Genomic DNA, 434,278 nt, shown 5'->3' with positions numbered 1-434,278 from the left:
GTGCCCTTCCCCACGTAGAACGCGCCCGCCGTCCCGGCCGGACACCCGCAGCTCGGCGGGATGGCGAGGGGCGTGTCCACCCCCGCCTCCCGGTCCAGCCCCTCCCGTCCCGGAAGGACGTGGCCGGTCACCCGCAGGGTGTATTCCGGCAGCCCGGACGGGTCGTAGGCGAAGGGGAGATAGATATCGCTCCTGTCTCCGCTGGCGCTCACCCCGGCGCGGAAGACCTCGGCGCCGTCCTCCAAAATGGAAAAGGTGTACCGCTCGGTGCGCGGCGACGGGGTGAAGGGGATCTGCACCCCGTAGCTCCCGGCCTCCCCCAGCTCCACCTGCACCGTGGCGGCGGCCGCTGCCGGAGTCGGAAAGAGGGCGGCAAGGCAGCAGGAAACCAGCAGCCAGGCAAGGGACCTTACTTTCATCGAATATGCTCCTTTCGCGCGGGAAGGCCCATGGCTGACAACGGCCCGGTTATCCAATATAGACACAGATAGAATGACCGTTAGTATAGGCAGCCAGGGGCCATCCCGGCCGCGGGTCCGCGCAAAAAAGCGCCGGTTGGCTTGAAAAAGCAGGAAGAATAGGATATAATTAGGACAAGGTTTCAAAAAACAGGAAATTTTATCGGGGTTTTTCCCGCGAACAGACGAAAAAAAGACCCATAGCTGCCTATGCTACGGGTCTTTTTCTTTTGCCTCATTCTGTCAGCGCATGTCGTTGATGATCTGTTGCAGGTGGGCGATTTTTTCCACGCTCAATCCCGTCACCTCGAGGTAGCAGCGGTCGCCGCTGCTGCGGTTGTCCAGCCCCAGGATATAGTCGGTGGAGACGTTGAAAACGGTCGAAATCTTTACCAGCATGTCGATGGAGGGCAGGATATTGCCGTTTTCCCAATTGCTCACGCTCTGTTTCGAGACCCCCAGCCGGCCGGCCAGCTCAACCTGGCTTAGGTCCTGGGATTTGCGCAAAAGCCGGATGCGTTCTGGAAACATGTCGTTCCTCCCCGCCGCCCGCGGGCGGCTGACTAAAATACAGGAAAAGCAACGCTTCCCTTGGTATTAGGATATGATATCTTGATACTAAAATAAAAATACTTAGTATTGTAAAAATGGACAGATTCTGTTATAATAGGTCAAAAAAGGGGGAAAGGGATTTTGTGCTCAGAAAAACACGCTATCATCCGCTATGAGACGCTCAAACGAAGACTTGCCGCCTGCCAAAAGCTTTCCTGCCGCCTCTGTGGAGAGATGGACGCCCTGCGCCGGGAGGGGCAGCTGCATGAACCGCTCTATTTTGGCGAATGCCCGCCTCCCGGACTCTCGCCCGCCGGGAAGGTGGAGAAAGCCGCCCGGATCGGCAACGGGCTTTATTTTGTGCGCGCGCGGGGGGAAAAATTCCTGGCGGTGCACGACAGCCTGGCCGAGCGGTACCTGACCGCCATGGCGGCCGAGCTGGGGGAGTGGGAAGCGGACTATTGGTTTTATACCCCGCTCTCCTGCGCGGTGCCGGTCAGCGAGCTGAGCGGCTGCCTGCCCGAGCTGGCGCGGCGGGTCCAGAGCCGCGAGAGCCTCTGGCGCACCCTGCATCTCTATTTTCCCGGCTACACCGGGTTTTATAACGACATCTACGCCGGCGGCAGTCCGATCCCAAACCCGGACGTGGCGCCCTTGCAGTTTTTCGGGGAGTGGGAGGTCTGAAGGCCCTCCGCCCCGGGACGCAAAACGGCCCCCGCTCAAGGAATATCCTTGAGCGGGGGCCGGCTTTCTTTGGCGGTCAGGAGAGGTAACGGATCAGGCCGTCGCCGATGGCGTTGGCCATGTTGAAAATGCCCCGGCGGCTGCACAGGTCGTCGTATTCGGCGGGATTGGTCAAGAAGCCCATCTCGACCAGCACGCTGGGGGCCAAGGTCTGGAGCGTCACCTTGAAGTTGGAGTACTTCGCCCCGCGCGAGGCCCGCCCGGTGTTTTCCACCACGCTGTTTAAGATGGTGGAGGCGAAGGCCTTGGAGATGTCCTCGTAATAATAAATTTCCACCCCGTTGGGCTTGAGCCCGTTGAGATTGGTGGCTATACTGTTGCAGTGCAGCGAGAGGTAGAAATCGGCCAGCGCGTCCTGCGCGGGCTGCATGCGGTCGTTAAAGCTCTCCTTCCTGTCCTCGGGGCGCATCATCAGCACCCGCGCTCCCAGCGACTCGAGACGCTTTTGCACGGCGAGGGCCGTGTCGTAGGTGATGTCCTTTTCCACCGGGCCCTGATCGGCGCTGATCCCGAAGGCGCCCGAATCGGTGCCGCCGTGCCCGGCGTCGAGCGCCACGGTGATCCCGCTCAGCGGCTGGCTGCCGCCCGAGAGGGCGGGCCGGTACTTGCAGGTGATGACGGTGTCTCCATCTTCATAGGAGACGAGATACCCCCAGAGCGGGGCGCCGCTGCGCAGAAACTCCAGGGTGGTGTTCCCGTTTTGCTCCGTGACCTTGACCTTGGAGAAGAGCTCGCTCCCGGACGCGTCGATATTCTCCACCCCGGTGGTGTGGAAGAGCTTGACATAGAGCTTTTCGCCGGTCTGGTAAGCGGTAAAGAGCGGGGCGCCGGTACCGGAGAGGACGAAGCGCTCGCTGCCGGCGTCCTGCAAGAAGCTCACATCCGAGACGCGGTTCCTGTACTCCCCGCCGCCGGTCAGCGGGCGGGCCGACTCCATCGGAATCCAGCCGCCCATCCCGAGCTTGTACATGGTGTCCCCAATCTCGCTGACGTAGTCCACCCCGCCCTTTTTGGCGGTGGTCACAAAGTTGCTGGTCTTGGACTCCTCGGCAAAGACCGAGGCCGAGGTGTCCTTCACCTCGACGAGCAGGGTGTCCCCCTTGCCGACCGCGAAAAGGCTCCCCTCGCTCTGGTAGGAGGTGGTGTTCCCCCCAAACTCCATCGTATAGGTCACCTGCCCGAGCTCCTCGGTCCCCGAGGCGGAAGGGATCTTATACTCCGCCGTGAAGGAGGCGGGCACCCCCTCCCGGGCCTGGGCCTTCTGCTTCATTTTGATGGTTTTCCCGCCCACGCTGGCGGTGACGGCGGCCCCGGCGGGCGCGGTGCAGCGCAGGGTGGCGGTGCTGCCGCTCGTCAGCGCCACGTCGTACAGCGGGGTCATATAGGTGATGGTCTCGATCAGCGAGACCTCCTCCTGCAGCCCGCTGCCCCGGTTGATGGTCACGGTGGCGCTCTGCGCGCCGTTTTGGAAGGTGAAAACGTTCTCCCCCATCGCGAGGGGCACATAGGCGCCGAAGCTGCCGCTCTTGCCGCGGCCTTCGACCTCCTCGCCGTTTAGGGTGAGGGGCTGCTGCGGGTCGGAGTTTCCGGTGAGATAATAGTTTTCGGCGCTGGTGCCGATGTCCTTCGCGGGCCGGGTGATTTGCAGCTGCTGCGGCACCGCGGTGCTCACATGGCTGGTGATCGCCTCGAAGTCGTTATATTCGGCCCCGGCGCGCAGCGTCAGCCCCGATAACAGGGAGAGGGCGAGCACCATGCAGCCGGCTTTCTTTAGGATTGTTTTCATCCGCAGCCTCCTGATATTTTTGTGGATGGTCGTTTGCACCCATCTTATCATAAATTCGCGCCGAAGTTACAAATAAACTGTAAATTCGGCCTGGCAGAATATGGCGGTGATATAATTTCTCATTGCATTTTGCGCGGTGAGGTGCTAAAATTTAATGAAATGAAACGGCTGATAAATATTAATTATAGAAGGGTGAGGAACATGTACGACGTCAAGGTGGAGCGCACCAGCGCTCCCAAGCAGAAGCCGCTCGACGAGAGCAAGCTGGGTTTTGGCACCATTTTCACCGATCACATGCTGATGATTGAATATGACAAGGGCCAGGGCTGGCACGACGCGCGGATCGTACCCTATGGGCCGATCGCCATGGACCCGGCGGCCATGTGCCTGCACTATGGGCAGGAGATTTTCGAGGGGATGAAGGCCTACCGCGGGGACGACGGCAGCGTCTACCTCTTCAGGCCCCAGGAAAACTTCAAGCGTCTCAACTCCTCCTGCGAGCGGATGTGCATCCCGCAGATGGACGAGGCGCTGCTGCTCGAGAGCCTCAAGATGCTCGTGGAGCTGGACAGCGGCTGGATCCCGGCCGCCAAGGACTCCTCGCTCTATATCCGGCCCTTCATCATCGCCACCGAGCCCAAGCTCGGGGTCAAGTCCTCGGACAGCTACCTGTACATGGTGCTGCTCTCCCCCTCCGGGCCGTACTACCCGAGCGGGCTGGACCCGGTGAAGATCTACGTCGAGCAGAGCTACGTGCGCTCGGTGCGCGGCGGCACCGGCATGGTCAAGACCGGCGGCAACTACGCCGCCGCCCTCAAGGCGCAGGACGAGGCGCATGAGCAGGATTACTCCCAGGTGCTCTGGCTCGACGGCGTCGAGCGCAAGTACATCGAGGAGGTCGGGGCGATGAACATGTTCTTCGTCCTGGGCGACGAGGTGGTCACCCCGGCGCTGCTGGGCAGCATCCTGCCCGGGATCACCCGCAAGTCGGTCATCGAGATGCTGCGCTCCTGGGGCATGAAGGTCAGCGAGCGGCGCATTTCGATCGACGAGGTCGCCGAAGCCTACAAAAACGGCCAGCTCAAGGAGGCCTTCGGCACCGGCACCGCGGCGGTCATCTCCCCGGTGGGCGAGCTCAAGCACGGGGACCTGGTGATGACCATCAACGGCGGCAAGATCGGGCCGGTCAGCCAGCGCCTCTACGACGCCCTCACCGCCATCCAGTGGGGACGCGCCGAGGATCCGTTCGGCTGGAGAGTCAAGGTAAAATAAGAAATGTAAAAAGCTCCCACCCAATGGGTGGGAGCTTTTTTAATTGTGTGCACCAGCCCTTCCCCGCGAAAGGAGCGCGTTTCTTTTCTTCCGGGAGGGGGTTGACGCTGCGCTCTCTGTAAACATTCTTATGTGCGCTCCCGGGGGCTTTTTATTTCGTCAGCTTGCCGATCACCTCGACGAGCTCCTCAATTTTCTGGTCCTTCTCCCGCTCGTCCCCGCACATCGCCGCGCCGCGCACGCAGCTTTCCAGATGGGCGCGCAGGATCTCCCCGTTGGCCTTGCGCAGGATCGCCTGGGCCGCCATGATCTGGGTGGAGATGTCGATACAGTACTGGTCCTCCTCAATCATGCGCAGCACCCCTTCGATCTGCCCCCTGGCGGTCTTGAGCAGGCGGGTCACACATTCCCTGTCCGCTTTCATTGTGACGGTCCTTCCTTTCAGCCCTTATTTCTTTATGGGATATTTGCGCCGGTTCCGGCTTTCCCGGAATGGCGGTCATCAGACCACCTATTCGGCCTCGATCGAGACCACGGCGTATCCCGCCCCGGTCACCGCGGCCTTGAGCGTCTCGTCCGGCACGTCGTGTTCCAGCGTCAGGTGGGCGCATTTGCCCTCCAGGTCCACCGTGGCGCGCACGCCCCCGATGGCGTTCAGCGCCTTCTGTACATGGCTCTGGCAGTGGGCGCACATCATCCCGTCGATCATCATCTTTTTCTTCATTTGCCGATTCCCTCTTTCCACTGTTTCAGTATGGTTTTCCGGTTCTTCCGGTATCGGTTTCGCCACATGCGCTTTACGCTTCCAAAAGCGCAGGCGCAGGGCGTTGGACACCACGCAGACCGAGCTCAGGCTCATCGCCGCCGCCCCGAACATCGGGCTGAGCCTGAGGCCCAGCAGGGGATAGAAAGCCCCGGCCGCGAGCGGGATGCCGACGGCGTTATAGAAGAAGGCCCAGAACAGGTTCTGGCGCACGTTCCGGATCACCGAGCGGCTCAGCTGGAAGGCCCCCACCGCGTCGAGCAGGTCGCTGTGCATGAGCACCACGTCGGCCGATTCGATGGCGATGTCCGTCCCCGCGCCGATGGCGATCCCCACGTCGGCCCGCGCCAGGGCAGGCGCGTCGTTGATCCCGTCGCCGATCATGGCGACTTTGCGGCCCTGCGACTGCAGCTGCCGGACCTTCTGCTCCTTGTCCTGGGGCAGCACCTCGGCCAGGGCCTCGTCGATCCCGAGCTGCCGGCGGATGGCCTCGGCGGTGCGGCGGTTGTCCCCGGTGAGCATGATCACCCGCAACCCCATCGCCTGCAGCTCCCGGACAGCTTGCTTGCTGGTCGGCTTGATGATGTCCGCCACGGCGACGACGCCCAGCATCTCCCCCCCGCGGGAGAAGTAAAGCGGGGTCTTCCCGCTCGCGGAGAGCCTCTCGCAGTCCGCGTCAAAGGCGGCGGTATCCACCCCCGCATGCTCCATCATCCGGCGGTTGCCCCCGTGCAGGAGCCGCCCTTCGATTTTAGCCTTGACCCCTTCGCCCTCGACCGTCTCAAACTCTCCGGCCGCTGCAGGTGGCAGGGAGCGCCTAGCGGCCTCCCCCACGATCGCGAGCCCCAGCGGATGGCCGCTTGGGGACTCCAGGCTCGCGGCCAGTCGCAGCAGCTCCTCCTCTTCCACGCCCGGTGCGGGCAGCAGGTCGGTCACCTGCGGACGGCCCTCGGTGACGGTCCCGGTCTTGTCCAGCACCACCGTGTCGATGGCGTGGGCGGTCTCCAGCGCCTCGGCAGACTTGTATAGGATTCCGTTTTGCGCGCCCTTTCCGGTGCCGACCATGATGGCCGTCGGGGTGGCGAGCCCCAGCGCGCAGGGGCAGGAGATCACCAGCACCGCGATCCCGGTCGAGAGCGCGAAGGCAAAGCTCTCTCCCAGCAGCAGCCAGACGGCGGCGGACAGCAGGGCGATGGCGATCACCACCGGCACGAACACCCCGCTGACCTTGTCGGCCAGGCTTTGGATCGGCGCCTTGGAGCCGCCCGCCTCCTCGACCAGCCTGATGATCTGCGAAAGGGTGGTGTCCTCACCGACCTTCTGCGCCGTAAATCGGAGGTAGCCCGACTTGCTGACCGAGGCGCCGGTCACCGGGTCCCCAACCCTCTTTTCGACGGGCAGGCTCTCGCCGGTGATGGCGCTCTCGTCCACCGCGGCGGCGCCCTCGATCACCGTCCCGTCCACCGGGATACGCTCCCCGGCGCGGACCACCACCACATCCCCCACCGCGACCTGCTCGATGGGCAGCTCAACCTCCCGCCCGTCGCGCAGCACCGTCGCGGCCTTGGGAGCCAGGGCGATCAGCTGGCGGATGGCGTCGCCGGTCTTTCCCTTGCTCTTCGCCTCCATGTACTTGCCCACCGTGATGAGCGTCAGGATCATCGAGGCCGATTCGAAGTAGAGATCCATCGCGTACTGGTGCACCAGGGCCGAGTCGCCATGCCCGAGCCCGTAGCCGATCCGGTAGATGGCCCACACTCCATAGATCACCGAGGCCGCCGAGCCGATGGCGATCAGGGAGTCCATATTCGGGCTTCCATGGAACAGGGTTTTAAAGCCCACAATGTAATACTTGCGGTTGACGTACATCACCGGCAGCACCAGCAAAAACTGGGTGAAGGCGAACGCCAGCGCGTTCTCGCCGCCCGTCAGGAAAGATGGCAGCGGCAGCCCCATCATATGACCCATCGAGATATAAAAGAGCGGTAATAAAAAGGCAATCGAAACAATCAGCCGCCGCTTCATCTGCCGCAGCTCGCCGGGCGCGCCGCTCACCGGCGGGGGCTGCTCCCCCGCCGGGGCCGCCCCGTGCGGCACGGCCCCGTAGCCCGCCTTTTGCACCGCCCCTATGATCTGCGCCCCGGTAAGGGCGTTTTGATCATATTCCACCGTCATGCTGTTTTGCAGCAGGTTGACGTTTACCCCGCTTACCCCCTGAAGCCCCCGCACCGCTTTCTCCACATGGGCGCTGCAGGCGCTGCAGGTCATCCCCGTGACGTCGTATTTCTCCTTCATGTCCCGCCTCCTATCTCCCCACCCCCGTGGGGTATCTGGCAATAATATACTCCTTCCGTATAGAATTGTCAAGTGGGAACGTCAAGCGGTCCGGGAAATCCCGGACCGCTATTGGTGTTTTTTAAGATAAACCCGGTAGAGCAGCAGCGATCCCACCGAGAGCAGCACCGTCGCCCCGGCGGAGAGAAGGAAGCCGGGCGAGGTGGGCTCGGTGATGTGCTCGCCCAAAAAGGTGGCGGCCAGCATGGTGGGGCAAAGCCCCAGCAGCGACCCGACGAGGTATTTGTCAAAGCGCATCCCGGTCGAGCCGAGAAACATGCTTACAATGTCCCCGGGCAGCAGGTTGATCACCCGCAGAAAGTAGGCGAGGAAAAGTTCGTTCGAGCTTTGCAGCTCCCGCAGCCTCGCGGCCTTTTGATAACGGCTCATCAGCCTATCCATGTATTCCTGCCCCGCCAGCCGCCCGAGCAGGTAGGGCAATGTGGCGCAGACGCACAGCCCGCACAGGTTGACCAAAATTGCGACCGGCGGCGGGAAGAGCACTCCGGCGCTCGCGTAGAGCGCCAGAAGCGGAAAGACCACCGAAAGAGATTTGACTGCATAGGCGCCCACCAGCACCAAGGCGGCCAGCAGCAGATTTTGCGGGGTATAGCGCAGAATGTCCTCGACCGTAATTTTGTCGAGATTTTGCCCAAAGAAGAGAATGACCAAAAGAATCAGAAGCAAGGGGAGCGCTTTCGCCCCCGCCAGCAGCCGGTCCACCCACTTTTGCCGTTTGTTGTCCATTCCTTCGCCTCCCCGCCGGAAATCCTTTCCTCTATTTTACAACAGGCTGTCAAGAAGCGCACCTTCTTTTCCAGCAAAGGATTTTATGTTATAATCTTCCTGGCGATCCAAAATCGCCGCAAGTCAGGGCAGAGGAGGGGGAATCGTTTGCCGAAAATCGGGCTTCGGATCATCAAATCCGCCGTGGCGGTGTTTTTATGCTTCGTTGTCTATGAGCTGCGCGGCGAAGTGGGAATCCCTTTCTATTCGGCCATCGCCGCCATCCTCTGTATGCAGCCTTACGTCGGCAGCAGCAAGAAAGTTGCCCTCAACCGGGTGATCGCCACCTTCCTCGGGGGACTGAGCGGGATGCTCGTGCTGCTGCTGGTGCAGAACACCGTCTTCTCGGGGCTGACGCTGCTGCGCTATTTTGTCATCTCGGCTTGCATCGTGCCGCTGATCTACATCACGGTGCTCTGCAAGAAGCCCTCGGCCTCCTACATCACCTGCGTGGTGTTCCTGAGCGTCACCGTCTCGCACGGGATGGACGTAAACCCTTATGCCTTCGCCGTCAGCCGGATTTTGGATACCCTGATCGGGATCGGGGTCTCGCTGGGGGTAAACGCCTTCCACCTGCCTCACCACAAAAACCGCGACCTGCTCTTCGTGTGCGACCTGGACGGCACCCTGCTGCACAGTGACGGGGCGCTCGGCTCCTATGAGAAGGTCCGGCTGCAGAGCCTGCTGCGCGAGGGGGCGAAGATCACTTTGGCCACCGCGCGCACCCCGGCCACCATCGTCCCCCTGCTTGAAGGGGTGGAGATGAGGCTGCCGGTGATCGCGATGAACGGCGCCATCCTCTACGACCTGCGCGAACGAAAATATCTCGGCCTCACCGTCATCCCGCCCGCGCACGCTCAGGCGGTCTGGACGCTGTTTGACGGGGAAGGGGTCAACTGCTTCGCCCACACGGTGGTAAACGACCATCTGCAAATCTATTATACCGCCCTTCGCAACCCGGCCGAAGAAGCGTTCTATCAGCGCCGGCGGACGCTCCCGCTCAAGAGCTATCTCTGCGCGCCGCTGCCGCCGGGTCAGGAGGTGCTGAGCTTCACGGTGATCGACACGAGAGAAGCCGTCGAGCGTCTGCACGCGGCGCTCGAATCGCTGCCCTGCGGCGATTCGCTGAGCATCGTGCACTATCCCGGCAGTGAATACGAGGGTTACTACTTTCTCGAAATCTCCAGCGCGGCCGCCTCCAAGGCCCGGGCGCTCGCAAAGCTAAAGGAGCAGCTCGGCTGCCGCGCGGCCGTCGCCTTCGGGGACAGCCTAAACGACATCCCCATGCTGCTCTGCGCCGACCACGGCTTCGCGGTGGAAAACGCCCAGCCCGAGGTCAAGGCGGCCGCGGGCCATCAGATCGGCCCGAACGACTCGGACGCGGTCGTCAAGACCATCGCACGGCTCTTCCACTCCCACAGCTTCCTCTCGCGCGGCTAACGCCCCAGGCGCTGCTCGCGCAGCCGCCGCCTGCGGCGGCGACGGCGCAGAACCTGGACCCGGCGCAGAACCAGCAGCAGGATCAGTAAAAGCACCGCCAGGGTGGGAATCCAATGAATTTTGAGGCCCGCAGGTTCCTTTTCTTCCTGCGGCGCGGACTGCGCCGCCGAGAGCACCGGGCGGTACTGCACCGGCAGGGTATAGAGCGGCTCGTCCGCGCCCGGTAGGGAGAAGGTGACGCGCACGCCGGGGTCCTCCCCGTCGGCCGCCCGCTCGGGCGCATCGCACTGAAGGAGGAGCGATTCCTTGGCGGTACCTTTGGGAACGGCGAGGCGCACCTCTCCCGCAAGATCGGGCACCAGGGTCCCGGCCTGCTCCTCCCCGCTGTAAAGCGGCAGCTCGGGCAGGGGGAGCTCGGCGGCGGCGAAGGAGATGGGCTCAAAGTTTTCAAAACAGTAGTCGAACAGCTTGGTCGAGTCCTTATATTTCTCCCACTGAGTCTTGGTGTTCAGCGCCACGCAGATCAGCTCGAGGCCGCCCCGGTGCGCCACCGTGACGATGGTATGGTGGCTCTCGGGCGTCCAGCCGAGCTTTCCTCCGTCGGCCCCCTCGTAGTAATAGGCCGACTCGACGATCATGTGGTGATAGGTGCCGAAGTTGCGCTCCTCCGGCTGCTTGTTGGTCGGGCCCATCTTGTATTCGATTGAACCGAACACCTCGCGAAAGCCCGGGACGGTGAGCGCCCAGCGCGTCAGCAGCGCCATGTCGTAGGCGGTGGTGTAGTGCTGCGGGTCGTACAGCCCGTTGGCGTTGACGAAGTTGGTGTTTTGGGCCCCCAGCTCTTTGGCCTTGCCGTTCATCATCCGGATGAATTCCTCCAGCGTGCCGCCCGCGTTTTCGGCCACGGCGTTGGCCGCATCGTTGGCCGAGGCGAGCATGGCCGCGTGGGTCATGTCGTTTAAGGAGACCTCCTCGCCGGGGGTCAAAGCGATATGGGTGCTGTCCCGGTCCACCGAGAAGACCGCCTCGTCGGTCAGGGTGATCCGCTCATCAGGGTCGTGCCCCTCGAGCCCCAGCGCGACGGTCAGCACCTTGGTGATGCTCGCCGGGTACTCCCGCTTGTCCGGATTGCGCGCGGCCAGCACCTGGCCGCTCTGCGCGTCCATCACCACATAGGCGTCCGAGGTCAGCTCCCCCTGCGGCAGCGCCGCCCCCGACGCGGGCACGGCAAGCAGCAATATCCCGATCAGGCAGAAAGCCAGTATGAATCGTTTCATTCCCTCTCTCCCGTCAAATTTTTTCATATCCTTTATGATAACATAAATCCATGACTATTTTTTGAATAATCCCATCCCGGAAAGAAGGTTTTTTCTTGGCGAGATTGATTGTTCCCCTGCTGCTGGCGCTTTCCCTGTGCGCCTGTACTGCCAAGGAGGCGCAGGCCGTGCCCGAGCCCTCCTCCAGCGCGGCCCCGGCCCAGGTGGAGGCCGTGTTTCAAAGCGAGCCCATCCCACAGGCGGTCCGCCAAAAAATGATTGGCGTCTCCTGGGTGGAAAACGAGCATGTCGGCCTTGACGACCTCTCGCTTTGCACCCTGACCTATCATGGCTTCGACGGTGATACCCACACCGGCCAGATGGTGGTCAACGCCGCGGTGGCCGACGACGTGACCGCCATCTTTAAAGAGCTCTATGAGGCGGAGTATCCCATTGAGAAGATATGTCTGATCGACGACTACAGCGCGAACGACGAGGCCTCGATGGCGGACAACAACTCCTCGGCCTTCTGCTACCGGGTGATCGACGGCACGCAGTACATCTCCAACCACGCGCTCGGGCTGGCGGTGGACATCAACCCGCTGCAAAACCCCTATGTGCGCGGAGAAAACGTCCAGCCCGAGGCGGGCAGGGACTACCTCGACCGGGACAACGTGCGCCCCGGGATGATCGTACCGGGGGACGCGTGCTATAACGCCTTCCTCTCCCGCGGCTGGACCTGGGGCGGGGAATGGACCTCCCCCAGCCCGACCGACTACCAGCACTTTGAAAAGGCGCTGGAGTAAAAACCGGCCCCTGCTTTGAGCAGGGGCCGGTTTTTGTTATCATACGGTGTCGAACCGGTAGACGGTGATGTGGTGGTACTCCTCTCCGGCGCGCAGGACGGGGGAGGGGAAGTTTTCCCGCTCCATCGCGTTGGGATAGCACTGGGTCTCCAGGCAGAAGGCGCAGCGCGGCGCGCAGGGCTCGCCCGTCATGGTGTGCGCCGCGGGGGTGAGGAAGTTGGCGGTGTAGAGCTGCACCCCCGGCAGGGTGGTGCTCGCCATCATCCGCCGCCCGCTCTGCGGGTCGCGCACCTCGGCAAACCGGCGCAGCCCCTCCCCCGGGATCACGAAGTTGTGGTCATACCCGCTTCCCAGGCGCAGCTGCTCGTCGTCCGCGCCGATCTCCTGCCCGAGCGGTTTGCCCGAGCGAAAGTCGAAGGGCGTGCCCTCCACCGGGCGCAGCTCGCCGGTGGGCAGCAGGGCACCGTCCACCGGGGTATAGTAGCCGGCGTCCATGCGCAGGACGTGCCCAAGGGCGCTGCCGCCCCCGGCGAGATTGAAATAGCTGTGGTTGGTAAGGTTTACCACCGTGTCCCGGTCGCTGACGGCCCGGTAGTCGATCACCAGCTCGTTTTGATCGGTGAAGGAATAGGTCACGGTCAGATCGAGATTGCCCGGGTAATGCTCCTCCCCGTCGGGTGAGACCCGGCGCAGCACCAGTGCGCCCTCCTCCACCCGGCTGTCGTAGACAAACTGGTCAAAGCCGCGCCGCCCGCCGTGGATGTGGTTCTCCCCCTCGTTTTGGCACAGGCGGTATTCCTTGCCATTCAGGGTGAAGCGCGCGTGTCCCAGCCGGTTGGCGCACCTGCCCACGATCGCCCCGAAGAGGGTACCGCTGTGTTCGTACTCCTCCAGGGTGGCGTGGCCGAGCACCACATTTCCGGGCACCCCCTGGCGGTCGGGCACGAAGAGGGCGCGCACCCGGCAGCCATAGTCGAGGATTTCAGCGTAAGCGCCCGAGGCGTTGGTCAACGTGTAGAGCTTGACCGGCTCCCCGGCCCCGGTATGCCCAAAGGGCTTGGAGGTGATCTGCGCCATAAAACCCACTCCTTAAATTACAAATAGTATATTCTGTTAATATTACTACTGATTTGCTTCTATTTTAGCACAGTTGAACGGAGGTTGTCTATCAAAAAAGGCGCAGGCATCCTACTGTTTTATAATAAACACTTGACTTTGGAACTTCTTAAGTACATACTTAAGAAGTTCCAAAGTGAGGTGATAATTTGGGAGCAAAGAAAATGGGTCGGCCAACTGACAATCCCAAGCCGCATCAAATGACTGTAAAATTCGATAACGAATGCAAGGAAATCATCGACCGCTACAGCGAACAAGAAAACGTCTCCAAGATGGAGACGGTAAGACGAGGGGTTAAAAAGTTGAAAAGCGACCTCAAAAAATGAAGGAAGCGGCGTTCCCCTATCAAAGCAAACGCCACTTTCCCGCACACAGCCCGGACCTGCCTTGCGCTCTCTGCCTTTGTAGAGAGCGCAAATTTTGTCTACACTGAATATTTTTATAAATAAACCTTGACTAACCTTGACTTTTTGTCATGCAACTACTATTATATAGTTGGCGGACAAGAAAATGGAGGTGAGCAAGTGTCCCCAAAAAAGAAGATGGGTCGTCCACCTTCTGATAACCCCTTAAGCGAACGGCTCTACGTACGTGTGGACAAAAAGACCAGGGAAACGCTGGACGAATGCACAGCGATCCTTGGCGCCACCCGGTCCGAGATCATTCGCCGGGGAATCAACAAGGTGTTTGACGACCTCAAAAAATGAAGGAAGCGGCGCACATCTTCCAATAGCCACCGCTTCCCCCGCACACAGCCCCCGAAAGGAAGACTGCGTAAATATTTTACCATACGCGGTTTCTCCTTTCAAGGGGCGTGTGCTGAAAGGAGTAGAATGATGAAAAGTGCATTAGAAGAATTGGCCCACAGCAATTTTTTCTCCGAAAACTACAAATTTAAAGATGACTCCCTCTATATGCGCATGCTTCTTTCAAAAACAATGAAAAGGAAAAGAAGCTGCGCGACCGTCTGGATGAGGAGCAAATCCGGCTCCTGAACGAGTATTGTGACACACAAAGCGACCTCGAAGAGCTGGATGACACGGACAATTTTATCTATGGCTTCACCTTCGGCGTGCGCATGATGATCGAGGTGTTCCAGGACAGCAGTCCCATCACCGGCGCAAGGATTCTGGACGATTAGCAAACAGCCGCTGCGGGAGTTTCCGCAGCGGCTGAACTTTTCTGCTGTTTGAAGAGATCGTTTTTGAGGGCACCCCCTCTTGGGGTTTCCCTCTCGAACCTCCACTGGAGGTTCGATTCACCTTCCCCGCGCTTAGTAGTCTTGCAGGACGCGGGCTGAGCACTTCCGGACCCATATGCCGGTTTCTTTCGCGAATCGGGAGCGGCGGCTCGCCGCCCCCGCGCTTCGCTGGCGCTGAAGGTCGCGGGCTCTGCCCGCACCCGCCAAGAGGGCGTCGCCCCCTTGGAACCCTCTTATTCAGGACGCGGGCTGAATATTGCCGCCTTGTAAAGGAGTCCTTTCGCGAATTGGGAGCGGCACCCTGCCGCCGCGGGCCGAGCATGGCCGCCTCGCACGCTAGTCCTTTCGCGTATAGGTCGCAGCGCCCCGCTGCCGCTGCCGGAGTGAGAGCACGATCCCCGACACCAGCGGCACCGCCGCACAGTAGCACGCCACCGTCAGCAGCTGCTTCCCGGTCAGCGCCACCGTTAAAAAGACCGATGAAAAGAAAGGATTATACAGCGTAAAGTACATCATCACCGCCGACACGGCCACCGCCAGCACCAGCATGGGATTGTCAAACGGATTGATCGAAAAGAGGCCCTTCTCCTCGCTCTTGCACTCGAACACGTGGATCAGCTGGGTCGCCACCAGCGTCAACAGCGCGCCCGAACGGGCGACGATCAGATCGCCGCTCGAATTGAGCAGCGAGACGAACACCGCCAGCGTCGTGATCCCGATCAGCAGCCCGCGCAGGATGATGGTTCCCGCCAGACCGTGCGAGAAAACCGATTCATTTGCCCCGCGCGGCGGACGGTCCATCACGTTCTTTTGCGGGGGCTCCAGCCCCAGCGCCACGGCCGGAAGACCGTCGGTGGCGAGGTTGATCAGCAAAATCTGGATGGGCAGCAGTGGGATCGGCATCCCCATGAGCATGGCGAAGAACATGGTCACCACCTCGCCGATGTTGCAGGAGAGCAGGTAGCGGATGAACTTGCGGATGTTCTGATAGATCACCCGGCCCTCCTCCACCGCCGCAACCAGGGTGGCGAAGTTGTCGTCGAGCAGGATGACCGAGGCGGCCTCCTTGGTCACATCGGTACCGGTCAGCCCCATCGAAACGCCGATGTCCGCCTCCTTGACCGCCGGGGCGTCGTTTACCCCGTCCCCGGTCATGGCCACGATGTTCCCCTGCGCCTTGAAGGCGCGCACGATCCGCAGCTTATGCGCCGGGGTCACCCGCGCAAAGACCGAGATGCGGGACAGCTCCTGCGCGAGGCGGTCATCATCCATCCCGTCGAGCTCCTGCCCGGTCACGATCAAGTCGCCCTCCCGCCAGATTTCCAGCTGCGCCGCGATCGCCCGCGCGGTCACCGCATGGTCCCCGGTGATCATCACCGGCTTGATCCCGGCGCGGCGGCACTTCTTCACCGCGTCGAACGCCTCGCGGCGCGGCGGGTCCAGAAGCCCGCACAGCCCCACGAAGATCATCCCCGACTCCTGCACCCCCGCGCCGCCCGGCGCCGGGAGGTAGGCAAAGCCGAGTACGCGCAGCGCGTCGGAGGCCATCTGGTTATTATAGCTTAAAATCGTCTGCTTCATGAAGGGGCTCAGCGGCTTGACCCCGCCGCGCGTCAGGCAACGGTTGCACTTGGAAAGCAGGATGTCCGGCGCGCCCTTGCAAAGCAGGAACCGCTCGCCGCTCTGCCGCGCGGCGATCACCGACATCATCTTACGGGTGGAGTCGAAGGGGATCTCCCGCTCCACGCGGAAGCCCAGCTTCTCCCGTGTCAGCCCCGCCTTGGCCGCCATGACCAGCAGCGCCGCCTCGGTCGGCTCGCCCACCACCTCGAAGGCGGCCCGCAATCCGCGCAGGCCGCCGAAGCCCGCTTTCCGCTTACTTAAGCTCGCATTGTTACAGACCACCGCGATGTCCAGCAGCATATTGACCGCCGTATCCGCCGTGGGGTCTACCTTATGGCCGCCGCTTTGGAATTCCCCGGCGCGCTCCAGCCCGTTTCCGGTCACGGTGAGCGTGTTGTCATAGGTGCGCACCAGCTTGACGGTCATCCGGTTTTCGGTCAGGGTCCCGGTCTTATCCGAGCAGATCACATTGGCGCAGCCGAGCGTTTCCACCGCGGGCAGGCGGCGGATCAGGGCGTTGCGCTTGACCATGCGGCCGACCGAGAGGGCCAGCGCGATGGTGACGATGGCGGGCAGCCCCTCGGGCACGGCCGCCACCGAGAGGGAAATCCCGGTGAGGATCATATCGAACACCGGCTCGCCGCGCAGAATCCCGGTCGCCGCGACCACGGCGCAGATCAGCAGGCACCCGATCCCGATATACTTACCCAGCTGCGCCAGGCGTTTTTGCAGCGGGGTGGTGCCGGTCTCGATCGAGCCGAGCATGCCGGCGATCTTGCCCATCTCGGTATCCGCGCCGGTGGCATCGATCCGGCAAACCGCCTTGCCCTTGGTGGCGAGCGTGCCCATATAGACCCGGCCGTTTTTATCGGCCGCGCTGCGGGGCGGCGCTTTTTCCACATTGTCCGACTCGCCCGAAAGCATGGATTCGTCGCACATCAGGCCGTTGGAGGAGAGGATCACCCCGTCGGCGGGAATCCGGTCCCCGGCCTCGAGCTGCACGACGTCGCCGGGCACGATGAGCCTTGCCTCAAGCTGCTGCACCTGCCCGTCCCGGATGACGCGGGCGGTGGGCGCGGCCAGCTCGCCCAGGCGCTCCAGGGTACGCTCGGTTTTAAACTCCTGGATAAAGCCCAAAACGGCGTTGAGCAGCACGATGGCGATGATGGTCAGCGCCTCGGTGGTTTCGCCCATGAGCACCGAGAGGACGGTGGAGGCCAGCAGGATCAGGATCATCACGTCCTTGAACTGGCCGACGAAAATCTGGGCGGCGCCTGTTTTCTTATGCGCTTTCAGCTTATTTTCTCCGTACTGTGCGAGCAGGCGCTTGGCCTGCTGCTCGCTTAAGCCCCGGTATTCCTCCATATTGTTCTCCCAATCCCTTCTTGCGCTTTTTGCAGGCGCGTGCAGACACGCTCTGCCTGTCCGTTGCTATGTTTATTCAAACCTCATCCCCATTATGCGGGCGGCAGCGGGGCGCTGCGGCCGATTCGCGAATGAACTTGTGGTAGGTGCGGCAATGCTCAGCCCGCGTCCTGAATTTGGGGAAAGGGCTAAACAAAAAACGCAGTGGACTATCCACTGCGTTTTTCCGTAATGCGTAAAACTGGGGTTCCAAGGGGGCGACGCCTCCTTGGTGGGTGTCCAGCGGGCAAAGCCTGCTGGCCGCTCCCCGCAGGGAGCGGAACACTTTAGCGCCAGCGAAGCGCGGGGAGGGGAGGCAAACCTTCCAGTGGAAGGTTTGACGGGGAACCCCCAAGAGGGGGTGCCCCCAAAGCGGCGAGCCGCCGCCCCCGATTCGCGAAAGAGCTAGTGCGCGTACGGCAATGCTCAGCCCGCGTCCTCCAAGACGTTCAGGCGCGGTAAGGGGTGAACCCCCAAAAGGGATTACACCAAATTTCTAATATGTTTTAGCACAATTTGAGCTAAATAAAACAAATCTCAAATTTTAATAGTATAATACGTGTAATAACACCCGTGGTTCAGTATAACACGATCCAGGAGGCCAATCCATGCGCGAGAAAAGAAGCACCGTCTCTGTGTACATCCGCTCATCACTGATGGAAGGGGTGCGGGAAATCGCTTACCGGGAGGACGAGTCGCTCAGCGGCGTTTTCGACTATTTTCTGGGGCAGGTGCTCCAGGCGCTCGAAATGGGAAGGGCGGAAATCGTTTTGGGCGAACGGGAGAACCGCACCCGGCTTACCCTGCAAAAGCAGGTGCTTACAAGAAAAAAACGCCCCGGCCCGGGTGACCCCGAAGCCGGAACGCCAATTCCATGAACCTTTACAGCAGCCGCATGAACGCAAGGCCCAGCAGTACCAGGCCGCTCACCCAGGAGAGGTTTAATTCCTCGTGCCGCGCGGCGATGTGCCGCCCGAGATAGCTTCCTCCCGAGACCATCAGCGCGCCGATGAAAAAAGAAAGCAGGATCACCGGCAGGTAGTGCAGCCCCATGATCCCCGCGCCGAAACCCGCGGCCAGCCCATCGATCGACAGGGCCAGCGAGAGCGGGGCCGCCTCCAGGGGCGCGAGCACCTTGGAATGGTCGCAGTCCGCCTCGGTGCTGTCCGCGTAGATGCGCAGGATGAAATCGAAGCTGAGGAATTTGAACTTGATCTGCGCGCGGCCGCTCTGGCTCTTGCGGATCAAATTCTTGATCCCGCTGTCCAACAGCCGGAAAAGTCCCAGCAGCGCCAGAATGGCGAAGCTGATCCCGGAAGAGAGTGCGTGCGGGATATAGGGGCGCAGCGCCGCCCCGAAGAAGAGAGAAACCGCCAGCACCAGCGAGCACATCCCGCTGATGACCGCGACCGAGAGGGGCGGTATCCTGATGCGCTCGGCGCCGAAGGCAAAGCTCGCCGCGAAGGAATCGAGGCAGAGCGCCGAGACCAGGAAAACCGCCTGAAGGGACAAAAGCATACCGTATGCACCGCCAAACTTTTCGTTTAAACCATCTTATGGCGATGCAGAGGTTTTGGTTCGGAACCGCTAGAAGCGGAACACGATCCCCACGACGGCGGCCCCGGCAATATAAAATATGGGATGCTTATTGAATTTCTTGACCAGATAGAAGAGCAGCGCAAAGAGGATGATCGCCTTGAAATTGAAGAGGTCGAGGATGTTCCCGCCAGCGCCAAACAGGTCGGCGTTAAAGAGCGCAATGCGGAAAATCTCCCATCCGGCCACGGTGATCAGCCCCGCCACCGCCGGGCGCAGGCCGTAGAAGGCGGCGTCGACCAGCTTGCTGTCCCGGAACTTCTCCAAAAACCGGGAGATCAGGATGATGATGATATAGCTGGGCAGCACCAGCGAGAGGGTCGCCAGCACCCCGCCGAGCACCCCGGCGGCATTGAAGCCCGCATAGGTGGCCATGTTGATCCCGATCGGGCCGGGGGTGGACTCGGCCACCGCGATCATGTCGGGGATCAGCTCGATGGGCAGCCAGTCGTACCGCTCGGCAATCTGGTAGAGGAAGGGCAGGGTGGCGAGCCCCCCGCCGACCGAAAAGAGTCCGGTCTTGAAAAACTCGAGAAACAGATAGAGATAAACCATTACGCACGCCCCCTTACCTTACGGATCACAACGCCCGCCACGGCGGCGAGCACCACGATGAGCACCGGCGACGCGGAGAGCAGGATCCCGCCCGCCACCACCAGCAGGAAGATCACGAGCCCCGCCTTGTCCTTGATGGCGTTTTTCCCGAGCTTGATGACCGCGGTCAGGATCAGCACGCAGACCGCGACCCGGATCCCGGCGAAGGCATGCTGCACCGCCTCGATATGGGCAAAATTTTGGATGAAGGCGGCAATCACCGTGATGATCACCAGGGAGGGGAAGACCATCCCCAGCGTCGAGAAGGCCGCGCCGATCAGCCCGCGCCGCTTATAGCCGATGAAGGTGGCGGTGTTTACCGCGATGATCCCCGGCGTGCACTGGCCGATGGCATAGTAGTCCATCAGCTCGTCCTCGGTGGCCCAGTGGTATTTGTCCACCACCTCTTTTTGCAGCATCGGCAGCATGGCGTAGCCGCCGCCGAAGGTCAGCGCGCCGATCCTCGCAAAGGCCAAAAACAGGTCGAACAACTCTTTCATACACATCGCTTCCTTGTTAATTATTTCACTTATTGCGTCAAAAAATTTTATCTGTAATTATTTCCCATCGGTAAACCCGGCAAAAGCGGCGAACACTAACCTTGGAGGTGAAAGTCATGCCGATCAATTTTTCCCAGAACCCCCAGCTCAAGCAGGAGTTCGACGCGCTGCCCGCTTACATCCAGGAGAGCATCAAGCAGTCCGGCGTGGACATCTGCACCGTTGAGGAGCTTCGCTGCTGCGCCGAGAATATGATGAGCGCCGAGCAGTAAGCCCCGGGAATAAAAAGCCCTCGCCGACCGGTGAGGGCTTTTTATTGCCATGCAAGGAAAACAGATCATCCCAGCCCCAAAATCAGCTTTGCCCCTTTTTACTTATTGAGCATGATTTCATATTTCACCCGGTCGCCGCGCACCGTGCTGCTGCAATACTCCACCACCGCGCCCGCACAATAGGCCACCCGGTCGATATGCAGCACCGGCGCGCCGGGGGCCACCTCGAGGTATCTGGCCGCCTTCTTCTCGGCGATGACGGCCTCGAAGGACTCGCGCGCGCTGTCCACCGTGAGCTGGCCGCCCAGCTTGAGGGAATTATAAAGCCCTTTTTGCTCGATGTCCCTGGCCGTCAGCGCGGGGCAGACGGCGCAGGGGACATAGGAAATCTCATAGGCGAAGGGCACGCCGTCCAGCGAGCGCACCCGCTCGATGCGGAACACCTCGGTGTCCGTTTCGACCTCCAGCCGTTCGGCCACCCGCTGCGGGCAGCTTTGGCGCCGCAGGCCGAGCACCCGGCTTTTGGGCTTGCCGCCCGTCGGGGTTCCGTCCGAAAAGCTGTAAAACGCGGGGAGGCGCTGCTGGATCGGCGGCTTTGTCACAAAGGTCCCCCGGCCCTGCTTGCGGTAGAGATAGCCCTCGCTTTTGAGCTTATCCAGCGCCAGGCGCACCGTGATCCGGCTGACCGCATGGCTGCGGCAGAGCTCCATCTCAGGCGGGAGCTTATGATCCACGCCCCAGCTCCCGTCGAGAATATGGCCCAGAAACTCCTGATAGAGCTGCATATACAGCGGGGTCCCGCCCCTTTCGTCCAGCATTTTTCCACCCGCCCCTCGCGTTCATTATTCTTCCCTATCATACACAAAAAGCGGGGAGATGGCAAGAAGAATCCATCAAACTATGTCATAACATTATAATCTTTTCGCGGTTTTTTGTCCGATCCAGGCAGAGCCGGCGACGGCGGCCGCGCCGCAGGCAACGGCCAGCGCGATTGAGAACTCATCCGTAAAATTCGAGGCCAGGATCGAAAGCAGGTTGGCGGCGGCGTGGAAGAGCACGCAGGTCCAGAAACGCCCCGTGCGCTCGTAAACCCAAGCGATCAGCAGCCCGAGCAGGAAGGCGTAAATCCCCTGCGTCAGGTTGCCGTGGAAGGCCCCGAAAATCAGCGCGCTGATCAGCGCCGCCGGCCAGAAGCCCATTTTCCGGCGCAGGCGGGAGAAGGCCAGCCCGCGGAAAACCAGCTCCTCCACCAGCGGGATGACCATCCCCGGGCCCAGCAGCTGGATTAGCAGGCCCTCCCCATAGAGGATCTCGCCCGCCTCCTGGAACGAGGGCATCTCGAGGAAGCCCAGCCGGTCCATCAGGAAATTGAGCGAATAGGCGAATCCGCCGCCGGCGGCGAGCAGCGCCGCCGCCAGCGGGGCAAGCGGCAGTGCCATCGGCGCGCCCCTTTGCTCCCGGCGCCGGTCCCGGCGCAAAAAGAACAGCAGAAGCGGCAGGGCGAGCAGCGCCGCCAGGGAGGTAACCAGCAGCAGGTTGGAGCTTACCGTGCCATAGGCCCGCGCGAGGGCATTTTCGCGCTCCCCCGAAAAAAATCCGTAACGGATCGCACAGGCATAGAGCCCGCCATAGAGGGCCAGATAACCCGCCAGCATGTAAACCAGCAGCGGATAGGCCGTGCGCCAGCAAAGGAGCAGCAGGCGCGCCGGCCTGCTGCTCAAAATGGTTTTTAGCCGGCCCATCGCCCGGCCTCCTTTCCGATGTCAGAGCAGGGTGAGATATTCGCCGTACCCCTCGCGCTCCATCTCCTCCTTGGGGATGAAGCGCAAAGCGGCGCTGTTGATGCAGTAGCGCAGGCCGCCGAGAGGCGCCGGCCCGTCGGTGAACACATGCCCGAGATGGGCGTCCCCGGTCTTGGAGCGCACCTCGACGCGCTCCATGCCGAAGCTTTGGTCCCGCCGCTCGGCGAGCAGCGCCTTCCCGATCGGGCGGGCAAAGCTCGGCCAGCCGCAGCCCGACTCGAACTTGTCCGCCGAGCAGAAGAGCGGTTCCCCGGTGGTGACGTCGACGTAGATCCCGGGCTCGAAGTGGTCGAAATACTCGTTTTGAAAGGGCGGCTCGGTCGCCCCCTCCTGGGTCACCCGGTATTGCAGGGGGCTCAGCCGGCGGCGCAGCTCCTCCGGCGGCCGCCTGCTCCAGCGCGCCTCGCGCGCCGCCTTCGCGCGCGCAAAGGCGGCCGGGGGGATGTGGCAGTAGCCGCCCGGATTCTTCTTAAGATACTGCTGATGGTACTCCTCGGCCGGGGCATATTGGGTGAGCGGGGCCAGCTCCACCGCGAGGGGCTGCTCGTATTCCTTTTGCAGCTCGTGCAGCGAGCGCCGGATCACCGCCTCGTCCTGCCGGTCGGTGTAGTAGACGCCCGGCCGGTACTGCTTCCCCCGGTCGGGGCCCTGCCGATCGGCACTGGTCGGGTCGATGACCGAATAGAACATCCCCAGCAAGAAGGGCAGCGAAACGCTCTGTGGGTCGTAGACCACCCTGACCGTTTCGGCGTGCCCCGAGCCGGAGCAGACCTCCTCATAGCTGGGAGCGGCGCTGCCGCCATTGGCGTAGCCCGCCTCGGTGGAAAGCACCCCCGCGATACAGGAGAAGAACTCCTGCACGCCCCAAAAGCAGCCCCCTGCGAAATAAATTTCCTTTTCCATCCCGCGCCCTCCTTGCTGCCGCACGCATATTTACTAGTAGTATGCACGGATTTTATAGAAAATCCGCCTGCCTGGGCGGGATTGGCCGGGGCGCCCGCCTGCCCCGTCAACCGATCGCTTCGATGTGCGGGTAGTAGCTTTGCAGCGCCTGCACCTCGGCCCGCTTGCCCCGCCAAGCGGTGAGCCAGCTCTGATAGTCCGGGTTCTTCCACGCGCTGCCATCCTCGAAGGTGATGGTTTTATAGCAGTAGAGGGCGTACGCGACCTTCTTCGCTTCGGGGTCGTCGCCCCGGATGTCCAGCGTCCAGCCGCCGGGCTCGTTGTCGGTTTCGCCGGGGGCCGGGCCGCTGCCGCCCCAGTCGTAGAGATAGTCGTAGCTTGGCTCGTAGTCGGAGTCCAGGCTGAACCAGTCAAGGCTGAGCGGCGCGCCGTTTTGATCGAAGGCCAGCATCCCGCACTCGTAGGCGGCGATCCGCTTCCCGGTATTGTTGGTGGCCACCTCGTGGAGATAGGAGTAGCCCCCCTCGCCCGCCGCGGGATGGTAGACCTGCACCCCCTGCAGCACCAGCGACGGGGCGCTTGGCGCGGGGTCCGCCGGCGGCGCCTGCTGCGGGAAGGTCAGCTTGCCTGTGAGGTTCTTCGCCGACGAGGGGGAGCAGTTGCGCAGGGCGACGGTGTAGTCCCCCGCCTCCTCGATCACGAAGGCCCCGGCGCTCGGGCCGTCTTTCAAAATGGGGTACTCGAGCTGCTCCCCGTCCCGGGTGCTGCAGACCGCCCAGAGCGAAGCGCCGCCCTCCCAGCTGAGTGCGGGCAGGCAGATCGCCCCCGCGGGGAGATGCCGCGCGCCGAGTGAAACCTTCCCGCCGGGGGCGAGCTGGCCGAGCCCGATCGTGATTTCTTTTTCTCCCGCGGGAGAAGCGAAGACGGCAGCGCCGGCCAGCACGGCGGCAGCCAGGGCCGCCAGCAACGAGAGCATCCTGCATCCGGTCTTTTTCATAGATACTTCCTTTCCGCTCATGCTTGAAAAATTTCCAATTTGTACTACAATTGTACTGGACGGTATTGCGCTTGTCAATCAGCGCACCCGCATAAAAAGGAGGAAGCCCACATGAAGGTACTTCTCGTCAACGGCAGTCCGAACGAGCAGGGCTGCACCTACACCGCGCTGAGCGAGGTGGCCGGCACCCTGCATAAGCACGGTATTGAAACCGAGCCTTTGTATCTCGGCAAAAAGCCGGTCGCGGGCTGTATCGCCTGCGGCAAGTGCTATGAAAGCGGGCGGTGCGTCTTCGACGACCCGGTCAATGAGACGCTCTCCCGGCTGGACGGGTTCGACGCGCTGGTAATCGGCTCCCCGGTCTACTACGCGGGGCCGAGCGGGCAGGTCACCGCCTTTCTCGACCGGCTCTTCTACGCCGGCGGCTCCCGCATGGCCGGGAAGCTGGGCGCCTGCGTCGTCTCCTGCCGCCGGGGCGGGGCCAGCGCCGCCTTTGAGAGGCTCAACAAGTATTTCGCCATCAGCAATATGCCCATCGTCCCCTCCCAGTACTGGAACCAGGTGCACGGCAACTCCCCCGAGGAGGTGCGCCGCGACGCGGAGGGGCTGCAGACCATGCGCACGCTGGGCGAAAACATGGCCTGGCTGCTGCAATGCCTCGAGGCGGGCCGCAGGGCGGGCGTGCAGCCCCCGCAGTACGAGGAGCACCTCTGGACCAACTTCATCGAATAGCCGCGTATATCCCCCGGCGCGCGAAAATTTCCCCACCCTCTTGCAATTTTCGCGCGGGCCGTGCTATAATAAACCGAAATCAAAACAGCGACTTCTTTGCCGCCGGGTAAAGGAGTTTTGGCGCCAGACTTTCTATCGTTAGGCCATTGAAGATAGAAAGCGCTGGCGCTTTTTATGTTGGGGAGGGGAGCGCAATCGAAAGGTCCGGCTTGCGGGAATTCGCCCGCTACTGCACGCAGAGCGTACTGGGGATGCTCGGGCTGTCCTGCTATATCCTGGCGGACACCTATTTCATCGCAAAGGGCCTGGGCGCGCAGGGGCTGGCCGCGCTGAACCTGGCGATCCCGGTCTACAGCCTGATCCACGGCTGCGGGCTGATGCTGGGCATGGGCGGCGGCACCAAGTACGCCATTAAAAAAGCCCAAGGGGATGAGCAGGGGGGCGGCCGGTGGTTCACCGACACCCTTTGCCCTGCGGCGGCGCTGGCCGTCCTTTTCCTGCTGGCGGGCCTGTTCTGCTCCCAAGGGATCACCGCGCTGCTCGGAGCCGACACCGAGGTTTTTTCCATGACCGAAACCTATTTGCGGGTGATCCTGCTCTTCGCCCCCGCCTTTCTCTGCAACGACATCCTGATCTGCTTCGTGCGCAACGACGGGGCCCCCCGCCTCTCGATGCTGGCCATGCTGGGCGGGAGCTTTTGCAACATCCTGCTCGACTATATTTTCATCTTCCCGCTGGGGATGGGGCTCTTCGGCGCGGTGCTGGCAACCGGCCTCGCACCGGTGGTCAGCATGCTGATCCTCTCCCTGCACTGGCTGCGGGGGAGGAGCGGCCTTCGCCCCGCGAAGGGGCCGCCCCGCCTTTCGGCGGTGTGCGCCATCTTTTCGCTGGGGCTTCCCTCCCTCGTCACCGAGGTCTCCTCCGGGATCGTGATCATCGCCTTCAATTTCATCCTCCTGGAACTTTTGGGGAATGTCGGCGTGGCGGCCTATGGCGTGATCGCCAACCTGTCGCTCGTGGTGGTCGCCATCTTCACCGGGCTCGCGCAGGGGATGCAGCCGCTGGTGAGCCGCGCCTTCGGGCGGGGAGAGGAGGAGGCGGCGAGTCGGGTGCTGCGCTATGCGCTGAGCGCCATGCTGACGATTGCTCTCGCCGTCTATCTGTCGGTTTTCCTGTTCGCCGGCCCGATCGCGGGGGCCTTCAACAGCCAAGGCGACCCCGCGCTGCAGCGGATCGCGGTCTATGGGCTGAGCCTCTACTTCCTGGCCGCCCCCTTCGTGGGCTTCAACATCGTGGTCTCGATGTATTTTACCTCGGTCGGCCGGGCCCTTCCGGCCCACCTGGTCTCGGTTTTGCGGGGGCTCGTGCTGATCCTTCCGCTGGCCTTCCTGCTCACGGCTCTGATGGGGGTGAGCGGCGTGTGGCTGGCCCTCCCGGCGACGGAGGGGGCCGTATCCATCCTGAGCCTTGCCCTGCTTATAAAAATAAAAAAACCATATTAAGGGAGGACTTTCCTATGAACGAATTTTGCTGCAAGGACATCTATCTCAGGGAGGGCAGGCGGGTGCTGTCGGTCGACATCCTGCCGCAGAAGTGCTGCAACTTCGACTGCATCTTCTGCCCCCTCGGACGCTCGCGCCAAAAGACCGACGCCCCGCAGGCCTTCGGCGACATCAGCGGGGCGCTGGCGCAGCTTGGACGGCGCATCGACGAAACCGATCCCGACCTGGTCTTTTTAAACTCGAAGGGCGAGGCCCTGGTGCACGAAAACCTCGGGGAGGTCATCCGCTTCATCAAGGACAAGGGACGCCGCATCAAGCTGCAATCGAACGGCTACCTGCTCGGCAACCCACGGTGCAGGGAGCTCGCAAACCAATGTGACGAGGTGATCGGGGAGCTCAAAGTAATCACCGAGGAAGGATTCCAGAAGGTGCAACGCCCCGCCCCGGGCTACACCCTGGAAAAATACATCGCCAACATGGAATCCTTCCGCAAGCAGTACGGGGGAAGGTTCATCCTTGAAGTCACCATCCTCCAGGGTTACAATGACAGCGACGGGGCGGTGCGGCAGATGACGGAGGCCGTGCGCCGGCTCGCTCCCGACACGCTGAAGGTATCCCGCATGGAAGGGGAAAAGTTCCAGAAGAGGTTGGGGATCAGCGAGGAGCGCCTGCGGCAGATCACTGCCGCGCTGGAAAGCGCCCTCCCGTGCAGGGTATAAACGGAACAGGGGCCGCGCAAACCATAAGGTTTGCGCGGCCCCTGTTTATTCACAGGTTCTCGCGGATGCGGATTCCCAGCTCGGTATAGAGGTATTCCTTTTTCGGCAGGACTCCCATCGTGAGGTATTCGTAGAGCAGGCCGAGCGGCTTGCTGCCCTGCACGAAGGGCTGCTGGTCAATGGTGGCTGCGATCACGCCCTCCTTGATCAGGCGCACGGTGGTGGGGACTGTGTCGAAGCAGACCACCCGGATGGGCGGCGTGCGCCCGAGCGACTGGATCGCGCGCCCGGCCCCATAGACGCCCGCGGCGGTGATATAGATGGCGTCGATCTCGGGATGGGCCTCCAGCAGGTCCTTCGTCACCGTGTAGCTCTCGATGTCGTCGTCGTTGTTTTCCACAAGGCCGACGATCCGGATCCCCGGCTCGTGCGCGGCCATATGCTCGGTGAAGCCCCGGACCCGCTCGGTGTGCCCGAGGATGCTCCCCGAGCCGCTGACGATCCCGACGTTCGCGCGCCCGGCGGTGATCAGGCCCATCACCCCGGCGGCGGTGCGGCCGCCTTCATAGTAATTGCTGCCCACGTAGGCCAGGCGGTTCGAGTTTTCGATATCGGTATTGGAGGTCACCACCGGGATTCCGGCGGCGATCAGCTGGCGGATCTTCTTGGCCACCGACGGATGGTTGACCGGGGCGATGGCCACCCCGCTGATGCCCTCGTGCGCCAGCGTGTCCAGCAGCTCGACCTGGGCGGCCGGGTCCGCGAAGCGGGAATAGTAAAACTCGACCGACACCCCGTATTCACCGAGGTCCCGGGCCTTGCGCTCGGCACCGGCGACCACGTCGTTAAAAAACGGGTTGCTGGAAACATAATCCGGAAGGATGAACGCAATCTTGTAATTCTTCTTGCGCACCGCCAGGGATTTGGCGGCCTTGTTCGGCTTATAATTGATCGCGTCGGCGATCTGGCGGACCTTGCGCTCGGTCTGGGGATTGACGGCTCCGCGGTTGTTCAGCACCCGGTCCACCGTTCCCCGCGACACGCCCGCCAGGGTGGCGATCTCTTTGATTGTAGCCATTGCGGCAGCACCTCGATGTGGGGGGATAATACTTACCGCTATCATACAAGAGAAGCGGGGGCTTGTCAATATGTGGGCGGACACGTTCCCGCCTTTTATCTGGCATTTTATTGACAATACCGTGTTCGAGCACGCAAATATTGAGTTTGACTTATTTTGCCATATTTTTAGTTATAATAACCATAAAATAATACTATTATTAATAAAATAAGTCGAAATTATTATAAAATTGTTGACTTTCTGAAAGGGCCTCGATAGTATAAAAGTGCACGAGCAAATTATTCCAGAAATTGTCCGCAGGATCAAACGAGCCGGGCCCAACCAGAAGGAGGAGTGTGCAGTGGAAGAATTCTTTGAAAGTATTCCAGCAGTCAGATACGAAGGGCCAAAGAGCCAAAACCCCTTTGCCTTTAAGTTTTATAACCGGGACGAGGTCGTCGCCGGAAAGCCGATGAAGGAGCACCTGAAGTTCGCCATGGCCTGGTGGCACACCCTCTGCGCGGGCGGGACCGATATGTTCGGGTCGGAGACGATGGACAAAAACTTCGGCGCCGCGCCCGGCACGATGGAGCACGCCAGGGCGAAGGCCGACGCCGGCTTCGAGCTGATGGAGAAGCTGGGGATCGAGTACTTCTGCTTCCACGACCTCGACCTGGCGCCGGAGGGAGCGACCCTGCAGGAGACGCAGCGGCGGCTGGACGAGATCGGCGACTACATCCTGGGGAAGATGGAGCGCTACCCCGTCAAGTGCCTTTGGGGCACAGCCAACCTCTTCGGGCACCCGCGGTATATGAACGGGGCCGCAAGCTGTGATTCCCCGGAAATTTTCTGCTACACGGCGGCCCAGGTGAAAAGGACGCTCGACCTGACCGTGAAACTTGGGGGGAGCGCCTATGTCTTCTGGGGCGGCCGGGAGGGTTACGACACCCTGCTCAACACCGACATGAAGCTCGAACAGGACAACATCGCCCGGCTTTTCCACATGGCGGTGGACTATGGGAGGAGCATAGGCTTTCAGGGTGACTTCCTGATCGAGCCCAAGCCCAAGGAGCCGATGAAGCACCAGTACGACTTCGACGCCGCGACCGCCATCGGCTTTCTGCGGCAGTACGGGCTGGAGGGGGACTTTAAGCTCAACCTGGAGGCCAACCACGCCACCCTGGCGGGGCACACCTTCCAGCACGAGCTGCGCACCGCCGCGATCAACGGGATGCTCGGCAGCATCGACGCGAACGAGGGGGACATGCTCCTGGGCTGGGACACCGACGAGTTCCCCTGCGACGGGTATGCCGCCACCCTGTGCATGTATGAAATTTTAAAGTCCGGCGGGCTGCGGGGCGGCCTCAATTTCGACGCCAAGACCCGCCGCGCCAGCAACACGCCCGAGGACCTGTTCCACGGCTTCATCCTGGGGATGGACACCTTTGCGCTCGGGCTGCGCAAGGCGGCGGCCCTGATCGAGGACGGGCGGCTGGACGAATTTGTGCAAAAACGCTACGCCGGGTACACCGAGGGGATCGGGAAGAAGATCGTCAGCGGGCAGACCGACCTGCGGGAGCTGGCCGCGCTGGCCCAGGGTTTGGAGGGCTTTCGTCCCGCGCCGGGAGAGCGGGAGTACCTGGAAGGGATTCTCAACCAGGTGCTGTTTTCAGGAGAATAACAGGAAACTGATTTGATAGGGCAAACCGGAAAGGGGGGCGGAGCAAACACACCCGAGGAAAGACCGAAACGACAGTCAGGCAGACGAAAGGAGAATTATTTTGAAAAAGCTATTGGCCGTATTTTTAACGATGGGCATGCTGCTTTCCACGGCAGCCTGCTCCACCGGCAGCACACCCGCCGAATCGGGTTCGGCGCCCGCCGGGAGCGACGCCGCCCCCGCGAGCAGCGAGGAGCAAAGCAGCGCAGCGCCCGCGTCTTCGGGGGATACCCTGGCGCTCTGGCATTACTGGAACAGCGACCTGCAGCAGGGCCTGCTGCAGGACATGGTGGATGGCTACGAGCAGGAGAGCGGCGTCAAGATCGAGGTCTCGTATATCCCCTACGGCGAATATATGCAGAAGATCCTGGTCAGTGCCGCGGGCAATGTGCTGCCCGAGCTCTTCCTCTATGACGCGAACTCCACCGCGACGCTGGTGGAGGCGGGGGTGCTCGCAGACATCACAAGCCAGATCGAAAGCAGCGGAATCATGAAGAACACCCTCCCCTACGTCGTCGAGCAGCACACGGTGGGCGACAAGCTCTACGGCTTCCCCTGCTATGCCAACTGCGTGGCCTTCTTCTACCGCACCGACCTGATCGAGACCCCGCCCACCAACTGGACCGAGCTGTATGAGACCGCCAAGGCGGTGGCGACCGACGACATGTACGGCTTCGCCATGGCGGGCGAGGGCGAGGACGGCGTGTTCCAGTTCCTGCCCTTCCTCTGGTCGGCCGGAGCGGACCTGGACAACGTGGCGGCCCCGGGCGGCGTCGAGGCGCTCGACCTGCTTTCCAAAATGATCGACGAGGGGCTGATGTCCAAGGACACTGTGACCAACAGCCAGGAGGACGCGCGCGTCCTGTTCGAGACCGGGCGGGCGGCCATGATGCTCAACGGCCCCTGGAACGTGCCTCCCCTGCAGGAGAACGCCCCCGACATGAAGTGGGACATCACCATGATCCCGAAGGCCGACAACGGCGAATACACCTCGATCCTGGGCGGCGAGAGCTTCGGGATCGGCAACGGGTCGGATGTGGAAAGCATCTGGAAGTTCGTCGAGTATGTCCTGGAGCCGAGCCGCTACGGCCAGTTCCTCAAGGACATCGGCCAGCTGCCCGCCGACACCGAGCTTGCCAAGGACCCCTATTATCAGGACGACCCGATCAACAAGATTTTCATCGACCAGCTGGTGGTTGCAAGACCCCGCGCCTACGGCCCGCAGTACAACGAGATGTCCAAGGCCATCCAGGTCGCCATGGGGCTTGCGATGGGCGGACAGGAGACCGCCCAGCAGGCGATGGACGAGGCGGCCGCGACCATCACCCCCATGTACAACGCATTTTTCGGGTCCTAACAGACCCACTTTAGAGGACGGCAATAGGGCAAGGAGGGCTTCCTTGCCCTATTGCGTGGAAAGATGAACGAAGAGATGGAAGGTGGAGTGAAATGAAAGAGAAAAAGCCGGGGCGCATAGCACTGTTTTTTAAACGGGGGAAATGGGTGGACTACACCTTCCTGCTGCCGGCGGTTTTGTTCATCGCCGTATTGATGATTTATCCGATCTGGTATAGTATAGACATGGGCTTTCGGGATGTGACGCTCAAAAATTTCGTCTCGGGCGATCAGCCCTTCGTATTCCTCAAAAACTTTCAGGCCGTGCTGTCCGACCGCTTTTTTAAAAATGCACTGGGCAACACCTTTGTGTTCGTATTTGTCTGCCTGGTCTTCCACTTCTTGTTCGGCTTTGCTTTCGCCCTTTACTTCAACAAGAACTTTAAGGGCGCCAAGTGGATGCGGGCACTCTTGCTCATCGCCTGGATGAACCCCACCGTGATCACCGGTACGATCTTCGAGTGGATTTTGGCGGGAGACATCGGGATTCTCAACTATATGCTCACCAGCCTCGGGATCATCCCCCACGCGATCAACTTCCTCTCCAGCGCCCAGACGGCGCTCGGAAGTATTATCTTCGCCAACATCTGGGTGGGCATCCCCTTCAATATGATCATCCTGCTCTCGGGGCTGCAGGGGATTCCCGGCGAGCTGTATGAGTCGGCGGTCATCGACGGGGCGGGCGCCTGGCGGCGCTTTCGGGACATCACCTGGCCGATGATGCTGCCGACCATCTCGGTACTCTTCCTGCTCGGCTTCATCTACACCTTCAAGGTCTTCGACCTGATCTACGCCATGACCAAAGGGGGCCCGGCCAACTCCTCCCAGATCCTGTCCTATTATTCGTATGAGAAGTCCTTCACCATGTTCCGCTTCGGGGAGGGCGCGGCGGCCTCCAACATCTCCTTCCTGATCATCATCGCGCTGGCGCTGATCTATGTGCATATCTCCAAAAAGGAGGATGTGGCGGCATGACGACATACAAATTCGCACACCGGTACGGCAAGGCGCTGCAGAGCCTGCTGGGGCTGCTGATCGTGCTGGTCTACCTGTTCCCCATCTATTGGATGATCGTCTCGTCGCTCAAGACCTCGGGCGAGATTTTCTCCAACCCTCCCACCCTCTTCCCCAACGAGCTGTACCTGGGCAATTACCTCAGCCAGCTTCGCAACAGCAACCTGTACCTCTATTTAAAGAACAGCTTCATCATCTCGGTGTGCGCCATGATCGGCGGGGTCCTCCTGGCGGCGCCCGCCTCCTATGCGCTGGCCCGCAAGCCGATCCGGGGGATCGGGGTCATCATGTTCCTGGTCATCATCATCCAGATGGTGCCGAGCAACTCGCTGGTGCTGCCGCTCTACGCCATGTTCAGCAAGGCGCATATGACCGACAGTTATGTCGGGGTGATTTTGGCGAACATCACGGGTTCCCTGCCCTTTGTTTTGCTGCTGCTGAGAACGGCCTTCCTGAACGTTCCGAAGGGGCTGGAGGACGCCGCCGCGATCGACGGCTGCTCCAACTGGGGCACCTTCTTCAAGGTGATGCTGCCGCTGACGCTCCCCTCGCTTTTGACCTGCGCGGCCTTCGCCTTCATCTTCGCCTGGGGCGAGCTTCTCTATGCGCTGGTGCTGCTGCCCAACCAGACCTATTGGCCGATCACTCTGGGGATGCGCACCTTCATCAGCCAGTACGGCACCGACTGGGGCGGCCTGATGGCCACGGCGGCCATCACCTCCGCGCCGATCCTGCTCATCTTCATCTTCACCCAGAAACACATCGTCGGCGGGATCACCGCCGGTTCGGTCAAGGGTTAACATTACAGAAAGGGGACATTCGATGGCTATCCTAAAGAGAGAGGGAAACCGCCTGATCCGGGAATACGACGGGGAGAAGCTCTGGATCGAGCCCTGGGGCGGGAGCGCCCTGCGGGTGCGCTGCACGCGCTGCTATAAAATGGACGAATCCCAGGACTGGGCGCTGCTGCCCCGCGAGGGCGGGGAGGCGAAGATCACGATCGACGGCCAGGAGGCCGCCATCCAAAACGGCGGGATCACCGCCAAAATAGAAAAAAGCGGCAAGGTGCTCTTTTATAATCGTCAGGGCGGGCTGCTGCTGGAGGAATACCTGCGCACCGAGGAGGCCGTCGGGGGATTTAACAGCCTCTTAAAGGTGAAGGCGCGGGACCTGCGCCCGGTGATCGGCGGGGAATACTCCCTCACCATGCGCTTTGAGTCCAAGCGGGACGAGCGGCTCTACGGCATGGGCCAGTACCAGCAGAGCATCCTCAATCTGAAAGGGGCCACGCTGGAGCTCGCCCAGCGCAATTCCCAGGCGAGCGTGCCCTTCCTGCTGTCCGACTCGGGCTACGGCTTTCTGTGGAACAACCCGGCCATCGGGCGGGCGACCTTCGGCACCAACCTGACCGAATGGGAGGCGAAGAGCACCCAGCAGCTGGACTATTGGATCTGCGCGGGGGACGCCCCGGCCGAGATCGTCGAGCGCTACAGCGCCGCCACCGGCCGGCCACCCATGATGCCCGACTACGCCACTGGCTTCTGGCAGTGCAAGCTGCGCTACCAGACCCAGGAGGAGTTGCTGCAGGTGGCGCGGGAATATAAGCGCCGCGGCCTGCCGCTCTCGGTCATCGTAATCGACTACTTCCACTGGCCCAATCAGGGCACCTGGCAGTTCGACCGGGAATACTGGCCCGACCCGGAGGGGATGGTGCGCGAGCTGCGGGAGCTGGGAGTCGAGCTGATGGTCTCGGTCTGGCCGACGGTGGACTCCGAGAGCCCTAACTTTCCCCTCATGCTCGAGCGCGGGCTCCTGGCCCAGACCGACCGGGGAGTGCGCACCCAGATGCAGTTTTTGGGCAACGAGACCTTCTTCGACGCGACCAACCCCGAGGCGCGCGAGTTCGTCTGGAACGAATGCAAAAAGAACTACTATGACTACGGGATACGCTCCTTCTGGCTGGATGCGGCCGAACCGGAGTACTCCACCTATGACTTCGACCTCTACCGCTACAGCCTGGGCAGCAACCTCAAGGTGGGGAACATCTACCCCGCGCTGTACGCCAAGGCCTTTTACGATGGGCTGAGGCGCGAAGGCGAGGACCCCCTCATGCTCATACGCTGCGCCTGGGCCGGCTCCCAGCGCTACGGGACCCTGGTCTGGTCGGGGGACATCCACTCGAGCTTCGAGTCGATGCGGGACCAGTTCGCCGCGGGGCTAAGCATGTCCATCGCGGGAATCCCCTGGTGGACCACCGACATCGGCGGCTTCAACGGCGGGGACATCCACGACCCGTATTTCCATGAGGTGCTGGTGCGCTGGTTCCAATACGGCGCCTTCTGCCCGGTCATGCGCCTGCACGGCAGCCGCCTCCCCTGGAAGGAGCCGCTCAGCGACAAGGTGGGCGGGGGGATGTGCTCCTCGGGGGCCGAGAACGAAGTCTACAGCTTCGGCGGGCCGGTCTACGAAATCTGCAAGGACTATATGCAGCTGCGCGAACGCTTGCGTCCCTACGTCACCGGGCTGATGGCCGAGGCGCACAAAAAGGGCACCCCGCCCATGCGCCCGATGTTCTACGACTTCCCGCACCAGAAGGAGGCCTGGGAGACGGAGGACCAGTACATGTTCGGTCCCGACGTGCTGGTGGCCCCCGTAATGTACCACGGAATGCGGGAGCGGGGCGTCTGGCTCCCGGAAGGCCGGGAGTGGATCGATACCGCCACCGGCGAGCGCTTCGCGGGCGGTCAGCGGATCGTCTGTCAGGCGCCGATCGAGCGCATGCCGGTGTTCTGCTCAAACGAGGCGCTTTCAATTACAATTCGCGGCTCACACTGATGAAAGGAATGGTCGTATGAGCATGGACAAGCTGCTGTTGGGAATCGACGTGGGCACCTCGGGCACCAAGACGGTGCTCTGCGCAGGCGATGGGACGCTCCTCAGCTCCAAGACGGTGGATTATCCCCTGAGCCAGCCGCAAAACGGCTGGGCCGAGCAGGATCCCGAGGATTGGTGGCAGGCGGTTCTGAAGGGGATCCGCTGCGTACTGAAAAAGAGCGGAGAGGACCCCCGACGGATCGCCGCCGTCGGGCTGACCGGCCAGATGCACGGGCTCATCATGCTGGACCGCGACGGCGCGGTGCTGCGCCCGGCCATCCTCTGGTGCGACCAGCGCACCGAGCGCGAGTGCCGGCGCATGGAGGAGCTGGCGGGCCGGGAGAGGATCCTCGAAATCACCGGGAGCCCGGCCATGACCGGCTTCACCGCCTCCAAAATCCTTTGGGTCAAGGAGCACGAGCCCGCGCTCTACGCACGGTGCGCGCACATTCTGCTGCCCAAGGATTATATCCGCTACCGCCTGACGGGGGAGTTTGCCACCGACGTCAGCGACGCGTCGGGGATGCAGCTGCTGGACATCCGCACCCGCCGCTGGAGCAAAGAACTGCTCTCCATTTTCGACATCGACGCGTCGCTCCTGCCGGCCCTCTATGAGTCCGCGCAGGAGTCGGGCCGGGTCAGCCGTAAGGCCGCCGATGAGACCGGGCTTGTCCCGGGCGCGATTGTGGCGGGCGGGGCGGCGGACAACGCCGCCGCCGCCGTGAGCGCGGGGGTGGTCAAGGAGGGGAAAGCCTTTACCACCATTGGCTCCTCCGCCGTGATCTACGCCATCAGCGACCACGTCCGGGTGGACCCCAAGGGGCGGGTCCACGGGCTCTGCGCGGCGGCGCCGGGGAAATGGAGCGTCATGAGCTGCACCCAGGCGGCGGGGCTCTCCTTAAAGTGGCTGCGGGACACCTGCTGCGCGCCCGAAACCGAGCAGGCGCAGCGGGAGGGCGTGGACGTCTACACGCTCATGGACCGGCTGGCGGAGAAAATCCCGATCGGGGCGGGGAATCTTATTTACCTGCCCTATCTGATGGGGGAGCGCTCGCCCCATCCCGACCCGCACTGCCGGGGCGTGTTCTTCGGGCTAAGCGCCATGCACACGAGGGCCCACCTGATTCGGGCGGTGATGGAGGGGGTGGCCTTCTCCCAGCTCTCCTGCCTGGATGTGCTGCGGGAGCTAGAGCTCCCCGTCGGGGAGATGACCGTCTGCGGCGGCGGGGCGAAGAGCCTCCTGTGGCGGGGGATGCTCACCGACCTGTACGGCTGCCCCACCGACATTTCCCTCTCGGACCAGGGGGCCGCCTGGGGCGCGGCGCTCCTCGCCGCAGTGAGCGCCGGGCTGTACCAGTCGGTGGAGCAGGCGGTGGCGGCGACGGCCCGGCCCGGCCATTCCCTCTCGCCGGACCGGGCGCGGCACGCGCGCTATCTGCCCTATTACCAGCTCTACCTGAAGCTCTACGACCAGCTCGGCGGCAGCTTCAAAGCCCTGGCCGGGATCGAAGAATAAAAGGGAAGCCCGTGCGGGTGCTATGCACCCGCACGGGCTTTTTGTTTTCGGGGCGCACCCGGCCCAAACCGCTAAAACCAGATTGCCTTCACAATCAGCCATAGGAATAAAAACCATATGGCAAGGATGGGGACGGCAAAGTACCACTTCTTCGGTTTCCCGTTTTCCCACAGATGCTCCGCCCGCGCGCGGCTGCGCTCCCAGACCCGGCCGGGAATCAGCCGGACCGTCAGCGCCACCAATGCCGGCAGCAAAATGACGTCGTCCAGATAGCCCAGGATTGGGATGAAATCCGGGATCAGGTCGATGGGGGAGAGGGCGTATCCCACTGTGACGGCCGCCATGACCTTGGCGAGCACCGGCGTCTCCCGGTCCCGCAAGGCCAAAAACACGGCGGGTATATCCCTTTTCAGCTTTCCCGCCCGCTCTCTTAAATTGCCCATACCGCCCGCTCCATTCTTATCAGTTGAAATAGCGACGATTCCACAGTCTTAGGTGTGCAAACGCGCCCCCCACTTCTTGTGGGGGGCGCGTTTGGGAGCGGCGGCTTGCCGCTGGCGCGCCTAAGGGGATTCGAACCTCCGACCTACCGCTTAGGAGGCGGTCGCTCTATCCTGCTGAGCTATAGGCGCATAGGAGCGCTCCTAAAAGCGCTCAATTATTGTACAACAGTTTGCCGGCCCTGTCAACCGGACTAGTAGCCGACGATGGTCAGCTCTCCGAAGCCGGGCTTTGCCAGGAAGGAGCGCACCTGTCCCTCATCGCCCAGATCGAACGGGGAACAGGGGAAAAGGCAGCCGAAGTGGTCCCGCCCCGTCTTCCCCCCGTGCAGGGATTTAAAGACGTTGCCGCGCATCGTCATGCCCACCGCCGGCGTGCGGCCGAGCCGGTTGGAGAGCGGCGCCAGAGGCAGCGCGAGGTCCGCGCCCCAGTAGATCCCCTGCAAATCCTCCGAACCGATCTCCTGCGCCTTCGCGCCGAGGCCGCCCCCGCCCAGCTCCTCGAGCCGCCCGCCGGGGAAGCAGGAGAGCAGCACGCCCCCCTCGAGCGCGACGCTCAGGCGGCTTTGGGGGTCGGGGCCCACCTCAAAGGCCATCAGCCGCACGAAGAGGGCTTTTTCTCCCAGCGCGAACTGCGCCTGGGCGAAGGGGCGGAAGTCCCGCTTCTCGCCCGGATAGTCGAGCAACTTGGCGATGGGCAGCGCATCGAAATCGGGCGCGCTACCCACCCGGTTGATATAAACGGTCATGCCGTTGCCTCCCTTGTCAGTCTAATCCTGGTCCGGGTGGTTCTTGCGCCAGGCAAGATAGCTCTCCAGAATCAGGGTGGCGGCCACCTCGTCGATGACCTCCTTGCGCTTCCTGCCCCGGGTATCGGTCTCGTTGAGGATGTTATGCGCCGACACGGTGGTCGAGCGCTCATCCCACAGCACCACCGGGATTTCCACCCGCGCGCGCAGCGCCTCGGCGAAGCGCTCGCACTTCTCGGCGCGCTCGCCCACGGTGCCGTTCATGTTGACCGGGTAGCCCACCACGACCTTCTTCACATCGTATTCCTTGGTGGCGATCGCCACCTTATTTAGTATGCTCTCAAACACCCGGTCATGAATCACCCCGACCGGGGATGCCAAAAACTCGGTCCTATCGCACACCGCAAGCCCGGTACGCGCGTCCCCGAGGTCCACCGCCATGATTTTCATATCGTTCCTCCAAAAATGTGGTTTTTAAAAGCCGCGCGACGAGCCGCCGCCTCCGGAACTGCCCCCGCCGCCCGAACTCCTGCTCGAGCTCGAAGACCCGGACGAGCCGCCCCACGAGCCGCCTCCCCGGGAGGAGCGGGACGATCCCTTACAGACCTCTTTAAAATACTTGCGGATCCCGCCCGCCTTGATAATCCTGATCACCGTAATCACGGGCGGAAGGACAAATATCAGGCCGAAAACAAACGGAATAATCATACAGAGCAGATTGCTAAGTGACCAGTCCTTCGGCGCCTCGGGCAGCACCTCCACCCCGTCCGGCGGGGCGTAATCCCAGAAGGTGAGCAGGTCGGCCAAAGCCGTATCATAGACCGCCAGGAAGGTTTCGGCGGGCGTCTGCCCCTCGGGCGCTTTTTCCAGGCGCTGCTCGATAATATAGTCTGCCCGGCCGGCGCTGAGCATATGATAATCGATCACCTCGCCCATGGCCATCCCGCAATCGTTCTGCGCGGGGGAGTAAAAGAGGATCATGCTCTCCCCGTTCCCGCCGGCCTCCCGCGAGATCTTCTGCTCCTCATACAGCGCGTCGGCGCATTCCTGCGCGCTCTTCGAGCCGGTCTCGTCCGAGATCACGCAGGCGATCCTGATCCCGGTGTGGTCGTAGAGCGCCCCGCTGTAAGCGAGGACGTGCTCGCGCACCTCCCCGCTCAGGAGCTGCGCCTGGTCCAGCAGAAAGTCCTCGTCCCCATAGTAGCGCGGCTCCTCCGGCTCCGGCGGCGCGAAATCCTGGAGCCCCGCGCTCTGCGGCGGCTCAACCTCATATTCCCGGTAAACCTCGGCCAGCAGCGCCCGGTAAAGGGAATAGACGCCTCCGTCGAAGTCGTCCTCCCGCAGGGAGGGGACGGCATATTCGTCCATCAGCCGGCCGGTCTTCGCGTCGTTGAGCGCGCCCTCCAGCCCGTAGCCGACCTCGACCTTGATCTGGCGCTCGTTAGGCGCGAGCAGGATCAGCAGACCGTTGTTTTCTTCCTTATCCCCAATTCCCCAATCGTTGAACAGGTCGTTTGCATACTGCTCGACCGTCTCCCCCTCCAGCGAGGGGACGCTGACCACCGCGATCTGCGCGCCCGAGCAGGATTCCTGCAGCAGCTTCCCCTGCTCGACGTAGTACTCCTCATGCTCGGCGGAAAAGACGTCGGCAAAGTCGCCGGCATAAAACTCTCCGGGCGGCTTTTCGAGCGCCGAAACGCTCACCAGCAGACAGGAAAGCAGCATGACACAGCCCGTTAACAGGGCGCCCCCCCGGCGCACGGTTAAGACCAGGGCTGCACGGTGCCGACGATTTCCCCTACGTCCGCAATCCCGTGCCCGCTAAGCCAGCTTTCCATTCCCTCGATGATCTTGACCGGGGCCATCGGGTCCGAAAACATCGCCGCGCCGACCTGCACGGCACTGGCCCCCGCCATCATCATCTCGATGGCGTCCTTTGCACTCGCGATCCCGCCCATCCCGACGACCGGGACCTTGACGGCGTTTGCCACCTGCCAGACCATGCGCACTGCCACCGGGAAGACGGCGGGACCCGACAGCCCGCCGACGTTGTTATAGAGCACTGGGCGGCGGCGCTCGATATCGATGCGCATCCCAAGCAGGGTGTTGATCAGCGAGATCCCGTTTGCGCCCTCGCTCTCGACCGCCTTCGCGATCGATACGATGTCGGTCACATTGGGGGAGAGCTTGACCAGCAGCGGCTGCCGCGCATGCCGCTTGACCGCCCTCACCACCCCGGCGGCCCCCTCGCAGCTCACCCCGAAGGCCACCCCGCCCTCCTTGACGTTGGGGCAGGAGATGTTGAGCTCGAGCAGGTCGACTTCGCTGTCCGCCAGTCGGGAGGCGATCTCGCAGTAATCCTCCACCGTGCTGCCCGCGATGTTGGCAATCAGCACGGTATCCTTGGTTTTGAGATAGGGGAGGTCGTCCCGCAAAAACGCGTCCACCCCGGGGTTTTGCAGCCCGACGCTGTTGAGCATCCCGGCGGGCGTCTCCGCAATGCGGGGCGGGGGATTGCCCAGCCGCTTCTTTGCGGTCATCCCCTTGAGCGAAATCCCGCCCAGGCGGGAAATGTCGTAAAAGCCCTCGTATTCCCGGCCGAATCCGAAGCAGCCGGAGGCCGTGATCACCGGGTTTTTCAAGGTCACCCCGGCAATATTCACCGAAAGGTTCGCCACTTCTGTTCCCCTCCTATTCAAAGACGACGCTCTGCGCCTCGAAGACCGGCCCGTCCTTGCAGACGTGGGCGTAGTTTTCCTGCCCGTCCTCTGCACGGGTCTTGCAGGCGCAGACGAGGCAGGCCCCGACGCCACAGCCCATGCGCTCCTCGAGCGAGAGCTGGCAGCGCACCGGATACCGCGCGCACAGCTCCTGGATGCCCTTCAGCATGGGCTTCGGCCCACAGGCGTAGACGATCTGCGGGCAAAACCCCTGCAGCGCCGCCTCCAGCGCGGGGAGCACCGTCCCCCGCACGCCCCAGCTCCCGTCGTCGGTGCAGACGACGGTGCCGCAGGCCGAGGCGAAGTCTTGGTCGAGGATGACGTTCTTGACGCTGCGGAAGCCTAAAATCGCCTGGCAGCGCTCGCCGTAGTGCCGTGCCACCTCGAGCAGCGGCGGGGTGCCGATCCCGCCGCCGACCACCACGGCGCGCGCGCCCGGGTCGAGCAGCTCAAAGCCGTGCCCGAGCGGGCCGAGGATGTCCATCCGATCCCCGGCCGCGAGGTGGGAGAGCTCCCTCGTCCCCTCGCCCCGCACCTCGAACACCAGACGCAATTCACCCGTCCCGCGGTCCAGCGCGCAGATCGAAATCGGCCGGCGCAGCGAACGCTCCCCGCAGCGGATATGTACGAACTGGCCCGGGGAGGCTTCTGCCACCAGCTCGGGGCAATGGATTTTATAATCGAACACCCCGGGGATAGGCTCCTGCCGGGAGACGATTTCAAATTCCCTGCAAATCAATTTTGACCCTCCTGAAAATCTCTTCGGTTGTTTTTACAGTATACCATACTTTTACAGTCCTGTCATCGGCACTTGCAAAGAAGCCCCGGATCGGGTATGATGTCCTTCGCGGGAAAATCCCATCTTCCCGCAGTCAGTCGAAACCTCCTGACTTAAAACAATACTAGGAAGGAAGAACACAAATGACAAGAAGCAAGACCAAGGCGATGGTGATCGCCTCCCTGATCGCGGCGTTCTACACCGCGCTGACCCTGGCGCTCGCGCCCATCAGCTACGGGCCGGTGCAGATGCGCCTGTCCGAGGCGCTGACCATCCTGCCCGCCTATTCCCCCACCGGGATCGTGGGAGTGACGCTCGGGTGTGCCGTCGCCAACCTCGTCGGGTTCCTGACAGGAGCCAACATCCTGGGGGCGCTGGACATCCTCTTCGGCACCCTGGCCACCCTGGTCGCGGCCATGCTCAGCTGGCTGCTGCGCAGGGTCCGCTTTCGGGGGCTGCCCATCCTGGCGCCGCTTCCGCCGGTGCTCATCAACGCGGCCGTCATCGGGGCGGAACTATATGTGGTGATGGGCGCGGGCAAAAACCTGGCCGTTTTCTGGACCCAAGCGCTGCTGGTCGGGCTCGGGCAGCTCGTGCCCTGCTATCTGCTGGGGCTGCTGCTCTTTTACACGCTCTCCCGCACCGGGCTCGACAAAAAGCTGTTTGATTAAGTTGCATTTAAAATGGGAGAAACCCCCTTGGGTTTCTCCCCTCGGGCCTCCAGTGGAGGCCCGATTCCCCTCTTCCGGGCTTTTGAACGAGCAGGACCTTGGAGACGCTGTCTCCAAACCTCTGCCAAAGGGTGCATGGCACCCTTTGGAAACCCTTGATAAAAGAAGCCGCCCGTCGGGAGCACGCATAAAAAGTTTACAGGCAGCAGATTCCATCTGCTGCCTGTAAACTTATAAAGGACGCACCCTTCTGAAATCACACATATGGAAGGATTGGAAGCACAGCTTTCAATCCTTTGAGAGGGGTGCAGCGCCAGCCTCCGCGCTGAAGAAAACAGGCGCGCCCCTTCCGGGAGCACTCATATGGAAGTATTGAAAGCTCTGCTTTCAATACTTTGAGAAGGGCGCAGCGTCAACCCGCGCCTTGAAGAAAAAGGAGTGCGCCCTTTGAGCGGGTGGCTTCTCTTTTTAGAAATATTCCACATCCACGCGTTTTCCCGTTTTCTCAAGCTCGGCGGCCAGCTCCTTGATCAAATTGAGCTTTAGCCCCAGCGAGACCGGCATGCCGGGATTCTGGTGCGCCGGGTTGAGCGCGCGGCCCACCAGGAAGTGCACCTCGGTGCTCTCCTCGAGCAGCACCCGGGCCAGCAGGGTGGCGCCGTCCTTCTTATTGAGGGTGAAGGTGTCCAGCGAGGCCTCATCCTTGCTGTCGGTCAGGTTCTTGATCAGCTCCAGCGCCTTGCCGATGGTGAGCACCCCCTCGGTCACCAGGTCCACCCCGGCGATCTTGGCGGTGGGGGGGATGGCGGGGTTCTCGTAGTCGATGGATACCTGCACCTCCCGGCCCGTCACCTTCGAGACGATCTGCGAGGTGGTGCCCCCGCAGACCACCTTGACCCCCTTGGAGTACATCAGCTTGTGGACCACCGTCTCGTCGAGGTCGGCGTTCATCGGCGGGCCGACCATCACGGTCGCCGGCCGGCTGGGCTTCAGGCGCAGGCAGCAGGCGGTCGAGTCGTCCCCCGGCTGTTCCATATACAGGGTGTTGACCGCCGAGAGGAGCTTGCGGGTGAGCATAAGGGGCGAAATGTCGGGGGTGATGTTCTCCTTGACATACCCCACGATGTTGTCGTACTGCCACCCGAGGTCGAGCAGCCGCCCGACCCCCGCGTGGACCACCCCGTCCGAGAAGGTGACCAGCATGTCGCCCTCCCCGGCCTGAAAGCGGCTGACATAGATCGTCTTGCCGTCCATCTCCAGGGTCTCGCGCGGGATGTCGCAGACCTTGTTGTCCTTAAAGTATACGCAAAGGGGATTGTCGAACTCGGCGATATAGACCCACCCGTCGTTCTTCACCTTGACGATGGTGAAGGTGGAATAGGCCACCCCCCGCTCGGAGCAGACCGGCAGGGTGCTGGCCATGGTCTCCACCACATCCCCCAGCTTGCCGCCCTCGGAAAACATGGTGGAGATGATCTTGCTGGTCATGGTGGAGAGGATATTCGCCTTCACCCCGCTGCCCAGTCCGTCGGCGAGCACCGCCATGGTATAGTCCTCGCCGCGCACGATCTCCACCTTGTCCCCGCACAGCTCCTCGCCGTAGTGGTTGAGGCTCTCCCAATAGGCGTCTACAAACAGGTTCATCGCGATTCCTCCGATTGGGCCTCGGTCATCGAGCGCTTGAGGTTGGTCAGCGCGACCTTGGTCTCGGCGGTCGTCTCGCCGAGGAGGCTTGCGATCTCCTGCGCCACGCGCATCTGCTTGTCGATGACCTTCTGCGCGGTTTCGACGGTGTGGTGGCGCATCTCCTCGAGCTTCTGCGCCTGGTGCTGCTGCTCGGAGATGTCCTTGACAAAGGCCAGGTACATGCGGTGCTCCTTTATGTAGACGATCGACTTTTCCACGCTGCGCCCGAGCTCGTCGAGATAGACCTTCTTTTCGATCGGCCGCTCGCTCTCTCGCGCCTGCTCGAAGCCGTCCTCGCCGTAGAAGGCGGCCATGAAGGTGCCCAGCACGTCGGCGCGCTTGACGCCGTAGATCTCCTCGGCGCGCGGGTTGAGCTCGATGACGTTCATCTCCTCGTCAAAGGCGATGATCGCGTTGGGGCTGTGCTCGATGACCATACTCGAAATATTCTCGGCGCGCTGGCGCAGGTAGGGCATGCACATGCTGACGTCGGCCTTGCCGCGCAGCACCGCAATCGCCTTGTCCCGGCAGGTGGGATAGCCGCAGGAGGAGCAGTTGAGCTCGTCCTCGGGCCCGAACTTGCCGATACTTTCCAGCACCCGGCGGATATCCTCCTCGCTGATTTCCTCGTATTGGGGCGCGCGGTTCTGGAAGACCCGCGGATAGGTGCTCTGCATTTCGGCGCTGCCCGCCACATGGCGGTCCTGCGCCTGATCCCGCTCGGTGAGCAGCGCCTCGCAGAGGGTGGCGTTGCGGTGATGCATGCGCAGCAGCGGGCCGCCCATGCAGCCGCCCGGGCAGAGGTTCATTTCGATAAAGAGCCCCTCGGGCTGCTCATCCCGGATCGAATCGAGCAGGGCGATACACTTCTCCGGCCCGTCCACCGCGATGGGCGTATACCCCGCGGTATCCTCGGGCGCCATCGTTTTTAAAATCCCGGTCGGCTTCGGATAAAGCCGCGCCACCGGGCTTTTGACGCCCACGGCTTCGGGGTCCTCCTCGCCGAGCTCGATTCCTTCCTCCTCGAGCCAGCGCCCGAGCGCCTCGAAGGTCAAAGCAAAGTTGACCATCCCGCCCGCGAGCGGGTCGTCCGACTCCTCCATCTTGGAGAGGCAGGGCCCGGCGAAGACCACCTTGATGTCCCCGTAGCTCTCCCGCATGAGCTTGGCGTGCGCCATCATCGGCGAGGAGACCGGGGCGAGGAGCTTGATGAGCTCCGGGTAGTGCCGCTCGACGAGCATCACGGCCGACGGGCAGGCGGTGGCGATAATGTTTTTCATCTGCCCCTGGCGCATGAGTTCGCCATAGCTGCGCGAGCACTCGGCCGCGCCGATGGCGGTCTCCTCCACCCCGCAAAAGCCGAGACGCTTGAGGGCGGCCGACACGGCGGAAAAGCTCTTGCCGCGAAACCAGCTCACCCAGGAGGGGGCCAGCGAAAGGTAGACCGGCTTGTCGCCGCCCACCAGCTGCCTCACCTGCGAAAGGTCGTCGCGCAGGATCCTGGCGTTCTGCGGGCAGCACTCGACGCACCTGCCGCACAGCACGCACTCGCCCGGGATGACCTGGGCCTTGTTGTCCTTGAATTCGATCGCCTTGACCGGGCACTCCCGGATGCATTTATAACAGCTCTGGCAATTTTTCGTGTTGAGCTTGATAATACTGCTGCTCATTTACGCGTCCTCCCCGTCGTTTTTCTTGGCCAGCGGGTAGATGTGCTGGTAAAACACATCCTGCGCGTTGGCAAAGCCCACATTCTGCACCGGCTCGCCGTTCACCGTGATCGAAATCCCCTGAAGGCACTGCCCCATGCAGAAGGAGGCCTTGAGCGCCACCTCGTCCTTCAGATCGTTTTTCTTGATCAGCTCCTCAAAGGTCTTGATCACCTGATAAGACCCCTTCATATGGCAGGAACTGCCCACGCACACCTTTACCTCCACCATTTGTCCGGTCCCTCCTGAACATGATTGTTAATAGTTTCACATTCTATTCCCATTGTACCGCATCCTTCGCCGCAGCGCAAGCCTTGGGGCGGACTTTTTGCAGGAAATCTTTCAAATTTTTCCCTTTTCCGGCCCGGCGCTTTGCGGCCGCGGCATAAACCTTACCCGGCTGTCCAAACTACCGGGGCGGCATACCTTTGGCCCCAGTATAACGGAAAGAAGGCGTGAAGGCAACCGGAGCTTTTCAATACCGAGAAAAAACCAGAAATGGACGGGATTTCATTTGACAGGCCCGCCGGGCTTTTAGTATAATAAGGTTAACAATACGGTGCGCAGCCAACCGGTGCATAAGGGGCGCTTTTCCCGGTATTTTACACGGGGAGGGGCCTTGACTTTGTATGGGGCCGGGGATATAATAGGAACTGATTGTTAAATAAATAACAACCTTCCGATCAGCTCCTGCCGCCAGGGACCGGGCGGCCACAAATCAAGCAGAGGGGCAAAGTTTGAAAGCTTGGTCTTTTAAACTTATGGTTTTTGCGCCTGGACGACGCCCGCCATTTCCTCCTTGCCGGCGGCGCAAATTCCCGAGAAAGGAATGGTCATAAGCATGAAAAAGGTTAACGTCGAGGTCTGCGTCTGCACACAGTGCGTGCTCAACGGGGCCATGCACATCATCGAGTCGATCGAGAGCCTCAAGAAGCTCAAGGTCCAGCTCAGGCTCAACACCCAGGTCAACATCACGACCTGCACCAACCTCGTCGAGGGCACCCATCCGGATATTTCCCCGGTGGTGCGGATCAACGGCGACCTGATCGAGAACGCCGACAGCGAAACGGTCATGGAGAGGATTATTGCAATGGGGCTCCCGGCAAAGAGCTGAGGGCCGGCTATTTTTTGTAGAAATGGGGTTTCATAGTTGAAAGGCATTTATACTCCCGTAACCAAGATCCGCCGCCAGATCTTCCAGGAGATCGCAAAGCTGGCGTTCGAGGGCGGAGACTATTCCCGCATCGAGGATATCCCCTATAAGATTATCCCGGGCGAGATCGCGACCTATCGCGACAGCGTCTTCAAGGAGCGGGCCATCGTCGGCGAACGGCTGCGCCTGGCCTGCGGGCTGGACGTGCGCCCCGCGGACAAGCATGCGCCCATCTCCCAGGGGATCGAGGAGAGCGCCATCGACGAGCTGGTCTACGAGCCGCCGCTGGTCAACGTGATCCCCTTCGCGTGCGAGGCCTGCCCGCCCAAGCAGTACTACGTCACCGACAACTGCCGCGGGTGCCTCGCGCACCCCTGTGTGAGCGTCTGCCCGGTCAAGGCGGTGTCTCTCAAGGACGGCAAGAGCCACATCGACAAGGACAAATGTATCAAATGCGGGCGCTGCGCGGAAAGCTGCCCCTACAACGCGATTGTTAAATTCGAGCGCCCCTGCGCCGCCTCCTGCGGGGTGGACGCCATCGAAAGCGACTACCTCGGACGGGCCAAGATCAACTACGACAAGTGCGTTTCCTGTGGACAGTGCCTGGTCAACTGCCCCTTCTCCGCCATTGCGGACAAGTCCCAGATTTTCCAGCTGGTCCACGCCCTCAAGGAGGGGAAGGAAATTATTGCCGAGATCGCGCCCTCCTTCGTCGGGCAGTTCGGCCCGCTCGCCACGCCCCAGCGGGTGAAGGACGCGCTCATCCAGCTCGGCTTTTCGGACGTCTATGAGGTGGCCATCGGCGCTGACCTCGGCGCGATCGCCGAGGCGGAGCACTACGTGCACGGGCTTTCCGAGGAGCAGCCCTTCATGGCGACCTCCTGCTGCCCGTCCTGGTCGGTGATGGCCAAGAAGTTTTTCCCCGAGATTGCGCACTGCGTCTCGACCGAGCTGACCCCGATGGTCGCCACTGCCCGGATCATCAAGAAGGAGCACCCGAACGCGCGGGTGGTCTTCATCGGGCCCTGCGCCTCCAAGAAGCTGGAGGCCCTGCGCCGCACGGTGCGCAGCGACGTGGACTTCGTCATCACCTACGAGGAGCTGATGGGCATCTTCGCCGCCAAGGAGATCGACTTCGGCCAGATCGAGGACGCGCCCGAGATGGAGGACGCTACCGGCGGCGGGCGCGGCTACGGCGTTGCCGGCGGGGTCGCCGGCGCGATCGAGGCGGTCATCCGCGAGCGCTACCCGGACGTCGAGGTCAAGATCGACCGGGCCGAGGGGCTCTTTGACTGCCGCAAGATGCTCACCCTCGCCAAGGCGGGCAAGCGCAAGGGCTACATCCTCGAGGGGATGGCCTGCCCGGGCGGATGCATCGGCGGCGCAGGCACCATCGAGCCGATCAAGAAGGCTGCCGCCGCGGTCAAGAAGTTTGCGGACGAGGCCGAGCACCATGTTGCGACGGGGAGCGACTATATCGGCGAGCTGCCCGAGGAGCACGAGCATAAATAGAATAGATGATTTAAGGGCCCGGGGAAGTTCCCCGGGCCCTTTTTGTTTCCTGAAATGGCGGCTTTGCCGCCATGGGGAAACCCCTTGATAGGGTTTCCCCACGTGCCAACGTTCCACTGGAACGTCGTCACTCCCCTTCCTGATCTGGGGGAGGATTCCGTCACGGCGATTGTAGCAAACCGGAAAAGGCCGCGGGCTCTGCCCGCACCCGCCAAAGGACTTAGCCCTTTGGAAACCAGAAATTAAACCGAAAGGGAGCCCAACACCTTAAAAGGCGTCTGAAGAAACGACTGAGCTTTTCGAAACGAAAAGCTTTTTCCCAGCCCGTGAGGCGCACCGCTCGCAAAGCGAGCCTGCATTTTTGGTCGGGCGCCAAGGAGGCGTCGCCCCCTTGGATTCCTAAATCTTACAGCTTATACTTGTTCTCGTTCTTCTGCCCCATTAGCTTGACCATAACCGCCTTCTGGGCGTGCAGGCGGTTTTCCGCCTCCTCAAAAATCTCGCTGGCGTGCGCCTCGAACACCTTGGCGCTGATCTCCTCCTCCCGGTGTGCGGGCAGGCAGTGCAGCACCATCGTACCCGGCGCGGCGGCTGCAACCATCTCGTCATTGATCTGCCAGCCGGCGAAGGCCTTTCTGCGCTTTTCGGCCTCGCCCTCCTGGCCCATCGAGGCCCAGACGTCGGTCACCAGCACGTCGGCCCCGGCCGCCGCCCGCAGCACCTGGTCGGTCAGCAGGAAGCGCTCCCCATACCCCGCCGCGAAATCGAGCACCGCCTTGTCCGGCTCGTAGCCCTTCGGGCAGGCGGCCGCCATCGACATGCCGGTCTTGAGCGCGCCCACGATCAGGGAATTGCACATGTTGTTCCCGTCCCCGACGTAGCACATCTTGAGCCCCTTGAGGCCGCCCCGAAACTCCCGGATGGTCATCAGGTCGGCCAGCACCTGGCAGGGGTGGCAGAAGTCGGTCAGCCCGTTGATGATCGGGATCGAGCCGTGCTGCGCCAGGCTCTCCACCTCGGACTGCGCGAAGGTGCGGATCATGATCCCGTCGAGGTACCGCGAGAGGACCCGGGCGGTGTCCTGCACCGCCTCGCCCCGCCCGATCTGCATATCGTTGGCGCTCAGAAAGAGCGCCTTGCCGCCGAGCTGGTACATCCCCACCTCGAACGAGACCCGCGTGCGGGTCGAGGCCTTCTGGAAGATCATTCCCAGCGACTTGCCCGCCAGGATGGGGTGCGGGATGTCGTGGTGGTGCTCATATTTGAGCTGGTCGGCGATCGAGAGCAGCTCTTCGATCTCCTCGCCGCTGAGGTCCAGCAGCTTTAAAAGATGTTTCATGACGATACCCTCCAATCAGTAAAGCATGGTGCCGATGCCCTCGTCCGAGAACATCTCGATCAGGATGGAATGGGGGATCCGCCCGTCGATGATGAAGGTTTTCTTCACCCCGCGGCGCACCGCCTCCACGCAGTACTCCACCTTGGAGCGCATGCCATCCGTCACCGTGCCCGAGCGCAGCAGCGAAGGCACCGCGCTGACCTGAATGGCCGAGATGAGGGAGCTCTCGTCCGTTTTGTCTTTGAGCACCCCGCGCGCCTGGGAGAGCATGATCAGGTTCTCGGCGTGCAGGCAGCTGGCCACCGCCGAGGCCGCCGCATCCGGGTTGAGCGCGCAGGCGCCGCCGTCCGCGCCGCGGCCCACCGCGGCCACCACCGGGATATACCCGCTCCCGATGAGATCGAGAAGGATGGACGGGTCGATCCTGGCCACCCGGCCCTCCTCTCCGTTTTGCTCGACCTGGATCATCCCGCCGTCGATTCCGCAAAGGCCGATGGCCCGGCCGCCCTGGGCTTGCAGGCTCGCCACCAGGCTCTTGTTGTCCTGACCCATCGTCTCGGGCAGGCTGGCCCCGCCGTGCACCAGCACCGCGTGGATTCCGACAGCACCGAGCAGCACGATGTCGCTCATCACCGCCTCGTACACCCCGCCCTGCTGCAGTGCCGGGTCGTACTGGATGACCACCGTCTTGTCAAAATACTTCTGCATGTAGGGCAGCGCCTGGGTCAGCACCAGCGCCTTGTCCGCATTGGATAAATTCATAACCGTTCCTCCATTCTCATTAAAACCCGGCGATCACGTCGCACAGGATATCGCTCGCTCTCGTCAGTTCCCCGCCGGTGATGACCAGCGGCGGCAGCAGGCGCAGCCGCTCGTGCGCCGTCAGGGGGATCACGCCCTTGGCGATCGCGGCCTTGACCACCTCGGCGGGGGAAATCCCCTCCCGCAGCGCCACCCCCAGCATGAGGCCGCGGCCGCTGACCTCCCGGACGTTCGGAGTCGCCAGGAGCCGGCCTCGCAGGTAGTCGCCCTTTTTCTCCACTTCCGCGAGAAACCCGTCATCCAGCCGGCGCAGCACCTCGCAGGCGCCCGCGCAGACGGCGGGGTTCCCGCCGAAGGTGCTGCCGTGGTCCCCGGCTTGAAGCGTCCCGGCGGCGCGCTCCCCGAAGAGCGCCGCCCCGATGGGCAGCCCCCCGCCAAGGCCCTTGGCCAAGGTCACAATGTCGGGGCGCACGCCGCTGTGCTCGCAGCCCAGCAGCTTACCCGTGCGCCCGATCCCGGTCTGCACCTCGTCGGCGATCAGCAGGATGTCCTGCTCCCTGCACACTGCGGCGAGTTTTTGCAGGTAGCCGTGGTCCAGCTCGACCACCCCGCCCTCGCCCTGGATGGGCTCGAACAGCAGCGCGCAGACGTCGCCGCGCAGCGCCGCCAGCGTGCCGGCGAGGTCGTTGGCCGGCGCATAGCGGAACCCTTCGGGGAAGGGGTCAAAATACCGGTGGAACGCGTCCTGCCCGGTGGCCGACAGGGTCGCCATGGTCCGCCCATGGAAGGAGTTTTGCAGCGTCACGATGACGTGCCGTCCCGCACCGTAGCGCGTGAAGCTGTATTTGCGCGCGGCCTTGATCGCGCACTCGTTGGCCTCGGCCCCGGAGTTGCAGAAGAAGGCCTTTTCCTGTCCCGTGCGCGTGCAGAGCTCCTCGGCGAGCCGTGCGCAGGGGGCGGTGTAGTAGAGATTGGAGGTGTGTGCGAGCTTTTTCAGCTGCCCGGTGACCGCCTGGAGCCACCCCTCGTCGGCGTGGCCGAGGGCGTTCACCCCAATCCCGCTGCCAAGGTCGATGTACTCCCTGCCGTTTTCGTCCCAGACCAAGGCCCCCTTGCCGTGATCCAGCAGCAGGTCCTGCCGGGCGTAGGTGTTTTCCACATACTGCCGGTCAAGCTGTTTATCATCCATCCTTCACCACTCCTTTTCAGTGGAACAGGGTGCCGATCCCCTTGTCGGAGAAGAGCTCGATCAAAATCGAATGGGGGATCCGCCCGTCGATGATGACGGTGTGCCCCACCCCCTCGCGCACCGCCGTAGCGCAGCATTCGCACTTGGGGATCATGCCCCCACTGACGATTCCCTGTTCGATGAGCGCGGGCAGGCTTGCAATCCCGACATCCGCGATCAGGGTGCTCTCATCCCCGGGATTTTTCAGCAGCCCCCGCACGTCGGTCATCAGGATCAGGTTCTCCGCTCCCAGGCTCCCGGCCAGGGCCGCTGCCGCGGTGTCGGCGTTGATGTTATAGACGTTCCCCTCCCGGTCGGTCCCCACGGTGGCGATCACCGGGATGTAACCGCTGTGCAGCGCATCCTCCACCACGGCGGTGTTGACCGCCGCGATCTCCCCGACGAAGCCGAGGTCGGTATCCGACTGCTTTTTCCGCGCCTCGAAGAGGCCGCCGTCCATCCCGCAGAGCCCCACCGCGCGGCCCCCGTGCCGCCCGATGGCGGCGACCAGGTCCTTACTGAGCTTTCCGGCCAGCACCATCTGGGCGACCTCGGCGGTCTCCCGGTCGGTGTAGCGCAGCCCGCCCACAAAGCGGGATTCCTTGCCCATTCTTTGCAGGGTCGCGGTGATCTCGGGCCCGCCGCCGTGCACCAGCACCACCCGCACCCCGACGGCGGCGAGCAGCACGGCGTCGCACATCACGGCGCTTTTCAGCTCCTCGTCGATCATCGCGTTCCCGCCGTATTTGATGACCACGGTCTTGCCGTCGTATTTCTGGATATAGGGCAGCGCCTGGGTCAGCACCCGCGCCATATCCGCATTGGAAAGCTCCATCACAATCCCATCCCTATCTATGGCGTGAAAGGGTCCTTTCACGCTCCTTAAGTCCGGTAGTCCCCGTTGATCTTCACATAGTCATAGCTCAGATCACACCCGTAGGCGGTGGCGGCGGCGCCGCCCTCTCCCATCTCGATTTCGACGGTGACCTCGTCCTCCTTGAGGACCGCCAGCGCCTCGTCCTCCGAGAAGGGCAGACCCGCGCCGTTTTGGCAGACTTGTACCCGCCCCGCCCTGGAGGCGAGCCAGACGGCGATATGCTCCACCGAAAACTCGGCGTCGGTATAGCCGATGGCGCAGAGAATCCTGCCCCAGTTGGCGTCGCACCCGAAGACGGCACACTTGAAGAGGGTGGACTTGACGACCGATTTGGCGATTTTTTTGGCGGTCTCCCCGCCGTTTGCCCCGCGCACCGTGCAGGTGAGCAGCTTGGTCGCCCCCTCGCCGTCCTTGGCGATCTGGCGGCAGAGCGCGGTGTTGAGCGCGTGCAGCGCCGCGCAGAAGGCGTCAAAGTCGTCCCCCTCGGCGGTGATTGGCGCGTTGCCCGCCGCGCCGTTTGCCAGCAGCGTCACCATATCGTTGGTCGAGGTGTCCCCGTCTATGCTCACCATGTTGTAGGTGTCCTGCACGCTGCCGAGCAGCGCCTTCTGCAGCAACCCGGGGGAGATGGCCGCGTCGGTGGTCAGGAAGGCGAGCATGGTGCAAAGGTCTGGCTCGATCATCCCGCTGCCCTTGCACATCCCGCCCAGATGGCAGGTTTTGCCCCCGAGGGTGAATTCCACCGCTGCCTCTTTCGGGTGGGTGTCGGTGGTCATGATGGCCTGCGCCGCCTCATTGGCGGCGCTCTCCCCGGCGCAAAGGCTCCGCGCCAGCCCCGGCAGGGCCGCCTCGATCGGTCTAATTGGCAGCGGCTGCCCGATCACCCCGGTGGAGGCGACGATCACGTCGTCCTCCGGGATATGCAGCGCCGCAGCCGCGGCTTTGCACATCGCGTTTGCCTTCTCGACCCCGTCGGCGTTGCAGGTGTTGGCGTTGCCGCTGTTGCAGACCACCGCGCGGGCAAAGCCGTTTTGCAGGTGCCGGCGGGTCACGGTGATCGGCGCGCCGAAGACCTTGTTGCGGGTATAGCAGGCGGCGGCCGCGCAGGGGAGATCGCTACAGAGCAGCATGAGGTCCCGCTTGCTGGCGTTTTTGCGTATCCCGCAGTGGACCCCCGCGGCCTGAAACCCCAAGGCGGCACAGACGCCGCCGGGTATCATTTTGATTTCCATGTCCGTCTCCTCCTATCAGATTGCGGGCGGCACGAACAGCAGCCCCGCAGTCTCGTCGAGCCCCAGCGCGATGTTCATGTTCTGCACCGCCTGGCCCGCCGCGCCCTTGACCATGTTGTCGATGGCGGACACGACGATCAGCCGGCCGGTGTGCGCGTCCAGATGCAGCGAGATATCGCAATAGTTCGAGCAGCACACGTTTCGCAGATTGGAAACCTCCCCCTCGGGCAGCACCCGCACGAAGGGGGCGGACTCGTAGAAATCGAGGTACCGCTGCCGCACCTCGGGCAGGGAGGCCCAGCCCTTTAATTTCGCATAGATGGTCGAGACGATCCCGCGGCTGACGGGCAGCAGGTGGGGCACAAAGGTCACCGCCACCGGCTCCCCGGCAAGGATGGATAGGGTCTGCTCGATCTCGGGGGTGTGCCGGTGGCAGGCCACCTTGTAAGGGGCGAAGCCCTCGTTGCACTCGCAAAAGTGGGTGGTCTGGCTGAGCCCCCGCCCGGCGCCGGTGGCGCCGGACTTCGCGTCGATGATCAGGTCTTCGCTCCCGATCAACCCGCCTTTCAGCGCCGGGGCCAGCCCCAGCGCCACGCTGGTGGGATAGCAGCCGGGATTCCCGAGCAGTCTCGCCCCCTCGATCTCCTCCCGGAACAGCTCGGGCAGGGCATAGACCGCCTGTCCATGGAGCTCCGGGTCCTCATACTTCTTTTGGTACCAGCTCTCGTAGGTATCCGGGTCGTGCAGCCGAAAGTCGGCCCCCAGGTCGATAAAGAGCGCGCCCGCCTGCAGGCATTTCCTGGCAATCGGCTCGCTGAGACCGGCGGGGAGGGAGGCGAAGACCACGTCTGCCCCGTCGATCGCCTCGTCCTCGCTCACCAGCTTTTGGTCGCACAGCCCGCGCAGGGCGGGATACACCTCGCTGACCGCCTTCCCCGTAAAGCTGACTGAGGAGAGCCGATGGATATTTGCCTGCGGGTGGGTGAGCAGGATCCGGCAGAGCTCGACCCCGGCGTAGCCGGTCGCCCCGATGACGGATGCCTTTAGCATCTCTCTTCCTCCAGCTGGGCCTTGATCCAGTCGAGCTGATGCTCGACCTGCTCCCTGGCCGGGCCCCCGAGCACCTTACGCCCGTTGACGCAGTTCATCAGATCAATCGCCTCGTAGACCCCCTCCTCGAAGAGCGGATGCATGGCCTGATACTCCTCGAGGCTCAACGTCTCGAGGGTCTTGCCCTGCTCAATGCAGGACGCGACCAGCTGTCCGGTCACCTTGTAGGCGTCCCTAAAGGGGAGGCCCCGTTTCACCAGATAGTCGGCGCAGTCGGTGGCGTTGATGAAGCCCTTCGCCGCGGCGGCGCGCATGTTGTCGCCCAGCACTGTCATGGTTTCCACCATCGGGGTGAAGGCCGCCAGCGCCATCTTCACGGTGTCCAGCGCGTCGAAGACGGCCTCCTTGTCCTCCTGCATGTCCTTGTTGTAGGCGAGCGCTGTGCCCTTTAACATGGTCAGCAGGGTGATCAGGTCCCCGAAGACCCGCCCGGTCTTGCCGCGCACCAGCTCGGCGATGTCCGGGTTCTTTTTCTGGGGCATGATGGACGAGCCGGTGGCGAAGCGGTCGCTCAGCTCGACGAATTTAAACTCCCACGAGCACCAGAGGATGATCTCCTCGCAGCAGCGGGAGAGATGGGTCATGATCAGCGAGATGGCGCAGCAGAGCTCCACGCAGTAGTCCCGGTCGGACACCCCGTCCAAAGAGTTCATCATCGGGCCGCGAAAGCCCAGCAGCTCGGCGGTGCGCTCCCGGTCGATCGGGTAGGTGGTCCCGGCCAGCGCCCCGCACCCGAGCGGGCAAACATTCATCCGCTCCCCGGCGTCGCGCAGCCGCCCGAGGTCGCGCAGGAGCATCTGCGCCCAGGCCAGGAGGTGGTGCGCGAAGGTGACCGGCTGCGCGCGCTGCAGGTGGGTGTAGCCGGGCAGGATGGTGTCGAGGTTCTCCCCGGCCTTTTTGCAGAGCACCCCGATGAGCTCACGCAGCTGCCCCTCCAGGGCCGTGATCTCGTCGCGCAGATAGAGGCGCAGGTCCACCGCCACCTGGTCGTTGCGGCTGCGCGCGGTGTGCAGCCGCTTGCCCGCGTCGCCGATCCGCGCGGTGAGCTCGGCCTCGATGAACATGTGGATGTCCTCGGCCTCGGGGTCGAACGGCAGCTTTCCGCTCTCGATGTCATGAAGGATCCCCTCGAGCCCCTCAATGATCGCCTCGCTGTCCTCCTTTGCAATCACCCCGCACTCGGCGAGCATGGTCGCGTGGGCGATCGACCCGCCGATGTCCTGCCGGTACATCCGGCAGTCGAACGAGATGGAGGAATTGAAGTCGTCCAGCCTCTTGTCCGACTGCTCCGAAAACCTGCCTGCCCATAGCTTCATTGGTGTTCCCTCCGTTTAAGAAAGGCGTCGGGCCGCATCTGCATGCGGCCCGACAGCCGGGTTTTGATCGTTTCCCTTATTTGCCGCGCTTCTCATCGAGCAGCGCCTTGACCTTGATGGGCAGCCCGAACAGGTTGATGAAGCCCTGGGAATCCATCTGGTCGTAGACGTTGTCCTCGCCGAAGGTCGCGACCTCCTCCGAATAGAGGGAGTAGGGCGAGGTCATCCCCGCGCCGATGATGTTGCCCTTGTAGAGCTTGAGCTTGACGTCGCCCGTCACCGTCTTCTGGGTGCTCTCCACGAAAGCGGACAGCGCCTCCCGCAGCGGGGTGTACCACTGGCCGTTGTAGACGATTTCGCTGAATTTCTGCGCCACCAGCGCCTTGTAGTGCTGAGTCTCCTTGTCCAAGCAGATCTCCTCGAGCATGCCGTGCGCGTGGTAGAGGATGGCGCCGCCCGGAGTCTCGTAGACGCCCCGGCTCTTCATCCCGACCAGGCGGTTTTCCACCATGTCGATGATCCCGATCCCGTTCTCGCCCCCGAGCTTATTGAGCGTTTTGATCAGCTCGACGCTGTCCAGCTCCTTGCCGTCGAGCGCGACCGGCACGCCCTTGACAAAGGTGAGTGTGACGTAGGTCGCCTTGTCCGGCGCCTTTTCGGGGGAGACGCCCATCTCCAGGATCATGTCGTAGTCCGGCTCGTTCTTGGGGTCCTCGAGGTCGAGCCCCTCGTGCGAGAGATGCCAGAGGTTCTTGTCCTTGGAGTAGTTGGTCTCCTTGGTCAGGGGAATCTCGATGTTATGCTTTTCGGCGTACTCGATCTCGTCCTCGCGGGACTTGAGCTCCCAGGTCCTCCAGGGCGCGATAATCCCCATTTCGGGCGCAAAGGCCTTGATGGCCAGCTCGAAGCGCACCTGGTCGTTCCCCTTGCCGGTGCAGCCGTGCGCGATGGCGTCCGCGCCCTCCTTCTTGGCGATCTCGACCAGCCTCTTGGCGATGATCGGACGCGCAAACGAGGTGCCCAGCAGGTACTTACCCTCGTAGACCGCCCCGGCCTGCATGGTCGGGATGATATACTCGTCCACGAACTCCTTGGTCAGGTCCTCGATATAGAGCTTGGACGCCCCGGTTTTCAGCGCGCGCTCCTCGAGCCCCGAGAGCTCCTTGCCCTGGCCGACGTCCCCGGCGACCGCAATGACCTCGCAGCCGTAGTTGTCCTTGAGCCACGGGATGATGACCGAGGTGTCCAGCCCCCCCGAATAGGCAAGGACTACCTTTTTATATTTCTTCTCGGTTTGATTCATAATGTTCTGCCTCCGCTTCTTCATTTCCATCTTCGTTATGAGCATAATTATACACCAGTTTTGCCAGAAATCAAGATATTTTTGAATATTTATTCACTAAATATGTAACTTTGTTCAACCTGAGCAAATCTTTTTTCCCGGGCGGTAAAAATGGTGTAAAATGAATAAAAATTCACTGCCTGCTTATAAACAGTCCCCGGTCCAGGTCGTCAAAGTCGCGCAGCAGCACATCCACCCCCGGGGTGGCCGCAAGCTCCGCGCGGCGCTCTTCGGGGGCGATGGCCGCGATCAGCCCGGCCCCGGCGCGCCGGGCGGACTCGATCCCCGAGAGGGCGTCCTCCACCACCACGCAGCGCCCCGGCGCCAGCCCCAGGCGCCGCATGGCCGCAAGATAGATGTCGGGCGCGGGCTTTCCGGGGCGGGTGCCGTCGTCGTAGACGATCTTTTTAAAATCGAACCAGCGGTCCAGCGAAAACTTTTCACGGTAGTAGTCGATGTTGGTTTTCTCGCAGGCGGTGGCGATGTTGCGGGGAATTCCCCGTTTCTTTAAAAAGTCGAGCAGGCGGGCCGCCCCGGGGGCGAGCACGGTATGCGCCGGATCCTGCTCGCAGAGGGCGCGGTAGACGCGCTCCTTCTCGAGCGAAAGCGCCTGCACCTCCTGCGCGCTCAGGCGTTCCCCGGCGAGGTAGCGGATGATCTCATCGTTGACCCGGCCCAGGACGTGTTCCTTCATTTCGCGGTCGGTAAACTCGCTGCCGCGCAGCTCCTTGGAAAAGCTCTTCCAGGCCTGCACATGCTTGGGGGAATCCCAAAAGAGGGTGCCGTTAAAATCGAAAACGATGCCGTCAAATTTCATGTCCTATCCTTCCTTCCTGCCAGTCGCCTTTACTATAGCACGGCCGCGCCCGGCGCACAAGCGTGCAGAAAAAATGCCAGCAGGCGACAAACTTGCCCCTGCCGGTTGAATCCGGCGGCATTGTTTGCTATAATACCCCTGTTGGGTTTCACGGTTTAGCATGTTAAAAACGGCGATTGAATATAGGAAATGAGGGTTTGCTGTGCCGACAAAAGTAGTGGTAGGCGTCCAGTGGGGCGACGAAGGCAAGGGGAAGGTCATCGACATCCTCGCATCCCGCGCGCAGGTGGTGGTCCGCTCGCAGGGCGGCAACAACGCGGGACATACGGTGGAAAGCGGCGGCGAGGTCTACAAGCTGCGCCTGATCCCGTCCGGGATCCTCTACCCCGAAACGCTCTGCCTGATCGGCTGCGGCGTGGTGGTGGACCCGAAGGTGATTTTAGGCGAGATCGACGGGCTGAAGGCCCGGGGGATCACCTGTGACAATCTGCGGATCGACCCGCGCGCGCACGTCATCATGCCCTGGCACATCGCGCTGGACGGCATGAGCGAGCGGGCGCTGGGCGGCAGCAAGATCGGCACCACGGGGTGCGGGATCGGCCCGTGCTACATGGAGAAGGCGGAGCGCACCTCGATTCGCATCTGCGACCTGATCGACCCCGTGCTGCTGGAAAAGAAGGCGCGCGCGTCGGGGGAGAATAAAAACGAGATCATCACGAGGGTCTACGGGCAGCCGCCGATCGACCTGGACGCGGTGATCGCCGAGTACGCCGAATACGGCAAGCGGCTGCGGCAGTATGTGGCGGACGTGTCGGTGCTGACCTACAACGCGATCAAGGCGGGCAAACAGGTGCTGTTCGAGGGCGCGCAGGGCACGCTGCTGGACCTGGACTTTGGGACCTATCCGTTCGTGACCAGCTCGAACCCGGTGGCGGGCGGCGTCTGCACGGGCAGCGGGATTGGCCCGACCTGCATCGAAGAGGTGATCGGGGTGTGCAAGGCGTACACCACCCGGGTGGGCGAGGGCCCGTTCCCGACCGAGCTGTTCGATGAGACGGGCGACCTGATCCGGGAGCGGGGGCACGAGTTCGGCACAGTGACCAAGCGTCCGCGCCGGTGCGGCTGGTTCGACGCGGTAATCCTGCGCCATGCGGTGCGGGTAAACGGCCTGACCGGCCTCGCGCTCAACAAGCTGGACACGCTCAGCGGGATCGGCAGGCTCAAGGTCTGCTCGGCTTACAAGAAGCCGGACGGGAGCGTGCTAAACGACTTCCCGCCCTCGTTGGAGGAGCTGGCCGAGTGCACGCCGGTATACACCGAGATCGACGGGTTCGAGGGCGACCTTTCCGGCTGCCGCAGCTACGACGAGCTGCCGCAGGCATGCAAAGACTATGTGGAGACGCTGGAGCGCCTGTGCGACTGCCCGATCATTATGGTCGGAGTCGGCCCGGGCCGGGAGCAGAACCTGGAGCGGCGGTGAGCCACCGCCCCCTGGACGCGAAAGATTGAATTTGCAGGTCGGCAATGCTCAGCCCGCATCCTGAACGCGAGCATGGTAAAGAACAAATAAAAAACGCGGTGGATTTCTCCACCGCGTTTTTCTGTTGCGCGCAAAACGGAGTTCCAAGAGGGCGACGTCCTCTTGGCGGGGAGTTTGAGGGCGAGGAGCCCTCATAAAAATGTAAAGGCGCGGGGAGGGGGAATCGGGCCTCCAGTGGAGGGCCGAGGGGGAACCCCCAAGAGGGGGTTCCCCTAAAAAGCCTGCTCCCCGGGAGCGTCCTGTTCCCCGGCGGAGATGGAATCCCCTGTGCGCGCGCAGGGGGATACCTCCTTTTCGATTTGGATGGAGCAACCCTTGAGCAGGGCCAAGAGCTCGAGCAGGACGGCGACGTAGGAGCCGTAGAGCCGAAAGGGGTTTCTTTTCATTCTGTCTTTTCTCCGCTTGCTTTCTAACAAGTTTGATCTGCATATTATTGACTTTTTACAGTAATACTAAATACTACTTAGTAAGAAATAGCAGGATATTTTAGCATTTTATGCTAGACTAAGTACGTAGAAAGGAGGACTGTTAATGAGCGTTGAAGGTCAAGCGTATGATAAAAGGCCCTTGAAAGCGAAGGTAAGCATTTCTTTAGACCAAGATATTATTTACGAGATAAAGAATTATGCTGTGAATGGCAGAACGAGCTTTTCCGAGTATATTAATAAAGTCTTCTGGGAGCATATACAAGCGAGAAACGAAGAAGAGAAAAAGAACCAGTAGGCCGCCGAGAGTGTTCGGCGGCTTTTTTTGCGGCTTTGCCGCATTGGGGAACCCCCTCTTGGGGTTTCCCCGTCCGACCTTCCACTGGAAGCTCGGCCTCCCCTCCCCGCGCTTCGCTGGTGCTAAAGAGTTTCACTCCCTGCGGGGAGCGCCCAGCAGGCTCCGCCCGCTGGACACCCGCCAAAGGGCCTTGGGCCCTTTGGAAACCCTCCCGTTCAAAGCGCGGGCTGCGCATTTGCACCTTGTAAAACTAGTTCTTTCGCGAATCGGGGGCGGCAGGCTGCCGCCTGTGAAAAGCTGGTATTCATATTCGGCCCCCCGTTTCACAAGCTAGTGTTAGTACATTTGTGAAATCGGGGGGAATTCTTATGCAGTCCATCACCATCCGTATAGGCGGAATGACCTGCGCCGCCTGTGCCGCCGGCATCGAACGCGCCCTGCGCAAAAACGAAGGCATCGCTTCCGCGCGCGTCAACCTCGCATCCGAAAGCGCGCAGATCGAATTCGACGAGCGTGCCCTCTCGCCCGCGCGCATCCGCGATATCATCTTAAAGGCCGGCTTCTCGGTCATCGAGCCGCAGCAGGCTTCCCCCGATCAGCTGCGCGAGCGAAAGCGCCGCGAGCTCAATACCGCCCGGGTCAAGCTCTGGTTCTGCGCCGCCTTCACCCTCCCGCTGCTCTACCTCGCCATGGCGCCCATGCTCCCCGTTTCCCTGCCTTTTCCCGGCTTCCTCGACCCGATGGCGCATCCCTTCGCCTTCGCCGTCACGCAGCTTCTGCTCTGCCTGCCGGTCCTGCTCGCCGGGTACCGCTTCTATACCGTCGGCTTCACCTCCCTTTTGAGGCTGCGGCCGAATATGGACTCCCTCATTGCCATCGGCACCAGCGCCGCCTTCCTCTATAGTATCTATTCCTTGGTGCGCATCTATGCGGGGGATCACATGGCAGCGCACCATGGGCTCTATTTTGAGTCCACCGCCACCATCATCACCCTGGTCATGCTCGGCAAGTTCCTGGAGCAGCGCTCCCGCAACCACACCGGCGACGCCATCCAGAAGCTGATGGGCCTCACCCCAAAAAACGGGCTCGTCGTGCGGGACGGGCAGGAGCAGCAGGTGCCCATCGAGCAGATCGTCCCGGGGGATGTGGTGATCGTCAAGCCCGGCGAGCGCATCCCGGTGGACGGCACCATCACCGAGGGGGAGGGCAGCGTGGACGAAAGCATGCTCACCGGCGAGAGCCTGCCGGTGGACAAGGCCGCCGGGGATAAGGTCGTGGGCGGCAGCGTCAATAAAAACGGGTACTTCCGCTTCGAGGCCACCCGGGTGGGCAAGGACACCGCCCTGAGCCAGATCATCCGCCTGGTCGAGGAGGCGCAGGGTTCCAAGGCGCCGATCGCCAAGCTCGCGGACATTATCTCCGGTTGGTTCGTGCCCGCCGTGCTGCTCATCGCCGTCCTCGCCGGAGCGGGTTGGTTCCTCGCCGGGCGGGATGTGGAGTTTTCGCTCACCATCTTCGTCTCGGTGCTGGTCATCGCCTGCCCCTGCGCCTTGGGGCTGGCGACCCCGACCGCGATCATGGTCGGTACCGGCAAGGGCGCGCAGAACGGAGTCCTCTTCAAAAACGCCGAGGCGCTCGAGGTCGCGCACAAGGTTCGCACCATTGTCTTCGATAAGACCGGCACCATCACCGAAGGAAAGCCGCAGGTAACCGACCTGTGGGCGGTTTCGGGGGACGAGCGGCGGCTGCTCGGTCTGGCCGCCAGCGCCGAGCAGGGCTCGGAGCACCCGCTGGGCGAAGCGATCCTCGCGCGCGCCAAAGAGGACGGGGTGCCGCTGCTGCCCATCACCGGCTTCCATTCCCTGACCGGCCGGGGGATCGAGGTACAGATCGAAGGGGAAACGGTGCTTTTAGGCAACCGCGCCCTGATGGAGGAACGGGAGATCTCACCCGCTCCCGCGCTGGAGCAGGCCGAGCGGCTGGCGGGGGAGGGCAAGACCCCGATGTTCCTCGCCGCCGGCGGCACGCTGCAAGGGCTGGTGGCGGTGGCGGACACCATCAAGGAACACAGCGCCCACACCGTGCGGGAGCTCCACCGCCTCGGGCTGCGCACCGCCATGCTGACGGGGGACAACCGGGCCACCGCAGCCGCGATCGCGAAAGCGGTGGGGATCCGCGAGGTCCTCTCCGAAGTGCTGCCCCACCAAAAGAGCGAGCAGGTGCGCCAGCTGATGGCGCAGGGTGACACCGTGGCCATGGTGGGCGACGGGATCAACGACGCGCCCGCGCTGGCGCAGGCGGACGTGGGAATCGCCATCGGCTCGGGCACCGACGTCGCCATCGAGTCGGCGGACATCGTGCTGGTGCGCAGCGACCTGCGGGACGTGCTCTACGCCATTAACCTCAGCCGGGCGACGATCCGCAACATCAAGCAGAACCTCTTCTGGGCCTTCTGTTACAACACCGTGGGGATCCCGGTGGCCGCCGGCGCGCTCTACCTCTTCGGCGGGCCGCTCATGAGCCCCATGCTCGCCGCCGCGGCGATGAGCCTCAGCTCGGTTTCGGTGGTGCTCAACGCCCTGCGGCTCGGCCGTTTTCGCTTATAAAAAAACAATTATGCAAAACCAACAAAAAAAAACATTTTCTCTATTCAAAACGAATCTTGAAAGTTTGCCATCCCCAAGAATATACTTAGGCTAGAGGATTTTCGGATTCTCAATTTGAGTATGGAGGGTTTTGCATGAGTCTTACCATTCTGGCCCCGGCCGGCTCGATCCTGGCGCTGCTTTTCGCACTCTATCTGGCGCGCAGGGTTTTAAAGGCCGACCAGGGCACCGACCTGATGAAAAAAATCTCGGGCGCGGTGCAGCAGGGGGCCAACGCCTATCTCAAGCGGCAGTATATGGGCGTTTTGATCTTCTTCGTTGTGATGTTCGTCGTACTCTTGATCCTGGCAATGAGCGGTTTCCTTACCATGTTCGTGCCCTTTGCTTTTGTCACGGGCGGCTTCTTCTCGGGCCTCAGCGGCTTCATCGGGATGAAGATCGCCACGGCCGCCAACTCCCGCACCGCCAACAGCGCGCGCCACAGCCTCAACAGCGGGCTGCGCGTCGCCTTCTCGGCGGGCGCGGTGATGGGCTTCGTCGTGGTCGGGCTCGGGCTGTTCGATATTTCCTTCTGGTACTATTTCCTGAAATTCTGGTATTCCAATCCCGCCCACCTGGTGCTGGCGGCGGGCCAGGCGCTCGAGGACGCCCAGGTCCAGGCGATCACCTCGGCCATGCTCACCTTCGGCATGGGCGCCTCTTCCATGGCGCTCTTCGCCCGGGTGGGCGGCGGGATCTTCACCAAGGCGGCCGACGTGGGCGCCGACCTGGTCGGCAAGGTCGAGGTCGGCATCCCGGAGGACGACCCGCGCAACCCGGCGGTCATCGCCGACAACGTCGGCGACAACGTGGGCGACGTGGCCGGCATGGGCGCCGACCTGTACGAATCCTACGTCGGCTCGATCATTTCCACCGGCGCGCTCGCGGTTGCCGCCGGGCTGGGCTTCCATGGGGTGACCATCCCGATGGCGATGGCCGCGATCGGGATTCTCGCTTCGATCATCGGCTCGTTCTTCGTCTCGACCAAGGAGGGCGCCAGCCAGAAAAACCTCCTGAGCGCCCTGCGCCGCGGGGTCTGGATCAGTGCCGGGTTGATTGCGATCGTCGCTTTCCCGCTGATCTACTTCGGGCTCGGGTCCCAGTACATAGGCCTTTATTTTGCGATCCTTTCGGGACTTTGCGCCGGTATTTTGATCGGCGTGGTCACCGAATACTACACCTCGGACAGCTATAAGCCGACGCGCAAGCTGGCGGGCTCCTCCCTGACCGGCCCCGCCACCATCATCATCAGCGGCCTGTCGCTGGGGATGCTCTCCACCGTGCTGCCGGTGCTGATCGTGGGCGTGTCGGTGCTGGTGAGCTACTACGTTTCGGGCGGCGGCGCGGACTTCAACATGGGCCTTTACGGGATCGGCCTGTCCGCCGTGGGCATGCTCTCAACGCTGGGCATCACCCTGGCCACCGACGCTTACGGCCCGGTCGCGGACAACGCGGGCGGAATCGCCGAGATGGCCCACCTGGGCGAGGAGGTGCGCGAGCGCACCGACGCGCTGGATTCGCTGGGCAACACCACCGCCGCGACCGGAAAGGGCTTTGCCATCGGCTCGGCCGCGCTGACCGCGCTGGCGCTGATCGCCTCCTACATCGCCGAGATCAAGGTGCTGGCGCCCGACTTTGTGTTCGATCTGTCGATCACCAATCCGACCGTGCTCGTCGGCCTCTTCGTGGGCGGTGCGCTGCCCTTCCTCTTCGCCGCGCTGACCATGGAGTCGGTGGGCAAGGTGGCGCAGAGTATAGTCGTCGAGGTGCGGCGGCAGTTTAAGGAGATCACCGGCCTGATGGACGGCAAGGTCGATCCCGACTACGCCAAGTGCGTGGATATCTGCACCCGCAGCGCGCAGCATGAGATGATCCTGCCCGCCCTGCTGGCGGTCGCCGCGCCGATCATCGTCGGATTGGTGCTGGGGGTCAACGGGGTCGCCGGGATGCTCGCGGGCGCGACGGTGACCGGGTTCATCCTGGCCGTGATGATGGCCAACTCCGGCGGCGCCTGGGACAACGCCAAGAAGTACATCGAGGGCGGCGCGCACGGCGGCAAGGGCAGCGAGGCCCACAAGGCCGCCGTGGTGGGCGACACGGTGGGCGATCCGTTCAAGGACACCTCCGGCCCGTCGATCAACATCCTGATCAAGCTCCTGTCGATGGTCTCGATCGTCTTCGCCAGCCTGGTGGTGGCCTTCTCGATTTTCTAAAATTTACAATACGCGGGCCGGCGTGGTTGTCCGTCTTTACGGGCATAATCACGCCGGCTCTGTTCATCTTAACAAGGGGGGATGGTTTATGGGTGTTCCGGTATGTTTAAAACGAAACAACCGCTTCAAGGAGGCCATATATGATCGATTTAAAGGAATACGGCTATGACGGGCCGCTGGAACCTGTAAGCGGGCTGCTGCCCGGGCGGGTCACCGAGCAGCACCGCGACCGGTACAAGGCCGTCTGCTTGCGCGGCGAGGTTTGGGCGGCGCCCACCGGTTCATTTTTTTACAGCGCCGGGCAGCAGCAGGATTTCCCCTGCGTGGGGGACTTCGTACTGCTCCAATACAATGAAACCGGGGACAGCAGGATCACTGGGCTGCTGCCCCGCCGCTCCCAGTTTTCCCGCTCTGATTTCGGCGGGCACAAGGCCGAATACGCCAAAGGTGTGCAGCAGCAGGTGGTGGCGGCAAATTTCGACTATGTCTTCATCCTGTCTTCCCTCAACCGGGACCTGCGCCTGAGCCGGCTGGAGCGCTACCTCTCGGCGGCGCTTTCGAGCGGCGGGCAGCCGGTGGTTCTGCTGACGAAGGCCGACCTCTGCTTTGAGGTGCAGCCTGTGCTCGAGGAGGTCCGCCTCGCCCTGCCGGGCGCCCCGGTTTACGCCCTCTCCAGCCGCACGGGAGCCGGTATGGAGGAGCTGGAGCGCTATCTTCTCCCGGGGAAGACGGCGGTTTTCCTCGGGATGTCCGGCGTGGGCAAGTCCTCGCTGCTCAACGCCCTGGCGGGGCAGGAGGTGATGAAGGTGCAGGGCATCCGCGAGGACGACAGCCGCGGACGGCACACCACCACCCACCGGCAGCTCTTCCGGTTGCCGGGCGGCGCTCTGGTGATCGACACCCCGGGAATGCGGGAACTCGGGCTCTGGGACGCCGACGAGGGAATCGGCAGCGCGTTTTCCGACGTCGAGGCGCTCTTCCCCCTTTGCCGCTTCCCGGACTGCCATCACCAGAGCGAGCCGGGCTGCGCCGTTTTGGCGGCGCTGGAAAGCGGAGAGCTCTCCCGCGCGCGGTGGGAGCAGTATCTCGCTCAGAAACGGGAGAACGCCTTCACCGCCGAAAAGTCGGAATACCTGCAGGAGAAGCGGGCATGGCAGCGCTCCCTTTCCAAGCAAATCCGGCAAATGAAAAAGGGTCCGAAGTTTTAAAAAGCAAAAATTGCCCCCCGCTCAAGCTGATGGGCGGGGAGCGGCTTTTTTTAAAGCAGAATATTCAGTCCTTATCGCCGCGGCAGAAAATTTCGATGGTTTCGTCTCTTTTGCTCTCCAGTCGGGAAAAGTCCATCGCCTCGATATAGAAGCTCTCCAGCTCGTCATGCAGCTCTTTCGCCGCCGCGAGGTACTCGGTGGACTGGTGGAGCATCTCGAACGCCGCCTTGCGGTTGAAGGAGAGACGCTGCTTCTTCTGGCGCAGGGCCTCCACGTCGGTGAAGCGGCGGGCGTGCAGGGTGCGGAACGCCTCCAGCTCCAGCGGATGCACCCGGTTGGAGGTCATGAAGCCCAGCGAGAGCGCGGGGATAAAGAGGTGCTCGATCTTCTCGAACGGCGCGCTCGGGCAGTAGCAGGTGATGATGTCGTATCCCCGTTGTAGCGCGAGGGCGCGCAGATGGGAAAGCAGGATCCGCGAGGAGGCGGAATACTCGTCGTCGATGACATAAATGCGCTCGGCCAGCGCCTTGGCGGTATCCTCCAGCACCAGCACCCCCTTGTTGCAGATGGCGCTGATGAAACGGATGTCCTCGTGGGGCGGGTCGTGGCGGACTCCGCCGCCCAGCTCCCTGTTGGCGAGCCGGCCGGCAAAGTCCCGGATCTTATCCTGATTGGTGCACTCCAGCGCGAGGCGGTAGTTGTCGCTGATCAGCGCGCTGTAAGCGGCGAGGAAACGGGTGGACTGCTCGTGCATCCCCGAAATCCTGCGGTTGAGCTTCATGATTTCATCCCGGTGCGCGCGCAGCTTGGCGCTGTCCCAGCACTCGCACAGGTTGACGATCTCATCATAGGCGCCGGGGAATTTCGGCTCCAGGGTATGCGGCGCGGTGCCGTCCGCGATGGAGGCTTTGCGGTCGTGGAAGATCACCCCGTCGAGCGAGTCGCAGTCGGACGAGCAGTATATTTCCTCTATGTAGCTGTCGTTATCCTTCATGGCGCAGGCAAGGTTCTTCATCAGGGTGCTCTTTCCGCTGCCCGGACCACCTTTTATTATATACGTACTCCAGCTGTCTTTCTGGCGTTCCAGCTGGTCAAACCTCGAAACAAAGCCCTGCGGTGTGTTTGCGCCCAGGAAAAACCGCACAAGCTTGACGCCTTCGGTCATACTGTTTCCTCCTTCAGAGAGTATTCTTACTTTCTAGTTTATGATATTCCAAACGGCTTGTTTATGATACATTGCATTTGTTTTACAGCCGCCGGACATCCCTTTAGACGCCGCAGACACGGCCTTTGCCGCCCGCACCGCGCTGGAGTCTAAGGCGAATGATTGCAATCCGCTTTGCACAGTGCTATCATGGGGACAAACCAAGGTTTACTGAGTAGGGGGGATTATAATTGGCAACCGAAACGGCGGCGCCCGAGGGGATGAGCGCCGCGGCGGTGATGAAGCGCGCGCGTGAGGCCCAGTCCCTCGAGCAGCTCGAACAGCTCTGCTTTCGCTGTGAGGGGTGCCCGTTTTGCTCGCTTTGCACCTATAAGATTTTCGGCTACGGCAACGAGCACGCGCCGATCATGTTTATCCAGACCAACCCGTCGCGGGAGGAGGACGAGTGCGGCGAAATCCTGGTGCAGGACGCGGGGGAGATCTTCGACTTTCTGCTGGAAAGCGTGGGGATGAGCCGCCAGTCGAACATCTACATCACCCAGCTGGTCAAGTGCATGCCGCTCTTTGGGCGCAGCCCGCGCAAGAAGGAATCGGCGTTTTGTATCAACACCTTCTTAAAAAAGCAGATCGAGCTGATCGCCCCCAAGGTGATCGTCACCCTGGGCAGCCTGCCCACCCAGACGCTGATATTGGGGCGCACCAACCTGGAGGACATGTGCGGGCGGTGGTACAAGATCGGGGATACCTGGTTTTTCCCGACCTATCATCCCGCGTCCTTCCTGCGGGGGAAGATGGTGTATTTCCGCAACATCGGGCTGGAGCATTTCCGCATCTTCCGCGCCAAGCTCGACGAACTGGGGATCGATCCGAACGCCTGAAAGCGGGCGCAAAATTACCTCTTGCAATCTATGCAGAGAGGCTTTAAAATGTTAAGTGGAAACGGCGCCTTTAGAAAGCGCCGCGCGGCCGGGCTTTCGCAGAGGCCTTGCCGCAGACCCGCATACCTCTGCGAGGAAATGGAGTACAGATATGGACAACAAAGTATTGGTTGAAACCTCCGCACGCCATGTGCATGTGACCGAGCAGGACCTCGAAACCCTCTTTGGCAAGGGCGCCAAGCTGACCAACAAGAAGGACCTTTCCCAGCCGGGGCAGTTCGCCTGCGTCGAGCGGGTGACGGTGGTGGGCCCCAAGCGCGAGCTTGCCGGCGTGACCATCCTCGGGCCGACCCGCAGCGCGACCCAGGTCGAGCTCTCCTTGACCGATGCGCGGAGCATCGGCGTTGCCGCCCCCATCCGTGAGTCGGGCGATATCAAGGGCAGCGGCGCCTGCAAGCTGGTCGGGCCCTGCGGCGAGGTGGAGCTTTCCGAGGGTGTGATCGCCGCCAAGCGCCACATCCACGCCACCCCAAGGGACGCCGAGGCGCTGGGGCTTTGCGACAAGCAGATCGTCAAGGTCAAGGTCGATTCCGACGGGCGCAGCCTGGTGTTCGACGACGTGGTGGTCCGGGTGCGCGGCGACTTCGCGCTGGCCATGCACATTGACACCGACGAGTCCAACGCCGCCGGATGCGCCGGCGAGGTCTACGGCGAGATCATCAAATAATCTTCTGTTAAAAAACCCGCCCCGGGCGCTTAAAGCGTCCGGGGCGGGTTTTTTGCATGCAAGTCCTGATTACATCCAAGGCATAATGGGAGGAAGCAGACAGAACGGATGTCCCGCAGGGTCGAGCATCACCCGCCAGCGATCATCGAATTGGATTTCAGACATGGCGGCGCCACATGCCAGAGCATGCTTCACGGCTTCCTCCACATCCTTGACATGGAAGTCCAAATGCGCCATCTGCTGTTGTTCTTCCCGTTCCGCAGGCCAAACGGGCGGCACATAATCGTCCGCCTGCTGAATGGTAATCCAGGTTGGAAGGCCCTTCTGCTCCAGGTCCGTCAAGACTGTATATTCTTCACCTTTGAACCGCGTCCAGCCGAGCAGCCTTTCATAAAATGCAGACAGCTCGTCTGCATGATCGGAATCCAGGACAACATTCCATCCCACAAGATCAAGCGCCAAAATATCCCCACCTTCTGTCGGGCTCGCCTTTTCTGCCAACGGCGAGCATCCCTTTTTACTGCCCCTAGCGTCCGTACTCCTCAATGGCCTGGTAAAGCTGCTGCCACTGCTGGAAGAGGGTAAGGCCCGCCTGTTCCTCCCGCACCTGCCGCCGCAGGCGGGTGGAGGGCCCGACCCGGTCCGGCAGGGCTGCGGCGATCTCCTCGTCCAGCTGCCGGTAAGCCGCCTCGCAGGCGGGGCGCGCGATTGCCGCCGCCTCCAGCACGGTGGCGTAGTCCCTTTGGCCCAGCTCCTTTTGCAGGCCCTCGCGCAGGCAGAGCATCCCCGTTTGGTAACGGTACCCAAGGTCGCAGAGCACCAGCTCCCCGGTTTGGGGAGGGAGGAGGCCGGCGAGCGTCTCGGTATCGGCATAATACAGGGTATCCTTGGGGAAGGAGGCGCCCACGGTCAGCGCGCGCAGTTCGATCGTGCCGTCCCGCACGTCCCGCACCGCCCAGCGCATGGCGTCCGAATCGTCCGTGCGCACCGCGCCCGTCAGATCGTTTCGCACCCCCAACAGGTACTGCCTGCCGCAGTAGAAGGCGCTCTGCACCTCGTAGCCGTACCGGCTTCGCAGCGGAGCTGACAGGAGCTCCTGCACCGTGGGAGCGTTCAGCGCGTCGTTCATCTGGGAGAAGGAGCTGAAGGTGAAGTCGGCCTGCAGCGCGGCGAAGGCCGGCAGCGCCTGCGCCAGCGCATCGGACTCGGCAAAGACCACCTGCGCGCCGCTCAGCATCGGATCCTCCCAGTGCTGCAGCTGAACTCCCAAGCGGTTCCCCGAGAGCCGCTCGATGTCGTCGCAGAAGTCCTCCAGCACCCGCAGCGCCGCTTCGGGGCAGTCCTTCGCCACCGCCACCGCCAAAACCGCCGCCTCGGGCAGCTGCCCCGCGTTCTTCGCCTGCCGGCCGCAGGAGCACAGCGGCAGCGCCATGGCCAGCAAAAGGGCCGTCAGCCGCCGCCTCATACCTTGCTCTCCTTTTCCTGCTGCTCGCACCGGGTGCTCTCCACCAGAGCGCGGATGCGCTCATACTCCAGCTGACGCACTCCGGGCGCCTTCGGCTTGCGGGGGCGCCCCCCGCCCTCGGCGCGCTCCTCGGCGCGGCGCTGGGCGCGCAGCATGCGCTCGCGCTTTTGCAGCACGTCCTGCAGACCGCGTACGGGCTGCTTATCGCTCTGCGGAATATCCCGGAACGCCAATATTTTTCGCACGGCGGTCAGCTTGGTCTGATCGCAAAGCCCCGAGCGCACCAAAAACCGGCCCGTCTGCTGCGGATAGCTGCGCCAGGCGTAGGAAAGCAGCCAGGCCTTCGCGTACTCCACGAAATGCTGCTCGGTGGGATAACGCTCCATCACCTTGCAGATCCGCTCAAAATAGGCCGGCTCGTCCAGATAGTAATAGAGCATCAGCACATACCCCAGCCGCGCGCGGTACTCCTCGCCGCTGGCCACCAGGTCTTTGACAAAATCCCAAAACAGCTCCCGGCGCTTGCCCACGATCTTGAGCGCGGCGGCAAAGGTGTCGCAGACCGACCAGTTGTCCACGAAATCCATGAACGAGTCCACGATATACATGTACTCCACCAAATCGTTGTAGGTCGCCCTGCCGATCACCATCGCCGAGAGCATGGCGTGCTCGTAGGAGGTGGGCACCATATAGAAATCGACATAGGCCGCGGCATCCGCCCCGCTGATCGTCTTGGCCAGCGCCCGGATATCCCGCAGCGGCACGCCGTAGACCGGCAGGCTGGTGCTCACGGTGTTCTGCACATAGGCGCGCACCGTCTCGCTGGTGTGGGATTTGAAATACTTTACCAGATTGAGCTGGAACACCCGGCTCCCTCCTTTTGATTTAGTCGTCTCTCTTCTTTTCCCAGTAGTCCCGGTCATACCCGCCCGAACGCTTCTCGGGCTTCGAGGAGCTGGATGCCTTTTCCTCATCCTCCCCGCCCTCGGAGGAGCTCTCCTGCGAGGATGCCTCCTCCTTTGGCGCGGGCGGGTTATAGGGCAGGAAGGTCTGGGTGCGCAGCCGCTCGATCTCCGAAATGCGCACCGCGGTGTTGGCGGCGAAAATATTGTTGATGAAGAGCAGCTCGTTGATGCCGTGCTCCTTCATATAGTCGACCAGGTTGAGCTGGAAATAGCGCTGGTCCACCACGTAGACCTCCTCATAGTGGTTGACCAGGAAGGGGGAGAAGGCGTTGCCGAAGGATTCCTTGACCACCGCGATCTTCCGCCCGTTCTTGATGTTGGTGGTGATCTTGGTCAGTGGATAGTCCCCCTGCAAAAAGACCGAATAGCTGTTGGGGCTCTTGGCGTACTCGCCCAGCAGGGTGGTCTCCCGCCCCTGGTAGGGCGAGCCGCGCAGGTATTGCTCCACCTTGTGCGGGGTGGGGATGATCCAGTAATCCACATGGTCGGGGTTCTTGAGCAGCGAGGAGTTCTGCGTCTGGGTATAAAGGCTGCCGATAAAGTTTTCCAGCGTGCGCTTCTCCATACTCTCCAGCGGCACCGGCTCAAAGCCCGCCTGCTCACAAAACGCCTGATAGGCGTAGTAGGCCCCGAGCCCCGTCCAGTGGTGGTCGGTGGCGAAATAGAGGTACTCGTCATTGTGGAGCAGGAGGTTTGTATAGGCGTCCACCGGCTTGATCCCGGGCTCCAGAAGGGAGTAGATGAAGTCGATGTTCGGCTTCTCGGGCGAAGTGATGTCCTGCAGCCGCTCGGGCAGCGCAAACTCGATGTGCGCGGGGACAATGAGATTATAGATCTGCGCCGAATCGCCCAGGGCGGCGTGATAGTCGTTGATCGCCTGCGCATAGCGGCGGGAATTCTGCTCACTGGGTGAGAAGAGCGGCAGCGCCTGGCCCTTGTAGATAAAGACCGAGCCGTACTGCTCGCCCATCGCGCCGTCATCCGCCACCGTGGGGATCTCGGGCGTCTCCTCGGCGGGGGTCTCGTACCCATTTTCCACCGGCACGGCCGAATCCTGGGGCTCGGGCCGGGACGGCGCCGGGGAGGGCGTCTCGTCCTGATGAACCGGGTCGGGCGCGGTGTGCAGCCGCCCGCCCAGGTCCACCCCGAAGTCCTCCTGGATATTTGCCGCCGCGCGCACGAAATTCTCGCGCAGCGGGAAGCTGTCGGAATAGTAGAGCTCCAGCTCCTCGATGTACTTCCCCGAGACAAGGCCCTGCAGCGAAAAGTGTGGCATCTCCTGCAGGCTGCGGTTCTCATACTCCGACACGGTGGGCTTTGGAAGCACCAGCGAGAGCACGCCAAAGGACGCGAGCACTCCCACCAGGAGGATCACGTTGAGCTTGGAGGTCACCCGCCAATGGCTGTCCCGCCGCCGCAGGGCGGCCCCGGTGTTGACCAGGTCGGCGTAGCCGGCGTTATATTTGCGCGTGCGCTTGCGGTTTTTGGGGGTGTACATGTGTTTACCTCTAAAAGCGGAAATATAAGAATGGATTGAAGCTCTGGCCCACCAGCAGCGAGGTGCACAGGAAGAGCAGGGCGAAGTTCATCACCGTCTCGCAAAGGCGAACCAGGACCATCTGGCGGTGGCTGGCGTACCGGGCGATCAGCGCCTTGACGTGCGGCACCACCGGCAGGCAGAAGAGCAGCGCCACGATCAGCCAGAGAAGGTTGTTGAGGATCACCAGCCCCACCTTGGTCTCCCAGAGCGGCGCGCCCGAGAGGCCGAACATCACGCCCAGATACCCCCGCAGCCGCCCGAAGTCCTCGAAGTAGAAGAGCGTCCAGCCCAGCAGCGCCACCACGAGTAGGTAAAGATGGGAAAAAACGAGCGGGAGCCGCCCCAGGACCTTCGAGAGGAAGAGGCGCTCCAGGGCGATGAACACCCCGAAATAGAGCCCCCAGAGCACAAAGTTCCAGCTCGGGCCGTGCCACAGCCCGGTCAGGAACCAGACGATGAAAAGGTTGAGATACTGGCGGCGGCGGTTGCCGCCCAGCGGGATATAGACATAGTCGCGGAAAAACGAGCTCAGCGAGATGTGCCAGCGCCGCCAGAACTCGGTGACGCTCCTGGAAACGTAGGGGTAGTTAAAGTTTTCCTGGTAGTGGAAGCCGAAGACCTGCCCGAGGCCGATCGCCATATCCGAATAGCCCGAGAAGTCGTAGTAGATCTGCAAACCGAAGAGCAGCATGCCAAACCATGCCCCGGCCACCGACAGGGTGCCCACGGGCGCGCCGGTGAACCCCTCGAGCAGCTTGCCGGCGACGTTGGCGATCACCACCTTCTTGGTCAGCCCGCAGAGCATGCGCGTCAGCCCCAGGCTCACGTCCTGGCTGGTGGTACGGCGCTCGTCTATCTCGACGGCGATCTGGCTGTAGCGCACGATCGGGCCCGCGACCAGCTGCGGATAGAGCGAGACGTACATCAAAAGCTTGTAGTAGCTCTTCTGGGCGGCCACGTCCCCGCGGTAGACGTCCACGACATAGGAAATCGCCTGGAAGGAATAAAACGAAATCCCGATGGGCAGGATGAACTGCGGCACCGGCAGCGAGAGGCCGAGGGCGGCGTTGACGCTCGAGACGAGGAAGCCGCTGTACTTGAAGAGCCCGAGCAGCGAAAGGTTGACCCCCACCGAGACCGCCAGCGCCAGCTTGGCGGCGAGGCGGCCGCGGCTGCGCTCGATGATCCGGCCGTTGCAGTAGTCCACCCCGACAGAAAACATGAGGACAAAGACCCAGACCGGCTCTCCCCAGGCGTAGAACAGGAGGCTGAAGAGAATCAGCACCAGGTTGCGGTATGTCTTGTTTTTCGACAGGTAATATAGTATGATATTGAGCGGCAAAAACAGGTAAAGAAAAATGAGATTTGAAAACACCATGAAAGCAAAGCCCGCCCTTACATTTGTCCTATCCGCCTGAAAAAACGCGCCGCGGCGGATGATACTCCCTTTAAAAAAGAGCGCTAATACTGTTATTATACTATCTTTGCCGTTTAATGAAAAGCATTTGCTGGAAATTTTGTATTGCGGCCCAACCGGCCCAAAGGAGGAGCCCGCCATGCCGAAAACCACTGTTTTTCCCCTTCGCCGCCTGGGCGCGCTCTCACCCGCCGGCGCCACCGGCTGCATGCTGCTGTGCGGCGTGCTCTGGAGCTTTGGGGGACTGTTCGTCAAGCTGCTGCCCTGGCACCCGGTGGTGATTTCGGGCGCGCGCGGGCTGATCGCCTGCCTTTCGCTGCTCGCCTTCTGCAAGGCAGCCAAAATCCCGGTGCGCCTGACGGGCCGGGGCGTACTGGGCGGGGCCTTCCTTTGCGCGACGCTGCTGAGCTACGTGCTGGCCACCAAGCTGACCACCGCGGCCAACGCGATCGTGCTGCAGTACACCTCCCCGGTCTTCGTCATGCTGCTGTGCGCGCTGATCTACCGGCAGCGCCCACGCGGCGCCGATATGCTGGTGGTGCTCGTCACCCTCTCAGGTATAGCCCTGTTTTTCCTCGAACAGCTGACCCCCGGCGGACTTGCGGGGAATCTGGTGGGCATACTAAGCGGTGTGGCCAACGCCTCGTTTTACGTCTACTGCGCCAATGCCTGCAAGGAGGAGAGCGGCCCGTTCGGGGTGATCATCCTCGGGCAGGGGATGACCTTCCTCGTTTCGCTGCCCTTCTGGTTTTTGGCCCCGCCCGTTCTCGGCGCGGCGCAGATCGGCTCCATCCTCTTTTTGGGCCTGGTGCAGCAGACCCTGCCCTATATCCTCTACGCCTATGCCATCCGGCGTTGCCCGGCGCTCACCGCTTCGCTGGTGTCGGTCGCCGAGCCGCTGCTCAATCCCCTGTGGGTGCTGTTGGCGGTGGGGGAGCGCCCGGGAACGCTCTCCCTGATCGGGGCCGGGGTGGTGCTGCTGGCGGTGACCGCCTGGTGCCTGAATAACCAGCGCCTGGGAGCCAAAGTTTAAACTATATACATGATTTATTCAAGATATATTTGACATATTGGAGGGGAAAAGTGTACAATAACAATATGTGCATTTTTGTCCGTATTCACGGCATGATGATAGGATTGGCGTCCATAGCGGCGCCGGATAAGAAAGTTTTGAGGTGAGGCATTCGTGGGATTGCTCAATAAGGTATTTGGTTCCTATTCCCAGAGAGAGGTAAAAAAGATTCAGCCCATCGCCGACAAGGTACTGGCGCTGGAGGAGGATTTTAAGCGCCTCTCGGACAGCGAGCTGCGGGGGATGACCGATAAGCTCAAGGGGCGCCTGGCCGCCGGCGAGACGCTCGACGACATCCTGCCCGAGGCGTTCGCCACTTGCCGCGAGGCGGCCGACCGGGTGCTGGGCATGCGCCACTTCCCGGTCCAGATCATCGGCGGGATCATCCTGCACCAGGGGCGGATCGCCGAGATGCGCACCGGTGAAGGCAAGACCTTGGTGGCCACCCTGCCCGCCTACCTCAATGCACTGGGCGGCAAGGGCGTGCACATCGTCACCGTCAACGACTACCTGGCCAAGCGCGACAGCGAATGGATGGGCAAGGTTTACCGCTTCTTGGGGCTCAGGGTGGGCCTGATCGTACACGCCATCGAGCCGGATGCGCGCAAGGAGATGTACGACTGCGACATCACCTACGGCACCAACAACGAATTTGGATTCGACTACCTGCGCGACAACATGCAGATCTACAAGGAGCGCATGGTCCAGCGCGGCTTCAACTACGCCGTCGTGGACGAGGTGGACTCCATCCTCATCGACGAGGCGCGCACCCCGCTGATCATCTCGGGCAAGGGGGACAAGTCCACCGACCTGTATAAGGTCGCCGACCAGTTCGCGCGCACCTTAGGCTACATCAAGGTCAAGGAAGTCGACACCAAAGAGGACAACGACGACGTCGACGCCGACTACATCGTGGACGAGAAGGCCAAGACCGCCACCCTGACCCGGCGCGGCGTCAAAAAGGCCGAGAAATATTTCAACGTCATCAACCTGATGGACGCGGAAAATACCACCCTGCAGCACCACATCAACCAAGCCATCAAGGCCCACGGGATCATGACCCGCGACATCGACTACGTGGTGCGCGACGGCGAGGTGCTGATCGTCGACGAGTTCACCGGCCGCCTGATGATCGGCCGGCGGTACAACGAGGGGCTCCATCAGGCCATCGAGGCCAAGGAAGGGGTCGAGGTCAACCGCGAGAGCAAGACCCTGGCGACCATCACCTTCCAGAACTACTTCCGCATGTACGACAAGCTCTCCGGTATGACCGGTACGGCGATGACCGAGGACGCGGAGTTCCGCGAAATCTACGGCCTGGACGTGGTGGAGATCCCCACCAACCGCCCGGTGCGCCGGATCGACCACACCGATGTGGTTTATAAGACCGAGAATGCGAAATTTAACGCCGTCATCGACCAGATCGTCGAGTGCCACGAAAAGGGCCAGCCGGTGCTGGTGGGCACCATCTCGATCGAGAAGTCGGAGCACCTGTCCAAGATGCTCGGAAAGCGCGGCATCAAGCACGAAGTGCTCAACGCCAAGTACCATGAGAAGGAAGCGCAGATCGTCGCCCAGGCCGGTAAGTACGGCGCGGTGACCATCGCCACCAACATGGCCGGGCGCGGCACCGACATCATGCTCGGCGGCAACGCCGAGCTGATGGCCAAGGAAGACCTGGTGAAAGCCGGCTACTCCGAGGAGGTTATCAACGAAGCCACCGGCTTCGCGGACACCGACAACGAGGAGATCATCGCCGCGAGAAAGCTCTTCCAGGAGCAGATGGCCGCGCACAAGAAGGTGGTCGCCGAGGAGGGCGAGAAGGTCAAAGCCGCCGGCGGGCTCTTTATCATCGGCACCGAGCGCCACGAGTCGCGGCGTATCGACAACCAGCTGCGCGGGCGCGCCGCCCGCCAGGGCGACCCCGGCGAGACGCGCTTTTACCTCTCGCTCCAGGACGACCTCATGCGCTTGTTCGGCGGCGAGCGTACCGCGGGGCTGATGGACACCCTCAAGATCGAGGAGGACATGCCCATCGAGCACAAGATCCTGGCCAACACCATCGAGGGGGCGCAGAAGAAGGTCGAGGCGCGCAACTTCGGGATCCGCAAAAACGTGCTGCAGTTCGACGACGTGATGAACAAGCAGCGCGAGATCATCTACGGCCAGCGCAACAAGGTCCTCAACGGCGAGGACATCGCGGACGTCATCTCCAAGATGATCGACGACACCATCGAGAAGGCGGTCGCCCTCTACCTGCCCCAAGGGGTCGCGCACGACGACTGGGACTTCAAGGGCCTGCGCACCCATTTCCTCGGGTGGATCACCGTCCCGACCGACTTCAGCGAATATGAGGACGTCGAAAAGCTGGCCGACGCGAATGCCGACGACGTCTGCGAGATGATCAAAAAGCGCGCGCACGAGATCTATCAAAAGCGCGAGGAGATGTTCACCCCCCGTTTCATGCGCGAGCTCGAGCGGGTCATCCTGCTCAAGAACGTGGACCTGCACTGGATGGACCACATCGACAACATGGAGGAGCTCAAGAAGGGGATCTACCTGCGCTCCTACGCGCAGAAGGACCCGGTGGTCGAGTATCGCCTCGAGGGCTTCGAGATGTTCGACGCCATGATCGACTCGATCCGGGAAAACACGGTGCGCCACCTCTTCACCGTGCAGGTGCGCACCGACTCTGAGGAGCCCAAGCGCGAGAAGGTCGCCGACGACAAGGACATGGTCGCCTCGGGCGGCAGCACCGAGCCTGAACAGAAGCAGCCGGTGCGCAAGGGCCAGAAGGTCGGGCGCAACGACCCCTGCCCCTGTGGGAGCGGTAAAAAATATAAGAAGTGCTGCGGCCGCTGAGCGGTGTCGCAGCAAAACCGGGCCCGCGGCAAATGCCGTGGGCCCGGTTTTTGGATTTGATAACTTTTTCTCGCCAAACCACAGAAAAAAGGATTTACAAACCGGAAAATCATGCTACAATAAAGGCATACAAGAAATTTTTCTCACAGAGAGGGGCTGGGAGCGTTGACCAATCGTGAACGTCTCGAGCGTTATTTCCCGATTGCGGATTTCATCCAGGCGATGACGGGCCCCAACTGTGAGGTGGTGATCCACGACCTGAGCGATTTATCGCACTCGATCATCTACATCACCAGCCCCGGCGTGACCGGGCGGATGGTGGGCGGGACCATCACCGATTACCTCTTGGGGCTGTTTACCGAACGGCAGTACGAGCAGAAGGACTTCCTCGTCAACTACACCGGCCGCGGCCCGAAAAACCGGCTGCTGCGCTGCTCGACCTACTTCATCCGGGAGGAGGGCGAGCTCATCGGGCTGATGTGCGTCAACATCGACATCAGCGAGCTGATTCACGCCCGCGAGGTGCTGGACGCCGCCCTAATGATCGATGAAAGCCAGCTGCCCGAGCACCGCGCCAAGGAGGATTTCACCCTTTCGGTGGGGGAAATCATCGCACACGCCATCTCCGAGGCGACCATGGGCGCCGATGCGTCGACCCTTTCCCCCGAGCAGAAATGCCGGGTGGTGCAGGACCTTTCGGGGCGGGGCGTCTTCCTGGTCAAGGGGACCATCCCCTCGGTGGCGGGGCTGCTGGGCGTTTCGGAACAAACCGTATACCGTTACATCGGCAAGATGAAAAATGAATAGATTGGAGCGTGTCAGAATGAAAACAGTCATTGATACCAAAAAGGCGCCCGGTGCGATCGGGCCGTATTCCCAGGCGATCGTGGTGAACGGGATGCTCTATACCTCCGGCCAGATTCCGATAAACCCGGCCGACGGCAGCATCCCTGAGGGGATCACCGCCCAGACCGAGCAGGTGATAAAGAATATCGCCGCCATCCTCGAGGAGGCCGGCACCTGCTTCGAGAACGCGATCAAGACTACCTGCTTTATCGCGGACATGGGCGATTTCGGCGCCTTCAACGAGGTCTATGCCAAGTACTTTACCGGGAAGCCCGCCCGCTCCTGCGTGGCGGTCAAGACCCTTCCGAAGAACGTGCTCGTCGAAGTCGAGGTCATCGCGGTCATCTAACTATGAAAAAGGCGTGCCGGGAGGAAACTCCCGGCACGCCTTTTTGTTTTAGTGACAGGTTCCGCCGCAGCTGTGCCCCTGGCAGTCCCCGTGACCTTCTCCGTGGTGGTCGTGGTGGCTGCAGGTGGTGTCCGGATCGTATTGCAGCCTGCCTTCGAGCAGGGCGCGCACCGCCTCGTCCGCACTTCCGCTCGCCCCGGGGTAGAGGGTGATCCCGGCCTCGGCCAGCGCCTGCCGGGCCCCGCCGCCGATCCCGCCGCAGATCAGGGTATCCACCTGCATGTTTTTGAGCGCGCCCGCCAGCGCGCCGTGGCCGGTGCCATCCATATGCACCGTGGTGGCAAGGGTGACCGCTCCGTCTTCACAATCGTAAATTTTAAAGCGCTCGGTATGCCCGAAGTGCTGAAAAATCTGTCCGTCCTGATAGGTTACTGCAATTCTCATAATGACTCCTTCTTTTCCTGTTCTTCACGCTCCGCACAGCAGGGGACCGTCCGCCCCATCCTGCGGCAGTGGCGCCGGTGACGATGGGGCCGCTCCTCCTCGCTGCACAGGCGGTAATTTCCGCCCTCGATGGTCAGCCGCCTGCCACCGACAATGGACTGGGCAATTTTCTTGCGGGCGCTGTCGTAGATGGCGCTCACCGTCGAGCGGGCCACCTCCATCTGCTGCGCGCACTCCTCCTGGGACAGCCCTTCCAGATCGATCAGCCGGATGGCCTCATATTCGTCCACCAGCAGCACCACGGGGAGCAGCGCTTCCCCTTCGCCCCCGTCGGGCAGGAAGCGGCTGGTGCGCGGAAGGGCGCAGACCCGGCGGCATTTTGGGGGTCTGGGCATCTTGACTCCTCCTTATTCCTGACATATGTCGATTATTATTATACCCCATTTCCGGTATATGTCAAGAATAAATTTTAGAAAACAAGAGAGGCGGGCGGCAGATAAAATCTGCCGCCCGCCTTCCTGCCGTTTCGCCGGGGACCGCTATTTCCCCGGGCGCTGCGGCATGACGAAGCCCGTAAGCGCCTCGTTGAGAAAACCGTTGAAGGGCCTCATGGCCGCGAAGGTTTCGATAGCCTCGTCGAGAAAGCCCTCCCCGAGCAGCTGCCGGTCGGTCACCGGCACCTCGAGATACCAGCTCTTGTACTTTAAATACTCCGCCTGCGGATGATCGCTCTCATATCCCTGCGGCACCCTCTTGAGGCGGGAGCCTTGCGGGGTAAAGCGGCTGGCGAACGCGGGATCGCTTAGCAGCCGCTGCCATTCGCCGCCTTGGGCCGCGATCCGCTGGCGGACCATGTCGGTGGCGTCCTTGAAGCAGTCGGCGAAGAGCCCGCCGCCCAGAAAGGAGCGGTCTCCCGGGCGCAGGAAGAGGAAATACCCCACCGGGATGGGCAGCTTGCCCTTGGGACCGATGTGTGCGCGGAAGGCGGGGTTGTAGGGGGACTTGTCCTGGCTGAAGCGGGTGTCCCGCATGAGCTTAAAGCAGAGCTCCCCCGGTTTTGCGGGTGGGATGGACCCGTCCAGCTCGCGCAACCGCAGCAGGAACGCCCCCACCAGCTCCTCGAACTGCCGGGCGGCCGCGCGGTACTCCTCCTTGTGCGCGTGAAACCATTCGCGGTCGTTGTTCTGCTCGAGCGCCGCGAGGTAGTCGAGAATCTGTTTCATCCGCACACCGCCTCCTCCCGGTCCTGAAGCACCGTGCCGAACTCCCGAGAGGCGATCAGGGAGCGCACCCAGTCCCGCGTCTGCTGCGGCGCGCGGTAGTGCGGCAGGGCGGCGAAGACCTGCGAGGCGTCGTCGAGCTGCTCCATCGCCTCGGTAAAGTTATCGAGCCGCTGCAGCGACTGGAAGTCCAGCCGGCCCGGGTCGATCCGGTGCTGGGCGATGGCGTAGTCCACCCGCCGCTTACATGAGCAGCGCCCGGTGCCGCTCAGGCCGCAATATTCGCCCAGGAAGTTCGCCACCTTGCGGCGGATGCGCGAAAGGCGCTGGCGGTAGGCCTCGGGGGTCGTCTCCAATATTTCGGCGGCGATCCGGCTGTCCAGGCGGAACATCGTGCCCAGCACGAAGATGCACCGGCTCTGCGGGTCCAGGCACTGAAGCATGACGTTGGTGCAGGAGTATTTCAGTTCCTGCTCCAGTAACTGGCGGTCCACGCCGCCGCTGAGGTCCCCCACATCCTGCTCCCGGCCCCCGGCGATGTCCGCGCCGTAGTGCTCGAAGCTCAGCGGCCGCTCATCAAACCGGCTTTTGCGCACGTCGCGCAGGTGATTGACCGCGATCCGGAACACCCAGGTGGATAAGCTGCTCTCCTGCCGGAAGGTGGAGAGGCGGGTCATCACCTTGATCAGGATTTCCTGGGTGGCATCCTCGGCGTCCGGGACCAGCCCTAGCATGCGCAGCGAGAGGCCGAACACCATGTCCTGCACCCCGTCAAGAACCTCCGCCAGCGCCTCCTGTTCTCCAGCGACGGCCCGCGCGATCAAATCCTTTTCCAAATCCATGTTTTTCATTTTTTATTCCTTTCCTGAAAGCAGTGTCTATACTTCCGATTTATTAGACCGCGCCGGAGGAGGCGTGTGACAGATTTCGTGTAAATTTTTAGAAAGAAATTTCGCGCTCCCAATCGAAGTCCCCGCTCGCCTCCACGCTCTCCGGCCAATGGCTGCACCAGACGGGCACGGCGGGGTGCTCCACCCGGTCCAGGCTGGGGGTATAGGGCTTTATGTCCAGCACCGGACTACCGTCGTCGGCATCGAGGTAATCGAGACGGATCACCCCATTTCCCTCGTCGAGCCCGATGATCCCGGCACAGGAGAGTGCAAGCGGATTGGGCCGCCGGGGCGAACGGGTGGCAAAGACGCCAAGGTTCTGCGGCCCCTTCGCATAAGGGTGCTCCTCGCTCAGGCTCGCGCGGGAGGCCGGGTCGTCGCAGCCACTGAACCACCAGAGGGCTGTCAGATGGCCAAAGCCCGCAAGGCCCGCGAGCCCCTTGCGGTAGGCGGGAAGAAGCTCGATTTGGAACCCGTTTTCCGAAACGTGCACCGCGCCGATCGGGTTGACTGTCAGAGAATCCATAAAAATTTCCTCGTTTCGATTTGATTTTTACGGTACCGTGTCTCCAGTATAGCAGGGCTTGCTTATACTACAAGCCCCAATTTCTGCAAAATTACCTGGCGGGATTTTGGCTGACATTCGGGTAGGCTTCAATCTGGTCCTCGTATTGCCGGCCGCGGGCCGGGCCCCCGACTGCAGGGGGCTTTTCTAGCGCGTATCATTAGGGGGCTGACGGAAACCGTCAGCCCCCTTGATCGTTATTTTATTGTTTCACCAAATGTTCGGCAAACCGCTGTCCGGCCCCGGTGAGCGCGGGGAGCAGGTACTCCCGATTGAAGCGGGTGACCGGCGGCCGGTCAAGGGCGAACATCGCCATATGGTACAGCGTCTGCTCGAGCCGATCCAGGCGCTGGATCGCTCCGCTCAGGCAACGAGCAGACAATTTTTCCTTATGTATGGCGATTAAAAATAAAAAGAACTTGTTTTACAAGTCGTTTTTATTTGCAGTAAATAGAAAAAGGCCCGGAGCGCGAATTGGCTCCAGGTCCTTGCCTGGTGGTCCGAGTGTTCATAAGGACAAACTCCAACCCCTCGCATAAAATCAGTGTTTACTGACTATCAACAAACAAATATTATACGACAGGCACTTGTTTGGATAACAGGTGCTTTGTTCATGTCCTTATTCAGAAGAATGGAAACGGTCTTCATAGAGGAGCTTGTTATATTTTACCATGCTTACAAAGCATTTCTCTTAAAAACCGTTCTTCTAGTTTAGCATGGTTTCCATTTTCAAAATAAAAATTAGTAAAATGGCTTAACAACAATTTGGGTATCCCCATATCTGCCAAATCGGGCTCATAACTACGCTCGAGAACTTCAACTAAAATTTTAGGACGCCTCGAACCACTATTACGGTTATTTTCACTGAAACGCAAATTAAGGAACGATTAAAACGCTTTAAAGTCATCATCGCTGCGACTGTTTAATTTGAGCAAAAGGGAATGCCATACACTTGGCTTGACAACTAAAGGGACGGTCCCAGGCATAAGCCCACGTGACCAATTGCATAAATTCCCATCTGTTGAAATAAAAAAGTTGTGTATAACAAAAGCAAAATTCCCTTTTCAAAAGAACAAGAAAACTCAAGTTCTTCCGAAAAGGGAATGGTGCGAGCATTCATAACGACAAACTCGTAAAACCGCATGAAATAAAACATCCGGCAGCAAGCAGACGAATATTGGAGCTAAGTAAAATATTTAGCTATTTATACGAAGTTCCCATACGCCGGAGCTAACCCTATGAAAAACATCATCTTTTCCAAGGTATGCTGTTACATCACTTGAGTGTTGGTAGATTGTCCTGCGAATAGTGCTATCAATTGTGGCGTTACTAAACTTATCCGGGTGGAATAGGGCAATTAAATCTTTACATTCCTCATAAATTTCCGCTAAAGTTGCCCTTCCTCCAAGTTGTTCAAGCGCCTGAATAATAATATCTACCCACCGAATGTTGTCCTCGGCCTCCATTGCACGCTGGTCCATTTCAATATCAATCATAGAAAAGGCCAAGTACACAGTATCACATATTACGAGTTCACTTCCTGTTTTTGTACGATAATCATATTGCAAAAATTCTTTATTCTGAGTGTATGTTCGATCTTTGCTAACAATAATTAAATTGCATTTTAATGTGTTGATCAAGGTCTCCCAAATAACTTCGTCTCCACTGGAGTATTTATCCCCTCCGGGAGGATTCCCCAGAGTTTTTCTTTTTGTTGCAAGGTCGATGTACTCATCTGCTGTGGGTATAGTATTACTGCTTTTCCACAGTTTTACAAAGCTCTCATAGATGTAGTCTTGCTTTGTATCAGATAGAACGGTGTCGATTTTGCCTATAACTTTTTTGCGACAGCTTTTTAATTCTTTTACACACCGCAAATAATCCTTGTATTCCGAAAAGGAGCTAACAAAAGATGATGTATGGGTAGTAGCGGTAGGATCGAAAAAGGTGTTTTTGAAATCGCTGATTATTCTTGTCCTATTCCTCAAATACTCGTTTACGGATTGCTCGGTCGTGATTAAAATCTGCTTATTCTTAAAAAGGGTTCTCATAAAGGCTTTTACATTCCCGGAGTCGTTTGAATTATAAAGCCCAAGAAAGATATTGGTATCAATAAATATCTTGGTGTTTTGTTTTGTAATCACAATATCTCTCCTTTTGTCTTTTAATAAAATGATACCATAAAAATGCAACGGAGGCAAACAAAAAGCAGGATGGCAAAATACCAACCTGCTTTTTTGTCGTTATGACCGCTCGAGGGTCATTCGTAGTGGTCCGAGTGACAGGATTTGAACCTGCGGCATCGTGCTCCCAAAGCACGCGCGCTACCAACTGCGCTACACCCGGCAATATCATCTTTTCGCCTTTAAGGCGCTCAAATATTATACAATATTTAAAATTTCATGTCAACGAAACAAAATGTCCGTCCGCCGCGCTGGCAAGTTTTGCAGCGGCCTGTTTCCTGATAATTTGCAGGAGCCTCGGAAAAACTATTCTAGACCAAATTCTAAAACAGGAAGTGGGGCATTTTCATGAAACTGACTCCCAAGGACTATCAGGGCATGGCCGACAAGGCCGCCCCGTCCACAAAAAGTTATATTACCATTCCCAGCGCCTTCGTGATCGGCGGCGCCATCTGTATGCTGGGGCAGGCGATCCAGACCCTTTACATCACCATGGGCCTCGAACGGGACATCGCTTCCTCCTCCACCTCGGTTACGCTCATCCTGCTCTCCGCCCTGCTCACCGGGCTGCAGGTCTATGATAAGATTGCCCGCTACGGCGGGGCCGGCACCCTGGTGCCGATCACCGGCTTTGCCAACGCCATGGTCTCCCCGGCGCTCGAATTCAAGAGCGAGGGCCTCGTGCTGGGGTTGGGCGTCAAGCTGTTCACCATCGCGGGACCGGTGATCGTCTATGGCACCGCGGCCGGGTTCGTATATGGATTAATCATCTTTTTCTTTAGGCTTTACTGAGCGGGAGGGGAAAACTATGCCTACTAAAATCGGGAAATACACCACCCGCCTGGACACCAGCCCGAGCCTGGTCTCCTTTGCATCGGTGGTTTCAAAAAAAGAAGGGGAGGGGCCTCTGGCGCCCTACTTCGATATGATCTGCGATGACACCTCGTTCGGCGAGCAGACCTGGGAGAAGGCTGAAAGCCGTATGCAGAAGGACGCCGTCTCCAAGGCGCTGCAAAAGGCCAACCTCTCTTCCTCCAACATCGACTACATCTTTGCCGGGGATCTGCTCAACCAGTGTATCAGCTCCTCCTACGGGCTGCGCGACCTCGGCGTCCCCTTCTTCGGACTGTATGGGGCCTGTTCCACCATGGCCGAGAGCCTGTCGCTGGCGTCCCTCTTTGTCGAGGCGTCGCTTTGTAACAACGCCGTCGCGGTGACCTCTTCCCACTTCTGCTCGGCCGAGCGGCAGTTCCGCTTCCCGCTGGAATACGGCGGCTCGCGCGCGCCCACCTCCCAATGGACGGTGACCGGCTCGGGTGCGGCGGTGGTGGGCAAACAAGTCTCGCCGCCCTATGTCAAGCATGTCTGCGTGGGCACCATCGAGGACATGGGGATCAAGGACATCAACAATATGGGCGCCGCGATGGCGCCCGCTGCCGCCGCCACCCTCTCCCGCTTCTTCGAGGACACCGTCACCGGGCCGGACAACTACGACCTTGTGCTCACCGGGGATCTCGGGCAGGTCGGCTCCCAGCTCTTGGACGAGCTGTTGGAGCGCGAGGGATATACCCTGGGCAAGAAGCATAACGACTGTGGGCTGATGATCTACGACCGCGAGACCCAGGACGTGGCCGCCGGCGGCTCGGGCTGCGGATGCAGCGCCTCGGTGCTCTGCTCGTATATCTGCCAGGCGATCCAGGCCGGACGGCTGCGGGACGTACTCTTCGTCGCCACCGGAGCGCTGATGAGCACCACCAGCGTGCAGCAGGGGGAGTCCATCCCCGGGATCGCCCATCTGATCCACCTCTCATCCACACCGCACAAAGGAGGAAAATAACCGTGGAAATCTTTCTGGAATATCTCAAGACCTTCTTGGTGGGCGGCGCCATCTGCGCCGTGGGGCAGGTGCTGATCGACTACACCAAGCTGACCCCGGCGCGGATCCTGGTGATCTTCGTGGTCGCGGGGGTTGTGCTTGGCGGGCTGGGGCTCTACCAGCCGCTGATCGACTTCGCGGGGGCGGGGGCTACCGTGCCGCTGACCGGCTTCGGCGCGCTGATCGCCAAAGGGACCATGGCCGCGGTGCGCACCGACGGGCTGATCGGCGCCATCTCGGGCGGGATCTGCGCGGCGGGCGCCGGGATCGGCGCCGCCATCATCTTCGGGCTGATCGTGGCGCTGATCTTTAAACCCGGCGACAAGATGTAAATGCGCTTGCACGGCAACCCGTACAAGCGCAAACAAAAAGCAGTCCCACTTCCACTCTCATGGATGGGGCTGCTGTTTTGACGAAAGTATTCTGCCGCTTTAGCCGACGGCATTCAGCTTGCGGGCGAGGCTGGACTTTCTTCTGGACGCGGTGTTTGCATGAAGAACGCCTTTCGCGCAGGCCTGATCGATCGTTTTGATCGCGACGCGCACGACCTCCTGCTTGTCGGCAGCATTGTTTTCAACCGCAGCGTTCGCCTTCTTGATCGCGGTCTTGAGGTCGCTCTTTACCGCCTTGTTCGCCATCGTTTTCGTAGCGATAACCTTGACTCTCTTCTTCGCAGATTTCACGTTTGCCATTGTGCCACCTCCTTGCCTACATGACAGTACAAGTTATAATAGCATTTTTTATGGGAAATTGCAAGTGTTTTTTCATCTGTACAACAAATTCTCCGAAAGGAAGCACAGCCATGAATTTTCGCAGCGACCTCGCACTGGAGGAAACCGAGTCCCTCGGCCGTGACAACCTGCCGCAGGGGGTGAAGGTTGACGCGCTCCAATACGATAGTATAACCGTCAACATCGTCGATATTACCAGCGAGCAGGGGTCAGAGGCCCTCGGCAAGCCGGTGGGGCGGTACCTCACCGTCGAGCTTCCGCCCTTCTACTCCTCCAACCAGTCCACTGAAAAGGAGATCGAGGCCCTTGCCCGGGAAATCCAGAAGCTGGTCCCGGAGCAGGGAACGGTGCTGGTGGTGGGGCTGGGGAACATCCACATCACCCCGGACGCGCTCGGCCCGCGCACCTGCGACCTCTGCCTTGCCACCCGCCACATTTCGGGAGAGCTCGCCAAGTCCGCGGGGCTTGGAAACCTGCGTCCGGTCGCGGCACTGGCCCCCGGCGTGCTGGGCCAGACCGGGATCGAGTCGGGGGAGATCATCCGCTCGATCGTTAAGGACCTGCGCCCCTGCGCGGTGATCGCAGTGGACGCCCTGGCTGCGCGCAGCCTGGAGCGCCTGGGGTGCACCATCCAGGTTTCCAACTCGGGAATTTCCCCCGGCTCGGGGGTGATGAACCGCCGCTTCGAGCTCTCCAAGGCGACCCTCGGGGTAGAGGTCGTCTCGATCGGCGTGCCCACCGTGGTGGACGCCGCCACCATGGTCTATGAGCTGGCGGGGCAGGAGCCCTCCCTGGCGCAGCAGGACAAGGCGCGCATGATGATGGTCACCCCCCGCGAGGTCGACCTGCTCATCGAGCGGGCGGCCAAGGTGCTGTCCCTGGCCATCAACCATGCGCTGCAGCCCCACATCTCGGTGGAGGACATCGGATACCTGGTCAGCTGACCGTTTCAAACATATCTCTTTTATGAAAACCTTCATGTATACTCCCGCCCGGGCGTGAATATACATGGATTGGTGCTCAACTAAAAAGATAAAGGTATGTTTGAAATTGAGAAGATATCGTAACCCCAAAAAGTTCATTCTGCTCTTTTTCACCATCGCGGTGGCTGCGCTCAGCTTTCCCCTGATCAAATCCGGACTGTATCATTCCATGCCGTTTATACAGTCGGTAGGGGAGCGCCTGGCGCTTTTTTCCGCGTTTTCGGATATGCCGGCCCAGAGCCTGGAGCTGCTCGAGCAGCGCTTCAACTCGGAAATTTTTTACGGCGACGAGGAGATTGACGCGCCCGAGCCCAACCCAAACCCGGTCCCCTCCCCGCAGCCCAAGCCGCAGGAGGAGTCCTCCTCCGTCCCGGAACAGGGCGGGGAGGCCTCGAGCTCGGGGCCCGGCGAGGAGTGGGAGGCAGACGAAGGGGACGAGGAGACCCAAAGCAAGGAAGCCCCGCCCGAGATCCCGGCCCAGTACCGGGGCGACATGATCGAGGAGGATTTGTCCGGCTACGACTCGTCGAGCTATTATCATCTCGAACCGGGATACCTGCGCAACTACACCAAGCTGGATTTTGACGACATCGAAGAAATCCTCGAGGACGCCCCGGCCTTGGGGCTGGGCGGCAACGGCGAGCCTCAGGTGCTGATCATGCACACCCACGCCACCGAAGCCTTTGAGCGGTATGACAATATCTTCTACGACACGCGGAATACCTGGCGCAGCACCGACAATAATATGAACATGGTGGCGGTGGGGGAGGAGCTGGCAAAAACCCTGCGTGAAAACGGGGTCAACGTCCTGCACGACAGCACCCAGCACGACTACCCCTCCTACAACGGCTCCTATGAGCGCAGCGCCGAGACGGTCAAAGGGTACCTCGAGGAATATCCCTCGATCAAGATCGTGCTGGACGTCCACCGGGACGCCATCGACCGAAACGGCACCCTGGTGCGGCCCATCACCACCATCGACGGAAAAAAGGCCGCCCAGCTGATGATCATCGCGGGCAGCGACGACGGCACCATGAATATGCCCAACTGGCGGGACAATCTGCGCTTTGCCGCCGCCATCCAGCGCCAGGCGGAGGGCGCCTTTGAGCATCTCATGCGGCCGATCTTCTTCTGCTACCGCAAATATAACCAGGACCTGACCCGGGGCTCGCTGCTGCTGGAATTCGGCTCGCACGGAAACACCCTGGAGGAGTGCCTCTACACCGCCCGTCTGGCCGGACAGTCGATCGCACAGGCGATCAAGGACCTGGAGGAATAGCCGAAAGGACGTAAAACCACAATATGAAGTTTAACGTACGGTCGTTTTTTATTGGATTTCTACTTTCTGTAATTTTTACCATCCTGATGCTGGGCCTGGCGTTCGTCAATTACCATGCCTACCAGACCGGGACGCCGGACTATGCGCCCATCGTTTCGTTGGAAGAAGCGCAGAGTGTCTATACAATCAGTATTGTTGGCAAGGAAATATACTTCGATCAGGGGCTGGTGCAGGATATGGAACCTACTTTGCAGAAGCTGTCCGTCTTCCTGCCGACGGATTTGCGGATGCTTGCCGCCGGATACCGCAGCCTGGGGGAGGCGGTAAGGGAATATCTGCCGCACTTATGGTGGAAATCGTGAGCGCCGCCAGGTACGGATCGTTTTGCGCGACTATTTTTGAAAACATTGCGGGCCTGTTGCCTGCAATGTTTTTTTTGTGGTATAATTTCTACAGTAGAATTAATTTTGACTTCATTTTAATAGACCGGAGGTACCCCGACCTATGCAGGACCACGCTCATATTCGCAACTTCTGCATCATCGCACACATCGACCACGGCAAGTCCACCCTGGCCGACCGCATCCTCGAGCTCACCCAGGCGGTCAGCGCCCGGGAGGCCCAGGACCAGCTGCTGGACAATATGGACCTCGAGCGCGAGCGCGGCATCACCATCAAGGCGCGGGCGGTCAGCCTGCGCTACCATGCCGACAACGGGGAGGACTACCTCTTCAACCTGATCGACACCCCCGGACACGTGGACTTCAACTACGAGGTTTCCCGGTCCCTTGCCGCCTGCGAGGGGGCGGTGCTGGTGGTGGACGCCTCACAGGGCATCGAGGCGCAGACGCTGGCCAACACCTATCTGGCGGTGGACCACGATTTGGAGATCGTCCCGGTGGTCAACAAGATCGACCTGCCCAGCGCCGACCCCGAACGCGTCTGCCACGAGATCGAGGACATCATCGGCATCCCGGCGATGGACGCGCCGCAGATTTCGGCCAAGACCGGGGTGAACATCCGCGCGGTGCTCGAACAGGTGGTGGCGCTGGTGCCCCCGCCGAAAGGGGAACGCGACAAGCCGCTGTGCGCCCTGATCTTCGACAGCTATTACGACTCCTATAAGGGGGTCATCGTCTATATCCGGGTGATGGACGGGGCGCTGCGCGCGGGGGAGCGGATCAAAATGATGGCGACCGGCGCCGAATTCGACGTGGTGGAGGTCGGCTTCATGGGCGCGACCTCGCTTCAGCCGCAGGACGAGCTCTGCGCGGGGGAGGTCGGGTATCTGACCGCGAGCATCAAGACGGTGGCCGACACCCGGGTGGGCGACACGGTCACCCTCGCCCGGGACCCGGCCGCCCAGCCGCTGCCGGGCTACCGCAAGGTAAACCCCATGGTCTACTCGGGGATCTACCCGGTGGACGGGGCCCGCTACCCGGATTTACGGGACGCGCTCGAGAAGCTGCAGCTCAACGACGCTTCCCTCTCCTTTGAGCCCGAGACCTCGGCCGCGCTGGGCTTCGGCTTCCGCTGCGGCTTTCTGGGCCTGCTGCACATGGAGATCATCCAGGAACGGATCGAGCGGGAGTTTTCCCTGGAGATCATCACCACCGCACCGAGCGTGGTCTATCAGCTCACCCTCACCGGCGGGGAGGAGCTGCAGATCGACAACCCGACCAATTACCCCGATCCCGCCACCATTGAGAGCGCCCGGGAGCCGTTCGTCAAGTCGAGCATCCTCACGCCCACCCAGTATATCGGCACCATCATGGAGCTCTGCCAGGAGCGGCGGGGGGAATACAAGGATACCAAGTATCTCGACGATACCCGGGCCGAGCTGCACTACGAGCTGCCGCTCAACGAGATCATCTATGATTTCTTCGACGCGCTCAAGAGCCGCACCAAGGGCTATGCCTCCTTCGACTATGAGCTGTGCGGCTACCGGGATTCCAAGCTGTGCAAGCTGGACATCCTGTTAAATAGCGAGGTCGTGGACGCTTTTTCGCTGATCGTCCATGCGGACAGGGCCTATCCGCGCGCGCGCCGGATGGCCGAAAAACTCAAGGAGACCATCCCGCGCCAGCTCTTCGAGATTCCCATCCAGGCCGCGGTGGGGGGTAAGGTGATCGCCCGCGAGACGGTCAAGGCCCTGCGCAAGGACGTGCTGGCCAAGTGTTACGGGGGAGACATCACCCGCAAAAAGAAGCTGCTCGAAAAGCAGAAGGAAGGAAAAAAGCGGATGCGCCAGTTCGGCTCGGTCGAAGTGCCGCAGGAGGCTTTCATGGCGGTCCTCAAACTGGACTGATGGCAGGGGACGGCCGCGCTGCAGAAGCACGGTATTATCACACACAGGGAAAGAATTGCGGGCTGTAGGATCTACAGCCCGCAAGCTGAATCAGGACAGGGCCGGGAGCAAAGTATTTTGCTCAAATAGTATAAATGTTTAATTATAATACAAACAGTAAACATTGTGTTGGGAGGTGCCGTTATGCCGAAACCGGAAGGCCTTTATATCCATGTGCCCTTCTGCCGCAAGAAATGCGGATACTGTGACTTTTATTCCGTACCCGGGACGCAGGAGGACTACGACCGCTATACCGACCAGGTCTGCCAAATGCTTTTGGATTGCCCCTTTGGCAGCCGTGTCTTTGACACGGTGTATTTCGGCGGCGGCACGCCCTCGCTGCTGGGCGCGCGCAACATCGACCGGATCCTCCAGGCCGCCGTATCCCGCCACACCCTGACCGGAAGGGAGATCACCCTGGAGGCCAATCCCAACACGGTGGACGGAGCGTTCTTTGAGAATATCCACCGCAGCGGCGTCAACCGGGTTTCGATGGGGCTGCAGGCGGCGCAGCCGCTGCTGCTGCACACCCTGGGGCGTTCCCACACGCCCGGGGACGTCACAAGGGCGGTCGAGTTGGCGCGGAGGGCGGGGATCGAAAACATCTCGCTCGACGTCATGCTCTCACTGCCCGGACAGACGCTGGAGGACATCCTGCAAACCCTGCAGTTTTGCATCGAGCTGGAGGTACCGCACATCTCTGCCTACCTGCTCAAGATCGAGGAGGGGACGCCCTTTGACTGCCAGGACGTGCGCGGCCTCTGCCCGGACGAGGACCTGCAATCCGAGCATTACTACCGCATGGTTTGTTTTCTCGAGCACCACGGCCTGCTGCAATATGAAATTTCAAACTTCTCTAGGCCCGGCTTCGAGAGCCAGCACAATCTGGGCTACTGGAAGCTGGTGCCCTACCTTGGGCTGGGCCCGGCGGCGCACTCCTTCCTGGACGGGAAGCGGTTCCATTTCGAGCGCGACCTGCCTGCCTTCCTGGCGGCAAAGGACCCCTGGTCGCTGAGGCAGGACGACGGGCCGGGCGGGGATTTCACCGAGTTTGCCATGCTGCGCCTGCGGCTGCGCGAGGGGCTCAACCTCGACGAGGCGCAGGCCTATTACGGGGTGGACAAGGAGCAATTTCTCTTTCGGGCCCAACGGTTCATCCCGCTGGGACTGGTCCAGCAAAGCGGCTCAAGCCTGCGCCTGACCCCGCGCGGCTTCCTGCTCTCCAATCCGCTCATTGCCCGGCTGCTGGGCGACTGACCGTCCTTCTCAAAGAATAGTCCCTATAAAGCGACACAGCAGAAGAAGCCACCAGCCTTTGATTTCCAAAAAATGTAATAACTTTGATAAAAACGAATTCCTCCCTCAGCCTCCTTCACCGCAAAGGCCGATGTTTGCGCAGGATCGGCAGGGGAGACTATCGCTTTCCATCGTTCGCTGGTCTGTTTTGATGCCATGGAAGTCAATCATCCATTTTTATAGCCGGCCATTCGTTTTGGAAAGCCTTGCGCACGGGGCGGGGGCGGGGTATAATAGAGGTATCGATTTTTGTCGCCAAAGGAGGAGATTTCCCCCGTGTCCAAGATAAATGTCTGTTTTTCTTACCCCTTCGTCAAGCCAAAGGAGCCGGCCAACCTTGTCATCTTCTGTGAGGGGAACGCCGCTGTCCCCGAGCGGGAGCTGCCGCGCTACCTCAAGCAGGCGATGGATTATGCGAAGGCTTACCAGGTTTATCTGGTGCCGGGGCGGTTTGTGCTCAAGGGCCGGCTCTGCATGACCCTGCTCTCTCCGGCGGGGAAGCCGGTGGCGCTGCAGAAGGCCTGCCACCTCAACCTCCTCCACCACGCCTCCCTCGAGCCGGGCAGCGCGATCGAAGTGTTCGATACCGAGCTGGGGGCCATCTGCCTCATCGCGGACGTGGACATTTACCACCCCGAGGTGCTGCGCTCGGCGGCCATGCTCGGGGCCGAGACGGCGATCGTATCCCAATATTTTGACCTATACGATGTGAATGTGACCCGGATCATGAGCGGCTGCTGGGACATGGCGCAGCAAAACCAGATGTATGTCCTCGGCGCCCACAACGCGGGCTGCTGTGTCTGCGCGCCCTGCGCGCTCACCGAGGACGAGAGCGGCTTCCTCTTAAAGCCGCAGGCCGAGTTCCCCGCCCTGGCGACGGTTTATCCCCATAAGCTGCAGAAGCTGAGGGAGCAGCAAAACCTGCTCTCGATGATCAACCCGGATTTCTGCGCCGCCAGCGCGTCCCTGCTCGACCGCTGAGCCCATCTTGAAAAGGAGATACGCGCATGCTGTCACTCAAGACCATTGCGGCATCCTACACGCTGTCGGCCAAGCTCGACCCGGAAAAATGCGAAAAGCTGATCGAAGCCCTCGGAATCCGCCGCAGCACCATCCTGGACTACGTCTATCCCAACAACATCAAGCTCTCCGCCGCCCATCTGCGGCTGACGCCATATAAGGACATCAAATCTTTCATCGAGGACTGCTGCCGGTTGATCGACATGGCCATCCAGTCCGGCTCCCAGCTTTTGCTGCTGCCCCACCTGCTGGGCCTGGTGCCGCTGAGCGTGGACAAGCCCTCGATGTCGCTGGCAACCTCCCTAATCGAGGACCTCTGCAAGGGGCAGACGCCGCCCGCCAACCTGCGCGCGCGGTTCGGGTCGGTCATGGACAAGCTCTCCGACTTTTTATTCGATTGCTACTACAACATTTTCCTGCTGCTCGCCCACAAATATAACATCTATATCGCCGCGGGGAGCACCTACGTCGCCACCTCGCAGGGAATTTTCTGCCGCTCCTATCTCTTTAGCCCGGACAGCGACGAGGCCTTTTTTCAGGATAAGATTACCCTCAGCCCGACCGAACGGGCCCTTGGCATCCAGCCGGGAAACGAACTGAAAATTTTCGATTCCAAAATCGGCAAGCTCGCCATCCTGGCCGACACCGACGGCTCGTTCTACGAGTGCTACAAGGCAGCCAAGGCCCTCGGTGCGCAGCTGGTGCTCACCCCGGCGCTGAGCAGCGAACAGCTTTCCCACAATCCGCGCTACAACGCTTCGCTGATGAATGCGCAGCATTATAATCTCTATACGGTGCGCTCCTCCTTCTATTCCACCGGTGAAACATTGCCCGCCTTCCGGGGGGCCAGCGGAATCTATGCGCCGCTTCTGATGACCCGGGATCTCAACGGGGTGGTGGTGCACAACCACGAGAGCGATGAAACCGGCGGGGTTCTCTCCTCCCGGATCGACCCGCCGCGGCTACTGGATAATATGGACGTCTATTCCCACCACCGCAACCCGCTCTTCTACGAACGGATGATGAAGGAGACCTATCCCGGCTTCTTTAAGGGCACTCTGCCCTCGCCCACGGTGGTGCCCTCCTATGTGCCGCAGGAGAATCCGGAAGAGGCAGGGGCCGCGCCGCAGGAGGCTGCAAACGAGCCCGAGGCTTCCGAGGAAAACGCCGCTCAGGTTTAAATTGAAGGCAGACAAAAGGGGTTCCCGGCCTTTCATTGGCCGGGAACCCCTTTTCCTGTCGCTTTTTATTCCAGGGTCAATAGCGCTTCAAAGCAGCAGAGCGTTTCCTTCTCTCCCCGCAGATACCAGCTTCCCTCTGAGGTTTTGCCACGCAGCAGGGAAATACGCTCGCCCTCGCGCACCTCGTTTTGGTAATGGAGGTAAAGCTCCTTCGCTTCCCGCTCCAGCTCCCCAAAGGGAAGGGCATCGCAGATTACATCCGCATAGCCGGCATTGTTCATATGCCGGTTGATGTCCAGATCGGAATAGCGAACCTCCCGCACGCCGGCAGGCTCCAGCCCCTCGGGGGGGAGGGGGCGGTACCGCGTCAGGGTGGTCGGTTCGAGGTCCTCGGTCATCGGCAGCACGCCGGTGAATTCCTTCGGACGCAGAATCCTCCTGCTCTGCGGGTCGACCAGCAGCCAGGTGGTATCCGCAACCGCAAGGCGTTCGCCAGCTTCCGAAAATATCTCGTTGGTACGGATAAACTGCGCCTTGATGGGCAGCTTGGGCGTGGTGAGCAACCGCAGCCGCTCCCGGCAGCGGGGGAGACGTTCGATCTTCAGGCGAAGTTTGGCCAGAAGAAACACCTGTCCCAGCTCGGCCAGCCGCTCATAGGGGAGGCCCAGCTCGTCGAGATGCTCTCCGCTGATTTCCTGCATATGCCGCAGAAGGTAGGAGAGCTTGATCCGGTTTAATATGTCGCATTCATAGCTCTGTACCTGGATGTTCTTTTCATATTGCTTGTTGTCATTGATCAGGGGCATGTTCTTATCCTTTTCTCCGTTTGTTCCATGTGAAACAGTCAGTAGGAAATCTTCTGTCCGCTCAGCCGCTCGGCGATGTCGCACAGATCCTGCTGGCTGAGGAAGTCCAGCTCGATCGAACCGTGCTCGCCCGCCGTATGGCGGATGGTCACCTTACGCCCGAGCTCCTGGCGCAGCGCAAGCTCCAGTTCCCGGTAGAAGCTCTCCTCGCCAAAGGCAGGCTCCTTCTTTTTTGGGGAGGTCTTCTGCCTTTTGCACTTCTTTGCCAGCTGCTCGAGCTCCCGCACGGTGATCCGGTCGGCCAGCACCTTTTGTACGTTTTCCTCGATCAATCCGCTGTCTTCCAGCGCCAGCAGGGCGCGGGCATGGCCCGCCGAAACCTGTCCCCGCCGCACCAGGTCGAGCACCGGGTCAGGGAGGTTTAAAAGCCGCAGGGCGTTGGCCACCGCCGGCCGGGACTTGCCAACCGAACTGGCCACCTTCTCCTGGGTCATCCCGTAGCTCTCCATCAGCTGCCGGTAGCCCAAGGCCTCCTCGATCGGATTGAGGTCCTCGCGCTGGAGATTTTCGATGAGCGCCAGCTCCATCGCTTCAAGGTCGGTCATTTCCCGGACGACCACCGGCACCTCGGAGAGCCCGGCCATCCGCGAGGCACGCCAGCGGCGCTCCCCGGCGATCAGCTGATAGCGCCCGCTGGGGAGAGGGCGCACCAGCAACGGCTGGAGCACCCCATGTTCCCGGATGGAATCGGCCAGCTCGGCCAGTGACTCCTCATCGAACTGCTTGCGGGGCTGGTCGCGGTTGGGTTCAATCTCGTTGATGGGCAGCGCCGCGGCGCTGCTGCCCGTGCTGTTATCCGCAAAGAGGGCGTCCAGGCCCTTGCCCAGCCCCCCCAGTCTTGCCTTCGCGATGACGTCCGCCTCCTATCACATATGATACATGCCGATGATCTCCTGCGCAAGCTCGTTATAGGCCTGGGCCCCCTTGGACACCCGGTCGAAATAGATGATCGGCTGGCCAAAGCTCGGCGCCTCGGAAAGGCGCACATTTCGGGGGATCACCGTCTTAAACACCTTGTTGGGAAAATATTTTTTGACCTCCGCCACCACCTGCAAGGTCAGATTGAGGCGGGAATCGTACATGGTGAGCAGCACCCCCAAAATCTCGATCGTGGGGTTATACAGCCGTTTGACCTGACGCACCGTGGTGATAAGCTGGGACAGCCCCTCAAGCGCATAATATTCGCACTGGATCGGTACCAGCAGGTAATCGCTGGCTGCCAGGGCGTTGAGGGTGATCAGCCCGAGGGAAGGGGGGCAGTCGATCAGCACAAAATCATAATTCAGCTTCAAAGGGGTCAGCAGCTTCTTAAGGCGCATGGTCCGGTCCTCGAGCTCGATGAGCTCGATCTCCGCCCCCGCCAGCTCGATGCTCGCGGGCAGGATATCCACATTCTTGAACTTGGTGTGGACCAGCGCCTTGGCCGCCGGCTGGGTGCCGATGATCAAATCATAGGTGGAGGCCTCGCAGGTCCGCTTGTTAATCCCAAATCCGCTGGTAGAATTCCCCTGCGGATCCATATCTACCATCAGAACGCGCTTCCCGGCAAAGCCGAGCGCCGCCGCTAGATTGACCGCGGTGGTCGTCTTTCCAACGCCGCCCTTCTGGTTGGCGATCGCAATAACCTTTCCCAACGCTTCTCCTCCTACGCCTTTACTCACACAAAAAGAATTATAACATAAAACCGGCGGTTTTCATAGCTGTTTCACATGAAACAAGAGCAAAAACCATCAAAAAACGGGCCAAAGGTCAAAAAACCTCGGACCCGCTTATCAAAATACCAAAAGGGCCGCGGCAAAACGGCCCTTTCGGTAATCAGCCAGGGAATGTGAGTTATGCTAAAACCGGTTCGGTTATAGCCGAGTTTCAGGCCGAGGTACGGCTGCGCTGGGCATGCTTTTTGGGGATGCGCACCGTCAGGTTGATATACTCGTCATCCTCGCTCTGCTGGGTTACAGCGGGAATCCCGGCGAGCTTCATCGTCTCGACCGCCTTGTTGATGGTGTTCAGAAAAATCCGCACATCCTTGAGGATAAAGATGCGGGTGGGCTTGGGGCCGTGGCTTTCGAGTAGGGAAGCGATATACCGCTCGGTCTGGGCCACGTTGAGCTGGCGCTGGGCAATGACTGCAATCACCTCGAGCTGCCGCCGCTCCCCGGAAATCTGGAGCAGACAGCGCGCGTGCCGCTCGGTGAGGCCGTTTTCCTGAATTTTGCGCCGCACCAGCGGCGCAAAGCGCAGAAGCCGCAGCTTGTTGGCCACGGTGGACTGCGCCATCCCAAGCCGCTCGGCCAGCTGCGCTTGGGAGAGCCCATGCTCCTGCAGCAGGGAGGCCATCGCCTCGGCCTGCTCAAAAAAGTTGAGGTCGGCCCGTTGGAGGTTTTCGATCAGCGCCAGCGTCTTGCTGGCGTAGTCATCCATCTCCTCCACAATGGCCGGGATCACGCTGTAGCCCAGCTTGCGGAAAGCGCGAAGCCGCCGTTCGCCGGCGATCAGCTGATATTCTCCCGGCGCCCGCTCCCGCACGCTGATCGGCTGGAGCAGGCCGTTTTGCGCGATGCTTTGGGCCAGCTCGAGCAGCGCCTGCTCGCCAAACACCCGGCGGGGCTGGTCGGGGTTGGGAACGATGTGCTCCACTGGAAGAAGCACCACATTGTTGACCACCCTGCCGTCCGGAATCTGTTGCATCCGCCCGCCTCCAATCTGCCGGTTATAAGATGTCATTCTCTTACAACAAAAAATCCTATTGCTTGTCCACAATAGGATTGTAACAGATTATTCCATTTATTTCCATTCTTTTTGATCGCAAAATTCTGCTTGTTGCGCTGCAATCTGTTTTTTCACAGCGGCTTTTTTGCAATTTTGGCGGCGGGCCGGGGATATTTTGCCGAAGTCTGCGATATTTTCTTGATCAGTATGATGTTTCGCTCGCTCCCGTCCGGCAGGGTAAAGTGCTCGATCCCCTCCAGCTTGCCGCCCAGCAGGCGGATCGCATTTCCCGCCGCCCCGGCCTCCTCTTCTGCACCCTTGGACTTTAAAGCGGCGAATATGCCGCCCACCCTGACGAAGGGGAGGCAGTATTCGCAGAGATTGCTGAGATTCGCTACCGCCCGCGCCGTGGCCAGGTCGAAGCGTTCCCGCAGCTCAGGGTTTTGGCCGCCCTCCTCCGCCCGCGCATGGATACAGTCCGCCTGGAGCCCCAAGCGCTCGCAGAGCTGGCTTAAAAAGGTGATCCGCTTGCCCAGGCTGTCCAGCAAAGTGAGGGAAATGTCCTCCCGCGCCAGACGCACCGGTACCCCGGGAAATCCCGCGCCGGTGCCGACGTCGATCAGGCTGCCGCCCTTAGGAAGGTTCGCCGCCTTTAAAAGCAGCAGGCTGTCCAGGAAATGCTTGCAGGCGATCTCCTGCGGCTCGGTGATGGCCGTAAGGTTGACCTTCTCATTGTACTCCACCAAAAACTCGGCGTACCGGTCCAGCCTGTCAATCGCGCCCTGCGGCAGCTCGATCCCATAATCTCGGCACCAGCCGAGCAGAAGTTCATTCGGAATCATCTCGGGATTCCCCCTTCCTGCGTTTGCTCTCCAGATAGATAATTAAAATAGAGACGTCCGCCGGGCTTACCCCGGAAATCCGGCTCGCCTGTCCCAGGCTGCGCGGCCGGATCTTTTGCAGCTTCTCGGCGGCCTCCAGCCGCAGGCCGGAAACCTCGCTGTAGTCGATCCCCTCGAGCAGCAGCCTGCTTTCCAACCGCCGGGCCTGCTCCACCTGGGCGAGCTGCTTTTTGATATACCCCTCGTACTTGATCTCGACCTCCACCTGCTCGATCACCGCGTCCGGCAGGGAAGGGGCTTCACCATCAAAGGGGAGAATATCCCGGTAGCTGATCTGCGGACGGCGCAGCAAGGCCGCCATGGTGGTGCCGGTGGAAATCGGGGCTGTTTCATGTGAAACAAGCATCTCGTTGAGGCGCTCATCCGGCGCCAGTACCCGCCTTTTCAGGCGCTCCAGCTCCTGGTCGCGCGCGGCCACCTTCTCCAAAAACTCCCCGTAGCGCTCCGCACTGATCAGCCCAACCGCATGCCCGAGCGGGGTGAGCCGGATGTCCGCATTGTCCTGCCGCAGCAGCAGCCGGTACTCCGAGCGGGAGGTCATCATCCGGTAGGGGTCCTGGCAGCCCTTGGTCACCAGGTCGTCGATCAAGGTGCCGATATAGGAGGAGGCGCGTTCCAGCACGAACGCTTCCTTTCCCTGCACCTGGCGTGCCGCATTGATCCCGGCGATCAGGCCCTGGGCGGCCGCCTCCTCGTAGCCCGAGGTGCCGTTAAACTGCCCCGCGCCGTAGAGCCCCCGCACCGGAAGAAACTCCAGGGTGGGCCGCAGCTGCAGCGGGTCCACGCAGTCGTACTCGATCGCGTAAGCGTCCCGCATAATTTCAACCTGTTCCAGCCCTTCAATGGTCCGGTAGAGCGCAACCTGCACCTCCTCGGGCAGGGAAGAGGAGAGCCCCTGCAGGTACATCTCCTCGGTATCCTCGCCCATCGGCTCGACAAAGAACTGGTGGCGGGGCTTGTCTGAAAAACGGACCACCTTGTCCTCGATGCTCGGGCAGTACCGCGGCCCGATCCCCTCAATCTTTCCACCGTAGAGCGGGGAACGGTGGAGATTTTCTCGGATCACTTCGTGGGTTCTCCCGTTGGTATACCCGATGTGGCAGAGCACCTTGTTGTGCAGCTCTCCCTTGGTGGTGAAGGAGAAGGGGACCACCGGTTCGTCGCCCGGCTGCTCCTGAAGCTGTGTAAAATCGATGCTCCTGCGATGCACCCGCGCGGGGGTCCCGGTCTTGAAGCGACGCAGCCGAAGCCCCAGCCTTTCGAGCGAGGCGCTCAGGGTATTGCAGGGGTGCATCCCGTCCGGGCCGCTGGCAGCGGTATACTCCCCCACAAAGATTTTTCCCCGCAGGTAGGTCCCCGAACAGACGATGGCCGCCCCTACCCGGTAGACGGCTCCCATCGCAGTCACCACCTCCCGCACCCGCCCATCCTTGGCGCGAATGTCTACGATCTCGGCCTGGCGCAGGTCCAGCCCCGGCTGGGATTCGACCGCCTGTTTCATATAGGCGTGATAGGCCCGCCGGTCGGACTGGACCCGCAGGCTGTGCACCGCCGGCCCCTTTCCGCGGTTGAGCATCCGGCTCTGCAAAAAGGTGGCGTCCGCCGCCTTCCCCATCTCGCCGCCCAACGCATCGATCTCCCGCACCAGATGGCCCTTGGCCGTCCCGCCGATTGAGGGGTTACAGGGCATGTTGGCGATCGCGTCCAGCGACATGGTGAAGAGCACGGTGTGCGCACCCAGCCGCGCGGCGGCAAGCGCGGCCTCCACCCCCGCGTGGCCCGCGCCGATCACCGCAACATCATAATTTCCCGCCTGATATTCCAAAACGATTCCTCCGTTTTACTTTCCCACACAGAATTTGGAGAACACCTCGTCCACCACCGCCTCGCTCGCCCGCTGGCCGGTGAGCACCAGCAGCTCGTCCAGCGCACAGTCCAGGCAGACGTTGATGGCATCGAAGGTCATCCCGTTTTCCAGCGCTTCCAGCGCCTCGGCCAGCTGGTCGTGCGCCGCCTGCGCGCAGAGAAGCTGCCGCTCGCTGATCAGGAGATCCTGTCCCGGCGTGAGCTGATCGAGCTCCATCACCCGCAGCACCGCCTCCTCGAGCTGCTGTACCCCATCCCCGCTCTGGGCGGACATCGCCACCGTCTCCCGCACGTAGGGAAAAACTTCCTGCGGCGCAATGTTCTGCCCGGCATCGGTCTTGTTGATGACCGCGATGGCCGGTTTTCTGGACAATTCTTCCAGTATTTTCCTATCTTCATCCTGTAGCCGGTCAGTGCTGTCCAGCACCACTATGACCAGCTGGGCCGTTCTTGCCGTGCTGCGCGCGAGATCCACCCCCGCGGCCTCCACCGGGTCGTCGGTCTCCCGGATTCCGGCGGTGTCAGCCAGCTCGAGCAGGATGTCCCCGAGCATCACCCGGCTCTCCACCACATCCCGGGTGGTGCCGGGAATGGCGGTCACGATGCTCTTCTGCCGCCCGGCGAGGAGGTTCATTAGGGTGGATTTTCCCACATTCGGCTTACCGACAATGGCGGTGACGATCCCGTCCCGGAAAAGCCGGCCTCTTTCATAGCCTTCCAAAAGGCCATGCAGCTCCTGTCGCTCCTTCCGCATCTGGGCGGCCAACTGCTCCCCAAAGACGGCGTCCTGCTCCTCGTCGGGATAGTCGATCCAGGCCGCAAGCGAAGCGCTCAGATGGACAAGATTCTGTGCGATCCGCTCAATCCTTTGCTGCAGCGCACCGTCGCGCGCCGCCAGCGCCGCCGCGGCCGACTGGCTCCCCTGTGCGGCGATCAATCCGGCAACCGCCTCCGCCTGGGTAAGGGAGAGCTTGCCGTTTAAAAAGGCACGCTTGGTAAACTCCCCCCGACCCGCGGGAGAAGCCCCCAGCTGAAAACATCGGCTGAGGGTCCGTCTGAGCAGATAGGCACCGCCATGGCAGCAGACCTCGGCCACGTCCTCGCCGGTATAGCTCTTGGGCGCACGGTAGACGAAAACCACCGCCTCGTCAAACTCCCCGTCCTGGTCGTAAACCCGGCCATACAGCCCGCTGTAACCCGGCAGGGAGGCGGGGGAGCGCTTCGGATCGGCCGGGCGGACGAGCCGCTGTGCAATATCCAGCGCGTGTGGGCCGGACAGGCGCACCATCCCGATCCCGGCGGGGGAGAGGGGGGTCGAAATCGCCGCAATGGTAGTCTGTGAATCCATGGTACACCTCCAATAAGAAAACGGAAGTTTCTCTTACAAGAAACTTCCGTTGCCAAAACTTGTTCCCTGCAGGGAAACTGATTATTCTGGTAAATCGATCTGGGAGTAGAGGGGCATCTGCGGCTCCTCCTCCACGGCTGGGGCCTGTACCTGCGGCTTCTCGGTCTTCAGTGCGGGCGGGGGATTGAGCCTTGCCAGCTCCTCGGCCGTGATCTGATCGTCGATCCGCGCTCCCGGTATCACCGGCTGCGCATTCCCTTGGCGCCCCTCGCGTTCCTGCCGCTCACGTGGCTCCCGGTTTTCCCGCGGGCTGCGGGAGCGGCTGCGCTCCCCGCCGCGGCGGCTGCCGCCGGCAGAACGGCCCTCCTTCGGCGCATCGGTGCGCTTACGGGGGTTCTTCGAGGAGATGACCACCCGGCGGTTGGGCTCTTCGCCGATCGACGAGGAGGTAGCGCCCTCCACCTTGGAAACCGCCGCATGGATGATCCTGCGCTCATAAGGGTTCATCGGCTCGAGCTTGGTGGAGCGTCCGGTCTTGACCGCATTCCTGGCAAGCTTGGTGGCCAGACGCTCCAGCGTCTCGGCGCGCTTTTTCCGGTAATCGCCCGAATCGATCGAGATGCGCATATAGTCGCCGCCCATCCGGTTGGCAACCAGGGAGGTCAAATACTGGACCGCATCCAGCGTCTCGCCGCGGCGGCCGATGATCACGCCCAAGCCGTCCCCTTCAAGGCGGATTTCAATGCTTTCCCTGGTCTGGCGGGGGGTCACCACCGCGTTCTTCACGCCCATCTGCTCAAGGATTTCACCCACATACTGGGCGGCGACCTTCGCCTTTTCGCTGAGCTCCAGCTCCTCGAGGGGCTCCTCGGCCGCGACAGGCTCCGCTTTGGGCGCGGGAGCCTCTTTTTGCTGCACGGGAGCCGCCTTCTTCGGCGGGCGGGGCTGCGACTCCTTTTTCTCCCGCTTGGGCGCTTCCTTTTGGGGCGCCGCCGGTTTCGGGCTCTCCTTCATCGGCTTTGCCGGCTCCTCGGCCTCGAGGCGGTAGACGCGCACCTTGGCAGGTATGTTGCGCAGGCCGAGAAATCCCTTTTTCGGCATCTGCAAAATTTCAAAGCTGGTCTCGTCACTGGTGGCGCCCATCTCTTCATAGGCGCGCTCGAGCGCTTCGTCCACCGTTTTGGCCGTCATAATGATCTCGTTTTGCACCGCTTTTCCACCTCTTTCTATTTCAGGTCCTCATCCGTGACTTCCACGTATTCCTCGCCGTACCGTTCGGCGTCGCGGCGCCTGGCCTCGGCCAGCTTGCGGCGGTTGATCTCTTTTTGAGAAAGGGCCTCTTCGACTTCCTTCTCCTCAACCTTGCCTTCCTTGAGCTTTTTCTTGGCCTCGATCTTCTGCTGGCGGGCTTCCTCCCGCTTTCTCTCCGCCTCAGCGGCGGCCGCTTCAGCCATCTCCTTGGGGTTATAGAACTTGTTGAGCAGCACGGTCTGCACAAAGGAGAAGAGGTTGGTCAAAATCCAGTACATACCCACGCCCGCCGGAACCTGGAATGCGATGAACAGAGACATCAGCGGCATGGCCCACATCATGGCATTGGTCATCCCGCTGCCCGCGGCGTTCTCGCCCATGGTGGCCTTGCTCTGCCGGATGGAGGCCATCGAAAGCATCACCGAGGTGACGCCCGACAGGATCGGGATAAGGATGAGCAGGTTTAATGTAAAGGTCGGCACCTGTGACAGGTCGATCCCGAGGAACACAAAGTTGAAGTCCTGGATCTTGCTGACAAAATCCGAACCCATCGAGGAGAAGGCGCCGGGGTTCTGCTGCACCGCATTGATGACGCTGATTTCCGAGCTGTAGGGGTTTACCGTCAGCCCGAGGTTGTTGACGATATCGGTCGCCTGGGTGATCATCTCGCCCGAAAAGCGCATGATGTGCTTGAGGGGATGATAGATGACGTCGATCAAACCGAAAAGGATGGGGAACTGGATGAGCATGGGGAGGCACCCGGACATCGGGTTGAAGCCCTCCTCCTCATACAGCTTCATCATCTCTTCGTTCATTTTCTCTTTATTGTTTTTATACTTGTTCTGGATCTCTTCCATCCGCGGACGGAAGGCGGCCTGCTTGGCCATCGATTTTTGCTGCTTGATCATCAGCGGGACCATGGCCAGCTTGGTGATCAAGGTGAAGAGGATCAGCGCAAGCCCGTAGATCGGCACGACCTTGTAGAGCAGCCACATGATCCAACCGAGCGGGTAGCCGAATATCGCATTGATAAAACTCATGTTGACCTCCGTCTTTGCCCGCCGCCCGGCACTCAGGCAGAAGACAAGTTTGGTATGGAGCAAAGCCAATGATAGCCGCCTATTGTTGCGGCTGTTTCTTCCTGTTTTTCTGCTCCTGCTTTGGCGGCACCGGATCATAGCCGCCTTTAAAGAGAGGATTGCAGCGCAGGATCCGTTTCATCGAAAGAAACCCGCCCCTGATTGCTCCGTATTCAGATACCGCTTGCAGAGCATATGAGGAACAGGTTGGATAGAACCTGCAGCAGGCAGGCTTATAAGGAGAAATGTGCTTTCGATAAAATTGGATGAGCGCCAGCAACAGCTTTTTCATAACGTTCTTTCATCCGCCATCCTTGCGGCGGCCTGCGGCAGCAGCTCGCCGAGCTGCCGTTTCATGACCGGGACGATCCTGGTCGATTTGCTGTACACCGTCTTGACCCGGCAGACAAAGACCACGTCCCAACCGGCCGGGATTTCACCGCACTCCCGCAACGCGGCGCGCACCACGCGGCGCGCACGGTTGCGGCTGACGGCCTTGCCGATCTTCTTCGAGGACACCACCCCGACCCGGGCGATGCCAAGGCGGTTTTTCATGGCATAGGTAACAAGCAGAGCGTGCACTCTGCTTTTCCCCTTTGCATAGATCCGCTTAAAATCCCGATTTTCACTCAGTGTTACGGTCTGCGGCATAGCAAAGCCCCTTATTTGCGCGCCGTTTTCGGCACGCCAGCTTGTCCCACAACGGAACCCCTTTTACTGCGCCATCCGTTTTTTTCGAAAGAACGCAATAAAATGAAAGACCACAATGTCTGTGGTCAGGTCATTAGTAGCTCAGACGGGCTCTTCCCTTTGAACGTCTGCGGGCGAGTACCTTGCGGCCGTTCTTGGTAGCCATTCTCTTGCGGAAGCCATGCTCTTTTTTACGATGGATCTTCTTGGGCTGATACGTTCTAAGCATCCTGTTCCCCTCCCTTCGAGGCAAAACCTTGCAAGGTAATATTATATCCGAACCATTCCCCTCTGTCAAGCCGTTTGCGCGGGATTTTTGGAAAAGTGCTTTAGTATAATAAAGTTTCTACATTATTTATATATATAGCAAATTACCCCGTTGAAAAACTTGAACGCCCGTCCCTTTTATGATAAAATAAAGAGGTTGAAAAACGGTTGACTTTTATTTTTCCACCGTGATTCCACCCCTTTTTCGCAGTCTTTTCCCAACTTAAATTTTGCTTTTCATCCTTTGGAGGGTCATATTAGAATGGAATCCTTTCACGAAGTTTTCGAGCTGGTCAGCGAATACTGCAAGGGCGAGATCAGCGAGGTTGCCCACAAGGTCTGGATCAAGGACATTGAGCCGCTCAAGCTCGAAGGGTCCACCGCATATCTCGGTGTCAAGACCGATTTCAAAAAGAAAATTCTCGAAGAGCGGTATCTGGGGCTTCTGGCCACCGCCTTTGAAAATGTGCTTGGCTTTGAAGTAAAGGTTGAAATCGTCTGCCAGCCCGATCTTTCTCCCGCCCCCGAGCCGGAGGCGCCCTTCCTGTCCAAGCCCTCCGGGAATGGGGACTATGAGTACACCTTCTCCACCTTCATCATCGGCCCGTCCAACAAATTCGCCCACGCGGCCTCCCTGGCAGTGGCGGCCAATCCGGCGAGCACCTATAATCCCCTGTTTATCTACGGCGCCTCGGGGCTTGGCAAAACCCATCTGCTCTACGCCATCTGCAATGAAATTCAAAAGAATTCCCCCCAGAAAAAAATCATCTACGCCAAGGGTGAGGAATTCACCAACGAGCTGATCAACGCCATCGCCACCCAAACGACCAAGGAGTTCCATGACAAGTACCGGATGGCCGACGTGCTTCTGGTGGACGATATCCAATTTATCGGCGGCAAGGAGAGCACCCAGGAGGAATTCTTCCATACCTTCAATACCCTCTACCAGGCCGGCAAGCAGATCGTCCTGACCTCGGACCGGCCGCCCAAGGAGATCAAAACCCTGGAAGACCGGCTGCGCACCCGCTTTGAATGGGGGCTTTTGGCGGATATCCAGCCGCCCGATTTCGAGACGCGCATCGCCATCATCCGGCGTAAGGCACAGCTGCTGGGCTCCACTATGCCGGACGAGGTGGCCGAATACATAGCAAACCGCCTCAAGAACAATATCCGCCAGCTCGAGGGCGCGGTCAAAAAGATCATCGCCTATGAGGAGCTGGCCCATACCCCGCCCTCCATCCTGATCGCCCAAAACGCCATCCGGGACATCCTCAACGACAACCAGCCCATCCCGGTCACCGTCGAGCGGATCATCTCGGAGGTCAGCCGCACCTATTCGGTCTCCGCGCAGGACATCCGCTCCAACAAGCGCTCAGCTCAAATATCCAGTGCAAGGCAGATCGCCATTTACATCGTGCGGGAGATCACCCAGATGTCGATGTCGGCCATCGGTGAGGAATTCGGTGGGCGGGACCACTCCACCATCGTTTACGCCATCCAGCAGGTGGAAAAAAACATGCAGCACGATTCGGTCTATAAGGAAACCATTGAGGACATCATCAAAAACATCCGCAACAATTGAGTTTCCACTATTTTTGTTTTTCACCTTTCCACCATCAGGTTCTTTTGTGAAGAATTTACTGCTCTTTTTTGGTTTTGCCCATTCTTTTCCACAAATTATCCCTCTTTAAAGGCTCTTTTCCACTGCCCTGTGAATTTTTAAAACCTCTTTCAACCTCTAAACAAATTATCCCTTCCCGTTTCAAGATACTCTTATTGCCTCAAAACGGCACAATCAAGCCATTTCAGGGCTCTCATCCACTTTTGCGCGGCCCCTACTATTACTACTAAAATATATTCTTTTCTTTTCTCGCGATTTTCCCCGCTTCCTTTGCTGTTAAAAACTTCGGTCTCTCTTTGAGGGGACAGAAAGAAGGTAACATATGAAAGTCATCTGCAATAAAGATAAGCTCTGTGACGCGGTCACCAACGTCTCACGGGCGGTATCCTCCAAATCGACCATCCTGGCGCTGGAAGGCATCCTGCTGCAGGCCAAGGGGGATTCCCTTTCCCTGACCGGGTACGACCTGGAGCTTGGGATCACCACCACCATCGATGCCAAGGTCGAGAGCGAGGGTGAAATCATCCTCTCGGCGCGGCTGCTTTCGGACATGATCCGCCGCATGCCTTACGAGGTGATCGAGATCTCCAGCGACGAAAAGCTGTTGACCCAGATCGTCAGCGGCGCGGCCGAATACACCATTTTGGGGCTGGATCCGCAGGAGTTCCCCGAGCTGCCCACCGTCAGCGGCGAGCCGCTGCTTGAAATGGAGGCGGGCGCGCTCAAGTCGATGATCGACCAGACCCTCTTTGCGGTGGCGGTCAGCGACGCCAAGCCGGTTCACAAGGGCTCCCTTTTTGATATCAAGGAGAGCGTGCTCACCGTCGTCTCGGTCGACGGCTACCGCCTTGCCCTGCGCCGGGAGCCGGTCAAGGTCGGGGAGGATGTCAGCTTCGTGGTGCCGGGCAAGACCCTGTCCGAGGTTTCCAAGCTCCTGGGCGATCCGGAAAAGCAGATCTCTCTCACCATTTCCAAAAAGCATATTATCTTCCATATTGAAGGGTATTTTGTCATCTCCCGGCTGCTGGAAGGAGAGTTTCTCGATTATAAGGCGGCCATCCCGGCCGACCAGACCACCGAGATTCTGATTTCCACCAGGGCCTTTATCGACAGCATCGAGCGCATCTCGCTGCTGATCTCGGATAAGCTGCGCTCTCCGCTCAAGGTAAGCTTTCTCGACGAGGTGATCAAATCCTCCTGCTCCACCACCATCGGCAAGGCGCACGATGAAATTGCCTGTAAAAAGACCGGCGACGACGTGGATATGGGCTTTAACAGCAAATATCTGCTGGATGCGTTGCGCGCTTGCAGCAGCGACGAGGTCCTGCTCCAGGTCAACGGCCCGCTCTCCCCGATGAAGGTGGTGCCCAAAGAATCGGACGGCTTCCTCTTCCTGGTGCTGCCGGTCAGGCTGAAGAGCGAATAAAGGAGACCATATGCAAAAAATCAAGGTGCCCATCCGAACCGAATACATTAAAATGGATTCCCTTTTAAAATTTGCCGGGGTGGCGGATACCGGCGGGATGGCCAAGGAAATCATCGAGCAGGGAGAAATAACCCTTGATGGGGAGACCGTCGTCCAGCGGGGCAAAAAGGTGCGCCCCGGCATGACGGTCCAGGTGGGGCTGGATGTGCTCATCGAGGTCACCTCGGCGTGAGGATCAAGAGGATCGCGCTGCAAAACTTCCGCAACATCGAGCAACTCGAACTTCGGCCCGGCGAGGGGATCAACCTCATTCACGGCGAGAACGCCCAAGGAAAGACCAATCTGATCGAGGCGGTCTGGCTGTTCAGCGGAATGAAGAGCTTTCGCGGCGCGCGGGAGAGCGAGATGGTCCGCTTCGGACAGGAGAATGCGCGCCTTACGGTCGAGTTTTTCAGCGAAGGGCGCGATCAGAGCGCAAGCCTTACGTTGGGCGGAAAACGGGGCGTATGGGTCAACGAGATCAAACGGGATGCGATGTCCGACCTGTGCGGTGTCCTGCCTGCGGTGGTATTTTCCCCGGTCCATCTCTCCTTGGTCAAGGACGGACCGTCCGAGCGGCGGCGCTTTCTTGATACGGCGATCGGCCAACTGCTGCCCTCCTATAACAGCGCGCTTTCCTATTATCAAAAGGCTCTGTTTCAGCGTAATGCGCTGCTGCGGGACGTGCAGTACCACAGCGAGCTGCTGGATACCCTGGAAATCTGGGATCAGAACCTGGTGCGCGCAGGCGCGCAGGTCATGCTTTTGCGCCAGCGATATATCGCGCGGATCGGGCAGGCCGCCAAAGAGGTATACGAGGGGATTTCCAAGGGCCGCGAGGAGATGAACGTTTCCTACCAGTGCTCGGTCGAAGGATACGACCCTGACTGGGACTTGCCGAAGCTGCGCGGGGAGCTTGAAAAGGCTCTGCGCGCGCACCGCGCGGAGGACATTCGCCAGGGGGTCACCTCGGTGGGAATTCACCGGGACGACCTGGCGATCACGTTGGGAGGGCTCAGCGCCCGGCTTTACGGCTCCCAGGGCCAGCAGCGCAGCTGTGTGCTGGCATTAAAATTGGCAGAATGTGGCATAATAGAGGAAAGTATGGGAAAGGTACCGGTCATCCTGCTCGACGATGTGATGAGCGAGCTGGACCACAGCCGCCGGGATTACCTGCTCAATCGGATCGGCGAGCGCCAGGTGTTTATCACCTGCTGCGAGGAGGATATTTTCCATGTCCTGCAAAGCGGGCGCTCTTTCCTGATCGAAAACGGCGCCATCAAAGGCGGGGAGGCATAGCATATGTACCTTCATCTGGGGCAGGAGATCGTGATCCGGCTCTGCGACATCATCGGCATCTTTGACATTGAAAACTCCACCGTCAAAAAATCCTCAAAGGATTTCTTAACCACCGCGCAGCAGCAGGGAAGGGTGGTCAACGTATCCAGCGAGCTGCCCAAATCTTTTGTGGTCTGCCAGGAGGACGAGGAGACGGTTGTGTATATTTCTCAGATTTCAAGCGCGACTCTGCGCAAGCGGACCGGTTTTTTAAAGGACTTTTCCTGTTTCTAAACTGTTAAGACCTTTACACTGGCTGAATATCAACATCTCGGGAAAGAGATATTGTATCCTAGAAAAGAGACGGAGGAACGAAACGTGGCGAATACTCCCAACAACGAAGAATACGGCGGCGGCCAAATCCAGGTCCTGGAGGGGCTGGAGGCGGTCAGAAAACGCCCGGGCATGTACATCGGCTCGACCGGGCCGAGAGGGTTGCATCACCTGGTCTACGAGGTGGTGGACAACTCGATCGACGAGGCGCTCGCCGGCTACTGTACCCACATCGAGGTGGACATTCTGCCGGGGAACATCATCAAGGTCTCGGATGACGGGCGGGGCATCCCGGTCGGCATCCAGCCGAAGCTCGGCATCCCGGCGGTGACGGTCGTCTTCACCGTGCTGCACGCGGGCGGTAAGTTCGGTGGCGGCGGATACAAGGTATCGGGCGGCCTGCACGGCGTTGGCGCCTCGGTGGTCAACGCCCTGTCCGAGTGGCTGGAGGTCGAGGTCTGCGACGGGAAGCATCGCTATTACCAGCGCTTCGAGCGGGGTAAGGCGGTGGACGACCTGAAAATTGTGGGAGACACCGACAAGACCGGCACCAACGTCGCCTTCAAGGCGGACAGCGAAATCTTCGAGACCACCGATTATGAATTCGACGTGCTCGAGACCCGCCTGCGGGAGCAGGCCTTCTTAAACGCGGGGATCAGGATCACCCTGACCGATCAGCGCCAGAGCGAGCCGGTGCGGGAGAGCATGCAGTACGAGGGCGGCATTAAGAGCTTTGTCGAGCATATCCATAAGCGCCGCAGCCTTGAGGTACTGCACGACGAGGTGATCTACTTCGGCGTGGAGAAGGAGGATTGCACCGCCGAGGTGGCGCTGCAATACAACGACAGCTACAATGAAAATATCCTCTCGTTCGCCAACAACATCCACACTCCCGAGGGGGGCACCCATGAGGACGGCTTCAAGCGGTCCCTCACCCGGGTCTTCAACGACTATGCCAGAAAAAACAACATCCTCAAGGAGAAGGACAAGAACCTCTCGGGCGAGGACGTGCGCGAGGGGCTGACCGCCATCATCTCGGTCAAGCTCACGGATGCGCAGTTCGAGGGTCAGACCAAGAGTAAGCTCGGCAACACCGAGATGCGTGGGGTGGTAGACTCGATGGTCTACGACAAGCTCTCCACCTTCTTTGAGGAGAACCCGGCGGTGGCCAGGACCATCCTCGACAAGGCCCTCACCGCCTCGCGGGCGCGCGAGGCCGCCAAGAAGGCGCGCGAGGCGACCCGGCGCAAGTCGGCGCTCGACGGGATGAGCCTGCCGGGGAAGCTCTCCGACTGCTCGGAAAAGAATCCTGAGAGCACCGAGCTTTTCATTGTGGAGGGAGATTCGGCCGGAGGCAGCGCGAAGGAAGGGCGGGACAGCAAGATCCAGGCCATCCTTCCGCTCTGGGGCAAGATGCTCAACGTGGAGCGCGCGCGCATTGACAAGGTCTACGGCAACGACAAGCTCATGCCGGTGGTCACCGCGCTCGGCTGCGGGATCGGGGACGAATTCGATCTCACCAAGCTGCGCTACGGCAAGGTGGTCATCATGGCGGATGCCGATGTTGACGGCTCGCACATCCGCACCCTGCTGCTGACCTTCTTCTTCCGCTACATGCGCCCGCTGATCGAGGGGGGGCACGTCTATATCGCGCAGCCCCCGCTCTATAAGGTTTCGCGCGGCAAAAAAATCCGCTACGCCTTCGACGAGGACCAGCGCGACGAATACGTCAGGGAGCTGTATCCCGACCGGACCGATGCGACAAACGTGCCGATCCAGCGGTACAAGGGCCTTGGTGAAATGAACCCCCAGCAGCTGTGGGAGACCACCATGGATCCGAGCAACCGTACCATGCTCAAGGTGGAGATGGAGGACGCCATGGCGGCCGACGAGATCTTCACCATCCTGATGGGGGACAAGGTGCAGCCCAGGCGCGAATTTATCGAGACCAACGCCAAGTATGTCGTCAATCTCGATATCTGACCCGGACAGGAGGAGGATGCCGGATGGACGATCAAAAGAAGAATCCCGCACCGCAAAACGACTACGCAAACGACGCGCCGCTCCAAAAGCCGAAGAAGCTGCCCTGGACGGGGGACCTGTCTTTACGGTTTCCTCTGGAGGAGGGCCAGCTGATCGGGTGGCTGAACCTGTCCGACCGGCACAACGGCTCCTATAACCGGCATGTCATTTTCATCTGCCTGCTGGTGCTGCTGGCGGTTAACTACGCGTTGACCATCCCGCGCGCGGAGAGCAAGCTCGGCCCGGTGCTGATGACGATTCTCTGCGCGGTGATGATCGGGATGATCGGCTACAACACCGCGACCGGAAACCGGCGCGCCGCGCGGCAGATATTGGCCGACGGGACCGCGTTCGGCTTCACCTTCCAGGAGGAGGGCTTCGTCATCGATTTCCCCAACGAGACCCGGCGGGTGGAGTGGCACGAAAAGGTGACCGTCCACGAATTTGAGGACTTTTATTCCATCCGCTACCGGGACAGCCGGGCCTTTGCGGTGCCCAAGGAGACGCTCAGCGAGGAACAGCAGGTGCAGATCGGCACCCTTCTGCGCGAGCGGCTTGGGAAGGATTACAAGTATTGCGCATAAAGTCAGCCTGCGAAAGGAATGAATCCAGAAAATGAGCAACGAGATAAACGACAACGAGCTCTCCCGCGATCCAATGGAGGAAGAAGGCGGGGATGGCGGGGACGGCGGCACCAAGGTCATTCCCGTAGAAATCCGCAAGGAGATGAAAAAGTCCTTCATCGACTATTCGATGTCGGTCATCACCTCCCGCGCCCTGCCGGATGTGCGCGACGGGCTCAAGCCGGTGCACCGGCGCATCCTCTACACCATGTACGACGAAGGGATCACCCCGGAGAAGGCCTACCGCAAGTCGGCTTACACCGTGGGCGCCGTGCTCGGTAGTTACCACCCCCACGGCGACGCTTCCGTTTACGACGCGCTGGTGCGCCTGGCGCAGACCTTCTCGATGCGCTATCCGCTGGTGGACGGCCAGGGTAACTTCGGCTCGATGGACGGGGACCCGCCGGCTGCCCAGCGTTATACCGAGGCCAAGATGAGCAAGGTCGCGGTGCATATGCTGACCGACATCGAAAAGGATACGGTGGACTTCGTGCCCAACTACGACGACTCGACCACCGAGCCGTCGGTGCTGCCGGCGCGCTTCCCGAACCTGCTGGTGAACGGCTCGGCGGGCATCGCGGTCGGTATGGCCACCAACATCCCGCCCCACAACCTGGGCGAGGTGATCGACGCCACCATCCACCTGATCGACAACCCGGACGCCGAGCTCGCCGAGCTCATGGAGTTCGTCCAGGGCCCGGACTTCCCGACCGGCGGCCAGATCATGGGGCGCAGCGGGATCCGTGCGGCCTATGCGACCGGGCGGGGGAAGATCATCCTGCGCGGCAAGGCCGACATTGAGGAGATGAAAAACGGCAAGCAGCGCATCGTGATCACCGAGACCCCCTATATGGTCACCCGAAATAGGATCGTCACCGCCATCGCTGACCTGGTCAAGGACAAGCGGGTGGAGAACATCACCGCGCTGCGGGACGAGAGCAACCTCAACGGCACCAAGATCGTGGTCGAGCTGCGGCGGGATGCCAACGCGCAGGTGATCTTAAACCAGCTCTATACCTTCACCCCGCTGCAGGATACGGTGGGGGTCATCATGCTCGCCCTGGTGGACGGGCAGCCGAGGATCCTGACCCTCAAGGCCATGCTCACCGAGTACTTAAAGCATCAAAAAGAGGTCATCATCCGGCGCACGCGGTTCGATCTCAGGAAGGCGCAGGACCGCGCCCACATCCTCGAAGGCCTCAAGAAGGCGATCGACTTTATCGACGAGGTGATCCGCATCATCCGCGGCGCGCCCGATATCCCCGGCGCCAAGGCCGCGCTGATCGAGCGCTTCGCGTTTTCCGATCTGCAGGCGGCCGCCATCGTGGCGATGCGCGTTGGGCAGCTTTCCGGACTGGAGCGCAAGAAGATCGAGGACGAGCTGGGCAACCTGCAAATTCTGATCCAGGAGCTGACTGAAATTCTCGGGGACGAGGGGAAGGTCTACGACATCATCCGCAAGGAGCTGCTGGAGGTCAAAAACAAATTCAACAACCCCCGCCGCAGCGAAATCCTTGCGATCAGCGGGGAGATGGACATCGAGGACCTCATCCCGGTCGAGGACTGCGTGATCACCCTGACCCACTACGGTTACATCAAGCGCCAGGTGATGGACGTTTACCGCACCCAGCGACGCGGCGGCCGCGGGGTGTCTGGGATGACGCGGCGGGAGGAGGACTTCGTGGAGGAGCTGTTTATCTGCTCCACCCATGACTATATCATGTTCTTCACCAGCAAGGGCCGGGTTTTCCGCCTCAAGGGCTATGAGATCGCCGAGGGTTCCCGTGCCAGCCGGGGCACCAATATTGTCAATCTCCTCCAGCTCGACGAGGGGGAAAAGGTATCGGCAATGATCCAAGTGGACGACATCGAGCAGGACAAGTATTTGACTATGGTGACCAAGCGGGGGATCATCAAGCGCACGGCGCTCAGCGCGTTCAAGAACGTGCGCAAGATCGGGCTGATCGCCATCAGCCTGGATGAGGACGACGAGCTGGCTTGGGTGCGCCTGACCGGCGGCGAGGACGAGCTGGTGGTGGCGACCCGCAAGGGAATGGCCATCCGCTTTAATGAAAGCGACGCCCGCCCGCTCGGACGTACCGCGCGCGGCGTAAAGGCCTTAAACCTCGGAGACGAGGACGAGGTCGTGGGGATGGAGCAGGTGCGCGAGGATGCGACGCTGCTGACCATTGCGGAAAACGGGCTCGGGCGGCGCACGCCGATCGAGGATTACCGGCTGCAGAGCCGCGGCGGCAAGGGCATCACCAACTACAAGGCCGAGAAGAAGGAGACCGCGGTCGCGGGGATTAAGATGGTGGACGAGGACGACGATTTGATCCTGATCACCGACGACGGGGTTATCATCCGGGTACCGGTGGAGCAGATCACGGTGCAGTCGCGGTACGGCGGCGGTGTAAAGACGATGCGGATCGGTCCGGACTCCAAGGTGGTCTCCCTGGCGCGCGCCCCGCACGAGGAAGAGGATGAGGGTGGCGAAGAAGAGACTGGCGAGCCGCAGGGCGAAGAACCCGGCGGAGAGCAGCAAAGCCCCCAGGAGGGCGCGGACGGCACGGGCGGCGAGCCGCCGCTCCCGATTCGCGAAACGCCTAACGTACAAGAATAGACATGCTCAGCCCGCGTCCTGAATGCGAGCGGCGAAAAACGAACAAAAAACGCAGCGGGAAATTCCCGCTGCGTTTTTGCGCAGTCCGAATTCTAGGGTTCCAAGGGGTCAATGACCCTTTGGCGGGGCGTGGGGCAGCGCCCCACGGTCTTAAAGCGCAGCGAAGCGCGGGGCGGCGAGCCGCCGCTCCCAATTCGCGAAAGTACTTTTGTGCTCCCGGAAACGCTCAGCCCGCGTTTTCAAAGACTTCTAAGCGCGGGGAGGGGGAATCGAGCCTCCAGTGGCCATGTCCCAAGCAGAGCTTGGGACAGTGGGGAAACCCCAAGAGGGGGTTCCCCTCGTTTCCGGAAAAGATCACTCTGCCGGTGGCAGGTATTCCAATATATCCGAAACTGCGCAGCCAAGGACCCGGCAGAGGCGCGCAAGGATGGCGAGGTCTATCCGCTGAAGGCTTCCCGCTGGAACTATAAAAAAATTTTTCAAAAAACCCTTGACAAAACTAAAATCTAATTGTACTATTGTATTACGCTATTAATACAATAGTACAAAGGAGGCGGACCTATGAATTGGGAACTAAAGTCCGACCGACCCATCTACGTACAGCTTATCGAGCAGATTCAGCTCAGGATCGTGTCGGGCCTGTATCCGGCGGGGTCGCGATTGCCGGCCGTGCGGGATATGGCGGCCGAGGCGTCGGTCAACCCGAACACCATGCAGAAATCATTGGCAGAGCTGGAGCGCAGCGGCTTGGTTTACACCCAGCGCACCAGCGGAAGATTCGTTACGGAGGACAGGGCTATGATACAATCTGTAAAAGAGTTGTTGGCTAGGGATCAGCTCAAGGAGTTTTTCATCAAGATGGGCCAGATCGGCTTCACGAGGGAGGAAACCATCACCCTGGTGGAGCAGGCGAGGGAAGGAGAGGATAGACATGACACCGATCTTGCAGTGTAAGGTACTCGGCAAACGCTACGGCGCGAAGGAAGCGCTTTCCTCGGTGGACCTTCAGCTCGGGCGGGGGCGGATCGTCGGCCTGCTCGGGCCGAACGGAAGCGGCAAAACAACCATGATCAAGCTCGCCAGCGGGATCTTGACCCCGACGAGCGGCGAAATTTTAATCGATGGGAAGGCCCCGGGCATCGAAAGCAAAAGCCTGGTCAGCTACCTGCCCGAACGCACCTATCTGGCTGATTGGATGCGGGTGAGCGACCTGCTGGGCTTCTTCGGGGATTTTTATCAGAACTTTAATCAGGAAAAGGCCAAGGAGATGCTCGAAAGGCTGGATATCAATCCCAACGACCGGCTCAAGACCATGAGCAAGGGCACCAAGGAAAAGGTCCAGCTCATCCTGGTGATGAGCCGGGAAGCCGGACTCTACCTGCTCGACGAGCCGATCGGCGGCGTGGACCCGGCGGCGCGGGACTACATCCTCAACACCATCATCACCAACTACAGCGAGAACGCCACGGTGATCATCTCCACCCACCTGATCGCGGACGTGGAGCGGGTGCTGGACGATGTGATCTTTATTGCAAGCGGCAAGATCGTGATGACCTCGTCGGTGGATGAGATCCGCGAGGAGCAGGGCAAGAGCGTCGACGAGCTCTTCCGGGAGGTGTTCAAATGTTAGGCAAGCTGCTAAAATATGAAACCAAGGCCACGGCGCGCATCTTCCTGCCGCTCTACGGCGCGCTGGTGCTGCTGGCGGTCATCAACCGCTTTTTCATGGCCATCCGCCCGGAGGGCCACTCCAACCTGGCTTTCAGCATGACGTTGGGAACCACGGCGACCGTCTATGGAATTTTGATCTTCGCGATCTTCATCCTGACCTTCTTCGTAATGATCCAGCGCTTCTATAAAAATTTGCTGGGGGACGAGGGGTATCTGATGTTTACCCTGCCGGTGCAGCCCTGGAAGCACATCGTCTCCAAGATGGTCGTATCCGCCCTCTGGATGGTCGCGAGCGTGATCGTGACGATGATCACCGTCTTCATCATGGCGCTGGATTGGGAGGACCTGCGGATGTTCGCCGAAATTCCCCGGGCGCTGGCCGTGCTTTATCAGCAGATGGGGGTACACGGCTACCTGTACATCCTGGAGTTCTGCACCCTGTGCGCGGCGGGGCTCGCGATGGGAATCCTCAACATCTACTTTTCGATCAGCGTGGGCCAGCTCTTTAACAAGCACCGGGTGCTGGCGGCCTTCGGGGCGTTCATCGCCACCGACATCGTGACCAACATCATCACCACCATCGGCATCTGGCTGATCGGGCACGTTCTGGACGGGATGCCCATCCAGGTCGGGATGATCGGATCTGCCCACCTGATCATGTGTACGCTGATCCTTTACTGCCTCTTCTACGGCGCGGCCTATTTTGTCGGGACCAATTACATCCTCTCCCGCAGGCTGAACCTGGAATAGGCCCTTAAATATGATTGCTTCTAAAACCCATAAACCAAACCGGAAAGGGGCGCCGCGAATTTTCGCGGCGCCCCTTTCTATGTATTATTTTTAGTTGATCTTCTCGCCGTGGCCGAAGGCCCCGGAGACGAAGCAGTTGCGGATGGCGATCAGGTTGCCCATGCTCATCGAATATTCGATGAGGGATTCCTCGTAGTCGAGACGGTCGGCCTCGGTGGTGTACTTCTGGGGCTCGCCCTTGACCATCGCCTCGAAGATGCGCTGGCCGTCGAAGTAGGTGGTCATAAACCCGGTCAGGAAGCTGTCGCCCGCGCCCATGGTGTCGGTGACCTTACCCTCGAGGTTATAGGGGGGCTTGATGAAGAACTTGTGGCCGTTGTAGATAAAGGCGCCCCGCTTGCCGATGGTGCACATCGCCAGGCGGCAGCCGAGCTCGTCGACACACTTTTTGAGATAGCCCTTGATTTCCTCGTCCGGGAGCTTCTTGCCCGAGAAGAACGCGACGTCGATGTTCGGGCAGACGCGCTCGAAGTCCTTTTCCTCCCAACCGTCCGAGAAGTCGTAGACGATGGGCACGCCGGTGGACTTGATCTTGCAAAGTTGGTCCTCGATGAAGCTGTAGCAGCTGGAATGCACCACGTCGAAGCCCTTGATGTATTCAAGCATTTCATCGGTGATCTGCAGGGGGTTCGACTTGCAGAGCCCCAGGTCGTTGTCGTCCCCGATCACCCGGTCGCCCTCAACCAGGTTGGTGCTGCAGCGACCGGTCTCGCCGTGCATGGTCGGGCACATCGAGAAATCGACGCCCATGTCGGTCAGGGCGCGGCGCAGCACGTCGGCCTGGCGGTCGTCGGCCAGGACGCCCAGATAAGCCGACTGGTGGCCCAGCTGGCGGCTGAAAGCGGCGATGTTCACGCAGTTACCGCCGGGATACATGGTGTTCTGATGGATGTAGCAATCCACTACGTTGTCGCCAACGCCGATTACCTTTATCATGGGAGACCCCCTGCCGCTGCCGCTGCGGCGTTGTTTGCGCCGGACCGTCATGCGGCTGTATTTTAACGATCCTACTACCCTCTATTCTACCCGGTAGCGGGGAATTTTTCAAGTCCCCGCCTCCCTACTCAGCAGCTCGGCCAACCGCGGGGGAAGGGAATGCCGCCCGCCTGGCCGCCACATCCCGGAGCCCGCGGCCGCCGGGGGCCAGGCCTCCTCGGGAAGGAGCAGAAGCGCCGCGAAGAGGTCGGCCTCCCGCTCGTACCGCCCGGGCACGCAGCAGGTGCACTCGCGCAGGAAATAGGAGTTGTGGCGCGGATGCAGGCGCAGATGCCCCAGCTCGTGCGCGCAGGTGGCCTCCAGCTCTTCCTCCAGCCGTTCGTTGAGAAAGATCTGCGCCTCTTCCCCATAGCGCAGCGAGAAGCCCGCCACCCGCCCGGGCAGGGGGTAGCAAATTACCCGCACGCCCAGTGCATCGCAGAGCTCGAAGGGGTCGCGGGTGCCATATTCGTTTACCAAGGAGCGCACCTCGTCCTTGATCCAGTCGCCGATCATGCTGTCACTTCCTGTTGTCGTCCTTTCGTTTTTCCCGCCGCCGCTCAAAGGCAAGCCTTGCCCCGAAGCGGATCGCCTGGGTAATCTCCTCGATGTCCCCCTCGTCCAGCGTTTCGCCGCAGAACATCAGGGTGTCCGCGCCCCGCAGCTCGTCGTGCAGGCGGGAGAGGATGTCGTCCAGCTCGTGCAGCGGCCCGTAGTCCTTTCCCAGGAAATAATCCGCGCTCACCCCCAGAAGTTGGCAGAGCTGCGCCAGCCGCTCGGGGGTGGGGCGGCGCCGGTCCTGCTCATACATCCCCACAGCGCTGGGGCTCACCCCCAGCCGCGCGGCCAGTTCGGCCTGGGACAGCCCCTCGCGCCTGCGCAGGACCTTCAGTTTTTCTCCCAGCGTCAAGCCGGACACCTCCTTGGACCAATGATCTCTTTGTGAATATGATAACACAAATTGTGTGAAATAACAACTATATTTGGTAATTATTCCTTGACAACACACAATACGTGTGATATAATCATAATTGCAGGAGATGATCCTGCTTTTTCATTCCATTATATAGAACATACGTTCTTTTGTCAAGAGGAGGGGTTTGTCAAGATCAATCAGAAGAAAAACAGCAAACCGGGCAGCGCCGCCTATCCGCCCGCGCGGGAGCTGCCACACGTTTTGGGCGGAGAAAAGGAGGGGCAAATGGAACGGTTGGCGGATGAATACCGCCTGGGCGCGGACCGGCTCTCCGAGCGGCTGGTCCTCCTGCGCCGGGAGCTGCGCACCGCGCGGGGAGAGACGGCCTTCCTGCTCGAGCGCAGGATCGAAACCATGCGCCGGGAGCTGGGGGACCTGCGCAGGATCGGAGGGTACCTGGCGGGCTATTACCGGCAGGCGGACGGCAGCGGCAGGCGGGAGGTGTAGGCATGCCGCTCAATCTTTGGAGCAAAAAGCAGATCAAGGTGGACAACTTCGACCTGTTTTCCCTGCGCCGCTTTAACCAGGAGGGGGAGGACAACCGCGCGGCGCGCCAGAAGTATAAAACCCTGCTTTCTCTGATCCTGCGCGACTATGTCACCGAGCGGCAGCGGCAGGTGGTGCTCTGCTATTACCTGGACGGGATGAAGGTCAAGGAGATCGCCAGGATGCTGGGGGTCAGTCCCCCCAGTGTCTCCCGCACCCTGGCGCGGGCGCGGGGCAAGATGCAGCAGGTGGCGAAGGGGCTGATGGATTCGGGAATTCTTAACTGAAAACAGGCGCACCGGTGGAAAACGGGGAGCGGCTTCGCCGCTCCCCGTTTTAATGTTACCGTAATTCGTTACCGCACCCGGCAGCCGGAATAGTAATGCCGCAGGATGTCGCGGTAGCTGTCGCCGTCCTCGGCCATCTCCTGCGCGCCCATCTGGCTCATGCCCACGCCGTGACCGTTGCCGTAGCAGGTGAACTCGAACACCTTGTCCGAGCTGTCGTAATACACCTCGAAGGCGGTGGACGGGATCTTCATGCTCAGCAGGGTTTCACGCACCCAACGCCCGGTCTTCTTCTTTCCGCAGACCTTGAGGGTGTCGACGTAGAGGTCGTTGTCGCACATCTTGAAATCGTCGAACCACTCGTCCTCGTCGTCCATCTTCTTGGTGCTGATCCCCTGCTTGTCCAACAGCTCCCTCATGGTGGTGCGCTTGATCCGCACGATCTTCTCGGGCACGTCCTCGTCGCTGTCCACGCTCTTGAGGTATTCCACCTCCGAGCCCCAGACGTCCTCGGCGTTGTTGGTCGCCCCCGCCGAGGAGGCGAAGTAGACCGCGTTGATCGGCTTGCCGTCGTAGAGGATCTGCTCCCCGATGACCTCCTCGACCGCGTTTTTGATCTTGGAGGGGATGCTGGCGTTCTTGTCCAGCGTCACCGACGCCTTCTGCCCGCGGGAGCCGTAGTAGTTGATGTAGGTGAAGGCCGCGACCGCCTGGGCCTTGAGCGCCTCGGTGTCAAAGCTCTTGCCCATCTCGGCCAGGACGATCCGCCCGATCACCTCTTCGGCCGGGGCCTTGTAGTCCTTGCCGTTCACCTGCACGGTGATGTCGTCGTCCGCATCGTAGGTGTAGACGTCGAAATCGTCCCACCACTTGTCTTCATCGTCGTCCTCATCATCCTCGTTGTCGTCCCACCAGTTGTCCTCGTCCTCGTCGTCCTCATCCTCCGACGACGAGCTCTTGCCGGCGCTGGTGCCCTTCACGTTGAGACGCGGGGTCACGCCGCTGCTGCTGGATTCGTCCTCGTCATCCTTGGAGGAGGACGAATTGCTGAGCTTAAGGTCGGGGGTCGAGGAACTCTGTGCCTTGGACGAGCTGCTGGCTTTGGAGGAGCTGCTCACCGCCGAGGAGGAGCTCTGTGCCTTGGAGGAGCTGCTCACCACCGAGGAGGAGCTTTCTGCCTTGGACGAGCTGCTGGCGGCCGAGGAGGAGCTCTCTTCCTTGGAGGAACTCGACTCCTCCTTGGAGGAGCTGGATTCCTCCTCATCCTTGGACGAGGAGCTCGGGTCCTGCGCGGCCACCGGCCCGGCGGGCCCGGCCGCGCCGCCCTCGGTGCCGCTGATCACCCCGCCGCTGGTGGGGGTGGTGCGGGATTTGCTGTTCGAGGGAGCCCAGGCGCCCATCCCCTCATATTTGGCGGGCTTCTGGCTCTTGGTGACTTCGTAGTACACGTCGGGCATCAACGGCTCGGGATTGACCTCGATCTTGGAGGTGTCCACCTCGCTGTCCTCGTCGTCGCGCACCTTGCGTCCGACCACCACGAAGCGGGCCTCCCAGAATTCGTAGGAACAGGTGGAAAGGGTCAAGAGCTTGTCGCCCTCTTCGATATCCACCCCGGTGTTGATCATCGAGCGCATCTGGATCTGGTCGACGAAGTCCATGAATTCCTCGTCGCTCGCCGCGTTGACGAACTGCTCATAGCGGAATTTCGGCCCGTGGTCCTGCTCAGTGCTGGCCAGGAAGACCGCCGCCACCTTATAATCGGCGTTTTCGTAAACGTTGTCGAAGTGGATGATGGGATGCTCCTTGAGGTACTCCACATCCTTATAGCCCAGCAGCTCGCCGAACATCTGGCCGTCCTTCATGTTGTGGCCGTAGATGATCGCGTTGTCGCTCTGCGGATCGAGCTCGACCTCATAGTCGAGGAAGGGCACGCCGTGCTGGTTGTCCTTGCGCTCGAAGTCGCGGCGCAGGTAATAGTCGTTGTCGGCGGCCTGGACCACCGGGTAGTTGACCTGGGTGCCGTCGATCGAAAGCCATCCTTTAAAATCGCGGTTCTGCTCCCAGTAGGCGGCGAATTTCGGCTGGTACTCCTCGGGATAGCCGTCCACGTCGCCGGGGTCCTTGCCGCTGTCGATCAGGTCGGCCAGGGACTGGTAGAGGCTCTTGGTGGCAAAGCGCTCGTAGTAGTAGCTGCCGATATAGATGCTCGAGCCCACGAACACTCCCAAAAAGACGATCACGAGCAGCTTGCGGATCACGTCGAAGGCGCCGTCCCCCTTGCAGGGGAGGATGACATGGTACCAGCGGCGCCGTCCCGGTCCGGCCGCCTTTCTGGCGCCCTTGGCGCGCCGCCCCGCCTCGGGGATGACGGCCGCGGCGGCTCCTGCCGCCTCGTCGCAGAGCTCGGCCTTCCCCTTGAGCGCCGCGCCCAGCGGGACCGCCCCGGGATAGGGCTCGGGGTCGTAGTCGAGGATCAGGCGCACCAGGTTGAGCGCGTGCATGGCCGCCTGATCCTGCAGCTCGGCCGGGCTGCGCTCAGGCGAAAGGCTCAGCTTGCGCACCACCACGCTGTCCTTGTTGCAGACCGCGATGTAGACGAGCCCGACCGGGCGCCCCCCATCGGCCTGCGGGCCCATCACCCCGGTGACCGCCACGCCGATGTCGGCGCTGCCCGCGTCCATCGCGCCGCAGGCCATATGTACCGCCACCTGGTCGCTGACCGCGCCGAACTTCTTGATCAGCTTTTCCGGGACTTTAAGCACCTCGTGCTTGACCCGATTGGCATAGGCCGAAACGCCGAACTCGAAGACCGCGCCGGCGCCCGGCACCATATTCAGCTTCTGGGTCAGGGGCGTGCCCGAGCAGGCCTCGGCCACCGCAATGTGAAGCCCCTTCTGCTTTAAGTGGGTGACGACCGCCTGCTGCAGAGAGGAGATGTCGATCCCATAGACATAGTCGCCCAGGCGGTTCACGACCTCCTTGAGCAGCGGGGTGCACATGTTGGCCGCCTGGGCCTTGGTGTTGGCCCGCGCCGAAACGTGCACCAGCACCTCGCCGCAGCACTGGTAAACCACCGCCACGGGATTGCGGCTGCCCATCAGGTCGCCGAGCATCTGCTCCACCTGGTGGTCGGGCAGCCCGAAGATGCGCGCCGTGCGGCTGACCACCACCGCCTGGGTGAAGCCCGCGAGATAGGCGTAGACGTAGTCGAGAAACATCGGGACGATCTCGTCCGGAGGTCCGGGCAGCATGATGATACACTGGTCCCCCGCTGAGATGGCGCACCCTGGCGCCAGGCCGGTGTTGTTGGGGAAGACAACGCTCCCCTGGGGCAGATTGGCCTGCTCCTGCGCCTCGGGCGGCATGGGACACCCCGCCGCCTCGTAGTAGGCGCGCACCCGCGCGAAGGATTCCGGGTGCAGCTCGAGCGGGATCCCCAGCCCCTTACAGATGGTTTTCTTGGTAAAATCGGTGGGCTCCATACCGAGCCCGCCGGTCGTGATGATCACATCGCTGCGCCGCAGCGCCTCGGCCATCGCCTGCTGCAGTCCCTGCTTGCTCGCGCCAACCGCGCTTTGATAACGCACCTCGATCCCGAGCAGCGAGAGCTCCCGGGATAACATCTGCGAATCCGCGTTGACGATGTCGCGCAGCATAGGGCCTGTGCCCACACCGATAATTTCAGCGATCATTGCGCCATGCACCTCCTCGTGAATGTGGAGTAACTTCCCTTAAACTTTTTTATCTATCTGTCTGTGCCATGGTGTCTTATAGTTCCCGTATCCAGACCGTTTCGGTGGCGGCGAAGGCCTCCTCGACGAGCGCCCCGCCCTGCAGCGCCTGCTCGGCCTGCTCGACCATCTCCAGCTTCGGCCTCGTGCGCGGATGCCGCGGGGTGAAGACGGTGCAGCAGTCCTCGTACGGCAAAATCGAGGTCTCGAAGGTGTCGATTTTGCGGGCGATGGCGACGATCTCGTTTTTGTCCATCCCGATGACCGGCCGGAAGATGGGCAGGTCGGTCACGGCGCCGGTGCAGGCCATGGCGAGCATGGTCTGGCTGGCCACCTGCCCCAGGCTCTCGCCGGTGACCAGGGCCGAGAGGCCGCCCTCTTTGGCGATCCGGTCGGACAGGCGCATCATATACCGGCGCATGATGATGGTGAACAGGTCCTCGGGGCAGTTTTTGCGGATCTCCTCCTGGATTTTGGTGAAGGGCACCACATAACACTTGATCCGCCCGCAGTAGGGCACCAGCTTTTGCAGCAGGGCCATCACCTTTTCCCGGGCCCGCTCGCTGGTGTAGGGCGGGCTTTCAAAGTGGATGGCCGAAAGCTCCAAGCCCCGCTTGGCCATCATGTAGCCAGCGACCGGGGAATCGATCCCGCCCGAGATGAGCAGCCCGGCACGCCCCGAGCTCCCGACCGGGATCCCTCCCGCCCCCGGCAGCTGTCCGGCGTGCAGGTAGGCCCCCCGCTCGCGGATTTCCGCGATCACCACCACGTCGGGGTTCTGCACATCCACCCGAAGATGCGGGAAGCTCTCCAGCAGAAAGCCGCCCAGCTCCCGGCAGATTTCAGGCGAGCGCATGGGGAAGCTTTTGTCCGAGCGCTTGGCCTCGACCTTGAAGGTCTTGACCGCGCGCAGGGCGGGGGCCAGATACTCCCGCGCCGCTTCGCAGATGGCTCCGTAGTCCTTTTCGACGACGCAGGCGCGGCAGTAGGCCGCCACGCCGAACACCCTGCCCGCTACCTCGAAGGCCTCGTCCATGTCGATCCCGTCGTCCTCGGGGGTGACGTAGATGGTGGACTGGGCCTTGAAATAGGAAAAGGGCCCGAGCGCGCGCAGCCGCCGCTTGGCGTTTTTGATCAGCAGGTCCTCGAACGAGGACCGGTTCTGTCCCTTGAGGGCGATCTCGCCCTCCTTGAGCAGCAATATTTCTTTCAAAGGGGTTCCTCCTGCCCGGTTGATTTCATGAATCGACTGGCGCCGTCAGGCCCGCGCCAGGGAGCTTGCCCCCTCGCAGAGGGCGGCAATGGTCAAGTCGAGGTCCTCCTCGGTGGTGTCGGGGGAAAAGCTCAGGCGCAGCGCGCTGTCGACGAGGCGGTCGGGCAGCCCCATGGCGGCGAGCACATGGCTTTTGGCCCCCTTGGTGCAGGCCGAGGCGCTCGAAACGTAAATTCCGCGCCCCTCCAAAAAATGGAGCATGGTCTCGCTGCGGATTCCCGGCACCGAGAGGTTTACAATATTAGGTGCGCATTTTAAGGGGGAATTGCTGCAAAGCTGCGGGGTCTCCGCGATTTTTTTCAGCAAATGATCATGCAGGCGTTCCATCTGCGCCAGGCGGGCGGAAAATTCCTGCCGCGCCAGCTCGCAGGCCAGCCCCATCCCAGCGATATAGGCGGTGTTCTCAGTCCCCGGGCGAAGGCCGCCCTGCTGCTTGCCGCCGTAAAGCAGAGGCAGCAGGCGCACCCCCTTCTTTACCACCAGCGCCCCGATCCCCTTGGGAGCGAAGAGCTTGTGGCCGCTGAAGCTCATCAAATCCACCGGCAGCTTCTTAAAGGAAAAGGGTACCTTGCCCAGCGCCTGCACCCCGTCGCAGTGGAAGAGCAGCTGGGGGTTTTTGGCCTTGCAGCGGCTCGCGATGTCCGCAACGTCGCACAGCGCCCCGGTCTCGTTGTTGACCAGCATGCAGGATGCGAGCACGGTCCCTTCGTCCACCGCTTCGGCGAAGGCCTCGGGGTCCACCGTGCCGTCGGAACGGGGCGGTATTTTGACGATATCAAAGCCGTCGGCGGCGAGCGAGTCCAGCGCAGAGAGAACCGAGGCGTGCTCAATTTGTGAGGTGACGATCCGACGCCCCCGCCGCGCCTTGGCGCGCGCGGCGCCGATCAGGGCGAGGTTGTTCGCCTCGGTCGCGCCGGAGGTGAAACAGACCTCCTCCTCCCTGCAGCCGGCGAGGGAGGCAACCTGCCGCCGCGCCGCCGCCACCCGCCGCTCGGCGCGCAGGCCCATATTGTGCAGCGAGGAAGGGTTGCCGTATTCCTCGCAGAGCATTTCATGGATCAGGCTTGCGACCCGCCCATCGGTACAAGTGGTCGCGGCGTTGTCCAGATAGATGGGGCGGGCCGCCTCTTTTGGGGCCGCGCGGGAGGGCTGCATGGCGAACAACTCCTTTGATATTACAGAAAGGCAATTTTAATATTAAAATTACTTTTAGTTAATTTATGCTATACTATCCTATTATAATCGTGCTTATTATACCGCATCCCGGCGGATTTTTCAAACCTCGACCCGATAATATTTACATAAATTTTGTTTTTGGGGGGAATCCTAACCACATCCAGATGAACCGGCTCATACGGCCGGTGGGACATTGGTTGAAAGGACGGACCTTTATGAGCGAGCTTTCCAAAAGAAACAGTGTGCGGCTGGCGTCGTTTATTTCGGCGGCCGCGGTGGTTCTGGTCGCCTTTGCGGCCAACGCCAGCTACGAGCGCAACCTCTACCGCCGCCAGTTGGAATACACCTATATGCGTTCCCTGCAGGACGCGGCAGACTTCGTATCGAACATTTCGGTCTCTTTAGACAAGGGGATGTATGCCGGGACCCCGGCGCAGATGACGGGACTTTCCGCCACGCTGTGGAAGGATTCCAGCGCGGCCAAGGCCTCCCTCTCCTCGCTGCCGGTCTCGCAGTTTGAGCTGGGCAACACCTACAAGTTCCTCGCCCAGGTGGGGGACTACTCGATGGCCCTGACCCGCAAGGTGCAGCAGAACCAGCAGATCACCGACGAGGAAAAGGAAAATTTCAAAAAGCTGCGGGACTACGCCTACACGCTGAATGACCAGCTCGCCGGGATCGAGCGGCAGCTGCGCCAGGGCCAGCTGACGCTCGAGCAGATCCAGGCCGAGGCGCAGCAGGTGGGCAACGGGGCGGATCAGCCCGCCGAGGGCGAGGACGATCCGGCGGCGCAGGTGGAGACCGCCGGCTTTAAGGAGATGTCCGACGAGTTTTCCGGGTACCCGAAGTTGATCTACGACGGGCCTTTCTCCGACCATATCCTCGAGCGGGAGCCCGAGCTGACAAAGCATAAGGCGATGGTCACCCGCGAGCAGGCCCGCTCCCTGGCGGCCAAGGCGGCCGGGGTCGCGGCGGACACGCTGGAGGACATGGCGGACGAGGCTTCCAAGATGCCCTGCTACAACTTCCAGTCGGGCCAGAAGTCGGTCTCGGTCACCAAGAACGGCGGGCTGCTCAACTATATGGTGGACGGGCGGATCCCAGGGGAAGTGAAGATCGAAGACGATAAGGCCCTGCAAAGCGCGGCGGCCTACCTCGACAAGCTGGGGCTGAAGTCACTTCGCAAGACCTATTATGAGAAGTCCAACAACATCATGACCATCAATTTTGCCTATTACCAGGACGGCGTGACCTGCTACACCGACCTCGTCAAGGTGGGGGTGGCGCTGGACGACGGCTCGGTGGTCTCCTTCGACGCGCGCGGCTATATCACCAACCACCGCGAGCGGGAACTGGGAACCCCGAAGCTCAGCGCCGAGGAGGCGCAGAAGTCGGTCAGCCAGAACCTCACCGTGCGCCAGAACAAGCTGGCGCTGATCCCCACCTCGGGGCTCCATGAGGTGCTGGCCTACGAGTTTTACGGCACCGGGAGCGGTGGGGACGAGATGCTCGTTTACGTCAATGCCGACACCGGCGCCGAGGAGCAGATCCTCAAGCTGATCAAAAGCGATACCGGCACCCTGACCAAATAGCGAGGCCGCGAGAAGATTAGGGGCCGCGGTGGGAATCTTATCCCACCGCGGCCCTTGACGCTGTGCGGGTTTGCGGGAGGGGGAATTTGCGGGCTTTTGTTGACTATTGTGGGAAACGCACCTATAATAATAGGTATTGACCGGGCGCTAGCCCGGGCCCGAAGCGGGAAAAATACGCCGCGCTGCGGGCTTGCTTTGTGATCGCCGGCCTGCGCCCGGTGAGAAATGGAGGTTTGCATGAAGCACATCGGTACCCTGCTCTTTAGCCTTGCGCTCGCCCTTGCGCTCACCCTCGGCGCCGGCGCCGAGGCGGCGCCGGCGGAAAACAGCGCCACCCCGGACATGGCGGCGCCTGGGGACTACGCGGTCTATGAGGCCCCGCCCACCGGCCTTGGGGAGCTCTATGGGCTCGATGAGGGCTTCAGCGAGCCGATCCTGGCGAAGGTGGTTTCGATCGTGGAGGACGACGGGATCGCCGCCGACCTCTTCCCGCAGAAGAGCGAAGAGACCCGGGTGTTCGAGGCCAGGCTCCTGCGCGGGCCGTATGCCGGCACCAGTGTGCTCTGCACCCAGACGATGGGCCCGACGACCGCCCGGTTCCTGCGTCCGGTGGCGGTGGAGGACCGGGTCTTTTTGACCCTTTACCGGGACGACGCGGGCGCGATCCGGGCGAGCTTCAGCGACTTTTACCGCACGCCGGTGCTGCTGATCGCGGGCGTGCTGGCCGCGGCGGCGTTGATCGTGGTCTGCAAGCGAAAAGCCGGGCTTAAGCTGGTCTTTGCGGTAGGGCTCTCGCTGTGTACGGTGCTCTTCGTTCTGGTGCCGCTGTTGCTGGGCGGCATGCAGCCGCTGCTGGCTGGGGCGCTTTGCTGTGCGCTGATCCTGATTTTGTGTGTCTGGATCCTCTATGGGATCAAATATCATACCCTGGCCGCGCTCCTGGGCGCGCTTTGCGCCCTGCTCGCGGCGGGCGCGCTGGTGGGCCTTACCGACTGGCTGCTGCGCCTGTCGGGGATCGCAAGCCTCGATATGCTGCGCCGCTACTACAGCGGTGGGGCGGCAATCGACCTTGGCGGGGCGCTCTGCACGCTGGTCATGCTCTCCTCGGTCGGGGCCATTCTGGTGGTCTGCCGCACCGCCGCGCTGGGGGCCGAGCCGCGGGAAGGGCAGCTGCGCGACTTTAAGAGCGTGTTCGGCGCCGGGATGCGTGCCGGAGGCGGCGCCATCTCCCCGGTGGTGACCACCCTCGCCTTCTCCTCGATCGGCTGGGCGGCCGGGTTCATCCTGCTGCTGCGCATGGGCGGCATGCCCTATGAGCGGATCATCAGCGACGAAAGGGTTTCCACCGAGCTGCTGCGCCTCTTCGCGGGGCTGTGCGGGCTGCTGCTGTGCGTGCCGCTGACCAGCCTCTTCGCCGCGCTCCTTATGCGCGTGCGCCAAAAGGAGGACGGCTCGCTGTGCGAGTTCAGGGTCAAGGAAGCCCTGATCGAGCGCGAACATCAGATTTTCGGCAGGATCGCCGAGCGGCTGGACCGCTCCGCAAAAGCGATGACCAAGGCCGCCACGCCGGAGCCCCGCGCCGCACAAGCGCAGAATGAGGGGGCGAATGAGCCCGCCGGGGAGGAAGAGCCGGCGGCTGCAGCGGCCGGAGACGGACAGTCGGACGGTGCGCATGAGCAGGCGCCGCAGGAGGCGGATGTGCAGAAGGGCGGCGCGCGGCCAAACGAAGGGAAGGGCGAAAAGCCCGCCAAGCGGCATAAAAAATAGGATTTTTCTGAGGTATATCCCGCCCAGGACCGGGGTATACCTCGGTTTTGTTTTGCAATTGCCCATAAAATGTGTATAATAGTACTGTTGCGCCTGTTTGGACAGGGCCGAGAAAAGAGACGAGAGCATGTACCGGATCATCGACGCACATACGCATATCTACCCTGACAAGATCGCGCAAAAAGCCCTGCGCCAGATCGCGACCTTCTATCGGATGGACGACCGCCTCGCCCAGCCCGGGGAGGCCGGCACGGTGGGCTACCTGCTGCGGCTGCAGGAGGAGCTCGGGATCGAGCGCTCGCTGGTCTGCTCGGCGGCCTATGAACCGCGGCTGGTGCCGGCGCTCAACCGCTTTATTTCCGAGAGCTGCCAGGCGGCGGACGGGCGCTTCGTTGGGCTTTGCGCCATCCATGCCGGGTGCGAGGACATCCCCGCCATACTGGCGCAGTGCCAAAAGAATGGGCTGCATGGGGTGAAGATCCATCCCGATTATCAGCAGTTTGATATGGACGATCCCCGGCTCGATCCGCTTTATGCGTACTGCACCGCGCATCATTTCCCGGTGCTGATCCACTGCGGGGACGACCGGCTGGACCACTCTTCCCCTGCGCGGCTGCAGCGGGTGCTGGACCGGTTTCCCCGCTGCCCCATCATCGCGGCCCACCTGGGCGGCTACCGGCGCTGGGACGAATCCATCATGCTGCGTCCGAGCGAGGGGCTCTGCTTCGACACCAGCTCCGCCCTCTTCGCGCTGCCGCGGGAGCGTGTGATCGCCTTTTTTGAGCGCTTCGGCTACGAGCGGTTCCTCTTTGGCAGCGACTATCCGCTCTTCGACCCGCGCGAGGAGCTGCGGCGCTTTCTGGCGCTGGGGCTTTCCGAGGGCCAAAACCGGCTGATCCTCGGGGAAAACTTTCTGCGGCTCTTCGGCGCAGGTGGGCAAAACCCACAACCGGCCCCCGCGCAGATTGGATAACCTACACGAATTGTAAATTTTGGCGCCTCATTTTCTTTATTTTTTTTAAGGTTTGGTAACAAATCACTGGAAAGCATTTGCTATCATTTGTATGGTTGGTTTATGGATTTGGTAGAATCCATTATAAAATATACAGAATGTATATTTGTAGGAGGTAAAACAAGAATGCTAGAGGTCAAAAACCTCACCAAGGCATATGGCGAGAAGCGTGCTGTCGACGACATCACCTTCACCGTCAACCGCGGTGAAATCCTCGGATTCCTGGGCCCGAACGGCGCGGGGAAATCCACGACCATGAACATCATCACCGGGTACCTCTCCTCGAGCGAGGGGACGGTCACGGTGGACGGGCATGACATACTGGGCGACCCGATCAAGGCCAAGGCCAAGATCGGCTACCTGCCCGAGCATCCGCCGCTCTATCTGGACATGACGGTGCGGGAATACCTGGATTTCATGTTCGACCTCAAGAAGTGCAAGCTCCCCAAGAAGGCGCACATCGCCGAAATCTGCGAGCTGGTCAAGATCACCGACGTGTACCAGAGGATCATCAAGAACCTCTCCAAGGGCTACCGTCAGCGCGTGGGCCTGGCGCAGGCACTGCTCGGAAACCCCGACCTGCTGATCCTGGACGAGCCCACCGTGGGGCTCGACCCCAAGCAGATCATCGAGATCCGCGGGCTGATCAAGAAGCTGGGGGAGAAGCACACCGTCATCCTTTCCTCCCACATCCTGCCCGAGGTGCAGGCGGTCTGCGAGCGGGTCATCGTGATCAATAAGGGCAAGCTGGTCGCGGACGACACCCCGGACAACCTCTCCCATGCCATGAGCACCGACCACAAGCTCACCGTGCGCGTAGACGGGCCGGAGGACGGCGTTTACCAGCTGCTGTGCGGCCTGCCCTCGATGGTCGAGGTGCAGAAGCTCGGCGTGCGCGAGGGCAGCGCCTATGAATATTCCCTCGAGGCCGAGCCCGAGGCCGACGTGCGCCGCGAGATGTTTAAGAGGCTCGCGGACCGCGGCTGGCCGATCCTGGCGCTGCGCTCGAGCGAGCTGTCGCTCGAGGACATCTTCCTCTCGCTGACCTCGGACGACAAGCCGGGTATCGCGATGCAGGACGAGGCGGGGCAGGAGGAGCTCTCTAAGAGTGCGCACGAGCTGGCGGACTCCCTCGACGGGGACGCGGGCGCAGAAGAAAACGGAGGTGAAGCGTAATGTTCGCAATTTTCCGCCGGGAGCTGAGAAGCTATTTCACCTCCCCGATCGCTTATATCTACATCGCGGTGTTCTACGCGCTGGCGAGCTTTTACTTCTTCGGCACCGCGCTGCTCTCCAACAGCACCAACCTCTCCTATGTGTTCAGCTACCTGTTCACCATTTCGATGTTCCTGATCCCGATCCTCACCATGCGACTGCTCAGTGAGGACAAGAAATACAAGACCGACCAAGCGCTGCTCACCGCGCCCATCAGCCTGCTTTCGCTGGTGCTGGGCAAATACCTGGCGGCCCTGTTCGTCTACTTCATCGGGATCGCCATCACCCTGGTCTTCGGGGTCATCATCGCGGCCTTCACCCCGCCGGATTGGGCGGTCATCTTCGGGCACTTCATCGGCCTGCTGCTGCTGGGCGCCGCGCTGATCGCCATCGGCACCTTCATCTCCTCGCTGACCGAGAACCAGGTCATCGCGGCGGTGGGCGGCTTCGCGGTAGGGTTTGCCCTGATGCTCGTCGAGGCGCTGACCTCGGTGGTGCAAAGCCCGCTGTTGCAGAGCGTTATCTCGGGGATATCCTTCACCAGCCGTTACCAGAGCTTTACGGTCGGGGTGCTCAATTTTGCCGATGTCATCTTCTTTTTGAGTGTGTGCGTCGTGTTTATCTTTTTCACGGTGCGCGTGTTTGAAAAAAGAAGATGGAGCTGAGGAAGGGGTGGATGAATATGGATATGAAAAAAGCATTTACGTCCAAGCGCTTTAAATACGGAACCGTCTCTACCCTGATCTCGGTGATTTTCCTGGCGGCCGTCATTATCGTCAACGTGCTGGCCTCGGTGCTGGTGGACAAGTTCCCGATGAACATCGACCTGACCCAAAACCACGCCTTCGAGCTTTCCGAGGCGAGCGCCAATTTTGTCAAGGAGATCGAGAAGCCGATCACCATCACCGTGCTGGCCAACGAGAAGCAGCTCGAGAGCGGGGGGGACATCTATTCCTCCCAGGTCAAGAACGTGATCGACCAGTACGCCAAGTACAACAAGAACATCACGATCAAGTATGTGGACATCGTGTCCGACCCGACCTTCGCGGCCAGCTATCCGGACCTGACGCTCAACTACAACGACATCGTGGTGGATTGCGGCGGAAAAACCCGCAAGATCTCGATGTACGACATGTTCAACATCAACTATAACCAGTATACCGGCCAGCAAACCATCCAGTCCTCCAAGGCTGAGCAGATGATGACCTCGGCCATCATGGGGGTCACCAGCGATGCGCTGGTAAGGGTGAGCATCCTCACCGGCCACGACGAGACCGAGCTGCCGGCGCTGCAGGAGCTGCTCGAGCAGAACAACTTCGAGGTCGTCACCCAGAACCTCTCCACCGAGGACGTGGACCCGACGGCCGACGTCGCCTTCCTGCTGGCGCCCGGCCGCGACCCGGACGCCGAGATGCTCGACAAGCTGGATAAGTGGCTGGAAAATAACCAGGAGTACGGAAAATCCCTGATCTACGCCGCCGACGCCCAGAAGCCGGTGGAGACCCCGAACCTCGACGCGTTCCTCGCGGACTGGGGCATTGGGGCCGGCATGGGCGCGGTGCTCGAGACTGACCAGAACAAGGTCTTCAATTACAACCCCTTCTTCTGCACCGTGGAATACGTGGCGGACGAATACCAGGACGACATCACGGGCGGCGTCAAGGTGTCCATGCCCTTCGGCCGTCCGCTCGAGGCGCTGTACGAGACCCAGAGCGGGCGCAAGGTGACCACCCTGCTGCAATACTCCGAGAGCGCCTGCGTGCGCCCGGTGGACGCGGCCGAGGACTGGCAGCCCGCGCAGGGCGACCTCGGCGCGGTTCCCGCGCTGCTGCGCTCGACCTATACCCGCTATGAGGGGAACGAGCCGCTTTCCTCCAACGTCTTTGCCTTCTCGGCGGTTTCGGCGTTCGAGAGCGTGGTCTTAAACAGCAAATCGGTCGCCAACGCCGAATACGTCATGAACATGCTCAACACCTTAACCGAGCGCTCCGACGTGATCACCGTGGCGCCCAAGGAGCTGGGCGGCAGCGAGCTGGGGATCAATCAGCTGCAGGCCAATATCATCTCGGCGGTGCTCGTCTACGTCATTCCGATCCTGATCATCGTCGCCGGCCTCGTCATCTGGCTGCGCCGCCGCCATAAATAACGGAGGGGCCCATGAAAAAACAAATTATCATTCTCGTTGTCTGTATCGTATTCGCCGCCGTGCTCGGCGGGGCGCTCTACTTCCTCATGCAGTATGAGCCCGAGGGGGAGGAAAGCTCCTCGAGCGAGTCCACCGCGGTGGCCCTCGTGGAAAAAACCGAATACGATGTGGACACCGTCACCATCGAAAACGGGGAGGGCAGCTTCACCATCAAGAACCTCGGGGACAGCCAGTACGAAATCCCCGAGGTCCAGGAAGCCCCCCTCAACACCCTGGCGGGCACCGCCCTGAAGCGGATGGCCACCTTGAGCGCCACCTCCACCGTGAGCGAGTCGCCCGAGGACCTCGGCACCTACGGGCTGCAAAGCCCCTCGGCCACGGTCAGCGCCAAGTACACCGACGGCAGCAGCTTCACCCTGCTGCTGGGCGACGACGCGCCGGGGAACAACGGCACCTACGGCAAGACCCCGGACAAGGACACCGTTTACCTGTTTTCCACCTCCGAGGTGCAGAACTTCAAGAAGAGCGTCTTCGAGTTCGTGGACAAGACGGTGACCAACCAGCCGGACGAAAACTACCAGCAGACCGGCAACATCGTCTATCCCGACAAGGTGACGCTGGGGGGGAGCTTTCGCAGCGAGCCGGTGGTCATGCAGATTGTCGACGCTGAGGAGGGGGCCGAGAGCGAGCTGGCCAATTACGGCCTGACCATGTACACCATGACCTCGCCCAAGGTGCGCCCGGTCGATTCGGACAAGGGGACCGACGCGCTCACCAACCTGATGACCATCACCGCCGACGCCATCGTGGCCTATGAGCCGACGCCTGAGCAGATGAAGGAGTACGGCCTCGACGAACCCTACTCCACCGCCGAATTCACCTATAAGGATTTGGAGGAGAGCGAGCACAAGGTGAACCTGCGCCTGAGCGCGCCGGACGCCGAGGGGAACGCCTACCTGCTCAAGGAGGGCACCCCGCTCGTCTACCAGATTGCGGTTTCCGGCCTGCCGTGGTATGAGATGAGCTATGGCGATTTCATCTCGACGCTGCTGTTCACCCCCTTCATCGACGACATCAAAACCCTCACCGTCTCCACCCCGACGAGCTCCTACGTCTACGAGATGAGCGGCGAGGGGGATGAGCTCAAGGTCACCTGCAACGGGCAGGAGGTGGACACCAAGCTCTTCCGCTCCCTCTATCAGACCCTGATCGGGATCCCGGCGGAGGAGTACACCGAGGAGAAGCCGGCGGAGGATGCGGCCATCCTGCTGGCCATCGAATACGCCTACCGCGACGCCAGCCGGGAGCACAACACCGTGCAGCTGATCGCGGGCCCGACCCGCAAGGCCTTCCTCTTCAACGACGGGGACGGAGAATTCTTCACCAAGGCGGGCTATGCGGACACCATCCTGCAAAACTGCCAGAACCTGCTCGAGGGGAAGGACATTAAACCGCTTTACTAAGGAATCTGTTTTTCGGGGCGGCCTGTCAAGTCTTTTGACAGGCCGCCTCAGTTTGTCGACAGAGGAAAGGCGGGAGAACCCCTCTTGGGGTTCTCCCCTCAAACCGTCCACTGGACGCTTTGATTCCCCTCTCCTACGCTTTTTACGATTTATGAGGGCTCCTTGCCCTCAAACTCCCCGCCAGAGGGGTACGGCGCCATCGGCGCCGTTTGCCCCCTTGGGAACTCTGTTTCTTGTTGAAAGTGCGCACCTTTTTGCAGGCGGCCTATCAAGTCTTTTGATAGGCCGCCCTTTGTGTTATAATAACAGGGTGTTACAAGGATAAGGCTTTCCACCGAGGTGGAACCGGAAAGAGGACATGTTCATGGATTTGATCGCACAGCTGTCTAGAGAGCTGCACCTGCGCGCACCCCAGGTCGAGGCCGCCGTCGGCCTAATCGATGCGGGGAACACCATCCCCTTCATCGCCCGCTACCGCAAGGAGGCCACCGGCTCGCTGGACGACGGGGCCCTGCGTGACCTGTATGAGCGGCTGCGCTATCTGCGGACACTGAGCGCACGCGCACAGGAGGTGCGCGAGAAAATCGAGGAGCAGGGCAAGCTGACCGGGGAGCTTTCGGCCGCCATTGGGGCGGCCGCGACCCTGGCCGAGCTCGATGATATTTACCGCCCCTACCGCCCCAAGCGCAAGACCCGCGCTTCGGTCGCTAGAGAGCGGGGGCTGGAACCCTTGGCGGACTTTTTGCAGGCGCAGCGTCCCGGCTGCCGGGACCCGAAGCAGGAGGCGCTGCTGTATGTGGACCCCGGGCGCGATCTGCCCGACGCCGGGGCGGCGCTGGCGGGGGCGCTGGACATCCTCGCCGAGCAGGTGTCGGACGATGCGGCGGTGCGCGGCAGGCTGCGCCGGCTGCTGCAAACGAGAGGCAAGCTGCGCAGCGTGGGGGACAAAGAAAAGGAGAGCGTCTACACCCTCTACTACGATTTCTGCGAGCCGATCCAGAAGCTGCCCTCCCACCGGGTGCTGGCGATTGACCGCGGGGAGAGGGAGGGTTTCCTAAAGGTCTCGCTTGAGCTCGAGGAGGAGCCGGCGCTGGACATCCTCTACCGCGCGCTGATCAAGGGGCGTTCCCCCTGCGAGGAGTACTGCCGCACCGCGGCGCAGGACGGCTACCGGCGGCTGCTCTTCCCCTCCCTGGAGCGGGAGGCACGCGCCCTGCTCACCGGGCAGGCGGCGGCTGAGGCGATCAAGGTATTTTCCAAGAATTTGCGCCAGCTGCTGCTGGGGCCGCCCTTAAAGGGGAAGGTGGTGCTGGGGCTGGACCCGGCCTACCGCACGGGATGCAAGATCGCGGTGGTGGACGCCACCGGCAAGGTTCTGGACACGGCGGTGGTCTATCCCACCCCGCCGCAGAATAAAAAAGAAGAAGCGGCCAACATTCTAAAAGGGCTGATCGCCCGCCACGGGGTGCAGGTGATCTCGATCGGCAACGGTACCGCCACCGGCGAGGCCGAACAGTTTATCAGCGGGCTGATCGCCTCCCTGCCCGAACGTGCGCTCTCCTACGCGGTGGTCAGCGAGGCGGGCGCCTCGGTCTATTCCGCTTCCAAGCTCGCGGCCGAGGAGTTCCCCCAGTACGACGTGTCGCTGCGCAGCGCCGTTTCGATCGCAAGGCGGTTACAGGACCCGCTGGCCGAGCTGGTCAAGATCGACCCCAAGGCCATCGGGGTGGGGCAGTATCAGCACGACATGCCGCAGCGCGAGCTCGCCGAGAGCCTGCACGGGGTGGTTGAGGACTGCGTCAACAGCGTGGGGGTGGACCTCAACACCGCCTCGCATTCCCTTCTGGGCTACGTCGCCGGGATCGGCGGGGCGCTTGCCAAAAACATTGTTTCCTACCGGGAGGAAAACGGCGGGTTTCACTCCCGGCGGCAGCTGCTCGCGGTGCCAAAGCTCGGGAAGAAGGCCTTCGAGCAGTGCGCGGGCTTTCTGCGCATCCCGGGGGGCGAGAACGTTTTGGACAACACCGCCGTCCACCCCGAGAGCTACGAGGCGGCGAAGGGGCTTTTGACCCTGTGCGGCTGCGGGGAGGACGACCTGCGCGCCGGGGGGCTTCCGGACCTCGCCGGGCGGGTGGAGCGCCTCGGGAGCGAAGAACTCTGCCGCCGCCTTGGGGTGGGGGAGCCCACCCTGCGCGACATTGTGTCCGAGCTGCAAAAGCCGGGGCGGGACCTGCGCGAGAGCCTGCCGCCGCCGCTGCTTCGCACCGGTGTGATGGACATGAAGGACCTTTCCCCCGGCATGGTCCTCACCGGGACGGTGCGCAACGTCATCGACTTCGGCGCCTTTGTGGACATCGGGGTGCACCAGGATGGGCTGGTGCATGTCTCGCAGCTGAGCGAGCGGTACGTGCGGCACCCGCTGGACGTGGTGAGCGTCGGGGACGTGGTCAGGGTGCGGGTGCTCGAGGTGGACCAAAAGCGCGGGCGGATCAGCCTGACCATGAAACAGGTCGAAGAATAACCGGGTGAAAAGGAGGAAAAGCGGATGGAAAAGAAGATCGGCCGGCGCGCGCTGCTGCTGTGGCGGGTGCGCCTGTGCCTGTGCGCGCTGCCCTGCCCCTTCCTGGTCGCCCTCTTTTTCCCCGGCGCAAAGATATGGAGCGCGGCGCTCACCGTTTTGTGGGTGAGCGTCTTTCTGGGGCTGTTTTTGCTCTATTACCCCATCAAGTACCAGCGGTTGGGCTACCGGGTCCATGGGGGCAGCTTGGCGGTGCACTGCGGGGTGTTTTATAACCGGCTCAAGGCGATCGATCTTGGGAATGTCCAGCATGTCTCCTCGGTCGCCGGGCCGCTGCAACGCCTGCTCGGGCTCGCCTCGGTCTATGTGGCCGGGGCGGGCGGGGTGATCGTCCTGCCCTGCCTGGAGGCGGCAAACGCGCGCGCCCTCTGCGAGCGGCTGCTGGAGGGGGAGAGGGGGGAGCGCCGGTGAGCGATACCCGCCACAGGCCCCACCCCTATATGGTGATCCACAACCTGCGCCGCTTCCTCGCGCTGCTGGTCATCCCGCTGGTGCGCGGCTTCGCTACCGCACTGGGCGGCGGCTTTGCCGCCTGGCTCGCCGGCGCCTGGGCGGACATCCTGGTCCTCTCGCTGATCCTGGGGCTCTCAACGCTGCAGTGGGTCTTCTGCTTTTATTCGTGTGATAAGAAGGGGCTCTACTTTGCACGCGGGGTGCTTTTTCGCAAGCGGATGTTCATCCCGATGGAAAAGATCTCCACCCTGTCGGTGGTCCGCCCGTTCTATCTGCGGTGGCTGCATGTGGTGCGGCTGCGCGCGGACACCCTGGCCGGACCGAGCGACCAGGAGGACTTCTCCCTCTTTGTGGGCCAGGGCGAGGCCGAGCGGATCCTCGGCGTGCGCAAAAAGGAGCTGGAGGAAGGCAGGCTCACCCGCCAGTACCGGCCCCGCAGCCTCTATGTGGCGGCGCTGGCCGCCTTTTCGTCGAGCTCGTTTGCCGGGGTGTTCTTCCTCTCCACCCTGATTTCCCAGACCGGACAGCTGCTGGGCAACGAATTTAGCGACCGGCTCTACGGTACCTTCGAGCACATCACCCAGCTGCTGGCCTTCGGCCTTCCGCCCGCGGCGGCGGCGCTGGGCTATCTGCTGCTCTTCGGCTGGCTGATCGCGTTCACCATCAACTTTATCCGGCATAAGAATTTCTGCCTGCGCCGCCGGGCGGACTGCGTGCAGGTCAGCGGCGGGATCTTCACCAACCGGGATTACTCGGTCTCGGTGGACCAGATTAACTACCTGGACATCCGCCAGAGTGTGCTCAGCTTCCTGCTGCGCTTTTGCTCGGTGCACATCAGCGCGGTGGGCTACGCCAAGCGCAAGGAGGATGTTTCGAGCGTTGTCCCCGCCGTGCGCACCCGGGACGTGGGCAAGACGCTGGGGATGTTCTTTCCCGAGTTCGTCGCACAGCCGCGCCAGGTCTGGCACAATCCCGGCGCCCTCTTCAAATTTATCGGCGACCCCTCCTGGGGCTGCGTGCTGATCCCGGGAGCGACATTGCTGCTGCGGTGGATCTTTCCGGATTGGGGTTCCTTCATCGGCTGGGTCGGATTCATGCTCTGCTTCCCGGCCTATTGGTTTTTGATTGTGCGCCTGATCGACTACTTTTCCGCCGGCATCGCCAGGGATGGGGAGCACTACACCCTGCACTACTCCGAGGGGTATTACCTGCATACCGTGGTCATCCCCCGCAGCCGGATCGCCTACGTCTGCCTGCGCCAAAGCCCCATCCAGTCGCTGGACAAAAAGTGCGACCTGCTGATCTACTCCTATTCCGAAAAGAAGCACCGGCACCATATCCGCAACCTGGACCGGCAGGCGGCGATCGAGCTGTTCGATTTGAGTCCGGAAAACTGAGGCTGAAAAAATTGCCCACCCAGAAAACTGCGGCCCAAAACGGGATTCGCAAGGGGCCTTGCTCCTTGCGTGGAGGTTTGGAGGCAAAGCCTCCGCGGTCTTTTGCTTTCAAAAAAGGGGAAAGGGTGAATCGCGCGCAGCGCGAGGGGGAAAACCCCGAGATGGGTTTTCCCCACTCTTCGTATAATTTTTCAGTATTTTTTTAAAAAAGGTATTGTGTATTGCAAAGTAGTGTGCTATGATAGGGACACAGAAGGTTCCACGTCTCCCCGGGAGACGCTAACCCATGGCAGAATGGAGGGAGCTGTTTGAACACCCAGTTTCGCAAGGGCGTGATCGAGATGTGCATTCTGGCGCTGATTGACCGGCGGGACATGTACGGCTATGAAATTGTGCAGTCCATCGCCCGGTACACCGAGATCGGCGAGGGAACGGTCTATCCGATCCTGCGCAGGCTGACGAGCGAAAACTATTTTCGCACCTATCTGCGGGAGAGCTCGAGCGGGCCCGCCAGAAAGTATTATGCCATCACCGACCAAGGGCGAGAGTTTTTGCAGGCGCTGAAAAAGGATTGGTTCGAGTTTTCAGAGATCGTGGGAATATTATTGAGGGGTGAAGATTTATGAACAGAGCGGAATATATCAGCCAGCTGGAGTTTTCCCTGAAGGGGAAGCTGCCGCCGCGTGAGATAAACGAGATCCTTCGCGACTATTCCGAGTACTTCGAGGCCGGAAAGAGCGAAGGGAAGACGGAGGAGGAGATTTCGGTCAACCTGGGGATCCCCTCCATGGTGGCCGAGCAGATCCTCAGTGAAAACGAGGAGGAGGCGCCGCAGGAGCGGCATGGCCTGCGCTATTACTGGAACCGGCTGATCGAGAAGATCAAGTCCTTTTTGGAGAAGCCTATGGAGCCGGACGGGTACGCCGCACCACAGCCGGCGCCCGAAGGGGAAGAGCCCCCGAAAAAAGTGGAGAAGGCGAGCGCACAGCGCGCCTCGGACATCAGTATTATCAAGACCCTGCTGATCATCCTGCTCTGCCTTTTGGCCCTGCCGGTGTGCGCCCTGCTCATCCCCGCCGGGCTCGCCCTGATCGCCGGGCTTGTCGCCGCAGTGCTCGGGATTGGGGTGGCGCTGGTGATGGTGTTCGGCGCGCTGGTGTTCGGCGCGGTGGCCGCGGCGTTCATGCTGGCCTCCCTGGCGGTGGGCACGGTTTCCCTTCCCGGCAGCTTCGTGGCGCTGGGGGTCTTCGGGATCCTGCTTTGCCTGGCGGGGGCGGTGCTTTCGATCTGCCTCATCATCTACCTGATCCGCTGGATCGTGCGGCTGGTGCGCAGCTGCTTCGGGCGGCAAAGGAACCCGAACTCCGCGCGCAATCCCGCTTATCAGGCCCGCAACAGCGCCGCGCGCAAAGAGGGCGGCGGCTACGGCGGCCTACCCTATGGGGAGGAGCCCTCGGTGCAGGGGGACGAGGAGGACTATGAAGAGGAGGAACAGGCCGATGCTTAAAAAGGTAACGATTATATCCGTCTTTGTCCTGATCGCCAGCATGCTGGTCTGTGTGGTGGCGGCCCCGCTGGCCGTCAAGGATTTCCTGACGAACGGGGACAAGATATTCAGCCAATTTTTCAATGCCAGCGAGGTTTATTCCTTCGAGGAGGCCGATGCGATCCGGATCGACTTCCCGGGCGACTACTATCAAATTCTCGTCGAGCAGTCGGAGGACGACAACAGCTACCTGCGTGTTGAGGGCGTGATGGCGAAGGAGTACACCATCACACCCCGCGAGGAGACCATCGGCAGCTCGCAGGTGGTCACGGTGCGCATCGGGGACGACTCCTTCTTTGACCCGGACACCTCCTCCTACCTGCTGCGGCGCAGCCTGCGCAGAATGGCGCAGACCACCGTTATTTTGCGGGTGCCCGAGCGCGTGGCGGTCGAGACCACCGGGAGGCCCTACTATGTCTACTACAATGACAGCGTACGGTTTGCCAACCGCTCCTACTACGACGACCGGGAGTGGGAGGAGAACACCGAATATGAGTCCGGGGGCGACCGCTCCGAGAGCCGCCAGGCGCTCTATCAGAAGTACGACGCCGGGATCGCCGCCTTCGGCTCCGAGCTGGAGACGGCCAGCGCGCGGATGATGACTCAGGTGGACGTTTACCCGACCGAGAACTTCTACCAGGAGGTCGACGGGATCGTGGAGCGGTACCAGCAGAAGCTGCGCGGGCAGCTCTTCCCGCTGCATTCCGAAATATTCGACATAGACACCCTGTCCTCCCTGCTGAACAACTATCTGGAGCTGGTTGGGCAGGAGGAAAAGTACCGCACGGTGATCGACCTCGACCGGGGCGACGAGAGCACCGAGGAGCAGTATGACAAGGTCAGCGAGCTGGCCGGGAACGCCAGGGAGCGCTTCGAGGAGATGTACGAGCGCTATCTCGACGACGCGGCGCCCGCCGAGGAGGACGAGGACTTCGCTTCCTCCGAGGCCGAGCCGGCCGGCATGATCGTGCAGAGCGAGGCGGCCGAGGCCTCCTCCGGGGAGATGATCCCCCTCTCCTCCTCGAGCATCCCCGGTTGACACAATTCAAAAGGGCGGGACCGAAGGATATCCCTTCGGTCCCGCCCCTTTTTGAATCCAATTATTCGCGCGGCGCTTGCGGCCGCTCGGCGGACGCCTGCCGCTCCTCGCGGGGCGGGCGCTCCCTGCGGGGCCTGCCGCCCCTGGGCGGCCTCTCCCGCGCCTCGCCCTCCCGGACGGGCTTGTCCTCTCCGGCGGGCTTATCCTCCCGGGGAGCTTTGTCCTCCCTCTGCCTGCCCTCGCGGGGCGGGCGGCCTTCCTTTTGCTCTTTCTCCTTTGGCCGCTCCTTGCCTTCATTCCCCGGCCGGGGGCCGAGCACCCGCACATCCTTGCGGTTAAAGGGCACCGGCACATGGTCGGCGTTTTTGTCCAGCATCACCTTGAGCTCGCCGGTCAGAAGGCTCACCTCGCTGACCACGCCGCGTCCGTCCTTGGTGGAAACCACGCTCCCCACCTTCGGGGTGATCCTCAATAGATCCTCATAGGCCTCCTGCTCGTATTTGAGGCAGCACATCAGCCGCCCGCAGGTGCCGGAAATCTTGGTGGGGTTTAAGGAAAGGCCTTGCTCCTTGGCCATCTTGATCGAGACCGGCTGGAACTCGCCCAAAAAGCTGTTGCAGCAGAACGGCCGCCCGCAGATTCCCAGACCCCCAAGCATCTTGGCCTCATCCCGCACGCCGATCTGCCGCAGCTCGATCCGGGTGCGGAAGACCGAGGCCAGGTCCTTGACCAGCTCCCGGAAGTCGACCCGCCCGTCGGCGGTGAAATAGAAAAGGATTTTGTTGTTGTCGAAGGTGTACTCCACGTCCACCAGCTTCATGTCGAGCTTGTGCTTCTGGATTTTCTCCAGCGCGACCTTGGCCGCCTTCTCTTCGTTTTGGCGGTTCTGCTCAACCCGCTTGAGATCCTCCTCGTTGGCCGCGCGGATCAGCGGCTTTAGGGGCTTGACGATCTTCTCGTCCGGGATCTCCCGGATGCTCATCGCCACCTGGCCGCACTCCACCCCGCGGGCGGTCTCCACGATCACGTAGCCGCCCAGCGGCACGTCGTAGTGCAGCGGATCGAAATAATATACCTTGCCGACGCTTTTAAAGCGTACGCCGATTACCTTTGCCATCTTGTTCTCCTAACTTTACTACCGGTGCCCTCAGCCGAGGACCGCTCCGGTGAGCCGCGCGCCCAGCCGGGTGAGGGTGAGCGGGAGGTTGAGGTTAAACTGCCCCGTGCGGCTCATGTCATCTATTATATCAAGGATTTTGATCCCCTGCAATGCCGTAAGACGCTGGGAAAGAGCGGACAGCTCTTCATCCTGCGGCTGGTATTTTTGTTCCACAAGCTGGGAAAAGACCACCCGCAGATCGCAAAGCAGCTCGCGGTAGCCGACGCGGTCCCGCTCGTAGCGCTGCAAAAGCCGCAGCACCGCGTAGCGCTCGTGCCCGATGAGGGCTTTGGAAAGCGCGAGCGCGTCGGCCATCACCCTGGCTTCGGGCGTGTCGGAGAGGAGCTGCGCCGTGCGCCCGATGTTCCCGCCGCAGAGCCGCGCCATGCGGAGCGCTTCTTCGGAGCGCCCGGCTTCCTGGGCATCCGCACCGCCCTTCAGCAGCTCCTGGACCCGTCCCGCACATTCCTCGGGCGATGGGAGCTCCATGCGCAGCAGCAGGCAGCGCGAAAGGATGGTGGGCAGCAGGTTCTCCCGGTTGTCCACCGTGATGATGAACATCAGGTATTCGGGCGGCTCCTCGATCACCTTGAGCAGGGTGTTGAGGGTGCGCGCCTGGGCGATGTCCTGGATGTCCCGCAGGATGACCACCCGCCGCCGGCCCTGGTTGGGCGGGGTGGCGACCGACTGGTTGATGGTGCGCAGGCTCTTGATGGTCAGCGTCCCCTGCCCGCCGCTCTTCGCGAAGACCTCGACGTCCGGGTGCTGCCCCTCGAGCGCCATTTTGCAGTCGGGACATTCCCCGCAGCCCGCGCCGCTGCGGCGGCAGACCGCCATGGCCGAAATCAGCCGTGCCAGGGTGAAGCGGCCGCTGCCGCGTTCACCCTCCAGGATGATGGCATGCGGCAAGCGCCCGTCCGCGCCGAGCCGGACGAGCGCCGCCTTGTTTTGTTCATTGGAAAGGAGGGCGTCAAGCAGCATGGGTTACAGCTTTTCGAACTGCTCGACGTTGATGACGAAGATGGTCGCGCCGCCGACGGTGACTTCCACCGGGTAGGAGGCGTACATCCCCACGCCGTAGGAGGCGGAGGAGGGGATCATCTGGGTGCGCTTCTTGGAGTGCTTGCCGATGATCTCGATGACCTCCTGCACCTTTTCATCGTCGGTACCGATGATGAAGGTGGTGTTGCCCGAGAGCAGGAAGCCGCCGGTGGTGGCCAGCTTGGTGACCGAAAACTTCGCCTTGGTGAGCGCGGAGGATACCTTTGCGCTGTCGTCGTTGGAAACGATCGCGAATATCAGTTTCATAACAAAACCTCCCGTTTGTCGAAAATCAAGTCCGTACAAAGAGGCAATCCCCTCTGTATGGCTTTATTTTACCACATTGACCGCCGTTATGCCATAGCTTTTTAGCAGGAAAATCGCCTCGTCATCCAAAATTTCCCCGGGCATGACGACCGGGATTCCCGGCGGGCAGGGGGTGACCATCGCCGCGGCCACCCGCCCGGCGGCGCTTTCAGGCGGCAGTGCTTCGCTCTCCTTCAGCATGGCCTCCCGGATGGAGAGGCGGCGCGGCGGCGCATGGAAGGCCAAAGGCGCCTCTTCGGCCTCCCCGTCCTCCCCGGCGGGCAGCGCGCCGAGCAGGCATTGCAGCCGCTGCCAGTCCTCCCCGGCGGTGTCGGCCCCGGCCAGCAGCACCGCGCCGAGGGGGGAACAGAGCTCGGGCTCGATCTTCTGAGCGTAGAGCAGGCCGAGCATCTCCCCCGCCGCCATCCCGAGCGGGCGCAGCGGCAGGGTCAGGCGCAGCGGGTCGCACCCCGCTCCCCCGATAAACGGGACCCCGCGCGCCGCGCCCGTTTGCATTAGATCCGCGAGCCGCCCGGCCGCCGCTTGCAGCCGCCGGGGGAGCTCCCCTTCCAGCTGGCCGCAGCATAGGTCCATCGAGAGCAGGATCAGATAGCTCGGCGAGGTCGAGCCGAACCAGGACATGCGCACCTTTGCCTGACGAAAGAAGCGCTCCTCCCGCAGGTGGAGCAGTGCCGCCCCGGTCAGGGCGGGGAGCATCTTGTGTAAGCTGTCGCAGCAAAGGTCCGCGCCCTGCGCAATGGGGTGGAGGGCCTGTCCCATAAAGGGCAGGTGCGCGCCGTGCGCGCCGTCCACCAGCAATGGCTTCTGATGGCGGTGGCAGACCTCTGCAATCCCCGCGACGTCCGCCAGGAACCCGTAATAGGTCGGGGAGGTGATGTAGACGGCCTGCACCTGCGGGTGCGCGCAAAGCCCCGCCTCGACCTGCGCCGGGGTGAGAGGCAGCGGGATGCCATACCGGGTATGGTCTGGAAAGAGCCAGTGCGGCCCGATCCCCAAAAGCCCCATGGCGCTGACCGCGCTGGTGTGCACCCCCCGCTCGCAGAGGAGCTCCCCGCCCGCGGCGGCGAGGGAGAGCATGGTCTGGATGCAAAGGGTGCTCCCCCCGGCCGAGAGGAGGCTGTGCGCCGTACCATAGAGGCGGGAAAAGCGCTCCTCCAGCTCGCGCAGCGCCCCGTCGGCTTCATAGAGGCTGTCGGTCAGGGGAACTTCGGTGAAGTCGTAGGGCGCGCAGCGCTCCAGCGGGGCGGGGAGCACCCCCTTGTGCCCCGGCATGTGAAAACGGGAGCGCCCGGTGGCCATCTGCTCACCGAGCGCCTGATAAAGGGGAGTATCCATAGCGGTCAGTCCTTTTTTTCTGTCAGCTTGTTTTTGAGCTTCACTGCGGCGCTGCGCGCCTCGATGGCCTTATCCACCATCGCCTTGACGGCAGGATGGTACACATAGTCGAATTCGCCAGCCAGCTCGTCGAGCTGGCCGTTAAAGCCCCGCTTGAAGCGGTAGAGCCCGTAGAGATGGTCCTCCTCGTCCAGCACGCCGGACACCCCCTGGAAGTCGTAGACCGTGCAGCCGGTCTCGATCGCCCAGCGGATCATCTCCCACTGGATGAGGTAGTTTGGCATCACATTGCGGTAGACGTTGTCCGACGCGCCGTAGACGTAGCAGGTCTTGCCGGCATAGTTGGTGGTAATCGCCCCGGAAATCGGCTGTCCCTCATAGAAGGCCATGTAGAGGCGCACGTTTTCCCCCAGCGCGTCGAGCATCCGTTCAAAGTATTCCTTCGGGCGGGTGGAAAAGCCGTCCCGCTCGCCGGTGGTGCGCATGATCCGCATAAAGTCGTCCATCAGCGCCGGACGCTCTTCCTTTTCGACCACCCGGATCTCGACCCCCTTCTTCCGGGCCAGGCGCACGTTGTAGCGGGTCTTCTGGGTCAGGTTCATGAAGAGCGCCTCTTCGCTGCGCCCCTGCAGATAGAGCCGGTAGTTGAAGCGGCACTGGATGGTCTCGAAGCCGGTGGGCCCGGCCAGGCGGGAAAAGCCCAGCTCCCGCATGGCCGAGAGGAATCCTTCGTCCGAAGCGAAGACGTCCGGGTCCCATTTAAAGGTGTGGGCGTGGTAGCGCCCGGCCAGCGCGTCGGCCCCTTCCTTGAGGTCGCGCAGCGTTTCGGTATCGTGGGGATCGCACACCGGGCCGCGCGGGGCGTAGAGGAAGCTGGTGTGCAGCGCCGGAATCTGCTGCACCAGCACCCCGCAGGCGCCTTTGACCGAACCGTCGGGCGCGCGGGAGACGATCCCCTCCCATCCCCAGTTGTTTTTGACCAGCCGCCAGCGGGGGGACTGGGTAAAGCCGCCCTGGGAATGGCGGCTGACAAACTCCTCGAATTCGGGGTACTGCTCGGCTTTGATGATTTCCAACTTGTCGTCTCCTTTATCGGTGGGCGTCAGGCGCCGCTGAATGTTCGATCAGGCCCAGGTTTCGCCGCAAAACCGCCTGGCCCTTGTAGGCGTAGGCGCGGTCGGCGATCATCGCGTCAAGGTTAGTATCGCGCACCACGGCGCAGATATTCCGGTAGAAATCCGGGATGCCGCTGTAGGCCTTCCCCCGGTTCATCGGGCAGCAGTCGGTGCAGATGTCGCACCCCCAGGCCATCCCGCCCGCCGCGATTTGCGCCCTCTCTTCGGGGTCCGTGAGCTTCTTTTTCTGGGTCAGGTGGGAGCGGCAGCGCCCGCGCACAAGGCCCTGATCATTCAGCGCCCCGGTGGGGCAGGCGGCAAGGCAGCGTCCGCAGCGCAGGCAGCCGCCCTCCTTCGGGCGGGACGGGGGAAAGCGCACTGTGGAGACGATCGCTCCGATAAAAATATATGACCCGTAGGTTTCGTTTATGAGCTGGCCGTGCAGCCCACGCACCCCCAGCCCCGCCCGCCTGCCGGCCTCGACCTCGTCGATGGGGGAGGCGTCCACCAGTGCCAGGAACTGCTCCCCGGGGAAGGCCTTGCGCAGCCGCAGAGATACCCTTTCGAGCAGCGCGCCGCTCACCGTGTGGTAGTCCTGCACCATCGCGTAGCGGGAAACGTTGCGGTGGGGGAAGCGCCCCACATAGTAGGGGACGGCCGCCATCACCAGGGAGCGGGCCCCCGGCGGCAGCCGCTTGCGGGAGGGCAGACGGCAAAGGGCGGGATCGAAGTCGCACGTCCCGTACTCGCTGAGCCCCGCCTCCTGGAACAGGGCGCGCAGCAGTTCTTCGGTCGGCTCCATCGGCACTCCACCCCTTTTCACACACTCTGACTTCTTATTAATTTACCATGTTTTGCGCGCTTATTCAACCGCCCCGCCCCGCCTGCGGGTTTCGGACAAAAAGAAGGGTGCAAAAATTCATGGATTTGTCAATGTTTTGACAACCTCACGTCTTGTAAATTGGGCCCCCGCATATTATAATAGCCTTGTACAATGGATTTCCCGCGTCGGTCGGGTAGGACATTTGTTGAAAGGAGCCAGAAGGAATATGAACTATTCTCACGAAGTTGAGAGCATGTGCACTCTCACCAAGGGCCCGCACCACGGACCCGCTCCCATCCCCGAAGAGGGCAGATGGGTCAAGGCATACCAGATCAGCGACATTTCCGGCCTTTCGCACGGCATCGGCTGGTGCGCACCGCAGCAGGGCGCTTGTAAGCTGACCCTGAACGTGAAAAACGGCATCATCGAGGAGGCGCTCGTCGAGACGCTCGGCTGCTCGGGCATGACCCATTCGGCGGCGATGGCGGGCGAGATCCTCCCCGGGAAGACCCTGCTCGAGGCGCTCAATACCGACCTGGTCTGCGACGCGATCAACGTTGCCATGCGCGAGATCTTCAAGCAGCTCGTTTACGGGCGCAGCCAGACCGCCTTCTCCGAGGACGGCCTTCCCATCGGCGCCTCGCTCGAGGACCTGGGCAAGGGCCTGCGCTCCCAGGTGGGCACCATCTTCTCCACCGGGCTCAAGGGCGTGCGCTACTTGGAGCTGGCCGAGGGCTACATCCTGAGCGTGGCGGTGGACGAGAACGGCGAGGCCATCGGCTACAAGTTCGTAAAAGTCGGAAAGATGTTGGAGGATATGAGACACGGCGTTGACCCGAAGACTGCGTTCGAGAAGAACGTCGGTACATACGGCCGTTACGAGAATGCTCCTAAGTACATCGACCCGCGTGAAGAATAAGAGAAAGGGAGGGATTTCGCAATGGCACAGTTTGAAGGTAAAGAGAGAAGAATGCCTAAAATCGAGGCATGCTTAAAAGAATACGGCCTGGAGTCGCTCGAGGCGGCGCGGGACCTCTGCAAATCCAAGGGGATCGACGTGGAGACCATCGTCAAGGGCGTGCAGCCCATCGCGTTTGAGAACGCGGTCTGGGCCTATACCCTGGGCACCGCGGTCGCCCTCAAGAAGGGGGCCTCGAAAGCCGCCGACGCCGCCGAGGCGATCGGAATCGGCCTGCAGGCGTTCTGTATCCCCGGCTCGGTCGCCGAGCAGCGGGACGTGGGCAAGGGCCACGGGAACCTGGGCGCCATGCTGCTCAGAGATGAGACCAAGTGCTTCTGCTTCCTGGCCGGGCACGAGTCCTTCGCCGCGGCCGAGGGTGCGATCGGCATCGCCCGCAACGCGAACAAGGCCCGCAAGGAGCCGCTGCGCGTCATCTTAAACGGCCTGGGCAAGGACGCCGCTTACATCATCTCCCGGATCAACGGCTTCACCTATGTCGAGACCGACTACGACTTCAAGACCGGCGAGATCAAGATCGTGCGCGAGGTCGCGTTCTCGGACGGCGAGAAGGCCAAGGTGCGCGTCTACGGCGCGAACGACGTGCTCGAGGGCGTGGCGATCATGAAGCTCGAGAAGGTCGACGTTTCGATCACCGGCAACTCCACCAACCCGACCCGCTTCCAGCACCTGGTCGCGGGCACCTATAAGAAGTGGTCCTACGAGAACGGCGTCAAGTACTTCTCGGTGGCCTCGGGCGGCGGTACCGGGCGCACCCTGCACCCGGACAACATGGCGGCCGGCCCGGCTTCTTACGGCCTGACCGACTCGATGGGCCGCATGCACGGCGACGCGCAGTTCGCCGGCTCCTCCTCCGTCCCGGCGCACGTCGAGATGATGGGCCTGATCGGGATGGGCAACAACCCGATGGTCGGCGCCACCGTCGCCTGCGCGGTTGCGGTCGAAGAGGCCTGCAAATAAGAAAATAGCGTATTTATGGAAAACCCGGCGGGCCGCAGATTGATCTGCGGCCCGCCGGGTTCTTTCGTGCGGGAGGGCTTGCGGGCCCGCCGGTGTGCGCACCGCGGCCTCAGCGCAGGAAGACGCGCAGCTGCGGGGCCTTGCCCGCCTCGAACTGCCACACGTCGGTGTCCCAGCCGGGGAAGAGCTCGCCGCTCTCAAAGTCGGAGAGGGAAGCGAGGCGGTAGTTCCCGCTCGGGGTCACGCCACCCGACCCCTCTGCGTAAAGGGGCCCGGCCAGCCAGTAGCAGCCGTCCATGGTGTAGGAAAGGCCCGTGTTCAGGCGGGCCACGATGCCGCCGGTAAAACGGGTGCTCTGAAGCGTGGCAAGGGAATAGCAGTTGCGGATGGTATTTGTGCCGCCCCAAAATGCCCCGGCAATTCCGCCGGAGGCAACGGAGCTCGAAATGTTGCCCCGGCCGCAGCAGTTCTCGATCGTCGAGTCATAGAGTGTGCTTACTACGGGACCGCCCATCGGGTCGCTTGTGCTGCCCGTGATGTTCACATCGGCGTAGCAGCAGGCGATGTGCGAGTTGATGGCCGTCCCCACCACACCCCCGATGTCGCTGTCGGTGAGGATCTCCCCGCTGACCACCCCGAGATTTTCGATGGTGCTGCTTTGAATTGCCCCAAACACCCCGGCGGTGTTCTCTTCCAGGGTCAGATGAAAGGACATGTTCTTGACCAGATGGCCGTTCCCGTCATAATGCCCGGTAAAGGGGCTGGCATAGCTGGGATAGGTCGTGTAGCCGACCGGCTTCCAGTTGCCGTTGGAAGGGTCGCTATCGCTGTCGTAACCACGAAGGTCGATGTCGCAGGTCTGCAGGAAATACTGCCCTTTCTGTAGGTGCCGGCCATTGTTCAGGTGCTGGAGCTGCTGCGGTGTGCTCACCAAAAAGGGGTTCCTTTCGGTGCCGTCGCCGTAGTAGAAGGGCTGCTCGTAGGTTGACAGCCCGGTGCAGCCGCAGCCGCCCGAAAGGGTGATTTTCTGCTCCCGCATGCCGGGGGTGTCCAGCCCCTGACGGCACGGGTCCACGCTGGCGCTCACCCGCAGCCAGAGGACGGTCCCGGGAATCGAGGGATCGAAGCCGTAGGCCTCCAGGAACACCGGAGAGGCGGTGACGCCTTCCTTCCTGTCCAGCAGGTTTTCGGGCAGCGCGTCCGTCGCCGAGGAGCCGAGATAGAGCTCGAAGGTGTAGTCCGCCCGGCTGTCCGGGGTGAAGGGCACGCTGATCCCCCAGCCGGTGCCGTTTGGATTGCGTTCAAAGGCGGCTCCCTGCGCGTTGGCGCTCAACGCGAGCGCACAGGCCAACAGGATCAGCGCGGGGAGCGCGGTGCGAAGTTTTTTCATCTGTTCTGTCCTCCTTCGGAAATAGGTACGGAAAAAACCGTTAGTAACCTTGTCTGCCGGTCATCGGGGAGGGAGCGGCCCCGGCAGAAATGTGGTTTTCTCTTGCAGAAAGCGGAAAAACAGGATATAATTAGGAAAAATAAACGGGTGGAAAGAAGCCCGTTCTAATTGAAACGTGGTTTTTCACATGGAAATGACCGCCAGACAAGGTTACTACGGGTCTTTTTTGATTCGCCGCGTGCGTGTCCTGCTTGGAAAAACGGTATGCAGCAGAAGCCGCGGCTGAGAAAAAGCCTTTTAAAAAAGTGGATTAGGACGTGGGAAACCGGGGTAAACTTTCTGTAAAGGATGGGCAATACCACTTGATTTTTCGGGATGTTATGGTAAAATGACTGTAGTATTTTTAATGGAGGTGTATCACCAATGGCATATAAAATTTCTGACGAGTGCATCAGCTGCGGCGCCTGCGAGCCCGAGTGCCCGGTTAACGCGATTTCCGAGGGCGATGGCAAGTATGTGATCGATGCGGAGACCTGCATTTCCTGCGGCGCTTGCGCCGGGGTCTGCCCGGTCGGCGCTCCGAAAGAGGACTAATCCTGTCCCGGACAAGCTGAATAATGAACAAAAAAGGAACGCTGCAAAGCTTTGCAGCGTTCCTTTTTTGTTCTTTTGCGCGGGGAAATAAAAATGGGGCCTGCCTGTAGGGCGGAGCGCGGAACCTGCCCTCGCGCCTCTGGGCAGATTGTATGGTTTTTTTGTCGGGGAAATGGTGAAAATGTGTGAGAATGTCATTGACAAAACAGTATTGACTGAGTAATAATATTATACAGCTTATAATATAGATAAAATGATAGGATCAAGAAGGGGGCGGGATTTTGCAGCTAATAGGGTCCATGATGCTGGAGGCCTGCGTGCTGGCGATTCTGGCGCGGCAGGACAGCTACGGCTATGAGCTGACCAACGGGATCAAGGCGCTGATGGAGATTTCCGAATCGACGCTCTATCCGATCCTGCGGCGCCTGCGCCGGGAGGGGCTGCTGGAGACCTATGACATGGCCTGCCAGGGGCGCAACCGGCGCTATTACCGGCTGACCGAGGCGGGGCGAAGCCGTAACGAACTGTATTTAAGCAAGTGGCGGTATTACCGCACGCTGCTCGACCAGATTCTCGAAGGGCAGCCGGCCGTGGTCATCGGCAGACAGGATACCGAAAAGTGAAGTTTTTAAATTGTTCACGGTTCCATCACGAATTTCCCATATTCGTTTTTTATTGTTAGAAGGCCCGCCCTTTTACATGCACAGGGCCTTTACCGGGTGGAATGACGGCAAAGACGCAGTTTTCGCAACAGATTATGAATTTAGCTAAAAGGGGTACATAACGGTGAAAAAGAACAAGAAAAAGATTTTGATTGTCCTTGGCTGCGCCGCAGTGGTGATCCTCGCGGCAATCGGCGTGGGGATGATGGGAAGCAAGGCCCCGGCTGTGCCGGCGCAGGCCGAGGCCGAGGATGAAATCCGCGTCAGCGCGCTGAACCCGCAGGTGGGCGATCTGGAGGTCACCACCGAATTTATCGGGAAGGTCCAGCCCGACGAGTCGGTCAACATCTTCCCCAAGATGGCCGGCACGGTGCTGACCACCTACTTCAAGGTGGGCGACACCGTCAGGAAGGGCGACCTGCTCTACGAGATCGACCCGTCCGACGTGCAGACCCAGGTGCAGACCGCCCAGGCGGCCTATAACCTGCAGGTCGCCCAGGCCGAGAGCACCAAGGGCAGCGGGATCGCCAGCCAGAAGCTGCAGAGCTCCTCGAGCTTCTCCCAGGCCAAGAACGGCTATAAGACGGCGCTGGACAACCTGGATACCTACAATGAGGACACCAGCCTCGACAAGCTGGAGGACGATATGGACGATCTGCAGGACGAGGTCGACGAGATGGAGGATTACGTCGCCCGGCTGCAGGCGGCCGTCAAGCAGGCGGCGAGCGTGGGCAGCAGCAAGGAGCTGCAGAGCCTCAAGGAGCAGCTCGCCTCGGCCCAGACCGACTACGCCAAGCTGAAATCCACCTATGAGACGGTCAAGGCCCAGTGGCGGGCGACCAAGGATGGGGACGACCCGACGCTCAAGAACCTGCGCACCGCCCTGCGCAACGCGGCCACCGCCATGGAGACCGCCGAGGAATCGGCGCGCATCACCGAGGAGCTGGCCATTCCCGAGACCGAGAACATCGTGGACGCCACTTTGGCCAGCGCCAAGGCGGGGCTGGATGCGGCCATGAAGCAGATGGAGTATACCAAGGTGACCTCCCCCATCGACGGGGTGATCGAGCTGAAAAGCGTGGAGGACCACGGACAGACCGCCCCCACCAGCCCGGCCTACGTGGTTTCCAACAAGGAGATCATGGTGGTCAAGTTCGGCGTGCCCGCCAGCGCCCTGGAGCACATGACGGTCGGCGACCAGGTAACGATTGAGAACGGCGGCAGGACCTATACCGGCTCGGTGGTCGAGGTGGGCTCCCGCCTCGACGAGCAGAGCGGCCTGTTCCCCTGCAAGGCGCGCATCGACGCCGACCCGGGCGAGCTGTACAGCGGCATTTCGGTCAAGGTGACCGCGCCCACCGCCAAGGCCAAGGAGGCGGTGCTCCTGCCGGTGGACTGCATCTATCACGACGGCGGGGAGACCTTCGTCTATGTGCTGACCGCCGAAGGGACCGCCAGGAAGACCCCGGTGGAGACCGGGATCACCAACGACGAAACCATCGAGGTGCTCTCGGGGATCAGCACCGAGGACCTGGTGATCGACAGCTGGAATGCCACTCTGGTCGACGGGACCAAGGTGAAACAAGTCGGGTCCGAGGGCGCAGACAGCCCCCAGGGGCCGGCGGCCCCGCAGGGGGAGGCCCAGAGCGAAGCCGGGGAGAGCTCCTCCCAGGCCGGGGAAGCCCCGGGTCAGGAGGGTTAACCTCGTATGCGTAATTTGACAAAGATTGCATTAAAACGTCCTGTTTCAATTTTGGTTTGTATCATCACCCTGGTGGTGTTCGGCGTATCCTCCTTGATCGGCACGCCGCTCGAGCTGACGCCGAACATGGAGATGCCGATGTTCATCGTCACCACCATCTATCCCGGCGCGGGCCCGGAGGAGGTCCAGGACCTGGTGACCAAGGAGCTGGAGAGCTCGGTCTCCACCCTGTCAGGGCTCAAGAACGTCGATTCCCGCTCGATGGAGAATATGTCCCTGCTGATCCTGGAGATGGAGTACGGCACCGATATGGACGTGGCCCACACCGACCTGCAGAAGAAGCTGGATATGGCGGAAAACGGCCTGCCCGACGAGGTGACCACCGCCCCGACCATCATCGAGATGACCATGGATTCCATGCCGGTCATCCAGCTGGCGGTCGAGCAGACGGGGGACGTCGACCTGCTCAACTACCTGAACGACAACATCGTGCCCGACTTTGAGAAGATCACCGGCGTGGCCGAGGTAAACGTCTACGGCGGGCAGGAGAGCTACGTGCAGGTCCGGCTCGACGAGCAGAAGCTGCGGCAGTACGGACTGGATATGTCCACGGTTTGCAGCATGGTGGCCAGCTCCGACTTCTCGCTGCCGGTCGGCTCGGCCGACCAGGGCAGCCTGTCGCTGAGCCTGCGCGGCGGGGTGAGCTATCCGAGCCCCGAGGCGCTCGCAAAGCTGCCTCTGACCCTGAAAAGCGGGGACATCATCCACCTTTCGGACATCGCCACCGTCAGCCAGACGCAGAAGAAGTCGGACAGCGTCAGCCGCTACAACGGCCGGGATGCGGTGAGCATGAGCCTGACCAAGCGCGCGAGCGCGTCCACCAACGCGGTCACCGGCGCGGTGATCCGCCAGGTTGAGCAGATCAACCAGAAGGACAAGGCGATCCAGCTCGACGTCATCTTCAACCAGAGCGACGAGATCTGGAACTCCCTGTGGGGGGTCATCGAGTCGATGATCCTGGCCATCGCGATCTCGATGGTGGTGCTCTACCTCTTCCTGGGCGACATCAAGGCGTCGCTGATCGTCGGCACCTCGATGCCGACCTCGGTGCTGGTCACCCTGATCATCATGTCCTTCTCGGGCATGACCTTCAACATGCTCTCCCTGGGAGGGCTCACCATCGGCGTCGGCATGATGGTGGACAACGCGATCGTCGTGCTGGACAGCTGCTTTAAAAAGCGCGACGAGCACCGCACCTTCAAGGACGCGGCGCTCGAGGGCGCGGGGATCGTGGCCAGCGCGGTCACGGCCTCCACCCTGACCACCGTCGTGGTCTTCCTGCCCATCGCGCTCATGCAGGGCATGTCCGGGCAGCTCTTCAAGGACGTCGGTTTCACCATCGTCTTTGCGCTGACCGCCTCGCTGATTTCGGCGCTGACTTTGGTGCCGCTGCTCTTCTTAAAGTTTAAACCTGTGGAAAAGAAGGACGCACTGGTCAACCGCGCGCTGCGCAAGGTTGAGCAGAAGTACGCCGTCCTCATCAAGAAATCCCTCGGGCACAAGAAGCTGGTCGTGCTCGTGGCGGTCGTGCTGCTGGTGGTCTCCTTCATGCTGGTGCCCTTTATCGGTGTGGAGCTCATGCCCAGCACCGACAGCGGCCAGATCAGTATCAGCATCTCCACCCGTCCCGGCCTCAAGCTCGAGGAGACCAGCAAGATTATCAGCCGGGTCGAGGGCCTCATCGGGCAGTACCCCGACGTGGACCGGTATATGGTCTCCGGTTCGGACGGCGGCGGCGAAGGCGCGGCCTCCTTCTCGATTTACCTGAAGGACGAGCGCAAGATGTCCACCTATGACATCGTCGACGAGCTGCGCCAAGAAACCAAGGACTATCTCAACTGCGACGTGCAGGTCTCGGCCGCCAGCATGATGTCCATGGGCGGGACCGACACGGTGGTGGTCAACCTGATCGGCAACGACCGCGACAAGCTTCAGGATGCGGCCGGCCAGGTCAAGGAGCTGATGTACCAGAACCCGGGCGTTGTGACCGTCACCTCCAGCCTCTCGGACGGCAGCCCGCAGGCCGAGATCGTGGTCGATCCGGTCAAATCCGGCGCGGTCGGCCTCACCCCGGTCCAGGTCATGGGAACCCTAAACAGCATGATCAGCGGCAAGAACGTCACCAACATCCGCATGGGCGACCACGACTATGACATCTGGGTCGAGTTCCCCGAGGACACCTACCAGACGGTCGGGGACCTTGGGGCGATCAACCTGACTGCCCCCTCGGGCGCGCAGGTGCCGCTGCTGGACATCGCCACCATCGAGTATTCCAACAGCCCGCAGATGATCACCCGGCACAACAACCAGTACACCGTGTCGATCACCGCGCAGACCACCACCAAGAACGCGGCCAAGATCAACAACGAGGTGACCACCGCGGCCATGGGTATGCAGCTGCCCGAGGGCGTGGACCACTACATGGGCGGCCAGAACGAGCAGATGGCCGAGGAGTTTTCAGCCATCTTCGCGGCGCTCGGCACGGCGATCTTCTTGGTCTTCGTGGTCATGGCGATCCAGTTCGAGTCGATGCGCTTCTCTCTGATGGTCATGATTTCGGTGCCCTTCTCGCTGATCGGCGCCTTCCTGGGATTGCTGCTGACCCGGACCACCATCAGCATGACCAGCCTGATGGGCTTCATCATGCTCGTGGGCATCGTGGTCAACAACGCCATCGTGCTCATCGATTATACCAACCAGCTGCGCGAGGGCGGCATGAAGGTGCGCAACGCCCTGATCAAGGCGGGACGCTCCCGTCTGCGCCCGATCCTGATGACCACTCTGACCACCGTGCTCGGCATGGTGCCGCTGGCGGTCGGACTCGGGAGCAACGGCGAGATGATGCGCGGCATGGCGATGGTGGTCATCGGGGGCCTGAGCGCCTCGACCATCCTCACGCTGGTGCTGATCCCGACCTTCTACCTGATCCTCTCCAAGCGGGACGAGAAGAACCCGAACCTGCGCGGGGACGACGACTTCGACCCCGAAAAACCCAAGATCGAGTATCACCAGGAGCTGCCCGACGACCTCAACCAGTCGGACGACTTCCCGGAGATCCAGCCGATCTGACGGGCAAACAGATAAAAGAGGCCCGGCGCAGAATCTCTGCGCCGGGCTTTTTACAGGTTTTCTTCGATGAAGTGCTCCGGGTACTGCTCCCAGTATTTTCGGTAGACCCGCCCCTCCCGCCCGTCCAGGTTGAGCTGGTACATCCGGAAGGTCACGGGGAAGTTTTTGGGCTGCCACTGCTCCACATAGGAATAGCGGTAGGTCATGCCGAGCTTTCGCATGATGGCGCCGCTGCGGGGATTGTTGACGTCGTGGGTCGCCGTGATGTAGGGGAGGTCCGTGCACTTTAGCATCTCCACCACCGCGCGGCAGGCCTCGGTCATGATCCCGCGGTGCCAGTAGTCCTTATGCAGCCCGTAACCGAGGTCGTGGCTGTCCTGCCCGCTCACATGCAGGTAGCCGACCGGCGCGCCCTCCTCCCGCAGGCAGACGGCGTAGTGCCAGCCGTCCGGGTTGCCCAGGTAATGCTCTTTTAGGTATGCTTTTGCCTGCGGGAGACTTGCGAGCGGGAACATCGGCAAAAACCGGTTGACCTGCACGTCGCTCAAAATCTCGAACAGGGCCTGCGCGTCGTCTTCATGGAATTCGCGCAGCAGCAGGCGCTGCGTTTTTAAAACAGGGAATCTTTCCATTTGTAAGTTCCTTTCCATGGTGCTGCGCCCATTTTACTCTGTTGCGGGGAAAATGGCAATGCCCCCGCATTCGGCACAAGGGGCTTGCGCTGTCCGGATTTTTTTTGTATAATAGAAAGGTATCAGCCGGTATGGCGGAATTGGCAGACGCACGGGACTCAAAATCCCGCGGTAGCGATACCGTGTCGGTTCGACCCCGACTACCGGCACCAGCGGCGGGCCGCCGCACCCGATTCGCGCTTCTCACGAAAGTGGGGGGCGCGATTTGCTTAACCCGCGCCGAAAGTTTTATTAAAATATGAAAAATAGGTATTGACTTTTATCCGTACATAAACTATTGTAAATGTACGGCAATAAGTGAGGTGATGACTTGAGCCCGAGAATAGGACGACCTCCCAGTGCTAACCCAAAGCAAGAAAGAACGGAAATCCGTCTAACAAAAGAGGACAAGGAGATTCTAGAGTATTGCTGCAAGGTGACTGGAAAGTCGAAGTCTGACATTGTTCGAGAGGGCATATACGAAGTATATGCAAAGTTGGACAAGTCGGATAAAAAATGAAGGAAGCGGCGCTCTCCCACAAAGACAACACCGCTTCCTACACACAAACCGGCACCGCCCAAAGGCAGATACGGCGTAAATATTATACCACGCTTGCCCACCTAAAACAAGCGTGCATGCGCCGCAAAACCGCTTGTGCCGTGCCGGGTGACAGAATGAAAGGGAGTATTTGTTGTGGTCATCCGTGGAATCAGGAAAAATTTATATGGGCCGCTGTGCAAGGCCTTGCTCATCGAGCGCCAGGGCGGCGCGCCCCGCGTCACCCTGATCACCGACGGGCCTTCGCTCAGCGCCTATCTGGGAATCCTGCTCGAGCAGACGCTGCGGCGCTGCAGGGCTTCATAAGCTGATCTGAACAATGTCCCCATCCCGGCTGGTCACGTCCACCAGATCGAGGTGGGGATATTTTTTCTTGAGCCGCAGGACCTCGTCGATCAGCCGGTCCAGGTCCTGGGCACCGATGGCGCCGAGATTGGTTTTGGTTTCCCGCTCGATCTGCTGGATCAGCAGCCTCGCCAAGGGCCGGTTGACGAGCATCCGGGTGGGAAAGCGCAGGTGGATGGGCGGGGCGCCCTTATGGCGGATCAGGATTTTCATAATGACACTTTCCTCTCTGGACGTTTCGTTCCAGTTTCGCTTTGCGAAATTGCCGCCGTTGGCGGCAAAGGAGCGAAACTACTCCACCACGATCTCGACCAGGTCCCCGTTGGCGGCCTCCACCTCGACCAGTTTGCCGATGACCCCTTTTTCGACCATCAGGAGCAGCTGCCCGATGTCCAGCGAGCGCAGCGCCTCGCTGCCCGCGAACTGCGGAATCTGGGTGCCCATCTCCAGCGCGATCTTGATCAGCGGCAGGGGCAGGTTGACCCGCACATGGTCCCCGGCGACGGTGTTCACCACCACCTTGAAGAGCATGTCGTCCAGGTTCTTGCGTCCCTCGACGGGCTGCAGGCTGGTTTCGGGCTTGGGCGCGGTGTGCAGCAGGTCGTCCACCGTGGTGTCGAACAGCTCGGCGAGCTTGGGCAGCAGCAGGATGTCCGGGCAGGAGAGGTCGTTCTCCCACTTGGAGACCGCCTGGGCCGAAACGCCCAGCAGCTCGGCCAGCTCGTCCTGGGTCAGGCCCTTGTCCTTGCGGTATTGTGCGATCTTCTTTCCAATGGTATATTCCATGGTCAATGTCTCCTCCAAATCTAATTGGCGCCAAACGGCGCGGTAGGTTTCTCATGTTCCAACAAGTTGCGCTTCCTGTTGTCCTTAGTTTAACGCAAACAATCCGCCCGGGGAATGGATCAAAGGTTGTATCGGCGCCGATTTTTGAAACCATCGGTTGAGAATTCCATCAACCACCGGTTGAATCGCGGGGGACAGAGGAAATTCCTTGTACCATCATACCGCATAATCTTGCGCGTTGCCAGCGAAAACCATCGCTTTTGCCGCTGTTTTATGATAGGATAAAGAAAAAGGAGGCGGCAGCCATGCAAAAGGCTTGGACTTATCAGACGGAACTTGGCGAACTCACCCTGGCCGAAAATGGGGAGGCGCTCACCCGCCTCTCATTCGGCGGCGGCCTGCCGCAGGGTGCCGCGCGGGAGGAAACGCCCCTGCTGCAAAAGGCGCACGGCCAGCTCACCGAGTACCTGGCGGGGGAGCGCCGCCGCTTCGAGCTGCCGCTCGCGCCGGGGGGCACCCCCTTCGAGCAGGCGGTCTGGGCACAGCTTTTAAAGATCCCCTACGGCGAGACCTGCACCTATGGCGGGATCGCCGCGCGCCTGGGCAGGCCGGGCGCCTCGCGGGCGGTCGGGATGGCCAACCACCGCAACCCCATCGGGATCATCATCCCCTGCCACCGGGTGATCGGGAAGGACGGGAGCCTGACCGGCTATGCCGGCGGCCTGGGGATCAAGGAGCGGCTCTTAATATTGGAGGGGGCGCTGCCGCAGCGGCTGACGGTTTAGCGGCCCGGGTGCTGGGGACGCCGGTCCTCGATGTTCAGCGTGAGAGTGCCGGGCAGATGAAAGATTTCCTCCTTGATGAATTCGGGGTAGAGGCAGCAATCCCTCAGCTGCTGGAACGGCAGCCAGGAAAAGGCGAACCGGTGCGCGCCCCCCTCGGTCGTGACGAAGCGCTCCCCCCGGTCGAGCAGCCCGGTGCCGGAAACGTCCACCAGGAAATACAGGCACAGCTCATGGTAGCGCTCGCCGCTGACCTCCTCGGTGAAGAAGGCCTCGTTGATCCAAAGCGGGCGTACGATATGCGCAGTGACCATAAGCTCCTCGCGCAGCTCCCGCAGCAGGGCGTCCCGCGCCTGCTCGTGCAGGGTGACCCGCCCGCCCGGGAGGTAGGAATAGGGACTGGTTTCGTCCTTCATCACCAGCAGCCTCCCGTCCTGCGGGATGACCGCGCAGACCCGGTAATTGAACCGGCCCTCCGGCGTCGGAAAGGATATATCCATACTTCTCTCTTCTTTCCTGCTTTTTGGCTTGAGTGTACCATATCCCGCCGGCGCGCACAAGGCGGGGAGCCCGGCCGGCAAAAATCAGGCGGGAAGACGATAGCTTTTTATTTCGCCCTGTAGTATAATGACAGAAAGCAGAGCAGGGAGGTGAGCGGGATGAAACGTCTGCGTCTGCGGCGGGTGGATTTGCAGGTCACCTTCTTCACGGCGGCGATCGTGCTGGTTTCCAGCATGCTCATTTCCTTTTTTTATTACCGCTTCGCCTACGACGATATGATCGGCACCCTGAACGAGCGGGTGGAGTCGATCTACGGCTATCTGGACCAGACGCTGGACAAGTCCACCTTCACCGAGATCAACACGCGAGAGGACCAGCAGAAGCCCTCCTACCAGCAGACCAAGCAGCTGTTGGCCGACCTGCGGGCGACCACCGGGGTGCGTTACCTCTATACCGCCAAGCAGAACGAGGCGGGCGAGTTCATCTATGTGGTGGACGGGCTGCCCTCGGATGCGGAGGATTTCCGCTTTGCCGGCGATCCGATCGAGCCGGAGATCAAGGGGGACATGCAGCGCGCGCTGGACGGTGAGGTGGTCCTCCCGGACAATATCAAGAAGACCGACTGGGGGAAGATTTTCATCACCTACGTCCCGATCCATGACGGGGAGCGGGTGGTCGGGGTGCTGGGGATCGAGTTCGAGGCCGAGCACCAGTATAACACCTACCGCAATCTCCGGCTGGCCACCCCGCTGATCGTGCTGTTTGCCTGCTTGGTTTCGGCGGGGCTGGCGCTGGTGTTCTTCCGGCGGGTCTCCAACCCCACCTTCCAGGACATGGCCAATACCGACCAGCTCACCCAGCTGAAGAACCGCAACGCCTACGACGTGGACATCGAAAACATGATTGCCCGTGGCGAGGGGAGCGGCTACGGCGTGGTTGTGATGGATCTCAACGGGCTAAAGTCGGTCAACGACACGCTGGGCCACCATGCGGGGGACCTCTATATCCAGGCGGCGGCCGGCGCCCTGCGGCGCGCCGCACAGGGCGGGGAGGTGCTCTACCGGATCGGCGGGGACGAATTCGTGGTTCTGATCAAGGACGCCACCCGCGAGCGGCTGGACTTCTTTATGGAGCGGGTGCGCCAGGAATTCGAGCGTTCCCGGAAGGACTGTGTGAGCGAGCTGTCGGCGGCGATGGGCTGCGCGCTGCACGATGAAACGCAGGGCGAGACGATCTATGCGACCTACTGCCGGGCGGACAGTGAGATGTATCGGGACAAACGGGTTTTCCACCGCGCATCCGGAATGCCGCTCTGACCGGGAGAATCCATACCGGTCCGGGCTGCCCATGGACGGCCCCGGAACCGGCTGTATGTGTGTTTGCGGCGGCTTGCCGCTAAAAAATTTCGATCAGGCGAAATTGCGCCGCCCTCTCAAAAACCGGGAGGGCGGCGCTGCTTTTTCGTTTTTTTGTATGCACTGCAATAAAATACCGGCTGCCGGCCCGCCTTGCGGACAAGGCAACAGCCTTTCCCATGCGTCATAGGATAGACCGGAGCCTCGACCGGGCTCCGGTCAGGAATACATATCGTAGCGGGCGAAGCCCGCCGAAAAGGGTGAGGAAACATGCCATACGATACCCGGGAGCTGTTTGCCCGGCTGCTGCAGTGCGAGGCGGGCGGCGAAGGGGATAACGGTATGGCGGCGGTGGCGGCGGTGGTAATGAACCGCGCCACCGTGCCGTACGGAGAATTTTTCAGGATCAGCCAGGGCGGAAACGTCCGCAATATTATCGAACAGCAGGGACAGTTCAATTGTATGAAGGATGTGCTCGCGGGGCGTTACAATTCGCAGAACGTCTGGAACATGGACCCGCAGGAAATCCATTACGCGATCGCCGACTGGGCGCTGGGCGGCAACACCATGCAGGGGGTCGACAATTCCCTCTTCTTTTATAACCCCTACAGCCCCCGGTGCGCAAACTATTTCCCGCCCGGCGGGGCCGGGGTGATCCACAACCGGATCAACCAGCACTGTTTTTACGTTCCAACAGAAAAATATGCCAGCACCTGACGGTGCCTATTTCGGCGGGCCGCCCGCCGTCAAGAGGCGGCGGCCGCGGCGGCATGCGTTACATAAGGCCGCGGCCGATGGAGAATAAGATGGACCAAACTACCTCTATGCCACAGCAAACCTTTACCGGATACCCCATTACGCCCTGCGTCACGCCCGAGTGTGTGCGCGCGCTGAACCTCCCGCCGCTGGCGGGCGATACCTATGCCGGCGCGGCGCCGGTACCCTCGACCTCGAACATCGGCGCCTTCCAGGGAATGGCGGGCGGGCAAACCCTGGCGCAGGGCGGGATGGTTCCCCAGTCCACCGCCATGCTGCAGAGCAGCACGCCCATTACCCCGATGAACCAGCCCATGCCGCTGACGGTGGAGAACCTGATGTATCTCAACGGCTATCTGCGCACCCAGATCGGGCGCAAGGTGACGGTGGAATTTTTAGTGGGAACCAGTACCATTGTGGATCGCACGGGTATCTTGCTCGAGGTCGGGGCAAACTATATCCTGATCAATGAAACCGAAACCGACGACATCCTCGCGTGCGATTTCTACAACATCAAATTTGTCCGCTTCTATTATTGATGGCCGCCTCCCGGCCCGCCGGCCGGCGGGCCGGGAGAGGACCTGCCATACCGAGAAAAACAGGGAAGAAAATAGAAGAATTTGTATTGACTTATTTTTTTGTGTATGCTATCATATTATACGTCGCTGGACGGAGATCGACCTTCTGCGGCGATGAAACCATGATATGCTGGTGTAGCTCAGTTGGTAGAGCAGCTGATTTGTAATCAGCAGGTCGGGGGTTCAAGTCCGTCCACCAGCTCCACTTTCTGGCTGGACAGGCCGTCCAATTGAATATGGGAGAGTTCCCGAGTGGCCAAAGGGGGCAGACTGTAAATCTGTTGTCATCGACTTCGATGGTTCGAATCCATCCTCTCCCACCAACAAAATCTTCATTTGTCCCTTTGTGGGGTGGATGAGGATTTTTTCTTTCCCCCGTTTACACGCGAAAGTTTACGGGTATTTCGACATGGACGATTGACAAAAATACTCTCTGGCTATAATATTAGCAGGTGTTGTCCAGACGACGAATTTCTTCTAGCGAAAATTGATTCATCGGCTTGAATGGCTAGAGTCGAACAATGCGCTAATTATCCTCCCTTGTGCCACGCGTCTGGCAGACGGCAATAGAAAAAACACCCGTGGAAGGGCGGCCAGAAACTGTTCCGTGCCCTTTATCGTTTACAGGCAGCAGATTCTATCTGCTGCCTGTAAACTTTTTTATGTACTCCTCGAACGACGGTGCTTTTTCGCGCTCTCAAAAAATTTCAGCTCGCCTGATACTGCTCCATTTTCACACGAAGGCAGCGGCGGATGTCAGTCAGGCTCTGGCGGTCGAGTTGATAATAGTCCATGATCTCCGCATCGGTGTACCGGTTAATATAGGCCCAGGCGACCCGCTTTTCCCGGAAACCCAGATGGGAGAGATAGTCGCGCAGCATGACGGAATTTACAAAGTCCCCCTGTACGGCGGCCAGCCGCCCGATGACCGGCTCATCCCGGTCCGGCGGAATATAATCCAAAGAAAAACCGCTTTCAGGGCGCTTGCAGCGGTTGTATTCCCGTTTGGCCAACAGAACGTGGTCGCGCACACAGAAGAAGGCGTATTCCCAGAATTCGTAGCTCCCCTCATGGGCGGGGTAGGAGTGGAAAGCAAAGACAAAGCCTTTCCAGCCCTCCATCAGACAGTCCTCCCATTCCAGGCAGCCGTCGTAGAGCCGGCAGACCCCTTCGACAAAATGCATTCCCTCCTGTACGAGGCCGGACGGTATGTGCTTTCTCTGTTTCATTTGGCTGCCTTTCTGCGGGTCCTGCCACCAAGCTTTTGAGCTAGCTTAGCTGGATCCGGAGCTTTGAGAGGGCGTTGCCAAGTGCCCATCCAGAGTTGGTTCTTTTCGCTCCATATCACCTCGTAGCGTGCAGGTAAGGAAATACCCTGTTCGACAAGGCTACGAGTAAAATCGACCGCCTTCACCGAGCCTCCTTTGGGAAATCGGAAAGTTGACTCCCCCTTTTCATCCAAGAGGATCATTTCCCTATCATGACTGACGAGAACGCGCAGTTCCCGGGTATGTAGTTTCTCCAAAAGTTTTGCATTTAGAGAGATGTTTCCGCTTGAGTGAATATTAATACAAGGTCCGGTTCCAGGAGGTTGGGGCTGGACGAGCTCCTCGAATTCCTCCAAATTAAGCTTAATATCCTGCATGTGCAACACATCCCTTTCAGTTATTAGCTTAAGAATAGACAAAAAATTGTATAAAATCAATTAGTAATTTGTATAAAATTACATATAAATGATTGTCTGCTTTTCCACTGGTATTCGACTTTCCGGAAGTGGTACAGTAAAATGTTGACGGCATGCGAATAATATCGTGACAGCGCTGTGATCACTGTTATGGACGGCGTCCGGTTGTGCTATAATGGTATAAAAGAATGCAGATTAAAAAGGCGGTGAAGCGATGAAACAGCAATCCTTATTTGAATCCCCGGCGGCGAGCCCCCTGGCCAGCCGGCTGCGTCCGCGCAATCTCGAGGAGTTCGTCGGGCAGCGGCACCTGCTTGGGGAAGGAAAGGTGCTGCGCCAGCTGATCGAGGGGGACATGGTCTCTTCAATGATCTTCTGGGGGCCGCCCGGGGTGGGAAAGACCACCCTTGCGCGGATCATCGCCAACAAAACCAAGGCGCAGTTCATCGACTTCAGCGCGGTCACCAGCGGGATCAAGGAGATCCGGGAGGTGATGAACCAAGCGGAGAAGAGCCGGATGCTGGGGGAGAAGACGATTCTCTTCGTGGACGAGATCCACCGCTTCAACAAGGCCCAGCAGGACGCCTTCCTGCCCTTCGTGGAAAAGGGATCGATCGTCCTGATCGGCGCCACCACCGAGAATCCGTCCTTCGAGATCAACTCGGCGCTGCTCTCCCGCTGCAAGGTGTTCGTGTTGCAGGCGCTGAGCGGCGAGGAGCTCACCGAGCTGCTGCAAAACGCCCTGCGGGACGAGCGCGGCTTCGGCAAGCAACAGATCGAAATTGCGCCCGAGCTGCTTTCCATGATCGCCGCCTTTGCCAACGGGGATGCGCGGGTTGCGCTGAGCACCCTGGAGATGGTGGTCCTTAACGGCGAGCGGGAGGGCGAACGCACCGTGGTAAAGCGCGAAACGCTCGAGCAGTGCATCAGCAAGAAATCCCTTCTTTACGACAAGAACGGGGAGGAGCACTACAACCTCATTTCGGCGCTGCACAAGTCAATGCGCAATTCCGACCCGGACGCGGCCATCTACTGGCTGGCGCGCATGCTCGAGGCGGGGGAGGACCCGCTCTACGTGGCGCGGCGGCTGGTGCGCTTTGCGAGCGAGGACGTGGGGATGGCGGACAGCCGCGCGCTGCAGCTGGCGGTATCCGCCTACCAGGCCTGCCACTTCATCGGCATGCCCGAGTGCGACGTGATCCTGACCCATATTGTGACCTACCTCTCGCTGGCGCCCAAGTCCAATTCCCTCTATGTCGCCTATGGAAAGGCCAAGGGGGATGCGGCCAAGATGCTCGCCGAGCCGGTGCCGCTGCAGATCCGCAACGCGCCCACGCGGCTGATGAAGGAGCTGCACTACGGCGAAGGGTACCAGTACGCACACGACACCGAGGACAAGCTGACCGACATGCAGTGCCTGCCGGACAGCCTGCAGGGGCGCAAGTACTACCAGCCCACCGAGCAGGGGAGCGAAGCGCGGGTAAAGGAGCGCCTGCGTCAGATCGAGGCTTGTCGGCAGCAGCGGCAGCGGGGCGCTGCTGCCGATTCGCGCAAGGACTAGGGTACAAGGCGGCCATGCTCAGCCCGCGGCAGCGGGCCGCTGCTCCCTATTCACGAAGGAGCTTGCATGCGCGACGGCTGTGTTTAGCCCGCGCTCTGAACGAGGGGGTTCCAAGGGGGCGAACGGCGCCGATGGCGCTGTACCCTTCTGGCAGGTGTCCAGCGGGCGGAGCCTGCTGGGCGCTCCCCGCAGGGAGCGAAACTCTTTAGCGCCAGCGAAGCGCGGGGACGGGGCCCCCCCCAAGAGGGGGTTCCCCAAAAAACATGACGCTTGGCTTTTGGGCTGAGAGGGCGAGGAGCGCTAATCGCGCTCCTCGCCCTCTTCTGGTTTCCGTTTGTTTTATCGCAGCACAGAGAGTGTGATTTGCATATGCTCAATAAATTGACCATATGGTGCCTTAATTCGCAAACTTTTTGTAAACATCTTCCTACCCCTTTAAAAATATGACAAAATACGCTAGAATAAGAGGGTACGTACGCCCAGCAACCAAACCCAAAAAGGAGTACCATGATGGCACAGATGAAACACCGCATCCTCTCTTTCGTGATGAGCGCCGCGGCGGCCCTTTCCCTGATGGCGCCCCTGACAACGACGGCCTATGCACTCAATGTCAACGACCCCAAGCCGGGCCAGCAGACATTCAATGTGCGCGACAAAAATTCCTCCTCGTCCGAGCCCAAAATCAATATCAAGAACGGCTCGTCGAGCTCCAAGAAGGTTCAGATCAAGGACAGCGGCTCATCGAGCAGCGCGTCGCCCAAAATCAACGTCAAGTCCTCCGGGAACGCCGGCTCCGGCGGCCGGGACGGCGACACCTTCTCGGTGGCGAAGATCAAGGAATACGCCAAGGAGATCGACAACGTATCCGACGACTTCCTCAAGGTCATCCGCAACAAGTCCACCATCTCCCTGTCGCAGTTTGAGGACTATGCGGTCAAGTACAAGCTGCCCATCGAGCTGATCCAGCGCTTCTACGACGACCGGTTCGTCTTTAAGAGCGGGAACAAGTTCCAGTTCATCTCCCTCGACCCGAACCTTTCGCGCAACGTCTACGACTGGGACAACCTGGTTTATAAGGACAACAACGAGGTCAAGTACGTGCGCGACGGCGCTTCCCGCGCGCTCAAGGGGATCGACGTTTCGACCCACCAGGGGACCATCGACTGGAAGAAGGTCAAAAACGACGGGGTCAAGTTCGCCATGATCCGGGTGGGCTACCGCGGCTACGGCACCGGAAAGATCATGCTCGACGATCAGTTTAAGCGCAACATCAAGAACGCCACCGCCAACGGGATCAAGGTCGGGGTCTATTTCTACTCCCAGGCCATCACCACCAAGGAAGCGGTGGAGGAGGCCGAGTTCGTGCTCGACAACATCAAGGGCTACGACATCGACTATCCGGTGGTCTTCGACATCGAGGACGCCCCCTCCGCCAGCGCACGCACCCGCAGTCTGACCGCTTCCAAGGCGACCCAGGTCGCCAAGGCATTCTGCGAGCGGATCGAGCAGGGCGGCTACCGGCCGATGATTTACACCTATACCAAATATTTCGTCACCGAGATCAACATGGGCAGCCTGACCAAATATGACAAGTGGGTGGCCCAGTATTACAAGCGACCCTTCTTCCCCTATAAGTTCCAGATGCTGCAATACACCAGCAAGGGCAAGGTGGACGGGATCAAGGGGAATGTGGACATGAACCTCTGCTTTACGAGCTATCCCAAGTAAAATTTCCCCCAAAGATGAATAACCCGGCCCCGGTTTGGATAAACCTACCATAAGGAAGGAAGTGCCGCCCATGAAATGGCTGTATAAGCTGGAGCGCAAATACGGCAGGTTTTGCATCCCGAACCTGATGCTCTATGTGGTGCTGACCATGCTCTGCGTCTATGCCATGACATATATCTTCGGGGTGCCGCTCGTGTCCTATCTGGGGCTATCCCTGCCCACGCTGCTCAGCGGGCAGGTCTGGCGGCTGGTGACCTTTATTTTCATCCCGCCGGCGACCTCGGTCATCGGCCTGGCGTTCACCCTGTATTTTTACTATTTTGTGGGCAGCGCGCTGGAAAACGAATGGGGCTCGTTCGAGTTCAACGTCTACTACCTGTTTGGGATGGTCGGGGCGATCATTGCGGCGCTGCTCAGCGGCTACGCGGACAACACCTATCTCAACCTGTCGTTGTTTTTGGCCTTTGCGCAGCTTTTCCCGGAGGAGCGGCTGATGCTCTTTTATCTGATCCCGGTGAAGGTCAAGTGGCTGGCCTATGTGGATTGGGTGCTGTTCGGGCTGGCGCTGGTTTTCGGGAACTGGAGCACCCGTGCGGCGGCGCTCGCGTCGCTGATCAATTTCTTCATTTTCTTCGGACCCGGCTTCATCCAGCGGATGAAGCAGAACCGGCAGTACGCCGCGACCCGAAAAAACTGGAAGCGCCAGATGAACCAAAACGACCGGTTCCGGCACTACTAAGGAATGAATCAAAAACCGCTGCTGCCGATTCGTGAAAGAACTCGTTCGCAGGGCGGCAAAGCCCAGCCCGCGCTGTGAATGCGAGCGCGGCAAAGAACAAATAAAAACGCGGTGGAGAAGTCCACCGCGTTTTTCTGTTGCGTGTAAAACGGGTTTCCAAGCGGCGGGCCGCCGCTCCCTATACGCGAAAGAACTAGATCCAAAGCAGAAGTGCTCAGCCCGCGTTCTGTATAAAGGGATTCTCAAGGGTTCCTGACCCTTGAGCGGGGTGTGGGGCAGCGCTCCACGGACTTAAAGCGCAGCGAAGCGCGGGGAGGGGGAATCGGGCCTCCAGTGGAGGGCCGAGGGGGAACCCCCAAGAGGGGGTTCCCCTAAAAAGCCTGCTCCCCGGCGGCGGAACCCTCCCCGGCGGCGGAACCCTCCCCGGCGGCGGAACCCTCTCCAGCAGCGGAACCCTCCCCGGCGGGCGGGAGGTAGTGGAAAATGTCGGTAAACTGACATTCCAGTGCGAAGCAGAGGCGTTCGGCCACATCGAGGGTCACGAATTTTATTTTGTTCTGGCGGTAACGGCGGAGCTGTTCGGGGCGGATTTGGGCGCGGCGGCAGAGCCCGGCATCGGTGAGGCCGCGTTTGCGCATGATCTCGTCGGGGTTAAAGACGATGCGTCCGCAATCGTCTCCCGGGCGGTAAGCACGCAAGGGGATACCTCCTTTTCAATCTGAATGGTACAGCCCCTGAGCAGGGCCAAGAGCTCGAGCAGGACGGCGACGTAGGAGCCATAGAGCCTAAAGGGTTTTCTTTTCATTCTGTCTTTTCTCCACTGCACGGATGTGCCGCATAAGAACAAAATTTATGTACTGCGAAAAGTTCCTTCCGTCCATACGGGCGTATTGGGTAATTTTATCTACAACATCGCTGTCCAATGTGATGCTGACTTTTTCTTTTAACGGGCTGGTAACCGGGCTCATCGTTTCCCCTCCTTGATGCCCCTATAATATCCTAAAAATATGAGAAGCGCATACAGAAAAAGATAAAGTAAGACGGGGTAGTGAAAAGTAGAATAATATACATTCTTCAATAGAAATTAGTATAAAGACTACCATTTTATTTTTTAAGGGGATATAATCCCCCCTTAAAAAATAAATACTGTGTTGGGGAACCCCCTCTTGGGGGTTCCCCGTCCGACCTTCCACTGGAAGCTCGGCCTCCCCTCCCCGCGCCTTTGCGTCTTTTATGAGGGCTCCTCGCCCTCAAACTCCTCACCAAAGGGGCGTTGCCCCCTTGGAACCCCATTTTTGAACAGTACAGAAAAACGCGGTGGATTTTTCCACCGCGTTTTTTTATTTGTTCTTCTCTTTGCTCTCATTCAGAGCGCGGGCTGAGCATTTCCGCGTTGCAACCTAGTCCTTTCGCGTATCGGGGGCGGCAACCTGCCGCCGCGAATCGGAGGCGGCAGCCTGCTGCAGAATTTCCAGCACCTGCAGCGTCTCCTCCCAGGGCAGGATGGGACTTTGCGTCAGACCCTGTTCAATACATGCCTCCACATGCCGGGTTTCGTACTCGTACCCGTCGCACTCGAACTGCCGCTCGAATACCCGCACGCTGCCGTCCCGCAAATGCGCCGTCGCACGCCGGCAGTAAAAAAAGTTTTCCAGCTCCACATACCCCTTCGAGCCGTATAGGTATGCGTTGTCCGGGATTTCATGCACAATGCTCGCGTAAAGCAAAGCCTGCCTGCCGCCGGGATAGTCGAGGATCGCACTGGTATAGAGATCCACCCCGCGTTCGCTGAGCGTGCGGCTGCTTTGAACTCTCTGCGGGCTGCTGCCAAACAGCATGCAGGCGAGCGTCACCGGGTAAAAGCCCCCGTCCAGCAGCGCACCGCCCGCCAGGTCAGGGTCGAGCAGCCGGTGATTGGGGTTTTGCAGCACGTCGTCAATCCCAAAGTCCGCTTTCATGGCCCCGACCTCGCCGATCAGCCCGCCGCGCACCGCATCGAGTACCTCCAGCAGCAGCGGGTGGAACCGGCACCATGCCGCTTCCATAATAAAACGGTTCGCCGCCCGCGCAGCCTCGAACACCGCGCGCGCCTCGGCGGCCGTCACCGTAAAAGGCTTTTCGCAAAGCACATGCTTGCCTTCTCCCAGGCAGAGCGCGCACATCCCGGCGTGCAGGTTGTGCGGCAGCGCGATGTAACAAATATCCACCTCGCCGCTGCGCGCCACCTCCTCGTAGCTTTGGGCGGCGTGGGGGATTCCGTATTTCTTCGCAAATTTCTTTGCCTTCTCCGGATTGCGCGAGGCTACCATCGTCACCGGGGCCCCGGTAAATTGCAGCGCCTCGGTCAGCTCGCCGGCTACCACCCCGGTCCCAAGGATTCCCCAGCGCAGGCGTTTTTCCATCTGTATCCCCTCCGTCATCAAGATAAAATTTTAGTAAGATTTTAGTTCGAGTTCATGGCCGGTCTTTTCCATACCGTACTATATTACCCTTGATATTGTCAAGTTTCTGATCGATTTGTCATAAAAAAGACAAATGAAAAAGAAAAAATCTATTGACATTTACGAGGTAAAATGATATTTTTTAGTAAACTAAAGCATAAATTTTACTAAAATTTTTAAAAGGAGGCGGAGGGATGGCCAGACTTAAGGATATTGCGCAGCAGGCTGGCGTATCGCTGGCGACCGTCTCACGGGTACTCAACCATGACGAGAGCTTTTCCATTTCCAACGCCACCAAGCAGAAGGTCCTCTCCGCGGCGCAGGAGCTGGAATATCACGTCTCCGAGCGCGCCAAGGAGCAGGAGAGCGAGCTGCGCCTGCAGGTGCTTTTGCTTTATGACGAGCTGCAGGAGATCGGGGACCCGTATTATCTCACCGTGCGCACCAACGTCAAGGACGAGGCGAAGAGCCGTGGCCTGCGGGTGAAGGAGTATTTCTGCCCGCCGGGGCAGGACCCGCCGAAAAAGCTGAGCGAATATGACGGGATCATCGTCATCGGCAGTACCGACAGCTGGAGCCGCGAGCTCGAGGAGCAGGTACAGATCAGCCGCCGTCCGGTGGTGTTTGTCGATTTCCTGCCCGACTTCCCCGGCGCGGACTATGTGGTGCCCGACTTCCGGGACCTGATGGAGCGCACGCTGGGCTACCTCTTCTCGCTGGGCTATGAGGAGGTCGGCTACATCGGCGGGACGGATTACGACAACCGCAACCGCTGCCCGATTCTGGACCTGCGTGAAAAGTATTTTGAGGAGATCATGAAGCTGCGCGGGTGCTTCCATCCGGAATATATCTATGTGGACGGAAAGGTGGAGTGCTCCACCGGCCACGAGCTGATGGAGCGGGCCGTCGCCGCGGGGAAGCTGCCCAGAGCCTTCTTTGTGGAGAACGATTCGATGGCGATCGGGGCGATCAAGGCGCTGCGCGAGCATGGGATCAAGGTGCCGCAGCAGGTGGCGATCGTCGGCTGCAACGACAACCCCATGGCCCAGTTCATGACCCCGGCGCTGACCACCGCCAAGATCCACAACGACCTGATGGGCCGCATGGCGGTGCGCACCATCGAGGAACGCATCCACACCGGCAGGGAGGTCGGGATCAAGATCGTGGTCCCCAACACCCTGAAGATTCGCCAGAGCTGCGGCGGCGCGCTGCCGCGGGCCCAGGCGGCCAACCTCTAAATTTCTCATAACAGGGAGGAACCCCATGAAAAAGGTATTTGACTTAACCAGCTGCGACTGGTGCAACCGCGATGTGCTGCAGCGTTCCCGGCTGGCGCCCCGCCCCTTCTATGTGGGCTACCGCAGTGAAAAGATGGCGCTGGAATACGAGCGCGCCCAGTCCGGAAGCTATACCCTTTTAAACGGCGAATGGAAGTTTAAGTACCTCGAGACCCCCTTCGCCTCGGATGAAGATTTTTACCGGCCGGGCTACGACGACAGCGCCTGGGGGACCATCCCGGTCCCGGCGCACTGGCAGCTGCACGGGCACGGCCGCCCGCACTACACCGACGCGACCTCGGTCTTCCCGATCCAGGAGCCGCCGGTGCTCCAGGCCGAGAACCCGACCGGGCTCTACCGGCATTTCTTTACGGTGGAGGACCTCTCGCGGGAGGTGCTGCTGCGCTTCGACGGCGTGGAGAGCGCCTTCCACCTCTGGGTCAACGGGCAGCCGGCCGGCTACTCGCAGGGGAGCCGCTGCACCAGCGAGTTCGACGTCACCGCCCTGGTGCACGAGGGGAAAAACGAGCTGGCGCTGCGCGTCTACCAGTTCTCGGACGGCAGCTACCTGGAAAACCAGGATATGTGGTGGCTGGCCGGCATCATCCGCGACGTGTCGCTGATCACCCGCCCGCGCCTCCACCTGAGCGATTACAAGGCCGACGCCGTGCTGCAGGGCGATTTGCGAAGCGGGGCCTTCTCGCTGGCGCTCACCGTCGAGGACCACACCGAAGCGCCGCAGGGCTGCAGGGTACAGGTCAAGCTGCTGGAGGACGGGAAGTGCCTCTATGAGGAGGAACGAGCCCTCGCCCCGGGGGAGGGCGAAGCCGCCTTCCGTAAGGAGTTTAAGCAGGTGCGCCCCTGGAGCGCCGAGGATCCCCATCTCTACGACCTGCTCATCGGGCTGTGCACCCCGACCGGGGAGAGTGTGGAGTTTTACTCCCAGAAGGTGGGCTTCAAGCGTGTGGAGCTCAAAAACGGCCTGATCTACATAAACGGCGCGGCGCTAAAGTTCCGGGGCGTCAACCGCCACGACTGGGACCAGGACCTGGGCCGCGCCATCACCAAAGAGCACATGGTAAAAGACCTGCGTCTGATGAAGCGCAACAACGTCAACGCCGTGCGCTCCTCCCACTATCCGAACCATCCCGACTTTTACGACCTGTGCGACCGGATGGGCTTTTACGTCGTCGACGAGGCCGACCTCGAGTGCAACCAGGTGCAGATCATCGGCAACATGAAGCTGATCAGCGACAATCCCGCCTGGGAGGAGAGCTATCTCGACCGCTGCCGGCGCATGGTGCTGCGGGACAAGAACCACCCGTCCATCGTCTTCTGGTCGTTGGGCAATGAATCCGGCTTTGGCTGCAACTTCAAGGCCTGCTACCGCTGGATCAAGGGATACGACCCCACCCGGCTGGTCCACTACGAGGAGGACCGCGGGGCCGAGGCGGCCGACATGTATTCCAGCATGTACACCACCCATGCGCGCCTCGAGGAGCTCGGGCGCCGGGAGGACCTCTGTAAGCCCCATGTGATGTGCGAGTATGCCCACGCGATGGGCAACGGGCCGGGCGGCCTGCAGGAGTATTGGGAGCTGTTCCGCAAATATCCGAGGCTGCAGGGGGGCTTCGTCTGGGAGTGGATCGACCAGTCGATCCGCCGCGAGGGGGTACAGACCTACGGCGGGGACTACGGCGACTGGCCGAACAACCTGAACTTCTGCGCCGACGGCCTCTTAAAGGCCGACCGCACCCCCACCCCGGGGCTGAGTATGCTCAAAAAGGTGCTCGAGCCGGTGGCGTTCTACGATTATTCTCCTGAGAGCGGGGAGGTCACGGTGGAAAACCGTTACGATTTCAGCACCCTCGACCACCTTCGCGCCGTCTGCACGGTACAATCGGCCGGGAAGCGCTATTTCGAGCGGGAGCTCGGGATCGGCGGGATCGCCCCGGGCGAGAGCAGAAAAGTCCGGCTGCATGAGCCGGGAGAGCCGGCCTCCCTCGCCGGCGGGCGGGAAGTGTTTTGCGACATCAGCGTCGCCTACCGCGAGCCCCCCGAGTGGAGCGAGCCGGGGGACGAGGTGGCGCACGAGCAGTTCTTGGCCGCCAAGCAGGCGCCGCGCGCGGCGCAAAAGGCGGCGGGCCAGGTGGAGCTTGCGGTGGAGGGCGACACCATTACGGTCACCGCCGGGCAGGCGATCATCACCTTCTCGGCCTGCAAGGGGTCGCTCACCTCTTACCGCTGCGGCGGGCGGGAGATGATCGGCCGGGGGCTGGATTTTAACTTCTACCGCGCCCCGATTGACAACGACATCAACCTGCGCGCCGAATGGGACCAGTTCATTCTGCCCCGCCTGACCAACGTGGTCAAGGAGGTCGAGGTGGATTGCGACGGGGAACGCGCGACGGTGCGGGTGCAGAAATGCTACGCCCCCTTCGTGATGGACTGGCAGATCGACCTTTCGGTGTACTACACCGTCACCCCGGACGGCGGGGTGCGAATCGAGACGCAGGGTACCCCGCGCGGCAAGCTGCCGAGCACTCTGCCCCGGATCGGGATGCGCTTCGTGCTCGACGAAGCGCTCGAAAAGGTGAGCTGGTACGGCCGGGGGCCAGGGGAATGCTACCGCGACAACAAGCTCGGCTGTCCGGTGGGGCTCTATCAGAGCAGCGTCAAGGACCTGTATTTCCCCTACGTCGTGCCCCAGGAGTGCGGCTCCCGCGCCGACGTGCGCTGGGTCTATCTTTCGGACGGCAGGCAGGGGCTGTGCGCGGTGGGCAAGGAACCGCTCAGCTTCAGCGCCCTGCACTACTCGATGGAGCAGCTTACCGAGGCCAGGCACACCGACGAGCTCTGGCCGCAGAGCGATATTCACCTGCAGCTTGACTTCGCCCAGCAGGGGCTGGGCAGTGCGAGCTGGGGCCCGGGGGCGCTCGAGCAGCACACCCTGCGCCCCGAACCCTTCGCATTTTGCTGGCAGCTCTTCGGCTGCGAAAGCGAAGGGATCGTCGACAGGGCAGAGGCCGCGCGCGCCGCGCTGTAGCGCGCCGGCTCCCCAAGCAGACAAAGGAGGGAAAACTTTTGAGCACGCAGACCGCAACTTCCAAAGAGACAAACGCGCAGACCAGGCCGCCAAAGCCGAAGGCGGGGTTTTTCAGCCACTTCAAGCTGAGTATAAAGACCGCGCCCTACTATTTCCTGCTGCCGGCCATCCTGGTTTTCGGCGCCTTCATGGTCTATCCCGTGATCAGCTCGCTGATCCTTTCGTTCCAGACCTTCGACATGGGGGAATATTCCTTCGTGGCTCTGGACAACTACAAGACCCTGATGGGCGACCCGATCTTCTGGCAGGCGCTGGGCAACACCTGTATCTATCTGATCATCCAGGTCCCGGCGATGGTGGTCCTTTCGCTCACCTTCGCCACCCTGCTGGACCAGAAGTTTTTAAAGGGGCGCACCCTCTTTCGGATGTCCCTCTTCCTGCCCTCGATCACCGCGCTGGTCGCCTACGCGCTGATCTTCAAGCTCCTCTTCAACACCGAGTACGGCATGATCAACTATATGCTGAGCATGTTCGGGGTCGATAAGATCGACTGGCTCAACACCGCCTGGGGCGCCCGGTTCACCATCATCGCCGGGATCACCTGGCGCTGGACCGGCTACAATATGATCATCATGATCGCCGGGCTGCAGGCCATCCCGCTCGAGCTCTATGAGTCGGCCGACATCGACGGCGCGGGTGCCTGGAAGAAGTTCTGGTACATCACCGTGCCGATGATGAAGTCGATCATCCTCTTCGTCTCGATCACCTCGACCATCGGCACCCTGCAGATGTTCGACGAGTCCTTTATTTTAACCAACGGCGGGCCGGACAACGCGACCATCACGGTGGGGCATTACCTCTACAACTCGGGCTTCCGCTACTTCAAGTTCGGCTATGCCGCGGCGATCAGCTATGTGCTGGTGCTGGTGATCGGGATCCTCTCCTTCCTGCAATTCAAGTTCACCAACGGAGGTGAAGACTGATGGCTAAAAAAGTGATTCCGAGGGTGATTACCTACCTCTTTTTGATCATAGCGGTCGTCGTCTCCCTCTTCCCGTTTTACTTCATGTTCGTTTCGGCGACCAACACCAACCACGAGATCCTCGCCGCCCCGCCGACGCTGATGTTCGGCAGCAGCCTGATGAGCAACCTGGCGACGCTGAGCAAGAAGATCGACTGCGTGCGGGTCTTTATAAACTCCCTCTTCGTCTCGGTCACCTTCACCGCGCTGGTCATCCTCATCGACTCGATGGCGGGCTACGCGCTGGTCAAGTATCAGTTTAAGGGCCGTGGGATCTTCTTTGCGGTCATCATGATGACCATGATGATCCCGATGGAGGCCATGTACATCCCGCTGTTCACCCTGATGACCAACATCGGCTGGGCGAACAGCTACCAGGCGGTCATCCTACCGCCGCTGGCAAACGCCTTCGGGATCTTCCTCATGCGGCAGAACTTCATCGCCTTCCCGACCGCCATGCTCGAGGCGGCCAGGTTGGACGGGTGCAACGAGTTCCAGATTTTCGGGCGGATCGTCATGCCGAACATGAAGCCGGCGCTGGGGGCGCTGGGGATCTACATGTTCATGAGCGTCTGGAACAGCTTCATGTGGCCGCTGATCATCCTGAGCACCAAGGATATGTACACCTTCCCGGTGGCGCTCTCGATGCTCGAGGGCAACCAGTGGCGGCGCGACTATGGGGTGATCATGCTGATGGCCTCGATCACCACCCTGCCAATCATGGCGATATTCTTGATTTTCCAGAAGCAGTTCGTGGCGGGGATCATGGGCGGGGCGATCAAGGAGTAGCCCCTTTCGGTACGGATTGGACCCGTTTCCCGGGAAAACCCGGGCGCGGCTTTCCAGTATAACGGATATACAATTAAAGGAGGAAAACACATGAAAAAGCGCATATTGGCTTCCATGCTCGCCGGCGCCATGGCCCTGTCCATGGCGGCATGCTCAGGCGGAAAGTCCGCCGAGAGCTCGGCTCCCGAGTCGCAGGCTCCCGCCGGGGAGAGCTCGGCGCCGGCCGAAGAGGGCGGGGCTGAGGCAACCGGCGCCCTGTCGGGCGACCTGCTCATCTGGAGCTGGGACGTTGCGCTCAACTTCTTAAGCGAAGTGAGCGAGACCTTCATGGAGCAGAACCCCGATCTCAACATCCAGTGCGAGGAGATGGGGACCGACCAGGTCTACAACAAGCTGACCACCTCTCTGGCTTCCGGCTCCGGCCTGCCGGACCTGGTGACCATCGAGGGCGAGCAGATGCCCAAGTTCGCCAACAAGTTCCCCGACAGCTTCGTCGACCTGACCGAGAGGATCAACAAGGACGATTGGCTGCCCATCAAGCTGGCCGAGGCGACCGACAGCCGCGGCAAGATCGTGGCCTATCCGTGGGACGCGGCCCCCTGCATGATGTTCTACCGCCGGGACTTCTATGAGAACGCCGGCGTGAACCCCGAGGAGATCAAGACCTGGGATCAGTTCATCGAGGCGGGCAAGAAGATCACCGCCGCCAACGAGGGCGTCGCGATGGTTCCGCTGGCCACCTCCAGGCGCGACCACATCTACCGCATCATGCTCATGCAGCAGAACAAGTTCTACTTTGACGACGCGGGCAACTCCTGCATGGATACCCCCGAGTCGATCGGCGCGATGGAGATGACCAAGAAGATTTACGATGCGGGCATCACCGTCAACGACACCAGCTGGGACGACTATGTGACCTCTATCAAGGAGGGCAAGGTTGCCTCCGTGCCGGACGGCATCTGGATGGCCGGTACCATCAAGGACCTCTCGCCGGAAGACAGCGGTAAGTGGGGCGTGATGGATATGCCGCAGTACAGCGAATCCACCACCGGCGAAGCCAGCAACGGCGGCTCGGTCCTGGCGATCCCGGCTTCCACCCAGAATGTCGAGGCGGCCATCGCCTTTGCCGAGTACACCCTGACCGATCTTGAGAACGTCAGCAAGGGCCTGGAGGTTGCGCTCTACCCGTCCTACGTCCCGGCGTTCGAGCTGGACGACTTCAACGCGACCGACGATTATTTCGGCGGCCAGAACGTGCTGGGCATGTTCAAGGACATCGGCGGGCGCATCCCGCAGGTCAACTACACCGAGAACTTTGCCGAGGCGTATGAGACCAACAAGAATGCCGTCGCCAAGGTCCTGCTCGAGAACGCGGACGTCACCACCACCATGCAGGATGTCCAGAAAGAGTTTGTCACCAAGTTCGGCAAGTAAGCAAGGCCGGTAAATAAATACAAGAAGCAGGCCGCACCCATCGGGTGCGGCCTGCTTTGTCACAGCCGGAAAGGCGTGGAGACGCCAGCGTTGTTGTCACCCCTCGACGGGCGCGCCCCGCAGCGGCAGCCAGTCGAGCGCCTGGCGCAGCCAGCGGTCCCAATAGGGCCAGTCGTGGTCGCCCTCCTCCTCGACGTAGCCGCAGGGCACCCCAAGCCCGTCGGCCAGGGCCTTGAAACGGTGGTTGGCCTCCAGCAGGAAATCCTGCCGCCCGCAGTACATCTGCAAGGCGGGCAGGTTGTTTTTTGCCGCGGCATTCGCGCGCAGCAGATGCAGCAGGTCGTTTTCACTCCCCCCGACCGAATCGAGGTCCCCGAACACCAGCGAAAAGGGCGGGGCCATCCCCTCCATCTGCTCCGCGCCGAAGTGGGCGACCGTGGCCATGTCCAGCGCCCCCGAGAAGCTGACCGCCGCCGCATACCGCTCGGGATGGCGCAGCGCCAGCTTGAAGGCGCCGTAGCCGCCCATTGAATTCCCGGCGACGAAATTGTCCTCCCGCCGCGCGGACAGGGGGAAATAGGCGCGCGCCACCGCCGGCAGCTCCTCGCTGATATAGGTCCACCAGCGGTCCCCATAGGCCATGTCGGTGTAGAAGCTCTTGTCCGCGAAGGGGAGCACCAGCGCCAGGCACCGGTCGCAGGCATAGCGCTCGGCAGAAGATTTGCGCAGCCAGTCGGACTGGTTGTCTGAGAAGCCGTGCAGTAGGGTCAGGGTCTGAAACTTCGGCGAAGAGACGCCGGGGAAGTTTTTGGGGTCGGGCAGGACGATACAGAGGTTGGTCTCTGTCCCCAGGACCTCGGAAAAGAAGGTACAGCTCAGTTGCGCCATGGCGAACGCTCCTTATCATCATAAATTGGTTCTGCACCTATTATACGGGGTTTGGGGCGTGTATGCAAGCTCAGCGCAGGAAGACGCGCAGCTGCGGGGCCTTGCCCGCCTCGAACTGCCAAACGCCGGTGTCCCAGCCGGGAAACGGCTCGCCGCTCTCAAAGTCGGAGAGGGAAGCGAGGCGGTAGTTCCCGCTTGGGGTCACGCCACCCGACCCCTCTGCGTAAAGGGGCCCAGCCAGCCAGTAGCAGCCGTCCATGGTGTAGCTTCCCCGCTGGAGCCCGGCGATCCCGCCGGCCGCGGTGGCCCCCTGGAGAGCGGAGAGGGAGTAGCAGCAGCGCACGGTGTTCGGCCCGTCCCAGAGCACTCCCACCAGCCCGCCTGCATACTGGGAAAGCGATATTTCGCCCAGGCTGTAGCAGTTTTCCATAGTGGAAGAAAAGAGCGAGCCTGCCATCGAACCGCAGATGGGTGCGGTAATGCTTCCTGAAATTTCCACATCGGTATAACAACAGGAAATTTTGGAGTTGGTCGCCGCACCCACCAGTCCGCCGATGTCGCTGGCGGAAAGGGTCTCCCCGCTGGCCACCCCGAGATTTTTGACGGTGCTGTTTTGAATGGCCCCAAACAACCCGGCGGTGTTCTCTTCCAGGGTCAGATGAAAGGACATGTTTTGCACCAGATGGCCGTTCCCGTCGTAGTGCCCGGTGAAATAACCGGAGTCGTAGGGATAGACGGTGTAGCCGATCGGCCTCCAGTTGCCGTTGGCGGGGTCCCCGTCGCTGTCGTAACCACGAAGGTCGATGTCGCAGGTCTGCAGAAAATACTGCCCTTTCTGTAGGTGCCGGCCATTGTTCAGGTGCTGGAGCTGCTGTGGCGTGCTCACCAAAAAGGGGTTCTTTTCGGTGCCGTCGCCGTAGTAGAAGGGCTGCTCATAGGAGGACAGCCCGGTGCAGCCGCAGCCGCCCGAAAGGGTGATTTTCTGCTCCCGCATGCCGGGGGTATCCAGCCCCTGACGCCGGGGGTCCACGCTGGCGCTCACCCGTAGCCAGAGGACGGCCCCGGGAATCGAGGGATCGAAGCCGTAGGCCTCCAGGAACACCGGAGAGGCGGTGACGCCCTCCCTCCTGTCCAGCAGGTTTTCGGGCAGCGCGTCGGCGGCCGAGGAGCCGAGATAGAGCTCGAAGGTGTAGTCCTTCGCCCGGCTGTCTGGGGTGAAGGGCACGCTGATCCCCCAGCCGGCGCCGTTTGGATTGCGTTCAAAGGCGGCTCCCTGCGCGTTGGCGCTCAACGCGAGCGCACAGGCCAACAGGATCAGTGCGGAGAGCGCGGTGCGAAGTTTTTTCATCTGCCTTATCCTCCTCGGGATCATGCGTACAAAAGACCGTTAGTAATCCCAACTGGGGGTCACGGCTTCCGGGGGTGGCGCGGTTTTTTGGCCGGTTTTGCTTGCAGAAAGCGGAAAAACAGGATATAATTGGAGTAAAGGGACGGAGAAACAACCCCCAACCAGAAAATAACCATGGATTTTTGCGCACAGAGGACCGGTAGCTGGGATTGCTATAGGTCTTTTTTTGTTGCTTTTTGATTTCTCCCATTAAAACGCTAAAGAAAATTTATTTTCCCCCCTTGACTTTCCCCCGTGGCAGCGGATACAATGGAATCCGTACTGTTAAAATCCCGTTAAGGCGGGCTTATATAATAAGGTAAGAAAGGGGAGGCGTATATGGCGAAAGGAAAGGACAAGGAATTTTTCAAACTGATTCTCAAAATCGCACTGCCGCTGGCACTACAGAACCTGATCACCTTCCTGGTGGGAATGATGGACACCCTGATGCTCGGAAGGCTGGGGGAGGTGGCCATCTCCGCTTCGGCACTGGGGAACCAGGTGTTCTTCATCTTCATGATCACCAACTTCGGCCTGGCCAACGGGGCGAACATCCTGATCGCCCAGTACTGGGGCAAGGGCGATACCAAGACCATCAAAAGGATTTTTGCGATCACCTATAAGATCGACTTCTTCCTCGCGCTGATCTTTGCCTGTATGGCGTGGTTTGCGCCGGAGTTCCTGCTTTCGATCTTTACCGAGGACCCGGCGGTCATCCTGGAGGGAAGCAAATATCTGCGGATCGTCGGCGTTTCCTTCTTCTTCTACGCCATTGCCTGTCCCACGACCATGATGCTGCGCGCGCTGCAGACGGTGCGCATCTCGATCGTGGTCTACACCACCTCGCTGGTGGTCAACGTCTTCTTCAACTGGGTCTTCATCTTCGGCAACCTCGGCGCCCCGCGCCTGGGTGTGGCCGGCGCCGCGATCGCGACCTCGATCGCCCGCTTCTGCGAGATGGTGGTCGCCGTGGTGTACCTCTTCGGGTTTGAAAAGAAGTTGAGGCTCAAGCCGCGCGAGCTGCTCAGCTTTGATAAGAGCCTGCTGCCCGACTTTAAAAGCTACGTTATGCCGGTGATGTGCAACGAGATCCTCTGGAGCTGCGGCGCGTCTCTCATCGCGGTCATCGTGGGCCGGATGGGCACGATATACGTCGCGGCCAACAGCATTTCCACCGTGCTCAACAACCTGGTGACGGTGGTCATCTTCGGCGTGAGCTCCTCGGCGGCGGTTATCACCGGGAACACCGCCGGGATGGGCGACCTCGAGCTGACCCGCCAGCGCGCGCACAAGTTCATGGCGCTGAGCGTCGTGCTGGGCGCCTGCGCCTGTGCCGTCACCATCCTGGCACGGCCCTTCGTGGTCTCGCTCTACAGCGTCAGCGACGAGACCAAAGAAATCGCCATGCAGATCATGTTCTCGATGGCGATCATCGTCTTCTTCCAGTCCTTCGCATCCACCAGCATGATGGGGATCCTGCGCGGCGGCGGGGACGGGAAGTTCGTCATGGTGGCGGACGTCATCTTCCTGTGGACCCTGTCCGCGCCCATCGGCTCGCTGCTGGGGCTGGTCTTCCACCTGCCCGCCTGGATCGTCTTCCTGGCGCTCAAATGCGATGAAATTTTCAAGTGCGGGATTGCCTTGTGGAGGCTCAGCGGCGACAAATGGCTGCGGGATGTCACCCGCTGACGGGATTTCCCTTGTGGTAAAAAGGCATAAAAACGTATCCGGGCCACCAGATATAGTGGCCCGGTTTCCTTTGGCGGGCAAACCGCATGTTTTCGGCGATATTTAGGGGACAAAGTTTTGGAAAATGATTGACAACGGAACATTTTTACTATATGATATGAGGGTATCAACGGGTAGTTTGAGGGTTGGCATGAACGGTAGTTCCGAGTTTGCGGAGTATGTCTCATATTCCGATGAAGAATTGGTCCGCCTGATCCACGGCGGGGACGAGCAAGCGTTCGGCTGCCTGTGCAGCCGGTATATTCCGGTCTGCCGCTCCCTGGCGGGACGATACGCCGGTCCGGCCATCGAGCCGGAGGACCTGGCGCAGGAGGGTATGCTCGGGCTCATCGAGGCGACCCGCCGGTTCGACCCGCAAAAACAGGTACCCTTTCATCTCTACTCCAAACGGTGTATCGTCTCGAAAATGCTCTCCGCCCTGGGCGCGATGAACGCCAGCAAGCGCCGTGCGAACGTCGGCAGCCTGCCGTTGGATGAGCAGGAGGGCCTAACGGCCCAAAGCGCCCCTCTTCCCGAGGAGGTGCTCATCGAAAACGAGGAGATGCGCCACCGGGGAAGAGAGATCACATCCCTTTTGTCAGCATTTGAGAACGAAGCATTAAGGCTCTATCTTCGCGGCTGCTCCTACGCGCAAATTGCGGCGCATTTCGGGATCCCGCAAAAATCGGTAGACAATGCGTTGCAACGAGTGAGACGAAAGCTAAGGGCGGTATGGACCCAGTTCCGTTAGACCGCGCCTGACCCAATTCAGTTAGCGGCCGAAAGGCTTCTGATAGTAAGTGCCCTACCTGACGCAGAGCAATTGTTCCACAATGGCAATACGGACTAGGAGTGGCAAATCCAATCGATCTAAGTGAGGTAAAGAAAATGTACGAAGACAAGACCTTAGTATGCAAAGAGTGTGGCTCCGAGTTCGTGTTCACCGCCGGGGAGCAGGAGTTCTATGCGGAGAGAGGCTTCGAGAACGAGCCCCAGCGCTGCAAAGCCTGCCGCGATGCCCGCAAGAACAGCAAGCGTGAGAGAGAGATGTTCACCGCCACCTGCGCCGGCTGCGGCGGCGAGGCGAAGGTTCCCTTCAAGCCCCGTGAGGACCGTCCGGTCTACTGCAGCGAGTGCTTCGCCAAGATGAACAATCAATAAGATTGTAAATAGAATGAGGCCGCCCATCGGGCGGCCTCATTTTTTGTGCTGCCGTTCGGCTTCACAGCTCCTTGACAAAACAGATGATCCGGCCCGCCTCGCGAAAGCCGGTCGCCAGATGAAAGCGCAGACTCTGCGTATTGGACAGCGTGCAGTCGCTGGCGAACTGGCGGCAGCCCCGGGCGCGCGCGAAGTCCTCGCAATGCCTCACCAGCTCGCGCGCCAGCCCCCGGCCGCGGTGCGCCTCGCGCACGTAAATGCCCTCGAGGTAGCCCACCGGGCTGCTGTCGGTCCCCTCGACATAGTCCTGCCGCAGCTGGCACTGGGCAAAGCCCACGGCCTGCCCCGCCTGGAAGGCGAGGAAGACGGCTGCTTTCGGGTCTGAGATCAGCTCCCCGAACTCTTCGGCCAGCTCCTCTCCGGAGTGCCCGGGCCAGAGCAGCGCCGCCAGCTCCAAGACGGCAGCAAGGTCGCGTGCCTCGGCTTTTCGGATCACTTTCATCATCCTTTCCGTATGGGCGTCTATCATGGCCAATTGCCAGGGGAATGTGCTATAATAAAAACAGTTATCGGCAAAGAGGAGGAATTACAATGGAGAACCTATCAGCGGCAACCCTTTCGCAGCTCGAGCGTGCCCAGCGCGACGAGGTGACCGGCAGCCTCATCTACCGCGCGATGGCAAAGCGGGAGAAGGACCCCAAAAACAAGGCCATCCTCGAGCGGATGAGCGCCGAGGAGACCGAGCACGCGGCGGTCTGGCAGCGCTATACCAAAAAGACGGTCCGGCACAGTGCGCTCAAACTTTTCTGGTACAACCTGGTGAGCGTCATCATGGGCTTTACCTTTGTGCTCAAGCTCATCCAGAAGGACGAGGAGCTCAGCGGCGCCGAATACGACCGGCTGAGCCGCGAGGTGCCCGAGGCGGCGCGCATGGCGCTCGAGGAGCACGCGCACGAGAAGGAGCTCATCAATATGCTCGACGAGGAGCGGCTGCAATATGTGGGGGCGATGGTCCTCGGGCTCAACGATGCCCTTGTGGAGCTGACCGGCACCATCGCGGGCATGACCTTCGCCATGATGAATACCCGCCTGGTCGCCCTGTCCGGGATCATCACCGGCGTGTCGGCCACCCTGTCGATGGCGGCCTCCAACTACCTGGCCGAGCGCAGCGACGGCAACCCGAACGCCCTGAAATCCAGCCTTTACACCGGGGTCGCCTACCTGATCACGGTGGCCATCCTGGTGCTGCCCTACCTGCTCTTCCCGGTGAGCCTCTATGTCCCGGCGCTGATCACCATGCTCGCCGCGGTGATCCTGATCATCCTGTTCTTCAACTACTATATCTCGGTGGCCAAAGGGCAGCCCTTCCTGCGCCGCTTCGGCGAGATGGCGCTGATCAGCCTCTCGGTCGCGGCCATTTCGTTCGTGATCGGTATCCTGGTCAAGCAGTTTTTGGGGATCGACATCGGTTAATCGAGCATGTCGGGGGCGAACCCTCGGGGAAGCAGTTCCCCGAGGGTCGTTTTCGTATAGTCCGTTTCGCTGACGGCGAGAAAGACCGGCATGCCGGGCGGGCAGAATTCATAGAGCATCTGCCGGCAGACCCCGCAGGGCGCGGTCTCCTGCAGCGCGCCGCGCTGCTTGCCGCCCACCACCGCCAGCGCCAGAAAGCGGCGCTCCCCCTCGCTCACGGCTTTATACAGGGCGGTGCGTTCGGCGCAGTTGGTGGGCGAGTAGCTGCAGCTTTCGATGTTGCAGCCGCCGTAGATTTTCCCGCTTTCGCCCAGCAGGGCAGCCCCCACCGCAAAGCCGGAATAGGGGCAGTAGGAATGTTCCCGGGCCGCGATGGCCGAGAGGATCAATTCGCGCGGGTCCATCAGTTTTCCTCCACGGCTTCGAGGGCGACCTGCATCATCGCGGTGAACGAGGTCTGCCGCTCCTCGGCGCTGGTCTCCTCGTGGGAGACGAAGGAGTCCGAGATGGTCAAAAGACAGGCGGCGTTTTTGTGGAGCACCGAAGCGTTGTGGAAGAGGGCGAAGGACTCCATCTCGACGCAGAGGCATCCCTGCTCGTCGTGCAGGCGCTGATAATAGGGGGTCCTGTCCTCCCGGTAGAAGACGTCGCTCGAATGCACCACGCCCTCGATCAGGGGAATCCCGAGATGCCCGGCGCTCTGGCGCAGCCGCTCGCAGAGCCCCTTGTCGGGGTAGGTGAAGGGCTCCTGATAGCCGCTTTGCACCCGGGCGAAGGAGGACTCGCTGAAGGCGGCGGTGGCGAGGACCACGTCGTAAATCCTGGCTTCCTCGCAGTAGGAGCCGGCGCTTCCGATGCGGATGATGTTCTCCACCCCATACTGGCTGTAGAGCTCGTAGGAATAGATCCCGATGCTCGGCATCCCCATCCCCGAGCCCATCACCGACAGGGTGCGCCCGCGGTAGGAGCCGGTGTAGCCGAGCATCCCGCGCACCGAGCTGAAGAGCACCGGGTTTTCCAGGTAGGTTTCGGCGATGTACTTCGCGCGCAGCGGGTCGCCGGGCATCAGGACCGTTTTGGCGATCATTCCGTTTTCGGCGCTGTTGTGAGGGGTCGGCATGGACAATCACTCCTTTTTGACTTTGTTTCTATGATACCACATCTGCCCCTAAAAAGCACGGCTGCCGGATTCTGGCGGCCGAAAAAGGGAAAAGCTAGGGGAGAATTTGTAAAATTTATGTGAATGTCTAAAAACCGTTCAAAATTTGTCCCTATCTTCTGTCAAAAATCACATTGCGTTCTTGTGAAAATTGCACTATAATGAAGGGTATATTCAGGGCTGTACTGTGTTAAAGCGGCCCCAGAATATGACGGTATGCTTTCAAACAGGAATTGATCCAGAGTAAAAGCTACAAACAGGAGGTACGAATTCATGAAAAGAATGTTAGCTACTTTGCTGGCGGCGGCCATGCTCGTTTCGATGAGCGCCTGCTCCTCCAGCTCTTCGACCGAGAGCAGCGCCCCGGGTGGGGAGCCCGCCTCGTCCGAGGACGCCGCGGCGCCCGAGGAACCCCCCGAGGAGGATGACGCCGCGCCCACCGCGGACGGCGAGACCATCAAGATCGGCGGCCTTGCGCCCCTGACCGGCGACGTGTCCCAGTACGGCACCGCGGTGGACAACGCGGTCAAGCTGGCTGTCGCGGACATCAACGCCGCGGGCGGCGTGCTCGGCAAGCAGGTCGAGTACATCTGCTACGACGAGAAGGGCGACGCCAACGAGGCGGTCAACGCCTACAACAAGCTGGTCAACGACGACGGCGTGGTTGCGCTGGTCGGCGACGTCACCAGCAAGCCCACCGAGGCGGTCGCCCAGCGCGCGCTGGACGACAACCTGCCGATGATCACCGCCTCCGGCACCGCCGAAGGGATCACCCAGGGCCGTCCGAACGTCTTCCGCGCCTGCTTCATCGACCCCTTCCAGGGGCAGCTGATGGCCAGCTACGCCATCAACAAGCTCGGCGCCAAGACCGCAGCCATCCTCTTTGACAACGGCGACCCCTATTCCACCGGCATCGCCGACGCCTTCGAGGCCTATGCGAAGGAAAACGGCCTCGAGATCGTGGCCAAGGAAGGCTACCAGACCGGCACCCCGGACTTCAACTCCCAGCTGACCACCATCAAGGAGAAGAATCCCGACGTGCTGATGATCCCGGTCTATTACCAGGATGTCGCGCTGATCGCGGTGCAGGCCAAGAACCTGGGACTCACGAGCAAAATGCTCGGCGCCGACGGCTGGGACGGCGTGCTCGAGAAGATCGACGCCTCCAACGTGGACGCGCTCAAGGACGTTTACTTCTGCAGCCAGTATTCCGCCGAGAGCACCGACGAGAACCTGCAGTCCTTCCTTGCGACCTATAAGGAGACCTACGGCCTCGAGGCGAACATGTTCGCGGTGCTCGGCTACGACGCCATGCAGATCATGGCCGCGGCCATCAACAAGGCCGGCTCCACCGATCCGGACGCGATCATCGCCGCCCTGGGCGAGACCAACTACGCGGGCCTGACCGGTACCACCACCTTCGACGAGAGCAACAACCCGGTGCGCGAGGCGATCATCACCACCGTGGCCGACGGGGCTTACAAGTTCGTCGAAAACTACAAGATGTAACGAATAGGACCTAAATTTCAATAGCCGGTCCGCGACGCCGAAAAGAGGGGGCCAGCCCCCTCTTTTCGGTTGTTGCATTATAGGGCACTTATCGTTTATAATGGGGTTGTCCTTTCTTTGCAGAGAGAAACTTAGGAAATGGAAGGTGCGAGTATGAACGTATTCATGACGCAAACGCTCAACGGGCTGGGGCTCGGCAGCATCTACGCGCTCATCGCCCTGGGATACAGCATGGTGTATGGCATCGTCAAGCTGATCAACTTCGCCCACGGCGACATTATCATGGTGGGCGGCTATGTCGTATTGCTGATGATGGTAACCATGGGGCTGCCCCTCTGGATGGCGGTCATCGGGTCGGTGCTCTTCTGCGCGCTGGCCGGGGTGCTCATCGAGCGGATCGCCTACCGGCGGCTCCTCAATCACGGCGCGCCGCGCATCTCGCTGCTGATCACCGCGATCGGGGTAAGCATCTTCCTGCAAAACCTCTTCCAGCTGATCTTCGGCTCGGACGCCAAGAGCGTGCCGCAGATGTTCGCCTTCCCGCCCATCACCATCGGGAGCCTGCAGATCGCCTCGTCCACCATCATCAACATCGTCGTCTCGGTGCTGATGATGATCGGGCTGCACCTGCTGGTCAACAAGTCCCGCATGGGCAAGGCCATGCGCGCCACCAGCGAGGACGCGGGCGCGGCCATGCTGATGGGGATCAACACCAACCATACCGTCGCCTTCACCTTCGCCGTCGGCTCGGCGCTCGCGGCGGTGGGCGCGGTGCTCTACTGCAACACCTATCCGCAGTTAAAGCCGGTGATGGGCAACCTGCTGGGGCTCAAGGCCTTCGTGGCGGCGGTGCTCGGCGGGATCGGCTCGATCCCCGGCGCCATGCTCGGCGGGTACATACTCGGCGTGGCCGAGAGCTGGACCAAATCCTACATTTCCTCCAACCTGACCGACGCGGTGGTCTTCGGCATCCTGATCGTGGTGCTGCTCTTAAAGCCCACCGGCCTACTTGGGAAAAATGTGAAGGAGAAGGTGTGACGGTATGAAAAACAGTCATAAAAAGGCGGCGGCCAGCTACGCCGTCAACCTGGTCTTGGTCCTGCTGCTCTTCGCGGCGCTCTACTTTTTGGTTTCGAGCGGTACGGTCAACCGCTATTACGCTGACCTGATTTCGCTGGTCTGTATCAACGTCACCCTGGCGGTCAGCCTGAATCTCGTGACCGGCGTGCTCGGCCAGCTGGTGCTCGGCCATGCGGGCTTCATGCTGGTGGGCGCCTACGCCTGCGCCCTCTTCACCAAGAGCAGCGCCCTGCCGATCAGCGTGTCCTTCCCCATCGGGCTGGTGCTCGCGGGGCTGATGTCTGCCGTCTTCGGGGTGGTCATCGGCGTTCCGGCGCTGCGGCTGCGAGGGGATTACCTGGCGATCATCACCCTGGGCTTCGGGGAGATCATCCGGGTGGTGGCCAACAACCTGAAGATTACCGGCGGGGCGATGGGCCTCAGCGGAATCCAGGCCATCGCCAACCGCAAGAACCCGGCCGGGATGCTGCCCTATGCCTTCTTCATCGCGGCGGCGGCCATCTTCATCTCCTTCGCCTTCGCCCGCTCGCGGCACGGAAGAGCGGTCATCGCCATCCGCGAGGACGAGATTGCGGCCGAGGCCTCGGGGATCAACACCACCTATTATAAGCTGCTGGCCTTCGTGCTCGCGGCCTTCATCGCCGGGGTTGCCGGCGGGCTCTACGCCCATCACCTCGGGGTCATCGACCCGGCCAAGTACGACTTCAACCGCTCGGTCGAAATCCTCATCATGGTGGTGCTCGGCGGCATGGGCTCGATCACCGGCTCGGTGATCTCGGCCTCGGTGCTCACCGTGCTGCCCGAGGCGCTGCGCAGCTTCTCAAACTACCGCATGCTCGCCTATTCGATCGTGCTCATCTGCGTCATGCTCTTTCGGCCAACAGGGCTGCTGGGCAAGTATGAATTTTCCCTCTCGGGGACGGTTGCCCGTTTCACCGGGAAGAAGAAGCCCGCCGCGGCAGGCGGCGTGAAGGGAGGCGGCGCGCAATGAGCAAAGCGGTACTCAAGGCCGACCATCTGGGCATCACCTTCGGCGGGCTCAAGGCGGTCACCGACTTTAACGCCGAGATCGGCGAGCACGAGCTCGTCGGCCTGATCGGCCCGAACGGCGCGGGCAAAACCACCATTTTCAACCTCCTCACCGGAGTTTACCAGCCCACCGAGGGCTCGGTCTACCTCGACGGCAAGTCGATGGCCGGCAAGAAGCCCCATCAGATGGTCAAGGCCGGGATCGCGCGCACCTTCCAGAACATCCGGCTCTTCAAGGACATGACGGTGATCGAGAACGTCAAGGTCGCCTTCAACCAGCATATGAAATATTCGGTCTTCGGCGGGATGCTGCGCCTGCCCTCCTTCTGGAAGGAGGAGGACGGGATCGACGGGAAGGCGCGCGAGCTGCTGCGGGTCTTTAATATGGAGGACCTCGCGCAGAACACCGCCAAGAACCTGCCCTACGGCCAGCAGCGCAAGCTGGAGATCGCCAGAGCCCTGGCGACCGGCGCGAAGGTGCTGCTGCTCGACGAGCCGGCCGCCGGCATGAACCCCACCGAGACGATGGAGCTGATGAACGCCATCGCCACCATCCGGGAGCGCTTCGGGATTTCGATCATCCTCATCGAGCACGACATGAGCCTGGTGATGAAGATCTGCGAGCGGATCATCGTCATCGACTACGGCCAGATCATCGCCACCGGCACGCCTGCCGAGGTCGCCAACAATCCCAAGGTCATCGGGGCCTATCTCGGGGAATAGGAGGAGCGCATATGTTAAAGGTCAAAAATCTCAACGTCTCCTATGGGGCGATCCATGCCATCCACGACGTGAGCCTGGAGGTCAACGAGGGGGAGATCGTCTCTTTAATCGGCGCCAACGGTGCCGGGAAGACCACCACCCTGTCCACCATCACCGGGCTCAAGAAGGCCGCCAGCGGCGAGGTCACCCTGGACGGGCAGAACCTGCTGGCCATGCAAGCGCCCAAGATCGTGGGGCTGGGGCTCGCGCACGTCCCGGAGGGGCGGCGCATCTTCGCCGAGATGACGGTGGCCGAGAACCTGGAGATGGGCGCCTATACCCGGCGCGAGCGCGCCGAGGTGCAGCAGTCCATCGAGGACGTCTACGGCCGCTTCCCCCGCCTCAAGGAGCGCTACCGCCAGGTGGCGGGGACCCTCAGCGGCGGCGAGCAGCAGATGCTCGCCATCGGCCGGGCGCTGATGTCAAGGCCCAAGATCCTGCTGATGGACGAGCCGTCGATGGGCCTGTCGCCCCTGCTGGTCAAGGAAATTTTCGCCATCATCGGGGAGGTCAACGCCTCGGGGGTGACGGTGCTGCTTGTCGAGCAGAACGCCAAGATGGCCCTTTCGATCGCCAACCGCGCCTATGTGCTGGAGACCGGGCGGGTGGTCATGGAGGGCGACGCCAAGGAGCTGATGGGCAACAGCGAGATCAAGAAGGCCTATCTGGGGGCGTAGAACAAAAAACAAAGCGGGGGACGCCTTCATAGAAGGCGTCCCCCTTTCGCATGTTTATAATTTGTAAGCCCTACGCCTTCTGCGGCTCGGGATACTCTTCGCCGAAGGTTTCGACGGTGACTTTTTTCATCACCTCTTCGGCCAGCGGCCTGTCGGAATGATTGCGCTTGACCGAGACGATCCGTTCGGCCTCCTCGATCCCGTCGGTCACCTTGCCGAAGGCGGCGTACTGCCCGTCGAGATGGGGCGCGCGCGCCACCATGATGAAGAACTGGCTGCCCGCGCTGTCCGGGTTCATCGCCCTAGCCATCGAGAGGACGCCCTTCTCGTGGGCCAGAGCGTTTTGGAAGCCGTTTTGGGAGAACTCGCCGGCTATACAGTAGCCGGGGCCGCCCATCCCGGTGCCCTCGGGGTCGCCGCCCTGGATCATGAAGCCGGGGATGACCCGGTGGAAGATGGTGCCGTCGTAAAAGCCTTTGCGCACCAGGGAGATGAAGTTGTTGACGGTGTTGGGCGCGATCTCGGGATAGAGCTCGGCGACGATCTTGCCGCCGCTCTCCATTTCAATGGTCACAATCGGATTTTTCATAAAAAGACTCCTCTACAATATTGTTGATTGCCGGGGTCAGACTTCCTGCGCGTCCGGCTGGCCGCCCTCGATCAGCTCGCCCTGCTCGGTGACGGTCAGGGGGATCACCTCGGAGCGGGTGTACTTGATGATTTCCTTGAGATGCTTTGCTTCGTCCAGGGAATAGAAGACGTAGGAGGTGCCCTCCCGCTTGGCCCGACCGGTGCGTCCGATGCGGTGCAGGTAGTATTCGTTTTCCAGCGGCACCTCGTAGCTGATCACCACGTCCACATCGCTGATGTCGATCCCGCGCGCCGCCACGTCGGTGGCCACCAGGATCTGAAAGCCGCCGTCCCGGAAGGCGGCCATGATCTTGTTGCGGTCCTGCTGGGTCTTGTCGCCGTGCAGGCTGTCGCAGGAAAAGCCGAAGCCGCCCAGCTGCTCGCACAGGCGCGCGGTGGTGTACTTGGTGTTGCAGAAAATCATCGCCCGCAGGAAGGGGCGCGCCTTTAAGATGGTCACCAGGTCCCGCAGCTTCTGGCTGCCGGTGCTCTGGATGGAGTACTGCTTGATCTTGGGCTTGCTCGCCTCCACGGGCTTTACCGTCAGCTCGACCTCGTCGCGCTGGTAGAGCCAGGAGATGTCCATCACCTCGCGGGAGATGGTGGCCGAGAACATGGCCATCTGGCGGCCCTTGGGCAGCCGGTCGAGGATTTTGCGCACATCCTTCATGAAGCCCATGTCGAGCATCTCGTCCGCCTCGTCGAGCACCACCATGCGGATATTGTTAAGCTGCACGGTGCGCCGGCTGAGATGATCGAGCAGCCGGCCCGGGGTGGCGACCACCACCATGGGGGACTGCTTGAGGGCGCTAATCTGCTTTCCAATGGGCTGGCCGCCGTAGACCGAGACGACTTGCACCCCCTCCAGGAACTTGGAGAGAGCGCGCAGGTCGTTGCTGATCTGGGTGCACAGCTCGCGGGTGGGGCAGAGCACCAGTCCCTGCGGGCCGCGCGCCTGGGGATCGAGTTTTTCAATCAGCGGGATGCCGAAGGCGCAGGTCTTGCCGGTGCCGGTGGGCGCCTTGGCGATGACGTCGTGCCCCTCCATCAGGACGGGGATCGCCTTCTCCTGAATTTCGGTCAGCTCCTCAAAGCCCATCGCCTCGACGGCACTTCGTATCTCGGGGGAGACGTTCAGCTCTTGAATATCCATACCTCGTAAATTCCTTCCTTTTAACAGCTCCTGTATAAACAGAAACAGTATACCATAGATTGCGCGGTAATTCAATTCGCCACACCTTGTGCGGAGGGAGAATTCATGCTAGAATGGGAGCAACATCAGGGAAAGGGGCAATCGTCATGGGAATGAAAATGTACGGCTACATCAGCCAGTCGCCCAAGGCAATGGAAAACATCCTGCACACCCGAAAAGAGCATGCAAAAGCCTTTGTGGACCTCTTTATGCAGAAAAGGCCCGACCGGATCTATCTATGCGGCTGCGGCACCTCCTACAACGCCTGTGCCAGCGCCTGCCGCTTTATGGAGAAGGTGCTCGATACCGAGGTGACAATCTTTACTCCCACCCTCGCCCCCGGCGAAGAGACCGTCAGGAAGACCAATCCGATCTTTATCGCCGTTTCCCAGGGCGGCTCCTCAACCAACACCACCGCCGCGGTCGAGCGCTTCTGCGATTACCCCTGGGTGGCGCTGAGTGCGCAGGAGGCCTGCGTCTTAAACGACAAGTGCGGTGCGAGCTGCCTGATCGCCTGCGGCGAGGAGGACAACGGCGCCAAGACGATGGGCTACTACGCCACGGTGCTTTCGCTCTATGTGCTGGCGCTCGAGGCGGGGCAGGCGGCCGGCACAATCGCACCCGAGCGCTACAACGACTATATCCTCAAAATTGAGCGGGAGGTGCGGGCCATGCCGGAAAACGTCCGGCGCACCCGCGCGTGGTACGAGCGCAACCTCGAGGAGCTCAAGCAGATGAAGAAGATTACCATCATCGGCAAGGGCGTGGCCAGCGCCATCGCGGCCGAGAGCGCGCTCAAGCTGGTGGAGACGGTGCGCTATCCGGCGATGGGCTACGAGTTTGAGGAATACCTCCACGGGCCGGACGACCTGCTGGACGAGGAGCTCTACACCCTCATGCTGCTCAGCCGCGGGGAGCAGCACGACCGGATGCTGCGCCTCATTGAATTTCAGAAAAACGGCACCGAGCACAACTTTGTCGTCTCCCTCGGCGAGGACCTGGGGGAGGGGCGCAACCTCAGCCTGCTCAGCGTGGAGGACGAGGACTTCACCCCCTTCGAGCAGATGCTCCCCGCCCAGGTGATCGCGGCGCTGCTGCCGCCGGTGATCGGCCGGGAGGAGAGCCCGGAATATTTTAGTAATTACTATGACCTGATGGGCACCAAGGCGCCCGGCGGGAAATAAATGTAAATGAAGGGCAGGGCCGGATTTCCGGTCCCGCCCTTTCCCTAGATAGCCGTCTTGCTTTCAAACAGCTTTTTCAGGGTGCCGATCGCCTTTTTCTCGATGCGCGATACATAGGAGCGCGAAATTCCCAGCTTATCGGCCACCTCCCGCTGGGTCAGCGGCTTCTGGCCGCGCAATCCGTAGCGCAGGTAGATGATCTCCCGCTCCCGCGGGGCGAGGTTTTGCGCGATGAAGGTGTGCAGCTGTTCGGATTTAATCCGCAGGTCGATCTCGTCATAGATGTTGCTGTCGTCGGTCATGATGTCCTGGAAGGTCAGCGAGTTGCCGTCCTTGTCGGTGTCGATCGGGTCGTTGATGAAGACGTCCTGCGCGAACTTGCGCCGCCCGCGGAAGTGCATCAAAATCTCATTTTCGATGCACCGGCTCGCGTAAGTCGCGAATTTGGTCCCCTTCTCGCAGTCGAAGGTGGAGACCGCCTTGATCAGCCCGATCGTGCCGATCGAGATCAGGTCGTCCTGGTCTTTGAAGTTGGAGTAGTACTTTTTGATGATGTGCGCCACTAGGCGCAGGTTGTGCTCGATGAGCTGATTCTTCGCCTCGGTGTCCCCCTCCCGCGCGCGTAGCAGGTATTCCCGCTCCTCCTTGGCGCTGAGGGTACGGGGGAAGGAGCCGCTGCCGGTGACGTGCAGGGCAAAATATAAAAGGTTGCAAAGAGAGAGCAATATCAAGGCCGAGTACATATCCGATTTCCCCTTTTCTCTGATTACTTATATATAAGTATATGGGTTGTACTATACGGGGCGGCACCGGACAAACGGGCCCGGGAAAACGATCAAAAAAACAGCGGATGCCCCCTGTTTTTGAGCGAAAAATATGGTACACTAAGACCAGCAGGATCCGGCAGTAAAAAAGGTGCAAATTTCTTGATAATTTTTTAACGAATACACTTGACATGCAGGCTGGAGCATGATATATTGTTGTTAAAGAATTAACAATCATTGTAATTCCGAACCTTTAGGCCGCAAGATAAACCCAAGATTGATTGAGAAAGGAACGAAGAGAAATGGCAGAAAAGAAAAACCAGGCTCCCGTTGAAACCGGCCCGATGATTGACAAGCTGGTGGCAAACGCGAACAAGGCGCTCGAGGCGTTCATGCACATGACGCAGGAGCAGATCGATGAGATCGTCCATGCGATGGCGCTCGCGGGGCTGGACAACCACCAGAACCTGGCCAAGATGGCGGTGGACGAGACCGGCCGCGGCGTGTTCGAGGACAAGGTCATCAAAAACATCTTCGCCACCGAATACATCTGGCATTCCATTAAATATCAGAAGACCGTCGGGATCGTGGACGAGAACGAGATGGAGGGCTACGTCGAGGTAGCCGAGCCGGTCGGCGTGGTCGCGGGCGTCACCCCGGTTACCAACCCGACCTCCACCACCATGTTCAAATCCCTGATCTGCATTAAGACCCGCAACCCGATCATCTTCGGCTTCCACCCCTCCGCGCAGAAATGCTCGGTCGAGGCGGCCAAGATCCTGCGGGATGCGGCCATCGCCCACGGCGCCCCGGAAGGGTGCATCCAGTGGATCGAGTACCCCTCGATCGAGGCGACCAGCGCTTTGATGAACCATCCCGGCGTTTCGATGATTCTGGCCACCGGCGGCTCCGGCATGGTCAAGAGCGCCTACTCCTGCGGCAAGCCGGCGCTCGGCGTCGGCCCCGGCAACGTGCCCTGCTACATCAACAAGAATGTGGACGTCGAGCGCGCCTGCAACGACCTGATCCTCTCCAAGACCTTCGACAACGGCATGATCTGCGCCTCCGAGCAGGCGGCCATCGTCGACAAGGAGATCGCGCCGCAGTTTGAGAAGATCATGACCTACTACGGCTGCTATTTCCTCAAGGGCGACGAGATCAAGAAGGTTTCCGATTACGTCATCAACGCCCAGAAGCAGTCGGTCAACCCCGTCGTGGTCGGCCAGCCGGCCTGGTGGATCGCTGAGCAGGCGGGCGTCAAGGTTCCGGAAGGCACCAAGATCCTGCTCGCCAAGCTGGACGACGTGGGCCCGGATTACCCGCTCTCCCGCGAGAAGCTCTCCCCGGTTCTGGCCTATTTCGTGGTCAAGGATGCCAAGGAAGGCTTTGAGAAGGCCAAGAAGATGCTCGAATTCGGCGGCCTTGGGCACAGCGCGGTCATCCATTCCAACGACGAAGAGCTCTGCCACGCCTACGGCGAGGAGATGAAGGTCGGGCGCGTGATCGCCAACTCTCCGTCCTCCCAGGGCGCCATCGGCGACATCTACAACACCAACACCCCGTCCCTGACCCTCGGCTGCGGTTCGTTCGGACACAACTCCACCACCTCCAACGTGTCCTCCGTCAACCTGATCAACAAAAAGCGCATCGCCAAGAGGAGAGTCAATATGCAGTGGTTCAAGATTCCGCCGAAGATCTACTTCGAGAAAGATTCCATCCAGTATCTTGAGAAGATGCCCGACATCTCCCGCGCCTTCATCGTCACCGACCCGATGATGGTCAAGCTCGGGAACGTCGATAAAATCCTCTATTACCTCAGAAAGCGCTCCGAATACTGCCACGCTGAAATCTTCTCCGAGGTCGAGCCCGATCCGTCGGTCGCCACCATCATGAAGGGCGTACAGGCGATGAACGCCTTCCAGCCGGATGTGATCATTGCACTGGGCGGCGGCTCGGCCATGGACGCGGCCAAGGGTATGTGGCTCTTCTATGAGCATCCCGATACCGACTTCGACGGCCTGCGCTTAAAGTTCCTCGACATCCGCAAGAGAACCTATCACTTCCCGCACCTGGGCGACAAGGCCAAGATGGTCTGTATCCCGACCACCTCGGGTACCGGCAGTGAGGTCACCTCCTTCTCGGTCATCACCGACAAGGAGAACGGGAACGTCAAGTACCCGCTGGCCGACTACGAGCTCACCCCGGATGTCGCGATCATCGACCCGCAGTTCGTCATGTCCCTGCCCAAGAGCGCGACCTGCTACACCGGCCTGGACGTGCTGACCCACGCGATCGAGGCTTATGTTTCGATCCTTTCCTCGGACTACACCGACGGCCTTGCCATGCAGGCGATCGAGATGGTCTTCGAGTACCTGCCGCGCGCTTATAAGAATGGCAACACCGACGAGGAAGCCAGGGAGAAGATGCACAACGCCTCCTGCATCGCCGGTATGGCCTTCACCAACGCGTTCCTTGGGCTCAACCACTCGATGGCCCACAAGCTCGGCGGCGAGTACCACATCCCGCACGGCCTGGCCAACGCGGTGCTGCTGCCCAATGTGATCGAGTACAACGGCTCCAAGCCCACCAAATTCGCTACCTGGCCGAAATACGGCAAATTCGTGGCCGACAAGAAATATGCCAAGATCGCCAAGCACCTCGGGCTCAAGTTTAACACCACCGAGGAGGGCGTCAAGGCCTTGGCCGACGCGGTACGCGCCCTGATGAAGGAGATTGATTGTCCGATGTCCATCCGGGAATGCGGCGTGGACGAGGCTGTCTTCATGGCGGGGCTCGAGAAGCTCAGCTATCGCGCCTTCGAGGACCAGTGCACCACTGCCAACCCGCGCTACCCGCTGGTTACCGAGATCGAGGAAGTCTACAAGAAGGCTTTCAACTAGCGGCAGGCGGCAGGCTGCCGCTCCCAATACGCGAAGGAATCAGCGTGCAAAGCGGGAGTGCTCAGCCCGCGTCCTGAATGCGAGCGGCGAAAAACAGATAAAAACGCGGCGGATACTTCCGCCGCGTTTTTCTGTGATATAAAATAATGGGGTTCCAAGGGGGCGACGCCTCCTTGGCGGGTGCGGGCGGAGCCCGCGACCTTTCCTGGGTTGCTGGCGCTCACGGCTACAAATCCTCCCAAAGATCAGGAAGGGGAGCAAAAAGCTCCCAGTGGGAGGTTTTTGCGTGGGGGAACCCTATCAAGGGGTTCCCCCAAAGCGGCGGGGCGCCGCTTGCCTATTCGCGCTCTCTACTTTCGTGGAGGGCGCAAATTTTTCTGCACGCGCTGGAAATTTTTTTAAAAAAACCTTGACTTTTGTTGCTACGTATCATATAATACTATTGTCGCTACGAAAGGAGGGGAATCATATCAGCGAACAGAAAAAAATGGGGCGTCCAACGAACAACCCCAAATCGACGATGTTCCGTGTACGACTCGACGACGAAAGTATAAAGAAACTTGAAGAATCTGCCGAGGCGTTGAGCACAACAAAATCGGACGTTGTTCGTGAGGGGATTGATCTTGTTTACAAAAGCCTCAAAAAATGAAGGAAGCGGCACACCCCTCACAAGGAACACCGCTTCCCCCGCACACAGCCTCCGAAAGGAAAACTGCGTAAATATTTTACCATACGTAATTTCTTCTTTCAAGGGGCGTGTGCTGAAAGGAGTAGAATTATGAAAAGTATATTGGAGCACTTTGCAAACGGAGACCTCAACCCCTTGGCCAGGAAATTCAGCCCCGGCTCCCCCTACGCCGAGTCTATACACGTCCTGGGCGAAAAACGAGACGAACTGGAGGCCCTTCTTTCCCCGGAGCAGTCCCGGCTCCTGGAGGAATACGCCGTCCAGCACAATGAAACAGACGGGCTCAACGGCATCGACGATTTCATTTGTGGATTTAAGATCGGTATGCGTATGGCAATCGAGGTGTTCGAAGAGCAAAGCCCTATTATGGGAGTAGGAATGTTCGACAATTAGCAGTCAGCCGCTGCGGGAGCTCCCGCAGCGGCTGAACTTTTCCGTTGTTTGAAGAGATCGTTTTTGAGGGAACCCCCTCTTGGGGGTTCCCCGTCAAACCTTCCACTGGAAGGTTTGCCTCCCCTCCCCGCGCTTCGCTGGCGCTGAAGGTCGCGGGCTCTGCCCGCACCCGCCAAGAGGGCGTCGCCCCCTTGGAACCCTCTTATTCAGGACGCGGGCTGAATATTGCCGCCTCGCACGCTAGTCCTTTCGCGAATTGGGAGCGGCAGCCTGCCGCCGCCTCGTATCGGGAGTGGCGGCTCGCTACATTTTTTCATTTATTTTCCTCGTTTCTTTCAGCGCAAGAACACGAAACGGTCACGTTCCCCGGGTATCCTGGAAATGGATTCGGGAGAGTCCCAAACCTCTCCCCGCCGGAAAATGATTTTAAAGAAGAAAGAGGAGGAATCTCCACAATGAAAAAAGTAATGGCAACCTTATTGGCCGGATGCCTGCTGTTGGGCAGCGTACTGAGCGCTTCGGCCGCGTCTATCAGCAAGAGCAGCTCCAGCGTCTCGGGCTATTCCCTGACCGTGGGCCCGGGGGATGACAATGCGGAGTACTCGGACGGCGCGCCGGAAATCTATACCTACGGTACCGACAGCATGAAGGAAGCGGAGATCGCAATCATTCCCGAGAGCGGGTATGAAATCACCGACGTGGACGTTTCGGTGAACACCAGCAACATCTCGGCGAGCTACAAGAAGAACGACGGTACGGTCAGCGACCCCGGCGTGCTCACCATCAAGGGTAAGGCGGGCGTGCGGGTATTCGAGCTGGAGGATTACGAGCTCGACCTGGATATCACTCTGGAGGACGACGCCACGGGGGATGAATACGATGTGACCATCACCATCTATGGCGAGGAGTTGACCGCCTATTCCCCCTCCCGCGAGGTGGAGAGCGACGAGACCTACACCATTACCAAGTCGCTGGGATGCATTTTCGAGTTTGACGAGTATATCGACGAGGAAACCCGCATCCGGGTGGACGACGACATCGATCTCTACTTTAACGGCAATTACGGCACCGACTATGAGAACCTGCGGGTGGTGACCGACTCGATCAGCGAAATCGACAAGGCGCTGAGCGATCTCTATGTCGATTACTATGACTTTATCGCCAGCCCGAAATTTGCGAGCGCGGTCGAGGTCGAGATTAAGGCGGGTACCGAGGCCTATATTTACGAATATAATAAGAAGACCGGCGATCTGACCCTGGTCGACGCCGAGTACGACGGCAACTGGATCTTCGAGACCAAGACGCTGGGCACCTACATCGTGACCGACGAGGAGATCGACGAGTCCATGCTCTCCACTTCCACTGCCGATGAGGACAGCACGGATGACACCGAGTACGACGATGTCGATTCGGTGAGCGATTCCGAGAAGACGAACCCCGGCACCGGCGCCGCTGGCAGCCCGGCCCTGGCCGTCCTGCTGGGCATTGGCTCCCTCTGCGCCGCCGGGCTGGCTGCTTACCGCAAGGCCGCGCGCTGAACCTACCCCCTCAGACAGGTTCATACACTGTTTTTTGAAGAAGGACCGCAGTAAAGCTGCGGCCCTTCTTCTGCGCGGATACGCCGATTTTGTCACCAACTTGTCATTTTTTTGCCGCTTCCACCATATTCTGTGGACGGGCCTGAAACGGAAGCCCAATTGCTGGTGGAGAGCGCCAAAGCGGGTCGCCGTCCGCCTGGCTTGCGAGCGCACAAAACCATTATTTTCCTTGCAAAATTTGTCAACTGCGGATATACTATAAATAGAATATTGTACCTTGTGAGGAGCTTAAAAGGGTCCGAAGGGGGAGGAGACATATGAAAAAGACGTTATCAATCCTGCTGGCGGCGGCAATGGCCCTCGGCTTGGCTACGGTCGGATTTGCGGCGGACATCGAGCGCAGCAACCATATTTCCGGTTTCTCGCTGATTGTCAGCAGCCGGGATGACAATGCCGAATACCGCAGCGGCGCGCCCTATCTGGTCACCTATGGGCCGGACAACGGGGCTGCCACCGACGAGGAGAACGCGGCGAGCAAGGTGAAGATCGAGATCGAGCCGGCCAGCGGCCAGCGGATCACCAAAATCAGCACCCATGCCAATTCCAAAAACGTCAAGGTATCCTCCAAGATCTACGACGGCATGAGCCCGAACCCGCCGGTCGTCACCATCAAGGGCAACGCCGGTGTGCGGGACCTCGACTGGGAGGACTACGAGGTGGAGATCGACCTCGAGATCGGCGACTACAACGTCGCGGACGGACGCACTTATAATGTAGAGGACGTCACCATCACCATCTACGGCGACGAGGCGATTGCCTACTCCCGCATCTGCGAGGTGGAGGACGATACCAACTATACCATCTCGGAGAAGAAGGGCTGCGTCTTTAAGTTTATCGAGGACATCGACGAGACGGTGCGCATCCGCTGCAGCGACGACGTAGACGTCTACTTCCGCGGCGACTACGGCGACGACGAGCTGGTCAACTTGGGGATTTCCACCGATGCGATCAGCCGGGTGGACGATTTCTACTTCAATACCAACGTGAACTATTATAAATTCCTTGGCTCACCCCGGCCGGGCTCCAAGGTGCAGGTCGCGATCGAGGCGGACCCCGATACCTATTTATATGAGTTCAAAAACAATAAGGTTTCTGAGATCAACGCCGGCTACGACAATGGGCAGTGGTATTTCTCCACCCGCCAGCTTGGCACCTACTTTGTGGCGGACGAGGAATATAAGGGTCCGGACGATCTGAATTCCGACTCGAGCAGCAGCGAAGAAGAGACAGAGAAGATTCCGCCCTCCGGCGATGCCGATAACGCCAACAAGATCCAAAACCCGTCCACCGGCTCCAACGACTATATGGGCGTGGCCTCGGTGCTGCTGGTGATTTCGGTGATCGTGGTGGCCGGGTTGCTCTTCTACCATAACTACCGCAAGCGCCGCCGCAGCTGAGCGCAAGAATAGACAATCATGAAACCACCGGCATATGCCGGTGGTTTTTTTATTGTGGGGCGCAGCAATAAAAGTGGATGTGCCAGTAGGACGGCCATAAGAATCGATATCCGATTGTCCCTGGATAAAGCGGCGGGATTTCTAGCGCATTGCAGGTTACAAATTGTAATTTTTTAGAGTTTTTGTAACCAAAATTCCAAAAAAACCAGAATATTCCTATGGTGTATAAAAAGAAAGTATTGCAGATAAACGGCTTAATTGTGCGGATTATAAGCAAAAATAAACGGTAACAAATTAATTACAAAAAAGTATCAAAACCTCTTGCAATTTGAAACCAGATACGCTATACTATAGTCACGGCAAGGGTAGGAAATGGAGAGCCACCCGAACCGAGATTGATTTTAAAGTAAAACCTTAAGAGGAGGAAATTCCAATGAAGAAAGTACTTTCTACAGTACTGGCCGCCACCATGATTATGGGTACGGCTTCGATTGCCTTCGCGGGCACCATCCAGAAAAAGTCCGGTAGCACCCACGGGTACTCCCTGACCGTCAGCAAGGACGACGACAATTCCACTTTCGAGGACGGCGCGCCGTTCCTGGTGACCTACGGTCCCGACAATGCGGGCACCGATGAGGACACCGCCGGTAATAAGGCTGAGATCGTGATCGAGCCCTACTCCGACGCTGTCAACAATGTGTATCAGAGAATCTCTGATATCAAGGCTCACGTCAACACCAGAAACGTGACCGCTTCTGTCAAGAAGAACGACGGTATCGAGTACAAGGATGTCAACGACAACAACAAGCAGTACAACGCTCCGGTCCTGACCCTGAAGGGCAACGCCGGCGTGCGCAACTTTGAGTTCGAGGACTACGAGGTTGAGCTGGACATCACCATCGGCGACGCGAAATTTGATCAGACCTCCAAGAAGCTGGTCAAGGGCGTTGAGAACGAGAAGGACATCACCGTCACCGTCCGTCACGACGAGGCTGCCGCTTACTCCCGCATCCAGGAGTTCCAGGAGGACACCAACTACACCAACAACAAGAACAACGGCGTTGTCTACAACTTCGACGAGGTCATCGGCGAGGAGTCCAGAATCCGTGCCAACGACTATGTCGACGTGTACTTCAAGGGCAACTACGGTACCGACTACGAGAACATGAGACTGGTTGACGACGATATCTCCGAGATCGTTGAGTTCTTCGGCGACGTCGATGTTGACTGCTATGACTTCGTCGCTACCCCGAAATTCGCTTCCAACGTCAAGGTTGTCATCGACGCCGACGAGAGCTCTGTGCTCTACGAGTACAACAAGAAGACCGGCGATGTGACCCGTGTCGACGCTGAGTACGAGAGCAATGGCTGGGCGTTCGAGACCAAGACCCTCGGCACCTACATCGTGGCTGAGGAGGAGTACGAGGAAGGCAATGTGTCCAAGGACGAGTCCTCCTCTTCCGAGGATGAGAAGGAGCCCACCGACAGCGACAAGCAGAACCCCGGCACCGGTGCCAACGACATGGTCGGCGCTGCCGCTGCCATGGCGGTCGTCTCCCTGGTCGCTGCTGGCGCGATCTCCCTCAAGAAGGCTTCCAAATAAGAATCGATCTCTGGTAATCAGAACGGTTTAAAACGAATCAAACCCGGCCCACTCTCCAGGGCCGGGTTTTTCGTCGTGCAAGGCAGTTGCGTCTTTGTAATCTATGGATAATTTTGTTACGCAAAACGAAAATAAAACAGGAATGGATAGAAAAAATGCTGGATAATATCCTTGGAAAACGGCATGTTTATGCGGAGAAAACCAGCAAGGAAATGGGTAACAAAATAATTACAAAAAAATTTCAAAAACCTATTGCAATTTATTCCTCCATCGGTTATACTAGGGTCATGGCAAGGGCAGGAATGGAGAGCCGCCCTTGACTTAGCGATTTTAAAGTAACAATTAAGAGGAGGAAATTCCAATGAAAAAAGTACTGGCTTCAGTGCTTGCTGCTGCGATGGTTCTCGGCACCGCTTCTGTTGCGTTTGCTGGCACCATTAGCAAGAACGGTAAGAAGAACGGCACTGCTTATGGCATCAGCGTCGGTATGGACGATGACAATGCCGAATTTGAGGACGGCGCTCCGTACCTCGTAACCTATGGTCCCGATGATGCGGGCACCGATGAGGACGAGGCTGGCAACGAGGCAAAAATCACCATTTATCCTGACTTCGCTGGTAGCAACTATCTGAGAATCACCGATATTGATGCTCATGTCAACACCAAGAATATCACTGCTTCTGTGAAGAAGAATGACGGCATCTACTATCAGGATCCGGTTGCAAACAAGACCTACTATGCTCCTGTTCTGACCCTGAAGGGCAACGCTGGACTGCGCACCTTCGAGTTTGAGGACTATGAGGTAGAGCTTGATCTTACCATTGGTGAGGCGAAGTTTGAGAGTGTCGGTGGCCAGAACAAGCTGCTCAAAGGCGTTGACAACGATAAGGACATCACCATCGTTATCAAGCATGACGAGGCTGTTGCCTACTCCCGCATCCAGGAGTTCGAGGAAGACACCAATTACACCAACAGCAAATCCAACGGTGTTGTTTACAACTTCGACGAAGTGATCGGCGACGAGTCCAGAATCCGCGCCAACGACTATGTTGACGTGTACTTCAAGGGCAACTACGGCACCGACTATGAGAACATGAGACTGGTTGACGACGACATCGATGAGATCGTTGATTTCTTCGGCGACGTTGACGTTGACTGCTATGACTTCATTGCCAACCCGAAGTTTGCCTCCAAGGTCAAAGTTGTGATCGACGCTGACTCCGGCTCTGTGCTCTACGAGTACAACAAGAAGACCGGCGACGTGACCAAGGTTGACGCTGAGTACGATAGCGACGGTTGGGCGTTCGAGACCAAGGTTCTTGGCACCTACATCGTGGCTGAGGAAGAGTACGAGGAAGGCACCATCTCCAAGGACGGCGAGACCTCTTCTGACGAAGAGACCGAAGAGCCCACCGATGGCGACAAGACCAACCCGGGCACCGGCGCTAACGACATGGTCGGCGCTGCCGCTGCTATGGCTGTAGTCTCCCTGGTCGCTGCTGGCGCTGTTGCGTTCAAGAAGGCTTCCAAGTAATTAATCGAAAGATTAAGATTACAAGCTAACTAAATGATAAACCCGGCCCACTCTCCAGGGCCGGGTTTTTCGTTATAGAAACAAAGAAGGCATGCTGTAGTTTTACAGCATGCCTTCTTCCATGCAATTGATTCATATTGCGTCCGGACATCCCAGGCAGGTTCAGGAAGGAAATGGCACCTTTGCCCTCATTTTTTCAGGGTTTTGAGCGAAGTGGTTTATTTGGGCCCCTGCAGGTCAAAAATAACTCCCATGGAGGGAAAACGATATGCTTCGATATATACTAAAACGCCTGCTGTCCATGCTGCTGACCTTGTTTTTATTGGCGACGGCGGTTTTTTTCCTGCTTCGCTTCATACCTGGCAGCCCGTTCACCCGCGAGCGGACCCTCTCGCCTGAAATCGAGGCGCTGCTGCGGGAAAAATATAATATGGATGCCCCGCTCTGGCAGCAATACCTCGACTACATGGGAGACCTGCTCCATCTGGACCTCGGCACCTCGATCCAAATGCTCGGAGTGCGGGTCAACGACATGATCAGGAACGCCTTCCCGGTCTCGGCCGCCCTGGGCTTTTGGGCGATCCTGCTGGTGATCGTCATCGGGATCCCGCTCGGGGTGCTCGCGGCGCTGAAAAGGGGCCGGTGGCCGGACTACCTGATCTCTTTCCTGACCACGCTGGGGATCGCGGTGCCCAGCTTTGTGATCGGCTCCTTTATCCTCTATGTCTTCGGCGAACGGCTGGGCTGGCTGCCGCCGGGGGGCCTCTATGGCTGGCGCTCCTATATCGGCCCGGTGCTGGCGCTGGGCGGCTTCTCGATGGCCTTTGTCACCCGTCTCACCCGCTCGTCCATGCTGGACGTGACCAGCATGGACTATATCCGCACGGCCAGGGCCAACGGCCTGCCGCGGGGGAGGATCGTCTTTCGCCACGCACTCAAAAACGCACTGATCCCGGTGGTGACCTATCTCGGCTCCACCTTTGCCGCGATCATCACCGGCTCGTTCGTGGTGGAGAAAATTTTCGCCGTGCCCGGGATGGGAAAATACTTCGTGGAAAGCATCAACAACCGCGATTACACCGTTATCATGGGAACCACCCTGTTCTTCGCCGCGCTCTATGTGGTGATGGTCTTCCTGGTCGACGTGGCCTATGCGCTGATCGACCCGAGAATAAAACTTCAGGATTAACCGAAACGTCCGGAAAGGAATGGTCATTCTTATGCAAAACCTCTGGGAATTCGTGGACCGCTCGGGCGCCGGCGCCGGGGAGCAACCGCGGGAGAGCCTAACCTATTGGAAGGACGTCTGGCGGCGGTTTCGCAAAAACAAGCTGGCACTCGTGGGGCTCTGCCTGATCGTGCTAATCCTGCTGCTGGCCCTCGTGGGGCCGGTTCTGAGCTCTCACAGCTATTCCGACCAGAATCTGGCGCTCGGCAATATCCCGCCCATCCTGCGGGTGACCGATCTCGGGCAGGGCAGCAAAATCTATGTGCAGGAGAGCCTCTATCAGATCATCCGGGTGACCGATAAGGGCGAGGTGCTCGGGCCCGCGGCTCTGCTGAAGAATGACACCATCGGCCGGCGCAAGGTTTTCGAGGTGGACGGGAATGAAGTCACCCTCGATTACAGCATGGCGCGCGAGGCCGGCAGCACCAAAAAGTACGAGCTCTACCTAAACGGCAGCAAGGTGATGGGTGGGAGCAAAACCGTCCTCAACCGCTCCAACCTGCTGGGGACCGATAAGCTCGGGCGGGACGTGTTGGCGCGCACCCTCTACGGCGGGCGGATCTCGCTCTTGGTGGGGATCGTTTCCGCGCTGATCACCATGCTCGTGGGGGTGGCCTACGGCGGCGTCTCGGGGTATGAGGGCGGGACGGTGGATAACGTGATGATGCGCATTGTCGACCTCTTGAACTCGATCCCCCTCATGCTGATCGTCATCCTCTTGATGGTGGTCACCAACCGCAGCGACGTGGGGATCGTGATCCTCACGATCTCGCTGGTTTACTGGCTGCCGATGGCGCGCCAGGTGCGCGGGCAGGTGATGAGCCTCAAGGAGCAGGAATTCGTGCTGGCCGCCAAGGCCCTGGGCGCGCCCAAGAGCCGGATCATTTTCAGGCACCTGATCCCCAATGCGATGGGGCCGATCGTGGTTTCGATGATGATGAGCATCCCCCAGGCCATCTTCACCGAATCCTTCCTGAGCTTTGTGGGGCTGGGGGTCGCGGCTCCCGCCGCCTCCTGGGGGACGCTGGCCAACGACGCGCTGGGAGGGATCCGCAGCTATCCGTATCTGCTGATCGTGCCGTCGGTGGCCATCGCGCTGACCATGTTCGCCTTCAACTTCGTGGGGGACGGGCTGCGCGATGCGCTTGACCCGCGCCAACGCCAGTGAGGAAAGGAGAGGTAGGAGTGTCGGATAATTTGTTGCAGGTGGACCACCTGCGCGCCTCCTTCTTTACCCATGTGGGCGAGGTGCAGGCGGTGCGGGACGTCAGTTTCAGCCTAAAGAAGGGCGAAATCCTGGGGCTGGTCGGGGAATCGGGCAGCGGGAAGAGCGTCACCTGCATGTCGGTGATGAAGCTGCTTTCCCACCCCGGGCGGATCACCGGGGGCGCGGTGCACTTCCGGGGCCGCGACCTGGTGCCGCTGGGCGAGCGGGAGATGCAGCAGGTCCGGGGGAACGAGATTTCGATGGTCTTCCAGGACCCGATGACCTCCTTAAACCCGGTCTATACCGTCGGCAGCCAGATGGTCGAGGTGATCCGGCAGCACCGCCCCCTGGACCGCCGGCAGGCGAAGGAGGCCGCAATCAAGATGCTCTCCCTGGTGGGGATCCCCTCGCCCGAGGAGCGCTTTCATAATTATCCGCACGAATTTTCGGGCGGCATGCGCCAGCGCGCTCTGATCGCGATGGCCCTCTCCTGTGACCCCGGGCTGCTGATCGCCGACGAGCCCACCACCGCGCTGGATGTGACCATCCAGGCCCAGGTGCTCGAGCTGATCGGGGAGGTACGCGAGCGTCTGGGCACCTCGATCATTCTGATCACCCACGATTTGGGGGTGATCGCCGAGAGCTGCGAGCGGGTGATCGTGATGTACGGCGGGATGATCATGGAACAGGCGCCGGTGGAAAAAATCTTTTTCGACCCGCGCAATCCCTACACCCTGGGACTTCTGCAGTCGGTGCCCGATCCGACGAAGGAAACCCGCGAGCGGCTGCAGCCTATCCCGGGCAGCCCGCCCGATCTGCTGAATCCGCCGCGCGGCTGCCCCTTCAGCGGGCGGTGCCGCTTTGCCATGCACATCTGCGAGCAGCGGCTGCCGCCGCTCTATGAGGTCGAGGAGGGCCACCAGTCCCGCTGCTGGCTGCTGGACGAGGCGGCGCCGCGGGTGCCCGAGATCAGAAAAGAGGGGGCAAAAGGATGAGCGAGCCGATTTTAAAGGTTGAGCACCTGAAAAAATATTTCGTGGCGGGCGGCGGCTTCCTCGGCGGGAATCAGCGGGTGATCAAGGCGGTGGACGACGTTTCCTTCACCCTCCTCCCCGGCGAGACGCTGGGGCTGGTCGGCGAGTCGGGCTGTGGAAAGTCCACCACCGGGCGCACCGTGCTGCGCCTGTACGAGCCGACCGACGGCAGGATTATCTTTGAGGGCGCCGACATCACCAACCTCTCGGGGCGGGAGCTGCTGCCCTACCGGCGCAAGATGCAGATGATCTTTCAGGACCCCTACGCCTCGCTCGATTCGCGCATGACGGTGGGGGATATCGTGTCCGAGCCGCTGGACATCCACCATCTCGCGTCGGGCAAGGAGCGCGAGGAGCAGGTGCGCTCCCTGCTCGAGAGGGTGGGACTGAAACCCGAATATGCCAGCCGTTACCCCCACGAATTTTCCGGCGGGCAGCGCCAGCGCATCGGGATCGCCCGGGCGCTGGCGGTGCGACCGCGCTTCATCGTCTGCGACGAGCCGATCTCGGCGCTGGACGTCTCGATCCAGGCACAGGTGGTCAATATGCTCGAGGATTTGCAGGAGGAGTTTGCGCTCACCTATCTCTTCATTGCCCACGACCTGTCGATGGTCAAGCATATTTCCACCAGGATCGGGGTGATGTACCTCGGCAAGCTCGTCGAGCTCGGGCAGAGCGACCAGCTCTACCACGACCCGCAGCACCCCTATACGAAAGCCCTGCTCTCGGCCATCCCGGTCCCGAACCCCAAGGCGAAAAAGGAGCGGATTGTGCTGCAGGGCGACGTGCCCTCCCCGCTCAACCCGCCCAGCGGCTGCCCGTTTCGCACCCGTTGTCCCCATGCGATGAAGGTCTGCGCCGAGGTGGAACCGAGGCTGCAAAACATTTCGGATGAGCGGCAGGTCGCCTGCCATCTCTTCCGCTAGGGGATAATTAGGCCGCCTCCCAGAAATACTAAGAAAAAGTGTATTTCCGGGAAAGGAATGATGCTGTCTATGAAACGAATCGGCTCTTTGCTTCTGGCGCTGGTTCTCTGCGTATCCATGGCCGCCTGCGGCCGGAAGGAGGAGGGGAACGGCTCCTCGTCTGGCGCCTCTTCGGCCCCGTCGGGGAGCGGTGCGCCCTCGCAAAAGCTCGAGGGCACGGTCGCCAAGATTAATCTCGGCGCCGACCCCAAGACCCTGGACCCCAGCCTCAACTCGGCGTCGGACGGGAACAACGTGATTACCAACACCTTCGAGGGACTGCTGCGCGACTTCGGCAACGGCCCCGAGCCCGCCACCGCCGAGCACTACGCCGTCTCGGACGACGGGCTCACCTGGACCTTCACCCTGCGCGAGGGCGCGAAGTGGTCGGACGGGCAACCGGTGCGCGCTCAGGACTACGTCTTTTCCTGGCGGCGCACCGTGGACCCGAAGACCGCCTCGGAGTATGCCTACTTCCTCTATCCGATCCAAAACGCGCAGGAGATCACCAAGGGGGAAAAGCCCGCCGAGGAGCTTGGGGTGCGCGCGCTCGACGAGCGCACGCTTGAGGTCACCCTGGCCGGGCCCTGCGACTATTTCGAGGAGCTGGTCTGCTTCCCGACGCTCGCCCCCGAGCGGGAGGACGTGGTGGATGAGAGCGGGCTCTGGGCCAAGGACCCGAAGAAGGCCGTCTCGAACGGCCCGTTCTACCTCACCGACTATAAGCTCGGCTCCCACCTGGTGCTCTCCAAGAACCCCTATTACTGGGACGCCGAAAATACCAAGCTCGACCATGTGCTCTGCCGGATGATCGTGGACGCCTCCACCATCCTGACCTCCTTCAAGGCGGGGGAGATCCAGTGGACGGACAAGGCCCCCACCGAGGAAATCCCCGGGCTGATCGCCTCGGGAGAGCTCGAGGTGCTGCCCTACATCAGCACCTATTTCTACGTCATCAACCAGAACACCCCAATCGAGGCGCTGAAAGATGTGCGGGTGCGCAAGGCGATCAGCATGGCAATCGACCGGCAGGCCATCTGCGACATGGTGACCCGCGGCGGACAGACGCCCGCCATGGGCTATATCCCGCCCGGGCTCACGGATGATCAGGGCCGGGATTTCCGTGAAACCGCCGGGGACTATTACCTCGCGCCCACCGCCCAGGCCGCCCAGGCCCAGGCGCTGCTGGCCGAGGCGGGTTATCCGAACGGCGAGGGGATCGGGACTCTGGAAATCCTTTATAACACCGACGACAAGCACAAGGCCATCGCCGAGGCGGTACAGGAAATGTTAAAGCAGAACCTCGGCCTCTCGGTCAAGCTGGTCAACCAGGAATGGGCGGTCTTCCAGGACACCCGCAACTCCGGCAACTACCAGGCCCTCGCCCGCCACGGCTGGACCGGGGACTACCGCGATCCGCAGACCTTCCTGGACATGTTCATGACGGTCGGCGGCGCGCCCAACCCCCAGTCGGGCAACATGTATCAAAATGAGGCGTTCGACGCTTTGATGGAAAAGGCGCTCGCCTCCACCGGCGCCGAGCGGTACGACGCCTTCTATCAGGCCGAGGAGCTGCTGATGGAGGACGGCTATATCATCCCCATCCAGTACAATGTTCAGACCGTGCTCTCCTCTCCGAAGCTCACCGGCTGGTATCTCAGCTCGATCGGCAAGCTCTACCTGGGACGGGCTCAACTGGAGGAATAGGGGAACACCTTTCACGCCGCCGCATATGATAGAAGCATAGGACCCATCGGCCAGTCTGCGGCGCAGCGCGCCGCGGTGGATATATCCGTCCGCCGCCATCCCGGCGGCGGGCGGGCTGTGGCAAATCCGCCCGCCCCAAAGCCGGGCTGGGTATAAGTCGGCGTACAGGCAGCGGGAGGGGAACCGGTTTCGGTTCCCCTCCCGCTATTTTTCGCTATTCCACGTCATACCCCGCCTGCCGCAGCGCGGCGAGGGCCCGATCAAACTGTTCCTCTTTCGTGAGGACGTAGTCGGTGTCGTAGGTGGACAGGGCAAAGATGGAAATCCCGTTCCTTGCCAGCACCCCGGCGATCCCCGCGAGCACCCCGACCAGGGAAAAGTCGAGGGCGCCCGCCACCCGCAAGGCGCGCCAGCCGTCCTCCCGCGCCAGGGTGCTATCCGGGACCCTGTCTGTGGGGCAGACCAGTGAGAGCTCCCGGTCCGTCTTCCCCAAAAAGCACAGTTCACCGGAAAGGTCCACCCCCGAGAGGTCCGAAACCTTGCAGACGCTCAGCCCGGCGGCAAGGACCTGCAGCGTCATGCCTTCACCTCCCCGCCCACCAGGGAAAGGATTTCCCGCGGCTCGCGCAGGAAATAAGCGGCCCCCTCGCAGCCCGCGGTGGTGTAAGCGCCCCAGAGCGCCAGCGCGAAGTCCACCCCCGCGCCGGCGGCGCAGCGCAGGTCCTGCTCGGTGTCCCCGATGTAGAGCACCTCCCGCGGGTCGGCCCCCGACAGCTCGAGGTATTTTTCCATCGGCTCGGGGTCGGGCTTGTGGCGCGCGGTGAGCTCGGCGGTGGAGAGCACGCCGAAGCAGTCGTAAAGCCCCTCGAAGGGGGCGAGGGCGCGGCGCAGCTCACCGCCGGTGCGGCAGGTGACGATCCCGGGGCAAATGCCGCATTCCCTCAGCGATTCGAGCACCTCACAGATCCCGTCGAACACCCGCACGGTGTGCAGCAGCTCGGCGTAATAGCGGTTGCGCAGCCGCAGGGCCTGCTCCAGATCGGTGATCCCGATCATGGGATAGGCCTCCTCGTCGAGCATCCCGAGCGAGAAGGCCAGATCCTCATACCGCAGCTTCCTGCCCAGCATCTCCTCGGCCGCGCGCTGAAAGGAGACCATATTCGCTTCCTCCGAATCGAGGATGGTGCCGTCCACATCAAAGACCACGTACCGGTACATACCGTGCCCCCCTTGCAAAAAATTCCTTATCAGTATACCAAGCGAAGGGGGATTTTTCAAGGATTCACCGAACGTTTACAAAAAAGCCATGCGCCGGATACTATTTTCCATATAATCTATAATTAATAGATAATATAAGGGGGAAAGCGAAAGTGGACGCTTTGCAGTTTCGCCGGGAGCTTTTGGCGCTCTCCCGCAGGATCAAGGGGAATTTTGAAGAGCAGCTGCGAAGGTGCTGCGAGCCCTGCGGGCTGACGGCGGTGCAGATGCGCGCCCTGGTCGAGCTGCGGGAGCGCCCCTGCACGGTGGGGGAGCTGGGCCGCGCTCTTTTGATGGCCAGCGGGAATATCTCGCCGCTGTGCAAAAAGCTCGAGCGGGAGGGCTACCTGCAGCGCAGGCGCGACGGGAGCGACGAGCGGGTGGTGCGCCTTGAGCTGACGGCAGAGGGCCGCGCGCTGGCCGACCGGCTCGAGGAGCGGATCGACTGCCGGGTGATGGGACGGATGAACCCCAGCGGCGAGGAGATGGAACAGATCATCAAGGGCTTTGAGGTCTTTGTCTCCCTGCTGGAGCGGGGCATAGATACAGACGAAGAGAAGGGGAATGAAAAATGAAGGAACAAAAGACTCCGAAAAAGCCGCTCATTTTTTACTATATGGTCGTACTGCTGGTGCTCATGGCGCTCAACGCCTTTGTATTCCCGATCCTGATGCGCGCGCAGGTGACCCAGGTGGACTACGGAACCTTCCTGGACCAGGTGGATGCGGGGAACGTGACCACGGTGGAGATCCAGGAGAACCAGATCGCCTTTGCCGCAAAGGGGGAGGAAGGCAAGGAAGCGCTGTACATCACCGGGAAGATGGAGGACCCGCAGCTCGTCGAGCGGCTGCACGCGCGGGGGGACGTAAAGTTCAGCCAGGTGATCCCGAAGAAAAATTCGCCTTTGATGAACTTCCTGCTCACCTGGATCCTGCCGCTGGTGATCCTGATCCTGCCCAGCTTCCTGCTGATGCGGTTCATGAAAAAGCGGATGAGCGGCCCGAACGCCATGCAGTTCGGCAAGAGCAACGCCAAAATCTACGTGCAGGCCCAGACCGGCAAGACCTTTGCCGACGTGGCCGGGGAGGACGAGGCCAAGGAGGCGCTGCAGGAGATCGTCGATTTCCTCCACAACCCCGATAAGTACGCCGCCATCGGCGCGAGCATGCCGAAAGGCGCCCTGCTCGTCGGCCCGCCCGGAACCGGCAAGACCCTGCTGGCCCAGGCGGTGGCGGGGGAGGCGAGTGTCCCCTTCTTTTCGATCTCCGGCTCGGAGTTCGTGGAGATGTTTGTGGGCATGGGGGCCGCCAAGGTGCGCGACCTCTTCAAGCAGGCGCAGGAAAAGGCGCCGTGTATCGTCTTCATCGACGAGATCGACACCATCGGCAAGAAGCGGGACAGCGGCGCTATGGGCGGCAACGACGAGCGCGAGCAGACGCTCAACCAGCTGCTCACCGAGATGGACGGCTTCGACGGCAAAAAGGGGGTCGTGATCCTGGCGGCCACCAACCGTCCCGATTCGCTGGACAAGGCGCTGCTGCGCCCCGGGCGGTTTGACCGGCGCATCCCGGTCGAGCTGCCCGACCTGGCCGGGCGGGAAGCGATTCTGCGGGTGCACGCCAAGGATGTGAAGATGGAGGAAAACATCGACATGGGCTCCATTGCGCGGGCCACCAGCGGCGCGTCGGGAGCGGAGCTGGCCAATATCGTCAACGAGGCTGCGCTGCGCGCGGTCAAGCTGGGAAGGACGCTGGTGAACCAGAGCGATCTGGAGGAATCGGTCGAGGTGGTCATCGCCGGCTATCAGCGCAAGGGCGCGGTGATCAGCCAGCGCGAGAAGGAGATCGTGGCCTACCACGAGATCGGCCACGCGCTGGTGGCGGCCAGGCAGACCGAGTCGGCGCCGGTGCACAAGATCACCATCGTGCCGCGCACCTCGGGGGCGCTGGGCTACACCATGCAGGTGGATGAGGAGGAGCGGGTGCTGATGACCCGCGAGGAGGCGCAGAACAAGATCGCCACCCTCACCGGCGGCCGGGCGGCCGAGGAGCTGATCTTCGGCACCTTTACCTCGGGCGCCTCGAACGACATCGAGCAGGCCACCCGGATCGCCCGCACCATGGTCACCCGCTACGGGATGAGCGAGAGCTTCGACATGATGGCGCTCGAAACGGTGCATAACGAATACCTGGGCGGGGACAGCTCTCTGATCTGTTCGGGCGAGACCGCCTCAAGGATCGACGGCGAGGTGCTCTCCCTGATCCGCCAGGCGCACGAAAAGGCGAGGGGAATCCTCAAGGAGAACGTCCAAAAGCTGCACGAGCTGGCAAGATACCTGCTGGAGAAGGAGACCATCACCGGCGAGGAGTTTATGGAAATTCTGAACAGGGAGTGATTGACCGTTGAAGGAGCCGATTCACATTCTGGTGACGCTGGACCGGGGATACCTGCGGCAGCTGCTGGTGATGCTCACATCGCTCACAACCAGCGACCCGCACAGCCGCTTTGAGGTGCATGTGATGAACAGCTCGCTGAGCGAGGGGGACTTGCACTATCTGCGCGGGCGGCTGCGCCCGGGCAGCTGCGGGGTGCACGATATAAAAATCTCGGACGGCATGCTCGCGGGGGCCCCGGTCGAGGAGCGCTACCCGCGCGAGATGTACTACCGGCTCTTTGCCGCGCAGTTCCTGCCGGCAGAGATTCCGCGGGTGATCTATCTCGACCCGGATTTGGTGGTGCTGGGGAGCCTGCGCCCGCTGTGGGAGATGGAGATGGGCGAATCCTTCTTCGCCGCCTGCTCCCACCTGCACCGCACCTTCCGGCGGCTCAACGAGCTGCGCCTCGACCTGCCGCACGAGAGCGCCTATGTAAACTCGGGCGTGCTCCTGATGAACCTCGACGCTCTGCGGCAGCAGCAAGACATAGGGGAGGTCCTTCGCTACATCGGGGAAAACCGCCAGAAGCTGCTGCTGCCCGATCAGGACGTGATCAACGTCCTCTACGGCAAACGGATCATCGAGCTCAATTCCCTGGTCTTCAACCTCAGCGACAGATATTACCGCTTTTATAACCTCAACCCGCAGAACGTCAGGGTCGACCTGGAGTGGGTGCGAAAAAACACGGTGATCGTCCACTACTGCGGGCGCAACAAGCCCTGGAAGCCGGGCTACCACGGCAAGCTGGGGGTGTTCTATCAGGAGTTCGAGCTCCGCACGCCGGTTTGAGGACGAAAGAAATATAAAATCGAAGAGCAGCCTTATAAAATTCTCCTGGCGGGCTAGGGACACGGCCATTTCTATTGCCGCGGCCGTGCCCGGCAATAGAAAAAAGGGGGACGCGAAGAGAAAACTCTTCGCGTCCCCCTTTCGGATTTTATTCCTGAAAGGTAAAAATCTTGAGCTTGGGGGCAGTGACGTGCACCCGCTCGCCGGGCTTGCCGTCCTTGTGGTTGTAGTACCACACGTCGCCCATTTCCCACAGGCCGCTCGGATCGTTCAAGCCGAAGCTCGCCGGGAAGTTGGCTGGGTTCGAGAGGTTGGCGGCGGTGAGGGGGTAGCGCTGGACGTTGGCAACGACAGGATTGTCCCCATAGTTGCTGGAATATGCCGTTTGAGGGCCGTCAAACCAGCGGCAGTCCGTCAAGGTGCTGCTGGCGTTGATATTTGGCCGCCCGACCAGCCCTCCGGTTTCTAGGGAGGAACCGGAAACGGCGCAAATTCCGTAACAGCGCTCCACCGCTCCAATGATGTTGGCTGCCACGCCTCCCGCCTGTATGGCGGCGTCCGCCTTTCCATATGCCGCACAGTCGCGGATAACGGTGCTTTGCTGCCCAACGCCCAGCAGGACTCCCGCACAGGAGCCGCTTACGGAAACGTTTGCATAGCACTGGGAGAGCGTAACAGACATGCGCCACTCTCCGACCAGCCCGCCGCAGAATCGGGCGGTTTCATCATCGAGAGTGGTGCCAACGACGGAATAGGGCGTCTCGATTGCCAGGCGCTGGATCGTGGAGTGATTGATGTAGCCGAACAGCCCGGCGGAACGGGGGGTGTCCACACTGAAGTTTCGCACCCAATGGCCGTCCCCATCGTATTGCCCGCTGAATGGGGCGCTGTAGTTGCCGATGGGGGTCCAGAGGCTGGTGCCCTGCTCGGCCTCGACGTCGATGTCCCGCACTTGTAAGAAGGATTGCCCTTTGCCGAGATGGTTTGGGCTGTTGATATGCTGCAGCTGTGCGGCGCTCGACACAAGATATGGCGACGCGGCGGTGCCCTTCCCCACGTAGAACGCGCCCGCCGTCCCGGCCGGACACCCGCAGCTCGGCGGGATGGCGAGGGGCGTGTCCACCCCCGCCTCCCGGTCCAGCCCCTCCCGTCCCGGAAGGACGTGGCCGGTCNCGGGGTTTTCCCCGCGAACAGACGAAAAAAAGACCCATAGCTGCCTATGCTATGGGTCTTTTTCTTTTGTTTCATTCTGCCAGCGCCTGGGGGTTAAAACCCGCGGGAACCGCCGCCTCCGCCCGAGGAGCCGCCCCCTCCGGAAAAGCCGCCGCCCCCTCCGGAAAAGCCGCCGCCCCCTCCGCCGGAGAACCCGCCGCCAAAGCCACCTCCATGGAAGCCCCCGCCCCCATAGAATCCGCCGCCCCAGTGGCCGCCGAAATGCCGCCGGCGCCTAAAAAAGACGCCGAAGACCAGCGCCACAAGGACCAGCGCAATAATAAAATCCATGGGAGAGGAATCGTCCCCCTCTGCCGCCACGGCGGACTGTACACTCTCGGGCGGGGTCATGCCGTATTCCTCATAAACCGCGGGGAGCAGGGCGTTATAAAGGTTATAAATCCCCTCGTCGAACTGGTCCTGCGCGAGATAAGGCACGGCGTATTCGTCCATATAACGGGTGACCTTGGAATCGTTGAGCGCGCCCTCCAGGCCGTAGCCCACCTCCACCCGGATCTGCCGCTCGTTGGGTGCCAGCAGGATGAGCAGGCCGTTGTTTTTTTCGCTGTCGCCGATCCCCCAGGAACGGAACAACGTGTTGGCGTACTCCTCCACCGTGCGCTCGTGCAGGGAGGGGACGCTCGCCACCACGATCTGCGCGCCGGTGGCTTCCTGCAACGCCGCCCCCTGGTCGACGTAATACTGTTCGTGCTCGCTTTCCAGCACGTCGGCATAGTCGGCGGCATAGAAGTACTGGGTCGGCGCTTCGAGCTCAAAGGCGTGAGCTGTCAGCGAGAGGAGCAGCAGCTCGGGCAGGAGGAGAAGCGTTCGTCGGATACGTTTCATCGTTTACGCTCCAAAGTCCACGGTGGGCGGCGTTTCGGCGCCCTCGGCCGCCTCGAAGTAGTCCGCCTGCGAGAAGCCGAGCATCCCGGCGTAGAGCACGGTGGGGAAGGTGCGCAGCTTGCGGTTATACGACTGCACCACGTCGTTATAGTCCTTGCGGGCCACCGCGATCCGGTTCTCGGTTCCGGCCAGCTCGTCCATCAGGGCGGTGTACTGGGTGTTGGCCTTTAAGTCGGGATAGTTTTCCACCACCATCAAAAGGCGGCTGAGCGCACTCTGCATGGCGGCGTCGGCGTCGGCCAGCTCCTGCATGTCGCCGCCGGCGCCCGCGAGCCTGGCGCGCGCATCCGATACGGCGTCGAATACCTCCTTTTCGTGGGCGGCATACCCCTTGACGGTATTGACCAGGTTGGGGATCAGGTCGTTGCGGCGCTGCAGCTGGGTCTGGATATTCGCCTGCTGTCCGGTGACGTTTTCCCGCATGGTCACGAGCGAGTTATAGCCGGAAAATACCGAGACGACGAGCACCACCAAAACCAGCAGTACCGCGATCAGGGCAATTTTGCCGGCTGAGAGTTTTTTCATAGTATGAATCATTCCTTTATCGATTGATTTAACAGATTGTACCATCTATTGGAAAGGGATGCAAGAACGCTTTTGTAAATTATTCTTCCCCGCCATAAAAGCGATATGAAAAAGCCGCGCCAAAAGAATTTGGCGCGGCCCGGCCGGAACAATAAAAGTATTTGTTATTTGCCGCGTGCGCGGCACGTTGTGATATAATAAAAAGAGTGCCACACTGGGGAAAGGAATGTGAAAATGGAAGTTTTTGTGCAATCGCTTCAGCAGTACGTCTCATCAATCTCGATCCACACAGTTATCCTGTCGGTGACCATGATTTTCATGCTCGTCGGCGCGGTGGACCGCATTCGCAAAAACCGCCATGGCTACGGGGAAAAGTTTGAAGAGGGCTTCAAGGCGATGGGCCCGCTCTCGCTGGCCATGATCGGGATGCTGGTGCTCACCCCCATCCTGCGCCAGCTGCTCGAACCGGTGCTCACCCCCGTCTATCAATTCTTCGGGGCGAGCCCCGCCATGTTCGGCGGGACGCTGCTCGCCTGCGACATGGGCGGGTATCCGCTGGCCATGCAGCTGGCGGGCCCGGACGAGGCCATCGGCCAGTTTTCGGGGATATTGCTCGGCTCGATGCTCGGCTGCACCATTGTGGGGAGCGTGCCCATCGGACTCGGCATCCTCAAAAAGGAGGACAGGCCCTATTTTGCCTACGGCATCATGGTCGGGATGGTCACCATCCCCATTGGGATGCTCGCCGGCTGGGCGGTCATGCTGTTCACCGGCTACCCGATCGGATTTGTTTCCATGCTCAAAAATCTGCTGCCGGTGCTGCTGATCGCCCTACTCATCATCCTGGGACTGTGGAAAAAGCCGATGGCCATGCTGCGGGGGTTCACCATCTTCGGCAAGGGGCTGACCGCGCTGATTACCCTGTCGCTCGCCGCCGCGGTGCTGCAATATGAAACCGGACTGCGCTTTCCGCTCCTTTGGCAGATGGTCGAGCCGGGCGATTCGGGCGTGTCGCCCCTGATCGAGGCGCTGCAGATCGTCGGGCTGATCGCGATCGTGCTGATCGGCGCCTTCCCGATGGTGGAATTTATCACCCGGCACTTTTCCAAAGCCCTCGGCATCTTGGGCAGGAAGCTCGGGCTCGACGAAAGCGGCTGCGCCGGAATGGTGGCATCCCTGGCCAACGGCATCGCGACCTTCGGGCTGATCGAGAAGATGGACCCGCGCAGCAAGCTGATCAACATCGCCTTTTTGGTCAGCGCCTCCTGCGTGATCGGGGACCATCTCGGCTTTACCGCCGGGGTTTCCCCGGGGATGATCCCGGCCATGATCGCCGGGAAGCTGGCGGCGGGCGTGACGGCGGTGATCCTCGCCTGCGCGATGGCGCCTATGCTGCTTGAAAAGATCGGGGATCAGAAAAGCTAGGCCAGCAGGTCCTGCTGGTCCGGGTGCTTTTGAAACCATGACAGAGCGTAGGAACAGACGGGGGAGGCCTTGATCCCTTCACTTCTGAGATGCGCCGCCAGCGCCTGCAGCAGCTGTCCGGCCACGCCCTGCCCGCGCAGCGACCCGTCCACAAAGGTGTGGTCGATCTGCGCGACGCCGCGTTCATCCAGGGGGAAGGTGACCTCGGCGAGGACTTTGCCGTCCTCGCCGGGCAGCCAGATCCGCTCGGGTTCGGTGATAAAATTCATACGATGACCTCCTAAAGAATTATTCGAGACTCTCGCTGTAGGGGCAACCGGACAGCACCTGAAACAGGGCCTCCCTGCGCACCGGGATCATGTCCGGCGGCAGCGAATCGAGATCGAACCAGCAGAGCGCCGAGGACTTCTGCGGCTCCCTGATTTCGGGCGCGCCGTCATAGCGCAGGACCTCGAAGTAGATGTCGTAGTAGGTGCGCCCGCCGGCGCTGGCGCGGTGGGAAAGGTGGCGAAACTGCACGTCCTGCAGCGCGACCTCGATCCCCAGCTCCTCTTTACATTCCCGGGCGACGGCCATTTTAGCGGTCTCCCCCTCGTCGACGTGCCCGCTGCCGGCAAAATCCCATTTCCCGTCCATGAAGCCGGTGTTCTCCCTGCGGTGGAGCAGGATCTGCCGCTGCCCGTCCCGGGTGCAAAGCAGGATCGGGAATACGGCGGAATACGAGCGAAAATGTTCCATACGATGACCTCCCTTTTAAATGTCGCCTAATCGAAGCTCGCCGTCCAAAAAAATGCGTGAGCCGGTCGCGCCGCGCTGGCCCTGGTACTTTCCGCGGTAGGCGTTTTGAGCGCGGGCGTCCAATCTCGCGAACACCAGCTGGCCGATCCGCCGCCCGGCGCGCAGCTCGATGGCGCAGCGGTTGGCGTTGAAGAGCTCGAGGGTGATCTCCCCCTCGAAGCCCGGGTCCACCCAGCCTGCGTTCTGGATGAAGAGCCCCAGCCGCCCGACCGAGCTGCGCCCCTCGACAAAGGCGGTCATGTCGCCGGGGAGCTTGATATACTCCATGGTGCTTGCCAGCACAAACTGACCCGGGAGCAGCAGATAGCGCTCGGCCCGGATCGTTTTATAATGGATCCTTTGATCCAGCCGCAGCACCCCCTCGCTCCCGTCCTCCACGATTCCATAGGTGTCCCCCAACCGGATGTCCACGCTGGCGGGCTGGACCTGGCCGGGCGTCAGGGGGGAGATGCCGAGCTCCCCGTTTTGCAGCAGCGAGCGGATGGTGCCGTCCGACAGTACCATGTCGCGTCCTCCTTTGCAGCTTTCTGCTGCTATTGTACCACAATGGGAGGCGATCCAACCACAACATTTGAAAGGAAGGGTTTCATATGCCGGAACTGCCTGAGGTTGAAACCATAAAAAGAATCCTCGCGCCGCAGCTGTGCGGCCGCCGCATTGCGGCGGTACAGCTCGTCCGGCCCGAGGTGGTGGCCCATCCCGGCGCGCGGCGGTTTACCGACGTGCTGACCGGGAAGAAAATTATGGGGATGGATCGCCGGGGGAAGTTTTTGCTGTTCGAGCTGGAGGGCGGCGGCAGGCTGATCCTCCACCTGCGCATGACCGGCCAACTGCTGGCGACCCCGTCCGATTATCCGAAAGAGAAGCACACCCACCTGGTGCTCGGGCTGGAGGGCGGCGGGGAGCTGCGCTACATCGACGTGCGGCGCTTTGGGCGCTTCTGGCTGCTCGAGTCCGGGGAAGAGGACAGCTACAGCGGGATCGAAAGGCTTGGGCCCGAACCCTTCGGCCCGGCGTTTTGCGCCGGCTACCTGCAAGAGGCGCTGCAAACCCGCCGCCGGGCGATCAAGGAATGCCTGCTCGACCAGGGCGTGGTGGCGGGGATCGGCAACATCTACGCCGACGAAATCCTCTTCGCCGCAGGGATTCTCCCCGCCCGCGCGGCATGTACGCTCGGTCAGGAGGAGTGGCGGCGGCTGGAGAAGGCGATCCCCCATATCCTGCACCAGGGGATCGAAAACGACCGGATAACGTCGGAGCAGTACCTGGCCTTACAAGGCAGGGAGTACCGCGACGGGCCCTCCTTCGCCATGTACGGCCGGCAGGGGCAGCCCTGCCCCCGCTGCGGCGCGCCCATCGAGCGGATCATCCTCTCGGGGCGCAGCAGCTGCTACTGTCCGCGCTGTCAGGCCTGAGAGGCTATAAAAGCGAGAGTACCTCGCCGATGTCCTGCTCGATGCAGATCGCGCGCGGCAGGATTTCCTTTGGCGCCTGGGCGTCGGTGAGGTTCAGGCAGGCGTAGGCGGCGCTTGGATTTTGGGCGGTCAGCTGCCAGAAGGGGTATTTGATGATCCCCGGGGTGTTGCCGCCCACCCCCAGCTCGAGATAAAGTAGCTTCTCCTGTTGCCTGTTGCGCAGGAATTCCTCGTACCGCCCATGGGCCGCGTGCCATCCCGCGTCCTCCACAAAGGTGAAGTCGCAGCGCAGGTTCATCGACATCGGCCGCCCGCAGACGGGACAGCGGGGAATCAATTCGGATGGGATGCGCATGTCCCGCTGCCCGGCGAGCATGCGGCGCACCGCCTCCTCGTTGTCATAGGTCTTCTGGTGGCAGGGCAGGGAGCACTGCCAGAGCCCGTAGTCCCCCTGGGTGTAGAACAGGCGCTGCTTGTCAAACCCGGCGCGCTGGAAGCAGTGGTCCACGTTGGTGGTGATGACAAAATAGTCCCGCCCCTCGAGCAGCTGGAGCAGATTGTGATATGGCTCGCCCACCGGCGCGTCATAGCGGTTGTAATAGATGTGGCGGCTCCAGTAGGCCCAGTATTCCTCGGGGGTCCCATAGGGGTAGAAGCCCGCCGAGTACATGTCGGAGTAATGGTACCGCGCGATGAAATCGCCAAAGTGCTCCTCAAAGCGCGGCCCGCTGTAGCAAAGCCCCGCCGAGGTCGAAAGCCCGCTGCCCGCGCCGACGACGATGGCCCGCGCCTCACAGATCGCCGTGCGCAGCCGGTCGATCTGCTCCGAGCAGGGCGCGGTAGAGGGCGTAATCTTCATCTTTGAAAACATTGAAAATCACCTTCAGTCCGCCGCCGGTCTGCCGCAGGAATCCTTCCACGGTTTCGACGGCGATGGCGGCGGCTTTGTCGTTTGGGAAATGGAACTCCCCGGTGGAAATGCAGCAGAACGCCACGCTCGAGAGGCCGTGCTCCGCCGCGAGGGAGAGACAGGCGCGGTAGCAGGAAGCGAGCAGCTCGCAGTCCTTCTGCCGCAGCGGGCCGCGTACGATCGGCCCGACGGTGTGCAGGACATGCCGGGCAGGGAGGTTGTAGCCCGCCGTCAGCTTGGCGCGTCCGGTGGGCTCGGGATGTCCTTGGGCGGCCATGATCCGGCTGCATTCGTCGCGCAGCTGGAGCCCCGCCGCCGAGTGGATGGCGTTGTCAATGCACCCGTGGCAGGGAAAAAAGCAGCCCAGCAGGGCGCTGTTGGCCGCGTTGATGATGGCGCCGGCCCCAAGGCGGGTGATGTCCCCCTGCCAGAGGGACATCCGGGGGCCGCGCGCGCAGGCGGGCAGAGCGCCGGCTTCCACCACCCCGCGCGCCTGGCGCTCCGCGATGAGCAGCTGGTCCTGCACCGCCAGAAAGTCGCTGCGCAGCGGCAGCGGGGGGCGCAGGTTCATCAGGCCGCGCAGCAAGCGGCGCTGGGAATCTTCGTCCTGCGAGCAGCGGGCCGCCTGCTTGCGGTATTGCGGCAGCTCGAAGAGCAGGATGTCGATCAAATAACGGATCTGTTCCAATCGGTCCATAGCATGACCATTCCTTTCCGGACGCTTCACGCTGGTTCTCCGCGAAAAACTGCGGGTTATCCCAGCCGCTCGACCGCCCGCACCGGGCAGACCTCGGCGCAGTTGCCGCAGTGGATGCAGTGGCTGGGGTCGATGGCGCGGGGCAGGGCGTCCGCAATGCAGCCGACGGGGCAGATTTCCCGGCAGGCCCCACAGCCGATGCACCGCTGCGGGTCGATCCGGTAGCCGCTGCCGCTCGTCTGCTGCCCGCCGAAGGAAAAGGCTTCCCGCAGGGGCGGCAGCTGGGAGAGGTCGAAGTATTCGCCCTCGCCGCGATAGAGATGGAACACTTCCAGCGCCCGGCGGCTCTCTTCGCTGGGATAGATTTTCGCCATGTAGGGGTTCTCATGAAAAATTTCGTCCAGCTTCTCCCGGCCGATGTTTTTCACCGCGCCCCGCACCGAGACGGCCAGGGTGGAGAGGGTGCCCGATCCCTTCATCCCGCTGATTGCCACATAAGGATTTGCCGTCAGCCGCCGGTAAAAGGACTTGCCCCGCGCGGTGAGAAAATAGAGGCCGCTTTCGTCCGAGAGCATCATGTCGATGACGCAGGTACAGGGCAGGCCCTCCCCGTCCACCGTCGCGCAGACGGTGGAATGGATGTCGCGCTGCAAAATCTGCAAATAGTCCCTTGCTGTCATTTTATCACACACCCTCCTAATAAAATAGGCCCGTCAGAAAAACCGACAGCCCCCGGGGCGGCCGGCGGGCTGTCAGTCTCGGATCGGGAGGTTTTACAGGTCGTATTCCTTGGGCGGCTCGCCGGAAAAGTCGGCGATGACGGCGTGGGCGCCCTCGAGATAGAACACCTCGAAGATGGGGTTTTGGGCCTCGCCGTACTGCCCCTTGACGATGGGGTTTTGCAGGCACATCTCCTTGACGGCGCGGTTGTTCTGGAACACCGCCTTGCCGGCGAGGCGGATCCAGGCGAAGGCCGGGCTGGAGACCGAGACCTCGACGTAAGGGTTTTGCTGCATATCCTTGTATACATCCTTTTGGTTGTTGGTGCAGAACCACAGCTTTCCGTCCTGCTCGCCCGCGAACATGAAGGGACGGCACTTGGCCTTGCCGTCCCGGCCGACGGTGGCCAGGTACTGGACCGGGTTATCGGTTAAAAATTTGATGACTTCGTTCATGATGTTACCTCCAATTCGGCATGTGTGTGTGGCGCCGCCTCTCTACACCCTTATGGTAATGCGCCGGGGCCGAATTGTAAAGTAAGCACTTTTTTGTGCGATAGTTACCCAAAAGATACCGTTGGATGTTTACAGGGATTGCGGCTTGCATCGGAATGCCATCCCAGCTATAATGAGGCTATCTGAAATAAAAGGAGGAGGCTGCCATGCCCGAGACCAAGGACCTGCCCGCCTGTCCGGTGGAAACCACCCTGACGCTGATCGGTGACAAGTGGAAGGTGCTGATCCTGCGCGATTTGTTGGCGGGGACCAAGCGCTTCGGGGAGCTGCGCAAATCCATCGGCCACGTGACCCAGAAGGTGCTGACCGCCCAGCTGCGCGAGATGGAGCAAAGCGGACTGCTCACCCGCAAGGTCTACGCCGAGGTGCCGCCGCGGGTGGAGTACACACTGACCGAGACCGGCTATAGCCTCAAGCCGATTTTGGACGCGATGTATCGCTGGGGCGAAGGCTATAAAAGCAAGGAGCCAAAGGAGTAGCTGCACCGGTCGAGGCGCGTGCCAAACAAATCGCGCTCCCCACTTTCGTGAGGAGCGCGAATCGGGTGCGGCGGCCCGCCGCTGGAGCTACTGGTCGGAATCGAACCGACAACCTGCTCATTACGAGTGAGCTGCTCTGCCATTGAGCCACAGTAGCATGGTATGTTTCCCTACAAAACTGCCGATACTATTATACCGATAAGGCTTGGCGAAGTCAAGGGAGATATGGGGCTTGTTCACAAAATGTGGTAGACAGCCGGGATGTTACGGTGTATAATAAATCAGTTACCATCACGATTAGGAGGACAGTTTTATATGAAGTGTAAAACCAGGGCGGCAGCCCTGCTGATGAGTGCGGCCATGGTCTTTTCCCTGGCGGCCTGCGGGGCGGATACCAGCTGGGTCGCGGAGCATGAGGGCAACAAAATGAGCGCCGGGGTGTACATCCTTTCCGAGATCGACGCGTATTACGATGCGCTCGACAAGGCGCCCGACGGGGTCACCTCTCCCAAGGATGTGATGAAGGCGCAGATCGACGGGAAAACCGGCAGCCAGTTCATCACCGAGCGGGCTGTGGAATACGTCAAGCAGTTCTACACCATCGAAAAGCTCTTTAATGAGAAGGGGCTCACCTTCAGCGAAGACACCGAGCAGAATATCGTCAAGAACACTGACTACCTCTGGGAGTATTCGCAGGAATTCTACGAGAGAAACGGGATTTCCAAGCAGGCGGTCTCGACGCTCAACCAGAATCTCTACAAATCGGACATGCTCTTCTTCGATTTATACGGCGAGGGCGGCGAGCGCACCGTCGGCGACAGCGAGATCGAGGACTACTATGTCTCCACCCGTGCGCGCGTGCGGTATATTCCCTTCGCGTTCTTCGACCAGAGCAAGATGGAGATGCTCCCGGACGAGGAGAAAGCCAAGGTCGAGGAAAAGGCCAATTCCTACTTTGAGCGCGCCAAGGCGGGCGAGGACATGAACGACCTGATTGCAGAGTACGAGACCGAGCAAAACGGCGGCACCGCGCCCCACGAGCACACCCCCGGCATGCACGACGCCATCATCAAGGAGACCTCGCTTTCCCCCTCCTCCGACTTCGTAAAGGAGATGTTCTCCGCACCCATCGGCGAGGTAAAGCTCTTTTCGGACAGCACCTCCTATTATGTGGCGGTGAAGGTCGATCCGCTGGCGGACGACCGCTCCGACTTTGAAGGCAACCACGCCAAGCTGCTGCAGGAGATGAAGAAGGACGAGTTTGACGAGTACCTGCTCGAGCAGTCGAAGGACGTGCAGGTGACCTTCAACGATGCGGCCATCAAGCGCTACACGCCCGAAAAACTCAAGTTTGACGAGCCCGAGGAATAAGAGGCGGCGGTGGCGAGCCGCCACCCCCTATACGCGAAAGGACTAGCGTGCGAGGCGGCTGTGCTCAGCCCGCGGCGGCAGGGTGCCGCTCCCAATTCGCGAAAGGACTCCTTTACAAGGCGGCAATATTCAGCCCGCGTCCTGAATAAGAGGGTTCCAAGGGGGCGACGCCCTCTTGGCGGGTGCGGGCAGAGCCCGCGACCTTCAGCGCCAGCGAAGCGCGAGGAGGGTGAATCGAACCTCCAGTGGAGGTTCGAGAGGGAAACCCCAAGAGGGGGTTCCCTCAAAAACGATCTCTTCAAACAGCAGAAAAGTTCAGCCGCTGCGGGAGCTCCCGCAGCGGCTGTTTGCTAATCGTCCAGAATCCTTGCGCCGGTGATGGGACTGCTGTCCTGGAACACCTCGATCATCATGCGCACGCCGAAGGTGAAGCCATAGATAAAATTGTCCGTGTCATCCAGCTCTTCGAGATCGCTTTGCGTGTCGCAATACTCGTTCAGGAGCCGGATTTGCTCCTCGTCCAGGTGGCTGCGCAGCTTCTTTTCCTTTTCATTGTTTTTAAAAAAAGCATGCGCATAGAGGGAGTCATCTTTAAATTTGTAGTTTTCGGAGAAAAAATTGCTGTGGGCCAATTCTTCTAATGCACTTTTCATCATTCTGCTCCTTTCGGCACACGCCCCTTGAAAGGAGAAACCGCGTATGGTAAAATATTTACGCAGTTTTCCTTTCGGGGGCTGTGTGCGGGGGAAGCGGTGCGTTTCTTTGATGGAGTGGCGCCGCTTCCTTCATTTTTTGAGGTCGTCCTTTAACTTTTTAATCCCGCGCCTTGCCGCTTCTGCTTTTTTCACTTGTTCCTGCTCACAGTAAGCCTCTAACACTTCGTAGCTTTCGTTGTCTAAACGAATAAAAAGTGCTTTGTCTTTGGGGTTATCAGTGGGACGGCCCATTTTGGGACATGCCAAATATTCACCTCCTTTTGATATACAAAACTATAGCACAATTGTATATCAAAAGTCTATGTTTTTTCGACAAAATTTTCCTTAAACTTTGCAAGCAGCGGTTTGCCGATTTGGGGAACCCCCTCTTGGGGGTTCCCCGGCCGAGCTTCCACTGGAAGCTCGGCCTCCCCTCCCCGCGCTTAGAAGTCTTGCAGGACGCGGGCTGGACGCTTCCGGCCCCATACGTGGTCTCTTTCGCGAATCGGGGGCGGCACCCTGCCGCCGCGAATCGGGAGCGGCAGCTTGCCGCTCGCTGACGCTGAGGATTTCGCTCCCTGCGGGGAGCGCCCAGCAGGCTCTGCCCGCTGGACACCTGCCAAGGGGGCGTCGCCCCCTTGGAACCCTGTTTTTGCACACACCAAAAAAGCGCTGTGGAAACTTCCACAGCGCTTTTTATTCCTTAGACCAGGTGCTTGATGTGCTCCTCCCGCTCGCCGGGGAGCAGGTCCACCGGCGGGATCTCGATGAGGGTGTAGCAGCCCGGCTGCTGGCGCACGGCCGCCCGGGCGCTGGAGACCATCACCTGCGCGGTGAGGGCCGGGTTGTTGATGGACATCCGAAACTCGAAGCGCTGGTTGGGGGTCACGCCGGACACGCCCTTGCGCTCGAGCAGCACGCCGTGGCCGGAATCCCGGATGTCGTCCACACTGCGCACGAATTTGACGTGGGTTTCATCCTTCTTGAAGTAGTCGTCCTCCTTGATCCGGCGCTTGATGTGCTCGGGGTCATAGCCGTCCTCGAGCTCGACGTAGCACATGCGCCGGTGCATGCCGCTGCCCACCGGCACGGTGACCGACAGCGCATCCCGTACCCCCTCGATCGCCTTGATGGCGACGGTGTGGCCCATGCTCATGCCGGGGCCGAAGTTGGTATAGGTCAGCCCCTTGGGCGCGCAGGCGAGCAGAATGGCGCGGATCACCGAGTCGGTGCCCGGGTCCCAGCCGGCCGACATGACGGCCACCCTGCCGTGCTCCTTGGCGGCGGCCTCGAGCGACTGGTGCAGCGCCGGGATTTTCGAGTGGATGTCGAAGCTGTCCACGGTGGAAATCCCCAAGGAGAGGTAGTCTTTCGCGATGGCCTCGACCGAGCGGGTGGGCACGCAGAGGATGGCCACATCCGGCTTCTCTTTGAGCTTCTGGATGTCGTCCACCACCTCGAGCCCCTCGAGCGCGGGCGGGGGGTTGAGCGCCGAGCGGCGCACGATGCCGCAGAGCTCGAAGTCCTTCGCCTGGCTGACGGCCTCCAAAACGGCCTTTCCGATGTTGCCGTATCCGACAATGGCTGCCTTGATCATAAAATCTCCCTCTTTCTATAAGGCTTTGGCGGTGTAAGGGAACCTTCTGATCAAATTATAGCATCCTGCCGGGCTGTTAGCAACCGCTGACCGTGACTTAGGCGCTGCGATGCCGGGCGGTATCCGAAACGATATGCCCGTCGCGCAGGCGGATGACCCGTCCGGTGCGTCCGGCCAGGCCCGGGTCGTGGGTGATCAGCACGATGGTGCGCCCTTCCTCATGCAGGGCACGCAGGATGTCGATCACCTGCTCGCCCGACTGGGTATCGAGGTTGCCGGTCGGCTCGTCGGCTAAAATCAGCGCCGGGGCCGCGGCGACCGCCCGGGCGATGGCCACCCGCTGCTGCTGCCCGCCGCTCATCTGGCCGGGACGGTGGTGCATGCGGTGGGAAAGCCCCACCCTTTGGAGCGCCTCGCGGGCCAGGCGCTCGCGGGCCGCGCGGGGCAGGCGGCGGTAGATCAGCGGCAGCTCGACGTTTTCCAGGGCGCTCAGCGAGTCGATCAGGTTGAAGCCCTGGAAGATAAAGCCGATCTGCCGGTTTCGGATGTCCGAGAGCCGCTCATCCGTCGAGCGGGCGATATCCACCCCGCCGAGCAGGTAGCTCCCGCTCGAGGGCAGGTCCAGGCAGCCCATAATGTTCATTAAGGTGCTCTTGCCCGAGCCGGACTGCCCCACGATCGAGACGAATTCCCCCTCGCCAATCGACAGATCCACATCGTGCAGCGCCTCCACCTCGGCCTCGCCGCTGTCGTAGGTTTTGCACAGCCGGCGCAGCTCGATCAGGTTTTCCATGGTAAACCATCACTCCGTTTCCCTTATTTGTTCTAGTTTTCCGCTCCTGCGGGGAAATATCCACCGCTTTGGCAAAGCCGCTGAACGTGCGGGTTTTTCACCTTTTCCACCTTCCTTTCCACACAAATCATGCGGTTTTCCCGATTCATTGTGGAAAACCCGGTGGAAAGGGTTAAAAACCTGATATTTTATTCGAATAATACTATTCGTAAATCTTGGCCCCGACTTGTGGACGGGTGCCGCAGGAATTTTTGGGGAAAATAGTTTGGGTTATCGTTGCGCGGCATGCGGGGCATCTGATATAATAGATTTTAGACTCTGACTGGACTCACACGAAGGAGGAAGCGAGGATGGATGTGCGGGTGGGGGACACCCTGGTCATGAAGAAAAACCACCCTTGCGGGGAGAACCGCTTCGAGGTTCTGCGCAGCGGGATGGATTTCAAGCTGCGCTGCGTGGGGTGCGGCCGGCAGGTGATGGTCGCGCGCAGCAAATGCGAAAAAAACATCAAGAAGATCATCCATCAGGACGAGGGGTAGCGCCGCCCCCGTTTTTTGATTTCATTAAGTTTACAGAGTAACGGAGGAAACAGAATGTTTGATCAGTTGGAAGGCGTGGTCGAGCGGTATGAAGAAGTGGGCCGCCAGCTCATGGACCCCTATGTGGTCAGCGACAACCTGCGCTACCGCGACCTGATGAAGGAGCACAAGCGCCTGACCCCGATTGTGGAGAAGTATCTGGAATACAAAAAAGCGAAAGCCGACGCCGAGGAGGCGCGCGCCCTGCTCGAGGAGGGCGGGCTGGACAAGGACTTTCGCGAGATGGTGGAGGCGGAGTACGCCGAAAACCGCGAAAAGACCGAACGCTTTGCCGAGGAGCTCAAAATCCTGCTGTTGCCCAGCGATCCGAACGACGACAAGAGCGTCATCATCGAGATCCGCGGCGGCGCGGGCGGCGAGGAAAGCGCCCTGTTCGCCAATTCCCTCATGCGCATGTACACCATGTACGCCGAGAGCCAGGGCTGGAAGTGGGAGATTTTGTCCGCCAACCCGACCGAGCTCGGCGGCTTCAAGGAGGTCAGCTTCTCGATCGAGGGGGAGGGCGCCTATTCCCGGCTGAAGTTTGAAAGCGGGGTGCACCGGGTGCAGCGCGTCCCCGAAACAGAGAGCGCCGGGCGGATCCACACCTCCACCGTGACGGTGGCGGTGCTGCCCGAGGTGGAGGACGTCGAGGTGGACATCAGCCCCGGGGATTTGCAGATCGACACCTACCGCGCCTCGGGCGCGGGCGGGCAGCATGTCAACAAGACCGAGAGCGCGATCCGCATCACCCATCTGCCCACCGGGCTGGTGGTGGAGTGCCAGGACGAGCGCAGCCAGCACAAGAACAAGGACAAGGCGATGAAGATCCTGCGCTCCCGCCTCTACGAGCAGGAGCAGCAAAAGCAAAACGACGCCATCGCCTCGCAGCGCAAGCTGCAAGTCGGCACCGGGGACCGCAGCGAGCGGATCCGCACCTACAACTACCCGCAGGGGCGGGTGACCGACCACCGCATCGGGCTGACGCTCTACAAGCTCGAGCAGGTGCTAAACGGCGATCTGCCCGAGCTGATCGACGCGCTGATCACCTTCGACCAGGCCGAAAAGCTCAAGGAGCAGACCGAGGCGCAGTAGACCTTTTTTGGAAAAGAGGATTTTGCTTGGATACCCGTATGTTTGACTGGAAGGCGGACAGGATAGAATCCGGGGAGCTCTGCGCCGTCTGCGAGATATTGCGCCGCGGCGGGATCGTGGCCCTTCCCACCGAGACGGTTTACGGCCTGGCGGCCAACGCCCTGGATGAGCGCGCCGTCGCCAAAATATTTGCGGCCAAGGGCCGCCCGCAGGACAATCCCCTGATTGTGCACATCAGTGATCTTGCGATGATCGAGGAGCTGGTCACCGCCTTTCCGGAAGGGGCCCGGCGGCTGGCCGGGCACTTTTGGCCGGGCCCGCTGACCATGGTGCTCCCGAAAAGCGATAAAATCCCCGCCGCCACCAGCGCGGGGCTGGATACCGTCGGGATCCGCATGCCGTCGGGGGAGATCATCCGCCGGGTGATCGAGGAGAGCGGGCTGCCGCTGGCGGCCCCGTCGGCCAATCGCTCGGGGCGGCCCAGCACCACCAGCGCGCGGCACTGTATCGAGGACCTCTGGGGCCGGGTGGACGCCATCGTGGACGGGGGCGAGTGCGAGGTCGGGGTGGAATCCACCGTGGTCTCGCTGGCGGGGGCGACGCCCCGCCTGCTGCGCCCGGGGGCGGTCACCTATGAGCAGCTTTGCGCGGTGCTCGGCGAGGTGGAGATGGACCAGGCGGTGCGCGGGCAGGCCGACCCCGAAAGCCGGGTGAGCGCGCCGGGGATGAAGTACCGCCACTACGCGCCCAAGGCGAAGGTGCGCCTGCTGCTCGGCGGCGGGAAAGAATTTTCAGACTATGTCAACGCCCGCGCGGGCGAGGGGACTTACGCCCTCTGCTTTGCGGGGGAGGAGGGCGCGCTCTCGGTCCCGGCTATCGTGCTGGGGAAGGAGAGCGAGCCGCTGACCATCGCGCACCGCCTCTTTTCGGCGCTGCGCGAACTCGATGAGAAAGGAGCTGGAACGGTGTTTGCCCACTGTCCCGCGCCGCAGGGTGTGGGGCTGGCCGTCTACAACCGGATGGTGCGGGCTGCGGCGTTCGATGTGATCAAGCTATGAGCTATGTATTGGGGCTGACCGGCCAGACGGGCGCCGGCAAGACCACCGTCTGCGACGCGCTGCGCGCGCGGGGCGTGCCGGTGATCGACTGCGATCTGCTCGCGCGCGAGGTGATCGACAATTCGAAAAGCTGCCTGGGAGATTTGGTGCTGGAATTCGGGTGCGATGTGATCGACCACAACGGCGAGCTCAACCGCCGCAAGCTGGGCTCGGTGGTCTTTTCCGACAAGCGGCGGCTGCGCCGGCTCAATGAGATCACCTATCCGCACATCATGCGCCAGATCGAGGAGACGGTCGGAAGCTACCGCGAGGCGGCGGTGCCGCTCCTGGTGCTCGACGCGCCAACCCTCTACGAGGCGGGGGCGGATAAGCTTTGCGACGCCGTGATCGCGGTGCTCGCCCCCGAGGAGGCGCGCCTGCGCCGGATCATGGCGCGGGACGCGCTGCCCGAGCCGGATGCGAGGAACCGGATCAAGAGCCAGCACAGCGACGGCTTCTATAAAAAGCGGGCCGACTTCGTGGTCGAGAACAGCGGGACGCAGGCCGAGCTGCTCGGCTATGTCGACGAGATTCTCGCCCAGGTCTGCCCGGCGCAGGATGGAATCCATGAAACGGCAAACGTCTAAATACTTTTTTTATACCGTGATCGTGGTGGTGGTGATCGCCGCCTGCGGGCTGCTGCTCAGCTTCGGGCTGCAGAAATATTACAACGCGCGCTATCCGATGGAGTACCGGGGCGTGATCGAGTCGTACAGCAGGGAGTATTCCCTGCCGCCCTCCTTCGTCTTTGCGGTGGTCCATACCGAGAGCCGCTTCGATCCGCGGGCGGTCAGCGAGGACGATGCGCGCGGGCTCATGCAGATTACCAAGGACACCTTCGACTGGGTGCTCTACCGCATGGGCGAGGAGGAGATGGACTACGACGAGGTCATCTTCGACCCGGCGCTCAACGTGCGCTGCGGGACCTTTTTGCTGCGCTACCTCTACGACGAGTTCGGCTCGTATGACCTGGCGCTGTGCGCCTATCACGCGGGGCGGGGGAGCGTCAACGGGTGGCTGGCGGATGAGGAGTTTTCAGACGACGGGCAGACCCTCAAGGAAATCCCCTTCAGCGATACCCGCTGGTATGTCGAGCGGGTAAACGAGACCCGTAAGATTTATCAGGATTTATACGATTTGGAATAATATTATTAATTTATACTTTTGATAGATTGGGAGGTTCTATTATGCCGGAAAAAACCAAGGGAGAGCTTTTGCAGGAAAAGCTCTGCTATGAGGTCAAGAACGCGGGCGAGGAGATGAGCGAGCAGGAGCTCGCCAAGGCGGACGGCTTCTGCGAAGCCTATAAGGCGTTTCTGGACTACGCCAAGATGGAGCGCGAGGCGGTGGAGTTTGCCGTCTCGGTGCTGGAGGAGCGCGGATACCGCGCTTTCGAGCCGGGAAAGAAATACAAAACCGGGGATAAGGTTTACTACAACAACCGCGGCAAGGCGCTGATCGCCGCCGTGATCGGGAAGCGCCCGCTCTCGGACGGGGTCAAGATTCTGGCCTCCCACGTCGATTCCCCGCGGGTGGATTTAAAGCCCCGCCCGCTCTATGAGGACGGGAAGCTCGGGTACTTCAAGACCCACTACTACGGCGGGATCAAGAAATACCAGTGGGGCGCGATCCCCCTCTCGCTGCACGGGGCCGTCGTAAAGCGGGACGGCACCCTGCTGCCGGTGCGCATCGGCGAGGAGGAGGACGACCCGATCTTCTGCATCACCGACCTGCTGCCCCACCTTTCCCAGGAGCAGAACAAGCGCCCCCTCTCCCAGGGGCTCAAGGGGGAGGAGCTCAACATCCTGATCGGCTCGCGGCCCTTTAAGGACGACAAGGTGAGCGAGAAGGTCAAGCTCAACCTTTTAAACCTTCTGTTTCAAAAATATGGGCTGGTGGAGGAGGACTTCCTCTCGGCCGAGCTGTGCTGCGTGCCGGCCTTCCCGGCGCGCGACCTGGGGCTGGACCGCAGCATGATCGGCGCCTATGGCCACGATGACCGGGTCTGCGCCTACACCTCGCTGATGGCGCTGCTCGACTTGGAAGAGGTCCCCGATTACACCGCACTGGTGGTGTTCGCGGACAAGGAGGAGGTCGGCAGCGACGGGAACACGGGGCTAAATTCCTCCTTCCTGCGCTATTTCATCGCCGACCTGGCGGCCCCGCATGGGGTGGAAGCGCGCACCGTTCTGCACCATTCGATGTGCCTGTCGGCCGACGTGAACGCCTCGTTCGACCCGACCTTCGCGGATGTGAGCGACAAGCGCAACGCCTGTTTCCTGAACGGCGGCGTGGTGGTCACCAAGTATACCGGCAGCGGCGGCAAGGGCGGTACCAACGACGCCTCGGCCGAGTTCATGGGCAAGGTGCGCGGCATCTTCGACGACGCCAAAATCCATTGGCAGGTCGGTGAGATGGGCCGGGTGGACCTCGGCGGCGGCGGCACGGTGGCAAAATTCGTGTCGGCCCTGGATGTGGATACGGTGGACATCGGGATCCCGGTGCTCTCCATGCACTCCCCCTTCGAGGTGGTCTCCAAGACCGATATCTACGACGCCTACCTCGGCTTTGGCGCCTTCCTGCGCGCCGAATAGGCCGCAGCCTTGACAGCATGAGAGGAGGAGCGGCATGATCGAGACCGAACGGCTGCTGCTGCGGCCCCACACCCTGGACGATTACGAGGCCCTGTGCGAGATTTTGCAGGACCCGCAGGCGATGTACGCCTATGAGCACGCTCTGCCGGACTGGGAGGCGCGCGAGTGGCTGGAGCGCCAGATCGCGCGCCAGGAAAAATTCGGTTACAGCCCCTGGGCGGTGATTTTGAAGGAGAGCGGCAGGCTGATCGGCCAGTGCGGCCTCTCCTGGCAGGAGACCGACCGGGAAGACGAGCTGGAGATTGGGTATCTTTTAAACCGCGTCTACTGGCATAAGGGGTATGCCGCCGAGGCGGCCATCGCCTGCCGGGACTACGCCTTCGATGTGCTTGGGCAGGAACGGGTATGCTCGATCATCCGGGACAATAACCTCTCCTCCCAGGCGGTGGCCCGGCGGATGGGGATGAAACCGGAGCGCACCTTCGTCAAGCACTATTACGGGATGGAGATGCCGCATATCATTTTTACCGTGCACAGAAACGAGCGATAAAAGAAACCGGCGCCCGCGCGGGGAATTCCCCGCGTGGGCGCCCTTTGGGAGTTGACGAAATTGGAGCTGCAGGAGCTGCTGGATCAAATCACAAGGGAGTACCGGGCGGTGCTGGGGAGGAAGCTCTGCGGGCTCTACCTGCACGGGTCGGCCGCGCTGGGAGGATTTCATCCCGGGCGCAGCGACCTGGATTTCCTGGCGGTGGTGGACCGGCCGCCACATATCTGCGAGAAGCTGCGGCTTCTGGGGTTCCTCTGTGCCCTCTCGCCGCAGGGACCGAAAAAGGGGATCGAGATGAGCGTCGTGCTGGCATCCGTCTGCCAAAGGCCGGTACTGGATATGCCCTTTGAGCTGCACTATTCCCCGATGTGGCGGGGGCTGTGCGAGAGCGATCCGTTGCGGCTCTGCATAACGGTCGGGCGGACCGACCCCGACCTGCCCACCCATTTCAGGGTGGCGCGCGAGCGGGGCAAGGCCCTCTTCGGCCCGCCGCCGGACGAAATATTCGCCCCGGTGCCGGACGGGCTCTACCGGGAGAGCGTTTATTTGGACCTGCGCGCTTCGCGCGAAGAGCTCGGCGGCGACGCGGCCAGCGTGCTGCTCAACCTCTGCCGTACCCTCGCCTTCGAGCGGGAAGAATTGCTTCTCTCCAAGGCGGGCGGCGGCGAGTGGGCTCTGAACAATCTTGGACTGCGCGACCCTGCCCCGCTTCGCCGGGCGCTCGACTGCTGCATTGGCGGCCTGCCGATGGAGGCGGATTCCGCCTGCGAGCAGCTTTGCGGTGAGCTGATGGGATTATTGGGGATCGAATAAGTGCCGCTTCAGGGCAGGGTGCCCCGCCTTCTTCTTTTGCCGCGGACGGCAATGCCGCTGCGGGGCTGTCCGCCCCGCTCCCCGAGTCCTCTTTTCCACGTGGAAAAGAGGACGGAAAAGACGCAAAAGGAGGGGGATTCCCCCTCCTTTTAATTACCTCCCCGCGCGGCCGCGCGCGGACTATACACGTTTTGTGCCCGCCGCATGTGCGAAGCCCCGCTCCGTTTTTGGGAGCGGGGCTTTTTGCCCGCGCAGGCGACTGATGGCAACAACGATTGCACCCCCTTCGGGGGCCCTTTCCCGCGAGAACGCCGGCGGCGGTTTGTGCCTCTTTCGCGGGCTGAGCATGGCCGCTTAGCACCCTAGTCGTTCACGTATAGGGCGTGGCGCCCCGCCACCGCGGGCTGAGCATGGCCGGCCTGCACCCTGGTCGTTCGCGTATAGGGCGTGGCGGCCCGCCACCGCGGGCTGAGCATGGCCGGCCTGCACCCTGGTCGTTCGCGTATAGGGCGTGGCGCCCCGCCACCGCGGGCTGAGCATGGCCGGCTGCACCCTGGTCGTTCGCGTATAGGGCGTGGAGCCCTGCCACCGCGGGCTGAGCATGGCCGGCCTGCACTCTGGTCGTTCGCGTATAGGGCGTGGCGCCCCGCCACCGCGGGCTGAGCATGGCCGGCTGCACCCTGGTCGTTCGCGTATAGGCCGCAGCGCCCGCTGCCGCGAATCGGCTGCAGCGCCCCGCTGCCGTTAGCTGCAGAAGAGGTGGTTGCCGATGCGCAGGATGACCGGGCGGGTACGCATCCACTTGTTCGAGGTCTTGTCGGGGTTGAAGTAGTAGATCGCGCCGCCCGAGGGGTCCCAGCCGTTGAGGGCGTCCTTGGCCGCACGGTAGGCGGATTCGGAGATCGGCTCGTTGATCTGCCCGTCGGTGATGGCGGTGAAGGCGCCGGGCTGATAGACCACGCCCGCCACCGAATCGGGGAAGGAGGGATGCTCCACCCGGTTTAAGACCACCGCGCCCACCGCGACCTGGCCGGTGTAGGGCTCGCCGCGCGCCTCGGCCGAGATGATCCGCGCGAGGAGCTGGTAGTCGGCGTCGTTGGTGACTCCGCCGGAGGAGCCGCCCGAGGCGGAGCCGGAGGGCAGGCCGAGCGCCGCGAGGGTGGCGCTGCCCGCGATTCCGTCGACCGACAGGCCGTTCTGCCGCTGGAAGTAGCGTACCGCCTCCTCGGTCTTCGGGCCGTAGGTGCCGTTGACCTCGTCAAAGAAATAACCCCAGTCCTTGAGGCGCTGCTGAATTTTGCGCACCTCGTCCCCGGTCGAGCCGCGCTGGGAGTAGACCTGCGCGGCCTCCTGGGAGAAATCGTTTTCTGCGGCGCGCACGCGGCCCTGATTGATCGCCTGGGAGACCAGGCCCAGCATCACGATATTGAGTAGGATGATGATCGCAACCTTTAGGGTTTTGATTCTGCTCGATTCCATTTAGAAAAACCTCCATTACGAAAGAGCTAACAGAAGTTTTCCCAAAACCGCCACTTTTATGAATCAAAATCCGCCTGCCTTTGCTAGGCCTCCCAAAACGGGGAAAACGCGCGAAAAATATTTGTTTGGAACCGATCCGGCCCTATAAAAATATAATGGTAGTACGAAAGGCAAAAAAGGGGGCCCTGACAGTGGAACTGCTATGGATCATTTTTATCACGGCATTCGCCGCGGTGTTCGCGTATTATTGCGGGGGATACATCGACCGGCGGGCTTCGGCGCGGCAGCACGTCGAGGAGGAACGCGCGCGCACGCAATACATCTGCGACCTGGCGGGGTACAGCCTGGGCTTCGCCGAATTTTTGTGCGAGCGCGCCTGGCTGCCAACCGCACAGCTCACCGCCGCAGCCAAGGACCTGGCGCGGTACACGGTGGAGTATAACGGGGAGGACTTCTCCCCCGAGGAATACGGCGCGCTCTTTGAAGAGATCGAGCGCGCGGGCGCGCGCGGCTGAGAAAAGCGGTCCGCACTCCGGGAGTTGGAGTGCGGGCCGCTTTTGCATCCCCGGGGCCTTCATGCTATAATAATTGCGTTATTATAAAGGACAGAAATTTCGTTGGAGGCGCCCTCATGCTGATCGATTTCCATATCCATATGTTCCCCGACGCACTGGCCGAGAAGGCGATCGCCCGCCTGGCCGCGGCCAGCGGACTGGCCCCCGAGACCGACGGGACCAAGGACTTTACGCTCCAAAAGCTGCGCGAGTGGGAGGTGGATCGGGCGGTGGTCCTGAACATCGCAACCAACCCCCGGCAGCAGACGAATGTCAACAATTTTGCCATCTCCTGTAACCACGACCCGCTGATTCCCTTCGGCAGCGTCCACTTCGAGAGCGAGTGCGCCCTCGAGGAGCTGGAGAGGATCAAAGGGGCCGGACTGCGCGGTGTCAAGCTGCACCCGGACTACCAGGGCTTTGAGATCGACGAGCGGCGGCTCTACCCCATCTACGAGCGGATTGCCGAGCTCGGGCTGGTCTGCGTCTTCCACACCGGCTTCGACGCCATCTCGCCCGACCACATCCACGCCACCCCGCAAAAGATCGCCCGGGTGCTGCGCGACCTGCCGCAGCTCACCATGGTCTGCGCGCACATGGGCTCGATGGAGCGCTGGGACGAGGTGGAGCAGTACCTCTGCGGAAAGCGGGTCTACTTTGATACCGCCTTCACCGCCGGCTACCTTTCGCCCGCGCAGGCCGAGCGGATCATCTCCCGCCACGGGGCCCAGAATATCCTGTTCGGCAGCGACTGCCCCTGGCAGGCGAGCAGCGCCACCTACCGCTTTATTGATTCGCTGCACATAAGCAGCGTACAGAAGGATATGATATTTTATCAGAACGCCCAGCGCCTGCTGGGGCTGTAAAGCGGGGGAGGCCTTTGGAACTAGAACTCATTCGTCAGCTTCAGTCCATCGCAACGCCGGCGCTGGATCTTCTGTTCCAGCTGCTGACCATACTCGGCGAGCCGGTCCCCAGCGTCCTGATCTTCCTGGGCCTCTACTGGACGGTGGACCGCGAGGCGGGGGAATTTCTCGGCTACTGCCTGTGCAGCTCCCTGCTGCTGGGCAACGCCGTCAAGGATATCGTGCAGGCCCCCCGCCCGATCGGGGAGGAGGGGGTGCGCTCGCTGCGGGTGCACACCGCCACCGGGCACTCCTTCCCAAGCGGGCATACCCAGTCGGCCGCTACCCTCTATACCGGCCTTGGGATGTATCTGAAAAGGCGGGGGCCGCAAATTGCTTTCGCCCTGCTGATCCTGCTGGTGGGGCTCTCAAGGGTCTATCTCGGGGTGCACTATCCCAAGGATGTGCTGGCGGGATTGGTCCTGGGCGTGCTGGTCCCCTTCCTGGCGCGCTGGCTCTTTGCGCGTGTGCCCCGGCAGCGGCTTTATCTCCTCACCGCGCTGACGTTCCTGCCCATCCTGCTGATTTCGCCCGGGCACGACTTCTATGTTGCCGCCGGCTGCATGCTGGGCTTTCTCGTCGCCATGCCGCTGGTGCACCGCCGGTTGCCGTTTCGCACGGATGTGCCGGGGCACGCGAAGCTGCTGCGCCTCCTGCTCGGGTCCCTGATGGTGGGCGGCTGCCACCTACTCCTAAAAATCCTGCTCCCATCGGGAGAGGGGATGACCATTTTGCGCTATGCGGCCACCATCTTTTTTGCGCTGGCGGGCTGCCCCTGGCTCTTTTTGCGGTTCCCGCACGTTTTTGGCGGCGGGACAAAAACACAAAAATGACCGCAAGCAACCCTATCTTGCGGTCATCTTTTTGACTATTTTTCGCAGTCTGCGCGAATATTCTGCTGGATGTGCCATCATTATACCAGTTTTTGGGCGGCTTTTCAAGGGAAGCCGCCCTTTTTCCTGCCTTCCCCCTGGAAGGAAGGCCGCAAGATAGGGTTGCTTGCGGACAATTTAATAGGGGGATTTTTAAATGAAACAGGGTGTAATCGCGGCGTGTTTGCTGATTCTATTGTCGCTGGGCGCGCGTGCGGCGGGGAGTACGGTCTCCCTTGCGCCGAGCGCGGGGGAGGCTGCCGCCTACGGGGTCAACATCCCCTTTACGGCGAGTGCGCGCACCGGACGGTACCAGTTTGAAATTTACGATGGGGAGAGCGCGTCGGGCGCGCCGCTCGCCTCCTACGGGGAGGCGCGGCTCACCCCCGGGGCGCAGGTGAAGCTATATCTCCCCTTTGCCTACGACCCGGTGGCGCCGCACACCTATACCTTGCGGGTGCAGGCGCTGCCCGAACCCGGGCGGGAGGGGCTGGACCGCCCAGGTGAGCAGGTCAAAGCCTTCACCACCGGGACCGCCCAGACCTGCGGCAGCGGCGCGCAGCACATGGTCTCGGCGGGCGGCTTCCTCGCCGGGGATGGGACGGCGGCGAGCCCGTTTATCGTGGCGACTCCCGAACAACTGGATCATGTGCGGCTGCACCTGTCAGAGCATTTTTTGCAGGTGCGGGACATCGACCTGCAAGGGCAAAGCTTCACGCCCATCGGCGTGTTCTCCGGCGTTTACGACGGGGGAGGATACGTGGTGCGCAACCTGACGGTGAATACCGCACAGGAGTTTGCGGCGCTCTTCGGGCAGCTCTCCGGCGCGGAAATTCAAAACCTGGGGATCGAAAACTACGACATCTATTCTTCCTATTCCACTGGGCGGGGCGCGCCGCTCGCCGGCAACAATACCTCGGACGAGCTTTCCACCATTTCCCGCTGCTATGCCGACACCGGAACCGTGACCGCTAATGACGACGCGGGCGGACTGGTCGCCTTTTCGTCTGCAGCAATCACCGACTGTTATGCGGTGGGCGGCACCCTGCGCTCCACCCGGAACGGCGGGCATCGCACCGGAGGGATCGCCACCATGTACGGGGGCTCCTCGATGACCCGCTGCTTTGCCGTTCCCTCCAGTATGTCCTATCACGCGCCCACCGTGTCGGACGGCACCGGAGGACTGGTGGGGCAAGGGGGCGATTCTTTTGAAAGCTGCTACTGGATGACCGGGCGCGGCGCAAATTACGCCGTCGGCCAGTCCGCGGCAAACCCGGCGGGCACCACGGCGTTCTCCAGCCTCTCGAGCTTCAACTCCTTTGACACCATGCAGGGCTTCGACCCGGCGGTCTGGCGGGTGGGGGAAGAGCACCTGGTACTGCGGGTTTTCGACCACTGAATTATTTTTTTAAAAACGGCAAAACTCTTGACAAACCGCCGGGCGATCCTTATAATGGTTCTGTGACGTCTGAAAGAGGGCGTTTTCTGCCGTTTTTTGATTTCTGACGAAGTCGTAAAAACGGCGGCGTATGCCTCTGAGCGGGGAAAAGAGGTGTCCTGATTGATCCTGGATTTAACGCATCTGTTCGAGGACGAGGGCGGGGAGGTCCCCTTCAGTCACCTTCTCGACCTTTCGCAGGTGGAGTTTTTTGGCCGGCACATCCTGCAAAAACCGGTGGAGGTCGAAGGGCGGGCAGTCAACACGGCGGGCGTCGTGTCGCTGCAGTACGAGGCGCGGTATCGGATCGACACGGTCTGCGACCGGTGCCTGGAACCCGTTTCCCGGGAAATGGCCTTTCGGCGCGAGCAGGTGGTGGTCAAGGGGCTCTCCGGCGAGGAAAACGACGAATATCTCGTCGTCCCGGACGGGCTCGTCAACCTGGACGAGCTGGTGTATGCTGACGTCGTTCTTGAGCTACCAAGCAAGAACGTATGCAGCGAGGATTGCAGGGGGCTGTGCGAGTGCTGTGGCGCCAATCTCAACCACGGAGCCTGCGGCTGTAAGAAGCCGTCGGTCGACCCGAGGCTGAGCGCGCTGCAGGATCTGCTCGAGCAATGATACGGTCCCATCCCCAACCGGTAACACATACACAATTAATATAAGGAGGTGCTGACATGGCAGTACCAAAGAGAAAGGTATCGAGAGCCCGCAGAGACAAAAGACGTTCGAACGTTTGGAAACTCCCCATGCCCGCTTTTTCCAAGTGCACCCAGTGCGGCGAGCTGAAGGCTCCCCACAAGGTTTGCTTGAACTGCGGCTACTATAAAGGAAGAGAAGTCATTTCCAAAGAGGCGTAAGCGAACAGCTTTCGATGATCGATGGAATAGAGGGGGAACATGAAGCTTCCGCCTCTATTTTTTTTGCAACACCGGGGAAAGGTAATGTAAGAAGGGCAGAGAGGAGGGCGCGTATGGCGGTCACGGTGACCGGGGTGGACGAAGGCTCCATCGCCGAGCGGCACAGGATAGAAGCGGGGGATAAAATCGTTTCGATCAACGGCCATCTCATAGGCGACGTGCTCGACTACCGCTTTTATATGACCGACTCCCTGCTGCAGATCGGCCTTGCCTGCCAAAACGGGCGGGAGAGGAAGGTGCGGGTGCGTAAGGAGGAATATGAGGACCTGGGGCTCCAGTTCGAGACCTACCTCATGGACCGCAAGCATACCTGCAAAAACAAGTGCATCTTCTGCTTTGTCGACCAGACGCCGAAGGGGATGCGCGAAACGCTCTACTTCAAGGACGACGACGAGCGCCTCTCCTTCCTCTTCGGCAACTATGTGACGCTCACCAACATGTCCCTCGAGGAGATCGAGCGGATTATCCGCATGCGCATCAGTCCGATCAACGTTTCGGTCCACACCATGAACCCGTCGCTGCGCGTGAAGATGATGAAAAACCCCAATGCCGGGAACGTGCTGAGCTATCTGCCAAAGCTCGCGGCGGGCGGGATCAAGCTCAACACCCAGCTGGTGCTCTGTCCCGGGATCAACGACGGGGACGAGCTGCGCCGCTCGATCGAGGAGCTGGGCGCGCTTTTCCCGCAGCTCGAATCCATCGCGGTGGTCCCGGTCGGGCTGACGCGCTACCGCGAGGGGCTGCCCGAGCTGAGCCCCTACACCAGGGAGGGCGCGCGCGAGGTGATCGCCACCGTTCATGAATATGGCGAGCGGTGGCTGCGCGAGCGGGGCGAGCGGCTGGTCTATCCGGCGGACGAGTTCTTCCTCGCGGCGGGGTACGAGCTGCCGCCCTACGAATATTACGGCGAGTTCCCCCAGCTCGACAACGGAGTGGGGCTGCTGCCGCTGCTCGAGCACGAATTTTTCGAGGCGCTGGAAAACCCGCCGTCGCTCGCGCGGGAGCGCGCCGTCTCGATCGCCACCGGGGAGGCCGCCTATCCGCTGATCGCCGCCCTGGCCGCCGCCGCACAGGAGAAAGTCGCCGGGCTGCGGGTGCATGTGCATAAAGTGGTCAACGACTTTTTCGGGCACACGGTCACCGTGGCCGGGCTTTTGACCGGGCAGGACCTCATGCGCCAGCTCGGCGGCAAGGCGCTCGGCGAGGAGCTGCTGCTGCCGCAGGTCATGCTGCGCCACGAGCAGGACCGCTTCCTCGACGACGTGACGGTCGGGCAGCTGGAGGAGGCCCTCGGCGTGCCGGTGCGCACCGTGCCAAACGACGGATACGAGCTGCTCGACGCGCTCATACTAGCAAGGGAAGGATAGTTTGGAAGTAAACTTTCAAACAAGGAGTGATATTTATGTCCAAACCATTGATCGCAATCGTGGGGCGGCCGAACGTCGGCAAGAGCACCCTGTTCAATAAGCTGTGCGGCAAGCGGATGGCCATCGTGGACGACACCCCCGGCGTGACCAGGGACCGCCTCTACGCCGAGTGCGAATGGCGGGGCAAGGAGGTCATGCTGGTGGACACCGGCGGGATCGAGCCGCGGGCCGACGACGTGATTTTAAAGCAGATGCGCTTCCAGGCGCAGCTGGCCATCGACAGCGCGGATGTGATCGTGCTGGTGTGCGACCTGCGCTCGGGCGTGACCGCCTCGGACGCGGATGTGGCCGCCATGCTGCAAAAGAGCGGCAAGCCGGTGGTGCTCTGCGTCAACAAATGCGACACCCTGGGCAACCCACCGCCCGAGTTTTACGAGTTCTATAACCTCGGCCTGGGCGACCCGATCGGGGTGTCTTCCACCCACGGGCACGGCACCGGCGACCTGCTGGACGCCTGCTACGAGCACATCGACTTCGAGCACCGGGAGGACTACGACGAGGAGTACGTCAAGGTGGCGGTCATCGGCAAGCCCAACGTGGGCAAGAGCTCGCTGATCAACAAGATCGCGGGCAGCGAGCGGATGATCGTTTCGGACATTGCCGGGACCACCCGGGACGCCACCGACACGGTGGTGGAAAACGAGTTCGGGAAGTACGTCTTCATCGACACGGCGGGGATCCGCCGCAAGGCCAAGGTGGAGGAGGCGGTCGAGCGCTACAGCGTGCTGCGCGCCTATATGGCGGTGGACCGCTGCGACGTGGCGGTGATCGTCATCGACGGTACGGTGGGCTTCACCGAGCAGGACTCGAAGATCGCCGGCTACGCGCACGACCAGGGCAAGGGGTGCGTGGTGGCGGTCAACAAGTGGGACGCCGTCGAGAAGGACGACAAGACGATGCAGAATTTTACCAAGGATTTGCAGGAGGACTTTTCCTTCATGTCCTACGTGCCCTTCGTCTTCATCTCGGCGCTGACCGGGCAGCGCCTAAAAAGCATGTTCGAGCAGATCAACCACGTCAACGGGCAGAACGCCATGCGGATCACCACCGGCGCGCTCAACGACGTGCTGGCCGTGGCCACCGCGCGCATGCAGCCCCCCTCGGACAAGGGTAAGCGGCTGAAGATTTATTACATGACCCAGGCGTCCACCCGGCCGCCGACCTTCGTGTGCTTTGTCAACCGCGCCGATCTGTTCCACTTCTCCTACCAGCGGTATCTGGAAAACCAGATCCGGCAGACCTTCGGCCTGACCGGCACCCCGGTGCGCATGGTGGTGCGTGAGCGGGGGGAATAATCCTTCCGTTTCTTTCGTATGATGCAATACGGGCCCCGGGACAGGCTCCCGGGGTCCGTTTTTGTATGTGGGCGCGGGGTTGCGTTTGGCGGCCAAGGCTGGTAAAATAAAAACAGTATTTTGTTAAGAAGAGAGACGCACAAGGGGGCGTGACGGTTGATCACGATTTTGGCTTCGGCAATCTGCCTGGTGGAAGGGTACCTTTTGGGGAGCCTCAATTTCTCCATCATGGTGAGCCGGCTTTTTAAGGGCGAGGACATCCGCAATTACGGCAGCAAAAACGCCGGGATGACCAATATCCTGCGTACTTACGGGAAAAAATATGCGGTGATGGTCGGCGTGGGTGACTTCTGCAAGGGGGTCTGCGCCGTCTTCATCGGGCGGCTGATCTTCTCCCTGATGGGAGTGACCCTCTTCGATGCGGGCTACGCCGCGGGCGCAGCCGCCCTGCTGGGACATCTGTTCCCGCTTTATTTTGGCTTTAAGGGCGGAAAAGGGGTGCTGACCGGCCTCGGTGTGGTGCTGACGCTCAGTCCGCTTTCTTTCGCCATCATCGTGCTGCTTGAGCTGCCGCTGCTCTATTTTACCCGGATCGTCTCCCTCGCCTCGGTGACGGGCGCGATCCTTTATCCCATCGTAACCTGCGTGGTGCATATCCTGCAGCGGCGCCCCTTCATCCTGGACACCGTCTTCTCGGTGGCGCTGGCGGGGGTGGTGCTCTACATGCACCGGGCGAACATCAAGCGGCTTTTGAGCGGGACGGAATACCGGTTCGGTCAGGACAAAAAGAAACAATAGAAAGGGGTGGCGCTTTGGCGACGATTATGATTCTGGGCTCGGGCGGCTTTGGCTGTGCGCTGAGCATCATGTGTGAAAAGATGGGGCACAAGACGGTTCTCTACTCCCCCTTTGAGGAGGAGCTTTCGGACATCCGCCGTGACGGCGAGCACAAGAGGCTGCTGCCGGGGGCGAAGATCCCGCCCACGGTCGAGCTGACCAGCGACCTTAGCCGTGCGGGCGAGTGCGAGCTCGCCATCATTGCGACGCCCTCCTTCGCGGTGCGCTCCACCGCCGGGAAGCTCGGCGGGCACCTGCGCGAGGGCGCGGTGGTCGCCTGCGTCTCCAAGGGGCTGGAGGACGGCACGCTTAAAACCTTCTCCCAGGTGATGGACGAGGAGCTGCCGAAGAATCACAACGTCATCATTTCCGGGCCCTCCCACGCGGAGGAAATCGCGCGCTTCATGCCCACCACCGTGGTGGCGGCCTCGAAGGTGCGTGCGGCCGCGGAATTCGTGCAGGACACGCTGATGAACCCGAGCCTTCGCATCTACGTCAACGACGACGTGACGGGGGTGCAGCTCGGCGGCGCGCTCAAGAACATCATCGCCCTGGCGGCAGGCGCCAGCGACGGGCTGGGGCTGGGGGACAATCCCAAGGCCGCGCTGATGACGCGGGGGATCACCGAAATCGCCCGGCTCGGGGTGGCGATGGGGGCCAAGACCGAGACCTTTGCGGGTCTCTCGGGGATCGGCGATTTGATCGTCACCTGCACCAGTATGCACTCGCGCAACCGCCGTGCGGGCATTTTGATTGGGCAGGGGAAGAGCGCCGGGCAGGCGATCGAGGAGATCGGCATGACGGTCGAAGGCTACAAATGCGCCAAGACCGCCTACGATCTTGCGCAGCGCACCGGGGTGGAGATGCCCATCATCACCGAGGTGTACAAGGTGCTCTACGAAGGCAAGTCGCCCAAGGACGCGATCCGTGCGCTGATGGACCGGCCCAAGCGCCACGAGTCCGAGGTCATCTGGCTGCTGAGCAAATAGCGGCGGCAGGGTGCCGCCCCCTATACGCGAAAGGACTAGCGTGCGAGGCGGCCATGCTCGGCCCGCGGCGGCAGGGTGCCGCTCCCAATTCGCGAAAGGACTCCTTTACAAGGCGGCAATATTCAGCCCGCGTCCTGAATAAGAGGGTTCCAAGGGGGCGACGCCCTCTTGGCGGGTGCGGGCAGAGCCCGCGACCTTCAGCGCCAGCGAAGCGCGGGGACGGCGAGCCGCCGCTCCCGATTCGCGAAAGAAACCGGCATATGGGTCCGGAAGTGCTCAGCCCGCGTCCTGCAAGACTACTAAGCGCGGGGAGGGTGAATCGAACCTCCAGTGGAGGTTCGAGAGGGAACCCCCAAGAGGGGGTTCCCAAAAAGTTCTCTTCAAACAGCAGAAAAGTTCAGCCGCTGCGGGAGCTCCCGCAGCGGCTGTTTGCTAATCGTCCAGAATCCTTGCGCCGGTGATGGGACTGCTGTCCTGGAACACCTCGATCATCATGCGCACGCCGAAGGTGAAGCCATAGATAAAATTGTCCGTGTCATCCAGCTCTTCGAGATCGCTTTGCGTGTCGCAATACTCGTTCAGGAGCCGGATTTGCTCCTCGTCCAGGTGGCTGCGCAGCTTCTTTTCCTTTTCATTGTTTTTAAAAAAAGCATGCGCATAGAGGGAGTCATCTTTAAATTTGTAGTTTTCGGAGAAAAAATTGCTGTGGGCCAATTCTTCTAATGCACTTTTCATCATTCTGCTCCTTTCGGCACACGCCCCTTGAAAGGAGAAACCGCGTATGGTAAAATATTTACGCAGTCTTCCTTTCGGGGGCTGTGTGCGGGGGAAGCGGTGGCTATTGGAAGATGTGCGCCGCTTCCTTCATTTTTTGAGGCTGTCGTGTATCGTATCGATTCCCCTGCGTACAATGTCCGATTTTGTTGTTTTTAATGCCTTGGCACATTCTTCCAATTTGACGAGCGAATCATCACCAAGCCGAACACGAAACATTGTATGTTTGGAATCAGGCGACACAGGACGTCCTGTCTTCTTTTGCGACCTACTCACCTCCTTCCTGTTGCTACGACAATTATATTCTAGTGGCGACAGGAAGTCAAGAGCTTTTTTAAAAACTTCCAGCGCGTGCAAAAAAATTTGCGCCCTCCACGAAAGTAGAGAGCGCGAATAGGTAGCGGCGCCCCGCCGCCGCGAATAGGCAAGCGGCGCCCCGCCGCCGCGAATAGGCAAGCGGCACCCTGCCGCCGCGAATTGGGTGCGGCGCCCCGCCGCCGCTTTGGGGGAACCCCTTGATAGGGTTCCCCCACGCAAAAACCTCCCACTGGGAGCTTTTTGCTCCCCTTCCTGATCTTTAAGAGGATTTGTAGCCGTGAGTACCAGCGACCTAGGAAAGGTCGCGGGCTCCGCCCGCACCCGCCAAGGAGGCGTCGCCCCCTTGGAACTCTTTTTTATGCTGCTTACATATTTAATAATCCCGCCAATGGGAGCAGGCGCTCAGCGAGAAAAACCATCGCCACCGCGCCCAGCGCAACGGTCAGCAATCCCTTTCCCCGTTGGGCCAGAAGCACCGCGGTAATCAGACCCGCCAGCGCGGAGAGCATGGAGGCGGTGGAGTATAGGATGTCTGGTAAAGTCATCGCCGCAAGCACCGCATAGGGCACGTAGGAGAGGAACGAGATGACAAACCGGTTGCGGATCTTTTTACGAAAAATCGCCAGCGGCAGCATGCGCACCAGATAGGTTACACCCGCCATGATGGCGACGCAGACCAGAACTCTTGTGAGATTCATGAGGCGCCCTCCTCTCCCTCGGCGTCGTCCACCGGGTAGCGCAGCGCCGCGAAGCCCGCGGCGATCAGGGCGCAGATGATGATCACCCAGCCGGCGGAAAGGTTTCGCAGCAGCGGGGTGTAGCGGAACACGCAGCTGACCGCCGCCGCCAGCGCGACGGTGACGGCCACTGGGCGCAGCTTTCGCGCCGGAGGCACGATGATGGCGAGAAACATCCCATAGATGGCGATCCCCAGCGCGCTGCGCACCGAAGCGGGCAGAAAGCCGGTGGCGGTCGCGCCCAGCAGGGTGCCCGCCGCCCAGCCGAAATAGGGGGTTAGGATCAACCCGGTGAGGTATTGGGCGTTTACCTCCCCTTGCTGCTGCATGGCCACCGCGAAAATTTCGTCGGTGTTGCCGAAGGCCAGCACGCAGCGCTTCCAGGTGCTCATCCTGGGGTCGAGCTTCTGCGAGAGGGAGAGGGACATGAGCATATAGCGGATGTTGATGACAAAGGTGGTCACGGCGACTTCCAGATATAGACCGCCTGAAACGATCAGCGCAAGGCCTGCAAACTGCCCGGCCGAGGTCAGGTTGGTCATGGAGATCAGCAGCGCGACCCAGGCGGGCAGCCCGTTCTCGGTCGCCATCATGCCGAAGGTGAAGGAGACGGACAGGTATCCCAGGCAGATGGGCAGCCCGTCGTAAAGCCCCTTGCGCAGGGTGAGGAGCGAATTGCTGTTGGACATGGGTGTCGGCACCTCGCAATGTTGATACAATTCCTCCCGGCGAGCGCCGGGAGGTCATTCAAATATTATAGCGTGATAATCCATACAAAGCAAGCGCCCGGGCCCCCTTACAATTGGTCAATCTACGGATTGAAAGAAGGCGGGCGGTGTCGTATAATAAAACACGGACTGAAATTTATCGAGGAAAGGGCTGGTACCAATGAGCAAACTGCTCAAACCCTATTTGTACGCCGACATGGACGGAACCCTGCTGACCGACACCAAGGATATCTCGGATGAGAATGTCGCCGCCATCAAGCGGTATATCGACGCGGGAGGAAAGTTCGCCGTCGCCACCGGGAGAAGCGAGCTCATCGCCAAGCCCCTGCTGAAGGGCGCTCCGCTCAACATGCCCTCCATCCTCTACAACGGCGCCGCCGTTTACGACTTCGAGGGGAAGAAATTCCTGCACCAGAACTGCCTTGACTACGATCTGGTCGAACGGCTGGGGAGGCTGGCGATCCGCGTCTGCCCGACCGCCTGCGTCGAGGTTTACTGCGAAGGGCCGATCCAGCTGCTCAACCGCGACTGTGTGATCGACCACTACATCACCAACGAGAAGCAGGAGCACGTCTACCGCTCCTTCGAGGAGCGCAGCCGGGACTGCATGAAGCTGCTGGTCTACGGCGAGAATGCCCAGCTCAAAGAGGTTGAACGGGCCATCGCCGAGGAAATCGGCAGCGACGGGTTCTCCTGCGTCTTTTCCGCGCCCTATTACCTCGAAATCCTGCCGGCGGACATCTCCAAGGGGGACACCCTCAAGTGGATCGCGGACAACCTCGGTTACAAGCTGGAGGATATGGCGGTCATCGGGGACTTCTACAACGACCTGAGCATGATCCTGGAATCCGGCTTCGGCGTGGCCCCGGCCAACGCCCCGGACGACATCAAGGCCCAGGCCCAGCTGGTGGTGGCAGACAACAACCACAGCGCGCTGGCCGACCTGATCAACAACCATATGATCATCGAGGACTAAATATTAAAAAGGGCGTTCCGGCTTTGCCGGAACGCCCTTTTTTGCTTGCGTGTCGCTTTTTTACAATTCCGGGTTCCCAATTTGGGGTATCCTAATGATAACGGGGAGGCTGATCGCTTCCGGGAAAGGAATGGTAGAGATATGCTGTATCAGGGTGCGCTGTTCGCGGTGGAGGACATTCGCCGCGCACGTAAGTTTTATGAAGAGGTGCTGGGCCAGAAGGTAATGTTCGACTTTGGCACCAATCTGTCCTTCGAGCGGGGACTCACGTTTCAGGAGGGCTTTTGCGAGCTGGTGGGGCTCGACCCGGCCAGCCGGGTGGTCCGCTCCCACAACACCGAGATCTACTTCGAGGAGGACGAGATCGAAAAGATTTTTGAGAAGGTGAAGGCTTATCCCGGAATCGAGCTGCTGCACGGGCTGCAGGAATGTCCCTGGGGCCAGAGGACCTTCCGGTTTTATGACCTGGACAAACACATCGTCGAGATCGGCGAGAGCATGGAATTCGTCGTCAAGCGCTTTCTCAGGATGGGACTGAGCGTGGAGGAGACCTGCGCGCGCTCCCAATTCCCGCCCGAAATAGTGCGCCAGCTTAACCTGCAGCTGGAAAACGAAAAGGATTAAGCACTCATGAAAAGAAGCGCCGGAAACTCCGGCGCTTCTTTTTGCACATTAGATTTCGATCAACTCGTAGTCCTGGGTGCCCAGACCGATCTGCTCGGCGTAGTCCAGCCCCACCTGCCAGTTGGTCTCGGGATGGGTGCAGCAGAAGCGGTCGTGCTCGTGCGGGCGTTCCCCCAGGTAGCTCCCCTCGATCACCGGCTGCTGGTTGCACAGGTCCACGCAGGCGCGGTCGAGCGCCACCGGGTCGAAGGAGGCGAGTATCCCCACGTCCGGGATGATCGGCAGGTCGTTGAGCTCATAGCAGTCGCAGAAGGGGGAAACGTCGATGACCAGGCTGACATGGAAGTTCGGACGGCCCTTGAGCACCGCGAGGGTGTATTCGGCGATCTTCTTGTTGAGAATGTCGTTGGTCTCGTCGTTCATCGGCTGTACCGCGTCGGCCGGGCAGACACCGATACACCTTCCGCAGCCCACGCACCTGTCGTGGTCGATCTGGGCCTTCTTCTGCGGGAAGGAGATGGCGTCGTGCGCGCAGCTCTTTTTGCAGGCGCCGCAGGAGATGCAGAGCTCCCGGTCCACGAAGGGCTTTTCGGAGGAGTGCATCTCCATCTTGCCCGCGCGGGAGCCGCAGCCCATTCCGATATTTTTGAGCGCGCCGCCGAAACCGGTCGCCTCGTGGCCCTTAAAGTGGTTCAGCGAGATGAACACATCCGCGTCCATGATCGCCCGGCCGATCTTGGCCTCCTTGACATATTCGCCACTGATTGGCACCAACTCCTCGTCGGTCCCCTTGAGCCCGTCGGCAATGATGACGTGACAGCCGGTGGCAAAGGGGTTATAGCCGTTTTGATAGGCGGTGTCCATGTGGTCCAGCGCGTTCTTGCGCTGGCCGACGTAGAGGGTGTTGCAATCGGTGAGGAAGGGCTTTCCGCCGTGCGCCTTGACAAGGTCCACCAGAACCCGGGAATAGTTCGGGCGCAGATAGGCAAGGTTGCCGATCTCGCCAAAATGGATTTTGATAGCGGTAAATTTGTTTTCAAAGTCGATCTGCTCGATCCCCGCCTCCTTGACGAGTTGCTCCAGCTTCTGCAGGAGATTGTGCCCTTCGCGGGTGCGAAGGTTGGTAAAATAGACCTTGGACTTCTTCATGATGTCCTCCTTTTTGACACTGGGATAGCGTTCAGTTGCATAACACAATTATACTATAACGGGCCAAAAAAAGGAAGAAGAATCTGTTTGTATCCTTATTGAAGAGGATTTGAACTGACAGAGGACGTGTGATACAGCGATCTGTTACTTTCCGTTTATCGACCTAAGTCAAGTGCGCCTTATTTGGTATAATAAGGCGAAGGATCCCTACACTGAAAAAGTGTAGGGATCCTTTTTGGTTATTTCGGCAAGGAGCGGCTTACCAAACCTAATATCAACACATGTCTACAGCCGGTTGCGGTTTTTACCGCCGCTTTACGCCCGCTTGGGAATTCTCCGGCGAAAACGGCCCGTGAGCGCTTGTTCCCGGACAGGGATGCTGGTATAATACTGGTAACACGGTTGCGCCAGGCGCAGGGGAGGCTTTTCTCATGGACGATATGATGGGCACGGCACTGCCGAAAGCCCTCTTTGTCAACCGGGAGCTCAGCTGGCTGGAATTCAATAAGCGGGTGCTGCTCGAGTCGCTCGACGACGCAGTCCCCCTCTTCGAGCGGCTGAAGTTCGAGGCGATCTATTTTTCCAACCTCGACGAATTTTTCATGGTGCGGGTCGGGTCGCTGACCGACCAGAGCCTGCTCGACGCGCAGAAGACGGACGACAAGACCGGGATGAACGCCGACGAGCAGATTGCAGCCATCATCGAGAAGGTGGCCTCCTTCGCGCCGCTGTGCGAGAGCGCCTATGGGGTGATCCGCCAGCAGCTCAAGGAGCTGGGGGTGGACCTGGTTGACGTGCACAGGATCAACCAGGTCGAGGAGCTGATCGCCCAGAAGTATTTTTTGGAGGACATCCTGCCCCTGCTCTCCCCGCAGATTATCGACCGGCACCACCCCTTCCCCTTTTTGAAGAGCAAGGAGCAGTATGTCATCTCCCTGTTCGCCACCAAGGATGAGGTGATCAAGCTCGGGATTGTCCCGGTTTCCCACCTGCCGCAGTATTTTGTGTTCAGCGTGGACAACCGCCAGAAGGTGGTCTTCACCGCCGACATCGTCTGCCACTTCGCGCAGAAGCTCTACTCGAAGTATGAGATCGTGGAGAAGAACATCCTGCGGGTCACCCGCAACGCCGACATCTCGGTCAACGAGGGGCTGTTCGACTACGACGTGGACTTCCGCGGGATCATGCAGGAGCTCTTAAAAAAGCGCCGGCGCCTCTCGATCGTGCGCGCCCAGCTGGCGCAGGCCCCCAGCGAGCGGCTGCGCCGGCATCTGTGCAAGCGGCTGGGTATCGCGTCCGACCACATCATGGTCAGCGCGATTCCGCTGGACTTCTCCTTCGGCTTCTCGCTGCCCGGGAACCTCAACCTTTCCCGCAAGGACCTGAGCTTTCGCGAGCTGCGCCCCTCGCTGCCGATCGATTTTTCCAAGCGGGACGCCATCAAATACTGTACCGAGCACGATGTGCTGCTCTCCTACCCCTTCCAGAGCATGAAGCCCTTCATCGACCTGCTCTACGCCGCGGCGGAGGACCCGACGGTGGTTTCGGTCAAGATTTCCCTCTACCGCCTGGCCAACCGCAGCCGGATCGCCTCGGCGCTCTGCGCGGCGGCCGAGCGGGGCAAGGAGGTGCTCTGTGTGCTTGAGCTGCGCGCGCGCTTCGACGAGCAGAGCAACATCGACTACGCCAAGCTCCTCGAGGACGCCGGGTGCACCGTGATCTATGGGCTCAGCGACTACAAGGTGCACGCCAAGCTCTGTCTCATCACCCGCAAGGTGCACGGCAAGATCACCCACCTGACCCAGATTGGCACCGGCAACTACAACGAAAAGACCGCCGAGCTGTACACCGACCTGTGCCTGATCACCTCGGACGAGACGGTCGGGCAGGACGCAAACGACATCTTCGGCGCCCTGTGCATGGGCGAGACGGTCGAGCGCACCCGCACCCTCTGGGCCGCGCCGAACTGCTACCTCGACAAGGTGCTCTGCGCCATCGACGAGGAGATCGCCATCCAGAAGGCGGAGGGCGAGGGCTACGTCGGGATCAAGGTCAATTCCCTCAACTGCATGGAGGTCATGGAGAAGCTCGTCGAGGCCTCAAGAGCCGGGGTGCAGATCGAGCTGTTCATCCGCGGGATCTGCTGCATCCGCCCGGGGGTGGAGGGCTACACCGACCTCCTGACGGTTCGCAGCGTGGTGGGCCGGTATCTCGAGCACTCGCGCATCTTCGTCTTCGGCAGGGGGTCCCGGCAGCAGATCTACATCGGGTCGGGCGACCTACTCAACCGCAACACCCACCGGCGGGTGGAGGTTTTCGCCGGGGTGCGCTCCCCCGACCTGCGCGCGCGGGTGCTGGAAATCCTCGACGCGTTCCGGCGGGACAACGTCAAGGCCTGGGATATGCTCCCGGACGGGAGCTACGTCAAGCCCCCGCGCACAGGGGACGAGGCGGCGCTGGAGAGCCAGATATACCTGCAGGAGTACTTCGCCGCCCCCTTTGAGGAGGAGGGCCAGCCGCAGGCCTTCGGCGGCCGGCTGCGCGGCCTGCTCGACCGGCTGGGCGGCAGGGCGCGCAAGCGGTAGCGCTCCCGGTCTATTCAAAATAAAAGGGCTGGAACCCCGGGGGGTTCCAGCCCTTATTTCTTATATAGCGGTTTACAACCGGTTTTCCGCCGCGGCGATCACGGTATCCAGGGTCTTGAGCCGGGCGAGCTTCTTGTCTTGGGACTCCACGATGGTCCAGGGGGCGAAGTCGGTGGAGGTGTAGCGCAGCATATCGTCTACCGCGATCTCGTACTGGTCCCACTTTTCGCGGTTGCGCCAGTCCTCGTCGGTGATCTTCCAGCGCTTCTCGGGGGTGTTCTCCCGGTCGTTGAAGCGGCGCAGCTGCTCGTCCTTGTCGATGTGGATCCAGAATTTTAAGAGGATCGCGCCCCGGTCGAAGAGCTCCTTTTCAAATTCGTTGATCTCCCGGTAAGCCCGGTGCCATTCTTCCGGCGTGCAGAAGCCCTCGATCCGCTCGACCATCAGCCGGCCGTACCAGCTGCGGTCGAAGATGGCGACGTGCCCGTCCTTGGGCACCCCTTCCCAGAACCGCCAGAGGTAGTGGTGACTGAGCTCGGTCGGGGTGGGCGCGGCGATGGGGACCACCTCGTAGCCGCGCGGGTCGAGCGCCGCGGCCAGGCGCTTGATGTTCCCGCCCTTGCCGGCGGCGTCCCAGCCCTCGTAGACGATGACCACCGGGACTTTCTGTAAGTAGAGGCGGTTGTGGATGGCGCGCAGGTGCTCCTGCTTTTCCTTCAGCAGCTCCTTGTAGTTTTCCGGCGCCGTCTTGTCGAGGCTGACCTCGCGCAGGCTGGGGATTTTCACCAGCGAGAAGGGGCCGGGGTCGATCTTTCCGTCCTGCTTGGGCGCGGCCGCCTTCCTCTCCTCTCCTTCGGCCAGCGCCTGGCGAATCGAGTCCACCATGATGTGGTAGACCTCGCTCAGCGCGCTGCGCCGGTCGGTGCAGCCGATGAGGTGCCAGGGGGCGCACTCGGTGTCGGTGGCCTCGAGCATCTCGTCGAAAACCTTATAATATTCCTCGTATTTTTCGTTGCGCTCCCAGTCCTGCCTGGTGGCGCGCCACTGGGTCTCCTTGGACTCGGAGAGCTTTTTGAGCCGCTTTTTCTGCTCCTTCTGCGAGATGTGCAGAAAGAACTTGATCACCAGGTATCCGTCGTCGGTCAGTTGCCGCTCAAAGCGGTTGACGCTCTCCAGCCGCCGCTTGGCCTGCGCCTCGCTGAGGTTCCCCTCGATCCTCTCGATCGAGGTTTCGGGATACCAGCTGCGGTCGAACACCGCGATCCGCCCGCGCTCGGGGATCCTGCACCAGTGCCGCCACAGCCAGGGGCGGCGCCGCTCCTCGGCGGTGGGGGAGACAGTGGAAAACACCTTATAGCTGCGCGGGTCCAGCGTGAGGATCATGTCCGATATGAGGCTGCCCTTCCCCGCGGCGCCCCATCCCTCGAACAGGACGATCACCGGGAGGCCCTTGTCCTTGAGGGTGTGCTGCAGCAGGGCGAGCTCCCGTTTGAGCACGTCGGTGTCCATGCGGTATTCCACCTTCGTCATTTTTCGTTGCAGGTCCACATGTTCGAGCATTGTTATGACCATTCCTTTCCTGGGAGCCGCGCCGGCTTCGGCTTTGCCGAAATGGCGGTTGTCAGACCGCCAAGGTGCAAAACTCCTCCTGACCGGGGGCAAAGGCCCTTTTCCTTTATTTTACACCTTTCGCCCCGGTTTGAACAGCTACCGGGTTCCACAATTATTGTTGGGATTTCCCGTCACTTTGTCCCGCCGCCCGGAGGGGACTCCCATTCCCCGGGCGGGACCTCCTTCTTTTGCAGCCGCTCATAGACCGTCCTGCGCAGCAGCGCGTAGAGCACCGAGCAAAGCGGGATGAAGAGCAGCATCCCCGCAATCCCCATGGTGCTGCCGCCGATGGTCACCGCCACCAGCACCCAGATCGAGGGCAGCCCGACCGAGCCGCCCACCACCTTGGGATAGATGAGGTTCCCCTCGATCTGCTGGAGTACCAAGAAGAGAATGACGAACCAGAGCGCGCGCATGGGATCGATGATCAAAATCATGAACGCGCCCACCGCGCAGCCGATGAAGGCCCCGAAGAGGGGGATCAGCGCGGTAAAGCCCACCAGCACGCTGATCATCAGCGCATAGGGGAAGCGCAGCACGCTCATTGCGATGAAGAAGAGGCAGCCCAAAATCACCGCCTCAAGGCACTGCCCTGAGAGGAAGCTGGCGAAGGTGCGGCTCGAGAGCGCCGCGATCGAAAGGGTCTGGCCGGCGCGCTCCTGCGGCAGGAAGGCGTAGAGCAGCTTTTTGCACTGCGCACCCAGCTTTTCCTTTTGCAGCAGGATATAGACCGAGAAGACGGCCGCCAATACGGCGGTGAGCAGCCCGCCCAGGATGGACATCGCCGCCCCCATCACCGAGCCGAGCAGGGTGCCCGCCCCGTTTTGCAGGAAATCCCAGGTGCTTTTGACGATTCCCGACCAGTCCAGCTCGAGCGACGAGAGCCAGGAGGAAATCAGGGGGACCTGGTCGGAATACTGCTGCAGGAGCTGTGTCGCCCGCTCGATGAAGGGTGGGATATTCGCCGCGAGCATGCCGAGGCTGCGCCCCACCTCGGGCAGGATGAGGAAGAGCACCACCGCGATGACGCCCAGCACCAGCAGAATGGTGAGTACCAGGCTCAGCGGCCGGCGCAGCTTGTAGGCGATCCGGCCGGGGCGCGATTTGGATTTTTCATACCGCGCAAAGAGCGCCCGTTCGAGGGCGCGCATCGGCACGTTGAGGATGAAGGCCACGCATCCGCCGATGAGGAAGGGCATGACCAGCCCCAGCAGTACCCCGAGAAAGGCGCCGAGGTCGTCGAGGTTTTGCAGCCCCCAGTAGAGCCCCACTCCGAAGGCCACCAACAGCAGCAGCCGCTGAAAGGTCTGTTTGTCCAGTTGCATATCGTCTCCTTATTGGTCCAGCCAGTCGAGGAAGCGCTGGATCTGCGCCTCCCATACGTCCCAGTCGTGCCGCCCGCCCGGCACCTTGCACCAGGTGAGGGGGTAGGAGCGCTCCAGCAAAAAGGAGCGCATCTTGAGGTTCATCGAGTAGCAGGCCTCGTCCGCGTCCCCGCAGGACAGGTAGGCGCGCGGGAGTTTATTCCCGGACGCCATCGCCCGCCCGGTCAGCGCGAAGAGGTCGTTTTCGCTCCCGGCGATGGGCTTCCCGCCAAAGACGTCCTGTGCCTGGCGCTCGAGCCCCTGCCCCTTTGCGGCGGCGGCCACCGCCTCGATGTCGAGCGCTCCCGAGAAGGAGCCGAAGGCGGCGTAGCGCTGCGGATAGGTCATCGCCGCCTTGAAGGCGCCGTAGCCGCCCATCGAAAGCCCGGCGATATAGGTGTCCTCCCGCCGGGAGGACACCGGGAAGGAGGCGCCGATAAAGCGGGGGAGCTCCTCGGTGAGATAAGTAAACCACTGCGCGCCGTGCGCCATGTCAATGTAAAAGCCGTTCTCCCCGTGCGGCATGACGAGCGCGAGATTGTGGCGCTGGGCGTAGCGCTCGACGTTGGTCTTGCGCAGCCAGGCGCTCTCGTCCCCGTTCATCCCGTGCAGCAGGTAGAGCGCCCGGAGGGGCTCCCTTTTGGCGTAGAGCATATCGAGGCTTTGCGTCAGCGTTTCGCTGCTGCCCGACGAGGGCAGGCAGACGTTGACCCGGGTGGGGGTCATCAGGATTTTGCTGAAAAAGTTGCATGTAAACAGTGACATAACGTTTCCTCATTTATCTTTGATCTCTCATGCCTATACTATACCAGCTTGGGCGGGCACTTGTAAACTCGCCCCAAAGAAATTGTGTCCCCACTGTGAAAAAGGGCGGCAGGCTGCCGCTCCCAATTCGCGCGGGAAACCGGTATGCGAGGCGGCAATTTTCATCCCGCATTTGGTCGATCAGCATTTACAATACGGCACTTTACGCTGCGCACAAAAAAAGCGCGGTGGAATTTCCACCGCGCTTTTCCGCAATCCGGACTTTGGAGTCCAAAGAGGGCAGTTGGGCGCATGCCCGCTCTGCGAGCGGCGCGCCTCTCGGACCTGAAAAAAATTTTCATTCCGAAAAGCTCTGCCGCTTCCCCGGACGCCTTTTAAGACGTCGGGCCCCTCTCTTCAAAAATGATTGGGATTCTCAAGGGTTTACAACCCTTGAGCGGGTGCGGGCGGCGCCCGCGGTCTTTTCCGGGGTACTGACACCCGCGGCCGCAAATCCTCCCAAAGATCAGGAAGGGGAGCAAAAAGCTCCCTGTGGGAGGTTTTTGCGTGGGGAAACCCTATCAAGGGGTTTCCCCGGCCTGCCGTCAGAGCGCGGCGAGGATTTCCTTGGTAGCCTGTAAAAAGTGCTCCATCTGCTCCCGGCTGCCGATCGAGATGCGCACGTAGTCATCGATCCTCGGCTGGGGGTAGTAGCGGATGAGGATCCCCCGCTCGCGCAATTTTTTGGCGTACTCCGGCGCGCTGATCCCCTTGGGGGAGGCGAGCAGGAAACTGGTGTGCGAGTCGGTCAGGGTGAACCCGAACGCACGCAGCTCCTCCTTGAGCCAGTCGCGGGTCTCCATCACAGCGCCCACGCACCGGCGCATATACGCCTGGTCCCGCAGCGCGGCGGCCCCCGCCGCATGAGAGAGGGTGGAAATGCTGTCCGGGTTGAAGGAATCCTTGAGCGCGTTAAGGTCTTTGATCACCGCTTCGCTGCCCACCGCGAAGCCGATGCGCGCGCCCGCCAGGGAATATGCCTTGGAGAGGGTGCGCACCACCAGAAGGTTGTCATATTGCGCGGTGAGGGGGATGCAGCTCTCGTTGCCGTAATCGACGTAGGCCTCGTCGATCAGCACCAGGCGGTCGCGGTCCTGCGCGAGCAGCCGCTCAATCTGCTCCAGGGTCAGCGTCAGGCCGGTGGGGGCGTTGGGATTGGGGATAAAGACGCAGCCCCTGCGCCCCCGGTAGTCTTCGACCGCGAGCTGAAAGTCCTCGCGCAGCGGCACCTCGTGAAAGGGAACGCCGAAGGTGCGGCAGCAAACCTTATAAAAGTTGTAGGTCACGTCCGGGAAGCAGACGGGGCGCCCCCTGCCGCCGAAGGCCTGGATGGCGTAGCCGAGGATCACATCCGACCCCGCGTCGCAAAAGATCTTTTCCATCGGCAGACCGTAGAGCCTTGCGACCTCCCGGCGGATTTCGGTGCAGGCCGGATCGGGGTAGAGGCGCTGGGCGCGCTGGAGCTCCCCGGTGACCGAGGCGAGCACCAGGGGCGAGGGCGGGAAAGGGGATTCGTTGGCGTTGAGCTTGATGTACTCCCGGTCCTTGGGCTGCTCGCCGAGCTGGTAGCCCTCCATCCCCTGAAAGCGGTCGATTAAAAATCTGCTCACGGTTCATCAATCCTTTCTATCGGCTGTTTTGCGGGCGGCCAGGTTAGCGGGGGAGCCTTCATAGTCGAAAGTTTGCCCCTCTCCCGCGTTATCATACACGGCGCGTTTGCGATCCATCCCGCCCCTTCAAAAAAATAAAGGAGCACGCCGGAAAGCCTGCGCTTTCCCTGCGTGCCCCTTTGCACTTCCTTCATTTTAATCATGCGCCGCCCTTTTGTCAAGGCGGCGCTCCGGCATTGTGCGAAGCTCTCCGGTGTGCTAAGATGGAAGATAGGAAAATCATGATAAGGGGGAGGGCAACTGTGAGCACGGAGGAGTATTTAAACAAGGTCACCATCGGCGGCGCCACGGTGCACAACGGGCAGATCAGCCTGTGCGAGTACGACAAGAGCTGGCCCGCCGGGTTCGGGCGCGAGGAGGAGAAAATTCGCGGCGCGCTGGGCCCGCGTGCGCTCGCTGTCGAACATGTGGGGTCCACGTCGGTGCCGGGACTGTGCGCGAAGCCGATCCTGGATATCCTGCTGCTGGTCGAAAACGCGGCCAGGGAGGAGGACTATGCCGGCTTGCTCGAGCGCGCGGGCTACATCTTCCGGATCCGGGAGCCGGACTGGTACGGGCATAGGATGTTTAAGGGCACAAATCCTCCGGTCAACCTGCATGTGTTTTCGCTCGGCTGCGAGGAGGCGGAGCGTATGCTCGCCTTTCGCGACTGGCTGCGAAGCCACCCTGCCGACCGGGACCTCTACGCGCGCACCAAGCGGGAGCTTGCCCAAAAAACCTGGAAATACGTACAGGACTATGCCGACGCCAAGACAAAAGTGGTGGCAGAAATCATCGCCCGCATGAACGCCCGGAAGGCTTAAGGGGCCGCCGGGAGGACGGTAAGCCCATGGGCCCCGCCTCCGGGAAGAAAGGAGCCAGACAATGCTGATCGCAGATTTACATATCCACTCCCACTACGCGCGGGCCACCAGCCGGGACTGCGCGCCCGAGGCGCTGGATCGCCACGCGCGGCGCAAGGGGATCCACCTTTTGGGCACCGGGGACTTCACCCACCCGGGCTGGCGGGCGGAGCTTTACGAAAAATTGCGCCCCGCCGAGGAGGGGCTCTATACCCTGAGGGAGGAATACCGCCTGCCGGCCGGGGTCGCGGGCAAGGGGGAGGAGCCGCGCTTCGTCGTCAGCGGGGAGATCAGCTCGATCTATAAGCAGGGCGGGCGGGTGCGCAAGGTCCATAACCTCATTCTGCTCCCCTCGCTGGAAGCGGCCGCGTCCCTCTCGCACAGGCTGGAGGCGATCGGCAACCTGCATTCGGACGGGCGGCCGATCCTGGGGCTGAGCAGCCGGGACCTGTTGGAAATCACGCTGGACGTCTGCCCCGAGGCAGTCTTTATCCCGGCGCACATCTGGACGCCGCACTTCTCCCTCTTTGGGGCCTATTCGGGCTTTGACACCATCGAGGAATGCTTCGGGGACCTGACAGGAGAAATCCATGCGCTCGAGACGGGGCTCAGTTCCGACCCGCCGATGAACTGGAGGCTGAGTGCTTTGGACCGTTACCTGCTCGTCTCCAATTCGGACGCCCACTCCCCGCAAAAGCTCGGGCGGGAATGCAACCTGCTCACCTGCTCCATGAGCTACCCCGCGCTGCGGCAAGCGATCGGCGGCGAGCGGCACGAGGGCTTTTACGGCACCATCGAATTTTTCCCCGAGGAGGGGAAGTACCATTACGACGGGCACCGCAAATGCGGCGTCTGCCTGCGCCCGGCCGAAACCGGCGAGCAGGGCGGGCGCTGCCCGGTCTGCGGCGGCAGGATCACGGTGGGGGTGCTCCACCGGGTCGAGGAGCTGGCGGACCGGCCCGAGGGGTACCGTCCCGCCGTGGCCAAGCCCTTCGAGAGCCTGGTGCCGCTGCCCGAGGTGATCGCGGCCTCCACCGGCCTTGGCAGCGGCAGCGTGCGGGTGCAAAAGCAATATGACTACCTGCTGCGCCAGCTCGGGCCGGAGTTTCAGATCCTGAGGGAGACGCCGGTCGGGGAGATCGAGCGGTGCGCGGGCGGCTATGTCGCCGAGGGGGTGCGCCGCCTGCGCGCGGGGCAAGTCGAGGTGCGGCCCGGCTACGACGGGGAGTACGGACGGGTACAGATCCTCAGCGAGCACGAGCGCGGCCTGCTCACCGGCCAGCTCTTCTTTTTCGGGGAGGAGGCCGCCGCGCCCCCAAAGAAACGGGAGTACACGCCGGAGCCGCGCCCGGCGGCAAAGGAAGCGGCAGCCAGGGAAGCGCCGGGGCCCGAGGGGCTCAGCGCCGAGCAGCATGAGGCGGCCGCGAGCGCCGCTCCCGCGGTGGCAGTGATCGCGGGGCCCGGAACCGGGAAGACGCGCACCCTCGTCGGGCGGGTGGCTGAGCTGATCGGGCAGCGGGGGGCGAAGCCCTCTGAGATCACCGCCGTCACCTTTACCAACAAGGCGGCCGGGGAGATGCGGCAGCGGCTGCAAAAGACGCTCGGGAAGCGGGCGGCGAACGCCTTGCAGATCGGCACCTTCCATTCCATCTCGCTCGAGCTGATCCCACAGACAGAGCGCCCGGCGGTGGTGGACGAATATGGCGCGCTCGCCCTCGTGGAGGACATTTTAAAGGCGCGTGGGATCAAGGGGAAGGCCCGCGACCTGCTCGACGCCATCTCGCGGCGCAAAAACGGCCTTCCGGAAAAGCATGCCCTGCCGGACGGAGTTTTTGAGGACTACTGTGCCGCGCTCGCGCAGTACGGCGCGATGGATTACGACGACATCCTGCTGCGCGCGCTGGCCCTCTTCGGGGACGAGCGGCAGGCGAAGAAGCTGCACAGCCGGTTTACCCATCTGCTGATCGACGAGTTCCAGGACATCAGCGACACCCAGTACCGGCTGATCGAGTGCTGGGGGCAGAAATCGAAGAGCATTTTTGCCATCGGGGACCCGGACCAGTCGATCTACGGCTTCCGCGGCTCCTCGGCGCGCTGCTTCGAGCGCTTTTTGCAGGAGCGCCCCGGCGCGCTCACCGTGCGGCTGCGCCAAAACTACCGCTCGACCCCTGAGATTCTCGGCGCGGCACTGCCGCTCATCGAGGCGGACGGCCCGCCCCGCGGGCTTTGGCCGCAGCGCCAGAGCGGGGAGCAAGTGCGCATTTTAAAGGCCGAGGATCCCTATTCCGAGGCGATCTTTATCGCCAAGGAGATCGGCCGGATGGTCGGCGGCGTGGACATGCTCGAGGCGCACGGCGCAAAGGAGGGACAGAGCCGGGAGAACCTGAGCTTTTCGGACATCGGGGTGCTCTACCGCACCCATCGCCAGGCCGCTTTGATCGAGGAATGCCTGCAAAAGGAGGGGATTCCCTATGTCGTCGCGGGGCGGGACGGACTGCTCGCCGAGCGGCCGGTGCGCCGGGTGCTGGACTTTTTGCGCTACCTTTGGGAACCGCACGACCTGCTGTCCCTGCGCGGCTGGCTGCGTGCCGAGAACATGGGCGCCGACGGGATTATCGGGCGCTACCGCATGGGCGAGCAAACCCCCGAGCGCCTGGCGCTCCTGCTGCAGGGCGAGGAGGAGGGGGGCGCCCTGGCGGAGCTGATCGCCCGCTTCGCCCCCCTGATCGGAAAGGGCCGCCCGGACGCGCTGCTCGAGCTGTGGTGCCGCAGCCGGGAAATCTTTGATCCCGCGCTCGAGCGGCTGCAGAACACGGCGGTGCTCTACGAGACGCTGGAAGATTTCCTTTTAAACCTCGCGCTTGGGCGGGAGAGCGACGTGGTGCGCAGCGGCGGCCGGACCTATGCCCCGGACGCGGTGCATCTTTCCACCCTGCACGGGGCCAAGGGCTTGGAATTCCCGGTGGTCTTCCTGTGCGGAGCGCAGAAGGACCTGCTGCCCTTAAAAGGGAAGGACTGCGATATGGCGGAGGAGCGCCGGCTCTTCTATGTGGGGCTGACCCGGGCGAAGGACGAGCTGCTCGTCCTCTACAGCGGCGAGCCGTCCGAATTTTTACCCCGCCTGCCCGACGGGCCCTGCGTGCGGGGGAAAGCCGAGGTGCGCCGCCGTGCGCTGGAGCTCGGGCGGCAGATGAGCCTGTTTTAGAGCATAATACCCCGCCGGCGGGCACAGGATAAAACGGGGAGGTGATCCGCATGCAGCTGCCAAAGGACCCGGTGATCCTGCTGGGGGTGATCAACACCAGGCTGCGGGATTATTATCCAAATCTCGGCGCGCTGTGCGAGGAGTGCGGCATTGACGAGGGCCGCCTGCGCGACACCCTGCGCGGGATCGGTTATGAATACGACGGGCGCACCAACCAGTTTAAATAGCCCTATAAAAGCCGTGGCCGCCCCTCCCAAAGGGAGGGGCGGCCACGGCTTTTCGCTGGGTCTGGCGGGCCCGGCGAAGGATCAGGCGCGCCCGCTCAATATTTTCTCGATCAGGGCGTCGTCGAGCGTTTGAATGGGGGCGAAGGGGGCGGGCTCATCCCCGTGTTCGCCGATGGATTTTTCAAACCAGGACACGTCGTGCCACCCGCCGCACTTGTAGCCGGCATTGTGATACGTCCCCAGCCTTGCAAAGCCGAGGGCTTCGTGCAGCCGTTCGCTCTTTTCGTTGGGGGAGGTGACCCCGCCGTAAACGTTTTTCACATTTTGCAGCCTGAGGATTTCGATCAGAATTTCGTACAGCCGCCTGCCGATTCCGCAGCTGTGGAAATTCCGGTCGAGATAGACGGACAGCTCCGCGTTCCACTGGTACGCCGCCCGCTCCATGTGCCGGTGGGCGTAGGCGTAGCCAATCACCCTCTGCCCGGACCGGCAGACGACGTAGGGGTATTCGGCAAAAATATCCGCTACCCGCCTTTGAAACTCCGCCAGGGAGGGCGGCTCGTATTCAAAGGTGACCGCCGTGTCCCGGACATACGGCGCATAGATGGACAGGATTTCCGGGACGTCCTCGCTCCTTACCAGGCGGAAGGTGCAGTCGTTCATTACAGGAAGCCTCCTTCGGTGGTGATCCGGCGGGGAAAGCTACCGGCCGCCGATCATGACGCCCACGTTTCCATGCGCCGCTATGCGGATCAATCCGCAGACAATTAAATGAAGGGGATAATATGCGTAGAAAAACCATTTCATCCCCTTCCAGCTGCCGCGTTCTCCATGATACATGCCCAGCAGGGGGATCGTCAGCGCCGTGAACAGCTGAATCGCGCCATAGAGCGGGTTGATGAAAACGGCATAGACCACGGCATAGACCGCTACCCAGCTCATCATGCCCAGCATCTGCCTTTTAAAATTCCCACGGTTTGTTCCAATTTCCAGAATTGCCAGTACGGCGATACAGCTCCAGTCCGAGCAGAAGGTGATCACCGCGATGATCAGAATCAAAAGGGTTTTTTGCCACTTTTTCAGCTTGCCGCTGTCATTGATGATGAGGGCGATCAGGCCCCAGAACAAAGGCCAGATCACGCTTGTCTGATTGAATATGGAGGTTTGAAACGGGATGAACGGGATGCCGAAGGCGAAATTATAAGCAAAATGACCCACAACCGCGAAGGCGAGCAATCGCGCCGCGTATTTTCTTTGGTTGTGCGTGTAATGGTAGCCTTCGGCGACAAAAAACCAAAAGATGGGCGCCGCCATTCTGCCGATGATGTGCAGCAGGACGATCCACCAGTTTGCCGGATAGCCCGGATATAAGACGCTTATGACGTGATCGGCGGTCATGGCAATCATGGCGACGGCCTTGAGCTCGTTCCCGGTCAGCGTTTTCTTATTCATGCGCCGGCCCCTGCTTCGCTATGCGCCGGCGCAGCCAGCCCCCCTGCAGGTAGTAGGCGATGAAGAGCAGGGAGGTGATCGCCCAGGTGATGGGATAGCTGGCCACCACCGTGCTCAGCTCCCTTCTGAAGGGGAGCACGCAGAAGATCCAGACCACCCGCATGACGCAGATGCCCGTACAGGTCATCAGCATGGGGATCAGCGAGTCGCCGGTCCCGCGGATGGCGCCCGAAAGCACCTCGATGCACACGTAGGTGAAGTAGAAGGGCACCTGGATCCACATGATCTCCATCCCGATGCGCAGCACCTCGCTGTCGGCGGTGAACATCATCAGCAGGAAGCGGGAGAGCAGGCACATCAGCACGCTCATCAGCGCGGTGGTGCCGAACGACATCCCCAGGCACACCCGCACGCTGCGCTTGATTCTATCATACTTGCGCGCGCCGAAATTCTGCCCCACGAAGGTGGTGATCGAGATCCCGAAGGCGCCGCTGATCATCCAGTACAGGCTGTCCACCTTGCCGAAGGCGGCCCAGGCGGCGACGGTGCTGGTGCCGAAGGAGTTGATGCAAAACTGGATGAGGATGTTCGAAATGGCGTACATATCGGACTGGATCCCCGCGGGCAGCCCGACGCTCAGGACATGCCGCAGCACGGGGCCGGTAAAGCGGATCTGCTTGATAAACAGATGGAAGGACTGGGTGGAGGTGAGCAGCGCGAAGACCACCAGTACGGCACTCACAATCTGCGAGATCAGGGTGGCGATCGCCACCCCCAGCACCCCCAGACGCAGGAAGACGACGAAGACGACGTCCAAAACGATGTTGCACAGGCAGGCCACGATCAAAAAGTAGAGCGGGCGCTTGGTGTCGCCCACCGCGCGCAGGATCCCCGAGCCGACGTTGTAGATGAACGAGGCGATGATCCCCAAAAAGTAGACCCGGATATAGGTGAGCGACCCCTCCAGCGTGTCGGCGGGGGTGCCCATGGCGCCGAGCGCCGCCGGGGCAATCGCGATCCCGAGCACCGTCAGACCCGCGCCGCCCACGATGGCCAGAGCGAAGGAGGTATGTACCGCCTGCGAGACCGCCTCGTGGTTCTGCGCGCCGAAGTGCTGGGCCACCACCACCGTGGTGCCCGAGGAGATCCCGACGAAAAGGTTGACCAGGAGGTTGATCAGCACGCTGGTACTGCCGCCGACCGCGGCCAGCGCCTCGGTGCCCACAAAGCGGCCGACAATGACGGCGTCCACCGTGTTGTAGAGCTGTTGGAAGAAGGTGCCGAACAGGATGGGGAAAAAGAAGATGAGCAGCTGTTTCCAGATGACGCCCTCGGTGATCCCATTCTCCTCCTGCACGAAGAAGCGGCGCATGGACGGGCCTCCTTTATAAGCGGATTTTTCAGTGCCAAAACAGGCCTGTAAATGTACATTGTACGCGGTTTTAAAGGGGATGTCAACCGGGGATTTGGACGGCATTTTGCCCGGCTTTCCGGAGGGGAAATCCGCTCGCGGCACACGCCTGCACGCAGAGAACGGATTTTTTATATAAGAGGTCCGTTTTCTTGCTTGCCCCGTTTCGGCGACTTTCCTATAATTGAAACATCGGGGCGGATGGATTTGTGGATTTTGATGATCCGCCCCACGAAGGACACCCCCGAACGGCCGGGGGTCAACGCAGCGACAGTTTTTTGAGGAGTGAAAAGCGGTATGAAAAAACGGATACTGGCATTTCTTCTGACGGCGGTCATGGCGGCGAGCGCTTTTGCGGGCTGCTCGAGCAAGGGCGAGAGTGCCCCCGAGGGCGGGGATACGGGCTCCTCCGGGGCGGCGGGCGCCGGGAGCGGGGCGGCCGAGGAGCCGTATGATCTGACCTTCATGTACATCGTGGGCGGGGACTATCCCGACCAGGCCGAGGTCGAGCAGGCGATGAAGGACCTGGCGCTTGCCGAGGTGAACGTCAACCTGAATATCGTCACCGTACCCTCGAGCTATGAAAACCAGCTGATGCTCATGCTCTCCTCCAACGAGGCGCTGGACGTCTGCCCGCTCGGCGTGCAGTCGAACGTCGTCTCCTACGTGGCCAACGGATATCTCGAGGACCTGGGCCCCCTGCTGGATAAGTATGCCAAAAACATCAAGGAGGTCTACGGGGACGAGATGAAGATCGCCAGCATGGGCGACTTCGTCTACGCCATCCCGATGAACAAGGAGCGCGACTACGCGGGCGGCATCATCATGCGCAAGGACATCCTCGACGGCGCCGGCGTGGACGTGGGGGAGAACGCCGAAAAGCTCAAAACCCTCTCCGACCTGACGCCGGTCTTCGCGGCGGTGCATGAAAAATATCCCGACATGACCGTCTTCGGCGGCGACTACGCCTACACCCCGGCGTCGATCCACTACGGGCGCTCGATCGACAACCTGGGCAGCGAGTTCGGCGTGCTGCTCGACCCGGTCAACGACTCCACCGTCTCCAACTGGTACGAGTCGGACAAATACCGTGAGCGCGTCGAGCTCATGCGCGAGTGGTACCTGGCCGGCTATGTGCAGAAGGACCTGGCCACCTCGACCGACAGCGGCACCACCCAGATGCGCGCGGGCAACCTGTTCTGCGACTTCGACCTGGTCAAACCCTACCGCGACGTCGAGGCCGAGCAGGCCACCGGCTTCGAGTGCGTGGTCTTCAACATCGACGAGCCGATCAAGAACATGGGCACCGTGCTCGACGGCTGGAGCATTGCCCACAACTCCAAGGACCCCGAGCGCGCCATGCAGTTCCTGGATTGGGTCTATGGCAGCGCCGAGTTCAACAACCTGATGAACTGGGGGATCGAGGGCAAGCATTTCGTCTACACCAATAAGGCGGAGAACAACCTCATCGCCTTCCCCGAGGGGATCAACATGGACACCGTCGGCTACCATCAGAACCGCGGGTGGGAAATCCCCAACCAGTTCCTGGCGGGAATCTGGGAGGGCAACCCGGCCGACCTGTGGGACGTGATGACCGAATACAACAGCACGATGAAGAAGTCCCTGGCCTATGGGTTCCTCTTCAACGGCGTTGAGTTCGAGACCGAGCTGGCCACCCTCAATTCGGTGCGTGAGAAGTATGTCTACGCGCTCGGCAGCGGGTCGGTCGACCCGGCGACCGAGCTGCCCAAGTTCAACGAGGAGCTCTATGCTGCGGGGCTGGAAAAGATCATGCAGGCCAAGCAGGAGCAGCTCGACGCGTGGCTGGCGAAAAAACAGGGCTAAAGCCTATACGTTTAAAAATGTGGAGCCCGATGCGCTCTCAAGGGAAAGCTGCAGGTAGCCTGCAGCTTTCTCCTTGAGAGCGCCGAAGAGGGCCGGTATCGGGCCCCGGGGCCGGGCCGGGAAAGGCGCCTTGCGGCGACGCGCGCAGGGCCCCGGAGTAAACCGCAAAGAAGGAGGGGACACGGGTGAAGCAAAGCAGCACCCTGCCGCCCGAGCGCAAGGCGCAGCGGCGGCGCAACAAACTGAAAAAATGGGCGCCCGCCTACCTGCTCATGCTGCCGGGCGTGGTATACTTTTTCATCAACAACTATATCCCCATCACCGGGCTGGTGGTGGCTTTCAAGAAATACCGGGTGGATACCGGGATCTATCTCAGCCCCTGGGTGGGGCTCAAAAACTTTGAATTCCTCTTCGCCACCAACGACGCCTTTGTCATCACCCGCAACACCCTGCTCTACAACCTCGCCTTTATCCTGGTGAACATGGTGCTGGGGATCGCCTTTGCCATCTTTATCTGCGAGGTAAGCAACAAATGGCTCAAGAAGATTTACCAAAGCGCCATCCTCTTCCCGTTTTTGATCTCGATCATCATCGTCAGCTACATCGTCTTCGCCTTCCTCAGCGTGGACAACGGGCTGATCAACAAGTCCCTGCTCGAGCCGCTGGGGATGGATTCGGTGGCGTGGTACACCGAGCAGAAGTACTGGCCGGCGATTTTGATTATCGTCAACACCTGGAAGACGGTGGGCTACTCGTGTATCCTCTATATCGCGGGGATCGCCGGGATCGATCGGGCGCTCTACGAGGCCGCCGAGATCGACGGCGCGGGCAAGCTGCGGCAGATATGCAGCATCACCATTCCCTGCCTCATGCCGACCATCATCACCATTGTGCTGCTCAACATCGGGCACGTCTTTTATGCGAACTTCGGCCTGTTTTACCAGGTGCCGATGAATTCGGGCGCGCTCTTTGACGTCACCAACGTCATCGACACCTACGTCTACCGCGCGCTGCTCAAGATCGGCAACATCGGCATGGCCTCGGCGGCGGGCTTCTACCAGTCGCTCGTCGGCTTTATCCTGGTGCTCGTCTCCAACGGAATCGTGCGCCGCTTCAGCCGCGAAAACGCGCTGTTTTAAGATAGGAGGAGAGAAATGATCCGTACCAGAGGGGACAAAACCTTCGAGGCCGTGTCCCACATCGTCATGATCCTGGTGACGCTCTGCGTCATCCTGCCGTTTATCCTGCTCGTCGTCTCCTCTTTCACCGACGAGAGCGAGCTGGTCGCCCACGGCTACTCCTTCTTCCCGAAGAAGCTGAGCCTGGAATCCTACCGCTACCTCTTCAAAAAGGGCGGTTCGATCATGCGCGCTTACGGCACCACCATCCTGGTCACCCTGGTGGGCACCGCGCTGCACGTCACGATGGGCTCGATGCTCGCCTTCGCGCTCTCGATGAAGGGGTTGCCCGGCAAGCGCTTCTGGAGCTTCTACGTCTTTTTTACCATGCTCTTTAACGGGGGGCTCGTACCCACCTACCTGACCTACACCAACATGTTGCACGTCAAGAACACCTTCTTCGGGCTGCTGGTGCCCAACCTCATGCTCTGCGCCATCCATGTGCTGCTCATGCGCAGCTACTTTTCCACCAGCATCCCGGACGCCATCTACGAGGCGGCCGAGATCGACGGGGCGGGGATTTTCACCATCTACTCGAGGATCGTGCTGCCGCTGGGCAAGCCGATCATCGTCACCATCTCGCTCTTCGCGGGGCTGGACTACTGGAACGACTGGCTCAACGGCCTGTACTTCATCAGCGACCAGAAAAAGTACGGGATTCAGACCATGCTCTTTCGCATCCTGGAGGACATCCGGGTGCTGGCGAGCGCTTCCCTGGGCTCGGCGGGCATGAACATCAAGATTCCTTCCGTCTCGATCCGCATGGCGATCGCCTTTGTGGCCATCATCCCGATTATCATCATCTACCCCTTCCTCCAGAAATATTTCCAGGATGGTATTGCCCTGGGTGCGGTGAAGGGATAAACTGTACTCAAAAACGGGAGGGGTCAAAAGCCTATGAAGCGCAAGCGCTCCTTTGCCTATCTGCTGCGCCTTCTGCTGGCGGTCTACATACCGCTTTTGCTGCTCAATTTCACCATCAGCTTCATGATCATCCGCCACATCCGCGAGCAGACCATCAGCCTGCTGCGCGCCAACATGGACATCTACGCGGGCGAGATCGACAACCGGCTGGAGAGTGTAAACTACATGCTGCTCAACACCCTCTTTTCCGAGCAGGCGCTGCTGCTGCGCCGCCAGCCCGAGGACGTGATCGATGAGATCAACGCCACCAACCGGCTCAAGAAGCGGTTCGCCGAGGGGCGCATTTCCTTCGGCAACGAATATAACTACTTCCTCTGGGCGCAGGACTGGGACGGTTTTATCTCCTCGAGCAGCGATTCGGCGGCGTTTTTGCAGTTCCAGGCGGTGCTCGCGCACATCAAGGACCTGCTGCACTCCCCCGGGCTCGGGGCCCTGGCCGAGAAGAACACCTGGACCGTCTTCGAGGAGGGCGGCAGCTACTACCTGATCAAAATCTACCGCTACCAAAACCAGATCATCGGCGCCTGGGCGCCCGCCGAGCGGGTGCTCTCCCCGCTGTTTCGGAGCAGCCCCGAGGACGGCTTCCTCGTCATCCTCGACGAGGAGGGGAACATCCTGACCGGGGGCGAGCAGGCGGGCGACCTCCCGCTGCCCATCGAGAAGGGGAAGGGCGCTTCGATCATCAAGAACCGCCTGGTCATCCCCGAGGGCTTTAAAAAGGGCGACTTCTCGGTCAACTGCGTGATCACCAACTGGGGCGCTTATGAAAACGCCACCCGCATATTGCTGCTGCTCACCTTCGCGGCGGTGCTGACCTTGACGGTCGGGCTCTGGCTGCTGCTCTACGTCAAGCGGGCCATCGTCGACCCGGTGCGCCGTTTTTCGGAGCATCTGCGGGACTATAACGAGAGCGGGGCCATGCTCGGGGAGGAGAACATCCTCGAGCTGGAGAGCGCGGGGGACGTCTTCAACGGTCTGATGGAGCAGGTGGAGGACCTCAAGATCGAGGTGTACGAGGAGAGCCTGCGCCGCCAGCGCGCCGAGTTCGACTACATGCAGCTGCAGATCAAGCCGCATTTCTACCTCAACTGCATGAACATCATCTACAACATGGCCCAGACGAAAAACTACCGCGAGATCCAGCGCCTCTCGCTGACGGTCTGCAAGTACCTGCGCTCAATGTTCCGAAACGGCATGGTGCCGGTGCCCATCGAGGAGGAGCTTTCGCTGGTGCAGAGCTATCTCGACATCCAGCGCATCCGCTACGACGCGCAGTTTTCCTACCTGATCGAGCAGGACCCGGCCACCGCCGGGGCGTTGATCGCCCCGCTGATCATCCATACCCTGGTGGAAAATTCGATCAAGCACAACATCACCCAGGAGGGCTCGCTCACCGTGCGCGTGCGGCTACGCCGGGTGATGGAAGACGGCCTGGAGGCCCTCTCCATCCGGGTGGAGGACACCGGCGGCGGCTTTGAAGAGGACATCCTCGCGCTGCTGCAGAGCGGGCGGCGCCCGGGGCTTGCCGACGGGCGGGGGATCGGGCTCTACAACACCCGCCAGCGGCTGGAAATCCTCTACGGCGGCCACGGGTCGATCCGCTTCGCCAACCGGGAGGAGGGCGGCGCCCGGGTCGATATCCTGATCCCGCTTCAGAAGCCGCCCGCGGCGGGAAGGGGGGCGCAGCCATGAACATCCTGCTGGTGGACGACGACCGGTACGTGCTCGAGGGGATCAAAGAGGGGATCGACTGGTCGGCGCTGCCGATCGAGGGGATTTACACCGCCCAGAACGCCCAGCAGGCCAAGCGCATCCTTTTGAGCACCCCGGTCCAGATCTTGGTCAGCGACATCGAGATGCCCCGCGAGAGCGGGCTGGACCTTTTGGAGTGGGTCAACGGGCAGGGGATGAAGCTGCAAAACATCTTCCTGACCAGCTACGCCCAGTTCGGCTACGCCCAGCGGGCGGTCTCGCTGGGCAGCTTCGAGTATTTCCTAAAGCCGATCGAATACGACAAGCTCCAGCAGATCATCGGCAAGGCCGCCGAGAAGGTGCGCCAGGAGGAGCGCGCGGGGGAGTACTGCGCCTACGGCGAATACTGGGTGGACAACCGGGACAACATCCGGGACTACTTCTGGCGCGGGCTGTGCGAGCTGCCCGAGCGGGGGAGCCGGGAGGTGATCCTGCGCCGCGTACAGGAATATAAGCTCCCCTATGACGGGCAGGAGCAGTTCCTGGCGCTCTACTTTAGGCTCTGGGGCCTTCTCTCCTGGGAGGACGGACGGTGGGAATACGCCTTCCAGAACATCGCCAAGGAGCTCTTCGCCCCCTTTTCGGTGGAGACGGTCCAAGCCATGGGCGAGGGGGGATTTCTGGTGGTACTCTCGGACTTCCGGGGACGGCGGGAGGCGCTGCTCGCCGCGGGAAGGAAGCTGATCGCCAGCTACCGCCAGCACTTTTCCTGCGAGGTCTGCGGGTACCTCTGCGAGCCCTTCTTGCTGGTACAGTTCCCCGCCGCGCTGGGGCGGCTCGCGAGAGCGGACCGGGACAATCTGACGGTGCGCGGCAAGATGCTCCTGCTCAGCGAGTGCCGCCCGCCCGCGGGGGAATACCTGCCGCCCGACCAGGAACGCCTGGGGCTGCTCTTCGAGCGGCACGACGCGCAGGAGCTGCACAGGGCGGTGGAGGAGCACCTCGCCGAGATGGAGCGCCGGGGCGCGGTGAGCCGGGAAAACTTTAAAAAGCTGCGCTTCGATATGCTGCAGCTGCTCTTTTCCAAGCTCTATTCGCGCCAGATCGAGGCACGCAGGCTCTTTTCGAGCGAGCAAAACGACCTGCTCTACGCGCGCTCGCTGCGCTCGGTGGCGGGGATGCGGGAGTATCTGGAGTATCTGATCGACACCTCGCTGGCCTACGGGGACCTCGCGGGGAACGCAAAGTCGGTCGCCGGGAAGATGTGCGACTACATCGAGGAGAACCTGGGGCATAACATCACCCGGCACAGCCTGTCCGAGGCGCTCTTCTTCAGCCCCGACTACCTCGCCCGGCTCTTCAAAAGGGAGATGGGGGTCTCGATCGCAAGCTACCTGCTCGAGCGGCGCATGGAGCGCGCGCGGGTACTGCTCTCCACCACCCGCAAGTCGATCCACCTCATTGCGCAGGAGCTGGGGTATGAGAGCAGCTCATATTTCTGCAAGCTCTTTAAAAAGCGCTTCGGGGTTACCCCGAACGAGTTCCGTTCACATGAAGCATAAGCACATCCGCAGGAGGGGATTCACCATGGTACAATATCCGCATGAGCTGTTAAACGGCCTGCGCCACCAAAAAAACACCATCGAGATGTACGGCACGCAGATAGAAATCAAGGCCATCCCGGACGAGCCCCGCCCCGGGCGGCTGGACCCGCGTGAGCGGGCATCGGCCGAGGAATACCGCCGCCAGACCGAGGCGGGCAAAATCAAACCCGAGAGCGAAATGACCCTCGAGGAGCAGCGCCTGGAGATGGGCTTCCCCGGCTGGAACATGAACACCGTGGCCATCCACACCCGCTATGAGGAGATCGAGTGCTCGGGGCGCAAGGTGGGCATTTGGATCTACTATCCGCGGCTGCCTGTCGGCAGGCAGGGCCGCGCGGGGCTCGTCTACCTGCACGGCGGCGGCTGGATCGGCGGCGCGCCCTTCGACCTGGAGGGCGGCTGCCGGCTGGTGGCGCAGCTCGCCGACTGCGTCGTCTTTAACATCGACTACGCCCTGGCGCCCGAGCACCCCTATCCGGCGGGGCTCGACGACTGCTTCGCCGCGATCCGGCATATCCATCAAAACGCCGCCCGCTTCGGGGTGGACCCCGAAAAGCTCGCCGTCGGCGGGGACAGCGCGGGGGGCAACCTCGCCGCGCTCTGCGCGCTGCGGGACCGGGACGAGGGGGGCCGCCTGCTCAAGAAACAGTTTTTGCTCTACCCGGTCGTCACCTTCTCGGGCGAAGGGGTGGGGGACTACCGCTGGAGCCTGGACGACTACGACGTCTGCGACGAGGACCGGGAGATCATCCTCGACTCGCTCGATCTCGGGCACCCGTCCGAGGAGGGCAAGCCCTCGATGGGCAGAATCGAGGGGTACTACCTGCAGCACGGCGAGGACCCGAAGGGCCCCGCCGTCAGCCCGATGTTCGCAGACCCACATGGGCTCTGCCCGGCGGTGATCGTGGGCGCGGAGTTCGACGGGCTGCGCGTGCAGGACGAATACTACGGCCGCCTGCTGCGCGGGGCGGGGGTGCCGGTGCGGATCCTGCGCTACTGCGGCATGCGCCACGGCTTCTTTGAGAAGCTGGGGCTGGTGCCGCAGGCCGAGGACCTAGCGCATGAGATCGCGCAGGAGATGAAAGCGCTCTGACCGGCCGTCGTGCCGTCCCCGGCGCCCTTCCAAGAGAAGGGCGCCGGGGCTTTTGCACGTTCAGGTGTATCCCGTTTTACATCCCATAGAAATTCGCGGTTGACATCCGCCGCCCGGATTTTACAATGGAGATAGAATCTATCATCAGAAAGGCGGCGGGAGGATGTATCAATTTGACGAGAGGATCGACCGGTACGGCTGCAACCAAGTGAAATACGACTTTGTCGGCCGGGTGGCCGAGGGGGTGCGCGCCGATGCGCTGCCCATGTGGATCGCGGACATGGACTTTGCCGCCTACCCGCCGCTCATCGAGGCGCTGCAAAAGCGGGTGGAGCGGCGCACCTTCGGCTACAGCCTGCACAAGACCGATGAGTTCTTCGGCGCGATTCGGGGCTGGCTGCGCTACCGCTTCGGCTGGGAGGTGGCAAACGGGGACATCTGCTACACCCCCGGCATGATGACGGCCATCGCCTTTTTGATCCAGGGCCTCTCGGCCCCGGGGGAAGGGGTGGTTATCCAGCCGCCGGTCTACGACTCCTTCGCCGAGGTGATCGAGCGAAATGGCCGCCGGGTGGTGAACAACCCCCTGATCCCGCGGGAGGACGGCGGATACGAGATGAACCTTACCCAGCTCGAAGCGCAGCTGCGCCTGCCGGAAAATAAAATCCTGCTCCTTTGCAGCCCCCACAACCCGGTGGGCAGGATCTGGCGGGAGGACGAGCTGCGCCGCGTCGGCGAGCTCTGTAAAGAGAACGGGGTCTTCCTCATCAGCGACGAGAGCCATTGCGACCTGGTGCGAAGAGGCCTGCGCCACGTCCCGGTGCAGCAGCTCTTCCCGGGCAGCCCGCTGATCGCCACCTGCATGACCCCCTCCAAGACCTTCAGCGTGTCGGGATTCCAGATCGGGTATGTGCTGCTGCAGGACGAGGGGCTGCGCGGCATCTGGGAGCGGGAGTCGATGAAGGTACATATCTTCCACCCAAACGCTTTGGCCATCACCGCGCTGCAGGCGGTCTACAACGACTGCCGGGAATACTATGAGCGCTCGCTCGACTATCTGGATGAAAACCTGCGCCTGGTGGACGATTTTTTAAAGACGGAAATGCCCCGGGCGCGCTACCGGCTGCCCGAGGCGACCTATCTGTGCTGGATTGACCTGCGGGGCTACGGCTGTCCCCCGCAGGAGATCATGGAGCGTTGCCTCTACCGCGGCAACGTCGTGCCGGACCCGGGCGCCGGCTTCGGGCAGGGGGGCGAAGGCTTTATCCGCCTCAACGCCGGCTGCCCGCGCGAGACGCTCATGGAGGGGCTGCAGAGGCTCAGGAAGGCCATGGAAGACTGAGAGAAAGGGAGGGACCGAGATGGAAGAAAAATTAGCCGCCCTGCTGGAGGAGGCCGTCGACGGGGTGATGGACGAGGTGATCGCCTTTCGCCGCCAGCTGCACCGCCGGCCCGAGCTGGGGTTTGAGACCTTTGAAACGATGGAGCTGATCTCGAAAATACTGACCGAAGCCGGGATCGGGCACAAGACCCATTGCGCCGAGAGCGGGGTGGTCGCGCGCATCCCGTCGAAGGGGAGCGGCCATAAGCTCGCGCTGCGCGGCGACATCGACGCGCTGCCGGTGACGGAACAGACCTCGCTGCCCTTCGCATCCGAGATCGAGGGGCGCATGCACGCCTGCGGGCACGACAACCACGCGGCCATCGCGCTGGGCAGCGCCCTGGTGCTCAACCGGCTGCAAGGGCGGCTCCCCGGCGAGACACTGGTGGTCTTCCAGCCCGCCGAGGAGGGGCCCACCCTGCCGACCGGCGCGCGCCGTATAATGGCCGAGGGGCACTTGGACGGGGTGCGGGAAATCTACGGGCTGCATGTCTCCAACGAGCTGATGGTGGGCCAGATCGGCTGCCGCTGCGGCAATTTCATGGCCTCGGCCGATATGCTGAACGTCAAATTTACCGGCAAGGCTAGCCACGCCGCCTACCCGCACAAGGGGGTGGACGCGCTGCTGGTGGCCTGCCGCTTCGTGGACGCGGTGCAGACCGTCGTCAGCCGGATGAGCGACCCGCTCGAGCCGATTGTGATCAGCTTCGGCAGGATGATAGCGGGCGAGGCGGGGAACGTCCTGGCCGGCGAGGCGCAGCTGTGGGGGACCATGCGCACCTACAACAAGGAGCTGCAGCGCCGGGCCCTGGCCGCCATCGAGCAGATGGCAAACGAGACCGCCGCCATGTACGGCGCTACGGCCGAGGTGAAGATCACCCAGGCAATCGGCTCGGTGGTAAACGATAAGCGCACCACCCAGAAGCTCGAGCGGGTGGCGCGGGAGCTGCTCGGCGAGGAGCAGGTCGTCGCGCTGGAGAACCCTTCGATGGGCGGGGAGGACTTTTCGGGGTATCTCGACGCCATCCCCGGCACCTTTTATAACCTGGGCACCTCGGACGGGGTCAACCGCGAGCCGCTGCACAGCAGCACCTTCGACGTCGACGAGCGGGCTCTGCGCGTGGGGGTGCGCCTGATGTGCGCCCTCGCCTTGGATCCGGAGCGGTAAAGTTTATCAAGGGAGTTCCCGCCTGCTGCGAAGTGGGCGGGAACTTTTTCTAATTTTTCCATGATTTGTGTTGTTGACATAAGGACAATTGTATATAGTGTAATAAAAGTATGGGCGTAATTTGACGGGGTAAAGTATTCCGTTTAATACCTGCCTGAAAATGAACTTGTTATAATGAGGGTGAACGGCACCTCAAAAGGAGGAGTTTCGGTGAGCGCAATGCCTCTTTCATCCCCCTGGATCATGCAGAACATCAACCTTTGGGACTGCGTGACCGGCGGGGCGTCGCTCGAGAGCTACGAGCGGGAGGAGATCATTTACGAGCAGGGCGAGCAGATGGACTGCGTCTACGTCGTCAAGTGCGGGCGGGTGCGCCTGAGCTCGGTCGGCTGCGGGGGCAACGAGCAGATTTTCATGTTCATGGAGCAGGGCTCGATGTTCGGGGAGACCGACTTTTATGAGCGGGGGCTGCGCATCTGCCGGGCCACGGCCATCTGCAAGACCACCCTCTACCGGGTGGAGCTCGACGACTTCCGCCGCCAGCTCGAGGAGAACCTCGACTTCTGCCACAACCTGATGGCGCTCTGGTCGCAAAAGCTCAACCTGCTCACCGGGCGGATCGAATCGCTCGCCTTCACCGACACCTACAGCCGGTGCGCGCAGGTGCTCTTAAACCTCATGGAGATGTACGGCGAAAAGGTGGACGGCGGCTACCGGATCGGGGTGGAGGTCACCCACCAGAACATCGCCAACCTCGTTACCTCCACGCGGGTCACCATCAACAAGATCATCCGCCGGATGGTGCAGGAGGGGCTGATCGACCGGGACAGCCGGCACTACGTCATCCGCGACGTGGAGGGGCTGCGAAAAATCGTGGGCAGCCAGTATACAGGCAGCGGACTTTGATATTTTGCCGCGCGGCGGTGAGATAAGAATCGAAACGGGAGGGAATCAGTATGGTCATTACCAGCGTGGACGTCTATTTGCTGGACTGCGGCACCACATCCTGGCGGCCGATCGTCTGCCGGGTGAACACCGACGAGGGGATTTCGGGGTTCGGCGAGGCGTCGATCGGCTTTGACAGCGGCGCGCCCGCGGCCTACGCCATGATCAAGGACATCGCGCCGCTCATCATCGGCATGGACCCGATGGCGCATGAGGTCGTCTTCGACAAGCTCTTCTGCCAGACCTTCTGGGGCCAGACGGCCGGGGTGGTCGTGATGGGCGCGATCAGCGCCATCGACACCGCGCTCTGGGACATCAAGGGCAAGGCGCTGGGTGTGCCGCTCTATCAGCTCCTGGGCGGGAAGTTCCGCGAGGGGCTGCGCTGCTACGCCAGCCAGCTGCAGTTCGGCTGGGGCTATGGCATGGGCCGCGCCGCCAAGACCGAGGAGCTCGTCGAGGCCAGCGTCAAGGCGGTCGAGGAGGGCTTCGACGCGATCAAGATCAACTTCATCACCTTTACTCCCGACGGGGGCCGGGTGGGCTTTTTGCGCGGCCCGATCCCGTATGACATCCAGAAGCTGATCGTCGAGAGGCTCGAGGCGGTGCGCAAGGCCGTGGGCGAGCGGGTGGACATCATCGTGGAAAACCATGCGCGCACCGACGCGGTCTCGGCGGTGGAGATGTGCCGGCTGATCGAGCCCTACCGGATCATGTACATCGAGGAGGTCGCCACCCCGCTCTGCCTGCAGACCTTTAAGACCATCCGCCAGAAGACGAACATCCCGTTGGCCGGGGGCGAGCGGATCTTCTCGCGGCAAAATTATATCAACTACTTTAAGGAGGACGCCATCCAGATCGTGCAGCCGGACATCGGCACCTGCGGCGGGATCAGCGAGGCGAAGAAGATCAGCGACATGGCGCACGGCTTCGACACCGGGGTGCAGATCCACGTCTGCGGCAGCCCGATTTCGATCGCCGCCTCGCTCCATCTGGAGGCGTCGATCCCGAATTTCGTCATCCATGAGCACCACGTCATCAACCGCAGCAAAATGAACATCGACCTGGGAACCCACGACTACCAGCCGGTGGACGGCTACTGCGCCGTGCCCGAGCTGCCCGGCCTTGGGCAGGAGCTCAGCGAGCAGGCGATGGCCGGGGCCCTGGCGCATGAGTGCGTCACCGCCTGAGCCGATAAGCGTATATAACCGGCGCCCCGCCCAGCGGCAGAGCGGGCGGCCCCAACACGTCCGCAAATCTGGGGCGGGGCGCCGGGAAATTTGATAGAGGAGGAACGATCATGTCCAACAAATCAAACAAAAAATGGGCCTGTTCTCAGCCATGATGATCCTCGTTGGATCGGTCATCGGGTCGGGAATCTTTATGACCCCCGGCAAGGTGGCCGCCGCCGCGGGATCAATCGGCCCGACCATCATCGCCTGGGTCGCGGCGGGCGCGTGCGGCATACTCTGCGCCCTGGTTTACGCCGAGCTGGCGCCGATGATGCCGAAAGCCGGCGGCGCCTACGTCTTCATCCGTGAGGCGCTGGGCGACGGACCGGCCTTCGCCTACGGCTGGTCGATGACCTTCGGCTCCTTCCTGCCGGTCATCGCCATGCTGGCGACCGCCTTTTGCACCAACCTGGCGATCTTCTTCCCGGGGCTCACCGTGACCGGGCAGCGGATTGTCGGCACCGTCATCATCCTGGCGCTGATGGTCGCCAACCTGTGCGGGGTCAAGTTCGGCTCCCTGATTCAGAACATCTTCACCGTCGGCAAGCTGGGCGCGCTGGCGCTGGTGATCTTCGGCGGGCTGTTCGTGCTCAAGGGAGGGAATTTCCTCTCGATGACCACCGAGACGGTGGAGTGGGGCAACAGCCTGAACGCGGCCGTTCCGGCGCTGCTGGCCTTCGGCGGCTACTACACCCTGGCCTATATGAGCGAAGAGATCGACAACCCCAAGCGCAACCTGCCGCTGGCGACCATCTTCGGCATGGGGATCGTCATCCTGGTCAACGTCCTGCTCAACCTCTCGTGCATCGGCGCGGTCGGCTTTAAGGAGCTCGCCGGCGCGGACACCCCGGTGAGCATGGCCGCCATGACCATCTTTGGACCGATCGGCGCCGCCATCGTCACCCTGGGCGCGCTGATCTCGATCTTCGGCTCCCTCAACGGCGCCATCATGGGGCCGCCCCGGGTGGTCTACGCCATGAGCAAGGACAACATGCTCTTCGGTTTCTTCAGCAAGCTCCATCCGAAGTTCAATACCCCTTACATCACCCTGATCATCTTCGGCGTGGTCGCGATCTTCTTCCTGTGGACCGGCTCGTTCATGACCCTGCTCATGATGGGCACCTTCGTCTCCCGTCTGCTGGAGTGTATCGTCGCCCTCTCGCTGATCGTGCTGCGCAAAAAGAAGCCGGATGCCGAGCGCCCGTTCAAGATGTGGGGCTACCCGGTCACTGCGGTGCTCACCATCCTGATCACCGGCACCCTGGTCTGCATGGTCGATCCCACCCAGATCCTGCACGGCCTGCTGCTGATGGCCACCTCCATCCCCGCCTATCTGATCTTTAAGCATACCCTCAAGAAGAAGGCGCAGGAGCCCGCGGTCAAGTAGCGAATCGAAACCGGATGCGGCGCAGGGGGCGGCGCGGCTGATTACGCCGTGCCGCCCTGCGCTGACGAGTAAGGAGGAACGCATGTGAAGAGAATATCGCAAGAGCTCGTGCAATATGCCACCGAGATGCGGCACCTGCTGCACCAGAACGCCGAGCTCTCGTTTCACGAATACAAGACCACCGAAATCATCCTGAACGAGCTGCGCAAGCTCCCGGTGGAGATCACCACCTGGGAGGATATCTGCGGCGCCGTGGCGCTGCTGCGCGGCGGGTCGCCCGGCCCGACGGTGGCGCTGCGCGCGGACATCGACGCGCTCCCGCTGCAGGAGGACAGCGGCTCGCCCTACGCCTCCAAGAATCCGGGCGCCATGCACGCATGCGCGCATGACATGCACACCGCAATCCTGTTGGGGGTTGCGAAGTACTACAGTGAGCATAAGGACGAGCTGCACGGCAACCTGAAATTCATCTTCCAGCCGGCCGAGGAGGTCCCGCCCGGCGGGGCCAAGACCCTGATCGAGAAGGGTGTGCTGCAAAACCCCAAGGTGGACGCCGTCTTCGGGCTGCACCACGCGACCGAGAACCGCACCGGCGAGATCGGGATCCACTACGGCCAGTTCCTGGCGAGCGCCGACTCCTTCACCCTGACGCTGCACGTCAAGGGCGGGGGCGGCTCGGCCCCGCACAAGGGGGTGGACGGGATCATGGTGGCCGCCGAGATCATCACCGCCATCGAGGTGGCGATGACCCGGCGGATCGACCCGGTCAAGGTCGCGCTCATCTCGTTCGGCACCATCCACGCCGGCACGGCCTTCAACATCCTGGCCAACACGGTGGAGATCAGCGGCACCGCGCGCACCCTCGACCCCGAGGCCATGCGCCAGATCCCGCAGATCATCGAGGAGACGGCCAGCGGGATCGCCGCCGTGTACGGGGGCACCGTCGAGCTGGACTATAAGGCGGGGTACCCCTGCGTGGTCAACGACATGCGTATGACCAAAATCCTGGAAACCGCCGCCGTCAAGGCCATCGGCAGCGAAAAAGTGTTTAACGCCGACGCCATCATGGCCGGGGACGACATGGCCTATTACCTGCAGGAGGTGCCGGGCTCCTACTTCTGGCTGGGGATCACCCCGCAAAGCGGGATCATCGCCCCGGCGCACACGCCAAAATTCGACATCGACGAGGGCGCCATCGAAACCGGGCTCGAGGTGATGGCCGCCGTCGCCGCCGAGGCGCTCGAGGAACTGGCATAAAGGAAAAAAGCGGTCCGCCGGATTGCCGGCGGGCCGCTCTGCTGCGTTATAAGAGGTGCTTGACCAGGAAGAGGCAGGGGTTGTCCTCGTCCCAGAAGAGCGGGAATACCTCCAGGGGGACGAACCCCATCTTGTAATAGAAGCTGCGCGTGCGCGCGTAGGGCTCATAGTCGGCCGAGCCGTCCAGCGTCTTGACGCTCAGGTACTCCTGGCCGTTGCCGCGGCAGTACCGTTCGGCGGCCTCCATCAGCGCCTTGCCGATCCCCTGCCGGTGGTAGCGGGGCAGAACGCCCATCACGCAGACCTCGGCCGTATAGCGGTTGTGCACCTTGATTGCCAAAAAGCCAACCGGCTGGCTGCCGTTGAAGGCGGCGTAGAAGGGGAGGTCGCGTGCCTGGTTTACATAGTCGACGATCGACTGCTCGACCCCGAACCAGTCGGGCAGCGCCCGGAGGATGTCATTGCAGATCATGGAGCGCCGCTGCGGGTCCGGAATTTCTTTTATCTGCATAGGACCGTGCCCCCTTCATGAAAACAGTCCCGTGCAAACCATGGTTTGCACGGGACTTGGTGCGCCCGACAGAATTCGAATCTGCGGCCTTTGGAGTCGGAGTCCAACGCTCTATCCAGCTGAGCTACGGGCGCATAACAGCCCGCCTTTTCCCAGACGGGCTTTTATTATTATAGCACAGAATTTAGAAAAAGGAAGGGGAAAGTTTCAAAAATTTGCTTAGAGCATTTCCGGGAGTATATATAAATAGGAAAAAGAAAAGGGAATGTAAAAAAAGATAAAAATAAAGGTATAATTTCTCTTGACATCGCATAGTGCGTTGTGCTAATATAAATAAGCTGTCCGGCGGGAGGCCATGATCTTGAGCCCGAAAGGGCGAGGGGAAAGGGTTGACAAGAAAGGCAGCAGGGTGATATAATAAAGCTTACCTCCCTCGGGAGGCAGGGTTTGTTAAAAAGCCCGGGAAACGCGTCGGGCGCGGCCCGACACCAAAGAAAAGGCGTGTTGGCAAGCACGGAGTGCTTGACGGGAGGAGCAGAGCTCCGAGAACGGCTTTTCAAAATGCGAAGGAAGTTGCTTGAAGCGGAAAAGAACGCGAAACGTTCTTAGGATGCGTCGGGCAATGCCCGACGCTATAGGACCTTGAAAATTGAACAACATGAAAAAGCGAACCTTTGAAATTCTAATGAGTAATTCAAAGTAGTGCGTGGGACTTTTGGGACATGGGAATTCCGCAAGGAATTCCAGCGCATGTTCCGGGAGGCACACGCAGTGCTAGCGTAAAGCGTCCGAAAGGACGCACCAAGAGCGAATTAAGCTTTTGAAAGAGATATGTAGCGCCTAAGGGCGATATATATACCATTTCTAAAGAGTTTGATCCTGGCTCAGGACGAACGCTGGCGGCGCGCCTAACACATGCAAGTCGAACGGAGAAATGCTGAGCTTGCTTTGCATTTTTTAGTGGCGGACGGGTGAGTAACACGTGAGCAACCTGCCTTTGTGAGGGGAATAACGTCTGGAAACGGACGCTAATACCGCATAACGTCAAGGAACCGCATGGTTTTTTGACCAAAGATTTTATCGCACAAAGATGGGCTCGCGGCTGATTAGCTAGTTGGCGGGGTAACGGCCCACCAAGGCGACGATCAGTAGCCGGACTGAGAGGTTGATCGGCCACATTGGGACTGAGACACGGCCCAGACTCCTACGGGAGGCAGCAGTGGGGGATATTGCACAATGGGGGAAACCCTGATGCAGCGACGCCGCGTGAGGGAAGACGGTTTTCGGATTGTAAACCTCTGTCTTCAGGGACGAAATCAATGACGGTACCTGAGGAGGAAGCCACGGCTAACTACGTGCCAGCAGCCGCGGTAATACGTAGGTGGCAAGCGTTGTCCGGAATTACTGGGTGTAAAGGGAGCGTAGGCGGGAATGCAAGTTGAATGTTTAAACTATCGGCTCAACTGATAATCGCGTTCAAAACTGCATTTCTTGAGTGGAGTAGAGGCAGGCGGAATTCCTAGTGTAGCGGTGAAATGCGTAGATATTAGGAGGAACACCAGTGGCGAAGGCGGCCTGCTGGGCTCTAACTGACGCTGAGGCTCGAAAGCGTGGGTAGCAAACAGGATTAGATACCCTGGTAGTCCACGCCGTAAACGATGATTACTAGGTGTGGGGGGACTGACCCCTTCCGTGCCGGAGTTAACACAATAAGTAATCCACCTGGGGAGTACGGTCGCAAGACTGAAACTCAAAGGAATTGACGGGGGCCCGCACAAGCAGTGGAGTATGTGGTTTAATTCGAAGCAACGCGAAGAACCTTACCAGGTCTTGACATCGTGCGCATACCGTAGAGATACGGGAAGTCCTTCGGGACGCATAGACAGGTGGTGCATGGTTGTCGTCAGCTCGTGTCGTGAGATGTTGGGTTAAGTCCCGCAACGAGCGCAACCCTTATTATTAGTTGCTACGCAAGAGCACTCTAATGAGACTGCCGTTGACAAAACGGAGGAAGGTGGGGATGACGTCAAATCATCATGCCCCTTATGACCTGGGCTACACACGTACTACAATGGCACTTAACAGAGGGAAGCAAGACCGCGAGGTGGAGCAAACCCCCAAAAAGTGTCTCAGTTCGGATTGCAGGCTGCAACCCGCCTGTATGAAGTCGGAATTGCTAGTAATCGCGGATCAGCATGCCGCGGTGAATACGTTCCCGGGCCTTGTACACACCGCCCGTCACACCATGAGAGCCGGTAACACCCGAAGTCAGTAGCCTAACCGCAAGGAGGGCGCTGCCGAAGGTGGGATTGGTGATTAGGGTGAAGTCGTAACAAGGTAGCCGTATCGGAAGGTGCGGCTGGATCACCTCCTTTCTAAGGAGCGATAGTAAGTGGTAAGACACTTACGAACTCCAAGGTCAGGGATTTTAAAGAGCTTTAACATGTTGTTCGATTTTGAGGGTCCTACGCCAACGTCCCCGTTGGCGTCTCAAAGAATTCACCTGTCGGAGCGAAGCTCCTCCTGTGCTTGCGCACAGCGGTGAATTCTTCGTGATAGCCGGGGAGAAGTTGGGAGCAGGACTTTCAGAAAGATGGGGGTGTAGCTCAGCTGGGAGAGCACCTGCCTTGCACGCAGGGGGTCAGGAGTTCGAACCTCCTCATCTCCACCAGTGGCAAGCAGCCACGGCCAAGACGCGCAGGAAAGCGAACCGAAAGGGGAGCGGACGTGTGGCGTTGGAAGCAGGATGGGGACGAGAGGAACGGACGAGGGACGCCATGCACAGGCTACGCCAGACTATGGGCGCATAGCTCAGGTGGTTAGAGCGCACGCCTGATAAGCGTGAGGTCGGTGGTTCGAGTCCACTTGTGCCCACCAGAGGGAACATGCGAAGAGAAACGAAAGGCCGAAACGCTTGCATGAAAATGTAAGCAACTAGGCAGAGAGTGACTCGCAGCTTGTGCCCACCAGAGGTATAGTGAGGATAAGTTTTCATTGTACCCACCCGGGTTTTGCTGAAAGGTAAAACCAAAATCAAGTGGGCGGAGCCCACACCAAAGAAAAGCCACGCTGGCAAGCACGAAGTGCTTGGCGGGAGGAGCTACGCTCCGAGAGTGGGTTTTCAAAATGACTCGAGCGGAGTCTGAAGCAAGCACAAGAACGCATTGCGTTCTTGCAATGCGTCGGGCTGTGCCCGAGGCAATAGTACCTTGAAAATTGAACAAAGAGTAAACTGCGAATTGAGGAAAAACCAAGGATTCTGGATGAAAGTCCAGGATTCAAATGGGTAATACTACAAATTTGCTGAGAGAGAACAACACATAAGGTCAAGCTATAAAGGGCGCAGGGCGAATGCCTTGGCACCAGGAGCCGACGAAGGACGTGGCAAGCTGCGAAAAGATACGGGGAGCCGCAAGCAGGCATTGATCCGTATATGTCCGAATGGAGCAATCCGGCCGGAGTAATTTCCGGTCATCATACAGTGAATCCATAGCTGTATGAGGGGAACCCCCTGAACTGAAACATCTAAGTAGGGGGAGGAAGAGAAATCAACCGAGATTCCGCTAGTAGTGGCGAGCGAACGCGGAAGAGGCCAAACCAAAGGTAGAAATACCATTGGGGTTGTGGACTGCATTTAGCATTGACGAGACTTAGCCGAACTGCATGGGAAGGCAGCCCGGAGGGCGTGAGAGGCGCGTAGGCGAAAAGTCGAGTCAGCGAGCAGGATCCAGAGTACCGCGGGACACGAGGAATCCCGTGGGAAGCCGGGGGGACCACCCTCCAAGCCTAAATACTCCCTGGTGACCGATAGCGTATAGTACTGTGAAGGAAAGGTGAAAAGGACCCCGGGAGGGGAGTGAAAAAGAACCTGAAACCCTGTGCCTACAAGCACCTAGAGCACGTCAATGTGTAATAGGGTACTTTTTGTAGAACGGTCCGGCGAGCGTATGTAACGAGCAAGGTTAAGGACTTAAGGTCTGAAGCCGAAGGGAAACCGAGTCTGAAAAGGGCGTCCAGTTTGTTGCATTCGGCCCGAAACCGGGTGACCTATCCATGTCCAGGCTGAAGTGGAGGTAAAACTCCATGGAGGGCCGAACCGACCTCCGTTGAAAAGGCGGCGGATGAGGTGTGGATAGCGGAGAAATTCCAATCGAACCCGGATATAGCTGGTTCTCCCCGAAATAGCTTTAGGGCTAGCGTTGTGTATGATTACTGGAGGTAAAGCACTGAATGGGCTAGGGGCCGAGAGGTTACCGAACCCTATCAAACTCTGAATGCCAGATAATCTTAGCACAGCAGTCAGACAGTGTGAGATAAGTCTCATTGTCGAAAGGGAAACAGCCCAGACCCACAGCTAAGGTCCCAAAGTCAGTTTAAGTGGAAAAGGATGTGGAGCTGCTAAGACAACCAGGATGTTGGCTTAGAAGCAGCCACTCATTAAAAGAGTGCGTAATAGCTCACTGGTCGAGTGGCTCTGCGCCGAAAATGTAACGGGGCTAAAACTGACACCGAAGCTTGGGCTTCATGCGAAAGCATGAGGGGTAGGGGAGCGTCGTATATGGAGAGAAGTCGTAGCGAAAGCGGCGGTGGACTGTATACGAGTGAGAATGCCGGAATGAGTAGCGCGAATTATGTGAGAATCATAATGGCCGAAAGCCTAAGGTTTTAGGAGGAAGGTTCGTCCGCTCCTAGTTAGCCGGGAGCTAAGGTGAGGCCGAAAGGCGTAGCCGATGCACATACGGTAGAAATTCCGTAGCCGCCAAAAGATTTAAGTAAAGGGACACTGTCAAAGTGAGCAAGCCGGGCGTTGGTAGACCCGGTCGAAAGGGACTGAAGATTAGTAGGGAAGTGCTCATAGCGACAGGCGAGAAAAGCTTTATGAATATCAGAGGCGCCCGTACCGCAAACCGACACAGGTAGGTAGGAAGAGAATTCTAAGGCCAACGGGAGAAGGGTTGTTAAGGAACTCGGCATATTGACCCCGTAACTTCGGAAGAAGGGGTGCTCATAGAAATATGAGCCGCAGAGAATAGGTCCAGGCGACTGTTTAGCAAAAACACAGGTCTCTGCTAAATCGAAAGATGACGTATAGGGGCTGACACCTGCCCGGTGCTGGAAGGTTAAGAGGAGATGTGCAAGCATTGAATTGAAGCCCCAGTAAACGGCGGCCGTAACTATAACGGTCCTAAGGTAGCGAAATTCCTTGTCGGGTAAGTTCCGACCCGCACGAATGGTGTAACGATCTGGACGCTGTCTCAACAACCCGCCCGGCGAAATTGTAGTACCGGTGAAGATGCCGGTTACCCGCGACAAGACGGAAAGACCCCATGGAGCTTTACTGTAGCTTAATATTGGATTTCGGTATTTCATGTACAGGATAGGTGGGAGGCTAAGAAGCAGGCACGCCAGTGTCTGTGGAGCCGACGTTGGGATACCACTCTTGAGGTGCTGGAATTCTAACCTGCGGCCGTGAATCCGGTCGGGGGACATTGTTAGGTGGGCAGTTTGACTGGGGCGGTCGCCTCCAAAAGAGTAACGGAGGCGCTCAAAGGTTGGCTCAGCACGGACGGAAACCGTGCTTTTGAGTGTAAACGCGTAAGCCAGCCTAACTGCGAGACCGACGGGTCGAGCAGTAACGAAAGTTGGAGTTAGTGATCCGGTGGTATGTGAGTGGAAATGCCATCGCTCAACGGATAAAAGCTACCCTGGGGATAACAGGCTGATCTCCCCCAAGAGTCCACATCGTCGGGGAGGTTTGGCACCTCGATGTCGGCTCATCACATCCTGGGGCTGTATTCGGTCCCAAGGGTTCGGCTGTTCGCCGATTAAAGTGGTACGCGAGCTGGGTTCAGAACGTCGTGAGACAGTTCGGTCCCTATCTGTCGTGGGCGCAGGATATTTGAGAGGAGCTGTCCCTAGTACGAGAGGACCGGGATGGACGCACCTCTGGTGCACCAGTTGTTCCGCCAGGAGCACAGCTGGGCAGCTATGTGCGGAATGGATAAACGCTGAAGGCATCTAAGCGTGAAGCCAACCTCAAGATAAGATATCCCACTGAGTCAATCAGGTAAGACCCCTTGAAGACTACAAGGTAGATAGGCCTCAGGTGTAAGTGCGGTGACGTATTTAGCCAGGAGGTACTAATCGGTCGAGGGCTTGTCCTAATGTGTATATTCTCTTGTTGCTTTATTGCAACGCTCTTTGTTCAATTTTCTGGGTACTAGCTTTTCCTCCCGGAAAAGCTCTCAAAGAGTGAAATCACTTCGTGTTTTCATTCTTCCGAAGCGCTGGGAGAAAAGGTGATCCAGTGCAAGGGAGACTCCCAATACTTTGGGAGGCAACCCAATGGCCGGTGTTAATGGCGATGAGGAACCACCTGTTCCCATACCGAACACAGAAGTTAAGCTCATCTGCGCCGACAATACTTGGCGGGCGACTGCCTGGGAAGATAGGTCGATGCCGGCACCAGTGTCCGATTGCGGACATAAAAAAGAGAACGCTGATTGGCGTTCTCTTTTTTGTTTTGCAGAACGCAAACGCCTCCACTTCTTCCCGCTATCTGAACAAAAATAGACAGCCTGAAAGCCCAAAAGAGTGTGAAGAATGCGGCTATGCAGGGGGAGGCGGATGTGCTATAATAGCCGCTATGTAAAGAGCTAAAAGCAATCTCAAAAAGTTAACGAGGGAGGGACCCCCTATGTCAAAGTCCATCCGCATCGACGCCAAGACCTCCCTGTTTGGGATGACCTGGCCGATTTTTATTGAACTGGTGCTGCAGATGCTGGTCGGCAACGTGGACCAGATCATGCTCAGCCACTATTCCGACACGGCGGTGGCTGCGGTGGGGAATGCCAACCAGATCATCAACGTGCTGATCCTGATGTTCAGCGTGGTCAGCATGGCGACCACCATTCTGGTTTCCCAGTACCTGGGCGCGGGCAACCGTGAGAAGGTCTCGCAGATCTATACCCTGGCGGTTTTGGTCAACTTGGCAATCAGCCTGGCGGTGGCGGCGGCCATCTTCCTGATCAATTCCCGGATGTTCGTCTGGATGGCTACCCCAGGGGAGCTGATCGGGGACGCCACCACCTATATCCTGATCAACGGCGGCCTGATCTTTTTGCAGGGGCTGTTCATGACCTATTCGGCGATCTTCCGCTCCAACGCGCTGATGAAGGAATCCATGTTCATCGCCGTGGTGATCAACCTGACCAACATTTTCGGCAATTTTTTGTTGATCAACGGCGCGGGGGCCATCCCCGCGCTGGGGGTGGCGGGGGCCGCCATCTCCAGCTGCCTGAGCCGGGCGATCGGGGTGGTGATCATGTTTTTCCTCTTCCGCCGGGAGGTCAGCGGTGAAATATCGCTGCGGGTGCTGCGGCCTTTCCCGGGAAATCTTTTGAAGAGGCTACTGCTGATCGGCCTGCCTTCGGGCGGGGAATCCCTCTCCTACAACATGACCCAGATGTGCTGCCTCGCGTTCCTCAATATGCTGGGGACTGCGGTGGTCACCACCAAGGTTTATGCCGTGATGTTTTCGATGCTCGCCTACCTCTATGTCACGGCCATTGCCCAGTCCTCCCAGATCGTGGTGGGGCACCTCGTCGGCGCGGGTGAGATGGACGATGCCGACCGGCGCACCATGCGCACCCTGCGTTCGTCGGTACCGGTTTCCTTCGGGATCGCCCTGCTGCTCTTTTTGTGCAGCGATTTCCTCTTCGGACTGTTTACCCAGAACTCCGAAATCCTGCGCATGGGCAGGGTGGTGTTGGGGGTCGAGGTTGCCCTCGAGGTCGGGCGCGCGCTCAATATCGTACTGGTGCGCGCTCTGCAGGCGGCCGGGGATGTGCGCTTCCCGGTGGTGGTGGGGATCATCTCGCAGTGGCTGGTCTCGGTCGGGATCGGTTACCTGCTGGGGATCGTCCTGCACTGGGGGATCGCCGGGATATGGGCGGCGATGGCGGCGGACGAATGCCTGCGCGGAACGGTGATGCTCATCCGCTGGCGCAGCGGAGTCTGGCGCACCAAGGTGCAGATCGAACGGGAATGACGACAGGAGGCCGAGGCACCCCCGGCCTCCTTACTGTTCCCGCAGCAGCCGGTTGCCGAAGGCGTTTAGCGCCTCGCAGGGCCGGTACTTGGTCCGGTGGCAGACCCCGTCCAGATATAAAAAGGGATTGTAGGCCCCGGCGGTGTGGGTGCTCCCATCCCGGAGCGTGAAGGTGACCTCCACCAGCTGTCCGGCGTAGTCCCGGCCCGAATCATCCTTGCGGTAGACCACCAGCCCGCGCAGGATTTCGGCAAGCTCATCGAGCTGCGCGGGGTCGGTGAGCGGCAGCGTCTCCCCCGGCGGGCTGACGAAGAAGGAAGCCGACAGGATGTCCCCATCCTTTAAATGGGCAAACGGCCTGCGCCCAAAGGGGCGCAGCACAAATAGGAACACTGCGGTGAGCACCAGTAACAGCATGAGCGCCGTCATGCGTTTTTTCGTCATCTTACCATCTCCTCTTTTCTATAGTGCGAAAAGGAGGCGGGAATGCTGCCTTGCGCAATCGGTAAAGAGGATGTAAAATGAAAGCAACAAGCGAAAAGGAGAGACGGGGCCATGCAACGCGAAATCACCTTGGATTCCAACACCTCACTGTTCCACCTCACCTGGCCGATCTTCATCGAAATCCTGCTGCAGATCCTGGTCGGGAACATCGACCAGATCATGCTCAGCCACTATTCCGACACGGCGGTGGCTGCGGTGGGCAACGCCAACCAGATCATTAACATGCTGATCCTGGTCTTCAGCGTGATCAGCACCGCCACCACCATCCTGGTCTCCCAGTACCTGGGCGCGGGCAACCGGGAGAAGGTGGCGCAGCTCTACACCTTGGCCTTCCTGGTCAACCTGGCGCTCAGCCTGGCGGTGGCGGGCGGGATCCTGCTCTTTAACCGCCCGATTTTTCGCCTGATGTCCACCCCGCAGGAGCTGATGGGCGATGCGGTGACCTATCTTGGCATCAACGGCGGGCTGATCTCGCTGCAGGCGGTCTTCCTCACCTTTACGGCGATCTTCCGGTCCAACGAGCTGATGAAGGAGTCGATGGCCGTCTCGGTGGTCATCAACCTTTGCAACATCCTGGGCAATCTGCTGCTGATCCACGGCGCTGGGCCGTTTCCCGCGCTGGGGGTAGCGGGGGCCGCCATTGCGAGCTGCCTGAGCCGTCTGATCGGCATCGGGATCATGGCGGTGCTCTTTTCCCGGGAGATCGGGGTGCGCCTCTCGCTGCGGCTGCTGCGCCCCTTCCCGGGCGATCTGCTGCGAAAGCTGTTGATGATCGGCCTGCCCTCGGGAGGCGAGCACCTGTCCTATAACCTCGCGCAGACCTGCTGCTTGACCTTCCTCAATATCATGGGCACGGCGGTGGTCACCACCAAGGTCTACGCCATGATGTTTACCCGGGTGGCCGCGATGTTTACCTCCTCGCTCGCCCAGGCCTCGCAGATCGTGGTGGGCCACATGGCGGGTGCGGGGAAGATGGAGGAATGCGATAGGCGCACCATGCGCACTCTGCGCGTCGCGGTGCCGATCACCCTGCCCATCGTGATTTTGATGTTTCTGTGCAGCGACTTCCTCTTCGGGCTGTTTACGGATAATCCGGAAATCCTGCGCATGGGCAGGATCGTGCTCGGGTTCCAGATCGTCAACGAGATGGGCCACACCATCAACAGCATCTTTGTCAAGGCGCTGCAGGCGGCGGGGGACGTGCAGTTCCCGGTCGCGGCCGGGGTCGTCTCCCAATGGGTGATCTCGGTCGGGGGCGGATGGCTCTTCGGCCTCTGCCTCGGGATGGGGATCGCCGGGATTTGGCTGGCGATGACCATCGACGAATGCCTGCGCGCGCTGGTGATGTTCCTGCGCTGGCGCAGCGGGATCTGGCGCACCAAGGTGCAGGTCAGCGAGGAGGAGCGGCTGTAGGAGCACGCATTTTTGGCGCCCGGCCAAAAATGCGTGCTCGCTTTGCGGGCGGTGCGCCTCACGGGCTGGGAAAAAGCTTTTCATTTGAAAAGCTCTGCCGTTTCCCCAGACGCCTTTTAAGGCGTTGGGCCCCCCTTTCGGGTTAGTCTTTGGTTTCCAAAGGACTAAGTCCTTTGGCGGGTGCGGGCAGCGCCCGCGGCCTTTCCAGACTGCTGTCACTCGCCTTGACGGAATCCTTCTTCGGATCAGGAAGGGGAGCAGGCGCACACATTTTTGGCCCCCGACCAAAAATGCAGGCTCGCTTCGCGAGCGGTGCGCCTCACGGGCTGGAAACGAATCGTTTCCCCCCGTGTGCCCCCTTTCGGGATAGTTAGCATTATAAAATCCCCCTAAAGATCAGGAAGGGGAGCAAAAAGCTCCCGGTGGGAGGTTTTTGCGTGGGGAAACCCTATCAAGGGGTTTCCCCATGGCGGCAGGGCCGCCATCTTCTCCTGTGGAAAAAGAAAGAGCCCCGGCAACAGCCGGGGCTCTTTTATATTTATTTAAATGTGGAAATACTCGACCGCGCCGGCGAAGATCGGCTGATCCTTGAAGCCGGTGACGTTCTGGAACAGGTCGTTGGCCCCGCGCTCGGTGTGGCCCATCTTGCCGTAAATGCGCCCGTCGGGGGAGGTGATCCCCTCGATGGCGGCATAGGAGCCGTTGGGGTTGAAGCGGATGTCCATGGTGGGATTCCCGTCGAGATCGACGTACTGGGTGGCGATCTGCCCGTTTTCCGCCAGACGCTCGAGCATGCCGCCGCTGGCGATAAAGCGGCCCTCCCCGTGGGAGACGGCGATGGTGTGGACGTCGTCCGGCTGGCACTTCATCAGCCAGGGCGAGCGGTTGGTCACCACCCGGGTGCGCACCAGCATGGACTGGTGGCGGCAGATGGTGTTATAGGTCAGCGTCGGGCAGCTGTCGTCCACATCCTGGATATGCCCGAAGGGCAGTAGCCCCAGCTTGATCAGCGCCTGGAAACCGTTGCAGATGCCCAGCATCAGCCCGTCGCGCTGATCAAGAAGCCCGTGCACCGCCTCGGTGATGGCCGGGTTGCGGAAGAACGAGACGATGAACTTGGCGCTGCCGTCCGGCTCGTCGCCGCCCGAGAAGCCACCGGGCAGGGCGATGATCTGGCTGCCCTCGATGGCGCGCACCATCTGCTGCACCGATTCCTCGATGTCGCGCGGCGAGAGGTTGCGCAGCACCACGATCTGCGCCTCGGCCCCGGCGCGCTCGAAGGCGCGCGCGGTGTCATACTCGCAGTTGGTGCCCGGGAAGACCGGGACCACCACCTTGGGCCGGGCAATGCCGACCTTGGGGCTGACGCTGCGCTGGCAGTCGTAGGCGTAGCGCTCGACCTCGCCCTTTCCATTGGGGGTGAGATAGGGGAAGACCGGGGCGAGCTTCCCTTCATAAGCGGCCTGGACCGTCAGCAGGTCGGCCTTCTCGCCGCCCAGGGTGAAGCGGTACTCCCGCTCGGTGACGCCCAGGAGCTCGGCGTGCTTGACGCTCCCCTCACACTCGAAGAGGAAGCCGCCGAAGAGGGGGGAGAGCAGCCGTTCCATCGTCAGCCCCTCGGCCGCCCTGAAGCCGATCCGGTTGCCCAGCGCCATCTTGCAAAGCCCCTCGAGCATCCCGCCGCCGGTGATGGCCCAGACCGAACGGGCCCGCCCGGCCTGGATCAATGACTGCATCTTATCGAAGACCGCGCGGACAGACTCAAAGTCGGGCAGCCCGTTTTCATCATAGCGCGGGGCGAGCAGGTAGACGTTGTTCCCGGCCCCCTTGAATTCGGGGGAGGGGATGCGCCGGGTGCTGCCCACCGACACGGCGAAGGAGACCAATGTGGGCGGCACGTCGATCTCCTCGAACGAGCCGGACATCGAGTCCTTGCCGCCGATCGAGGCGATCCCGAGGCTTATCTGCGCCTCGAGCGCGCCGAGCAGGGCGGCCATCGGCTTGCCCCAGCGCTTGGGGTCGCCCTTGGTCCGCTCGAAATATTCCTGGAAGGTCAGCCAGCAGTGGCGGTAGTCGCCGCCGGCGGCAACCACCTTGGCCACCGACTCGATCACCGCGAGCATGGCACTGTGGTAGGGGCTGCGCACCGCCACGTCGGGGTCGTAGCCGAAAGCCATCAGCGAGCAGGTGGTGGTCTCGCCCCGCAGCAGAGGGATTTTAGCCGCCATCGCCTGCGCGGGGGTCAGCTGGTAGCGCCCGCCGAAGGGCATAAGCACGCTGCCCGCGCCGATGGTGGAGTCAAAGCGCTCGCAAAGCCCCTTCTGGGAGCAGCGGCGCAGATCGCTCATGAAGGAGGAGAGCTTCTCCTCGAGGTTTGCGCCCGCGGGAAGCGCGGGCTCCGGCCTCCCGGCGGGGGCAGACACCTCAATATCGGTGTGCTTCTTGGCGCCGTTGGAATTTAAGAATTCGCGGGAGAGGTCGACGATCCGCTTGCCGTTCCACTCCATGCTCAGGCGGGGGGCCTCGGTGACCACCGCCACCTGCACGGCCGCGAGGTTTTCTTCGCTCGCCAGGCGGGTGAAGGCCGCCGCGTCCTCGGCGGACACCACCACGGCCATGCGCTCCTGGGACTCGCTGATGGCAAGCTCGGTGCCGTCCAGCCCGTCATACTTCTGGGGGACGGCGTTCAGGTTGATCTGCAGCCCGTCGGCCAGCTCCCCGATGGCCACCGACACGCCGCCCGCGCCGAAGTCGTTGCAGCGCTTGATGAGCCGGGTGGCCTCGGGGTTGCGGAAGAGGCGCTGGAGCTTGCGCTCCTCGGGCGGATTGCCCTTCTGCACCTCGGCGGTGCAGGTGGTCAGCGAGGAGAGGGTATGTACCTTGGAGGAGCCGGTGGCGCCCCCGCAGCCGTCCCGGCCGGTCTTGCCGCCGAGCAGCAGCACCACGTCCCCCGCCTGCGGGCGGGAGCGGCGCACATTTTCACACGGGGCCGCGCCGACCACCGCGCCGATCTCCATGCGCTTCGCCACATAGCCGGGATGGTAGATTTCATGCACCAGCCCGGTGGCAAGTCCGATCTGGTTGCCGTAGGAGGAGTAGCCGGCCGCCGCGGTGGTGACGATCTTGCGCTGGGGCAGCTTGCCCGGCAGGGTCTCCTCGATCGGGACCAGCGGGTCGCCAGCGCCCGTGACGCGCATCGCCTGGTAGACGTAGCTGCGCCCGGACAACGGGTCGCGGATCGCCCCGCCCAGGCAGGTGGCGGCGCCGCCAAACGGCTCGATCTCGGTGGGATGGTTGTGGGTCTCGTTTTTGAACATCAAAAGCCAATCCTGCTGCTCCCCGTCCACATCCACCTTGATCTTGACCGAGCAGGCGTTGATCTCCTCGCTCTCGTCCAGATCGTTTAAGACGCCCTGCGCGCGCAGGGCCTTGGCGCCGATGGTCGCAAGATCCATCAGGGTCATCGGTTTCTCCTGTCGGCCCAGGCTCTCGCGCAGGCGCAGATAGTGCTCGAAGCTCTCCTTGATGTAGGGGGACTCGATGGACACCTTCCCGATCTCGGTCGAAAAGGTGGTGTGCCGGCAGTGGTCCGACCAGTAGGTGTCGATCATCCGGATCTCGGTGATGGTCGGGTCGCGGCGCTCGGTTTCTCTAAAGTAGTGCTGGCAGAAGCATACGTCGTCCAGGTCCATCGCCAGGGCGTATTCGTCGAGGAAGGCATGGAGCCCCGCTTCGTCCAGCGCGGTGAACCCTTCGAGCGTCTTGACGGTGGTGGGGATCTCGTACGCCACCTTTAGGGTATCGGGCCGCGCGAGGCTCGCCTCGCGCGACTCGACGGGGTTGATCAGGTACTGCTTGATCCGTTCGAAGTCCTGGTCCGATACGCTGCGGTCGATCGCATAGACCCGCGCGGTGCGCACCAGAGGCCGCTCCTGAGCGGTGGCGAGGCTTATGCACTGCGCGCAGGAGTCGGCGCGCTGGTCGAACTGGCCGGGCAGGTACTCCACGGCGAAGACGCGCAGCTCCTCATAGGGGCAGGCGGGATAGGTGTCGTCCACCTGCGGCTCGGAAAGGATGGTCCGGCAGGCGTAGGAGAAGGTCTCCTCGCTGAGATTTTCCAAATCGTACCGGTTGAGCAGATGCAATTCGTGCAGCTCGATCCCCAGCGCGGAACGCAGGTCCTCCCGCAGCTCCTCGCTCGCGACGGCATAGGCCGGTTTCTTCTCCACAAAAATACGGTAAACGCTCATTGGGGTCCCCTTTCTCATTGGCGGCAGCGGTTCTTGTTTATCCTGTCGCGGCGGCTCGCCGCGCTATTTTACGAGTTCGCCCTCGCATTCGTCCTCCCCGGCCGCGGTGAGGACGGCCGGGATGATCTGCCCGCGCAGGTCGCGGGAGGAATGTACCCGCACGGGGGTATAGTTTTTGGTATAGCCGGTGTAGACGCCCCCCTCGGGATTCTGCTCGAAGAGCACGTCGCAGCGCAGCCCCACCTGGGAGCACAGGAAGCAACGGCGGCTTTCTGCGGCGGCTGCCAGCATGCGGCGGCTGCGCCCGGCCTTGACGCCGGCGGGCACCTGCCCGTCCATCCTGTCGGCGGCGGTGCCGGGGCGGCGGGAATAGGAAAAGACGTGGGCCTTGGCAAAGCCGGTCTCCTGCACGAAGGAGAGGGACTGTGTAAATTCCTCGTCGCTCTCCCCGGGGAAGCCGACCATCACGTCGGTGGTGATGGCGGGATGATCGAAGCGCGCGCGAATGCGGCTGACGATCGCGCGGTACTCGGCGGTATTATAGTGCCGGCGCATCCGGCGCAGGGTCTCGTCGCACCCGCTTTGCAGCGAGAGGTGGAACTGCGGGCAGAACTTTGGCAGCGCCGCCAGCGCACAGATGGTTTCCTCGTCCAGCAGCTCGGGCTCCAGGCTCCCCAGGCGCACCCGTTCGAGCCCGGGGATGGAGCAGGCGAGAGACACCGCGTCCAGCAGCCGGCGTCCGGTGTCCACCCCGTAGTTTGAGAGGTTGATCCCCACCAGTACCGTCTCGCGGTAGCCGCCCGCGGCGAGGGCAAGAAGTTCCCGTTCCAGCTCGTCCAGGGGCTTGGAGCGGAAGGGCCCGCGCGCGAAGGGGATGATGCAGTAAGCGCAGTACCGCTCGCAGCCGTCCTGGATCTTGATGAAGGCGCGGGTGCGCTCGTTGAAGTGGGTCACCTGCATGCTCTCGAAGGGCTCGCCCCGGTGGTGGGGAACGATTTCCTGGATGCGCTCCCTGGTGCTGAGCGCCCGCTGCACCGCCGGCAGCAGAGCGCCGCGGTTGGAGGCGCCGGTGATCACGTCCGCCTCTGGCACCAGCGCGGCGACGTCGGGAAAGGCCTGCGCATAGCAGCCGCAGAGCACCAGCAGCGAGGCGGGGTGCTCCCGGCGCAGGCGGCGCATGAGCTTGCGCACCTTGTTGTCCCCCTCGCCGGTGACGGTGCAGGAGTTGACGACGTAGACGTCGCAGTTTTCCTCCATGGGACGCACCGAGAAGCCCGCCGCCGCGAACTGGCCGATCAGGCTCTGGGTTTCATATTGGTTGACCTTGCAGCCAAAGGTGTAGAAAGCAGCCTTCATAGTGCTCCTTTAAGCTCGTTTGCGGATTCCTGCAAAAGGGAAAACCGGCCAAAAATCCGATACAAAGCTGGTTGTATTTTGGCCGGTCGAAATGGAATATTCTGCAAGTTGTATACAAATTAGACAATTGGGTAATCCTGTTTATAACCATTATAATAAATTTACAAATACAAAACAATTAGCAGTTGACTTAAAACTAGCGGACTGATATATTGTAAATATAGGCAATATCCTTAAAATAACGCATCAAAATGAATGGAGGCAACATCATCATGAAAAGTGTAACGATTCTTTTGAATACCATCAACGACGTCAAGGTTTTTGTCAACATGGTTTCCAAGTACGATTTCGACGTGGACCTGATTTCCGGGCGCTACGCGGTCGACGCCAAGTCCATCATGGGCATCTTCAGCCTGGACCTCTCCAAGCCGATCAAGGTGGAAATCCATTCGGACAACTGCGAGAAGTTCCTCGAGGAGATCAAACCCTACATCCAGTAAGAAATATTGTCTGCAAACGATATGCCGCAATGAAACATTGCGGCATATTTTGCTATTCATGCATGCCGGACATTCCGGGCGCAAACTAAGCGCGGACAACGTATAGCCCGGCCACAAAGGCGCATACAATAATACCAGGCTTTTGCTAAATTTAGGTGAGGTGTGGTGAAGATTGTATGCGTACCAGGATGATCGCCGGCCTGCTGGCGCTGTGCGCGGCCCTGTTTTCTCTGAGTATACCGGTCTTTGCGGGGAATGAGGAGGCCGCCTCCCCGCAGGCGGGGAGCCTGGGGCTGACCGCGAAATCGGCAATTTTGGTGGAGCAGTCCACCATGCAGGTGCTCTATGAGCAAAACCCGGACGAAAAGCTGGCCCCCGCGTCCATCACCAAGGTGATGACCCTGCTGCTGGTGATGGAGGCGATCGATAATGGGCAGCTCTCCTACGAGGACACGGTTTCCTGCTCGGACTACGCCAGCTCGATGGGCGGCTCGCAGATCTGGCTGGAGCCGGGCGAGCAGATGACGGTGCATGAGCTCTTAAAGGCCACCGCGGTGGCCAGCGCCAACGACGCCGCGGTCGCCCTGGCCGAGAAGATCGCCGGGACCGAGGCGGCGTTCGTAGACAAGATGAACAAGAAGGCGCACGAGCTGGGGATGGTGAACACCAGCTTCCGCAACTGCACGGGGCTCGACGAGGACGGCCACTATACCACGGCGCGGGACGTCGCCGTCATGGCCGGGGAGCTGCTGCGCCACCCAAAGATCACCGAGTACACCTCCATCTGGATGGATGAGCTGCGCTCGGGGGAGACCCAGCTGGTCAACACCAACAAGCTGGTCTACCACTATCCCGGCACCACAGGGCTCAAGACCGGCTCGACCGACAACGCCGGCAAGTGCCTGTGCGCGAGCGCCAACCGGGACGGGATGGGGCTCATTTCGGTGGTGCTTTCGGCTCCCAACGCGGACGCCCAGTTCGGGGACAGCCGCAAGCTGCTCGACTACGGCTTCGGCAACTTCATGAGCGCGCCCATCCAATCCCCCGACAGCGAGCTCGGCGCGCTGCGGGTGCTGCGCGGGGTGCGCGAGCAGGCGGAGCTTTACACCGAGCCGCCCGAGACGGTGGTCATCCCCCGCGCGCAGGAGGGCAAGCTCGCCTATGAGATCACCCTGCCCGAAAGCGTCACCGCCCCGGTGGAACAGAACCAGACCGTGGGCAGGGTGGTGGTGCACATCGACTCGAAGGAAATCTGCTCCTTCCCGATCAAGACCCGGGAGGAAGTGAAGAAAATGACCTTCCTGCGGGCGCTCGGGAAGCTCGGCGGCAGCCTCGTTGCGATGGGCGCTCCCTGCGTGGAATAAATCCGCTTTCCGGTTGACATTCCCATAGCGGTAGGATAAAATGTAACATGAAGAAGTTTCCCCGTTTTGAAAGCGGAGGAGCCCTTCCTGGCGGCGGCCGCCCGGCATGGCGGCAGGGCCCGTGAGATTCATCAGGAGAGGAAGTACGAAACGAATGGCAGTTTCATTGGTCACAAAATATGTAAAAGACTTCGTCGCACCGCACGAGCTTGAGGGGATCGCCCCGCAGGTCAAAGCGGCGCATGATACCCTGCATACGAAATCCGGGCTGGGCAATGATTTTCTCGGCTGGGTGGACCTTCCCAACAGCTACGACAAGGAGGAGTTCTCCCGTATCAAGACGGCTGCCAAGTGGATCCAGCAGAACGCCGATGTGCTGATCGTCATCGGGATCGGCGGCTCCTACCTCGGCGCGCGCGCCGCGATCGAGCTGCTTCGCTCCCCGTTTTATAACAACCTCAAGAAGGATACCCCCGACATCTACTTCTGCGGCAACAACATCAGCCCGACCTATCTCAATGAGATTTTGAGCATCTGCCAGGGGAAGGACGTCGCGGTCAACATCATCTCCAAGTCCGGCACCACCACCGAGCCGGCGCTGGCGTTCCGGGTGTTCCGCGAGCTGCTCGAGGAGCGCTACGGCAAGGAGGGCGCGAAGGAGCGCATCTTCGCCACCACCGACAAGGCGCGCGGCACGCTCAAGGAGCTTTCCGACCGCGAGGGCTACCAGACCTTCGTGATCCCCGACGATGTGGGCGGGCGCTTCTCGGTGCTCACCGCGGTGGGGCTTCTGCCCATCGCCGTCTCGGGCGCGGACATTGATAAGATCATGGCGGGCGCGTCCGACGCGACCAGGGCCTACAACGATTGCGACCTGAGCAGAAACGACTGCTATCTCTACGCCGCGCTGCGCAACATTCTTTTTCGCAAGGGCAAAAAGATGGAGATCCTCGTGACCTACGACCCCTCCTTCACCCTGATGGGCGAGTGGTTCAAGCAGCTCTTCGGCGAGAGCGAGGGCAAGGACAATAAGGGGCTCTACCCCTCCTCGGTCACCTTCTCCACCGACCTGCACTCCCTGGGGCAGTTCATCCAGGAGGGCTCGCGGATCATGTTCGAGACGGTGGTCAACATCAAGCGCCCGAAGCAGGATTTCTTCATCAAGAACGACGAGCAGAACTTCGACGGGCTCAACTTCCTCTCGAACCAGAACATGTCGGTGGTCAACGAGAAGGCCATGAAGGGCACCGTGCTCGCCCACACCGAGGGCGGCGTGCCCAACCTCATGCTCGACGTCGACGAGATCGACGAGTACACCTTCGGATGGCTGGTCTACTTCTTTGAGAAGGCCTGCGCCATCTCGGCCTACCTGCTGGGCGTCAACCCCTTCAACCAGCCGGGGGTGGAGAGCTATAAGAAAAATATGTTCGCCCTGCTGGGCAAGCCGGGCTACGAGGACATGAAAGCCGCGCTGGAGGAGAAGCTCCGGTAAAGACGGGAACTCTACTCGCAAGTATTAAAAATAAATTCTAGGAGGACTACACCATGATTAAATTGATCATCGGGAACAAAGGCAGCGGGAAGACCAAACGTCTGGTCGAGCTGACCAATGATGCAGTCAAAAATTCGAGCGGGAACGTCGTTTGTGTGGAAAAGGGCATGAAGCTGACCTATGACATCGACCACCATGCCCGCCTGATTGAATCCGATGCCTTCAAGATCGAGGGGTTCGACGCCTTCTACGGCTTCCTCACCGGAATCCTGGCCGGCAATTATGATATTACCGATCTGTTTATCGACGGTACCTTTAAAATCGGCGGGCGGGATTACGCCGCCTTCGGCGAGATGGTCAAAAAGCTTGACAACATCACCAAGGATGGCGGTGCGAACATCACCTTTACCGTCTCCTGCGACATCAGCGAGCTGCCCGAGGATATCAAGGGCTACGCGATCTGACAGCGAACATGGGTTGATTATGGCGGGCGGACCGGGGGTCTGTCCGCCATTTTTATCGGCTGCCTGGACATAAAAACAAAAGCGAACGGGCCCGCCTGCGCCGGACCTGTCTCGCGGGGACGCCTCCCCCACAAAAAAGGATGTGCAATTTTAGTGATTAAAAAACTTCTCAAATTTTTAACCAGCCGCATGGTGATCGTGGCGGTGCTGATCCTGCTGCAGATGGCCTTCGTCGTCAACCTGGTCGTCTACCTGTCCTCGGCCTCGGTCTACGTCTACTCCCTGCTCGAGCTGGTGAGCGCCGCCTCGGTGATCTGGCTGGTGTCCAAGAACGAAAACCCCTCTTACAAGCTGGCTTGGGTCATTTTGATCATGGCCTTCCCCATCGTGGGGATCGTCTTCTACCTGATGTTCGGCGACAAGCGCATGAGCAAGGGGCTCAGCCGCAAGATCGAGGGGTACTACAAGGATATCCTCCCCTTTGTGGAGGAGCAGTCCCACAAGGGGGTGGGCCGCTCCCTGGGCGAGGAGGATGCGTTTCTGGGCCGGCAGGCGGCCTACATCACCCGGATTTCCGGCGCGCCGGTCTTCCAGAACACCTCGGTGCAGTACTGCGAGCTGGGAGAGGTCAAGTTCCGCTACCTGCTCGAGGAGCTGCAGAAGGCCAGGCATTTCATCTTCCTGGAGTATTTTATCATCGAACCAGGGAAGATGTTCGGCGACGTGCTGAAAATTTTGCAGCAGAAGGTGCGCGAGGGGGTTGAGGTGCGTCTGATGTACGACGACCTGGGCTCGATCCAGACGGTGCCGCCGGGGTATGACAAGGTGCTCGCCTCCTCCGGGATCCGGGTCTGCGTCTTCAACCCCTTCCGCCCGCATGTCAACTCGGTGCTCAACTACCGCGACCATCGCAAGATCTGCGTGATCGACGGGAACGTCGGCTTCACCGGCGGGATCAACCTGGCGGACGAGTACATCAACGCCTATCAAAAGCACGGGCACTGGAAGGACACCGCGGTCATGCTCAAGGGCGAGGCGGTCTGGAACCTGACGCTGCTCTTCATGCAGCTGTGGTGCTTCTCCACCGGGGACGAGTTCGACGTGGAGCGCTACCGCCCCACCGTCGAGGCAGAGAGCGACGGGTATGTGCAGCCCTTTGGCGACTCGCCGCTCGACTCGCTCAACGTGGCCGAAAACGCCTATATGCAGATCATCAACGGCGCGACAAACTATGTCTATATCACCACCCCCTACCTGATCCTGGACAATGAAATGCTCGGCGCCCTGACCCTCGCCGCGCAGAGCGGGGTGGATGTGCGGATCATGACCCCGCATGTGCCGGACAAGTGGTTCGTCCATCCGGTCACCCGCTCGTTCTACCTGCCGCTGATCAAGGCGGGGGTGAAGATTTACGAGTATTCCCCCGGCTTTGTGCACGCCAAGATGTTCGTGGCGGACGACAAGGTCGCCATCGTGGGGACCACCAACATGGACTACCGCAGCTTTTACCTGCATTTCGAGTGCGGGGTCGCCTTCTACTTCTCCAAGGTGGTCGGGGCGGTCAAGCAGGACATCCTCGATACCCTGCAGCGCTGCGAGCTGATCACCGAAAAGAAGGCGGGCGCGCGCTGGTATGTCCGCCTCGGGCGGGCGCTGCTGCGCATCTTCGCGCCGCTGATGTGACAAAAGGACGGGGCGGCCGGGAAGGCCCTTTGATTTCAGCTTGACAGAGGGAAGGATCCATGTTGGTTGCAGCAAATTTAATTCTCAGCTTTTGTATTTACAGCTTTCTGGGCTGGCTGTGTGAGACGGTTTATTGCTCGCTTCCGAAGGGGGAGCTGGTCAACCGCGGCTTCCTCTCGGGGCCGTTCTGCCCGGTTTACGGCTTTGGCGCTCTCTTGGTCGTCTACCTGCTGCGCCCCTTCGCGCGGCTGCCCGTCCTGCTCTTTCTGGCAGCGGTGGTCCTCACGAGCGCGTTGGAGTACGCCACCGGCTACCTGCTCGAGCGGCTCTTCCATACCAAGTGGTGGGACTACTCCAAGCGGGCCCTGAACCTCCACGGGCGGGTTTGCCTGCGCAACTCGCTGCTCTTCGGGCTGATGGCCTCCTTTGTGGTCCTGCTGCTCGATCCGGCGGTGCAGCGGCTGCTTTTGCGCCTGCCGGAAATACTCTCGCTTCTGCTGGCCGCGGCGATGGTCTGCTACTTCACTGCCGATACCGTGGGCACGGTGCGGGGGATACTCTCACTGCAGGAGCACCTCGAGAAGCTCGAGGCGCTGCGGGAGGAAATCAGAGAGAAGACAAGGCGCTACCACGAGGAGTTCGAGCAGAACATTCTGGAGCGCCGGGAGGAGTTGGCCGAAAGCCGGCAGGAGCGCCGGGAGCAGATGCAAGCGAGGATCGACGCGCTCACCCGGCAGCTCTCGGGGATGCGCTTGAGCAGCCGCCATATCCACCGCAGGCTGCTGCGCGCCTTCCCGGGGATGCGCTCGCAGCGCCACCAGGGCGGGCTTGAGCAGATGCGCGAAGCGCTCGAGGAGCTGCGGTGCCAAAGAAGGGAAAACCAGAAATAGGTCACAGGAAGGGAGCGGAGGTTTAAAATGGGCGAACTGGCAAAGCTGCCGAACATCAGCAAGGTGAATGAGGAGAAGCTGCTTGCCGCCGGGATCGACACGCCCGAGCGCCTGCGGCAGCTCGGCAGCAGGCGGGCCATCGAGCTGGTGCGCGCCAGCAGCGACCCGGGCGCATGTGTCAATATGCTCTATGCGCTGGAGGGCGCGATCCGCGGGGTGCGCTGGCACGACCTGCCAAAAGAAGTCAAGGATGAGCTGAAGGCGTTTCACCGCACTCTGCGGTGAAACGGGGCATAAAGCGCCGCTGCCGGCGCATACTTTCTGTGGAATATTTTGAAAACTTGCTTTACAAACGGATAGCGGTATGCTAAACTATCATTTGTATGACCGTTTTCTCAGAACAGGGGGTAAGTCTGCATTCAGACGGCACACCTCTGGCCCTGTTCTTGGATTACCGGCAAATATTTAAAAATGAGGTGCAATCCATCATGATGAGAAAAGAAGAGAAGCTGGAAGTCATCCAGCAGAACGCCACCCACGAGGGCGACACCGGTTCCCCCGAGGTGCAAATCGCGATCCTGACCAAACGGATCAACGACCTGCAGGAGCATTTCAAGGAGCACAAGAAGGACCACCATTCCCGCCGCGGGCTGCTGCGGATGGTCGGCCGCCGGCGCAACCTGCTCAACTACCTGATGAAAAAGGATATTAACCGGTACCGTGCTCTGATCGCGAAGCTCGGCCTGCGTAAATAGTCTTTCGTGCCAGAAGGCAGGAGCGGCCTTAAGCCGCCCTGCCTTTCTACGCATCTTACGCGGCCAAGAAACTTGTACCCGCCAGGCGGAAAGGGCGTCCATTTAGCAGTGAATCGGACCCCCGGAACCCTCGGAGGCCGGATTTATTGCTAAATCCCCCTGCCGCCTGCAAAACAGCGCGCGAGTGATCGCGTCGATAAACGAACAGGAGGCAAAAGAATGTTTGAAAATCACAAGGTCTATAAGACCACCTTTGCCGGTCATGAAATGACCTTTGAAACCGGCATGATGTGCGGGCTGTCGAACGGCAGCTGCCTGGTGCGCTACGGCGAGACCACCGTACTGGTCAACGTCACCGCGTCCAAGAAGCCGCGCGACGGGATCGATTTCTTCCCGCTCTCGGTGGACTTCGAGGAGAAGCTTTACGCCGTGGGCAAGATCCCCGGCAGCTTCATGCGCCGTGAGGGCCGCCCGACCGAGAAGGCGATCCTCGCCTCCCGGATGGTGGACCGCCCGATCCGCCCGCTCTTCCCCAAGGATATGCGCAACGACGTCTCGGTGGTGATCACCGTGCTGTCCGCCGATCCCGATTTCTCGCCCGAGGTATGCGGCCTGTGCGGCACCTCGTTTGCCCTCTCGATCTCGGACATCCCCTGGAAGGGGCCGCTGGCCGGGTGCAACGTAGGGTTGGTGGACGGTGAGATCATCGTCAATCCCAACGAGGCGCAGCGCGAGAAGACCGACCTCGACCTGACCGTGGTGGCCTCGGCCGAAAAGATCGTGATGATCGAGGCGGGCGCCAACGAGGTCGAGGACGAGACCATGCTGTGCGCGATCGAGACGGCGCACGCCGAGCTCAAAAAAATGGTCGCCTTCATCGCGGACGTGCAGAAGGAGATCGGCAAGCCGAAGTTCAGCTTCGAGAGCAAGGAAGTCCCGCACGAGATGTTCGACGCGATTTCGGACTACGCCCGCGAGAAGGTGGCCGAGGCGCTGCTTTCGGACGACAAGAACGTCAGGGATCAGAACCTCGCGCCGGTGATCGAGGACATCCATGCGAAATTCGATGAGGAGTACCCCGAGCAGGGCGCGATCATCGACGAGGCGATCTATAAGCTGCAGAAGACCGTGGTGCGCGACTGGCTCAAGCAGGGCAAGCGGGTGGACGGCAGAGGCCTCGATGAAATCCGCCCGCTCAACGCGCAGGTCGGGCTGCTGCCCAGGGTCCACGGTTCGGGCATGTTCACCCGCGGCCAGACCCAGGTGCTGACGGTGGTGACCCTCGGCCCGGTATCCGACGCGCAGATGCTCGACGGGATCGACAACGAGGACACCAAGCGCTACATGCATCAGTACAACTTCCCCTCCTACTCGGTGGGTGAGACCCGGCCGAGCCGCGGCCCGGGCCGCCGCGAGATCGGGCACGGGGCGCTCGCCGAGCGCGCGCTGCTGCCGGTCATCCCGCCGGTGCAGGAATTCCCCTACGCGCTGCGCCTGGTCAGCGAGGTGCTCTCCTCGAACGGCTCGACCTCCCAGGGTTCGATCTGCGCCTCCACATTGGCGCTGATGGACGCGGGCGTGCCGATCAAGTCGCCGGTCGCGGGCATCTCCTGCGGCCTGATCACCGATGAGGACGGCAGCTGGATGACCATGGTGGACATCCAGGGTCTGGAGGACTTCTTCGGCGACATGGACTTCAAGGTGGGCGGCACCGAGAAGGGCATCACCGCCATCCAGGTCGACATCAAGGTGGACGGCCTGACCATCGATATCATCCGCGAGGCGTTCGAGAAGACCCGCAAGGCGCGCATGCACATCCTGAACGACGTGATGCTGCCGGTGATCCCGGAGCCGCGCGCCGAGCTTTCCAAGTACGCGCCCAAGATGCTTTCGCTGAAGATCGACGTGGATAAGATCCGCGAAGTGATCGGCGCGGGCGGCAAGGTGATCCAGAAGATCTGCGCCGAGTGTGACGTGAAGATCGACATCGAGGAGGACGGCAGCGTCTTCGTCTCGGCGATCGACATTGAGAACGCCCGCCGCGCGATCAACGTGATCAATACGATTGTCAACGATCCCGAGCCGGGCACGCTCTACAAGGGCAAGGTCACGCGGATCATGACCTTCGGCGCATTTGTGGAGATTGCTCCGGGCAAGGAGGGCCTGTGCCACATCTCGAAGCTGGAGGACCACCGTGTGGAGAAGGTAGAGGACGTGGTGAACGTGGGCGACGAGATCGTGGTGATGGTGACCGAGATCGACCCGCAGGGCCGGATCAACCTCTCGCGCAGGGACGCGCTCAAAAAACTATCGGAAATGAAGCAATAAGGATAAGAAGAAAGGGCCATTTGTCTTGCGGCAAATGGCCCTTTTTAAATTTAGTCGTAGATTTCCGCATCAAACCACACCCTAGCATCACGAACAAACGATAATCTACCTTGATATGGAATTAGTAAATCGTCTCCCAATATTGTAAATTCAACCATGTACTCTTTTGACTCTATTGAAATCGAAGAGGTCTTTTTCATATTCCCATATGACAGTTCATTTAAATATATATTAGAATTTAATGTGCCTATCATGGTTACAACAGGAGCTGCCCTCATGGGTTCAAAATATACGACTACAAAGTCCTTTTCGCGGGTCGGTCCCCCGCCAACTACTGGCCAAGAAATAGGGCCAAAGCATTTAAAATATCGGGATACTGTCAGCATATCACTAGAATTAAACGGTAGAGGTTCCTCTAGATTTGCACCCAAAACTACGTCTCCATAACGAATCGTTCCTGCCCACTCGAATGTCTTTTCAAAAATAACCGGCCCGGAAATAATGAACGTCTCTGCGGTGAACGCTCCATTGATGATGCAGCCTCGCGTAGCAGATCTTCCTTGATATAGATCTGCTTGTTCCGCCTCTATCACCTGTTGGATGGTAACACCGGAGGGGATGTCCCAACCCCCAGAAGCGTTTTTGAGAATGGTGGTGGTTCCGTTGGCAGATTTAGCCCTCCAACGGTCGGCGAAATAAGTCCATTTGTCGGAAGTAACGATATAGCTTGACTGCCCGCGCTGGTTGATGATCAGATATGGATTGATCAGAAGACTTCTGAGGCCGTAGGGTGAACTCCAATGAGTAAGTATTTGATCCAGTAATGCATTGTCGGCGTTAAAGTCCTCCATGGTAGGCTTGTCGGATAAAGACCATTGATTTAGACCCAGTGCGGTCTTATTTGCACTTGCCATTGTTTTTCCTCCTCAAAAATAGCGGTCACTAAGGAAGGAAAACTTAGTATATATTAACCATTCCAGTTAATTTTTTTACACAATTAAACAAATTCAAACGACCGATCAACCAACATTCTAAATGAAAGGGGGTTCCCCTAAAAAGCCTGCTCCCCGGCAGCGGAATCCTCCTCGGCGGCGGAATCCTCCCCGGCGGCGGAACCCTCCCCGGCGGGGATGTAGCGGAAGATTTCGCCGGGCTGGCATTCGAGCACGTAGCACAGGCGGGCGACGAAATCGTGGGAGAGCTTTTTTATCTTGTCCTGGCGGTAGTGGCGGAGCTGTTCGGGACGGATTCGGGCGTATTCGCAGAGCTCGGCATCGTTGGTGCCCTGCCTGCGCATGACCTCGTCGGGGTCGAAGATGATGTGGCCGCAGTCGGCACGTTTGTGAGCGCACATGGGGATACCTCCTTTTCGATTTGAATGGTACAGCCCCTGAGCAGGGCCAAGAGCTCGAGCAGGGCAAAATAATAGGAACCGTAGAGCCTAAAGGGTTTTCTTTTCAAAATGCTGCCCTTTTTTTTGATTTGCTCAATATATTGAGCTTAAATTTCTTTATATTCCCATATACTAGACTCAAATGCAACTGATATTGAGCAAAAGGTTTGGTAATATGAATAAGATTCGTCAAGATATAAATATTGGCTCTAATTTGAGGCGGCTAAGAAAGATCAAGAAGCTCACCCAAGAGAAAGTTGCAATAGAAATGCAGCTAGCGGGTTGTAAAATTACACGCAAGGAGGGGAAACGATGAGCCCGGTTACCAGTCCGTTAAAAGAAAAAGTCAGCATCACATTGGATAGCGATGTTGTAGATAAAATTACCCAGTACGCCCGTATGGACGGAAGGAACTTTTCGCAGTACATAAATTTTGTTCTTATGCGGCACATCTGCGCAGTGGAGAAAAGACAGAATGAAAAGAAAACCCTTTAGGCTCTACGCTTCCTATTATTTTGCCCTGCTCGAGCCCAAAGGGGCGCCTCCCCCTTGGTACCCTCTTGTTAAAAACGCGGGCTGAGCATTTTCGTGTTGCAAACTAGTCCTTTCGCGAATAGGCGGCGGCAGTTTGCCGCCGCGGGCTGAGCTTTGCCGCCCGTACGCTAGTCCTTTCGCAAATAGGCGGCGGCAGCTTGCCGCCCGCCCAAGGGTCGAGAACCCTTGAGAACCCCTTGATTTCTGACTTCATCTGGTAAATTATTGGGGCTTTTTCCTGAATTTTGCCAAAGATTGTAGATTCTTTAACAAAAATCCTCCCGTTTGGCTAGGTTTTATGAAAATTTTAACGCGTTTTCTCTTTCTTACCATAGACTTTACAAGACCATTTCTGTTATAATGATTTCGTAAGAGCGGTCGCTTTGTTAAATTTTTGACACGGCGGCCTGTATTCTCGCAAGGAGGTAATTCAGATATGGCAAACACCATCAGTTCCATCCCGTTCTCCGGCACAAAAGAACAGGAGGAGCAGCTCAAACAAGCGATTGCCGCGCATAAGGACCAGCAGGGTGCGCTCATGCCCGTCCTGCAGGAGGCGCAGGAAATCTATGGCTACCTGCCCATCGAGGTGCAGAAGATGGTCGCCGATGGCCTCGGCATCCCCCTCGAAGAGGTCTATGGCGTCGCAACGTTCTATGCCCAGTTCACCCTCAACCCCAAGGGCAAGTACAAAATCTCGGTCTGCCTGGGCACCGCCTGCTACGTCAAGGGCTCCGGCGACGTCTATGCACGCCTGTCTGAGGCGCTCGGCATCAAGGGCGGCGAGTGTACCGCCGACGGTAAGTTCTCCCTCGAAGCCTGCCGCTGTATCGGCGCTTGCGGCCTGGCCCCCGTCCTTACCATCAACGACGAGGTCTATGGCAGACTTAAACCCGACGACGTGGATGACATCCTGGCGAAATACGCGGACCGTTAACCGCCTATGATGCAGGAACTTTCGCTCAACATCCTGGATGTTGCGCAGAACTCGGTCAAGGCCGGCGCGTCCCTCATCACCATTGCCGTGGAGGAGGACGAGCAGGAGGACCTCTTGATCATTGCCATCGGGGACAACGGCTGCGGCATGACGCCCCAGCAGGTGGATCGGGTGACCGACCCGTTTTATACCACCCGCACCACCCGGAAGGTGGGGCTGGGCGTTCCGTTTTTGAAAATGGCCTGCGAAATGACGGGCGGTTCCTTTGACATCCGCTCACAGCCCGGCGTGGGCACCACCGTGACGGCACGGCTTGGATTACATAATATCGACCGTACCCCGCTTGGGGACGTCGCCTCCACCGTCACCTCCCTGATCCAGTGCAATCCCGACATTGACTTTGTTTACTCCCATAAAACCGCGGCGGGGGAGTTTGCGGCCGATACCCGGGAGTTTCGGCAGGTCCTCGAGGGAATCCCCTTGTCCGCCCCCGAGGTGATCGGGTTCATCAAAGAGTATATCCTCGAACATTTAAATGAAATCCAAGGAGGAACCATCTGATATGAAAAGCTTAGCAGAGTTACAGGCGTTGCGGGATAAGATGAAGGGCAACATGGGCATCCGCGATGAGGACGATGCGTCTATCCGCGTCGTGGTCGGCATGGCCACCTGCGGGATCGCCGCCGGCGCGCGCCCGGTGCTCCAGGCGTTCACCGACGAGGTCGCCAAGCGCGGGCTGCAGAACGTGGCCGTCGGGCAGACCGGCTGCATCGGCATCTGCCAGTATGAGCCGGTGGTCGAGGTGTTCATGCCCGGCCAGGAGAAGGTCACCTATGTCAAAATGACCGCGGAGAAGGCAGTGCAGGTGGTAAACGACCATCTGGTCAACGGCAACGTGGTTACCGAATATACCATCGGCGCGAACGCGAAGTAAGGAGGAAGTGCGATGTATCGTTCACATGTGCTTGTCTGCGGTGGTACCGGCTGTACCTCTTCCGGCAGTGAGCAGATTATAAAAACGCTGGAAGGCGAGCTCGAAAAAACCGGGCTGCAGAATGAAATTAAGGTGATCAAGACCGGGTGCTTCGGCCTGTGCGCGCTGGGCCCGATCATGATCGTTTATCCCGAGGGCGCCTTCTATTCGATGGTCAAGCCCGAGGACATCCCGGAGATCGTCTCCGAGCACCTCTTGAAGGGCCGGATCGTGACCCGCCTGCTCTATCAGGAGACCGTCACCGAGGATACCATCAAGAGCCTCAACCATACCGATTTCTATAAGAAGCAGAAGCGCGTCGCGCTCAAGAACTGCGGCGTGATCGACCCCGAAAACATCAACGAGTACATAGCTTACGACGGCTACCAGGCTCTGGGCAAGGTCCTCACCGAGATGACCCCCGAGCAGGTGATCGACACCATCAAGGCCTCCGGGCTGCGCGGGCGCGGCGGCGCGGGCTTCCCGACCGGGCTCAAGTGGAGCTTCGCGGCCAAGAATGACGCCGACCAGAAATACGTCTGCTGCAACGCCGACGAGGGCGACCCGGGCGCGTTCATGGACCGCTCGATCCTCGAGGGTGACCCGAACGTCCTCATCGAGGCAATGACCATCGCCGGCTACGCGATCGGCGCCTCCCAGGGCTACGTCTACGTGCGCGCCGAGTACCCGATCGCGGTCAAGCGCTTGCAGATCGCCATCGACGAAGCGCGCGAGATGGGCTTCCTCGGCAAGGACATCTTCGGCAGCGGCTTTGACTTCGACCTCGACATCCGGCTGGGCGCCGGCGCCTTCGTCTGCGGCGAGGAGACGGCCCTGATGACCTCGATCGAAGGCAAGCGCGGCGAGCCGCGGCCTCGTCCGCCCTTCCCGGCGGAGAAGGGCCTGTTCGGCAAGCCCTCGGTCCTCAACAACGTCGAGACTTATGCCAACATCCCGCAGATCATCTTAAACGGTCCCGAGTGGTTCAGCTCGATGGGCACCGAGAAGAGCAAGGGCACCAAGGTGTTCGCGCTCGGCGGCAAGATCAACAACACCGGCCTCGTCGAGGTGCCGATGGGCACCACCTTGCGCACCATCATCGAGGAGATCGGCGGCGGCATCCCGGGCGGCAAGAAGTTCAAGGCCGCCCAGACCGGCGGCCCTTCGGGCGGGTGCATCCCGGCCGAGCACATGGACATCGAGATCGACTACGACAACCTGCTCTCCATCGGTTCGATGATGGGCTCGGGCGGCCTGATCGTCATGGACGAGGACACCTGTATGGTGGACATCGCAAAGTTCTTCCTCGAGTTCACCGTGGACGAGAGCTGCGGCAAGTGCACCCCCTGCCGGATCGGCACCAAGAGGATGTATGAAATCCTCGACAAGATCTCCAAGGGCAAGGCGACCATGCAGGACATCGACCGCCTCGAAAAGCTCGCCCATTACATCAAGGACAACGCATTGTGCGGCCTCGGACAGACCGCCCCGAACCCGGTCCTGTCCACCCTGCATTTCTTCCGCGACGAATATGTGGCCCACATCGTAGAGAAGCGCTGCCCGGCGGGCGTGTGCAAGGATCTGCTCAACTTCTACATCCGCGAGGACAAGTGTAAGGGATGTACCCTCTGCGCGAGAAACTGCCCGGTCGGCGCGATCAGCGGCAACGTCAAGGAGCCGCACATCATCGACCGCAGCAAGTGCATCAAGTGCGGCGCTTGTATCGAGAAATGTAAGTTCGGCGCGATCGAGAAGCATTAAAGGAGGTCAACCGCAAGATGGAAATGGTGAATATAAAAATCAACGGTATGCCGCTCAGCGTGCCGAAGGGTACTACGATCCTCCAGGCGGCCAAGCAAAACGGGATCGACATCCCGACGCTGTGCTACCTGAAGGACATCAACGAGATCGGCGCCTGCCGCATCTGCGTGGTCGAGGTCAAGGGTGCGCGCAGCCTGGTGGCCGCCTGCGTCTACCCGGTGGCCGAGGGGATGGAGGTCGTCACCAACTCGCAGAAGATCTACGAGTCCCGTAAGATGACCCTCGAGCTGATCCTCTCCAACCACGAGAAGACCTGCCTGTACTGCGTGCGCAGCGGCAAGTGCGAGCTGCAGAAGCTCTCGCTCGAGTACGGCCTCGGCGATCCGACCGCCTGGGCCGGCGCCAACACCAAGTACGACATCGACGAGAGCGCCGCGCACATGTGGCGCAACAACAATAAGTGCATCCTGTGCCGCCGCTGCGTGGCGGTCTGTAAGGCCAACCAGGAGGTCGGCGTGATCGGCGCCAACGAGCGCGGCTTCGACACCCACATCGGCTGCGCCTTCGAGCTCGATCTGGCCGAGACCCCCTGCGTCTCCTGCGGACAGTGCATCACCGTCTGCCCGGTGGGCGCCATCGGCGAGAAGGACGACACCGCGAAGATCCTCGAGGCGCTGCGCGACCCGGCGAAGCATGTCGTGGTCCAGACCGCGCCCTCCATCCGCGCCACCCTCGGCGAGGAGTTCGGCATGCCCATCGGCACCAATGTGCAGGGCAAGATGGCCGCGGCCCTGCGCCGCCTGGGCTTCGATAAGGTGTTCGACACCGACTTCGGCGCCGATTTGACCATCATGGAAGAGGCCAACGAGCTCGTCGAGCGGGTGAAGAACGGCGGCAAGCTGCCGATGATCACCTCCTGCTCCCCGGGCTGGATCAACTTCTGCGAGATGTACTATCCCGACATGCTGGAGAACCTCTCCAGCTGCAAGAGCCCGCAGCAGATGTTCGGCGCGATTGTCAAGACCTGGTACGCCGAGAAGAACGGGATCGACCCGAAGGACATCGTGAGCGTGTCGGTCATGCCCTGCACCGCAAAGAAGTTCGAGATCGGGCGGGACGACCAGTCCGCCGCCGGCGTGCCGGACGTGGACATCGCCATCACCACCCGCGAGCTCGGGCGGATGATTAACCAGGCGGGGATCGACTTTGTCAACCTGCCGGACGAGGACTTCGACAACCCGCTCGGGATCGGCTCGGGCGCCGGGCATATCTTCGGCGCGACCGGCGGCGTGATGGAGGCGGCGCTGCGCACCGCCACCGAGTGGATCACCGGCGAGAAGGCCACCACGCTCGAGTGGAACGACGTGCGCGGCACGGCGGGAATCAAGGAAGCCAGCTACAAGGTGGGCGATCTTGAGGTCAAGGTTGCCGTCGCCAGCGGCCTTTCCAACGCCCGCAAGGTGCTCGACGCGGTCAAGAGCGGCGAGAAGGATTACACCTTCATCGAGATCATGGCCTGCCCGGGCGGCTGCGTCAACGGCGGCGGCCAGCCCATCCAGCCCGCCTCGGTGCGCAATTTCACCGACCTCAAGGCGCTGCGCGCCAGCGCCCTCTACGGCGAGGACAAGGACATGGAGCTGCGCAAATCCCACGAGAACCCGGCCATCCAGGAGCTTTACAAGGAGTTCCTCCAGAAGCCCGGCAGCCACACGGCCCACAAGGTGCTGCACACCAGCTACAAGCCGCGTGAGAAGTTTGCCTACAAGAAATAAAAGGACCTTCGGGCCCCCGCTTCGGCGGGGGCCTTTTCTTGCGCTCAAAGGAATTTATTGGGAATTCGGGCTTTGATTTTGACATATTCGACACCCTGCCGCGAGTATAATGGAATATCGGACGGGCCTGCAGGGGGCCTGCCGTGTCTGCCCGAGGCGGGCAAAGGGCCGGCCGGGGCGGCGGGCTAATCTGGAAATGACTTGAAATTAATGTGTATAGATTATACAAATATCATAACAATTATTAACACTATATTTACGAAAATGACGAAAAAGTGGTTGAAAGAGAACTGGAAAGATGATATGATAAGGACACAGCCAGAAAAAGGAGATGTGATGACGATGGGCAAGAGTAAGGATGAAGGCAGAATTTACCTGTTTCATCAGGGAACCTACTACAATGCCCATGAATATATGGGCGCGCATCCCGCCCGCCGCCGCGGGAAGGACGGATGGGTCTACCGCGTCTGGGCGCCCAACGCACTGGCGGTTTCGGTGGCCGGCGACTTTAACGGATGGGACCCGCTGGCCGCCCCGATGAAACGGGTCAGCGAGGGGGGCATATACGAGCTCTTCCTGCCCGGGGGCGAGCAGGGGCAGAACTACAAGTTTTGCGTGACCACCGCCGAGGGGGAGGAGCGCTACAAGTCCGACCCCTACGGCTACTACTTCGAGCGGGAGATCGGCGGCGCTTCCAAGCTCTACGACCTAGAGGGCTACCGCTGGCGGGACGGGCGCTGGATGGAGCAGCGCGCCCAGGGCAATCCGGTCGCGAAACCGATGAACATCTACGAGCTGCACCTCGGCTCCTTCAAGCGCACCGGGGACGGGGAATTTCTCTCCTACCGCGAGCAGGCCAAGGAGATCGTGGAATACGTCAAGGGGATGGGGTACACCCACATCGAGCTCATGCCGGTGAGCGAATACCCCTACGACGGGAGCTGGGGCTACCAGGTGACCGGCTACTACGCCCCCACCTGCCGCTACGGCGAGCCGAAGGACTTCATGTACTTCGTGGACTACTGCCACCGCCACTCGCTGGCCGTGATCATCGACTGGGTGCCCGCCCACTTCCCCAAGGATGCGCACGGGCTCTACCGGTTCGACGGCGGGCCCTGCTACGAGTACGCGGACGAGCTCAAAAGCGAGCACAAGGAATGGGGCACCATGGTCTTCGACTATGGCCGCGGGGAGGTCGAGAGCTTCCTCATCTCCAACGCGATGTTCTGGGCCAAGCAGTACCACATCGACGGGATCCGGGTGGACGCGGTGGCGTCGATGCTCTACCTCGACTACGGCCGTCAGGGCGGGCAGTGGCGGCCCAACGAAAAGGGCGGCAAGGAGAACCTGGAGGCGATCGCCTTTCTGCGCAAGCTCAACGAGGCGCTCCTTTGTGAGAACCCGGGGCTGCTGATGATCGCCGAGGAATCCACCGCCTGGCCGCTGGTGACCCGGCCGCCCTCGGTGGGGGGGCTGGGCTTCAACTTCAAGTGGAACATGGGCTGGATGAACGACATCCTGCAATATTTTTCGCTGGACCCGATCTTCCGCAGCTACAACCATGACAAGCTCACCTTCCCGATGTTCTACGCCTTCTCGGAGAATTTCGTTCTCCCCATCTCGCACGACGAGGTGGTGCACGGCAAATGCTCGATGATCTCCAAGATGCCCGGCGAGTACGAGCAGAAGTTCGCGGGGCTGCGGGCCTTTTACGGCTATATGATGTCCTTCCCGGGCAAGAAGCTCCTGTTTATGGGGCAGGAGTTCGGGCAGTTCATCGAGTGGAACTACACCCAGGAGCTGGACTGGAGCCTTTTGGAGTACGACGGCCACCGCGGGCTGCAGGCCTATGTGCGGGAGCTGAACCGCTTTTACCAGAAGACCAAGGCCTTCTGGGAGATCGAGCAGAGCTGGGACGGCTTCCAGTGGACGGTGCCGGACGACAGCCGCCAGTGCGTGATCAGCTACCGCCGGATCGACGAGGCGGGGCACGAGGTGCTCGTTGTCTGCAACTTCACGCCGGTCAAGCGGGAGCATTACCGGATCGGGGTGCCAAAGGCCAGGGCCTATACCGAAATCCTCTCCTCGGACGAGGAGCGCTTCGGCGGAGCCGGGCTGCGCAACGAGAAATACCTCCTCTGCGAACCAATCCCGATGCACGGCAGCGACTACTCGATCGAGCTGACCTTGCCGCCGCTGAGCACCATCTATCTCAAGGGGCTGCGCCGCCTGCCCAAGGACGCGCCGGCCGCCCTGCCAGACACATCAAAAACCTCTAAGGGGGACAACATATGAATTACAAAAAGGAATGGATCGCCATGCTCCTGGCGGGCGGCCAGGGCAGCCGGCTCTACGCGCTGACCCGGCGGCTGGCGAAGCCGGCGGTGCCATACGGAGGGAAATACCGGATCATCGATTTCCCGCTCTCCAACTGCGTCAACTCGGGGATCGACACGGTGGGGGTGCTCACCCAGTACCAGCCGCTGGTGCTCAACGAGTACATCGGCAACGGGCAGCCGTGGGATCTGGACCGGATCAGCGGCGGCGTCTTTGTCCTGCCCCCTTATCAGAAGAGCTCGGGCTCGGACTGGTACACCGGCACGGCCAACGCCATCTATCAGAATATCTCGTTCATCCAGCGCTACGACCCCGAGTATGTGGTCATCCTCTCGGGCGACCACATCTATAAGATGGACTACTCCAAGATGCTCGCCTACCACAAGGAGAAGGAGGCGGACGCCTCCATCGCGGTCATCAAGGTCCCGATGGAGGAGGCCTCCCGCTTCGGGATTATGAACGCCTACCCGGACGGGAAGATCTACGAGTTCGAGGAGAAGCCGCAAAACCCCAAGAGCGATCTGGCCTCGATGGGGATTTACATCTTCACCTGGAAGAAGCTCAAGAAATACCTCGAGGACGACGAGGCGGATCCGATCTCCCAGAAGGACTTCGGCAAGAACATCATCCCGGCCATGCTGGATGCGGGCGAGCAGATGTACGCCTATCCCTTCGAGGGGTACTGGAAGGACGTGGGGACCATCGACAGCCTGTGGGAGGCCAACATGGACCTTTTAAATCCCAACGTCCCGCTCACCCTCTACGACCCGCAGTGGAAGATCTTTTCGCGCAACCCGGTCATGCCGCCGCATTACATATCCCCCTGCGCCAGGGTGCAGAACTCGATGGTGACCGAGGGGTGCTTTGTCGAGGGGATGTGCGACTTCACCATCCTCTTCGCCGGGGTCACGGTGGAGCCGGGCGCGGTGGTGCGCGACAGCATTATCATGCCGGGCTCGGTCATCAAGGCCGGCGCGGTGGTGGAATATTCAATCATCGCCGAGAACGTGACGATCGGCGAGGGCGCCCGGGTGGGGGCCCGGCCCGAGGACACCCCGGATAAGGAAAACTGGGGGATCACCGTCGTCGGAGAGCAGGTCAGCATTTCTCCCGGGCAGGTCGTACCCGCAAAGGCTATGATGGAATACTCGGCAAAGGGGGAGAAATGATGATCAGTGAAAAAACTTTGGGAATCGTATTTTCCAATATGCACGACCACATGCTCTCCGAGATCACGGAGCAGCGCACCATGGGCTCGGTCCCCTTCGGCGGGCGCTACCGGCTGATCGACTTTGTGCTTTCCAACATGGCCAATTCCGGCATATCGGATGTCGGGGTGATCACCAAGAGCAACTACCAGTCCCTGATGGACCACCTGGGCACCGGGCGGGAGTGGGACCTCACCCGCAAGCGCGGGGGGTTGAGCATCCTGCCCCCCTTCGGGCATGCGAGCGCCGGGATCTACCGCGGGCGGCTCGAGGCGCTCTCCGGGGTGCTGACCTATATCAAGCACAGCGACGCCAAGTATGTGATCCTCGCCGACTGCGACGTGGTGGCCAACATCGATTTCTCCGAGATCATGAAGGCCCATATCGAGAAGGCGGCGGACATCACGGTGGTCTATAAGCGGGACACGGTGGCCGACGAACAGGTGATGGACACCACCGTCCTGCGCCTGGATGAAAACAACCTGGTCAACGAGGTGCTCATCCATCCGCCGGTGCAGGGGGAGGACAACATCTACCTCAACTTCGCCATTGTCGCCAAGGATGCGCTCGAAAAGCTGATCACCGAGGGGACGAGCCGCAGCGTCTACAGCTTCGCCAAGGGCGTGCTGCAGGACAAGTGCAACAAGATGCGCATCTATGCCTGGCAGTTTGACGGCTACTGCACCAAGATCAACAGCATCAGGAGCTACTATAAGGCGAATATGCAGCTGCTCGACCCGCAGGTGCGCGCCCAGCTCTTCCCGCGCGAGCGGCCGATCTACACCAAGGTGCGCGACGAGGTGCCCGCAAAATATGGGCTGAGCGCCGAGGCGGGCGGCAGCATGATCGCCGACGGGGCGATCATCGACGGCACGGTGGAGAACTCGATCATCTTCCGCGGCGTGCACATCGGCAAGGGCGCGGTGGTCAAAAACTGCATCCTCATGCAGGATACGATGGTCAGCGAAAACGTCTCGCTGGACCATGTGATCACCGACAAGAACGTGGTCATCCGAGCGGGACGCACCATGGTGGGGCCGGAATCCTACCCGGTCATCATCGCCAAAAACAGCATCGTATAGTTTAACTCGTGCGGCCCCGCCGCACCCGGCCGGCCGCAGGGGGCTTGCTCCTCTGCGGCCTTGCCTGTGGGAAGGGGACGCTGACAGGGAGGAATGACTCTATGAAAATTTTGTATGCGGCCAGTGAGGCGCGCCCGTTCATCGCCTCGGGGGGCTTGGGCGACGTCGCCGGCTCGCTGCCGGGGGCGGTGAGCGCCTGCGGGCAGGACTGCCGGGTGGTGATCCCGCTCTACGGCGACATCTCGTCCGAGCAGCGCGCCGGAATGCGCTTTCTCTGCGACTTCACGGTGAACCTCGCCTGGCGGCGGCAGTACTGCGGCGTGTTCGAGGCGCGTCAGGGCGGGGTGACCTATTACCTCATCGACAACGAATACTACTTCCGCCGGGGCGGGCTCTACGGCTTTTACGACGACGGCGAGCGCTTCGCCTTCTTCTCCAAGGCGGTGGTCGATATGCTCGCGCACATCGACTGGACGCCCGACGTCATCCACTGCAACGACTGGCAGACGGCGATGATCCCGGTCTACCTCAACAGCTACTACCGCAGCGAGGAGCCCTACCACGGCATCAAGACGGTCTTCACCATCCACAACATCCAGTACCAGGGGCAGTATTCCGCTGAAATCATCGAGGATGTGCTGGGGATTTCCAAGAGCTATGCGCGTACCCTGATGTACGACGGGTGCTGCAACATGATGAAGGGGGCCATCGAACAGGCCAATGCGGTGACCACCGTCAGCCCGACCTACGCATATGAGATTCTGGACGAGTGGTACGCCCACGGGCTGGACCGCTTCCTGCGCGAGCAGCGCTACAAGCTCAGCGGGATATTAAACGGGATCGACACCCATTTCTACGATCCGGCGGGCGACCAAAACCTCTATATGAACTACGACCGGGATAGCGCGCTTCAGGGCAAGGCGGTAAACAAGCAGCGCCTGCAGCAGGAGCTGGGGCTGAGCCAGAACAGCGACTCTATGCTCATCGGGATCGTCTCGCGGCTGGTCTCCCACAAGGGCGTGGACCTGATCAAGTACATCTTCGGTAAGATCATCGAGGAGGGGATGCAGGTCGTGGTCCTCGGCACGGGGGATTATATCTACGAGAGCTTCTTTGGCGAGATGGCGGCCCTCTATCCGGACAGGGTGGCGGTGCGCATCGCCTTCGATCCGGCGCTGGCCAGCAAAATCTATGCGGCCTCGGATATTTTCCTCATGCCCTCGAAGAGCGAGCCCTGCGGCCTCTCGCAGATGGTGGCCCTGCGCTACGGGGCCATCCCGGTGGTGCGCAAGACCGGGGGGTTGGCCGATTCGATTACCGACATGGGGGACGAGGGGGGCAACGGCTACACCTTCGCCACCTACAACGCCCACGATATGTTCGGGGCGGTCAAGCGCGCGCAGGCGCACTATTATGACAAGCCCGCCTGGGAGGCGGCCGTGCAGCGCGCGATGGAATGCGATTTCAGCTGGCGCAAGTCGGCCAGGGCCTATACTTCGCTCTATGCCTCGCTGGCCGGGGTAAGCGAGGAGGAGGTCGAGCGGGCCATCCACGAGCGGGAGAAGAGCCTGGAAGCGAGCAATTCTCCCCAGGCGATCCAGCCGTTGGGAAAGCCCGCCGGGAACAAGAAGCCCGTGGGGTCCCCGGCCAAAAAGCCCGCCGCCAAGAAAGCGGCCCCGGCGCGGGAGAAAGCGCCCGCAGCGGAAAAAAAGTCTACCAAGGCCCCGGCGAAGAAGACAACTCCCAAGGACAAAGCCAAACAAGGCGAATAGCGGTATTCCAAGGGCCCCGGCATTGCGCCGGGGCCCTTGCTTTTTTTTGGAGGGCCGGTATAATGTTTTTTATAGGGCTTGGGACCGACCGGCCTGCAGGAAGGGGAAGAGAGCGTGAAATCGTACACCCGGCGGATACCGCGGAACAAGACGGTGGAGCTCAATGAAAACAGCAATGCGCTGGACAAGTTCAACCATACCTTTTACCGTGTGGCCCAGGAGCTGACGCCCTGGGGCTTCATCCGGGGCAGGGCCATCCGGCGGGAGCTGCTGCTGCGGGGGAAGGCTTTTACCTTCCGGGTGTATTTCCGTTGCAACGGGGCGAGCACCCTCAAGTTTGGCGTCTATGTGAACATCTTCTCCGACCGGCTGGCGCAGTGGCACCGGGAAAACTATGCCGACACCAATCATCAGCTGGAGGCCGGGAATGTGCTCACCCTGCCGCTGCGCGCCCTGGTGGACGGAGGGGAGAGCGAGCGGTTCGACGTCACCTTCGAGGTGGAGCGCGAACGGGTGATCCGCTCGATCGTCGACCAGGTCACCGAGGGGCTCTATCCCTTCCTCGAGCGGTTTGAAGAGGGGCTCATCGGGCTGGTGGACCAGGTCGCGCGGGAGGGCTTTGCCCCGCAGGCGGGGTTCGTCACCAACCTCAATTTCCTGCTCTGCTTCGGCAACGCCAAGAAGGCGCAGCAGGGGATGGAAAACTTTTTGCGGGCCATGCCGGAGTATCGCGCGCTCTATGAGGAATACCGGCGGGAGGACCCGCTCAACTTCATGATTTCAAAAGGGGAGTACGGGTTGATGATCAAGGAGATCCTGTATAACCACATCGAAATCGACTTTACGCAGCTCTGACGACAAGAAAAAAGGGCCGCCGCACCGGCTTGTGCGGCGGCCCTTTCCCGTCAGCGGAAATCGTCCATCGGCGCGGCGCCAAGCTCCCGCACCAGCGCGATAAACGCTTGCGCCGCACCGCTTAAGGCTTTGCTGCGGTGGCGCAGCAGCTGGAACTTGCGGCGCAGGTCCAGCCCCTCGATGGGGACGCGCACCAGCGTGCCGCGCGCGAAATCCTGCCGCAGCAGCGCCGCGGGCAGCACCGAGACCCCCAGCCCCGTGCGCACGGCGTTGACGATCGAGCGGGTATTGATGCTCTCCCACATCGGTTCCAGGCGCAGCCCCTTGGTGAGCAGCGCGCTGTCGAACAGCTCGCGGGTGCCGCTGCCCCGCTCCCGCAGCAGCCACCGCTCGTTCCCGAGCTCCTGAAGGGTAGCCCGTCCGCGCAGGGCAAAGGGATGCCCCGGCGGGCAGACCAGGGTCAGTTCGTCGTCCAAAAATGGTTCGGCCTCAATCTGCGGGGTGTGGACCACCCCTTCGATCAGGGCGAAGTCGATCCCGTTTTGCAGCAGCCTTTCCTCCAGCGTGCCCGAGTTTTCGATGGTCACCTGCACCCGCGTGCCGGGATACCGCTCCTCGAAGGCGCGCACATACCCCGGCATGAGGCAGGTGCCGATGGTCACGCTCGAGCCGATGTGCACCCGCCCGAGCCCGTCCCCGTGCACGGTGCGCTCGGCCTCGCCGAAGAGGGCGGTGATCTGCCGCGCCAGGGAGAGCAGGCGCTCCCCCTCGGGGGTGATGTAGAGCCGGCGGGAGAGCCGCTCGAAGAGCGGGACGCCGTAATACTGCTCCAGCTCATGGATCGCCAGGCTGACCGCCGGCTGCGCCAGATAGAGGCGCCGCGCCGCGCGGGTGACCCCGCCGCAGTCGCAGACCGCAACGAATATTTTCAGATGCCGCAGGGTCATGGACGTCCCCTCAAATCATAATAAAATCAATATGAATCTGATAATATTATACTATTATAATTATGAAGCCGCAAGGCGTATAATGGAAGAAGCAGAGAGGAAGGAACATATGAACGAGACCAAGAATCTAAAGTTTTACTTAAAATTGTTTTCCTCCACCTTCACGCTGAGCGCCTTTACCTTTGGGGGCGGGTATGTCATCATCCCGCTGATGCGCAAAAAATTCGTGGAGCAGTACGGCTGGATCGAGGAGGAGGAAATGCTCGATCTGACGGCGATTGCCCAGTCCTCCCCCGGAGCGATGGCGGTCAACGCCGCGATCCTGATCGGCTACCGGTTGGCGGGGGTGCCCGGCGCCCTGCTCACCGTGCTGGCCACAGTGCTCCCACCGCTGATCACCTTGACGGTAATCTCCTGTTTTTATACCGCCTTCCGGGACAGCCGGGCGGTAAGTGCCGTGATGAAGGGGATGCAGGCGGGGGTGGCGGCGGTGATCGCCGATGTGGTGGTCACCATGACCCAGGCGGTGGCGCGCGAGCGCAGCGTGATGGGGTGGCTGATCCTGTTCGGGGCCTTCTTCGCCTCCACCCTGCTGGATGTCAACATCGTGCTGATCATCCTCTGCTGCGGGGTGCTGGGCGCGGCGCGCACCCTCTGGCAGCACAGAAGAAAGGGGCGGGCATGATGTTATATCTCCAGCTCTGTTGGAGCTTTTTTCAAATCGGCCTGTTCGGGATCGGGGGCGGCTATGCCGCCCTGCCGCTGATCCGGCACCAGGTGGTGGAGCTGCACGGGTGGCTGACGATGGGGGAGTTCGTGGACGTGATCACCATCTCCCAGATGACCCCCGGCCCGATCGCCATCAACGCGGCCACCTTCGTCGGCACCAGGATCTGCGGGCTGCCCGGGGCGATCGTGGCCACCATCGGCTGCGTGACGCCCTCGATCATCATCGTTTTGACCCTCGCTTATTTTTACTATAAGTATAGAAACCTAAATTTAATACAGGGGGTGCTGAGCGGGCTGCGCCCGGGCGTGGTCGCGCTGATCGCCTCGGCCGGGCTTTCGATCATCCTGCTCGCCTTCTGGAAGGACGGGGTGTTCTCCCTGCTGCCGTCGGACATCGACTTTTGGGCGGTGGGGTTGTTTGCCGCCTGCCTGCTGGTGCTGCGGCTGCGCAAGCCCAATCCCATCTACGTCATGCTGGGCGCCGGGACGGTGGGGGGACTGATCTATTATTTCCTGACGTAAAGGCAATGCCTTTACAGCAAAAAAGAGCCGGGGCCGCAGAAAGGGCGCGCCTTTTTTCTTCAGGGCGGGGGTTGACGCTGCGCCCTTCTCAAAGTATTGAAAGCTGAGCTTCCAATACTTCCATATGGGTGCTCCCGGAAGGGGCCCCCTTCTTTTTTTTGACGGAGGCGGCGTTGCGCCCCCCAAAGTATGGCAGACTTTGTCTGCCATACTTCCTTATGGGTGTGCCGGAATCTGCGGCCCCGGCTCCTTTGGGTTCAAAGCGTCAATAGCTCCTGCAGCCGGGTGATCGTGTAGGTGGGCGCCAGCCCCTCTTTGGATGGGCGGCCCGCCGGATTCAGCCAGCAGCTGTCCATCCCGCAGGCGCACGCGCCCTTGATATCGGTGTGCAGCGAGTCCCCGACCATCAGGCAGTCCGAGGCTTTGGCTCCGAGCAGCCCCAGCATCTTTTGAAAGAAGCGGGGATCGGGTTTTATGTAGCCCAGCGCCTCTGAGATGAAGAGACGGTCGAGATACCCCATTAGCGGCTCTATGCGCACCTGCTGGGTCTCGATCAGCCCATTGGTGGCCGCGGCGAGCCGGCAGCGCCGCGACAGGGTTTGGCAGACTGTGACTGCGCCCGCCACCGGCTCGCGCTCCCGGGCGAAGTAGGAGAGAAACCGCGCGCGGCCCTCTTCCCCGTCAAAGGGGAGCTCCAGCCGCTTGGCGAAGCGGGCAAAGAAGTCCTGGAGATACCGCCGGTAGCGCGGATGGTAATCGTCCAGCACCGCCGGGTCGCAAAGGTCCCGCAGCCCGCTGCGCGCCCACTCGTCCCAGGAAATATCTAAAAGTTCATCAAAAAGGGCGTCGTCCATCGGCAGGGCGTAGTCGGCGAGAATCCGGGCAAAGACGTTCCGTTCGGCTTTTTGATAGTCGATCAGGGTGTCGTCCACGTCAAAAATGATATAGCGGTAATGCAAACTTCCGCCCTCCTTTCTTGGGATTATACCTTACCCCAGGACCAGCTTGATAAAGAGCAGGGCCAGCACGACCAGCACAACCGGGCGCACCGCACGGTAGCCCCTTTTGAGCACGATCCCCGCGCCGATGTAATGCCCGGCGATCGAGAAGGCGGCGGCGCACAGCCCCAGCGGCACGACCACCTTGCCGCTCAAAAGAAAGACGGTGAGCGCGGCGAGGTTGGAGGAGAGGTTGACCACCTTGGTATAGGCGCTGGATTGGCGCACCCCGAGCTTGCAGAGCCCCATGAAGAGCAGAAGCAGGAAGGTGCCGGTTCCCGGCCCGTAGAAGCCGTCATACCCGCCGATCACGAAGGCGATCCCGCTCATGGACGCGGCCAGCCGGGCGGTGGAATAGGGGGACTCCTCGGCCGCGGGCGCCCGTTTGTTGGAGAGGACCACCACCGCCACCACCGGCAGTACGAAAATCATCAAATTGCGCAGCAGTCCTTCGTCGGCCAGCAGCGCGAGGTTGGAGCCGCAGACCGACCCTATCAGCGCGAAGGCGATGGAAAGCAGCGCCAGCAGCGGGCGGATCGGCATATTCCGGCAGTAGCGCACGGTCGAAACCACCGTACCAACGGCGGAGGAGAGCTTGTTGGTCCCCAGCGCCAGATGGGGCGGAACCCCGGCGATGAGATAGGCCGGCAGGGAGATCAGCCCCCCGCCCCCGGCGATCGAATCCACCACCCCCGCCAGAAAGACCAGAGGGCAGACGATCAGGAACATGTTCAGCGAGGTTTCCAAATCCAACACTCCCCATCCTGCGGGCCTGAAAGGCGGCCCGCTCAAAACGCTTGCATCTTAGCACAAAACGCGGGAGCTGTAAAGCAGCGGACCCCATCTGGGGGGATATGTGATTGGCTGGGATATTGGGATTCTTAAGGGCCTTCGGCCCTTAAGTGGAGGTTTGGAGGCTTTGCCTCCAAACCTTTTTTCTTTCCCAAAAGGGGAAACTGCGCGCAGCGCAGCGCGGTGGGGAAAACCCCGGGATGGGCTTTTCCCACCGGATAAAACAAGGCCCCATCCGGTGCGGATGGGGCCTGCGGGCATTTTAGTTTTGTGCAAGATATTTTTGCTTGGCCTGGTTGATCTTGCTCTGGTCGGCAGCGGTGGTTTGATACCAGCCGCGCTTTTGCATCTCGATGAATATCTCGTGCTGGATCTGGTGCTCCTCGCTGAGCAGGTTCATAAACTCGCTCTTGAGCGCGGGGGTGGAGCACTCGTTGGCGAAGGTGTTGTACCCCTCGGTGACGAATTTCTGGGAGGAGAGCGCGTCGTCCATCATTTCCTTGTCCCCGAAATTGGGGCTCTGGGGCAGGTTCATACTGGTCCCTTCCTTTCTAGCCCAGCTGGTTCATCAGCCGGTCAAAGTGGTTCTGGTGCTTGGCGGCGATCTGCTCGCACTTCATTTTGATCTGCGGATCGGTTGAGGTCTGGGAGTACATCTGGTACTTCTTGATGAGCAGCTGTTCGACCGAGAGCTGGTCCTCGATCGCGCTCAGCTCCTTGCTGGTCAGTTCGGCCATGGGCCCACATCCTTTCATAATTCCTTGCGGGTCTTATTTTTTGCAGCCGCCCTGTAAAATATTCCTGAATAATAAATGTAAAACACACTTGACATAAAATGTAAAGCCTGCTATACTACAAATGTAAAGTGAATTTGACAAACATGGTGCATGGATAGAAGCTCGGGAAAGGGATGGGCATTAGAATGGAAAACCGGATCGGGGAGCTGCGCCGGCAGCGAAAGATGACCCAGGAGGAGCTGGCGCTGGCGACGGGGGTGACCCGGCAGACGATCATCAGCCTGGAGGGAGGGCGCTATAACCCTTCGATCCTGCTGGCGCACAAGATCGCGCAGGTGTTCGACAGCCGGATCGAAGAGGTCTTTATCTTTGAGGAGGACGAAGCATGAAAAAGAACGTATTGTGGATTTCGCTTTGCTATCTCGCGGCCGGGCTGCTCTGCGCGCTTGCGGCGGCGCTCGCCGAAGGAAAGGCTTCAGGACTTCTGGCGGGCTTTGCGGGCGCGGGGATCGGCGCCGGCGGAGTGCTGCTGTGGAAATACGTCTACTGGAGCAGGCCGCAAAACGCGCCGCGTTACCGGGAGAGGGCCCAAAGGGAGCGGATCGAACAAAAAGACGAGCGCAACGAACGGCTGCGCGACAAGGCTGGGCGGTATACCTACCTTTTGGGGCTGCTCGTCCTTGCGCTGGCCGACGTGACCTTCGCCATCCTGGATGCGACAGGCGCCTACGAATGCAAGGGGCTGATCCTGTTTTCCGGCTTCCTGCTGCTCTTTCTCTATATCGCGGGCATTGTGATCTACCGCAGGCTGAAAGCACATTACTAATTGGGGGGATTGAACATGAACCGTTTTGTAAAACGCAAGCTGACCTTTGCCGTTGTTATTTTAGTCCTGGGCCTCTGCGTGTTGGCGAGCAGCTGGCTGCTGCCGCAGGGCGCGGGCCCGGTCGGGATCGTCGCGGGCTTCGGCTTCGGCTGGACCGCAATCGGGGTGCTTAGGCTGCTGCAGGCGCTGGGCTATTACCGCGATCCGCAGCGGGCCGCCAAACTCGAAACCTGGGAGAAGGAGGAGCGCACCCGCTTCATCCGGGAAAAATCTTATGCGATGGGGTTCTATGTCGGGATTTTTGGCTGCGGGATCGGGGTGCTGCTCGCGGCGTATTTGGGTGACGAGAAGCTCGCCGACACGCTGGCGATGGTGGTTTGCGGGATGCTGATTGCCATGCTGGGGGCTTGGCGGTACTTTCAGAAAAAATATTGAACCTGGCCATACGAAAAAGATGACCGTTAGTAAAGGTTACTAACGGTCATCTTTTTGCAGATATAGGGAAAGAGCGGCGGGGATACCGCCGGCCTCTTCCCGATTTATCCTAATTATATCCTGAACTGGGATGGATTTCAAGGGAAAAGGCCAATTTTTGTCCCGTTCCCCGGGCGGGAATGACCGCGAGCAACCTTTGCTAGAGGTCATTTATCTGAAGGGGGAACTGGAATGAAAAAGAAAGCGATAGCGGTGCTGCTGTGCGTGCTGGCGCTGACCGTTTTAGGCGGCTTCACGGTGGGCGGCAGCGGCCTGCGGGAGTACTACGAGGTGGGCAGCATTTCTGCAGAAATGCAATTGCCGGCTGATGCCGGCGGCCCACCTCACGGGGGGAATCATCCCCCCGTGGGCCCCCTAACTCTCCGAGGGGGAGCAACCATGGGTGAGAGTGAGAAAATACCGCTCGATGATTTCACGATCGGTGAAATCAGCGCCGCTTCCGGGGACGTGGTGGAAAGATGAGGCGGCTTCCCGCTTGGCTGCTGGCGGTTTCCCTGGCGGCCGGGATGATCCCGGCCGCCGGGGCGGCGGCAGCGTCTGTTGATCCGGGCGCGACCCTCGGGAGGAGCACCCCGCCCGGAATCGCGGAGATCGATCCAGACACGCCCACCCCGGAGATCTCCCTCTTCCGCGCCCGGGCCGCTGCGGGCCCCGAGTTTATCCGGGTGCCGGTGAAAAACGGCGACCCGGCCCGGATCGAAGGCTTCACCGTCACCGCCCTGCCCGAGGGCGGCGGGGAGGCGGACATGCTGTCCGCCTCGGGAGAGCCCGAGGTGTCGGGGGAGGTCTACAGCTACAAGCTGTATTTCAGCGGCCCGCCGCAGCGGGACACCGGCTTTACCATCTCGGTCACGCCCGTCGCGAAGGCGGGCCGGGCCGGCTTCGACCTGCCCAAAACGAAAACCTCATCCTACACCTACCGGGCCATCGAGAGCCTGACCATCAAGGCCGGGGACGAGGCGGTGGGGGATAAGACGGTCTACCTGCAAACCGGTGGGGAGCGCCAGACGGTACAGCTGGCCGCCGACAAGAACCCCACCTCCCAGAGCTATGCCGCCGAGGTGCTCTGGTCGAGCAGCGACCCAGCCATCGCTTCGGTAGACCCGGTGACGGGGATGGTCACGGGAAACACGGGGGGAACCGTGACCATCACCGCCGCCGTCTACGATAATCCCAACACCGTCACAGCCAGCTGCACGGTGACGGTGGTCCCGATTTCCGGGATCGGCCTCAACCCCAGCAGCAAGACCCTCTTCACCGGGGGCACGGCGGCCGAGACCGACTTTGAGCTGACCGCGACCCTGACGGGAGACAACGGCAGCACCGAGCTCGTCTGGGAGAACAGCAACCCGGACCAGGTCGATATGACCAAGGTGAGCGGCAACGTCTACCACCTCTCGGCCTTTGGCAAGCAGCCGGGGAGCGCGACCATCACGGTGACGGACAAGGGCGGGTTCTATAAGGCCACCTGCACCGTGACGGTGGTGCAGGTCCAGAGCGTTTCGGTGCTGCCCGCCACCCTGACCCTCTATACCTCGGGCAGCTCGCGCAGTGGGACCTTGAGCGCCACGGTGAACCCCACGGCCTACGCCCCGGCCTGGGCGGCGGAGGACGAGAGCCTGGTCAGCGTGGCGGGCAGCGGGAAGAGCTGCACCGTCACGGCAAACACCACCAAGGGTGGGAGCACCACCGTTACCGCCTCGGTGGGCGGCCGGAGCGGAAGCTGTACCGTGACGGTGCAGCACATCACGGGGATCCGGTTCACCGAGCTGCCGGGGACGCTGTACCTCGGCGGGAGCTCGGTGACGGGCCAGGCGCAGGCCGCACTCGAGGGCGGCGGGACGGGGCCGGTCACCTACCAGAGCTCCGACCCGTCGGTGGCGTCGGTGGACGCCTCCACCGGCGTGGTGACGGCGGTGGGGAAGGGGAGCTACACGCTGACGGCGACGGCGCCCAACGGGATCAGTGTGACGAGCGGGGAGCAGGAAGTGGTGCAGCGGGTGACGGGAATCACGATCGCGACCGACTCGCTGGAGAAGGGGACGAACCTCGCATTGAGCGTGAGCGTGACGCCGCAGAACGCGAACGAGAAGGGCCTCACCTGGTCTCTGGAGAGCGGGAGCGGGATCGCGAGCATCAACTCCACGACGGGAACGGTGACGGCGGTGGGGCAAAGCGGTACGATCACGGTGAAGGCGGCGGCCAAGGACGGGTCGGGGGTGACGGCGAGCAAGACGGTGACGATCGAGGGGTGCGAGCATGCGCTCGCCGCCGGCGGCTACGGGGGCGGTGCGGGCACCGCCGCCAAGCCTTGGAAGGTCTCGTCGCAGGCGCAGCTGGCGCATGTGAACAGCCATCTGGCGGCGAGCTTCATCCAGACGCAGGACCTGAGCCTCACGGGCGACTGGACCCCCATCGGAGGAAACAACTATGCCGCCTTCACCGGGATTTACGACGGCGGGGGCCATCTGGTGAAGAATCTTTCGATCCCCAGAAGCGCGGGATATTCTGATGCGGGACTGTTTGGCAAGGCAAATTCGTCCACCATCCGCGGGATTGGGGTAACCAATTTTACGGTGTATGACAGCGGCAGCGGCGTTTCCGGGAGCCTTGTTTCATTTTGCAACGACGGTGTATTGATCGAGCAGTGCTACGCCGAGAACGGCCTGTCCGACGGGTACTGGCACGCCGGGGGACTGGTCGGACAGCAGTACAACGACTGTGAAGTGCGGGACTGCTATGCGGTCAATGTCAACGTAACGGTGCCGGTGAGCACCGTCGACTACTGCGATGCGGCGGGATTGGTGGGATTTTCCACAGTGAATTGCCGCATTACGCGCTGCTTTGCCATGCCGGGTACCCTCAGTGGAAACGGACAGAGTGCGCTCACCGGATGCGTGCCGCTGGCTGATGCGACGGGCTGCACCTCCTGTTACTATGCAAGCGACCGGGGGTACCCGCCCTCTTGCCGATGGTACGATGCAACCAGCGGGATTGGAGGCAGCATGCCCGCCAGCGTTGCGGGTGTGACCCCGTTGACTGTCGCGCAGTTTGCCGACCCTACGAATTTTGCGGATTTGAGCATGGGCGCGACCGGAAGCGCCTGGAAAACCTGGCGCGGCGGTTATACCCATCCGGTTTTGGCGGTGTTTGGATAACGGCAAGAACAGTGTAAAAAGGCGGCTGTGGAAGGATCAAGCCTGGACTCCTTCCGCAGCCGCCTTCTTGATGGAAGGCTATTTTCCATCCCAGCCGAAGCGCGACAGGTCCACTTTAAAGTCCTGCGACACCTCGACCCCTTCCCGCTCGAGCCGGCGGCGCTGCTCCCCGATCCCGTCGCCGAAGGCGAAGGAGGGGGTGAGCGCGCCGAAACGGTTGACCACCCGGTGGCAGGGAATATTTGCCGGATCGGGGTTTTTGTGCAGCGCCCAGCCCACCTGCCGCGCCATGCGGGGATTGCCCGCGAGCAGTGCGATCTGCCCATAGGTCGCCACCTTTCCGCGGGGGATGGATTGTACGGCGGCGTAGACTGCCGAGAAAAAAGACATAAAACTTTCCCCTTTCCCAAAAGTTGTGTTTTTTCGTCAGACATGCTACCATAAAGGACAAGAGAACGCAAGCGGATTCCAATATGTTTTTACAAGGTAAAAACATGGAGAGCCGTTCATTTCACAAGGCAAAATGAACAGCTTATGCAGCAAATCCGGCCATTGCGCGCACTAAGGAAATGGAACCTCAGAGGGCTCCTGGCCCAAACGCAGGTGGAAGATGAACGTAGATGTTGTTTTGATCGAGCAGGCAAAACGGGGGGACAAGGATAGCTTCGCCGACCTGTATGAACAGGTGGCGGATGAGCTTTACCGGGTGGCTCTGTACACCCTCGGCAATGTGCACGACGCGCAGGACGCGGTGTCGGAAACCTTTGTCGAGGCGTACCGGGGCCTTGGTTCCCTGCGTGACAACGCCGCCTTCCGCGCGTGGATCATGAGGATCCTGACCATCCGCTGCAAGCGCAAGATGGGGCAATACGTCAAGGAGCGCGGCCAGATGGATGTCGACGAGCTCGTCTCCCTCTCGGACGGGGAGGACACGGTGGAGCAGAGCCTTTCGCGCGCCGACCTCCTGGCCGCCCTCTCAAAGCTCAGTGCCCAGGAGCGGCAGATCGTCCTGCTCTCGGCAGTGCAGGGCTACACCCTGCGGGAGATCGCGCAGGTGATGCGCGCGCCGCAGGGGACGGTGAGCTCCAAGCTCTGCCGGGCGATGAAGAAGCTGCGGGGTCTGATCGAGCGATGAACAGGGGAAAGGAGGACCGGCGCATGAAGCGGGAAGAAGAAATAAAACAGCATGGCGAGGCGCTGGGTCCTCAGCTTCGGCGGCTGACCGACCCGGTGCAGCGCCCTTTGGCGCTGCAGGGGGAGCTGCTGAAAGGCCGCCTGGACGGCGATGCGCGCCCGGGGCGGGCGGGAGCCCGGCGCTGGCTGGCGCCACTCTGTGCGGTGGCCGCCGGGGTGGTGGTCGTCTTCGGGGCCCTGCTGGCGTTTCACCCGGGAGGGATTGAGACCGCTTCGGGCGAAGCCGCCCCCGAGACGGCCATGCTCATGGAGGAGGCCCCGGTCGAGGGAGAGGCCGGCGCGGGCCAGGCGGCCGCATCGGCCGCCTATGATATGGCGGCCCCCACCGCGGAGGAAGCGGTGCCGCACGCGCAGAGCTACCAGGAAATCATGGACCGGATTCTACAGATCGAAGGGGAGCAAAACAAGCAGGAAGCCATGCTCGCCGACGCGGGCGCGCCCCGCAGCATGATGGGGAGCGCGCCCCTTGCCGCCGTGCAGCCCGGCGAGGGGGACATCCTGCAAAGCGACGGGGAGTATCTATACTACCTCACCGAAAATCAGGAGAGTTTGCTTTCCTCGGCGGTGGGGGGCTTCTCCTCCACCCTCTATATTGTGAAAGCCGCGGACCTTTCCATCGCCTCCGCGACCGAAGTGGAGGGGACGGGCGAGCTCTACCTCGAGGGGGACCGGCTGCTGCTTGTCGGGGAGGACAGCGGATTTCCCGGGGAGGACAGCACCGAGGAGACGTCCTACACCCCGGTGACCAGCGCGAAAATCTACAATGTTGCCGACCCGGCGCGTCCGGTGCTGGAGAGCGACTTTACCCAGGAGGGCAGCTTCGTCTCCTGCCAGGTGCAGGACGACGTGGCCTACCTGGTCAGCGAATGGGTTCCGATGACCGTGCCGGGCGACCCGCTAAAGGCGGTTCCCAGCACCTATGACGGCGCGCAGGAGCGTCCGCTCGCGCCCGGCGAGGTGCTGCTGCCCGACGGAGCAGGGAGCGCTGCCTTTGCGGTGGTTTCCGCCCTGGCGCTCGATGGAGAGACAGCGGCGGTGACCCAGGCGGTGCTCGGCGGCGCGACGGCGGTCCACCTCTCAAAAGAGAACCTCTATATCGCCGGTACCCGGTACGGCGAGGGCGAAGAGCCAGACAGGACCAACCTTCTGCGTTTCGCGCTCGACTCCCTGAGCTGTGCAGCCGAAGGGCAGGTGGAGGGGATCCTGGGGGCGTCGTCGCCGATGGACGAATATGGCGGCTATCTGCGCCTGGCGGCCACGGCCGATGGGGAAATCAGGCTCTATGTGCTGGATATGCAGCTGGAAGAGTGCTCGTCGGTGCGGGGCTTTGCCCAAGAGGCCGAACTCGGCGGAGTGCTCTACCGGGGCGACACCGCCTATGTCACCGCGGTGCGGGACAGCGAGGAGCTCTGGGTGCTCGACCTTGGGGACCCGCAAAACGCGGGGACCCGCGGCAGGGCGGCTCTGAGCGGATTTACGCAGCAGCTGTTTGCGGTGGACGCGCACACGCTGCTCGGATTCGGGCTGGACACCCGCACCGGAGAGGACGGCGTGCTCTATTCGGGCGGGGTGCGCCTCTGCCTTTACGACGTTCGTGACCCCGACCGTCCGGCGCTGGCGGACCAGGTCGTGCTGGGCGGGCGCGCTTCGAGCGAGGCGCTCTACGAGCCGCGCGCCCTGTTGCTGGAGGAGGGCAGGATCGGCTTCCCGGCCGAGCTGCGCGAGGCGGACGGAGACGGCCTGGAGCAGACGAAATTTTCGGGCTACTTCCTCTTTGAGCTGCGGGACGGGAAGCTGAGGGAGCTCTCGCGCACCTCCTTGCAGCGAAGCGCGGCCGAGAGCGACTACAGCACGGTGCATATCCTGCGCGGGACGCTGGCCGGGGACACCCTGTACACCGCGTCGGCGCGCCGGATGGCGGCAGTCGATCCTGTGAGCGGGAAGACGCTCGCAGAATTGGAGTTGGGATGATTGCAAAGCCCGCCGCGGGAAAACCCCGCGGCGGGCTTTCCGCATGAATCGAGCAAAATCGCGGTTGTAAACGGGGGCTAAACTTGATATAATAATTTCATTAAGCAGATGTGAAGGATGGGTGGGATTGCCGGCTTGAAACGGATTGGATTTCTGTGTGCGCTCTCGGCCCTCCTTTTGCTTTTTGGCTGCGGCGCCGACCGCGGCACGCCCCTGCAGCAGCCTCCGGCGCCGCAGAGCGAAAGCTCCTCCATGGGGGAGCAGGAGAGCTCCCCTTGGCGGCTGCGCCTGGCAGTCAGCGAGGGGGATGTGCTCAACCCCTACCGCATGACGAGCCAGCTGAACGCCGACGTGTCGGCCCTGCTGTACGATCCCCTCATCAAGCTGGACGCTTCCTTTGCGCCGCGGGGGTATCTCGTGCAGGAGCCGCTGCTCGAGGGGACGGTGTGCACCCTGCGCCTGCGCGATGGGGTAACCTTCGGCGACGGCAGCCCCCTGACGGCGCAGGACGCGGCCTATTCCTACACCCTTGCGGCGGCCAGGGACACGGCCGGGCGCTTTTCCAATGTGGAATCCTGCGCGGCGCAGGATGAGAGCACCCTGGTGTTCACATTGAAGCGGGCGGACCGGTACTTTTTAAATCTTCTGACCTTCCCCATCATAAAGTCCGGCTCGGGTGCGGAGGATACCCCGCCCGGCACCGGGCGCTACTGCGTGGGGGAGGACGGGTCTTTGATCCAAAACAGCGGGCACTTCGAGGGCGGCTCGCGGGTGGAAAATATCATCCTGGTACCGGTCGGGGACGCCGATGAGATCGGCTACGATTTGATCACCGACCGGATCGACTACGCCCGCCGCCCCAAGGGCAGCGCCCAGCCCGAGGCCTCGGGAAGTGTCCCGGTGCAGGAAAACACGCTGGTGTATCTGGGCTTCAACGGGTCGATCTACCCGTCGGACAACGGGGACTTTCGCCGGGCGGTGGACGCCATGCTGGACCGTTCGGCGATTGTGAGCCAGTCCTTTTCCGGGCGGGCCGCGGCGGCACCCGAGCCGGTCAACCCGACCTTTTACGACGCGCGGGGGGAGCCGCGCGAGCTGCCCGACCCGGATGCGCTGCTCGATTCGATGGGGCTTGACCGGCGGGACGCCGAAGGGTACCGCACCCGGGGCGGCGCCGCTTTTGAAGTGCAGCTGGCGATCAACGTCGAAAGCACCGCCAAGCGGGACGCGGCCGCGCTCCTGAGGCAGCAGTTCGCCGCGCACGGGCTGCACCTCACGATCAACGAATATTCCTTCGAGCAGTTTACCGCGCAGATCGCGGCCGGGGGCTACAACCTGTATCTGGGCGAGGTGCGCCTGCCCGAGGACATGGACCTCTCGGCCCTGCTCTCCCCCCAGGGGGCGCTGCACCACCATCTGCCGGATACCGCCGAGCTCTATCAGAGCTATCTGCTCTCGCGTGAGGGTGCGCTTTCGATGGAGGACTTCTACAACCGGTTTTGGCAGCAATGTCCCTTTGTGCCGCTGCTCTACACCCAGTCGGTGATTTCCCACTCCAGGAATTTTTATCCTGCGGTGGTTGCAACCGATCAGGATATTTTCTATAATATAAGCAAGTGGTAGCCCAAGTGCTTGACCAAAGGAGTGAAATTCATGATTAAAATTGAAAATCATCTCGGTACGATCGAGATTTCGCAGGAATACTTTGCGAAGCTGGTGGGCTACGCCGCGCAGGAGTGCTTCGGCGTGGCGGGGATGGTGTTCAGCAACCCCTCGCAAGGAATCCGCTCGGTGCTCTCCCGCAAGGATGTCGCCGACAAGGGCGTGCGGGTGCGCTCGGGGAATAACTGCCTGGCGATTGATTTGCACATCGCGGTCACCTATGGGGTGAACATTTCGGCGATCGTCAAGAGCATCGTCAACAAGGTGCGCTACACCGTGGAGGAAGCGACCGGCTTCGAGGTCGCCAAGGTCAACGTGTTCGTGGATGACATGAAGGCGCAGTGACGCCGATCATTTTACGGGCGGGGGCCAAGGTAGCCGTGCTCCCGCTGCTTGAAGGAGTGTCCAAGATTTGATGAGAGGCAAAACGCTGCGGGACGCCATGCTGTCCGCGGCCAACAACATACAGGCCCAGCGGCAGGCGGTGGACGCGCTCAACGTCTTTCCGGTCCCGGACGGCGACACCGGCACCAACATGTCGATGACCATCGGCAACAGCGTGCGCGAGCTGCAGGGGCTGCAGGACGACGCCCCCATCGGCCAGGTCGCGCAGGTTGCCGCCTCCGCCCTGCTGCGCGGGGCCAGGGGGAATTCCGGGGTGATCCTTTCCCTGCTGTTCCGGGGCTTCGCCAAGGGGCTGAAGGACAAGGCCGAGGCCGGGCCCGCCGACTTTGCCCTCGCGCTCGAGTCGGGGGTCCATTCCGCCTACAAGGCGGTGATGAAGCCGACCGAGGGGACCATCCTCACCGTGGCGCGCATGGCTTCGGTGAAGGCGCGGCAGCTCGCGGACGGCGGCTGCGCGATGGAGGAGTTCTGGCAGGGCGTGCTCGACGAGGCGAAGGACGCGCTCGAAAAGACGCCCGAGCAGCTTCCGGTGCTTAAAAAGGCCGGGGTGGTCGACGCGGGCGGGCGCGGCTTCGTGGTCATCCTCGAAGGGATGGCCAGCGTCTTCCTGCACGGGGTAATGGTGCAGGGCGAGAGCGCGGGGAGCGACCCCGAGCCGGTCCCTGCCGCGCAGGAATACAACGCCTCGGGCGAATACGAAACCGAGATCACCTATCCCTACTGCACCGAATTTATCGTCATGAAGGAAAATGAGCGCGACCCGCTTTTGCTGCGCGCCTTTTTGGAGTCGCGCGGGGACAGTGTCGTGGTGGTGGACGACGAGGACATCATCAAGGTGCACGTGCATACCGGCAACCCGGGCGACGCGCTGCAGGAGGGGCTCAAATTCGGGAGCCTCACCAAGATCAAGATTGAGAACATGCGCGAGCAGCACGAAAACCGCAAAGCGATGAACCAGCCGCCAAAGATGGGGGAGGAGTTCCCCTACGCGCCGGTGGACGCGGGGCGGGAGATCGGCTTTGTGGCGGTCGCCGCGGGCGACGGGGTCAGGGAGCTGTTTTTGGACCTCGGCGTGGACCGGGTGGTCAGCGGGGGGCAGACGATGAACCCCTCGACCGACGACATTCTCTGCGCGGTGCAGTCGGTGCCGGCCAAATATGTCTTTGTGCTGCCCAACAACAAGAATATCATCATGGCCGCCGAGCAGGCGGGCAGGCTCGCCGACCGCGAGGTCTGCGTGCTGCAGTCGCGCACCATCCCGCAGGGGATGGCGGCGATGCTCGCCTTCGAGCAGGAGGAGGGCCCGGAGCGCAACAGCACGCTGATGACCCAGGCGATGGAGAAGGTGGAGACGGGGCTGATCACCTTTGCCGCGCGGGACAGCGACTTTGACGGACATTCGATCAAAAAGGGCGAGCTGCTGGCGCTGGACGGCGGAAAGCTCCTCTTTACCGACACCAACATCGAAAAGACGCTGATCAAGCTGACCCGCTCGCTGATGGACAAGGACACCGGTTTTGTGACGGTGCTCTATGGCGAGGACATTGAGGAGGACCGCGCGGCGCAGCTGGAAAGTGCGCTGCGTGAAAAGCTGCCGGACGACGTGGAGCTTTCCTTCCTGGATGGCGGACAGCCGGTCTATTACTTCATCATTTCCGTGGAATGATTTTTAGAAAAAATTGTCGGCGCGCCGGGGAATATTCCGGCGCGCCGCGCACATACTAGATTTAGTTTTACGGACTATTTGCGTTTGCAGTTTTGTTTTGTTCGTAAAACAAAGCCGGGCGGCAGGATATGCCGTCCGGCTCTATTTTTTGTTACGGGCTGTTCGATCTGCAACGGTACGCCCAGCTCGCAGCTGAGGAAAAGCCGGGGCGCCGGCCGCCCAGAAGCTCCCGCGAGAAGATGGCGGCCTCGCCGCCATGGGGAAACCCCTTGATAGAGTTTCCCCACGCAAAAACCTCCCACTGGGAGCTTTTTGCTCCCCTTCCTGATCCGAGGGGGGATTTTGTCAAGGCGAGTGACAGCACCCCGGAAAAGGCCGCGGGCGCTGCCCGCACCCGCCAAAGGACTTAGTCCTTTGGAAACCAGAAATTAACCCGAAAGGGGGCTCAACGCCCTATAACGTCAGCTGCTCCCCGACGTCCTCCGCCCGGGGCAGTGCCCCCGCGGCGGGCAGGTTCTTGGTGCGGAAGCGATGTTCGTTTGCCACCATCTCGGGGTTGAAGGGTACCACCCGTTCGACGAAGGCGTTCTTTCTCAGGGTCATCACCGCTACGCCCTGGGTGTTCTTGGTGGTCTTGGAGGAGATGGCCCCGCTGTCCACGATCAGCATACGGCCCATGGAGGCCTTCATCAAAAACTCCCGCTCCTCGCCCAGCTGGAAGATGGCCGCCGTCTCGCTCTTGTCCGAGAAGGCGCTCAGCAGCTTTTTGCGCCGCGTCTTGGTCTGGTAGGCCGAAAGGTCCACCTTGGCGGCCTTGCCATTCTGGAAGAAGAAGAGCATGTAGCCCTTATAATCCCGCGTCACCGCCATGGCAAGCGGGACCTCGCCCTCGTCGAACCCGAGCTTGGCGGGCAGGTAGTCCCCCAGGACGCTTGCCTTGGTGTCGTCGAACTCGCAGGCGCGGGATTTATAAACTTGCTGCTTGTTGGTAAAGAAGAGCAGCTCGTCCCCGTTCCTGGCCTCGCACTGCTGCAGGATCGAGTCGCCCTCCTTGAGCATCTGCTCCGAGCTCATGCGCAGCGAGAGGGGAGTGATCTTCTTGAAATACCCGTGCGCGGTGAAGAAGAGGTTGACCGGGTAATCCGGGACCTCCTCGATCGAGGGGTCCTCCTCGTTTTCATCCGGCTCGATAATCAGGCTGCGCCGGGGCTTGCCGTACTTTTTGCTGACCTCGCGCAGCTCGTCGGAGATGAGGGCCTTGATCTTTTTGGGGGAGGCGAGCGTCTCCTCCATGTCCGCGATCTCGGCCTTCAGCGCGTCCACCTCCTCGGTGCGCTTGAGGATATATTCCCGGTTGAGGTGGCGCAGCTTGATCTCCGCGACATATTCGGCCTGGATTTCGTCGATCCCAAAGCCGATCATCAGGTTTGGGACGACCTCTTTTTCAATTTCGGTCTCCCGCACGATCCTGACCGCCTTGTCGATGTCCAGCAGGATTTTGCGCAGGCCCAGCAGCAGGTGGAGCTTCGACTTGCTCTTTTGCAGGTCGAAGTAGACCCGGCGCCTTAGGCACTCCAGCCGGAAGGCGATCCATTCGTTCAGGATTTCGCGCACCCCCATTACCCGCGGGGCGCCGGCGATCAGGACGTTGAAGTTGCAGGAGAAGCTGTCCTCGAGCGGGGTGAAGCGAAATAACTTCTGCATGAGCTTGTCCGGGTCCACGCCCCGTTTGAGGTCGATGGCGAGCTTGAGGCCTTTGAGGTCGGTCTCGTCGCGCATGTCGGAAATCTCGCGGATTTTGCCCTGCTTGATGAGGTCGACCACCTTGTCCATGATCGCCTCGACGGTGGTGGAGGGCGGGATCTCGGTGACCTCGACGCAGTTGTTCTGCTTGTCATAGTGGTAGCGTGCGCGCACCCGCACCCCGCCGCGCCCGGTGGCATAGATTTTTTGCATGGTTTCCCGGTCATAGAGGATGAAGCCGCCGCCGGGGAAGTCGGGCCCGTTTAAGGTCAGCGAGATGTCGTGCTCGGGGTTTTTCATCAGCTCGATGGTGGTGTTGCAGACCTCCTGGAGGTTGAACGGGCAGATCGAGCTGGCCATGCCCACCGCAATCCCGATGTTGGAGTTGACCAGAATCGTCGGGAAGCGCACCGGCAGCAGCACCGGCTCCTTTAGGGTGCCGTCGTAGTTGTCCACCATGTCCACCGTGTCCCGGTCGATCTCATTGAAGAGCTCGGCCGCGATCGGCGCGAGCTTGACCTCGGTATAACGCGGGGCGGCGCAGACCATGTCCCGCGAAAAGGCCTTGCCGAAGTTCCCCTTGCTGTCCACATAGGGGTGCAGCAGCGCCTCGTAGCCGCGCGAGAGGCGCACCATGGTGTCGTAGATGGCCTGGTCGCCGTGGGGGTTGAGCTTCATGGTGGAGCCCACCACGTTGGCCGACTTGGTGCGCGCGCCGGAGAGCAGCCCCATCTTGTACATGGTGTAGAGCAGCTTGCGGTGGGAGGGCTTGAACCCGTCGATCTCGGGGATGGCGCGGGAGACGATAACGCTCATCGCGTAGGGCATGTAGTTCTTTTCCAGCGTTTCGGTGATCGGCTGGTCGATCTGAACGCCGGCATTTTCGATCACCGCGTTTTCATTGGCGGCCGCGTGTTTTACCGGCCGCTCCTTTTTGCTTTTCGCCATATTGGATCGCCTCCTCCCTTAGCTCAGGTCCGCCGCATCGAGGTACTGCGCCCCGTAGTCGGCGATGAATTGCTTGCGCCCCTCGAGGTTGTCCCCCAGCAGCAGCTCGAACATCTCGGCGGTGGCCTTCGCCTCGGAGGGCGAGACCTTGATCAGCCGCCGTGTCTGCGGGTTCATGGTGGTTAGCCACATCATATCCGGCTCGTTCTCGCCCAGCCCCTTCGAGCGCTGGATGGTGTACTTCTGTTCCCCGATCTTCTGCAGCGCATCCGCCTTCTCGGCCTCGTTGTAGGCGAAATAGACCTTGTCCTTGGTGTTGATTTCGTAAAGCGGGGATTCCGCGATGTAGACGAAGCCCCGCTCGATCAGGGTGGGGGCGAGGGTGTAGAGCATGGTCAAAATCAGGGTGCGGATCTGGAAGCCATCCACGTCCGCATCGGTGCAGATGACGATCTTGTTCCAGCGCAGGCCCGAAAGGTCGAAGGAGCTGAGCTCCTTGTTCGCCTTGGCCTTGAGCTCGACCCCGCAGCCGAGCACCTTGAAGATGTCGGTGATGATGTCGCTTTTGAAAATGCGGTCGATGTCCGCCTTGAGGCAGTTTAAGATCTTGCCCCGCACCGGGATGATCGCCTGGAACTGGGCGTCCCGACCGAGCTTGCAGGCGCCCAGCGCCGAGTCGCCCTCCACGATGTAGATTTCGCGCTCGTTTACGTCCCGCGAGCGGCAGTCCACAAACTTCTGCACCCGGTTCGAGAGGTCGATCGACCCGGCCAGCTTCTTTTTGAGGTTGAGCCGGGTCTTCTCGGCGTTCTCCCGGCTGCGCTTGTTGATGAGCACCTGCTCGGCGATCTTCTGCGCGTCGTCCGGATTTTCGATGAAGTAGATTTGCAGGTTCTGCTTTAAGAAGTCGGTCATCGCCTCATAGATGAATTTGTTGGTGATGGCCTTCTTGGTCTGGTTTTCGTAGGAGGTCTGGGTGGAAAAGGAGCTGGAGACCAGCACCAGGCAGTCCTCCACGTCGGCGAAGGTGATCTTGCTTTCGTTCTTGAGGTACTTCCCGCCCTGGCGCAGGTAGCCGTCGATCGCCCCCACAAAGGCGACGCGCACCGCCCGCTCGGGGGAGCCGCCGTGCTCCAGCCAGGAGGAGTTGTGATAGTATTCGATGTGGCTGTGGCGGTTGGAGAAGCAGAACGCCACCGACAGCTTGACCCGGTATTCGTCCTTGTCCTCCCGGTCCCGGCCCTGGCGCTTGGCCTCGAAATACTGCACCGGGGTGAGCGCCTCGCCCTCCACCAGCTCGCCCAGGTAGTCGGTGATCCCATGTTCGTAGAAAAACTCCTGGGTGTCCATCCCCTCGGCCGTCTGGTTTTTGAGCACGAAGGTCACGCCGGGGTTGACCACCGCCTGGCGCTTGATGGTGTCCGCATAGTACTCGAGCGGGATGTCGATGTCGGTAAAGACCTTGAGATCGGGCCGCCAGCGGATCTTGGTGCCGGTCTTCTGACGGCGCACCTCCTCCTTTTGCAGCCCACCCACGTTTTCGCCGTGCTCGAAGTGCAGGGTGTATTTGAGCGCGTCGCGGTAGATTTCAACGTCCATATATTCCGACGCGTATTGGGTGGCGCAAAGCCCCAGCCCGTTGAGCCCGAGGGAAAACTCGTAGCTGTCCGCGCTCTGGTTGTCATATTTGCCGCCGGCGTAGAGCTCGCAGAAGACCAGCTCCCAGTTGTAGCGCTGCTCGTTTTCGTTATAATCGACCGGGATCCCCCGCCCGAAGTCCTCGACCTCGATCGACCCGTCGGCGAAGCGGGTGACAATGATCCGCTCCCCGTGCCCCTCGCGCGCCTCGTCGATCGAGTTGGAGAGGATCTCGAACATCGAGTGCTCGCACCCCTCGATCCCATCCGAGCCGAAGATAACCGCCGGGCGCTTGCGCACCCGGTCCGCCCCCTTGAGGGACGAGATGCTCTGGTTGTCATATTGTTTTTGCGTGCGTTTCGACATTCCCTTGCCTCCACAAAACGGATTTGAGCCTGTATTTTAAGTGGGGGCGCGCCGCCCCCGAAGACTGAATAAACCAATATACAGGGGCAATCATAGGATTGCCCCACCCTTTATTAAACGTTATTTTCGGGCGATTGTCAATGGTTGCCAACACACACGGGATGTAAAGGAATTCTGAACTTTCATAGATAATGTTTGCCGCGTGAAGATTTGTGTAGTATAATTTATCCGAATACGATGTTTCAATACACAGGATCGATTCTCCCGCGCACTTCCTATAGCGGGCATGATCGCTGCGGGAGGAACTGAGCGCAAATGGCAAACAAGGAAAGCGGATACCGCATCAAACGGGGCGGGTTTCATATCCATAAAAAGAACTGGCTGCTGCTTCTGCTGGGCGCGGCGGGGGTCTGCATCCTGGCGCTGATCATCGCCTGGGCGCTGCAAAACCAGCAGGAAGCGGCCCGCAGCGTCGAAACCCTGGGCGCCTCGCTGACGGCGGGGGCCAGCGGGAAGGCCGCAAGCAGCCAGTCCTCCAGCGGGGAGCCCTCCACGGCGTCTTCCTCTTCGGCCCCGGCATCCTCGGCGCCGATCGTGGTCAACGCCTCGAAGGGCGCAGCAGAGAGCGGGCAGGAGAGCGCTTCGTCCTCATCAGAGGAGAGCGCCGGGGACATCGTGGTCCCGGCCGGAGGAGAAGTGGGGAAGCCGTCCTCGTCCGGCGCGCCGGACGAGCGGCCGGACTTCTCGCTGCCCTACCAGGTGGCGGCAAGCGAGGCGGTGGACGACAGTTACTTTGACGACGCCATGTTCGTGGGCGACTCGATCACCAGCGGGATTTCCCTCTACAGCGTGATGTCCGGCGCGACGGTGGTGGCCAGCACCGGGATCAACCCGACCACCATCCTCACAAAGCCCGCCATCCGGGACAAGGAGGGGGAGCTGCACACCATCCTCGAGACGATGTCCGCCTACTCGCCCGCCAAGATTTACATCATGCTGGGGGCCAACGGGGTCGGGTGGCTCTCGCAGGAGCAGTTTTTGAGCTACTACGGCGGCTTTGTGGACGCGGTGGCCGCCCAGCACCCGAAGGCGCAGATCTTCATCCAGTCGATCCTGCCGGTGACGATGGAAAAATCGCTCTCGGAAAACGGGATCTACGCCAACGGGAAGATCGACCGTTATAACCGCGCCCTGATGGAATACTGCAAAAAGAAGGGGCTGCCCTTCGTCAATGTGGCCGAAGCGCTCAAGGGCGCGGACGGCGCGCTGCCGGCCGACGCCTCGAGCGACGGGATGCACTTCGGCCCCAGCTACTATGAAAAGTGGTTCGATTATCTTCGCAGCCACACCCTCAAAGGGGAAAAGGAAGGAGAACGAAAAAAATGACGTTAAAACGTTTCGGCGCGCTGCTGCTTGCCTCGGCGCTTTCGGTGACGATCCTGGCCGGATGCGGCGAGAAGGGTGGGGCGTCCGCGATCGACGCGGACGCCACCGCCCAGTCGGTGATGGAGAAGGGCGGCTATACCGAGGAACTGGTGAAGCAGGAGGATTCGGTGATCGGCGCGAGCTATCCGCTGCTGGACCTCACACAGGTGGAGAGCTACGCCGTCTATGTCAGCGGCAGCGGCGCGACCCCCGAGGAGGTGGCGATCGTCACCGCCAAGAGCGACTCGGATGTGGAGTCGGTGCGCGCGGCGATTGATCGGCGGGTGGACGACCTGAAATTCAACTTCCAGGATTACCATCCCGAGGAGATGCCCAAGATTGAGAGCGCGGTGATCGTGCAGAAGGGCCGCACCGTCATGCTGGCCATCTGCCCCGAGAGCGACGCGGTGCGCGAGCTGCTCGAAAAGCTGTAAATTTCCTTTGGCGGCAAGGGAGAAGGGTGTGAGCGAAAAATGATGTTTATGGAGTGTGTGGCGATTATCGCGGTGATTGCCATCCTGATTTTTATGACCGCGCGCAGCGGACGCCGGGAGATGGCCCTGTCCATGCTGCCGCTGCTGATCGTTCCGGGGTTTTACCTGCTCAGCGCCCCCCTTTCCAAGGTGATCGATCCGCTGCTGCCCGCCATCCCCCGCTTCGCCATCGCGGTGGGGATCACGGTGATCGGTCTGGTGATCGCCTGCGTGCTGTTCGGGATGCTCTGCGGCAACTACCCGACCAAGCGTGCGCGCCGGGGTTATCTCTGGATGTGCGCGGGCTTCTCGACCATCCTGACGGTGGTGCTGCTCTACAATGTGATCGTGGTGCTCGTCTAAAATCTTAAAAATACCGCTTGCATATTGGCAAAACTTGTGCTATCATTGTTTAGCACAAGAATCATGGCGTCCGCATATGCGGCCTTAGGATAACAGGAAAACCGGGAGGAAACACAATGGGAGCTTTTGAAATCGTCGTCGGCGTGCTGCTGATCTTGATCGCCATCGGGCTGACCATCGCGATCTTGATGCAGGAAGGCAAGGGCGGCATGGGCGCGCTCACCGGGCAGGAGCAGAATGAGAATTTCGGCCGCAACGCCGGTAAGACCCTGAGCACCACCCTTAAAAACGTGACCAAGATCGGTACCATTGCATTTATGGTGCTGCTTATTTTGCTCAACGTTGTCGTCGTTTATTTCTAAACCGAAATGAAGACAGGCGCCCCGCTTTCCATCTGAAAGCGGGGCGCCTTTGTATCATGGGCCTGCTGCGGGCATACTAAGACAAAAGAGAAATGCAAAAAAGGAGAACTATGACAGAGAAAGAACTGAAAGAAAAAATAATCGGCCTGCTGGACCAGAATGAGCCCGTCTCGGCGACCCAGCTGCAAAAGCGCCTGGGGCTGCGGGGGGCCATGCGCGGCAGGCTCTATAAGCATTTGAACCGCCTAAACAAGGAAGGGATAGTCCGGCGCACCGAAGCGGGGTTCGTCCTGCAGGGCCGCCCGGCGAAGGCAAAGCGGGCCGATAAGCTGATCGAGGCCAAGGTTGGCACGGTGCATGAGAAATTTGCCTTCGTCACCGAGGCGGCAACGGGGGAGGAGCTCTTCATCCCCGGCAGGCTTCTGCTCGGCGCGCTGCCCGGGGACCGGGTCCAGCTGCGCGAGCGCCCGGGACGGGGCGAGCTGCGCGAGGGAGAGGTGGTCAAAATCCTCGAGCCGGCGCGCTACGTTTTCACCGGGGTCTTTTGCCGGGGCGAGGGCAGCTGCTGGGTGCGCCCGGACAGCGGCATGAAGGGCGAGGTAATCGTCGCCCCCAACCACACCGGCGGCGCGCGGGACGGCGACAAGGTGGTCGCGCTCATCCACAAGCGCGCACAGCGCCACCGCGACCACCGCGCAAGGGTCCTGGCCGTGACCGGCCCGGCCCAAAGCGCGCGCGCCTGCGCGGCCGCCCTGCTGCGCGCTAACGACATCCGTCCCGGTTTTTCAGATGAAATTTTAGAGCAGGCCGCCTCGATCGAGCGCGCGGGAATCGCGGGGGAGGAGCTTTCCGGGCGGCTGGACCTGCGGGGCGAGGAGATTTTTACCATCGACTCGGCGCACAGCAAGGACCTCGACGACGCGGTATCCCTCAAAAAGCGGGAGGACGGCGGCTGGCTGCTGGGGGTGCACATCGCCGACGTGAGCCGCTACGTCGCGCCCGGCTCCCCGCTGGATGAGGAGGCGCTGGAGCGCGGCACCTCGATCTACTACGCCGACCAGGTGATCCCCATGCTGCCGCCCTCCCTCTCCAACGGGATTTGCTCTTTAAACGAGGGGGAGGACCGGCTGACGCTTTCGGCGCTGCTGGAGCTGGGCGAGGACGGGGAGCTGCAAGGCTTTCGTTTTGGGAAGAGCGTGATCCGCTCGCGGGTCAAGGGGGTCTATGAGGAGATCAACCGGCTGCTGTGCGGGGAGGAGCCGCCCGAGCTGATGAAAAAATACGGCGCGCTGCTGCCCACCCTGCGGCAGATGGACCGGCTGGCGGGCAAGCTCTTTCAGAGCCGCAAGGCGCGCGGGGCGATCGATCTGAGCTCGGTGGAGAGCGAGTTCCTCTTCGACGGGCACGGGGAGGTCGCGGACATCCGCCCCCGGGTGCAGGGACGCAGCGAAAAGCTGATCGAGGAGTTCATGCTCCTGGCCAACCAGGCGGCCGCCGCCTTCGCCGAACGCGAGGGGCTGCCCTTCGTCTACCGGATACACGAGTACCCGCCCGAAAAAAAGGTGGCCGCCCTCTTCGAGCTGCTGGGCCGGCTGGGGATCAAGACGCCCCCAGTGACCGACCGGCTGCGTCCGGGGGTGCTGCGGGACATCCTCGAGTCGGTGCGCGGGCAGGAGCTGGAGATCGTGGTCAACAACCAGATCCTGCGCAGCATGGCCAAGGCGCGCTACAGTGAGAAAAACATCGGCCACTACGGGCTGGTGCTCTCGCAGTATGCGCACTTCACCTCGCCGATCCGGCGCTACCCGGACCTTGCGGTCCACCGGATCATCAGCGCCGCGCTGGCGAGGGAGGACAAGGACCGGCTGCAAAAGCGCTTCGGGCCCTTTGCGGGGCGGGCCGCCGAGCTCTCCAGCGAGCGGGAGCTGCGCGCCTCGGGTCTGGAGCGCTCCTGCGACGACTGCTTCAAGGCGCAGTATATGCAGCGCCACATCGGAGAGGTCTTCGACGGGGTGATCAGCGCGGTGGCCTCCTACGGCTTCTACGTCGCGCTGGAGAGCGGGGTGGAGGGGCTGGTGCACATCAGCTCCCTGGAGGACGACACCTACGAGTTCGACGGGGCGATCACCCTCGTCGGGTCGTTCGGCGGCAAGCGCTACCGGGTGGGCCAGCGCCTGCGGGTGATGGCGGTGCGCGCCGACGTGTCCGCCGGGCAGGTGGACTTCACGGTCAACCTGCCGCCCGAAACGGTTTAACAACTTTGGGTATACTTTTTCCATAGACCCGGTGGAAACCGGCCCCTGTTTTCCCCCAACCAGTGAAAACGCCGGTGGAAAACCGGGGCCGAATGGCAGAAAACCGTCCGGGATTTCCCCAAAACCCGGTGGAAAACTAGGTGGAAAGTGTTGATTACTCTTTGTAGATGCCATTATCTGGAGAGTGGAACCGCGCCTCGGTGGAATGCGGCGCGAACGAAAAGAGGCGCTGAGCGAAAGCTCAGCGCCTCTTCTGATATTAAATCAAATTGATCCAGCGCAGGAGATAGACGCAGTCCTGGAAGCCCTGCTGGTAGATGTATTCGTCCGACAGGCCGAGGGAGAAGTTCTTGGCCGCGTCGAATTCGTCAACCAGACGGCCGTCCTGTCCGAGCTTTTCCTCGATCGTGTGGTAGAGCGCATCGGCCTCCTCGCGGGCGGCGATGAGCGCGGGGTCGGTCTTGCCCGCTTCATAAGAGAGACGGTAGCAGGCGCGGTTGCAGCAGTCCTTCCAGCATTCGGCAAAGGAAGCGTATCCACTTTCTGTTTTCATATAGCATGTCCTTTCTTACACAACCGCTTGCAAGAAAAGAGCGCACAGTGTATAATATTTATGCGCTCCGCCTTTGGGCGGTTGTGTGTTTGTGTGGGAAGCGGCGTTGCCTTTCGGGGGTGGGCGCCGCTTCCTTATTTTTCGTCCTTCAGACGGTCGATCGCCTGACGAACCCCTTCCGGATGATTGATCTTCCTTTTGCGGCAGTAATCGTCCAGAATTTTCATCGTCCTGTCCGAAACGCGGGTAGACAGGCGGTGCGGTTTTTGTTCGTCAGTCGGTCGCCCCATCTTCTTTTTTTCGACCAAGTGGTTCACCTCCTGACATTTGGCCGCAAATATATGATAAAATATATGCAGCCAAAAGTCAAGACAAAAAGTAAAAATATGTCGAAATATTTAGAAAAAAGTGGCGCGGGCGTTTATAGCCTGCGCTTTCTGCTTTGTGCAGGGAACCCCCTCTTGGGGGTTCCCCGCTGTCCCAAGCTCCGCTTGGGACATGGCCACTGGAAGCTCGGCCTCCCCTCCCCGCGCTTAGAAGTCTTGCAAGACGCGGGCTGAGCGCTTCTGGCCTCATATGTGCTTCCTTTCGCGAATCGGGAGCGGCGGCTCGCCGCTCGCTGGTGCTTTCAGGTCGTGGGGCGCTGCCCCACTCCCCGCCAAAGGGACTGGGTCCCTTTGGAAACCCTCCCGTTCAGAACGCGGGCTGAGCATGACCGCCTTGTAAACGAGCTCTTTCGCGAATCGGCCGCAGCGCCCCGCTGCCGCCGCGAACCGGATTGCGCTCGCCGTCATAAAATACAAGGGAGAGAAAGCACAAATATGACAGAGAAGGTGAGCCTATTGAATACAACCAGCGTATCGGTCTCCTCCATTACCTACGCCATCAAGGCGCAGAACGCTCTGCGCGCAATGGGGATCCGCTGCGAGATCGGGCGCGATGAGCGGTATTATACCGGACAGGGCTGCGGCTACACCCTGACCTTCCGGCCGGGCACCAACATGGCTGCGGTCATGGAGGTGCTCAGACGCGAAAATATCAAGCTCGCACCCCCGGCCGTGGGCTAGCTCCCGCTTATGCCGGCACCGGACAGCGGGGGCATGCCCCCGTCCGCGCGCCGCGCAATATATGGAAAATGTTAAACACATAAGGAGAAGGAATATGATTTATTTCGACAACGCCGCCACCTCCTACCCCAAGCCCCGCTTCACCCTCGATGCGGTCGGCGAGGCCTTCCGGCGTTACGGCGCCAATCCCGGGCGGGGCGGCCATAAGATGGCGATCGAGACCTCGGAAATGGTTTTTAAGGCCCGTCAGGAGCTCATTACCCTGCTCGGCGGGGAGGACCCCGAGCGGGTGGTTTTCACCCAGAACTGTACTGGGGCGACCAACCTGGCCATCAAGGGGATATTGCGCGCGGGGGACCATGTGATCATCTCCAGCATGGAACATAACGCCGTCTGGCGGCCGGTGGACGCCCTTGCGCGCGCGGGGGTGATCCGCTACGACATCGCAACGGTGGTGCCGGACGACCCGGCGGCCACGGTGGAAAATTTCAGGCGCCTGCTGCGCAGCAATACCCGGCTGATCTGCTGCGTGCACGGCTCGAACGTCTTCGGCACCCTGCAGCCGGTTGAGGAGATTTGTGCCATGGCGCACGGGGAAGGAATCCTATTCCTGCTCGACGCGGCCCAAACGGCCGGGGTCCTGCCGATCGACCTTCGGGAGCTGCCGGCGGACTTCATCTGTATCGCGGCGCACAAGGGGCTTTATGCCCCCACCGCGCTGGGCGCGCTGATCGTAAACTGTGACGAGCCGCTTGGCACCCTGCTTGAGGGCGGCAGCGGCAGCCTTTCCAAGGAGCCGGCCATGCCCCCCTTCCTGCCGGATAGGCTGGAGGCGGGGACGGTGAACACCATGGGGATCGCCGGGCTGCGCGGCGGGCTTCGCTTTCTGCGCCGGCGCACCGTTGCGGGGATCCACCGCAGCGAGATGGCGCTGACGAACTACCTTTACGAGGGGCTTGAAAAGATCGACGGGGTGATCCTCTACAACCGTCCGCAGCTGCCTGTGCTCTCCTTCGGGATCGAGGGGATGAGCGGCGAGGCGGTCACCGAGGCGTTGGCCCAAAAGGGGTTCGCGTTGCGCGGGGGCTTCCATTGCAGCCCGCTGGCGCACCAGACGATGGGCACCTATGAGAGCGGGACCGCCCGCATTGGGATCGGCGCGTTCAACACCAGGGAGCAGGCCGCCGCGCTGCTGCGCGCCGTGGCAGCGGCAAGCTGCCGACAGCGGGGCGCTGTAGCCGATCCGTGAAAGGACTCGCGTGCAAAGCGGTTATGCTCAGCCCGCGTTCTGAATTAAGAGGGTTCCAAGGGGGCGACGCCTCCTTGGCGGGGAGATTGAGGGCGAGGAGCCCTCAAGGTCTTTTGATAACAAGGCGCGGGGAGGGGAGGAAAACCTTCCAGTGGAAGGTTTGACGGGGAACCCCCAAGAGGGGGTTCCCCTGTTCTTCTCGCAAAGAATCAGCCGCCCGATCTCTTATTGACTGTCAAACGGCGGGGAAGGAAACCTTCCCCGCCGTTTGACATGCCGGAAAATGGGAGCGCCGCAGCGGCAAAAAAACATTGCAAACGGGGGTGCGGTTTGGTAGAATAAAGAATAGAAGTCTGTATTGTCAAATTCACCGCCCGAGGGGCGCGGTGAAAGGAAGTGTGCGCGAATGGATCAGGTCTGGATCTCCTTGAAGAATACCCTGGGCGACCTTATCACCACCGTCGAGTCGGTGAATGTCTGGGACATCCTGGATATTTTGATGGTCGCCTTTCTGCTTTATTATATCATCAAGCTCGTGCGGGACACCCGGGCCAATCAGCTGGTCAAAGGGATCCTGCTGCTGCTCGTGCTCTACGCGGTGGTCACCACTATGCCCTTCAAGGCGATGGGCTTCATCATGAAGGCGCTGCTGCAGGTGGGGGCCTTCGCGCTGGTGGTGGTCTTCCAGCCCGAGCTGCGGCGCATGCTCGAAAAGGTGGGGCGCACCAAGCTCCCCTTCGGGCTCTTTTCCGCGGGCGGGCAGGACGAACGCCAGCAGCTTGAGGTGCGCCGGATGATCGACGAGGTGGCCCAGGCCTGCGAGTCGCTCTCCCGCCACCGCACCGGCGCGCTGATGGTCTTCGAGATGCAGACCAAGCTCGGCGAGATCATCCGCACCGGCACCGTGATTGACGCCTATCCCAGCGCCGAGATGATCGGCAACATCTTCTATGTCGGCTCGCCGCTCCACGACGGGGCGATGGTCATCCGCGGCGCGCGGCTCTATGCGGCCGGCTGCTTCCTGCCGCTGACCGAGAACAACGACCTGTCCAAGGAGCTGGGCACCCGGCACCGCGCCTCGATCGGGATGAGCGAGAATTCGGACGCCATCGTGCTGGTGGTCTCGGAGGAGACCGGCGTCATCTCGGTGGCGCGCAACGGCGTGCTCACCCGCAACTACACCCCCGAAACCCTGGGAGACTACCTGCGCGCCAACCTCCTGCCGCAGGAGAATGCTCAAAGCGAGCACAGGCTCCCCTTCAGGAGGGCGAAGAAATGAAAAAAATAGGCGCGTTTTTCAAACGCTGTTTTGATTCCAACCGCTTTTTAAAGGTCTTTTCCCTGGTGGTGGCCTTCATCATCTGGCTGATCGTGGCCACCACCGTCGACCCGTATATCCGCCATGAGATCGTGGACATCCCGGTCAACGTCGACGCGCAGAGCGCCGCGCTGCAGCGGCAGGGACTGAGCGTCATCACCATCGACCCGGACACCGTGCGGGTGACGGTGCACGGCAAGCGCTATGTGGTCGGCAGGCTGACGGCGGATGATATCAAGATCGTGCCGAAGCTCACCTCGGCCACCTCGGCGGGCACCCAGACCCTGCGCCTGGAGTGGAGCCCGGACGGCAGCGAGGAGTACACCGTCGAGTCGATCACCCCCGCGGCGATCGTGGCGCGGTTCGACCGGATCGACTCGAAGACCCTGGACATCCAGGCGGACGTGACCGGCGTCTCGGTGCCCGACGGGTACATCAAGGAGAGCGAGATCATCACCCCGGACAAGATCACCATCCGCGGGCCGACCAACGATCTGCAAAAGGTCGCCCACGCCATCGTGAGCGTGGACCTCGACCAGTCGCTGACCTCGACGGCCAACGCCGCGGGTGAGATCGTGCTCAAGGATTCGGACGGCAACGTGATCGAAAACGAGCACATCACCATGGACTACGAGACCGCCGAGGTGACCATCCCGGTGCTCAAAAAGAAAGAGGTTCCGCTGAGGATCGACTTCCTCAACGTCCCGCAGGGCTTCCCGATCGAGGAGCTGCACTATACCCTCTCGAACGACTCGATCACCATCGCCGGGCCGCAGACCCTGGTGGACAGCTACCAGGAGATCCTGCTCGGGCGGGTGGACCTCAAAACCCTGGATCTGGGCAGCAAGGAGCAGTTCGACGTCACCCTGCCCAGCGGGTTTGAAAATGTGGACAACATCCTCTCGGTCGAGGTCACCTTCGACACTGACGACTACGTCGCGCAGAACTTCAACCTCTCCGAGATCACCCTGGTCAACGAGCCGCAGAACTACGACGTGACCATCAACAACCCCTATCTCAACAACGTCAAGATCGTCGGCCCAAGCGAGGTGGTCTCCGAGCTGACCGCCGGGGACATCGTGGCCGAGGTGGACGTTTCCGACCGCGAGGTGGTCACCGGCCAGATCAAGGTGCCGGTGCAGGTCTATGTGCCCAACAAGGGCACGGTCTGGGCGGTGGGCAACTACAGCACGCTGGTCACCATCTCCGAGAAGCAATAAACAGAGCGGTAGCCAAAAATCGTATGGGCGCTTTGCGTCCATACGATTTTGCGGTTATCCGAAAATCCTGGCGGCAGGATGAAAGGAGCCCGGCTTTATGATTTGTATCAGCGGGATCAGCCTCCCCTTTGACGAGGACGAGAGCGCGGCGATCGAGCAGGCGCGCAAAAAAGCGCGGCTCTCCCCGGCCCTGCTGCGGGACGGCTTCGTCGTCAAGCGCTCGCTCGACGCGCGCAAGCGGGAGGACATCCGCTATGTCTATACGGTGGGGTTGTGCACCTCGCTGCGCAATGAGGCGCATTACCTCGAGCGGCTGCATCTCGGCGGCGCCGCGGTGCGCGAGGAAACCCCCTCCCTCACGCTCGCGGTGGGGGACAGACCGCTCTCCCACCGGCCCTTGATCGCGGGCTTCGGCCCGGCGGGGATGTTCTGCGCGCTGTTGCTGGCGCAGCACGGCTTTCGCCCGATCGTGCTCGAGCGGGGCGCCGCGCTCGACGAGCGGGTGGCGGCCCTCGAGCGCTTCTGGTCCGGCGGGGCGCTGGACCCCTCGGCCAACGTGCAGTTTGGAGAGGGGGGCGCCGGGACCTTTTCAGACGGGAAGCTCACCACCCGGATTGGGGACATGCGCTGCGAGTGGGTGCTGCACGAGCTCCGGCGCCTGGGCGCCCCGGGGATCATCACGCGGCAGGCGAAGCCCCACATTGGGACCGACCGGCTGCGGCAGGTGGTCAAAAACCTGCGCCGGGAGATCATCAGCCTTGGGGGCGAGGTGCATTTTTGCACCGCGCTCGAGGGGCTCTGTATCCAGAGCGGGCGGCTGCACGCGGTGCGCACCAGCGGCGGGGAGTTGCCCGCCGAGGTGCTGGTCACGGCGCTGGGCCACAGCGCCCGGGACAGCTTTCAAATGCTTCTGGACAGCGGCCTTACCCTGCAGCCCAAGGCCTTTTCGGTCGGGGTGCGGATCGAGCACCGGAGGGAGGACGTCAACCGCGCCCTCTACGGCGGCTTTGCCGGGCACACGAAGCTCCCCGAGGGGGAGTACCAGCTCTCGCAGCGGGTCGACGGCCGCGGGGTCTACACCTTTTGCATGTGTCCGGGGGGCCTGGTGGTCCCCGCCAGCAGCGAGGCGGGAGGCGTGGTGGTCAACGGGATGAGCGAGTTCGCAAGGGACGCCGAAAACTCGAACAGCGCCCTGGTTGTCGGGGTGGAGCCCGCCGACTTCGGCGGCGGGCCGCTTGGCGGCGTGGCCTTCCAGCAGCGGCTGGAGCAGGCGGCCTTCCGCTTGGGAGGGGGAGACTACAAGGCTCCGGTGCAGACGGTGGGCCGCTTTCTCGAAGAGAGGCCGGGGGCGGATTTCGGGCGGGTGGCGCCCTCCTATGCCATCGGGGTGGAACCCGCCGATTTCCGGGAGCTCTTTGATCCCGGCATCTTAAAGATGCTGCGCCTTGGGCTGCACGCCTTCGACGGGCGGCTACGCGGCTTCGCCTGCCCGGACGCGGTGCTCACCGGGGTGGAGAGCCGCACCTCCTCGCCGGTGCGGGTGCTGCGGGACGAGTCCCTGCAGTCCCAGGTGGCAGGGGTCTACCCCTGCGGCGAGGGGGCGGGCTATGCCGGCGGGATCATGAGCGCGGCGGTGGACGGGCTGCGGGTTGCCGGTGAGATCATCGGGACCTACCGCCCGTGTTGATTTGCAACCCGGGGCGCAACGTGATAAAATACCAACTGTGAATCTTTCACCGGGACGGTCCTGGGGCGGCGCCCCACGGCCCTGCCGGTATATGAGCAGAGAGGAGGTGGCGCCATGCCGCTCAAGCGCTGGATATGGCCCGGGGAGACGAAGCAGGCGGACGAGCTGGCCGCGGCGGGGATACAGCCCCTGACCGCGCGGGTGCTCGCCTCCCGCGGGATCGGCTCTCCAAACGAGGCGCGCCGCTTCCTCTCGACCGAGGGGGAGCTCCACGACCCATTTTTGATGAAGGGGATGGAGCAGGCGGTCGCCCTCATCGAGGGGGCGCTGCAGGAGGGGAAGCTGATCGTCATCTACGGCGACTACGACTGCGACGGGATCACCTCCACCGTGCTGCTCTACCGCTACCTCGAGGAGCAGGGGGCCAATGTCGGATACTATATCCCCGACCGGGAGGAAGAGGGATACGGGCTCAATATGGAGGCCTGCGAGACGCTCCACCAAAACGGGGCCGAGCTGGTGATCACGGTGGACAACGGGATCAGCGCCGCCGCCGAGATCGACCGTCTGCATGAGCTCGGGATCAAGGTGGTCGTGACCGACCACCACCAGCCGCCCGAAATCCTTCCGGCGGCCGACGCGCTGATCGACCCGCACTGTGAGGACAGCGGCTATCCCTTCCGGGAGCTTTGCGGGGTGGGGGTCGCCTTCAAGCTGGTCTGCGCGCTGGAGGGGGACATCGAGGGGGAGGACACCCTCGCGCGGTACGCCGACCTGGCGGCCATTGGGACCATCGCGGACGTGGTGCCGCTGTGCGGGGAAAACCGCATCATCGCGCGCGCGGGATTGCAAAAGATGGAGGAGAGCGAGAACCCGGGGATCTGCGCGCTGCTGGCGGCGGCCGGGCTCGCCGAGAAAGCGCTCGGGGCCGAGAGCGTCTCCTTCGGGCTGGCCCCCCGCCTCAACGCCGCCTCCCGCATGGGAAACTGCGACGATTCGGTGGCCCTCATGCTCTGCGACGACCCGCAGCAGGCGGCCGTCCTCGCCGAGCGGGTGGACGCGGCCAACCGCGAGCGCAAGCAGCTCGAGGGGGCGATCATGGCGGACATCGCCCGCCAGGTCGAAGAGGACCCTTCGCTGCTGCGCTATCGGGTGCTGGTCCTCGCGGGCGAGGGGTGGCACCACGGGATCGTGGGGATCGCCGCCTCGCGCATGGTCGAGCGCTACGGGAAGCCCTGCCTGCTGATCGGCACGCAGGGGGAGGAGGCGCGCGGGAGCGCGCGCAGCGTCCCCGGCTTTTCGGTGATCGACGCGATCACCCGCTGCAAGGACTGCCTGATCAAATTCGGCGGGCATCCCCTGGCCGCCGGTTTTTCCCTGAAAACCTCCGACGTCGGCAGGCTGCGCGCGGCGCTCGAGCGCGCGGCGGCCGGGATGGCCCCCGATATGCCGATCCCGCAGCTGCCGCTCGATGCGGCGCTGCATCCGCGGGAGCTGGACATTGCGACCATCGAGCAGCTGAGCGCGCTCGAGCCCTTCGGCGCGGGCAACGAGCTGCCGCTCTTCCTGCTGCCGGGGGCGAGAATCGAGGAAATTAACGCCATCGGGGAGGGCAAGCACTTGAAGCTGCGCCTGCGCTTCGGCGAGCGCAGCCACTACGCCGTCTATTTCGGGATGACCGTGGGCCGCTTCCCTTACCGGGTGGGGGAGGCGGTGGACGTGGCCGCCAACCTGTCGGTATCGGAGTATCTCGGGCAAAAGCGGCTGTCGATCAAGATCCGGGACCTGCGGCCCCAGGGGTTCGACCAGGAGGAATATTTCGCGGACTACTGCTGCTGCGAGCGCCTTTCGCGCGGCGAAGAGCTCACGCCCGGGCAGGCGGGCAGGATCACGCCCGTCAGAGAGGAGCTGGCGCTCGTCTACCGCGCGGTGCAAAAGCGCAGCGGCCTGCCCGCCGACGGGGACCAGTTCTATCTTTCGTGCTGCCGGGGGCGTCTCGGCTGCGGAAAGACGAGGGTGGCGCTGGACGTGCTGCTCGAGGCGGGGCTGATCGCAAGCAGGGACGGGCAGCTGCAAATCCTGCCCGCCGAGGGGAAGAAGGATCTGATGAGCACGAAAATCTTGTCCCGCTTACATAGTGTCCTTTCGGGGAATGCTGTTGGTATCCAGTAGCCTGGCCCGGTTTTCATGCGGCAGAAAGAGGGCCAAGGGGGAATAGATATGATTCAATCGTTTGAGGAGCTTAAAAATATTATCGGCGGGCAGAGTATCGCCTACGACATGGAGCGGATCGGCGCGGCCTACGAGCTGGCGCAGCGCGCCCATGAGGGCCAGAAGAGAATGTCTGGCGAGCCGTACATCAGCCACCCGCTCAACGTGGCTGAGATTTTGGTGCAGCTCGGGATGGACACCGACAGCATCTGCGCGGCGCTGCTGCACGACGTGGTGGAGGACACCGACTATACCCTCGGCGACATCCGCAAGCGCTTCGGCGCCGAGGTGGCCGGGCTGGTGGACGGGGTGACCAAGCTCGGAAAAATCCCCTTTTCCTCCCGCGAGGAGCAGCAGGCCGAGAACGTGCGCAAGATGCTGCTGGCCATGGCCAAGGACGTGCGGGTGATCATCGTAAAATTGGCCGACCGGCTGCACAACATGCGCACCCTCGGCGTCAAGCCCGAGCAGAAGCGCCGGGACACCTCGCTCGAGACGATGGAGGTCTACGCCCCCATCGCCCACCGGCTGGGGATCACCGCCATCAAGGAGGAGCTCGAGGACCTCTCGCTGCGCTTTCTGGACCCGATCGGCTACAGCGAGATCGAGCATATGCTCGACCTAAAGCGGGATGAGCGGCTGGCCTTCCTCAAAAAGATCGAGGACAAGATCCGCCTGCGGCTGCAGGAGGAGCACCAGAGCATCCAGATTTACGGCCGGGTCAAGAGCATCTACGGGATCTACCGCAAGGTCTATATGCAGGGGCGCTCCTTCGAGGAGATTTACGACATCTACGCCGTGCGGGTCATCGTGGAGACGGTCAATGAGTGCTACAACATCCTGGGGATCATCCACGACATGTTCAGGCCCCTCCCCAACCGCTTCAAGGACTATATCTCCACCCCGAAGCAGAACCTCTACCAGTCGCTGCACACCACCGTGCTGGACAAGGAGGGGATCCCCTTCGAGGTGCAGATCCGCACCTTCGACATGCACTACACCGCCGAATACGGGATCGCGGCGCACTGGAAATACAAAGAGGGGATCCAGGGGCACGACAAGCTCGAGGAGCGCCTTTCCTGGATCCGGCAGCTCTTGGAAAACCAGAAGGAGTCGGAGGACGCCAGGGAGATCATTTCCACCATCAAGACCGACCTGGCCCCCGAGGAGGTCTTCGTCTTCACCCCGAAGGGGGACGTCATCAGCCTGCCCTCGGGCGCGACGGTGATCGACTTTGCCTACGCCATCCACAGCGCGGTGGGAAACCGGATGGTGGGCGCCAAGGTGGACGGGCGGATCGTCAGCCTGGACACGGTGGTGCACACCGGGAACATCGTGGAGATTCTGACCACCAACGTGCCGGGCCACGGCCCGAGCCGGGACTGGCTTTCGATCGTGCGCACCGCCGAGGCGCGCAACAAGATACGCACCTGGTTCAAAAAGGAGCGCAAGGAGGAGAATACCCAGGAGGGGCGCGCCGAGCTCGAGCGGGAATTCCGCCGCAACGGGATCAACCTTCCGGACGAGCAGATGAAGGAGTTCCTGCTCGCGATCGCCCAGCGGCAGCACTTCCACTCGATCGAGGAGTTCTGTGCCGCCATCGGCTACGGGGGCATTTCCCTCTCGCGGATCATGCCGCGGGTCAAGGAGGACTACACCAAAAACTACCGCCAGAGCGATGACCAGAAGCTCGAAAGCCTGATGGCGATGAAGCCCAAAAAGGAGCGCAAGGCGACCAGCGGGGTCATCGTCGAGGAGCTCGAGGGGTGCCTGGTCAAATACGCGCGCTGCTGCAACCCCCTGCCCGGGGACGACATCGTCGGCTTCATCACCAGGGGCTACGGGGTGTCCATCCACAAGGCGGACTGCCAGAACGTCATAAACGCCATGGCCGACCAGTCCCAGTCCGAGCGCTGGGTGCGCGCGCGCTGGGCCAATACGGTGCGGGAGAAGTTCAAGACCACCATCGACATCTATGCCAACGACCGGGAGAGCCTGCTGGCGGACATCAGCATCGCCATCGCCAACATGCACCTGCAGGTGCACTCCCTCAACGCCAAGGAATTAAAGGACCGGCATTCGAGTATCCAGATCACCTTCGAGACCACCGACATCGCGCAGCTCAACCTGGTCCTGTCCAGCCTGCGCCAGATCGAGGGGGTCGTCTCGGTGACCCGCTCGGTGCAGTGACCCATATAGGAGGCAGCGTATGAAAGAACCGGTTATCCTGCCGGTCGGCATGATCGGCACCAACTGTTATATCCTCGGCTCGGGCGACACCGGTGTCGTGATCGACCCGGGGGACGAGGCCCAAAAAATTCTCGATGTCCTGCGCGAACAGGGGATCACCCCGAAATATATCCTGCTCACCCACGGGCACTACGACCACATCGGGGCGGTGCAGGCCGTGCGCGCGGCCACCGGGGCCGAGGTCGTCATCGGCCAAAACGACAGCGAGCAGCTGGGCGACGCGAGCAAATCCCTCGGCCGCCCGGGCGATCCGCGCTTCTATATCACCCCCGACCGCGAGGTGCGGGAGGGGGACACGATCGAATGCGGTGAGCTGCTCTTCCTGGTGATCGACACCCCCGGGCATACCCGGGGCGGGGTCTGCTATCTCTGTGGGGATATGCTCTTTAGCGGGGACACCCTCTTTCGCGGGGACGTGGGGCGCACCGACCTCTACGGCGGGGACTACCCCACGCTGCGCCTTTCGCTGCAAAAGCTCTCAGCGCTCGACGATTCGCTCAGGGTCTACCCCGGGCACGGGGAGCAGAGCACCATGGAATATGAAAAACAATATAACCCCTATCTCGGGAAGGCCGACTATGACGATCTATATTGACGCGCACGACTGCCACTACGAGGTGCAGCGCCTGTGCACCATGTTCCTGCGCGGGGAACGCGCGCCGCTGGCCTTCGGCGCGCCGGGGGAGGGGGAGGAGCGCTTCCTCTACACCGGGCGCGCCGAGCGGGACGGGAAGGCCATCCTGACGGTGCGCGCGCGCCTCGGCGGCAGCGAGGTGCACAGGCAAAGAGAGCTGCCGCTCCCCAGCGGCAAGCAGGAATGTGAGCGCGCCTTCGGGCAGATGATCTATGAGCTGCTCGTGCCGATGACCGGGATTCGCCCTCCCTGGGGCATTTTGACCGGGATCCGCCCGGTCAAGCTCTTTCGCGCCCGGCTGGACGCGGGGGAGAGCGGGCAGGAGGTCCTGCGCTATTTTTGCGACGGGCTGTATCTCAGCGAAGAGAAGGCCCGCCTGGCGCTGCAAACCGCTCAGGTCCAGCGGCCGATCCTTCGTGGGAGCGCCCCCGGCCTCTTTTCGCTCTATGTTTCGATCCCCTTCTGCCCCAGCCGCTGCCGGTACTGCTCCTTCGTCTCCCATTCGATCGAGCAGGCGGCCGGGCTGATCGAACCCTATCTCGAGCTGCTCGAGCGCGAGCTCGCCCTGACGGCGCAAAAGGCGCGGGAGAGCTCCCTGCGCCTCCACTCGGTCTACTTCGGGGGCGGCACCCCGACGACGCTGAGCGCCGCGCAGCTTGACCGACTCTGCGCGGCGGTGGCGGAAAACTTTGACCTGGGCGGGGTGAAGGAGTACACCGTCGAGGCGGGACGCCCGGACACCATCACGGCGGAGAAGCTGGCGGTGCTGCGAAAGGCCGGGGTGGACCGGATCAGCGTCAACCCCCAGACCTTGCAGGACGAGGTGCTGGCGGCCGCCGGGCGAAACCATACCGCGCAGCAGACCCTGGACGCTTTTGGGCTGGCGCGGCAGGCGGGCTTCCCATGCATCAACATGGACCTGATCGCCGGGCTGCAGGGGGACACGCCGCAGGGCTTCGCGGACACCTTGGAGCGGGTGATCGCGCTGCGCCCGCAGAACATTACGGTGCACGCCCTCTCGGTGAAGCGCAGCGCCGCGCTCGGCGGGCACGCCGGCGAGGTGCTCACAGCTTCCCCGGCCGCGGAGATGGTCGCCCTTTCGGCGCGGCTGCTTATCGGGGCGGGGTATCACCCCTACTACCTCTATCGGCAGAAGGACACGGTGGAAAACCTCGAAAACACCGGCTGGTGCCTGCCGGGGTATGAGAGCGCCTATAACATCCACATCATGGACGAGAGCCAGACCATCCTGGCCTGCGGGGCGGGCGGGGTGACCAAGCTCTGCCGCCCGAGGGGGGCGGGCGCGCAGGAAATAACGCGGATATTTAACTACAAATACCCATATGAATATATCAGCCGCTTTGAGCAGCTCTGCGCGCGCAAGGAGGCGGTCGTCCCCTTCTTTGCCGGCATGGAAAAAAATTAGCGGATGCTGCGTGCCGCCGCCCGGTTGTAAAAGAGTGCGGGCGGTGGTATAATGGGGAAAACCGGAGGAATCGACCGAACAGAAAGAGTAAAGGTGAAAGCGATATGGGAACTTTGGACAGCATTTTCAATAAAGCGCGGGACGTCGCCAACGATATGGGCAAGAAGGCGGGCGACGTGGTGGAGGTTTCGAAATTAAAACTTTCGGTGGTCTCGCTCGAGAGCGACATCGAAAAGATCTACGCCAAGCTGGGGCTGATGGTCTATGAGATGGTCAAGGCCGGCAGCGAGAACCGCGGGCTGATCGACGGGTGCGTGGCCGAGATCGACGCGCTCAAGGGCAAGCTCGGCGAGATCAACGCCAAGGTGGATGAGCTTAAAAATGTGCGCCGGTGCGACAGCTGCGGCGCGGCGGTCGAGCTTTCCGCCCAGTTCTGCCCGATGTGCGGCAACCTGATCAAGAGCCAGCCCGAGGCCGAGGCCGCCCCGCAGGAGGAAGCGGCGCCGGAAGAACCACAGCCGCTGCAGGAGCCCGAAAATCCGGGCGTGGATGCGTAATACCCAAACGGAAGAGAAATGATAAGGCTAAACAGGAAGTGCGCTCCCTGTTTAGCCTTATTTTGACCGGGACCAATTTCGTCAAGGTGGGAGTGCTGCTTGTTGCGCGGGAGAAGAAGACAGAGCTTTCTGCACGGGGCCGTGATCCTCGGCGTGGCGACGGTGGTCGTCAAGCTGATCGGCGCCATGTTCAAAATACCGCTGACCAACCTGATCGGCGGGGTGGGGATGGGGGACTTCACCATCGCCTACGATATTTTCAGGCCCCTCAATTCCCTGGCCATCGCCGGGCTGCCGGTCGCGGTCTCCAAGCTGGTCAGCGAGCAGGCGGCCACCGGCCGGCTGCGGGATGCGCGCAAGATCCTCCATCTCTCCACCCTGCTGTTCCTCGTCACCGGGGCGGCGGGCTTTGTCGTCATGTTCTTCGGCGCCCGGCTCTTCGCCGGCTTTTTAAAGAGTCCGGACAGCTATCTCACCATCGCCGCGCTCTCTCCGGCGGTCTTCTTCTGCTGCATGATGAGCGCCTACCGCGGCTACTACCAGGGGCTCAAGAACATGTACCCCACCGCCCTCTCCCAGATGGTGGAGGCGGCCGTTAAGCTGTTGTGCGGGATCGCGCTCTCGGTGCTTTTCATGGCCTTTGCGCGCGGGAGTCTCGCGTCGGGGGAGAGCGTGCTGCACACCCTCTACCCCGGCGCCTCGCAGGACGAGGTCATGGTCTACCAGTTCGGCGCGGTGGGCGCGGTGCTGGGGGTCGCGCTCTCCACCCTGGCGGGGACCGTCTTCCTCTTTTTGCGCCACCACCTGGGCGGCGACGGCCTCACCCGCGAGGAGCTGGCGGCCTGCCCGCCGCCCGCCTCCTCGCGCGTCCTCCTGAAAAGGATGGTCCTGATCGCGGTGCCGGTCTGCCTCGGGTCGGTGGCCACCCACCTGACCACCCTGATCGATTTGATGTCCATCATGAACCGGCTGGACCACGCCATGACGGGGAACGCGCAGGCCCTGCTCTCGATGTACCAGGGGCTGATCCCGCAGGGGTATTCGGTGACCGACGTGTCCAAGTACCTCTACGGCTCCTATTCGGGGATCGCGGTGAATATCTTCAACCTCGTCCCCTCGCTGACCACCACGCTGGGGGTGAGCATACTGCCGGCGGTGGCGGGCGCCTTCGCCACGCGCAACCTGCCCGAGGTCAAGCGCAACGTCGAGTCGGTGCTGCGGGTCACGGCGATGGTGGCCATCCCCGCGGGGCTCGGCTTCATGGCGCTGAGCGAACCGATCACCATGCTGCTCTACGGCTCCAAGCCGATGGAGGCGATGATCGCCGCCCCGCTGCTGCGCTCGCTGGGGCTGTCGGTCATCTTCGTCTCGCTGACCACCCCGATCAATGCGGTGCTGCAGGCGGTGGGCCGGGTGTCGGTGCCGGTCAAGCTGATGGTGCTCGGCGGCGCGCTCAAGCTCGCGGTCAACTTCGTGCTCGTCGGGATCCCTACGGTCAACATCCAGGGCGCGCCGGTGGGCACCGCCGCGTGCTATCTGCTGATCGTGCTGCTCAGCCTGTGGGTGCTGCGGCGCGCCACCTCGGTGCAGATAAGCTACCTGCGGGTCTTCGGCAAGCCCCTGCTCGCGGGGATCGCCTGCGCCTTCGCGGCCAACGCCTCGTACGGGCTGCTGCTGCGCGCCTTTGAAAGCCGCCTGGTCACCCTGCTGGCGATCGGGATCGGCATGCTTTTCTATGCCGCCGTGCTACTTTTGTGCAGGGGGATTTACCGGGAAGACGTCCTGATGCTGCCGGGTGGGGAAAAAATTGCAAAAATACTTGAAAAACATGGCCTGATAGGTTAATATAGTACTTGTCAGCTGACGCGAAAAGCTGATGAATTCAGGAAATGGCGGCTAAAGAATGGTTGACTTCACCCCAAAGGATGCATACGGCATCGCCGATCTTGTCGAAATCGTACGGCTCTTGCGCGCCCCGGGCGGCTGCCCGTGGGACCGGGAGCAGGACCACCACACGATCCGCAAGAACCTCATCGAGGAAACCTATGAGGTGGCCGAGGCGATCGACCTCGAGGACAGGGCGCTGCTGCGCGAGGAGCTGGGCGACCTGCTGCTGCAGGTGGTGCTCCACGCACAGATGGAAGCCGAGGCGGGAACCTTTGACTTTTCCGGGGTCTGCAACGACATCTGCCAGAAGCTGATCGTGCGCCATCCCCATGTCTTCGGACAGGTGAGCGCCAAGGACACCGACGAGGTGCTCAAGAACTGGGAGGCCATCAAGCAGCGCACCAAGGGCCAGACCACCGCCGCCCAGACGCTCGAGAGCGTGCCCAAGACCCTGCCCGCCCTCATGCGCGCCGAAAAGCTGCAAAAGCGCGCGGCCAAGACCGGCTTCGACTACCCCGACCTGCAGTGGGCGGTGGGAGACCTCGAAAGCGAACTGCGCGAGGTCAAGGAAGCGATCGCCAAGGGGGACAAGCCCCAGATGCACGAGGAGCTGGGGGATCTGCTCTTTGCCGCGGTCAACGTGGCCCGCTTCATGGGAGCCGATCCCGAGGAGGCGCTGAGCCGTGCGAGCGACAAGTTCACCCGGCGCTTTACCAGGGTCGAGGAGCTGGCCGCCGAGCGGGAGCTCGAGATGAATTCTTGCGGGATTGACCGCCTCAACGGGTTATGGGCGCAGGCAAAACGGGAAGAATAGTAAAACGGCAAATCAGTTTGCTTTAAGGCTTCAATAAGCTTTAAGTATAAAAATGAAATATATTTCGGAGGGTTAAAAAATGACAAAAGCAGAGTTAATTAATGCGATCGCCGAGAAATCCGGTTTCACCAAGAAGGACAGCGACACCGCGCTGACCGCCGTGCTCGACGCCATCACCGACGCGCTGGTCGCCGGCGAGAAGGTTTCCCTGATCGGCTTCGGCACCTTTGAGGTGAAATCCCGCGCTTCCCGCACCGGCGTGAACCCGAGAACCAAAGAACCCATCACCATTGCCGCTTCCAAGCTGCCGGCTTTCAAGGCTGGTAAGGCGCTCAAAGACGCCGTCGCGAAGTAATTTAGCTTTGTCACGAAAGGCCTCCGGCTTGTCCGGGAGCATGCATAAGAAAGTTAGGGGCAGCAGATTCTATCTGCTGCCCCTAACTCAGTGTGTCAAAAAACTCCTGCCCCCCAAAAGCCCTACAAAGCCCCCGTAAAAAAACTGGGTTTCCAAAGGGGACATGTCCCCTTTGGTGGGAGTTTGAGGGTGAAACCCTCAAGGTCATAAATCGAAAAAGGCGCAGGAGAGGGGAATGAAACCGTCCAGTGGACGGTTTCAGGGGAGAACCCCAAGAGGGGTGCTCCCGCCGTTTGCACATTTTGCCGGTTGTCGTCAGTTTTTTGTTCGCGGCCGTTACGCAAAGCGCCGCCCCCAACTTGCGGGGGCGGCGCTTTTATTTCAAAACTATTTTCCCCAATATTCGCCTTTTTTCTTGCCTTTTACTGGGCGCTGTGCTATACTGAGGCTATGGGGTTTTCTTGCAAAAAGAAAAGCCGCGGCAGTTGCCCGTGGGCCAACACGGACAGCCAGCCCGCCAGGTGAACAGACCACCCAACGACCTACCGGAATTCCGGCACCACGGCTAAGTGTAATTATAACACATCTTCTCCTTCTTGAGAAGAGTTATAGGAATTTTGGTCGGAAAAGCGCAGATTTTGCGCATGTTTGGGTAGACTTGCCCTTTTCGGGGCACGCCCGGCATGCGCTTTGTTATTTTTGCAGCGGTCTCCCTTGCAATACCGGCGCCCGCCTTTTTGGCTGAAGGGCGTGTACCGCGAGGGGGGAAGCCGTGCGGGACGGGGAGTGGCCCCCGTCCCGCGGGGAACCCCTTGACGGGAAAAGCGCCCGAAAACCCCGCCGGGCGTGCTCCAGGAAAAACCGCCCCTGCAATCGGGATTCTTAAGGGGCTAATGCCCTTCAAGTGGAGGCTTGGAGGCAACGCCTCCAAGGTCTTTTCGCCTTAATAAGAAGGGGAAACCGCGCGCAGCGCGAGGGGGGAAAACCCCGAGATGGGTTTTCCCCGCCCACTTTTCGCAAGCCGAGGCCCGCTCCGAAAAACGGAGCGGGCCTCGGCCTGTCTATTCAACCGGCAATAGGCAAAAAAGGTGGGAGAACCCCTCTTGGGGGTTCTCCCCTCAAACCGTCCACTGGACGCTTTGATTCCCCTCTCCTGCGCCTTTTGGCGGGTAGACCTTGAGGGTTTCACCCTCAAACTCCCACCCAAGGGGACATGTCCCCTTTGGAAACCCGTTGTTGGGGGGGCCGGTTTTACAGCTTGATTTCGGTCCAGTTCCCGCCGCTGAAGCGGACCATGCTCAGCACCATGCGGATGATCTGGTCGAAGCACAGCGAATACCACGCGCCCATCAGCCCGAGCGCCAACGGATAGCAGAACAGCCAGGCCGACCCGGGGCGGATCACCGCCACGCTGATCAGCGACACGGCGGCGGTGAAGCGGGTGTCCCCCGCCCCGCGCAGACAGCCCATGATGACCACCTGCGACATCTGGATCATGCAGATCAGCCCGATGAGGATGATGATGACGGCGCCCTGGGAGATGACCGCCTCGTCGTTGGTGAAGGCCATCATGATCACCCTGCGCCCGAAGAGGAAGCAGACCATCAGCACCGAGGCGATGATCAGCGCCATGCGCTGGCAGACCTTGCCGTAGACGATCGCCATGTCCGCGCGCTTGGCCCCCAGGCTCTGGCCGACCAGGGAGGAGGCCGCCACGCTCAGCCCGTCGCCGAAGCTGAAGGAGATGCTCAAAATATTCATACAGATCTGGTGGGTGGCAAAGGCCACCGTGCCCAAGGAAGCCACGATCTTGGCGTAGGTGAAGAAGCCGAAGCGCAGGCAGAGCTGCTCGATCAGGGCGCTGGAGCCCACCTTGCACAGCGAGCGCATGGTCTGCCCCTGGAAGCGCCAGCTCCCGTGCGCGCGCAGGGAGAGGAACTGGCCGTGGTGCAGCACCGAGATCACCGACATCAAAAAGGCAACCGACAGCCCGATCACGGTGGCGATGGCCGCCCCGCGCACTCCGAGGCGGGGGAAGCCGAGGTTGCCGCCGATGAGCAGGTAGTTGAAGACCACGTTGAGCCCGTTCGCCACCAGGTTGGTGCGCATGGCGATCTTGGTCCTGCCCACCCCGCGCTGGGCGGCGTTGATGGTCATGGAGAGGGAGTTGAAGAACATCCCGAGCATGATGATTTTAAAGTAGGCGGTCGCATCGTCGAGGATGTCCGCGCCCGCACCCGCGAACTCCATGATTTCTTGGGCGAAGAGCACCCCCACAATGGTGGAGACGATCGAGAAGGCGGCCGAAAGCAGGATCGACTGGCGCAGCACGCCGTTTGCGCCCTGGGCGTCCTCCTCGCCCCGCTTGCGGGCGACCACGGCGGTGACCCCGACGTTGAGGGACATGATCACCGCCAGGAAGATCAGCTTTGGCTGGTTGGTGATCCCCACCGCGGCGATCGCCTCGGGGCCGATGGTGCCCACCATCATGGTGTCGATCACCCCGACCAGCCCCACCAGCACGCTCTCCACCGCCGAGGGCCAGGCAATGTTAAAGGTGTTGCCGTAAACCTCGCGCGAGGGCGGGATCACATCAATTTTCTGGGCTTCCCGGATCATGCTTTGGCAGTCAAAGAACCGCCGTATCCATTGGGGCACGCCCACACACCTCCCCTGTATTTCTTGCTTTTGATTATAGCACGATTGTAAAAATGAGACAAACCGCTTCATCCCGGGAGCTTTTGCTTATGTGTGATAAAGAAGCAATAGAAGTGCAAAAAATTTTGCCGTTCCTATCCGACACTTGGCCATTGTGTCGGATAGGTCGGGCGGTTATTCGGGCAAGTCAATCTTGCCGACAAAGCTGTAATAAATCTCAATGTCCTGCCTGCGGGTGCCGTTCTCATCATAGCTGCACTCATGCACCACAATTTTCTCGATCATTTCCCGCAAGAGAGTGGGGGTCAGTTCTTCAAAGGCAAGGTGCTTGCGGACAATGCCCATAAATTTCTCGGCGTTGACGGTAGCTGCCTGTGACTTGTCCAGTTCGGCTTGCAGGGCGGCGGCTCTCTTTTTCAGCTCCGCTTGCTCGGCTTCGTAGTCAGCCGACAGTTCCATGAAACGCTCATCGCTGATTTTGCCGTTTACATTGTCCTCATACAGCCGCTTGATAATGCGGCTGATTTCAGAAATGCGTTCCTGCGCCTGTTCAAGCTGCTTGATGGCTGCGGCGGTCTTTCGCTTGCCGCCGATCTCGTTCTGCTGGACAAGTAGTTTCACAAACCGGCTCTCATGCTTGGCTGCGTATTCGGTCACTTGCCGGAGATTTGCCAGGACACCAGCGGTCAACAGATCGGTGCGGATAAAGTGCGCCGTACAGTTGCGGGTGCGCTTCTTGTAGCTGCCGCAGATGTAGCAGTCCTGTTTGCGGTCTTTGTTCTGATACCGCTGCTGATACAGCACATGGCCGCAGTCGGCGCAGAACAAAATCCCGGAGAACAGCCCCACTTCATCGTAGCGGTTCGGGCGTTTGCGCTGTTTGCGTAACTCCTGCACCCGTTCCCATGTTTCCTTGTCGATGATCGGCTCATGGTGGTTCTCGAAAATGGCCTGCTTCTCGACGGGGTTCTCTATGCTGTGCTTGACCTTATAAGAAGGCTTTTCCGTTTTGAAGTTCACCAGACATCCGGTGTACTCTCGGTTTTCGAGGATATGAACGACGGTGTTGGTCGCCCATTTGCACTCATAGCCTGGGTGATAACGGCGGGTGCTGCCTGTCCGCTGATATTCCAGCGTCCCCGGCGTGGGGATTTGCTGCTCCGTCAGCATACGGGCAATCTTGGTCGGGCCGTTCCCGGCAAGGCAAAGCTGGTAAATCTGCTGCACCACCGGGGCGGCTTCCTCGTCTATAATAAAATTCTCGTCCTCGTCCATCACATAGCCGTAAACCGGCTTGCTGGTAACAGGCTTGCCGCTCATGCCTTTTGACTTTTTCACTGCCTTGATTTTCTTGCTCGTATCTCTCACCAGCCATTCATTGAACAGATTTCGCAGCGGGGTAAAATCGTTGTCCATGCCCTCGCTGGCACTGTCCACATTATCGTTGACAGCGATAAAACGCACACCCTTTTGAGGGAACAGCATTTCCGTGTAAAACCCTACCTGCAAGTAGTTTCGCCCTAACCGGCTCATGTCCTTGACGATGACCGTACCCACTTTCCCGGCTTCAATGTCCGCAAGCATGGCTTGAAATCCGGGCCGCTGGAAGTTCGCGCCGGAAAAACCGTCGTCGGTGTACCAGCGCAGATTGGTAAAGCCGTTCTGTTTTGCGTAGGTTTCGAGTATCCTTTTTTGGTTCGATATGGAATTACTCTCGCCTTGCAATTCATCCTCGTGGGACAATCTCGGATAAAGGGCGGTAATGAGGTTTTGGGTGGCTTGTCTTAACATAAAATCCTCCGTTTCCGACAGCCAGCCCCACTATTCCGTGGTTTCATTGTACCACGGAACGGCGGGGGCTGTACAGCGGCAAAAGCGTTAAATTTGCTTCTTTACAGCTTTTCAATTTTCCGATTTTTATGGTATGGGTTGTCGTCCCATATTTGCAGTAGAAAAGTTCATAACTCCGTGGTATACTCTGATTTAACAAAAAAATCAGAAGTTAAAGGAGAAAACATGAAGTATACAATAGATGAATTAACCGCGGCCAAAAGGCAAATTGATTCAACTCTGCACAAGCTAAGAGAAACAGTAAAAACATTTGAATCAAAGGATAATTCCGAGCGTTATAAATCACAAATCACATTGGCAAAGAGAAGAATAAAAGCCTTTGAAATTGCAAATTATTTTATAGAGAATGAGATTAAGAATTGCTAAAGCACTTCCGATTTTCGTTCCAGCGGTCATGCTCCCTGGCATGGCCGCTTTTCCATGCCCCGGTTCACGCCGGATAAGTCGGCTCCTGTGTAGCAGCGGCTTCCGCTTCCAGTACCCGCGCCATTTTGTCGGCGGCTGTGGTTGTGGTGTCTTTCTTGAAATAGCCGGACACGACAAGGACGGAATTGCCCATGCGGATTTCCGTCACACAGTCAGGGCGGCGGGTGGTGCGGGTGTCGTGCTGCTTGTTATCTGCCATAGGCAATACTCCTTTCAGTCGGTAATCAGTTTCTTCATGCTCTCCATTTTCCGCTTGGCGGTTTCCTGCCGGAAGTTGTCGCCGGTAAAGCGTACCGGGACGCACATGGAAAGCAGGCGGTCATAAATCCGGGAATGGGCGGTGTCCTCCGGGTTGTGCAGGTCGTCCAGCGTAAGGTTGGTCGTGACGATCAGCGGCTTGCCGCTGCGGTAACGGCTGTCAATCACATTGAACACCTGTTCCAGCCCGTATTCCGTCCCGCGTTCCATGCCGAAGTCGTCAAGGATCAGCAGCGGATAACGACAAAGGCGGGAAATGTACTCGTTGCGCCCCTCAAAGCTGGCGGCAAGGTCATTGAGGATAAGAGCAAAGTTCGTCATGCGGACGGGGATTTCTTTCTCCATGAGGGCGTTTGCGATACAGCCTGCAAGGTAGCTTTTGCCGGTGCCTACGCCGCCCCAGAACAGGCAGCCGATATTGTCTGTCCGCATATCTTCCCAATGCTCCACATACCGGCGGGCAAGCCCGGTCTGCGGGTTCCTGCCGTTGTCGTTCTCGAAAGTCCAGTCCCGCATGGTGGGGTCGGTAAAGCCCCGGCGTTTCAGTTCTTCCACGGTGTCAAGGTGTCTGCGCCGCTTTTCGGCGGCTTCCCGTTCCTCGCGGGCGGTTCTCTGGCAGTCGCACTCTGCCGGGTGGCGGTCGCGCCCGAAGATAGCGGCCTTATCCGGCGCAAAATAGGCTTCTTTCGGCTTGCGGCACTTGCCGCAGTACAGTAAACCGTCCTCGCCGGTGTAGTCCTCCGGCTCCGGGATGGTGGTCGTCATATTCTCCAAAACCGCGTTGATTTCATTCTTCATAAACTCTCGCCCTCCTTGCATGAGTAGTCTGGTATGCCCTTTTTAGGGGCTTCCTTTTTGTCGTTCCCCGCCCATATCCGCAGGGCGGCGGCATAGTTCTGGTAGCTTTTCCCGTTGGCGGCAAGGTAGCGGCTCATTTCCTCGATGAACCGTTCCAGCCTGTCAGGGTACTCTGCCTGCAACTCGTCGTATTCGGTCTGTGACAGAAAAATATTTCCATATCGGCCATAGGGCGCGGACGGCCCCCCACTCACTCCCTTTGTTTGGCTCTCTGTAAGGTTGTTTATAGTAGTTTGGTTAGGGGACGGTTTTCCGACCATCATAAGGTCGGTTTTCTGACCATCAGTAGGACGGTTTTCCGGCTCTATGAGGGGCGGACTTCCGGCCATCAGTTGGTCTGAAAACTGTACCTGTGGCACTGGCGGTACTTTGACATAAAGCCGGTTCGGTGCGGAGAAGCCGCCCCGTTCCCGTTCCAACAGCCCCGCCGTGTCCAGTTCATTAAGCGCCCCCTTGATGGTGGTGCTGCCTTTATCCAGTATTTCTGCTATCTCCGCGATGGGATAGATAATATAAATCCTGCCCTCGTCGTCCAGCCACTTGTTTTTCTGGGAGAGGGTGGAACGGTCTAACAGCAGCGAATACAGCAGCTTGGCGGTCTGTGAAATCTCCATTTTCAGCAGGAAACGGGGATACGGCAGATAGGCGGGCAGCCGCGTGTCTGCCCTGATATAATCAGCGATAGGATCACCTCCCTGTGTTCGGGTTGATTTTGGCGTATTGTCACGCATTAAAACGCCGTTTCCGGGGGAAAAGGATAAATGTATCGCGTACCCTTTGACACCCACGAAAAAAGCCTTGATTTATGCGGGTTTGAAAGGCTCTAAAGCGTGACATCTCTGCCTTTGTTTCCGCTTTCTCTCGGCGGCTTTGATTTTCTTCATGCGCCCGGCGCAGTCGGGGCAGTATTTTCCCCGGTTGGATTTGGGGACAAAGGCCGCCCCGCAGACGGCACACCGTTTCCGGCTTCCCCGGCACAAGAGGGCTGCGGCCAGCTCCCCGTCAAGGGGCAGGACAGCCACACGGAACCAGTGGCACATGAGGGAAAAGGAAATGCTCTGGACGCACACGCAAGGCTCCCCGTCGTCCAATAGCAGGCAGTTCCCCTCATCGTAGTTACAGCACTCATGTACCAGCCGCCGCGCCCGCCGGTGCTGGCGGTAGTCCATGTGGGGCAGGTTATCGCTCATGGCTCTGCTCCTTTCTGCGGTGCGGCTCGTCCCGGCGCAAAATCTGGTCGATGTTCCGCTTGACGGTCTGCAACTCCTTGAACCGCTGTTTCTGTTCGTGATAGGTGTTATACAGGCCGTCTTTCTCGGAGATAAGCTGCTCGATCTCGGCCTGCAACGCTTTCCGGGCGGGCAGCTTGGTAATGCCATGCGCCTTGAAATACCGGGCTGCTGCGTCGGCTATGATAAAATCGCTCTCATGGGCCTGCCGGTATGCGGCGCGGGCTTTCTCGGATTTCTGTGCCCGCAGCCCGTCGCGGGCGGCCTTGGTCTGGGCGTAGGCCAACACCTGCCGCTGCAACTTCTTTTTCCCTTGCAGCTTCGTTTCCAGTGCTTTCAGTTCGCCGCTGGTCTGGCGCATTTTCTGATAGGCGGTGTCAACGGCGGCTTCTAACTGCTCCGGGGAAGTAAAGCCGTATTGCTGGTAGACGGACAGCGTTTTGGCGGCCTGCTTCAGATTGTGTATCTTCGCCCAGCGTTCATAGCCCCGGCCTTTGCCCTCGGCCATTTTCTGCTCAATGTCCACAAGCCGCTGCACTCCGTCCTGTTTCGGGGCGGCTATCTCGGCTCTGGCAACCTGCAAGCGGTCTTTTATGGTGCGTGGGGGATCGGGGGATCTGGCTGGCGCTTCGGCTGCTCTGGCGGCGTTTTGCTCTAAAACGGCAAAGACAGCGGCGCGGTCAAAATCGTCGCCCAGCTTCCGGGCGGTAATTGGCTTTGTCCTGTCCGGCGTGAGGTAGGAAAGCCGCCCCCGGCTCTCCTTGACGGTCACACCCTCCTGCAGCAACAGAGAGGAAAACTCGTCAAAGCTGGCGGCGGTGGCAAGGGCTTTCCGTAGGGTCTGCCGCAGCTTCTCCTTGTTCGTTTCAAACTTGGTCTGCCGGGGCGTGATACTATCGGCAATCATGGGGGCGTTCTGCTTGTCCAGCGCGGCCTGTCCCTTTTTCTGCGCCCAATACTCCCGGTCGGTGACGCGGTTCTTGCTGCCGTTCAAGAGGTCGATTTGATAAAGCCCCTCCCGGTGGCACATCTCCATGACTTCGGATTTGAAGTAGCGCAGGGCAGCGTCGGTACATCGGTGCTTGCAGCCGACTTTCGTATCGGCCGGCCTGTCCATGTAGGGCAGGAACGGCACTTCCTCAATCCGCAGGCTGTTTATGACGATATGCACATGAATGTTGCCGCTGTGGTTATGCCCGTCCGGGTGGGTGCAGACAAGGGCCTGGTGGCCGGGAAAATGCTCTTTACAGAATTGTTCCCCCAACGCCTGCGCCCGGTCTACGGTCAGGCCGTTGTCCGGCCCGTCCCGCGGGTCAAAGCTGATGATGTAGTGGTGGCTTTTCACATCTTCCCGCCGCTGGTTTTTCTGATAGCGGAGATTGGCCCGCATACACGCAACGGCAAAATCCTCCCCGTCGCAGTTCAGCGTGGACAGCCGGTAGTCCTCGCGGGGGATAAGCCTGCCGGTTTCATCAAGGACGGGCTTCATGGTAAACTCGTCATGCTCAAAGAGAAGATATTGCTCGGCGGCTCCGTAGTCGGCGTTTTTAGAGTTGATATGCTTGAGTGTTGCCAACCGCGTCACCTACTTTCTTGAGGACTTCATACTTGAGGACGGCAAGGTCGGATATGGCGGCGCGTACCTCGCCGGAAAGGGTGTTGTAGGGTACGCCGTATTCGTTCAGATACCGGGCAATCTGATTGAGGTTGCCGCCGATCCTGCCGTACTCGGCTGTCAGCTTCCCGACAGCGGAAAGCAACTCGTCATTGACCGACGACACATGGACAACCGGGCGTATGGTCGCCCGCCGTATCGCCTGCCGGAGAAATTCGGACTGGCTGATACCATAGGGCGCAAGCCGCGCTGTGAAGTCGGCATACTCATCTTCGGACAGCCGGGTTTTCACAACGCGGCTGCGGTGGGGCGTGTTGTATTTCTTTCGCATGGTGTGACCTCCTTTCTCGCCCGTAAGGGCGCATGAGCAGGGTTTGGGGAAGGCACTCCCCAACAAGTTTCCCGCGAGGGGCAAAACTGCAGAATTGCGGATTTTGGCACCGTGGTAGAAACTTGCTCTCCGTGACTGCAAACTTTCTCTCACTTCCGTCCGCCACTTTTTTGGAAAACTGCAACCACAAAAGTTTGTTTCTCTTTTTCTGCTACTACTAATCCTGTAAAGGGCATTCCTGCCCGCTTTCGCTAAAATGACACCGGACGCAGTGGTTTCTACCCGGTGTTGGAGAAATCCTTTCTCTTTGCCCTCTACTACGGGTAAATGCTCCAAATGCCAAACACCAGGGCAGAAAAATTCCCTCCTCGCTTACTACTACAACCGGCAGGGGGCAAAATGGCCGGGAGCGGAGCCGGACAACAAAAAAAGCAGTAAATCTTTTTCAAGACTTACTGCTTTCGCTGGCCGCGTCGGTGGCGGCTGGTATTCAGTTTTTATGACTTGTCCGGTGGTTCGTCAAGCCGGAACTTGAATTGACAGTCAATTAACCGCTGCTTTACATAGTCCTCCACCTCGGCGTTGACCTGCCCGTTCACTTTTGAGAAATAGCGGATATATCCGGCGTAGTGGAGCAGGACAGCGTTCACGGCTTCTGGGTCGCCCTCACGGGCTTTGAGGATTGTTTCATAGGGGAGAAGTCTACTCATACCGGCTCACCCCCATTTCTTCGCGTAGCCGCTGCAAGGCAAGCTGGATATGCCGCCCCGCTGTGCTGCGTGACCGGCCAATACACGCGCCGATCACGCGCTGCGGCTGGCGCAGAAAGTAATAGCGCAGGATTTCTTCCCGCGTCTGCTCCGGCAAAACAGAGATCGCGTCGGCAAGGGCGGCGTTGCAGAGCAGGACGGTCTGACCGCAGACGGTAAATGGGTATTCCTCGTCCGGCTCCGACGCGGCAAACTGGACAAACTTCTCGTTCATCAGATAGTCAAGGGAAACTTGCCGTTCCCATTGCCGTTTAAGCTTCAAAATCTTGTCCAAGGCGGCACAGCGGATAACAGTCTTGCAAAAGGCGTTGTACCTGCGCTGGATATATTCTTGATAGGCTATCTGGTCGGTCATGGAAATTCCCCTTTCTGAATAATAGTGCGGGGCGGTGGCACTTCTTGCTGTCGCCCCTTGATTGCCTACCAGCAAAGGCGGGCGGGGCTGTCAACGGCTGCGCATATGCGCCGTTCATCTTGACCGTTGACTGGCTCGGCTGGGTTTGCTATTTACCCGACAAACTTGAATTTATTTTAAGCTATCACGTTTTACCTTCTTAAGCCTTACTATCATTACCATAGGAATTTCTTTGTTGGTTTTAAAACATTCTTCATAAAATCCATCAATGACAAATCCAGCTCTAAAACAAAGGTTAAAAATATCTTGTATGGAACGATGATAATAAATCTGCTCTTTCGGTTGCCCTTCAATCGCTATATCATAGTAACTGTGCGGTGTCATATATTTTTCAGTCAACGTGACAAAACAAGGGTGTTGCGTTGCAAAGACAAAAATTCCGCTTTCCTGCAACAGTTCATAAACAGCCATAAGAAGTGGTTCAATATCCGTAATATCCATAATTGCCATATTAGAAACTGCTTTCGTAAAGGCTCGATTTCTTTTTAATTCTAATATACTTTTTCTATCGGTCGCATCCGCCACACAAAATTCAATTTGTTTTGCATATTGTGATTGCCGTCTTTTAGCCAATTCTATCATTTTTTTGCTGTAATCAAAAGCGACAACCGAAGCGCCTCTTTGTGCAAGATACGAAGAATAATTTCCATTGCCACACGCAATATCCAAAATGTAATCCGCAGGATTAGGAGATAGAAGTTCCGTTACTTTGGGACGCACTACCTCTCTGTGAAATTCATTAGATTCGTCACCCATTGCATTATCCCAAAATTGTGCGTTCTCCTCCCAGATTTTTTTACTTTCCTCTGTTCCCATGTTCTCTCCCACTCCCCAAATTTGCTTTTTTGCTTCCATTAAATCTTCCTTACTATATTCCATTGTTACCCTCCATAACTTCTGATTGTTGCCGTCTTGACGATTATGTATCTTTACATTACCTTCTGAAACATATGGCGCACCTTGTCCAGGCGGCTGTTTGGACGGCGGGGCTGGATGACCGGCTGACCGACAGCGGCCTGATATCCTTTCAGCTCTGTAAGGCATACGCTCCGCCCGTTGGTGTAAAAGGCCAGATCAGTACGGTATGCCTGTATACAGCGGGCGGGAATCTCGCCAGTAAAGACAACTTCATCCTTTTTTACCTGGGCCGTTTCGATGGTGGCACAGTATTTCGGTGCATCATGATAAGCCCTGGAAAGGTATTCCTGGGGCGCATAGAGGATGAAGGAGAGATAAGGTTCCAGCAGCTGCGTCCCCGATTCCTTCAATGCCTGTTCCAATACAATCGGGGCCAATGAGCGGAAGTCCGCCGGCGTGCTGACCGGACTGTAATAAAGCCCGTATTCAAAGCAAATCTTACAGTCCGTTACGTTCCAGCCGAACAAGCCCTGCTCCAGCCCGTAACGGATACCATCCCTGACAGCGTTTTGAAAACTCTGGTTCAAGTATCCCAGCGAAACCCGGCTCTCGTATTGTACACCGGAGCCAAGCGAGAGTGGTGTAACAGACAGTCCTATGGATGCCCAAAACGGGTTGGGCGGCACCTCGATATGGATGGTGTGGCTGGCTGCTTTGAGCGGCCGCTCCATATAAATGACGGAGGGTTCCTTTACCACTGTTTCAAGCTTGTATTTTTCCGACAGCAAAGCGGAAACAACCTCCAACTGCACCCGGCCCAAAAAAGAAAGAATGATCTCATGGGTGATGGAATCCACTTCGCAACGCAAAAGCGGGTCAGTATCCGCAAGTTGCGTAAGAGCGTCCAGCAGCCGTTCTCTTTGCGCTGCCGTTTTCGGCGCAATCGTCGTCCGCAGCATGGGGAGGGGGTCCTCGCGCCACCTTTTACGAGGGAGCCGGGTTTGGTCCCCTAATACATCGTTTAACCTCACGCTGTCGCTGGGAAGGATAACAATTTCACCCTGATAAGCGGTGTCTGTCCGAACAATTTCCCCTTTGGATGGAATACGCATCTCTGTGATTTTCAGCTTTTCTCTCCCGGCCAGGGCCACCGTATCCCGCAGGCGCAGCGTTCCGCTGTATAACCGTAGATAGACACGCCGCTGGCCGCAATCGGTGTACTCAACCTTGAAAACGCTGCCGCATAGGGCGGCGCCCCCCTGTTCCCCAATCGGTTGGAACAGCCCTGTCACCGCATCCATCAACGGTTGAATGCCAAGGCCATTTTTGGCGCTGCCATGATAGACTGGGAACAGGGAGGCGTCTTGAACCCGCTGCTGTTCCTCCCGCGCAAGTTTTTCCCGGCTGATTGGTTCTCCTGCGATATACTTTTCCAATAATTCATCGTTATTTTCGATGACCGCATCCCATGCTTCTATGTCGGTATTTTCCTCCAGGACTATTTCCGGGGACAGCGACACCGTCTGCTTGATGATAATATCGGCGGAGAGCTTATCCCGAACAGACTGAACCACGCTCTGCAAATCAACGCCAGCCTGGTCGATCTTGTTGATAAAGATAACGGTGGGAATGTTCATTTTCCGCAGGGCATGGAACAGAATACGGGTCTGGGCCTGCACGCCATCTTTAGCGGAGATCACCAAGATGGCCCCATCTAAAACAGCCAAAGAGCGGTACACCTCCGCCAAAAAATCCATGTGGCCGGGCGTATCCACAATGTTAACTTTACATCTGTGCCACTGGAAGGAAGTGACTGCCGCTTGAATGGTAATCCCACGCTGCCGCTCCAAAAACATGGTGTCCGTCCTCGTTGTCCCTTTTTCGACGCTCCCCGGTTCTGAAATGGCTCCGCTGGCATATAGCAGGCTCTCCGTCAAGGTCGTCTTTCCAGCGTCTACATGGGCAAGAATTCCAATATTGATTATTTTCATGTGATTGTCCTCCCTTTACAGCCCCAAAGGGCATAAAAATCCCCAGCAGTAAAATACTTTTACCACTGGGGATTATAAGTTGCGGACATACACATATACAGCATACACCTGTTTGTGATTGCTGTTTTTGGGGATATGTCAAAATTGATAAGGCAAAAGTATTCTTAAATTGGGTACAAAAAACTAAGCCCCTACAAAAGGAGCTATCATAATCCTTTGTTCCCACTATTTGATTATAGTTTTATTTAAGAATACCTTGCCGCATATTTTTTACTCCTTTTCTGGATTAAATCATTGTATCACATCAGTTTTAGGAAAGCAAGTACCTAAAAGAAATTTTTCTTCCCCTTATATGTAACAATCATACCGGCTTCCTAGCGTTCAGAATGTTTTCTGCTGTCTGCTGTGGTGTTTGGTTGGAATTGTCCAACCAAAAGCCGATCCGTGGTGTTGTCTGCATTTTACTAAATACAAATTCAATGTATACAGAAAGATATAAGGAGTGGGAGGGATTCCGCCGTAGTTGGCATTGTAGGAAAATCCAAAAGTTTAGATTTTCCCACAATGCTTATCTTTTGGTCTTTGGTTCGGAATAGTGTAGTGCTGGCGGTCTATCTCTTGTTTTCGGTTGCTTGCTTCCTTACCGTACATGAGCATTCGCGCAGGGATTCTTGCATCCCGCTCATTTTCGGCTATAATGGACACATACTAAAAAGCGGAAAGGGGGGCTTTGATGATCTCGCCGAATAAAAAGGGTTTGTCCCGTGTGGAGCGCAAGATCCTGTTCTGGCTGCTGGCGGCGGCCGTGGCGGCGACACTGCTGCTCGGGCTGCTGCGCATGGACCGCGGCGGCTATGGGATCGCGCAAATCTATTGCGACGGGACGCTGGTGGCCTCTCTCGACCTCGCGGATTATCAGCAGTCCCGGATCATCCCGCTGTCGCAGCTGGGCGTGGACCTGCCGGTGAGCTTTGAACTTAAAGACCACAAAATCCGCTTTGTAAACGTCACCTGTCCCGACCACCTGTGCGAGGGCTTCGGCTTCATCAGCCTGCCCACCCAGACGGCGGTCTGTATGCCCAACCGGGTCTCGGTGCTCATCGACGGGAGATGATGCAATTTTTCACCTTTCCCTGCATATACTGTTGGTATCCGCAATTTTGGGGGAAAGGGAGGAACCAGCATGGACGGATATGACGACGTCGGCTACGACGGCTTCCGCCGGGACCTCGATACGCGCAGCGGCGAGTGGTTTTCGGTTGAAGGAGACATCGATGATTTTATTTTTTACGGGGAAGACTGCTATGAAAGCGGTCGATGAACCGGTAAACGGATAACGGCCGGCTGAAGCAGGTGCTGCTCAGCCGGCCGTTTCGTTTTGTTTAGTAGGCGCCGAAGAGGGTGGTGGCCACGGCGGTGTAGTCCCCGTCGTGATAGGTGTAGTAGATCCCCACCCCGATGAAGTCGTAGGAATCGCGCATCATGTTTTCATAATGCCCGGGGCTTGCCTCCCACTGGTCGTACCACTGCTGCGGGGTCTGGTGTACGACCTTGTCGTAGCCGGTATAATAGGCGGTGGCCAGGTTCTCCCCCCTGATCCGGAAGTCGGTCGGCACGTCCTCGGTGAGCACCGTGTTCCAGGCGCGCCCGTCCGGACGCACATGGTCGAACATGTCGTTTTTGACCAGCTCATAGGAACGGATGCGCGCAGCCTTCGAGAGGCTTTCGTCCACCATCAGCTCGTTCAGGCCCGCCTTGAGGCGCTCGTTGTTGATGATGTCGATCACCTCCTGCTCGTCGCCGCTCAAAAAGTGGGCGGAATTGAGGTTGTAGGAGGCGCTCTCGAGGCTGGAGCCGGCTTCTTCGGAGGAAGCGTCGGAGGAGGAATCCTTGAGCCGCACCTGCGGCTCGCCGCTCACGCTGTTCCCGGCGCCGGGCTCCTCCTTGGGGGGCTCGCTGCGAACTTGGCCCATGCCGGCATAGGCCTCGGGGGTGGGCAGCGGCGAGAAGCGCTCTGCGAGGGTGGGCGCTGCCCCGCTGCTGACGCCTGGCTCGGACTGCTCGGGGAGGCGGTAATCGTCCTGCCGGTGGCTCGCGCAGGCGCTAAGCAGGAGCGCCGCGCCGAGCAGCAGGGGCATGAGCTTATAAAAACGGTTCATTGTCAGCTCCCGCGCCGCTCAAAGTGAAGCGGCGGCCGCCTTTTCGGCGGGCGGCGCGCCGGGATAATCAATAAGACAAGGATACGAAAAAGGTACGAAGAAACTGTTAAGACGCGTTAACGATTCTGTATATTTCTCCGCGGCCGGGCGGGGCCTGCTTCCATTATACGATGCCGGCGCCGGTTTCTCAACCGCTCCCGTACAGGAAAATAACGGTTTACAGCCCCCCGCGATGGTGATAAAATGAAAAGGTACGGATTTTTGAGAAGGAAGTGTCCGGGGAGGGCGGGCTTGAATGGGAAGCCTTTCAAACGCACGAAAACCAGCGTCCGGGCACTGGTTTTGAGAAAGGGAGGACGAAACGATGAAATTATTGGTGCTGGTGCTCAACAAGGTTGAGTACCTCGACGAAATCCTCGAGGGCTTCGCGGACGCCGGGATCGGCGGCGCGACCATCATCCAGAGCCGCGGCATGGCGAGGGAGCTCTACCAGTCCGGGCATGAGGACGATATGTTCTTAGGCAGCCTGCGGGCGATCCTCGACCCGGACCGGGAGGAGAACAACACGATCCTCACTGTGGTCAAGGACGAACAGGTCGAGGCCGCCGTCAAGATTATCGAGCGGGTGGTGGGTGATCTGAGCAAGCCCGATTCGGCCATTGTATTCACAGTCCCGGTGGACTTCATAAAGGGGATCGGTCGGTAATGGAGATGGACATACTGTTTTATCTCGGGATCATTCTGCTGGCCGGCCTGCTCTTCGGCAGGCTGGTCAAATTCTGTAAGCTGCCCAATGTCACGGGCTACCTGCTCGCGGGGCTGATCCTCGGCCCCTATGTGCTGCGCATCCTGCCGGCGGACGTGGTGTCGAAGCTGGACCTCGTCTCGGACGTCGCGCTGGGCTTTATCGCCTTTTCGGTCGGCAGCCAGTTTAAGACCAGCTACTTTAAGCGGGTCGGCTTCACCCCGGTGGTGATCGCCATCACCGAGGCGCTGGGCGCCGTGGTGCTGGTGACCGTCGGGCTGATCGCCGCGGGCCAGTCGGTCCCCTTTTCGATCGTGCTGGGCGCCATCGCGGCGGCCACCGCCCCGGCGGCGACCATCATGGTCATCAAGCAGTACAGGGCGAAGGGCCCCCTCACCGAGACCTTGCTCAGCGTGGTCGCGCTCGACGATGCGGTGGCGCTGATCGCCTTCGGCTTTGCGGTGACCCTGGCCAAGGGGATGACCGCCGGGGTCGGCGGCTCGCTCCTCGTTTCGATCCTCAAGCCCTTTTTGGAAATTCTCACGGCGCTGGCGCTGGGCGCGATTTTGGCGATCCTTTTCACCGTGCCGCTGCGCTTTTTCAAAAAGAGCGGAAACCGGCTGTGCATTATCGCGGCCTTTGTCTTTCTGGCGACGGCGCTGGCCAACCTCCTGGGCGTGTCGGCGCTGCTGACCACCATGGCGATGAGCGCGGTCTTTGTCAACGTCTACAAGTCCCCGGACGACATCATGAAGCTGGCGGACAGTATAACCCAGCCGATCTTCGTGATGTTCTTCGTGGTCTCGGGGGCGGAGCTCAATCTGACCGTCATTCCGACCATCGGGCTGGTGGGGGTCGTCTATGTGGTGCTGCGGGTCGCGGGCAAGTGGCTGGGCGCGACGCTCGGCGGCGTTTTGATGAAGGCGGACAGCGCCATCAAGAAGTACCTCGGCCCGACCCTGATCCCCCAGGCGGGCGTGGCCATCGGCCTGACGCTGGTGGCGCAGCAGGTGGTGCCCGAGCATGCGCAGGTGATCCGCGCGGTGGTGCTCTGCGCGACCTTCATCTACGAGATCATAGGGCCCGCCGTGGCAAAGCTCTGCCTCGTGAAGGCCGGCGAGATCAAAACCGAAAATGCCTGACGAATGTCCCTGCGGGGCCCCGGGAATGCTTTTCCCAGAGCCCCGCATTTTTTATTTTGAGCGCTTCGTCAAAATTTAAGAAATCTGCCGGGAGCGCGGCATAAAATTCCCTGCCGAGTAAATAATAGAGGTAGTAACCTTACGATTTTTGTTATATTTACGATACAGGGAGGAAACAAACGACGATGAAAGCTACGGGTATTGTGAGAAGAATCGACGACTTGGGGCGGGTGGTCATTCCGAAGGAGATCCGCAGGACCATGCGGATCCGGGAGGGCGACCCGCTTGAGATATATACCGACAACGACGGCGAGGTCATTTTTAAAAAGTATTCCCCGATCGGGGAGCTCAGCGGCTTTGCCACCCAGTATGCCGAGGTGCTCTACAAGGTCTCCGGCTTCCCGGTGGTGGTGTGCGACCGGGACCATGTGATCGCCGTGGCCGGGCTGCCCAAGAAGGAGCTGCTCGAGCGGCGCGCCACCGCCGCGCTCGAGGAACTGATGGAGCACCGCAAGAACTATGCCTATACCGACGAGGAGAAGCAGAAGCTGCAGCCGGTCGAAGGGGTGGACCGCTTCTGCCTGGTCTGCAGCCCGATCATCTCGGCGGGGGACGTATGCGGGAGCATCATGATCCTGATGGGGGACACCGGCACCATGGCGGGCGAGACCGAAATCAAGCTGATTGCCACCGCCAGCCAGTTCCTCGGCCGCCAGATGGAGGAATAAAGGCGCGATAGGGAAAATATGGGCAAAACCCTCTTGCAAAGCGCCTTGGAATGTGTTATATTAATTAAGGTGAATAGTACGAAGGATGAAAGAGTGGGAATTCCCACTCTTTCGTTTATGTAAGGGCAAAACCCGGGCGCCGCCGCTCGGGGCGCCATAAAAAGGAGACGAAGGATGGCCAGCGAAAAGAAACAGGGGACCGTGCAGATCGTGACTGAGATCGCGCAGCCTGTCGCCGAAGGGCTCGGGGTCGAGCTGTGGGACGTGCGCTATGAGAAGGAGGGCAGCTCCTGGTACCTGCGCATCTTTATCGACAAGGAGGGCGGGGTCACCATCGACGACTGCGAGGCCTTCTCGCGCACGGTGGATAAGCTGATCGACGAGCGCGACCCGATCGCGGGGAGCTATTACCTCGAGGTCTCCTCGCCGGGGATCGAGCGGGAACTGATAAAACCCCGGCATTTCGAGTGCTATCTCGGCCATCCGGTCGCGGTGCGGCTGATCCGCCCGGTGGACGGGGTGCGCGACTTTGTGGGGACGCTGTGCGGCTATGAAAACGGGCAGGTCACCATCGAGCTGGAAACGGATATTCAGATGTCGTTTGAAAAGAAAGAGGCGGCATTTGTCAGGCTGTATGAGGATTATGAAGCAGGAGGGGCAAGGGAAGAATGAACACCGAATTTTTTGAGGCATTGAGCCTTCTGGAGAAGGAGAAGGGGATTTCCCGCGACGCGCTCATCGAGAAGATCAAGGGCGCCATCGCCATTGCAATCAAGCGGGACGTGGGCGGCACCGACGAGAACGTGGTCGAGATCGACCCGGACAGCGGGCGCTTCTATGTCGCGGTGCGCAAGAACGCGGTCAAGGAGGTCGAGGACCCCGACACCGAAATCCTGCTGCAGGACGCCTACCAATACGACTCCTCGGTGCAGGAGGGCGGCCAGATCGAAATCCCGCTGGAGACCAAGGATTTCGGCCGGATCGCGGCGCAGGCGGCCAAGCACGTCATCCGCCAGGGCATCCGCGAGGCGGAGCGCGGGCAGCTGCTGCAAAAATATGAGGATAAGAAATTCGAGATCATCTCGGCCCCGGTGCTCAAGGTGGACCCCGTCAAGGGGAACGTCACGCTGGAGATCGAGAAGAGCGAGACCATCCTCCCCAAAAGCGAGCAGATCGCCGGCGAGGTGCTGCGCGAGGGCGAGCGGGTGATGGTCTATGTGGTGGACGTGGTCGCGGCCGAGAAGGGCCCGCGGATCATGATCTCCCGCACCCATCCGGGGCTGGTCAAGCGCCTCTTTGAGATGCAGACCCCCGAGATCAAGGACGGCACCGTCGAGATCAAGGCCATCGCCCGCGAGGCGGGCAGCCGTACCAAAATGGCCGTTTGGAGCCGTGACGAGGACGTGGACGCGGTCGGCGCCTGTATCGGCCCCAAGGGCAGCCGGGTTTCGGCCATTGTGGAGGAGCTCGGGGGAGAGAAGATCGACGTGGTCAAGTACTCCGACGACCCCCAGCAGTTCATCACCGCGGCCCTCTCCCCGGCGGACGTGATCTCGGTCGAGGTGGACCCCGAGGGGGCCAAGAGCTGCAAGGCCACGGTGCCCGACCACCAGCTCTCGCTGGCCATCGGCAACAAGGGCCAGAATGCCCGGCTGGCAGCACGCTTGACCGGCTGGAAGATCGACATCCGCCCCGAGAGCGGATTTTACGGCGAGGACGACCCCAAGGCGGATTCCAAGGAAAACTAAGGGGATTTTAATAGAAACGGAGGTGGGACCCCAAGATGGCACAACAGAGGAAAATTCCCATGCGCATGTGCTCCGGCTGTATGGAGCATAAGCCCAAGAAGGAGCTGATCCGGGTGGTGCGCACCCCAGAGGGGGAGATCAAGGTGGATCACACCTCCAAATGCTCGGGCAGGGGAGCCTATGTCTGTCCGGACATCGAGTGCCTGCGCAAGGCGCTGAAGGCTAGACGCTTCGAGCGCGCGCTGGCCTGCCAGATCCCAAAGGAGATTTATCAAAGGCTCGAAGAGGAACTGCTCGATGGAGGGCAATAAGCTGGCGGGCACGCTGTCGATGTGCAAGCGTGCGGGAAAACTCGTAATCGGATTTGACATGGTAAAGGAGTCGTTGCACAAAAAGAATGCGCAGCTGATCCTTTTTACAGAGGATCTTTCACCCAAAACCGAGCAGGATATCCGCTTCCTGGCTGAGCAAAAAAACGTGCCCTGCCAAAAGCTGCCCGTCACAATGGATGAGCTGTGGTACCTGATCGGCAAACGAGTGGGCGTGGCCGCCGTGACAGACGCGGGGTTCGCAGGCAAGCTGACCGGCCCGATAGGATGAGGAGGATTTGATACTATGATGGAAAAATATAGAGTACACGAGGTCGCCAAGGATCTCGAGGTACCCAGCAAGGATGTGCTCACCTTGCTTTCGGAGCATTTTAAGGGGGAGACGATCAAGCACATGACCGCGCTGAGCGAGCAGCAGCTTGATCTGATCTTCGAGCACTACACCCAGAAGAATATGGCGGAGAATTTCGACGCCTACTTCGCGATGGCCAAGGCCCCCGAGCCGGTGGCTTCCGCGCCGGCTGCGCCCGCGCCCGCGGCTCCCGCCGCACCGCAGGCCCCGGCCGGGAAGGCTGCTGCTCCTGCCGCGCATGCGCAGCCCCGTCCCGCCGCGCAGCAGCGCCCCGGCCAGCGTCCGGGGCAGGGACAGCAGGGCGGACAGCGCCCGCAGCAGCAGAGAAACGGCGGCGCACAGCGTGAGCGCTCGCAGATGCCCTTCGCGCCGAAGGCCCCGGCCGCGCCCGCCGCGCCGCTCGATCCCGCCGCGCGCAAGATCGAGAAGAAGAGCGACACCAAAACGGTCGACATGCGCTCGGCGCAGGTCAACCTCGACAAATACAACGAGCGTTACGAGCAGATCGCCCCGACCAACCTGCAGAAGAAGGACAACGGGGTGCGCAAGCAGAAGCTCAACCAGCGCAGCGCGCAGCGCCGCCGCCAGCAGATGTCCCGCAAGGAGATCGAGGCGGAGAAGATGCGCAAGCTCGAGGTCGAGCGCCAGCGCCGCCAGAAGCTGGAGATCACCATCCCCGAGGAGATTTCGGTCGGGGACCTCGCGCTCAAGATGAAGATCCAGGTGACCGAGGTCATCAAGAAGCTGATGCAAAACGGCGTGATGGCCGGCGCCGGCGAGATCATCGACTACGACACCGCCGCCCTGGTCGCCATGGAGCTCGGCGCCAAGGTCGAAAGAGAAGTGGTCGTCACCATCGAGGAGCGGCTCTTCAGCGACGAGGAGGACGACGAGAAGGATCTGCAGGAGCGCTGCCCGATCGTGGTGGTCATGGGGCACGTCGACCACGGCAAGACCTCGATCCTCGACGCGATCCGCAATGAGCACGTCACCGCCTCCGAGGCGGGCGGGATCACCCAGCACATCGGCGCTTACCAGGTCAAGGTGGGCGAGCGGCCGATCACCTTCCTGGACACCCCGGGCCATGAGGCCTTCACCGCCATGCGCGCCAGAGGCGCCCAGGTCACCGACGTGGCGATCCTGGTGGTCGCGGCCGACGACGGGATCATGCCCCAGACGGTCGAGGCGATCAACCATGCCAAGGCCGCCGGGATTTCGATCATCGTGGCAATCAACAAGATGGATAAGCCCGCCGCCAACCCCGAGCGGGTCAAGCAGGAGCTGACCGAATACGAGCTCATCCCCGAGGAGTGGGGGGGCGACGTGATCTGCGTGCCGGTTTCGGCCGTCACCAAGGAGGGGATCGACACCCTGCTGGAGATGGTGCTGCTGGTCGCGGACATGAAGGAGCTCAAGGCGAACCCGGGCCGTCCGGCCAAGGGCACCGTCATCGAGGCGCGCCTCGACACCGGGCGCGGCCCGGTGGCCACCATCCTGGTGCAAAACGGCACCCTGCGCACCGGGGACACCGTCATCGCGGGCACGGCCATGGGCCGCGTGCGGGTGATGACCGACGACCAGGGGCGCAAAGTTGACGAGGCGGGGCCCTCCATGCCGGTCGAGATCACCGGCCTCGGCGAGGTGCCCAGCGCGGGCGACGTCTTCAACGCCGTCGCGGACGAGAAGCTCGCCCGCGAGCTGGTCGAAAAGAGAAAGTACGAGGAGAAGGAGGAGGTCTTCAAGAGCTACCACAAGGTCACGCTCGACAACCTCTTCTCCCAGATCGCCGAGGGCGAGGTCAAGGAGCTGCCCGTCATCGTCAAGGCGGATGTGCAGGGCTCGGTCGAGGCGGTGCGCCAGTCGCTCGAGAAGCTCTCCAGCGACGAGGTGCGCGTGCGGGTCATCCACGGCGCGGTGGGCGGCGTCTCCAAGTCGGACGTCATGCTCGCCCAGGCGAGCGGCGCGATCATCGTCGGGTTCAACGTGCGCCCGGACAGCGTGGCGCGGGACGACGCCGAGCGCGAAGGGGTGGAAATTCGGCTCTACCGGATCATCTACGACGCGATCGAGGACGTCAAGAACGCCATGAAGGGGCTGCTCGCCCCCAAGATCCGCGAGGTCGACCTCGGGCGCGCCGAGGTGCGCCAGGTCTACAAGATCTCCAGCGTCGGCACCGTTTCGGGCTGCTATGTGCTCGAGGGCAAGATCGAGCGAAACGCCAAAATCCGGGTGGTGCGGGACAACATCATCATCGCGGACGACGAGCTGGCCTCCCTCAAGCGCTTTAAGGACGACGTCAAGGAGGTCGCCCAGTCCTACGAGTGCGGCATTACGCTGCAGAAGTTCAACGACATCAAGGAAGGCGACGTCTTCGAGGCGTATATTCTCGAGGAATACAGAGAAGATTAAACCTGACGGAGTTTACCTCCGCAGGAAGGAGGGCTTTTCATGGCCTTTAAGCTGGACCGCCTCACCGAGGATGTGCGGCGGGAGCTGACCGACATTCTGCATACCCTCAAGGACCCGCGCATCGGCGGGCTGATCACCATCGTCAGGGTGGATTTGACCAACGACCTGTCCCACTGCAAGGTGTACGTCAGCTCGCTCGAGGGGATCGAGGGGGCAAAAAAGGCGGTCGAGGGTCTGCGCAGCGCGGCCGGGTACATCCGCCGGGAGATCGGCCACCGGGTCGAGATGCGCCGCAGCCCCGAATTTACCTTCGTGGCGGACGACTCGATCGAGTACAGCGCCGGGATCGCGCAGAAGCTCGGGCAGCTGCACGAGCGCTATGCGCGGCAGGACACGGAAGAACAGGAATCCAAATGAGGAAAAAGGGAGAGGGGACAGCATGGACATTTCGGTAAAGGAGACGGCGCGGCAGCTGGAGCGGGCGCAGGACGTGGTGATCGTCGCGCACAAGTCCCCGGACGGGGACACGCTGGGCAGCAGCTTCGCGCTGCTCTACGCGCTGCAGGCGCTGGGAAAGCGCGCGCGGGTGGAGTGCTCCGACCCCTTCCCGAAGAAGTACGAGTATTTTTTAAAGGGGTATCAGCCCGAAGGCTTTGAGGAGCGCTTCGTCGTCTCGGTGGACGTGGCCGATGAAAAGCTCTTCGGGCCGGGCACCGGGCACTATGCCGGAAAGGCCGATCTGTGCATCGACCACCACCAGACCAACACCGACTACGCGCGCTGCCGGTGCCTGGACTATGGCAAGGCGGCCACCGCGCAGCTGATGTACTTTATCTTCCGGGAGATGGGGGTGACGGTCACCCCCCTGATCGCCGACTGCCTCTTTACCGGGATCACCACCGACACGGGATGCTTCCGGTACACCAACGTCACCGCCGAGACCCACGAGGTCGCGGCCCGGCTGATCGGGCTGGGCGCACAGGCGGGGGAGATCAACCGGATCATGTTCGAGACCAAATCGAAGAGCCGGATCGCGGTGGAGCGCATGGTGATGGAGTCGCTGGAATATGACTTTAGCGGGCGCTGCGCCATGATCTGCATCTCCAAGGACATCCTCACGCGTTCGGGCGCCTCGGAGGATGAGCTCGAGGGCGTCTCGGCCATGCCGCGCCAGATCGAGGGCGTGATGGCCGGGGTCACGCTCAGCGAGCGGGAGGACGGGTATAAGGTTTCGCTGCGCACCAGCGAGCAGATCGACGCGGCCGAGGTCTGCGCCCTGCTCGGCGGCGGCGGCCACGCCCGCGCGGCCGGCTGCTTCATCAGCGGGGACCTCAATTCGGCCAAGGCGGCGATGCGCCAGGCGCTCGCCGGCTTTTTGCCGGCTTAGGCGGGAGGCAGGATGGACGGTATACTCTGTGTGGACAAGCCGGGGGACCACACCTCGTTCGACGTGATCGCTCGGATACGCGGGATCCTTCATATCCGCAAGGTGGGGCACGGGGGCACCCTCGACCCGATGGCGACCGGCGTGCTGCCGGTCTTCCTCGGCCGGGCGACAAGGTGCTGCGACCTGCTGCCGGTGCAGCGCAAGCGCTACCGGGCCACGGCGCGCCTGGGGATCGAAACCGACACCCAGGACATCACCGGGCGGGTGCTGCGGGAAGAGACTTCCCACGTCACCCGCGCACAGCTCGAGGCGGCGATGGAGCGTTTTCGCGGCAGCTTTGAGCAGGTGCCGCCGATGTATTCGGCGGTGCAGGTGGGCGGGCGGCGGCTCTACGACCTGGCCCGCAAGGGGATCGAGGTGGAGCGCCCGAGCCGCCGGGTAACTGTCTATGAGCTGGAGCTGCTGGACTTTGACGAGGATGCGCAGATATTTACCTTCGAGGCGGAGTGCTCGAAGGGGACCTATGTGCGCACCCTCTGCTGCGACATCGCGGCGCAGGCGGGCTCGCTTGCCTGCCTCACGGCGCTGCGGCGCACCATGTCCGCCGGGTTTACCCTTTCCCAGTGCGTGACGCTGGAGCAGCTGCAGCTGCTGGCGGGCGAGGGCCGGGCCGAGCGCGCGCTGCTGCCCATCGAGCGGGCCTTCGAGGGCCTGCCGCGGATCGAGCTGAGCGAGGCGCAGGCGCGGATGATCAAAAACGGGGTCAAGCTCGACCTGCGCCGGGTGCGCGGGGGGCAGGCCGCGGGCGCGGTGGCGGTCTTCGGGCCGTCGGGCGAGTTCTTGGCGCATGCGGCGGCGGACCGGGAAAGACAGGAGCTTCGCTCCATCAAGCTCTTCTGCCCCGCCCCGGGGCCCGCCCAGAAGGCGGACGGGAATACGAAATAAAGGAGCCATCAAAGGCGTGAAGCTGATACAATCGCTGCAGGAAATCCATCCTCCCCGGCCGACGGCGGTCGCGCTGGGCTTTTTCGACGGCGTCCATCTCGGGCACCGCGCGGTGGTGGGCGCCGCCGCGGCATATGCAAAGGGGGCGGACGGGCTGTTGCCGGTCGCCTTTTCTTTTTCCACCGCCCGCCACGCGCCACAAAAGAAGGCGGGCGGGCGGATCTACCCGGATGAGCAGCGCGCGCTGCTGCTGGGCGAGGCGGGCGCGCGGCTGGTGGTGCTGCCGCCCTTCGAGGCGATCGCCTCGATGGAGCCCCGGGAATTCGCCGGGCTGCTGTGCGGCCGTTTGCAGGCTAAAGTAGTCTGCTGCGGGGCGGACTACCGCTTCGCGAAGGGCGGCGCCGCGGGAGTGCGGGAGCTCGAGGAGCTCTGCAGGGAATATGGCGCACACTTGGAAATCGTGAAGCCGGTGACCCTCGGCGGCGAGCGGGTGAGCACCACCCTGATCCGCCAGGCGCTGGCCGCGGGCGAGGTCGAAAAGGCGGCCCGGCTGCTCGGCGGGTGCTACTTCATCGACACGGTGGTGTGCACCGGGCGCCAGATCGGGAGGACGCTGGGCTTCCCGACCATCAACCAGCCCTTCTTCTACAATGCCGCTCTGCCCCGCTTCGGGGTGTACGCCGCCTTCGCCGTCGTCGACGGCAAGCGGCTGCCCGCGGTGGCCAACATCGGGGTCAAGCCCACGGTGGGCGAGCACTTCGCCCCGGGGGCGGAGACCTATATCCTCGACTTTAACCGGGACCTCTACGGGCAGCGGGTGCGCGTTGAGCTGTGCGCCTTTCTGCGGCCCGAGGAGCGCTATGATTCCCTGGAGGAGCTGAAAGGTCAGATCGTGCGGGACTGCGAGCAGGCGCGGCTGCACTGTATAGGTTGAAGGACTTTGTCCTTCAACCCATAAAGGACTTTGTCCTTCAACCCACAAAGGACTTCGTCCTTTGGCCTTCAAAAATGAGGAAAATGTAAAGTTTTCCAAAACAGTTTGATGTGCAGCCCCCTTCGCTTGTGTTTTGGAGCGCCAGGCGGTATAATGCTAGGGACGATCTGATTACTCCAGAGGAGGATTTTTGACTTTGAATATTCTGAGCTTCCTGACCTCCGGGTACATGTTCAGCATCCTGGCGCGTATCCTGGTGCTTTTCACCTGTATCCCGGTACACGAGTGCGCGCACGGGTGGATGGCGCACCGCCTGGGTGACGACACGGCCAAGAATCAGGGACGCCTCAATTTAAACCCCTTTACCCACCTCGACCTGATCGGCACCCTATCCCTGGTGCTCTTCGGGATCGGCTGGGCGAAGCCGGTGCCGGTCAACCCCTTCAATTTCCGGGGGAACCGCAAGCGCGGCATGGCCCTGACCGCCGCGGCGGGCCCGGCGGCCAACGTGGTGCTGGCCTTTGTCATCCTGATCATCTATAAGATTTTTTACATCATCTGCGGGGTGTTCCACCTCTGGACGGCGGACCTGGCGGTGATCCTCACCCAGATTCTCGGGATCATGGTGACCACCAACATTTCTCTGGCGGTCTTCAACCTCCTGCCGGTCAATCCCCTGGACGGCTCGCGGATCATCGGGGTGTTCCTGCCCGACAAGATTTATTATAAGCTCATCGAATACGAGCGGTACATCTATTTTGCAGTCATCCTGCTGCTCTTCACCGGGGTTCTGGACCGGCCGATCAGCTTTGTGGCGGGCTATGTCTTCAAGGGGCTCAACTTCCTGACCTCCTTTATCGACGTTCTGGCGGGGGTGCTGCTGCGCTGATGGAGGAGCTCAAGTTTAGGGTGCAGGAGTACGAGGGCCCGCTGGACCTGATCCTGCAGCTGATTCAAAAGCACAAGCTGGACATCTACGACATCGAGATTTCCGCCCTGCTCGAGCAGTACATGGCGGCGATCGACGAGTGGCGGGAAAACCAGCTGGACATTGCGAGTGAATTTCTCGAGATGGCCTCCCACCTCGTTTATATCAAGACGGTCATGCTGCTGCCCCGCCACGAGGAGGAGGGCGAGGACCCGCGAAAAGAGCTGACCGGCGCGCTGCTCGAGTACCAGGCCTGCCAGCGGGCGGCCGCTCTGCTCGGGGAGAAAAACCGCGGGGTGGACCGCTTTGTGCGCCCGCCCGAGGAGCACGAGGCGGACATGACCTATACCCTCATCCACCGGCCGGGGGAGCTGCTGGGCGCATACTTCGGGGCGCTCGGACGGGGCAGGCGGCATCTGCCGCCGCCCAAGACCGCCTTCTCGGGGATCGTTTCCCGGCGTGTGGTCTCGGTGGCCTCGCGGATCGCCTTTGTGCTGAGTAAGCTCTACCGCCGCGCGCGGGTAAACTTCCTCGGGCTCTTCGAGCAGAGCGACCGGCCCGAGATGGTGGCCACCTTCATGGCGGTGCTCGAGCTGATCAAGGACAAGCGGGTGCGCGCCACGCCGGACGGCAAGGAGCTGGTGATGTTAAGAAGCGGCCCGGCTCCCGAAACCACGAAGCAGGAAGGGTGACTATGCAGCTACGAGAAAAGCAAAATGAAATACAGGCGATCGTCTTTGCCAGCGGCGAGCCGATCGAGCTTTCCCGCCTTTCCCAGGCGGTGGAGCTGGACGAGAAGGAGACGCTCGGGCTGATTGCGAACATCAACGACCTCTACCGCGAGCAGGAGATCCCCTTCGAGCTGGTGAGGCTGCAGGAGAGCGTGCAGCTCTGCACCCGTTCGCAGTATGCCCCGCTGATCCGGCGGGCGCTCACCCTGCGGCGCAATACCCCGCTCTCCCAGGCGGCGCTGGAGGTGCTGGCGATCGTCGCCTACAACCAGCCGGTGACCAAGGCCTTTGTCGAGCAGGTACGCGGGGTGGACAGCTCCTCGACGGTCAATTCCCTGGTTGAAAAGGGCCTCATCGAGGAGGCCGGGCGGCTCGAGCTGCCCGGGCGGCCAATCTCCTATAAAACGACCTCCAACTTCCTGCGTTGCTTCTCGCTGGGTTCCCTCGACGAGCTCCCCTCGCTGGAGAGCTCCGGCGAGGACGAGGGTGGGGAGGAGCGCCAGCTGGAAGGACAGCTCGGCTTTGAGGAGACCCTCCCCGTTAGGGAGGGAGAAGAGGAATAAGGAGGGCTGCCGGTGGCAATCATGTTATCAGTCCTTGCCATACTGCTCCTGCTTTTGCTCCTGCCCGTCACGCTGCATGTGACCCTCTTCGACGGGGAGCTGCAAACGACGGTGCGCTACCTCTTTTTGCGCTTTCGCTTCCCTTCGGAAAGGGGCGAAGAGCCAAAAGAGGACAAGCCTCCAAAGCGCCGCAGGAAGAAAAAACAGAAGAAGCAGGAGGCCCCGCAGGAGCAAAAGGAGAAGGAGCCCGAAGAAAAGAAGTGGGACTTCGAGGCGGTTAAAAACGCGATCGAGCTCGGGAAAGAGCTGCTCGTCGGCGCCGGGAAGGCGCTGAAGGCCCTGCTGCGCGGGGTGCGCGTGCGGCAGCTGAAGCTCGAGATCGCGGTGGTCGGGGAGAACGCTGCCGACACCGGGATCAAGAGCGGAAACTACAACGCGTATCTGCACACGGCGGCGGCGCTGCTGCAAAACTTTGTCCGTGTGAGGGAGCTCTACCTCAACGTCTATCCCGCCTTTTGGCAGCAGGAGGAGACGATTGCCTTCGAGGGGAAGCTCTCGCTGCGCCCGGTGCGGGCGCTGATGGCGGCGGGCGTGCTGCTGATAGAAAGCATCCCGGCGCTGCTTCGGTACCTGCGCCGCAAAAACGGCGCGGCCGACGCACGGCCAAGGGAAGAGCAAGCACCGGCCGCGGCCGGGGATAAATAGATGTTGAAATTTAAAGGCGGTGTATTTTAGTGGCAAATCCCAATCAGCATCCGTCGGCGGGCCTGGTGGACGCGACGCTGCAAAATTTAAAGAACCTGGTGGACGTCAACACCATCATCGGCGACACCATCCAGCTGCCGGACGGCACCACGATCATCCCGATCTCCAAGGTCTCCTTCGGCTACGGCACGGGGGGCAGCGACATCCCCTCGAAGAACCCGGGCGAGCACTTCGGCGGCGGCACCGGCGGCGGGGTCACCATCGAGCCGATCGCCTTCCTCACCATCCAGAGCGGCACGGTCAAGCTGCTCCAGGTCGACCAGGCGGACAACACCGCCGATAGGATCGTGAACCTCATCCCGCAGATCTTCGACAAGGTCAGCGAGCTGTGCGAGCACGCGAAGGAGAAGAAGGCGGCCGAGAAGGCCGCGCCCAAAAATCAGGACGGCGCCGGAATCTGAGCATACTAGAACCCTCCTTGCCTGCATATGATTACCAGAGAGAATCATTTGCGGGCAGGTGGGTTTTGTGTTAAAACGCGTTTTATCTGGCTTATTGATGTTCTGCCTCCTCTGCGCCCCGGCCGCCGCGGCCGGGGAAGGGGAGGAGGCGCTCACCTCCGCCAAGGCGGCGGTGGTGATGGAGATGAAGACCGGGCGGCTGCTCTACGATCAGAACGGGGAGGAACGCCTTCCCCAGGCGAGCACCACCAAGATCATGACCACCCTTCTGGCGCTCGAGGAGCCGGACATCGACACCTATTTCACGGTGGACTCCGGCGCGGTGCACGTCGAGGGCTCCTCGATGGGGCTGCTCGAGGGGGACCAGGTCTCGCTGCGGGCGCTGTGCTACGGGATGATCCTGCCCTCGGGCAACGATGCGGCCAACGTCACGGCGGTGCGCCTCGCGGGGAGCATCCCCAATTTCGCCAAGCTGATGAACGAGCGGGCAAAGCAGCTGGGCCTTGCGGACACCGCCTTCGTCACCCCCTCGGGGCTGGACGCCGACGGGCACTACACCACCGCGCGCGACCTCGCCGAGCTGACGCGGTACGCGATGGGGGATGAGACCTTCCGGGAGATCTGCTGCCAATACCGGGCGCAGACCAAGTTCGGCAACCCGCCCTTCGAGCGGTGGCTCAAGAACCACAATAAGCTGCTCGAGATGTACGAGAACTGTATCGGCGTCAAGACCGGGTTTACCGACAACGCGGGCCGGGTGCTGGTCTCGGCCGCACAGAAGGACGGGGTGGAGCTCGTCTGCGTGACCATGGACGATCCGGACGACTGGCGGGACCATGAGAACCTGTACGAGATGTGCTTTGCCGAGCTGAGCGGGCGGGACGTCAGCGCCCTCTTCCCCAAAATCGAGATGCCGGTGGCCGGCGGGGAGGGGCTCGCCCTCGCCGCCGTGGTGGGGGATACCACCCTGCCGCTGCGGGACGGGGAGTACGAGCGGCTGGAGGTCAAAATCAGCGTGCCGCCCTTCGAATACGCGCCGGTACGCGCCGGGCAGCAGGCGGGCCGGGCCGAGCTCTGCCTCGGGGAAGAAACCCTATTGAGCCTGCCCCTGGTCTATGAGGACGAGGTCGCGGCGCTGCACCCCTACCGCGAGCGCCGGGGCGTGATCGGCTGGTTTCAGGATTTATTTCGCAAATAGACAATGGAAGACGTAAAAATTGGAGGACAATGTGGAGCAGATACGGATACAAAAGGTCCTGTCGGACAATGGCATCCTCTCAAGGCGCAAGGCCGAGGAGGCGATCAGCGCCGGGCGGGTGACGGTAAACGGCCGTCCGGCATCCCTGGGACAGAAGATCGACCCCGGCAAGGATTTGATCGCCATCGACGGGAAAAAGGTCGCCACCAGCGGCAAGGTGCGCAAGGTCTACCTGGCGCTGTATAAGCCGCGGGGCTTTGTGACCACCCTCTCGGACGAGATGGGGCGCAAGTGCGTGGCCGAGCTTGTGAAGAACGCGCCGGCCAAGGTCTACCCCATCGGGCGGCTGGACAAGAACAGCGAGGGGCTGCTGCTGCTGACCAACGACGGGGATTTCGCCAACCTGATCATGCATCCCAGCCACCATGTGGCCAAGACCTACCGGGTCACGGTGCGCGAAAAGGTGAGCGAGGATGCGCTGGTCGCCCTCTCGGTGGGGGTGCAGCTCGAGGACGGCAAGACCGCCCCCGCGCAGGTTTCGGTGCTCGAGGAGGAACCGGGGCGTACCGTGCTGCAGATCACCATCTACGAGGGGCGCAACCGCCAGATCAGGCGGATGTGCGAGGCGGTGAACCTCACCGTCGCGCGGCTCAAGCGCACCGCCATCGGCCCGCTGCGCCTCGGCATGCTCGGGCAGGGCAGATGGCGCGAGCTGACCGCGCAGGAGGTCGGGGCGATCCGCAGTGCCGCGCTGCAGGCCGAAAAGCCCCGGCGGGAAAAACCGCAGCCGGGGCCCGCAGCGGGACGAAGGCAATAACGCCGGGGGAGAAGCTATGCAGATTGAACATGCGGCCATGTATGTAAACGACCTGGAGGGGGCGAAGGAGTTCTTCGTTCGCTATTTCGAGGCGCGGGCAAACGGCGGGTACTACAACGTCAAGACGGGGTTCCGCTCCTACTTTCTCTCCTTCGACGGGGGCGCCCGGCTGGAGATCATGACCCGGCCCGCGCTGAAAGAGGGGGAGAAGGACCCGCTGCAAACAGGGCTTTCCCATATCGCCTTCCAGGTGGGGAGCGAGGAGGAGGTCCGGGCGCTGACCGAACGGCTGCGCGCGGACGGCTTCCAGCTGCTCAGCGGCCCCAGGACGACGGGCGACGGATACTATGAAAGCTGCGTGGCCGGCTTCGAGGGCGTTCAGGTGGAGATCACCGCCTGAGGCGCCTGTGTGATGATAAATGGACCGGCGGGCGGGGGGAAACCTTCGCCCGCCTTTTATGAAAGGATGTTGAAACCATGCTGACCATCAAACTGACCGCGCCGGACACCTATACCGCCAAGGAGGGCGGGAAGGAGCTCGGAAGCTGCCGCTTCGCCATTGAGGGGGACACCCTCACCATCACCCGGGCCGAGACCCTGGAGGGGGACGGCTTCCTGCTCGACGGGCTGCTGCGCGCCGCCCTCTTCTACGGCTATGAGCGCGGCTGCGCCTACGGCGTAATCGGCGAGGCGGTGGAGGAGGGCTTCCAGAGGCAGCTGCAAGCGCTGGGACTACAAGCGGGCGTCAAGCTGCGGCAGGAGGACCTGCCAAGGCATTGCGGCTGCTAGGACATTTTTGGCAGGGCGGGAGGACGCAAAGCGCACTCAAAAAACATGAATTTCTGCCGGAAAACAGCTTGTTATTTATTAGACGAAGGTGTATAATAAACCTTGATTACGCGATTTCCCGTCTTGCCGGGCCGGCAGGCGCGGCAGGGCGGCGTGAGGCAGTTTAATTACTTAAAAAATACAGGAATGGAAATGGAGGAAAAAAGATGAGTGAACAAACGAAACTCGAAAGGCTTTCAGCCGCTCGTCTTGAGGCCGGGAAGGCTTCTTCTGCCCGTGAAAGGCTGGTAAAGCTGTTTGATGAAAACACCTTTGCCGAGCTGGACGCTCTCGTGAAATGCGGGGGGGCCGGGTGCGGAGTCATCACCGGTTACGGCGAGATCGACGGGGCGACCGTGTTCGCGTTCTCTCAGGACGTCTCGGCGCGCGGCGCGGCTGTCGGCAGCAGCCAGGCGAAAAAGATCGTGAAGCTTTATGAGATGGCGGTCAAGACCGGCGCGCCGGTGGTCGGGGTCTATGACTCCAAGGGCGCCGACATCGCCGAGGGCAACGGGATGCTCGCCGCTTACCGCGAAATCCTTTCGGCGGCAAACAACCTCTCCGGCGTGGTGCCCCAGGTTTCTTTGGTGCTGGGCGTCTGCGGGGGACTGAGCGCGATGGCGGCCTGCGCGGCCGACTTCGTGATCATGAGCGAAAAGGCCGAGCTCTTCTTGACCCCTCCGGCCGTGGCCAAGGACGGTGCGGTCGCCGGCACCGCCGAGGCGGCGCAGAAGTCCGGCACCGCCCAGATCGTAACAAGCGACGAGGACGAGGCGATCGCCAAGGCCCGCCAGCTCCTTTCCATGCTGCCGGCCAACAACCTGTCGGCCGCCGCCACCTTTGATTTTTCCGAGCCGCAGACGGCTTCGCTGCTCGACACCATCGAGAGCACCCTCGGCGAGACCACCAAGTGCGACCTGGTGCGGGCCATCGCGGACGAGGGCAGCTTCCTGCTGATCGGCTCCGGCTTCGGCCAGGGCGCGCACACCGCGCTGTGCACCCTCTCCGGCTTCACCGTGGGCATGGTCACCGCCGGCGGCGTGCTCGACCACGACGGCGCGGCGCGGATCGCCCGCTTCGTCTCGGTCTGCGACAGCTTCCAGATCCCGGTTGTCACCATGATCAACACCGAGGGCTTCGCCCCCGCCGGCGCTGAGGAGCTCGCGGGCTCGATCCGCGACATTGCGCGCCTCTCGCACGTTTACGCCGAGGCCACCACCCCGAAGGTCGCCCTGATCACGGGCAGCGCCGTGGGCAGCGCCTATGTGGCCCTCTCCCAGGCCGATCTCACCCTGGCCTGGCCGAACGCCTCCATCAGCGCCCTGCCCGTGTCTGCGGCGGTCGCCTTCCTAAAGGGCGGCGAGATCACCGCCCAGAAGAGCCGCGAGCAGGTCGAGGCCGAGTATAAGGACAACGAGGCTTCGGCGCTCAGAGCCGCCGAGGAAGGCTTCGTCAGCGACATCATCGATCCGAAGGACACCCGCGAGGAACTGATCAAGGCTTTGGACATGCTCTCCGGCAAGCGGGTCAGCCGTCTGCCCAAGAAGCATTCCAACCTGCCGATGTAAATAATCGCCCGAAAAATCAAGGAGGTATTTGAAAGATGAAAAGATATACCGTCACCGTCAACGGCAAGGCTTACGACGTTTCTGTGGATGAGGTCGGCGCCGGCGCACCGGCCGCCGCTGGCGCCGGCGCCGTGAAGGTCAACGCTCCCATGCCGGGCAACATCCTGGACGTCAAGGTCAAGGCCGGCGAGAGCGTCAGCGAGGGCCAGCCCCTGGTCATCCTCGAGGCGATGAAGATGGAGAACGACATCGTGGCCCCCAAGGCGGGCGTTGTCGCCGCCGTCCACGTCAAGAAGGGCGACGTGGTCAACTCCAACGATCTGCTCGTTTCGCTCGACTAATCGTTTTTGAGGATTCAATCTGACAAGGAAAGGGGTTTATCGAACACATGGGTAAACTGAAAATTACCGAGACCGTCCTGCGCGACGCGCATCAGTCCCTGATCGCGACCCGCATGTCGATGGCCGATATGGAGCCGATGTTAAAGCCGCTGGATGAAGTCGGCTTCTACTCCTGCGAAGTGTGGGGCGGCGCGACCTTCGACGCGTGCATCCGCTTCCTGGACGAGGACCCGTGGGAGAGGCTGCGCATCATCCGCAAGAACATGCCCAACACCAAGCTGCAGATGCTCTACCGCGGCCAGAACATGCTGGGCTACCGCCATTACGCCGACGATCTGGTCGAGTATTTCGTGCAGAAGTCGGTTGCCAACGGGATCGACATCATCCGCATCTTCGATGCGCTCAACGATATCCGCAACCTGGAGACCTCGATCAAGGCCGCCAAGAAGGAGGGCGCGCACGCCCAGTGCGCCATCTCCTACACCCTGAGCCCGGTGCACAACATCGAGTATTTCGTCAAGCTGGCCAAGTCCTATGAGGACGCGGGCGCCGACTCGATCTGCATCAAGGACATGGCCGCGCTGATCACCCCCTATGCGGCGCAGGAGCTGGTGCAGGAGCTCAAGAAGAACATCAAGGTTCCCGTCCAGCTGCACACCCACTACACCTCCGGCCTCGCCTCGATGGCGATCATCAAGGCGGTCGAGGCTGGTGTCGACATTGTGGACACCGCGATGTCCCCGCTGGCGCTGGGCACCTCCCACGCGCCGACCGAGTCGATCGTGGCGGCCTTCCAGGGCACGCCCTACGACACGGGGCTCGATCTCGATAAGCTCAACGTGGTGCGCGCACACTGCGCCAAGCTGCGTGAAAAGTACCTGGCCAACGGCCTGCTCAACCCGAAGGTGCTGGGCGTGGACGCTAACACCCTGCTCTATCAGGTACCGGGCGGCATGCTCTCCAACCTGATCTCCCAGCTCAAGCAGGCGGGCAAGGAGGACCAGTTCGAGGAGGTCCTCAAAGAGGTCCCGCGCGTGCGCGAGGACTCGGGCTTCCCGCCGCTGGTCACCCCGACCTCCCAGATCGTGGGTACCCAGGCGGTGTTCAACGTCATCATGGGCGAGCGGTACAAGATGGTCACCAAGGAGTTCAAGGGCCTGGTGCGCGGCGAGTACGGCCGCACCCCCGCCCCGATCGACCCCGCGTTCCGGGAGAAGATCATCGGCGACGAGAAGCCGATCGACTGCCGGCCGGCCGACCTGCTGGAGCCCGAGGTCGAGAAGATGCGCGCCGAGGTTCCCGCCGAATATCTCGAGCAGGAGGAGGACGTCCTCACCTGGGCGATGTTCCCGCAGGTGGCGCCCAAATTCTTTGAGAAGCGCAAGAACAAGAAGTACGGCGTGGACGGCGAGCATGCCGACAAGAAGGACATGGTCCATCCCGTCTGAGATAACGAAAAAAGCCCCCGGCGAAAGCCGGGGGCTTTTTGTTGTCATATGGGACGGAGTGTGTTAAAATAAGGAAAAGAAGAAACGGGGGATAGTTGATGGAGGAGCTCGAACACGCGCAGCAGGAAGAAGCGTTTTTCACGGTGGAATCGGTCATCACGCCGAAGGACTACCGGGCGCTGTACTATTTCAATATCTTCCATAAAAACAAAACCATCAAGGTGCTCAGCGTGGTGATTGCCGCCTGCATGCTGGTCGTTCTGTCCTCGGCGCTGATACTGGATGACAGTAAAATGCTGACGCGGGCAATTACTTTCATCGTGGTGGTATTCCTGGCTGAGTGGGGCGTGCTGGAGCTCGGGGTGCGCCGGATCATCAAGGGGGACACCATTTCGATTAACAATCCCAGCGGGCACACCCTTTACCGCGACCGGATCGAGGTGTTTTCCCAAAAGACCGAAGGGCACGCCACCTACACCTGGGAGATGGTCACCGACGCCTGGCAGACCCGGGAATATTTTTACCTCTTCCTCGGCGTGTCCCATGTGATCATCCTGAAAAAGCAGGGCATGGGCCGGCAGGAGATCGGCCTGCTCGACGGCTTTTTGCATGAGCGCTATGGTAAAAAGTATCACAGTAAAATAAGATAGCGGAAAACAAGCGCCCTCCGGTTATGCCGGAGGGCGCTTACATATTCAACGTTTCTTATGACTCGAGCGCAAACTCCTCGCGCAGCACCCGCAGCGCATCCCCCAGATGGGCCGAGGTCACCAGCAGGGAAATATCTACCTCCGAGGTGGTGATCAGCATGAGGTCGCATTTGGTCTTGGCCAGCGCCGCGAGGGCTCTGGCGGCGATTCCCGGGGTGCCGGGCATCTGCTCGCCGTAAAGCTGGATTTTGACGTTCCCACCGGCGATTAGGGGTTTGATGGAGGGGTGCTCCTCCCGGAATTCGTTGATCAGCTCGAGCACCTGCACCAGCTTTTCACTTCCAACCGTGAAGGAGACGCTGGTGTTTTCCCCCTTGGGCGCGGACTGGGAGATCATGTCGATGTCGATCCCCGCCTCGCCGAAGCGCAGGAAAATCTCCGAGATCAGCCGCAGGTCCGCGGGAATTTTGGAAAAGGTGATGAGGGAAGCGTCCTCCGTCACCGTGATTTTATCTACGCCGTACATATGAACCTCCCCGTCGCAGTGGCGACCCAAACTGAGTTTACTCGCATAAGGATTTTTTGTTGCTTGTTAACATATTTTACACCAAATCGCCCATGTCGTAAAGACCCGGGGCGCGATCCTGCAAAAAAATCGCGGCCCGCAGCGCCCCGGCGGCGAAGACCCGCTTGGAGGAGGCCGAGTGGGACAGGGTGATCACCTCGTCCTCCCCGCAGAAGAGCACCTCGTGCTCCCCCACGATGGTCCCCCCGCGCACCGAATGGATGCCGATCTCATTTTTCGGCCGCTTCATCCGGCGGGAGTGCCGGTCGTAGACATATTGCGGGGCGGGGGACAGCTCCCCGGACAGCGCGTCGGCGAGCATGAGGGCGGTGCCGCTGGGCGCGTCGAGCTTCTGGTTGTGGTGCCGCTCGATGATCTCGATATCATATTCCCCGCCGAGCACCTGCGCAGCCCGCTTGCAGAGCTCGCGCAGCAGGCTGACCCCCAGGGACATGTTGGCTGAAAAGAAGATCGGGATTTCGCTTGCCGCCTCGTGGATGGCGCCGATCTGCTCCTCTCGAAGCCCGGTGGTGCAGATCACCGCGGGCAGCCGCCGTTCCCTTGCCAGGGCCAGCAGCCCCTGGCAGAGGTCGGGATGGGAGAAGTCCACCAGCACCCCGTTTGGCCCATCGTATTGCTCAGGGGAGGGGTAGATAGGAAACGGAGCTCCGGGGAAGGGGCGGCGGTCGATCCCCGCCGCCACTTGGCAGTCCTCCCTTGCGGCGGCGAGAGCCGCGACCGCGCGGCCCATCTGGCCGCAGGCCCCGCTGAGAATCAGCTCGGTCATGGTTACAACCTTTCCTTTCCCGGGGATCGGCGCCTGGGTGCAATCCCCAACATCCTTTTAAAGTGGCTACGAAAGCGCTCCGGCTTCCAAAAGGGCTTCGCGCAGGCGGGCGCGGCCCTCATCGGTCATCTCGACGAGCGGCATGCGGCAGGGACCGGCCTCCCGGCCCATGAGGTTCAGTGCCTCCTTAACCGGGATGGGGTTGACGTCCGAGAAGAGCGCCTCAATCAGAGAATGGTAGCGCAGCTGCAGCGCGCAGGAGCGCTTTACATCGCCGTCGAAATAGGATTGGCAGATTTCGTGGGTCTCATGCGGCAGCACATTGGAGAGCACCGAGATGACCCCCTTGCCGCCGAGCGAGAGGATGGGGACGATCATGTCGTCGTTCCCGGAGTAGATATCGAGCTCTTCGCCGCAGGCGGCCGCGATCCCGGTGACGAGCTGGATGCTCCCCGAGGCCTCCTTGACCGCTACGATGTTCGGATGCTTGGCAAGCTCCCTGAAAGAATCAATGGAAATTCCCATCCCGGTGCGGGAGGGGACGTTATAGAGGATCACCGGCAGGTCGGTCGCCTCGGCGACGCTCAGGAAATGGCGCACCAGCCCGCGTTGGGAGGTCTTGTTGTAGTAGGGGGTGACGTGCAGCAGCGCGTCGGCCCCGGCGGCCTTGGCCTCCTTGGACATCCAGATCGAATACTCGGTGTGGTTGCTCCCCGCCCCGGCGACGACCGGGACCCGCCCGGCGGCGTATTCCACCGCGGCGGCAATGGTATGTACATGCTCCTCGTCGGTCATGGTGGCGCTCTCGCCGGTGGTCCCGCAGATGACGATGGAGTCGGTCCCTTCCTCGATCTGCCAGTCGATCAGCTCGCGCAGCTTTTCGAAGTTGATCGAGCCGTCCTCATGCATGGGGGTGACGATGGCGACGCCCGCCCCGCGAAAGATTGTTTTTTTCATGCTTGGTCCCTCCAAAGGTGATGATGGTGGTGGGCTTTCGGCACTGCGGGCGGGCGATAAGGGGATCAGTCGAGATAGCCCTTTGCCGCGAGCAGCTCTGCCATCAGCACGGCGCCGCCCGCCGCGCCGCGCAGGGTATTGTGGGAGAGGCAGACGAATTTATAGTCATACTGGCTGTCCTCGCGCAGCCGCCCGATCGAGACGGCCATCCCATTTTCCAGGTTGCGATCAAGCCGCGCCTGCGGGCGGTCGTTTTCCTCGAAGTAGTGCAGAAGTGACTTCGGCGCGCTTGGAAGCGAGAGCTTCTGCGGCTCGCCGGAAAACTCCCGCCAGCAGCGCTTGATTTCCTCGAGGGACGGCTTGCGCTCGAAGGAGACGAACACCGCCGCCGTGTGGCCGTCGGACACCGGTACGCGCAGGCACTGGGTGGTGATCGAGGGGCCGGCGGCGTTTACGATCTCGCCGTCTACGACTTCCCCCCAGATTTTGAGCGGCTCGCACTCGCTCTTCTCCTCCTCGCCCCCGATGTAGGGCACGACGTTGTCGATGATCTCGGGCCAGGAGCTGAAGGTCTTGCCCGCCCCGGAAATTGCCTGATAGGTGCAGGCGAGGGCCTTGGTCACGCCGAAGCCCATCAGCGGATGGAGCGCCGGGACGTAGCTTTGCAGCGAGCAGTTGGACTTGACGGCGATGAAGCCGCGGCGGGTGCCCAGGCGCTTGCGCTGGTGTTCAATCACGGCGGCGTGGCCGGCGTTGATCTCGGGGATGATCATCGGCACGTCGGGGGTGTGGCGGTGGGCGGAGTTGTTGGAGATGACCGGGCACTCGAGCTTGGCGTAGCGCTCCTCGAGCGCCTTGATCTCCTCCTTTTTCATGTCTACCGCGCAGAAGATGAAGTCCACCGACGCGGCGATCCGCTCAGCGTCCGAACTCGCGTCCAGCACCACCATGTCCCGCACAAAGGCCGGGATGGGGGTGCTCATGGCCCAGCGTTCGCCGACCGCTTCGGCATAGGGCTTTCCCGCGCTGCGCGCCGAGGCGGCGAGGGCGGTGATATGAAACCAGGGGTGCTCGCTCAGCAGTGTGATGAAGCGCTGCCCGACCATCCCGGTCGCGCCGACGACGGCAACTCGATAATTTTTCATGACGTTCTCTCCTCTGTTAATAGATTATGCGGGTGTGCGGTTTTTGGCTTTCGGATTTCGGATAATAAAAAAACCGGTTGAAAACCGGCATGCATTACAATATAATAGAACTTAGCGCCTGAGGCGGCGCGCGGGCTGCGGCACGCCGCCATGCGGGCGTGGCACCCCGTCGTACCATCCTCAAAAAAGCGATAGCGCTCCATCATATTGCATGATGACAGTCATTTTCCTGTTCGGACAACTGACCAGAAAGCGGCGCGGACCGGCCCACGCTCTCTTCGGCAGCCCACCCTTTCCATGCGCGGCTGATGGCGAAATCGGTCCTTTCTCGCCGCGCTGTACTTTTGAAGGCTGCGCCTCTATCCTGTTATTTTCCTTGTCTGTCCATCCTGCGCGGACAGCCTGCAAAGGGCTTCGCCGTGCGGATATTACACATATCTTAGCATTGTAAAGCGCTGATGTCAACAAGTTTTGAAAGTTGTGATAAAATGGATAAATTTGAAAGCGGTTCGTGGAATAAATCCGACTTCTGGTTCGAGCTTCCCGAGCACCTGATCGCCCAGACCCCCATCACCCCCCGCGACCACTCGCGGATGATGGAGATTTCCCGCGCCGGCGGCGCGATCAGCCACCGGCATTTTTACGACCTGCCGCAGGCGCTCAAAAAGGGCGACCTGCTGGTGATCAACGACTCCAGGGTCCTGCCCGCGCGGCTCTACGGCGAGAAGCGGGAGACTGGCGGCGCGATGGAGTTCCTGCTGCTCGAGCAGAAGGAACAGGATATCTGGGAGGTGCTGGTCCGCCCGGGCAAGCGCGCCAAGGAGGGGGCCCGCTTCGTCTTTGGCGGCGGGCTGCTCGAGGGGGAGGTGCTGACGACCGTCGAGGGCGGCAACCGGCTGGTGCGCTTTTCCTACGAGGGGAGCTTCTACGAGGTGCTGGAAAAGATCGGACAGATGCCCCTGCCCCCCTATATCACCCAGAAGCTGGAGGACAAGGAGCGCTACCAGACCGTTTACTCGAAGGAGGTCGGCTCGGCCGCCGCGCCGACGGCGGGATTGCACTTCACCCCCCGCCTGATGGAGGAGCTCGAGGGAATGGGGGTGCGCTTTGCCAGCGTCACGCTGCATGTGGGGCTCGGGACCTTCCGCCCGGTCAAGGTGGACGACATCAAAGAGCACAAGATGCATTCCGAGCACTACTTTGTCCCCGAAGAGACCGCCCGCCTGGTCGAAGAGACCAAGGCTGCCGGCGGCCGGGTGATCGCGGTGGGGACCACCAGCACCCGCACCCTGGAATCAGTCTATGCAAAGTACGGGAAAATCATCCCCTGCGAGGGGTATACCGATATTTTTATCTATCCCGGCTACCGCTTCGGGGTGCTCGACGGGCTGATCACCAACTTCCACCTGCCCGAAAGCACCCTGATCATGCTGGTTTCGGCCTTCCTGGGGTATCGGGAGACGATGGAGGCCTACCGCGAGGCGGTGCGCGAGCAGTACCGTTTTTTTTCATTCGGCGATTGTATGCTGATTCTATAACGGAGGAATTATGGAGCTTAAATTTCGCAACGTCACCAAGTCGGACCAGCGGGAGGTGGAGGAGCTGACCCGCGAGGCGTTCTGGAACGTCTACGCCCCCGGGTGCGACGAGCACTACCTGGCGCACCTCTTATGGCAAAGCGAAGCGCTCATCCCCGAGCTGGCGCTGGTCGCCGAGCTGGACGGGGAGCTTGCGGGGAACATCCTCTATACCCGCGCCGGGATCGTGGACGGGCAGGGGGAGGAGCACGCGGTCGCCACCTTCGGGCCGGTGAGCGTGCGGCCAAAGCTGCAAGGGCGCGGGATCGGGCAGAAGCTGATCGAACACTCGCTCTCCCTCGCGCGCGGGATGGGAATCCCCGCCGTCTTCATCTATGGGGACCCGGATTATTACCGGCGCTGCGGGCTGCTGCCGGCCGAGCGCTTCGGGGTGCGCAACCGGGAGGGAAAATTCGCCGCCGCGCTGCAGGGGATCGAGCTGCTGCCCGGGGCGCTGCGGGGGATCACCGGGCGCTTTGCCGAGGACCCGGTATTTGAGATCGATCCCGCCGCCTCCAAGGAATTTGACCGCTCCTTCCCAAAGAAGGAGAAGGGCTACGCCCCCTCGCAGGACCGTTTTTTGGAGCTTGTGGGGATGGTACACGACTAAAATAAGGATAAGGAAGATCGGATGTATACCTTAATCAAACAGGAGGGCAGGGCCCGGCGCGGTACCTTTACCACCCCGCACGGGACCATCCAGATGCCCGCTTTCATGAACGTCGGGACCGCCGCCGCCATCAAGGGCGGGGTCTCCTCGCTGGACCTTAAAGAGCTGCGCTGCCAGGTCGAGCTGTGCAACACCTACCATCTCCACCTGCGCCCGGGGGACGACGTGGTGAGGGCGCTTGGCGGGCTGCACGGCTTCATGAACTGGGAGGGGCCCATCCTCACCGACAGCGGGGGGTTCCAGGTCTTTTCCCTCTCGTCGCTGCGCAAGATCCGCGAGGAGGGGGTGGAGTTCCGCTCCCACCTCGACGGGAAACGGATTTTCATGGGGCCGGAGGAGAGCATGAAAATCCAGTCGAACCTCGGCTCCACCATCGCGATGGCCTTTGACGAGTGCATTGAAAACCCCGCCGAATATGATTACACCAAGCGCAGCACCGAGCGCACCGCCCGCTGGCTGCGCCGCTGCCGGCAGGAGCTGGACCGCCTGAACGCCCTGGAAGGCACGCTCAATCCCCGCCAGATGCTCTTCGGGATCAACCAGGGTTCGACTTATGACGACCTGCGGATCGAGCACATGAAGGTGATCCGCGAAATTCCCTGCGAGGGCTATGCCATCGGGGGGCTGGCGGTGGGGGAGAGCGCCGGGGAGATGTACCATGTCATCGAGCAGGTGGAGCCCTTCATGCCAAAGGACAAGCCCCGCTACCTGATGGGGGTGGGCACGCCGGCGAACATCCTGGAGAGCGTGCGCCGCGGGGTGGACCTCTTCGACTGCGTCATGCCCAGCCGCAACGCGCGCCACGGGCACGTCTTCACCTGGGAAGGGATCCGCAACCTCAACAACGAAAAGTATAAGCTCGACCCCCTCCCGCTGGACGAAAGCTGCCAATGCCCCTGCTGCCGCAGCTTCTCGCGGGCCTATCTGCGGCACCTGCTGCGCGCGGGGGAGATGCTCGGCATGCGGCTGCTGGTCATGCACAACCTCTATTTCTACAACACCCTGCTCGAGCAGATCCGCCAGGCCCTCGACGAGGGCCGCTACGAGGAATACTGCCGCAGGTGGCTCCCGGTTCTCTCCACGCGCATTTGAGGGGAAAAATTCGCGCAAAGCGGGTTGAATAGCGGTCTGCTCCATGCTATAATAGGTTACGTTACACAAAAACAGACGTTATCGGAGGTAAAACAATATGCTCAGTTCTTATCTGCTCCAGGCCGGGGCCGAAGGCGCCGCCGGCGGCGGGATGGCGGTCATGCTCATCCAACTGCTCCCCCTGGTGCTGATCTTTGTGGTCTTCTATTTCCTGCTCATCCGTCCGCAGAAGAAGCGCGACAAGGAAATCCAGAAAATGCGCTCCGCCCTGGAGGTTGGCGATGAAATCACCACCGCCGGCGGGATCATCGGACGGGTCGTCTCGCTCAAGGACGACACCCTGGTCATCGAAACCGGTTCGGACCGCAGCAAGATCCGCATTGCGCGCTGGGCGGTGCAGACGAACAACACCGTGCACGACGACGTTGCCGAATAACGAATAGTCGGCCGCGCCGTGGAATACAAATATAGCGAGGGCGCACACCGCCCAGTCTATATTTGTGAGGTGCTGTTTATGTCCGGCAACCACAACAAGGCCGAGCTTCACGGGCTCCAGAAATACGTCCATCCCCTGCTGTGGGGGCTCGGCGCGGGGTGCGCCGTCTGTGTGGCGCTGCTGCTGCTTTTATCCGCCGTGATCGCGGTGCGGGATATCCCGCACATCGCCTTCGACCCGCTGATGGTGGTCGTCGGTGCGCTCGGCGCCATTGCCGCGGGCTATCTCAGCGCGCGGCTGACGAAGGAGCGGGGGATGCTCATGGGGCTTTGCGCCTCCTTTGCGCTCTTCCTGCTGCTGGTGCTCTGCAACCTGCTGATCACCACCTGCAGCTTCGGCACCATCCTGCTGGTGAAGCTCTTCGCCATGCTGCTCGCCGGGGCGATCGGGGGGATCCTCGGGGTCAACCGCAAGGTGCGCCCCAGATAGTTGCGCACGGGTGCGAAATATGCTAAACTAGGACCGTAAATTTTTTAGGCGGGATGTTTTCGCCTTGTGGCGAAGGGCGGTATCCGCCGCCGAAATTCCCGGAAAGGATTGATTTTGAATATGAAACATATCAAAACCCTCAACCAGGCCAACCTCAAAAAGAGCGCTGCCAAGGGCGGCTGCGGCGAGTGCCAGGCTTCCTGCCAGTCTGCCTGCAAGACCTCCTGCACCGTTGCCAACCAGAAGTGCGAGAAGTAAGATTTTCTTTCCCGGGTTCGTGGCCCGGCCAAAGATGAACAAATCCTCGCGGCCGTGTCGTCAGGTACGGGTGCGGGGATTTTGTTTTGTAAACTAAGGAGAAGTGCAAATGATACATAGCTATTCCCTGGGCGGCTACAACATCGTGCTCGACGTGCACAGCGGCGCGGTGCACCTGCTCGACGAGCTCAGCTTCAAGATGGTTTCGCTGCTGGCCCCTCCCTTGAGCGAGGAGTGCCCGCAGCAGGTGCTCTACGCGCTGCAGGGGGAATACCCCCTGTCCGATATCGTCGAGTCCTATGCCGAGCTGTACGAGCTTTACAAAGAGGACCAGCTCTTCAGTGCGGACACCTATGATGAGTTCGCGGGCAAGATGGTCTCCTCCCCGATCAAGGCGATGTGCCTGCATGTGGCGCACGACTGCAACCTGCGCTGCAAATACTGCTTCGCCGGGACCGGCAACTACAGCGGGCAGCGCTCGGTCATGCCAATAGAGGTCGGGAAGAAGGCGGTGGATTACCTGATCCACCACTCCGAGGGGCGGCGCAACCTGGAGGTGGACTTCTTCGGCGGCGAGCCGCTCCTCAATTTCGAGCTGGTGCGCGCGGTGGTGGAGTACGCCCGCTCGCTCGAGCGGGAGCATAACAAGAAGTTCCGCTTCACCATCACCACCAACGGGGTGCTGCTGGACGACGAGAAGATCGATTTCATCAACCGGGAGATGTACAACGTCGTCCTCTCGGTGGACGGGCGCAAAGAGGTCAACGACCGGGTGCGCGCCAGGGTGGACGGCAGCGGCTGCTACGATCTGATCATGCCCAAGTTTAAGCGCCTCGTCGAGCGCCGGGGCGACGGGCAGTACTATGTGCGGGGCACCTTCACCAGCTATAACCTCGATTTCAGCGAGGACGTGCTCCATTTCTACCGCGAGGGATTCGACCAGATCTCGGTCGAGCCGGTGGTGGCCCCCGCCACGGCGGACTATGCCATCCGCGAGGAGCATCTGCCGCGCATCTTCGAGGAATATGAGCGGCTGGCGCGGACCATGCTGGAGATGAGAGGGCGCGGCGAGCGCTTCAACTTCTTCCACTTCATGCTCGACCTCGACCAGGGGCCCTGCGCCATCAAACGGCTGCGTGGGTGCGGTTGCGGCAACGAGTATGTCGCCATCACCCCGGACGGGGACGTCTACCCCTGTCACCAGTTCGTCGGGCTGGACGGCTGGAAGATGGGCTCGGTCTACGACCTGTCGGTGGACCGCAGCATGAAGGAGGATTTTGCCAAGGCCACCGTCTACGACAAGCCGCAGTGCAAGGAATGTTGGGCGAAGTTTTACTGCTCGGGTGGGTGCAACGCCAACAACCTGCAGTATGGCGGCAGCGTGCGCACCCCCTATACGCTGACCTGCGAGCTTGAGAAGAAGCGCCTGGAGTGCGCGATTATGATGAAAGCCGCCGAGCTGGAACCCATAGAGGTGTAATCCGGACAGGTCTAGAAAATTCCCTCCCCTCATATACTGGAAGAGACGAGGAAGGCTCAGGAGGGGGAAGTTTGAAAGATGAATCTTTCAGACTTGTGATTTTGCCCCTTGGGGGTCTTGCAGCCCCCATTTCGGCTTCGCCGAAACCGGCGCAAATTCCGGGAAAGGAAGGGACATCATCATTGGGAACAATTCGGACAAGGACCGCCCTGCCGCGTCAGGTGCGTTCCTTCTGGGAAAAGACGAGGGAGAACCTGCCGCTGATCCTGCTCGGGGCGCTCTTTGTACTTGGGGCGCTCTGCGGCAGCGGGCTGTATCAGACGATGAGCCCAAAGACTTCATCCATGCTCATGCTGCTTCTTTCGGGCAGCGGGACGGGGGAGGAGTTTCACTTTTTTGCCGATTGGGGAGCCGTGTTCCTGGCGAATTTCGCGATGGTGGCGCTGCTCTTCCTGTGCGGCTTCTGTGCCATTTCGCAGCCGGTGATCGTGCTCATCCCCTTTGTCAAGGGGCTCGGCTTCGGGCTGGTGGCGGCCTATAACATGGTGCTGCTCTCGCCCTACTCCTCCTTTTTCTGGCTCAAGTTTATGCCGGGGGCCTTCCTGGCCACCGCGCTGATACTGATGTGCGCCAAGCAGTCGCTGGGGCTGTCCTGCTATGTCTGCCGCTCGGTGTTCTGCCCGCCCTCGGGGGGCGGCGCGCCGCGCCAGGCCCCCCGCCCAACCTCGCTGGTGGGGCTGTATGGAATGAAATACCTGTTCTTCGTGCTGGTCTGCGCGGCATTCTCGCTGATCGACGTGCTCTTCGATCTGGCATATGCCGTCGTCACCGGCTGAATATTAGAGAAACCGGCCGCCGCCGGGCGGGCCGGTTCAATCAAGGAAGGGAAGTTGAAAACGTGGGATTGTTTGGCGGAAGCTATATGAAGGAAGGACCGGGCGTTTCCAAGGACGCTCCGGAGAAAAAGCGGTTTTTCCTCTTTTTCGAGCTGTATTTTCGCAAGTTCTGGAAGATGATCGAGCTCAACTTGCTCTACGTGGTCTTTTTCATCCCGGCGGCGGTGGGCGCCTGGATGTGGCTGGTCGGCGGGGCGAACATCCTGTGTACCCTGCTCATGCTGATTTCCCTGGTGCTCTATGGGCCGGCCACCGCGGCGATGACCTATGTGCTGCGCAATTATGCCCGGCAGGAGCATGCCTTCCTCTTTGCGGATTTTAAGGACAACTTCAAGTCCAACTTTAAGCAGGCGTCCATCTACGGCGTGTTTTCGGCGGTCGTGATGATCCTCATGTCGGTCGCCATCTGGTTCTACCTGGGCAGCGCCAAGGACAATAAGCTGATGTACGTCCCGCTCATCATCGCCATGGCGACCTTCATCATCTTCCTGTTCATGAACTTTTATATGTATACCATGATCGTCACCTTCGATATGAAGCTGCCCGCCATGCTCAAAAACGCCTTTATCTTCGCGGTGATCGGGGTGGTGCCAAACCTCGTTTCGCTGCTGGTGGTCGGTGGGATCACGGTGGCGCTCGTGCTCTTCTTCCCCATCAGCCTGCTGTTCGTGATCGTGATCGCACTGTCCACCATGTGCTTTGTGGTGACCTTCAACGCCTATCCCAGGATCGAGAAGCACATGATCATCCCTTATATGAAGGAGCACGAGCCCGAGGAGAAGAGCGAGGACGAGGAGACCGTCTTCTCGGACGAGCGGCTCATCCCCAAGGAGGAAGAAGGGAAATAGCGTGAAAGGCGGGGGCTCGCATTGAAGCAGAAAAGGGAAGGGGAGGCACTCACCCTCGGCGCGGTGATCGTCGCGGCGGGCAAGTCCAGCCGGATGCAGGGCGTGGACAAGCAGTTCCTCGAGCTCGAGGGCGTGCCGGTGCTGATCCGCTCGATCAGGGCCTTCGAGGAGCTCGGCTTTGTGCGCGAGATCGCGGTGGTGGTGCGCGAGGAGGAAATTCCCCGCACCATGGAGATGGCCCGCGCCTTCGGCCTTTCCAAGGTCAAGACCATCTGCGCGGGGGGTACAAGCCGGCAGCAGTCGGTCTTTAACGGGGTGCGCACCCTCTCGCCGGAATGCGGCTTCGTCGCCATCCACGACGGGGCGAGGCCCTTCATCGACCCGGGGGCGATCGCCGCCTGCGTGGCGGATGCGGCGCGCTGCCGCGCGGCCTGCGCGGCGGTACCGGTCAAGGACACCATCAAGCTGCGCGGGGAGGACGGGTGCATCGAGGGCACCCCGCCGCGTGAGCGGCTCTTCATCGCCCAGACCCCGCAGGTCTTTGAGCGCTCGCTCTACACGGCGGCAATGGAAAACGCCCTGGCGCGCGGGGAGGACTACACCGACGACTGCCAGCTCGTCGAGGCGCTGGGCCACCGGGTCTTTCTCAGCGAGGGGAGCTATCTCAATTTCAAGATCACCACCCCGGAGGACCTGATTCTGGCGCAGGCGCTGGCGGCCGGGGAAATCTATTAAAGGGCGGCTGATGAATGAGAATCGGACACGGATATGACGTACACCGCCTCGTCCCGGGGCGCAGGCTGGTGCTCGGCGGGGTGGAAATCCCGCACGAGCTGGGGCTGCTGGGCCATTCGGATGCGGACGTGGTCATCCATGCGGTGATCGACGCCATCCTCGGGGCGTTGGGCGAGGGGGACATCGGCGCCCTGTTCCCGGACACCGACGAGAAATACAAGGACATCGACAGCCGGGTGCTGCTGGAAAAGGTGTTCAAGATGATGGTGATCGAGGGCTGCCGGGTGGGCAACCTGGATGTGACCATCCTCGCGCAGCGCCCGAAGCTCGCCCCCCATATCCCGCAGATGAAGGCGCAGCTCGCCCACCTGCTCGCCTGCGAGGAGTCGCGGGTGAACGTCAAGGCGACCACCGAGGAGGGCCTGGGCTTCACCGGGCGGCAGGAGGGGATTGCCTGCCACGCGGTGGTGCTTTTAATCGATTAACGGCGCGGTGCCCGGGACTGTTCACCGGTCGCAGACCGGTGGTGAGATTGTGGGGCTGTCCGCCCCACGCCCCGACCCCTTTCTTTTGTTTGAAAAGAAAGGGGGAAATGAAAGCATCCTCCCCTCGCGCGACCACGCGCGGACTATACATATTTTAGCACGCCGCATGTGCGAAGCCCCGCTCCGGTTTTCCGGAGCGGGGCTTTTTGCCCGCGAAGGCAACTGATGGCAACAACGATTGCATCCCCTTCGAGGGCCTTTTCCCGCGAAGGGGGAAAAGAAAGAACGCTGTGGATACTCCACAGCGTTCTTTCTTTGGGATTATCCCCACAATATCCTTTGCGTGTTGGGAATATAATAAACCTTGATCCGGCAGCGGTCAGACATATATATAGCCGCGTTGGTGGTGGGCTCCGGTTGATGCGGCAGGGCCACCCAGCTGTGCGGGGGAAGGCGGAGAAAACGTTCATACCAGTAAGGGGTCAAATGAAGGTGCTCCCGCCCGGTCATGGCCTCGATACAGAAGATATCCTTCGCATCCCTCATGCGCAACAGCGTCTCTACGGCGAGTATTTGAAAGACACTGTCGCCGGAAAACCAGAAGGCCAGCGGATACTCCCGCTCAATGATTTCATGGAACGCCTTGCAAACGGTCCGCTTGAGCGCCCGGATCGCGGCAGTGTTGCTTTCATCTTCAAAGGGGAGCCCCGGCCGGACCATCGGAATGATGGCTACCGAGCGCTCATAAGGTATTTCAGTGAAGGGCATGGGACACCTCATTTCATGTTTTCAATCAGCTGTAACAACAGCTCTTTTTGTTCAGAGGTGAGAGTGGACCACTTTTCAAAAAGCTGAAGCTCCTTACTCGACAAAGCGTAGGTTTCTTTCCCTTCAGACATAAATTGCAGCATAGTCACTCCCAGGCCGTTACAAATCTTTTCAAGCGTTGGCAGGGTTGGAAGATTATTTTTCCGAAACAGCGAATTCAGAGTACTATTGGATATTCCAGAAAGTTGAGATAACTTGTACTCTGACATCCCTCGTTGGTCCATCAGTTCCCTTATGCGTCCTAGAATGTCCATGAAAGTCCTCCTAAAGAGTGAGGTTCTGCTTCAATTATATCTTTTTTATTGGGTTTTGTTTCCTTCTAATGAACGGATTTTTATTTCCAATTCGACGGAATAAGTATATCAGGGTAAAGAATAAAAAATAATGCCTGTAAACGATATATAATTTTAGCAGCATATAATGCAATCAAATTTTATCAAACTTCTTGTCGAAGTCGGATCTAATAATGATCTTATAAAAAAGAAGCGGTGGATATTTCCACCGCTTCTTTGGAGGCAACATACGCTCGTTCACACTTGTCCATTTATAATAAAAATGGTATAATATTCCTTACAGGGACACCAAACGCAGGGCGGCTTGTCACTCCCGAACGAAGGGGGTGATGCCCAATGGAGTATTACATAATAGTTTTAACCTTGTTACTACTGTTGGTAATAACCATAAAAAAATAGCCGCCCCAGTCCAATGAGCGCGGCTATTTCTGCGTAAATCGGACAAGCCGTTTTGCGGTGTCCCTGTGTTTTTATTATAGCACACCCGCCAGAAAATGCAAGAGGGCGACCCCCTTCGCGGGGAAGGGCACAATCGTTGTTGTGATCAGTTGCCTGCGCGGGCAAAACAAGACGCGGCGTGCTAAAATATGTATAGTCCGCGCGTGGTCGCGCGAGGGGAGGTCAAGGAGGGGTATCCCCTCCTTTGTTTGCTTTCTTTCCCCCTTTCTTTTCAAACAAAAGAAAGGGGTCGTCGTACGGGGGCGAAACCCCGAAGCAGCACTCCCGCTTTTCCCTTGACAGATGGCAGGGGGGATAGTAAAATATTATAATAGCCTCATTGTGGAGTTTTGCGCCCTGCGCAGCACGGCACAGGGCTGTAAGAGCAGGAGAGGATGGTCCAATATGGTCAAAAGTATGACCGGCTATGGCCGGGCCCAGCGCCAGATCGGCGGGCGGGACATCACCGTTGAAATCAAGGCGGTGAACCACCGCTTTTTCGAGTTTTCCGCCAGGGTGCCCCGTATTTACGGATACCTTGAGGAGAAGCTCAAATCCTTCGTGGGGAGCCGCGTCGCGCGCGGGAAGGTCGAGGCCGGGGTCACCATCCTGAACCTGCAGAGCGGCAGTGCCGACGTGCAGATCAATCTCGACCTGGCCAGGGGCTATGTCTGCGCGCTGCGGGACCTGTGCGACCCGCTGGAGCTGCGTGACGACCTCTCGCTGAGCGCCATTGCGCGCTTCAATGACATCTTCACCGTGCGCAAGAGCGAGGAGGATGAAGAGGAGGTCTGGGCGGCGGTTTGCGAGGTCGCCGGGGAGGCGGTCGCCGCCTTTGTCGCCATGCGCGAGCGGGAGGGCAAGCGCCTGCGCGAGGACCTGCTCCAGAAGCTCGAGAGGATTGAAACGCTGGTCGGCACGGTGGAGGAGCGCTCCCCGCAGACGGTGGCGCAGTACCGCGAGCGGCTCTATCAGAAGCTGCAGGAGGTGCTGGGCGACCGCAGCGTGGACGAGGGGCGGGTGCTGACCGAGGCGGCCGTCTTTTCCGAGCGGATCGCGGTGGACGAGGAAACGGTGCGCCTGCGCAGCCACCTCTCCCAGTTCCGCAAGATTTTGGACACCCCCGAGGCGGTCGGGCGCAAGCTCGATTTCCTGGTGCAGGAGATCAACCGCGAGTGCAACACCATCGGCTCCAAGGCGCAGGACGTGCAGATCGCCGGGGTCGTGGTGGAGATGAAGAGCGAGATCGAGAAAATCCGTGAGCAGATCCAGAACATCGAGTAATCGAAGAAGGAGCCTCTCTGTATGAAACTGATCAATATCGGGTTTGGCAACATGGTGTCGGCCCAGCGCCTGGTGGCAATCGTCTCGCCTGAGAGCGCACCCATCAAGCGGATCATCGCCGACGCCAAGGAGCGCGGCAGCCTGATCGACGCGACCTATGGCCGGCGTACCCGCGCGGTGATCATCACCGACAGCGACCACGTCATCCTCTGCGCGGTGCAGCCCGAGACGGTTGCCAACCGCTTCATCGACGAGGATGAGGAGGACGAGGATGAATAAGCGCGGGCGGCTGATCGTCCTCTCCGGCCCTTCGGGGGTGGGCAAGGGGACGGTGCTCGCCAGGTACCGGGAGGAGCATCCCGGTGTGCGCCTGTCCATCTCGGCCACCACCCGCGCTCCGCGCCCGGGGGAGGCCGACGGCGAGCACTACTTCTTTTTGAGCCGGGAGCAGTTCGAGGAAAGAATCGCGCGCGGCGGTATGCTCGAGTGGGCACAGTACAATAATAACTATTACGGGACCCCGCGCGACTATGTGGAGCGCGCGCTCGAAGCGGGCGAGGACGTGGTGCTCGAGATCGAGGTGCAGGGCGCGATGAAGGTAAGGGAGCAGCTGCCCGAGGCGCTGCTGGTCTTCGTCATGCCGCCGAGCTTCGGTGAGCTGCGCCGCCGCCTTTGCGGGCGGGGCACCGAGGACCCCGAGACGATCAGGGGCCGGCTCTGTGCAGCCGCGCGCGAGCTCGCACACGCGCACGAGTACGATTATATCGTCATCAACGATACGGTGGAAAGCGCCGCGTCTACCCTTTCGAGGGTGCTCGACGGGGCGCGTGATCTGGTAAAATATAACCTTAACTTTATTTCGGAGGTATTACAAGATGCTCAGACCAGTGATGTCGCAGATTAAACGGGAAGACCAGAGCAATTATTCCTTTGTGTTCGCGGTGGCCAAGCGCGCCCGCGAGATCGCCGAGGAGATCGAGAACGATCCGGATTCGTCCGACTACAAACCGGTGGACCTGGCGGTCAACGAGTTCGCGACCGGCAAGGTGAAGATGGGCCGGGTCGTCACCATCGACGAGAAATAGGGCCCGTGCGCAAGGGGGGAATGTCCCATGTGTTTTCGCGATAAGACCATCGTGCTCGGGGTGACCGGGTCGATCGCCGCCTACAAGGCGGCGCAGCTTTGCAGCGACCTGCATAAGACCGGGGCGCAGGTGCATGTCATCATGACCGGGAGCGCGACGAAGCTCGTCGCGCCGCAGACCTTCGAGACCCTGTCGGGGAACCGTGTCTCGGTGGAGACGTTCGACCGCAATTTCGAGTGGAACGTCATGCACGTCTCGCTGGCCAAGAAGGCGGACGTGTTTGTTGTCGCACCCGCCACGGCCAATTTCATTGCGAAGATGGCCCAGGGCCTGGCGGACGACATGCTTTCCTCGACCATCCTCGCCGCCGGCTGCCCCAAGCTCGTCTGCCCGGCGATGAATACCGGCATGTATGAAAATCCCGCGACCCAGGAGAACCTTCGGATTCTGCGTGGGCGCGGAATTTCTATTGTCGAACCCGCCAGCGGCCTGCTCGCCTGCGGGGACGAGGGCAGGGGGAGGCTCGCTGATCTCCCGGTGATCGAGGAGGCCATCTCCTACGCGCTGCAAACCGGGAAGCCCCTCTGTGGGAAGCGGGTGCTCGTCAGCGCCGGGGCCACCCGCGAGGCGCTGGACCCGGTACGCTTTATCACCAACCATTCCACCGGGAAGATGGGCTACGCTATCGCTCTGGCCGCCAGGGCCATGGGCGCGCAGGTGACGCTGGTCTCGGCCAACGTGGCGCTGCGCGACCCCTACGACGTCGAGGTGGTCCCGGTGGTGAGCGCCCAGGAGATGTACGACGCGGTGATGGAGCGGCTGCCGGAAGCGGACATCGTGGTCAAGACGGCGGCGGTGGCCGACTACCGCCCGGCCGAGACGGCGGGGGAAAAGATCAAGAAGTCCGACGGGGCTCTGACCCTTTCGCTCACCCGCACCCGGGATATTTTATACGAGGTCTGCCAGAAGAAGGCGCCCGGGCAGCTGGTCTGCGGCTTCTCGATGGAGAGCGAGAACCTTCTGGAAAACTCGCGGCAGAAGCTGCGGCGCAAAGGGTGCGACCTGCTGGTGGCCAACTCCCTGCGCACGCCGGGGGCGGGCTTCGGGGTGGACACCAACGTCGCCTGGTTGCTGACCGAAGGAGGCGAGCAGGAACTGCCGCTGATGAGCAAGCGGGAGCTGGCCGCAGTCATTATGGGGAAGCTCGCCGCCATGCTCGAGGCATAGAATTTTGACGGGAGGGACGATATGCCGCAGGTAGCGCAAGTGGCGGTGGACAAGGCGACTTCGTCCTTCGACAAGCTCTTTACCTACCGCGTCCCGCGGGAGATGGAGGGGACGCTGCGCCCCGGCTGCCGGGTGATGGTCCCCTTCGGGGCGGGGAACAGGAAGCGCCAGGGGATGGTGTTCGCCCTGGCCGAGGCGGCGGAGGATGCTACGCTCAAGCCGGTGTCCGCCCAGCTCGACGAGAACCCGGTGCTGAGCGCCGAGCTGCTCGCGCTCTCGAAGCATCTGCGGGACACGGTGTTCTGCACCTATTACGAGGCGGTGCGCCTGATGGTCCCGGCGGCTTTGGACACCAAGGTCGAGCACAGCTACGCCTTAAATCCCGACTGGGAGGAGGACGGGGCGCTGAGCGCCGACGAGAGCCTGGTGCTCGGCTACCTCGCACACCGCCGCGCCCCGGCGCGGGAAAAGGCGGTCTGCGACGCGCTGGGCTTTGCGGATGAGCGGGTGCTGCGCGCCCTCTATGAGCGGGGCGCGCTGGTGCGCGAGGAGGAGCTGCGCCGCCGGGTGCTGGACGATAAAATCACCATGGTGCGCCTGTGCGGGGAGGAAGGGGCCTCCATGACCCAAAAGCAGAGGGCGGTTTATGAGTTTTTGCAGGAATGCGGCACCGCCTCGCTCAAGGAATGCTGCTACTATGCCGCGGTCACCCGCGCGGTGGTCGACAACATGCAGAAAAAGGGCCTGGTGGAATACTATGAGCGGGAGGTCTACCGCAACCCCTACCGGGACCGTGTCCACAAGGCGGGGGAGGAGATCGTCCTCTCGGGCGAGCAGCAGCAGGCCCTGTCGGCGCTGGAGGAGATCCAGAAAAAAGGGGAGTACGCGGTCTCGCTCCTGTTCGGGGTGACCGGCAGCGGGAAGACCCAGGTCTTTTTGAAGCTGGCCCAGCAGGTGGTGAAGGCGGGGCGGGGCGTGCTGGTGCTGGTGCCCGAGATCGCCTTGACCCCGCAGACGATCGGGAAATTCCAGTGCTGCTTCGGCGGCGCGGTGGCGGTCATCCACAGCGCCCTCTCACTCGGCGAGCGGCTCGACGAGTTCAAACGCATCCGGCGCGGCGAGGCCAGCGTGGTGGTGGGCACCCGCTCGGCCGTCTTCGCGCCGATCGAAAACCTCGGGCTGATCATCATCGACGAGGAGCAGGAGCAAAGCTACAAGTCCGAGAAGACCCCGCGCTTCCACGCGCGGGACGTCGCCAAATGGCGGGCGCATTACCACAGCACCCAGCTGCTGCTCGCCTCGGCCACCCCCTCGGTGGAAAGCTATTACCAAGCCACAAACGGGAAGTACGCGCTCATCCCCCTGCGCGGGCGGTATACCGGCTCGCGCCTTCCCGACGTCTATATCATCGACACGGCCGCCGAGGGCCTCGCGGCGGGCTCGTCGGTCCTCTCGCAGAGGCTCTGCGACGAGCTGTACCACAATTTACAGGCGGGGGAGCAGTCGATCCTGCTGCTCAACCGCCGGGGGTACCACACCCTGGTCAAATGCAAGGACTGCTCCGAGGTGGCGCGCTGCCCCAACTGCTCGGTCTCGCTGACCTACCACAGCGCCAACGACTCGCTGTGCTGCCACTACTGCGGCTATATCCAGCCGAGGGAGTCGCCCTGCAAAGAGTGCGGCGGCCAGCTCACCCGCTGGCAGGGCGCGGGCACCCAGCGCGTGGAGGAGGAGCTGCGCGCCCTCTACCCGCAGGCGCGGGTGCTGCGCATGGACATGGACACCACCATGCACAAGTTCTCCCATGAGGAGTATTTCGGCCGGTTCGCCGCCCACGAATATGACATCATGGTCGGCACCCAGATGGTGGCCAAGGGCCTCAACTTTCCCGACGTGACGCTGGTGGGGGTACTCGGCACCGACCAGTGGCTCTTTTCGGACGATTTCCGTTCCTTCGAGCGGACCTTCGGCCTGCTCACCCAGGTGGTGGGCCGGGCCGGGCGCAGCGAAAAGCGGGGCCGGGCCTTCGTGCAGACGATGTGGTCGCAAAACCCGGTGATCGAGCAGGCCGCCGCCCAGCGCTACGAGCAGTTTTTCGCGCAGGAGATCGGCACCCGCCGCCTCGGGCTCTACCCGCCCTTTTGCGACGTGTGCGCTTTGGGGGTCACCTCGCCCGACGAGGAGGCGGCGAAGGCCGCCTCACAGCAGCTGAGCGCGATCCTGGGCCGGATCGCCGCGCAGAGCTACCCCGACCTGCCGCTGCGGGTGCTCGGGCCGAGCGACTTCGCGCTTTACAAGATGGGCGGCAAGTACCGGCGCAAGCTGATTTTGAAGTGCCGCAACAATGCGCGCACCCGCGCGCTGCTGCGGCAGGTGCTCGCGGCCTTCGAGGAGCAAAAGCAAAAGAAGAAGGTAACGGTGTTTGTCGACATGTATTACGATAATTTTTAATATGATGATTTAGGCCGCCCATGGCGGCATGGAGGTTATGTTATGGCCATCAGAATTATTGTCAAAGAGGGCGAGGACGTCCTGCGCAAGAAGAGCCGGGAGGTCACCAAATTCGATGAGCGGCTCTGGCAGCTGCTCGACGACATGGCCGAGACGCTCTACGGTTCGGGCAACGGCGTGGGGCTCGCGGCCCCCCAGGTGGGGATCCTGCGCCGGGTGGTGGTGATCGATGTGGGCGAGGGGCTCATCGAGCTTGTCAACCCCGAGATCGTCTCCAAGAGCGGCGAGCAGACCGGCAGCGAGGGGTGCCTCTCCTGCCCGGGCGAGTACGGGATCGTCACCCGCCCGAAGAAGGTGCGGGTGCGAGCTTTCGACCGACACGGCAAGCCCTATGAAATCAGCGGCGAGGACCTGCTCGCGCGGGCCTTCTGCCATGAGATCGACCACCTCGAGGGGCGGCTCTTCAAGGACATCGCCTCGCGCATGCTCGAGCCGGACGAGGTCTCGGGGGACGTGGAGGAATAACGGATGAAGGTTGTATTCATGGGCACCCCCGATTTTGCGGTGCCCACTTTACAGCGGCTGCTGGACGACCACCACCAGGTGCTGGCCGTCTACACCCAGCCGGACAAGCCGGTGGGACGGGGCTACCAGCTGCGTGAGCCGCCGGTCAAGGTCCTGGCCAAGGCGCACGATATCCCGGTTTATCAGCCCAAAACCCTGCGCGACGGGCAGGCGGCCGAAGAGATCGCGGCCCTCGTCCCCGACGCGGTGGTGGTGGTTGCCTACGGCAAGATACTGCCCAAGGGGATACTTGACATTCCAAAGTATGGCTGCATCAACCTGCACGCCTCGCTGCTGCCCAAGTACCGGGGCGCCGGGCCGATCCAGTGGAGCGTAATCCGGGGCGAGCAGGTCACCGGCGTGACCAGCATGTATATGGGCGAGGGGCTGGACACCGGAGATATGATCCTGCGGCAGGAGACCCCGATCGGCCCCGAGGAGACGGCGGACGAGCTGCACGACAGGCTCAGCGTGATGGGCGCGCAGTGCATCTCGGAAACCCTCAGCCTGCTCGAGGCGGGGCGGGCGAAGCGCCATCCCCAAAACGATGGGGAAGCCACCCTGGCCCCGATGATCGACAAGCACCTCGGCGAGCTCGACTGGAAGAAGAGCGCCGGGGAGCTGCACAATCTGGTGCGGGGGCTCAGCGGGTGGCCGGTGGCCTACACCTATCTCGACGGCAAGCTCTTAAAAATCCACCGCGCGGCAGTGTGCGAACTGCCCTCGCCGGGGCCGGGCGTGGTGCTGGAGGGCGAGCGGTTCCTGGTCGGCTGCGGGGACGGGGTGCTCGAGCTGCGCGAGGTCCAGCTCGAGGGCAAGCAGCGCATGGAGGCCTCCCTTTTCCTGCGCGGGCGCAGGTGCGCCGGGAAAATTCTCGGAAAATAGACAGGAAATGGATTTTATAACGCTTCATTCACAGAACGTTAAACTCTTTGGGGTAAACTAAGTAGGTATGCTGGACTTCTTATAAAGTCCTGTAGAATGACCTGCGAAGGAAGGAAACGTGGCGATGTATCTCGGCTATATGTATCTCGATCCGCTGTATATTATCCTGGTGATTCCCGCGGTGATTATCGCGGCCATCGCACAGGCCAACGTGTCGGGCACGTTCAGTAAATATTCCAAGGTGCGCACCGCGCGCGGCTACACCGGCGCCGAGGCGGCGCGGGCGATCCTGGACGCGAACGGGCTGTATAACGTGCGGGTGGAGCGGGTCGCCGGGAACCTGAGTGACCACTTCGACCCGCGCCAGAACGTCATCCGCCTCTCCCAGGGGGTTTACGACAACGCCACCGTCGCGGCGGTGGGGGTGGCCGCCCACGAGAGCGGGCACGCGGTGCAGTACGCCACCGGCTATGCGCCGATCAAGCTGCGAAACGCCATTGTGCCGATCACCCAGTTCGGCTCCTCCCTCTCGATCCCGGTGCTGCTGCTCGGCTTCTTCATGGGGCTGCAGCCGCTGGTCTACGCGGGGATCATCCTCTTTTCGGCGATGGTCGTCTTCCAGCTGGTCACCCTGCCGGTCGAGTTTAACGCGAGCTCCCGGGCGCTGGCGATCATCGAGGAGCAGGAGCTGCTGGGAAGCGAGGAGCTGCGGGGCGCTAAAAAGGTGCTGGGCGCGGCGGCGCTCACCTATGTGGCGGCGCTGCTGGTGTCGCTCATGCAGCTGCTGCGGATCATCCTGCGCTTCGGCAGCAGGAGGAGGGACTGATGGGCGGCGAGCGAAAGATTGCGCTCGATGCGCTGCAAAAAATCGAAGAGCAGGAAAGCTATTCCAACCTGCTGCTCGAGCGTTTGCCGGGCGGTCTCGGCGCGCGGGAGCGCGCCTTCGTCTGCGCATTGGTCTACGGGGTGCTCGAGCGCCGGATCACGCTCGACTTTGTGCTTTCCCGCTACCTCAGGCGCCCGGTGGAAAAGCTGGATGCGCCGGTGCGCGCCATCCTGCGCATGGGGGTCTACCAGCTGCTCTATATGGATTCGGTGCCCCCCTCGGCGGCGGTCAACGAGAGCGTGAAGCTCGCGCGCGCCGCGGGCAAAACCAGTGCGGGGAGTTTAATCAACGGGGTGCTGCGCGCGTTTCTGCGCGACGGGGGGGAGCTGGTCCTTCCGGGCGACCCGAAGAAGGCGGCGAGCGTGCGCTACAGCGCCCCTCAGTGGCTGGTTTCCAGCCTGATGGAAACTTACGGCGAGGCGGCGGCCGCCTCGTTTTTGGAGCATTCTCTTGTTCCCGCGCCGTTGACGGTGCGGGTGAACACCCTGAAAACCACCCCGCAGGCGCTGATCGCGAGGCTGCGGGACGAAGGGGTGGAAGCCGCGCCGGCGCGGGGAGAAGAGAGCGCTCTTATCCTCAAAGACAGCGGCTCCCTTCTGGGGCTGCCCTCGTTCCGGGAAGGGCTGTTCCATGTGCAGGACCTCTCGAGCCAGCTCTGCGTGCGCGCGCTGGATGTGCGCCCCGGCATGCGGGTGCTGGACGCCTGCGCGGCGCCCGGGGGCAAGAGCTTCACCGCCGCGCAGTACATGGAGAACCGCGGGGAGCTCATCGCCTGCGACATCCATGAGCACAAGGTGGAGCTGCTGCGGCAGGGGGCCGGGCGGCTGGGGATCAATATTCTGACGCCCCGGCAGCGGGATGCCGCCGTGCCGCAGGAGGGCGAGGCGGCGTTTGAGCGGATCCTCTGCGACGTGCCCTGCAGCGGCCTGGGGATCATGAGGCGCAAGCCGGAGATCAAATACAAGGACCCGGCAAAATATCGGGAGCTGCCGGACCTCCAGTATAAAATCCTGGAAACCTCCTCACACTATATGGGAAGGGATTCCATTTTAATCTACTCGACCTGCACCCTGAGACGGGAAGAAAACGAGCAGGTGGTGGACCGCTTTTTAGACGGGCACCCCGGTTTTGTGCCCTGTGAGCGCGAGGCTCTCGGCGGCGCATGGCGCAGGACCCTCCTGACGGGAGCGGATTATAGCGGGGACGGCTTCTTCATTGCGGCCATCAAACGCACGGGGACAAAGAAATGAAACAGGACATCAAATCACGCACAATCGAACAGCTGCAGGAGGAGTTTTCACTCCTTTCGCTGCCGCGTTTCCGCGCCGGGCAGGTCTACGCCTGGCTCCACCAGAAGGGGGCGCGCTCCTTTGAGGAGATGACCAACCTCCCCAAGGATTTGCGCGCCCAGCTCGACGGCCGGTATTACATAAACCGCCTGGAGGTGGAGCGGCGGCTGGTCTCGAAGGTCGACGGCACTGAAAAGTACCTGCTGCGCCTTGGCGACGGCAACTGCATCGAGGCGGTGCTGATGGAGTATCACCACGGCAACACCCTTTGCATCTCCACCCAGGTCGGCTGCCGGATGGGCTGCAAATTCTGCGCATCCACCCTGGGCGGGCTGGTGCGCAACCTGACGGCGAGCGAAATGCTCGACGAGGTCTACACCGCCGAGCGCGTCAGCGGGCGGACGGTGGGCGGGGTGGTGCTCATGGGGATCGGGGAGCCGCTGGACAACTTTGACAACGTGGTGGCCTTCATGACGATCCTCTCCTCCAAGGAGGGGCGCAATTTGAGCCTGCGGCACCTGTCGCTCTCCACCTGCGGGCTGGTGCCCGAGATTGAGCGCCTCGCGCAGTACCGCTTCCCGCTGACGCTGTCCATCTCGCTGCACGCGCCGCAGGACGTGACCCGGCGGCAGATCATGCCGATTGCAAACCGGTATCCGCTAAAAGAACTCATGGCCGCCTGCGAGCGGTACTTCGCCGAAACGGGGCGCAGGATCTCCTTCGAGTACGCCCTGATCGCCGGCCAGAACGACACCCCCGCCCACGCGAAGGAGCTCGCAAAGCTCTTGGGCGGGAAGAATTGCCATATCAACCTGATCCCGGTTAATGAGGTCAAGGAGCGCGCCGCGCGCCGCCCGCAAAAAGCGGCGGTCGAGGCGTTTCGCGCGAGCCTCGAGCGCGCCGGACTCAACGCCACGGTGCGCCGGGAGCTGGGGAGCGACATTGCCGCCGCCTGCGGGCAGCTGCGGCGGGAGAGCGCTCGACAGACAGAGCAAAAGGAGGAACTTTGAGGTGCTCAAAGCGACGGGACTGACCCACAAGGGCACGGTACGTGCCCAGAATCAGGATGTCTTTCGGCTCAAGGTCCTGGGGGAGAGCCTCGGGTACGCCATGGTCTGCGACGGGATGGGCGGCGAGAAGGCGGGGGACATCGCCAGCCTTGCCACCATCGAGATGATCGACCGCTATCTCAAAAAGGGCCTGACACCACAGCTGCCCCTCAACTCGGTGCGTTCTCTCATCATGACCGCCGTGAGCGCGGCGAACGCGGTGGTCTACGAGCAGGCGCAGAAGGACGAGCGCTTCCATGGGATGGGCACCACCCTGGTGATGGCCATCGTTTCGGGGCAGACGCTGCACATCTGCCATGTGGGGGACAGCCGGATTTACCTGGTCCATGGCGGCGAGACCTTGCAGCTGACCAAGGACCATTCGATGGTCCAGATGCTCGTCGACAAGGGGGAGCTCAGCCAGAGCGAGGCGGACACCCACCCCAAGAAGCACTACATCACCCGGGCCATCGGGGTCGCTCCCAGGGTGGAGCCGGACTACGCGGAATACCCCTTCGGGCAGGGGCAGGTGCTGCTTCTTTGCTCGGACGGGCTGTCGAACTACCTGCCGCAGGAGCAGGTAGCCGAAGAAGTGATGAAATGCGTGCGGCAGCATTCGGCCGCCCCGCTGATCGATTACGCCCTAGCCGCCGGCGGCGCGGACAATGTGACCGCGGTCATCCTGACCGACGAATGAGGGCTCAGCGCAGCCCAACCTTGCGAAATGCGGAGGACCTGTGATTATGGATAAATACATCGGAAAAAGGCTGGACGGCCGGTATGAGATCCGGGAGCTGATCGGGATCGGCGGGATGGCCAACGTCTACAAGGGATACGACATCGTCGAAAACCGCCCGGTGGCGGTGAAAATCCTGCGGGACGAATACATGGGCAACGAGGAATTCCTGCGGCGCTTCCGCAACGAATCCAAGGCGGTCGCCACCCTCTCCCACCCCAACATCGTCAAGGTGTACGACGTCAGCTTCTCCCAGAAGATGCACTCCATCGTGATGGAGTACATCGACGGGATCACCCTAAAGGAGTTTATCGACCAGCAGGGCAAGCTCAGCTGGAAGGAGACGCTTCACTTCACCGTGCAGGTGCTGCGCGCGCTGCAGCATGCGCACGACAACGGGATCGTCCACCGGGACATCAAGCCCCAGAACATCATGCTGCTCTCGGACGGAACCATCAAGGTTACCGACTTCGGGATCGCCCGCTTTGCCAGGAGCAACACCAAGACCATCACCGACCGGGCGATCGGCTCGGTGCACTACATCTCCCCCGAGCAGGCGCAGGGCGGGGTGATCGACGAGAAGACCGACATCTATTCGGTGGGCGTGATGATGTACGAGATGCTCACCGGCAAGCTGCCCTTCGACGCGGAATCCCCCGTGTCGGTCGCCCTCAAGCAGATCCAGTCCCAGCCGGTGCGCCCGATTGCGCTCAACCCCGAGATCCCCGAGGGCCTCGAGGCGATCACCATGCGCGCCATGCAGAAGGACCCGGCCCGGCGCTATCAGTCCGCGGCCGAGATGCTGCGCGACATCGACGAATTCAAGAAAAACCCGAGTATAAGTTTTGCCTATAAATATCTTACCACCCCCGAGGCGGCCCCGGTGCACGCCAACGCCGCCGAAGGGCATACCCGCTCGCGCACCGCGGTCCACTCCGCCAATGTGGCCGCGGCCCAGAAGCTGGGCAAAAAGCATGCCGCGCCCGAGCCGCCCGCGCAGGATGAGGACGACGATTTCGACGAGCCGCGGCGCATCCCCTTCCTCTCGGTGCTCACCGGGATCACGGTGGCCTTTGTGCTGGTGTCCGCCATCTTCGTGGGGACGATGTTTTACTTCAACAACCCCTTCCAGACGGTGGAGAACGTCAAGGCCCCCGACCTGGTGGGGCAGAAGTTCGACTCGGTCAAGTACGATCCGACCTATGCGGATGTGGAGATCCGGGTCGAGCGCAAGGAATTCAACGACAAGTATGAAAACGGAGAAATCTACGAGCAGAACCCCAAGGCCGGGCGGGACATCAAAAAGGGCTCGGTGATCGAGGTCAAGGTCAGCGCGGGCGCGCAGGTGATGACCCTGATGGACCTTAGCGGCATGGAGGTCAACGAGGCCTATACCGCGCTCAAGGCCAAGGGGCTCGAAAAGGTCAACGAGATGCGGGTCTACTCGGACACGGTGGCCGAGGGGTACGTCGTCAAGACCGATCCCGAGCCGAACACCCAGGTGGGGCCGGACACCGAAATCCAGGTCTTTGTGAGCATGGGGCGGGAGAACAAGATGCTCTCCATCCCGAACGTCGAGGGGATGAACGTCACCGACGCCAAACGGCTGCTCAAGAACTTTAAGATTTCTATCGGTAAGGTGGAATCGGTCGAGAGCGACCTGCCGCCCGGGACCATCGTCAAGCAGTATCCCGAGGAGGGGGCCGAGGTGCCGCAGGGCAGCTCGATCGACGTCGAAATCAGCTCGGGCGACGGGGATTTGCAGAAGCTGTCCATCGCCATCACCCTGCCGAAGATCGACTCGCTGGTGACGGTCGAGGCGTGGCTGGACGGCGTGCTGATCCACGAGGAGAAGATGACCCCCGCCCAGCAGGAGGACACCAAGTGGGAGAAGGCCTACGAGGGCTATGGCACCCAGACGCTGGAGATCCGGATCAACGGGGTGCTCTACCAGTCCTTCGAGGTGGACTTCGACGAGGGCAAGCACCGCAAGGAGGTCGACAACTCCGAGATGTTCACGTCCGGCGTGCCCGAGAGCAGCGGCGGGGAGGATTCCAGCAGCTCGGAGGAACCGGAGGATGAGGAATAACCGATGACGCCAGAGTATCAGCAGGGATTGATCGTGCGGGCGTTGGGGGGCTTTTACTACGTCAAAACCCCCGGCGGGACCTATGAATGCAAGGCGCGCGGGCTGTTCCGCAAGGAGGGGATCAGCCCTTTGGTGGGCGACCGGGTCAAGATCCAGCTCACCGGGCAGCAGGGCTTTATCGAGGAGATCGACGAGAGGCGCAACAGCTTGATCCGCCCGCCGGTGGCCAACCTGGACCGGTTGGTGCTGGTGGTGTCGGTCGTTTCGCCGCCGCCCAACCTCCTGGTGCTGGACAAGATGATCGCCATCGCCGAATACAAGAACATCGAGCCGGTGCTGGCGGTGACCAAGACCGACCTGTGCGAGGACAGCTCGGAATACGACCGGCTCTGCGCGCTCTACCGCGAGGCGGGCTTCCGGGTCTTTGCCGTGTCGGCCGTCACGAGGGAGGGCACCCGCCCGCTGCGGGAATACCTCTCGGACGGGATCAACTGCTTTTGCGGGAATACCGGCGCCGGGAAGTCGAGCCTGCTCAACGCCATCATGCCCGATCTCGCGCTCAAGACCGCCGAGATCAGCCAGA

At 60.9% G+C, this 434,278-nt stretch carries 413 protein-coding genes, 9 tRNA genes, 3 rRNA genes, 2 pseudogenes and 1 riboswitch (1 of these 428 only partly in view); of the genes and pseudogenes, 266 read left to right on the top strand and 161 right to left on the bottom strand.

All coding sequences use genetic code 11. The features are described from left to right. On the bottom strand, positions 1-419 hold a 419-nt coding region (locus B5477_RS14755), incomplete at its 3' end, for a hypothetical protein (protein ID WP_143533607.1). Positions 420-701: 282 nt separating this feature from the next. After that, entirely contained in the window at positions 702-989 is a 288-nt protein-coding gene (locus B5477_RS14750; RefSeq protein ID WP_079700389.1) for a helix-turn-helix domain-containing protein, read from the bottom strand. Positions 990-1,151: 162 nt separating this feature from the next. On the opposite strand from B5477_RS14750, the gene B5477_RS14745 reads away from it, so the two are divergent. Further along, positions 1,152-1,694 carry a hypothetical protein gene (locus B5477_RS14745; RefSeq protein ID WP_079700388.1) on the top strand — a complete coding sequence of 181 codons (543 nt, stop codon included), beginning with the start codon at positions 1,152-1,154 and terminating at the stop codon, positions 1,692-1,694. 76 nt (positions 1,695-1,770) lie between these two features. Here B5477_RS14745 and B5477_RS14740 read toward each other — a convergent pair whose 3' ends face one another. Beyond that, positions 1,771-3,540: an N-acetylmuramoyl-L-alanine amidase gene (locus B5477_RS14740; protein ID WP_159449080.1), complete on the bottom strand. Its 1,770-nt coding sequence runs from the start codon at positions 3,538-3,540 to the stop codon at positions 1,771-1,773. A 201-nt stretch (positions 3,541-3,741) separates the two neighbouring features. Here B5477_RS14740 and B5477_RS14735 point away from each other — a divergent pair, with 201 nt between their 5' ends. Then, positions 3,742-4,812 carry a branched-chain amino acid aminotransferase gene (locus tag B5477_RS14735; RefSeq protein ID WP_079700386.1) on the top strand — a complete coding sequence of 357 codons (1,071 nt, stop codon included), beginning with the start codon at positions 3,742-3,744 and terminating at the stop codon, positions 4,810-4,812. 151 nt (positions 4,813-4,963) lie between these two features. On the opposite strand, the gene B5477_RS14730 is transcribed toward B5477_RS14735, so the two are convergent. The 3 genes from B5477_RS14730 to B5477_RS14720 all read right to left on the bottom strand — a co-directional run bounded on the left by B5477_RS14730 (position 4,964) and on the right by B5477_RS14720 (position 8,656). Further along, the gene (locus B5477_RS14730; protein WP_079700385.1) at positions 4,964-5,236 is read right to left on the bottom strand and encodes a metal-sensing transcriptional repressor; all 273 of its coding nucleotides are present in this window, start codon (positions 5,234-5,236) and stop codon (positions 4,964-4,966) included. Positions 5,237-5,323: 87 nt separating this feature from the next. Continuing rightward, positions 5,324-7,870 (bottom strand): heavy metal translocating P-type ATPase, encoded by a 2,547-nt coding sequence (locus B5477_RS14725; RefSeq protein WP_079700384.1) that lies wholly within the window; start codon positions 7,868-7,870, stop codon positions 5,324-5,326. Positions 7,871-7,978: 108 nt separating this feature from the next. Continuing rightward, positions 7,979-8,656 (bottom strand): TVP38/TMEM64 family protein, encoded by a 678-nt coding sequence (locus B5477_RS14720; protein ID WP_079700520.1) that lies wholly within the window; start codon positions 8,654-8,656, stop codon positions 7,979-7,981. Between the two features lie 147 nt (positions 8,657-8,803). On the opposite strand from B5477_RS14720, the gene B5477_RS14715 reads away from it, so the two are divergent. Next, positions 8,804-10,135, top strand: a complete 1,332-nt coding sequence (locus B5477_RS14715; RefSeq protein ID WP_117507649.1) for an HAD-IIB family hydrolase — start codon at positions 8,804-8,806, stop codon at positions 10,133-10,135. Here B5477_RS14715 and B5477_RS14710 read toward each other — a convergent pair. Beyond that, on the bottom strand, positions 10,132-11,412 hold the full coding sequence (locus B5477_RS14710) for a D-alanyl-D-alanine carboxypeptidase family protein (protein WP_159449079.1): 1,281 nt from the start codon (positions 11,410-11,412) through the stop codon (positions 10,132-10,134). The genes B5477_RS14715 and B5477_RS14710 overlap by 4 nt on opposite strands. 95 nt (positions 11,413-11,507) lie before the next feature. On the opposite strand from B5477_RS14710, the gene B5477_RS14705 reads away from it, so the two are divergent. Continuing rightward, a complete protein-coding gene (locus B5477_RS14705) occupies positions 11,508-12,197 on the top strand; it encodes a M15 family metallopeptidase (protein WP_143533606.1) in 690 nt (229 codons plus the stop codon). Between the two features lie 39 nt (positions 12,198-12,236). Here the strand turns inward: B5477_RS14705 and B5477_RS14700 are convergent, their stop codons facing one another. Then, a complete protein-coding gene (locus B5477_RS14700; RefSeq protein ID WP_079700382.1) occupies positions 12,237-13,274 on the bottom strand; it encodes an aldose epimerase family protein in 1,038 nt (345 codons plus the stop codon). 188 nt (positions 13,275-13,462) lie between these two features. Here B5477_RS14700 and B5477_RS15250 point away from each other — a divergent pair, with 188 nt between their 5' ends. Then, the gene (locus B5477_RS15250) at positions 13,463-13,639 is read left to right on the top strand and encodes a ribbon-helix-helix domain-containing protein (RefSeq protein ID WP_165873059.1); all 177 of its coding nucleotides are present in this window, start codon (positions 13,463-13,465) and stop codon (positions 13,637-13,639) included. 599 nt (positions 13,640-14,238) lie between these two features. Then, a pseudogene (locus B5477_RS15495) lies at positions 14,239-14,454 on the top strand (DUF6809 family protein); the annotation flags it as partial. Between the two features lie 396 nt (positions 14,455-14,850). Here B5477_RS15495 and B5477_RS14685 read toward each other — a convergent pair. Further along, positions 14,851-17,502, bottom strand: a complete 2,652-nt coding sequence (locus B5477_RS14685; protein WP_079700380.1) for a cation-translocating P-type ATPase — start codon at positions 17,500-17,502, stop codon at positions 14,851-14,853. A 647-nt stretch (positions 17,503-18,149) separates the two neighbouring features. Here B5477_RS14685 and B5477_RS14680 point away from each other — a divergent pair. Further along, positions 18,150-18,419, top strand: coding sequence for a hypothetical protein (locus B5477_RS14680; RefSeq protein ID WP_079700379.1), 270 nt, complete (start codon positions 18,150-18,152; stop codon positions 18,417-18,419). A gap of 4 nt (positions 18,420-18,423) precedes the next feature. Here B5477_RS14680 and ytaF read toward each other — a convergent pair whose 3' ends face one another. From ytaF to B5477_RS14665, 3 genes are all read right to left on the bottom strand, one after another. Further along, positions 18,424-19,059, bottom strand: a complete 636-nt coding sequence (gene ytaF, locus B5477_RS14675; protein ID WP_079700378.1) for a sporulation membrane protein YtaF — start codon at positions 19,057-19,059, stop codon at positions 18,424-18,426. A gap of 69 nt (positions 19,060-19,128) precedes the next feature. Beyond that, complete coding sequence (locus B5477_RS14670) at positions 19,129-19,692, bottom strand: chromate transporter (protein WP_079700377.1); 564 nt, start codon at positions 19,690-19,692, stop codon at positions 19,129-19,131. Then, positions 19,692-20,231: a chromate transporter gene (locus tag B5477_RS14665; protein WP_079700376.1), complete on the bottom strand. Its 540-nt coding sequence runs from the start codon at positions 20,229-20,231 to the stop codon at positions 19,692-19,694. The genes B5477_RS14670 and B5477_RS14665 overlap by 1 nt, the downstream gene beginning before the upstream one ends. A 116-nt stretch (positions 20,232-20,347) precedes the next feature. Here B5477_RS14665 and B5477_RS15245 point away from each other — a divergent pair, with 116 nt between their 5' ends. Continuing rightward, positions 20,348-20,503: a hypothetical protein gene (locus tag B5477_RS15245; RefSeq protein ID WP_165873058.1), complete on the top strand. Its 156-nt coding sequence runs from the start codon at positions 20,348-20,350 to the stop codon at positions 20,501-20,503. Between the two features lie 98 nt (positions 20,504-20,601). Here the strand turns inward: B5477_RS15245 and B5477_RS14660 are convergent, their stop codons facing one another. The 4 genes from B5477_RS14660 to B5477_RS14645 all read right to left on the bottom strand — a co-directional run bounded on the left by B5477_RS14660 (position 20,602) and on the right by B5477_RS14645 (position 24,205). Next, positions 20,602-21,321 (bottom strand): GntR family transcriptional regulator, encoded by a 720-nt coding sequence (locus B5477_RS14660; protein WP_079700375.1) that lies wholly within the window; start codon positions 21,319-21,321, stop codon positions 20,602-20,604. A gap of 93 nt (positions 21,322-21,414) precedes the next feature. Continuing rightward, on the bottom strand, positions 21,415-22,245 hold the full coding sequence (locus B5477_RS14655) for a CPBP family intramembrane glutamic endopeptidase (protein ID WP_079700374.1): 831 nt from the start codon (positions 22,243-22,245) through the stop codon (positions 21,415-21,417). Between the two features lie 21 nt (positions 22,246-22,266). Continuing rightward, positions 22,267-23,208, bottom strand: a complete 942-nt coding sequence (gene msrB, locus B5477_RS14650) for a peptide-methionine (R)-S-oxide reductase MsrB (RefSeq protein ID WP_079700373.1) — start codon at positions 23,206-23,208, stop codon at positions 22,267-22,269. Between the two features lie 106 nt (positions 23,209-23,314). Then, complete coding sequence (locus B5477_RS14645; protein ID WP_079700372.1) at positions 23,315-24,205, bottom strand: DUF5780 domain-containing protein; 891 nt, start codon at positions 24,203-24,205, stop codon at positions 23,315-23,317. A gap of 111 nt (positions 24,206-24,316) precedes the next feature. Here B5477_RS14645 and B5477_RS14640 point away from each other — a divergent pair, with 111 nt between their 5' ends. The 3 genes from B5477_RS14640 (at position 24,317) to B5477_RS14630 (ending at position 27,158) form a co-directional block, all read left to right on the top strand. Then, a complete protein-coding gene (locus B5477_RS14640; RefSeq protein ID WP_079700371.1) occupies positions 24,317-24,937 on the top strand; it encodes a flavodoxin family protein in 621 nt (206 codons plus the stop codon). Between the two features lie 251 nt (positions 24,938-25,188). Continuing rightward, on the top strand, positions 25,189-26,439 hold the full coding sequence (locus B5477_RS14635; RefSeq protein WP_079700515.1) for an MATE family efflux transporter: 1,251 nt from the start codon (positions 25,189-25,191) through the stop codon (positions 26,437-26,439). 14 nt (positions 26,440-26,453) lie between these two features. After that, a complete protein-coding gene (locus tag B5477_RS14630; protein WP_079700370.1) occupies positions 26,454-27,158 on the top strand; it encodes a radical SAM protein in 705 nt (234 codons plus the stop codon). A 49-nt stretch (positions 27,159-27,207) separates the two neighbouring features. Here the strand turns inward: B5477_RS14630 and B5477_RS14625 are convergent, their stop codons facing one another. Beyond that, positions 27,208-28,236 carry a LacI family DNA-binding transcriptional regulator gene (locus B5477_RS14625; RefSeq protein WP_079700369.1) on the bottom strand — a complete coding sequence of 343 codons (1,029 nt, stop codon included), beginning with the start codon at positions 28,234-28,236 and terminating at the stop codon, positions 27,208-27,210. A gap of 340 nt (positions 28,237-28,576) precedes the next feature. Between B5477_RS14625 and xylA the strand changes: the two genes are divergently transcribed. From xylA to xylB, 6 genes are all read left to right on the top strand, one after another. Beyond that, positions 28,577-29,896, top strand: coding sequence for a xylose isomerase (xylA, locus tag B5477_RS14620; protein WP_079700368.1), 1,320 nt, complete (start codon positions 28,577-28,579; stop codon positions 29,894-29,896). Between the two features lie 100 nt (positions 29,897-29,996). Continuing rightward, positions 29,997-31,292 carry a sugar ABC transporter substrate-binding protein gene (locus B5477_RS14615; protein WP_079700367.1) on the top strand — a complete coding sequence of 432 codons (1,296 nt, stop codon included), beginning with the start codon at positions 29,997-29,999 and terminating at the stop codon, positions 31,290-31,292. 92 nt (positions 31,293-31,384) lie between these two features. Further along, positions 31,385-32,305 carry a carbohydrate ABC transporter permease gene (locus tag B5477_RS14610; RefSeq protein ID WP_079700366.1) on the top strand — a complete coding sequence of 307 codons (921 nt, stop codon included), beginning with the start codon at positions 31,385-31,387 and terminating at the stop codon, positions 32,303-32,305. After that, entirely contained in the window at positions 32,302-33,144 is an 843-nt protein-coding gene (locus B5477_RS14605) for a carbohydrate ABC transporter permease (protein ID WP_079700365.1), read from the top strand. Before B5477_RS14610 ends, B5477_RS14605 begins: the two co-directional genes overlap by 4 nt. 22 nt (positions 33,145-33,166) lie before the next feature. Beyond that, on the top strand, positions 33,167-35,179 hold the full coding sequence (locus tag B5477_RS14600) for a glycoside hydrolase family 31 protein (protein WP_079700364.1): 2,013 nt from the start codon (positions 33,167-33,169) through the stop codon (positions 35,177-35,179). 16 nt (positions 35,180-35,195) lie between these two features. Continuing rightward, positions 35,196-36,734 (top strand): xylulokinase, encoded by a 1,539-nt coding sequence (gene xylB / locus B5477_RS14595; protein WP_341456003.1) that lies wholly within the window; start codon positions 35,196-35,198, stop codon positions 36,732-36,734. Between the two features lie 71 nt (positions 36,735-36,805). Here the strand turns inward: xylB and B5477_RS14590 are convergent, their stop codons facing one another. The 7 genes from B5477_RS14590 to B5477_RS14560 form a co-directional block, all read right to left on the bottom strand. Then, positions 36,806-37,177 (bottom strand): YkvA family protein, encoded by a 372-nt coding sequence (locus tag B5477_RS14590; RefSeq protein ID WP_079700363.1) that lies wholly within the window; start codon positions 37,175-37,177, stop codon positions 36,806-36,808. 112 nt (positions 37,178-37,289) lie between these two features. Then, positions 37,290-37,366: transfer RNA gene (locus tag B5477_RS14585), tRNA-Arg, on the bottom strand. 62 nt (positions 37,367-37,428) lie between these two features. Further along, positions 37,429-37,983 carry a hypothetical protein gene (locus B5477_RS14580; RefSeq protein WP_079700362.1) on the bottom strand — a complete coding sequence of 185 codons (555 nt, stop codon included), beginning with the start codon at positions 37,981-37,983 and terminating at the stop codon, positions 37,429-37,431. A gap of 21 nt (positions 37,984-38,004) precedes the next feature. Beyond that, positions 38,005-38,433, bottom strand: a complete 429-nt coding sequence (ruvX, locus tag B5477_RS14575; protein WP_079700361.1) for a Holliday junction resolvase RuvX — start codon at positions 38,431-38,433, stop codon at positions 38,005-38,007. A 24-nt stretch (positions 38,434-38,457) separates the two neighbouring features. Next, a complete protein-coding gene (locus B5477_RS14570) occupies positions 38,458-39,708 on the bottom strand; it encodes a TPM domain-containing protein (RefSeq protein ID WP_079700360.1) in 1,251 nt (416 codons plus the stop codon). A gap of 38 nt (positions 39,709-39,746) precedes the next feature. After that, on the bottom strand, positions 39,747-40,661 hold the full coding sequence (locus B5477_RS14565; RefSeq protein ID WP_079700359.1) for a dihydroorotate dehydrogenase: 915 nt from the start codon (positions 40,659-40,661) through the stop codon (positions 39,747-39,749). A gap of 13 nt (positions 40,662-40,674) precedes the next feature. Further along, positions 40,675-41,442 (bottom strand): dihydroorotate dehydrogenase electron transfer subunit, encoded by a 768-nt coding sequence (locus B5477_RS14560; protein ID WP_079700358.1) that lies wholly within the window; start codon positions 41,440-41,442, stop codon positions 40,675-40,677. 182 nt (positions 41,443-41,624) lie between these two features. On the opposite strand from B5477_RS14560, the gene B5477_RS14555 reads away from it, so the two are divergent. Further along, positions 41,625-42,152 carry a QueT transporter family protein gene (locus B5477_RS14555; RefSeq protein ID WP_079700357.1) on the top strand — a complete coding sequence of 176 codons (528 nt, stop codon included), beginning with the start codon at positions 41,625-41,627 and terminating at the stop codon, positions 42,150-42,152. Positions 42,153-42,620: 468 nt separating this feature from the next. Here the strand turns inward: B5477_RS14555 and B5477_RS14550 are convergent, their stop codons facing one another. The 3 genes from B5477_RS14550 to B5477_RS14540 are packed head-to-tail and all read right to left on the bottom strand — an operon-like array spanning position 42,621 to position 45,778. Further along, on the bottom strand, positions 42,621-43,796 hold the full coding sequence (locus B5477_RS14550) for a SpoIIE family protein phosphatase (protein ID WP_079700356.1): 1,176 nt from the start codon (positions 43,794-43,796) through the stop codon (positions 42,621-42,623). Beyond that, positions 43,793-45,508: a [Fe-Fe] hydrogenase large subunit C-terminal domain-containing protein gene (locus B5477_RS14545; protein WP_079700355.1), complete on the bottom strand. Its 1,716-nt coding sequence runs from the start codon at positions 45,506-45,508 to the stop codon at positions 43,793-43,795. Before B5477_RS14545 ends, B5477_RS14550 begins: the two co-directional genes overlap by 4 nt. After that, entirely contained in the window at positions 45,509-45,778 is a 270-nt protein-coding gene (locus tag B5477_RS14540) for a (2Fe-2S) ferredoxin domain-containing protein (RefSeq protein ID WP_079700354.1), read from the bottom strand. It abuts the gene before it with no gap. Between the two features lie 610 nt (positions 45,779-46,388). Here B5477_RS14540 and B5477_RS14535 point away from each other — a divergent pair. Further along, the gene (locus B5477_RS14535) at positions 46,389-46,661 is read left to right on the top strand and encodes a thioredoxin domain-containing protein (protein WP_079700353.1); all 273 of its coding nucleotides are present in this window, start codon (positions 46,389-46,391) and stop codon (positions 46,659-46,661) included. A 36-nt stretch (positions 46,662-46,697) separates the two neighbouring features. Continuing rightward, positions 46,698-48,212 carry a 4Fe-4S dicluster domain-containing protein gene (locus B5477_RS14530; RefSeq protein ID WP_079700352.1) on the top strand — a complete coding sequence of 505 codons (1,515 nt, stop codon included), beginning with the start codon at positions 46,698-46,700 and terminating at the stop codon, positions 48,210-48,212. A gap of 406 nt (positions 48,213-48,618) precedes the next feature. Here B5477_RS14530 and argF read toward each other — a convergent pair whose 3' ends face one another. From argF to B5477_RS14485, 9 genes are all read right to left on the bottom strand, one after another. After that, on the bottom strand, positions 48,619-49,551 hold the full coding sequence (argF, locus tag B5477_RS14525) for an ornithine carbamoyltransferase (protein WP_079700351.1): 933 nt from the start codon (positions 49,549-49,551) through the stop codon (positions 48,619-48,621). A 15-nt stretch (positions 49,552-49,566) separates the two neighbouring features. Next, entirely contained in the window at positions 49,567-50,313 is a 747-nt protein-coding gene (locus B5477_RS14520; protein ID WP_079700350.1) for an amino acid kinase family protein, read from the bottom strand. 19 nt (positions 50,314-50,332) lie between these two features. Continuing rightward, a complete protein-coding gene (locus B5477_RS14515) occupies positions 50,333-51,502 on the bottom strand; it encodes an aspartate aminotransferase family protein (protein WP_079700349.1) in 1,170 nt (389 codons plus the stop codon). 16 nt (positions 51,503-51,518) lie between these two features. Beyond that, the gene (gene argB, locus B5477_RS14510; RefSeq protein ID WP_079700348.1) at positions 51,519-52,376 is read right to left on the bottom strand and encodes an acetylglutamate kinase; all 858 of its coding nucleotides are present in this window, start codon (positions 52,374-52,376) and stop codon (positions 51,519-51,521) included. A 47-nt stretch (positions 52,377-52,423) separates the two neighbouring features. Next, positions 52,424-53,650: a bifunctional glutamate N-acetyltransferase/amino-acid acetyltransferase ArgJ gene (gene argJ, locus B5477_RS14505; RefSeq protein ID WP_079700347.1), complete on the bottom strand. Its 1,227-nt coding sequence runs from the start codon at positions 53,648-53,650 to the stop codon at positions 52,424-52,426. A 15-nt stretch (positions 53,651-53,665) separates the two neighbouring features. Next, positions 53,666-54,700: an N-acetyl-gamma-glutamyl-phosphate reductase gene (argC, locus tag B5477_RS14500; RefSeq protein WP_079700346.1), complete on the bottom strand. Its 1,035-nt coding sequence runs from the start codon at positions 54,698-54,700 to the stop codon at positions 53,666-53,668. Next, the gene (gene argH, locus B5477_RS14495; RefSeq protein WP_079700345.1) at positions 54,694-56,076 is read right to left on the bottom strand and encodes an argininosuccinate lyase; all 1,383 of its coding nucleotides are present in this window, start codon (positions 56,074-56,076) and stop codon (positions 54,694-54,696) included. Before argH ends, argC begins: the two co-directional genes overlap by 7 nt. A gap of 76 nt (positions 56,077-56,152) precedes the next feature. Beyond that, positions 56,153-57,379: an argininosuccinate synthase gene (locus tag B5477_RS14490; RefSeq protein ID WP_079700344.1), complete on the bottom strand. Its 1,227-nt coding sequence runs from the start codon at positions 57,377-57,379 to the stop codon at positions 56,153-56,155. A gap of 172 nt (positions 57,380-57,551) precedes the next feature. After that, entirely contained in the window at positions 57,552-58,235 is a 684-nt protein-coding gene (locus B5477_RS14485; RefSeq protein ID WP_079700343.1) for an HAD family hydrolase, read from the bottom strand. A gap of 202 nt (positions 58,236-58,437) precedes the next feature. Between B5477_RS14485 and B5477_RS14480 the strand changes: the two genes are divergently transcribed. Further along, positions 58,438-59,715, top strand: coding sequence for an adenylosuccinate synthase (locus tag B5477_RS14480; protein WP_079700342.1), 1,278 nt, complete (start codon positions 58,438-58,440; stop codon positions 59,713-59,715). 272 nt (positions 59,716-59,987) lie between these two features. Here the strand turns inward: B5477_RS14480 and B5477_RS15135 are convergent, their stop codons facing one another. Continuing rightward, positions 59,988-60,161 carry a hypothetical protein gene (locus B5477_RS15135; protein WP_159449078.1) on the bottom strand — a complete coding sequence of 58 codons (174 nt, stop codon included), beginning with the start codon at positions 60,159-60,161 and terminating at the stop codon, positions 59,988-59,990. Between the two features lie 145 nt (positions 60,162-60,306). Here B5477_RS15135 and B5477_RS14475 point away from each other — a divergent pair, with 145 nt between their 5' ends. The 4 genes from B5477_RS14475 to rsgA (B5477_RS14460) all read left to right on the top strand — a co-directional run bounded on the left by B5477_RS14475 (position 60,307) and on the right by rsgA (B5477_RS14460) (position 66,564). Continuing rightward, complete coding sequence (locus B5477_RS14475) at positions 60,307-60,498, top strand: hypothetical protein (RefSeq protein ID WP_079700341.1); 192 nt, start codon at positions 60,307-60,309, stop codon at positions 60,496-60,498. Positions 60,499-60,866: 368 nt separating this feature from the next. Next, positions 60,867-63,104: a heavy metal translocating P-type ATPase gene (locus tag B5477_RS14470; protein ID WP_079700340.1), complete on the top strand. Its 2,238-nt coding sequence runs from the start codon at positions 60,867-60,869 to the stop codon at positions 63,102-63,104. Between the two features lie 134 nt (positions 63,105-63,238). After that, positions 63,239-65,356, top strand: coding sequence for a sodium-translocating pyrophosphatase (locus tag B5477_RS14465; RefSeq protein ID WP_079700339.1), 2,118 nt, complete (start codon positions 63,239-63,241; stop codon positions 65,354-65,356). Between the two features lie 140 nt (positions 65,357-65,496). Next, positions 65,497-66,564: a ribosome small subunit-dependent GTPase A gene (gene rsgA / locus B5477_RS14460; protein WP_079700338.1), complete on the top strand. Its 1,068-nt coding sequence runs from the start codon at positions 65,497-65,499 to the stop codon at positions 66,562-66,564. Positions 66,565-66,628: 64 nt separating this feature from the next. Here the strand turns inward: rsgA (B5477_RS14460) and B5477_RS14455 are convergent, their stop codons facing one another. Continuing rightward, a complete protein-coding gene (locus tag B5477_RS14455) occupies positions 66,629-67,729 on the bottom strand; it encodes a hypothetical protein (RefSeq protein ID WP_079700337.1) in 1,101 nt (366 codons plus the stop codon). 230 nt (positions 67,730-67,959) lie between these two features. On the opposite strand from B5477_RS14455, the gene B5477_RS14450 reads away from it, so the two are divergent. After that, positions 67,960-68,607, top strand: coding sequence for a uracil-DNA glycosylase (locus B5477_RS14450; protein WP_079700336.1), 648 nt, complete (start codon positions 67,960-67,962; stop codon positions 68,605-68,607). Positions 68,608-68,758: 151 nt separating this feature from the next. Beyond that, positions 68,759-69,334 carry a phosphate propanoyltransferase gene (gene pduL / locus B5477_RS14445; RefSeq protein WP_079700335.1) on the top strand — a complete coding sequence of 192 codons (576 nt, stop codon included), beginning with the start codon at positions 68,759-68,761 and terminating at the stop codon, positions 69,332-69,334. A gap of 69 nt (positions 69,335-69,403) precedes the next feature. Here the strand turns inward: pduL and B5477_RS15395 are convergent, their stop codons facing one another. The 5 genes from B5477_RS15395 to B5477_RS14420 are packed head-to-tail and all read right to left on the bottom strand — an operon-like array spanning position 69,404 to position 74,682. After that, positions 69,404-69,835 (bottom strand): VOC family protein, encoded by a 432-nt coding sequence (locus tag B5477_RS15395; protein WP_242942211.1) that lies wholly within the window; start codon positions 69,833-69,835, stop codon positions 69,404-69,406. Positions 69,836-69,860: 25 nt separating this feature from the next. Then, the gene (locus B5477_RS15390) at positions 69,861-70,799 is read right to left on the bottom strand and encodes a hypothetical protein (RefSeq protein WP_079700334.1); all 939 of its coding nucleotides are present in this window, start codon (positions 70,797-70,799) and stop codon (positions 69,861-69,863) included. After that, complete coding sequence (locus B5477_RS14430) at positions 70,796-71,665, bottom strand: DNA alkylation repair protein (RefSeq protein WP_159449077.1); 870 nt, start codon at positions 71,663-71,665, stop codon at positions 70,796-70,798. The genes B5477_RS15390 and B5477_RS14430 overlap by 4 nt, the downstream gene beginning before the upstream one ends. 19 nt (positions 71,666-71,684) lie before the next feature. Beyond that, on the bottom strand, positions 71,685-73,262 hold the full coding sequence (locus tag B5477_RS14425) for a DHHW family protein (protein WP_079700332.1): 1,578 nt from the start codon (positions 73,260-73,262) through the stop codon (positions 71,685-71,687). Positions 73,263-73,272: 10 nt separating this feature from the next. After that, positions 73,273-74,682, bottom strand: a complete 1,410-nt coding sequence (locus B5477_RS14420) for an MBOAT family O-acyltransferase (RefSeq protein ID WP_079700331.1) — start codon at positions 74,680-74,682, stop codon at positions 73,273-73,275. Between the two features lie 178 nt (positions 74,683-74,860). Between B5477_RS14420 and B5477_RS14415 the strand changes: the two genes are divergently transcribed. From B5477_RS14415 to B5477_RS14400, 4 genes are all read left to right on the top strand, one after another. Beyond that, positions 74,861-75,754: a DMT family transporter gene (locus tag B5477_RS14415; RefSeq protein ID WP_159449076.1), complete on the top strand. Its 894-nt coding sequence runs from the start codon at positions 74,861-74,863 to the stop codon at positions 75,752-75,754. Between the two features lie 153 nt (positions 75,755-75,907). Next, positions 75,908-78,655: a preprotein translocase subunit SecA gene (gene secA, locus B5477_RS14410; protein ID WP_079700329.1), complete on the top strand. Its 2,748-nt coding sequence runs from the start codon at positions 75,908-75,910 to the stop codon at positions 78,653-78,655. 165 nt (positions 78,656-78,820) lie between these two features. Then, the gene (locus B5477_RS14405) at positions 78,821-79,462 is read left to right on the top strand and encodes a helix-turn-helix transcriptional regulator (protein WP_079700328.1); all 642 of its coding nucleotides are present in this window, start codon (positions 78,821-78,823) and stop codon (positions 79,460-79,462) included. Between the two features lie 16 nt (positions 79,463-79,478). Next, complete coding sequence (locus tag B5477_RS14400) at positions 79,479-79,850, top strand: RidA family protein (protein ID WP_079700327.1); 372 nt, start codon at positions 79,479-79,481, stop codon at positions 79,848-79,850. A gap of 48 nt (positions 79,851-79,898) precedes the next feature. Here B5477_RS14400 and B5477_RS14395 read toward each other — a convergent pair whose 3' ends face one another. The 8 genes from B5477_RS14395 to B5477_RS14360 form a co-directional block, all read right to left on the bottom strand. Then, entirely contained in the window at positions 79,899-80,294 is a 396-nt protein-coding gene (locus B5477_RS14395; protein WP_079700326.1) for a NifB/NifX family molybdenum-iron cluster-binding protein, read from the bottom strand. After that, positions 80,291-80,689: a DUF134 domain-containing protein gene (locus B5477_RS14390; RefSeq protein ID WP_079700325.1), complete on the bottom strand. Its 399-nt coding sequence runs from the start codon at positions 80,687-80,689 to the stop codon at positions 80,291-80,293. The genes B5477_RS14395 and B5477_RS14390 overlap by 4 nt, the downstream gene beginning before the upstream one ends. Before the next feature lie 144 nt (positions 80,690-80,833). Then, positions 80,834-81,517: a TIGR02453 family protein gene (locus tag B5477_RS14385; protein ID WP_079700324.1), complete on the bottom strand. Its 684-nt coding sequence runs from the start codon at positions 81,515-81,517 to the stop codon at positions 80,834-80,836. Further along, entirely contained in the window at positions 81,514-82,365 is an 852-nt protein-coding gene (locus B5477_RS14380) for an RNA polymerase sigma factor (RefSeq protein WP_079700323.1), read from the bottom strand. The genes B5477_RS14385 and B5477_RS14380 overlap by 4 nt, the downstream gene beginning before the upstream one ends. 88 nt (positions 82,366-82,453) lie before the next feature. Beyond that, positions 82,454-82,930 carry a TrmO family methyltransferase domain-containing protein gene (locus B5477_RS14375; RefSeq protein WP_079700322.1) on the bottom strand — a complete coding sequence of 159 codons (477 nt, stop codon included), beginning with the start codon at positions 82,928-82,930 and terminating at the stop codon, positions 82,454-82,456. A 241-nt stretch (positions 82,931-83,171) separates the two neighbouring features. Continuing rightward, entirely contained in the window at positions 83,172-83,351 is a 180-nt protein-coding gene (locus B5477_RS14970) for a hypothetical protein (RefSeq protein WP_143533605.1), read from the bottom strand. Between the two features lie 814 nt (positions 83,352-84,165). Then, positions 84,166-85,113: a PIN domain-containing protein gene (locus tag B5477_RS14365; protein WP_079700320.1), complete on the bottom strand. Its 948-nt coding sequence runs from the start codon at positions 85,111-85,113 to the stop codon at positions 84,166-84,168. Positions 85,114-85,239: 126 nt separating this feature from the next. Beyond that, a tRNA-Pro gene (locus tag B5477_RS14360) sits at positions 85,240-85,315 on the bottom strand. A gap of 185 nt (positions 85,316-85,500) precedes the next feature. Between B5477_RS14360 and spoVAC the strand changes: the two genes are divergently transcribed. From spoVAC to spoVAE, 3 genes are read left to right on the top strand one after another with little or no spacing between them, the layout of a single operon-like run. Next, the gene (gene spoVAC, locus B5477_RS14355) at positions 85,501-85,944 is read left to right on the top strand and encodes a stage V sporulation protein AC (RefSeq protein ID WP_079700319.1); all 444 of its coding nucleotides are present in this window, start codon (positions 85,501-85,503) and stop codon (positions 85,942-85,944) included. A gap of 16 nt (positions 85,945-85,960) precedes the next feature. Further along, positions 85,961-86,989: a stage V sporulation protein AD gene (gene spoVAD / locus B5477_RS14350; protein WP_079700318.1), complete on the top strand. Its 1,029-nt coding sequence runs from the start codon at positions 85,961-85,963 to the stop codon at positions 86,987-86,989. A gap of 14 nt (positions 86,990-87,003) precedes the next feature. Then, on the top strand, positions 87,004-87,360 hold the full coding sequence (gene spoVAE / locus B5477_RS14345) for a stage V sporulation protein AE (protein WP_079700512.1): 357 nt from the start codon (positions 87,004-87,006) through the stop codon (positions 87,358-87,360). A 99-nt stretch (positions 87,361-87,459) separates the two neighbouring features. On the opposite strand, the gene rpsT is transcribed toward spoVAE, so the two are convergent. Continuing rightward, positions 87,460-87,720, bottom strand: coding sequence for a 30S ribosomal protein S20 (gene rpsT, locus B5477_RS14340; RefSeq protein ID WP_079700317.1), 261 nt, complete (start codon positions 87,718-87,720; stop codon positions 87,460-87,462). A gap of 110 nt (positions 87,721-87,830) precedes the next feature. Here rpsT and gpr point away from each other — a divergent pair, with 110 nt between their 5' ends. The 5 genes from gpr (at position 87,831) to hemW (ending at position 93,624) form a co-directional block, all read left to right on the top strand. Beyond that, complete coding sequence (gene gpr, locus B5477_RS14335) at positions 87,831-88,703, top strand: GPR endopeptidase (protein ID WP_079700316.1); 873 nt, start codon at positions 87,831-87,833, stop codon at positions 88,701-88,703. Positions 88,704-88,809: 106 nt separating this feature from the next. Beyond that, positions 88,810-90,021: a stage II sporulation protein P gene (gene spoIIP, locus B5477_RS14330; RefSeq protein ID WP_159449075.1), complete on the top strand. Its 1,212-nt coding sequence runs from the start codon at positions 88,810-88,812 to the stop codon at positions 90,019-90,021. A 23-nt stretch (positions 90,022-90,044) separates the two neighbouring features. Continuing rightward, a complete protein-coding gene (locus B5477_RS14325) occupies positions 90,045-90,383 on the top strand; it encodes a hypothetical protein (RefSeq protein WP_079700314.1) in 339 nt (112 codons plus the stop codon). A 142-nt stretch (positions 90,384-90,525) separates the two neighbouring features. Further along, complete coding sequence (lepA, locus tag B5477_RS14320) at positions 90,526-92,328, top strand: translation elongation factor 4 (protein WP_079700313.1); 1,803 nt, start codon at positions 90,526-90,528, stop codon at positions 92,326-92,328. Between the two features lie 183 nt (positions 92,329-92,511). Further along, complete coding sequence (gene hemW / locus B5477_RS14315) at positions 92,512-93,624, top strand: radical SAM family heme chaperone HemW (RefSeq protein ID WP_079700312.1); 1,113 nt, start codon at positions 92,512-92,514, stop codon at positions 93,622-93,624. A gap of 23 nt (positions 93,625-93,647) precedes the next feature. Here hemW and B5477_RS15125 read toward each other — a convergent pair whose 3' ends face one another. Next, the gene (locus B5477_RS15125) at positions 93,648-93,821 is read right to left on the bottom strand and encodes a hypothetical protein (RefSeq protein ID WP_159449074.1); all 174 of its coding nucleotides are present in this window, start codon (positions 93,819-93,821) and stop codon (positions 93,648-93,650) included. Between the two features lie 118 nt (positions 93,822-93,939). On the opposite strand from B5477_RS15125, the gene B5477_RS14310 reads away from it, so the two are divergent. After that, positions 93,940-94,644: a carbon-nitrogen hydrolase family protein gene (locus tag B5477_RS14310; RefSeq protein ID WP_132083515.1), complete on the top strand. Its 705-nt coding sequence runs from the start codon at positions 93,940-93,942 to the stop codon at positions 94,642-94,644. Positions 94,645-94,670: 26 nt separating this feature from the next. After that, complete coding sequence (locus B5477_RS14305; RefSeq protein WP_079700310.1) at positions 94,671-95,864, top strand: nitrilase-related carbon-nitrogen hydrolase; 1,194 nt, start codon at positions 94,671-94,673, stop codon at positions 95,862-95,864. A gap of 65 nt (positions 95,865-95,929) precedes the next feature. Here the strand turns inward: B5477_RS14305 and B5477_RS14300 are convergent, their stop codons facing one another. The 12 genes from B5477_RS14300 to rpmH all read right to left on the bottom strand — a co-directional run bounded on the left by B5477_RS14300 (position 95,930) and on the right by rpmH (position 106,804). Then, the gene (locus B5477_RS14300; RefSeq protein WP_079700309.1) at positions 95,930-96,670 is read right to left on the bottom strand and encodes an acyl-[acyl-carrier-protein] thioesterase; all 741 of its coding nucleotides are present in this window, start codon (positions 96,668-96,670) and stop codon (positions 95,930-95,932) included. A gap of 38 nt (positions 96,671-96,708) precedes the next feature. Then, a complete protein-coding gene (locus B5477_RS14295) occupies positions 96,709-97,545 on the bottom strand; it encodes a ParB/RepB/Spo0J family partition protein (protein ID WP_423241254.1) in 837 nt (278 codons plus the stop codon). Positions 97,546-97,596: 51 nt separating this feature from the next. Continuing rightward, complete coding sequence (locus tag B5477_RS14290; protein WP_079700307.1) at positions 97,597-98,364, bottom strand: ParA family protein; 768 nt, start codon at positions 98,362-98,364, stop codon at positions 97,597-97,599. Between the two features lie 232 nt (positions 98,365-98,596). Beyond that, a complete protein-coding gene (locus B5477_RS14285) occupies positions 98,597-99,418 on the bottom strand; it encodes a ParB/RepB/Spo0J family partition protein (protein ID WP_079700306.1) in 822 nt (273 codons plus the stop codon). Between the two features lie 152 nt (positions 99,419-99,570). Beyond that, positions 99,571-100,281, bottom strand: coding sequence for a 16S rRNA (guanine(527)-N(7))-methyltransferase RsmG (rsmG, locus tag B5477_RS14280; protein WP_079700305.1), 711 nt, complete (start codon positions 100,279-100,281; stop codon positions 99,571-99,573). Beyond that, positions 100,268-102,166, bottom strand: coding sequence for a tRNA uridine-5-carboxymethylaminomethyl(34) synthesis enzyme MnmG (gene mnmG, locus B5477_RS14275; RefSeq protein WP_079700304.1), 1,899 nt, complete (start codon positions 102,164-102,166; stop codon positions 100,268-100,270). Before mnmG ends, rsmG begins: the two co-directional genes overlap by 14 nt. 15 nt (positions 102,167-102,181) lie before the next feature. Next, positions 102,182-103,555 (bottom strand): tRNA uridine-5-carboxymethylaminomethyl(34) synthesis GTPase MnmE, encoded by a 1,374-nt coding sequence (mnmE, locus tag B5477_RS14270; protein ID WP_079700303.1) that lies wholly within the window; start codon positions 103,553-103,555, stop codon positions 102,182-102,184. An 81-nt stretch (positions 103,556-103,636) separates the two neighbouring features. Further along, the gene (jag, locus tag B5477_RS14265) at positions 103,637-104,764 is read right to left on the bottom strand and encodes an RNA-binding cell elongation regulator Jag/EloR (RefSeq protein ID WP_079700302.1); all 1,128 of its coding nucleotides are present in this window, start codon (positions 104,762-104,764) and stop codon (positions 103,637-103,639) included. Positions 104,765-104,781: 17 nt separating this feature from the next. Further along, positions 104,782-105,846, bottom strand: a complete 1,065-nt coding sequence (locus B5477_RS14260) for a YidC/Oxa1 family membrane protein insertase (RefSeq protein WP_159449073.1) — start codon at positions 105,844-105,846, stop codon at positions 104,782-104,784. A gap of 79 nt (positions 105,847-105,925) precedes the next feature. Further along, positions 105,926-106,177, bottom strand: a complete 252-nt coding sequence (gene yidD, locus B5477_RS14255) for a membrane protein insertion efficiency factor YidD (protein WP_079700300.1) — start codon at positions 106,175-106,177, stop codon at positions 105,926-105,928. Further along, the gene (gene rnpA, locus B5477_RS14250) at positions 106,174-106,536 is read right to left on the bottom strand and encodes a ribonuclease P protein component (RefSeq protein ID WP_079700299.1); all 363 of its coding nucleotides are present in this window, start codon (positions 106,534-106,536) and stop codon (positions 106,174-106,176) included. The genes yidD and rnpA overlap by 4 nt, the downstream gene beginning before the upstream one ends. A gap of 133 nt (positions 106,537-106,669) precedes the next feature. After that, positions 106,670-106,804: a 50S ribosomal protein L34 gene (rpmH, locus tag B5477_RS14245; RefSeq protein WP_079700298.1), complete on the bottom strand. Its 135-nt coding sequence runs from the start codon at positions 106,802-106,804 to the stop codon at positions 106,670-106,672. Between the two features lie 300 nt (positions 106,805-107,104). Here rpmH and dnaA point away from each other — a divergent pair, with 300 nt between their 5' ends. The 8 genes from dnaA (at position 107,105) to gyrA (ending at position 116,807) form a co-directional block, all read left to right on the top strand. Continuing rightward, positions 107,105-108,424, top strand: coding sequence for a chromosomal replication initiator protein DnaA (gene dnaA, locus B5477_RS14240; RefSeq protein WP_079700297.1), 1,320 nt, complete (start codon positions 107,105-107,107; stop codon positions 108,422-108,424). A 361-nt stretch (positions 108,425-108,785) separates the two neighbouring features. After that, positions 108,786-109,889 carry a DNA polymerase III subunit beta gene (dnaN, locus tag B5477_RS14235; protein WP_079700296.1) on the top strand — a complete coding sequence of 368 codons (1,104 nt, stop codon included), beginning with the start codon at positions 108,786-108,788 and terminating at the stop codon, positions 109,887-109,889. 10 nt (positions 109,890-109,899) lie between these two features. Beyond that, complete coding sequence (locus B5477_RS14230; RefSeq protein WP_079700295.1) at positions 109,900-110,121, top strand: RNA-binding S4 domain-containing protein; 222 nt, start codon at positions 109,900-109,902, stop codon at positions 110,119-110,121. Next, the gene (gene recF / locus B5477_RS14225; RefSeq protein ID WP_079700294.1) at positions 110,118-111,227 is read left to right on the top strand and encodes a DNA replication/repair protein RecF; all 1,110 of its coding nucleotides are present in this window, start codon (positions 110,118-110,120) and stop codon (positions 111,225-111,227) included. Before B5477_RS14230 ends, recF begins: the two co-directional genes overlap by 4 nt. A 3-nt stretch (positions 111,228-111,230) precedes the next feature. Further along, entirely contained in the window at positions 111,231-111,500 is a 270-nt protein-coding gene (gene remB / locus B5477_RS14220) for an extracellular matrix regulator RemB (protein WP_079700293.1), read from the top strand. An 84-nt stretch (positions 111,501-111,584) separates the two neighbouring features. Next, complete coding sequence (gyrB, locus tag B5477_RS14215; protein ID WP_117507676.1) at positions 111,585-113,522, top strand: DNA topoisomerase (ATP-hydrolyzing) subunit B; 1,938 nt, start codon at positions 111,585-111,587, stop codon at positions 113,520-113,522. 23 nt (positions 113,523-113,545) lie between these two features. Further along, positions 113,546-114,145: a YcxB family protein gene (locus B5477_RS14210; protein ID WP_079700291.1), complete on the top strand. Its 600-nt coding sequence runs from the start codon at positions 113,546-113,548 to the stop codon at positions 114,143-114,145. A gap of 73 nt (positions 114,146-114,218) precedes the next feature. Next, positions 114,219-116,807 (top strand): DNA gyrase subunit A, encoded by a 2,589-nt coding sequence (gyrA, locus tag B5477_RS14205; RefSeq protein ID WP_079700511.1) that lies wholly within the window; start codon positions 114,219-114,221, stop codon positions 116,805-116,807. A gap of 354 nt (positions 116,808-117,161) precedes the next feature. On the opposite strand, the gene B5477_RS15490 is transcribed toward gyrA, so the two are convergent. Further along, positions 117,162-117,290, bottom strand: coding sequence for a helix-turn-helix domain-containing protein (locus tag B5477_RS15490; RefSeq protein ID WP_159449072.1), 129 nt, complete (start codon positions 117,288-117,290; stop codon positions 117,162-117,164). Between the two features lie 78 nt (positions 117,291-117,368). Here B5477_RS15490 and B5477_RS14195 point away from each other — a divergent pair, with 78 nt between their 5' ends. From B5477_RS14195 to B5477_RS14185, 3 genes are read left to right on the top strand one after another with little or no spacing between them, the layout of a single operon-like run. Then, positions 117,369-117,761 (top strand): GntR family transcriptional regulator, encoded by a 393-nt coding sequence (locus B5477_RS14195; protein ID WP_079700289.1) that lies wholly within the window; start codon positions 117,369-117,371, stop codon positions 117,759-117,761. After that, positions 117,739-118,437 carry an ABC transporter ATP-binding protein gene (locus B5477_RS14190; protein WP_079700288.1) on the top strand — a complete coding sequence of 233 codons (699 nt, stop codon included), beginning with the start codon at positions 117,739-117,741 and terminating at the stop codon, positions 118,435-118,437. Before B5477_RS14195 ends, B5477_RS14190 begins: the two co-directional genes overlap by 23 nt. Beyond that, a complete protein-coding gene (locus B5477_RS14185) occupies positions 118,431-119,228 on the top strand; it encodes a hypothetical protein (protein WP_079700287.1) in 798 nt (265 codons plus the stop codon). The genes B5477_RS14190 and B5477_RS14185 overlap by 7 nt, the downstream gene beginning before the upstream one ends. 90 nt (positions 119,229-119,318) lie before the next feature. Here B5477_RS14185 and B5477_RS14180 read toward each other — a convergent pair whose 3' ends face one another. The 3 genes from B5477_RS14180 to B5477_RS14170 form a co-directional block, all read right to left on the bottom strand. Beyond that, positions 119,319-120,224, bottom strand: coding sequence for a PfkB family carbohydrate kinase (locus tag B5477_RS14180; protein ID WP_159449071.1), 906 nt, complete (start codon positions 120,222-120,224; stop codon positions 119,319-119,321). A gap of 108 nt (positions 120,225-120,332) precedes the next feature. After that, positions 120,333-120,779 (bottom strand): ImmA/IrrE family metallo-endopeptidase, encoded by a 447-nt coding sequence (locus B5477_RS14175; RefSeq protein ID WP_079700285.1) that lies wholly within the window; start codon positions 120,777-120,779, stop codon positions 120,333-120,335. A gap of 4 nt (positions 120,780-120,783) precedes the next feature. Then, entirely contained in the window at positions 120,784-121,173 is a 390-nt protein-coding gene (locus B5477_RS14170) for a helix-turn-helix domain-containing protein (RefSeq protein WP_159449070.1), read from the bottom strand. A 291-nt stretch (positions 121,174-121,464) separates the two neighbouring features. Between B5477_RS14170 and B5477_RS14165 the strand changes: the two genes are divergently transcribed. Together B5477_RS14165 and B5477_RS14160 are read left to right on the top strand one after the other, a co-directional pair. Beyond that, complete coding sequence (locus tag B5477_RS14165; protein ID WP_079700283.1) at positions 121,465-121,686, top strand: hypothetical protein; 222 nt, start codon at positions 121,465-121,467, stop codon at positions 121,684-121,686. 2 nt (positions 121,687-121,688) lie between these two features. Then, on the top strand, positions 121,689-122,012 hold the full coding sequence (locus B5477_RS14160; protein ID WP_079700282.1) for a sigma-70 family RNA polymerase sigma factor: 324 nt from the start codon (positions 121,689-121,691) through the stop codon (positions 122,010-122,012). Positions 122,013-122,080: 68 nt separating this feature from the next. Here the strand turns inward: B5477_RS14160 and srtB are convergent, their stop codons facing one another. The 3 genes from srtB to B5477_RS14145 form a co-directional block, all read right to left on the bottom strand. After that, positions 122,081-125,704: a class B sortase gene (gene srtB, locus B5477_RS14155; protein WP_079700281.1), complete on the bottom strand. Its 3,624-nt coding sequence runs from the start codon at positions 125,702-125,704 to the stop codon at positions 122,081-122,083. Between the two features lie 76 nt (positions 125,705-125,780). Beyond that, entirely contained in the window at positions 125,781-126,956 is a 1,176-nt protein-coding gene (thiI, locus tag B5477_RS14150; RefSeq protein WP_079700280.1) for a tRNA uracil 4-sulfurtransferase ThiI, read from the bottom strand. Positions 126,957-127,001: 45 nt separating this feature from the next. Continuing rightward, positions 127,002-128,171 (bottom strand): cysteine desulfurase family protein, encoded by a 1,170-nt coding sequence (locus tag B5477_RS14145; RefSeq protein ID WP_079700279.1) that lies wholly within the window; start codon positions 128,169-128,171, stop codon positions 127,002-127,004. A 236-nt stretch (positions 128,172-128,407) separates the two neighbouring features. Between B5477_RS14145 and ypeB the strand changes: the two genes are divergently transcribed. From ypeB to B5477_RS14080, 13 genes are all read left to right on the top strand, one after another. After that, a complete protein-coding gene (gene ypeB / locus B5477_RS14140) occupies positions 128,408-129,784 on the top strand; it encodes a germination protein YpeB (protein ID WP_159449069.1) in 1,377 nt (458 codons plus the stop codon). A 237-nt stretch (positions 129,785-130,021) separates the two neighbouring features. Beyond that, a complete protein-coding gene (locus B5477_RS14135) occupies positions 130,022-131,551 on the top strand; it encodes a YibE/F family protein (protein ID WP_159449068.1) in 1,530 nt (509 codons plus the stop codon). A 127-nt stretch (positions 131,552-131,678) separates the two neighbouring features. Beyond that, positions 131,679-132,524, top strand: coding sequence for an amidohydrolase family protein (locus tag B5477_RS14130; RefSeq protein ID WP_079700276.1), 846 nt, complete (start codon positions 131,679-131,681; stop codon positions 132,522-132,524). Between the two features lie 165 nt (positions 132,525-132,689). Beyond that, positions 132,690-133,739, top strand: a complete 1,050-nt coding sequence (locus tag B5477_RS14125) for an ATP-binding cassette domain-containing protein (protein WP_079700275.1) — start codon at positions 132,690-132,692, stop codon at positions 133,737-133,739. After that, complete coding sequence (locus B5477_RS14120) at positions 133,739-134,443, top strand: ABC transporter permease (protein ID WP_079700274.1); 705 nt, start codon at positions 133,739-133,741, stop codon at positions 134,441-134,443. The genes B5477_RS14125 and B5477_RS14120 overlap by 1 nt, the downstream gene beginning before the upstream one ends. Positions 134,444-134,466: 23 nt before the next feature. Continuing rightward, positions 134,467-135,924, top strand: coding sequence for a GldG family protein (locus B5477_RS14115; RefSeq protein WP_159449067.1), 1,458 nt, complete (start codon positions 134,467-134,469; stop codon positions 135,922-135,924). An 11-nt stretch (positions 135,925-135,935) separates the two neighbouring features. Then, the gene (locus tag B5477_RS14110) at positions 135,936-137,387 is read left to right on the top strand and encodes a DUF4340 domain-containing protein (RefSeq protein ID WP_079700272.1); all 1,452 of its coding nucleotides are present in this window, start codon (positions 135,936-135,938) and stop codon (positions 137,385-137,387) included. A 364-nt stretch (positions 137,388-137,751) separates the two neighbouring features. Beyond that, the gene (locus B5477_RS14105) at positions 137,752-139,908 is read left to right on the top strand and encodes a Tex family protein (protein WP_079700271.1); all 2,157 of its coding nucleotides are present in this window, start codon (positions 137,752-137,754) and stop codon (positions 139,906-139,908) included. A 24-nt stretch (positions 139,909-139,932) separates the two neighbouring features. After that, positions 139,933-140,376 (top strand): PH domain-containing protein, encoded by a 444-nt coding sequence (locus B5477_RS14100; RefSeq protein ID WP_079700270.1) that lies wholly within the window; start codon positions 139,933-139,935, stop codon positions 140,374-140,376. Then, positions 140,373-141,815, top strand: a complete 1,443-nt coding sequence (locus tag B5477_RS14095; RefSeq protein ID WP_079700269.1) for a PH domain-containing protein — start codon at positions 140,373-140,375, stop codon at positions 141,813-141,815. Before B5477_RS14100 ends, B5477_RS14095 begins: the two co-directional genes overlap by 4 nt. A 308-nt stretch (positions 141,816-142,123) precedes the next feature. Then, a complete protein-coding gene (locus tag B5477_RS14090; RefSeq protein WP_079700268.1) occupies positions 142,124-142,441 on the top strand; it encodes a PadR family transcriptional regulator in 318 nt (105 codons plus the stop codon). Continuing rightward, entirely contained in the window at positions 142,438-143,322 is an 885-nt protein-coding gene (locus B5477_RS14085) for a DUF1700 domain-containing protein (protein WP_079700267.1), read from the top strand. Before B5477_RS14090 ends, B5477_RS14085 begins: the two co-directional genes overlap by 4 nt. Next, positions 143,315-144,400 (top strand): hypothetical protein, encoded by a 1,086-nt coding sequence (locus B5477_RS14080; protein WP_079700266.1) that lies wholly within the window; start codon positions 143,315-143,317, stop codon positions 144,398-144,400. Before B5477_RS14085 ends, B5477_RS14080 begins: the two co-directional genes overlap by 8 nt. Before the next feature lie 265 nt (positions 144,401-144,665). Here B5477_RS14080 and B5477_RS14075 read toward each other — a convergent pair. The 6 genes and pseudogenes from B5477_RS14075 to B5477_RS14050 form a co-directional block, all read right to left on the bottom strand. Beyond that, positions 144,666-145,517, bottom strand: a pseudogene (locus B5477_RS14075) (PSP1 domain-containing protein); the annotation flags it as partial. Between the two features lie 30 nt (positions 145,518-145,547). Further along, entirely contained in the window at positions 145,548-146,540 is a 993-nt protein-coding gene (locus B5477_RS14070) for a DNA polymerase III subunit (RefSeq protein ID WP_079700264.1), read from the bottom strand. Positions 146,541-146,543: 3 nt separating this feature from the next. Beyond that, complete coding sequence (locus B5477_RS14065; RefSeq protein WP_079700263.1) at positions 146,544-146,867, bottom strand: cyclic-di-AMP receptor; 324 nt, start codon at positions 146,865-146,867, stop codon at positions 146,544-146,546. Positions 146,868-146,930: 63 nt separating this feature from the next. After that, positions 146,931-148,262 carry an Orn/Lys/Arg family decarboxylase gene (locus B5477_RS14060; RefSeq protein ID WP_079700262.1) on the bottom strand — a complete coding sequence of 444 codons (1,332 nt, stop codon included), beginning with the start codon at positions 148,260-148,262 and terminating at the stop codon, positions 146,931-146,933. A gap of 5 nt (positions 148,263-148,267) precedes the next feature. Continuing rightward, on the bottom strand, positions 148,268-149,338 hold the full coding sequence (locus B5477_RS14055) for a lipid II:glycine glycyltransferase FemX (RefSeq protein WP_079700261.1): 1,071 nt from the start codon (positions 149,336-149,338) through the stop codon (positions 148,268-148,270). Positions 149,339-149,351: 13 nt separating this feature from the next. After that, complete coding sequence (locus tag B5477_RS14050) at positions 149,352-150,200, bottom strand: epoxyqueuosine reductase (protein ID WP_143533604.1); 849 nt, start codon at positions 150,198-150,200, stop codon at positions 149,352-149,354. Between the two features lie 226 nt (positions 150,201-150,426). Between B5477_RS14050 and B5477_RS14045 the strand changes: the two genes are divergently transcribed. Both B5477_RS14045 and B5477_RS14040 read left to right on the top strand, forming a co-directional pair. Then, positions 150,427-151,119: an iron-sulfur cluster assembly scaffold protein gene (locus B5477_RS14045; RefSeq protein ID WP_079700259.1), complete on the top strand. Its 693-nt coding sequence runs from the start codon at positions 150,427-150,429 to the stop codon at positions 151,117-151,119. 21 nt (positions 151,120-151,140) lie between these two features. Beyond that, a complete protein-coding gene (locus B5477_RS14040) occupies positions 151,141-152,139 on the top strand; it encodes a GGGtGRT protein (RefSeq protein WP_079700258.1) in 999 nt (332 codons plus the stop codon). 109 nt (positions 152,140-152,248) lie between these two features. Here B5477_RS14040 and B5477_RS14035 read toward each other — a convergent pair whose 3' ends face one another. Beyond that, positions 152,249-153,529, bottom strand: a complete 1,281-nt coding sequence (locus B5477_RS14035) for a hypothetical protein (RefSeq protein ID WP_079700257.1) — start codon at positions 153,527-153,529, stop codon at positions 152,249-152,251. A gap of 423 nt (positions 153,530-153,952) precedes the next feature. On the opposite strand from B5477_RS14035, the gene B5477_RS14030 reads away from it, so the two are divergent. The 4 genes from B5477_RS14030 (at position 153,953) to B5477_RS14015 (ending at position 159,616) form a co-directional block, all read left to right on the top strand. Beyond that, a complete protein-coding gene (locus B5477_RS14030) occupies positions 153,953-154,123 on the top strand; it encodes a DUF362 domain-containing protein (RefSeq protein WP_079700256.1) in 171 nt (56 codons plus the stop codon). A gap of 281 nt (positions 154,124-154,404) precedes the next feature. Next, positions 154,405-154,746, top strand: coding sequence for a PadR family transcriptional regulator (locus B5477_RS14025; RefSeq protein ID WP_242942210.1), 342 nt, complete (start codon positions 154,405-154,407; stop codon positions 154,744-154,746). Positions 154,747-154,909: 163 nt separating this feature from the next. Continuing rightward, positions 154,910-156,487: an efflux RND transporter periplasmic adaptor subunit gene (locus B5477_RS14020; protein ID WP_079700254.1), complete on the top strand. Its 1,578-nt coding sequence runs from the start codon at positions 154,910-154,912 to the stop codon at positions 156,485-156,487. 6 nt (positions 156,488-156,493) lie between these two features. After that, positions 156,494-159,616: an efflux RND transporter permease subunit gene (locus B5477_RS14015; RefSeq protein WP_079700253.1), complete on the top strand. Its 3,123-nt coding sequence runs from the start codon at positions 156,494-156,496 to the stop codon at positions 159,614-159,616. 50 nt (positions 159,617-159,666) lie between these two features. Here B5477_RS14015 and B5477_RS14010 read toward each other — a convergent pair whose 3' ends face one another. Beyond that, positions 159,667-160,248 (bottom strand): GNAT family N-acetyltransferase, encoded by a 582-nt coding sequence (locus B5477_RS14010; protein ID WP_079700252.1) that lies wholly within the window; start codon positions 160,246-160,248, stop codon positions 159,667-159,669. 125 nt (positions 160,249-160,373) lie between these two features. Between B5477_RS14010 and B5477_RS14005 the strand changes: the two genes are divergently transcribed. The 3 genes from B5477_RS14005 (at position 160,374) to B5477_RS15120 (ending at position 161,152) form a co-directional block, all read left to right on the top strand. Then, a tRNA-Leu gene (locus B5477_RS14005) sits at positions 160,374-160,460 on the top strand. Positions 160,461-160,618: 158 nt separating this feature from the next. Continuing rightward, the gene (locus B5477_RS15435; RefSeq protein WP_079700251.1) at positions 160,619-160,807 is read left to right on the top strand and encodes a ribbon-helix-helix protein, CopG family; all 189 of its coding nucleotides are present in this window, start codon (positions 160,619-160,621) and stop codon (positions 160,805-160,807) included. A gap of 174 nt (positions 160,808-160,981) precedes the next feature. Then, positions 160,982-161,152, top strand: a complete 171-nt coding sequence (locus B5477_RS15120; RefSeq protein WP_159449066.1) for a hypothetical protein — start codon at positions 160,982-160,984, stop codon at positions 161,150-161,152. On the opposite strand, the gene B5477_RS13995 is transcribed toward B5477_RS15120, so the two are convergent. Then, positions 161,147-161,404: a hypothetical protein gene (locus B5477_RS13995; protein WP_079700250.1), complete on the bottom strand. Its 258-nt coding sequence runs from the start codon at positions 161,402-161,404 to the stop codon at positions 161,147-161,149. The genes B5477_RS15120 and B5477_RS13995 overlap by 6 nt on opposite strands. Before the next feature lie 78 nt (positions 161,405-161,482). Continuing rightward, positions 161,483-161,977: a helix-turn-helix transcriptional regulator gene (locus B5477_RS13990; RefSeq protein WP_079700249.1), complete on the bottom strand. Its 495-nt coding sequence runs from the start codon at positions 161,975-161,977 to the stop codon at positions 161,483-161,485. Between the two features lie 305 nt (positions 161,978-162,282). On the opposite strand from B5477_RS13990, the gene B5477_RS13985 reads away from it, so the two are divergent. Beyond that, the gene (locus B5477_RS13985) at positions 162,283-162,762 is read left to right on the top strand and encodes a methylated-DNA--[protein]-cysteine S-methyltransferase (RefSeq protein WP_079700248.1); all 480 of its coding nucleotides are present in this window, start codon (positions 162,283-162,285) and stop codon (positions 162,760-162,762) included. On the opposite strand, the gene B5477_RS13980 is transcribed toward B5477_RS13985, so the two are convergent. After that, positions 162,759-163,259: an NUDIX hydrolase gene (locus tag B5477_RS13980; protein WP_079700247.1), complete on the bottom strand. Its 501-nt coding sequence runs from the start codon at positions 163,257-163,259 to the stop codon at positions 162,759-162,761. The two genes, B5477_RS13985 and B5477_RS13980, sit on opposite strands and share 4 nt — an antisense overlap. A 159-nt stretch (positions 163,260-163,418) precedes the next feature. On the opposite strand from B5477_RS13980, the gene B5477_RS13975 reads away from it, so the two are divergent. The 5 genes from B5477_RS13975 (at position 163,419) to B5477_RS13955 (ending at position 166,272) form a co-directional block, all read left to right on the top strand. Beyond that, complete coding sequence (locus B5477_RS13975; protein ID WP_079700246.1) at positions 163,419-164,576, top strand: GGDEF domain-containing protein; 1,158 nt, start codon at positions 163,419-163,421, stop codon at positions 164,574-164,576. A 309-nt stretch (positions 164,577-164,885) separates the two neighbouring features. Next, the gene (locus B5477_RS13970) at positions 164,886-165,332 is read left to right on the top strand and encodes a cell wall hydrolase (protein ID WP_079700245.1); all 447 of its coding nucleotides are present in this window, start codon (positions 164,886-164,888) and stop codon (positions 165,330-165,332) included. Positions 165,333-165,439: 107 nt separating this feature from the next. Beyond that, complete coding sequence (locus B5477_RS15240; RefSeq protein WP_181966682.1) at positions 165,440-165,910, top strand: hypothetical protein; 471 nt, start codon at positions 165,440-165,442, stop codon at positions 165,908-165,910. 168 nt (positions 165,911-166,078) lie between these two features. Then, positions 166,079-166,154 (top strand) — tRNA-Thr (locus tag B5477_RS13960). Positions 166,155-166,187: 33 nt separating this feature from the next. Next, positions 166,188-166,272 (top strand) — tRNA-Tyr (locus B5477_RS13955). A 384-nt stretch (positions 166,273-166,656) separates the two neighbouring features. On the opposite strand, the gene B5477_RS13950 is transcribed toward B5477_RS13955, so the two are convergent. Then, entirely contained in the window at positions 166,657-167,178 is a 522-nt protein-coding gene (locus B5477_RS13950) for a hypothetical protein (protein WP_079700244.1), read from the bottom strand. Further along, positions 167,175-167,594, bottom strand: a complete 420-nt coding sequence (locus B5477_RS13945; protein ID WP_079700243.1) for a hypothetical protein — start codon at positions 167,592-167,594, stop codon at positions 167,175-167,177. The genes B5477_RS13950 and B5477_RS13945 overlap by 4 nt, the downstream gene beginning before the upstream one ends. A gap of 253 nt (positions 167,595-167,847) precedes the next feature. On the opposite strand from B5477_RS13945, the gene B5477_RS13940 reads away from it, so the two are divergent. The 3 genes from B5477_RS13940 to B5477_RS13930 all read left to right on the top strand — a co-directional run bounded on the left by B5477_RS13940 (position 167,848) and on the right by B5477_RS13930 (position 171,661). Further along, positions 167,848-169,194 (top strand): replication-associated recombination protein A, encoded by a 1,347-nt coding sequence (locus tag B5477_RS13940; RefSeq protein ID WP_079700242.1) that lies wholly within the window; start codon positions 167,848-167,850, stop codon positions 169,192-169,194. 510 nt (positions 169,195-169,704) lie between these two features. Next, positions 169,705-170,922: a glycoside hydrolase family 25 protein gene (locus tag B5477_RS13935; RefSeq protein WP_159449065.1), complete on the top strand. Its 1,218-nt coding sequence runs from the start codon at positions 169,705-169,707 to the stop codon at positions 170,920-170,922. A gap of 70 nt (positions 170,923-170,992) precedes the next feature. Next, positions 170,993-171,661 (top strand): rhomboid family intramembrane serine protease, encoded by a 669-nt coding sequence (locus B5477_RS13930; RefSeq protein WP_079700240.1) that lies wholly within the window; start codon positions 170,993-170,995, stop codon positions 171,659-171,661. A 371-nt stretch (positions 171,662-172,032) separates the two neighbouring features. On the opposite strand, the gene B5477_RS13925 is transcribed toward B5477_RS13930, so the two are convergent. From B5477_RS13925 to B5477_RS13915, 3 genes are all read right to left on the bottom strand, one after another. Next, on the bottom strand, positions 172,033-172,359 hold the full coding sequence (locus B5477_RS13925; RefSeq protein ID WP_079700239.1) for a helix-turn-helix domain-containing protein: 327 nt from the start codon (positions 172,357-172,359) through the stop codon (positions 172,033-172,035). 87 nt (positions 172,360-172,446) lie between these two features. Then, entirely contained in the window at positions 172,447-172,629 is a 183-nt protein-coding gene (locus B5477_RS13920) for a hypothetical protein (protein WP_079700238.1), read from the bottom strand. Positions 172,630-173,061: 432 nt separating this feature from the next. Beyond that, positions 173,062-174,063, bottom strand: coding sequence for a Gfo/Idh/MocA family protein (locus B5477_RS13915; protein ID WP_159449064.1), 1,002 nt, complete (start codon positions 174,061-174,063; stop codon positions 173,062-173,064). Between the two features lie 233 nt (positions 174,064-174,296). Between B5477_RS13915 and B5477_RS13910 the strand changes: the two genes are divergently transcribed. The 5 genes from B5477_RS13910 to B5477_RS13890 all read left to right on the top strand — a co-directional run bounded on the left by B5477_RS13910 (position 174,297) and on the right by B5477_RS13890 (position 181,669). Next, complete coding sequence (locus B5477_RS13910) at positions 174,297-175,340, top strand: LacI family DNA-binding transcriptional regulator (RefSeq protein WP_079700236.1); 1,044 nt, start codon at positions 174,297-174,299, stop codon at positions 175,338-175,340. Between the two features lie 25 nt (positions 175,341-175,365). After that, a complete protein-coding gene (locus B5477_RS13905) occupies positions 175,366-178,425 on the top strand; it encodes a glycoside hydrolase family 2 TIM barrel-domain containing protein (protein ID WP_079700235.1) in 3,060 nt (1,019 codons plus the stop codon). Between the two features lie 38 nt (positions 178,426-178,463). Further along, positions 178,464-179,408, top strand: a complete 945-nt coding sequence (locus B5477_RS13900) for a carbohydrate ABC transporter permease (RefSeq protein WP_242942209.1) — start codon at positions 178,464-178,466, stop codon at positions 179,406-179,408. Then, entirely contained in the window at positions 179,408-180,235 is an 828-nt protein-coding gene (locus B5477_RS13895) for a carbohydrate ABC transporter permease (protein ID WP_079700234.1), read from the top strand. Before B5477_RS13900 ends, B5477_RS13895 begins: the two co-directional genes overlap by 1 nt. Before the next feature lie 90 nt (positions 180,236-180,325). Then, positions 180,326-181,669 (top strand): ABC transporter substrate-binding protein, encoded by a 1,344-nt coding sequence (locus B5477_RS13890; RefSeq protein WP_079700233.1) that lies wholly within the window; start codon positions 180,326-180,328, stop codon positions 181,667-181,669. A 96-nt stretch (positions 181,670-181,765) separates the two neighbouring features. On the opposite strand, the gene B5477_RS13885 is transcribed toward B5477_RS13890, so the two are convergent. After that, positions 181,766-182,557: an alpha/beta hydrolase gene (locus B5477_RS13885; protein WP_079700232.1), complete on the bottom strand. Its 792-nt coding sequence runs from the start codon at positions 182,555-182,557 to the stop codon at positions 181,766-181,768. A gap of 70 nt (positions 182,558-182,627) precedes the next feature. After that, the gene (locus B5477_RS13880) at positions 182,628-183,905 is read right to left on the bottom strand and encodes a hypothetical protein (protein ID WP_079700231.1); all 1,278 of its coding nucleotides are present in this window, start codon (positions 183,903-183,905) and stop codon (positions 182,628-182,630) included. 378 nt (positions 183,906-184,283) lie between these two features. Between B5477_RS13880 and B5477_RS13875 the strand changes: the two genes are divergently transcribed. From B5477_RS13875 to B5477_RS13865, 3 genes are all read left to right on the top strand, one after another. Continuing rightward, positions 184,284-185,633, top strand: coding sequence for an MATE family efflux transporter (locus B5477_RS13875; RefSeq protein WP_079700230.1), 1,350 nt, complete (start codon positions 184,284-184,286; stop codon positions 185,631-185,633). 190 nt (positions 185,634-185,823) lie between these two features. Continuing rightward, positions 185,824-186,423, top strand: a complete 600-nt coding sequence (locus B5477_RS13870; RefSeq protein ID WP_159449063.1) for a sigma-70 family RNA polymerase sigma factor — start codon at positions 185,824-185,826, stop codon at positions 186,421-186,423. Between the two features lie 137 nt (positions 186,424-186,560). Beyond that, a complete protein-coding gene (locus tag B5477_RS13865; protein WP_079700228.1) occupies positions 186,561-186,833 on the top strand; it encodes a zinc-ribbon domain containing protein in 273 nt (90 codons plus the stop codon). Positions 186,834-186,894: 61 nt separating this feature from the next. Here B5477_RS13865 and aac(6') read toward each other — a convergent pair whose 3' ends face one another. Beyond that, positions 186,895-187,335 carry an aminoglycoside 6'-N-acetyltransferase gene (gene aac(6'), locus B5477_RS13860; protein ID WP_200806049.1) on the bottom strand — a complete coding sequence of 147 codons (441 nt, stop codon included), beginning with the start codon at positions 187,333-187,335 and terminating at the stop codon, positions 186,895-186,897. Positions 187,336-187,424: 89 nt separating this feature from the next. On the opposite strand from aac(6'), the gene B5477_RS13855 reads away from it, so the two are divergent. Beyond that, positions 187,425-188,306, top strand: a complete 882-nt coding sequence (locus B5477_RS13855; protein WP_079700227.1) for a VIT1/CCC1 transporter family protein — start codon at positions 187,425-187,427, stop codon at positions 188,304-188,306. Here the strand turns inward: B5477_RS13855 and B5477_RS13850 are convergent. After that, complete coding sequence (locus B5477_RS13850; RefSeq protein ID WP_079700226.1) at positions 188,303-188,710, bottom strand: cytidine deaminase; 408 nt, start codon at positions 188,708-188,710, stop codon at positions 188,303-188,305. The genes B5477_RS13855 and B5477_RS13850 overlap by 4 nt on opposite strands. After that, positions 188,710-189,426, bottom strand: a complete 717-nt coding sequence (gene deoD / locus B5477_RS13845; RefSeq protein ID WP_079700225.1) for a purine-nucleoside phosphorylase — start codon at positions 189,424-189,426, stop codon at positions 188,710-188,712. The genes B5477_RS13850 and deoD overlap by 1 nt, the downstream gene beginning before the upstream one ends. 312 nt (positions 189,427-189,738) lie before the next feature. Between deoD and B5477_RS13840 the strand changes: the two genes are divergently transcribed. From B5477_RS13840 to B5477_RS13820, 5 genes are all read left to right on the top strand, one after another. Next, a complete protein-coding gene (locus B5477_RS13840) occupies positions 189,739-190,974 on the top strand; it encodes an ABC transporter substrate-binding protein (RefSeq protein ID WP_242942208.1) in 1,236 nt (411 codons plus the stop codon). A gap of 153 nt (positions 190,975-191,127) precedes the next feature. Next, complete coding sequence (locus B5477_RS13835; RefSeq protein WP_117508013.1) at positions 191,128-192,012, top strand: branched-chain amino acid ABC transporter permease; 885 nt, start codon at positions 191,128-191,130, stop codon at positions 192,010-192,012. Between the two features lie 4 nt (positions 192,013-192,016). Beyond that, positions 192,017-193,045, top strand: a complete 1,029-nt coding sequence (locus tag B5477_RS13830; protein ID WP_079700223.1) for a branched-chain amino acid ABC transporter permease — start codon at positions 192,017-192,019, stop codon at positions 193,043-193,045. Continuing rightward, the gene (locus B5477_RS13825) at positions 193,042-193,806 is read left to right on the top strand and encodes an ABC transporter ATP-binding protein (RefSeq protein ID WP_079700222.1); all 765 of its coding nucleotides are present in this window, start codon (positions 193,042-193,044) and stop codon (positions 193,804-193,806) included. The genes B5477_RS13830 and B5477_RS13825 overlap by 4 nt, the downstream gene beginning before the upstream one ends. An 11-nt stretch (positions 193,807-193,817) precedes the next feature. Continuing rightward, a complete protein-coding gene (locus B5477_RS13820; protein WP_079700221.1) occupies positions 193,818-194,522 on the top strand; it encodes an ABC transporter ATP-binding protein in 705 nt (234 codons plus the stop codon). Positions 194,523-194,592: 70 nt separating this feature from the next. Here B5477_RS13820 and B5477_RS13815 read toward each other — a convergent pair whose 3' ends face one another. After that, entirely contained in the window at positions 194,593-195,111 is a 519-nt protein-coding gene (locus tag B5477_RS13815) for a peptidylprolyl isomerase (protein WP_079700220.1), read from the bottom strand. 36 nt (positions 195,112-195,147) lie between these two features. Next, complete coding sequence (locus tag B5477_RS13810; protein ID WP_079700219.1) at positions 195,148-196,305, bottom strand: DEAD/DEAH box helicase; 1,158 nt, start codon at positions 196,303-196,305, stop codon at positions 195,148-195,150. A 146-nt stretch (positions 196,306-196,451) separates the two neighbouring features. Here B5477_RS13810 and B5477_RS13805 point away from each other — a divergent pair, with 146 nt between their 5' ends. Further along, positions 196,452-197,528, top strand: coding sequence for an SIS domain-containing protein (locus B5477_RS13805; RefSeq protein WP_159449062.1), 1,077 nt, complete (start codon positions 196,452-196,454; stop codon positions 197,526-197,528). 44 nt (positions 197,529-197,572) lie between these two features. Here B5477_RS13805 and sigK read toward each other — a convergent pair whose 3' ends face one another. Further along, the gene (gene sigK, locus B5477_RS13800) at positions 197,573-198,271 is read right to left on the bottom strand and encodes an RNA polymerase sporulation sigma factor SigK (RefSeq protein WP_079700217.1); all 699 of its coding nucleotides are present in this window, start codon (positions 198,269-198,271) and stop codon (positions 197,573-197,575) included. Positions 198,272-198,594: 323 nt separating this feature from the next. On the opposite strand from sigK, the gene adhE reads away from it, so the two are divergent. The 13 genes from adhE (at position 198,595) to B5477_RS13745 (ending at position 214,546) form a co-directional block, all read left to right on the top strand. Next, positions 198,595-201,192 (top strand): bifunctional acetaldehyde-CoA/alcohol dehydrogenase, encoded by a 2,598-nt coding sequence (gene adhE, locus B5477_RS13795; protein WP_079700216.1) that lies wholly within the window; start codon positions 198,595-198,597, stop codon positions 201,190-201,192. A gap of 286 nt (positions 201,193-201,478) precedes the next feature. Next, a complete protein-coding gene (locus tag B5477_RS15385) occupies positions 201,479-201,841 on the top strand; it encodes a ribbon-helix-helix domain-containing protein (RefSeq protein ID WP_242942207.1) in 363 nt (120 codons plus the stop codon). A gap of 129 nt (positions 201,842-201,970) precedes the next feature. Next, positions 201,971-202,273, top strand: a complete 303-nt coding sequence (locus B5477_RS13790) for a DUF6809 family protein (protein WP_079700215.1) — start codon at positions 201,971-201,973, stop codon at positions 202,271-202,273. Between the two features lie 455 nt (positions 202,274-202,728). Beyond that, positions 202,729-203,811, top strand: coding sequence for a hypothetical protein (locus B5477_RS13785; RefSeq protein ID WP_079700214.1), 1,083 nt, complete (start codon positions 202,729-202,731; stop codon positions 203,809-203,811). 317 nt (positions 203,812-204,128) lie between these two features. Beyond that, positions 204,129-205,268, top strand: coding sequence for a hypothetical protein (locus tag B5477_RS13780; protein ID WP_079700213.1), 1,140 nt, complete (start codon positions 204,129-204,131; stop codon positions 205,266-205,268). 433 nt (positions 205,269-205,701) lie between these two features. Further along, complete coding sequence (locus B5477_RS13775) at positions 205,702-206,871, top strand: hypothetical protein (protein ID WP_079700212.1); 1,170 nt, start codon at positions 205,702-205,704, stop codon at positions 206,869-206,871. A 155-nt stretch (positions 206,872-207,026) separates the two neighbouring features. Further along, a complete protein-coding gene (locus B5477_RS15115; RefSeq protein WP_159449061.1) occupies positions 207,027-207,191 on the top strand; it encodes a hypothetical protein in 165 nt (54 codons plus the stop codon). A 41-nt stretch (positions 207,192-207,232) separates the two neighbouring features. Continuing rightward, a complete protein-coding gene (locus tag B5477_RS13770; protein ID WP_079700211.1) occupies positions 207,233-208,405 on the top strand; it encodes a hypothetical protein in 1,173 nt (390 codons plus the stop codon). Between the two features lie 268 nt (positions 208,406-208,673). Further along, a complete protein-coding gene (locus tag B5477_RS13765; protein WP_079700210.1) occupies positions 208,674-209,594 on the top strand; it encodes an ABC transporter permease in 921 nt (306 codons plus the stop codon). A gap of 31 nt (positions 209,595-209,625) precedes the next feature. Then, on the top strand, positions 209,626-210,801 hold the full coding sequence (locus B5477_RS13760; protein ID WP_079700209.1) for an ABC transporter permease: 1,176 nt from the start codon (positions 209,626-209,628) through the stop codon (positions 210,799-210,801). Positions 210,802-210,818: 17 nt separating this feature from the next. Continuing rightward, a complete protein-coding gene (locus B5477_RS13755) occupies positions 210,819-211,835 on the top strand; it encodes an ABC transporter ATP-binding protein (RefSeq protein ID WP_079700208.1) in 1,017 nt (338 codons plus the stop codon). Continuing rightward, positions 211,832-212,800, top strand: a complete 969-nt coding sequence (locus B5477_RS13750) for an ABC transporter ATP-binding protein (RefSeq protein WP_079700207.1) — start codon at positions 211,832-211,834, stop codon at positions 212,798-212,800. Before B5477_RS13755 ends, B5477_RS13750 begins: the two co-directional genes overlap by 4 nt. A gap of 69 nt (positions 212,801-212,869) precedes the next feature. Continuing rightward, complete coding sequence (locus B5477_RS13745; protein WP_159449060.1) at positions 212,870-214,546, top strand: peptide ABC transporter substrate-binding protein; 1,677 nt, start codon at positions 212,870-212,872, stop codon at positions 214,544-214,546. Between the two features lie 214 nt (positions 214,547-214,760). Here B5477_RS13745 and B5477_RS13740 read toward each other — a convergent pair whose 3' ends face one another. Both B5477_RS13740 and B5477_RS13735 read right to left on the bottom strand, forming a co-directional pair. Beyond that, the gene (locus tag B5477_RS13740; RefSeq protein ID WP_079700205.1) at positions 214,761-215,126 is read right to left on the bottom strand and encodes an ACT domain-containing protein; all 366 of its coding nucleotides are present in this window, start codon (positions 215,124-215,126) and stop codon (positions 214,761-214,763) included. Beyond that, entirely contained in the window at positions 215,123-215,764 is a 642-nt protein-coding gene (locus tag B5477_RS13735; RefSeq protein ID WP_079700204.1) for an HAD family hydrolase, read from the bottom strand. Before B5477_RS13735 ends, B5477_RS13740 begins: the two co-directional genes overlap by 4 nt. 152 nt (positions 215,765-215,916) lie before the next feature. Here B5477_RS13735 and B5477_RS13730 point away from each other — a divergent pair, with 152 nt between their 5' ends. The 3 genes from B5477_RS13730 to B5477_RS13720 are packed head-to-tail and all read left to right on the top strand — an operon-like array spanning position 215,917 to position 219,027. Beyond that, complete coding sequence (locus B5477_RS13730; RefSeq protein ID WP_079700203.1) at positions 215,917-216,378, top strand: MarR family winged helix-turn-helix transcriptional regulator; 462 nt, start codon at positions 215,917-215,919, stop codon at positions 216,376-216,378. Beyond that, the gene (ftsH, locus tag B5477_RS13725) at positions 216,375-218,198 is read left to right on the top strand and encodes an ATP-dependent zinc metalloprotease FtsH (protein ID WP_079700202.1); all 1,824 of its coding nucleotides are present in this window, start codon (positions 216,375-216,377) and stop codon (positions 218,196-218,198) included. Before B5477_RS13730 ends, ftsH begins: the two co-directional genes overlap by 4 nt. A 7-nt stretch (positions 218,199-218,205) precedes the next feature. Further along, positions 218,206-219,027, top strand: a complete 822-nt coding sequence (locus B5477_RS13720) for a glycosyltransferase family 8 protein (RefSeq protein WP_079700201.1) — start codon at positions 218,206-218,208, stop codon at positions 219,025-219,027. A gap of 148 nt (positions 219,028-219,175) precedes the next feature. Here B5477_RS13720 and B5477_RS13715 read toward each other — a convergent pair whose 3' ends face one another. The 3 genes from B5477_RS13715 to B5477_RS13705 all read right to left on the bottom strand — a co-directional run bounded on the left by B5477_RS13715 (position 219,176) and on the right by B5477_RS13705 (position 221,670). After that, positions 219,176-220,150 (bottom strand): hypothetical protein, encoded by a 975-nt coding sequence (locus tag B5477_RS13715; protein WP_079700200.1) that lies wholly within the window; start codon positions 220,148-220,150, stop codon positions 219,176-219,178. A 143-nt stretch (positions 220,151-220,293) separates the two neighbouring features. Next, positions 220,294-221,085, bottom strand: coding sequence for a TPM domain-containing protein (locus B5477_RS13710; protein WP_079700199.1), 792 nt, complete (start codon positions 221,083-221,085; stop codon positions 220,294-220,296). Between the two features lie 3 nt (positions 221,086-221,088). Beyond that, entirely contained in the window at positions 221,089-221,670 is a 582-nt protein-coding gene (locus B5477_RS13705) for a LemA family protein (RefSeq protein ID WP_079700198.1), read from the bottom strand. A 234-nt stretch (positions 221,671-221,904) separates the two neighbouring features. On the opposite strand from B5477_RS13705, the gene B5477_RS13700 reads away from it, so the two are divergent. Next, positions 221,905-223,095 (top strand): ethanolamine utilization protein EutH, encoded by a 1,191-nt coding sequence (locus B5477_RS13700; RefSeq protein ID WP_079700197.1) that lies wholly within the window; start codon positions 221,905-221,907, stop codon positions 223,093-223,095. Here B5477_RS13700 and B5477_RS13695 read toward each other — a convergent pair. Genes B5477_RS13695 through dcd form a run of 3 tightly spaced genes read right to left on the bottom strand, consistent with a single transcriptional unit; the run spans position 223,092 to position 224,397 of the window. Beyond that, positions 223,092-223,364 (bottom strand): GNAT family N-acetyltransferase, encoded by a 273-nt coding sequence (locus B5477_RS13695; RefSeq protein WP_079700196.1) that lies wholly within the window; start codon positions 223,362-223,364, stop codon positions 223,092-223,094. The two genes, B5477_RS13700 and B5477_RS13695, sit on opposite strands and share 4 nt — an antisense overlap. A 19-nt stretch (positions 223,365-223,383) precedes the next feature. Beyond that, positions 223,384-223,833: an NUDIX hydrolase gene (locus B5477_RS13690; protein ID WP_079700195.1), complete on the bottom strand. Its 450-nt coding sequence runs from the start codon at positions 223,831-223,833 to the stop codon at positions 223,384-223,386. A gap of 15 nt (positions 223,834-223,848) precedes the next feature. Next, entirely contained in the window at positions 223,849-224,397 is a 549-nt protein-coding gene (dcd, locus tag B5477_RS13685) for a dCTP deaminase (RefSeq protein ID WP_079700194.1), read from the bottom strand. Positions 224,398-224,483: 86 nt separating this feature from the next. Here dcd and mutM point away from each other — a divergent pair, with 86 nt between their 5' ends. After that, complete coding sequence (gene mutM, locus B5477_RS13680; protein WP_079700193.1) at positions 224,484-225,308, top strand: bifunctional DNA-formamidopyrimidine glycosylase/DNA-(apurinic or apyrimidinic site) lyase; 825 nt, start codon at positions 224,484-224,486, stop codon at positions 225,306-225,308. A gap of 4 nt (positions 225,309-225,312) precedes the next feature. Here the strand turns inward: mutM and B5477_RS13675 are convergent, their stop codons facing one another. From B5477_RS13675 to B5477_RS13660, 4 genes are all read right to left on the bottom strand, one after another. After that, positions 225,313-226,179 carry an SIR2 family NAD-dependent protein deacylase gene (locus tag B5477_RS13675; RefSeq protein WP_079700192.1) on the bottom strand — a complete coding sequence of 289 codons (867 nt, stop codon included), beginning with the start codon at positions 226,177-226,179 and terminating at the stop codon, positions 225,313-225,315. Beyond that, on the bottom strand, positions 226,100-226,915 hold the full coding sequence (locus tag B5477_RS13670) for a protein-ADP-ribose hydrolase (RefSeq protein ID WP_079700504.1): 816 nt from the start codon (positions 226,913-226,915) through the stop codon (positions 226,100-226,102). Before B5477_RS13670 ends, B5477_RS13675 begins: the two co-directional genes overlap by 80 nt. 56 nt (positions 226,916-226,971) lie before the next feature. Then, entirely contained in the window at positions 226,972-227,595 is a 624-nt protein-coding gene (locus tag B5477_RS13665; RefSeq protein ID WP_079700191.1) for a 4Fe-4S binding protein, read from the bottom strand. Between the two features lie 93 nt (positions 227,596-227,688). Then, complete coding sequence (locus B5477_RS13660; RefSeq protein WP_079700190.1) at positions 227,689-228,090, bottom strand: pyridoxamine 5'-phosphate oxidase family protein; 402 nt, start codon at positions 228,088-228,090, stop codon at positions 227,689-227,691. Positions 228,091-228,296: 206 nt separating this feature from the next. Between B5477_RS13660 and B5477_RS13655 the strand changes: the two genes are divergently transcribed. Next, positions 228,297-228,629, top strand: coding sequence for a winged helix-turn-helix transcriptional regulator (locus B5477_RS13655; protein ID WP_079700189.1), 333 nt, complete (start codon positions 228,297-228,299; stop codon positions 228,627-228,629). A gap of 82 nt (positions 228,630-228,711) precedes the next feature. On the opposite strand, the gene B5477_RS13650 is transcribed toward B5477_RS13655, so the two are convergent. Then, positions 228,712-228,786: transfer RNA gene (locus B5477_RS13650), tRNA-Thr, on the bottom strand. Between the two features lie 158 nt (positions 228,787-228,944). Here B5477_RS13650 and B5477_RS13645 point away from each other — a divergent pair. Continuing rightward, on the top strand, positions 228,945-230,000 hold the full coding sequence (locus B5477_RS13645; RefSeq protein WP_079700188.1) for a peptidylprolyl isomerase: 1,056 nt from the start codon (positions 228,945-228,947) through the stop codon (positions 229,998-230,000). Between the two features lie 350 nt (positions 230,001-230,350). Here B5477_RS13645 and B5477_RS13640 read toward each other — a convergent pair whose 3' ends face one another. From B5477_RS13640 to B5477_RS13630, 4 genes are all read right to left on the bottom strand, one after another. Beyond that, entirely contained in the window at positions 230,351-230,653 is a 303-nt protein-coding gene (locus tag B5477_RS13640; protein ID WP_143533602.1) for a DUF6809 family protein, read from the bottom strand. A gap of 132 nt (positions 230,654-230,785) precedes the next feature. Then, positions 230,786-230,962 carry a hypothetical protein gene (locus tag B5477_RS15235; RefSeq protein ID WP_165873042.1) on the bottom strand — a complete coding sequence of 59 codons (177 nt, stop codon included), beginning with the start codon at positions 230,960-230,962 and terminating at the stop codon, positions 230,786-230,788. 436 nt (positions 230,963-231,398) lie between these two features. Continuing rightward, complete coding sequence (locus B5477_RS13635) at positions 231,399-232,292, bottom strand: diaminopimelate dehydrogenase (RefSeq protein ID WP_079700187.1); 894 nt, start codon at positions 232,290-232,292, stop codon at positions 231,399-231,401. Positions 232,293-232,389: 97 nt separating this feature from the next. Beyond that, the gene (locus B5477_RS13630; RefSeq protein ID WP_079700186.1) at positions 232,390-233,085 is read right to left on the bottom strand and encodes an ABC transporter ATP-binding protein; all 696 of its coding nucleotides are present in this window, start codon (positions 233,083-233,085) and stop codon (positions 232,390-232,392) included. A 350-nt stretch (positions 233,086-233,435) separates the two neighbouring features. On the opposite strand from B5477_RS13630, the gene B5477_RS13625 reads away from it, so the two are divergent. The 8 genes from B5477_RS13625 to B5477_RS13590 are packed head-to-tail and all read left to right on the top strand — an operon-like array spanning position 233,436 to position 239,812. Continuing rightward, positions 233,436-233,624 carry a DUF951 domain-containing protein gene (locus B5477_RS13625; protein WP_079700185.1) on the top strand — a complete coding sequence of 63 codons (189 nt, stop codon included), beginning with the start codon at positions 233,436-233,438 and terminating at the stop codon, positions 233,622-233,624. Positions 233,625-233,678: 54 nt separating this feature from the next. Then, positions 233,679-234,758: a peptide chain release factor 1 gene (gene prfA / locus B5477_RS13620; RefSeq protein WP_079700184.1), complete on the top strand. Its 1,080-nt coding sequence runs from the start codon at positions 233,679-233,681 to the stop codon at positions 234,756-234,758. A 26-nt stretch (positions 234,759-234,784) separates the two neighbouring features. Then, complete coding sequence (locus tag B5477_RS13615; RefSeq protein WP_242942206.1) at positions 234,785-235,816, top strand: L-threonylcarbamoyladenylate synthase; 1,032 nt, start codon at positions 234,785-234,787, stop codon at positions 235,814-235,816. After that, the gene (coaE, locus tag B5477_RS13610; protein WP_079700182.1) at positions 235,813-236,442 is read left to right on the top strand and encodes a dephospho-CoA kinase; all 630 of its coding nucleotides are present in this window, start codon (positions 235,813-235,815) and stop codon (positions 236,440-236,442) included. Before B5477_RS13615 ends, coaE begins: the two co-directional genes overlap by 4 nt. Continuing rightward, a complete protein-coding gene (locus B5477_RS13605) occupies positions 236,423-237,001 on the top strand; it encodes a lytic transglycosylase domain-containing protein (RefSeq protein WP_159449059.1) in 579 nt (192 codons plus the stop codon). The genes coaE and B5477_RS13605 overlap by 20 nt, the downstream gene beginning before the upstream one ends. A gap of 41 nt (positions 237,002-237,042) precedes the next feature. After that, the gene (locus B5477_RS13600; RefSeq protein WP_079700180.1) at positions 237,043-238,449 is read left to right on the top strand and encodes an aminopeptidase; all 1,407 of its coding nucleotides are present in this window, start codon (positions 237,043-237,045) and stop codon (positions 238,447-238,449) included. Positions 238,450-238,483: 34 nt separating this feature from the next. Continuing rightward, positions 238,484-238,999 (top strand): GNAT family N-acetyltransferase, encoded by a 516-nt coding sequence (locus tag B5477_RS13595; protein WP_079700179.1) that lies wholly within the window; start codon positions 238,484-238,486, stop codon positions 238,997-238,999. A 60-nt stretch (positions 239,000-239,059) separates the two neighbouring features. Then, positions 239,060-239,812, top strand: coding sequence for an aminoglycoside adenylyltransferase domain-containing protein (locus B5477_RS13590; RefSeq protein ID WP_079700178.1), 753 nt, complete (start codon positions 239,060-239,062; stop codon positions 239,810-239,812). A 744-nt stretch (positions 239,813-240,556) separates the two neighbouring features. Here the strand turns inward: B5477_RS13590 and sleB are convergent. After that, positions 240,557-241,291: a spore cortex-lytic enzyme gene (sleB, locus tag B5477_RS13585; protein ID WP_079700177.1), complete on the bottom strand. Its 735-nt coding sequence runs from the start codon at positions 241,289-241,291 to the stop codon at positions 240,557-240,559. Positions 241,292-241,482: 191 nt separating this feature from the next. On the opposite strand from sleB, the gene B5477_RS13580 reads away from it, so the two are divergent. From B5477_RS13580 to B5477_RS13535, 10 genes are all read left to right on the top strand, one after another. Then, complete coding sequence (locus B5477_RS13580) at positions 241,483-241,806, top strand: hypothetical protein (RefSeq protein ID WP_079700176.1); 324 nt, start codon at positions 241,483-241,485, stop codon at positions 241,804-241,806. A 116-nt stretch (positions 241,807-241,922) separates the two neighbouring features. Beyond that, positions 241,923-242,711 (top strand): amidohydrolase family protein, encoded by a 789-nt coding sequence (locus B5477_RS13575; RefSeq protein WP_079700175.1) that lies wholly within the window; start codon positions 241,923-241,925, stop codon positions 242,709-242,711. A gap of 14 nt (positions 242,712-242,725) precedes the next feature. Further along, positions 242,726-243,583, top strand: coding sequence for a phosphatase PAP2 family protein (locus B5477_RS13570; protein ID WP_159449058.1), 858 nt, complete (start codon positions 242,726-242,728; stop codon positions 243,581-243,583). A gap of 196 nt (positions 243,584-243,779) precedes the next feature. Continuing rightward, positions 243,780-245,021 carry a M26 family metallopeptidase gene (locus tag B5477_RS13565; protein ID WP_143533603.1) on the top strand — a complete coding sequence of 414 codons (1,242 nt, stop codon included), beginning with the start codon at positions 243,780-243,782 and terminating at the stop codon, positions 245,019-245,021. A gap of 162 nt (positions 245,022-245,183) precedes the next feature. Next, positions 245,184-245,681 carry a YceD family protein gene (locus tag B5477_RS13560; protein ID WP_079700172.1) on the top strand — a complete coding sequence of 166 codons (498 nt, stop codon included), beginning with the start codon at positions 245,184-245,186 and terminating at the stop codon, positions 245,679-245,681. Positions 245,682-245,737: 56 nt separating this feature from the next. Beyond that, positions 245,738-245,920, top strand: coding sequence for a 50S ribosomal protein L32 (gene rpmF / locus B5477_RS13555; RefSeq protein WP_079700171.1), 183 nt, complete (start codon positions 245,738-245,740; stop codon positions 245,918-245,920). Positions 245,921-246,033: 113 nt separating this feature from the next. Continuing rightward, a complete protein-coding gene (locus tag B5477_RS13550; RefSeq protein WP_079700170.1) occupies positions 246,034-247,347 on the top strand; it encodes a DUF512 domain-containing protein in 1,314 nt (437 codons plus the stop codon). 35 nt (positions 247,348-247,382) lie between these two features. Continuing rightward, the gene (gene der, locus B5477_RS13545) at positions 247,383-248,702 is read left to right on the top strand and encodes a ribosome biogenesis GTPase Der (RefSeq protein ID WP_079700169.1); all 1,320 of its coding nucleotides are present in this window, start codon (positions 247,383-247,385) and stop codon (positions 248,700-248,702) included. A 156-nt stretch (positions 248,703-248,858) separates the two neighbouring features. Next, positions 248,859-249,500 (top strand): glycerol-3-phosphate 1-O-acyltransferase PlsY, encoded by a 642-nt coding sequence (gene plsY / locus B5477_RS13540; protein ID WP_079700168.1) that lies wholly within the window; start codon positions 248,859-248,861, stop codon positions 249,498-249,500. Positions 249,501-249,514: 14 nt separating this feature from the next. Continuing rightward, positions 249,515-250,528 (top strand): NAD(P)H-dependent glycerol-3-phosphate dehydrogenase, encoded by a 1,014-nt coding sequence (locus B5477_RS13535; RefSeq protein ID WP_181966759.1) that lies wholly within the window; start codon positions 249,515-249,517, stop codon positions 250,526-250,528. Positions 250,529-250,960: 432 nt separating this feature from the next. Here B5477_RS13535 and B5477_RS13530 read toward each other — a convergent pair whose 3' ends face one another. From B5477_RS13530 to B5477_RS13515, 3 genes are all read right to left on the bottom strand, one after another. Next, on the bottom strand, positions 250,961-251,263 hold the full coding sequence (locus B5477_RS13530) for a DUF6809 family protein (protein ID WP_143533602.1): 303 nt from the start codon (positions 251,261-251,263) through the stop codon (positions 250,961-250,963). Positions 251,264-251,985: 722 nt separating this feature from the next. Then, the gene (locus B5477_RS13520) at positions 251,986-252,318 is read right to left on the bottom strand and encodes an AzlD domain-containing protein (protein ID WP_079700166.1); all 333 of its coding nucleotides are present in this window, start codon (positions 252,316-252,318) and stop codon (positions 251,986-251,988) included. Beyond that, positions 252,315-253,046, bottom strand: coding sequence for an AzlC family ABC transporter permease (locus B5477_RS13515; protein WP_079700165.1), 732 nt, complete (start codon positions 253,044-253,046; stop codon positions 252,315-252,317). The genes B5477_RS13520 and B5477_RS13515 overlap by 4 nt, the downstream gene beginning before the upstream one ends. A 199-nt stretch (positions 253,047-253,245) precedes the next feature. Between B5477_RS13515 and B5477_RS13510 the strand changes: the two genes are divergently transcribed. Both B5477_RS13510 and B5477_RS13505 read left to right on the top strand, forming a co-directional pair. Then, positions 253,246-254,061: a Cof-type HAD-IIB family hydrolase gene (locus tag B5477_RS13510; protein ID WP_079700164.1), complete on the top strand. Its 816-nt coding sequence runs from the start codon at positions 253,246-253,248 to the stop codon at positions 254,059-254,061. A gap of 141 nt (positions 254,062-254,202) precedes the next feature. Beyond that, positions 254,203-254,685 (top strand): VOC family protein, encoded by a 483-nt coding sequence (locus tag B5477_RS13505; RefSeq protein ID WP_079700163.1) that lies wholly within the window; start codon positions 254,203-254,205, stop codon positions 254,683-254,685. Between the two features lie 48 nt (positions 254,686-254,733). Here the strand turns inward: B5477_RS13505 and B5477_RS13500 are convergent, their stop codons facing one another. Then, a complete protein-coding gene (locus tag B5477_RS13500) occupies positions 254,734-255,834 on the bottom strand; it encodes a DUF362 domain-containing protein (protein WP_079700162.1) in 1,101 nt (366 codons plus the stop codon). Between the two features lie 431 nt (positions 255,835-256,265). On the opposite strand from B5477_RS13500, the gene ppk1 reads away from it, so the two are divergent. Further along, positions 256,266-258,419 carry a polyphosphate kinase 1 gene (gene ppk1, locus B5477_RS13495; protein WP_079700161.1) on the top strand — a complete coding sequence of 718 codons (2,154 nt, stop codon included), beginning with the start codon at positions 256,266-256,268 and terminating at the stop codon, positions 258,417-258,419. Between the two features lie 72 nt (positions 258,420-258,491). Here ppk1 and pap read toward each other — a convergent pair whose 3' ends face one another. The 4 genes from pap to hisC all read right to left on the bottom strand — a co-directional run bounded on the left by pap (position 258,492) and on the right by hisC (position 263,808). After that, complete coding sequence (gene pap / locus B5477_RS13490) at positions 258,492-259,979, bottom strand: polyphosphate:AMP phosphotransferase (RefSeq protein ID WP_079700160.1); 1,488 nt, start codon at positions 259,977-259,979, stop codon at positions 258,492-258,494. A 182-nt stretch (positions 259,980-260,161) separates the two neighbouring features. After that, positions 260,162-261,355 (bottom strand): AI-2E family transporter, encoded by a 1,194-nt coding sequence (locus tag B5477_RS13485; protein ID WP_079700159.1) that lies wholly within the window; start codon positions 261,353-261,355, stop codon positions 260,162-260,164. Between the two features lie 9 nt (positions 261,356-261,364). Continuing rightward, positions 261,365-262,159: an alpha/beta hydrolase gene (locus tag B5477_RS13480; RefSeq protein ID WP_079700158.1), complete on the bottom strand. Its 795-nt coding sequence runs from the start codon at positions 262,157-262,159 to the stop codon at positions 261,365-261,367. Between the two features lie 584 nt (positions 262,160-262,743). Then, a complete protein-coding gene (gene hisC / locus B5477_RS13475; RefSeq protein ID WP_079700157.1) occupies positions 262,744-263,808 on the bottom strand; it encodes a histidinol-phosphate transaminase in 1,065 nt (354 codons plus the stop codon). A gap of 302 nt (positions 263,809-264,110) precedes the next feature. On the opposite strand from hisC, the gene B5477_RS13465 reads away from it, so the two are divergent. From B5477_RS13465 to B5477_RS13455, 3 genes are all read left to right on the top strand, one after another. Then, entirely contained in the window at positions 264,111-264,671 is a 561-nt protein-coding gene (locus B5477_RS13465; RefSeq protein WP_242942205.1) for a GrpB family protein, read from the top strand. Positions 264,672-264,732: 61 nt separating this feature from the next. Beyond that, positions 264,733-267,915: a UvrD-helicase domain-containing protein gene (locus B5477_RS13460; RefSeq protein ID WP_079700154.1), complete on the top strand. Its 3,183-nt coding sequence runs from the start codon at positions 264,733-264,735 to the stop codon at positions 267,913-267,915. A gap of 50 nt (positions 267,916-267,965) precedes the next feature. Beyond that, positions 267,966-268,142, top strand: a complete 177-nt coding sequence (locus tag B5477_RS13455; protein WP_079700153.1) for a DUF4250 domain-containing protein — start codon at positions 267,966-267,968, stop codon at positions 268,140-268,142. An 81-nt stretch (positions 268,143-268,223) separates the two neighbouring features. Here the strand turns inward: B5477_RS13455 and B5477_RS13450 are convergent, their stop codons facing one another. The 3 genes from B5477_RS13450 to B5477_RS13440 are packed head-to-tail and all read right to left on the bottom strand — an operon-like array spanning position 268,224 to position 270,966. Then, positions 268,224-268,805 carry a GNAT family N-acetyltransferase gene (locus tag B5477_RS13450; RefSeq protein WP_079700152.1) on the bottom strand — a complete coding sequence of 194 codons (582 nt, stop codon included), beginning with the start codon at positions 268,803-268,805 and terminating at the stop codon, positions 268,224-268,226. A 39-nt stretch (positions 268,806-268,844) separates the two neighbouring features. Further along, positions 268,845-269,594 carry a TraX family protein gene (locus B5477_RS13445; RefSeq protein WP_079700151.1) on the bottom strand — a complete coding sequence of 250 codons (750 nt, stop codon included), beginning with the start codon at positions 269,592-269,594 and terminating at the stop codon, positions 268,845-268,847. After that, entirely contained in the window at positions 269,587-270,966 is a 1,380-nt protein-coding gene (locus B5477_RS13440) for an MATE family efflux transporter (RefSeq protein ID WP_079700150.1), read from the bottom strand. The genes B5477_RS13445 and B5477_RS13440 overlap by 8 nt, the downstream gene beginning before the upstream one ends. Before the next feature lie 336 nt (positions 270,967-271,302). Between B5477_RS13440 and B5477_RS13435 the strand changes: the two genes are divergently transcribed. From B5477_RS13435 to B5477_RS13380, 12 genes are all read left to right on the top strand, one after another. Beyond that, the gene (locus B5477_RS13435; protein WP_079700149.1) at positions 271,303-272,850 is read left to right on the top strand and encodes an ABC transporter substrate-binding protein; all 1,548 of its coding nucleotides are present in this window, start codon (positions 271,303-271,305) and stop codon (positions 272,848-272,850) included. A 185-nt stretch (positions 272,851-273,035) separates the two neighbouring features. Next, entirely contained in the window at positions 273,036-273,989 is a 954-nt protein-coding gene (locus B5477_RS13430) for an ABC transporter permease (RefSeq protein ID WP_341456002.1), read from the top strand. Positions 273,990-274,004: 15 nt separating this feature from the next. Next, positions 274,005-274,892: a carbohydrate ABC transporter permease gene (locus B5477_RS13425; RefSeq protein WP_079700148.1), complete on the top strand. Its 888-nt coding sequence runs from the start codon at positions 274,005-274,007 to the stop codon at positions 274,890-274,892. A gap of 33 nt (positions 274,893-274,925) precedes the next feature. Beyond that, on the top strand, positions 274,926-276,644 hold the full coding sequence (locus tag B5477_RS13420; protein WP_079700147.1) for a sensor histidine kinase: 1,719 nt from the start codon (positions 274,926-274,928) through the stop codon (positions 276,642-276,644). Continuing rightward, positions 276,641-278,206, top strand: coding sequence for a helix-turn-helix domain-containing protein (locus tag B5477_RS13415; protein ID WP_079700146.1), 1,566 nt, complete (start codon positions 276,641-276,643; stop codon positions 278,204-278,206). The genes B5477_RS13420 and B5477_RS13415 overlap by 4 nt, the downstream gene beginning before the upstream one ends. A gap of 25 nt (positions 278,207-278,231) precedes the next feature. Further along, on the top strand, positions 278,232-279,341 hold the full coding sequence (locus tag B5477_RS13410) for an alpha/beta hydrolase (protein ID WP_159449057.1): 1,110 nt from the start codon (positions 278,232-278,234) through the stop codon (positions 279,339-279,341). A gap of 163 nt (positions 279,342-279,504) precedes the next feature. Next, the gene (locus B5477_RS13405) at positions 279,505-280,683 is read left to right on the top strand and encodes a MalY/PatB family protein (RefSeq protein WP_079700144.1); all 1,179 of its coding nucleotides are present in this window, start codon (positions 279,505-279,507) and stop codon (positions 280,681-280,683) included. 19 nt (positions 280,684-280,702) lie between these two features. Then, the gene (locus tag B5477_RS13400; RefSeq protein ID WP_079700143.1) at positions 280,703-281,890 is read left to right on the top strand and encodes a M20 metallopeptidase family protein; all 1,188 of its coding nucleotides are present in this window, start codon (positions 280,703-280,705) and stop codon (positions 281,888-281,890) included. A gap of 219 nt (positions 281,891-282,109) precedes the next feature. Further along, positions 282,110-282,796, top strand: a complete 687-nt coding sequence (locus tag B5477_RS13395) for a Crp/Fnr family transcriptional regulator (RefSeq protein WP_242942228.1) — start codon at positions 282,110-282,112, stop codon at positions 282,794-282,796. Between the two features lie 50 nt (positions 282,797-282,846). Further along, positions 282,847-284,022, top strand: coding sequence for a mandelate racemase/muconate lactonizing enzyme family protein (locus tag B5477_RS13390; protein WP_079700141.1), 1,176 nt, complete (start codon positions 282,847-282,849; stop codon positions 284,020-284,022). 133 nt (positions 284,023-284,155) lie between these two features. Then, positions 284,156-285,451 carry an APC family permease gene (locus B5477_RS13385; protein WP_079700140.1) on the top strand — a complete coding sequence of 432 codons (1,296 nt, stop codon included), beginning with the start codon at positions 284,156-284,158 and terminating at the stop codon, positions 285,449-285,451. 84 nt (positions 285,452-285,535) lie between these two features. Beyond that, on the top strand, positions 285,536-286,708 hold the full coding sequence (locus B5477_RS13380; RefSeq protein ID WP_079700139.1) for a M20 metallopeptidase family protein: 1,173 nt from the start codon (positions 285,536-285,538) through the stop codon (positions 286,706-286,708). A 46-nt stretch (positions 286,709-286,754) separates the two neighbouring features. On the opposite strand, the gene B5477_RS13375 is transcribed toward B5477_RS13380, so the two are convergent. Continuing rightward, on the bottom strand, positions 286,755-287,219 hold the full coding sequence (locus B5477_RS13375) for a GNAT family N-acetyltransferase (RefSeq protein WP_079700138.1): 465 nt from the start codon (positions 287,217-287,219) through the stop codon (positions 286,755-286,757). A 57-nt stretch (positions 287,220-287,276) separates the two neighbouring features. Beyond that, a tRNA-Arg gene (locus B5477_RS13370) sits at positions 287,277-287,353 on the bottom strand. A 727-nt stretch (positions 287,354-288,080) separates the two neighbouring features. Between B5477_RS13370 and B5477_RS13365 the strand changes: the two genes are divergently transcribed. From B5477_RS13365 to B5477_RS13340, 6 genes are all read left to right on the top strand, one after another. Beyond that, positions 288,081-289,594 (top strand): 16S ribosomal RNA (locus B5477_RS13365). Positions 289,595-289,814: 220 nt separating this feature from the next. Continuing rightward, positions 289,815-289,890 (top strand) — tRNA-Ala (locus B5477_RS13360). Positions 289,891-290,019: 129 nt separating this feature from the next. After that, positions 290,020-290,096: transfer RNA gene (locus B5477_RS13355), tRNA-Ile, on the top strand. 447 nt (positions 290,097-290,543) lie between these two features. Beyond that, positions 290,544-293,383, top strand: a 23S ribosomal RNA gene (locus B5477_RS13350). A gap of 184 nt (positions 293,384-293,567) precedes the next feature. Next, positions 293,568-293,684 (top strand): 5S ribosomal RNA (gene rrf, locus B5477_RS13345). Together the 16S, 23S and 5S rRNA genes with 2 tRNA genes alongside form the textbook arrangement of a ribosomal RNA operon. Positions 293,685-293,916: 232 nt before the next feature. Next, a complete protein-coding gene (locus B5477_RS13340; protein WP_079700137.1) occupies positions 293,917-295,269 on the top strand; it encodes an MATE family efflux transporter in 1,353 nt (450 codons plus the stop codon). Positions 295,270-295,299: 30 nt separating this feature from the next. Here the strand turns inward: B5477_RS13340 and B5477_RS13335 are convergent, their stop codons facing one another. Continuing rightward, the gene (locus B5477_RS13335) at positions 295,300-295,713 is read right to left on the bottom strand and encodes a hypothetical protein (RefSeq protein WP_079700136.1); all 414 of its coding nucleotides are present in this window, start codon (positions 295,711-295,713) and stop codon (positions 295,300-295,302) included. 111 nt (positions 295,714-295,824) lie between these two features. Here B5477_RS13335 and B5477_RS13330 point away from each other — a divergent pair, with 111 nt between their 5' ends. After that, complete coding sequence (locus B5477_RS13330; RefSeq protein ID WP_079700135.1) at positions 295,825-297,186, top strand: MATE family efflux transporter; 1,362 nt, start codon at positions 295,825-295,827, stop codon at positions 297,184-297,186. A gap of 542 nt (positions 297,187-297,728) precedes the next feature. On the opposite strand, the gene B5477_RS13325 is transcribed toward B5477_RS13330, so the two are convergent. Both B5477_RS13325 and mtaB read right to left on the bottom strand, forming a co-directional pair. Then, entirely contained in the window at positions 297,729-301,436 is a 3,708-nt protein-coding gene (locus B5477_RS13325) for a phosphoribosylformylglycinamidine synthase (protein ID WP_079700134.1), read from the bottom strand. Between the two features lie 63 nt (positions 301,437-301,499). Next, on the bottom strand, positions 301,500-302,792 hold the full coding sequence (gene mtaB, locus B5477_RS13320; protein WP_079700133.1) for a tRNA (N(6)-L-threonylcarbamoyladenosine(37)-C(2))-methylthiotransferase MtaB: 1,293 nt from the start codon (positions 302,790-302,792) through the stop codon (positions 301,500-301,502). A 272-nt stretch (positions 302,793-303,064) separates the two neighbouring features. On the opposite strand from mtaB, the gene B5477_RS13315 reads away from it, so the two are divergent. From B5477_RS13315 to B5477_RS13275, 9 genes are all read left to right on the top strand, one after another. Then, positions 303,065-303,292: an HPr family phosphocarrier protein gene (locus tag B5477_RS13315; protein ID WP_079700132.1), complete on the top strand. Its 228-nt coding sequence runs from the start codon at positions 303,065-303,067 to the stop codon at positions 303,290-303,292. 176 nt (positions 303,293-303,468) lie between these two features. After that, entirely contained in the window at positions 303,469-304,656 is a 1,188-nt protein-coding gene (locus tag B5477_RS13310) for a D-alanyl-D-alanine carboxypeptidase family protein (protein WP_079700131.1), read from the top strand. A gap of 154 nt (positions 304,657-304,810) precedes the next feature. After that, positions 304,811-306,148 (top strand): glucose-6-phosphate isomerase, encoded by a 1,338-nt coding sequence (locus B5477_RS13305; RefSeq protein WP_079700130.1) that lies wholly within the window; start codon positions 304,811-304,813, stop codon positions 306,146-306,148. A 53-nt stretch (positions 306,149-306,201) separates the two neighbouring features. Then, complete coding sequence (locus B5477_RS13300; RefSeq protein WP_079700129.1) at positions 306,202-306,612, top strand: hypothetical protein; 411 nt, start codon at positions 306,202-306,204, stop codon at positions 306,610-306,612. A gap of 156 nt (positions 306,613-306,768) precedes the next feature. Beyond that, complete coding sequence (cls, locus tag B5477_RS13295; RefSeq protein ID WP_079700499.1) at positions 306,769-308,295, top strand: cardiolipin synthase; 1,527 nt, start codon at positions 306,769-306,771, stop codon at positions 308,293-308,295. Between the two features lie 59 nt (positions 308,296-308,354). Further along, a complete protein-coding gene (locus B5477_RS13290) occupies positions 308,355-309,185 on the top strand; it encodes a putative ABC transporter permease (RefSeq protein ID WP_079700128.1) in 831 nt (276 codons plus the stop codon). A gap of 27 nt (positions 309,186-309,212) precedes the next feature. Then, a complete protein-coding gene (locus B5477_RS13285) occupies positions 309,213-309,470 on the top strand; it encodes a TfoX/Sxy family protein (protein WP_079700127.1) in 258 nt (85 codons plus the stop codon). Positions 309,471-309,673: 203 nt separating this feature from the next. Further along, positions 309,674-309,940, top strand: a complete 267-nt coding sequence (rpsO, locus tag B5477_RS13280) for a 30S ribosomal protein S15 (protein ID WP_147651030.1) — start codon at positions 309,674-309,676, stop codon at positions 309,938-309,940. 219 nt (positions 309,941-310,159) lie between these two features. Continuing rightward, the gene (locus B5477_RS13275) at positions 310,160-312,268 is read left to right on the top strand and encodes a polyribonucleotide nucleotidyltransferase (RefSeq protein WP_079700126.1); all 2,109 of its coding nucleotides are present in this window, start codon (positions 310,160-310,162) and stop codon (positions 312,266-312,268) included. Between the two features lie 50 nt (positions 312,269-312,318). Here B5477_RS13275 and B5477_RS13270 read toward each other — a convergent pair whose 3' ends face one another. Together B5477_RS13270 and B5477_RS13265 are read right to left on the bottom strand one after the other, a co-directional pair. Further along, positions 312,319-313,182 (bottom strand): hypothetical protein, encoded by an 864-nt coding sequence (locus B5477_RS13270; protein WP_079700125.1) that lies wholly within the window; start codon positions 313,180-313,182, stop codon positions 312,319-312,321. A gap of 137 nt (positions 313,183-313,319) precedes the next feature. Beyond that, a complete protein-coding gene (locus B5477_RS13265) occupies positions 313,320-313,622 on the bottom strand; it encodes a helix-turn-helix domain-containing protein (protein WP_079700124.1) in 303 nt (100 codons plus the stop codon). Between the two features lie 351 nt (positions 313,623-313,973). Between B5477_RS13265 and B5477_RS13260 the strand changes: the two genes are divergently transcribed. The 11 genes from B5477_RS13260 (at position 313,974) to B5477_RS13210 (ending at position 326,892) form a co-directional block, all read left to right on the top strand. Next, positions 313,974-314,156: a hypothetical protein gene (locus tag B5477_RS13260; RefSeq protein WP_079700123.1), complete on the top strand. Its 183-nt coding sequence runs from the start codon at positions 313,974-313,976 to the stop codon at positions 314,154-314,156. Between the two features lie 475 nt (positions 314,157-314,631). Further along, positions 314,632-315,132: an NADH-quinone oxidoreductase subunit NuoE gene (nuoE, locus tag B5477_RS13255; protein ID WP_079700122.1), complete on the top strand. Its 501-nt coding sequence runs from the start codon at positions 314,632-314,634 to the stop codon at positions 315,130-315,132. A gap of 6 nt (positions 315,133-315,138) precedes the next feature. After that, positions 315,139-315,693: an ATP-binding protein gene (locus B5477_RS13250; RefSeq protein ID WP_079700121.1), complete on the top strand. Its 555-nt coding sequence runs from the start codon at positions 315,139-315,141 to the stop codon at positions 315,691-315,693. 1 nt (position 315,694) lies between these two features. After that, positions 315,695-316,066 carry a (2Fe-2S) ferredoxin domain-containing protein gene (locus B5477_RS13245; RefSeq protein WP_079700120.1) on the top strand — a complete coding sequence of 124 codons (372 nt, stop codon included), beginning with the start codon at positions 315,695-315,697 and terminating at the stop codon, positions 316,064-316,066. Positions 316,067-316,078: 12 nt separating this feature from the next. Further along, on the top strand, positions 316,079-317,866 hold the full coding sequence (nuoF, locus tag B5477_RS13240) for an NADH-quinone oxidoreductase subunit NuoF (RefSeq protein ID WP_079700119.1): 1,788 nt from the start codon (positions 316,079-316,081) through the stop codon (positions 317,864-317,866). 17 nt (positions 317,867-317,883) lie between these two features. After that, positions 317,884-319,638 (top strand): NADH-dependent [FeFe] hydrogenase, group A6, encoded by a 1,755-nt coding sequence (locus tag B5477_RS13235; RefSeq protein WP_079700118.1) that lies wholly within the window; start codon positions 317,884-317,886, stop codon positions 319,636-319,638. Positions 319,639-319,980: 342 nt separating this feature from the next. Further along, the gene (gene glgB / locus B5477_RS13230) at positions 319,981-321,933 is read left to right on the top strand and encodes a 1,4-alpha-glucan branching protein GlgB (protein WP_242942203.1); all 1,953 of its coding nucleotides are present in this window, start codon (positions 319,981-319,983) and stop codon (positions 321,931-321,933) included. Then, positions 321,930-323,144 (top strand): glucose-1-phosphate adenylyltransferase, encoded by a 1,215-nt coding sequence (locus B5477_RS13225; protein ID WP_079700116.1) that lies wholly within the window; start codon positions 321,930-321,932, stop codon positions 323,142-323,144. Before glgB ends, B5477_RS13225 begins: the two co-directional genes overlap by 4 nt. Then, on the top strand, positions 323,144-324,265 hold the full coding sequence (glgD, locus tag B5477_RS13220; protein ID WP_079700497.1) for a glucose-1-phosphate adenylyltransferase subunit GlgD: 1,122 nt from the start codon (positions 323,144-323,146) through the stop codon (positions 324,263-324,265). The genes B5477_RS13225 and glgD overlap by 1 nt, the downstream gene beginning before the upstream one ends. 101 nt (positions 324,266-324,366) lie before the next feature. Further along, entirely contained in the window at positions 324,367-326,037 is a 1,671-nt protein-coding gene (glgA, locus tag B5477_RS13215) for a glycogen synthase GlgA (RefSeq protein ID WP_079700115.1), read from the top strand. A 114-nt stretch (positions 326,038-326,151) separates the two neighbouring features. Further along, on the top strand, positions 326,152-326,892 hold the full coding sequence (locus tag B5477_RS13210; RefSeq protein ID WP_132085288.1) for a hypothetical protein: 741 nt from the start codon (positions 326,152-326,154) through the stop codon (positions 326,890-326,892). 50 nt (positions 326,893-326,942) lie between these two features. Here the strand turns inward: B5477_RS13210 and B5477_RS13205 are convergent, their stop codons facing one another. Continuing rightward, positions 326,943-327,839 carry a LysR family transcriptional regulator gene (locus tag B5477_RS13205; protein WP_079700113.1) on the bottom strand — a complete coding sequence of 299 codons (897 nt, stop codon included), beginning with the start codon at positions 327,837-327,839 and terminating at the stop codon, positions 326,943-326,945. 109 nt (positions 327,840-327,948) lie between these two features. Between B5477_RS13205 and B5477_RS13200 the strand changes: the two genes are divergently transcribed. Beyond that, entirely contained in the window at positions 327,949-328,524 is a 576-nt protein-coding gene (locus B5477_RS13200) for a chromate transporter (RefSeq protein ID WP_079700112.1), read from the top strand. Then, positions 328,524-329,090, top strand: a complete 567-nt coding sequence (locus tag B5477_RS13195) for a chromate transporter (protein WP_079700111.1) — start codon at positions 328,524-328,526, stop codon at positions 329,088-329,090. Before B5477_RS13200 ends, B5477_RS13195 begins: the two co-directional genes overlap by 1 nt. Positions 329,091-329,347: 257 nt before the next feature. On the opposite strand, the gene B5477_RS13190 is transcribed toward B5477_RS13195, so the two are convergent. The 4 genes from B5477_RS13190 to B5477_RS13175 all read right to left on the bottom strand — a co-directional run bounded on the left by B5477_RS13190 (position 329,348) and on the right by B5477_RS13175 (position 331,617). Continuing rightward, complete coding sequence (locus tag B5477_RS13190) at positions 329,348-330,049, bottom strand: HAD family hydrolase (RefSeq protein ID WP_159449056.1); 702 nt, start codon at positions 330,047-330,049, stop codon at positions 329,348-329,350. Between the two features lie 30 nt (positions 330,050-330,079). Then, on the bottom strand, positions 330,080-330,841 hold the full coding sequence (locus B5477_RS13185; RefSeq protein ID WP_341456001.1) for a TSUP family transporter: 762 nt from the start codon (positions 330,839-330,841) through the stop codon (positions 330,080-330,082). Positions 330,842-331,142: 301 nt separating this feature from the next. Next, positions 331,143-331,415: a spore coat protein gene (locus B5477_RS13180; protein WP_079700109.1), complete on the bottom strand. Its 273-nt coding sequence runs from the start codon at positions 331,413-331,415 to the stop codon at positions 331,143-331,145. A gap of 16 nt (positions 331,416-331,431) precedes the next feature. Next, the gene (locus B5477_RS13175; RefSeq protein WP_079700108.1) at positions 331,432-331,617 is read right to left on the bottom strand and encodes a spore coat protein; all 186 of its coding nucleotides are present in this window, start codon (positions 331,615-331,617) and stop codon (positions 331,432-331,434) included. A gap of 185 nt (positions 331,618-331,802) precedes the next feature. Here B5477_RS13175 and B5477_RS13170 point away from each other — a divergent pair, with 185 nt between their 5' ends. The 5 genes from B5477_RS13170 (at position 331,803) to B5477_RS13150 (ending at position 336,096) form a co-directional block, all read left to right on the top strand. Continuing rightward, positions 331,803-332,006, top strand: coding sequence for a helix-turn-helix transcriptional regulator (locus tag B5477_RS13170; protein WP_079700107.1), 204 nt, complete (start codon positions 331,803-331,805; stop codon positions 332,004-332,006). After that, positions 332,003-332,443 (top strand): hypothetical protein, encoded by a 441-nt coding sequence (locus B5477_RS13165; protein ID WP_079700106.1) that lies wholly within the window; start codon positions 332,003-332,005, stop codon positions 332,441-332,443. Before B5477_RS13170 ends, B5477_RS13165 begins: the two co-directional genes overlap by 4 nt. A gap of 15 nt (positions 332,444-332,458) precedes the next feature. Beyond that, the gene (locus B5477_RS13160; RefSeq protein ID WP_079700105.1) at positions 332,459-332,878 is read left to right on the top strand and encodes a fungal specific transcription factor domain-containing protein; all 420 of its coding nucleotides are present in this window, start codon (positions 332,459-332,461) and stop codon (positions 332,876-332,878) included. Between the two features lie 231 nt (positions 332,879-333,109). Beyond that, positions 333,110-333,400, top strand: coding sequence for a hypothetical protein (locus B5477_RS13155; RefSeq protein ID WP_079700104.1), 291 nt, complete (start codon positions 333,110-333,112; stop codon positions 333,398-333,400). Further along, positions 333,397-336,096 carry an Ig-like domain-containing protein gene (locus B5477_RS13150; RefSeq protein ID WP_079700103.1) on the top strand — a complete coding sequence of 900 codons (2,700 nt, stop codon included), beginning with the start codon at positions 333,397-333,399 and terminating at the stop codon, positions 336,094-336,096. Before B5477_RS13155 ends, B5477_RS13150 begins: the two co-directional genes overlap by 4 nt. A 78-nt stretch (positions 336,097-336,174) precedes the next feature. Here B5477_RS13150 and B5477_RS13145 read toward each other — a convergent pair whose 3' ends face one another. Beyond that, positions 336,175-336,486, bottom strand: coding sequence for an MGMT family protein (locus tag B5477_RS13145; protein WP_079700102.1), 312 nt, complete (start codon positions 336,484-336,486; stop codon positions 336,175-336,177). A 220-nt stretch (positions 336,487-336,706) separates the two neighbouring features. On the opposite strand from B5477_RS13145, the gene B5477_RS13140 reads away from it, so the two are divergent. The 5 genes from B5477_RS13140 to B5477_RS13120 all read left to right on the top strand — a co-directional run bounded on the left by B5477_RS13140 (position 336,707) and on the right by B5477_RS13120 (position 342,994). Continuing rightward, positions 336,707-337,231: an RNA polymerase sigma factor gene (locus tag B5477_RS13140; protein ID WP_079700101.1), complete on the top strand. Its 525-nt coding sequence runs from the start codon at positions 336,707-336,709 to the stop codon at positions 337,229-337,231. Between the two features lie 23 nt (positions 337,232-337,254). Next, positions 337,255-339,261 carry a beta-propeller domain-containing protein gene (locus B5477_RS13135; RefSeq protein WP_079700100.1) on the top strand — a complete coding sequence of 669 codons (2,007 nt, stop codon included), beginning with the start codon at positions 337,255-337,257 and terminating at the stop codon, positions 339,259-339,261. Between the two features lie 135 nt (positions 339,262-339,396). After that, entirely contained in the window at positions 339,397-340,884 is a 1,488-nt protein-coding gene (locus tag B5477_RS13130; RefSeq protein WP_159449055.1) for an ABC transporter substrate-binding protein, read from the top strand. A 30-nt stretch (positions 340,885-340,914) separates the two neighbouring features. Then, positions 340,915-341,268, top strand: coding sequence for an Asp23/Gls24 family envelope stress response protein (locus tag B5477_RS13125; protein WP_079700098.1), 354 nt, complete (start codon positions 340,915-340,917; stop codon positions 341,266-341,268). Between the two features lie 67 nt (positions 341,269-341,335). Beyond that, positions 341,336-342,994 carry a DAK2 domain-containing protein gene (locus B5477_RS13120; RefSeq protein ID WP_079700097.1) on the top strand — a complete coding sequence of 553 codons (1,659 nt, stop codon included), beginning with the start codon at positions 341,336-341,338 and terminating at the stop codon, positions 342,992-342,994. Positions 342,995-343,447: 453 nt separating this feature from the next. On the opposite strand, the gene B5477_RS13115 is transcribed toward B5477_RS13120, so the two are convergent. Both B5477_RS13115 and B5477_RS13110 read right to left on the bottom strand, forming a co-directional pair. Next, entirely contained in the window at positions 343,448-345,685 is a 2,238-nt protein-coding gene (locus B5477_RS13115) for a DNA gyrase subunit A (RefSeq protein ID WP_079700096.1), read from the bottom strand. Between the two features lie 18 nt (positions 345,686-345,703). Continuing rightward, positions 345,704-347,689: a DNA gyrase/topoisomerase IV subunit B gene (locus B5477_RS13110; protein WP_079700095.1), complete on the bottom strand. Its 1,986-nt coding sequence runs from the start codon at positions 347,687-347,689 to the stop codon at positions 345,704-345,706. 315 nt (positions 347,690-348,004) lie between these two features. Here B5477_RS13110 and B5477_RS13105 point away from each other — a divergent pair, with 315 nt between their 5' ends. From B5477_RS13105 to rnr, 5 genes are all read left to right on the top strand, one after another. Then, entirely contained in the window at positions 348,005-349,075 is a 1,071-nt protein-coding gene (locus tag B5477_RS13105; RefSeq protein WP_079700094.1) for a GDSL-type esterase/lipase family protein, read from the top strand. Then, on the top strand, positions 349,072-349,548 hold the full coding sequence (locus B5477_RS13100) for a DUF4358 domain-containing protein (RefSeq protein WP_079700093.1): 477 nt from the start codon (positions 349,072-349,074) through the stop codon (positions 349,546-349,548). Before B5477_RS13105 ends, B5477_RS13100 begins: the two co-directional genes overlap by 4 nt. Before the next feature lie 39 nt (positions 349,549-349,587). Continuing rightward, positions 349,588-349,950 carry a hypothetical protein gene (locus B5477_RS13095; protein WP_079700092.1) on the top strand — a complete coding sequence of 121 codons (363 nt, stop codon included), beginning with the start codon at positions 349,588-349,590 and terminating at the stop codon, positions 349,948-349,950. A gap of 116 nt (positions 349,951-350,066) precedes the next feature. Beyond that, positions 350,067-350,312, top strand: coding sequence for a preprotein translocase subunit SecG (secG, locus tag B5477_RS13090; protein ID WP_079700091.1), 246 nt, complete (start codon positions 350,067-350,069; stop codon positions 350,310-350,312). Between the two features lie 110 nt (positions 350,313-350,422). After that, positions 350,423-352,567, top strand: coding sequence for a ribonuclease R (rnr, locus tag B5477_RS13085; RefSeq protein ID WP_159449054.1), 2,145 nt, complete (start codon positions 350,423-350,425; stop codon positions 352,565-352,567). Between the two features lie 259 nt (positions 352,568-352,826). On the opposite strand, the gene B5477_RS13080 is transcribed toward rnr, so the two are convergent. Together B5477_RS13080 and B5477_RS15110 are read right to left on the bottom strand one after the other, a co-directional pair. Then, on the bottom strand, positions 352,827-353,120 hold the full coding sequence (locus B5477_RS13080) for a hypothetical protein (RefSeq protein ID WP_079700089.1): 294 nt from the start codon (positions 353,118-353,120) through the stop codon (positions 352,827-352,829). 134 nt (positions 353,121-353,254) lie between these two features. Then, positions 353,255-353,428 carry a hypothetical protein gene (locus tag B5477_RS15110; RefSeq protein ID WP_159449053.1) on the bottom strand — a complete coding sequence of 58 codons (174 nt, stop codon included), beginning with the start codon at positions 353,426-353,428 and terminating at the stop codon, positions 353,255-353,257. A gap of 534 nt (positions 353,429-353,962) precedes the next feature. On the opposite strand from B5477_RS15110, the gene B5477_RS13075 reads away from it, so the two are divergent. From B5477_RS13075 to B5477_RS13015, 13 genes are all read left to right on the top strand, one after another. After that, entirely contained in the window at positions 353,963-354,187 is a 225-nt protein-coding gene (locus tag B5477_RS13075) for a putative Se/S carrier-like protein (RefSeq protein WP_079700088.1), read from the top strand. A gap of 94 nt (positions 354,188-354,281) precedes the next feature. Further along, the gene (locus tag B5477_RS13070; RefSeq protein WP_079700087.1) at positions 354,282-355,436 is read left to right on the top strand and encodes an aminotransferase class V-fold PLP-dependent enzyme; all 1,155 of its coding nucleotides are present in this window, start codon (positions 354,282-354,284) and stop codon (positions 355,434-355,436) included. A gap of 406 nt (positions 355,437-355,842) precedes the next feature. Continuing rightward, on the top strand, positions 355,843-356,715 hold the full coding sequence (cdaA, locus tag B5477_RS13065) for a diadenylate cyclase CdaA (protein WP_079700086.1): 873 nt from the start codon (positions 355,843-355,845) through the stop codon (positions 356,713-356,715). Then, the gene (locus B5477_RS13060) at positions 356,712-357,974 is read left to right on the top strand and encodes a CdaR family protein (protein WP_079700085.1); all 1,263 of its coding nucleotides are present in this window, start codon (positions 356,712-356,714) and stop codon (positions 357,972-357,974) included. Before cdaA ends, B5477_RS13060 begins: the two co-directional genes overlap by 4 nt. A gap of 97 nt (positions 357,975-358,071) precedes the next feature. Continuing rightward, the gene (locus B5477_RS13055; RefSeq protein ID WP_079700084.1) at positions 358,072-359,661 is read left to right on the top strand and encodes an NAD(P)/FAD-dependent oxidoreductase; all 1,590 of its coding nucleotides are present in this window, start codon (positions 358,072-358,074) and stop codon (positions 359,659-359,661) included. A gap of 114 nt (positions 359,662-359,775) precedes the next feature. Continuing rightward, positions 359,776-361,833 carry a single-stranded-DNA-specific exonuclease RecJ gene (recJ, locus tag B5477_RS13050; protein WP_079700083.1) on the top strand — a complete coding sequence of 686 codons (2,058 nt, stop codon included), beginning with the start codon at positions 359,776-359,778 and terminating at the stop codon, positions 361,831-361,833. Between the two features lie 48 nt (positions 361,834-361,881). Then, positions 361,882-364,062, top strand: coding sequence for a RelA/SpoT family protein (locus B5477_RS13045; protein WP_079700082.1), 2,181 nt, complete (start codon positions 361,882-361,884; stop codon positions 364,060-364,062). Positions 364,063-364,081: 19 nt separating this feature from the next. Then, positions 364,082-364,717: an MBL fold metallo-hydrolase gene (locus tag B5477_RS13040; protein WP_079700081.1), complete on the top strand. Its 636-nt coding sequence runs from the start codon at positions 364,082-364,084 to the stop codon at positions 364,715-364,717. Then, positions 364,701-366,182 carry a coproporphyrinogen dehydrogenase HemZ gene (gene hemZ / locus B5477_RS13035; RefSeq protein WP_159449052.1) on the top strand — a complete coding sequence of 494 codons (1,482 nt, stop codon included), beginning with the start codon at positions 364,701-364,703 and terminating at the stop codon, positions 366,180-366,182. The genes B5477_RS13040 and hemZ overlap by 17 nt, the downstream gene beginning before the upstream one ends. 104 nt (positions 366,183-366,286) lie before the next feature. Then, positions 366,287-366,739, top strand: a complete 453-nt coding sequence (locus tag B5477_RS13030) for a zinc ribbon domain-containing protein (RefSeq protein ID WP_079700079.1) — start codon at positions 366,287-366,289, stop codon at positions 366,737-366,739. Between the two features lie 102 nt (positions 366,740-366,841). Further along, positions 366,842-368,584, top strand: coding sequence for a putative polysaccharide biosynthesis protein (locus tag B5477_RS13025; protein ID WP_143533601.1), 1,743 nt, complete (start codon positions 366,842-366,844; stop codon positions 368,582-368,584). A gap of 58 nt (positions 368,585-368,642) precedes the next feature. After that, positions 368,643-369,440 (top strand): nucleoside triphosphate pyrophosphohydrolase, encoded by a 798-nt coding sequence (mazG, locus tag B5477_RS13020; protein WP_079700077.1) that lies wholly within the window; start codon positions 368,643-368,645, stop codon positions 369,438-369,440. A 79-nt stretch (positions 369,441-369,519) separates the two neighbouring features. Then, on the top strand, positions 369,520-369,795 hold the full coding sequence (locus B5477_RS13015; RefSeq protein ID WP_079700076.1) for an HU family DNA-binding protein: 276 nt from the start codon (positions 369,520-369,522) through the stop codon (positions 369,793-369,795). A 1,251-nt stretch (positions 369,796-371,046) separates the two neighbouring features. On the opposite strand, the gene B5477_RS13010 is transcribed toward B5477_RS13015, so the two are convergent. Together B5477_RS13010 and B5477_RS13005 are read right to left on the bottom strand one after the other, a co-directional pair. Further along, positions 371,047-372,453, bottom strand: coding sequence for an MATE family efflux transporter (locus tag B5477_RS13010; RefSeq protein ID WP_079700075.1), 1,407 nt, complete (start codon positions 372,451-372,453; stop codon positions 371,047-371,049). Positions 372,454-372,627: 174 nt separating this feature from the next. Next, positions 372,628-374,244, bottom strand: a complete 1,617-nt coding sequence (locus B5477_RS13005) for a recombinase family protein (RefSeq protein WP_002596236.1) — start codon at positions 374,242-374,244, stop codon at positions 372,628-372,630. A gap of 225 nt (positions 374,245-374,469) precedes the next feature. Here B5477_RS13005 and B5477_RS15255 point away from each other — a divergent pair, with 225 nt between their 5' ends. Next, the gene (locus B5477_RS15255; protein WP_002596235.1) at positions 374,470-374,670 is read left to right on the top strand and encodes a hypothetical protein; all 201 of its coding nucleotides are present in this window, start codon (positions 374,470-374,472) and stop codon (positions 374,668-374,670) included. 64 nt (positions 374,671-374,734) lie between these two features. Here B5477_RS15255 and B5477_RS12995 read toward each other — a convergent pair whose 3' ends face one another. The 10 genes from B5477_RS12995 to tet(W) form a co-directional block, all read right to left on the bottom strand. After that, complete coding sequence (locus tag B5477_RS12995) at positions 374,735-374,929, bottom strand: transposon-encoded TnpW family protein (protein WP_002596234.1); 195 nt, start codon at positions 374,927-374,929, stop codon at positions 374,735-374,737. 14 nt (positions 374,930-374,943) lie between these two features. Further along, positions 374,944-375,786 (bottom strand): ATP-binding protein, encoded by an 843-nt coding sequence (locus B5477_RS12990; RefSeq protein ID WP_002596233.1) that lies wholly within the window; start codon positions 375,784-375,786, stop codon positions 374,944-374,946. Then, positions 375,783-376,577 (bottom strand): replication initiator protein A, encoded by a 795-nt coding sequence (locus B5477_RS12985; RefSeq protein WP_006356266.1) that lies wholly within the window; start codon positions 376,575-376,577, stop codon positions 375,783-375,785. Before B5477_RS12985 ends, B5477_RS12990 begins: the two co-directional genes overlap by 4 nt. Positions 376,578-376,649: 72 nt before the next feature. Next, a complete protein-coding gene (locus B5477_RS12980; RefSeq protein WP_002596231.1) occupies positions 376,650-377,036 on the bottom strand; it encodes a cysteine-rich VLP domain-containing protein in 387 nt (128 codons plus the stop codon). Continuing rightward, positions 377,026-378,651 (bottom strand): relaxase/mobilization nuclease domain-containing protein, encoded by a 1,626-nt coding sequence (locus B5477_RS12975; protein WP_002596230.1) that lies wholly within the window; start codon positions 378,649-378,651, stop codon positions 377,026-377,028. Before B5477_RS12975 ends, B5477_RS12980 begins: the two co-directional genes overlap by 11 nt. Next, on the bottom strand, positions 378,623-379,021 hold the full coding sequence (locus B5477_RS12970) for a plasmid mobilization protein (protein ID WP_002596229.1): 399 nt from the start codon (positions 379,019-379,021) through the stop codon (positions 378,623-378,625). Before B5477_RS12970 ends, B5477_RS12975 begins: the two co-directional genes overlap by 29 nt. Positions 379,022-379,518: 497 nt before the next feature. Continuing rightward, on the bottom strand, positions 379,519-379,731 hold the full coding sequence (locus B5477_RS12960) for a helix-turn-helix domain-containing protein (RefSeq protein WP_002586615.1): 213 nt from the start codon (positions 379,729-379,731) through the stop codon (positions 379,519-379,521). Next, the gene (locus B5477_RS12955; RefSeq protein ID WP_002586616.1) at positions 379,724-380,146 is read right to left on the bottom strand and encodes a sigma-70 RNA polymerase sigma factor region 4 domain-containing protein; all 423 of its coding nucleotides are present in this window, start codon (positions 380,144-380,146) and stop codon (positions 379,724-379,726) included. Before B5477_RS12955 ends, B5477_RS12960 begins: the two co-directional genes overlap by 8 nt. A 171-nt stretch (positions 380,147-380,317) precedes the next feature. Continuing rightward, complete coding sequence (locus B5477_RS12945) at positions 380,318-381,085, bottom strand: class I SAM-dependent methyltransferase (RefSeq protein ID WP_002586626.1); 768 nt, start codon at positions 381,083-381,085, stop codon at positions 380,318-380,320. A gap of 50 nt (positions 381,086-381,135) precedes the next feature. Next, positions 381,136-383,055 (bottom strand): tetracycline resistance ribosomal protection protein Tet(W), encoded by a 1,920-nt coding sequence (tet(W), locus tag B5477_RS12940; protein ID WP_002586627.1) that lies wholly within the window; start codon positions 383,053-383,055, stop codon positions 381,136-381,138. A gap of 766 nt (positions 383,056-383,821) precedes the next feature. On the opposite strand from tet(W), the gene B5477_RS12930 reads away from it, so the two are divergent. Then, positions 383,822-384,169: a NusG domain II-containing protein gene (locus tag B5477_RS12930; protein ID WP_159449051.1), complete on the top strand. Its 348-nt coding sequence runs from the start codon at positions 383,822-383,824 to the stop codon at positions 384,167-384,169. A gap of 69 nt (positions 384,170-384,238) precedes the next feature. Beyond that, complete coding sequence (locus B5477_RS15105; RefSeq protein WP_159449050.1) at positions 384,239-384,376, top strand: hypothetical protein; 138 nt, start codon at positions 384,239-384,241, stop codon at positions 384,374-384,376. Positions 384,377-384,437: 61 nt separating this feature from the next. Here the strand turns inward: B5477_RS15105 and B5477_RS12925 are convergent, their stop codons facing one another. Next, positions 384,438-385,214 carry a CAP domain-containing protein gene (locus B5477_RS12925; protein ID WP_079700073.1) on the bottom strand — a complete coding sequence of 259 codons (777 nt, stop codon included), beginning with the start codon at positions 385,212-385,214 and terminating at the stop codon, positions 384,438-384,440. A 364-nt stretch (positions 385,215-385,578) separates the two neighbouring features. Between B5477_RS12925 and B5477_RS12920 the strand changes: the two genes are divergently transcribed. The 25 genes from B5477_RS12920 to B5477_RS12800 all read left to right on the top strand — a co-directional run bounded on the left by B5477_RS12920 (position 385,579) and on the right by B5477_RS12800 (position 406,171). Then, positions 385,579-385,920, top strand: coding sequence for a P-II family nitrogen regulator (locus B5477_RS12920; protein WP_079700072.1), 342 nt, complete (start codon positions 385,579-385,581; stop codon positions 385,918-385,920). Continuing rightward, positions 385,920-387,101, top strand: coding sequence for a cation:proton antiporter (locus B5477_RS12915; RefSeq protein WP_079700071.1), 1,182 nt, complete (start codon positions 385,920-385,922; stop codon positions 387,099-387,101). Before B5477_RS12920 ends, B5477_RS12915 begins: the two co-directional genes overlap by 1 nt. 185 nt (positions 387,102-387,286) lie before the next feature. After that, positions 387,287-387,829, top strand: a complete 543-nt coding sequence (locus B5477_RS12910) for a stage V sporulation T C-terminal domain-containing protein (RefSeq protein WP_079700070.1) — start codon at positions 387,287-387,289, stop codon at positions 387,827-387,829. A 174-nt stretch (positions 387,830-388,003) separates the two neighbouring features. Further along, positions 388,004-388,501, top strand: coding sequence for a ribosome maturation factor RimP (locus tag B5477_RS12905; protein WP_079700069.1), 498 nt, complete (start codon positions 388,004-388,006; stop codon positions 388,499-388,501). After that, a complete protein-coding gene (gene nusA, locus B5477_RS12900) occupies positions 388,498-389,577 on the top strand; it encodes a transcription termination factor NusA (protein ID WP_079700068.1) in 1,080 nt (359 codons plus the stop codon). Before B5477_RS12905 ends, nusA begins: the two co-directional genes overlap by 4 nt. A gap of 35 nt (positions 389,578-389,612) precedes the next feature. After that, complete coding sequence (gene rnpM, locus B5477_RS12895; RefSeq protein WP_079700067.1) at positions 389,613-389,888, top strand: RNase P modulator RnpM; 276 nt, start codon at positions 389,613-389,615, stop codon at positions 389,886-389,888. Further along, positions 389,875-390,177, top strand: coding sequence for a L7Ae/L30e/S12e/Gadd45 family ribosomal protein (locus tag B5477_RS12890; protein ID WP_079700066.1), 303 nt, complete (start codon positions 389,875-389,877; stop codon positions 390,175-390,177). The genes rnpM and B5477_RS12890 overlap by 14 nt, the downstream gene beginning before the upstream one ends. Positions 390,178-390,192: 15 nt before the next feature. After that, a complete protein-coding gene (infB, locus tag B5477_RS12885; protein ID WP_079700065.1) occupies positions 390,193-392,667 on the top strand; it encodes a translation initiation factor IF-2 in 2,475 nt (824 codons plus the stop codon). Between the two features lie 39 nt (positions 392,668-392,706). Next, positions 392,707-393,084, top strand: coding sequence for a 30S ribosome-binding factor RbfA (rbfA, locus tag B5477_RS12880; protein WP_079700064.1), 378 nt, complete (start codon positions 392,707-392,709; stop codon positions 393,082-393,084). Between the two features lie 22 nt (positions 393,085-393,106). Further along, entirely contained in the window at positions 393,107-394,054 is a 948-nt protein-coding gene (locus B5477_RS12875; RefSeq protein ID WP_079700063.1) for a DHH family phosphoesterase, read from the top strand. A gap of 12 nt (positions 394,055-394,066) precedes the next feature. Further along, on the top strand, positions 394,067-394,999 hold the full coding sequence (gene truB, locus B5477_RS12870) for a tRNA pseudouridine(55) synthase TruB (RefSeq protein ID WP_079700062.1): 933 nt from the start codon (positions 394,067-394,069) through the stop codon (positions 394,997-394,999). A gap of 16 nt (positions 395,000-395,015) precedes the next feature. Then, positions 395,016-395,933, top strand: coding sequence for a riboflavin biosynthesis protein RibF (gene ribF / locus B5477_RS12865; protein WP_159449049.1), 918 nt, complete (start codon positions 395,016-395,018; stop codon positions 395,931-395,933). Between the two features lie 196 nt (positions 395,934-396,129). Next, on the top strand, positions 396,130-396,822 hold the full coding sequence (locus B5477_RS12860; RefSeq protein ID WP_242942202.1) for a site-2 protease family protein: 693 nt from the start codon (positions 396,130-396,132) through the stop codon (positions 396,820-396,822). Beyond that, positions 396,822-397,553 (top strand): segregation and condensation protein A, encoded by a 732-nt coding sequence (locus B5477_RS12855; protein ID WP_079700060.1) that lies wholly within the window; start codon positions 396,822-396,824, stop codon positions 397,551-397,553. The genes B5477_RS12860 and B5477_RS12855 overlap by 1 nt, the downstream gene beginning before the upstream one ends. 2 nt (positions 397,554-397,555) lie before the next feature. Then, complete coding sequence (gene scpB, locus B5477_RS12850; protein ID WP_079700059.1) at positions 397,556-398,155, top strand: SMC-Scp complex subunit ScpB; 600 nt, start codon at positions 397,556-397,558, stop codon at positions 398,153-398,155. A 12-nt stretch (positions 398,156-398,167) separates the two neighbouring features. Next, positions 398,168-398,860 (top strand): DUF2953 domain-containing protein, encoded by a 693-nt coding sequence (locus B5477_RS12845; RefSeq protein ID WP_143533600.1) that lies wholly within the window; start codon positions 398,168-398,170, stop codon positions 398,858-398,860. 29 nt (positions 398,861-398,889) lie between these two features. Continuing rightward, entirely contained in the window at positions 398,890-399,321 is a 432-nt protein-coding gene (gene ytfJ, locus B5477_RS12840; RefSeq protein ID WP_079700057.1) for a GerW family sporulation protein, read from the top strand. 67 nt (positions 399,322-399,388) lie between these two features. Next, complete coding sequence (locus tag B5477_RS12835) at positions 399,389-400,519, top strand: D-alanyl-D-alanine carboxypeptidase family protein (protein ID WP_143533599.1); 1,131 nt, start codon at positions 399,389-399,391, stop codon at positions 400,517-400,519. Between the two features lie 31 nt (positions 400,520-400,550). Then, entirely contained in the window at positions 400,551-401,336 is a 786-nt protein-coding gene (locus B5477_RS12830; protein WP_079700494.1) for a pseudouridine synthase, read from the top strand. A 16-nt stretch (positions 401,337-401,352) separates the two neighbouring features. Next, positions 401,353-401,736, top strand: coding sequence for a VOC family protein (locus tag B5477_RS12825; RefSeq protein ID WP_079700055.1), 384 nt, complete (start codon positions 401,353-401,355; stop codon positions 401,734-401,736). Positions 401,737-401,813: 77 nt separating this feature from the next. After that, positions 401,814-402,125, top strand: coding sequence for a hypothetical protein (locus tag B5477_RS12820; RefSeq protein WP_079700054.1), 312 nt, complete (start codon positions 401,814-401,816; stop codon positions 402,123-402,125). A gap of 206 nt (positions 402,126-402,331) precedes the next feature. Then, entirely contained in the window at positions 402,332-403,732 is a 1,401-nt protein-coding gene (locus tag B5477_RS12815; RefSeq protein WP_079700053.1) for a carboxyl transferase domain-containing protein, read from the top strand. A 35-nt stretch (positions 403,733-403,767) separates the two neighbouring features. Next, positions 403,768-404,073 carry a biotin/lipoyl-containing protein gene (locus B5477_RS12810; RefSeq protein WP_079700052.1) on the top strand — a complete coding sequence of 102 codons (306 nt, stop codon included), beginning with the start codon at positions 403,768-403,770 and terminating at the stop codon, positions 404,071-404,073. 47 nt (positions 404,074-404,120) lie between these two features. After that, complete coding sequence (locus B5477_RS12805) at positions 404,121-405,521, top strand: oxaloacetate decarboxylase subunit alpha (RefSeq protein ID WP_079700051.1); 1,401 nt, start codon at positions 404,121-404,123, stop codon at positions 405,519-405,521. 98 nt (positions 405,522-405,619) lie between these two features. Further along, entirely contained in the window at positions 405,620-406,171 is a 552-nt protein-coding gene (locus tag B5477_RS12800; RefSeq protein ID WP_079700050.1) for a YcxB family protein, read from the top strand. Positions 406,172-406,226: 55 nt separating this feature from the next. On the opposite strand, the gene B5477_RS12795 is transcribed toward B5477_RS12800, so the two are convergent. The 4 genes from B5477_RS12795 to asd all read right to left on the bottom strand — a co-directional run bounded on the left by B5477_RS12795 (position 406,227) and on the right by asd (position 409,625). Then, the gene (locus B5477_RS12795; RefSeq protein WP_079700049.1) at positions 406,227-406,697 is read right to left on the bottom strand and encodes an ACT domain-containing protein; all 471 of its coding nucleotides are present in this window, start codon (positions 406,695-406,697) and stop codon (positions 406,227-406,229) included. 76 nt (positions 406,698-406,773) lie between these two features. Then, positions 406,774-407,523, bottom strand: coding sequence for a 4-hydroxy-tetrahydrodipicolinate reductase (gene dapB, locus B5477_RS12790; RefSeq protein ID WP_079700048.1), 750 nt, complete (start codon positions 407,521-407,523; stop codon positions 406,774-406,776). A gap of 66 nt (positions 407,524-407,589) precedes the next feature. Next, positions 407,590-408,480 carry a 4-hydroxy-tetrahydrodipicolinate synthase gene (dapA, locus tag B5477_RS12785; protein WP_079700047.1) on the bottom strand — a complete coding sequence of 297 codons (891 nt, stop codon included), beginning with the start codon at positions 408,478-408,480 and terminating at the stop codon, positions 407,590-407,592. Positions 408,481-408,545: 65 nt separating this feature from the next. Beyond that, positions 408,546-409,625: an aspartate-semialdehyde dehydrogenase gene (gene asd, locus B5477_RS12780; RefSeq protein WP_079700046.1), complete on the bottom strand. Its 1,080-nt coding sequence runs from the start codon at positions 409,623-409,625 to the stop codon at positions 408,546-408,548. 184 nt (positions 409,626-409,809) lie between these two features. After that, positions 409,810-409,995: riboswitch (Lysine riboswitch) on the bottom strand. A 118-nt stretch (positions 409,996-410,113) separates the two neighbouring features. Here asd and queA point away from each other — a divergent pair. From queA to ispF, 11 genes are all read left to right on the top strand, one after another. Next, positions 410,114-411,163 (top strand): tRNA preQ1(34) S-adenosylmethionine ribosyltransferase-isomerase QueA, encoded by a 1,050-nt coding sequence (gene queA, locus B5477_RS12775; protein WP_079700045.1) that lies wholly within the window; start codon positions 410,114-410,116, stop codon positions 411,161-411,163. 10 nt (positions 411,164-411,173) lie between these two features. Beyond that, entirely contained in the window at positions 411,174-411,812 is a 639-nt protein-coding gene (locus tag B5477_RS12770; RefSeq protein ID WP_079700044.1) for a GNAT family N-acetyltransferase, read from the top strand. A 21-nt stretch (positions 411,813-411,833) separates the two neighbouring features. Continuing rightward, positions 411,834-412,964, top strand: coding sequence for a tRNA guanosine(34) transglycosylase Tgt (gene tgt, locus B5477_RS12765; RefSeq protein ID WP_079700043.1), 1,131 nt, complete (start codon positions 411,834-411,836; stop codon positions 412,962-412,964). Between the two features lie 97 nt (positions 412,965-413,061). Next, the gene (gene yajC / locus B5477_RS12760) at positions 413,062-413,400 is read left to right on the top strand and encodes a preprotein translocase subunit YajC (protein ID WP_079700042.1); all 339 of its coding nucleotides are present in this window, start codon (positions 413,062-413,064) and stop codon (positions 413,398-413,400) included. A gap of 78 nt (positions 413,401-413,478) precedes the next feature. Next, a complete protein-coding gene (locus B5477_RS12755; RefSeq protein WP_079700041.1) occupies positions 413,479-413,889 on the top strand; it encodes a TIGR04086 family membrane protein in 411 nt (136 codons plus the stop codon). Positions 413,890-414,009: 120 nt separating this feature from the next. Further along, positions 414,010-414,147: a six-cysteine ranthipeptide SCIFF gene (scfA, locus tag B5477_RS12750; protein WP_079700040.1), complete on the top strand. Its 138-nt coding sequence runs from the start codon at positions 414,010-414,012 to the stop codon at positions 414,145-414,147. A 109-nt stretch (positions 414,148-414,256) separates the two neighbouring features. Then, positions 414,257-415,627 carry a thioether cross-link-forming SCIFF peptide maturase gene (scfB, locus tag B5477_RS12745; RefSeq protein WP_079700039.1) on the top strand — a complete coding sequence of 457 codons (1,371 nt, stop codon included), beginning with the start codon at positions 414,257-414,259 and terminating at the stop codon, positions 415,625-415,627. A gap of 182 nt (positions 415,628-415,809) precedes the next feature. Continuing rightward, complete coding sequence (locus B5477_RS12740; protein WP_079700038.1) at positions 415,810-416,463, top strand: hypothetical protein; 654 nt, start codon at positions 415,810-415,812, stop codon at positions 416,461-416,463. Between the two features lie 86 nt (positions 416,464-416,549). Continuing rightward, complete coding sequence (locus tag B5477_RS12735) at positions 416,550-417,371, top strand: YesL family protein (protein ID WP_079700037.1); 822 nt, start codon at positions 416,550-416,552, stop codon at positions 417,369-417,371. 21 nt (positions 417,372-417,392) lie between these two features. After that, a complete protein-coding gene (ispD, locus tag B5477_RS12730; protein WP_242942201.1) occupies positions 417,393-418,106 on the top strand; it encodes a 2-C-methyl-D-erythritol 4-phosphate cytidylyltransferase in 714 nt (237 codons plus the stop codon). Between the two features lie 14 nt (positions 418,107-418,120). Continuing rightward, positions 418,121-418,591 carry a 2-C-methyl-D-erythritol 2,4-cyclodiphosphate synthase gene (ispF, locus tag B5477_RS12725; RefSeq protein ID WP_079700036.1) on the top strand — a complete coding sequence of 157 codons (471 nt, stop codon included), beginning with the start codon at positions 418,121-418,123 and terminating at the stop codon, positions 418,589-418,591. A gap of 321 nt (positions 418,592-418,912) precedes the next feature. On the opposite strand, the gene B5477_RS12720 is transcribed toward ispF, so the two are convergent. Both B5477_RS12720 and B5477_RS12715 read right to left on the bottom strand, forming a co-directional pair. Beyond that, positions 418,913-419,359 (bottom strand): hypothetical protein, encoded by a 447-nt coding sequence (locus tag B5477_RS12720; protein WP_079700035.1) that lies wholly within the window; start codon positions 419,357-419,359, stop codon positions 418,913-418,915. A gap of 8 nt (positions 419,360-419,367) precedes the next feature. Further along, positions 419,368-419,673, bottom strand: coding sequence for a helix-turn-helix domain-containing protein (locus B5477_RS12715; RefSeq protein ID WP_079700034.1), 306 nt, complete (start codon positions 419,671-419,673; stop codon positions 419,368-419,370). Between the two features lie 882 nt (positions 419,674-420,555). On the opposite strand from B5477_RS12715, the gene B5477_RS12710 reads away from it, so the two are divergent. The 14 genes from B5477_RS12710 to rsgA (B5477_RS12645) all read left to right on the top strand — a co-directional run. Next, positions 420,556-421,434 (top strand): YicC/YloC family endoribonuclease, encoded by an 879-nt coding sequence (locus tag B5477_RS12710; protein ID WP_079700033.1) that lies wholly within the window; start codon positions 420,556-420,558, stop codon positions 421,432-421,434. Positions 421,435-421,455: 21 nt separating this feature from the next. Further along, a complete protein-coding gene (remA, locus tag B5477_RS12705) occupies positions 421,456-421,713 on the top strand; it encodes an extracellular matrix/biofilm regulator RemA (RefSeq protein ID WP_079700032.1) in 258 nt (85 codons plus the stop codon). After that, positions 421,706-422,338 carry a guanylate kinase gene (gene gmk, locus B5477_RS12700; RefSeq protein ID WP_079700031.1) on the top strand — a complete coding sequence of 211 codons (633 nt, stop codon included), beginning with the start codon at positions 421,706-421,708 and terminating at the stop codon, positions 422,336-422,338. The genes remA and gmk overlap by 8 nt, the downstream gene beginning before the upstream one ends. Then, positions 422,310-422,519, top strand: a complete 210-nt coding sequence (locus B5477_RS12695) for a DNA-directed RNA polymerase subunit omega (RefSeq protein WP_079700030.1) — start codon at positions 422,310-422,312, stop codon at positions 422,517-422,519. Before gmk ends, B5477_RS12695 begins: the two co-directional genes overlap by 29 nt. A gap of 27 nt (positions 422,520-422,546) precedes the next feature. Then, a complete protein-coding gene (gene coaBC, locus B5477_RS12690) occupies positions 422,547-423,746 on the top strand; it encodes a bifunctional phosphopantothenoylcysteine decarboxylase/phosphopantothenate--cysteine ligase CoaBC (protein ID WP_079700029.1) in 1,200 nt (399 codons plus the stop codon). A gap of 21 nt (positions 423,747-423,767) precedes the next feature. Further along, the gene (gene priA / locus B5477_RS12685) at positions 423,768-426,197 is read left to right on the top strand and encodes a replication restart helicase PriA (protein ID WP_079700028.1); all 2,430 of its coding nucleotides are present in this window, start codon (positions 423,768-423,770) and stop codon (positions 426,195-426,197) included. A 42-nt stretch (positions 426,198-426,239) separates the two neighbouring features. Beyond that, complete coding sequence (def, locus tag B5477_RS12680; protein ID WP_079700027.1) at positions 426,240-426,722, top strand: peptide deformylase; 483 nt, start codon at positions 426,240-426,242, stop codon at positions 426,720-426,722. A gap of 3 nt (positions 426,723-426,725) precedes the next feature. Next, the gene (gene fmt, locus B5477_RS12675) at positions 426,726-427,646 is read left to right on the top strand and encodes a methionyl-tRNA formyltransferase (protein WP_079700026.1); all 921 of its coding nucleotides are present in this window, start codon (positions 426,726-426,728) and stop codon (positions 427,644-427,646) included. A gap of 124 nt (positions 427,647-427,770) precedes the next feature. Beyond that, a complete protein-coding gene (locus B5477_RS12670) occupies positions 427,771-428,472 on the top strand; it encodes a zinc metallopeptidase (RefSeq protein ID WP_200806057.1) in 702 nt (233 codons plus the stop codon). Beyond that, entirely contained in the window at positions 428,472-429,782 is a 1,311-nt protein-coding gene (gene rsmB / locus B5477_RS12665) for a 16S rRNA (cytosine(967)-C(5))-methyltransferase RsmB (protein ID WP_079700025.1), read from the top strand. The genes B5477_RS12670 and rsmB overlap by 1 nt, the downstream gene beginning before the upstream one ends. Next, complete coding sequence (rlmN, locus tag B5477_RS12660; RefSeq protein ID WP_079700024.1) at positions 429,779-430,831, top strand: dual-specificity RNA methyltransferase RlmN; 1,053 nt, start codon at positions 429,779-429,781, stop codon at positions 430,829-430,831. Before rsmB ends, rlmN begins: the two co-directional genes overlap by 4 nt. Before the next feature lies 1 nt (position 430,832). Then, positions 430,833-431,567, top strand: a complete 735-nt coding sequence (locus tag B5477_RS12655) for a Stp1/IreP family PP2C-type Ser/Thr phosphatase (RefSeq protein ID WP_159449048.1) — start codon at positions 430,833-430,835, stop codon at positions 431,565-431,567. Between the two features lie 46 nt (positions 431,568-431,613). Beyond that, positions 431,614-433,695 carry a Stk1 family PASTA domain-containing Ser/Thr kinase gene (gene pknB / locus B5477_RS12650; protein WP_079700022.1) on the top strand — a complete coding sequence of 694 codons (2,082 nt, stop codon included), beginning with the start codon at positions 431,614-431,616 and terminating at the stop codon, positions 433,693-433,695. Between the two features lie 3 nt (positions 433,696-433,698). After that, positions 433,699-434,278 carry the 5' portion of a ribosome small subunit-dependent GTPase A gene (rsgA, locus tag B5477_RS12645; protein ID WP_079700021.1) on the top strand. It continues 329 nt past the right edge of the window, so 580 of the gene's 909 nt are visible here — the first part of the coding sequence; the start codon lies at positions 433,699-433,701; its stop codon lies off the right edge, out of view.

The organism is Provencibacterium massiliense, assembly GCF_900169495.1.
Lineage (GTDB): Bacteria > Bacillota > Clostridia > Oscillospirales > Ruminococcaceae > Harryflintia > Harryflintia acetispora.
The sequence above is the reverse complement of the archived record's forward strand: the minus strand, read 5'-3'. Positions and strand labels throughout refer to the sequence as shown.

What these genes read in the sequence shown, in the direction of transcription:
- B5477_RS14750 (WP_079700389.1), bottom strand. Translation starts at nt 989, where the DNA reads ATGTTTCCAGAACGCATCCGGCTTTTGCGCAAATCCCAGGACCTAAGC.
- B5477_RS14740 (WP_159449080.1), bottom strand. Translation starts at nt 3,540, where the DNA reads ATGAAAACAATCCTAAAGAAAGCCGGCTGCATGGTGCTCGCCCTCTCC.
- B5477_RS14735 (WP_079700386.1), top strand. Translation starts at nt 3,742, where the DNA reads ATGTACGACGTCAAGGTGGAGCGCACCAGCGCTCCCAAGCAGAAGCCG.
- B5477_RS14730 (WP_079700385.1), bottom strand. Translation starts at nt 5,236, where the DNA reads ATGAAAGCGGACAGGGAATGTGTGACCCGCCTGCTCAAGACCGCCAGG.
- B5477_RS14725 (WP_079700384.1), bottom strand. Translation starts at nt 7,870, where the DNA reads ATGAAGGAGAAATACGACGTCACGGGGATGACCTGCAGCGCCTGCAGC.
- B5477_RS14720 (WP_079700520.1), bottom strand. Translation starts at nt 8,656, where the DNA reads ATGGACAACAAACGGCAAAAGTGGGTGGACCGGCTGCTGGCGGGGGCG.
- B5477_RS14710 (WP_159449079.1), bottom strand. Translation starts at nt 11,412, where the DNA reads ATGAAACGATTCATACTGGCTTTCTGCCTGATCGGGATATTGCTGCTT.
- B5477_RS14700 (WP_079700382.1), bottom strand. Translation starts at nt 13,274, where the DNA reads ATGGCGCAGATCACCTCCAAGCCCTTTGGGCATACCGGGGCCGGGGAG.
- B5477_RS14685 (WP_079700380.1), bottom strand. Translation starts at nt 17,502, where the DNA reads ATGGAGGAATACCGGGGCTTAAGCGAGCAGCAGGCCAAGCGCCTGCTC.
- B5477_RS14680 (WP_079700379.1), top strand. Translation starts at nt 18,150, where the DNA reads ATGCGCGAGAAAAGAAGCACCGTCTCTGTGTACATCCGCTCATCACTG.
- ytaF (WP_079700378.1), bottom strand. Translation starts at nt 19,059, where the DNA reads ATGCTTTTGTCCCTTCAGGCGGTTTTCCTGGTCTCGGCGCTCTGCCTC.
- B5477_RS14670 (WP_079700377.1), bottom strand. Translation starts at nt 19,692, where the DNA reads ATGGTTTATCTCTATCTGTTTCTCGAGTTTTTCAAGACCGGACTCTTT.
- B5477_RS14665 (WP_079700376.1), bottom strand. Translation starts at nt 20,231, where the DNA reads ATGAAAGAGTTGTTCGACCTGTTTTTGGCCTTTGCGAGGATCGGCGCG.
- B5477_RS15245 (WP_165873058.1), top strand. Translation starts at nt 20,348, where the DNA reads ATGCCGATCAATTTTTCCCAGAACCCCCAGCTCAAGCAGGAGTTCGAC.
- B5477_RS14660 (WP_079700375.1), bottom strand. Translation starts at nt 21,321, where the DNA reads ATGCTGGACGAAAGGGGCGGGACCCCGCTGTATATGCAGCTCTATCAG.
- B5477_RS14655 (WP_079700374.1), bottom strand. Translation starts at nt 22,245, where the DNA reads ATGGGCCGGCTAAAAACCATTTTGAGCAGCAGGCCGGCGCGCCTGCTG.
- msrB (WP_079700373.1), bottom strand. Translation starts at nt 23,208, where the DNA reads ATGGAAAAGGAAATTTATTTCGCAGGGGGCTGCTTTTGGGGCGTGCAG.
- B5477_RS14645 (WP_079700372.1), bottom strand. Translation starts at nt 24,205, where the DNA reads ATGAAAAAGACCGGATGCAGGATGCTCTCGTTGCTGGCGGCCCTGGCT.
- B5477_RS14640 (WP_079700371.1), top strand. Translation starts at nt 24,317, where the DNA reads ATGAAGGTACTTCTCGTCAACGGCAGTCCGAACGAGCAGGGCTGCACC.
- B5477_RS14635 (WP_079700515.1), top strand. Translation starts at nt 25,189, where the DNA reads ATGCTCGGGCTGTCCTGCTATATCCTGGCGGACACCTATTTCATCGCA.
- B5477_RS14630 (WP_079700370.1), top strand. Translation starts at nt 26,454, where the DNA reads ATGAACGAATTTTGCTGCAAGGACATCTATCTCAGGGAGGGCAGGCGG.
- B5477_RS14625 (WP_079700369.1), bottom strand. Translation starts at nt 28,236, where the DNA reads ATGGCTACAATCAAAGAGATCGCCACCCTGGCGGGCGTGTCGCGGGGA.
- B5477_RS14610 (WP_079700366.1), top strand. Translation starts at nt 31,385, where the DNA reads ATGAAAGAGAAAAAGCCGGGGCGCATAGCACTGTTTTTTAAACGGGGG.
- B5477_RS14605 (WP_079700365.1), top strand. Translation starts at nt 32,302, where the DNA reads ATGACGACATACAAATTCGCACACCGGTACGGCAAGGCGCTGCAGAGC.
- B5477_RS14600 (WP_079700364.1), top strand. Translation starts at nt 33,167, where the DNA reads ATGGCTATCCTAAAGAGAGAGGGAAACCGCCTGATCCGGGAATACGAC.
- xylB (WP_341456003.1), top strand. Translation starts at nt 35,196, where the DNA reads ATGAGCATGGACAAGCTGCTGTTGGGAATCGACGTGGGCACCTCGGGC.
- B5477_RS14590 (WP_079700363.1), bottom strand. Translation starts at nt 37,177, where the DNA reads ATGGGCAATTTAAGAGAGCGGGCGGGAAAGCTGAAAAGGGATATACCC.
- B5477_RS14580 (WP_079700362.1), bottom strand. Translation starts at nt 37,983, where the DNA reads ATGACCGTTTATATCAACCGGGTGGGTAGCGCGCCCGATTTCGATGCG.
- ruvX (WP_079700361.1), bottom strand. Translation starts at nt 38,433, where the DNA reads ATGAAAATCATGGCGGTGGACCTCGGGGACGCGCGTACCGGGCTTGCG.
- B5477_RS14570 (WP_079700360.1), bottom strand. Translation starts at nt 39,708, where the DNA reads ATGCTGCTTTCCTGTCTGCTGGTGAGCGTTTCGGCGCTCGAAAAGCCG.
- B5477_RS14555 (WP_079700357.1), top strand. Translation starts at nt 41,625, where the DNA reads ATGACAAGAAGCAAGACCAAGGCGATGGTGATCGCCTCCCTGATCGCG.
- B5477_RS14550 (WP_079700356.1), bottom strand. Translation starts at nt 43,796, where the DNA reads ATGAACCTGTTTGTAGACGCCTATTGGGAGAGCCTCAACCACTACGGC.
- B5477_RS14545 (WP_079700355.1), bottom strand. Translation starts at nt 45,508, where the DNA reads ATGAGCAGCAGTATTATCAAGCTCAACACGAAAAATTGCCAGAGCTGT.
- B5477_RS14540 (WP_079700354.1), bottom strand. Translation starts at nt 45,778, where the DNA reads ATGGTGGAGGTAAAGGTGTGCGTGGGCAGTTCCTGCCATATGAAGGGG.
- B5477_RS14535 (WP_079700353.1), top strand. Translation starts at nt 46,389, where the DNA reads ATGAAAAAGGTTAACGTCGAGGTCTGCGTCTGCACACAGTGCGTGCTC.
- argF (WP_079700351.1), bottom strand. Translation starts at nt 49,551, where the DNA reads ATGAAACATCTTTTAAAGCTGCTGGACCTCAGCGGCGAGGAGATCGAA.
- B5477_RS14520 (WP_079700350.1), bottom strand. Translation starts at nt 50,313, where the DNA reads ATGAATTTATCCAATGCGGACAAGGCGCTGGTGCTGACCCAGGCGCTG.
- B5477_RS14515 (WP_079700349.1), bottom strand. Translation starts at nt 51,502, where the DNA reads ATGGATGATAAACAGCTTGACCGGCAGTATGTGGAAAACACCTACGCC.
- argB (WP_079700348.1), bottom strand. Translation starts at nt 52,376, where the DNA reads ATGGAGCTTTCCAATGCGGATATGGCGCGGGTGCTGACCCAGGCGCTG.
- argJ (WP_079700347.1), bottom strand. Translation starts at nt 53,650, where the DNA reads ATGGAAATCAAAATGATACCCGGCGGCGTCTGTGCCGCCTTGGGGTTT.
- argC (WP_079700346.1), bottom strand. Translation starts at nt 54,700, where the DNA reads ATGCTAAAGGCATCCGTCATCGGGGCGACCGGCTACGCCGGGGTCGAG.
- argH (WP_079700345.1), bottom strand. Translation starts at nt 56,076, where the DNA reads ATGAAGCTATGGGCAGGCAGGTTTTCGGAGCAGTCGGACAAGAGGCTG.
- B5477_RS14490 (WP_079700344.1), bottom strand. Translation starts at nt 57,379, where the DNA reads ATGAATCAAACCGAGAAGAAATATAAAAAGGTAGTCCTTGCCTATTCG.
- B5477_RS14485 (WP_079700343.1), bottom strand. Translation starts at nt 58,235, where the DNA reads ATGAAATTTGACGGCATCGTTTTCGATTTTAACGGCACCCTCTTTTGG.
- B5477_RS15135 (WP_159449078.1), bottom strand. Translation starts at nt 60,161, where the DNA reads ATGAAAAGAAACCCCTTTCGGCTCTACGGCTCCTACGTCGCCGTCCTG.
- B5477_RS14475 (WP_079700341.1), top strand. Translation starts at nt 60,307, where the DNA reads ATGAGCGTTGAAGGTCAAGCGTATGATAAAAGGCCCTTGAAAGCGAAG.
- B5477_RS14470 (WP_079700340.1), top strand. Translation starts at nt 60,867, where the DNA reads ATGCAGTCCATCACCATCCGTATAGGCGGAATGACCTGCGCCGCCTGT.
- B5477_RS14465 (WP_079700339.1), top strand. Translation starts at nt 63,239, where the DNA reads ATGAGTCTTACCATTCTGGCCCCGGCCGGCTCGATCCTGGCGCTGCTT.
- rsgA (WP_079700338.1), top strand. Translation starts at nt 65,497, where the DNA reads ATGATCGATTTAAAGGAATACGGCTATGACGGGCCGCTGGAACCTGTA.
- B5477_RS14455 (WP_079700337.1), bottom strand. Translation starts at nt 67,729, where the DNA reads ATGACCGAAGGCGTCAAGCTTGTGCGGTTTTTCCTGGGCGCAAACACA.
- pduL (WP_079700335.1), top strand. Translation starts at nt 68,759, where the DNA reads ATGGACAACAAAGTATTGGTTGAAACCTCCGCACGCCATGTGCATGTG.
- B5477_RS15390 (WP_079700334.1), bottom strand. Translation starts at nt 70,799, where the DNA reads ATGAGGCGGCGGCTGACGGCCCTTTTGCTGGCCATGGCGCTGCCGCTG.
- B5477_RS14425 (WP_079700332.1), bottom strand. Translation starts at nt 73,262, where the DNA reads ATGTACACCCCCAAAAACCGCAAGCGCACGCGCAAATATAACGCCGGC.
- B5477_RS14420 (WP_079700331.1), bottom strand. Translation starts at nt 74,682, where the DNA reads ATGGTGTTTTCAAATCTCATTTTTCTTTACCTGTTTTTGCCGCTCAAT.
- B5477_RS14415 (WP_159449076.1), top strand. Translation starts at nt 74,861, where the DNA reads ATGCCGAAAACCACTGTTTTTCCCCTTCGCCGCCTGGGCGCGCTCTCA.
- B5477_RS14400 (WP_079700327.1), top strand. Translation starts at nt 79,479, where the DNA reads ATGAAAACAGTCATTGATACCAAAAAGGCGCCCGGTGCGATCGGGCCG.
- B5477_RS14395 (WP_079700326.1), bottom strand. Translation starts at nt 80,294, where the DNA reads ATGAGAATTGCAGTAACCTATCAGGACGGACAGATTTTTCAGCACTTC.
- B5477_RS14390 (WP_079700325.1), bottom strand. Translation starts at nt 80,689, where the DNA reads ATGCCCAGACCCCCAAAATGCCGCCGGGTCTGCGCCCTTCCGCGCACC.
- B5477_RS14385 (WP_079700324.1), bottom strand. Translation starts at nt 81,517, where the DNA reads ATGAAACAGATTCTCGACTACCTCGCGGCGCTCGAGCAGAACAACGAC.
- B5477_RS14380 (WP_079700323.1), bottom strand. Translation starts at nt 82,365, where the DNA reads ATGAAAAACATGGATTTGGAAAAGGATTTGATCGCGCGGGCCGTCGCT.
- B5477_RS14375 (WP_079700322.1), bottom strand. Translation starts at nt 82,930, where the DNA reads ATGGATTCTCTGACAGTCAACCCGATCGGCGCGGTGCACGTTTCGGAA.
- spoVAC (WP_079700319.1), top strand. Translation starts at nt 85,501, where the DNA reads ATGAAACTGACTCCCAAGGACTATCAGGGCATGGCCGACAAGGCCGCC.
- spoVAD (WP_079700318.1), top strand. Translation starts at nt 85,961, where the DNA reads ATGCCTACTAAAATCGGGAAATACACCACCCGCCTGGACACCAGCCCG.
- rpsT (WP_079700317.1), bottom strand. Translation starts at nt 87,720, where the DNA reads ATGGCAAACGTGAAATCTGCGAAGAAGAGAGTCAAGGTTATCGCTACG.
- gpr (WP_079700316.1), top strand. Translation starts at nt 87,831, where the DNA reads ATGAATTTTCGCAGCGACCTCGCACTGGAGGAAACCGAGTCCCTCGGC.
- B5477_RS14325 (WP_079700314.1), top strand. Translation starts at nt 90,045, where the DNA reads ATGAAGTTTAACGTACGGTCGTTTTTTATTGGATTTCTACTTTCTGTA.
- lepA (WP_079700313.1), top strand. Translation starts at nt 90,526, where the DNA reads ATGCAGGACCACGCTCATATTCGCAACTTCTGCATCATCGCACACATC.
- hemW (WP_079700312.1), top strand. Translation starts at nt 92,512, where the DNA reads ATGCCGAAACCGGAAGGCCTTTATATCCATGTGCCCTTCTGCCGCAAG.
- B5477_RS15125 (WP_159449074.1), bottom strand. Translation starts at nt 93,821, where the DNA reads ATGGCATCAAAACAGACCAGCGAACGATGGAAAGCGATAGTCTCCCCT.
- B5477_RS14305 (WP_079700310.1), top strand. Translation starts at nt 94,671, where the DNA reads ATGCTGTCACTCAAGACCATTGCGGCATCCTACACGCTGTCGGCCAAG.
- B5477_RS14300 (WP_079700309.1), bottom strand. Translation starts at nt 96,670, where the DNA reads ATGCCCCTGATCAATGACAACAAGCAATATGAAAAGAACATCCAGGTA.
- B5477_RS14285 (WP_079700306.1), bottom strand. Translation starts at nt 99,418, where the DNA reads ATGCAACAGATTCCGGACGGCAGGGTGGTCAACAATGTGGTGCTTCTT.
- rsmG (WP_079700305.1), bottom strand. Translation starts at nt 100,281, where the DNA reads ATGATTCCGAATGAACTTCTGCTCGGCTGGTGCCGAGATTATGGGATC.
- mnmE (WP_079700303.1), bottom strand. Translation starts at nt 103,555, where the DNA reads ATGGATTCACAGACTACCATTGCGGCGATTTCGACCCCCCTCTCCCCC.
- B5477_RS14260 (WP_159449073.1), bottom strand. Translation starts at nt 105,846, where the DNA reads ATGAGTTTTATCAATGCGATATTCGGCTACCCGCTCGGTTGGATCATG.
- yidD (WP_079700300.1), bottom strand. Translation starts at nt 106,177, where the DNA reads ATGAAAAAGCTGTTGCTGGCGCTCATCCAATTTTATCGAAAGCACATT.
- rnpA (WP_079700299.1), bottom strand. Translation starts at nt 106,536, where the DNA reads ATGCCGCAGACCGTAACACTGAGTGAAAATCGGGATTTTAAGCGGATC.
- rpmH (WP_079700298.1), bottom strand. Translation starts at nt 106,804, where the DNA reads ATGCTTAGAACGTATCAGCCCAAGAAGATCCATCGTAAAAAAGAGCAT.
- dnaA (WP_079700297.1), top strand. Translation starts at nt 107,105, where the DNA reads ATGGAATCCTTTCACGAAGTTTTCGAGCTGGTCAGCGAATACTGCAAG.
- dnaN (WP_079700296.1), top strand. Translation starts at nt 108,786, where the DNA reads ATGAAAGTCATCTGCAATAAAGATAAGCTCTGTGACGCGGTCACCAAC.
- B5477_RS14230 (WP_079700295.1), top strand. Translation starts at nt 109,900, where the DNA reads ATGCAAAAAATCAAGGTGCCCATCCGAACCGAATACATTAAAATGGAT.
- remB (WP_079700293.1), top strand. Translation starts at nt 111,231, where the DNA reads ATGTACCTTCATCTGGGGCAGGAGATCGTGATCCGGCTCTGCGACATC.
- B5477_RS14210 (WP_079700291.1), top strand. Translation starts at nt 113,546, where the DNA reads ATGGACGATCAAAAGAAGAATCCCGCACCGCAAAACGACTACGCAAAC.
- gyrA (WP_079700511.1), top strand. Translation starts at nt 114,219, where the DNA reads ATGGAGGAAGAAGGCGGGGATGGCGGGGACGGCGGCACCAAGGTCATT.
- B5477_RS14195 (WP_079700289.1), top strand. Translation starts at nt 117,369, where the DNA reads ATGAATTGGGAACTAAAGTCCGACCGACCCATCTACGTACAGCTTATC.
- B5477_RS14190 (WP_079700288.1), top strand. Translation starts at nt 117,739, where the DNA reads ATGACACCGATCTTGCAGTGTAAGGTACTCGGCAAACGCTACGGCGCG.
- B5477_RS14185 (WP_079700287.1), top strand. Translation starts at nt 118,431, where the DNA reads ATGTTAGGCAAGCTGCTAAAATATGAAACCAAGGCCACGGCGCGCATC.
- B5477_RS14180 (WP_159449071.1), bottom strand. Translation starts at nt 120,224, where the DNA reads ATGATAAAGGTAATCGGCGTTGGCGACAACGTAGTGGATTGCTACATC.
- B5477_RS14175 (WP_079700285.1), bottom strand. Translation starts at nt 120,779, where the DNA reads ATGATCGGCGACTGGATCAAGGACGAGGTGCGCTCCTTGGTAAACGAA.
- B5477_RS14165 (WP_079700283.1), top strand. Translation starts at nt 121,465, where the DNA reads ATGGAACGGTTGGCGGATGAATACCGCCTGGGCGCGGACCGGCTCTCC.
- B5477_RS14160 (WP_079700282.1), top strand. Translation starts at nt 121,689, where the DNA reads ATGCCGCTCAATCTTTGGAGCAAAAAGCAGATCAAGGTGGACAACTTC.
- srtB (WP_079700281.1), bottom strand. Translation starts at nt 125,704, where the DNA reads ATGATCGCTGAAATTATCGGTGTGGGCACAGGCCCTATGCTGCGCGAC.
- B5477_RS14145 (WP_079700279.1), bottom strand. Translation starts at nt 128,171, where the DNA reads ATGCAGCCCTCCCGCGCGGCCCCAAAAGAGGCGGCCCGCCCCATCTAT.
- ypeB (WP_159449069.1), top strand. Translation starts at nt 128,408, where the DNA reads ATGAGCGAGCTTTCCAAAAGAAACAGTGTGCGGCTGGCGTCGTTTATT.
- B5477_RS14135 (WP_159449068.1), top strand. Translation starts at nt 130,022, where the DNA reads ATGAAGCACATCGGTACCCTGCTCTTTAGCCTTGCGCTCGCCCTTGCG.
- B5477_RS14130 (WP_079700276.1), top strand. Translation starts at nt 131,679, where the DNA reads ATGTACCGGATCATCGACGCACATACGCATATCTACCCTGACAAGATC.
- B5477_RS14125 (WP_079700275.1), top strand. Translation starts at nt 132,690, where the DNA reads ATGCTAGAGGTCAAAAACCTCACCAAGGCATATGGCGAGAAGCGTGCT.
- B5477_RS14120 (WP_079700274.1), top strand. Translation starts at nt 133,739, where the DNA reads ATGTTCGCAATTTTCCGCCGGGAGCTGAGAAGCTATTTCACCTCCCCG.
- B5477_RS14115 (WP_159449067.1), top strand. Translation starts at nt 134,467, where the DNA reads ATGAAAAAAGCATTTACGTCCAAGCGCTTTAAATACGGAACCGTCTCT.
- B5477_RS14110 (WP_079700272.1), top strand. Translation starts at nt 135,936, where the DNA reads ATGAAAAAACAAATTATCATTCTCGTTGTCTGTATCGTATTCGCCGCC.
- B5477_RS14105 (WP_079700271.1), top strand. Translation starts at nt 137,752, where the DNA reads ATGGATTTGATCGCACAGCTGTCTAGAGAGCTGCACCTGCGCGCACCC.
- B5477_RS14100 (WP_079700270.1), top strand. Translation starts at nt 139,933, where the DNA reads ATGGAAAAGAAGATCGGCCGGCGCGCGCTGCTGCTGTGGCGGGTGCGC.
- B5477_RS14085 (WP_079700267.1), top strand. Translation starts at nt 142,438, where the DNA reads ATGAACAGAGCGGAATATATCAGCCAGCTGGAGTTTTCCCTGAAGGGG.
- B5477_RS14080 (WP_079700266.1), top strand. Translation starts at nt 143,315, where the DNA reads ATGCTTAAAAAGGTAACGATTATATCCGTCTTTGTCCTGATCGCCAGC.
- B5477_RS14070 (WP_079700264.1), bottom strand. Translation starts at nt 146,540, where the DNA reads ATGCTGCTTGACGCCCTCCTTTCCAATGAACAAAACAAGGCGGCGCTC.
- B5477_RS14065 (WP_079700263.1), bottom strand. Translation starts at nt 146,867, where the DNA reads ATGAAACTGATATTCGCGATCGTTTCCAACGACGACAGCGCAAAGGTA.
- B5477_RS14060 (WP_079700262.1), bottom strand. Translation starts at nt 148,262, where the DNA reads ATGGATACTCCCCTTTATCAGGCGCTCGGTGAGCAGATGGCCACCGGG.
- B5477_RS14045 (WP_079700259.1), top strand. Translation starts at nt 150,427, where the DNA reads ATGAACTATTCTCACGAAGTTGAGAGCATGTGCACTCTCACCAAGGGC.
- B5477_RS14040 (WP_079700258.1), top strand. Translation starts at nt 151,141, where the DNA reads ATGGCACAGTTTGAAGGTAAAGAGAGAAGAATGCCTAAAATCGAGGCA.
- B5477_RS14035 (WP_079700257.1), bottom strand. Translation starts at nt 153,529, where the DNA reads ATGAAAAAACTTCGCACCGCGCTCCCCGCGCTGATCCTGTTGGCCTGT.
- B5477_RS14030 (WP_079700256.1), top strand. Translation starts at nt 153,953, where the DNA reads ATGGCATATAAAATTTCTGACGAGTGCATCAGCTGCGGCGCCTGCGAG.
- B5477_RS14015 (WP_079700253.1), top strand. Translation starts at nt 156,494, where the DNA reads ATGCGTAATTTGACAAAGATTGCATTAAAACGTCCTGTTTCAATTTTG.
- B5477_RS14010 (WP_079700252.1), bottom strand. Translation starts at nt 160,248, where the DNA reads ATGGAAAGATTCCCTGTTTTAAAAACGCAGCGCCTGCTGCTGCGCGAA.
- B5477_RS13995 (WP_079700250.1), bottom strand. Translation starts at nt 161,404, where the DNA reads ATGAAAATCCTGATCCGCCATAAGGGCGCCCCGCCCATCCACCTGCGC.
- B5477_RS13990 (WP_079700249.1), bottom strand. Translation starts at nt 161,977, where the DNA reads ATGGAATATACCATTGGAAAGAAGATCGCACAATACCGCAAGGACAAG.
- B5477_RS13985 (WP_079700248.1), top strand. Translation starts at nt 162,283, where the DNA reads ATGCAAAAGGCTTGGACTTATCAGACGGAACTTGGCGAACTCACCCTG.
- B5477_RS13980 (WP_079700247.1), bottom strand. Translation starts at nt 163,259, where the DNA reads ATGGATATATCCTTTCCGACGCCGGAGGGCCGGTTCAATTACCGGGTC.
- B5477_RS13975 (WP_079700246.1), top strand. Translation starts at nt 163,419, where the DNA reads ATGAAACGTCTGCGTCTGCGGCGGGTGGATTTGCAGGTCACCTTCTTC.
- B5477_RS13970 (WP_079700245.1), top strand. Translation starts at nt 164,886, where the DNA reads ATGCCATACGATACCCGGGAGCTGTTTGCCCGGCTGCTGCAGTGCGAG.
- B5477_RS15240 (WP_181966682.1), top strand. Translation starts at nt 165,440, where the DNA reads ATGCCACAGCAAACCTTTACCGGATACCCCATTACGCCCTGCGTCACG.
- B5477_RS13950 (WP_079700244.1), bottom strand. Translation starts at nt 167,178, where the DNA reads ATGAAACAGAGAAAGCACATACCGTCCGGCCTCGTACAGGAGGGAATG.
- B5477_RS13945 (WP_079700243.1), bottom strand. Translation starts at nt 167,594, where the DNA reads ATGCAGGATATTAAGCTTAATTTGGAGGAATTCGAGGAGCTCGTCCAG.
- B5477_RS13940 (WP_079700242.1), top strand. Translation starts at nt 167,848, where the DNA reads ATGAAACAGCAATCCTTATTTGAATCCCCGGCGGCGAGCCCCCTGGCC.
- B5477_RS13935 (WP_159449065.1), top strand. Translation starts at nt 169,705, where the DNA reads ATGGCACAGATGAAACACCGCATCCTCTCTTTCGTGATGAGCGCCGCG.
- B5477_RS13930 (WP_079700240.1), top strand. Translation starts at nt 170,993, where the DNA reads ATGAAATGGCTGTATAAGCTGGAGCGCAAATACGGCAGGTTTTGCATC.
- B5477_RS13920 (WP_079700238.1), bottom strand. Translation starts at nt 172,629, where the DNA reads ATGAGCCCGGTTACCAGCCCGTTAAAAGAAAAAGTCAGCATCACATTG.
- B5477_RS13915 (WP_159449064.1), bottom strand. Translation starts at nt 174,063, where the DNA reads ATGGAAAAACGCCTGCGCTGGGGAATCCTTGGGACCGGGGTGGTAGCC.
- B5477_RS13910 (WP_079700236.1), top strand. Translation starts at nt 174,297, where the DNA reads ATGGCCAGACTTAAGGATATTGCGCAGCAGGCTGGCGTATCGCTGGCG.
- B5477_RS13905 (WP_079700235.1), top strand. Translation starts at nt 175,366, where the DNA reads ATGAAAAAGGTATTTGACTTAACCAGCTGCGACTGGTGCAACCGCGAT.
- B5477_RS13895 (WP_079700234.1), top strand. Translation starts at nt 179,408, where the DNA reads ATGGCTAAAAAAGTGATTCCGAGGGTGATTACCTACCTCTTTTTGATC.
- B5477_RS13890 (WP_079700233.1), top strand. Translation starts at nt 180,326, where the DNA reads ATGAAAAAGCGCATATTGGCTTCCATGCTCGCCGGCGCCATGGCCCTG.
- B5477_RS13885 (WP_079700232.1), bottom strand. Translation starts at nt 182,557, where the DNA reads ATGGCGCAACTGAGCTGTACCTTCTTTTCCGAGGTCCTGGGGACAGAG.
- B5477_RS13880 (WP_079700231.1), bottom strand. Translation starts at nt 183,905, where the DNA reads ATGAAAAAACTTCGCACCGCGCTCTCCGCACTGATCCTGTTGGCCTGT.
- B5477_RS13875 (WP_079700230.1), top strand. Translation starts at nt 184,284, where the DNA reads ATGGCGAAAGGAAAGGACAAGGAATTTTTCAAACTGATTCTCAAAATC.
- B5477_RS13870 (WP_159449063.1), top strand. Translation starts at nt 185,824, where the DNA reads ATGAACGGTAGTTCCGAGTTTGCGGAGTATGTCTCATATTCCGATGAA.
- B5477_RS13865 (WP_079700228.1), top strand. Translation starts at nt 186,561, where the DNA reads ATGTACGAAGACAAGACCTTAGTATGCAAAGAGTGTGGCTCCGAGTTC.
- B5477_RS13855 (WP_079700227.1), top strand. Translation starts at nt 187,425, where the DNA reads ATGGAGAACCTATCAGCGGCAACCCTTTCGCAGCTCGAGCGTGCCCAG.
- B5477_RS13850 (WP_079700226.1), bottom strand. Translation starts at nt 188,710, where the DNA reads ATGGACCCGCGCGAATTGATCCTCTCGGCCATCGCGGCCCGGGAACAT.
- deoD (WP_079700225.1), bottom strand. Translation starts at nt 189,426, where the DNA reads ATGCCGACCCCTCACAACAGCGCCGAAAACGGAATGATCGCCAAAACG.
- B5477_RS13840 (WP_242942208.1), top strand. Translation starts at nt 189,739, where the DNA reads ATGAAAAGAATGTTAGCTACTTTGCTGGCGGCGGCCATGCTCGTTTCG.
- B5477_RS13835 (WP_117508013.1), top strand. Translation starts at nt 191,128, where the DNA reads ATGAACGTATTCATGACGCAAACGCTCAACGGGCTGGGGCTCGGCAGC.
- B5477_RS13830 (WP_079700223.1), top strand. Translation starts at nt 192,017, where the DNA reads ATGAAAAACAGTCATAAAAAGGCGGCGGCCAGCTACGCCGTCAACCTG.
- B5477_RS13825 (WP_079700222.1), top strand. Translation starts at nt 193,042, where the DNA reads ATGAGCAAAGCGGTACTCAAGGCCGACCATCTGGGCATCACCTTCGGC.
- B5477_RS13820 (WP_079700221.1), top strand. Translation starts at nt 193,818, where the DNA reads ATGTTAAAGGTCAAAAATCTCAACGTCTCCTATGGGGCGATCCATGCC.
- B5477_RS13815 (WP_079700220.1), bottom strand. Translation starts at nt 195,111, where the DNA reads ATGAAAAATCCGATTGTGACCATTGAAATGGAGAGCGGCGGCAAGATC.
- B5477_RS13810 (WP_079700219.1), bottom strand. Translation starts at nt 196,305, where the DNA reads ATGGATATTCAAGAGCTGAACGTCTCCCCCGAGATACGAAGTGCCGTC.
- B5477_RS13805 (WP_159449062.1), top strand. Translation starts at nt 196,452, where the DNA reads ATGGGAATGAAAATGTACGGCTACATCAGCCAGTCGCCCAAGGCAATG.
- sigK (WP_079700217.1), bottom strand. Translation starts at nt 198,271, where the DNA reads ATGTACTCGGCCTTGATATTGCTCTCTCTTTGCAACCTTTTATATTTT.
- adhE (WP_079700216.1), top strand. Translation starts at nt 198,595, where the DNA reads ATGGCAGAAAAGAAAAACCAGGCTCCCGTTGAAACCGGCCCGATGATT.
- B5477_RS13790 (WP_079700215.1), top strand. Translation starts at nt 201,971, where the DNA reads ATGAAAAGTATATTGGAGCACTTTGCAAACGGAGACCTCAACCCCTTG.
- B5477_RS13785 (WP_079700214.1), top strand. Translation starts at nt 202,729, where the DNA reads ATGAAAAAAGTAATGGCAACCTTATTGGCCGGATGCCTGCTGTTGGGC.
- B5477_RS13780 (WP_079700213.1), top strand. Translation starts at nt 204,129, where the DNA reads ATGAAAAAGACGTTATCAATCCTGCTGGCGGCGGCAATGGCCCTCGGC.
- B5477_RS13775 (WP_079700212.1), top strand. Translation starts at nt 205,702, where the DNA reads ATGAAGAAAGTACTTTCTACAGTACTGGCCGCCACCATGATTATGGGT.
- B5477_RS15115 (WP_159449061.1), top strand. Translation starts at nt 207,027, where the DNA reads ATGCTGGATAATATCCTTGGAAAACGGCATGTTTATGCGGAGAAAACC.
- B5477_RS13770 (WP_079700211.1), top strand. Translation starts at nt 207,233, where the DNA reads ATGAAAAAAGTACTGGCTTCAGTGCTTGCTGCTGCGATGGTTCTCGGC.
- B5477_RS13765 (WP_079700210.1), top strand. Translation starts at nt 208,674, where the DNA reads ATGCTTCGATATATACTAAAACGCCTGCTGTCCATGCTGCTGACCTTG.
- B5477_RS13760 (WP_079700209.1), top strand. Translation starts at nt 209,626, where the DNA reads ATGCAAAACCTCTGGGAATTCGTGGACCGCTCGGGCGCCGGCGCCGGG.
- B5477_RS13750 (WP_079700207.1), top strand. Translation starts at nt 211,832, where the DNA reads ATGAGCGAGCCGATTTTAAAGGTTGAGCACCTGAAAAAATATTTCGTG.
- B5477_RS13745 (WP_159449060.1), top strand. Translation starts at nt 212,870, where the DNA reads ATGAAACGAATCGGCTCTTTGCTTCTGGCGCTGGTTCTCTGCGTATCC.
- B5477_RS13740 (WP_079700205.1), bottom strand. Translation starts at nt 215,126, where the DNA reads ATGACGCTGCAGGTCCTTGCCGCCGGGCTGAGCGTCTGCAAGGTTTCG.
- B5477_RS13735 (WP_079700204.1), bottom strand. Translation starts at nt 215,764, where the DNA reads ATGTACCGGTACGTGGTCTTTGATGTGGACGGCACCATCCTCGATTCG.
- ftsH (WP_079700202.1), top strand. Translation starts at nt 216,375, where the DNA reads ATGAAGGAACAAAAGACTCCGAAAAAGCCGCTCATTTTTTACTATATG.
- B5477_RS13710 (WP_079700199.1), bottom strand. Translation starts at nt 221,085, where the DNA reads ATGAAACGTATCCGACGAACGCTTCTCCTCCTGCCCGAGCTGCTGCTC.
- B5477_RS13705 (WP_079700198.1), bottom strand. Translation starts at nt 221,670, where the DNA reads ATGAAAAAACTCTCAGCCGGCAAAATTGCCCTGATCGCGGTACTGCTG.
- B5477_RS13700 (WP_079700197.1), top strand. Translation starts at nt 221,905, where the DNA reads ATGGAAGTTTTTGTGCAATCGCTTCAGCAGTACGTCTCATCAATCTCG.
- B5477_RS13695 (WP_079700196.1), bottom strand. Translation starts at nt 223,364, where the DNA reads ATGAATTTTATCACCGAACCCGAGCGGATCTGGCTGCCCGGCGAGGAC.
- B5477_RS13690 (WP_079700195.1), bottom strand. Translation starts at nt 223,833, where the DNA reads ATGGAACATTTTCGCTCGTATTCCGCCGTATTCCCGATCCTGCTTTGC.
- dcd (WP_079700194.1), bottom strand. Translation starts at nt 224,397, where the DNA reads ATGGTACTGTCGGACGGCACCATCCGCTCGCTGCTGCAAAACGGGGAG.
- mutM (WP_079700193.1), top strand. Translation starts at nt 224,484, where the DNA reads ATGCCGGAACTGCCTGAGGTTGAAACCATAAAAAGAATCCTCGCGCCG.
- B5477_RS13675 (WP_079700192.1), bottom strand. Translation starts at nt 226,179, where the DNA reads ATGTTTTCAAAGATGAAGATTACGCCCTCTACCGCGCCCTGCTCGGAG.
- B5477_RS13670 (WP_079700504.1), bottom strand. Translation starts at nt 226,915, where the DNA reads ATGGACCGATTGGAACAGATCCGTTATTTGATCGACATCCTGCTCTTC.
- B5477_RS13665 (WP_079700191.1), bottom strand. Translation starts at nt 227,595, where the DNA reads ATGACAGCAAGGGACTATTTGCAGATTTTGCAGCGCGACATCCATTCC.
- B5477_RS13660 (WP_079700190.1), bottom strand. Translation starts at nt 228,090, where the DNA reads ATGAACGAAGTCATCAAATTTTTAACCGATAACCCGGTCCAGTACCTG.
- B5477_RS13655 (WP_079700189.1), top strand. Translation starts at nt 228,297, where the DNA reads ATGCCCGAGACCAAGGACCTGCCCGCCTGTCCGGTGGAAACCACCCTG.
- B5477_RS13645 (WP_079700188.1), top strand. Translation starts at nt 228,945, where the DNA reads ATGAAGTGTAAAACCAGGGCGGCAGCCCTGCTGATGAGTGCGGCCATG.
- B5477_RS13640 (WP_143533602.1), bottom strand. Translation starts at nt 230,653, where the DNA reads ATGAAAAGTGCATTAGAAGAATTGGCCCACAGCAATTTTTTCTCCGAA.
- B5477_RS13635 (WP_079700187.1), bottom strand. Translation starts at nt 232,292, where the DNA reads ATGATCAAGGCAGCCATTGTCGGATACGGCAACATCGGAAAGGCCGTT.
- B5477_RS13630 (WP_079700186.1), bottom strand. Translation starts at nt 233,085, where the DNA reads ATGGAAAACCTGATCGAGCTGCGCCGGCTGTGCAAAACCTACGACAGC.
- B5477_RS13625 (WP_079700185.1), top strand. Translation starts at nt 233,436, where the DNA reads ATGGATGTGCGGGTGGGGGACACCCTGGTCATGAAGAAAAACCACCCT.
- prfA (WP_079700184.1), top strand. Translation starts at nt 233,679, where the DNA reads ATGTTTGATCAGTTGGAAGGCGTGGTCGAGCGGTATGAAGAAGTGGGC.
- coaE (WP_079700182.1), top strand. Translation starts at nt 235,813, where the DNA reads ATGAGCTATGTATTGGGGCTGACCGGCCAGACGGGCGCCGGCAAGACC.
- B5477_RS13605 (WP_159449059.1), top strand. Translation starts at nt 236,423, where the DNA reads ATGAAACGGCAAACGTCTAAATACTTTTTTTATACCGTGATCGTGGTG.
- B5477_RS13600 (WP_079700180.1), top strand. Translation starts at nt 237,043, where the DNA reads ATGCCGGAAAAAACCAAGGGAGAGCTTTTGCAGGAAAAGCTCTGCTAT.
- B5477_RS13595 (WP_079700179.1), top strand. Translation starts at nt 238,484, where the DNA reads ATGATCGAGACCGAACGGCTGCTGCTGCGGCCCCACACCCTGGACGAT.
- sleB (WP_079700177.1), bottom strand. Translation starts at nt 241,291, where the DNA reads ATGGAATCGAGCAGAATCAAAACCCTAAAGGTTGCGATCATCATCCTA.
- B5477_RS13575 (WP_079700175.1), top strand. Translation starts at nt 241,923, where the DNA reads ATGCTGATCGATTTCCATATCCATATGTTCCCCGACGCACTGGCCGAG.
- B5477_RS13565 (WP_143533603.1), top strand. Translation starts at nt 243,780, where the DNA reads ATGAAACAGGGTGTAATCGCGGCGTGTTTGCTGATTCTATTGTCGCTG.
- rpmF (WP_079700171.1), top strand. Translation starts at nt 245,738, where the DNA reads ATGGCAGTACCAAAGAGAAAGGTATCGAGAGCCCGCAGAGACAAAAGA.
- B5477_RS13550 (WP_079700170.1), top strand. Translation starts at nt 246,034, where the DNA reads ATGGCGGTCACGGTGACCGGGGTGGACGAAGGCTCCATCGCCGAGCGG.
- der (WP_079700169.1), top strand. Translation starts at nt 247,383, where the DNA reads ATGTCCAAACCATTGATCGCAATCGTGGGGCGGCCGAACGTCGGCAAG.
- B5477_RS13530 (WP_143533602.1), bottom strand. Translation starts at nt 251,263, where the DNA reads ATGAAAAGTGCATTAGAAGAATTGGCCCACAGCAATTTTTTCTCCGAA.
- B5477_RS13520 (WP_079700166.1), bottom strand. Translation starts at nt 252,318, where the DNA reads ATGAATCTCACAAGAGTTCTGGTCTGCGTCGCCATCATGGCGGGTGTA.
- B5477_RS13515 (WP_079700165.1), bottom strand. Translation starts at nt 253,046, where the DNA reads ATGTCCAACAGCAATTCGCTCCTCACCCTGCGCAAGGGGCTTTACGAC.
- B5477_RS13510 (WP_079700164.1), top strand. Translation starts at nt 253,246, where the DNA reads ATGAGCAAACTGCTCAAACCCTATTTGTACGCCGACATGGACGGAACC.
- B5477_RS13505 (WP_079700163.1), top strand. Translation starts at nt 254,203, where the DNA reads ATGCTGTATCAGGGTGCGCTGTTCGCGGTGGAGGACATTCGCCGCGCA.
- B5477_RS13500 (WP_079700162.1), bottom strand. Translation starts at nt 255,834, where the DNA reads ATGAAGAAGTCCAAGGTCTATTTTACCAACCTTCGCACCCGCGAAGGG.
- ppk1 (WP_079700161.1), top strand. Translation starts at nt 256,266, where the DNA reads ATGGACGATATGATGGGCACGGCACTGCCGAAAGCCCTCTTTGTCAAC.
- pap (WP_079700160.1), bottom strand. Translation starts at nt 259,979, where the DNA reads ATGCTCGAACATGTGGACCTGCAACGAAAAATGACGAAGGTGGAATAC.
- B5477_RS13485 (WP_079700159.1), bottom strand. Translation starts at nt 261,355, where the DNA reads ATGCAACTGGACAAACAGACCTTTCAGCGGCTGCTGCTGTTGGTGGCC.
- B5477_RS13480 (WP_079700158.1), bottom strand. Translation starts at nt 262,159, where the DNA reads ATGTCACTGTTTACATGCAACTTTTTCAGCAAAATCCTGATGACCCCC.
- B5477_RS13460 (WP_079700154.1), top strand. Translation starts at nt 264,733, where the DNA reads ATGCTGATCGCAGATTTACATATCCACTCCCACTACGCGCGGGCCACC.
- B5477_RS13455 (WP_079700153.1), top strand. Translation starts at nt 267,966, where the DNA reads ATGCAGCTGCCAAAGGACCCGGTGATCCTGCTGGGGGTGATCAACACC.
- B5477_RS13450 (WP_079700152.1), bottom strand. Translation starts at nt 268,805, where the DNA reads ATGAACGACTGCACCTTCCGCCTGGTAAGGAGCGAGGACGTCCCGGAA.
- B5477_RS13445 (WP_079700151.1), bottom strand. Translation starts at nt 269,594, where the DNA reads ATGAATAAGAAAACGCTGACCGGGAACGAGCTCAAGGCCGTCGCCATG.
- B5477_RS13440 (WP_079700150.1), bottom strand. Translation starts at nt 270,966, where the DNA reads ATGCGCCGCTTCTTCGTGCAGGAGGAGAATGGGATCACCGAGGGCGTC.
- B5477_RS13435 (WP_079700149.1), top strand. Translation starts at nt 271,303, where the DNA reads ATGAAAAAACGGATACTGGCATTTCTTCTGACGGCGGTCATGGCGGCG.
- B5477_RS13425 (WP_079700148.1), top strand. Translation starts at nt 274,005, where the DNA reads ATGATCCGTACCAGAGGGGACAAAACCTTCGAGGCCGTGTCCCACATC.
- B5477_RS13420 (WP_079700147.1), top strand. Translation starts at nt 274,926, where the DNA reads ATGAAGCGCAAGCGCTCCTTTGCCTATCTGCTGCGCCTTCTGCTGGCG.
- B5477_RS13415 (WP_079700146.1), top strand. Translation starts at nt 276,641, where the DNA reads ATGAACATCCTGCTGGTGGACGACGACCGGTACGTGCTCGAGGGGATC.
- B5477_RS13410 (WP_159449057.1), top strand. Translation starts at nt 278,232, where the DNA reads ATGGTACAATATCCGCATGAGCTGTTAAACGGCCTGCGCCACCAAAAA.
- B5477_RS13405 (WP_079700144.1), top strand. Translation starts at nt 279,505, where the DNA reads ATGTATCAATTTGACGAGAGGATCGACCGGTACGGCTGCAACCAAGTG.
- B5477_RS13400 (WP_079700143.1), top strand. Translation starts at nt 280,703, where the DNA reads ATGGAAGAAAAATTAGCCGCCCTGCTGGAGGAGGCCGTCGACGGGGTG.
- B5477_RS13395 (WP_242942228.1), top strand. Translation starts at nt 282,110, where the DNA reads ATGCCTCTTTCATCCCCCTGGATCATGCAGAACATCAACCTTTGGGAC.
- B5477_RS13390 (WP_079700141.1), top strand. Translation starts at nt 282,847, where the DNA reads ATGGTCATTACCAGCGTGGACGTCTATTTGCTGGACTGCGGCACCACA.
- B5477_RS13385 (WP_079700140.1), top strand. Translation starts at nt 284,156, where the DNA reads ATGGGCCTGTTCTCAGCCATGATGATCCTCGTTGGATCGGTCATCGGG.
- B5477_RS13375 (WP_079700138.1), bottom strand. Translation starts at nt 287,219, where the DNA reads ATGCAGATAAAAGAAATTCCGGACCCGCAGCGGCGCTCCATGATCTGC.
- B5477_RS13340 (WP_079700137.1), top strand. Translation starts at nt 293,917, where the DNA reads ATGTCAAAGTCCATCCGCATCGACGCCAAGACCTCCCTGTTTGGGATG.
- B5477_RS13335 (WP_079700136.1), bottom strand. Translation starts at nt 295,713, where the DNA reads ATGACGAAAAAACGCATGACGGCGCTCATGCTGTTACTGGTGCTCACC.
- B5477_RS13330 (WP_079700135.1), top strand. Translation starts at nt 295,825, where the DNA reads ATGCAACGCGAAATCACCTTGGATTCCAACACCTCACTGTTCCACCTC.
- B5477_RS13325 (WP_079700134.1), bottom strand. Translation starts at nt 301,436, where the DNA reads ATGAGCGTTTACCGTATTTTTGTGGAGAAGAAACCGGCCTATGCCGTC.
- mtaB (WP_079700133.1), bottom strand. Translation starts at nt 302,792, where the DNA reads ATGAAGGCTGCTTTCTACACCTTTGGCTGCAAGGTCAACCAATATGAA.
- B5477_RS13315 (WP_079700132.1), top strand. Translation starts at nt 303,065, where the DNA reads ATGAAAAGTGTAACGATTCTTTTGAATACCATCAACGACGTCAAGGTT.
- B5477_RS13310 (WP_079700131.1), top strand. Translation starts at nt 303,469, where the DNA reads ATGCGTACCAGGATGATCGCCGGCCTGCTGGCGCTGTGCGCGGCCCTG.
- B5477_RS13305 (WP_079700130.1), top strand. Translation starts at nt 304,811, where the DNA reads ATGGCAGTTTCATTGGTCACAAAATATGTAAAAGACTTCGTCGCACCG.
- B5477_RS13300 (WP_079700129.1), top strand. Translation starts at nt 306,202, where the DNA reads ATGATTAAATTGATCATCGGGAACAAAGGCAGCGGGAAGACCAAACGT.
- B5477_RS13290 (WP_079700128.1), top strand. Translation starts at nt 308,355, where the DNA reads ATGTTGGTTGCAGCAAATTTAATTCTCAGCTTTTGTATTTACAGCTTT.
- B5477_RS13285 (WP_079700127.1), top strand. Translation starts at nt 309,213, where the DNA reads ATGGGCGAACTGGCAAAGCTGCCGAACATCAGCAAGGTGAATGAGGAG.
- rpsO (WP_147651030.1), top strand. Translation starts at nt 309,674, where the DNA reads ATGATGAGAAAAGAAGAGAAGCTGGAAGTCATCCAGCAGAACGCCACC.
- B5477_RS13275 (WP_079700126.1), top strand. Translation starts at nt 310,160, where the DNA reads ATGTTTGAAAATCACAAGGTCTATAAGACCACCTTTGCCGGTCATGAA.
- B5477_RS13270 (WP_079700125.1), bottom strand. Translation starts at nt 313,182, where the DNA reads ATGGCAAGTGCAAATAAGACCGCACTGGGTCTAAATCAATGGTCTTTA.
- B5477_RS13265 (WP_079700124.1), bottom strand. Translation starts at nt 313,622, where the DNA reads ATGTGCGCTCACAAACGTGCCGACTGCGGCCACATCATCTTCGACCCC.
- B5477_RS13260 (WP_079700123.1), top strand. Translation starts at nt 313,974, where the DNA reads ATGAGCCCGGTTACCAGTCCGTTAAAAGAAAAAGTCAGCATCACATTG.
- nuoE (WP_079700122.1), top strand. Translation starts at nt 314,632, where the DNA reads ATGGCAAACACCATCAGTTCCATCCCGTTCTCCGGCACAAAAGAACAG.
- B5477_RS13250 (WP_079700121.1), top strand. Translation starts at nt 315,139, where the DNA reads ATGATGCAGGAACTTTCGCTCAACATCCTGGATGTTGCGCAGAACTCG.
- B5477_RS13245 (WP_079700120.1), top strand. Translation starts at nt 315,695, where the DNA reads ATGAAAAGCTTAGCAGAGTTACAGGCGTTGCGGGATAAGATGAAGGGC.
- nuoF (WP_079700119.1), top strand. Translation starts at nt 316,079, where the DNA reads ATGTATCGTTCACATGTGCTTGTCTGCGGTGGTACCGGCTGTACCTCT.
- B5477_RS13235 (WP_079700118.1), top strand. Translation starts at nt 317,884, where the DNA reads ATGGAAATGGTGAATATAAAAATCAACGGTATGCCGCTCAGCGTGCCG.
- glgB (WP_242942203.1), top strand. Translation starts at nt 319,981, where the DNA reads ATGGGCAAGAGTAAGGATGAAGGCAGAATTTACCTGTTTCATCAGGGA.
- B5477_RS13225 (WP_079700116.1), top strand. Translation starts at nt 321,930, where the DNA reads ATGAATTACAAAAAGGAATGGATCGCCATGCTCCTGGCGGGCGGCCAG.
- glgD (WP_079700497.1), top strand. Translation starts at nt 323,144, where the DNA reads ATGATCAGTGAAAAAACTTTGGGAATCGTATTTTCCAATATGCACGAC.
- glgA (WP_079700115.1), top strand. Translation starts at nt 324,367, where the DNA reads ATGAAAATTTTGTATGCGGCCAGTGAGGCGCGCCCGTTCATCGCCTCG.
- B5477_RS13205 (WP_079700113.1), bottom strand. Translation starts at nt 327,839, where the DNA reads ATGACCCTGCGGCATCTGAAAATATTCGTTGCGGTCTGCGACTGCGGC.
- B5477_RS13200 (WP_079700112.1), top strand. Translation starts at nt 327,949, where the DNA reads ATGAACGAGACCAAGAATCTAAAGTTTTACTTAAAATTGTTTTCCTCC.
- B5477_RS13195 (WP_079700111.1), top strand. Translation starts at nt 328,524, where the DNA reads ATGTTATATCTCCAGCTCTGTTGGAGCTTTTTTCAAATCGGCCTGTTC.
- B5477_RS13180 (WP_079700109.1), bottom strand. Translation starts at nt 331,415, where the DNA reads ATGAACCTGCCCCAGAGCCCCAATTTCGGGGACAAGGAAATGATGGAC.
- B5477_RS13175 (WP_079700108.1), bottom strand. Translation starts at nt 331,617, where the DNA reads ATGGCCGAACTGACCAGCAAGGAGCTGAGCGCGATCGAGGACCAGCTC.
- B5477_RS13170 (WP_079700107.1), top strand. Translation starts at nt 331,803, where the DNA reads ATGGAAAACCGGATCGGGGAGCTGCGCCGGCAGCGAAAGATGACCCAG.
- B5477_RS13165 (WP_079700106.1), top strand. Translation starts at nt 332,003, where the DNA reads ATGAAAAAGAACGTATTGTGGATTTCGCTTTGCTATCTCGCGGCCGGG.
- B5477_RS13160 (WP_079700105.1), top strand. Translation starts at nt 332,459, where the DNA reads ATGAACCGTTTTGTAAAACGCAAGCTGACCTTTGCCGTTGTTATTTTA.
- B5477_RS13155 (WP_079700104.1), top strand. Translation starts at nt 333,110, where the DNA reads ATGAAAAAGAAAGCGATAGCGGTGCTGCTGTGCGTGCTGGCGCTGACC.
- B5477_RS13150 (WP_079700103.1), top strand. Translation starts at nt 333,397, where the DNA reads ATGAGGCGGCTTCCCGCTTGGCTGCTGGCGGTTTCCCTGGCGGCCGGG.
- B5477_RS13145 (WP_079700102.1), bottom strand. Translation starts at nt 336,486, where the DNA reads ATGTCTTTTTTCTCGGCAGTCTACGCCGCCGTACAATCCATCCCCCGC.
- B5477_RS13140 (WP_079700101.1), top strand. Translation starts at nt 336,707, where the DNA reads ATGAACGTAGATGTTGTTTTGATCGAGCAGGCAAAACGGGGGGACAAG.
- B5477_RS13135 (WP_079700100.1), top strand. Translation starts at nt 337,255, where the DNA reads ATGAAGCGGGAAGAAGAAATAAAACAGCATGGCGAGGCGCTGGGTCCT.
- B5477_RS13125 (WP_079700098.1), top strand. Translation starts at nt 340,915, where the DNA reads ATGATTAAAATTGAAAATCATCTCGGTACGATCGAGATTTCGCAGGAA.
- B5477_RS13115 (WP_079700096.1), bottom strand. Translation starts at nt 345,685, where the DNA reads ATGGCGAAAAGCAAAAAGGAGCGGCCGGTAAAACACGCGGCCGCCAAT.
- B5477_RS13110 (WP_079700095.1), bottom strand. Translation starts at nt 347,689, where the DNA reads ATGTCGAAACGCACGCAAAAACAATATGACAACCAGAGCATCTCGTCC.
- B5477_RS13105 (WP_079700094.1), top strand. Translation starts at nt 348,005, where the DNA reads ATGGCAAACAAGGAAAGCGGATACCGCATCAAACGGGGCGGGTTTCAT.
- B5477_RS13100 (WP_079700093.1), top strand. Translation starts at nt 349,072, where the DNA reads ATGACGTTAAAACGTTTCGGCGCGCTGCTGCTTGCCTCGGCGCTTTCG.
- B5477_RS13095 (WP_079700092.1), top strand. Translation starts at nt 349,588, where the DNA reads ATGATGTTTATGGAGTGTGTGGCGATTATCGCGGTGATTGCCATCCTG.
- secG (WP_079700091.1), top strand. Translation starts at nt 350,067, where the DNA reads ATGGGAGCTTTTGAAATCGTCGTCGGCGTGCTGCTGATCTTGATCGCC.
- rnr (WP_159449054.1), top strand. Translation starts at nt 350,423, where the DNA reads ATGACAGAGAAAGAACTGAAAGAAAAAATAATCGGCCTGCTGGACCAG.
- B5477_RS13080 (WP_079700089.1), bottom strand. Translation starts at nt 353,120, where the DNA reads ATGAAAACAGAAAGTGGATACGCTTCCTTTGCCGAATGCTGGAAGGAC.
- B5477_RS13070 (WP_079700087.1), top strand. Translation starts at nt 354,282, where the DNA reads ATGATTTATTTCGACAACGCCGCCACCTCCTACCCCAAGCCCCGCTTC.
- cdaA (WP_079700086.1), top strand. Translation starts at nt 355,843, where the DNA reads ATGGATCAGGTCTGGATCTCCTTGAAGAATACCCTGGGCGACCTTATC.
- B5477_RS13060 (WP_079700085.1), top strand. Translation starts at nt 356,712, where the DNA reads ATGAAAAAAATAGGCGCGTTTTTCAAACGCTGTTTTGATTCCAACCGC.
- B5477_RS13055 (WP_079700084.1), top strand. Translation starts at nt 358,072, where the DNA reads ATGATTTGTATCAGCGGGATCAGCCTCCCCTTTGACGAGGACGAGAGC.
- recJ (WP_079700083.1), top strand. Translation starts at nt 359,776, where the DNA reads ATGCCGCTCAAGCGCTGGATATGGCCCGGGGAGACGAAGCAGGCGGAC.
- B5477_RS13045 (WP_079700082.1), top strand. Translation starts at nt 361,882, where the DNA reads ATGATTCAATCGTTTGAGGAGCTTAAAAATATTATCGGCGGGCAGAGT.
- B5477_RS13040 (WP_079700081.1), top strand. Translation starts at nt 364,082, where the DNA reads ATGAAAGAACCGGTTATCCTGCCGGTCGGCATGATCGGCACCAACTGT.
- hemZ (WP_159449052.1), top strand. Translation starts at nt 364,701, where the DNA reads ATGACGATCTATATTGACGCGCACGACTGCCACTACGAGGTGCAGCGC.
- B5477_RS13030 (WP_079700079.1), top strand. Translation starts at nt 366,287, where the DNA reads ATGGGAACTTTGGACAGCATTTTCAATAAAGCGCGGGACGTCGCCAAC.
- mazG (WP_079700077.1), top strand. Translation starts at nt 368,643, where the DNA reads ATGGTTGACTTCACCCCAAAGGATGCATACGGCATCGCCGATCTTGTC.
- B5477_RS13015 (WP_079700076.1), top strand. Translation starts at nt 369,520, where the DNA reads ATGACAAAAGCAGAGTTAATTAATGCGATCGCCGAGAAATCCGGTTTC.
- B5477_RS13005 (WP_002596236.1), bottom strand. Translation starts at nt 374,244, where the DNA reads ATGTTAAGACAAGCCACCCAAAACCTCATTACCGCCCTTTATCCGAGA.
- B5477_RS15255 (WP_002596235.1), top strand. Translation starts at nt 374,470, where the DNA reads ATGAAGTATACAATAGATGAATTAACCGCGGCCAAAAGGCAAATTGAT.
- B5477_RS12995 (WP_002596234.1), bottom strand. Translation starts at nt 374,929, where the DNA reads ATGGCAGATAACAAGCAGCACGACACCCGCACCACCCGCCGCCCTGAC.
- B5477_RS12990 (WP_002596233.1), bottom strand. Translation starts at nt 375,786, where the DNA reads ATGAAGAATGAAATCAACGCGGTTTTGGAGAATATGACGACCACCATC.
- B5477_RS12985 (WP_006356266.1), bottom strand. Translation starts at nt 376,577, where the DNA reads ATGCGTGACAATACGCCAAAATCAACCCGAACACAGGGAGGTGATCCT.
- B5477_RS12980 (WP_002596231.1), bottom strand. Translation starts at nt 377,036, where the DNA reads ATGAGCGATAACCTGCCCCACATGGACTACCGCCAGCACCGGCGGGCG.
- B5477_RS12970 (WP_002596229.1), bottom strand. Translation starts at nt 379,021, where the DNA reads ATGCGAAAGAAATACAACACGCCCCACCGCAGCCGCGTTGTGAAAACC.
- B5477_RS12960 (WP_002586615.1), bottom strand. Translation starts at nt 379,731, where the DNA reads ATGAGTAGACTTCTCCCCTATGAAACAATCCTCAAAGCCCGTGAGGGC.
- B5477_RS12955 (WP_002586616.1), bottom strand. Translation starts at nt 380,146, where the DNA reads ATGACCGACCAGATAGCCTATCAAGAATATATCCAGCGCAGGTACAAC.
- B5477_RS12945 (WP_002586626.1), bottom strand. Translation starts at nt 381,085, where the DNA reads ATGGAATATAGTAAGGAAGATTTAATGGAAGCAAAAAAGCAAATTTGG.
- B5477_RS15105 (WP_159449050.1), top strand. Translation starts at nt 384,239, where the DNA reads ATGGACGGATATGACGACGTCGGCTACGACGGCTTCCGCCGGGACCTC.
- B5477_RS12925 (WP_079700073.1), bottom strand. Translation starts at nt 385,214, where the DNA reads ATGAACCGTTTTTATAAGCTCATGCCCCTGCTGCTCGGCGCGGCGCTC.
- B5477_RS12920 (WP_079700072.1), top strand. Translation starts at nt 385,579, where the DNA reads ATGAAATTATTGGTGCTGGTGCTCAACAAGGTTGAGTACCTCGACGAA.
- B5477_RS12915 (WP_079700071.1), top strand. Translation starts at nt 385,920, where the DNA reads ATGGAGATGGACATACTGTTTTATCTCGGGATCATTCTGCTGGCCGGC.
- B5477_RS12910 (WP_079700070.1), top strand. Translation starts at nt 387,287, where the DNA reads ATGAAAGCTACGGGTATTGTGAGAAGAATCGACGACTTGGGGCGGGTG.
- B5477_RS12905 (WP_079700069.1), top strand. Translation starts at nt 388,004, where the DNA reads ATGGCCAGCGAAAAGAAACAGGGGACCGTGCAGATCGTGACTGAGATC.
- nusA (WP_079700068.1), top strand. Translation starts at nt 388,498, where the DNA reads ATGAACACCGAATTTTTTGAGGCATTGAGCCTTCTGGAGAAGGAGAAG.
- rnpM (WP_079700067.1), top strand. Translation starts at nt 389,613, where the DNA reads ATGGCACAACAGAGGAAAATTCCCATGCGCATGTGCTCCGGCTGTATG.
- B5477_RS12890 (WP_079700066.1), top strand. Translation starts at nt 389,875, where the DNA reads ATGGAGGGCAATAAGCTGGCGGGCACGCTGTCGATGTGCAAGCGTGCG.
- infB (WP_079700065.1), top strand. Translation starts at nt 390,193, where the DNA reads ATGATGGAAAAATATAGAGTACACGAGGTCGCCAAGGATCTCGAGGTA.
- rbfA (WP_079700064.1), top strand. Translation starts at nt 392,707, where the DNA reads ATGGCCTTTAAGCTGGACCGCCTCACCGAGGATGTGCGGCGGGAGCTG.
- B5477_RS12875 (WP_079700063.1), top strand. Translation starts at nt 393,107, where the DNA reads ATGGACATTTCGGTAAAGGAGACGGCGCGGCAGCTGGAGCGGGCGCAG.
- truB (WP_079700062.1), top strand. Translation starts at nt 394,067, where the DNA reads ATGGACGGTATACTCTGTGTGGACAAGCCGGGGGACCACACCTCGTTC.
- B5477_RS12855 (WP_079700060.1), top strand. Translation starts at nt 396,822, where the DNA reads ATGGAGGAGCTCAAGTTTAGGGTGCAGGAGTACGAGGGCCCGCTGGAC.
- scpB (WP_079700059.1), top strand. Translation starts at nt 397,556, where the DNA reads ATGCAGCTACGAGAAAAGCAAAATGAAATACAGGCGATCGTCTTTGCC.
- B5477_RS12825 (WP_079700055.1), top strand. Translation starts at nt 401,353, where the DNA reads ATGCAGATTGAACATGCGGCCATGTATGTAAACGACCTGGAGGGGGCG.
- B5477_RS12820 (WP_079700054.1), top strand. Translation starts at nt 401,814, where the DNA reads ATGCTGACCATCAAACTGACCGCGCCGGACACCTATACCGCCAAGGAG.
- B5477_RS12815 (WP_079700053.1), top strand. Translation starts at nt 402,332, where the DNA reads ATGAGTGAACAAACGAAACTCGAAAGGCTTTCAGCCGCTCGTCTTGAG.
- B5477_RS12810 (WP_079700052.1), top strand. Translation starts at nt 403,768, where the DNA reads ATGAAAAGATATACCGTCACCGTCAACGGCAAGGCTTACGACGTTTCT.
- B5477_RS12805 (WP_079700051.1), top strand. Translation starts at nt 404,121, where the DNA reads ATGGGTAAACTGAAAATTACCGAGACCGTCCTGCGCGACGCGCATCAG.
- B5477_RS12800 (WP_079700050.1), top strand. Translation starts at nt 405,620, where the DNA reads ATGGAGGAGCTCGAACACGCGCAGCAGGAAGAAGCGTTTTTCACGGTG.
- B5477_RS12795 (WP_079700049.1), bottom strand. Translation starts at nt 406,697, where the DNA reads ATGTACGGCGTAGATAAAATCACGGTGACGGAGGACGCTTCCCTCATC.
- dapB (WP_079700048.1), bottom strand. Translation starts at nt 407,523, where the DNA reads ATGACCGAGCTGATTCTCAGCGGGGCCTGCGGCCAGATGGGCCGCGCG.
- dapA (WP_079700047.1), bottom strand. Translation starts at nt 408,480, where the DNA reads ATGAAAAAAACAATCTTTCGCGGGGCGGGCGTCGCCATCGTCACCCCC.
- asd (WP_079700046.1), bottom strand. Translation starts at nt 409,625, where the DNA reads ATGAAAAATTATCGAGTTGCCGTCGTCGGCGCGACCGGGATGGTCGGG.
- queA (WP_079700045.1), top strand. Translation starts at nt 410,114, where the DNA reads ATGGATAAATTTGAAAGCGGTTCGTGGAATAAATCCGACTTCTGGTTC.
- B5477_RS12770 (WP_079700044.1), top strand. Translation starts at nt 411,174, where the DNA reads ATGGAGCTTAAATTTCGCAACGTCACCAAGTCGGACCAGCGGGAGGTG.
- tgt (WP_079700043.1), top strand. Translation starts at nt 411,834, where the DNA reads ATGTATACCTTAATCAAACAGGAGGGCAGGGCCCGGCGCGGTACCTTT.
- yajC (WP_079700042.1), top strand. Translation starts at nt 413,062, where the DNA reads ATGCTCAGTTCTTATCTGCTCCAGGCCGGGGCCGAAGGCGCCGCCGGC.
- B5477_RS12755 (WP_079700041.1), top strand. Translation starts at nt 413,479, where the DNA reads ATGTCCGGCAACCACAACAAGGCCGAGCTTCACGGGCTCCAGAAATAC.
- scfA (WP_079700040.1), top strand. Translation starts at nt 414,010, where the DNA reads ATGAAACATATCAAAACCCTCAACCAGGCCAACCTCAAAAAGAGCGCT.
- scfB (WP_079700039.1), top strand. Translation starts at nt 414,257, where the DNA reads ATGATACATAGCTATTCCCTGGGCGGCTACAACATCGTGCTCGACGTG.
- B5477_RS12735 (WP_079700037.1), top strand. Translation starts at nt 416,550, where the DNA reads ATGAAGGAAGGACCGGGCGTTTCCAAGGACGCTCCGGAGAAAAAGCGG.
- ispF (WP_079700036.1), top strand. Translation starts at nt 418,121, where the DNA reads ATGAGAATCGGACACGGATATGACGTACACCGCCTCGTCCCGGGGCGC.
- B5477_RS12720 (WP_079700035.1), bottom strand. Translation starts at nt 419,359, where the DNA reads ATGCCCTTCACTGAAATACCTTATGAGCGCTCGGTAGCCATCATTCCG.
- B5477_RS12715 (WP_079700034.1), bottom strand. Translation starts at nt 419,673, where the DNA reads ATGGACATTCTAGGACGCATAAGGGAACTGATGGACCAACGAGGGATG.
- B5477_RS12710 (WP_079700033.1), top strand. Translation starts at nt 420,556, where the DNA reads ATGGTCAAAAGTATGACCGGCTATGGCCGGGCCCAGCGCCAGATCGGC.
- remA (WP_079700032.1), top strand. Translation starts at nt 421,456, where the DNA reads ATGAAACTGATCAATATCGGGTTTGGCAACATGGTGTCGGCCCAGCGC.
- gmk (WP_079700031.1), top strand. Translation starts at nt 421,706, where the DNA reads ATGAATAAGCGCGGGCGGCTGATCGTCCTCTCCGGCCCTTCGGGGGTG.
- B5477_RS12695 (WP_079700030.1), top strand. Translation starts at nt 422,310, where the DNA reads ATGCTCAGACCAGTGATGTCGCAGATTAAACGGGAAGACCAGAGCAAT.
- coaBC (WP_079700029.1), top strand. Translation starts at nt 422,547, where the DNA reads ATGTGTTTTCGCGATAAGACCATCGTGCTCGGGGTGACCGGGTCGATC.
- priA (WP_079700028.1), top strand. Translation starts at nt 423,768, where the DNA reads ATGCCGCAGGTAGCGCAAGTGGCGGTGGACAAGGCGACTTCGTCCTTC.
- def (WP_079700027.1), top strand. Translation starts at nt 426,240, where the DNA reads ATGGCCATCAGAATTATTGTCAAAGAGGGCGAGGACGTCCTGCGCAAG.
- fmt (WP_079700026.1), top strand. Translation starts at nt 426,726, where the DNA reads ATGAAGGTTGTATTCATGGGCACCCCCGATTTTGCGGTGCCCACTTTA.
- B5477_RS12670 (WP_200806057.1), top strand. Translation starts at nt 427,771, where the DNA reads ATGTATCTCGGCTATATGTATCTCGATCCGCTGTATATTATCCTGGTG.
- rsmB (WP_079700025.1), top strand. Translation starts at nt 428,472, where the DNA reads ATGGGCGGCGAGCGAAAGATTGCGCTCGATGCGCTGCAAAAAATCGAA.
- rlmN (WP_079700024.1), top strand. Translation starts at nt 429,779, where the DNA reads ATGAAACAGGACATCAAATCACGCACAATCGAACAGCTGCAGGAGGAG.
- pknB (WP_079700022.1), top strand. Translation starts at nt 431,614, where the DNA reads ATGGATAAATACATCGGAAAAAGGCTGGACGGCCGGTATGAGATCCGG.